The organism is Stenotrophomonas sp. YJH_SMC_36 (genome assembly GCF_059369935.1).
Window position 1 is genome coordinate 1 of sequence record NZ_JCAFTD010000006.1, and the last position, 383,933, is coordinate 383,933.

At 66.6% G+C, this 383,933-nt stretch carries 347 protein-coding genes, 13 tRNA genes and 2 pseudogenes; 185 read left to right on the forward strand and 177 right to left on the reverse strand.

Annotated features, from left to right (window positions below):
* Together AC5P76_RS12115 and AC5P76_RS12120 are read left to right on the forward strand one after the other, a co-directional pair.
* On the forward strand, positions 1-256 hold a 256-nt coding region (locus AC5P76_RS12115), incomplete at its 5' end, for a hypothetical protein (protein ID WP_495222759.1).
* A 591-nt stretch (positions 257-847) separates the two neighbouring features.
* Positions 848-1,291 (forward strand): BLUF domain-containing protein, encoded by a 444-nt coding sequence (locus AC5P76_RS12120; RefSeq protein ID WP_495222783.1) that lies wholly within the window; start codon positions 848-850, stop codon positions 1,289-1,291.
* 15 nt (positions 1,292-1,306) lie between these two features.
* Here the strand turns inward: AC5P76_RS12120 and AC5P76_RS12125 are convergent, their stop codons facing one another.
* Positions 1,307-1,570, reverse strand: coding sequence for a hypothetical protein (locus AC5P76_RS12125; protein WP_253119452.1), 264 nt, complete (start codon positions 1,568-1,570; stop codon positions 1,307-1,309).
* Between the two features lie 65 nt (positions 1,571-1,635).
* Here AC5P76_RS12125 and AC5P76_RS12130 point away from each other — a divergent pair, with 65 nt between their 5' ends.
* Positions 1,636-2,250, forward strand: a complete 615-nt coding sequence (locus AC5P76_RS12130) for a hypothetical protein (protein ID WP_253119453.1) — start codon at positions 1,636-1,638, stop codon at positions 2,248-2,250.
* Between the two features lie 558 nt (positions 2,251-2,808).
* On the opposite strand, the gene AC5P76_RS12135 is transcribed toward AC5P76_RS12130, so the two are convergent.
* Together AC5P76_RS12135 and AC5P76_RS12140 are read right to left on the reverse strand one after the other, a co-directional pair.
* Complete coding sequence (locus AC5P76_RS12135) at positions 2,809-3,237, reverse strand: hypothetical protein (protein ID WP_495222760.1); 429 nt, start codon at positions 3,235-3,237, stop codon at positions 2,809-2,811.
* A complete protein-coding gene (locus tag AC5P76_RS12140) occupies positions 3,234-3,917 on the reverse strand; it encodes a hypothetical protein (protein WP_253161726.1) in 684 nt (227 codons plus the stop codon). Before AC5P76_RS12140 ends, AC5P76_RS12135 begins: the two co-directional genes overlap by 4 nt.
* A 454-nt stretch (positions 3,918-4,371) precedes the next feature.
* Between AC5P76_RS12140 and AC5P76_RS12145 the strand changes: the two genes are divergently transcribed.
* Positions 4,372-4,884, forward strand: coding sequence for a hypothetical protein (locus AC5P76_RS12145; protein ID WP_253119456.1), 513 nt, complete (start codon positions 4,372-4,374; stop codon positions 4,882-4,884).
* 72 nt (positions 4,885-4,956) lie between these two features.
* The gene (locus AC5P76_RS12150) at positions 4,957-5,400 is read left to right on the forward strand and encodes a RidA family protein (RefSeq protein ID WP_065181905.1); all 444 of its coding nucleotides are present in this window, start codon (positions 4,957-4,959) and stop codon (positions 5,398-5,400) included.
* 119 nt (positions 5,401-5,519) lie between these two features.
* On the opposite strand, the gene AC5P76_RS12155 is transcribed toward AC5P76_RS12150, so the two are convergent.
* Complete coding sequence (locus AC5P76_RS12155) at positions 5,520-5,981, reverse strand: carboxymuconolactone decarboxylase family protein (RefSeq protein WP_065181906.1); 462 nt, start codon at positions 5,979-5,981, stop codon at positions 5,520-5,522.
* A 655-nt stretch (positions 5,982-6,636) separates the two neighbouring features.
* Here AC5P76_RS12155 and AC5P76_RS12160 point away from each other — a divergent pair.
* Positions 6,637-7,032, forward strand: coding sequence for a hypothetical protein (locus AC5P76_RS12160; protein WP_065181907.1), 396 nt, complete (start codon positions 6,637-6,639; stop codon positions 7,030-7,032).
* A 19-nt stretch (positions 7,033-7,051) separates the two neighbouring features.
* Here the strand turns inward: AC5P76_RS12160 and AC5P76_RS12165 are convergent, their stop codons facing one another.
* The gene (locus AC5P76_RS12165) at positions 7,052-7,747 is read right to left on the reverse strand and encodes an aspartate/glutamate racemase family protein (protein ID WP_253119459.1); all 696 of its coding nucleotides are present in this window, start codon (positions 7,745-7,747) and stop codon (positions 7,052-7,054) included.
* A gap of 107 nt (positions 7,748-7,854) precedes the next feature.
* Between AC5P76_RS12165 and AC5P76_RS12170 the strand changes: the two genes are divergently transcribed.
* From AC5P76_RS12170 to AC5P76_RS12180, 3 genes are all read left to right on the forward strand, one after another.
* Complete coding sequence (locus AC5P76_RS12170; protein ID WP_253119565.1) at positions 7,855-8,487, forward strand: cation efflux transmembrane domain-containing protein; 633 nt, start codon at positions 7,855-7,857, stop codon at positions 8,485-8,487.
* Between the two features lie 97 nt (positions 8,488-8,584).
* Positions 8,585-9,226: a LysE family translocator gene (locus AC5P76_RS12175; protein WP_253119461.1), complete on the forward strand. Its 642-nt coding sequence runs from the start codon at positions 8,585-8,587 to the stop codon at positions 9,224-9,226.
* A 106-nt stretch (positions 9,227-9,332) separates the two neighbouring features.
* Positions 9,333-9,506, forward strand: coding sequence for a DUF1328 domain-containing protein (locus tag AC5P76_RS12180; RefSeq protein ID WP_006380555.1), 174 nt, complete (start codon positions 9,333-9,335; stop codon positions 9,504-9,506).
* Positions 9,507-9,563: 57 nt separating this feature from the next.
* Here AC5P76_RS12180 and AC5P76_RS12185 read toward each other — a convergent pair whose 3' ends face one another.
* Together AC5P76_RS12185 and AC5P76_RS12190 are read right to left on the reverse strand one after the other, a co-directional pair.
* Positions 9,564-9,797, reverse strand: coding sequence for a DUF1653 domain-containing protein (locus AC5P76_RS12185; protein WP_053518695.1), 234 nt, complete (start codon positions 9,795-9,797; stop codon positions 9,564-9,566).
* Positions 9,798-9,808: 11 nt separating this feature from the next.
* Entirely contained in the window at positions 9,809-10,084 is a 276-nt protein-coding gene (locus tag AC5P76_RS12190; protein ID WP_128988803.1) for a hypothetical protein, read from the reverse strand.
* Between the two features lie 405 nt (positions 10,085-10,489).
* Between AC5P76_RS12190 and AC5P76_RS12195 the strand changes: the two genes are divergently transcribed.
* The 3 genes from AC5P76_RS12195 (at position 10,490) to AC5P76_RS12205 (ending at position 11,742) form a co-directional block, all read left to right on the forward strand.
* Positions 10,490-10,696, forward strand: a complete 207-nt coding sequence (locus AC5P76_RS12195) for a hypothetical protein (RefSeq protein ID WP_065175527.1) — start codon at positions 10,490-10,492, stop codon at positions 10,694-10,696.
* 132 nt (positions 10,697-10,828) lie between these two features.
* A complete protein-coding gene (locus tag AC5P76_RS12200; RefSeq protein ID WP_111186452.1) occupies positions 10,829-11,368 on the forward strand; it encodes a DUF3011 domain-containing protein in 540 nt (179 codons plus the stop codon).
* A 170-nt stretch (positions 11,369-11,538) separates the two neighbouring features.
* Positions 11,539-11,742: a hypothetical protein gene (locus AC5P76_RS12205; RefSeq protein WP_053518700.1), complete on the forward strand. Its 204-nt coding sequence runs from the start codon at positions 11,539-11,541 to the stop codon at positions 11,740-11,742.
* Between the two features lie 69 nt (positions 11,743-11,811).
* Here the strand turns inward: AC5P76_RS12205 and dxs are convergent, their stop codons facing one another.
* The 7 genes from dxs to AC5P76_RS12240 form a co-directional block, all read right to left on the reverse strand.
* Entirely contained in the window at positions 11,812-13,719 is a 1,908-nt protein-coding gene (dxs, locus tag AC5P76_RS12210; RefSeq protein WP_065181991.1) for a 1-deoxy-D-xylulose-5-phosphate synthase, read from the reverse strand.
* A 105-nt stretch (positions 13,720-13,824) separates the two neighbouring features.
* Positions 13,825-14,490, reverse strand: coding sequence for an HNH endonuclease (locus AC5P76_RS12215; RefSeq protein ID WP_053518701.1), 666 nt, complete (start codon positions 14,488-14,490; stop codon positions 13,825-13,827).
* Positions 14,491-14,736: 246 nt separating this feature from the next.
* Positions 14,737-16,527, reverse strand: a complete 1,791-nt coding sequence (locus AC5P76_RS12220; RefSeq protein WP_053518703.1) for an acyl-CoA dehydrogenase C-terminal domain-containing protein — start codon at positions 16,525-16,527, stop codon at positions 14,737-14,739.
* A 61-nt stretch (positions 16,528-16,588) separates the two neighbouring features.
* Positions 16,589-17,065: an LEA/WHy family protein gene (locus AC5P76_RS12225; RefSeq protein ID WP_065181910.1), complete on the reverse strand. Its 477-nt coding sequence runs from the start codon at positions 17,063-17,065 to the stop codon at positions 16,589-16,591.
* A 161-nt stretch (positions 17,066-17,226) separates the two neighbouring features.
* On the reverse strand, positions 17,227-17,778 hold the full coding sequence (locus AC5P76_RS12230) for a lipocalin family protein (RefSeq protein ID WP_053518705.1): 552 nt from the start codon (positions 17,776-17,778) through the stop codon (positions 17,227-17,229).
* Between the two features lie 127 nt (positions 17,779-17,905).
* Positions 17,906-17,981: transfer RNA gene (locus tag AC5P76_RS12235), tRNA-Phe, on the reverse strand.
* Positions 17,982-18,055: 74 nt separating this feature from the next.
* Positions 18,056-18,131, reverse strand: a tRNA-Phe gene (locus AC5P76_RS12240).
* Positions 18,132-18,503: 372 nt separating this feature from the next.
* Between AC5P76_RS12240 and curA the strand changes: the two genes are divergently transcribed.
* Positions 18,504-19,529 carry an NADPH-dependent curcumin/dihydrocurcumin reductase gene (curA, locus tag AC5P76_RS12245; protein ID WP_253119463.1) on the forward strand — a complete coding sequence of 342 codons (1,026 nt, stop codon included), beginning with the start codon at positions 18,504-18,506 and terminating at the stop codon, positions 19,527-19,529.
* Positions 19,530-19,618: 89 nt separating this feature from the next.
* Here the strand turns inward: curA and AC5P76_RS12250 are convergent, their stop codons facing one another.
* Positions 19,619-20,458, reverse strand: coding sequence for a bifunctional transcriptional activator/DNA repair enzyme AdaA (locus AC5P76_RS12250; protein ID WP_253119465.1), 840 nt, complete (start codon positions 20,456-20,458; stop codon positions 19,619-19,621).
* A 132-nt stretch (positions 20,459-20,590) separates the two neighbouring features.
* Between AC5P76_RS12250 and AC5P76_RS12255 the strand changes: the two genes are divergently transcribed.
* Positions 20,591-21,352, forward strand: coding sequence for an SDR family oxidoreductase (locus tag AC5P76_RS12255; protein WP_253119466.1), 762 nt, complete (start codon positions 20,591-20,593; stop codon positions 21,350-21,352).
* A gap of 109 nt (positions 21,353-21,461) precedes the next feature.
* Positions 21,462-21,635: a hypothetical protein gene (locus AC5P76_RS12260; protein WP_164972374.1), complete on the forward strand. Its 174-nt coding sequence runs from the start codon at positions 21,462-21,464 to the stop codon at positions 21,633-21,635.
* Positions 21,636-21,823: 188 nt separating this feature from the next.
* Here AC5P76_RS12260 and AC5P76_RS12265 read toward each other — a convergent pair.
* A tRNA-Ala gene (locus tag AC5P76_RS12265) sits at positions 21,824-21,899 on the reverse strand.
* Positions 21,900-22,115: 216 nt separating this feature from the next.
* Between AC5P76_RS12265 and AC5P76_RS12270 the strand changes: the two genes are divergently transcribed.
* Positions 22,116-24,446: a TonB-dependent receptor gene (locus AC5P76_RS12270; protein WP_253119468.1), complete on the forward strand. Its 2,331-nt coding sequence runs from the start codon at positions 22,116-22,118 to the stop codon at positions 24,444-24,446.
* A gap of 67 nt (positions 24,447-24,513) precedes the next feature.
* Here the strand turns inward: AC5P76_RS12270 and rnd are convergent, their stop codons facing one another.
* A complete protein-coding gene (gene rnd, locus AC5P76_RS12275; RefSeq protein ID WP_053520336.1) occupies positions 24,514-25,593 on the reverse strand; it encodes a ribonuclease D in 1,080 nt (359 codons plus the stop codon).
* Positions 25,594-25,677: 84 nt separating this feature from the next.
* Here rnd and AC5P76_RS12280 point away from each other — a divergent pair, with 84 nt between their 5' ends.
* Together AC5P76_RS12280 and AC5P76_RS12285 are read left to right on the forward strand one after the other, a co-directional pair.
* Positions 25,678-27,561 (forward strand): formylglycine-generating enzyme family protein, encoded by a 1,884-nt coding sequence (locus tag AC5P76_RS12280; protein WP_065181915.1) that lies wholly within the window; start codon positions 25,678-25,680, stop codon positions 27,559-27,561.
* An 86-nt stretch (positions 27,562-27,647) separates the two neighbouring features.
* A complete protein-coding gene (locus AC5P76_RS12285; RefSeq protein ID WP_053520218.1) occupies positions 27,648-28,544 on the forward strand; it encodes a M48 family metallopeptidase in 897 nt (298 codons plus the stop codon).
* Between the two features lie 34 nt (positions 28,545-28,578).
* On the opposite strand, the gene xseA is transcribed toward AC5P76_RS12285, so the two are convergent.
* Complete coding sequence (gene xseA / locus AC5P76_RS12290; protein WP_053520217.1) at positions 28,579-29,919, reverse strand: exodeoxyribonuclease VII large subunit; 1,341 nt, start codon at positions 29,917-29,919, stop codon at positions 28,579-28,581.
* A 69-nt stretch (positions 29,920-29,988) separates the two neighbouring features.
* Positions 29,989-31,065 carry a tRNA epoxyqueuosine(34) reductase QueG gene (gene queG / locus AC5P76_RS12295; protein ID WP_253119470.1) on the reverse strand — a complete coding sequence of 359 codons (1,077 nt, stop codon included), beginning with the start codon at positions 31,063-31,065 and terminating at the stop codon, positions 29,989-29,991.
* A 23-nt stretch (positions 31,066-31,088) separates the two neighbouring features.
* Between queG and AC5P76_RS12300 the strand changes: the two genes are divergently transcribed.
* The 6 genes from AC5P76_RS12300 to AC5P76_RS12325 all read left to right on the forward strand — a co-directional run bounded on the left by AC5P76_RS12300 (position 31,089) and on the right by AC5P76_RS12325 (position 38,590).
* Positions 31,089-32,573, forward strand: coding sequence for a bifunctional ADP-dependent NAD(P)H-hydrate dehydratase/NAD(P)H-hydrate epimerase (locus AC5P76_RS12300; protein ID WP_065181917.1), 1,485 nt, complete (start codon positions 31,089-31,091; stop codon positions 32,571-32,573).
* On the forward strand, positions 32,570-33,052 hold the full coding sequence (gene tsaE, locus AC5P76_RS12305) for a tRNA (adenosine(37)-N6)-threonylcarbamoyltransferase complex ATPase subunit type 1 TsaE (protein WP_065175516.1): 483 nt from the start codon (positions 32,570-32,572) through the stop codon (positions 33,050-33,052). The genes AC5P76_RS12300 and tsaE overlap by 4 nt, the downstream gene beginning before the upstream one ends.
* 82 nt (positions 33,053-33,134) lie before the next feature.
* Positions 33,135-34,673 carry an N-acetylmuramoyl-L-alanine amidase gene (locus AC5P76_RS12310; protein ID WP_053520213.1) on the forward strand — a complete coding sequence of 513 codons (1,539 nt, stop codon included), beginning with the start codon at positions 33,135-33,137 and terminating at the stop codon, positions 34,671-34,673.
* 131 nt (positions 34,674-34,804) lie between these two features.
* Complete coding sequence (gene mutL / locus AC5P76_RS12315; RefSeq protein WP_253119472.1) at positions 34,805-36,700, forward strand: DNA mismatch repair endonuclease MutL; 1,896 nt, start codon at positions 34,805-34,807, stop codon at positions 36,698-36,700.
* Positions 36,701-36,711: 11 nt separating this feature from the next.
* Positions 36,712-37,641: a DUF1684 domain-containing protein gene (locus tag AC5P76_RS12320; protein ID WP_253119473.1), complete on the forward strand. Its 930-nt coding sequence runs from the start codon at positions 36,712-36,714 to the stop codon at positions 37,639-37,641.
* A gap of 1 nt (position 37,642) precedes the next feature.
* A complete protein-coding gene (locus AC5P76_RS12325) occupies positions 37,643-38,590 on the forward strand; it encodes a TraB/GumN family protein (protein ID WP_128988762.1) in 948 nt (315 codons plus the stop codon).
* Between the two features lie 77 nt (positions 38,591-38,667).
* Here AC5P76_RS12325 and phaR read toward each other — a convergent pair whose 3' ends face one another.
* From phaR to gluQRS, 3 genes are all read right to left on the reverse strand, one after another.
* Positions 38,668-39,201, reverse strand: coding sequence for a polyhydroxyalkanoate synthesis repressor PhaR (gene phaR, locus AC5P76_RS12330; protein ID WP_065175511.1), 534 nt, complete (start codon positions 39,199-39,201; stop codon positions 38,668-38,670).
* A gap of 183 nt (positions 39,202-39,384) precedes the next feature.
* Entirely contained in the window at positions 39,385-40,125 is a 741-nt protein-coding gene (gene phbB / locus AC5P76_RS12335; protein ID WP_180875542.1) for an acetoacetyl-CoA reductase, read from the reverse strand.
* Between the two features lie 17 nt (positions 40,126-40,142).
* Entirely contained in the window at positions 40,143-41,063 is a 921-nt protein-coding gene (gluQRS, locus tag AC5P76_RS12340; protein WP_065181923.1) for a tRNA glutamyl-Q(34) synthetase GluQRS, read from the reverse strand.
* Positions 41,064-41,156: 93 nt separating this feature from the next.
* Between gluQRS and htpX the strand changes: the two genes are divergently transcribed.
* Positions 41,157-42,023 carry a protease HtpX gene (gene htpX, locus AC5P76_RS12345; protein WP_053520093.1) on the forward strand — a complete coding sequence of 289 codons (867 nt, stop codon included), beginning with the start codon at positions 41,157-41,159 and terminating at the stop codon, positions 42,021-42,023.
* Between the two features lie 479 nt (positions 42,024-42,502).
* Here htpX and AC5P76_RS12350 read toward each other — a convergent pair whose 3' ends face one another.
* Positions 42,503-43,330 carry an inositol monophosphatase family protein gene (locus AC5P76_RS12350; protein WP_053520092.1) on the reverse strand — a complete coding sequence of 276 codons (828 nt, stop codon included), beginning with the start codon at positions 43,328-43,330 and terminating at the stop codon, positions 42,503-42,505.
* 120 nt (positions 43,331-43,450) lie between these two features.
* On the opposite strand from AC5P76_RS12350, the gene AC5P76_RS12355 reads away from it, so the two are divergent.
* The 3 genes from AC5P76_RS12355 to AC5P76_RS12365 are packed head-to-tail and all read left to right on the forward strand — an operon-like array spanning position 43,451 to position 47,324.
* Positions 43,451-44,221, forward strand: coding sequence for an RNA methyltransferase (locus AC5P76_RS12355; protein WP_053520091.1), 771 nt, complete (start codon positions 43,451-43,453; stop codon positions 44,219-44,221).
* A 47-nt stretch (positions 44,222-44,268) separates the two neighbouring features.
* On the forward strand, positions 44,269-45,201 hold the full coding sequence (locus tag AC5P76_RS12360) for a phosphate/phosphite/phosphonate ABC transporter substrate-binding protein (protein WP_053520090.1): 933 nt from the start codon (positions 44,269-44,271) through the stop codon (positions 45,199-45,201).
* On the forward strand, positions 45,198-47,324 hold the full coding sequence (locus tag AC5P76_RS12365; protein ID WP_053520089.1) for a putative bifunctional diguanylate cyclase/phosphodiesterase: 2,127 nt from the start codon (positions 45,198-45,200) through the stop codon (positions 47,322-47,324). Before AC5P76_RS12360 ends, AC5P76_RS12365 begins: the two co-directional genes overlap by 4 nt.
* 60 nt (positions 47,325-47,384) lie before the next feature.
* Here AC5P76_RS12365 and epmB read toward each other — a convergent pair whose 3' ends face one another.
* Entirely contained in the window at positions 47,385-48,401 is a 1,017-nt protein-coding gene (gene epmB / locus AC5P76_RS12370) for an EF-P beta-lysylation protein EpmB (protein WP_065175508.1), read from the reverse strand.
* A gap of 121 nt (positions 48,402-48,522) precedes the next feature.
* On the opposite strand from epmB, the gene efp reads away from it, so the two are divergent.
* The 5 genes from efp (at position 48,523) to AC5P76_RS12395 (ending at position 52,744) form a co-directional block, all read left to right on the forward strand.
* Positions 48,523-49,089: an elongation factor P gene (gene efp, locus AC5P76_RS12375; protein WP_053520087.1), complete on the forward strand. Its 567-nt coding sequence runs from the start codon at positions 48,523-48,525 to the stop codon at positions 49,087-49,089.
* A gap of 162 nt (positions 49,090-49,251) precedes the next feature.
* On the forward strand, positions 49,252-50,595 hold the full coding sequence (locus tag AC5P76_RS12380; protein ID WP_053520086.1) for a TRZ/ATZ family hydrolase: 1,344 nt from the start codon (positions 49,252-49,254) through the stop codon (positions 50,593-50,595).
* Positions 50,596-50,619: 24 nt separating this feature from the next.
* Positions 50,620-51,336, forward strand: coding sequence for a bifunctional 2-polyprenyl-6-hydroxyphenol methylase/3-demethylubiquinol 3-O-methyltransferase UbiG (gene ubiG / locus AC5P76_RS12385; protein WP_065175506.1), 717 nt, complete (start codon positions 50,620-50,622; stop codon positions 51,334-51,336).
* Positions 51,333-52,028, forward strand: coding sequence for a phosphoglycolate phosphatase (locus AC5P76_RS12390; RefSeq protein WP_065181926.1), 696 nt, complete (start codon positions 51,333-51,335; stop codon positions 52,026-52,028). Before ubiG ends, AC5P76_RS12390 begins: the two co-directional genes overlap by 4 nt.
* 11 nt (positions 52,029-52,039) lie before the next feature.
* A complete protein-coding gene (locus AC5P76_RS12395) occupies positions 52,040-52,744 on the forward strand; it encodes a squalene/phytoene synthase family protein (protein ID WP_253119476.1) in 705 nt (234 codons plus the stop codon).
* A 51-nt stretch (positions 52,745-52,795) separates the two neighbouring features.
* On the opposite strand, the gene AC5P76_RS12400 is transcribed toward AC5P76_RS12395, so the two are convergent.
* Genes AC5P76_RS12400 through yidD form a run of 3 tightly spaced genes read right to left on the reverse strand, consistent with a single transcriptional unit; the run spans position 52,796 to position 55,243 of the window.
* Positions 52,796-53,641 (reverse strand): M23 family metallopeptidase, encoded by an 846-nt coding sequence (locus AC5P76_RS12400; RefSeq protein ID WP_065181928.1) that lies wholly within the window; start codon positions 53,639-53,641, stop codon positions 52,796-52,798.
* Entirely contained in the window at positions 53,641-54,987 is a 1,347-nt protein-coding gene (locus tag AC5P76_RS12405; RefSeq protein WP_197600317.1) for a dihydroorotase, read from the reverse strand. The genes AC5P76_RS12400 and AC5P76_RS12405 overlap by 1 nt, the downstream gene beginning before the upstream one ends.
* Before the next feature lies 1 nt (position 54,988).
* Positions 54,989-55,243, reverse strand: a complete 255-nt coding sequence (gene yidD / locus AC5P76_RS12410) for a membrane protein insertion efficiency factor YidD (RefSeq protein WP_053519683.1) — start codon at positions 55,241-55,243, stop codon at positions 54,989-54,991.
* 272 nt (positions 55,244-55,515) lie between these two features.
* Here yidD and dksA point away from each other — a divergent pair, with 272 nt between their 5' ends.
* Positions 55,516-56,733 carry an RNA polymerase-binding protein DksA gene (gene dksA / locus AC5P76_RS12415; RefSeq protein ID WP_128989529.1) on the forward strand — a complete coding sequence of 406 codons (1,218 nt, stop codon included), beginning with the start codon at positions 55,516-55,518 and terminating at the stop codon, positions 56,731-56,733.
* A 617-nt stretch (positions 56,734-57,350) separates the two neighbouring features.
* On the opposite strand, the gene AC5P76_RS12420 is transcribed toward dksA, so the two are convergent.
* Genes AC5P76_RS12420 through cysS form a run of 3 tightly spaced genes read right to left on the reverse strand, consistent with a single transcriptional unit; the run spans position 57,351 to position 60,459 of the window.
* Positions 57,351-58,598: an MFS transporter gene (locus tag AC5P76_RS12420; RefSeq protein ID WP_180875549.1), complete on the reverse strand. Its 1,248-nt coding sequence runs from the start codon at positions 58,596-58,598 to the stop codon at positions 57,351-57,353.
* Positions 58,595-59,047 carry a SufE family protein gene (locus AC5P76_RS12425; protein WP_053519686.1) on the reverse strand — a complete coding sequence of 151 codons (453 nt, stop codon included), beginning with the start codon at positions 59,045-59,047 and terminating at the stop codon, positions 58,595-58,597. Before AC5P76_RS12425 ends, AC5P76_RS12420 begins: the two co-directional genes overlap by 4 nt.
* A 35-nt stretch (positions 59,048-59,082) precedes the next feature.
* A complete protein-coding gene (cysS, locus tag AC5P76_RS12430) occupies positions 59,083-60,459 on the reverse strand; it encodes a cysteine--tRNA ligase (protein WP_065181932.1) in 1,377 nt (458 codons plus the stop codon).
* A gap of 187 nt (positions 60,460-60,646) precedes the next feature.
* Here cysS and AC5P76_RS12435 point away from each other — a divergent pair, with 187 nt between their 5' ends.
* The 11 genes from AC5P76_RS12435 to AC5P76_RS12485 all read left to right on the forward strand — a co-directional run bounded on the left by AC5P76_RS12435 (position 60,647) and on the right by AC5P76_RS12485 (position 71,951).
* Positions 60,647-61,216, forward strand: a complete 570-nt coding sequence (locus AC5P76_RS12435) for a glycine zipper 2TM domain-containing protein (RefSeq protein WP_053519688.1) — start codon at positions 60,647-60,649, stop codon at positions 61,214-61,216.
* Between the two features lie 319 nt (positions 61,217-61,535).
* Positions 61,536-62,546, forward strand: coding sequence for an N-acetylornithine carbamoyltransferase (locus AC5P76_RS12440; protein ID WP_053519689.1), 1,011 nt, complete (start codon positions 61,536-61,538; stop codon positions 62,544-62,546).
* A gap of 60 nt (positions 62,547-62,606) precedes the next feature.
* Positions 62,607-63,803: an argininosuccinate synthase gene (locus AC5P76_RS12445; protein ID WP_053519690.1), complete on the forward strand. Its 1,197-nt coding sequence runs from the start codon at positions 62,607-62,609 to the stop codon at positions 63,801-63,803.
* A gap of 85 nt (positions 63,804-63,888) precedes the next feature.
* Entirely contained in the window at positions 63,889-64,977 is a 1,089-nt protein-coding gene (locus AC5P76_RS12450) for an acetylornithine deacetylase (protein WP_053519691.1), read from the forward strand.
* A gap of 75 nt (positions 64,978-65,052) precedes the next feature.
* A complete protein-coding gene (locus AC5P76_RS12455) occupies positions 65,053-66,381 on the forward strand; it encodes an acetylglutamate kinase (RefSeq protein ID WP_053519692.1) in 1,329 nt (442 codons plus the stop codon).
* A gap of 3 nt (positions 66,382-66,384) precedes the next feature.
* Positions 66,385-66,987: a GNAT family N-acetyltransferase gene (locus AC5P76_RS12460; protein ID WP_111186431.1), complete on the forward strand. Its 603-nt coding sequence runs from the start codon at positions 66,385-66,387 to the stop codon at positions 66,985-66,987.
* On the forward strand, positions 66,984-67,937 hold the full coding sequence (gene argC, locus AC5P76_RS12465; RefSeq protein ID WP_253119481.1) for an N-acetyl-gamma-glutamyl-phosphate reductase: 954 nt from the start codon (positions 66,984-66,986) through the stop codon (positions 67,935-67,937). The genes AC5P76_RS12460 and argC overlap by 4 nt, the downstream gene beginning before the upstream one ends.
* A gap of 19 nt (positions 67,938-67,956) precedes the next feature.
* Positions 67,957-69,252 (forward strand): argininosuccinate lyase, encoded by a 1,296-nt coding sequence (gene argH / locus AC5P76_RS12470; protein ID WP_253119484.1) that lies wholly within the window; start codon positions 67,957-67,959, stop codon positions 69,250-69,252.
* Complete coding sequence (locus tag AC5P76_RS12475; protein ID WP_065181936.1) at positions 69,252-69,515, forward strand: YciI family protein; 264 nt, start codon at positions 69,252-69,254, stop codon at positions 69,513-69,515. Before argH ends, AC5P76_RS12475 begins: the two co-directional genes overlap by 1 nt.
* A gap of 10 nt (positions 69,516-69,525) precedes the next feature.
* Positions 69,526-70,683 (forward strand): glutamate 5-kinase, encoded by a 1,158-nt coding sequence (gene proB / locus AC5P76_RS12480; RefSeq protein WP_253119487.1) that lies wholly within the window; start codon positions 69,526-69,528, stop codon positions 70,681-70,683.
* Positions 70,680-71,951: a glutamate-5-semialdehyde dehydrogenase gene (locus AC5P76_RS12485; protein ID WP_253119491.1), complete on the forward strand. Its 1,272-nt coding sequence runs from the start codon at positions 70,680-70,682 to the stop codon at positions 71,949-71,951. Before proB ends, AC5P76_RS12485 begins: the two co-directional genes overlap by 4 nt.
* Before the next feature lie 38 nt (positions 71,952-71,989).
* On the opposite strand, the gene AC5P76_RS12490 is transcribed toward AC5P76_RS12485, so the two are convergent.
* The 6 genes from AC5P76_RS12490 to AC5P76_RS12515 form a co-directional block, all read right to left on the reverse strand.
* On the reverse strand, positions 71,990-73,195 hold the full coding sequence (locus AC5P76_RS12490) for a CynX/NimT family MFS transporter (RefSeq protein WP_197571224.1): 1,206 nt from the start codon (positions 73,193-73,195) through the stop codon (positions 71,990-71,992).
* Positions 73,196-73,458: 263 nt separating this feature from the next.
* A tRNA-Pro gene (locus AC5P76_RS12495) sits at positions 73,459-73,535 on the reverse strand.
* 140 nt (positions 73,536-73,675) lie between these two features.
* Positions 73,676-73,752 (reverse strand) — tRNA-Pro (locus tag AC5P76_RS12500).
* A 55-nt stretch (positions 73,753-73,807) separates the two neighbouring features.
* Positions 73,808-73,924, reverse strand: a complete 117-nt coding sequence (gene cydX / locus AC5P76_RS12505; protein ID WP_053520342.1) for a cytochrome bd-I oxidase subunit CydX — start codon at positions 73,922-73,924, stop codon at positions 73,808-73,810.
* Between the two features lie 27 nt (positions 73,925-73,951).
* On the reverse strand, positions 73,952-75,103 hold the full coding sequence (gene cydB / locus AC5P76_RS12510) for a cytochrome d ubiquinol oxidase subunit II (protein WP_053520343.1): 1,152 nt from the start codon (positions 75,101-75,103) through the stop codon (positions 73,952-73,954).
* Between the two features lie 17 nt (positions 75,104-75,120).
* Positions 75,121-76,710 (reverse strand): cytochrome ubiquinol oxidase subunit I, encoded by a 1,590-nt coding sequence (locus AC5P76_RS12515; protein ID WP_053520344.1) that lies wholly within the window; start codon positions 76,708-76,710, stop codon positions 75,121-75,123.
* A 228-nt stretch (positions 76,711-76,938) separates the two neighbouring features.
* On the opposite strand from AC5P76_RS12515, the gene cydD reads away from it, so the two are divergent.
* Together cydD and cydC are read left to right on the forward strand one after the other, a co-directional pair.
* The gene (gene cydD / locus AC5P76_RS12520) at positions 76,939-78,678 is read left to right on the forward strand and encodes a thiol reductant ABC exporter subunit CydD (RefSeq protein ID WP_253119493.1); all 1,740 of its coding nucleotides are present in this window, start codon (positions 76,939-76,941) and stop codon (positions 78,676-78,678) included.
* On the forward strand, positions 78,675-80,348 hold the full coding sequence (cydC, locus tag AC5P76_RS12525) for a thiol reductant ABC exporter subunit CydC (RefSeq protein WP_253119496.1): 1,674 nt from the start codon (positions 78,675-78,677) through the stop codon (positions 80,346-80,348). Before cydD ends, cydC begins: the two co-directional genes overlap by 4 nt.
* Positions 80,349-80,361: 13 nt before the next feature.
* Here cydC and AC5P76_RS12530 read toward each other — a convergent pair whose 3' ends face one another.
* From AC5P76_RS12530 to ccmA, 11 genes are all read right to left on the reverse strand, one after another.
* Positions 80,362-80,703 (reverse strand): DUF1294 domain-containing protein, encoded by a 342-nt coding sequence (locus AC5P76_RS12530; protein ID WP_053520347.1) that lies wholly within the window; start codon positions 80,701-80,703, stop codon positions 80,362-80,364.
* Positions 80,703-81,815 (reverse strand): homoserine O-acetyltransferase MetX, encoded by a 1,113-nt coding sequence (metX, locus tag AC5P76_RS12535; protein WP_111186426.1) that lies wholly within the window; start codon positions 81,813-81,815, stop codon positions 80,703-80,705. The genes AC5P76_RS12530 and metX overlap by 1 nt, the downstream gene beginning before the upstream one ends.
* 161 nt (positions 81,816-81,976) lie before the next feature.
* Complete coding sequence (locus tag AC5P76_RS12540; RefSeq protein ID WP_429000971.1) at positions 81,977-82,969, reverse strand: tetratricopeptide repeat protein; 993 nt, start codon at positions 82,967-82,969, stop codon at positions 81,977-81,979.
* Entirely contained in the window at positions 82,963-83,409 is a 447-nt protein-coding gene (locus AC5P76_RS12545) for a cytochrome c-type biogenesis protein (protein WP_053516933.1), read from the reverse strand. Before AC5P76_RS12545 ends, AC5P76_RS12540 begins: the two co-directional genes overlap by 7 nt.
* Positions 83,410-83,413: 4 nt before the next feature.
* Positions 83,414-84,031, reverse strand: coding sequence for a DsbE family thiol:disulfide interchange protein (locus tag AC5P76_RS12550; protein ID WP_053516864.1), 618 nt, complete (start codon positions 84,029-84,031; stop codon positions 83,414-83,416).
* Positions 84,032-84,039: 8 nt separating this feature from the next.
* The gene (locus AC5P76_RS12555; RefSeq protein ID WP_253119521.1) at positions 84,040-85,959 is read right to left on the reverse strand and encodes a heme lyase CcmF/NrfE family subunit; all 1,920 of its coding nucleotides are present in this window, start codon (positions 85,957-85,959) and stop codon (positions 84,040-84,042) included.
* Entirely contained in the window at positions 85,960-86,436 is a 477-nt protein-coding gene (ccmE, locus tag AC5P76_RS12560; protein WP_111186423.1) for a cytochrome c maturation protein CcmE, read from the reverse strand.
* A complete protein-coding gene (gene ccmD, locus AC5P76_RS12565; RefSeq protein WP_053516869.1) occupies positions 86,433-86,621 on the reverse strand; it encodes a heme exporter protein CcmD in 189 nt (62 codons plus the stop codon). Before ccmD ends, ccmE begins: the two co-directional genes overlap by 4 nt.
* Positions 86,618-87,388 (reverse strand): heme ABC transporter permease CcmC, encoded by a 771-nt coding sequence (ccmC, locus tag AC5P76_RS12570; RefSeq protein ID WP_065181944.1) that lies wholly within the window; start codon positions 87,386-87,388, stop codon positions 86,618-86,620. The genes ccmD and ccmC overlap by 4 nt, the downstream gene beginning before the upstream one ends.
* Positions 87,389-87,431: 43 nt before the next feature.
* On the reverse strand, positions 87,432-88,127 hold the full coding sequence (ccmB, locus tag AC5P76_RS12575; RefSeq protein ID WP_053516872.1) for a heme exporter protein CcmB: 696 nt from the start codon (positions 88,125-88,127) through the stop codon (positions 87,432-87,434).
* Positions 88,124-88,825, reverse strand: a complete 702-nt coding sequence (ccmA, locus tag AC5P76_RS12580; RefSeq protein ID WP_428992327.1) for a heme ABC exporter ATP-binding protein CcmA — start codon at positions 88,823-88,825, stop codon at positions 88,124-88,126. The genes ccmB and ccmA overlap by 4 nt, the downstream gene beginning before the upstream one ends.
* A gap of 143 nt (positions 88,826-88,968) precedes the next feature.
* Here ccmA and AC5P76_RS12585 point away from each other — a divergent pair, with 143 nt between their 5' ends.
* The 3 genes from AC5P76_RS12585 to AC5P76_RS12595 all read left to right on the forward strand — a co-directional run bounded on the left by AC5P76_RS12585 (position 88,969) and on the right by AC5P76_RS12595 (position 91,478).
* On the forward strand, positions 88,969-90,117 hold the full coding sequence (locus AC5P76_RS12585) for a pyridoxal phosphate-dependent aminotransferase (RefSeq protein ID WP_495222761.1): 1,149 nt from the start codon (positions 88,969-88,971) through the stop codon (positions 90,115-90,117).
* A 14-nt stretch (positions 90,118-90,131) separates the two neighbouring features.
* Positions 90,132-90,938, forward strand: coding sequence for an amidohydrolase (locus AC5P76_RS12590; protein WP_111186421.1), 807 nt, complete (start codon positions 90,132-90,134; stop codon positions 90,936-90,938).
* Positions 90,939-91,043: 105 nt separating this feature from the next.
* On the forward strand, positions 91,044-91,478 hold the full coding sequence (locus tag AC5P76_RS12595; protein ID WP_053516878.1) for a hypothetical protein: 435 nt from the start codon (positions 91,044-91,046) through the stop codon (positions 91,476-91,478).
* A gap of 79 nt (positions 91,479-91,557) precedes the next feature.
* Here AC5P76_RS12595 and AC5P76_RS12600 read toward each other — a convergent pair whose 3' ends face one another.
* From AC5P76_RS12600 to AC5P76_RS12610, 3 genes are read right to left on the reverse strand one after another with little or no spacing between them, the layout of a single operon-like run.
* Entirely contained in the window at positions 91,558-93,165 is a 1,608-nt protein-coding gene (locus AC5P76_RS12600; RefSeq protein WP_053516879.1) for a pseudouridine synthase, read from the reverse strand.
* On the reverse strand, positions 93,158-94,030 hold the full coding sequence (gene scpB / locus AC5P76_RS12605; RefSeq protein ID WP_180875560.1) for an SMC-Scp complex subunit ScpB: 873 nt from the start codon (positions 94,028-94,030) through the stop codon (positions 93,158-93,160). The genes AC5P76_RS12600 and scpB overlap by 8 nt, the downstream gene beginning before the upstream one ends.
* Before the next feature lie 13 nt (positions 94,031-94,043).
* On the reverse strand, positions 94,044-94,949 hold the full coding sequence (locus AC5P76_RS12610) for a segregation and condensation protein A (RefSeq protein ID WP_053516881.1): 906 nt from the start codon (positions 94,947-94,949) through the stop codon (positions 94,044-94,046).
* 359 nt (positions 94,950-95,308) lie between these two features.
* Between AC5P76_RS12610 and AC5P76_RS12615 the strand changes: the two genes are divergently transcribed.
* From AC5P76_RS12615 to AC5P76_RS12660, 10 genes are all read left to right on the forward strand, one after another.
* The gene (locus tag AC5P76_RS12615; RefSeq protein WP_053516934.1) at positions 95,309-95,608 is read left to right on the forward strand and encodes a YciI family protein; all 300 of its coding nucleotides are present in this window, start codon (positions 95,309-95,311) and stop codon (positions 95,606-95,608) included.
* Positions 95,605-95,880: a BolA family protein gene (locus tag AC5P76_RS12620; protein ID WP_053516883.1), complete on the forward strand. Its 276-nt coding sequence runs from the start codon at positions 95,605-95,607 to the stop codon at positions 95,878-95,880. Before AC5P76_RS12615 ends, AC5P76_RS12620 begins: the two co-directional genes overlap by 4 nt.
* Positions 95,881-96,028: 148 nt before the next feature.
* Positions 96,029-97,066 carry a LacI family DNA-binding transcriptional regulator gene (locus AC5P76_RS12625; protein ID WP_053516884.1) on the forward strand — a complete coding sequence of 346 codons (1,038 nt, stop codon included), beginning with the start codon at positions 96,029-96,031 and terminating at the stop codon, positions 97,064-97,066.
* A gap of 77 nt (positions 97,067-97,143) precedes the next feature.
* The gene (locus tag AC5P76_RS12630) at positions 97,144-100,200 is read left to right on the forward strand and encodes a TonB-dependent receptor (protein WP_053516885.1); all 3,057 of its coding nucleotides are present in this window, start codon (positions 97,144-97,146) and stop codon (positions 100,198-100,200) included.
* 177 nt (positions 100,201-100,377) lie between these two features.
* Positions 100,378-101,982 carry a glucoamylase family protein gene (locus AC5P76_RS12635; protein WP_053516886.1) on the forward strand — a complete coding sequence of 535 codons (1,605 nt, stop codon included), beginning with the start codon at positions 100,378-100,380 and terminating at the stop codon, positions 101,980-101,982.
* A gap of 25 nt (positions 101,983-102,007) precedes the next feature.
* Positions 102,008-103,330, forward strand: a complete 1,323-nt coding sequence (locus tag AC5P76_RS12640) for a sugar ABC transporter substrate-binding protein (protein WP_460256593.1) — start codon at positions 102,008-102,010, stop codon at positions 103,328-103,330.
* Positions 103,327-104,208 carry a carbohydrate ABC transporter permease gene (locus AC5P76_RS12645; RefSeq protein WP_460255873.1) on the forward strand — a complete coding sequence of 294 codons (882 nt, stop codon included), beginning with the start codon at positions 103,327-103,329 and terminating at the stop codon, positions 104,206-104,208. The genes AC5P76_RS12640 and AC5P76_RS12645 overlap by 4 nt, the downstream gene beginning before the upstream one ends.
* Positions 104,205-105,041 (forward strand): carbohydrate ABC transporter permease, encoded by an 837-nt coding sequence (locus AC5P76_RS12650; RefSeq protein WP_053516890.1) that lies wholly within the window; start codon positions 104,205-104,207, stop codon positions 105,039-105,041. The genes AC5P76_RS12645 and AC5P76_RS12650 overlap by 4 nt, the downstream gene beginning before the upstream one ends.
* Positions 105,038-108,205 (forward strand): discoidin domain-containing protein, encoded by a 3,168-nt coding sequence (locus AC5P76_RS12655; protein ID WP_495222762.1) that lies wholly within the window; start codon positions 105,038-105,040, stop codon positions 108,203-108,205. Before AC5P76_RS12650 ends, AC5P76_RS12655 begins: the two co-directional genes overlap by 4 nt.
* 2 nt (positions 108,206-108,207) lie before the next feature.
* Positions 108,208-109,092, forward strand: coding sequence for an endonuclease/exonuclease/phosphatase family protein (locus AC5P76_RS12660; RefSeq protein ID WP_460255871.1), 885 nt, complete (start codon positions 108,208-108,210; stop codon positions 109,090-109,092).
* A 111-nt stretch (positions 109,093-109,203) separates the two neighbouring features.
* Here the strand turns inward: AC5P76_RS12660 and rne are convergent, their stop codons facing one another.
* Positions 109,204-112,434 (reverse strand): ribonuclease E, encoded by a 3,231-nt coding sequence (gene rne / locus AC5P76_RS12665; RefSeq protein ID WP_495222763.1) that lies wholly within the window; start codon positions 112,432-112,434, stop codon positions 109,204-109,206.
* Positions 112,435-112,843: 409 nt separating this feature from the next.
* Here rne and AC5P76_RS12670 point away from each other — a divergent pair, with 409 nt between their 5' ends.
* Positions 112,844-113,818, forward strand: coding sequence for an RluA family pseudouridine synthase (locus AC5P76_RS12670; protein ID WP_065181953.1), 975 nt, complete (start codon positions 112,844-112,846; stop codon positions 113,816-113,818).
* A gap of 358 nt (positions 113,819-114,176) precedes the next feature.
* On the opposite strand, the gene zupT is transcribed toward AC5P76_RS12670, so the two are convergent.
* The 3 genes from zupT to AC5P76_RS12685 form a co-directional block, all read right to left on the reverse strand.
* Complete coding sequence (gene zupT, locus AC5P76_RS12675; protein WP_053516897.1) at positions 114,177-114,986, reverse strand: zinc transporter ZupT; 810 nt, start codon at positions 114,984-114,986, stop codon at positions 114,177-114,179.
* Between the two features lie 96 nt (positions 114,987-115,082).
* Positions 115,083-115,496 carry an energy transducer TonB gene (locus AC5P76_RS12680; RefSeq protein WP_053516898.1) on the reverse strand — a complete coding sequence of 138 codons (414 nt, stop codon included), beginning with the start codon at positions 115,494-115,496 and terminating at the stop codon, positions 115,083-115,085.
* The gene (locus tag AC5P76_RS12685; RefSeq protein WP_053516899.1) at positions 115,493-115,843 is read right to left on the reverse strand and encodes a 4a-hydroxytetrahydrobiopterin dehydratase; all 351 of its coding nucleotides are present in this window, start codon (positions 115,841-115,843) and stop codon (positions 115,493-115,495) included. Before AC5P76_RS12685 ends, AC5P76_RS12680 begins: the two co-directional genes overlap by 4 nt.
* A 90-nt stretch (positions 115,844-115,933) precedes the next feature.
* Here AC5P76_RS12685 and AC5P76_RS12690 point away from each other — a divergent pair, with 90 nt between their 5' ends.
* Positions 115,934-116,533, forward strand: coding sequence for an NfuA family Fe-S biogenesis protein (locus AC5P76_RS12690; RefSeq protein WP_053516900.1), 600 nt, complete (start codon positions 115,934-115,936; stop codon positions 116,531-116,533).
* A 10-nt stretch (positions 116,534-116,543) separates the two neighbouring features.
* Positions 116,544-118,304 carry a hypothetical protein gene (locus AC5P76_RS12695; RefSeq protein ID WP_495222764.1) on the forward strand — a complete coding sequence of 587 codons (1,761 nt, stop codon included), beginning with the start codon at positions 116,544-116,546 and terminating at the stop codon, positions 118,302-118,304.
* 121 nt (positions 118,305-118,425) lie between these two features.
* Here the strand turns inward: AC5P76_RS12695 and AC5P76_RS12700 are convergent, their stop codons facing one another.
* On the reverse strand, positions 118,426-118,839 hold the full coding sequence (locus tag AC5P76_RS12700) for a barstar family protein (RefSeq protein ID WP_065175478.1): 414 nt from the start codon (positions 118,837-118,839) through the stop codon (positions 118,426-118,428).
* Complete coding sequence (locus AC5P76_RS12705; protein ID WP_053516903.1) at positions 118,836-119,294, reverse strand: guanyl-specific ribonuclease; 459 nt, start codon at positions 119,292-119,294, stop codon at positions 118,836-118,838. The genes AC5P76_RS12700 and AC5P76_RS12705 overlap by 4 nt, the downstream gene beginning before the upstream one ends.
* A 218-nt stretch (positions 119,295-119,512) precedes the next feature.
* Here AC5P76_RS12705 and AC5P76_RS12710 point away from each other — a divergent pair, with 218 nt between their 5' ends.
* Complete coding sequence (locus tag AC5P76_RS12710; RefSeq protein WP_049458515.1) at positions 119,513-120,124, forward strand: superoxide dismutase; 612 nt, start codon at positions 119,513-119,515, stop codon at positions 120,122-120,124.
* Positions 120,125-120,224: 100 nt separating this feature from the next.
* Here the strand turns inward: AC5P76_RS12710 and AC5P76_RS12715 are convergent, their stop codons facing one another.
* Positions 120,225-121,073: an endonuclease/exonuclease/phosphatase family protein gene (locus AC5P76_RS12715; RefSeq protein WP_053516904.1), complete on the reverse strand. Its 849-nt coding sequence runs from the start codon at positions 121,071-121,073 to the stop codon at positions 120,225-120,227.
* A gap of 164 nt (positions 121,074-121,237) precedes the next feature.
* Here AC5P76_RS12715 and AC5P76_RS12720 point away from each other — a divergent pair, with 164 nt between their 5' ends.
* Together AC5P76_RS12720 and AC5P76_RS12725 are read left to right on the forward strand one after the other, a co-directional pair.
* Positions 121,238-122,803 (forward strand): POT-type proton-dependent oligopeptide transporter, encoded by a 1,566-nt coding sequence (locus tag AC5P76_RS12720; RefSeq protein ID WP_053516906.1) that lies wholly within the window; start codon positions 121,238-121,240, stop codon positions 122,801-122,803.
* 7 nt (positions 122,804-122,810) lie between these two features.
* Positions 122,811-123,437, forward strand: a complete 627-nt coding sequence (locus AC5P76_RS12725) for a rhomboid family intramembrane serine protease (protein WP_495222765.1) — start codon at positions 122,811-122,813, stop codon at positions 123,435-123,437.
* A 55-nt stretch (positions 123,438-123,492) separates the two neighbouring features.
* Here the strand turns inward: AC5P76_RS12725 and AC5P76_RS12730 are convergent, their stop codons facing one another.
* Complete coding sequence (locus tag AC5P76_RS12730) at positions 123,493-123,654, reverse strand: hypothetical protein (protein WP_164972342.1); 162 nt, start codon at positions 123,652-123,654, stop codon at positions 123,493-123,495.
* Positions 123,655-123,863: 209 nt separating this feature from the next.
* On the opposite strand from AC5P76_RS12730, the gene AC5P76_RS12735 reads away from it, so the two are divergent.
* The 3 genes from AC5P76_RS12735 to cfa are packed head-to-tail and all read left to right on the forward strand — an operon-like array spanning position 123,864 to position 126,222.
* Positions 123,864-124,166, forward strand: coding sequence for a GNAT family N-acetyltransferase (locus tag AC5P76_RS12735; RefSeq protein ID WP_053516908.1), 303 nt, complete (start codon positions 123,864-123,866; stop codon positions 124,164-124,166).
* Between the two features lie 36 nt (positions 124,167-124,202).
* On the forward strand, positions 124,203-125,087 hold the full coding sequence (locus AC5P76_RS12740; protein ID WP_065175544.1) for a DUF3298 and DUF4163 domain-containing protein: 885 nt from the start codon (positions 124,203-124,205) through the stop codon (positions 125,085-125,087).
* Between the two features lie 19 nt (positions 125,088-125,106).
* On the forward strand, positions 125,107-126,222 hold the full coding sequence (cfa, locus tag AC5P76_RS12745) for a cyclopropane fatty acyl phospholipid synthase (RefSeq protein ID WP_495222766.1): 1,116 nt from the start codon (positions 125,107-125,109) through the stop codon (positions 126,220-126,222).
* Between the two features lie 111 nt (positions 126,223-126,333).
* Here the strand turns inward: cfa and AC5P76_RS12750 are convergent, their stop codons facing one another.
* Complete coding sequence (locus AC5P76_RS12750) at positions 126,334-128,502, reverse strand: M3 family metallopeptidase (RefSeq protein ID WP_053516910.1); 2,169 nt, start codon at positions 128,500-128,502, stop codon at positions 126,334-126,336.
* A gap of 118 nt (positions 128,503-128,620) precedes the next feature.
* On the opposite strand from AC5P76_RS12750, the gene AC5P76_RS12755 reads away from it, so the two are divergent.
* The gene (locus AC5P76_RS12755) at positions 128,621-129,112 is read left to right on the forward strand and encodes a glutathione peroxidase (RefSeq protein ID WP_065181959.1); all 492 of its coding nucleotides are present in this window, start codon (positions 128,621-128,623) and stop codon (positions 129,110-129,112) included.
* A 49-nt stretch (positions 129,113-129,161) separates the two neighbouring features.
* Here AC5P76_RS12755 and AC5P76_RS12760 read toward each other — a convergent pair whose 3' ends face one another.
* From AC5P76_RS12760 to AC5P76_RS12775, 4 genes are all read right to left on the reverse strand, one after another.
* Positions 129,162-129,941: a ferredoxin--NADP reductase gene (locus tag AC5P76_RS12760; protein WP_053516913.1), complete on the reverse strand. Its 780-nt coding sequence runs from the start codon at positions 129,939-129,941 to the stop codon at positions 129,162-129,164.
* 79 nt (positions 129,942-130,020) lie between these two features.
* Complete coding sequence (locus AC5P76_RS12765; protein ID WP_253119547.1) at positions 130,021-131,871, reverse strand: ABC transporter ATP-binding protein; 1,851 nt, start codon at positions 131,869-131,871, stop codon at positions 130,021-130,023.
* Positions 131,872-131,989: 118 nt separating this feature from the next.
* Positions 131,990-132,439 carry a carboxymuconolactone decarboxylase family protein gene (locus tag AC5P76_RS12770; RefSeq protein ID WP_065181961.1) on the reverse strand — a complete coding sequence of 150 codons (450 nt, stop codon included), beginning with the start codon at positions 132,437-132,439 and terminating at the stop codon, positions 131,990-131,992.
* Between the two features lie 36 nt (positions 132,440-132,475).
* Positions 132,476-133,372: an RNA polymerase sigma-70 factor gene (locus tag AC5P76_RS12775; RefSeq protein WP_053516916.1), complete on the reverse strand. Its 897-nt coding sequence runs from the start codon at positions 133,370-133,372 to the stop codon at positions 132,476-132,478.
* A gap of 158 nt (positions 133,373-133,530) precedes the next feature.
* On the opposite strand from AC5P76_RS12775, the gene AC5P76_RS12780 reads away from it, so the two are divergent.
* From AC5P76_RS12780 to AC5P76_RS12790, 3 genes are all read left to right on the forward strand, one after another.
* The gene (locus AC5P76_RS12780) at positions 133,531-135,048 is read left to right on the forward strand and encodes a fumarate hydratase (protein ID WP_065181962.1); all 1,518 of its coding nucleotides are present in this window, start codon (positions 133,531-133,533) and stop codon (positions 135,046-135,048) included.
* Positions 135,049-135,156: 108 nt separating this feature from the next.
* The gene (locus AC5P76_RS12785) at positions 135,157-135,498 is read left to right on the forward strand and encodes a hypothetical protein (protein ID WP_065181994.1); all 342 of its coding nucleotides are present in this window, start codon (positions 135,157-135,159) and stop codon (positions 135,496-135,498) included.
* A 57-nt stretch (positions 135,499-135,555) separates the two neighbouring features.
* On the forward strand, positions 135,556-136,191 hold the full coding sequence (locus tag AC5P76_RS12790; protein ID WP_065181963.1) for a glutathione S-transferase family protein: 636 nt from the start codon (positions 135,556-135,558) through the stop codon (positions 136,189-136,191).
* A 66-nt stretch (positions 136,192-136,257) separates the two neighbouring features.
* On the opposite strand, the gene arsC is transcribed toward AC5P76_RS12790, so the two are convergent.
* From arsC to AC5P76_RS12805, 3 genes and pseudogenes are all read right to left on the reverse strand, one after another.
* Positions 136,258-136,599 carry an arsenate reductase (glutaredoxin) gene (gene arsC / locus AC5P76_RS12795; protein ID WP_111187118.1) on the reverse strand — a complete coding sequence of 114 codons (342 nt, stop codon included), beginning with the start codon at positions 136,597-136,599 and terminating at the stop codon, positions 136,258-136,260.
* Positions 136,599-137,435 (reverse strand): annotated as a pseudogene (locus AC5P76_RS12800) (phospholipase A); the annotation flags it as partial. The gene arsC and the pseudogene AC5P76_RS12800, both read right to left, overlap by 1 nt.
* A 438-nt stretch (positions 137,436-137,873) precedes the next feature.
* On the reverse strand, positions 137,874-138,359 hold the full coding sequence (locus AC5P76_RS12805; protein ID WP_053516922.1) for a DUF456 domain-containing protein: 486 nt from the start codon (positions 138,357-138,359) through the stop codon (positions 137,874-137,876).
* Between the two features lie 236 nt (positions 138,360-138,595).
* Between AC5P76_RS12805 and AC5P76_RS12810 the strand changes: the two genes are divergently transcribed.
* On the forward strand, positions 138,596-138,805 hold the full coding sequence (locus AC5P76_RS12810; protein WP_053516923.1) for a cold-shock protein: 210 nt from the start codon (positions 138,596-138,598) through the stop codon (positions 138,803-138,805).
* A 72-nt stretch (positions 138,806-138,877) separates the two neighbouring features.
* Here the strand turns inward: AC5P76_RS12810 and AC5P76_RS12815 are convergent, their stop codons facing one another.
* Positions 138,878-139,372, reverse strand: coding sequence for a glycine zipper 2TM domain-containing protein (locus AC5P76_RS12815; RefSeq protein ID WP_053516924.1), 495 nt, complete (start codon positions 139,370-139,372; stop codon positions 138,878-138,880).
* Between the two features lie 136 nt (positions 139,373-139,508).
* The gene (locus tag AC5P76_RS12820; RefSeq protein WP_065175471.1) at positions 139,509-139,943 is read right to left on the reverse strand and encodes a hypothetical protein; all 435 of its coding nucleotides are present in this window, start codon (positions 139,941-139,943) and stop codon (positions 139,509-139,511) included.
* A 79-nt stretch (positions 139,944-140,022) separates the two neighbouring features.
* Between AC5P76_RS12820 and AC5P76_RS12825 the strand changes: the two genes are divergently transcribed.
* On the forward strand, positions 140,023-140,838 hold the full coding sequence (locus tag AC5P76_RS12825) for a tRNA threonylcarbamoyladenosine dehydratase (RefSeq protein ID WP_053515341.1): 816 nt from the start codon (positions 140,023-140,025) through the stop codon (positions 140,836-140,838).
* Between the two features lie 35 nt (positions 140,839-140,873).
* Here the strand turns inward: AC5P76_RS12825 and AC5P76_RS12830 are convergent, their stop codons facing one another.
* Both AC5P76_RS12830 and AC5P76_RS12835 read right to left on the reverse strand, forming a co-directional pair.
* Positions 140,874-141,647, reverse strand: a complete 774-nt coding sequence (locus AC5P76_RS12830) for a TatD family hydrolase (RefSeq protein WP_253119566.1) — start codon at positions 141,645-141,647, stop codon at positions 140,874-140,876.
* The gene (locus tag AC5P76_RS12835; RefSeq protein WP_053515346.1) at positions 141,644-141,859 is read right to left on the reverse strand and encodes a DUF6116 family protein; all 216 of its coding nucleotides are present in this window, start codon (positions 141,857-141,859) and stop codon (positions 141,644-141,646) included. Before AC5P76_RS12835 ends, AC5P76_RS12830 begins: the two co-directional genes overlap by 4 nt.
* Positions 141,860-142,021: 162 nt before the next feature.
* Between AC5P76_RS12835 and AC5P76_RS12840 the strand changes: the two genes are divergently transcribed.
* From AC5P76_RS12840 to AC5P76_RS12890, 11 genes are all read left to right on the forward strand, one after another.
* On the forward strand, positions 142,022-142,864 hold the full coding sequence (locus AC5P76_RS12840; protein WP_053515348.1) for a glycine zipper 2TM domain-containing protein: 843 nt from the start codon (positions 142,022-142,024) through the stop codon (positions 142,862-142,864).
* Between the two features lie 109 nt (positions 142,865-142,973).
* Complete coding sequence (locus AC5P76_RS12845) at positions 142,974-143,516, forward strand: GNAT family N-acetyltransferase (protein WP_053515349.1); 543 nt, start codon at positions 142,974-142,976, stop codon at positions 143,514-143,516.
* Between the two features lie 127 nt (positions 143,517-143,643).
* Positions 143,644-144,303: a glutathione S-transferase family protein gene (locus AC5P76_RS12850; RefSeq protein WP_053515351.1), complete on the forward strand. Its 660-nt coding sequence runs from the start codon at positions 143,644-143,646 to the stop codon at positions 144,301-144,303.
* An 88-nt stretch (positions 144,304-144,391) separates the two neighbouring features.
* The gene (locus AC5P76_RS12855; protein ID WP_197600296.1) at positions 144,392-146,671 is read left to right on the forward strand and encodes a thiamine pyrophosphate-dependent enzyme; all 2,280 of its coding nucleotides are present in this window, start codon (positions 144,392-144,394) and stop codon (positions 146,669-146,671) included.
* A 3-nt stretch (positions 146,672-146,674) separates the two neighbouring features.
* Complete coding sequence (gene asnB, locus AC5P76_RS12860; RefSeq protein WP_459040197.1) at positions 146,675-148,615, forward strand: asparagine synthase (glutamine-hydrolyzing); 1,941 nt, start codon at positions 146,675-146,677, stop codon at positions 148,613-148,615.
* Positions 148,616-148,680: 65 nt separating this feature from the next.
* Positions 148,681-149,241 carry an NADPH-dependent FMN reductase gene (locus AC5P76_RS12865; protein ID WP_253119554.1) on the forward strand — a complete coding sequence of 187 codons (561 nt, stop codon included), beginning with the start codon at positions 148,681-148,683 and terminating at the stop codon, positions 149,239-149,241.
* Between the two features lie 348 nt (positions 149,242-149,589).
* On the forward strand, positions 149,590-151,014 hold the full coding sequence (locus AC5P76_RS12870; RefSeq protein ID WP_053515359.1) for a replicative DNA helicase: 1,425 nt from the start codon (positions 149,590-149,592) through the stop codon (positions 151,012-151,014).
* 219 nt (positions 151,015-151,233) lie between these two features.
* The gene (locus AC5P76_RS12875; protein ID WP_346475870.1) at positions 151,234-153,477 is read left to right on the forward strand and encodes a TonB-dependent receptor family protein; all 2,244 of its coding nucleotides are present in this window, start codon (positions 151,234-151,236) and stop codon (positions 153,475-153,477) included.
* Positions 153,477-155,066, forward strand: coding sequence for an alkaline phosphatase D family protein (locus AC5P76_RS12880; RefSeq protein WP_253119557.1), 1,590 nt, complete (start codon positions 153,477-153,479; stop codon positions 155,064-155,066). The genes AC5P76_RS12875 and AC5P76_RS12880 overlap by 1 nt, the downstream gene beginning before the upstream one ends.
* A 118-nt stretch (positions 155,067-155,184) precedes the next feature.
* The gene (locus AC5P76_RS12885; RefSeq protein WP_053515365.1) at positions 155,185-155,403 is read left to right on the forward strand and encodes a hypothetical protein; all 219 of its coding nucleotides are present in this window, start codon (positions 155,185-155,187) and stop codon (positions 155,401-155,403) included.
* Positions 155,403-155,660, forward strand: coding sequence for a hypothetical protein (locus tag AC5P76_RS12890; RefSeq protein ID WP_065175461.1), 258 nt, complete (start codon positions 155,403-155,405; stop codon positions 155,658-155,660). Before AC5P76_RS12885 ends, AC5P76_RS12890 begins: the two co-directional genes overlap by 1 nt.
* Before the next feature lie 87 nt (positions 155,661-155,747).
* Here the strand turns inward: AC5P76_RS12890 and lpdA are convergent, their stop codons facing one another.
* From lpdA to purB, 6 genes are all read right to left on the reverse strand, one after another.
* Positions 155,748-157,184, reverse strand: coding sequence for a dihydrolipoyl dehydrogenase (lpdA, locus tag AC5P76_RS12895; RefSeq protein WP_053515369.1), 1,437 nt, complete (start codon positions 157,182-157,184; stop codon positions 155,748-155,750).
* Between the two features lie 65 nt (positions 157,185-157,249).
* Positions 157,250-158,455 carry a dihydrolipoyllysine-residue succinyltransferase gene (gene sucB, locus AC5P76_RS12900; RefSeq protein WP_065175459.1) on the reverse strand — a complete coding sequence of 402 codons (1,206 nt, stop codon included), beginning with the start codon at positions 158,453-158,455 and terminating at the stop codon, positions 157,250-157,252.
* Positions 158,456-158,497: 42 nt separating this feature from the next.
* On the reverse strand, positions 158,498-161,329 hold the full coding sequence (locus AC5P76_RS12905; RefSeq protein ID WP_053515372.1) for a 2-oxoglutarate dehydrogenase E1 component: 2,832 nt from the start codon (positions 161,327-161,329) through the stop codon (positions 158,498-158,500).
* 186 nt (positions 161,330-161,515) lie between these two features.
* Positions 161,516-162,418, reverse strand: a complete 903-nt coding sequence (locus AC5P76_RS12910; protein ID WP_253119559.1) for a GNAT family N-acetyltransferase — start codon at positions 162,416-162,418, stop codon at positions 161,516-161,518.
* Positions 162,419-162,421: 3 nt separating this feature from the next.
* Complete coding sequence (locus AC5P76_RS12915) at positions 162,422-163,831, reverse strand: ribosomal protein uL16 3-hydroxylase (protein WP_253119561.1); 1,410 nt, start codon at positions 163,829-163,831, stop codon at positions 162,422-162,424.
* A gap of 653 nt (positions 163,832-164,484) precedes the next feature.
* A complete protein-coding gene (gene purB, locus AC5P76_RS12920) occupies positions 164,485-165,852 on the reverse strand; it encodes an adenylosuccinate lyase (protein WP_128987758.1) in 1,368 nt (455 codons plus the stop codon).
* Between the two features lie 290 nt (positions 165,853-166,142).
* On the opposite strand from purB, the gene AC5P76_RS12925 reads away from it, so the two are divergent.
* Positions 166,143-167,579: a class II fumarate hydratase gene (locus AC5P76_RS12925; protein WP_065182914.1), complete on the forward strand. Its 1,437-nt coding sequence runs from the start codon at positions 166,143-166,145 to the stop codon at positions 167,577-167,579.
* Positions 167,580-167,637: 58 nt separating this feature from the next.
* On the opposite strand, the gene AC5P76_RS12930 is transcribed toward AC5P76_RS12925, so the two are convergent.
* The 7 genes from AC5P76_RS12930 to AC5P76_RS12960 form a co-directional block, all read right to left on the reverse strand.
* Positions 167,638-168,063, reverse strand: coding sequence for a hypothetical protein (locus AC5P76_RS12930; RefSeq protein WP_053515382.1), 426 nt, complete (start codon positions 168,061-168,063; stop codon positions 167,638-167,640).
* Between the two features lie 89 nt (positions 168,064-168,152).
* On the reverse strand, positions 168,153-168,764 hold the full coding sequence (locus AC5P76_RS12935) for a YggN family protein (RefSeq protein WP_253120390.1): 612 nt from the start codon (positions 168,762-168,764) through the stop codon (positions 168,153-168,155).
* 30 nt (positions 168,765-168,794) lie between these two features.
* Positions 168,795-169,679, reverse strand: a complete 885-nt coding sequence (locus tag AC5P76_RS12940) for a DUF4097 family beta strand repeat-containing protein (RefSeq protein ID WP_193396647.1) — start codon at positions 169,677-169,679, stop codon at positions 168,795-168,797.
* Between the two features lie 22 nt (positions 169,680-169,701).
* Positions 169,702-170,727, reverse strand: a complete 1,026-nt coding sequence (locus AC5P76_RS12945; RefSeq protein ID WP_065176060.1) for an ABC-2 transporter permease — start codon at positions 170,725-170,727, stop codon at positions 169,702-169,704.
* Positions 170,724-171,614: an ABC transporter ATP-binding protein gene (locus AC5P76_RS12950; protein ID WP_065176059.1), complete on the reverse strand. Its 891-nt coding sequence runs from the start codon at positions 171,612-171,614 to the stop codon at positions 170,724-170,726. Before AC5P76_RS12950 ends, AC5P76_RS12945 begins: the two co-directional genes overlap by 4 nt.
* On the reverse strand, positions 171,614-171,973 hold the full coding sequence (locus AC5P76_RS12955) for a GntR family transcriptional regulator (RefSeq protein WP_053515392.1): 360 nt from the start codon (positions 171,971-171,973) through the stop codon (positions 171,614-171,616). The genes AC5P76_RS12950 and AC5P76_RS12955 overlap by 1 nt, the downstream gene beginning before the upstream one ends.
* Before the next feature lie 2 nt (positions 171,974-171,975).
* Positions 171,976-172,221, reverse strand: a complete 246-nt coding sequence (locus AC5P76_RS12960) for a hypothetical protein (protein ID WP_065176058.1) — start codon at positions 172,219-172,221, stop codon at positions 171,976-171,978.
* A 365-nt stretch (positions 172,222-172,586) separates the two neighbouring features.
* Here AC5P76_RS12960 and AC5P76_RS12965 point away from each other — a divergent pair, with 365 nt between their 5' ends.
* The 5 genes from AC5P76_RS12965 (at position 172,587) to AC5P76_RS12985 (ending at position 176,537) form a co-directional block, all read left to right on the forward strand.
* Positions 172,587-173,174 (forward strand): glutathione peroxidase, encoded by a 588-nt coding sequence (locus AC5P76_RS12965; protein ID WP_053515396.1) that lies wholly within the window; start codon positions 172,587-172,589, stop codon positions 173,172-173,174.
* A 96-nt stretch (positions 173,175-173,270) separates the two neighbouring features.
* A complete protein-coding gene (locus AC5P76_RS12970; protein WP_065176057.1) occupies positions 173,271-174,248 on the forward strand; it encodes an FKBP-type peptidyl-prolyl cis-trans isomerase in 978 nt (325 codons plus the stop codon).
* 23 nt (positions 174,249-174,271) lie between these two features.
* On the forward strand, positions 174,272-175,621 hold the full coding sequence (locus AC5P76_RS12975) for a UDP-glucose dehydrogenase family protein (protein ID WP_253120392.1): 1,350 nt from the start codon (positions 174,272-174,274) through the stop codon (positions 175,619-175,621).
* Positions 175,614-175,853 (forward strand): SlyX family protein, encoded by a 240-nt coding sequence (locus AC5P76_RS12980; RefSeq protein ID WP_053515402.1) that lies wholly within the window; start codon positions 175,614-175,616, stop codon positions 175,851-175,853. Before AC5P76_RS12975 ends, AC5P76_RS12980 begins: the two co-directional genes overlap by 8 nt.
* 15 nt (positions 175,854-175,868) lie before the next feature.
* Entirely contained in the window at positions 175,869-176,537 is a 669-nt protein-coding gene (locus tag AC5P76_RS12985) for a DUF2058 domain-containing protein (RefSeq protein ID WP_053515404.1), read from the forward strand.
* Positions 176,538-176,597: 60 nt separating this feature from the next.
* On the opposite strand, the gene metH is transcribed toward AC5P76_RS12985, so the two are convergent.
* The 3 genes from metH to AC5P76_RS13000 are packed head-to-tail and all read right to left on the reverse strand — an operon-like array spanning position 176,598 to position 181,374.
* The gene (gene metH / locus AC5P76_RS12990; protein ID WP_206733955.1) at positions 176,598-179,282 is read right to left on the reverse strand and encodes a methionine synthase; all 2,685 of its coding nucleotides are present in this window, start codon (positions 179,280-179,282) and stop codon (positions 176,598-176,600) included.
* Between the two features lie 57 nt (positions 179,283-179,339).
* Entirely contained in the window at positions 179,340-180,431 is a 1,092-nt protein-coding gene (locus AC5P76_RS12995) for a homocysteine S-methyltransferase family protein (protein ID WP_065176054.1), read from the reverse strand.
* Positions 180,432-180,444: 13 nt separating this feature from the next.
* Positions 180,445-181,374, reverse strand: coding sequence for an ArsR/SmtB family transcription factor (locus AC5P76_RS13000; RefSeq protein ID WP_053515410.1), 930 nt, complete (start codon positions 181,372-181,374; stop codon positions 180,445-180,447).
* Positions 181,375-181,526: 152 nt separating this feature from the next.
* Here AC5P76_RS13000 and AC5P76_RS13005 point away from each other — a divergent pair, with 152 nt between their 5' ends.
* Positions 181,527-182,675, forward strand: coding sequence for an acyl-CoA dehydrogenase family protein (locus tag AC5P76_RS13005; RefSeq protein ID WP_461288463.1), 1,149 nt, complete (start codon positions 181,527-181,529; stop codon positions 182,673-182,675).
* Positions 182,676-182,801: 126 nt separating this feature from the next.
* Entirely contained in the window at positions 182,802-183,089 is a 288-nt protein-coding gene (locus AC5P76_RS13010; protein WP_053515414.1) for a hypothetical protein, read from the forward strand.
* Between the two features lie 79 nt (positions 183,090-183,168).
* Here AC5P76_RS13010 and AC5P76_RS13015 read toward each other — a convergent pair whose 3' ends face one another.
* Genes AC5P76_RS13015 through AC5P76_RS13025 form a run of 3 tightly spaced genes read right to left on the reverse strand, consistent with a single transcriptional unit; the run spans position 183,169 to position 188,273 of the window.
* Entirely contained in the window at positions 183,169-186,342 is a 3,174-nt protein-coding gene (locus tag AC5P76_RS13015) for a multidrug efflux RND transporter permease subunit (protein WP_053515416.1), read from the reverse strand.
* 15 nt (positions 186,343-186,357) lie between these two features.
* Complete coding sequence (locus AC5P76_RS13020; protein WP_053515418.1) at positions 186,358-187,617, reverse strand: efflux RND transporter periplasmic adaptor subunit; 1,260 nt, start codon at positions 187,615-187,617, stop codon at positions 186,358-186,360.
* A complete protein-coding gene (locus AC5P76_RS13025; RefSeq protein WP_053515419.1) occupies positions 187,617-188,273 on the reverse strand; it encodes a TetR/AcrR family transcriptional regulator in 657 nt (218 codons plus the stop codon). Before AC5P76_RS13025 ends, AC5P76_RS13020 begins: the two co-directional genes overlap by 1 nt.
* A gap of 251 nt (positions 188,274-188,524) precedes the next feature.
* Between AC5P76_RS13025 and AC5P76_RS13030 the strand changes: the two genes are divergently transcribed.
* From AC5P76_RS13030 to AC5P76_RS13040, 3 genes are all read left to right on the forward strand, one after another.
* Positions 188,525-193,501, forward strand: coding sequence for an NAD-glutamate dehydrogenase (locus AC5P76_RS13030; RefSeq protein WP_495222767.1), 4,977 nt, complete (start codon positions 188,525-188,527; stop codon positions 193,499-193,501).
* 205 nt (positions 193,502-193,706) lie between these two features.
* Positions 193,707-194,480 carry an NAD kinase gene (locus AC5P76_RS13035; RefSeq protein WP_053515423.1) on the forward strand — a complete coding sequence of 258 codons (774 nt, stop codon included), beginning with the start codon at positions 193,707-193,709 and terminating at the stop codon, positions 194,478-194,480.
* 46 nt (positions 194,481-194,526) lie between these two features.
* Positions 194,527-195,471, forward strand: coding sequence for a 5'-nucleotidase (locus AC5P76_RS13040; protein WP_053515425.1), 945 nt, complete (start codon positions 194,527-194,529; stop codon positions 195,469-195,471).
* Positions 195,472-195,505: 34 nt separating this feature from the next.
* Here AC5P76_RS13040 and AC5P76_RS13045 read toward each other — a convergent pair whose 3' ends face one another.
* The 12 genes from AC5P76_RS13045 to asnS form a co-directional block, all read right to left on the reverse strand.
* Entirely contained in the window at positions 195,506-196,057 is a 552-nt protein-coding gene (locus AC5P76_RS13045) for a DUF2939 domain-containing protein (protein WP_346480610.1), read from the reverse strand.
* A 41-nt stretch (positions 196,058-196,098) separates the two neighbouring features.
* Positions 196,099-197,079: an aldo/keto reductase gene (locus tag AC5P76_RS13050; RefSeq protein WP_053515428.1), complete on the reverse strand. Its 981-nt coding sequence runs from the start codon at positions 197,077-197,079 to the stop codon at positions 196,099-196,101.
* A complete protein-coding gene (locus AC5P76_RS13055) occupies positions 197,079-197,765 on the reverse strand; it encodes a DUF2461 domain-containing protein (RefSeq protein ID WP_053515430.1) in 687 nt (228 codons plus the stop codon). Before AC5P76_RS13055 ends, AC5P76_RS13050 begins: the two co-directional genes overlap by 1 nt.
* Complete coding sequence (gene sbcB, locus AC5P76_RS13060) at positions 197,762-199,201, reverse strand: exodeoxyribonuclease I (protein ID WP_065176050.1); 1,440 nt, start codon at positions 199,199-199,201, stop codon at positions 197,762-197,764. The genes AC5P76_RS13055 and sbcB overlap by 4 nt, the downstream gene beginning before the upstream one ends.
* Positions 199,201-200,568 (reverse strand): FAD-dependent oxidoreductase, encoded by a 1,368-nt coding sequence (locus AC5P76_RS13065; RefSeq protein ID WP_065176049.1) that lies wholly within the window; start codon positions 200,566-200,568, stop codon positions 199,201-199,203. Before AC5P76_RS13065 ends, sbcB begins: the two co-directional genes overlap by 1 nt.
* 31 nt (positions 200,569-200,599) lie before the next feature.
* Positions 200,600-201,874, reverse strand: a complete 1,275-nt coding sequence (kynU, locus tag AC5P76_RS13070; protein ID WP_053515435.1) for a kynureninase — start codon at positions 201,872-201,874, stop codon at positions 200,600-200,602.
* A gap of 216 nt (positions 201,875-202,090) precedes the next feature.
* Complete coding sequence (locus AC5P76_RS13075; protein ID WP_053515437.1) at positions 202,091-202,612, reverse strand: 3-hydroxyanthranilate 3,4-dioxygenase; 522 nt, start codon at positions 202,610-202,612, stop codon at positions 202,091-202,093.
* 19 nt (positions 202,613-202,631) lie between these two features.
* Positions 202,632-203,294: a carbonate dehydratase gene (can, locus tag AC5P76_RS13080; protein ID WP_053515439.1), complete on the reverse strand. Its 663-nt coding sequence runs from the start codon at positions 203,292-203,294 to the stop codon at positions 202,632-202,634.
* Between the two features lie 70 nt (positions 203,295-203,364).
* On the reverse strand, positions 203,365-204,003 hold the full coding sequence (locus tag AC5P76_RS13085; RefSeq protein WP_053515441.1) for an FMN-binding negative transcriptional regulator: 639 nt from the start codon (positions 204,001-204,003) through the stop codon (positions 203,365-203,367).
* Positions 204,004-204,013: 10 nt separating this feature from the next.
* On the reverse strand, positions 204,014-204,328 hold the full coding sequence (locus AC5P76_RS13090; RefSeq protein WP_053515443.1) for a hypothetical protein: 315 nt from the start codon (positions 204,326-204,328) through the stop codon (positions 204,014-204,016).
* 7 nt (positions 204,329-204,335) lie between these two features.
* Positions 204,336-204,635, reverse strand: a complete 300-nt coding sequence (locus AC5P76_RS13095; protein ID WP_053515445.1) for a hypothetical protein — start codon at positions 204,633-204,635, stop codon at positions 204,336-204,338.
* Between the two features lie 32 nt (positions 204,636-204,667).
* Positions 204,668-206,062, reverse strand: a complete 1,395-nt coding sequence (asnS, locus tag AC5P76_RS13100; RefSeq protein ID WP_346480609.1) for an asparagine--tRNA ligase — start codon at positions 206,060-206,062, stop codon at positions 204,668-204,670.
* Between the two features lie 127 nt (positions 206,063-206,189).
* Here asnS and AC5P76_RS13105 point away from each other — a divergent pair, with 127 nt between their 5' ends.
* From AC5P76_RS13105 to zipA, 6 genes are all read left to right on the forward strand, one after another.
* Entirely contained in the window at positions 206,190-206,528 is a 339-nt protein-coding gene (locus tag AC5P76_RS13105; RefSeq protein WP_053515449.1) for a HesB/IscA family protein, read from the forward strand.
* A 205-nt stretch (positions 206,529-206,733) separates the two neighbouring features.
* Entirely contained in the window at positions 206,734-207,171 is a 438-nt protein-coding gene (gene rpsF, locus AC5P76_RS13110; protein WP_053515451.1) for a 30S ribosomal protein S6, read from the forward strand.
* A gap of 11 nt (positions 207,172-207,182) precedes the next feature.
* Positions 207,183-207,413, forward strand: coding sequence for a 30S ribosomal protein S18 (gene rpsR, locus AC5P76_RS13115; RefSeq protein ID WP_002804494.1), 231 nt, complete (start codon positions 207,183-207,185; stop codon positions 207,411-207,413).
* A gap of 104 nt (positions 207,414-207,517) precedes the next feature.
* On the forward strand, positions 207,518-207,967 hold the full coding sequence (gene rplI, locus AC5P76_RS13120; RefSeq protein ID WP_053515452.1) for a 50S ribosomal protein L9: 450 nt from the start codon (positions 207,518-207,520) through the stop codon (positions 207,965-207,967).
* Between the two features lie 235 nt (positions 207,968-208,202).
* Positions 208,203-211,706 carry a chromosome segregation protein SMC gene (smc, locus tag AC5P76_RS13125; RefSeq protein WP_164152480.1) on the forward strand — a complete coding sequence of 1,168 codons (3,504 nt, stop codon included), beginning with the start codon at positions 208,203-208,205 and terminating at the stop codon, positions 211,704-211,706.
* 46 nt (positions 211,707-211,752) lie between these two features.
* Positions 211,753-212,493 (forward strand): cell division protein ZipA, encoded by a 741-nt coding sequence (gene zipA / locus AC5P76_RS13130; protein WP_053515456.1) that lies wholly within the window; start codon positions 211,753-211,755, stop codon positions 212,491-212,493.
* A 76-nt stretch (positions 212,494-212,569) separates the two neighbouring features.
* Here zipA and AC5P76_RS13135 read toward each other — a convergent pair whose 3' ends face one another.
* The gene (locus AC5P76_RS13135) at positions 212,570-213,700 is read right to left on the reverse strand and encodes a pyridoxal phosphate-dependent aminotransferase (RefSeq protein WP_495222768.1); all 1,131 of its coding nucleotides are present in this window, start codon (positions 213,698-213,700) and stop codon (positions 212,570-212,572) included.
* Positions 213,701-213,858: 158 nt separating this feature from the next.
* Here AC5P76_RS13135 and ligA point away from each other — a divergent pair, with 158 nt between their 5' ends.
* From ligA to AC5P76_RS13175, 8 genes are all read left to right on the forward strand, one after another.
* Positions 213,859-216,330 (forward strand): NAD-dependent DNA ligase LigA, encoded by a 2,472-nt coding sequence (gene ligA / locus AC5P76_RS13140; RefSeq protein ID WP_263178406.1) that lies wholly within the window; start codon positions 213,859-213,861, stop codon positions 216,328-216,330.
* A 52-nt stretch (positions 216,331-216,382) separates the two neighbouring features.
* Positions 216,383-216,868: a GNAT family N-acetyltransferase gene (locus AC5P76_RS13145; RefSeq protein WP_053515463.1), complete on the forward strand. Its 486-nt coding sequence runs from the start codon at positions 216,383-216,385 to the stop codon at positions 216,866-216,868.
* Complete coding sequence (epmA, locus tag AC5P76_RS13150) at positions 216,865-217,821, forward strand: EF-P lysine aminoacylase EpmA (RefSeq protein ID WP_263174980.1); 957 nt, start codon at positions 216,865-216,867, stop codon at positions 217,819-217,821. The genes AC5P76_RS13145 and epmA overlap by 4 nt, the downstream gene beginning before the upstream one ends.
* Before the next feature lie 139 nt (positions 217,822-217,960).
* A complete protein-coding gene (locus AC5P76_RS13155; protein WP_081279796.1) occupies positions 217,961-218,689 on the forward strand; it encodes a DUF3011 domain-containing protein in 729 nt (242 codons plus the stop codon).
* A 47-nt stretch (positions 218,690-218,736) separates the two neighbouring features.
* Complete coding sequence (gene mtnA / locus AC5P76_RS13160) at positions 218,737-219,801, forward strand: S-methyl-5-thioribose-1-phosphate isomerase (RefSeq protein WP_065176042.1); 1,065 nt, start codon at positions 218,737-218,739, stop codon at positions 219,799-219,801.
* A 247-nt stretch (positions 219,802-220,048) separates the two neighbouring features.
* On the forward strand, positions 220,049-222,763 hold the full coding sequence (gene gyrA, locus AC5P76_RS13165; RefSeq protein WP_065182897.1) for a DNA gyrase subunit A: 2,715 nt from the start codon (positions 220,049-220,051) through the stop codon (positions 222,761-222,763).
* Between the two features lie 132 nt (positions 222,764-222,895).
* A complete protein-coding gene (locus tag AC5P76_RS13170; protein ID WP_263174977.1) occupies positions 222,896-225,421 on the forward strand; it encodes a membrane-bound PQQ-dependent dehydrogenase, glucose/quinate/shikimate family in 2,526 nt (841 codons plus the stop codon).
* Between the two features lie 112 nt (positions 225,422-225,533).
* A complete protein-coding gene (locus tag AC5P76_RS13175; protein WP_263174975.1) occupies positions 225,534-226,004 on the forward strand; it encodes an REP-associated tyrosine transposase in 471 nt (156 codons plus the stop codon).
* Positions 226,005-226,015: 11 nt separating this feature from the next.
* Here AC5P76_RS13175 and AC5P76_RS13180 read toward each other — a convergent pair whose 3' ends face one another.
* Entirely contained in the window at positions 226,016-226,408 is a 393-nt protein-coding gene (locus tag AC5P76_RS13180; RefSeq protein WP_053515475.1) for a DUF3037 domain-containing protein, read from the reverse strand.
* Entirely contained in the window at positions 226,386-227,162 is a 777-nt protein-coding gene (locus AC5P76_RS13185; RefSeq protein ID WP_053515477.1) for a HipA family kinase, read from the reverse strand. Before AC5P76_RS13185 ends, AC5P76_RS13180 begins: the two co-directional genes overlap by 23 nt.
* A gap of 221 nt (positions 227,163-227,383) precedes the next feature.
* Between AC5P76_RS13185 and AC5P76_RS13190 the strand changes: the two genes are divergently transcribed.
* The 3 genes from AC5P76_RS13190 to AC5P76_RS13200 all read left to right on the forward strand — a co-directional run bounded on the left by AC5P76_RS13190 (position 227,384) and on the right by AC5P76_RS13200 (position 231,158).
* The gene (locus tag AC5P76_RS13190) at positions 227,384-227,713 is read left to right on the forward strand and encodes a hypothetical protein (protein WP_495222769.1); all 330 of its coding nucleotides are present in this window, start codon (positions 227,384-227,386) and stop codon (positions 227,711-227,713) included.
* Between the two features lie 125 nt (positions 227,714-227,838).
* Positions 227,839-230,301, forward strand: a complete 2,463-nt coding sequence (locus AC5P76_RS13195; RefSeq protein WP_197571576.1) for a S9 family peptidase — start codon at positions 227,839-227,841, stop codon at positions 230,299-230,301.
* A gap of 101 nt (positions 230,302-230,402) precedes the next feature.
* Positions 230,403-231,158, forward strand: a complete 756-nt coding sequence (locus tag AC5P76_RS13200) for a hypothetical protein (protein WP_258391160.1) — start codon at positions 230,403-230,405, stop codon at positions 231,156-231,158.
* A gap of 123 nt (positions 231,159-231,281) precedes the next feature.
* Here AC5P76_RS13200 and AC5P76_RS13205 read toward each other — a convergent pair whose 3' ends face one another.
* Positions 231,282-232,265, reverse strand: a complete 984-nt coding sequence (locus AC5P76_RS13205) for a hypothetical protein (RefSeq protein WP_111186147.1) — start codon at positions 232,263-232,265, stop codon at positions 231,282-231,284.
* A 138-nt stretch (positions 232,266-232,403) separates the two neighbouring features.
* On the opposite strand from AC5P76_RS13205, the gene AC5P76_RS13210 reads away from it, so the two are divergent.
* The gene (locus AC5P76_RS13210) at positions 232,404-233,366 is read left to right on the forward strand and encodes a DUF2268 domain-containing putative Zn-dependent protease (protein WP_495222770.1); all 963 of its coding nucleotides are present in this window, start codon (positions 232,404-232,406) and stop codon (positions 233,364-233,366) included.
* A gap of 30 nt (positions 233,367-233,396) precedes the next feature.
* The gene (locus tag AC5P76_RS13215) at positions 233,397-234,188 is read left to right on the forward strand and encodes an SGNH/GDSL hydrolase family protein (protein ID WP_495222771.1); all 792 of its coding nucleotides are present in this window, start codon (positions 233,397-233,399) and stop codon (positions 234,186-234,188) included.
* A gap of 45 nt (positions 234,189-234,233) precedes the next feature.
* On the opposite strand, the gene AC5P76_RS13220 is transcribed toward AC5P76_RS13215, so the two are convergent.
* Positions 234,234-234,779, reverse strand: coding sequence for a thioesterase family protein (locus AC5P76_RS13220; protein ID WP_065176034.1), 546 nt, complete (start codon positions 234,777-234,779; stop codon positions 234,234-234,236).
* Positions 234,780-234,847: 68 nt separating this feature from the next.
* Between AC5P76_RS13220 and AC5P76_RS13225 the strand changes: the two genes are divergently transcribed.
* Together AC5P76_RS13225 and AC5P76_RS13230 are read left to right on the forward strand one after the other, a co-directional pair.
* A complete protein-coding gene (locus AC5P76_RS13225) occupies positions 234,848-235,429 on the forward strand; it encodes a TetR/AcrR family transcriptional regulator (protein ID WP_111186136.1) in 582 nt (193 codons plus the stop codon).
* Between the two features lie 44 nt (positions 235,430-235,473).
* Positions 235,474-235,854 carry a VOC family protein gene (locus AC5P76_RS13230; protein WP_111186135.1) on the forward strand — a complete coding sequence of 127 codons (381 nt, stop codon included), beginning with the start codon at positions 235,474-235,476 and terminating at the stop codon, positions 235,852-235,854.
* A gap of 154 nt (positions 235,855-236,008) precedes the next feature.
* Here the strand turns inward: AC5P76_RS13230 and AC5P76_RS13235 are convergent, their stop codons facing one another.
* The 6 genes from AC5P76_RS13235 to hutI all read right to left on the reverse strand — a co-directional run bounded on the left by AC5P76_RS13235 (position 236,009) and on the right by hutI (position 245,116).
* Positions 236,009-238,117 carry a TonB-dependent receptor family protein gene (locus tag AC5P76_RS13235; RefSeq protein WP_111186134.1) on the reverse strand — a complete coding sequence of 703 codons (2,109 nt, stop codon included), beginning with the start codon at positions 238,115-238,117 and terminating at the stop codon, positions 236,009-236,011.
* Positions 238,118-238,265: 148 nt separating this feature from the next.
* Entirely contained in the window at positions 238,266-239,699 is a 1,434-nt protein-coding gene (locus tag AC5P76_RS13240; RefSeq protein ID WP_495222772.1) for a serine hydrolase domain-containing protein, read from the reverse strand.
* A 134-nt stretch (positions 239,700-239,833) separates the two neighbouring features.
* The gene (gene hutU, locus AC5P76_RS13245; RefSeq protein ID WP_263174956.1) at positions 239,834-241,507 is read right to left on the reverse strand and encodes a urocanate hydratase; all 1,674 of its coding nucleotides are present in this window, start codon (positions 241,505-241,507) and stop codon (positions 239,834-239,836) included.
* The gene (gene hutG, locus AC5P76_RS13250; protein WP_197571568.1) at positions 241,504-242,358 is read right to left on the reverse strand and encodes an N-formylglutamate deformylase; all 855 of its coding nucleotides are present in this window, start codon (positions 242,356-242,358) and stop codon (positions 241,504-241,506) included. The genes hutU and hutG overlap by 4 nt, the downstream gene beginning before the upstream one ends.
* Positions 242,355-243,896, reverse strand: coding sequence for a histidine ammonia-lyase (hutH, locus tag AC5P76_RS13255; protein ID WP_053515500.1), 1,542 nt, complete (start codon positions 243,894-243,896; stop codon positions 242,355-242,357). The genes hutG and hutH overlap by 4 nt, the downstream gene beginning before the upstream one ends.
* Positions 243,893-245,116, reverse strand: a complete 1,224-nt coding sequence (gene hutI, locus AC5P76_RS13260) for an imidazolonepropionase (RefSeq protein WP_495222773.1) — start codon at positions 245,114-245,116, stop codon at positions 243,893-243,895. The genes hutH and hutI overlap by 4 nt, the downstream gene beginning before the upstream one ends.
* 67 nt (positions 245,117-245,183) lie before the next feature.
* On the opposite strand from hutI, the gene AC5P76_RS13265 reads away from it, so the two are divergent.
* A complete protein-coding gene (locus AC5P76_RS13265) occupies positions 245,184-246,554 on the forward strand; it encodes a formimidoylglutamate deiminase (RefSeq protein ID WP_495222774.1) in 1,371 nt (456 codons plus the stop codon).
* Between the two features lie 27 nt (positions 246,555-246,581).
* Complete coding sequence (gene hutC / locus AC5P76_RS13270; protein WP_053515504.1) at positions 246,582-247,310, forward strand: histidine utilization transcriptional repressor HutC; 729 nt, start codon at positions 246,582-246,584, stop codon at positions 247,308-247,310.
* A 24-nt stretch (positions 247,311-247,334) separates the two neighbouring features.
* Here the strand turns inward: hutC and AC5P76_RS13275 are convergent, their stop codons facing one another.
* From AC5P76_RS13275 to AC5P76_RS13285, 3 genes are all read right to left on the reverse strand, one after another.
* Positions 247,335-248,339 carry a restriction endonuclease gene (locus tag AC5P76_RS13275; RefSeq protein ID WP_262218778.1) on the reverse strand — a complete coding sequence of 335 codons (1,005 nt, stop codon included), beginning with the start codon at positions 248,337-248,339 and terminating at the stop codon, positions 247,335-247,337.
* Between the two features lie 237 nt (positions 248,340-248,576).
* The gene (locus AC5P76_RS13280; RefSeq protein ID WP_180876863.1) at positions 248,577-249,068 is read right to left on the reverse strand and encodes a phasin family protein; all 492 of its coding nucleotides are present in this window, start codon (positions 249,066-249,068) and stop codon (positions 248,577-248,579) included.
* Between the two features lie 80 nt (positions 249,069-249,148).
* Complete coding sequence (locus AC5P76_RS13285; protein WP_053515509.1) at positions 249,149-249,424, reverse strand: polyhydroxyalkanoic acid system family protein; 276 nt, start codon at positions 249,422-249,424, stop codon at positions 249,149-249,151.
* A 124-nt stretch (positions 249,425-249,548) separates the two neighbouring features.
* Between AC5P76_RS13285 and AC5P76_RS13290 the strand changes: the two genes are divergently transcribed.
* From AC5P76_RS13290 to aroA, 4 genes are all read left to right on the forward strand, one after another.
* Positions 249,549-250,352, forward strand: a complete 804-nt coding sequence (locus AC5P76_RS13290; RefSeq protein WP_074899240.1) for an FHA domain-containing protein — start codon at positions 249,549-249,551, stop codon at positions 250,350-250,352.
* A 162-nt stretch (positions 250,353-250,514) separates the two neighbouring features.
* Entirely contained in the window at positions 250,515-251,600 is a 1,086-nt protein-coding gene (gene serC / locus AC5P76_RS13295) for a 3-phosphoserine/phosphohydroxythreonine transaminase (protein WP_053515512.1), read from the forward strand.
* A gap of 52 nt (positions 251,601-251,652) precedes the next feature.
* Positions 251,653-252,849, forward strand: coding sequence for a prephenate dehydratase (pheA, locus tag AC5P76_RS13300; protein ID WP_253119991.1), 1,197 nt, complete (start codon positions 251,653-251,655; stop codon positions 252,847-252,849).
* 75 nt (positions 252,850-252,924) lie between these two features.
* Positions 252,925-254,232: a 3-phosphoshikimate 1-carboxyvinyltransferase gene (aroA, locus tag AC5P76_RS13305; RefSeq protein ID WP_128987791.1), complete on the forward strand. Its 1,308-nt coding sequence runs from the start codon at positions 252,925-252,927 to the stop codon at positions 254,230-254,232.
* Positions 254,233-254,367: 135 nt separating this feature from the next.
* Here aroA and AC5P76_RS13310 read toward each other — a convergent pair whose 3' ends face one another.
* Positions 254,368-254,937, reverse strand: coding sequence for an energy transducer TonB (locus AC5P76_RS13310; RefSeq protein WP_053515518.1), 570 nt, complete (start codon positions 254,935-254,937; stop codon positions 254,368-254,370).
* Between the two features lie 119 nt (positions 254,938-255,056).
* A complete protein-coding gene (locus AC5P76_RS13315; protein ID WP_180876858.1) occupies positions 255,057-255,695 on the reverse strand; it encodes an energy transducer TonB in 639 nt (212 codons plus the stop codon).
* Positions 255,696-255,808: 113 nt separating this feature from the next.
* Here AC5P76_RS13315 and serS point away from each other — a divergent pair, with 113 nt between their 5' ends.
* The gene (serS, locus tag AC5P76_RS13320; protein WP_253119989.1) at positions 255,809-257,089 is read left to right on the forward strand and encodes a serine--tRNA ligase; all 1,281 of its coding nucleotides are present in this window, start codon (positions 255,809-255,811) and stop codon (positions 257,087-257,089) included.
* A gap of 63 nt (positions 257,090-257,152) precedes the next feature.
* On the opposite strand, the pseudogene AC5P76_RS13325 reads toward serS, so the two are convergent.
* Positions 257,153-257,257 (reverse strand): annotated as a pseudogene (locus AC5P76_RS13325) (SH3 domain-containing protein); the annotation flags it as partial.
* Between the two features lie 236 nt (positions 257,258-257,493).
* Positions 257,494-258,081, reverse strand: a complete 588-nt coding sequence (locus AC5P76_RS13330; RefSeq protein ID WP_074899233.1) for an FMN-dependent NADH-azoreductase — start codon at positions 258,079-258,081, stop codon at positions 257,494-257,496.
* A 124-nt stretch (positions 258,082-258,205) separates the two neighbouring features.
* Here AC5P76_RS13330 and AC5P76_RS13335 point away from each other — a divergent pair, with 124 nt between their 5' ends.
* The 3 genes from AC5P76_RS13335 (at position 258,206) to AC5P76_RS13345 (ending at position 259,673) form a co-directional block, all read left to right on the forward strand.
* Complete coding sequence (locus AC5P76_RS13335; RefSeq protein WP_053520355.1) at positions 258,206-259,198, forward strand: LysR family transcriptional regulator; 993 nt, start codon at positions 258,206-258,208, stop codon at positions 259,196-259,198.
* Between the two features lie 105 nt (positions 259,199-259,303).
* A tRNA-Ser gene (locus AC5P76_RS13340) sits at positions 259,304-259,393 on the forward strand.
* Positions 259,394-259,478: 85 nt separating this feature from the next.
* Entirely contained in the window at positions 259,479-259,673 is a 195-nt protein-coding gene (locus AC5P76_RS13345; protein ID WP_429000975.1) for a DUF6538 domain-containing protein, read from the forward strand.
* A gap of 356 nt (positions 259,674-260,029) precedes the next feature.
* Here AC5P76_RS13345 and AC5P76_RS13350 read toward each other — a convergent pair whose 3' ends face one another.
* On the reverse strand, positions 260,030-260,779 hold the full coding sequence (locus tag AC5P76_RS13350) for an abortive infection family protein (protein ID WP_317233204.1): 750 nt from the start codon (positions 260,777-260,779) through the stop codon (positions 260,030-260,032).
* Between the two features lie 116 nt (positions 260,780-260,895).
* Between AC5P76_RS13350 and AC5P76_RS13355 the strand changes: the two genes are divergently transcribed.
* Complete coding sequence (locus AC5P76_RS13355; RefSeq protein ID WP_253119985.1) at positions 260,896-266,496, forward strand: DUF3320 domain-containing protein; 5,601 nt, start codon at positions 260,896-260,898, stop codon at positions 266,494-266,496.
* 147 nt (positions 266,497-266,643) lie between these two features.
* Here AC5P76_RS13355 and AC5P76_RS13360 read toward each other — a convergent pair whose 3' ends face one another.
* The 3 genes from AC5P76_RS13360 to AC5P76_RS13370 are packed head-to-tail and all read right to left on the reverse strand — an operon-like array spanning position 266,644 to position 268,893.
* Entirely contained in the window at positions 266,644-267,153 is a 510-nt protein-coding gene (locus AC5P76_RS13360; protein WP_253119982.1) for a hypothetical protein, read from the reverse strand.
* Between the two features lie 25 nt (positions 267,154-267,178).
* Positions 267,179-267,706 carry a hypothetical protein gene (locus AC5P76_RS13365; RefSeq protein ID WP_128989615.1) on the reverse strand — a complete coding sequence of 176 codons (528 nt, stop codon included), beginning with the start codon at positions 267,704-267,706 and terminating at the stop codon, positions 267,179-267,181.
* On the reverse strand, positions 267,703-268,893 hold the full coding sequence (locus tag AC5P76_RS13370) for a PAAR domain-containing protein (RefSeq protein WP_253119979.1): 1,191 nt from the start codon (positions 268,891-268,893) through the stop codon (positions 267,703-267,705). The genes AC5P76_RS13365 and AC5P76_RS13370 overlap by 4 nt, the downstream gene beginning before the upstream one ends.
* A gap of 515 nt (positions 268,894-269,408) precedes the next feature.
* On the opposite strand from AC5P76_RS13370, the gene AC5P76_RS13375 reads away from it, so the two are divergent.
* A complete protein-coding gene (locus AC5P76_RS13375; protein WP_065176240.1) occupies positions 269,409-269,816 on the forward strand; it encodes a hypothetical protein in 408 nt (135 codons plus the stop codon).
* A 109-nt stretch (positions 269,817-269,925) separates the two neighbouring features.
* A complete protein-coding gene (locus AC5P76_RS13380; protein WP_253120035.1) occupies positions 269,926-270,357 on the forward strand; it encodes a hypothetical protein in 432 nt (143 codons plus the stop codon).
* On the opposite strand, the gene AC5P76_RS13385 is transcribed toward AC5P76_RS13380, so the two are convergent.
* Positions 270,354-270,998, reverse strand: a complete 645-nt coding sequence (locus AC5P76_RS13385; protein WP_253119975.1) for a hypothetical protein — start codon at positions 270,996-270,998, stop codon at positions 270,354-270,356. The genes AC5P76_RS13380 and AC5P76_RS13385 overlap by 4 nt on opposite strands.
* A gap of 169 nt (positions 270,999-271,167) precedes the next feature.
* On the opposite strand from AC5P76_RS13385, the gene AC5P76_RS13390 reads away from it, so the two are divergent.
* Genes AC5P76_RS13390 through AC5P76_RS13400 form a run of 3 tightly spaced genes read left to right on the forward strand, consistent with a single transcriptional unit; the run spans position 271,168 to position 275,248 of the window.
* The gene (locus AC5P76_RS13390; protein ID WP_253119973.1) at positions 271,168-272,220 is read left to right on the forward strand and encodes a DUF6932 family protein; all 1,053 of its coding nucleotides are present in this window, start codon (positions 271,168-271,170) and stop codon (positions 272,218-272,220) included.
* Positions 272,220-273,044: a Fic family protein gene (locus tag AC5P76_RS13395; RefSeq protein ID WP_253119971.1), complete on the forward strand. Its 825-nt coding sequence runs from the start codon at positions 272,220-272,222 to the stop codon at positions 273,042-273,044. Before AC5P76_RS13390 ends, AC5P76_RS13395 begins: the two co-directional genes overlap by 1 nt.
* Entirely contained in the window at positions 273,044-275,248 is a 2,205-nt protein-coding gene (locus tag AC5P76_RS13400; RefSeq protein WP_253119968.1) for a peptidase domain-containing ABC transporter, read from the forward strand. Before AC5P76_RS13395 ends, AC5P76_RS13400 begins: the two co-directional genes overlap by 1 nt.
* A gap of 112 nt (positions 275,249-275,360) precedes the next feature.
* On the opposite strand, the gene AC5P76_RS13405 is transcribed toward AC5P76_RS13400, so the two are convergent.
* The 6 genes from AC5P76_RS13405 to AC5P76_RS13430 all read right to left on the reverse strand — a co-directional run bounded on the left by AC5P76_RS13405 (position 275,361) and on the right by AC5P76_RS13430 (position 281,885).
* The gene (locus AC5P76_RS13405; protein WP_253119963.1) at positions 275,361-275,918 is read right to left on the reverse strand and encodes a hypothetical protein; all 558 of its coding nucleotides are present in this window, start codon (positions 275,916-275,918) and stop codon (positions 275,361-275,363) included.
* Positions 275,919-276,025: 107 nt separating this feature from the next.
* Positions 276,026-277,303 (reverse strand): HlyD family secretion protein, encoded by a 1,278-nt coding sequence (locus AC5P76_RS13410; RefSeq protein WP_080375280.1) that lies wholly within the window; start codon positions 277,301-277,303, stop codon positions 276,026-276,028.
* Between the two features lie 48 nt (positions 277,304-277,351).
* Complete coding sequence (locus AC5P76_RS13415; RefSeq protein WP_253119960.1) at positions 277,352-278,641, reverse strand: retropepsin-like aspartic protease; 1,290 nt, start codon at positions 278,639-278,641, stop codon at positions 277,352-277,354.
* A gap of 68 nt (positions 278,642-278,709) precedes the next feature.
* Complete coding sequence (locus AC5P76_RS13420; protein WP_495222775.1) at positions 278,710-279,264, reverse strand: hypothetical protein; 555 nt, start codon at positions 279,262-279,264, stop codon at positions 278,710-278,712.
* A gap of 637 nt (positions 279,265-279,901) precedes the next feature.
* Positions 279,902-281,221, reverse strand: a complete 1,320-nt coding sequence (locus tag AC5P76_RS13425; RefSeq protein WP_253119957.1) for a retropepsin-like aspartic protease — start codon at positions 281,219-281,221, stop codon at positions 279,902-279,904.
* Positions 281,222-281,270: 49 nt separating this feature from the next.
* Complete coding sequence (locus tag AC5P76_RS13430; RefSeq protein ID WP_197601012.1) at positions 281,271-281,885, reverse strand: hypothetical protein; 615 nt, start codon at positions 281,883-281,885, stop codon at positions 281,271-281,273.
* Positions 281,886-282,153: 268 nt separating this feature from the next.
* Here AC5P76_RS13430 and AC5P76_RS13435 point away from each other — a divergent pair, with 268 nt between their 5' ends.
* Positions 282,154-282,840, forward strand: coding sequence for a hypothetical protein (locus tag AC5P76_RS13435; RefSeq protein WP_053517858.1), 687 nt, complete (start codon positions 282,154-282,156; stop codon positions 282,838-282,840).
* The gene (locus AC5P76_RS13440) at positions 282,837-283,259 is read left to right on the forward strand and encodes a hypothetical protein (protein ID WP_197572644.1); all 423 of its coding nucleotides are present in this window, start codon (positions 282,837-282,839) and stop codon (positions 283,257-283,259) included. The genes AC5P76_RS13435 and AC5P76_RS13440 overlap by 4 nt, the downstream gene beginning before the upstream one ends.
* A 54-nt stretch (positions 283,260-283,313) precedes the next feature.
* Here the strand turns inward: AC5P76_RS13440 and AC5P76_RS13445 are convergent, their stop codons facing one another.
* The 7 genes from AC5P76_RS13445 to AC5P76_RS13475 all read right to left on the reverse strand — a co-directional run bounded on the left by AC5P76_RS13445 (position 283,314) and on the right by AC5P76_RS13475 (position 289,891).
* The gene (locus AC5P76_RS13445; RefSeq protein WP_253119954.1) at positions 283,314-285,455 is read right to left on the reverse strand and encodes a TonB-dependent siderophore receptor; all 2,142 of its coding nucleotides are present in this window, start codon (positions 285,453-285,455) and stop codon (positions 283,314-283,316) included.
* Positions 285,456-285,557: 102 nt separating this feature from the next.
* On the reverse strand, positions 285,558-287,261 hold the full coding sequence (locus AC5P76_RS13450; protein ID WP_164153100.1) for an ATP-binding protein: 1,704 nt from the start codon (positions 287,259-287,261) through the stop codon (positions 285,558-285,560).
* A gap of 89 nt (positions 287,262-287,350) precedes the next feature.
* Positions 287,351-287,536 (reverse strand): hypothetical protein, encoded by a 186-nt coding sequence (locus AC5P76_RS13455; protein ID WP_111187042.1) that lies wholly within the window; start codon positions 287,534-287,536, stop codon positions 287,351-287,353.
* 4 nt (positions 287,537-287,540) lie between these two features.
* Positions 287,541-287,780: a hypothetical protein gene (locus AC5P76_RS13460; RefSeq protein ID WP_053517863.1), complete on the reverse strand. Its 240-nt coding sequence runs from the start codon at positions 287,778-287,780 to the stop codon at positions 287,541-287,543.
* A gap of 106 nt (positions 287,781-287,886) precedes the next feature.
* Positions 287,887-288,141 carry a hypothetical protein gene (locus AC5P76_RS13465; protein ID WP_053517864.1) on the reverse strand — a complete coding sequence of 85 codons (255 nt, stop codon included), beginning with the start codon at positions 288,139-288,141 and terminating at the stop codon, positions 287,887-287,889.
* A gap of 129 nt (positions 288,142-288,270) precedes the next feature.
* Positions 288,271-288,540 carry a hypothetical protein gene (locus AC5P76_RS13470; RefSeq protein WP_053517866.1) on the reverse strand — a complete coding sequence of 90 codons (270 nt, stop codon included), beginning with the start codon at positions 288,538-288,540 and terminating at the stop codon, positions 288,271-288,273.
* Between the two features lie 139 nt (positions 288,541-288,679).
* Entirely contained in the window at positions 288,680-289,891 is a 1,212-nt protein-coding gene (locus tag AC5P76_RS13475; RefSeq protein WP_053517900.1) for an MFS transporter, read from the reverse strand.
* Between the two features lie 307 nt (positions 289,892-290,198).
* Between AC5P76_RS13475 and AC5P76_RS13480 the strand changes: the two genes are divergently transcribed.
* Positions 290,199-290,705 (forward strand): GNAT family N-acetyltransferase, encoded by a 507-nt coding sequence (locus tag AC5P76_RS13480; protein ID WP_253119952.1) that lies wholly within the window; start codon positions 290,199-290,201, stop codon positions 290,703-290,705.
* A 10-nt stretch (positions 290,706-290,715) separates the two neighbouring features.
* On the opposite strand, the gene AC5P76_RS13485 is transcribed toward AC5P76_RS13480, so the two are convergent.
* Complete coding sequence (locus tag AC5P76_RS13485) at positions 290,716-291,153, reverse strand: acetyltransferase (protein WP_253119950.1); 438 nt, start codon at positions 291,151-291,153, stop codon at positions 290,716-290,718.
* Between the two features lie 111 nt (positions 291,154-291,264).
* Here AC5P76_RS13485 and tadA point away from each other — a divergent pair, with 111 nt between their 5' ends.
* The 4 genes from tadA to AC5P76_RS13505 all read left to right on the forward strand — a co-directional run bounded on the left by tadA (position 291,265) and on the right by AC5P76_RS13505 (position 294,660).
* A complete protein-coding gene (gene tadA / locus AC5P76_RS13490) occupies positions 291,265-291,789 on the forward strand; it encodes a tRNA adenosine(34) deaminase TadA (RefSeq protein ID WP_180877036.1) in 525 nt (174 codons plus the stop codon).
* Positions 291,790-291,864: 75 nt separating this feature from the next.
* Positions 291,865-292,437 carry an oligoribonuclease gene (orn, locus tag AC5P76_RS13495; RefSeq protein WP_053517870.1) on the forward strand — a complete coding sequence of 191 codons (573 nt, stop codon included), beginning with the start codon at positions 291,865-291,867 and terminating at the stop codon, positions 292,435-292,437.
* Positions 292,438-292,501: 64 nt separating this feature from the next.
* Complete coding sequence (locus AC5P76_RS13500; protein ID WP_053517871.1) at positions 292,502-293,374, forward strand: EcsC family protein; 873 nt, start codon at positions 292,502-292,504, stop codon at positions 293,372-293,374.
* A gap of 170 nt (positions 293,375-293,544) precedes the next feature.
* Positions 293,545-294,660, forward strand: coding sequence for an alkene reductase (locus AC5P76_RS13505; protein ID WP_253119948.1), 1,116 nt, complete (start codon positions 293,545-293,547; stop codon positions 294,658-294,660).
* Between the two features lie 105 nt (positions 294,661-294,765).
* Here AC5P76_RS13505 and AC5P76_RS13510 read toward each other — a convergent pair whose 3' ends face one another.
* From AC5P76_RS13510 to ppsA, 3 genes are all read right to left on the reverse strand, one after another.
* On the reverse strand, positions 294,766-295,665 hold the full coding sequence (locus tag AC5P76_RS13510; protein WP_253119946.1) for a mechanosensitive ion channel family protein: 900 nt from the start codon (positions 295,663-295,665) through the stop codon (positions 294,766-294,768).
* A 112-nt stretch (positions 295,666-295,777) separates the two neighbouring features.
* Positions 295,778-296,551, reverse strand: coding sequence for a hypothetical protein (locus AC5P76_RS13515; RefSeq protein WP_253119944.1), 774 nt, complete (start codon positions 296,549-296,551; stop codon positions 295,778-295,780).
* A gap of 162 nt (positions 296,552-296,713) precedes the next feature.
* A complete protein-coding gene (gene ppsA, locus AC5P76_RS13520) occupies positions 296,714-299,092 on the reverse strand; it encodes a phosphoenolpyruvate synthase (protein ID WP_253119942.1) in 2,379 nt (792 codons plus the stop codon).
* 145 nt (positions 299,093-299,237) lie between these two features.
* Here ppsA and ppsR point away from each other — a divergent pair, with 145 nt between their 5' ends.
* The 5 genes from ppsR (at position 299,238) to AC5P76_RS13545 (ending at position 303,481) form a co-directional block, all read left to right on the forward strand.
* A complete protein-coding gene (gene ppsR / locus AC5P76_RS13525; RefSeq protein WP_053517875.1) occupies positions 299,238-300,059 on the forward strand; it encodes a posphoenolpyruvate synthetase regulatory kinase/phosphorylase PpsR in 822 nt (273 codons plus the stop codon).
* A 177-nt stretch (positions 300,060-300,236) separates the two neighbouring features.
* Positions 300,237-300,749: a DUF1249 domain-containing protein gene (locus AC5P76_RS13530; protein WP_053517876.1), complete on the forward strand. Its 513-nt coding sequence runs from the start codon at positions 300,237-300,239 to the stop codon at positions 300,747-300,749.
* A 40-nt stretch (positions 300,750-300,789) separates the two neighbouring features.
* The gene (locus AC5P76_RS13535) at positions 300,790-301,278 is read left to right on the forward strand and encodes an NUDIX hydrolase (RefSeq protein WP_053517878.1); all 489 of its coding nucleotides are present in this window, start codon (positions 300,790-300,792) and stop codon (positions 301,276-301,278) included.
* A gap of 93 nt (positions 301,279-301,371) precedes the next feature.
* Complete coding sequence (locus AC5P76_RS13540) at positions 301,372-302,004, forward strand: DUF2239 family protein (RefSeq protein WP_111187038.1); 633 nt, start codon at positions 301,372-301,374, stop codon at positions 302,002-302,004.
* Positions 302,005-302,119: 115 nt separating this feature from the next.
* On the forward strand, positions 302,120-303,481 hold the full coding sequence (locus AC5P76_RS13545) for an MATE family efflux transporter (protein ID WP_253119940.1): 1,362 nt from the start codon (positions 302,120-302,122) through the stop codon (positions 303,479-303,481).
* A gap of 98 nt (positions 303,482-303,579) precedes the next feature.
* On the opposite strand, the gene AC5P76_RS13550 is transcribed toward AC5P76_RS13545, so the two are convergent.
* Positions 303,580-304,230, reverse strand: a complete 651-nt coding sequence (locus AC5P76_RS13550) for a class I SAM-dependent methyltransferase (protein ID WP_253119938.1) — start codon at positions 304,228-304,230, stop codon at positions 303,580-303,582.
* Positions 304,231-304,573: 343 nt separating this feature from the next.
* Here AC5P76_RS13550 and AC5P76_RS13555 point away from each other — a divergent pair, with 343 nt between their 5' ends.
* From AC5P76_RS13555 to AC5P76_RS13600, 10 genes are all read left to right on the forward strand, one after another.
* Positions 304,574-305,188, forward strand: a complete 615-nt coding sequence (locus tag AC5P76_RS13555; protein WP_253119935.1) for a CDP-alcohol phosphatidyltransferase family protein — start codon at positions 304,574-304,576, stop codon at positions 305,186-305,188.
* 22 nt (positions 305,189-305,210) lie between these two features.
* Complete coding sequence (phaE, locus tag AC5P76_RS13560; protein WP_253119933.1) at positions 305,211-306,287, forward strand: class III poly(R)-hydroxyalkanoic acid synthase subunit PhaE; 1,077 nt, start codon at positions 305,211-305,213, stop codon at positions 306,285-306,287.
* A gap of 3 nt (positions 306,288-306,290) precedes the next feature.
* Positions 306,291-307,364, forward strand: a complete 1,074-nt coding sequence (locus AC5P76_RS13565; RefSeq protein WP_053517887.1) for a class III poly(R)-hydroxyalkanoic acid synthase subunit PhaC — start codon at positions 306,291-306,293, stop codon at positions 307,362-307,364.
* A gap of 32 nt (positions 307,365-307,396) precedes the next feature.
* Positions 307,397-307,768 carry a YfeK family protein gene (locus AC5P76_RS13570; RefSeq protein ID WP_053517888.1) on the forward strand — a complete coding sequence of 124 codons (372 nt, stop codon included), beginning with the start codon at positions 307,397-307,399 and terminating at the stop codon, positions 307,766-307,768.
* Between the two features lie 63 nt (positions 307,769-307,831).
* Positions 307,832-308,035: a PspC domain-containing protein gene (locus AC5P76_RS13575; RefSeq protein WP_074899197.1), complete on the forward strand. Its 204-nt coding sequence runs from the start codon at positions 307,832-307,834 to the stop codon at positions 308,033-308,035.
* An 11-nt stretch (positions 308,036-308,046) separates the two neighbouring features.
* The gene (locus AC5P76_RS13580; protein WP_164153109.1) at positions 308,047-308,484 is read left to right on the forward strand and encodes a hypothetical protein; all 438 of its coding nucleotides are present in this window, start codon (positions 308,047-308,049) and stop codon (positions 308,482-308,484) included.
* 738 nt (positions 308,485-309,222) lie between these two features.
* Complete coding sequence (locus AC5P76_RS13585; RefSeq protein WP_005410085.1) at positions 309,223-309,438, forward strand: hypothetical protein; 216 nt, start codon at positions 309,223-309,225, stop codon at positions 309,436-309,438.
* 205 nt (positions 309,439-309,643) lie between these two features.
* Positions 309,644-312,031, forward strand: a complete 2,388-nt coding sequence (locus AC5P76_RS13590; RefSeq protein ID WP_253120142.1) for a Tex family protein — start codon at positions 309,644-309,646, stop codon at positions 312,029-312,031.
* A gap of 208 nt (positions 312,032-312,239) precedes the next feature.
* The gene (locus AC5P76_RS13595; RefSeq protein WP_065175317.1) at positions 312,240-314,435 is read left to right on the forward strand and encodes a PAS domain S-box protein; all 2,196 of its coding nucleotides are present in this window, start codon (positions 312,240-312,242) and stop codon (positions 314,433-314,435) included.
* A 62-nt stretch (positions 314,436-314,497) separates the two neighbouring features.
* The gene (locus tag AC5P76_RS13600) at positions 314,498-314,737 is read left to right on the forward strand and encodes a hypothetical protein (protein ID WP_253120145.1); all 240 of its coding nucleotides are present in this window, start codon (positions 314,498-314,500) and stop codon (positions 314,735-314,737) included.
* A gap of 9 nt (positions 314,738-314,746) precedes the next feature.
* On the opposite strand, the gene AC5P76_RS13605 is transcribed toward AC5P76_RS13600, so the two are convergent.
* Positions 314,747-315,835 (reverse strand): DUF5694 domain-containing protein, encoded by a 1,089-nt coding sequence (locus AC5P76_RS13605; RefSeq protein ID WP_253120148.1) that lies wholly within the window; start codon positions 315,833-315,835, stop codon positions 314,747-314,749.
* Between the two features lie 424 nt (positions 315,836-316,259).
* Here AC5P76_RS13605 and AC5P76_RS13610 point away from each other — a divergent pair, with 424 nt between their 5' ends.
* Positions 316,260-318,095 (forward strand): methyl-accepting chemotaxis protein, encoded by a 1,836-nt coding sequence (locus tag AC5P76_RS13610; RefSeq protein ID WP_253120151.1) that lies wholly within the window; start codon positions 316,260-316,262, stop codon positions 318,093-318,095.
* Here the strand turns inward: AC5P76_RS13610 and AC5P76_RS13615 are convergent.
* Positions 318,092-319,528 (reverse strand): GGDEF domain-containing protein, encoded by a 1,437-nt coding sequence (locus AC5P76_RS13615; protein ID WP_253120153.1) that lies wholly within the window; start codon positions 319,526-319,528, stop codon positions 318,092-318,094. The two genes, AC5P76_RS13610 and AC5P76_RS13615, sit on opposite strands and share 4 nt — an antisense overlap.
* 205 nt (positions 319,529-319,733) lie before the next feature.
* Positions 319,734-319,819, reverse strand: a tRNA-Leu gene (locus AC5P76_RS13620).
* Between the two features lie 140 nt (positions 319,820-319,959).
* On the opposite strand from AC5P76_RS13620, the gene AC5P76_RS13625 reads away from it, so the two are divergent.
* The gene (locus tag AC5P76_RS13625) at positions 319,960-320,340 is read left to right on the forward strand and encodes a response regulator (protein WP_053520434.1); all 381 of its coding nucleotides are present in this window, start codon (positions 319,960-319,962) and stop codon (positions 320,338-320,340) included.
* A 40-nt stretch (positions 320,341-320,380) separates the two neighbouring features.
* Here AC5P76_RS13625 and AC5P76_RS13630 read toward each other — a convergent pair whose 3' ends face one another.
* On the reverse strand, positions 320,381-321,337 hold the full coding sequence (locus tag AC5P76_RS13630) for an SOS response-associated peptidase family protein (protein ID WP_253120156.1): 957 nt from the start codon (positions 321,335-321,337) through the stop codon (positions 320,381-320,383).
* Positions 321,338-321,414: 77 nt separating this feature from the next.
* Between AC5P76_RS13630 and AC5P76_RS13635 the strand changes: the two genes are divergently transcribed.
* Complete coding sequence (locus tag AC5P76_RS13635) at positions 321,415-321,831, forward strand: GNAT family N-acetyltransferase (RefSeq protein WP_053520436.1); 417 nt, start codon at positions 321,415-321,417, stop codon at positions 321,829-321,831.
* 38 nt (positions 321,832-321,869) lie between these two features.
* Here AC5P76_RS13635 and AC5P76_RS13640 read toward each other — a convergent pair.
* The 7 genes from AC5P76_RS13640 to AC5P76_RS13670 form a co-directional block, all read right to left on the reverse strand.
* Positions 321,870-321,945: transfer RNA gene (locus tag AC5P76_RS13640), tRNA-Glu, on the reverse strand.
* Between the two features lie 48 nt (positions 321,946-321,993).
* A tRNA-Ala gene (locus AC5P76_RS13645) sits at positions 321,994-322,069 on the reverse strand.
* A 42-nt stretch (positions 322,070-322,111) separates the two neighbouring features.
* Positions 322,112-322,187 (reverse strand) — tRNA-Glu (locus AC5P76_RS13650).
* A gap of 49 nt (positions 322,188-322,236) precedes the next feature.
* A tRNA-Ala gene (locus AC5P76_RS13655) sits at positions 322,237-322,312 on the reverse strand.
* A gap of 179 nt (positions 322,313-322,491) precedes the next feature.
* Positions 322,492-322,567: transfer RNA gene (locus AC5P76_RS13660), tRNA-Glu, on the reverse strand.
* A 54-nt stretch (positions 322,568-322,621) separates the two neighbouring features.
* Positions 322,622-322,697, reverse strand: a tRNA-Ala gene (locus AC5P76_RS13665).
* Between the two features lie 110 nt (positions 322,698-322,807).
* Positions 322,808-323,206, reverse strand: a complete 399-nt coding sequence (locus AC5P76_RS13670; RefSeq protein ID WP_065175310.1) for a heavy metal-responsive transcriptional regulator — start codon at positions 323,204-323,206, stop codon at positions 322,808-322,810.
* Between the two features lie 181 nt (positions 323,207-323,387).
* On the opposite strand from AC5P76_RS13670, the gene AC5P76_RS13675 reads away from it, so the two are divergent.
* The 6 genes from AC5P76_RS13675 (at position 323,388) to AC5P76_RS13700 (ending at position 331,850) form a co-directional block, all read left to right on the forward strand.
* Complete coding sequence (locus tag AC5P76_RS13675; protein WP_253120159.1) at positions 323,388-324,461, forward strand: GlxA family transcriptional regulator; 1,074 nt, start codon at positions 323,388-323,390, stop codon at positions 324,459-324,461.
* A gap of 83 nt (positions 324,462-324,544) precedes the next feature.
* Positions 324,545-325,348 (forward strand): TlpA disulfide reductase family protein, encoded by an 804-nt coding sequence (locus AC5P76_RS13680; protein WP_111185979.1) that lies wholly within the window; start codon positions 324,545-324,547, stop codon positions 325,346-325,348.
* Between the two features lie 30 nt (positions 325,349-325,378).
* The gene (dsbG, locus tag AC5P76_RS13685; protein ID WP_065182736.1) at positions 325,379-326,221 is read left to right on the forward strand and encodes a thiol:disulfide interchange protein DsbG; all 843 of its coding nucleotides are present in this window, start codon (positions 325,379-325,381) and stop codon (positions 326,219-326,221) included.
* A gap of 459 nt (positions 326,222-326,680) precedes the next feature.
* Positions 326,681-328,111 carry a DcaP family trimeric outer membrane transporter gene (locus tag AC5P76_RS13690; RefSeq protein ID WP_253120162.1) on the forward strand — a complete coding sequence of 477 codons (1,431 nt, stop codon included), beginning with the start codon at positions 326,681-326,683 and terminating at the stop codon, positions 328,109-328,111.
* Positions 328,112-328,188: 77 nt separating this feature from the next.
* Positions 328,189-329,541: an arginine/agmatine antiporter gene (adiC, locus tag AC5P76_RS13695; RefSeq protein WP_053517667.1), complete on the forward strand. Its 1,353-nt coding sequence runs from the start codon at positions 328,189-328,191 to the stop codon at positions 329,539-329,541.
* 20 nt (positions 329,542-329,561) lie between these two features.
* Positions 329,562-331,850 (forward strand): Orn/Lys/Arg family decarboxylase, encoded by a 2,289-nt coding sequence (locus tag AC5P76_RS13700; protein WP_065175308.1) that lies wholly within the window; start codon positions 329,562-329,564, stop codon positions 331,848-331,850.
* Positions 331,851-331,990: 140 nt separating this feature from the next.
* Here the strand turns inward: AC5P76_RS13700 and AC5P76_RS13705 are convergent, their stop codons facing one another.
* From AC5P76_RS13705 to AC5P76_RS13740, 8 genes are all read right to left on the reverse strand, one after another.
* Positions 331,991-332,704: an energy transducer TonB family protein gene (locus tag AC5P76_RS13705; protein WP_253120165.1), complete on the reverse strand. Its 714-nt coding sequence runs from the start codon at positions 332,702-332,704 to the stop codon at positions 331,991-331,993.
* On the reverse strand, positions 332,697-333,473 hold the full coding sequence (locus AC5P76_RS13710) for a ChaN family lipoprotein (RefSeq protein WP_053517664.1): 777 nt from the start codon (positions 333,471-333,473) through the stop codon (positions 332,697-332,699). Before AC5P76_RS13710 ends, AC5P76_RS13705 begins: the two co-directional genes overlap by 8 nt.
* A 10-nt stretch (positions 333,474-333,483) precedes the next feature.
* Positions 333,484-335,955 carry a TonB-dependent receptor gene (locus tag AC5P76_RS13715; RefSeq protein ID WP_495222776.1) on the reverse strand — a complete coding sequence of 824 codons (2,472 nt, stop codon included), beginning with the start codon at positions 335,953-335,955 and terminating at the stop codon, positions 333,484-333,486.
* Positions 335,956-336,019: 64 nt separating this feature from the next.
* Positions 336,020-336,946: a FecR family protein gene (locus tag AC5P76_RS13720; protein WP_253120170.1), complete on the reverse strand. Its 927-nt coding sequence runs from the start codon at positions 336,944-336,946 to the stop codon at positions 336,020-336,022.
* Positions 336,943-337,452, reverse strand: a complete 510-nt coding sequence (locus AC5P76_RS13725) for an RNA polymerase sigma factor (protein ID WP_053517659.1) — start codon at positions 337,450-337,452, stop codon at positions 336,943-336,945. The genes AC5P76_RS13720 and AC5P76_RS13725 overlap by 4 nt, the downstream gene beginning before the upstream one ends.
* Before the next feature lie 134 nt (positions 337,453-337,586).
* Positions 337,587-337,811, reverse strand: a complete 225-nt coding sequence (locus AC5P76_RS13730) for a hypothetical protein (protein WP_053517658.1) — start codon at positions 337,809-337,811, stop codon at positions 337,587-337,589.
* Positions 337,808-338,509, reverse strand: coding sequence for a glutamine amidotransferase (locus AC5P76_RS13735; RefSeq protein WP_065175301.1), 702 nt, complete (start codon positions 338,507-338,509; stop codon positions 337,808-337,810). The genes AC5P76_RS13730 and AC5P76_RS13735 overlap by 4 nt, the downstream gene beginning before the upstream one ends.
* A complete protein-coding gene (locus tag AC5P76_RS13740; protein WP_065175300.1) occupies positions 338,506-339,279 on the reverse strand; it encodes a YggS family pyridoxal phosphate-dependent enzyme in 774 nt (257 codons plus the stop codon). The genes AC5P76_RS13735 and AC5P76_RS13740 overlap by 4 nt, the downstream gene beginning before the upstream one ends.
* A 76-nt stretch (positions 339,280-339,355) precedes the next feature.
* On the opposite strand from AC5P76_RS13740, the gene ptsJ reads away from it, so the two are divergent.
* Positions 339,356-340,639, forward strand: a complete 1,284-nt coding sequence (gene ptsJ / locus AC5P76_RS13745; RefSeq protein WP_253120173.1) for a MocR-like B6 salvage transcription factor PtsJ — start codon at positions 339,356-339,358, stop codon at positions 340,637-340,639.
* A gap of 14 nt (positions 340,640-340,653) precedes the next feature.
* Here ptsJ and AC5P76_RS13750 read toward each other — a convergent pair whose 3' ends face one another.
* From AC5P76_RS13750 to AC5P76_RS13770, 5 genes are all read right to left on the reverse strand, one after another.
* Positions 340,654-341,160, reverse strand: a complete 507-nt coding sequence (locus tag AC5P76_RS13750; RefSeq protein ID WP_180876978.1) for a hypothetical protein — start codon at positions 341,158-341,160, stop codon at positions 340,654-340,656.
* Positions 341,161-341,241: 81 nt separating this feature from the next.
* Positions 341,242-344,352 (reverse strand): error-prone DNA polymerase, encoded by a 3,111-nt coding sequence (locus AC5P76_RS13755; RefSeq protein WP_495222777.1) that lies wholly within the window; start codon positions 344,350-344,352, stop codon positions 341,242-341,244.
* A 6-nt stretch (positions 344,353-344,358) separates the two neighbouring features.
* The gene (locus AC5P76_RS13760; RefSeq protein WP_253120179.1) at positions 344,359-345,768 is read right to left on the reverse strand and encodes a Y-family DNA polymerase; all 1,410 of its coding nucleotides are present in this window, start codon (positions 345,766-345,768) and stop codon (positions 344,359-344,361) included.
* Between the two features lie 9 nt (positions 345,769-345,777).
* On the reverse strand, positions 345,778-346,392 hold the full coding sequence (gene imuA, locus AC5P76_RS13765; protein WP_053517646.1) for a translesion DNA synthesis-associated protein ImuA: 615 nt from the start codon (positions 346,390-346,392) through the stop codon (positions 345,778-345,780).
* A gap of 210 nt (positions 346,393-346,602) precedes the next feature.
* The gene (locus AC5P76_RS13770; protein WP_053517644.1) at positions 346,603-347,037 is read right to left on the reverse strand and encodes a VOC family protein; all 435 of its coding nucleotides are present in this window, start codon (positions 347,035-347,037) and stop codon (positions 346,603-346,605) included.
* A gap of 334 nt (positions 347,038-347,371) precedes the next feature.
* On the opposite strand from AC5P76_RS13770, the gene AC5P76_RS13775 reads away from it, so the two are divergent.
* A complete protein-coding gene (locus AC5P76_RS13775; RefSeq protein ID WP_495222778.1) occupies positions 347,372-350,167 on the forward strand; it encodes a beta-glucosidase family protein in 2,796 nt (931 codons plus the stop codon).
* A 414-nt stretch (positions 350,168-350,581) separates the two neighbouring features.
* Entirely contained in the window at positions 350,582-352,492 is a 1,911-nt protein-coding gene (locus tag AC5P76_RS13780; RefSeq protein WP_197571321.1) for a CocE/NonD family hydrolase, read from the forward strand.
* A gap of 95 nt (positions 352,493-352,587) precedes the next feature.
* Here AC5P76_RS13780 and AC5P76_RS13785 read toward each other — a convergent pair whose 3' ends face one another.
* On the reverse strand, positions 352,588-353,679 hold the full coding sequence (locus AC5P76_RS13785; RefSeq protein ID WP_193396816.1) for an alkene reductase: 1,092 nt from the start codon (positions 353,677-353,679) through the stop codon (positions 352,588-352,590).
* A gap of 172 nt (positions 353,680-353,851) precedes the next feature.
* On the opposite strand from AC5P76_RS13785, the gene AC5P76_RS13790 reads away from it, so the two are divergent.
* The 7 genes from AC5P76_RS13790 (at position 353,852) to AC5P76_RS13820 (ending at position 361,733) form a co-directional block, all read left to right on the forward strand.
* Positions 353,852-354,610, forward strand: coding sequence for an SDR family NAD(P)-dependent oxidoreductase (locus AC5P76_RS13790; protein ID WP_197571319.1), 759 nt, complete (start codon positions 353,852-353,854; stop codon positions 354,608-354,610).
* 127 nt (positions 354,611-354,737) lie between these two features.
* Positions 354,738-355,187 carry an MgtC/SapB family protein gene (locus tag AC5P76_RS13795; protein WP_053517640.1) on the forward strand — a complete coding sequence of 150 codons (450 nt, stop codon included), beginning with the start codon at positions 354,738-354,740 and terminating at the stop codon, positions 355,185-355,187.
* Positions 355,188-355,401: 214 nt separating this feature from the next.
* On the forward strand, positions 355,402-357,060 hold the full coding sequence (gene lldP, locus AC5P76_RS13800; RefSeq protein ID WP_346475975.1) for an L-lactate permease: 1,659 nt from the start codon (positions 355,402-355,404) through the stop codon (positions 357,058-357,060).
* Positions 357,061-357,131: 71 nt separating this feature from the next.
* A complete protein-coding gene (lldR, locus tag AC5P76_RS13805; RefSeq protein ID WP_053517636.1) occupies positions 357,132-357,896 on the forward strand; it encodes a transcriptional regulator LldR in 765 nt (254 codons plus the stop codon).
* 4 nt (positions 357,897-357,900) lie between these two features.
* Complete coding sequence (lldD, locus tag AC5P76_RS13810) at positions 357,901-359,040, forward strand: FMN-dependent L-lactate dehydrogenase LldD (protein ID WP_346475974.1); 1,140 nt, start codon at positions 357,901-357,903, stop codon at positions 359,038-359,040.
* Positions 359,037-360,737, forward strand: a complete 1,701-nt coding sequence (gene dld / locus AC5P76_RS13815) for a D-lactate dehydrogenase (RefSeq protein WP_164151859.1) — start codon at positions 359,037-359,039, stop codon at positions 360,735-360,737. Before lldD ends, dld begins: the two co-directional genes overlap by 4 nt.
* Positions 360,738-360,848: 111 nt before the next feature.
* Entirely contained in the window at positions 360,849-361,733 is an 885-nt protein-coding gene (locus tag AC5P76_RS13820; protein ID WP_253120189.1) for a hypothetical protein, read from the forward strand.
* Between the two features lie 116 nt (positions 361,734-361,849).
* On the opposite strand, the gene AC5P76_RS13825 is transcribed toward AC5P76_RS13820, so the two are convergent.
* The 10 genes from AC5P76_RS13825 to tssJ form a co-directional block, all read right to left on the reverse strand.
* On the reverse strand, positions 361,850-362,155 hold the full coding sequence (locus AC5P76_RS13825; RefSeq protein ID WP_053517630.1) for an I78 family peptidase inhibitor: 306 nt from the start codon (positions 362,153-362,155) through the stop codon (positions 361,850-361,852).
* A gap of 225 nt (positions 362,156-362,380) precedes the next feature.
* Positions 362,381-362,950, reverse strand: coding sequence for a hypothetical protein (locus tag AC5P76_RS13830; RefSeq protein WP_495222779.1), 570 nt, complete (start codon positions 362,948-362,950; stop codon positions 362,381-362,383).
* A complete protein-coding gene (locus AC5P76_RS13835) occupies positions 362,947-363,606 on the reverse strand; it encodes a M949_RS01915 family surface polysaccharide biosynthesis protein (RefSeq protein ID WP_429000977.1) in 660 nt (219 codons plus the stop codon). The genes AC5P76_RS13830 and AC5P76_RS13835 overlap by 4 nt, the downstream gene beginning before the upstream one ends.
* Positions 363,606-364,625 (reverse strand): hypothetical protein, encoded by a 1,020-nt coding sequence (locus AC5P76_RS13840; protein WP_253120197.1) that lies wholly within the window; start codon positions 364,623-364,625, stop codon positions 363,606-363,608. The genes AC5P76_RS13835 and AC5P76_RS13840 overlap by 1 nt, the downstream gene beginning before the upstream one ends.
* 61 nt (positions 364,626-364,686) lie before the next feature.
* Positions 364,687-365,796 (reverse strand): hypothetical protein, encoded by a 1,110-nt coding sequence (locus tag AC5P76_RS13845; RefSeq protein ID WP_253120200.1) that lies wholly within the window; start codon positions 365,794-365,796, stop codon positions 364,687-364,689.
* A 2-nt stretch (positions 365,797-365,798) separates the two neighbouring features.
* On the reverse strand, positions 365,799-367,418 hold the full coding sequence (locus AC5P76_RS13850) for a hypothetical protein (protein WP_495222780.1): 1,620 nt from the start codon (positions 367,416-367,418) through the stop codon (positions 365,799-365,801).
* Positions 367,411-370,164, reverse strand: a complete 2,754-nt coding sequence (locus AC5P76_RS13855) for a type VI secretion system Vgr family protein (RefSeq protein WP_253120206.1) — start codon at positions 370,162-370,164, stop codon at positions 367,411-367,413. The genes AC5P76_RS13850 and AC5P76_RS13855 overlap by 8 nt, the downstream gene beginning before the upstream one ends.
* Before the next feature lie 10 nt (positions 370,165-370,174).
* Positions 370,175-370,966 (reverse strand): type IVB secretion system protein IcmH/DotU, encoded by a 792-nt coding sequence (gene icmH, locus AC5P76_RS13860; RefSeq protein ID WP_065175286.1) that lies wholly within the window; start codon positions 370,964-370,966, stop codon positions 370,175-370,177.
* Positions 370,966-372,300, reverse strand: a complete 1,335-nt coding sequence (gene tssK, locus AC5P76_RS13865) for a type VI secretion system baseplate subunit TssK (protein WP_053517623.1) — start codon at positions 372,298-372,300, stop codon at positions 370,966-370,968. The genes icmH and tssK overlap by 1 nt, the downstream gene beginning before the upstream one ends.
* A gap of 215 nt (positions 372,301-372,515) precedes the next feature.
* Positions 372,516-373,139 (reverse strand): type VI secretion system lipoprotein TssJ, encoded by a 624-nt coding sequence (tssJ, locus tag AC5P76_RS13870; RefSeq protein WP_053517622.1) that lies wholly within the window; start codon positions 373,137-373,139, stop codon positions 372,516-372,518.
* A gap of 238 nt (positions 373,140-373,377) precedes the next feature.
* Here tssJ and AC5P76_RS13875 point away from each other — a divergent pair, with 238 nt between their 5' ends.
* The 10 genes from AC5P76_RS13875 to AC5P76_RS13920 all read left to right on the forward strand — a co-directional run.
* The gene (locus tag AC5P76_RS13875) at positions 373,378-373,998 is read left to right on the forward strand and encodes a tetratricopeptide repeat protein (protein ID WP_180877009.1); all 621 of its coding nucleotides are present in this window, start codon (positions 373,378-373,380) and stop codon (positions 373,996-373,998) included.
* Between the two features lie 30 nt (positions 373,999-374,028).
* Positions 374,029-374,529, forward strand: a complete 501-nt coding sequence (tssB, locus tag AC5P76_RS13880; protein ID WP_053517620.1) for a type VI secretion system contractile sheath small subunit — start codon at positions 374,029-374,031, stop codon at positions 374,527-374,529.
* Between the two features lie 3 nt (positions 374,530-374,532).
* Entirely contained in the window at positions 374,533-376,023 is a 1,491-nt protein-coding gene (gene tssC / locus AC5P76_RS13885; protein WP_053517619.1) for a type VI secretion system contractile sheath large subunit, read from the forward strand.
* A 146-nt stretch (positions 376,024-376,169) separates the two neighbouring features.
* Entirely contained in the window at positions 376,170-376,667 is a 498-nt protein-coding gene (locus tag AC5P76_RS13890; RefSeq protein WP_006465355.1) for an Hcp family type VI secretion system effector, read from the forward strand.
* Positions 376,668-376,793: 126 nt separating this feature from the next.
* Entirely contained in the window at positions 376,794-377,282 is a 489-nt protein-coding gene (tssE, locus tag AC5P76_RS13895) for a type VI secretion system baseplate subunit TssE (RefSeq protein WP_180877011.1), read from the forward strand.
* Entirely contained in the window at positions 377,282-379,117 is a 1,836-nt protein-coding gene (gene tssF / locus AC5P76_RS13900) for a type VI secretion system baseplate subunit TssF (RefSeq protein WP_053520395.1), read from the forward strand. The genes tssE and tssF overlap by 1 nt, the downstream gene beginning before the upstream one ends.
* The gene (gene tssG, locus AC5P76_RS13905) at positions 379,081-380,172 is read left to right on the forward strand and encodes a type VI secretion system baseplate subunit TssG (protein WP_053520394.1); all 1,092 of its coding nucleotides are present in this window, start codon (positions 379,081-379,083) and stop codon (positions 380,170-380,172) included. Before tssF ends, tssG begins: the two co-directional genes overlap by 37 nt.
* A 66-nt stretch (positions 380,173-380,238) precedes the next feature.
* A complete protein-coding gene (tssH, locus tag AC5P76_RS13910) occupies positions 380,239-382,992 on the forward strand; it encodes a type VI secretion system ATPase TssH (protein WP_253120209.1) in 2,754 nt (917 codons plus the stop codon).
* Positions 382,993-383,014: 22 nt separating this feature from the next.
* Complete coding sequence (locus tag AC5P76_RS13915; RefSeq protein ID WP_053520392.1) at positions 383,015-383,365, forward strand: hypothetical protein; 351 nt, start codon at positions 383,015-383,017, stop codon at positions 383,363-383,365.
* 121 nt (positions 383,366-383,486) lie between these two features.
* Positions 383,487-383,933 (forward strand): contractile injection system protein, VgrG/Pvc8 family (locus tag AC5P76_RS13920; protein ID WP_495222782.1); only part of this gene is annotated, 447 nt, incomplete at its 3' end.

A 383,933-nucleotide genomic window follows, 5' to 3' on the forward strand; every position in this document is an offset into this window, starting at 1 on the left:
CACCCCGCGGGCGCGGGTGGTGTGGCAGAAGGAGCTGGGGGATACGCAGGCCCGCTACAGCACCGGCTTTGCGGCGGCGCCGGATCTGGTGTTCGGCAGCAACAGCCAGACGGTGGGCGAGCAGGTGCTGAGCTGGAACCTAGGTGTGACCAGCCGGGCCAGCGAGCGGCTGTCGGTGATGGTCGACTATGTGGGCGAGCGCCGCGACGGCCAGCTGCAGAATGGTGTGCAGCTGGGGCTGGGTTACAAGTTCTGAGCAGTTGTTTACTGCCCCGTCCTTTGGGACGGGGCAGTACGCAGAGAGCACGTGGACGCCTGGCTCAATCCGGACCCGGCCGGCTTGCCGCGCTGTGCCGGGTCTTCAATGACAATCAGCCCCGTCTACGAACATAGGCTTGCGGCCTGGCAGATCAGGCGGCTTGGGGGGATGGACTCCCAGCACCCAGGATATGGTCACATTCCACCAACCGAGCGTTACTCACGGCTTGTCTTTCCCCGCACCCCGCACATGCGAGCAGGGTGCCGCCGGGCATTGTCTCCAGCTCCGGCACCTTCGAATGGGTGATGTGCTTGCAGTGGTTGCAACGCACGCTGACGGCATTTACGCGGTCAAGGCTGCCGTCGTTATCTCGTGTTGCATCAAGGGCGAGAATGCAGAAAAGTCCTGTATCGGGCATTGCGGTGTACCGAGCATTTTCTGCCGATGCTGCCCTGATCATTGCCTTTATTTTGTGATGAGCATCCCCGTTCAGTATCACGTGTTACTGAATCGTTGCGCAGATCTCGTTTATCTCACGTAGAAATTCCCTTGCGCCTGATAGGGTCGATGCTCACCAAGGAGGTGCGCATGCCCATTCGGGCGGTTGTATATGTAAGCGAGGCGAGCAACGTGCTCGCTGGTGACAAGCTCGGCTTGTCCAACGGAAAGCTGGACGAAGTGGTAGACGATGCAGCCCGGTTTAACCTCGACGCCGGAGTCACGGGGGTTCTTCTCTTCGACGGCGATCGCTTCATGCAGTATCTAGAGGGACCGGAGGACGGCGTATCGGTCGCTTACTCCAGGGTTCTAGGCGCGACCAGCCACCATGGCATTGTGGAGTTACAGCGAGGTCGAGCTGGTCAGCGACGGCTTCCGTTCTGGCCGATGCGCTGGCTACCAGTTAAGCCGGCAGAGTTGCGCGGTATGGTCCGTGCCGATTGGACCGGTTTTAGCCAGCGCGGTGCAGAGGGCAGCGCCACCGCGATGGATATGCTCGTCCGCCTTGTCGAGCCCTACGTGCTCGCTGCATAGCTATCAAGGCGGAGTTTATCCGCCTGCAATCTGTTCTGTTAGCACTACCAGAGACTGCTGGAAGGCGGCGGAGAACAGGGGGCCGCCGTCGTGCTGATGTGCGGCCGTGATGCCGGGCAACAGCGTTGTCCAGGCAGCCGCGAGACGTTCTGGTTCCGGGTGTGTGAGCACAGACACCCTGATGGCGTATTCCATTGCCTTGAGGTAACCACGATGTGCCTCCAGGACAGCTTCGCAGGCGCCAAGGCGTTCTAGGATCTCTTCGGTCGGTGTCGTCATGATGGTCCCTATGGACTGAGGCAGCCGGGGCGGGCATAGTTCGCGGCGACCCTTGGAGTCGCCCTATGAGCATCCTCAATGTTTTGCTCAGTCGTGACCAGCTCGTTACCGCAGTCGATACGCTCGCCGAGGATGCGCTGACCGGCGCCCATTCGGCTGGCGCCAAGATGCTTTTGATCCCCCAGCACAATCTCTTGCTGGCCACCCGAGGATCCGCCCAGTTCTTCCTCCGGATCTACGAGCTGGCCCTACAGGCGAGCTTCCGCGCCGAGTTCACGGTGGGACAGTTGAGCGCTGAACTCGGCTCTGTGATTGACCAGCTGTGGCCGAACTACGAGAAGGCTGTGGCCGAGGCCGGCCTGCCGATCGAGCAATTGGGAACGGAGATCGTACTGGGTGGCTGGTCTCCTCAGCAGGGCAGGATGATCGCCACGGCGTATTCGAAGAGCGGTAATGGGCAACCGGCACGCGTGCAGCCCATAACTGGCCAACTGGCGTCGCCGGGGGAGCCCCTGAAGACAGTGCCGCCGAGCATGGCCCAGGCCGAGTTGCTGGCCGCCGGGCGGCTGCAGGCGAGCTACCTCAATGAGCGGGAGGGCCGGCGGGTGGCCGGCGGCCGTCTATTGATCGGATTCCTGCAGCAGGGGCAGGCGGTGGTCAAAGATCTAGGGCCGATCTGACGCGTAGAAGGCGGAGTTGGCCGCACCGGGGGCGCATGAGCAGCGCCGCGTCGGCACTGGATCCGAACGATTCACCCAGATGCCGGCCGCGTTCGCAGGATCTGCGACCGCCGGTCGTATCCTCCCGGCCATGCCGCTCCCCGCCGACTTCTACTGGACTACCAGGTCATCCAGCCACCCGGATGACCTTCCGACCGTGATTGCCTGTGAAGGGGTGTGGGTGGTGGTCATGATCCAGCGGGTGAACGATGGAATCTGGATTGCCTCGCTGGACCGGCACCGGCATGGGCCAGGTGGTCCGTCCCGCAGATGCAGCAGCTACGAGCAGGGCCGGGCAGGGGCCGAATTGTGGGTGGCCAGGCACGAGGCGAGGCTTCGCGAGGACGTGGTCGCAGGCCGGTAGGTGCTAGGAACCGGTGACTTCGCGGCTGGCAATCCCTTTAATGCCCATCCGCCCGGCTCAACATCCGTCCGGTGCGGCTGCTGACCCGAACGCCAAGACCTCGATACGGCGTCTCGGCTTAACTAGAGCGCGGCAAAATCGGCAATCGAGTTCCACTACCTATCGCGCGTGCCAACTGTGACGAGCGCGCCGTCCTCGAAGGATAGTGGGATGATCACTCGTCCCTGTGGCGCAGATAACCGCAGGTTCAGTGCTTGGCGGTTCGATGTGCAGGAAGTAAGAATACTCTCGAACCATGATCGCTCCGGCACCTGGCTATTGATTTCATTCAACTGAATGGCAGGAATAGCTAGGCCGTCGACTTTCAGTTCTGTTACCTTCACCGGGCTAGAAGAATCCACCACCAACTCGAACACGTGATTGCCACACTCCAGCCGGTGCTGTGAGACATAGAGCTTTGCGGGGACGCCGTCTTCGGTGCGAATCACGTCCAAGGTCGGGGGAGTGGCATTCGCTACTGAATACGAGGTTGCAATCACACAGGTGGTGAGTAGTGCTACTTTTAGTGCTGCTTCACGATTCATAGTGTGGGCCCCAGCGTTTCTGCATCGCGATCATTGAAGTCATACTCACGGGTGATATTGTCGGGGCCGATGATGTAGTAGCGGAAGGTTTCAGCGTTCATGCCAAAGTCGCGTAGTTTATCGGCCGTACTCCAATCGCCGCCATAGAACTCCTGGTCCCCCACAGTGCGGTTGTCTGAAGGGTACTTGTTAACTTCATGTGTTCTCTCGTCCTTGAATACTCCCGCCGGATGTGAATGAATGATGCCCACAATCTGATCGGGGCTAATACCCCAGTCCTTCAGCGGGTACTCGATGGCACCAGGGTTATCGGCTGACCCATGAGCCAATGGACTTGACTTGATTTCACCGGTGACTGAATCGCGATAGATCACTGATCCAATCTCGTGATTTTGATAATTTGGATCGGCCTTGATCAATGATTCAATACTGCGAGCCACAGTATCGGTCGCAACATCAACCTGCTCGTACGCAGATTGACCGCCGCCGCCACTATCTCTATCGCCCGGGTTGGGGAAGGGATCGTAAGGGTCGGTAAAATCTGGCGGCCCGATGTCTGGCCAACCGTCGTCCCCTGGTGGCCGAACATCAATAGGTGGAAGATCAGTGGTGTCTACCTGCGCACCACCCGAAATCAATGCCAGCTCTTCCGGCGACAGGGGGCGGATTCCGTTCGACATTGCTAACTCCTTTTGTTTCTTCCTGATCATGGTTTCTACTAGGTTGGCTGGCCGCTTGCGTCGGCTAGCTTCCCGGCAGATCAAGTATCGGATTGGTGTGGCAGTTGCATTGGCGGGGCCACTTTACATGGGCGGTGTTTCGTCTTCGTTAAACGGTTTGATGAGTAAATTACGCGCGTTATCCTCGTGCGGTCTCCGGCAGGGCGGCAGGCGGACCGTAGACCACGCTCGGCATGCGGGGTGCGGTCTCATCAACGCGGGCAGTCGGTGGACTCGGCGCATAGTCTTTGGTCCCTCCGCTCTCTGCCCTTTGTTCTTTGTCCGCCTGGAGTCGCCTTGCAGCAGATGCGATAGCGCCAGTGAAGGGCAGTCGCAGCTCGTCCCACCCGAACGGTTCAGGGAGGTGGCCGGCTCGTTCGCAGGATCTGCGACGGCCGGCCGTATTCTCCCGGCAATGCTTCCCTCGCACGGCCACCACGGTTTCCGCGCCACCCCGATCCCCTCTGGCTGGGTCCAGACCGGTGAGCGCTGGGCGCTCTGGTACAACGGCCGGGAGACGGCCAGCGTCGCCCCCGATGTTGGTCCCGGAGTGCGCCTGTGGATGGAAGGCCAGAAGATGTGGCAGGTGAAGGAAGTGCGCGCGGCGAGCATCCGACAGGCGAAACGGTACGCCGAGCGCTGGTGCGCGGCCAGGCTCTATCCCGAGCTGCCATTGCGCGAGGCCGTCGCCCGATTGACGGACAGCACCCCTATCCGACTGCCGCCGCCACTGCCCGGCCTGCCGCCTACGCGCGAGCAGCAGCAACAGGCGCGGCGCCTGGCTGAGTCTGGGGCGCTGGATCTGACACGGATCAAGGAAGCGCTGGAGCCGCGCCGACCGCCGAAGGAGACCAAGCCTAGAGCGAAGGATCCGATGAAGGCTTGGGTCAGGGCCGGGAGAGAGCAGTTGTCCCGATCCCGAATCTGATCCCCCGTTCAGGGGAGGCGGTCGACGCTGCTTGCTTGCGAGACTCGCCCTTTCACCAGAGAGAGAGCGACGATGACCGCCACCAATCGCAAGGCCGCCAGCTTCGGAGTGCCGTGGGAGTCGGCCTACGGATACGTCCAAGCCGTCCGTGTCAACAACATGATCTTCGTGTCCGGCCAGCTGTCGCACACACCGGAGGGGCAGTTGGTCGCGCCCGCAGAGCTGGGGGAAAATGGCAAGCCCGCCAACTTCGACACCATGGAAGCCCAGATGAGGCGCACCTACGAGAACGCGCAGGTGCTGCTGGCAGAGCTGGGTGCGTCGATCGCGGACGTGGTCGAGGAAACGCTGTTCGTCATCGACGTTCCGGCCGCTTTCGCGGCCAGTGGCAAGGTCCGGCCGGCCGTGTATGGCCAGCCGGTGCCGCAGGTGGCTAGCAACCTGATTGGGGTCTCAGCGTTGGCCTTCCCCGAGCAGCTGATTGAGATTGCCTTCCGGGCGGAAGTCCAAGGCTAAGGCACTATGTGGGCGGGGCTTGCTCCGCCCGTTCCTTGCGGTGAGTAGGTCACCGCCGATGAGCCCTACGAGCGCCTTGGCCTGAACAAAGCCAGGACGATCTCCCGGCGTTCCGTACGCTACTTCTCCGCAGCGGGCTTGGCGCGGGGCTTCAATCTGAAGCTCACGCCCATCCGGTTGATCGCGTTCATGGCCGCAATGGTGAGCGTGAGGTCGACCAAGTCTTTCTCGCAGAATACTGCGGCTACTTTTTCGTACGCCTCATCAGATGCATGGGTTTCGCTCACGAGCGTCACTTCCTCTGCCCATGCCAGAGCGGCGCGCTCTTGTTCCGAGAATAGATAGGCGGCCTCGTGCCAAACAGGTAGGAGAGCGATTGTGTCGAACGGCATGCCTTCCTTAAGCAGGTCACGGGTATGAATGTCGATGCAGTGGGCGCAACCGTTTAGCTGCGACACGCGCAAAAACACCAGATCCACCAGTTTCGGCGGCAGAGAGGTGCCCGCGGTCGCAAAGTGATGCAGTTGCCCTACGGCTTTGGCGCCCTCGGGAGAAACTACGAACCAGTTCGCTCGATTCATTCTAATGGGTCCTTTTCGGGTATCTGTGGGGCCGGGATCGCCCCACCCGCAGCAAGGACGCCGACGGGCAGCAGTTCGTGACACCTACCTAGGCTCGTCGCGATCCGCTGCATGTACGCTCGCCGAGGAAGGGGATGCTGGCCGTGGGGCCGCTAGATACTGGGCGCGGCGGGGAGCACACGGAGAAGATCCTGGATTGGCGGGGCAGGGGGCGGGAATTGGCTGAAGGGGGATCGCATCGCCGCCGTTCGGATGGCGGCGGGTAGAGCCGCCTCATGCACCCTATCGGCTCGTAAGTGATTGATTGCTAGTGTCGAAATCGACACTTTTGGGGAGCTTCATTGTTATGAGGATTCCTTGCCAATCAATGAGATGCGCCGGACAGTAACGATGCCTGGGGGGCAGAGGGTCGTCGGTTCGAATCCGGCCGTCCCGACCACTGTGATGGAACAGAAGGCCCGCGCAGCGATGCGTGGGCTTTTTTGTGGGTGAACCGATGGGCGATGCGGCCGCGTACGCCGGCCCATGCGTGACAGACATCCCGTATCATCGCTGCACATCCGATCGCATCGGTTTCTCCTTCCGTCTCTCTTCCGCGTCCGCTGGCGCAGCATGTGGCTGCGGTCACGGGCGTGCAGCGGGTCCGTGGAGGTGGATGCGCGGACCACGACGACCACAGGGGGTTGCGTTGATCAGCAGTACCGTCATTCATCGCTCGGCTGAGGCAGGTGCCGCCGAGGTGCAGGTCCTGGACACCACGTTCAAGGGCAAGCACGTCTTTGTCAGCTGGGGCCTGCGTGGGCCCGAGTTGACCCGCAGTGCCGACCCGGCCGCAACGGTGGCCGCGCGCCGCGCATTGCAGACCGTTTCCCGGCACAACGAGGGGCCGCGCAGCCCCGAGGTGTTCATCGCCAACCAGTCGGCGGTGGCGATCACGGTCTATCGCTTGTTGACCGAGGCCCGGTCCGGCGATGCGATCTTCTTTCTGTGCGACTCGCAGGCGGTGGTGGATTGGCTGGTCACGGCGCTGGAAGTGCAGGGGGCGGAGTGATCGCGTCCATGCCGGCCGTCTATCCCGCCAGCGCGGCGTCAACCGCTGCCTGGGCGTGCAGGCTGGTGGTGTCGAACAGCGGCACCGCACTGTCCTGCGGGCGTACCAGCAGCATGATTTCGGTACAGCCGAGAATGATCGCTTCGGCACCACGCGCCACCAGCCGCGCGATCACGTCTGCGTAGACCTGTCGCGAGCGCTCGCTGACCACGCCGGCGATCAGCTCCTGGTAGATGATGTCGTGGACCTGCTGGCGATCTTCGGCCTCGGGTACCAGCACTTCCAGCCCGAAGCGACCGGCAAGGCGTCCCCGGTAGAAGTCCTGCTCCATGGTGAAGGCCGTACCGAGCAGGCCCACCCTGCGCCAACCGGCCGCCACGATGGCGGTGGCGGTCGGGTCGGCGATGTGCAGCAGCGGCAGCGGGCAGGCTGCTTCGATCTGTGCGGTCAGCGCGTGCATCGTGTTGGTGCAGATCAGCAGTACATCGGCGCCGCCCGCCTGCAACCGCTCTGCGGCATCCACCATGTGCCGCGCAAGCGCATCCCAGTCGCCGTCGTGCTGCAACTGCTTGATCGGAGCGAAATCCACCGACCACATCAGCAGCTGCGCCGAGTGCGCGGCCCCCAGGCGACGGCGCACCTCTTCGTTGATGAGGCGGTAGTACTGCGCCGAACTCTCCCAGCTCATGCCGCCGATCAGGCCCAGGGTCTTCATGTGCCGCTCCAGGTGGGGAGGCGCCATTGCAGCACAGGCGGGCGGCGATGTCGCCGCGACCGCTGACAGGCGCGATAATGCGGCCATCGATGATCGAGGGCAGGGTGATGGGCGAATGCGGTGGCTGCGGCAGGACGATGGACCTAGCGGCGATGCAGGCGCGTCACCGCCGCGTGCTGCGGATCGTGCTGCTGGTCAACCTTGCCACGTTCGCGATGATGGTGCTGGCCGCCTGGTACAGCCATTCTTCGTCACTGCTGTCCGGTGCGCTGGATAATCTGGGCGACGCGGCCACCTATGCGCTCAGCCTCGCGGTGGTGGGTGCGGGCATCGTCGCCAAGGCACGTGTGGCGCTGTTCAAGGGGCTGCTGATCCTTGCCGCAGCGGTGGCCGTGGCGGTGCAGATCGGTTGGCGCCTGCTGCATCCGGAGGTGCCGCTGTTCGCCAGCATGGGCTTGGCCGCCCTGCTCAATCTGGCAGCCAATGCACTGTGCCTGTGGCTGCTCACACCCTATCGCAACGATGACGTCAACCTGGCGTCCGCCTGGGAGTGCTCGCGCAACGATCTGTACGAGGGCTCGGCGGTGCTGCTGGCTGCAGGGCTGGTGGCGCTGTTCGGTGCGGGCTGGCCCGATCTGCTGGTGGCGGCCGCACTGCTGGTGCTGTTTCTGCGGTCGGCGATGCGCGTGCTGGGTACGGCGTGGTCGGAGCTGCGCGCGGCACGGCAGGTTCATGCGTGAGTGGCCGCCTGTAACCGTCGCATCGGCATCGCGCTGTATGTGACGTCGCGGTGAGCCACCGCCTATGCTGGGACGGTTCTCTTTCGTGGATGGCCGAATGTCCCTGCAGACCTGGTGGTGGTTCCTGGCTACGGTGTTCGTGCTGTGTGGCACCCCTGGACCGAACATGCTGCATATCCTCGGACGCAGCGTCGGCCTGGGATTCCGCGCCAGCCTCCCGGCCATGGCCGGCTGCCTGCTGGCCATGCTGGCGGTACTGGCGGCCTCCGCCGCCGGGTTGAGCGCACTGCTGCACTCCTCACCCATGCTGTTTGAAGTGCTGCGCTATCTGGGCGTGGCCTACCTGGCCTGGCTGGGCCTGAAAGCGTGGCGCGACAGCAGCCGGCCGGCAGCGCCGGTGGACGTTGAGGCCCCGACGACGGTGCTGTCAGCGGACGGAGCCTGGGCGGTATTCCGCGGCGGCCTGCTGGTGGGCCTGAGCAATCCCAAGCTGCTGCTGTTCGCCACGGCGTTCCTGCCGCAGTTCGTCGATCCCGCGCGGGGTCAGGCCGTGCAGTACAGCGTCCTGGTGGCAACCTTCGCCAGCTGCGAGCTGTTCTGGTACGTGATGTATGCCGCCGGTGGCCATGGCCTGCGCCGTTGGCTCGGCCGGCCGTTCGCCCGGCGCTGGTTCGAGCGGCTGGTGGGCAGCGTGTTCCTGGCGTTCGCGGTGGCCCTGCTGCGCTTCCGGCCCCGTTGATCCGTATGCGGCTTCACGCCGCACGCGCGGCTCCCTCACGAGGCTGGCATCGGCTGCGGCCTAGGCTGATCACACTGTTTTCAGTCCCTGTGGGGAAAGGATCGACATGATCAAGTGGGCCATCATCTTCGCCATCATCGGTGTGATCGCCGGCGTGCTCGGCTTCGGCGGCATCGCGGGTGCCGCGGTGGGTATCGCCAAGTTCCTGTTCTGGGCCGGCATCATCATTGCCGTGGTGCTGTTCCTGCTGGGCATGACCGTCGCGAAGAAGGTCAGCTAGCGGCTGCCTGCGTGGCAGCGCGCGCAGGCGTGCGCTGCCACGCGAGACGCACAGCCGTCAGTCTTCGATACGTGCGAAACGAGGCTGTGGGCCAAGTGCGCCCGGTACCTGTTCTACGAACATGGCGTACGGTCGCACCCACAATCCGCCTTCGCCATACAGTGCGCGGTACAGCACCATCGGCTGCAGGGTCTCGCTGCTGCGCACGATGTCGATCACTTCATACTCGCCGCCCTTGAAATGGCGATAGCGGCCGCGCGCAAGCGTGGGCAGGGGGCTGAGCGCCGTCATGGGGGCGGCACTCATCTGCGCGCCGGCTGTGCCGGCATCGCGCAGTAGGCGTCGATCGCCTCGGCGGTGTTGGCGAGGCCCTGCGCCTGGGCCAGTTCCCAGGGGCGCTCGCAGCGCTGGCTGCGCTCGCACCACTGGTAGCCAGCCGAGCCGATGCAGCCATGGGCATCGCGATCACCGCCGACTACGGGGACGGAAGTGGCTGCCGCTTCGCGCACGGGCGTCTGTTGCGGTGCCGCGCAGGCGGCCAGGGCCAGCAGCATCGGCGCCAGCATGAGGGCTTTCATCGAGGACACTCCGTGGCCCAAACCATCAGTGTGCGGCGGGCCAGCAGCAGCGGCAAGCGCTCAACTCATCGACGCGCGGATCAGTTCCTCGATCAGGACCAGGTAGCAGGCTGCGAAGTAGAACTTCAGCAGCGTCGAGCGCTGCGGCGGTTGGAAGGTGCGCATGTGGAAGGGGCCCCTGTTGGTGACGATAGTGTGAAGCCAAGCTGACTTCGTGACAAGAATCACGAAAGTCATGGGGTGAACGGGCTCAGGGATGTGACGAAGCGCGAATTCCGATCCGCCGGCGGGGATTTTTCGGACAAATCTGATAGGCCCTGCCTGAAGCGCTCGCTAGCCTGAACAGGTATCGGCGCTCTCACCTCATCCCCGGCGCCGCGTCCATTCCCTCCGTTGGAGTCGATCATGGTGTTTACCGTCCACTGCAATGCCCAGCACTGGTTCGTGCTGGACCCCGAGGCGCGCACCACCGCCTCGTTCGCCCGCGGCGCCGACGCGTTCGATGTCGCCACCGAACTGGCCCAGGAACATCACCGCCGCACGGGCCAGCACTGCATCGTGCGTGTGGAGGCACTGGGGGGGGCAGTGGATGTACTGCGGATCGGTGCCTAGCGGCCGACCCTGCGGCGCAGTCAGCCGCGGTTGAGCTGTTTGAATGGGGAAAGAACCGACGGTGCGTTGCCCTCTGTGCGCCGCGCCGCGAATCCCGGATGCTTGCCGCCACGCATTCATCTGGAGATCTCGATGGGCAACGCACTCACCTGGCGCACCCTGGCCTGCGCACTGCTGCCGATGCTGGCCGCCGCCGGGGGCGCGCAGGCGCAGAACTATGGTTATGACGACGATCGCCATGGCGGCCGCGACGGCAGCGGCATCGTGCGATGCGAATCGGTCAAGAACCGCAGCAATGAGTGCCGCCTGGAAGGACGGCCCCGGCTGATCCGCCAGCTGTCCGGCTCGCCGTGCGTGGAGGGCGAGACCTGGGGCCAGTCGCGCTCCGGCGTGTGGGTGACCCGGGGCTGCCGGGCCGAGTTCGTCGGCGAGTCGCGTCGTGGCGGCGGCTGGGGTGGTGGATGGGGCAACGGCAATGGCCGCGGTGGCGAAGTGATCGCCTGTCATTCCAATGGCCATCGACAGGAATACTGTGACACCCGCGTCCGCCGCAGCGTACGCCTGATCCGGCAGGACTCCCGCAGTGCCTGCATTGAGGGCCGGACCTGGGGCTGGGACCGCCGCGGCATCTGGGTCAGCGATGGGTGCCGCGCCCAGTTCCAGGTGAACTGAGTCCTTCCGGCCATCTGCGTCAAAATCAGAAAAGTCTGATATTGCTCACAGTTTGAACGCCGTATCGTCTGCAATCAGGGCACGGGTGCCCTGATCGCATCGGCAGTCCGTGCCGGCACCGATGCACGTCTTCCGCCATCATCGATACGCTGCCTCAAGGAGTGAGCTGCATGTTGATCCGCCTTCAGTGCGAACAGCGCCAATGGCGCGTTCTGCACCCGGATAGACCGGAGCCGATCGAGTTCCGCGACGGCGCCCGGGCCTTCGATTTCGCCCAGGCCCTGGCCCGGCTGCACTTCGTGGACACCGGGCAGCGCGCCGCCGTGCGCGTGGAAGCCAGCGGCGCGTTCGTGGAAGCGATCAGCTACGGTTGAACAGGGACCGCGCGTCGTTCCGCAGCAGGCGTGGGAAACCGGGCGCCTGCCCGGTTCCACCCGGAACGGTCAGCCCGCCGCGCTCAGCGGCGGAGTGGTGGCAGCCAGCTGTGGCCAGCGCTTGAGCACGGCCGCGCGGATCCCGGCGGCATCGATGCCGGCTTCAGCCAGCAGGTCCTCGCGGCTGGCATGATGCTGGTAGGCGTCGGGCAGGCCGAGATGCAGGATCGGTCGCAGCACCGCTTCGGCGTTGAGCAGCTCGGCCACGCCGGAACCGGCGCCACCGGCCACCACGTTGTCTTCGATGGTCACCAGGCCTTCGTGCTGGGCGGCCATTGCCAGCACCAGGTCGCGGTCCAGCGGCTTGATGAAGCGCATGTTGACCACGCTCAGGCCCAACTCGCGGCCCACCTGTTCGGCGGCGGCAACGGTGCTGCCGAACGCCAGCAGGGCGATGTGGCTGCCCTGCACGCGCAGCTCGCCCTTGCCGATCGGCAGCGTGGACAGGTCACTGCCGGCCGCGACGCCGGTACCGCTGCCACGCGGGTAACGCACGGCGGCCGGACCGGCGTACTGCAGACCGGTGCTGAGCATCTGCCTGCACTCCGCCTCGTTCGACGGGGCCATCACCACCATGTTCGGCACGCAGCGCAGGAAGCTCAGGTCGAGGTTGCCGGCATGGGTCGCCCCATCCGGTCCGACCACGCCGGCGCGATCAATCGCGAACAGCACGTCGAGGTCCTGGATGGCCACGTCATGCACCAGCTGGTCGTACGCGCGCTGCAGGAAGGTGGAATAGATCGCCACCACCGGCTTGCCGCCCTGGGTGGCCATGCCGGCGGCCAGGGTGACCGCGTGCTGCTCGGCGATCGCCACGTCGAAGTAGCGCTGCGGGTATTCCTTGCTGAAGCGCACCAGGCCGGAGCCTTCGCGCATCGCCGGGGTGATGCCGTACAGGCGTGGCTCCGCGGCGGCAGCGTCGCACAGCCAGTCGCCGAACACGTCGGTGTAGGTCGGCTTCTTGGCGCCGGTCTTGGCCACCAGGCCCTTGTCTGGATCGAACGGGCCCACTGCGTGATAACCGATCTGGTCGCCTTCGGCAGGCTCGTAGCCCTTGCCCTTGGTGGTCATCACGTGCAGCAGCTTGGGGCCCTTGGAGGCGCGCAGCGTCTTCAGCGTGGACAGCAGGGCGGGCAGGTCATGGCCGTCGATCGGGCCGGTGTAGTGGAAGCCCATCTCCTCGAACATCGTGGAGGGCACGAACATGCCTTTCCAGTGCTCTTCCCAGCGCTTCACGAAGCGCGCCGGATTGTTCTTCTTGTCGCCCAGGATCTTCTTGCCGCCTTCGCGCAGTGCATTGAGCGTGCGGCTGCCGGTGGCGCGGCCGAGCATCTTGGTCAGCCCGCCGACGGCCTCGGAGATCGACATGTTGTTGTCGTTGAGGATCACCAGCAGATTCGGCTCCGGCTCCATGCCGCCCGCGTGCATCAGCGCCTCGAAGGCCATGCCGGCGGTCATCGCGCCGTCACCGATCACTGCCACGATCTTGCGGTCGTCGCCCTGTGACTGGCGGGCGATGGCCATGCCCAGTGCGGCGGAGATCGAGGTCGAGGAGTGACCGACCCCAAAGGTGTCGAACTCGCTTTCCTCGCGCTTGGGGAACGGCGCCACGCCGTCCTTCTGCTTGACGGTGTGGATCTCGTCACGGCGGCCGGTGAGGATCTTGTGCGGGTAGGTCTGATGGCCCACATCCCAGACCAGCTGGTCATGCGGGGTCTGGTACAGGTAGTGAAGGGCGACGGTGAGTTCGATCACGCCCAGGCCGGCGGCGAAATGTCCGCCGCTCTTGCCCACCGATTCGATGAGGTAGGCGCGCAGTTCGTCGGCGACCGCCCTCAGCTCGGATTCGTCGAACGTGCGCAGGTCATCCGGCGTCTGGATGTGCGCGAGGCGGGGATAGCGGGCAGAGTCGATCATCATGTTCGCACGTGTTCTGAACGACCATTTTCGCCCTCAAACGGGGGTGGGGCAAGCAAACGCCGCCGTCCGTGACAGGACGGTGAGGGTTGCCGGCCGGCAGGTTCAGGTGCTGAGCTTGGAACGCTTGGGCAGCTGCGCTTTCAGGAACGCCATCTGGTCGGCCAGGATGTTGCGGTTGGACAGGATCAGGTGCTCGATCCAGCTGGGCCGGTAGGGCACCGCCAGCAGCGGCATGCCGGCCTGCTGGGGGGTACGGTCACTCTTGCGCGAGTTGCAGTGGAAGCAGGCGGTGACTACGTTTTCCCAGCAGTCCAGCCCGCCCTTGGACAGCGGCATGACGTGGTCGCGGGTCAGCGAGGGACGGTTGAACTGCTGGCCGCAATACAGGCACAGGTGCGAATCGCGGGCGAACAGGGCCGGGTTGGTCAGGTTCGGGGTAGGGTCGATGGCACGGGATCGCGCGTGGCCGCGCGCGGCGATGATCGGATGCAGGTCCAGGCCACTCTGCAGGCCGCTGAACCGGTTGGTTCCGCCGTGGATGTGCAGGCAGGGGTCGCCAAGGGTCCAGGCGACGGCCTCGCGGGCGTAGAGGCAGGCGGCATCCTGCCAGGTGATCCAGTCCAGTACGCGTCCGTGGGCGTCGAGCGAGAGCAGCCGGACCGAACCAGGGCGGTGCAACGTCGTGACGTTGGGCGATGCTTCGACGCCCGGAGCAGAAAGCGGGGCTCCGGCTTCGATCAGACCCAAGCGTGTAGTGTCTGTCTCCATCGGGAGAACAGCTTATACCTGAATGTTGACGATTTGTGTATCGCCCGTCGGCGATACGCAAATCGCAAGATTCAGGTCCGCGCATTCCTCCTGTCCCCCGCGCCGTTGGCGCGCCCCCCTTAACAAAGGGGGGCTTTTCTCCAGAGGGATGATCGAGGGCGGTCAGGCCGGGGTCGGATCCCTTTCCGAGGGAAAGGACTCTGACCCCTCATCCACGCATGGCGTGGATCTACCGGCGGGAAGGGCTCAGGCGCCGAAGCGCTCGTCGTCCATCGCCATCAGCGGCGCGGCACCGGCCTGGATCGCGGCAGCATGGCTGAGCGTACGCGGCAGCACACGGGCGAAGTAGAAGCGCGCGGTTTCGCGCTTGCCCTGCGCGAATGCCGCGCCGTGCGCACTGGCGTCGGCGGCGGCGACACTGCGTGCCCACCAGTACGCCAGCACCACGTAGCCGGAATAGAACAGGTAGTCGTAGCTGGCCGCACCCAGCTCGTCCGGGTTGCCGGCGGCGCGCTGCAGCACGTCCATGGTCAGCTTGCCCCATTCGGCGGCCTTGGCGCGCAGCGGGCCGATGAACTCGGCCAGCGCTTCGTTGCCCTCGTGTTCCCTGGCGAAGGCCTCGATCTCGGCCAGCATCAGCTTGAGGCCGGCCCCCTGGCTGGAGGCGGTCTTGCGGCCGATCAGGTCCAGGGCCTGGATCCCGGTGGTGCCTTCATACAGCGTGGTGATGCGTGCATCGCGCGCCAGCTGCTCCATGCCGTGTTCGCGGATGTAGCCGTGGCCACCGAAGCACTGCAGGGCGTTGTAGGTGTTCTCGATGCCCCATTCGGTCTGGCAGGCCTTGGAGATCGGGGTCAGGAAGCTCACCAGGGTGTCGGCGCGCTCGCGCTCGGCAGCGTCGTCGGCGCGGTGGGCGATGTCGATCAGGGTGGCCGCGTGCAGGGCCAGCAGGCGGCTGCCTTCCACCAGTGACTTCACCGTCAGCAGCATGCGACGTACGTCCGGATGGACCAGGATCGGGTCGGCCGGCCTGTCCGGGAACTTCGCGCCGCTCAGGGCGCGCGACTGCAGGCGCTCACGGCTGTACTTGAGCGCGTTCTGATAGGCGCGTTCGGACAGGCCGATGCCCTGCAGGCCGACGCCCAGGCGCGCAGTGTTCATCATGGTGAACATTGCCTGCAGGCCCTTGTGCGGCTGGCCGACCAGATAGCCCTGCGCGCCGTCGAAGTTCATCACGCAGGTGACCGAGCCCTTGATGCCCATCTTGTGCTCGATGGAGCCGCAGCGCAGCGCGTTGCGCTCGCCGACGTTGCCCTCGCGGTCGACCTTGAACTTCGGGGTGACGAACAGCGAGATTCCCTTTGCACCCGGAGGCGCGTCGGGCAGCTTGGCCAGCACCAGGTGCACGATGTTGCCGGTCAGGTCGTGCTCGCCGGCAGTGATGAAGATCTTGGTGCCGGTGATCGCGTAGCTGCCATCGGCGTTCGGCTCGGCCTTGGTCTTGAGCAGGCCCAGGTCGGTACCGCAGTGCGGTTCGGTCAGGCACATGGTGCCGGTCCAGCGGCCTTCGATCAGGGGCTTAAGGAAGGCGTCGTGCTGCCACGCTTCGCCGTGCTGCTTGAGCGCTTCAATGGCGCCGTGCGAGAGCAGCGGGAAATTGCCCCACGCCAGATTGGCAGCGTTGATCATTTCATTCAGCGGCACGCCCAGGGTGTGCGGCAGGCCCTGGCCGCCCAGCTCGGGTGCGGCGGTCAGGCCGGTCCAGCCGCCGTCGACGAACTGGTCATAGGCCTGCTTGAAGCCAGGCGGGGTGGTGACTTCGCCGGTGGCCTGGTCGAGCACGCAGCCGATTTCATCGCCCACGCTGTTGAGCGGGGCCAGCACGCTCGCGCTGAAACGGCCGGCTTCCTCCAGCACGGCATCGACCACGTCGGCGGTGGCGTCGGTGAAGCCCAGGCGGGCGAACAGCGGTTCGACCTTGAGCACGTCGTGCAGGGCGAAACGGAGGTCGGAAAGCGGGGCGGTGTAGCTGCTCATCGGATACGTCTCGATCAGGGACAGGGAGAACGGCGCGGTGCGCCGCGATGGAAAGCGGTGTTCAGCGCAGCACACCCGGCAGGCCCGGCGCCTGGTTCAACGTGCTGCGGCTGCTGACGTCGAAGCTGCGCTGCTTCTTTTCCTGCGGCGTGGCTGTCACCGAACCTTTCAGGCCATAGGCCAGGGTGCGGTTGCCGGCCAGCGCATCGGCCACCACCAGGCGTGCGGCCGAGCTGGGCACCAGGTCGACCGTGATGACGTCGGCGGAGGTGCCGCCGATGGAGATGCCGGGACGGGCCTGCAGGGTGCCGGCTTCGCTGTCGCCGACGCTCAGCGCCAGGGACACATCGTCGAACGTCATCGGCATCGAGCTGTAGTTCTGCAGGCGCAGCGCCACGGTCCAGTTGCCGTCGGCGCGGACGGTCAGCTGCTGCAGGCTGGCGGCCGGTTCCGAGACGCGCTTGACGATGCCGTCGCTGCAGGCAGCGAGGGCGAGGGTGCACAGGACGATCAAGACGGTACGGAAACGGTGCAACATGGGCGCAAGTCCTCTGAAGGGGGTGCGTTGGCGTAAGCATACTACGGCGTATGGTTCAGTGGATCGCCTGTGGCGACCCGCCGCAGAGGGTAGCGCGTGAAGATCGCGGCCGGACACGCACAGCGCCGGAGCGGGCGCGTTGCGCGCAGCTGGAGGGCGGCTCAGTCGGCCGGTGCGTCGCGTATCGGCGCCATCAGGCGCAGCGGCGCCAGGTCGTAGCCCATCGCCTCGGCCTTGGCCTTCAGCTGTTCGAACCGTGCGCGGTCCATCTCCGGCAGGCGCGACAGGATCCACAGATACTTGCGGTCAGGGCCGCCGACCATCGCCCACTGGTAGTCCGGATCCAGCGCCAGCACCCAGTAATCGGCCCAGACCAGCGGCACCCAGCTCAGCCAGTCGGGGACGAAGCGCACCTGCAACTGGCCGGGATGTCCGGCCACGGGCCGGGCCACGCCTTCAGCCACCACGCGTTCGCCGTCGCCATTGCGGCAGGCATTGGTGACGCTGATGCGGCCATCGCGGCGCAGTGCATAGTGGGCGGTGATGTCGCCAACGCAGCGCTTCTGGAACGACACGGGCAGGTGGGCGATCTCGTGCCACTGGCCGGCATAGCGGTCGATGTCCAGCGCATCGACGGCGCGCACGGGTTCGCTGGCGGTCGCGGACAGCGACGCCAGCAGCAGGCAGGCGAACAGGGCAGGGCGCAGATGCATCGGCAGACTCCGGGCAGGACACTGGAGCGTAGGGGGCGTGCTGCGTGCCGGTGTGAATGTTTCGTCAACCGCCTGCATGGCGCGCCGGAAACAAAAAAAGACCCGCATTTCTGCAGGTCTTCAAGCATGGTGGCCGAGGACGGAATCGAACCGCCGACACGGGGATTTTCAATCCCCTGCTCTACCAACTGAGCTACTCGGCCAGATTGTGCGGCAGACCGCGATCGACAGCGGTGGCCGGAAAAAAAAGACCTGCATTTCTGCAGGCCTTCGAACGTGGTGGCCGAGGACGGAATCGAACCGCCGACACGGGGATTTTCAATCCCCTGCTCTACCAACTGAGCTACTCGGCCACGTGTTTCGTTGCAGCGACGTCGCTGCCAAGGACGCGCATATTACGGAGGTCGGCTGTCTTCGGCAAGCATTTTGGAAAAAAACCTTCACATTGCCGTCTGCGCGGGCGCAAGTGGTTGATCCTGCGTCGTGCCGAGGTGGCGGCGCAGGTCGATGGCGGACGAGGCGGGGTGGTCGCGGCGGCGGCGAGGATCGTCGCCTGCAGCGGAAATCAGCGGGCCGCCCGCATCGGCAAACACGCAGGGGCAAGGCATGCGGCCGCGGTTGCATCAGGCAGGCGATGGAACGCTGTTTTCGCCGCCGCACGCGCCGATCGTCGCGGCGTATTGTCGCCCCTCCTGTCCAATGCTGTCCGCAGCAGAGTCCATCCCATGGCTGATCAACCGACCACCACCCGCATCGTGCTCGCCTCGCGGCCGCAGGGTGCGCCGATCGCTGCCAATTTCCGCCTGGAGCAGTCGCCGCTGCCGGCGCCGGCAGCAGGACAGGTGCTGCTGCGCAACCGCTATCTGTCGCTGGATCCGTATATGCGCGGGCGCATGGACGAGGGACCTTCCTATGCGCCTCCCGTTGCCGTGGGTGCGGTGATGGAAGGGCAGACCGTCGCCGAAGTGCTGCAGTCGAATGCGGCGGGAATCGCGGTGGGCGAGCTGTTCCTGGCGCCGGGTGGATGGCAGACCCATGCGGTGCTGGATGCGCAGGTGCTGGGGCGTCGGCTGGACCCGGCGGGCCTGCCGCTGAGCACGGCACTCGGCGTGTATGGCATGCCGGGATTCACCGCGTATTCCAGCCTGCATGAAATCGCCCGGCTGCAGCCGGGCGAGACGCTGGTGGTCGCCGCTGCGACCGGGCCGGTGGGGGCAACCGTCGCCCAGCTGGCCAAACTGCAGGGCGCCCGCGTGGTCGCCATTGCCGGCGGCGATGGCAAGCGTGCCTACCTGCAATCGCTTGGCGTGGATGTGGCGCTGGACCATCGCGCGGCTGATTTCGCCGCGCAGCTGCGCGGCGCCGTGCCGGACGGCATCGACGTCTACTTCGAGAATGTCGGCGGCCACGTACTCGACGCGGTGCTGCCACTGCTCAACGATTTCGCCCGCATTCCGGTCTGCGGCACCATCGCCACCTACAACGCGCGCGGCGTCGAGCATCCCGGGCCCGATCGCCTGCCGGCATTGTTCAGCCAGATCCTGCGGCAGCGGCTGACGGTTCGCGGCTTCATCGTGCACGACTTCAACCACCTGTGGCCGCAGTTCGAGCGCGAGATGGCGCACTGGCTGCGGGAAGGGCGCATCCAGTATCGCGAGGACGTGGTCGAAGGGCTGCAGAGCGCACCGGATGCCTTCTTCGGGCTGCTGCAGGGGCGCAACTTCGGCAAGCTGGTGGTGAAGCTGGACTGAGCTCTCGCCGGTGTCCGCCGGGCATGGCCCGGCGCTGCCACGGCGCGAGCCGGCCACGGTCGGCATCCACCGGTCCTGATGCGGCGGCATCAGCCGTTGGCGGCTTTCTCCCGGCGCAGCAGTTCGCGCTTGCGGGCCACACCCCAGGCATAGCCGGACAGATCGCCATCGCGGCGCACCACGCGATGGCATGGCACTGCCACCGCCAGTGGATTGCTGGCGCAGGCACGCGCGACCGCGCGGCTGGAGCGCGGTGCGCCGATGCGCGCGGCAATGTCGGCATACGATGCGGTCTGCCCTTGGGGAATCTGCTGCAGCGCCTGCCAGACGCGCTGCTGGAAGGCTGTGCCGCGGATGTCCAGTGGCAGTGTCGCGCCACGTGCCGGATCCTCGACCAGGCCGACCACCTGCGCCACCCGTTGCTCGTAGCCACTGTCAGCGCCGACCAGCTCCGCCTGGCGGAAGCGTTGCTGCAACGACTGCAGCAGCGCCTCCGGATCGTCGCCGAGCAGGATCGCCACCACGCCGATGCTGCTGCTGGCCACCAGTACGCTGCCCAGCGAGCTTTCGGCGATGGCGAAATGGATCACCTCACCGCGTCCACCGCTGCGCCATTGCCGGGGCGTCATTCCCAGCAGGCGCGGCGCGTTCTCGTAGAAGCGGCCGCTGGAGCCGAAGCCGGCGTCGTGGAAAGCATCGGTGATGCGCGCCTGCTGTTGCAGTCCTGTGCGCAGCCGATCGGCGCGCAGGGCCGCCGCATACTGCTTCGGGGTCAATCCGGTGGCCTGCTTGAACAGGCGATGCAGCCGGGTGGGGCTGCAGCCCGCCAGTTCGGCAAGCTCCTGCAGCGAGGGTTCGTCGAGACGGGCCTGCAGGTGGCGGCAGACGCGTTCGACGCGGGCATCGGTGGTTGCGATGGCAGTGTCCATGCGTCGATTCTGGCACGTGCCCCGCTGGCGGAAACTCCGTTTCCTGCACGCGCCGGCAGGGCCCGGAAACGGAGTGTCAACGGGGCAGGGGCGCGACATCGTAGGGTCCACTTCACTGCCTGGACCCCGAACATGCGCCTGCACGACAAGATCGCCCTCATCACCGGTGCCAGCGCCGGCATCGGCCGCGCCTGCGCGCTGCGTTTCGCCGCCGAGGGCGCAAGGCTGGTGCTCAACGCGCGGCAGCCGGAGCCGTTGCAGGCGCTGGCCGATCAGATCCGTGCTGCCGGCGGCGAGGCGGTGGTGCATGCCGCCGATGTCGCCGGGCCGGACACTGCACAGGTGCTGGTCGACCTGGCGAAGCGGGCCTTCGGAGGCCTGGACATCGCGATCAACAATGCCGGGATGCTGGGGCCGGGCGTGCCCGCTGCGGAGTTTCCGGTGGACGCCTGGAGGCAGGTGATGGCCACCAACCTCGATGCAGCCTTCCACGCCGCGCGTGCGCAGTTGCCAGCCCTGCTGGCGCGGGGCGGCGGCTCGCTGGTGTTCGTCGGCACCATCGTCGGCCATACCGTCGGCTTGCCCGGCATGGCCGCCTACGCCTCGAGCAAGGCCGGGCTGATCGGCCTGAGCCAGGTGATCGCCGCCGAGTACGGCGCACGGGGCGTGCGTTGCAACGTGCTGCTGCCCGGCGGCACCGACACCGAGATGGGCCGGCAGGCTGCGCCAGACGAGGATGCGCTGGACTTCGTACGGTCGCTGCATGCGCTCAAGCGCCTGGCCGGGCCGGAAGAGATCGCCAACGCTGCGCTGTTCCTGGCCAGCGATGAAGGCAGCTTCGTGACCGGCAGTGCGATGCGCGTGGACGGCGGGATATCCATCAATCGCACCTGAGGGGACGGCCGGCGGCTGCACATGGCGTTCGCGCCGGACTGACCCGTCCGTTACCCGGCGACCTCTAGCGTGGCTCCAGCGCCGGCCTCCGCCGGCGGCGGAGCCACGCATGAGCAGACACGAAAAGGACACGCCCGATCCACGCCAGGGGGTGCAGGAAAGCCGCCAGGACCGGAAGCAGGACGACGTCGCCAAGCAGCGTCCGGGACAGCGCGACCAGCAGGTACGTGACACCCACTCGCGCAGTCCACGGCGCAAGGATGGTGGGCAGGAGCCTGCCTGACGCGTCATTGCTGCAAGCGCCCTCGGCCCGAGCCAGCGGCTGCCCGATGCTGGGTGTGTCGCCACCGGGGTCGGTCATGCGCAGGTCGCGCGTCTCATCGGCCCGGTAGCCCGGGGCGCGCAACGAAAAAGGCCGGACCCTGGGTGTCAGGAGTTCCGGCCTTTTTCATGCCCTGGTGGGCATGTGGATGGTGGAGCCAAGGAGGATCGAACTCCTGACCTCGTCATTGCGAACGACGCGCTCTCCCAGCTGAGCTATGGCCCCGTAGTGCGGTGTCATTGTATCGCTGGCGGTCGGCCTTGCCAAGCGACGCGCGGCCGTGGCCATAGGCGACTGTGCCGAGTCCGCCGGCTTTCGTGCGATTCCGTTGGGCGAAACGAAATCGTAACAATTTGGAGGATAATCCCCAGTCTGCGCAGCAGTTCCCTTTCTCGCCGCCCGGCCCGCGCAGGCCGCCCGGACGTCTCCTCAGAGCTTTCGATGCCTCCCCATACCGATTCCCGCCGTCTGTCGGGCATGTCGTCTTCCCTCGTTTCCTTCCGTCGCCATCCGCTCGCGCTGGCCTGCGCAGGCCTGGCGCTGGTCGGCAGCTTCGGCGCCGCGGCGCAGGACAGCGCGCCGACCCCCACCGGGCTGGATACCATCACCGTGACCGCCGAACACCGTGAGCAGAACCTGCAGGAGGTGCCGGTGTCGGTGGGCGTCGTGCAGGGCGAGCGCATGCGCGACTTCACCGCCGGCGGCGACGACACCCTGCTGGCGCTGTCCGGCCGCGTGCCGAGCCTGTATGCGGAAACCACCACCGGTCGCATCTTCCCGCGCTTCTACATCCGCGGGCTGGGCAACATCGATTTCTATCTGGGTGCTTCCCAGCCGGTGTCGATCATCCAGGATGACGTGGTGCTGGAGCACGTGGTGCTCAAGTCCAATCCGGTCTACGACGTGGACCAGGTGGAAGTACTGCGCGGCCCGCAGGGTTCGCTGTTCGGCCGCAACACCACGGCCGGCATCGTCAAGTTCGACACGCTCAAGCCGACGCAGGACTACACCGGCCGCGTCAGCGCCAGCTACGCCAGTTACAACAGCGTGTCGATCGATGGCGGCTTTGGCGGTCCGATCAACGATGTCGCCTCGTTCCGCGTGTCGGCCCTGTACCAGCATCGCGACGACTATGTCGACAACACCTACAGCGGCCCGAGTGCGGATGGCACCGTCAGCCCGAAGAAGAACGCCATGGGCGGTTTCGATGACCGCAACGTCCGCGCCCAGCTGCTGCTGACGCCGAGCGAGCAGTTCTCGATCCTGGCCTCGGCACACGCGCGCGATTACGAAGGCACCTCGACCCTGTTCCTGCGCGGCGCGCTGACCAAGGGTTCCAACCGCACCGACGTGCCGCGCGACCAGGTCGCCTACGACGAAGCCGACAACAACCCGCAGGCCTACAAGACCTACGGTGGCTCGGTGAAGGCGCGCTATGATTTCGGCGCGATCGACTTCACTTCGATCACCGCGTATGAAACCACCTCCGGTTACAGCCGTGGCGATACCGATGGCGGTGCTGCGGTGAACTATCCGGTCAACGGCGTGCCCAACGGCTACGGCCAGTCGATGGGCCGGATCCGCGACCTGGACCAGTGGACCCAGGAATTCCGTCTGGCCAGCCATGACGACAGCGCGTTGCAGTGGCAGGCCGGCGCGTTCTATTTCAACGGCAGCGACACCACCGACTTCTACCAGCGTGCCTGGTTCCTGCAGGGCGCTGCGCGCAATCCGAACAACTGGGTACGCCTGCGCAACAAGAACACCTCCTGGGCCGGTTTCGGCCAGCTCAGCTACGCCTTCACCGACAGGTTCACGGTGACCGCCGGCCTGCGCCAGACCCGCGACGAGAAGCACACCCGGCTGCTGAAGACCGCCGACACCGCTGCCGGGGTGGTGACCTACAAGGGCCGCACCGACGTCAGGATGTCCGATACCACGCCCAGCTGGGACCTGAGTGCGATGTACCAGATCACGCCGGACGTCAGCGTCTATGCGAAGGTGGCGCGCGGCTTCCGTGGGCCCACCATCCAGGGCCGTTCGGCGGTGTTCAATGCCGACTTCACCACCGCCGACTCGGAGACCATCCTGTCCTGGGAGGCCGGCGTGAAGAGCAGCCTGTGGGACAACCGCCTGCGCCTGAACGCCACCGCGTTCACCTACACCGTCAACGATATCCAGCTCAACGGTAACGATTCGGACGGCAACGGCGTGCTGTTCAACGCAGACAAGGCCAAGGCGTATGGTTTCGAAGCAGACATGGAACTGCGTCCGGTTCCCAACCTGACCCTGAGCGCCGGTGTCAGCCTGCTGCACAGCGAAATCAAGGACAAGCGCGTGTACGCGCAGGTCTGCGGCCTGAATGGCCAGGTGGTGTGCACGGTGGATGATCCGACCATCAAGGTGGGTGCGAACACCTTTGCGCAGATCGACGGCAACCCGTTGCCGAACGCACCGAAGTACAACGTCAACCTGGCCGCACGCTACGATTTCCCGGTCAGCGACGCGGCCACGATGTTCGTGTCCACCGACTGGAACAAGCAGGGCTATACCAGCTTCGTGCTGTATGACAGCAAGGAGTTCAACTCCAAGGGGGACTTCGAGGGCGGCCTGAAGATCGGTTACTCCGGCAACTACGGTGCCTATGAAGTCGCGCTGTTCGCACGCAACATCACCAACGAGAAGAATCTCAAGGGCGTGATCGAGAACTACATGGCCGCGGTGTACAACGAGCCGCGTACCGTGGGTGTGTCGCTGAACATGAACTGGTAATCGAACGGTTGCGGGAAGGGGCGGCCCGGTGATCCTGGCCGCCCCTTTCCGTTGCTGCAGCGGGTTGTCAGCGCACCGGCAACAATGGCTGCAGGCGCGATTCCAGCGCCTGCTGGCGCCATCCGGCCAGCGCCGACGGCCACTGGCGGTGCTCCAGGTAGCTTTCCAGGTGCTTGCGCGAGGCCAGTACGCCGTCCGCCAGGCCCAGTTCGCGGCTGCATTCGGCCACGGCGTCCTGCATTTTCTTCAGCGTCTTCTTGCTGCTGTCGGTGGGCTGGGTTGCCAGCGGCGCGTCCTGCTCGTCGGCCAGCGGAGTGTCCAGGGCCTGCCACACGGCGGCTGTCAGCTTGCGCGGCGCCTTCGGGAACGGCTCGAACAGCTTGGCGAGCGCGTCGACATCGGCCGGTGGCGAGCGCGCCAGCAGGGCGGCAAGTTCGTTGTCCAGGATCCAGCTGCGCGGCCGGTCGCTCTGGCGTGCCTGCACATCGCGCCAGCGCAGCAGGCGCAGCAGGCGTCGCTGTGCCTCGGCATCGAGGAACTGGGCCGAGCGCATGGAAAGGTGCGGCCAGCGGTCCTCATCGTTGGCGACGCTGGCCAACAGGCGTTCAGCGTCGTCGTGCAGCCACTGCTGGCGTCCCATCGCCTGCAGTCTCGCGTCGATCGCGTCATGCAGCGCGAACAGGTGCTCGACGTCATCGGCGGCATACTGCAGCTGCGACTCGGAGAGCGGGCGGCGCATCCAGTCCGAGCGGGTCTCGCCCTTGGCCAGGGTCACGCCAGTGATCTCCTGCACCAGCTTCTGGTAGCCCATGCCGGCACCGATGCCGGCCAGCGCCGCGCCGATCTGGGTATCGAACAGCGGTCGTGGCAGCACGCCGCAGGTCCATTTGAAGGCCACCAGATCCTCGCTGGCGCTGTGCATCACCTTGATGATCGACGTATCGGTCAGCCAGGGGGCCAGTGCTTCGGGCATGCCGGGAATCAGCGGATCGATCAGCAGGATGTCCTCGCCGACCGCCATCTGCACCAGCGCCAGTTGCGGCCAGAAGGTGCGTTCACGGATGAATTCGGTGTCCAGACCGATGCGGGTGGGACGCTGCTGGTAGTACGCATCCAGCTCGGCGGGGGTGGTGATCCAGATTGCCACGGGTCAGGGCCTGCTACTCGGGTTTGCTCAGGCAGGGGAGAATAGCCTAACGTCGGTCCGCGTCCGTGCCGAAGGAGGCTCTGCTTGCGTTTTCCGCTGTCGTCCGCGCTGTGCGCCAGCCTGGCCCTGGCTCTGGTCGCCTGCACCCCGTCACCGCCGACACCGGCAGGCAAGGCCGGCGAGGGTTCCGGCCAGGCGGCATCGCCGCCGGCGCCGGAGGATCGGCCGGCGGTGCAGGGCAGCGTGACCATCGCCGGTCAGGATGCCGCCGAAGACGTGCAGCAGTGGACGCCGCCCCGTGTCGATCGGGAGGGGCGCAGCCTGGCGCAGCTGCGCAGGGCCGCCGAGCAGGCGTTTGCCCAGGATCGGCTGTACGAGGATGGCGATGCCGCCATCCCGCTGTGGCTGGCGGTGCAGGAGGAAGTGCCTGACGACCGCCAGGCCCGTGCTGGCCTGCAGCGTGCCCGCCAGCGCCTGCTGCAGCAGACCGATGCCTTGCTGGTGCGGCCGCTGCAGCAGCGCGAGGCGCTGGCCGAAGCGGGACGCCAGGCGCTGGTGTTGCTGACCCTGGCCCCTGATGATGAAAAGGTGCGTGCCCTGCAGGCGCGGGTGGAGACCGCGCAACGCGTGGTGGCCTACAACCGGGCCGGCGAGGAGGACCTGCGCGCGGACCGGATCGGCGAGGACGGTGACGGCGCGATCGGCAGTTTCCGTGAGGCGTTGGCGCTTGACGAGGGCAACCGCCGCGCACGCCAGGGCCTTGCTGCGGCGGAGAGCGGCCTGATCCGGCGTGCCGAGGAGGCCGCCCGCCGCCGTGACTTCGCCAGTGCCGGCACCTGGCTGGCCGAAGCCAGCAAGGTCCGTGATTCCTCGCCGACCATCGCCGACGCCTTCGAGCGCATCGAGCAGATCCGGGCCAACACCCTGGCGCAGCTGCGCGACGAGGGCCTGCGCGACCTGGCGACGCCGCAGGGCCTGAAACCTGCACGCGAGAAGCTGGCCGAAGCACTGCGCATCGCGCTGCCCGGCGACGCGGTCGTGGCGCAGCTGCGCGAGCGCATCGATCTGGCAACCCATTACGGCAGTTTCCGTCCCGGCCAGGTGTTCAGCGACGCGATGCGCGATGGCGGGCGTGGCCCGCAGATGGTGGTGGTGCCGCATGGCGGCTTCCAGATGGGCGCAGGGGATGCCGAGCCCGGCGCCACCGATGCCGAGCGCCCTTCGCATTACGTGCGGTTTGACCGCGGTTTCGCGATGGCCATCACCGAGGTGACCGTCAGCGATTTCGAGCGCTACGTCAAAGCCACCAATGCCCGCCCACGCGCGACCCGTCGCGGTCATTCGGTGGTCTATGACGAGCGCAGCGGCAACTTCATCCGCCGCAGCGGTGTCGACTGGCGCTCGGATTACGACGGCGCGCGCGCGCTGGGCAATGCGCCAGTGATGCATGTGAGCGTGCGCGACGCGGAAAACTATGCCGCGTGGCTGTCCGAGCAGACCGGCTACAGCTACCGGCTGCCCAGCGAGGCCGAGTTCGAGTATGCGCTGCGCGCCGGCAGCAGCGGCCGTTATCCCTGGGGGGATACAGGCACGCCCCCGCCGGGCAGCGGCAACTTCACCGGCAGCAAGGATGTCTCGCCGTCTGGCCGGCATTGGCACAACGCGTTCATCGGCTATGGCGATGGCTGGTGGGGCCCTGCGCCGGTGGCGAACTTCCGGGCCAACGCGTTCGGCCTGCACGACATGGCCGGCAATCTCAGCGAATGGGTGGCCGACTGCTGGCATTCCAGCTACCGGCGTGCGCCCTCCGACGGCGTGGCCTGGTTCAACCCGGGTTGCCGGGCGCGGGTGATCCGCGGAGGCAACTGGGCGAACTCTCCCGAGCAGACCCGGGCGGCCTGGCGGCAGTCGCAGGACTCGGACACCACCAACGCCCGCATCGGGTTCCGCCTGGTACGCGGCATCTGAGCGGCCGGCTTCACCCGGCGCGGGCTCCGGCACACTAAGATTGCGCCGTGCCCGCCGGCCGGCGGGGCCAGCCGGAAGACCACCGCATGCGCAACGACCCATTTTCCCGCTCGCCGCAGGGCCCGCAGCGGCGTGGCCTGTTCGGCAACATCCGCTGGTGGGTACTGCTGCTGGCGGCGGGTTACGCGGCCTTTTACTGGTTTTCGAACCGGACGGTCGATCCCTATACCGGCGAGAAGGTCATGATCGACAGCAGCCTGGATGCCCAGCAGGAAACCGCGCTGGGCCTGCAGGCCTACCAGCAGATCCTGGCGCAGGAGCGGCCACTGGACCCGAACGCGCAGATCTCGCGTGACGTGCGTGCGATTGCCGAGCGGTTGATCGCCAAGGTCGATGTGGTGGAGACCGCATTGGCGCGGGAGCATGGCGTGGAGCCGGCCCATTTCGCGCGCAGCTTCCAGTGGGAGGTGAACGTGATCCCCTCCGAGCAGGCCAACGCCTTCTGCCTGCCGGGCGGGAAGATGGCGGTCTATACCGGTCTGGTGCCGGTGGCGCGGACCAAGGATGCGATGGCGGTGGTGATGGGGCATGAGATCGCCCATGCGCTGCTGCGCCATGGAGCGCAGCGCATGGCACAGCAGAAGCTGACCCAGATCGGGCAGATGGCCGGGGCTGCCAGTGGCATGGATGCGCAGCAGCAGCAGATGGTGATGTCGGCGATGGGTTATGGCTATCTGCTGCCCTACGCACGCAGCCACGAGACCCAGGCCGATGAGGTGGGGCTGATGCTGGCTGCGGCTGCCTGTTTCGATCCGCGCGAAGCGGTGCCGCTGTGGCAGCGGATGGGCCAGGCCAGTGGTGGTCAGTCGCCGCCGGAGTTTGCCTCCACCCATCCCAACCCGGGAACCCGGATCCAGAATCTGCAGGCCCTGATGCCGAAGGCGCTGGAGTACCGGAAGCAGTTCTGCGAGGCGGCCAGGTAGGAAGGCGCACGCCGGGCTGCGCCTTGGCCCCCGCTTACCTGACCGAGGTGACCTGCACGTCGATGACGCCGTCGCCCACGCGTGCCTGCAGTGCGTCGCCGGGCTGGACCTGTTCAACCTGTCGTACCAGTGCACCATCATCGGCACGGGTCACGATGCTGTAACCGCGTGCCACCGTGGCCAATGGACTGACCGCTTCCAGGGACCGGGCCAGGCCGCGCAGGCGCAGCGCATCGCGTTGCAGCAGCCGCTGCATCGCTGCATGGGGGCGTCCGCGCAGGGCCGACAGGCGACGCTGCATCGCGTCCAGCTGGCGCTGCGGATGATGGCCACGCAGCACCGCGGCAGCATGGCGCAGGCGCGCGGCACGGCGCTCCTGCTGCTGGTTGAAAGCCGCGTGCAGCCGCCGGCCCAGCTCCAGCTGACGGCGCCGCAACAGGTCCAGCCGGGCCTGTGGACTCTGCGCATTCAATCGCAACAGCGCACGGTCGGCGCGCTGCATGGCCTGTCCTACCGCGTGGCGCTGCAGCTGTGCCAGCCGCGCGGCATTGCGGCGCAGGCGCAGCGCCAGGTCACGCTGGTCGGGGACCAGCAGCTCGGCCGCCACCGACGGTGTCGGCGCGCGCAGGTCGGCGGCAAAATCACTCAGGCTGAAGTCGGTCTCGTGGCCGACGGCCGACACGACCGGCGTATCGCTGGCGGCGATCGCGCGCGCCAGAGCTTCGTCGTTGAACGCCCATAGATCTTCCAGTGAACCGCCGCCGCGGGTCAGCAGGATCACGTCGTAGCGACCACTGGCATCGGCTGCCTGCAGCAGGCGGGTGATCTGCGCGGCGGCGCTGGAGCCCTGCACCAGGGTCGGCAGCAGGTCCACCTCCAGCAGCGGGAAACGACGGCCCAGTACGCTCAGCACATCGCGCACGGCGGCGCCGGTCGGCGAGGTGATCACCGCCAGCCGCCGCACATGCGCGGGCAGCGCCCGCTTGCGTGCAGGATCGAACAGGCCTTCGGCGTCCAAGCGCGCCTTCAGCTCCTCGAACGCCCGCCGCAGCGCGCCTTCACCGGCTTCCTCCATGTGGTCGAGCACCATCTGGTACTCGCCGCGTGCGTCGTACAGGGTCACCCGGCCACGCACCAGCACGCGCATGCCCTCGCGCGGTACGAACTTCAGGTACTGCGCCTTCATCCGGAACATCGCCGCACGCAGCTGTGCCCGTGCGTCCTTCAGGGTGAAGTACAGGTGCCCGGACGCAGGGCGGGCCACACTGCCCAGTTCGGCTTCGACCCAGATCGCCGGGAAGCTGCCTTCCAGCAGGTCGCGCGCCAGCGTGTTGAGCTGGCTGGGAGTGAGAATGTCGTTGTTGCGTGGCTGCATGGGTACGGCGCGCTGCGGGTGGAGCGGGCACTCAGGATCGCACGTTGGCGCGCGCCGGGCACGCCCGGGTCAGGTCGTGCGGTGCTGTGCCAGTGCCCACTGCACGTGCTCGCGCACCAGCGGCGAGGGATCATCGATGCGGGTCTGCAGTGCGGCCAGGGTCTGCGGTGCTGTCGGCGCGTTGCCCAGTGCCACGGCGATGTTGCGCAGCCAGCGCTCATGGCCGCTGCGACGGATCGGGCTGCCTTCGGTGCGGCGCAGGAATTCCGCGTCGTCCCAGGCGAACAGCTGATCCAGGCGCGCGGTGTCCAGGTTGTTGCGTGCGCGGAAATCGGCTTCATCGGTGCGCTTGGCAAACTTGTTCCACGGGCAGACCAGCTGGCAGTCGTCGCAGCCGTAGATGCGATTGCCGATCAGTGGCCGCATGTCCTCGGGGATCGCGCCGTCATGCTCGATGGTCAGATAGGAAATGCAGCGGCGCGCATCCAGCCGCTGCGGGCCGGTGATGGCGCGCGTGGGGCAGATGTCGATGCAGCGCGTGCAGGTGCCGCAGTGCGCAGTGGCGGGCGCGTCGACCGGCAACGGCAGGTCGATGTAGATCTCGCCGATGAAGAACCATGAGCCCCCCTGGCGATCGATCAGGCAGGTGTGCTTGCCGATCCAGCCGAGCCCGGCGTTGCGGGCCAGGGCCCGTTCCAGCACCGGTGCCGAATCGACGAAAACGCGGTAGCCCAGTGGCGCGACTTCATCGTTGATCCGCGCAGCGAGCTTCTGCAGGCGGTTGCGCATCAGCTTGTGGTAGTCGCGCCCCAGCGCGTAGCGCGCCACGTAGGCGCGGCCGGGATCGGCCAGGGTCGCCCAGGCTTCGGTATCGTCGCGGTGGCTGTAGTCCATGCCCACGGAAATGACCCGCACCGTGCCCGGCAGCAGTTCGGCCGGGCGTGCGCGCAGCGTGCCGTGGCGTGCCATCCAGTCCATGGTCCCGTACAGGCCCTGGCCCAGCCAGTCGGCCAGGTGTGCCTCGTCCTCGCCCAGCTCGATGCCGGCAATGCCGCAGCGCTGGAAACCGTGTGCACGGGCCAGTTCGCGGATGCGCTGCACGGCCTGGACCGGGTCGGCTGGGGCAGGGGCGGGGACGGAGGACATGTGCACCAGTATAAAATCCCGGCATGCCCGATCTCTCTCTTCTGTTCGACACCGCTGCTGCGCGCGCGCTGGACGCCCGCGCGTCGGCGCTTGCCGGTGATGGTGGCTGGAGCCTGATGGCGCAGGCTGGCCTGGCGGGCTGGCAGTGCCTGCTGCAGCAATGGCCGGATGCCCGCAGTCTGTATGTGGTGGCTGGCGCCGGTAACAACGGCGGCGATGGCTACGTACTGGCGACCCATGCGCTGCAGGCGGGCCGCCAGGTGCAGGTGATCACCCTGCCGGGCAGGCTGCCCGCCACGCCGCTGGCGCAGCAGGCGGCGGCGGAATTCGCTGCCGCCGGCGGCAGCAGCATCGAATTCGACGGCCAGCTGCCGGTCGCCGACGTCGGCGTGGATGCGCTGTTCGGTCTCGGCCTGGATCGGGCCCCGGCCGGCATGGCGCAGGCGCTGATCGAAGCACTCAACGCCTCTCCGGCGCCGGTGCTGGCACTGGATGTACCCAGCGGTGTCGATGCCGATCAGGGCGGCGTGCCCGGCGTTGCGGTGCGCGCGGCGGTCACCCTGCAGTTCATTGTCTGCCACCGGGGCCTGTACACCGGCGACGCGCTGGATCATGTCGGCCAGCGTCGGCTGGCGCCGTTGGACCTGCCGCAGGCGGCGCGGGAAGGCATCGCGGCCAGCGCGGAACGCTGGGTCGGCGACCGTCTGCGGGCGCTGCTGCCGCCGCGCCGGGCCAACACCCACAAGGGCGAGTCCGGGCATGTGCTGTGTGTGGGCGGCAACCACGGCAGTGGTGGCGCAGCGGTGATGGCGGCCGAGGCCGCACTGCGTGCCGGTGCCGGACTGCTCAGTGTCGGCACCCGTCGTGAGCATGTGGGGGCGATGCTTGCGCGCCTGCCCGAGGCGATGGCGCATGCGCTGGAAGATGGCGCGGCGTTGCCTGCGCTGCTGGACCGCGCACGGGTCGTTGCGATCGGGCCGGGCCTTGGCCAGGACGACTGGGCGCGTGCGCTGCATGCCAGCGTGCTCGCCTGCGGGCGTCCGCTGGTGATCGACGCCGATGCCCTGAATCTGCTGGCGCAGAACCCGCACGCGGTGCCTGATGCCATCCTGACGCCGCATCCGGGAGAGGCTGCACGCCTGCTGGGCTGCAGTACCGCCGAGGTGCAGGCCGATCGCTTCGGCAGCGCGCAGGCGCTGGCCGAGCGCTATCACGCCACGGTGGTGCTGAAGGGTGCCGGCAGTGTAGTCGCGGCACCTGCGCGGCTGCCGCGGCTGATCGCGGCCGGCAATCCGGGCATGGCGGTCGGTGGCATGGGAGATCTGCTGACCGGCGTCATTGCTGGACTGCGCGCGCAGGGATTGGACGCATTCGATGCCGCAGCAGGCGGCGCCCTGCTGCACGCGCTTGCCGGCGACGCCGCTGCCATCGACGGCGCGCGTGGTCTGCTTCCCACCGACCTGCTGGCGCCCCTGCGGCGGCTGGCCAATCCGGAACGCTCCCCATGAACGAATTCTTCCTTGCCGACAGCGATGCCACCGAACGTCTCGGGCAGTGGCTGGCGGCCACGCGACCGCCGCAGGCGTTGATCGAGCTGCGCGGCGACCTCGGCGCCGGCAAATCCACCACCGCGCGTGCGCTGCTGCGTGCGCTGGGCGTGCAGGGTGCGATCCGCAGCCCAACCTACACCCTGGTCGAGCGCTATCCGCTGGCCAGTGGTGGCGAGGCGTGGCATCTGGACCTGTACCGCATCGGCCAGGCCGGGGAACTGGATTTCCTGGGCCTGGACGAGGGCAGTGCGGTGCTGTGGCTGGTCGAGTGGCCGGAACGGGGGGCGGGCGCATTGCCGCCGACGGACCTGGTCGTGGCGCTGGAGATCGAGGGCCAGGGGCGCCGGGCGCGTCTCAGTGGGCTCAGCGACGCCGGCCGGGAATGGCTGCAGCGGTTGGCCCAAGGTGGAGACTTGCGGCCTGTTTCTGTCGCCTGACGAGAACAAAGATCGGCAGGTTACGGATTATTAAGGAAAAAGGTATTGCATTCCGTTCAGCGCGGTGATTGAATCCTGAGCCATGCGCCTGGGGAACCGTCTCATCGCCATCTGTGCCGCCGTCGGACTGGGTCTGGCGAGCCTCAGCGCGTGGGCGGGTGAAGTCCGCCAGGTACAGCTGAATACAGGCTCCACCGGCACCCGCGCGGAAATCTCGCTGGTCGGCAGTGGCGGCTACAAGACACTGTCGCTGGCCAACCCGAACCGGCTGGTGGTCGATTTCCCGGACTCCACTGCCGTGCGCAACCTGAAGATGCCGGCCGCGCAGGGCGTGGTGACGGCAGTGCGCACCGGACAACCGGTTCCGGGCACCTTCCGTGTTGTTTTCGATCTTGCGGAGTCCGTGGCGCCGTTCCGCCCGCAGATGCAGCGGGAAGGAGAGGCGTCGAAGCTGGTGATCGAATGGCCGGGTGACAGCCCGGGCGTGGCCGCTGCGGCGCCGGCTCCGGTTGCCACGACCACGCAGACGACGGCACCCAGCATGCAGACGCGCAGCGACGCCGCCCGCGCTACCGCGTTGTTGACCGCGCAGGTGCAGCAGCAGGCCAGTGCCACGGCTGCCGCCCCGGCCGCGCCCACGCCGGCGCCATCCACCGCGCCCGTGCAGGTGGCCGCTGCGGGCACCAGCGCCAGCAGCACCCCGCCGGCATCGTCGCCCGCGGCGATCCTGGCCGGCCAGCGCACCGCGGCGGTGGTGAGCAATCCGCCAGCCCCGGCACCGGTACCGGCATCGCCGCCGCCCGAACCGCCGCGTCCGGCGATGCCCAGCGACGCTTCGCGCATCCGCATGCAGCCTGGCATGCGGCACCTGGTGGTGGCGATCGATCCCGGCCACGGCGGACAGGATCCGGGCGCGATCGGGCCCACCGGCAAGCGCGAGAAAGACGTCACCCTGGCGGTGGCGCGTGAGCTGGCCCGTCAGGTCAATGCCACGCCGGGCCTGAAAGCCTATCTGACCCGCGACAGCGACGTGTTCATCCCGCTGCCGATGCGCGCACAGAAGGCCCGCGCGAACAAGGCTGACATCTTCATCTCGATTCATGCGGACGCCGCCGAGAACCGCTCGGCGACCGGTTCATCGGTGTACGTGCTGTCCACCAAGGGTGCCTCGTCGCAGCGTGCGCGCTGGCTGGCGGACAAGGAAAACGCCGCCGATCTGGTCGGTGGTGTGCGCCTGCAGCAGACCGAAGGCACGCTGGCCAACGTTCTGCTCGATCTGGCGCAGAGCGGTTACATGAAGGCGTCCGAAGATGCGGCCGGCCATGTACTGGGTGGACTGAAGCGGATCGGCAACAACCACAAGCCAAACATCGAGCGCGCCAACTTCGCGGTGCTGCGCACCTCGGACATGCCGGCGATGCTGGTGGAAACCGCCTTCATCTCCAATCCGGACGAGGAGCGCCGCCTGATCGACCCGGGCTACCAGCGCAAGATCGCCGGTGCGGTGCTCGATGGCGTGCACACGTTCTTCAGCCGGCAGCCGCCGCCGGGGACGCTCTATGCGGCCCGCGCACAGGCCGAGATCGACGCGGCCGCCACCATGGCCGGCGGCAGCAAGTAGGCCGCACCCTGTTGGACCGGCCATGCCTGGGGCGTGGCGCATCATCGGCATCGCGCAGGTGACCCGGCTCGACTCTCCACGCGGTACCTCCGCTATCATCGGCGCATGAAGTCTGCTGCCTACCTTGCCCCATGAGCGCGCCCGGCCCGCGCCCGATCCGGCCCCTGCCGGACATCCTGATCAACCAGATCGCCGCCGGCGAGGTGGTCGAGCGCCCCGCGTCAGTGGTCAAGGAACTGGTCGAGAATGCGATCGATGCCGGCGCCAGCCGTGTCGACATCGACCTGGAAGAAGGCGGCGTGCGCCTGATCCGCATCCGCGACAACGGCAGTGGCATCGCAGCGGAGCAGCTGCCATTGGCCGTCTCGCGGCACGCCACCAGCAAGATCGCCAACCTGGACGATCTGGAGTCGGTGGCCACGCTCGGGTTCCGCGGCGAAGCGCTGCCATCGATCGCGTCGGTCAGTCGTTTCACCCTGGCGTCGCGCCGCGCAGATGACGAGCACGGTTCCGCGCTGCAGATCGATGGCGGCAAGATCGGCGAGGTCACGCCGCGCGCGCACGCACCGGGTACCACGGTGGAAGTGCGCGAGCTGTTCTACAACGTGCCCGCGCGACGCAAGTTCCTGCGCGCCGAGCGCACCGAAATGGGGCACATCGAAGAATGGCTGCGCTCGCTGGCGCTGGCGCGGCCGGACGTCGAGCTGCGGGTCTCGCACAATGGCAAGGCATCACGCCGCTACAAGCCGGGTGACCTGTATTCGGACGCGCGCCTGTCCGAGACACTGGGCGATGATTTCGCGCTGCAGGCGGTGCGCGTGGACCACAGCGGCGCGGGCCTGCGCCTGCACGGCTGGATCGCGCAGCCGCATTATTCGCGGGCCAGTACCGACCAGCAGTACCTGTACGTCAACGGCCGTTCGGTGCGCGACCGCAGCGTTGCCCACGCGGTGAAGATGGCCTACGGCGATGTGCTGTTCCATGGCCGGCAACCGGCCTACGTGCTGTTCCTGGAACTCGACCCCACGCGCGTTGACGTCAACGTGCATCCGGCCAAGCACGAAGTGCGTTTCCGTGATGCGCGGCTGGTCCATGATTTCGTCTACCGCACGCTGAAGGACGCGCTGGCCGATACCCGAGCCGGCGTGTCGGCGCAGGAGATCGGTGCAGGTGCCGGGCAGGCAGCGGACGCCGGGGCAGCAGCGGCGGCATCGACCGTGGGCGCGTCCGGATTCGGTCTGGTCCGTGGTCCTGCTCCGGGGGCGGGCGGCGGTGGCGGATATCAGGGATGGCGCCCGCAGCAGCCGCTGGGCCTGCAGGTTGCCGATGCGCCGGCCGCCTACGCTGCGCTCTATGCCACGCCTGCTGCAGGCGAAGGCGACACCGCGCAGCCTGCGATGCAGAGCGGAAACGGCCTGCCGGACACCCGTGCGGACGCGGGCGTGCCGCCCCTGGGGTATGCGATCGCGCAGCTGCACGGCATCTACATCCTGGCCGAGAATGCCGAAGGCCTGATCGTGGTCGACATGCACGCGGCGCACGAACGCATCGGCTACGAGCGGCTGAAGAACGCGCACGATGGTATCGGCCTGCAGTCGCAGCCGTTGCTCGTGCCGATCACGTTGGCGGTGGGCGAACGCGAAGCGGATACCGCAGAGAGCGAGGCCGCGACGCTGGCCTCGCTTGGTTTCGAGGTGACGCGGGCCGGCCCGGGCTCGCTGCATGTGCGCAGCATTCCCGCGCTGCTGGCCCACGCCGAGCCGGAGGGGCTGCTGCGCGATGTGCTGACCGACCTGCGTGAGCACGGCCAGAGCCGCCGCGTAGCGAGCGCGCGCGATGAACTGCTGTCGACCATGGCCTGCCATGGCGCTGTGCGTGCCAATCGCCGGCTGACGGTGCCGGAAATGAACGCCCTGCTGCGCGACATGGAGATCACCGAGCGATCCGGCCAGTGCAACCACGGCCGGCCGACCTGGGCCCGTTTTTCGCTGGCGGAGATCGACCGCTGGTTCCTGCGCGGACGTTGAGGGGAGCATCGATGGCGTATCGGGGAATGGGCGGCCTTCTGGCTGTCTTGTTGCTGGCAGCCTGCAGCCCGGCGCCGCCGCCGGCGCCTGCGGTGGTGGAAGACCCGGCATACGCCGCAGCGCAGCAGCAATGGCGCGTGGCGCGTTATCAGGATCTGACGCGGCCTGATGGCTGGACGGCGCTGGTCGGGCTGCACTGGCTGCAGAACAGCTCGCACTTCGTTGGCAGCGGTGCCACCAATGGCATCCGTCTGGCAGTGGGGCCGGACAAGCTCGGCCTGCTGCGGCGCGAGGGGCGGCAATGGTGGTTCACGCCGGAAGCCGGGGCGGAGCTCACCCACAACGGCCAGCCGGTAAGAGGGCGCATCCGCATGGATACCGACAAGGATCCGCAGCCCACCCTGCTTGCCTTCGACGGTGGCAAGGGCCAGCTCAGCCTGATCCGGCGTGGTCCGCGCGATGCGCTGAGGGTCAAGCATGCCGACGCGCCTGCACGCCGGGACTTCGCCGGCCTGCAGTACTGGCCGGGAGGGCCCGACTGGCAGGTGCAGGCGCGCTTCGTTGCGCACGCACCGGGCAAGACCTTGCCGATCGTCGACATCACCGGACTGACCACCGATATGCCCAACGCCGGTGCGGTCGAGTTCGAGCGTGATGGCCGGACCTGGCGGCTGGAGGCGATCGGTGCCCCCGGCGAGCCCCTGTTCCTGATCTTCGCTGACCGCACCAGCGGCCGCGGCAGTTATCCCGCTGGCCGCTATCTGGATACCGGCGCACCCGGCGCTGATGGCCGCGTGCTCATCGATTTCAACCACGCCTACAACCCGCCCTGCGCGTTCACGCCCTACGCGACCTGCCCGTTGGCGCCGCCGGAGAACCGGCTGGACCTTCGCGTGGACGCGGGCGAAAAGGCCTACCACCTGCCTGAAGGAGAAGGCTGACATGATGATCAGACACCTGTTCCACGCCGCCGTGTTGCTGCTGGCCTGCGCGGTGGCGCCTCTGGCGCAGGGCCGCAATGCCCCGGCCGCTGAAGGTGCGTCGGTCAAGCCGCCGGTACCGCTGCTGTGGAAGGTCACCGGCCCCGGCGATTCACGGCTGTATCTGCTGGGCTCGTTCCATCTGTTGAAGCCGCAGGACTATCCGCTGTCGGCCGACGTGGAGCAGGCCTTCGGGGCCTCGCAGCGCGTGTTGTTCGAACTCTCGCCGGAAGACATGCAGTCGCCGCAGCTGGCCAGCCGCATGGTGCAGGCCGCCGTGCGCACCGACGGCAGCGAACTGAAGCGTGATCTCGATGCAGCGACCTGGCAGAAGCTGCAGGCCTTCGCCGCCGTGAACAAGCTGCCGCTGGCGCAGATGCAGGGCATGAAACCCTGGTTTGTCGGTCTGAGCATTTCAGTGGGGCAGATGCAGAAGATGGGCCTGGACCCGGCCCTCGGTCTGGACCGTCACTTCATGGAGCGCGCACAGGCGACCGGGCGCAGCACCGGTGGTCTGGAGGACATCGATACGCAGATCGGCATGCTTGATGGGATGTCGGTGCAGGAGCAGCGGCAGATGCTGTCCGAAGCCCTCGATCAGGCCGACAAGGGTGATGAACAGGCGCGCATGCTGCACGACGCATGGCGCCGCGGTGACGAGCGCCTGCTGTGGACGAAAATGGCTGCCGAGATGCGCCAGCAGTATCCGCAGCTGTATCAGCGCATCAATACCGGCCGCAATGATGCCTGGGTGCCGAAGCTGGTGCCCTATCTGCAGGCGGGGCAGGGTGGCACGCTGGTGGTGGTTGGCACGCTGCATCTGCTCGGCAGCGATGGCGTGGTCGAGAAGCTCAGGGCGAAGGGCTACAAGGTCGAGCGCGTCTGCACGGCGTGCAAGGCGAAGCGCTGACGTCTGCCTGCGGATGACCCGCAGACGAAAACGGCGCGCCAGTGGCGCGCCGTTTTCATGTCAGTCCCTGCCGTGGCTCAGCGGCGGGTCTTGCCGCCGGTGCCGGTGCCCGGTTCGTTCGGCTTGCTGCCGGTTCCGGTTCCCGGGCCGGTTCCGCCGGGGCGGGGGCCGCCGAAGCCGGTGCCCATGCTGCGCTGAAATTCCTGCCACAGCTCCAGGTTGCGTTCGGTCAGCTGGTTCATCATCGCCCACGGCGTCTGGCCCAGCAGGTTGCCCATCTGCTGGCGGAACTGCTGCTGCTGGTCCAGGAACACCTGCATGCTGCGTTCCAGGTAGTTGCCCATGAATCCCTGCAGGGAGTCGCCGTAGAAGCGGATCAGCTGGCTCAGCAACTGGGTGGAGAGCATCGGCTCGCCGTCCTGCTCCTGGTCGGCGATGATCTGCAGCAGGACCGAACGGGTAAGGTCGTCACCGCTCTTGGCGTCGCGGACCTCGAAGTCTTCACCGTCCAGTATCAGCTGGCGGACGTCCTCGATGGTGATGTAGCTGGAAATCTCGGTGTCGTAGAGACGGCGGTTCGGATACTTCTTGATGATGCGGGTCGCAGCCATGAAGCGGTCACTCGTCACAGTAGACGCGCAGCATGGCGCAGTGCAGCAGCCGTTGCAACCGCCCCAGCCCCCGCCAGGCTTGGCTTTCACGGCGGATCATGTTGCGCAACAAGGGTTTGCGTGCTGCGCAGCATGACCGCAGGCAGGTGCGGTCCGGCACACGACCGGCCGCGCCCGCGCGGATCACCAGCCCATGTGGTGGCCGCCGTTGATGTCCAGGTTGCTGCCGGTGATCCACGAGGCCTCCTCGGCCACCAGGAAGGACACGCCGTAGGCGATCTCCTCCGGCTTGCCCAGGCGCCCGGTCGGAATGTCGGCGATGATCTTGGCCCGCACTTCCTCCGGCACGGCCATGACCATGTCCGTGGCGACATAGCCCGGCGAAATGGTGTTGACGGTGATGCCGAAGCCCGCGTTCTCGCGCGCCAGTGAGATGGTGAAGCCGTGCATGCCGGCCTTGGCGGCGGCGTAGTTGGCCTGGCCATACTGGCCCTTCAGACCGTTGATCGAGCTGATCTGGATGACCCGGCCCCAGCCGCGGCGACGCATGCCTTCGATGACCGGGCGGGTGACGTTGAACACCGAATTGAGGTTGGTGTTGATCACGTCATGCCACTGGTCCGCACGCATCCGGTGAAAGGTCGTATCGCGGGTGATGCCGGCGTTGTTGACCAGGATCTCGACCGGGCCCAGTTCGTTTTCGACGGCGCGCACCATCGCTTCGGCACTGTCCGGATCGGACACGTCGCCGGCGAAGATGGACACGCTGTAGCCGCGTTCGGTCATCGCCTGCTGCCAGGCGCGGGCCTTGGTTTCATCGCGATAGTTGGTGGCGACCCGGTGGCCCTGGTCGGCCAGGCGTTGGCAGATGGCGGTACCGATGCCGCCGGTTCCGCCGGTGACCAGTGCGACGCGAGATGTCATGGAATGCAGTCCGGGTTTCAGGTGGGGGAAGGGGGATTCTGCAACATCGGCGCGGAAAGTGCGCCCGTCGGCAACAGGATGTCCGTGCGTGGCAGGCGGGCCGGATCGAATGCCTGCCGGGCCGCCGCGAGCAGGTCGTGCAGATCGTCGTGACCCTCGAGTGCGGCGGGCGACTGGCCGAGCAGGCCCCACAACTGACGCAGCACCGGCACCGGGCGGGCGCTGTCGACCGGCAGCGCGGCCAGCGACTTGGACAGCTTGTGCCCGGGCGCGTCCAGCAGCAGGGGCAGGTGCCAGTATCGCGGCACTGCCAGTCCGAGTGCCTGCTGCAGCAGGATCTGCCGCGCGGTGGAGTCGAGCAGGTCGGCGCCGCGCACCACGTCGGTGACGCCCTGCGCGGCATCGTCGACCACCACCGCCAGCTGGTAGGCCCAGCACCCGTCGGCGCGGCGCAGCACGAAATCACCCACCTCGGCGTGGACGTCCTGCACCTGACGGCCGCGCAGGCCGTCGTCGAACTGCACCACGCTGCCGGCCGGTACGCGGAAGCGGACGGCAGGGTCCGGTCGGGGCTGCCGCGCGACGCAGCGATGGTGGATGCCCCCCCGGGCTGCCAGTTCGCTGCGGCTGCAGTGGCAGATGAAGGCCAGCCCGCTGGCCAGCAGCCTGTCCAGAGCCTGCTGGTAAGCATCGCCACGTTCGCTCTGCCACAGCACCGGACCATCGTGGGCCAGGCCGAATGCCGCCAGTGCCTGCAACTGCGCGTGCGCAGCCCCGGGCACGGTGCGTGGGGGATCGATGTCCTCGATGCGCAGCCGCCACAGGCCATGGTGATGGCGTGCGAGCAGCCAGCTGCCGAATGCAGCCAGCAGGGAGCCGGGGTGCAGCAGGCCGGTAGGCGAGGGCGCGAAGCGGCCGCAGGAAAGGGGGGAGGTCATGCTGGCTGAATCGTCGGTCAGGTTGGTGCTTGAATTCAAGCTGACCGCACCGCAAATTGACGGATATCGACCCCTTCCGAGCCGGAATTTCCCATGTTTACCCGCATCGCACTCTTTCTAGCCACCAACTTTGCAGTGCTGATCCTGGCCGGCATCGTGATGTCGCTGCTGGGGGTCAATCCGAACCAGATGAGCGGCCTGCTGGTGATGGCTGCGATTTTCGGCTTCGGCGGTTCCTTCATCTCGCTGCTGTTGTCCAAGTGGATGGCCAAGCGCTCCACCGGCGCGGTGGTGATCACCGAGCCACGCAACCAGACCGAGCGCTGGCTGCTGGCTACCGTCGAGCGCCAGGCCAAGGCGGCCGGCATCGGCATGCCCGAAGTGGCGGTCTACGATGGCCCGGAGATCAACGCATTCGCCACTGGCGCCAACCGCAACAACGCGCTGGTGGCGGTGTCCACCGGTCTGCTGCAGAACATGAGCGAAGATGAGGCCGAAGCCGTACTGGGCCACGAGATCGCCCACGTGGCGAATGGTGACATGATCACCATGGCGCTGCTGCAGGGTGTGCTGAATACCTTCGTGATCGTGCTGGCGCGCGTGGTCGGCGGCGTCATCGACAGCGCGCTGTCGGGCAACCGCGAAGGCGGCGGCCGCGGGTTCGCCTACTACATCATCGTGTTCGTGCTGGAGATGGTGTTCGGCCTGTTCGCGACCATGATCTCGATGTGGTTCTCGCGCCATCGTGAGTTCCGCGCCGATGCCGGTGGCGCCTCGCTGGCGGGTCGCCAGAAGATGATCGCCGCGCTGGAGCGCCTGCAGCTCAACCACGGCCAGAGCACGCTGCCGACCCAGATCGCCGCCTTCGGCATCGCCGGTTCGACCGCGAAGAAGCTGTTCATGAGCCATCCGCCGCTGGAAGAGCGCATCGCCGCGCTGCGGGCCTCGACGGTGGTGTAAGCCTCCGGTTGCAACGCACTGCTACAGGAACGCCCGGCCCCGTGCCGGGCGTTTCTGTTTGCGCGTCGGTAGCATCGACGCGTGCCCGCAGGATCGTTTCCGCGACTGCGGAGGGGTGTCACTTTCAAGGTCGAAGGCGAAGCGGCCGCTTCGCTCGCCGGGCATGGCCCGGCGCTACCCGTCATCGTCGTGCAGCTGTGGTTCTTGACCTTGGGTCCGCCTTGAGCGAGCCGAGCACCGCAGGTCCGGCGAGGGCGAAGAGGTGCGGGTGTCTGAGCGCAGCGAGTTCCCGCACCGTCCCTCGACGGACCGAGGAGCGCAGGGAACCGGCGTGCACAGCACGTCGGCTCGCGTCCTGGCGGCGTGTTTCTTTGGTTACTTTCTTTGCACGAGCAAAGAAAGTGACAAGCACGATCACTGCGGATACGAAAACGGCACCTTCACAGGTGCCGTCTCCATGAACCGCTTTACAGGGAAGCTCAGAACTTCGCGTCGAACTCGGCCGCATAGCCCGTGTTGACCAGCACCTTCTGCAGCGACTCGGCCACCTTCAGGTTGCCCGCCACCACCTGCTGGGTTTCCGGACCGCGGTTGTCCATGCGTGCAAGCGGCGCTCCCTTGAAATCGCACACCTTGCCACCGGCCTCACGCACCAGCAGCACGCCGGCCGCGATGTCCCAGGCCTTCACCCCGGCCTCGAAGTAGGCGTCGGCGCGACCGCAGGCGACATAGGCCAGGTCCAGCGCAGCGGAACCGGTACGGCGGATGTCCTCGGCCTGCACCAGCAGGGCATCAACCGCCTTCAACTGGGCGCCGGCACGGGCGCGCTCGCGCGGAGCGAAGCCGGTCTGGATCATGGTGCCGCCCAGGTCCTTGCGATCCGCCACGCGGATGCGACGGTCGTTCAGCACGGCGCCCGCGCCACGGCTGGCGGTGAACAGCTCGTTGCGCAGCGGATCGAAGATGACCGCGTCGGTCGGCTCGCCGTTCTCGACCAGGGCGATCGATACACAGTAGTGGGGCACGCCGCGCAGGTAGTTGCTGGTGCCGTCCAGCGGATCGATGACCCACATGTGGCGATGTTCGCCCTGCACGCCGCCTTCCTCGCCAAACACGCCGTACTCGGGATACGCGCGCTTGAGCTCCTTGACGATGACCTTTTCCGCGTCGGCATCGACTTCGCTGGCGTAGTCCATCCGCCCCTTCTGCACCACGTTCAGTGCCTCGAGCTTGTTGATGTTGCGCAACAGGACGTTGCCGGCGAGGCGGGCGGCCTTGACCATGACGGTGACGGCGGGTTTCTGCATGGCGTGGGCTCCCGGAAAGGCAGAAGGGTAGGACTGGCGGGGGAAAAGAGCGGGTCCGGCGCAGTGGCCGGCCGCACAGTTTACCATTGGTCATCGTCCAGCTCGACCTTTTCCCTGTTCATGTCCCAGTTCCCCGCCGCCACCCGCCTCCGATTCGTCCTGGTCGGAACCCAGCATCCCGGCAACATGGGCGCCGCCGCCCGCGCCCTGAAGACCATGGGCCTGGCCCGCCTGGTACTGGTGGCCCCGGAAAAACCGCTGGACGAGGAGGCATTCCGCCGCTCGGCCGGCGCCGAGGACGTGCTCGGCGATGCGCCCGTGGTGGCCACCCTGGCCGAGGCCGTCGCCGACTGCCGTCTGGTGCTGGGGTGTACGGCCCGCGCACGCCGGGTCCAGCTGGAGGAGTACCTGCCCGCCGACGCAGCGGCCCGTGCGGTCGCCAAGGCCGGTGAGGGTGCCGAGGTGGCGCTGGTGTTTGGCCGGGAACGGACCGGCCTGACCAACGAGGAGCTGCAGCTGTGCCACGCGGCGGTGCACATTCCGTCCGATCCGGCGTTCAGTTCGCTCAACCTCGCCGCCGCCGTGCAGGTGTTGGCCTACGAGGTGCGCATGCAGCTGCTCGGCGCCCAGCCTGCCGTTGGCGCCGAACCGGGCTTTCGTGAGCAGGTGGCCAGCCACGAACAGATGGAGAGCTTCTTCGCCCAGCTTGGCGACACCCTGGACGAGATCGATTTCCACAAGGGCCGTGCGCCGGAGTCGGCGATGCGCAAGCTGCGCCGCCTGTTCCTGCGCAGCGAGCCGAGCGAGCAGGAAGTGCGGTTGCTGCGCGGCATCCTGGCCGATGCCCAGCGCATGGCGCGTCTGGCCAAGCCGGGCAGTCACAACGGCTGACGACGTTCTCATTTTTTCGGGTAGTCTGTCCGGATACCCAGGGGGGGATGAAACCGGTGTCGGGTCTGCGAACGGCAATGCAGGGGGCGCTGCTGAGCCTGGCCATGGTCCTGCTGGCCGGAACGGTGCGTGCTGCGCCGGATCCGGTGCTGGTGCTGGGCCGGATCAGCGACGATCCCAAGGCCCATTACCAGCAGCTGCAGCCGCTGCTGGACTACGTGGTGGCACGCATGCACGACGTCGGCATCCAGGAGGGGAGGATACTGATGGCGCGTGATCCGCAGCAGATGGCCAGCTATCTGCGGCGGGGGCAGGTCGACTGGGTCACGGAAACCGCCGGAACCGCAGTGGCGCTGGGTCAGCGCAGCGGTGCGCGGCCGTTGCTGCTGACCGAGCGCAATGGCGTGCGTGAGTACCAGACCGTATTCTTCGTGCGCCGCGACAGCCCGTTCCAGCGGCTGGAGGACCTGCGGGGCCACCGCCTTGCGCTGCAGAACACCGCATCCACCAGCGCCTACCTGGTGCCGGTGATGACGTTGCTGGGCCACGGGTTGTCCCCACAGATCCTCGCGGGTACGTGGGACGCTCCGGGCACGGACAGCGTCGGCTATGTGTTCGCCCGCAGCGAGCTGAACATCGCCACCTACGTGCACAAGGGCGTGGCCGATGGGGGTGCGGTGAGCAGCGTGGACTGGAACGATGAACGGCGCATGCCGCGGGCGTTCCGGCGCGACTTCCGCGAACTGTTGCGCACGGAGCCCTATCCTCGCGCCGTGGAGGTGGTGCGCGCCGACCTGGATGCACGCGTCCGTGACCGCCTGCAGGAGGTCCTGCTGCAGGCGGCCAGTGATCCACAGGCACAGGCGGCGCTTCACCGTTTTTTTGGTACTTCCGGTTTCCACCGCGTCGACGCGCATGCGCAGCAGCGGCTGGATGAATTGAAACAAGGATTGACGCGCGTGCGGATGGAAGTGGAATGAAGTGGCTCGGCTCGGGAATGCAGGCGCGGTTCCTGCTCGCGATGGGCGGGGCGATGCTTGTGGTGGTGGCGATCCTGGCGGTGCTGCTGGGGCGGCAGGCGGCGATGCAGAGCGAGGTGCGCAACCTCAGCGGCGGCGTCATCCATGAACTGTTCGACCGCAGCGTGCGCAGCCGCGGCGAAGCGATCGCCCGTGAGCTTTCCGATGCGCTGGCCAACCCGCTGTACTACCACGATCTGGACCAGGTCGGCGCACTGGTGCGCAGCACGTCGCGGCAGCCCGTGGTGCGCTATGTGCTGGTGTTCGACGAACGTGGCCGGCTGGTGCACGACGGTTCGGTGGAGGTCGCCGCCTTCGGTCAGCCGATGGGAGACCCCCTTGCACCGGGCGCGATCGCCGCGCGGACGCTGGTGGTGCAGCAGTCGCCAAAGGTGCTCGACAACACGATGCCGATCATGGTCGGCAACCAGCGCATCGGCGGCGTCCGCGTCGGCATGGCGCTGGACGAAGTGCAGCAGCGCGAGCAGGCCGCCAACGCAACGCTGGGCGAGCGCCTGCAGCAGGTCGGCAGCCGTCATCTGGGCTGGCTGCTGCTGATGCTCGGCCTGCTGGTGGTGATCGGCGTGGCGGTGATCTTCTACGTGCAGCGCACCCTGGTCGCGCCGATCCGCGACCTGGCGGTGGCGGCCCGTCGCATCGAAGCCGGCGACTACCAGGCGCCGCTGCTGGAGAATACCCGCGACGACGAGGTCGGCGAGCTGGTGCGGGGATTCGCCCGCATGCGTGATGCCATCGCCCGCCACGACCGCGAGGTGCGGCACATGGCCTACACCGACGCACTGACCGGCCTGACCAACCGCTTGGCGTTCCGCGAAGCCCTGGACCACCGGCTGATGGCCGCGCGTGCGTCCAAGCAGCGGTTGGGCCTGTTGTTTGCGGACATCGACGATTTCAAGCGGGTCAACGATACCCTCGGGCATGAAGCGGGCGACGAAGCACTGCTGCAGTTTGCCCAGCGGATCGGCCGCGCCGTCGCCGAGGCCGGGGGCGATGAGGCGCTGCTGGCCCGTTTTGGCGGCGACGAGTTCGTGATCCTGGTCGGCGACGGCGATGTCGCTGCCAATGCGCGGCTGCTGGCCGAGGTGCTGGTGCGCGAACTGGGCAAGCCGCTGGTGGTGCAGGGCAGGGAGCTGTTCCTGGGCACCTCCATCGGCGTGACTCTGTTCCCGGACGATGCCGCAGACGCGACCACACTGCTGAAGAACGGCGACATCGCCATGTACCAGGCGAAGATGGCCGGCAAGAATTGCTACCGGTATTACAGCCGGGCGATGGACCATGCTGTCGAGCGCCGCGTGCACATGGAACAGGAACTGCGCGGCGCCTGGGAGCGCGGCGAGCTGCGCCTGGCCTACCAGCCGATCTTCCGCACCCGCGACCGGCGGATGGTCGGCGTCGAGGTGCTGCTGCGCTGGCAGCACCCCACTCTGGGCACGATCCCGCCGTCGGTGTTCATCGAAGTGGCCGAGCAGAGCGGGCTGATCGAGGTGATCGGGCCGAAGGTGCTGCGCGCGGCCTGCATGGAAGCGTCGCAGTGGCCGCGCAGTGCGGGCGGCGATGATCTGTTCGTGTCGGTGAACGTGTCGCCCCGGCAGCTGCGTGGCGGCGAGCTGCCGTCACTGGTCGCACAGTGCCTGCATGAGTCGGGGCTGCCGGCTTCGCGCCTGCATCTGGAACTGACCGAGACCGCCGTGATCGGTGATGAGATGGTGGCCGCGCAGTTGCTGGACAAGCTGCATCGCACCGGCGTCAAGGTGTGGCTGGACGACTTCGGCACCGGCTTCTCGGGCTTGAGCCACCTGCGCCAGGTGCCCGTGGACGGCGTGAAGATCGACAAGAGTTTCATTGCCGACATGCAGCGTGATCCGGACGACCTGGCGCTGACCACGGCGATCATCGCCATGGCCCACGCGCTGGGCATCACGGTGGTTGCCGAGGGCATCGAGCAGCAGGCGCAATTCGAGCTGCTGGCCCAGCGCGGCTGCGATCTTGGCCAGGGCTACTGGCTGAGCCACCCGGTCACCGCGACCGAAGTGGTGCGGATGATCGAGTCCGGCGTCTGAATCCTGGTTCAGGGGTCAGATCCCTTTCTGCAGGAAACGGCTCTGACCCCGGCGGGATCGCTACAGCGGGCGCTTGCTCGGGTCGCCGGGGAGTTCCCGCACCAGCTTGGGAACCAGGTAGCCGGACAGGCGCGCGGTCAGGCCGGCGATCAGCTCCCTGGCGCGGGTGTCATCCACCTCGAAGTGGGCCACGCCCTCGACCCGGTCCAGCTGGTGCAGGTAATAGGGCAGCACGCCGGCGGCAAAGCTGCGTTCGCTCAGTTCCTGCAGCGCCTGCACGCTGTCGTTGACGCCACGCAGCAGCACTGCCTGGTTCAGGAGCTGGGCGCCGGTGCCACGCAGGCGCGCCATTGCCGCGTCCACGCTCGCATCGAACTCATTGCGATGGTTGGCATGGACCACGATCGCCAGCGGCCACGGCAGGCTGCCCAGCCAGGCCAGCAGCTCGTCATCGACCCGTTCCGGCAGCACGATCGGCAGCCGGGTGTGGATGCGCAGGCGACGGATGTGCGGAATCCGCCGCAGCGCGTCGGTCAGTTCGACCAGCTTGTGGGTGGCCAGCGACAGCGGATCCCCCCCGGACAGGATGACTTCGTCGATATCGGGATCGGCGGCGATGGCGTCCACCGCTTCCCACCAGCCCCCCTTGGCGGCATTTTCAGCGGCGTAGTCGAAGTGCCGGCGGAAACAGTAGCGGCAATTGATCGCACAGCTGCCGGTGGCGATCAGCAGCGCCCGGCCCCGGTACTTCTGGATGACCCCGGTCGCCTTCCTGGCCGCACCATCGCCCACCGCGTCGAAGCTGAACCCGGGAACGACCTGCATCTCGTCATTGACCGGCAGTACCTGGCGCAGCAGCGGGTCGGCCGCATCGCCCTTGCGCATGCGGGCCACGAACCCGTCCGGTACGCGCAGCGCGAACTGGGCCATGGCCGCCTCGGACACGCCCAGTGCGACCGGATCCAGCTCCAGCCGCGCCAGCAGTGCGTGCGGGTCGCGCAGCGCCTGGCGCCAGAGTTCCTGCCAGCGTGCGGGTGCACCCGGCGACGACGGGCGGGGAAAGGCGGAAAGCTGCATGGAGAGGGGGCCTGCGGTTATCATGGGGGCAGAAAAACAGTCGCCCACCGGCATCCGGTGGGCTTTCCATTCTACCGGCTCGCCGCACCCGCGGCGGTTTTGCCATTTGAGGAGCTTGAGCATGGCCACTGTGGGCATGAATGACGTCAAGAACGGGATGAAGATCCTGGTCAACAATGAACCGGCGGTCATCACCGATACCGAATACGTCAAGCCGGGCAAGGGCCAGGCGTTCACCCGCGTCAAGTACCGCTTCATCCGTTCGGGCCGCGTGGTCGAACTGACCATGAAGGCGACCGACGACCTGGAAGTGGCCGACGTGGTCGACACCGACATGAACTACATGTACAGCGATGGCGAGTACTGGCACTTCATGGATCCGGAGACCTTCGAGCAGGTCCAGGCCGACAAGGCCGGCATGGGCGGCGCCGAAAAGTGGCTGAAGGGCGAGGAAGCCTGCATCGTGACCCTGTTCAACGGTGCGCCGATCTTCGTGCAGCCGCCGAACTTCGTCGAGCTGAAGATCACCGAAACCGATCCGGGCGTCCGCGGTGACACCTCCGGCGGTGGCGGCAAGCCGGCCACGCTGGAAACCGGTGCCGTGGTCCGCGTGCCGCTGTTCGTCAACCAGGATGAAGTCATCCGGGTCGACACCCGTTCGGGCGAGTACTCCTCGCGCGTGAAGTAATCCGGCGCAGCCGGATGACCTGTGAGTCGGGCCCAGGCCCGGCTTTCCGGGCATCGCCCGGAACCCGTTGCCGACGTCCACGGCGCCGCAACGGACAGCCGCCGGGCATGGCCCGGCGCTACCGCCTCCCGTGAGGTTCTCCCCCCAGCCAAGTGAGCCTGCATGAGCGACAGCCCGCACCTCCCCGAAGCCTGCGACCTGCTCATCGAAGCCGGCTACGTCGTTCCGATCGAACCGCATGCCGTGGTGCTGGAAGACCATGCCGTAGCCGTGCGTGGCGGCGAGATCGTGGCCGTGCTGCCGCGTGCCGAAGCGCGGGCGCGCTTCCGTGCCGCGCAGGTGGTCAGCCGTCCGGACGCCGCGCTGATGCCGGGCCTGGTCAACGCGCACACGCACAACCCGATGACCCTGCTGCGCGGCGTTGCGGATGACCTGCCGCTGATGACCTGGCTGCAGGAGCACATCTGGCCGGTGGAAGCGGCGGTGATCGGCCCCGAGTTCGTCGCCGACGGTACCACGCTGGCCATTGCCGAGATGCTGCGCGGCGGCACCACCTGCGCCAACGAGAACTACTTCTTCGGCGACGTGCAGGCGGCGGTCTACAAGAAGCATGGTTTCCGCGCGCTGGTGGGGGCGGTCATCATCGATTTCCCGACCGCTTGGGCGAAGAGCGACGACGAGTACTTCGCCAAGGCCGGGGAACTGCACGACCAGTGGCGCAACGACAGTCTGATCGGCGTCGCGTTCGCACCACATGCGCCCTACACGGTCAGCGATGCCAATTTCGAGCGGGTGCGGATGCTGTCCGACCAGCTCGACATGCAGGTGCACCTGCATACCCATGAGACCGCGCAGGAAGTCAGCGACTCGATCAGGCTGCATGGCCAGCGTCCGCTGGCGCGACTCGATCGCCTCGGCCTGGTCAATGACCGGTTGATCGCGGTGCACATGACCCAGCTGACCGACGCGGAGATCCACCTGTGCGCCGAGCGTGGCGTCAGCGTGGTGCACTGCCCGGAATCGAACCTGAAACTGGCCTCCGGTTTCTGCCCCGCCTGCGCCCTGCAGCGCGCAGGCGTGAACCTGGCCATCGGTACCGATGGCTGTGCCAGCAACAACGACCTGGACATGTTCAGCGAGAACCGCACCGCGGCGATCCTGGCCAAGGCTGTCGCCAACGACGCCACTGCGCTGGACGCGGCCACCACGTTGCGCGCTTCCACGCTCGGTGGTGCCCGTGCGCTGGGCTTCGGCGAACGGATCGGCTCGATCGAGGTGGGCAAGCAGGCCGATCTGGTCTGCGTGGACCTGTCCGCGCTGGAAACCCAGCCGCTGCACAACGTGCTTTCGCAACTGGTGTACGCCACCGGCCGGCAGCAGGTGAGCGACGTCTGGATTGCCGGCAAGCCCAAGCTGGTGCAGCGCGAGCTGGTCGGCATGGACCTGCCGGGCATCATCGCCAACGCGCGCCAGTGGCGCGAGCGCATCCGCCATATCCGCGCCTGAACCCCGGCGCTGCAAGGATTCCCCATGACTGCCCCCCATGCTTCCTCCAATTTCGATCAGGCCGAGCTGGACAAGTTCGCCGCACTGGCCAACCGCTGGTGGGACGCCGATGGTCCGCAGAAGCCGCTGCATGCACTGAACCCGGTGCGCCTGAAGTACGTGGCCGACCGCGTGCCGCTGCGCGGCGCACGCGTGCTCGACATCGGCTGCGGTGGCGGCCTGCTGAGCGAAGCACTGGCCCAGGCCGGCGCCGATGTCACCGCCATCGATCTGGCCCCGGAGCTGGTCAAGGTCGCGCGGCTGCACGCGCTGGAAAGTGGTGCCAAGGTCGACTACCGGGTGCAGGCCGCCGAGGACCTGGCCGCTGAACAGCCGGGCAGCTTCGATGTGGTGACCTGCATGGAGATGCTCGAGCACGTGCCGGACCCCGGCGCGATCATCGAGGCCTGCAGGCGGCTGCTGAAGCCGGGGGGGCACCTGTTCCTGTCGACCATCAACCGCACGGCCGCCGCATTCGCGGTGGCCATTGTCGGTGCCGAATACGTGGCGCGCCTGTTGCCGAAGGGCACCCACCACTACCAGGAATTCATCAGGCCGGCCGAACTGGCACGCTGGTTGCGCGAGGCTGATCTGCAGCTGGCCGATGTCAGCGGCATGGCATACGAGCCGTGGCGCAACCGTGCCCGCCTCAGCACCCGCACCGACATCAACTACCTGGCCTACGCGGTCAAGCCGGCATGACCGCCACGCACTTCCCGCGCGCGGTGCTGTTCGACCTGGACGGCACCCTGCTGGACAGTGCGCCGGACTTCGTTGCCACCTGCGACGCCATGCTGGCCGAACGTGGACGCGCGCCGATCGATCCGGCGCAGCTGCGCCCGGTGGTGTCCAAGGGCTCGCGGGCGATGATCGCGGCGGCCTTCCCGGACCTGGATGCGCATGCGCGCGACGCGCTGATCCCGGAGTTCCTGCAGCGCTATGAAGCGTTGATCGGCCAGCACGCGGTGCTGTTCGATGGCGTCGCCGGCATGCTCGCCGCGCTCGATGCTGCTGGAACGGTATGGGGCATCGTTACCAACAAGCCCGAGTACCTGGCGCGGTTGATCCTGCCGCAGCACGGTTGGCAGCAGCGCTGCGCCGTGCTGGTCGGCGGCGACAGCCTGGCCGAGCGCAAGCCGCACCCGCTGCCGCTGCTGCACGCTGCGCAGGCGATCGGTGTCGCGGCAAGCGACTGCGTGTATGTCGGCGACGACGAGCGCGACATCATCGCGGCGCGCGCCGCGGCCATGCCATCGGTGGCAGCGCTGTGGGGCTACCGCCTGCACAGCGACGACCCGTTGGCCTGGCAGGCCGATGTACTGGTCGAGAACGCCGCACTTCTGCAACTGGCCAGCCTGTGGCCAACCCGGCCGGCACGCCCGGCCCACCCGTAAGGACGATCGTAGTGAGCAGCACCGCGCTGGAAAGCTTCCTCGACAAATGGCGCAGCCGTTGGCCGGAATGGTCGGTGGCCGCGCCGTTCGTGGCCGAATCGCACCGTGAGTTGGCCGTAGCGTGGTTCGCGCTGCTGCAGGAATTCGACGACATGCTCAATACCAGCGGCGATCCGTTGCCGGCCGATGCCAAGCTGGCATGGTGGGGCGAGGAGCTGCGCAGCTGGGAAGGACAGCGTTCGCGCCATCCGTTGGGTCGTGTGCTGGAACCGGTGCGTGCGCCGTGGGCGCGGTTGGCGGAAACGCTGCCGGATCTGGTGGAGGCACGCACCGTCGCGCCGGATGCGGCCAGTGCCAAAGCCGCGCTGGCCCGCTACGCTGAAGCGGTCGCGGCCGTGGAAGTGGTGTTGTTCGATGACAGGCCGCGGACCGGTGCGGGCCGGGCCGTGCAGTTGCAGACGCTGGCCCAGCGCCTGCAGGACGCAGGCGTGGCCGGCGTGCCGCGCAGCCTGCTGGACGAGGACACCCGCTCCGCCGCGCAGCGCTGGGCGCAGCACCTGTTGAAGGGGTGGGGCACGCGCGTGCCGGGCCCGCGCCCGCGCCGCGTGTGGTCCAGCCTGGCCCGTGCACGCCTGACGGCCCAGGCGGCCGGCAAGCCGATCGAGGCGACCCCGCTGCGCACCCTGTTGCGGGTGTGGTGGGCCGCACGCGGCTGATTCCGTTGCCGCTGCGCTCGCCGGGCATGGCCCGGCGAGGGGGCACGCAGGTTACTTCCGCTCCAGCACGAGCAGCGGATCGATGCGGGTGTCGAACCAGTTCATGCCCCAGTGCAGGTGTGGGCCGGTGGCACGGCCGGTGGCGCCAACCGCGGCAATGACCTGGCCCTGCTCGACGCGATCACCGACCTTGACGTCGATGCGCGACAGATGCAGGAAGTTCGAGCTGACGCCGTAGCCATGGTCGATCAGCAGCGTGCCACCGGTCAGGTACAGGTCGGGGCCGGCAAAGGTGACCACCCCGGCGGCAGGTGCCTTCACCGGGGTGCCGGTGGGTACCGCGATGTCCATGCCGGAATGGCCGGCACCGGGCTGGCCGTTGTAGACGCGGGCATTGCCGAAGCGGCCGCTGATGCGGCCCTGCACCGGCCAGATGAAGGTCTGGGTGAAGTCGGTGCGGTCATCGTCGCGGGCACGCGCGGCGGTTACCTGTGCCTGCTCGCGCTTGATCCGTTCGGCAATGGCGGGCGGAGGATTGACCGTCTTCGGCGGTACACCGTTGACCCGTTCGGTCGGCCAGTCGCGCGGCGTCACCGAGATGGTGGCCGTTTCGCTGCCGCCGTCCGGGCGCTGCACCTGCACGCGCAGCGGCCCCTTTTCATCGCGGCCGATACCGAACACCACGCTGCCGTAACCGCTCACGCGCAGCGAGCGGCCGGCATACTGCACGCGGCTGCCGGCGGGAACCTTGCCGATCACCAGCGCGCCCTGCGACGCACTGGCAGGAAACACCACGCGGCTGTCGATCAGGCTGCCGATGCCATCCTGGGCCTGTGCCGCAGATACGGCCCAGAGGGGGGCGGCAACCAGCACCCCCAACATGAGGAACCCACGCATCAGCGGTCGTAGGTCAAGCGCTGGCCGGCCGGCTCGCCCACCAGCATGCTGCCGTCCCACACCCGCTGGCCGTTGACCCAGGTGGAGGCGATGCGCGACCGGAAGGTCGTGCCTTCAAACGGCGACCAGCCGCACTTGGAGAGCACGTCCTCGCGCTTGACCGTGAACGGCACGTCTTCCACCAGCACGAGATCGGCGAAATAGCCTTCGCGCAGGAAGCCGCGCTGTTCCACGTCGAACAGCTGGGCCGGGGCATGCGCGAATTTCTGCACCACCTGCTCACGGGTCAGTTTGCCCTCGTGCACGCGCTCCAGTGCGGCCACCAGCGCGTACTGCACCAGCGGCAGGCCAGACGGCGCCTGCGCATAGGGCTTCTGCTTCTCCTCCCAGGTGTGCGGGGCATGGTCGGTGGCCAGCACGTCCAGCACGTCGTCGGCCAGCGCGGCGGTGATCGCCTCGCGGTCGGCCACGTCCTTGATGGCCGGATTGCACTTGATCAAGTTGCCCTTGGTGGCGTAATCCGGGCGGGCGAAGTGCAGGAAGTGCACGCAGGTTTCGGCGGTGATCTGCTTGCGGCTGCCATCGGCCCGGATCAGCGGGCCCTTCTCGAACAGTGCCAGTTCGTCGGCGGTGGAGATATGCAGGACGTGCAGGCGGGTGCCGTGCTTGCGTGCCAGCGACAGCGCCAGCCGCGTCGACTTGATGCACGCTTCGCGCGAACGGATGTCCGGGTGCATGTCCGGGGTCAGCGCGTCGCCGTATTTTTCCTGGAAGGCTTTCAGGTTGGCATCGATCATCGGCGTGTCTTCACAGTGCGTGATGATCGGGGTCGGACACTCGCGGAAGATCGCGTCCAGTGTTTCCGGGTTGTCCACCAGCATGTTGCCGGTGGACGCGCCCATGAACACTTTCACGCCCGGCGCCTTCTTCGGATCGAGCTGGCGGATGGCCTCAAGATTGTCGTTGCTGGCCCCGTGGTAGAAGCCGTAGTTGGCCCAGGCGCGGCCACGCGCCAGTTCGTACTTGGCTTCCAGGATGGTGGAGTCCAGCGTCGGCGGATTGGTGTTGGGCATGTCCATGAAGCTGGTCAGGCCACCGGCCACGGCCGCTGCCGATTCACTGGCGATATCGCCCTTGTGGGTCAGGCCCGGCTCGCGGAAGTGCACCTGGTCGTCGATCATGCCGGGCAACAGCCAGCGGCCGGCGGCGTCCACCACCTGCTCGCCCTCGCGCGGCGCCAGCCCGGTGCCGATCTGCGCGATGCGACCGTTCTCGATGCGCAGGTCGCCGTCGAAGGTGCGGCCTTCATTGACCATGCGGGCATTGGTGATGAGCGTGGAGGACATGTCAGTGTTTTCCTGTGCAACGGCATGAAGGGGTGTCGGTGCGTTCGGGCACGAGGTCGACACCGCCGGGGTGGAAGGGGTGGCAGCGGCCGAGCCGGCGCGCGGCCAGCCAGCTGCCGCGCAGCGGGCCATGCAGGGAGATGGCTTCCATCGCGTATTCAGAACAGCTGGGCACGAAACGGCAGCGTGGCCCCAGCAGGGGGCTGATGAAGCGCTTGTAGAAGCGCAGCAGGGCAATGAGCAGGCGCGAGATCACCCAGTCATCTTATGCCAGTTGGCATGAAGGCCGCATTTGTGCAGGATGGGCCGTTGGTCGCATGTCGCCGATGGCCTGCGACCGGTACCGGCACCTTCGGGTGCCGGCCAGGTTCCGTACCGCGCGAGGCGGTCCGTGTTCGTCGGACTGCCCCTTGGGGGCCTTGACTCCAGGACTGAATGGAGCGGGGCTGTCGAGGTTGCTGCTGCGGGTCGGGTAGGCTATAAAGGCCCGCTTTCCCGGGCCCCGGGGAATCCAAGGAAGAGCGTTTCGTGGCTGCTAAAAAAACTGCAAAGAAGGCCGCAAAGGCCGCCAAGAAAACCGCCAAGCCTGTTGTGAAGAAGTTGGCGGCAAAGCCCGTTGTCAAGAAGCCGGCGGCCAAGCCGGCGACCAAGGCAGCGTCCTCGCAACCGGCGGCCAGGAAGGCCACCGCGAAAAAAACGCCGGCCAAGGCAAGCAAAGCGGCCGTCAAGAAGGCCGCTGCGCCGGTCAAGGCCAAACCTGCTGCTGCCAGCAAGAAGGCGCCGGCAGTGAAAAAGGCCGCCAGCAAGGCGGTGCCGGTCAAGAAGGCTGCTGCCAAACCGGCTGCGAAGAAGCCGGCAGCGAAGCCGGCGCCGAAGGCGGCGGTGAAAAAGCCGGTTGCACCGCCAGCGGCAAAGAAGGCCGCGGCGCTCAAGCCGGCGGCCAAGCCTGCCGCTGTAAAGAAGGTCACCAAGAATATCGCCACGCCGGCTGCCAAGCCGGCACCGGCCCCCGTAGTGAAGTCCGCACCGAAGCCTGCCGCAACGCAGGCTCCGGCCAAGCCTGTCCCGGCCAAGACCGCGGCAGGTGCTGCAGCCAAACCGGCACCCAAGCCGGCCTCGGCCGCTGCACCTTCCGCGTCGACCGCCCCGCAATCCAAGAATCCCGTGCCCGTTTCGAAATCGCCTGCCAAAACCGCCGTGAAATCCGATCCCGCTCCGAAGACCGTGTCGCGCCCTGTCGGCAAGGTCGCCGTGGCCGTCGCCGCCCGCTCGGCCGCCCCGGCCCCGCGCAGCAAGTACAAGGTTGTCGAGTACAAGACCGACGAGGCCACCGGCCGCCCGATCCTGCCGGCCGGTTACAAGCCGTCGTCGGAAGAGGAATACATGAGCCCGCTGCAGCAGGAGTACTTCCGCCAGCGCCTGCAGAACTGGCGCGCGGACCTGGTGGAGGAGTCCAAGCAGACCATCGAGAATCTGCGCGAGGAAGTGCGTGACATCGGCGACGAGGCCGAGCGTGCGACCCGTGAGACCGAGAACTCGCTGGAGCTGCGCACCCGCGACCGCTACCGCAAGCTGATCGGCAAGATCGACAGCACGCTCAAGCGCCTGGAAGCCGGTGATTACGGCTACTGCGTGGACACGGGTGAAGAGATCGGTCTGGAGCGCCTGGAAGCCCGTCTCACGGCCGAGCGCACCATCGACGCCCAGGAGCGTTGGGAACACCTGCAGAAGCAGCAGGGCGACTGATTCCCGGTCGTTGTCTGGTCATGCAGAAAAACCCGGCCTTGGCCGGGTTTTTTGTTGGGTTCACGTTGGCTGTGTAGAGCAGCGCCTTCCGGGTATCGGGTGGAGCCCGCGGGTGTAAGCTCGGCCGCGGTATCCATGCCGCGGACGGTTCTGCCCGGCCCCACCGACAGGCTCTCGACGCTTCCCTGCGTGCGCGGCCGTAGAGCCGAGCCCACGCTCGGCTCAGGCCGAAGCCGGAGGGCAAGGAATAGCAAAAGCAAAAGCAAAAGCAGCCAAGCATGGCTTGGCTCTACCAGGAGCGGTCATGCGTGCGCTCGCGGCTGTTGGGTCCGCCTTGTGGCGAGCCGAGCACCGCAGGGGAATCAGGGGCGAAGAGGCGCGGGTGTCCGAGCGAAGCGAGTTCCGCGCCGTCCCCTGATTCGCCGAGGAGCGCAGGGCACTGGCGCGCAGCGCCGGCTCGCGGATGGCGGCGTGTTTCTTTGGTGACTTTCTTCGCACGAGCAAAGAAAGTTACACCCCGCCGCGGTCGCGGAAGAAGCCCGTCGGGCGCGGCCCGGCGCAACCGCTGCGTGGGCGCACGGAAATGCGCAGCCGAGCATGGGCTCGGCTCTACAGGTTCACTGCAGGTCGCGAAGATTCAACTTCCGCAGCGTCGGGTTCTTCCATGCCGTGATGCCGGCCACGCTCAGCACCGCGAAGCCCCCCAGCACCACTGCCGGTACCAGGCCCAGCAGTCGTGCCATCGTGCCGGCATAGAAGGCGCCCAGTTCGTTGGACGAACTGATGAAGATGCCGTTGATCGACGATACCCGCCCACGCATTTCCTCGGGCGTCGCCAGCTGCAGGATGGTCGAGCGGACCACCACCGACACGCCATCGAAGGCGCCGTAGAACAGCAGGATCAGCGCCGACAGCCAGAAGTGCTGCGACAGCCCGAAACCGATCACGCACAGCCCGAAGCCCGCGACCGCAGACAACAGCACCCGGCCGGCGTTGCGGTGCAGGGGGTGCCGGGCAAGCCACAGGCCCACGCCGATCGAGCCCAGAGCGGGCGCAGCGCGCAGGATGCCCAGCCCTTCGGGTCCATGGTGCAGGATCTCATGCAGGAAGGCGGGCAGCATTGCCACCACACCGCCCAGCAGCACCGAGAACATGTCCAGCGCCATCGCGCCGACCATGATGCGGTTGCCGACCACGAAGCGCGCACCTTCGGCGATGCTCTGGAAGATCGGTGCTGCGGGGCCGCTGTGCACCGGTTCCTCCACCTTCAGCGTGGCCAGGCAGGCCACTGCCACCAGCGCGAAGGCCGTCGCCACGCCATAGGACAGCCCCTTGCCTCCCAGGCCGACCAGTACGCCGCCCAGTGCCGGACCCACCACCATGCCGGCCTGGAACACCACGGCGCCCAGTCCCGCACCGCGCGCGAACTGCTCGCGCGCCAGCACGCGGGCGAACAATGCATTGTAGATCGGCGAAAGAAAGGCACGGACCATGCCGGTCAGTGCGATCGCCGCATAGATCGGCCATACGCCGTGGAACGGCAGCCAGCCCATGGCGACGCTGGTCAGTACCAGTGCGGTGGCGATCAGGCCGGAGCAGGCGACCATTCCCAGCTTGCGCCGCGGTAGATGGTCGACCAGATAGCCGGCGAACGGGGCCACGCAGAAGAACGGCAGCACTTCGGCCAGACCGATCAGGCCCAGCGAGAACGGATTGCGGGTAACTTCGTAGATGTGCCAGCCGACGGTGACGGCCACCACCTGGTAGGACAACATGGCGAAGATGCGGTAGGCCAGCAGCTTGGCGAAGCCCGGCCGGGCCAGCAGGCCCAGCGCCGTGTCTTCGGCCGGGGCGGTCCCGCTCACGGGTGTCCGCGCTGCAGCTGGGCCTGCGCCGTCTCGCGGATGAAGGCCAGCATCGCTGCGACGCCGTTGCTGCGGGTCGGCGAAAGATGGCGGGCCAGGCCGATGTCCTGGATGTAGCTCGGCTGCGTGTCCAGGATTTCCTGTGCCGAGCGCCCGGAATAGACACGCAGGGCCAGGAAGATCAGGCCGGAGACGATCGCCGAATCACTGATGGCGTGGAAGCGCAGCGACTGCGCATTGCCTTCCGGAACGATCCAGACCATCGACTGGCAGCCGAGCAGGCGGTGTTCTTCGGTCTTCCACTCTTCGGGGAAGGCCGGCAGCTTGCGGCCGAGGTCGATCAGGTACTGGTAGCGCTCGGACCAGTCGCCGAAGAAGCCGAATTCCTCGGCGATGGCGGCCTGGGCCTCGGCAGTGGTGGGTTCAAGCGGGAACGGGGAGTCGATCACTGCAATCTCTTGGGTGGGGGCGTGGCGGGCGCGGATCAGCCGCGCTTGCGCGACCAGCGCACGCCCTGCGGGGTGTCTTCCAGCACGATGCCTTCGGCGGCCAGCTGGTCGCGGATGGCGTCGGAGCGGGCGAAGTCACGCGCCTTCTTGGCGGCGGCGCGTTCATCGATGAGGCCCTGGATGCGCGCATCCTCGCCATCATCGTGGGCAACGGTGCCGAACCACTGCGCCGGGTCGGCCTGCAGCAGGCCCAGCGCCAGACCCGCACCGAGCAGCTCGCCTTTCAGGCGCGCCTGTTCGGCCGGCTCGATGGCGCGGCGTGCTTCGGCGGCGATGCGCGCCAGTTCGGCCAGTGCCTGCGGCGTGTTGAGGTCGTCATCCAGGGTTGCCTCGATCGTGGCCGGGATCACCGCCACGGCCGGAACCGCGGCGAGCTCGCGCAGGGTGCCGTAGAGGCGGTCCAGCGTGCGCACCGACTGTTCGATCAGCGCGTCGGACCAGTCCAGCGGCTGCCGGTAGTGGGCCGACAGCAGGGCCAGGCGCAGCGCTTCCGGCGGGTGCTGGCGCACCAGGTCGTGCACGCGTTCGATGTTGCCCAGCGACTTGCTCATCTTGGCACCGCCGAAATTGAGCATGCCGTTGTGCAGCCAGAAGCGGGCGAAGATCTTTCCGCCATGGGCGCATTCGCTCTGCGCGATTTCGTTCTCGTGGTGCGGGAACTGCAGGTCGACACCACCGGCATGGATGTCGATGGTCTCGCCCAGATGGGCGGCAGCCATCGCCGAGCATTCGATGTGCCAGCCGGGGCGGCCACGGCCCCACGGCGAGGCCCAGCCCGGCAGGTCGTCGGTGGACGGCTTCCACAGCACGAAATCGCCTGGATCGCGCTTGTACGGCGCGACATCGACGCGGGCGCCGGCCAGCATTTCTTCCGGGTCGCGGCGGGAGAGCTTGCCGTAGCCATCGAAGCTGGCCACGGCGAACAGCACGTGGCCCTCGGCGGCATAGGCATGACCGTTGGCGATGAGCTGCTCGATCATGGTGATGATCTGCGGCATGTGCGCGGTCACTTCCGGTTCGATGTCCGGCGGCACCACGCCCAGCGCGGCCATGTCCTCGCGGTAGGCGGCGGCGAAACGGTCGGTGATGGTGCTGATCGGCACCCCCTGTTCGCGCGCGGCCGTGTTGATCTTGTCATCCACGTCGGTGATGTTGCGGGCGTAGCGCAGGGCGCCGAAACGCCGCCGCAGCAGGTCGGCCAGCACCCCGAACACCACCGGCCCACGGGCATTGCCGATGTGCACGTAGTTGTAGACCGTCGGGCCGCACACATACAGGGTCGGACAGGCCGGGTCGAGCGGAATGAACGGTTCGAGCTGGCGTGTCAGGTTGTTGTGCAGGCGCAGGGTCATGGGGGTGTGGCTGGGGGACAAGCCTGCGATTTTAGAACGTGTCGGCCCCCTTTGGGGCGACCGCCTGCCACCGGTGGACCCGGGGGCCACCCAGGTGGGGTGGGCAGGAGCGGCGCGGACGGGTAATGTTCAGCCCCTTGCGCTCGTCACTGCCTACACTATTGCCGTGTCCTTGCTCCCGTCGCCAATGAAATCCACCGCGTTGCTGACCCTGGCCTGGCTGTCGGCGTTGCCGGCCGTGGCTCTGGCCCAGGAGGGGGAGCCCCGCAACCGGGTGGTGATCGTGGAGAACGTGAAGTTCGACTACGCCCAGGTGCTGAACGTCGAGCCGGTGTTCCAGACCCTGCGCGCGACCCGGACCGAGGAGCACTGCGAGCCGGTGTCGACCCGGACCCTGGCCCCGGTGAACGTCACCGGCGAGGAGCCGACGGAGGACAAGGGCCGGATCAGCCGCTTCTGGGACTCGGTGCGCTCGATGTTCAAGCGCAGCGACGAGGAGGCGGTGGACGAGACCGCAGCCGAGACGCCGGCCGCGCCCACCGGTCCCACCAACAACGGGCCGATGCTGACCCGCGACTGCCGGATCGTTCCCGTCGGGCGCGAGTTCCGTCGGCCCATCGCCTACGACGTGGATTACGTCTACAGGGGCACCAAGTACCGCTCGCGCCTGCCGGAAGACCCTGGCAACCGGCTCAAGGTCCGGGTCTCGATCACGCCCTGGGTCGGCCCGGAGCAGGGCACCGCCAGCAATCCCTGATTCTGGGACCCCGGCCCCTTGCGCCGGCGCCGGCCGCGTGCAAAGATGCCCGGCCATGAAGCTCACCGACTTCCAGCACGACAGCAGCGCAGCCCGACAGGCGTCGGGCATGACCTCGCGTGCCCGTCGACCGGAACCCCACATTCTCGCTGGGTAACCGGAGCTTTTTGCTGTTCGTCCGATAGAAACCCAGCCCGCCGGCTGGGTTTTTTCGTTTCCGCTTCCTGAAAGCTTCAACTGCAACGATTTCAACCCACCTTTGGTTTCCGCATTTCCCTTCCACCGCGTCGAACCTGACGCCGCCACGCAAGGAAAGATGATGTCCCCCAAGCACTTCCTGAACACCCAGGACTGGAGCCGCAGCGAGCTTGATGCGCTGCTGACCCAGGCAGCGCTGTTCAAGCGCAACAAGCTCGGCGACCAGCTCAAGGGCAAGTCGATCGCGCTGGTGTTCTTCAATCCGTCGATGCGCACCCGCACCAGCTTCGAGCTGGGCGCGTTCCAGCTGGGTGCGCACGCGGTGGTGCTGCAACCGGGCAAGGATGCGTGGCCGATCGAGTTCAACCTCGGTACGGTGATGGACGGCGATACCGAAGAACATATCGCCGAAGTGGCCAAGGTGCTGGGCCGCTACTGCGACATCATCGCCGTGCGCGCGTTCCCGAAGTTCGTGGACTGGGCCTATGACCGCCAGGACATCGTGCTCAACAGCTTCGCCAGGTATTCGCCGGTGCCGGTGATCAACATGGAGACCATCACCCACCCGTGCCAGGAACTGGCTCACGTGATGGCGCTGCAGGAGCACTTCGGCACCCAGGACCTGCGCGGCAAGAAGTACGTGCTGACCTGGACCTATCATCCCAAGCCGCTGAATACCGCCGTGGCCAACTCGGCGCTGACCATCGCCACCCGCATGGGCATGGACGTGACCCTGCTGTGCCCGACCGCCGACTACATTCTCGACGACCGCTACATGGGCTGGGCCGAGCAGAACGTGGCCGAGAGCGGCGGTTCGCTGAAGATCAGCCATGACATCGACAGCGCCTACGCCGGTGCCGATGTGGTCTACGCCAAGAGCTGGGGCGCGCTGCCGTTCTTCGGCAACTGGGAGCCGGAAAAGCCGATCCGCGACCAGTTCAAGCACTTCATCGTCGACGAACGCAAGATGGCACTGACCAACAACGGTGTCTTCAGCCACTGCCTGCCGCTGCGCCGCAACGTGAAGGCGACCGACGCGGTGATGGACTCGCCGCAGTGCATCGCCATCAACGAGGCCGAGAACCGCCTGCACGTACAGAAGGCGATCATGGCGGCGGTTGCCGGGCGCTGATTCTTTCCCATTCAAAAACCCCGCCGGGCATGGCCCGGCGCTACCAGGACATTACCCCCCATGAGCAACAAAGACGTCGTCCTCGCCTTCTCCGGTGGCCTCGATACCAGCTTCTGCGTGCCGTACCTGCAGGAGCGCGGCTACAACGTGCATACCGTGTTCGCCGACACCGGCGGCGTGGATGATGAAGAGCGTGATTTCATCGAGAAGCGTGCCGCCGAGCTGGGCGTGACCAGCCATGTCACCGTCAACGGTGGCCCGGCCATCTGGGAGGGCTTCGTCAAGCCGTTCGTGTGGGCGGGCGAGGGCTACCAGGGCCAGTACCCGCTGCTGGTCTCGGACCGCTACCTGATCGTCGATGCCGCGCTGAAGCGTGCCGCCGAGCTGGGCACCAACATCATCGCCCACGGCTGCACCGGCATGGGCAACGACCAGGTCCGCTTCGATCTGGCGGTGAAGGCGCTGGGCGACTACCAGATCATCGCGCCGATCCGCGAGATCCAGAAGGAGCACACCCAGACCCGCGCCTACGAACAGAAGTACCTGGAAGAGCGTGGTTTCGGCGTGCGCGCCAAGCAGCAGGCCTACACCATCAATGAGAACCTGCTGGGCGTGACCATGTCCGGTGGCGAGATCGACCGCTGGGAAGCTCCGGGCGAGGGTGCACGTGGCTGGTGCTCGCCGCGCAGTGAATGGCCGGAACAGGCGCTGACCGTCACCCTGAAGTTCGTCGAAGGCGAAGCGGTCGAGCTCGACGGCAAGGCATTGCCGGGCGACCAGATCCTGGCCCAGCTCAACAAGCTGTTCGCTCCCTACGGCGTGGGCCGTGGCGTGTACACCGGCGACACCGTGATCGGCCTGAAGGGCCGCATCGTGTTCGAGGCCCCCGGCCTGGTTTCGCTGCTGGCCGCTCACCGCGCGCTGGAAGACGCGGTGTTGACCAAGCAGCAGAACCGCTTCAAGCCGGACGTGGCGCGCAAGTGGGTGGAGCTGGTCTACGAAGGCTTCTATCACGACCCGCTGAAGACCGACATCGAAGCGTTCCTGAAGTCCTCGCAGGCCAAGGTCAACGGCGAAGTGGTACTGGAGACCCGTGGCGGGCGCGTGGACGCGGTGGCGGTGAAGTCGCCGCATCTGCTCAACACCAAGGGCGCCACCTATGCGCAGTCGGCCGACTGGGGCGTGGAAGAGGCGGAAGGCTTCATCAAGCTGTTCGGCATGAGCTCCACGCTGTACGCGCAGGTCAATCGCGGTTGACCGCGATTGCGCTGGGGCGCTCCAGCAGAGGCGATACGGTAGCGCCGGGCCATGCCCGGCGGAATTTCACAGGAACTGTTGATTCATGCTTGAACAGACACTCGATCACCTGCAGGCCCTGGTGTCCTTCGACACCCGCAACCCGCCGCGCGCGATCAGCACCGCGGGCATCTTCGATTACCTGCGCGCCAACCTGCCGGGTTTCACCGTTGAAGTGATCGATCATGGGGCCGGTGCGGTCAGCCTGTATGCCGTGCGCGGCACACCGAAGTACCTGTTCAACGTGCATCTGGACACGGTGCCGGATTCGCCACACTGGACTGCCGACCCGCACGTGATGCGCCGCCTGGACGATCGTGTGGTCGGCCTGGGCGTGTGTGACATCAAGGGCGCTGCGGCGGCGCTGGTGGCTGCGGCCAATGCCAGTGACGGCGACGCCGCGTTCCTGTTCTCCAGCGACGAGGAAGCCAACGATCCACGCTGCATCGCCGCGTTCCTGGCCCGTGGCATTGCCTATGACGCGGTGCTGGTGGCCGAGCCGACCATGAGCGAGGCCGTGCTCGCGCACCGTGGCATCAGCTCGGTGCTGATGCAGTTCGCCGGCCGTGCGGGCCATGCGTCCGGCAGGCAGGATGCCGCCGCCAGTGCGCTGCACCAGGCGATGCGCTGGGGCAATCGGGCCCTGGATCACGTGGATTCCCTTGCATCTGCACGCTTCGGTGGCCTGACCGGCCTGCGTTTCAACATCGGGCGCGTCGAAGGCGGGATCAAGGCCAACATGATCGCACCGGCAGCCGAAGTGCGTTTCGGCTTCCGCCCCCTGCCCTCGATGGACATCGATGCGCTGCTGGCGACCTTCGCGGGTCTTGCCGAACCGGAAGCCGCGCTGTTCACCGAAACCTTCCGTGGCCCCAGCCTCCCGGCCGGTGACATCGCCGAAGCCGAGAACCGCCGTCTGCTGGCGCGTGACGTGGCCGATGCACTGGAGCTGCCGATCGGCAACGCGGTGGACTTCTGGACCGAGGCATCGCTGTTCTCCGCGGCAGGCTATACCACGCTGGTGTTCGGCCCCGGCGACATTGCCCAGGCCCACACGGCCGATGAGTTCGTGACGCTGGAGCAGCTGCAACGCTATACCGACGCCGTGCACCGCATCATCGGCGCCGGCGCCTGATCAACCCCACAACGCCGCCATGCCCCGGCATGGTGGAACTGCAACGCGGCGACCGCCGCCCGTGACGAAACCGAAATGTCTCCTGCCCTCCAGCCCCACCGCCAGACCCGCCAGACCATCGTGCGCCTGCTGTCCAGCATGGCCAGCGCGAAGGAGATCAGCCAGTACCTCAAGCGCTTCTCGCAGCTGGACGCCAAGCGCTTCGCCGTGGTCAAGGTCGGTGGCGCCGTGCTGCGCGACGATCTTGAAGCGCTGACTTCCTCGCTGTCCTTCCTGCAGGAAGTCGGGCTGACCCCGATCGTGCTGCACGGTGCCGGCCCTCAGCTGGATGCCGAGCTGTCCGCTGCCGGCATCGAGAAGCAGACCGTCAACGGCCTGCGCGTGACCTCGCCGGAAGCACTGGCGATCGTGCGCCGGGTGTTCCAGCAATCCAACCTGCGCCTTGTCGAAGCCCTGCAGCAGAATGGAGCGCGTGCCACCTCGATCACCGGTGGCGTGTTCGAGGCCGAGTACCTGGACGTGGACACCTACGGCCTGGTCGGTGAAGTGAAGAAGGTCAACCTGGCGCCGATCGAAGCCAGCCTGCGCGCCGGATCGATCCCGGTCATCACCAGCCTGGGTGAGACCGCCGGCGGACAGATCCTGAACGTCAATGCCGACTTTGCCGCCAACGAACTGGTGCAGGAACTGCAGCCGTACAAGATCATCTTCCTGACCGGTACCGGTGGCCTGCTGGACGAGGCGGGCAACGTCATCGATTCGATCAACCTGTCCACCGAGTACGACCACCTGATCGCACAGCCGTGGATCCACGGCGGCATGAAGGTCAAGATCGAACAGATCAAGGATCTGCTCGATCGCTTGCCGCTGGAATCGTCGGTGTCGATCACCCGCCCGGCCGATCTGGCCAAGGAACTGTTCACCCACAAGGGCTCAGGCACGCTGGTGCGCAAGGGCGAGAAGGTGCTGCGCGCGGCCACGTGGGACGAGTTGGATCTGCCACGCCTGAAGGGCCTGATCGAATCCAGCTTCGGCCGCACCCTGGTGCCGGACTACTTCCAGAAGACCAGGCTGCTGCGCGCGTACGTCAGCGAGAACTATCGGACGGCCGTCATCCTGACCAACGAGGCCGAAGGTGTCTATCTGGACAAGTTCGCCGTGCTCGATGATGCGCAGGGCGAGGGCCTGGGGCGTGCGGTCTGGAACGTGATGCTGGAGGAAACGCCTCAGCTGTTCTGGCGCTCGCGTCACGGCAATCCGATCAATCACTTCTACTACGCCGAATCCGACGGCTGCTACAAGCAGGACCAGTGGAAGGTGTTCTGGTTCGGTGCCGATGGCATCGACCGCATCCGCACCTATGTCGATCACTGCGCTGCACGCGCACCGAGCCTGCAGGGCTGAACGATGACCGTCACCGACACCTGGGCGATGGTGCCGACCCTGCGCGGCCAGCATGTGACGCTGCAGCCCTTGCAGCAGGGACACGTGGACGGCCTGCGTGCCGCGCTGGAAGGCAGCGGACTGGACCGGCTCTGGTACACCCAGGTGCCGGCGCCGGCACAGGCAGGCGCCTACGTACAGGCCGCACTGCAGGCGCAGGCGGAGGGCAGGGTGCTGCCCTTCGTCATCCGTGATGCCGCTGGCGACATCGTCGGCAGCACCCGCTTCTATGACCTCGATGCCGCCGTGCCCAGGCTCAGTCTCGGCTATACCTGGTATGCACCGCGCGCGCAGCGTACCGGTGCCAATACCGAGGCCAAGCTGTTGCTGCTGCAGCATGCCTTCGAAGTCATGGGCTGCATCAGCGTGGTGCTGGAAACCAGCTGGTTCAACACCACCTCGCGCACCGCCATCGCCCGCCTGGGGGCCAAGCAGGATGGCGTGCTGCGCAACCACAAACGGCATGCCGACGGCACGCCGCGCGACACCGTCATCTTTTCCATCATCGATGCGGAATGGCAGGGCGTGAAGCGCCACCTGCAGTACCGTCTGGACAGCCACGCATGAACGATTCGATTTTCTCCCTGGGCATCATCGGTGCCCGCGGCCATACCGGTGCCGAACTGATCAAGCTCGTTGCCGCGCATCCGCGCCTGCGCCTGGCGTTCGTATCCTCGCGCGAACGTGCAGGGCAGCGCCTGTCTGACCATCACCCGGAAGTGCAGGGTGATCTGCGCTACGAGAACCTCGACGCCGACGCGGTGGCGGCCAAGGGCGTGGACGCGGTGATCCTGGCGCTGCCCAATGGCCTGGCCGCACCGTTCGTGGCCGCGCTTGAAAGCGCCCGGCCCGATACGGTGATCGTGGACCTGTCGGCCGATTACCGCTTCGACCACAGCTGGTACTACGGTCTGCCGGAGCTGACCCGCGGTCGCTACACCGGGCAGAAGCACATCAGCAATCCTGGCTGCTACGCCACCGCGATGCAGCTGGCGATCCATCCGCTGCTGGACCTGCTGGCCGGGCCCCCGCAGTGCTTCGGCGTGTCCGGCTACTCCGGTGCGGGCACCACGCCCTCCGACAAGAACAACGTCGAACTGCTGGCCGACAACCTGATGCCGTACGCGCTGACCAACCACGTGCACGAGCGCGAGGTGTCGGTGCAGCTGGGGGTGGCAGTGGAGTTCATGCCGCATGTGGCGCCCCATTTCCGCGGCATCACCCTGACCGCCAATCTGTGGTTGAACTGCGCACAGACGCGCGAGCAGATCGTCGAGCGTTTCCAGCAGGCCTATGCCGGCGAAGCACTCATCGAGGTGGTGGATGACGCGCCGTGGGTCAGCCGCATCGCCGGCCGCCACGGTGCCCAGATCGGTGGCTTCACCCTGGCCCCGGGTGGCAAGCGGGTGGTGGTGGTGGCGACGCTGGACAACCTGCTGAAGGGCGCGGCCACCCAGGCCATGCAGAATCTCAACCTTGCGCTGGGCATCGACGAACTGACGTCGATCCCGCACTGAACCCGCATCCGGAGCCCCCATGGCAGACCTTCTTTGGCAGAAACCCGGCGTCGCTGTCGACGCCCAGATCCAGACCTTCCTCGCCGGCGATGACGTGATCCTCGACCGTGAGTTCTTCCTGCATGACATCGCGGCCAGCGCCGCGCATGCACAGGGCCTGCAGCACATCGGCATCCTCGCCGCCAGCGAGCTGGAGGGCCTGCTGCGCGAGCTGGAGGTGCTGGCAGACGACTTCCGCGCAGGCCGTTTCGTGCTGGATACGCGCTATGAAGACGGTCACTCGGCGATCGAAGCGCGCCTGACCGAGCGGTTGGGTGATGCCGGCCGCAAGATCCACACCGGTCGCAGCCGCAATGACCAGATCCTGGTCGCCACGCGCCTGTGGCTGAAGGAAAAGCTGCAGCGCGTCGCCCAGCTCAGCGCCGAGGTGGCCAAGGTCGCGCTCGACCGCGCTCAGGCGGAAAAGGACCTGCCGGTGCCGGGCTATACGCACATCCAGCGAGCCGTCGTGTCCTCGGCGGGCATGTGGTGGGCCGGCTGGGCGGAAGCCTTCATCGACAATGCCATCCGTGCACGTGACACCCATGCGCTGGTCGATGCCAACCCGCTGGGTACCGCCGCCGGGTATGGCGTGAACCTGCCGCTGGACCGTGAACACACCACGGCCGCGCTTGGTTTCGCGCGCATGCAGGTATCACCGATCTATGCACAGCTGTCGCGCGGCAAGTTCGAGCTGGCCGCCCTGGAGGCGCTGGGTGGCGCTACCCTGGACCTGCGTCGCATCGCCTGGGACCTGTCGCTGTTCACCAGCGCCGAATTCGGCTTCGTCGCACTGCCGGCGCAGTACACCACCGGCAGCTCGATCATGCCGAACAAGCGCAACCCCGATGTGATCGAACTGATGCGTGCCACCCACGCCAGCGTTGCTGCGGCGCGCACCGAAATCGAACAGCTGCTGTCGCTGCCGTCCGGCTACCATCGTGATCTGCAGTCGTCCAAGGGGGCCATCTTCCACGGCTTCGGTCGCGGCCTGGCCGCGCTGGAACTGCTGCCGGCGCTGCTGGCCAATCTGGAATGGCGCGAGGACAGGCTGCGCGCGGCGATCGACTCCGGCATGTATGCCACCGACGTCGCGGTCGAGGCCGCCGTGGCCGGCGTGCCGTTCCGCAACGCCTACAAGGCCGCCGCGGCAGGTGCCGACAGCGCAGGGCAGGGACGCACGCCGGAGGGCAGCCTGGCCGCGCGTGTCTCGCCGGGTTCGGCATCGGACCTGCGCCTGGATGAGCTGCGCGCGCGCTGGCAGGCGCTGTCCTGATGGCGGGCACCGTCTATCTGGTCCTGGCCATGCGCCGGCCCGGCTTCAGTGCCGCCGCTGTGCAGCCGCATCTGGATTTCCTCGATGGACTGCGTGCGCAGGGCCAACTGCAGCTCACCGGTGGTTTCGCCGACGGCAGCGGCGGTGCCTACGTGCTGTGCAACGTGGAGAGCCTCGCACAGGCGCAGGCCATCGTCGCCACGGATCCGCTGGTGACGATGCAGGCCTCCGAGCTGACCGTGCACGAATGGAATACCCGCTGAGAGCCCGGCCATGACCCCGCACGCCGCCCCCGTCGCTTCGCCGTTTCCCGAACAGGCGCTGCCGCCATGGCGACGTGCCGTCCTGAAGGTGGGCAGCAGCCTGCTCGCTGCCGATGGAGGCGGCCTGTCGCCACGCCACGCGCTTGGCCTGGCCCAGTTCGTCTCGGCCAATGTGCTGGCTGGCCGCGAAGTGGTGATCGTCTCGTCGGGCGCGGTCGCCGCCGGCCGCGCGATCCTGCCGCGTGCCGATGCGCCGGGCGCTGCGATGGCCGCGCGGCAGGCACTGGCTGCGCTTGGCCAGGCGCAGCTGATCGGCCTGTGGCAGCGCTTCTTCGAGCGCCCGGTCGCGCAGGTGCTGCTGACCCACGACGACCTGCGCAACCGCCGCCGCTACCTCAACGCCCGCGCCACCCTCACCGAACTGCTGCGGCTGGGTGCGCTGCCGGTGGTGAACGAGAACGACACCGTCTCGGTGGATGAACTCAAGCTCGGCGACAACGACAACCTGGCCGCGACCGTGGCGGCGCTGGTCGATGCCGACGCATTGTTCATCGCCACCGACATCGATGGCCTGTACAGCGCCGATCCGCGCACCGTGGCCGACGCACGGCCGCTGCACGATGTGCCGGAACTGGGCCCGGACGTGCTGGCGATGGCCGGCGGCGCCGGCTCGCGCGCGGGCACCGGGGGCATGCGTACCAAGCTGGAGGCCGCAGCCAAGGCCGGCCGGCTGGGTATCGAAACCTATCTGTTCAACGGCCGCAGCGGCGAGGTGGTGCGCGCGCTGGCGCAGGATCGCCTGTTCGGCACCCGGATCCATGCCGCACGCAGCCGTGAAGCGGCGCGCAAGCACTGGCTGCGCCATGCCCCCCTGGCCGATGGCGCGATCGTGATCGACGCGGGCGCGGCGCAGGCGATGCGTGAGAAGGGCGCCTCGCTGCTGCCCGGTGGCATCACCAGTGCCGACGGTGATTTCCGCCGGGGCGATATGGTGCAGGTGTGCTGGAACACCGCCGAAGGGCGGGTCTGCGTTGCCCGTGGTGTCAGCCAGTACGCGGCTGACGACGTGCGCCGCATCGCTGGCCGCCATTCGCGCGACATCCAGGCCGTACTGGGCTACAACTATGGGGGCAGCGTCGTCCATCGTGACGATCTGGTGCTGCCATGACCGGACCGCAGGACACCCCGATGAGTGACATCCAAGCACAGGCACGCGCCTGCCGTGACGCGGCCCAGGCGGTTGCAGGCCTCGACAGCGAAGCGCGTCGCGCGCTGCTGCAGGCCATGGCACAGGCACTGGAAGTGAATGCCGGCCAGATCCTGGCCGGCAATGCGCGCGACCTGGCCGCCGCGCGCGACAAGGGCGTCGGCAGTGCCATGCTGGACCGGCTGGCACTGGACCCGCCGCGTCTGCTGGCGATGGCCGACGCGGTGCGTGAGGTTGCCGCGTTGCCCGATCCAGTCGGGCAGGTGACCCGCGACGACGTCCGCCCCAATGGCATCCGCGTGCAGAAAGTGCGGGTGCCGCTGGGCGTGATCGCGATGATCTACGAGGCGCGCCCGAACGTGACCGCCGAAGCGGCCGCACTGTGCCTGAAGGCAGGCAACGGCGTGATCCTGCGTGGTGGCTCCGAGGCGATCCATTCCAATACCGCCATTGCCCAGGCATTGGCCGGTGCGTTGCAGGCCAACGGTGTTCCCCCCGCAGCGGTGACTGTACTGACCGACCTGCGGCGTGAGGCGATGCTGGAGCTGCTGCAGCTGCACGAGCTGATCGACCTGGCGATTCCGCGGGGCGGCGAAGGCCTGATCCGCTTTGTCGCCGAACACGCGCGCGTGCCGGTGATCAAGCACTACAAGGGCGTCTGCCATCTGTTCGTGGACGCCAGCGCCGATCTCGACCAGGCCATCGGCCTGCTGGTCGATGGCAAGTGCAGCCGGCCGGCCGCATGCAATTCACTGGAGACGCTGCTGGTGCATCGGCGCGTGGCGGCGGAGTTCCTGCCGCGCGTGGCGCAGTCGCTTGGCGAACGGGGCGTACAACTGCGCGCGGATGCCCACGCGCGTCCGTTGCTGCCGGGCAGCACCGAGGCGACCGACGAGGACTACGCAGCCGAATTCCTCGATCTGGTGTTGGCCGTGCGCGTGGTCGATGATCTCGATGCGGCAATCGCCCATATCCGCCGCTACACCTCCGATCACACCGAAGTGATCGCGACCACCGATGCCGTCAATGCCGAGCGGTTCGTCAATGCGCTGCGCTCGGCGGTGGTGATGGTCAACGCGTCCTCGCGCTTTTCGGACGGCGGCCAGCTTGGGCTGGGCAGCGAGATCGGCATCTCCACCACGCGCCTGCATGCCTATGGTCCGATGGGGCTGGAGGCACTGACGGTCGAGCGCTTCGTGGTCCGCGGCGAGGGTCAGACGCGGGTCTGACCCGGCAGCCGCCAGGCCTGCGCCGGCGGCGAGCCGTTTTACCAGAGGTCTTCCAGCTTTCGCGGCTTGCAGGCCACCCACGATGCGCACAGCATCAGCGTGGCGCAGCCGAACAGGAAGCCGAACGGCAGCGTCCAGCCGTTGCTGACGGTATGCAGCCAACCGACCAGGAACGGACCCAGGCAGCTGAAGCTGTAACCCACGCCCTGCATGAAGCCGGACAGCGCGGCGGAACCGGTCGGGGTACGCGTGCGCAGGTTGATCAGGGTCAGCGCCAGCGGGAAGGTCGAGGGGCCCACGCCGAGCAGGCAGGCCCACAGCAGCGGCGCCTTCATGGGGGCCAGCAGCAGGCCGGCAAAGGCGATCACGAATGACGAATAGCCGATCAGGACCAGCGGGAACGGATTCTGCAGGCGCACCGCCATCGACGGAATGACCAGCGACGGCAACAGGCCCAGCGCCGAGAACACCGCCACCATCACCCCACCGAACGCAGGTGTGGCGCCGGCTTCGACCACGATGCGCGGCAGCCAGGTGAACATCGAATAGGTCATCAACGATGTCATGCCGAACATCAGCGTCATGCTCCAGCCCAACGAGGTGCGCCAGACCTTGCCGTGAGGCTGCGCGGTGGGATCGGCAGCGTCGGACTGCGGCTTCGGCGCGCGCCTGGCCAGTACCAGCCACGGCAGCGCGGCGGCCAATGCCAGCAATGCCCACATGCCCAGCGATACGCGCCAGCCGGCCGCGCTGGCCACCGGCACCGCCAGCAGTGCCGGCAGCATGGTGCCCAGCTGCAGCACGCTGATGTAGAGCGTGCTCATGGTGCCGACCTTGTTGGCGAAATAGCGCTTCACCAGCGGCGGCACCACCACGTTGCCGATGCCCATTCCAGCCAGCGCGACGACTGCGCCCAGCAACAGGGTGCCGACGTTGCCGGCGCTGGAGCGCAGCAGCAGGCCTGCCGTGGCCAGGATCATCGCCAACAGGGTGGTGCGCTCCAGGCCCAGGCGCCGGGCCACAGCCGGCGTGGCCACGCCGAACAGCGCGAACGAGGCGGTCGGCAGCATGCCCAGTACGCCGGTCATGGTGGTGCCGAATCCGAACTGCTGGCCCAGTACGTCCAGCAGCGGGGTGATCGAGGTGACGGCAGTGCGCAGGTTGACCGCCGCCAGCAGGATGGCGGCGAATGCCAGAACGCGGCCGTGCAGCAGCGACGGCGATTCGGGTGAGGAGGAGCTCATGGTGGTCCTTGCAGGTGTCGCACGCCGCCACAGTGGCGTGCAGCGCCGGCATCGGTCTACGCCGACGCGGCAGGTGGGGGAGTGGACATCATTGTACGTGGCTGGCGAGGCGAGGTCCCGTCGGCGCAATCTGTCGCTATCGGCACCTTCCGGCGCGCTGCGGCGCGCCTCTCCGGCGTCGCGTCCGGCGGGTCGCTGGACGGCAGACACAAAAAAACCCGGAGGACGATGGCGTCTTCCAGGCTTCTTGGTGACCACCGGAATGGTCGGGGAGACAGGATTCGAACCTGCGACCTCTACGTCCCGAACGTAGCGCTCTACCAGACTGAGCTACACCCCGAAGGGAGCCGCCTATTCTAGCCATTCACCCCGATGGCGGCAAGGGGTGAACGCCGTTTCCTTCACGCTGCCGGGGCAGCGGCTCTTCAGGGAACAAAAAAGCCTGGACGACTTCACCAGGCTTCAATGCGACCACCGAAGTGGTCGGGGAGACAGGATTCGAACCTGCGACCTCTACGTCCCGAACGTAGCGCTCTACCAGACTGAGCTACACCCCGAAGGAGCCGCCTAAGATACCGTGTGAAGGCCTGGGCGGCAAGGTTTTTTTACATTTCAGCGACGATTCTCGGTGTCGATGCGGTTCTGTTCGCGGGCTTCGAACCACATGCCGTTGAGGATGGCGACCGTCGAGGCGAGGCCGGCGCCGAGGATCCAGGCGAAATACCACATGTTCGGTTCTCCTTGGGAGGCAGGGGATCAGTAGGCGTTGGGGTTGCTGCCCATTTCATCGCTGGTGGTCTTGCCCTTGAGCACGCGGTACACCCAGGTGGTGTAGGCGAGGATGATCGGCAGGAACACCACCGTGGCCAGCAGCATGATCCACAGGGTCAGATGGCTGGACGAGGCATCCCACACGGTCAGGCTGGAGGTGGGCTGGCTGGAGGACGGCAGCAGGAACGGGAAGATCGCGAAGCCGACGGTCAGGATGATGCCGGCGATGGCTGCGCCGGAGGCGATGAAGGCCAGGCCGCCGCGACGGGCACGCAGCAGCACCGCGCTGGCGAGCAGGCCAAGCAGGCCGACCAGCGGCGCCAGCAGGGTCGCCGGCATGGTGCTGTAGTTGCGCATCCAGCCGCCGGCCGCGCCCAGCTCGGCGCTCTTCAGCAGCGGGTTGGTGGCGCCGTCGGTGATCACCTGCGAGGTGATCTGGTAGCCCGGCAGGCCGAAGGCCACCCAGGCTCCCCCCACCGCGAACAGTGCGAAGGCGATCAGCGCGGCAATGCTGCCAAAGCGTGCCGAGCGTTCAGCCACCGGGCCATCGGTCTTGATCACCAGCATCGCGGCACCGTGGGCCACCAGCATGGAAACGCTGAGCAGGCCGGCCAGCAGCGCGAACGGCATCAGCAGCCCGAAGAACGAGCCGGTGTAGAAGATGCGCATGCTGTCATCGAAGTGGAACGGCACGCCCAGCAGGACGTTGCCCACCGCCACGCCCATGATCAGCGCAGGGATGAAGCCGCCGATGAACAGCGCCCAGTCCCAGGTGTTGCGCCAGCGCTCGCCCGGCATCTTGCTGCGGAACTTGAAGCCGACCGGGCGCAGGATCAGGGCAAACAGGATGACGAACATCGCCAGGTAGAAGCCTGAGAAGCTGACCGCGTACAGCGGCGGCCAGGCGGCGAAGATCGCACCGCCACCCAGGATCAGCCACACCTGGTTGCCTTCCCATACCGGGCCGATGGTGTTGATCACCAGCCGGCGCTCGGCGTCGGTGCGGGCCACGAAAGGCAGCAGCGTGCCCACTCCCAGGTCGAAACCATCCATCACCGCGAAGCCGATCAGCAGGATGCCGAGCAGCAGCCACCAGATCACGCGCAGCGTGGTGTAGTCCAGAAGAATGAAATCCATCTTGGTTTTCTCCTGCCTCAGGCCTGGCCGGCGGCCGGCGCTGCGGCATTGTGGGAAGCATGCGGGCGGGGCGACTGCAGCGACGGCAGCACCTCGTCCGGACCCTTGCGGATCGCCTTGAGCATCAGCTTGATCTCGACCACGATCAGTGCGGTGTAGATCGCGGTGAAGCCGGCCAGGGTCAGCACGATCTGGTGCAGGGCCAGGCCCGATGCCGCGTAGAACGTCGGCAGCACGCCATCAACCGCCCAGGGCTGACGGCCGTACTCGGCCACGAACCAGCCGCATTCGATCGCGATCCACGGTGCCGGCAGCGTCCACAGGGCCAGCGTGAGGAACCAGCGCTTGTCCTGGAAGTTGTTGCGGCACGAGTAGTAGAAGGCCAATGCGAAGAAGGCGATCAGGTAGAAGCCCAGGCCTGCCATCACGCGGAAGGTCCAGAACAGCGGCATCACGCGCGGCACGGTATCCATTGCCGCCTGCGAGATCTGCTCGGGGGTGGCGTTGAGGATGTCCTCGCGGTAGCGCTTGAGCAGCAGCCCATGGCCCAGATCCTGCCAGTGGCGGTCGAACATCTCACGGGCTTCGACGTCGTTCTTGTTGGCGCGCAGGCGCTCCAGCGCACCGTAGGCGAGCTGGCCGCCGCGTACGCGGTGCTCGGCGCGCTCCACCAGTTCCAGGATGCCCGGGATCGGCTGGTCCAGCGAACGGGTGGCGATCAGGCCCATCAGGTATGGGATCTTCACCGCATAGTCGTTCTGGTGCGTCTGCTGGTTGGGAATGCCGAAGGCGGTGAAGTCCGCCGGGGCACGCTCGGTCTCCCACATCGCCTCGATCGCGGCCAGCTTCATCTTCTGGTGCTCGCTGGCGGCGTAGCCACTCTCATCGCCCAGCACCACCACCGACAGCGATGACAGCAGGCCGAACGCAGCGGCCACCGCGAACGAACGGCGGGCCAGGTCCTTGTGCTTGTTGCGCAGCAGGAACAGGGCACTGATCGACATCACGAACACCGCGCCGGTCACGTAGCCGGCGCTGACGGTATGCACGAACTTGGCCTGCGCCACCGGGTTGAACACCACGGCCATGAAATCGACCACTTCCATGCGCATGGTTTCCGGGTTGAACACCGCGCCGGTGGGGTTCTGCATCCAGCCGTTGGCGATCAGGATCCACACCGCCGACAGGTTGGTGCCCAGCGCCATCAGCCAGGTGACCGTCAGGTGCTTGACCTTGCTCAGGCGGTTCCAGCCGAAGAAGAACAGGCCGACGAAGGTGGCTTCCAGGAAGAAGGCCATCAGCCCTTCGATCGCCAGCGGCGCACCGAAGATGTCACCCACATAATGGCTGTAGTACGACCAGTTCATGCCGAACTGGAATTCCATGACGATGCCGGTGGCCACGCCCATGGCGAAGTTGATGCCGAACAGCACGCCCCAGAACAGGGTCATCCGGCGCCAGATCTCCTTGCCGGTCATCACGTAGACACTCTCCATGATGGCGACCATGAACGACAGGCCCAGGGTGAGTGGTACGAATAGGAAGTGGTACATCGCGGTCAGCGCGAATTGCAGCCGCGACAGTTCTACGACTGTCTGATCAATCATGGCCTGGCTACCTCGTTGGATAGTGCCGTTGCAGGTGGCGGGAAGGGTGGTCTACGACGTGAATGATGTGACCGACTACTTCAGACAGCCTTGATCCAGATCAATGTATGAACAGGTACGCGAAGAGATCGTATGCGGGCCCTGTGAAAACTGCGACCCCTGGCCGCAGGGGGAGGCTGTTGCCTGTGCCTACAATGCCATCCATCCTCCACTCCCTGTGAAGACCCTTTGAGCGCTGCCGAACCGACCGTCCTTTCGCCGGAAGCAGAGACGAACCGGCAGCGGCGTGCCCGCAGCGCGTGGCTGGCCGACCTTGCGCGGGGGGCACGGGGCCGCCAGCGCCTGGCGGCCGTATGCATCAGCCTGTCCGGCGCGCTGCTGATCGGCCAGGCCGCCGCCATCGCCTGGCTGGTGCAGCAGGTGCTGGTGGAGCAGGCGCCGCTGTCCTCGGGCCTGCCGGTGCTGGCCGCACTGGCGCTGATCCTGTTGCTGCGCACGGCATTGGGCAGCGCGACCCAGGCTGCCGCCGGCGATGTTGCCGACACTGCCCGCCTGGCCCTGCGCGAGCGCGTGTTCGCGCGCCTGCTCGGCCACGGGCCGCTGTGGCTGCGGCAGCGCCGCACCGGCGAGCTGGGCGAGCTGCTGCTGCATCACGGTGATGCGATCGAGAATTATTACAGCGGTTTCCTGCCGGTGCGCACTGAAGTGGTGGTGGTGCCCGTGCTGATCCTGGCCGCGGTGGCCTGGGTGGATTGGGTGGTGGCGCTGATCCTGCTGTTCACGGCGCCGCTGGTGCCGTTCTTCATGATGCTGGTGGGGTGGGGCGCCGAAGCGGCAGGTCGCGCGCAGCTGGGTGAGCTGGCGCGCATGAGCGGCCATTTCGCCGACCGTATCAAGGGCCTGGGCCTGCTGCGCGTGTACGGACGGGGCGAGGCCGAGCTGGCGGGCATAGAAGCCGCTGCCGAGGGCGTGCGGCTGCGCACGATGAAAGTGCTGCGGATCGCGTTCCTGTCGTCCACGGTGCTGGAGTTCTTCGCTTCCGTCAGCGTGGCGATGGTTGCGCTGTACCTGGGCTTGAGCTATCTGGGCATGATGTCGCTGCATGCGGCCGTGCCGACGTTGGGCGCAGGCCTGTTCTGCCTGCTGCTGGCGCCGGAATTCTACGCGCCGCTGCGACGACTGGCCGCGCATTATCACGATCGTGCCAACGCGCTGGCCGCGGCAGCCGAAGTGGAGCGCCTGCTGCAGTCGTTGCCGGATGAGCAGGGATTGATCGAGAACGAGGTCGTGCCGCTGGCAGTGGAGCCGGCCGAGGCCGCACTGCCGCCGCTGCAGGCGCAGGGCCTGGTGCTGCGCCCGCTGGGCGCGTCACAGGATGTGCTGCAGGGCGTGGATGTGCTGCTGGAGCCAGGCCAGCGGCTGGCACTGGTGGGTGCCAGCGGCAGCGGCAAGAGCACGCTGCTGGAGGCACTGGCCGGCTGGCTGCCGCCGCGCGAGGGCAGGCTGATGCTGCGCCCCGGCGTGCAGGTGGCCTATGCCAGCCAGCGCCCCTATCTGTTCCACGGCAGCATCGCCGACAACCTGCGGCTGGCCGATCCTGGCGCCAGTGATGCACGATTGCGCGCGGTGGCCGAGGCAGCGCAGGTGCTCACGTTCGCGCAGGGGTTGCCGCAGGGGCTGGACACGATCATCGGTGAACGCGGCTTCGGCCTGTCCGGGGGCGAGGCACGACGCATCGGCCTGGCCCGCCTGCTGCTGCGCGATCCGCAGGTGCTGTTGCTGGATGAGCCGACCGCCTTCCTCGATGCAGATACCGAAGCAGCGCTGCTGCGCAGTCTTGCCGCCTACGCGCGTGGCCGCAGCGTGGTGGTTGCCACCCACAGCCCGGCCGTGATCGCCTGGGCTGATCGCTGCCTGCTGCTGCCGGAAGGACGTCTGGTCGAGCCGGCGCAGGCGGTGCACGCATGAGCCGCTCGCCCGATACGCTGCGTGCGGTGTTCCTGCAGCAGCGGCCGCGTCTGCTGCTGACCATGCTGCTGCTGTGGACCACGATGCTGGCAGGTACCGCCCTGCTTGGCCTGTCCGGTGGCTTCCTCACCGCAGCGGCGCTGGCCGGTGCCGCCGGTCTCGGCCAGGGCTTCAACTTCTTTTCACCTTCGGCCGGCATCCGTGGCCTGACCATGGCACGCATCGTTTCCCGTTATTTCGAGAAGCTGGTTGGCCACGATGCCACGTTGCGCATCGCCCGTGACCTGCGGGTATGGTTCTTCCGGCGCGCCCTGCCACTGGCGCCCGCGCGGCTGGGTGCCACCCGCACCGGCGAGCTGCTCGCGCGCCTGCTCGGTGATATCGGTGAAGTGGACGGCCTGCTGGTCCGCGCGCTGGGCCCGCTGGTCGCGCTGGGTGCCCTGTCGATGGTGGCCGTGCTGTCGGCGGCGATGATCCTGCCGTCCGCAGCGGTGCTGCTGGCGGTGCTGGCCGCGCTGATTGCCTTCGGTGTGCCGTGGCTGGGCGTGCGTGGCCGCGATGGCGAGGAAGCGGATCGCGCCGCGCATCGAGCCGCACTGCGCACTGCCGCGTTTGAAGGACTGGAAGGCGCTGGCGATCTGGCGGCGCTGCATGCCGATGCGGCGTGGCAGCTGAAGGTGCGGGTGGCCGCCAAGCAGTTGGCCGCGCGTGATCGCCGTCGCCGCTGGCGCCTGATCGCCGCGTCGACACTGCACGGCAGCGTGGCCGGACTTGGCCTGGTGGCCATGCTGGCACTGGCCCTGCATGCGGCCGAGCAGCAGCGCATCGCCGCTGAAATGGCAGCCGGACTGGTGTTCCTGACGGTGGCGCTGATCGAGCTGTGGGCGGGGATGGGCCTGGCATGGCAGTCGTTGCAGTCCGGTCGCATCTCGGCCGATCGCCTGCAGTCCATCGTCGAGCAGCCGCCGGCCGTGGACGAACCGCTGGCACCGCAGCCGGTTCCGGTGCACGCACGCGTGCACTGGGATGACGTCCACTTCCAGTGGCCGGGGGCGGTACGCCCGGTGCTGCGCGGGCTGCAGCTGACGTTGGCGCCCGGCGAGCGCATCGCGATCCGTGGCGATAGTGGCTGCGGCAAGACCACGTTGTCCAGCCTGCTGCTGCGCCTGTGGGATCCGCAGCAGGGCCGGCTGACCTATGGCGGGCGGGACCTGCGTGATTTCGCCCAGGCCGATTGGCATCGGCAGCTGGCCTGGCTGCCGCAGAACGCCCCGGTGTTCGCCGGCAGCGTGGCGGAGAACCTGCGCCTGGGGGATCCTGATGCCGACGATGCTGCACTGTGGGCGGTGTTGCACAGGGTGCGGCTGGGCGAGTGGGCCGAGCGCAATGGTGGCCTGCTGGCCTGGGTTGGCGAGAACGGTGCGACGATGTCCGCGGGTCAGGCGCGACGCCTGGCGCTGGCCCGCGCGCTGTTGCGCAACGCGCCGATCCTGTTGCTGGACGAACCGACCGAAGGCCTGGACGTGGACACGGCCCATGCCCTGCTGCAGGATCTGGCTGGCCTGCTGGACGGTCGCAGCCTGTTGATGATCACCCATGACGACCTGCCCGATGGCGTGGTCGACGCGCAGTACCGGTTGCGCGATGGCGCGCTGATCCGCGAGGCGTGAGCGGCGCGCCTCATCAGGAAAATTCGCGCAGCATCACGGCGATCGAGGCCACATTGGCCAGCACGCACAACCCGAATACCCACTGGAATGCGGCTTTGCGATGCTTGTGGCGGAACGTCGCCTGGCCCAGCAATGCGCCAGGCCAGCCGCCGGCGAAGGCCAGCAGTTGGAGTGTCCGTTCCGGAATGCGCCGGTGGTTGCGTTGTGCGGCGCGCTTGTCATGGCCATACAGGCCAAACGACACGGCACTGGCCAGCAGGCACCAGCCGCCCAGCCACAGGGGCAGAACGCCGCTGATCGTCAGTGCGATCAGCGCGCCGAAGGCGGCCAGCGCGAGATGACGCCGCCATCCCACTAGAGCGTGTCGAGGAAGCTGCGAACAGCCGGGCCGAACCGATCGAAATCGACCAGGAAGGCATCATGGCCCTGCGGCGAGTCCAGTCCGATGAAGCGTGCATCGGCGCCGCCGGCGCGCAGGCCGTCGGCCACCTGCTGCTGCTGCTGCACCGGGAACAGGATGTCGGTGTTGGCACCGATGGCCAGCGCCTTGTCCACACGGATCCTGGCCAGTCCAGCCATGACATCGCCATCGGCATATTCGGCCAGGTCGAACCAGTCCATCGAGCGGCTCAGGTACAGATAGCAGTTCGGATCGAAGAAGCGCACGAAGCGGCGCGCGTGGCCTTCGAGATAACTTTCGACCTGGAACTCCAGGCCGAACGGATCGTCGTCGGCCTGGTCCGAATCCAGGCGCACGCGACCGAAGCGGCCGTCCCATTCCAGCGCCGAGCGGTAGGTGATCACCCCCAGCTTGCGCGCCATGCGCATGCCGGATTCAGGGTACTGGGTGTCGTCGTAGCGGCCACTGTTCCAGCGTGGATCGAGACGGATCGCTTCCCGCTGCAGCGATCGGATGGCGATGGAGAACGGCAGCGCCTGCGCACTGCCGGAAATGTTGATGTGGCTGCGCGCGATTCCCGGATGCAGCATCAGCACCGCCAGCGCGGTCATGCCGCCCATCGAGTTGCCGATCACGCAGGCCAGCCGTTCGATACCCAGCGCACGCACCACCTCGACGGCGGCGCGTGCGCCGTCTTCGATCGACAGTTCGGGAAAGTCGAGTCGGTACGGTTCGCCGGTCGCCGGATTGATCGATGCCGGTCCTGTCGAGCCCTTGCAGCTGCCCAGCGAGTTCACGCAGACCACGAACCAGCGGTCGGTATCGATCGGCTTGCCCGGCCCGAGCATCGCCTCCCACCAGCCCGGTGCGGGATTGCCTGCGTTGCCGGCGGCATGTGCGTCCGGCGACAGGCCGGTGACGATCAGGATCGCGTTGCCCCCATCGGCAGCCAGCGTGCCCCAGGTCTCGTAGGCCACGCGCGCACCGTGCAGGGCGCCGCCGCGCTTGAACGGGAAGGGCGAAGGCAGGGCATGGAAGCGGGTGCCGGGCGGAATGAATTCGGTCATGCGGGCATTCTAGCGGGGCCACATGTGGAGCTGGCGACACGCTGGTTTCCATCAGCGGGCGAATGTCGCACGCCAACCCTCTGTCGGGCATGGCCCGGCGCTACCGATGGCAAGCGCACAGGTAGCGCCGGGCCGTGCCCGGCGAGCGCAGCGGTGCGGTGTTACGGAAACCGCAGTTCCACCACATCCTCATGCGGCAGGGTCACCTTTACCGGCAGGCTCTGCAGGTCACCGTCGCCGCGATTGGCACTGCCACTGCGCGAGATCCGCGCCAGTACTTCCACCTCGCGATGCGCTGACAGGGGAGCGGTGGGCATTGGACTGTCGCCGTCGCCAAGTCCGACCGTGCCGGGAAAACCGGCCAGGGGCAGCTTGCGCACCGCGACCGGCATCGGCGGGCCGCCGACCGCACGTGCCAGCACGAAGATCTGCGCGCCCGCCGGCCATTGCGCATGCTGCACGGAGGTGGGCAGCTGCACACGCACCTGCAGCAGTGCAGGCGAGGTCGCCGGGGCCGGATCATGCGCCTGTGCGGCCGCTTCGCGGGCAATGGCGATCTGTGCCTGCAGCGCCTGCGCGGCACCCGGTTCCAGGTGCGGCAGCAGGCCACTCCAGACATCGGCGGCTTCGCTGTTGCGGCCGCGCTGGCGCAGGGCGATGCCGAGCAGCCAGCTGGCCCGTTCGGCTTCGGGCGCCAGCGTGCGCGCCCGCTGCAGCCACAATACGGCGGTGTCGTCGAACTGCTTTCCGGCATCGGCCTGGGCGCGCGCCTGTGCCGCTTCCACCAGCACGCCCGGGTCGTCCGGTGCCAGTGCCACCGCGCGTGCGAAGGCTTCGGCAGCCGCGGCGGCGTTGCCCAGTTCGCTTTGCGAGCGGCCGAGCAGGGCCCAGCCATCGGCACGTTGTGGATCGCGCTGCAGCGCGCCCTGCAGGGCCTGCACGCCCTCGCGCAGGGTCGCCACCGATGGCGCCGGCTGCACCCGTGCCGCCTGCGGGTTCCCCACCAGCTGGTACAGGCAGGCGCCGGCGATGCCCACGGCAGCCACGGCGACGAGGAAGCCGGTGCGGCCTTGCCGCCGCAGCGGCCACAACACCAGCAGCGCAGTGAGCGCAGCGCTGGCGGCAGCCGCGAAAAGCAGCCAATCGTTCACCAGTCCTCTCCCACGTCGGCCGATGTCGGCGGTGCGGCGGCCACGGTACGGGCACGACGGCGGACGATGCCCACCACCACCAGCGCGCCGGCGCCCAGTACCAGCAGCGGACCACCCCACAGCAACCAGGTGCCCGGCTGCAGTGGGGGCTGGTAAAGCACGAAGTCGCCATAGCGGGCGACGAGGAAGCGCTTGATCTGCGTATCGTCATGGCCCTGCTGCATCAGCTGCAGTACCTCCCGGCGCAGGTCCTGGGCGATCTGGGCGTTGGAATCGGCCAGCGACTGGTTCTGGCACTGCACGCAGCGCAGCTGCGCGGCGAGGTCGTGGAAACGACGCTCCTCCGCTGCATCACGGAACTGCAGCGGCTTTGGGTCATGCAGTGGTTGCTGCGCCAGGCCGGGCAACGACCCGGCCAGCAGCAGTACCAGCAGCCCGCGCAGGCCGCTACGGAGCAACGCGCTGCGAACCGGCCGCATCGTTCTGAGCCTTCTCGATCTTCTCCAGCGCCGGGATCAGCTTCTCGTCGACCACCTTCTGCGTCATCGCTCCGCTGTACTTCCAGCGCACGATGCCGCTGCCGTCGACGAGGAAGGTCTCCGGCGCGGCCGTTACGCCCCAGTCGATCGCGGTACGGCCTTCGATGTCGCTGAGCACGACCATGAACGGATTGCCCAGCTGTTCCAGCCAGTGCAGGGCATCGGTGGGGTCGTCTTTCCAGTTGTAGCCGATCACGCGCACGCGCTTGCTCTCGGCGAAACGGGTGAGTACCGGGTGTTCCTCGCGGCAGGCCGCGCACCAGCTGCCCCAGACGTTCAGCAGATAGGGCGCACCGCGCAGTTCTTCGCTGCGCACGATCATCTGCGGATCGTGCAGCACCGGCAGCGCGAAGGCGGGGGCGGGCTTGTCGATGAGGGCCGAAGGCAGCACGTCGCGCTGCGGGTCGCCCGACTTCATCACGCCGTAGATCATCAACCCGAGCAGGCCGAAGAAGAACAGCACGCCGATAACGATGGCGACCGGCGGCAGCGGGCGGGAGGGGCGCGGGGCGGGGGACTCGGACATGGAAACTCCTACGGACGACGGAAGCGGCGGTCAGCGGCGGTGATGAATCCACCCAGGGCCATCAGCAGCGCGCCCAGCCAGATCCAGCGCACGAACGGTTTGATGTGGACGCGGACCGCCCATGCATTGTTGCCCAGCGGCTCACCCAATGCCACGTAGACATCACCGCCGATGCGCGCATCGATGCCGGCCTCGGTCATCACCTGGCCACCGCTGGCGTACTGCCGCTTCTCCGGATGCAGCAGGGCCAGTTCGCGGCCGTCGCGGAACACCCGCAGATGACCGCGGTCGGCAATGAAGTTGGGGCCCTCGCGGTGATCCACGCCTTCGAAGCGCACTTCGTGACCGCCGACCCCGATCTGCTGGCCCGGTGCCAGCGCCACTTCGCGCTGCACGTTCAGCGCTTCCACCAGCAACGCGCCCGCCAGAAACACGGCGACGCCGGCATGGGCAACGATCATGCCGAGCATTTCGGCAGTAAAGCGGCCATTGCCACGCAACCGCTGCCAGACGAAGCGGGCGGTGCCCAGCGCGACCCAGGCCGCCGCGGCGACGCCGATGCCGGCTTTCCATCCGTTCTGCGGCGCCTGCCACCAGGCCAGCGCACCGAGCAGTACCGCCAGGCCGAACCAGGGGGCGAGCAGGGCCATCGCGCGCGAAGGCTGGTCGCGCTGCCATTTCACCAGCGGGCCGAAGGGCAGCAGCAGCACCAACGGCGCCATCAACAGCAGGAACAGGCTGCCGAAGTAGGGTGGGCCGACCGAAATCTTGCCCAGCGCCAGCGCATCGGCCAGCAGCGGGTACAGCGTGCCGAGCAGGACCATCGCGCAGGCGGTGGCCAGCAGCAGGTTGTTGGCCAGCAGCAGCGTTTCGCGCGAGGTTGCGGTGAAGCCGCGGCGGGCATCATCGGCGTCGATGCTCAGCTGGCCCGCGCGCAGCGCGTACAGCAGCAGGCTTCCACCCACCAGCAGTGACAGGAACACGAGGATGAACAGGCCCCGCGAAGGATCGGCGGCGAACGAGTGCACGCTGGTCAGCACGCCGGAGCGCACCAGGAACGTGCCCAGCAGCGACAGCGCGAATGCGGCGATCGCCAGCAGCAGGGTCCAGCTGCCGAAGGTGCCGCGCTTCTCGGTGACCGCTTGGGAGTGGATCAGTGCGGCGCCGACCAGCCATGGCATGAAGCTGGCGTTCTCGACCGGATCCCAGAACCACCAGCCGCCCCAGCCCAGTTCGTAGTAGGCCCACCAGCTGCCCAGGGCGATGCCCAGGGTCAGGAACGCCCAGGCGACATTGGTCCATGGCCGCGTCCAGCGCAGCCAGCGTGCGTCCACGCGTCCCTCCAGCAGCGCGGCCACGGCGAAGGCGAACGGCACCGCGAAACCCACGTAGCCCAGGTACAGCATCGGCGGGTGGATGATCAGCCCCGGATCCTGCAGCAGCGGATTGAGGTCACGGCCCTCCAGCGGGGCCGGGTTCAAGCGCAGGAACGGGTTGGAGGTGAAGATCAGGAAGGCGAGGAAGCCCACGCTGACGATGCCCATCACCGCCAGCACGCGCGCCTGCACGTGCCGGGGCAGGTGCCGTGAGAACAGCGCGACCGCTCCAGTCCACAGCGCCAGCACCAGCGCCCACATCAGCAGCGAGCCTTCGTGCGCGCCCCACACCGCCGAGTAGCGGTAGATGAGTGGCAGCAGTGAGTTGGAGTTCTCGGCCACGTAGCGCACCGAGAAGTCCTGCTGCACGAAGGTGGCGGTCAGCACCGCGAATGCACCGGCCACCAGCAGCAGCTGCGCGTAAGCGGCCGGCCGTGCCACCGCCATCCACGCCGCGTTGCCGCGATGGGCGCCGGCCAGCGGCAGGCCGGCCAGCAGCAGCGACGCCAGCAGTGCGCACAGCAGCAGGATCTGACCCAGTTCGGGCAGCACTCAGCGGACCTCGGGTGCCGTCACCGGCACGTCGTGCTTGAGATGGGCCTGGCCCATCTTGTCGGCCACTTCCTTCGGCACGTACTGCTCGTCGTGCTTGGCCAGCACTTCGTCGGCGACGAACACGGCGTTCTGCAGCGCGCCCTCCTGCAGGCGGCCGCTGGCGACCACGGCCGTGCCTTCGGCGAACATGTCCGGCAGGATGCGCGAGGTCGTCACCGCCAGCTGGGCATCGCCATCGGTGACCAGGAAGTGGGCTTCCAGCGAGCCGGGCGGGCGATTGAAGGAACCCTTCACCACCATGCCGCCGAGGCGGAACCGAGATTGCGGCTCGACGTCGCCACGCAGCACTTCGGAGGGCGTGTACAGGTAAGCAATGTTGCGCTCCAGTGCCATCGCCACCAGCGCGGTGGCCAGGCCGGAAGCGAGCAGGGCCAGCAGGACCCAGGCCAGGCGGCGGCGTTGGACCGGTGTCATCGTTCCAGCTCCGTGGACAGCGACGGTGGGACATCCTGGGCGCTGGCACGTGCCTGCTGCCGCTGCTGCCGGGCCTGTGCCATGCGCCGGGCGGCGCGCAGGCGCAGCCAGGAACCGAGCGCGTCGGCGCAGAGCACCAGCACGAACACAGCGTACGCACCGATCACGTAGGGCAGGTGGCTCATTGCGGGTTCTCCGCAGCAGCCTGCGCGGCGTCGATGCGGCCACCGACCCAGGCCTTGCCGGCCTCGCGGTCGAGATTGTCGGCGCGCGCCTTGGCCAGCACCGAACCGGCGAACCAGAACTTGGTACCGATCACCATCCACCACAGCGGGGCGATCATGGCACTGTCGATGGCCGATTCACCGAACACGTTGATCGACTGGCGCTGGTGCAACCCACCCCACCAGTCCACGGAATAGCGGATCACCGGCAGCAGGCTGACGCCGACGATGGCCAGCAGGCCGGCCGCACGGGCGGCACTGCGGCGATCCTCGATGGCGTGGTACAGGCCGATCACGCCCAGATACAGGAACAGCAGCACCAGTTCGCTGGTCATGCGCGGGTCCCAGTCCCACCAGGTCCCCCACGTGCCCTTGCCCCAGATGCTGCCGGTGAGCAGGGTGATCAGCGTGAACCCCGCGCCCATCGGCGCGCACGCCATGGCCAGGATCTCGCAGACCTTGATCCGCCAGATCAGGGCAATGGCGGCGTACAGCGCCATCAGCGCGAATACGAACAGGCTCATCCAGGCGCTGGGCACATGGATGTAGAGGATGCGGAAACTGTCCAGCTGCCGGGCTTCCGGCGGCACCACCAGCAATGCCTGCCAGATTCCGACAAGCAGGACCGGCACGGCCGCGAGGTAGAACACCCGCGACCAGCGGGCGGCGAAACGATCGAACGTGGGCGGAGAACCGAGTTGGTGGAACCAGCGGACAATCGGATTCATGCGTGACGGCTATCCAGCAGGGGTGGATTGGCTCTCAGCTCGATCAACTCAGAGAAATACGAATCGCAGCGGCAGTCGCCAGCGGTGCCAGCACCAGTGCCACCAGCAGGCCGGCACCCAGCATCAGCAGCGCGCCGACCGGATCCTGTCCACGGCTGGCTGCAGCCAGGCTGCCTGCACCGAAGACCAGCACCGGTACGTACAACGGCAACGACAGCAACGCCACGAGAATACCAGAGCGCCGGATGCCCACGGTCAGTGCAGCGACCACACCACCGATCAGGCTCAGCAACGGTGTTCCCAGCAGCAACGATGCCAGCAACATCGGCAGCTGGTCATGCGGCAGATGCAGCATTTCCGCCAGCAGCGGGCTCAGTACGATCAGTGGCAGGGCCGTGGTGGCCCAGTGCAGCAGCACCCGCACCAGCACCAGCCACGCCAGTGGCACCGGTGCCAGCAGCCATTGCTCCAGCGAGCCATCCTCCGCGTCGGAGCGGAACAGCGAATCCAGCGCAAGCTGCCCGGCCAGCAGCACCGCCAGCCACAGCACCGCACCAGCGGTCGCCGCCAGCGGTTGTGGATCGCGTCCCTGTGCCAGTGCGAACAGCACCACCACCAGCAGGGCGAACAGCAGCGGCTGCAACGCATCGCCGCGGCGGCGCCAGAGCAGGCGCAGGTCACGCCTGACCAGGGCGCGCGCGGTCTGCCACAGGCCAGGTTCGGTACCCGGGGCGATCATGCGGCACCGCCGAGGTCGAGCTGGCGGGTACGCACCGGTGGTGCGGCGTAGGCCCCATGGGTGGTGACCAGGGCGGCGCCACCGGCACGCAGGTGTGCCGAAATCATCCGGTTGACCAGGGTGATGCCCTCCAGGTCGAGGTTGGCGTAGGGCTCGTCGAGCAGCCACAGCGGGGCGGGCGAGAGCCAGATGCGGGCCAGCGCCAGCCGCCGCTTCTGTCCGGCCGACAGGTGCCGCACCAGGGTGTCCTCATACCCGGCCAGGCCGACGATGGCCAGCGCATTGCCCGGCATCTGCCGCGCCCGGCGCCCGTGCAGGCCGCACAGGAAGTGCAGGTTCTCCAGTGTGTCCAGGTCCGGCTTCAGCGCGGGAAGATGGCTGAGATAGGCGACGTAGCGCGCCCGTTCGGCGTTGCTGGCGGGCCTGCCGTCGATCCGCACCTGGCCGGCGCCGGGTCGCGCAAGGCCGGCGAGCACGCGCAGCAGGGTGGTCTTGCCGGCACCGTTGCCGCCCTGCACGAGCAGCGCCTCGCCAGCATCCACGTGGAAGTCCAGCGGGCCGAACACGGGCGCGTCATTGCGCGAAAAGCTCAGGCCGCTGGCGGCCAGCAATGCAGGGGTGTCCAAGGGGCAGGGATCTTCATGCCGGAGTGCGGCGGCAATTGTAGCGATGAAATCCGCCCGGTAGCGCCGGGCCACGCCCGGCGAGCGTCAAGCGCGGTATCCCGCTGAAAGGGCATGTGCAAACAGCCGCCCGGCATGACCCGTCACGACCGGCCCGCGCCGCAGGCCGGGTCCGGATTTCGTACACTTCCAGCCCTTGTTCCCATTAGCCCAGGCCGATGCAACCCACCACCAAGCTGCCCAAGGTCGGTACCACCATCTTCACCGTCATGTCCCAGCTCGCTGCCGAGCACGGTGCAGTCAATCTGGGCCAGGGGTTTCCGGATTTTTCCGCGCCGCAGCGCCTGATCGACGAAACCGCCAGGGCGATGGCGGCCGGCCTGAACCAGTATCCGCCGATGACCGGTGTGGCGCCGCTGCGCCAGGCCATCGCGCAGAAGTCACTGGACCTGTATGGCGCCCAGGTCGACCCGGACACCGAAATCACCGTCACCAGCGGCGCGACCGAGGCGATCTTCAACGCCATCCACGCCGTGGTGCGTGCCGGCGAGGAGGTGATCGTGCTGGACCCCGCATATGACTGCTACGAGCCGGCCATCGAGCTGGCCGGCGCAACCGCCGTGCACGTGCCGCTGGACCCGCAGACGTTCGCCGTGGACTGGGACCGCGTGCGTGCGGCCATCACGCCGCGCACCCGCATGCTGATGGTCAACACCCCGCACAACCCCTCCGGTGCGATGCTGGACGAGGCCGACATGCAGGCGCTGGCCGACGTGCTGCGTGGCACGCAGATCTACCTGATTTCCGATGAGGTGTACGAGCACATCATCTACGATGGCCGCCGCCACGAATCGGCGCTGCGCTACCCGGAACTGCGCGAGCGGACCTTCGTCATCTCCAGCTTCGGCAAGACCTACCACTGCACCGGCTGGAAGATCGGTTATGCGGTGGCGCCGCCGCTGCTGACCGCGGAATTCCGCAAGGTGCACCAGTACAACACCTTCACCAGCTTCGGCCCGGCCCAGTATGGCTTTGCCGCGATGATCCGCGACGAACCGGAGCACCACCTGGAACTGGGCGCGTTCTACCAGGCCAAGCGTGACCGCTTCCGCGAGCAGCTGGCCGGTACGCGGCTGAAGCCGCTGCCGGTGCCGGGCGGCTACTTCCAACTGGTCGATTACTCGGCCATCAGCGATCTGCCCGACCACGAATTCGTGAAGTGTCTGACCATCGAGAAGGGCGTCACCGCCATCCCGCTGTCGCCGTTCTACGAAACCGCACCGACCGGCCAGCGCCTGGTACGGCTGTGCTTCGCCAAGAACGAGGCGACCCTGGACGCGGCGATCGAACGCCTGCGCCTGCTGTGAGCGGAGTGACGACCATGCAGGATCTGCGCATTTCCCTCGTCCAGGGCGACACCCGCTGGCACGACCCGGCCGGCAACCGCACCTACTATGGCGCGCTGCTGGCGCCGCTCGCCGGCACCACAGATCTGGTGATCCTGCCCGAGACCTTCACCAGTGGCTTCTCCAACGAGGCCATTGCCCAGGCTGAAGGCATGGATGGCCCGACCGTGGCCTGGGTGCGCGAACAGGCCAGGGCCTTGAACGCGGCAGTGGTCGGCAGCGTGCAGCTGCGCGACGGCGCGGGCGTGTACAACCGGCTGCTGTTCGCGACCCCCGACGGTGGACTGCAGTACTACGACAAGCGCCACCTGTTCCGCTATGGCGGCGAGCACGAGCGCTATGCCGCCGGCCGCGACCGCCTCTGCGTGGAATGGAAGGGCTGGCGCATCAATCCGCAGGTCTGCTACGACCTGCGGTTCCCGGTGTTCTGCCGCAACCGCTACAACGTGGAACGGCCGGAACAGCTGGATTTCGATCTGCAGATCTTCGTTGCCAACTGGCCCTCGGCGCGTGCCTACGCGTGGAAGACACTGCTGCGCGCACGCGCCATCGAGAACCTGTGCTTCGTCGCTGCGGTCAACCGTGTCGGCGTGGACGGCAACCAGCTGCACTATGCCGGCGACAGCGCCGTGCTGGATTTTCTCGGCCAGCCGCAGGTGGAGATCCGCGAGCGCGAGCAGGTGGTGACCACCACCATTTCGGCCGACGCGCTGGCGCTGCACCGTGCGCGCTTCCCGGCGATGCTCGATGCCGATGCTTTCCATCTGGACGTGCAGGCCTGAACGAAGGGCTGAACGCTGCCCGCATCACCGCGCGCGCCTGCATTCACCCTGCACGCGCGCGCTGCTAGATTCGCCGGCAGTCCGAACGCTGTGGAAGCCCTGCCGATGAACAAGTCCCTTGCCCTGCTGCTGGCGCTGGCCGCCACCTCCCTGGCTCCGGCCGCGCATGCCGGTGGCAACCTCGACTGCCACCTGCGCTACAACCTGTCCGGCTGGTCGCTGATCTACAAGACGGCCTCGGGCACCGGCACCGTCAGCTGCAGCAACGGTGCCAGTCTGCCGGTGCGCATCCAGATGAAGGGCGGTGGCCTGACCGTGGGCAAATCGAAGATCACCGACGGGCGCGGCAGCTTCACCGGCGCCGTCAGCGTGGATGAACTGCTCGGTACCTACGCGTCGGTCGGGGCTCATGCCGGTGCGGTGAAATCCAGCAATGCGCAGGTGATGACCAAGGGCGACATCTCGCTGGCGCTGTCCGGTACCGGCAAGGGCTGGGACCTGGGTGTGGACGGCACAGCCTTCACCATCAGCCGACGTTGACCGGTTCCCGTCGCAGCGGCACCCGATAACGAAAAACCCCGGCCAATGCCGGGGTTTTTCATGTCAGGCGTGCCGCCGATCAGCCGCCGCGCGGGCCGCCGCGACGGGGGCCACCCGGGCCACGATTGCCGCCGGGGCCGCCCGCACCGCGGTTGCCCCCCGGACCGCCGGGGCCGCGATTGCCACCGGGGCCACCCGGGCCACGGTTGCCGCCGCCGGGACCGCGGCTGCCCGGACGGGCACCCTGCGCCGGCTTCGGGCTGCCATACGGATTGAAGCCCGGGTTGGCGTGGTCGGACGGGAAGCTCGGGGCGTTGCCCGGATGCCCGTACGGATGCTTGTTGCCCTGCGCGCCCTGGCTGCGGTTGCCCGCGCCGGGACGGCCCTGGCCACCGGCGCCACCGCGACCCTGGCCGCCTGCGGCGCCCGGACCCTTCGGCTTGCCATAAGGACGGCCCTGGCCGCCGCCCGGACCACGCGCGCCCGGACCGGCGTTGCGGTGGCCGCTCGGGCCGGTGCTGACGCCATCGGGCACGTACCAGGTGCGGAACGCAGCCGGATTGCCTTCCGGCAGCGAACGGTCATTCTTCGGCTTGCGCTGCTTGAACGGCTTCTGCGACTGCTTGGCCGCGGCCTCGCCGCTGACCGTGAGGCCGCCCTTGAAGCCGCCCCCCTTGCCGTTGCGTCCACGGCCACGGTCTTCGCGCAGGGTGTCGAAACGGCGCAGTTCGCGCCCTTCGTCGGCCGTGCTGTGGCCATTGACATAGGCGTTGCCACGGCCACCTTCACGCACGCGCACGGTGGTCTTGGCGGCGCGGCGCTGGCCGATCACCGGCTGCAGGGTGAGGGCCGACGGAGCGCCTTCTTCCAGCTTCAGTTCAGCACGCAGTGCTTCGACCTGGGCGCTCGGCAGCTCGACCGACTGGCCACGGGCCAGTTCGCGCGGCAGGCTGACCCGGCCGTAGCGGGTGCGCTTGAGGCGACTGACCTGGCAGCCCTGCGATTCCCACAGGCGGCGCACTTCGCGGTTGCGGCCTTCCTTGACCACGACGCGGAACCAGTCGTGCGAATCGGTACCGCCGATGCGTTCGATCTCGTCGAACTTGGCCGGGCCGTCTTCCAGCGCGACGCCACGGGCAAGGCGGTCGACGATGGCATCGGCCACCTTTTCCTGGCCTTCCGGTGCACGCACGCGGACCACGTACTCGCGCTCGACCTCGAAGGACGGGTGCATCATCGCGTTGGCCAGTTCACCGTCGGTGGTCGCCAGCAGCAGGCCGGTGGTGTTGATGTCGAGGCGACCGATCGCGATCCAGCGCGCGCCCTTCAGCGGCGGCAGCGATTCGAACACGGTCGGACGGCCTTCGGGGTCTTCGCGGGTGGTCACTTCGCCTTCCGGCTTGTTGTAGACCAGCACGCGCGAGGGTTCGGACAGCGCCGTGGCGACGAAGCCGCGGCCGTCCAGTTCGATCTTGTCGCCGCTCTTGACCGACATGCCGGTCTGCGCAACTTCACCGTTGACCTTGACCAGGCCTTCGGCGATGCGCTGTTCCAGCGCGCGGCGCGAGCCAAGGCCAGCCTGGGCCAGGACCTTGTGCAGGCGTTCTTCCAACTTGAACTGTTCGGAGGTGGCTTCGCGCTTGAGCGAGAGCTTGTTCAACGACAGCTTGCGAGGGGTGTCACTCATCAGTTTTGCTCCGGCCGACGGTTTCGAGGTCGGCCTCTGGTTCGGAATCGGCTTGGTCAACAGCCACGGTCGTCGTCGCGACGGCGTTGTCTTCGCGTTCGTTCACTGGCACCGCGCGCTCGCCCGGCGCGGAATCGGGGTGCCCATCATCGAGGGGCGAAGGTGCTTGCTCATCGGTGGCCGCCGCAGGGACTGCGTCGGCGGAATGCGGGGTGTTGCCACCGGCCAGGCCGGCATCATCATTGGCGGCCCCGTCCGGCTCGGCCGAAACGTCTGGGCCGTCGGCGCTGGCGGCAGCCGGTGCATCGCGGTCCAGGGCCAGCTGTGGTTCCAGCTCGCCCAGGTCCTTCAACTCCGACAGCGGCGGCAGCTCATCCAGGCGCTTGAGGCCGAAGTAATCCAGGAAGCCCTTGGTGGTGCCGAACAGTGCCGGCTTGCCGGGCACGTCGCGGTGGCCGACGACGCGGATCCATTCGCGTTCTTCCAGTGCCTGGATGATGTTGCTGCTGACAGCGACGCCGCGCACCTGCTCGATCTCGCCGCGGGTGATCGGTTGCCGGTAGGCGATCAGCGCCAGCGTTTCCAGGGTGGCACGGGTGTAGCGGGTCTTGCGTTCGGTCCACAGCCGGCTGATCCAGCCATGCACCTCGCCGGTGACCTGGTAGCGGAAGCCCGAGGCGACCTCGACCAGTTCCACGCCGCGGCCTTCGCAGCCTTCGCGCAGGTGCTCCAGCGCACGTTCGATGCTGCCCGGCGGTGCTGGTTCCTCTTCCGGGAACAGGTCCTTCAGCTGGGCCAGGGTCAGCGGCTGGCTGGAGGCCAGCAGGGCACCTTCGACAATGCGGTTGATCAGCGGTTGATCCATCGGCAGGCAGCGCTCACTCGTTCTCGTTGGCGGCGTCGTTGTCGTCGAACTCGCTGCTGAACTGCAGCGGGGCATTGGTGTTGCCGGCCGCCAGCGACTTCACGTAGATCGCCGCCAGCGGTTCCTCCTGGACGATGTCCAGCAGTTGCTCCTTGGCCAGTTCCAGCACGGCCAGGAAGGTGACCAGCACGCCCAGCTTGCCTTCTTCAGCAGTGAACAGGCTTTCAAAACGGTAGAACCTGCCGTCTTCCATGCGGCCGAGCACTTCGCCCATGCGCTGCCTCACGCTCAGCGCCTCGCGCTTGATCGCGTGGCCGCTGAACAGCTCGGCGCGCTTGAGCACATCGTGCAGCGCCAGCAGCATCTCCTTCAGGTCCACCGGCGGCGGCAGTTTCACCGTGGCGCGTTCGGGCATGAAGGCATGGGCCACCGTGGTGTCCCGGTCCTGGCGGGGCAGGGCATCGATGTCCTCCGCCGCCTGCTTGAAACGTTCGTACTCCTGCAGCCGGCGCACCAGTTCGGCGCGCGGATCGGCTTCATCGCCTTCGTCGCTGACCGGGCGCGGCAGCAGCATGCGCGACTTCACCTCGGCCAGGATCGCTGCCATCACCAGATACTCGGCCGCCAGTTCGAAGCGCAGCTCGCGCATCACGGTGATGTACTCCACGTACTGCCGGGTGATCTCGGCCACGGGGATGTCCAGCACGTCCAGGTTCTGCCGGCGGATCAGGTACAGCAGCAGGTCCAGCGGACCTTCGAAGGCATCCAGGATGACTTCCAGTGCGTCCGGCGGGATGTACAGGTCCTGCGGGATCTGCAGGACCGGTTGCCCATGCACGACGGCCAGCGGCATTTCCTGCTGCTGGGGGGCGGGCGGCCGGGTTGGCGGGTTCGCGTCGAGCGCGAGTTCGGAAGTCATCTAATGGACATCAGGATTGCAACGGACCAGTCGCGGCACCCGGCGCCGCGCGTGCACCGCGGGCCCCAAGGCACCAGGCGCGCCTGTCTCGGCGCGATTCCACACATATCAAACAGCAGGACGCGCCGCAGGAGACGGCAGCGACGGGACTACGGGGAGGTCGTCTACGTGGCCTGCCCGGAAGCGGCAGGTCGGTCGTCGGGGGCTGCGTTGGCCGCAAAAACCGACGGGTTGCTGCATCCAGCCACGTGCAATGGACTCTAGGGTAAGCCTTTGCCGCGCCAGTGTCCAGCCGCGGCCAGGGCGAGGGGGCTTTGGCTAGAATCGGCGGACCCGACAACGCGAGCGAGGAAATGCCGGTGTGGTATGTGATTGAAGGCTATGACGGCCAGGACGTGCTGACGCAACGGCTGCAGGCCCGGCCGGAACACCTGGCGCGGCTGCACGCGCTGCGTGATGAGGGGAGACTGCTGCTGGCCGGGCCCTGTCCGGCGATCGACAGCGAAGATCCAGGCCCGGCGGGGTTCAGTGGTTCGGTGGTGATCGCCCGCTTCGGGTCGCTGCCGGAGGCGCAGGCCTGGGCCGATGCGGACCCCTATGTGGCCGCAGGTGTCTATGAAAGGGTGCAGGTGCGGCCCTTCCGCCAGGTGCTGCCGTGAACGCGGACCGGATCGAGCGAATCCGTGATGCGCTGCAGCAGGCGCTGGCCCCGAGCGTGCTCGAGATCGAGGACGACAGTCATCGTCATGCCGGCCACGCTGGCGCGCGCGATGGCCGTGGCCATTTCAACGTGCATGTGGTCAGCGAGCGCTTTGCCGGCCTCGGCCCGCTGGCCCGCCACCGCGCGGTATACGCCGCATTGGGGTCGATGATGGAGACCGACATCCACGCGCTGTCCATCCGCGCGCTGGCACCGTCAGAACAGGGCTGAGCCCTTGTCCCGCACTGTCATTGCCGGTCCGTGCGTGGACCGTCAGGGACAGATTTCCATGTCCATTTCAGGACATTCGTCTAACGGACAGTTTACAAGCCCAGATGGAAACGCTTACATTCCGCGCCAATGCTGGTAGGTCCAAGCCGTGGAGGGCGGCTTCGTGAACAAGGCAGCCATTACAATCAAGGATGTCGCACGCGAAGCCCGGGTCTCCGTGGCCACGGTTTCCCGCGCGCTCAACGGGCATGAAAATGTCGCCGAACCGGTCCGCCAGCTTGTGCTGGAGGTGGCCGCACGGCTGCGTTACACCCCGCACGCCGCCGCCCGCAGCCTGAGCAGCCGCCGCACCAACACGGTGGGCGTGGTGCTGCCGGACCTGTACGGCGAGTTCTTCTCCGAGCTGATGCGCGGCATCGACGGCGTTGCCCGCAGTCGCCGCCAGCATCTGCTGGTGTCCAGCTACCACGGCGACCAGGAGCAGCAGGGTGCTGCCCTGCGCGCCATGCGCGGGCGTGTCGATGGCCTGCTGGTGCTCTCGCCCTATGCGGAGAGCCCCGGCTTCCTGACCGACAACCTGCCGCAGTCGCTGCCCACCGTACTGATCAACACCTATCTGCCTGGGCAGGATCATCCGGTGTTGAGCATCGACGACCACGCGGGCGCAATGGCGATGACCCGTCATCTGCTCGATGCCGGTCACCGGCGCATCGCCTTCATTTCTGGCCCGGACCTCAACTTCGACGCGCGCGAGCGCCTGCGCGGCTTCCGTGACGCGCTGGCGGCTGCCGGCGGCAGCGCCGAAGGCATCGAGCTGCCCGGTGATTTCGACGAAGCTTCCGGCCATCGCGCCGGTCAGGAGTTGTTGGCAGCCGGCACGCTGCCCGATGCCGTGTTCGCCGCCAACGACATGATGGCACTTGGCTGCCTGTACGCCTTCGCGCAGGCAGGCGTCCATGTCCCGTCCGATGTCGCCCTGGCGGGTTTTGATGACATTCCGCTGGCACGTTTCGTTCACCCGTCGCTGACCACCATGCAGGTCAGCATCGCCGAGCTCGGCGATCGGGCGATGACGCGCCTGATGCAGTTGATGGACGGCACCTCCACGGAAGGGGCCGGGGACAAGCAGACCCTGGTACCCCGTCTCGTTGTTCGCGATTCCACCACTCCGCCATCCGGCCGTTGAAGCCGGAGGCGTTCCTTCTTTTTTGATTGATCGCAGGGGACCGCACACGCGGTCGCCGCCACCCGGAGATTGAGTTGATGATGCATTCCACTATCCGCACGCCGGCGCGCCGGCTGCTGAGCACCGCACTGGTCAGCTGCCTGATGCTGGCCGCCGCCCCGAACGCCCTGGCGCAGTCGGCCAACGCCAGCCTGCGCGGCCAGGTTGCCGGCGCACAGGCCGGTTCGGAGGTCACCGCCACCAACGTTGCGACCGGCACCGTGCGCCGCGGCACCGTCCGCGCCGACGGCAGCTACTCGCTGATGGGCCTGGACCCGGGCACCTACGACGTGGTGGCCAACGGCCAGACCCAGAAGGTCACCGTGACCGTGGCCTCCACCGCCACCCTGAACTTCGCCGGCGCTGCCAGCAGTACCCCGGGTTCAACCGCGGCCACCAACCTGGACACCGTCAACGTCGTCGCGCCGACCCTGCTGCAGGAAGTGCGCACGTCCGAAGTCGGCAAGACCGTCAGCCTGCAGCAGATCCAGACCACTCCGCAGGTGTCGCGCAACTTCCTGGAGTTCGCCGATGCGGTGCCGGGCCTGATCTTCACCCGTGATGCGAAGGGCAACACCTCGCTGCGCGGCGGCGCCACCAATGCCGATGGCACCAACGTGTACATCGATGGCGTGGGCCAGAAGAGCTACGTCAAGGGCGGCGGTGTGGCCGGCCAGTCCGGCAGCGCCGGCAACCCCTTCCCGCAGCTGGCCATTGGCGAATACAAGGTCATCAGCGGCAACTACAAGGCCGAGTACGGCCAGGTCTCGAGCGCTGCGGTGACCGCCGCGACCAAGTCCGGCACCAACGAATTCAAGGGTGAGGCGTTCTATCGCTACACCGACGAGGACATGCGCGCCAAGACCCCGGCCGAACGCCAGGGCGGCAAGGACAAGCAGGTGTCGGCCGAGAAGGAATACGGCTTCGCGCTGGGCGGCCCGATCATCCAGGACAAGGCCCACTTCTTCGTGACCTACGAAGCCAAGCGCTTCGACCTGCCGGTCACCATCGCACCGGACGGTGCGGTCACCGGTGCCGCCGGTCTGCTGCCGCCCGCCGGCGCCGCCGGTCTCGGCCCGGCCAGCCAGCCGTTCCAGCAGGACCTGATCTTCGGCAAGATCGACTTCGAGCCGACCGACAACGATCGCATCGAGCTGACCTTCCAGGACCGCGACGAAACGCAGTCGCAGTTCAGTGGCCAGACCTCGCCGGAAGCCGGCCGTGAAGTGGTCAATACCGACCGTCGTTACGCGCTGCGCTGGAACCACAGCGGCGAGCGCTACTACAACGAATTGATGGTCACCCACGAAGATTCGTTCAACAACCCGACCCCGCTGACCCTGGCCAACGGCATCACCTACACCGCGCCGGACGGTCCTGAAGACCGCACGATCGTGAAGATCGGTGGCGCCTCGGCACTGGACTCGCAGGTGAAGGGCCAGAAGGGCTGGTCGATCGAAGATAACCTGACCCTGGATGGCATCCAGTGGGCGGGCGACCACACCATCAAGATGGGCGTGAAGTACAAGCAGATCGACCTGTACGCTTCCGATGCGGCGCAGATCAACCCGACCTTCACCTACACCCTGGGTGATCCGGACTTCCCGGATTCCATTCCGTACAAGGCGCAGTTCGTCAAGCCGGTGACCGGCGTGTCGGGCGTGTCCGGCGAAGTACGCTCCAAGTCCAAGCAGTACGGCGTGTTCATCCAGGACGACTGGCAGGTCAATGACCACCTGCAGCTGAACATCGGCCTGCGCTGGGACTACGAGAAGACCCCGTCCTACCTGGACTTCGTGACCCCGCAGCAGGTGGTCGATGCCATCTATTCGCAGGATCCGCGCGCACCCGCCGGCCAGACCTACGCCGATTCGCTGGCGCTGGGCGGCCTGGACATCAGCGACTACATCAGCAACGGTCACAACCGCAAGGCATTCAAGGATGCCTGGCAGCCGCGCCTGGGCTTCTCGTATGACATCAACGCCGACGAGCAGCATGTGATCCACGGTGGTGCCGGCCGTTCCTACGACCGCGACCTGTTCGACAACCTGCAGCTGGAGACCACCAAGCTGGCCCTGCCGCAGCCGACCATCTACTTCCGCAACCCGGCCACCGGGACCTGCATCAACGGTCAGGCCGCCTGCTACGACTGGAATCCGAACCTGCTCAACGGCATCGGCAACCTGCAGGCGCTGGTGGGTTCGACCAGCAACGCCGGCCTGGAGGTCGACCTGCTGAACAACAAGCTGAAGGCGCCGTACTCGGATCAGTTCAGCCTGGGCATGAGCAACCAGATCGGTGACTGGCTGACCGATGCCACCATCGCCCGCACCCTGAGCTACGACGGTTTCGCCTTCACCCTGGGCAACCGTTACCCGACCGGCCAGTTCTTCGATGATCCGCGCCTGTGCGGCGGTACCGAGCCGGGCCTGAGCCAGGCCTGGAGCTGCAACGTGCCGGGCTTCGGCAGCCTGATCATCGGCCAGCAGGGCATCAAGACCCGCGCCACCCAGGTCCTGCTCTCGGCGCAGAAGCCGTTCACCAAGGAAAGCGGCTGGGGCACCTCGATCGCCTACACCTGGACCACCGCACGCCACAACCGCGACATCAACGAGAAGTACGCGTTCGACCGCGGCCTGATCGGCGATTACCCGACCATCCGTTCCAACGGCGCTCCCCGTCACCGCCTGGTGGTGACCGGTTCGTACGCGGGCTTCTGGGGCATCACCTTCGGCGGCAAGATCACCCTGGCAACGCCGACGGCCGTCAACGACTGGTACCCCGTGCCGCAGGCCAGCGGCTACACCCTGCCGACCCCGCAGGCGGCCGTGCCCAACGCCAACGGCAAGTTCCTGGTGGGTGGCAAGATCTTCGGCTACCGCTCGGTCGACCTGCAGGCGACGAAGACGTTCAAGATGCCGGGTGATACCGAGCTGTACGCTCGTCTGGACATCATCAACGTGTTCGATTTCGACAACTTCTCCACCTACAACTACGTCAAGACCAACGGCAAGCTGCAGGCCAGCTACAACGAGACCGGTGACATCATCGGTACGCCCCGCCAGATCAAGGCGGAAGTGGGCTTCCGCTTCTAAGCGGGTACGCCTGCTGCAGGAGTCGATGCCGCCGGTTCGCCGGCGGCATCGGCAACTGCGATGATCGCGCTGTCAGGCCACGTTCCCGTGGCTTTTTTAAATGTGTGGTTTGTAAACGATTTCAGATCATTGGACGTTATGCTTTCCCATCGATCAGTCCACCGGAGGAACCGCGCCATGCAGGCACGCCACCTGTTGTCCGCCGCAGCGATGACCCTGGCCATCGCCGCCTGCAAGCCGGCCCAGCAGGAGCCCGCCAAACCCCGGCCGCCGGTGATCCTGATCGAGGCCGATGCACCGCCGCGGCCGATGAAGCCGGAACTGCCGCCGCTGTTCGATGACATTGAACGCCGCACCTTCCAGTTCTTCTGGGACACCACCAATGAAGTGAACGGCCTGACACCGGACCGCTATCCGTCACGCCCGTTCGCCAGCATCGCCTCGGTCGGCTTCGCGCTCACCGCCTATCCGATCGGCATCGAGAATGGCTGGGTCAGCCGCAACCAGGCGATCGACCGCACGCTGACGACGCTGAAATTCTTCCGTGACGTGCCGATGGGCCCGCAGCGCACCGGCAAGGCCGGCTACAAGGGCTTCTACTATCACTTCCTGGACATGCAGGAAGGCCGCCGTTACGACAGCTGGGTCGAACTGTCGTCGGTGGATACCGCGCTGCTGATGATGGGCGTGCTGTTCGCGCAGTCCTATTACGACGGCGATGATCCGCGCGAGAAGGAAATCCGGCAGATTGCCGATACCCTGTACAGGAAGATCGACTGGCCGTGGCTGCAGCAGCGCGCGCCGCTGATCTCGATGGGCTGGTTCCCCGAAAGCGGCTTCATCGACCACGACTGGATGGGCTACAACGAGGCGATGATGGTGTACATCCTTGCCCTCGGCTCGCCCACCCATCCGGTCAGCCCCGACGCATGGACGGTGTGGACCCGGACCTACGACAACGACTGGGGCGTCTACCAGGGCCAGGAATACCTGTCCTTCGGGCCACTGTTCGGCCACCAGTACAGCCATGTCTGGATCGATTTCCGCGATATCCAGGATGCCTACATGCGCGAGCGCGGCAGCACCTACTTCCTCAACAGCCGCTCGGCCGCGTTGGCCCAGCGCGAGTACGCCATCGCCAACCCGATGCAGTGGAAGGAGTACGGTGAGAACGTGTGGGGACTGACCGCCAGCGATGGTCCGCAGAACACCACCCAGGAATATCGCGGCGAGCAGCGCCAGTTCCGCCACTACTCCTCGCGCGGCGCCGGCCTGCGCGAGAACTTCGACGACGGCACCATCGCGCCGACCGCGGCGGTGGCCTCGATCGTGTTCGCCCCGGAGCAGGTCATTCCGGCCACGCTGGAGATGCACAAGCGCTTCGGCGATTACATCTATTCCAGCTACGGCTTCCTGGATTCGTTCAATCCCAGCTTCAGCTACGACATTCCGATCAAGACCGGGCGCCTGGTGCCGGATCGTGGCTGGGTCGCCAGCGACTACATCGCCATCGACCAGGGCCCGATCCTGACCATGATCGCCAATTACCGCAACGACTTCGTGTGGGAAGTCATGAAGAAGAACCCCTACATCCGCAAGGGGCTGGAGCGCGCCGGATTCAGCGGCGGCTGGCTGGCCCCCGAGGGCTCGTTCCAGCCGCTGGAACTGCAGAAGGACGAGAAGGCTGCATCGGCGCGCGCGGTCGGCATCGCAGAGTCACGCGCGGCCGCCGCACAGGAACAGAAGAACAATGCCAACCGCACCACAGGCCAGGGAAAGTAACGCTGTGCAGAACTGGCTCCATCGCATGCGCCGCTGGGCGCTGCCGGCCCTGGCCGCGCTGGTCGTGGCGGGCTGCGCCCGTACCGAACCGGGCACCACCACCGTGCGCTTCTGGGCGATGGGGCGCGAAGCGGAAGTGGTCAGCGAGCTGATCCACGAATTCGAGGCCGAGAATCCCGGCATCAAGGTGGATGTGCAGAACATCCCATGGACCGCGGCGCACGAGAAGTTGCTCACCGCGTTCGCCGCCGATGGCCTGCCCGATGTCTGCCAGCTGGGCAACACCTGGGTTCCCGAATTCGCCGAGCTCGATGCGCTGACGCCACTGCAACCGTTCGTGCAGCGCTCGGCGGTGGTCGACCCGAAGGATTACTTCCAGGGCATCTGGGACACCAACGTGATCCATGGCGAGCTGGTGGGCGTGCCGTGGTACGTCGATACCCGCCTGATCTATTACCGCAAGGATCTGCTGGCCAAGGCCGGTTACGACCACCCGCCACGGACCTGGCAGGAGTGGAACGAACAGATGGCGGCGATCAAGCGCATGCAGGGCCCGAACCGCTATGCCGTGCTGATGCCGATCAACGAGTTCGAGCAGCAGCTGTCGCTGGCGCTGCAGCAACCCGATCCGCTGCTGCGCGACGACGATACCCGTGGCAACTTCTCCAGCCCGGGCTTCCGCCGCACGCTGGGCTTCTACGCCAACATGTTCGAGCAGGGCTGGGCGCCGAAGATGTCCGAGACGCAGATCTCCAATGTCTGGGATGAATTCTTCCGCGGCTTCAACGTGTTCTACATCTCCGGCCCCTGGAACATCCGCGAGTTCAAGAAGCTGCAGCCGAAGGCGCTGGAAGGGCAGTGGGGCACCGCCGCGTTGCCGGGCCCGGATGGCCCCGGTGCGGGCATCGCCGGCGGTACCAGCCTGGTGATCTTCCGCAAATCGCAGCAGAAGCAAGCCTCCTGGAAGCTGATCGAGTTCCTGTCGCGCCCGGAAATCCAGGCCCGTTTCCATTCGATCATCGGTGATCTGCCGCCGCGTCGCAGTGCCTGGGATGCACCGTCCCTGGCCGGTGATCCGCTGGCGGCGGCGTTCCGCGACCAGCTGGAGCGGGTCAGGCCGACGCCCAAGGTGCTTGAGTGGGAGCGCATCGTGCAGGAAATGCGCATCGTCACCGAAAAGGTGGTGCGCGGCGGGATGCCCCAGGACGACGCCGTGGCCGAGCTGGACCAGCGCGTGGACAAGGTGCTGGCCAAGCGTCGCTGGATGCATGAACAACAACGCCTGCAGGAGCGCGCGCCTTCGCCGACGCGTTCAAGCAGCACCCTGGCCGATGGGAGCGCGCAATGAAACGAACTTCGCTGGCCGGATGGATCTTCGCAGGCCCATCGCTGATCGTGCTGGGGGTGTTCTTCGGCTTGCCGGTCGCCTCGGCGCTGGCGCTCAGTGTCACCGACTTCGACCTGTACGCATTGGCCGACAGCGGCAACCTGCGTTTCGTCGGCCTCGGCAACTACATCGACCTGCTGCAGACGCCGATGTTCTGGAAGTCGCTGTGGAACACCAGCTACTTCGTGCTGATCGGTGTGCCGCTGTCGATCGGTGTGTCACTGGGCGCGGCGATGCTGCTGAACGCGCCTGCCGCGCGTTTCAAGGCGCTGTTCCGCACCGCGCTGTTCGCGCCGGTGGTGACCACGCTGGTGGCGGTGGCGGTGATCTGGCGCTACCTGTTCCATACCAGCTACGGCCTGGTCAACTACGGCCTGGGCCATCTGGGCATCAGCCCGATCGACTGGCTGGGCGATCCGAACTGGGCGATGCCCACCATCATGCTGTTCGCGGTGTGGAAGAACTTCGGCTACAACATGGTGATTTTCCTGGCCGGCCTGCAGGCGATCCCGCATGATCTGTACGAAGCGGCGCGGATCGACGGCGCCTCGCGCTGGAAGCAGTTCCTGCACATCACCCTGCCGATGCTCGGCCCGGTGCTGCTCGTGGTCGGAGTGATCACCGTCTCCGGCTACTTCCAGCTGTTCGCCGAGCCTTACGTGATGACGCGTGGCGACCCGCTGCAGAGCACGGTCAGCGTGCTGTATTTCATGTTCGAGGAAGGCTTCAAGTGGTGGAACCTGGGACGCGCCTCCGCGGTGGCATTCCTGCTGTTCCTGATCATCCTGGCGGTGACCACCGTGATGCTGCGCTTTGGCCGCAGGAGGCAGTTGGTATGAGTCGTGAAATCGGCCAGTCGCGCTGGCATCCGTGGTGGATCAACGGCGCGTTGCTGGTGCTGGCCCTGGTCAGCCTGGCGCCGCTGCTGTGGATGGTCTCGGTCTCGTTCATGCCGCAGGGCGAGGCCAGCCATTTCCCGCCTCCGCTGTTGCCCTCGCAGGTGACCACCCACAACTACCACGAGCTGTTCGCGCGTACCGGCATGGGCGGCAATTTCGCCAACAGCCTGCTGGTGTCGCTGGCGATCACGCTGGGCTCGCTGCTGCTCAATACGATGGCCGGCTATGCGTTCGCCAAGCTGAATTTCGTTGGCCGTGAGCGCCTGTTCCAGGTGTTGATGGCGGCGCTGGTCATTCCCGCCCAGGTGGCGATGCTGCCGCTGTTCCTGCTGATGAAGCAGCTGGGGCTGGTCAACAGCTTCGGTGGCGTGATCGTGCCGGCGCTGGCGAGCGTGTTCGGCATCTTCCTGGTGCGGCAGTACGCGCGGTCGATCCCGGACGAACTGCTGGAGGCCGCGCGCATCGACGGGGCAGGGGAGCTGCGCATCTTCTTCCAGATCGTGCTGCCGATGCTCAAGCCGGTGCTGGTGACCCTGGCGATCTTCACCTTCATGGGCGCATGGAACGATTTCATGTGGCCGCTGATCGTGTTGACCGATCAGGAGCACTACACTTTGCCGGTGGCCCTGGCCACCCTCTCGCGCGAACACATCATGGACGTGGAAATGATGATGGCCGGCGCGGTGGTTACCGTGGTTCCGGTGCTGGCACTGTTCCTGGTGCTGCAGCGGTACTACATCCAAGGATTGTTGCTGGGGAGCGTGAAGGGATGAAGGGTGCGATCGCCGTTGGACTGGGCCTGTTGTGGACCTCCCTGGCGATCGCCGCCCCTCCGGCGCTGCCGGCGCCGAAGGTGCTGGACGACTTCGACGATGTCAGTGCCTGGAAGCTGGTGCTGTCCGACCAGGTCAGCGGTTCGCTGCGCCCGGTCAGCGGCGCGGGTGGCGGCCGTGCGCTGTGCCTGGATTACGACTTCCACAACGTGTCGGGCTACGTCGGCATCCGTCGCGCGCTGACGGTCGAGTATCCGGTCAACTACCGCTTCGGCTTCCAGCTGCGCGGTGATTCACCGGCCAATGATCTGCAGTTCAAGCTGATCGACGCCAGCGGTGACAACGTGTGGTGGGTCAACCGCCCCGGTTACAGTTTTCCCAGGTCGTGGACGCCGGTCGAGTACCGGCGTCGGCAGATCGACAAGGCGTGGGGGCCGTCGCCGGAGAAGGAAATGGCGCGCAGCGCCGCGGTCGAGTTCACGATCTACAGCAAGGTCGGCGGACGCGGCACGGTGTGCTTCGACAGACTGACCCTGCAGGGCCTGCCCGCACGGGACGAATCGCCGCTGCGGCCGGAGGTGATTGCCGACACCGCCACGGCGCTGCAGGACCGGATGGTGGACGGCAAGAGCGATACCTTCTGGATCAGCGGTGGGGTGAAGCAGCAGACCATCAGCCTGGACCTGCACAAGAGCCGCGAGATCGGCGGCGCGGTGATCGACTGGCTGCCGGACCTGCAGGCGACCCGCTACACCGTGCGCACGTCCGTGGACGGACGCGACTGGCGCACGGCACGCGAAGTGACCGCCGGTGGGGGTGGCCGTGACTGGCTGGCGCTGCCGGATACCGATGCACGCTATGTGCGCTTCGACCTGCAGGGAGGTCCGAACTGGCGCTATGGCATCCGTGACATCACGCTCAAGCCGCTGGACTTCGCATCCACGCCCAATGCATTCCTGTCGTCGGTTGCGGCTGACCTCCCACGCGGTGCGGTACCGCGCGCGTTCGTGGGCGAACAGCCGTACTGGACCCTGCTGGGTCTGGATGGCGGCCAGCAACAGGCGCTGATCAGCGAAGACGGTGCGCTGGAGCCTGCCAAGGGCAGCTTCAGCATCGAGCCGTTCGTCCGCCTGGATGGCAAGCTGATCGCCTGGAGTGATGTGGCCATCACCCAGTCGCTGCAGGATCGCTACCTGCCCATCGCCAATGTCGACTGGGTGCATGAGAAGGTGGGGCTGGCGGTCACCGGATTCGTGCAGGGCACGCCCGAGCGTGCGCAGCTGATCGGTCGCTACCGCCTGAGCAATCCGGACAAGGTGGCCCACGAGTACACGCTGGCGTTGGCCATCCGCCCCTGGCAGGTCAATCCGCCAACCCAGTTCCTCAACACCACCGGCGGCTTCAGCCGCATCGACAGCCTCGACGTCGGCGAGCAGCTGGTCCGCATCAATGGCGAGCCACGCATCTACCCGCTGCAGGTACCTGATGCGCGTTTTGCCACCTCTTTCGACGGCAAGCTCGATGCCATGCACCTCGCCTCGGGCAAGCTGCCGGCGACGACCACGGTGAAGGACAGCACTGGCATGGCGTCGGGCGCGCTGCTGTACACGATCACCCTGGAACCCGGGCAAAGTCGCGAAGTGGCGGTGGTACTGCCGCAGACCGGTGGCTGGGCGCCGCAGGCCGTGGACGTGGCAAAGGCGCAGCAGCAGGTTGCCGACATGTGGCGTGCCAAGCTCGGCGTGGTGTCGCTGCAGGTTCCGAAGGCGGGCCAGCCGATGGTCGACACGCTGCGCACCGCGGTAGCGCACATGCTGATCTCGCGCGTCGGGCCAAGCCTGCAGCCGGGCACGCGCTCGTATGCGCGCAGCTGGATCCGCGACGGCGCGATGATCTCCGAAGGGTTGCTGCGCATGGGCCGCAGCGACGCGGTGCGTGACTACCTCAACTGGTATGCGCCGTTCCAGTTCGAGAATGGCAAGGTGCCGTGCTGCGTCGACGCACGTGGCAGCGACCCGGTGCCGGAGAACGACAGCCATGGTGAGTTGATCTACAACATCGCCGAGTATGGCCGCTACACCGGCGACAGCACGTTCATGGAACTGATGTGGCCGCATGTGCAGGGGGCCTATCAGTACATGGAGCAGCTGCGTGCCAGCGAGCGCACCGAGGAGAACCGTGCACGCAACCCGGCCTTCTACGGGATGATGCCGGCCTCGATCAGCCACGAAGGTTACTCGGCCAAGCCGATGCATTCGTACTGGGACAACTTCTGGGCGCTGCGTGGCTACAAGGACGCTGCGCTGCTGGCGACGCAACTGGGAAAGGTGGAGGCGATGCAGATCGCCGAGTCACGCGACCAGTTCCGCGACGACCTGCAGGCATCGCTGCTGTCGGCCATGCAGCAGCACAACATCGATTACCTGCCGGGCTCGGCGGAGCTGGGCGATTTCGACGCGACATCGACGACCATCGCACTGGCGCCCGGGGGCGAGCAGGGCCGGCTGCCGCAGCAGGCCCTGGAAGCAACCTTCGAGCGTTACTGGAAGGAATTCGTCGCGCGTCGCGATGGCAAGCGCGAATGGAAGGACTACACGCCGTATGAGTGGCGCAACGTCGCCGCCTTCGTGCGCCTGGGCTGGCGCGACCGCGCCTGGCAGGCGACCGAGTTCTTCTTCAAGGACCGTGCCCCGCAGGCATGGAACCAATGGGCGGAAGTGGTCTCGCGGACACCGCGCAAGCCGTTCTTCGTCGGCGACCTGCCGCATGCATGGGTCGCGTCGGATTTCGTGCGCTCGGCGCTGGACATGTTCGCCTATAGCCGCGACATGGATGAGTCACTGGTGCTGGCCGGCGGCGTTCCAACAGCCTGGCTGCAGGGTGACGGCATTGCGGTGCAGGGCCTGCGTACGCCGCAGGGGCAGTTGAACTATCGGCTGCGGCGCAGTGACAAGCTGCTGGTGCTGGAGGTGCAGCCCGGCCTGGTGCCACCGGCTGGAGGCGTCGTGCTTCCGTGGCCCTATGCGGGCGAACCGGGTGACGCCACCATCAATGGCGCGCCGGGTGAATGGATCGACCGCGAACTGCATGTGCACGAACTGCCGGCCCGCGTCGAGATCGAAGTGCCGGCGGCGGTGCGTCGCTCCGAGCGCAAGGGACAGTAAGCATGGGTAGGAAGGCATGGCGTGCGCGCGCGGCAGCGTGCGCACTAAGCATGGCGATCGCGCTGGCGCTGCCTGCCGCGGCGGTGGCGGACGTGCCACGGGCGGACGATGGGGACGCAGCCGCCCGCTCGCCTGGCATGGGCATGGTCACCTTCAACCTGCACCACGACCGCGAGGACTGGCCCAGCCGGCGTCGTACCATCCTGGCAGAACTCAAGCGCCTGCAACCTGATGCGATCGCGCTGCAGGAAGTGATCCAGCGGCGCAACGTGCGCAACCAGGCGCAATGGCTCGCCAGCCAGCTGGGCTACCGATACGTGTTCGTGTCCACCGATCCGGTCGGCGCGCCCAAGCGCTACGGCAACGCACTGTTGACGCGACAGCCGATCCTCGCCCAGGGCGAGCACCTGCTGCTGCCGCTGGACGACTACCGCACCGTGGCGCACCTGCGCATCGAGGTGGAGGGCCGGCCAGTCAACCTCTATGCAACCCATCTCAATGAGCGCAGCGATGAAAGCGGCAAGCGCATCCGGCGGACGCAGGTGGAAGATCTGCTGCGCTTCATCGCCGCAACGTCGGATGGCGCGCCGGTGGTGATCGCAGGCGACTTCAACGCACTGGTCGATGCGGGTGACCTGAGCGAGCTGCGCAGCCACTATGGCGACAGCTATGGCAGCGTGCATGTGAACACCGACCTGGCGGCTGTCAGCACCCTCAACCGGCATTACTACCAGGCGCCCTCGCGGATCGATCACATCTTCTTCCAGCAGGATCAGCTGGTTGCACGGGAGGCCAGGCTTCTGTTCGACCAGCCGGATGAAAGCGGGCGCTGGGCTTCGGATCATTACGGCGTCTGGACGCGATTGCAGTTCGCGCCGAAACCCTGAAGAACGACCCAGCGGCCTATCCCCGGTCGGCACGATACAGCCCGATGCACAAACAGAAACGGCGGGGATCATCGATCCCCGCCGTTCTGCTGTCACCCGATCAACGAGCGGTCAGTTGGCCGGCGGCGTGCGCTTGGCGGCCTCGTCGTCCTCTTCGTCAGCCTTGGCTTCGGCCGCCTGGGCGGCAGCGTCGGCATTGCCATCAGCGACCGGGTCGAGAGTCGGCGTCACGACGGCATCGACGACCGGCGCAGGGGCGTCCACCGGCGGGGCTTCCACGGCCACCGGTGCGACCGGGGCTTCGGCAACCACGACAGGCTCGACGACCGGCTTCACTTCAACCACCGGGGCCGCCTCAACGGCCACCGGCGCGGTTTCAGGCACGGGCGCTGCCTCAACAGCCTCCGGCTTCGACTCCACGACGGGTGCAGGCTCGACCACGACCGGCTTCACGTCCACCACAGGGGCCGCTTCGGCCACTACCGGCGTTGCTTCGATCACCGGTGCGGCGTCCGCCGGCGGGGTTGCCGCCGCCACGGGCTGTGCGGGTGTCGCGGCGTCGATGGCGTCGAGCATGCTGGTCTGCACCGGCGATGGCGCCGGTTCTGCCTTGGCAGCGGTCTCGACCGGTGCCGGAGGCGCGGCGGTCACCGGCGCGGCGGCTTCAACCACGGCGCTGCTGACCACGGCGGCCGGTGCGGCGGCGACAGCGGCCGCAACGCGGGCCGGCTTCTCGCCTTCGACGATGGACGGCTCGACGTCATCATCGAAGTCGAACTCCGGCTGCGAGCGGGCGGGCTGCGTGGCTGCAACCGGTGCTGACCCGGCAGCGTGGTCGACACGCGGCTCGGCGCTGTCGGTGCTGTCGGCGTCATCGCCTTCGTCACCGTCATCCTGGTCTTCGCCCAGGGGATCGGTGCCGGCCGCATTCTCGGCGCCACCACGGCGGCGGCGGCGGCCACCACGACGACCACGACGACGGCGGGTCGCGCCTTCGCCGGCCTGCTCGCCCGTGGTGTCGGCAGGTGCCTCTTCGCCCGTCACGGCAGTGGCGTCACCTTCAACGGCGGTGACAGGCGCGACTTCGGCCGGCGCCGCGGTTTCGACCGGCGGCTGTGCGACCACCGGCGCGACCGGCGCCGTAGCCTCCCGCGCGGTCACCGCAGCAGCGGTGATGGCACCGGCCGCCACCGCAGCGGACGCCGTCGCCGTGTCGGTCTGGGCTTCTGCGGCACCACGCTGCGGCTTCTCGGCCGGCTTGTCGCCGTCCTGCTGCGGACGCGGCTGCTTCGGCTGCTTGAGCTTCGGCTGCTGCTGCGGGTTCTGGCCCTGCTGCTCGTTGCGCGGCTTGTTCTGCTGCTGCGGCTGCTGGCCGTCCTTCTGCTTGCCCTGCGGCTGGCCGTTGCCATTCGTGTTGCCATTGCCACCCTGACGGCCGTCCTTGCGCTGTTCGCCGCGATCCTTGCGGTTGCCGCCCTCCTTCTGCTGCTGCGCGTTGCCGTTGCCGCGATTGTCGTCGCGACGGTCCTTGCGGTCCTTGTTGCGATCCTTGTTGCGCTCCCTGCGGCCACCGTCCTGCTGCGGCTGGCGGGCGGCCGGCGGCGCCGGGGCGGGTGCCGGCTCACCACCGAACACGCGCTTGATCCAACCGATCACGCCACCGCCGGTCGACGGGGCGGCGGGCGCAGCCACCACCGGCGCGGGTGCCGCGGCAGCCGGCTCCACTTCCTCACGCACCGGGGCGGGGGAGGTGTGCTTGACCTGGGTCACCACCGGCGGCGGGATGTTCAGCTGGCCCTTGGTGAGGGCGTGCACAGGCAGCTTGCGCGGAGTGCCACGCTGGTAGCTCGGACGGCTGCTTTCCTCGCCCAGTTCGTTCTCACGCAGGCGGGTGACCGTGTAGTGCGGGGTGTGCAGCTGCTCGTCGGCGACGATCACGATCGGCGCTTCATGGCGCTGTTCGATTTCGCGCAGCGCGCTGCGCTTCTCGTTCAGCAGGTAATTGGCGATCTCCACCGGCGCCTGCACCAGCACCTGCCCGGTGTTCTCCTTCATCGCGTGCTCTTCGGCCACGCGGATGATCGACAGCGACAGCGACTCGACGCTGCGCATGCGGCCGTGGCCATCACAGCGCGGGCAGACGATCTGGCTCGATTCGCCCAGGCTCGGGCGCAGGCGCTGGCGGCTCATTTCCAGCAGGCCGAAGCGCGAGATGCGGCCGACCTGCACGCGTGCGCGGTCGTACTTCAGCGCGTTGGCCAGGCGGTTCTCGACCTCGCGCTGATGCTTGTTGGAGGACATGTCGATGAAGTCGATCACCACCAGGCCGCCCAGATCGCGCAGGCGCAGCTGGCGGGCCACTTCCTCGGCCGCTTCCAGATTGGTCTGGAAGGCGGTGTCCTCGATGTCGCTGCCCTTGGTCGCGCGCGAGGAGTTCACGTCGACGGCGGTCAGTGCTTCGGTCTGGTCGACCACGATCGAGCCGCCCGACGGCAGGCGCACGTTGCGCTCGTAGGCGCCTTCGATCTGCGATTCGATCTGGAAGCGGTTGAACAGCGGGATGTCGTCCTTGTAATGCTTGAGCTTGCGCAGGGTCTGCGGCATCACCTGCTGCATGAACTCCTTGGCGTGCTCGTACATCTCCTCGGTGTCCACCAGGATCTCGCCGATGTCGGCGCGCAGGTAGTCACGCAGGGCGCGCACGATCAGGCGCGATTCCTGGTAGATCAGGAACGGGGCCGGCTTGCTCAGCGCCGCCTCGGCGATCGCCCGCCAGACGCTGAGCAGGTAGTCCAGATCCCACTGCAGCTCTTCCGCATCGCGGCCGACGCCGGCGGTACGGATGATCACGCCCATGTCGTCGGGAATGTTCAGCTTGTCCAGTGCGTCCTTCAGGGCAGCCCGGTCTTCGCCCTCGATGCGGCGGGAGACGCCGCCGGCACTTGGCGAGTTCGGCATCAGCACCATGTAGCGGCCGGCCAGGGAGATGAACGTGGTCAGGGCGGCGCCCTTGTTGCCACGCTCTTCCTTGTCGACCTGGACCACCACTTCCTGGCCTTCCTTGAGCAGCTCGCGGATGCCGGCCTTGTTGTGGTCGACACCGGCCTGGAAGTAGTCGCGGGAGATTTCCTTCAGCGGCAGGAAGCCATGGCGGCCACCGCCATATTCGACGAAGGCGGCTTCCAGCGAGGGCTCGATGCGGAAGATCCGGCCCTTGTAGATGTTGGACTTCTTCTGTTCCTTCGACGGCTGCTCGATGTCGATGTCATACAACGACTGGCCATCCACGATGGCAACACGCAGCTCTTCAGCCTGCGTGGCGTTGATCAGCATTCGCTTCATTGTTGCGTTCCTCGCAAGCGGCTACCGCGCGGAACGCCATGGGGTTTCGCCTCTGGATACGGCTCGCCCCCCATTCGCGCAAGCGCGGGGAGGGGGGCTTGGGTTTCCAGCGCTACGACACCACGGCAGGCCGCGGGAGCGCTTCACTCATATGGTTTTTGGGGTGTTGCAGGGCCGCAGGCAGCTGTCAGCCAGGCTGGAGCGCCACGCGGGACATGTTCAGCACGGTTGCGTGTCAGGCATCCGGCGATGGCCGGGAAGGCCGGTGAGCCGCTAACATGGCCGCCCCGCGGGCGGTGGTCGCGCACTGTGCCGGATTCGTCGGAAGCTGGGCTTCTGGCCCTGAGTAACTTCCAACGAAATCAATCCCTTATCTCGCCCCCCCGAGTGTAACAGAATAAACAGCCTGATGACCGCCCAAGACCCCACCAAGCCAGCTGGCGACAAGCCATCCGTGCGCATGATCACCGTTCCCGCCGACCGCGCCGGCCAGCGCCTGGATAATTTCCTGCTCGGCCAGCTGAAAGGGGCCCCGCGCAGCCTGGTCTACAAGCTGGTGCGCAGCGGTCAGGTGCGGGTCAATGGCGGCCGCGCCAAGGCCGAGCGCAAGCTGGAGGCGGGCGACGAGGTGCGGGTGCCGCCGGTTCGTCTCACCGAGGAGGGAGACAAGGCTGGCCCTCCCGAGTCGTTCATGCGCCGTCTGGAACAGGCCATCGTCTTCGAGGACGCACGGCTGCTGGCGCTGAACAAACCCTCGGGCGTGGCCAGTCATGGCGGCAGCGGGATCAGCTTCGGCGCCATCGAGACCCTGCGCGCCCTGCGCCCGGGCCAGACGCTGGAACTGGTGCACCGTCTCGACCGCGATACGTCGGGCCTGCTGGTGGTGGCCAAGAAGCGCTCGGCGCTGAGCGAGCTGCAGGCGCTGCTGCGTGAAGACCATGGCGCCGGCATCCGCAAGCGTTACCTGACCCTGCTGACCGGGCGCATGCCCGACGGGGTGATGACGGTGGACGCGCCGCTGCACGTGGGCCTGCGCCAAGGCGGTGAGCGACATGTCCAGGTCAATGCGATCGGCAAGGAATCGATCAGTCATTTCCGCGTGCTGGAGCGGCGTGGGGGCCATTCCTATTGCGAGGTGCGCATCGAGACCGGCCGGACCCATCAGATCCGGGTGCACGCCCAGCATCTGGGGCATGCGGTGGCCGGTGACGACAAGTACGGCGATCCTGCGGTGAACAAGCGGCTTCGTGAGCAGATCGGCCTGAAGCGGTTGTTCCTGCACGCGGCCTCGCTGGAGTTCGCGCTGGACGACGGCAAGACCCCCTACGTGCTGAACGCTCCGCTGGCGGATGAGTTGGTCGAGGCGCTGGACCGCCTGCGCTGACGGCGGTTCGGCGGCGCCGGGCGCTTGGTCGGCACCGTCGCTTCCCTGCGATGAGTGGGCTTGTCACTTTCTTTGCTCGTGCAAAGAAAGTAGCCAAAGAAACACGCCGCCATCCGCGCCGGCGCTGCGCTCCTCGGCTCGCTACAAGGCGGACCTGACAGCCGCAGCGTAGACCCATACCCGCACGCAGCCCTTGTAGAGTCGAGCCACGCTCGACTGACGCGCGCAGCGCGGGCTTCGCTTTTTCATTCTTTCATCGCGCGGCTGGCACGCGCCTATAGCCTGTCAGAGCCTGGTCCAACCCCGGGATCTCGCTCCGCCAGCCGCGAGTGGGCTCAGCCCGTTGGTCGCAACCCGCTCACCACTTGAACAGCACCAGGCTGACCGCCAGCGTTCCCATGCCTGCAACCAGGCCGTACACCGTTTCGTGACCCTTGGCGTAGCGCTTGGCCGCCGGCAGCAGTTCATCCAGGGCCAGGAACACCATCACGCCGGCGATCAGGCCGAACACCCAGCCGAACGTGGCGTGCGACAGCGATCCGGACAGCAGCCAGTAGCCCAGCATGGCCCCCACCGGCTCGGCCAGGCCCGACAGCAGGCTGGCGCCGAACGCATAGAACTTGTTCTGGGTGGCGAAGTACACCGGCACCGCGATTGCGATGCCCTCGGGAATGTTGTGGATGGCGATGGCGAAGGCCAGCGGCATGCCCACCGACGGGCTTTCCAGCGTAGCGAAGAAGGTCGCCAGCCCTTCCGGGAAATTGTGTGCGGTGATCGCCACCGAGGTCAGCAGCGCGACCCGCTTCAGGTACTCGCGGCTGTTCTCGCGGAACGCAGGGTCCTGCTTGTCCAGGCTGTCATGCGGATTGGGAATGAAGTGATCGATCAGCACGATAACGATCACACCGGCCAGGAACGCCAGCGTGCCGTAGGTGAAGCCGGTGCGCTCGCCATAGGCCAGGGCGAACGACGCAATGGACTTGTTGAGGATCTCCGACAGCGACACGTAGACCATCGCGCCGCCGGCGAAGGCCAGGCCGAACGCCAGCAGGCGCGGATTGGGGCGGCGCGAGAACAGCACCAGCAGGCTGCCGATGGCGGTCGCCAGGCCGGCCGCGAGGGTGACCGCCAGCGCGATCCAGATGTTTTCGGGGGGGATCTGCAGCATGTACCGACGCGGTCCTGGTCAACAGACAACCGCCCCGGGCACTGCCGGGGCGGCAAGGGCGAGGCGGGCGTCGGCTGGCCTCGTCATGGTGTGCGGTCAGCCGCCGCGGCGCAGGCGCTCTTCCACCGCGAAACACTGGTCCGGCTTCGGCTGCGGCGGGTTGAAGCTGACCGGCACCTGGATGGTGGCGGGCACGGCCTGGCCATTGCGGGTGGCGGCCTTGAACTGCCAGCCCTGCACGGCATTCCTGGCCAGCTCATCCAACTGCGGGTTGCCCGCGCCGCTCAGCAGGGTCACTTCGCTGGGCTTGCCATCGGTGCCGATGGTCACCTTGAAGGTGCTGGTGCCACCCGTACCGGTACAGGCCAGCTCGAGCGGGTACTGCGGTGGCGGCGTCTTCACCGCAGCCACCTCGGTCGGCGGCGGCACGGGCGGCGACGGCTCGGAGGCGCCACAGCCGGCGAGGCCGGTCACAGCGATCAGGGACAGGCTCAGCACTCGCACATTCATGGCAGTTGCTCCGTGAGGGCCGATGTCTTGGCCGCGCAGATGAAGTCGTTCTCGCTCAGGCCGCCGACGTCGTGGGTCGAATAGCGCACCACGGCGCGGTCGTAGTGCACGCCCAGGTCCGGGTGGTGATCCTCGTGGTGGGCGATCCAGGCCAGTGCATTCACAAAGGCCATGGTGGCGTAGTAGTCCTTGAAGCGGAAGGTGCGCAGCAGCGCCTGGCCGCCCTCGGCCAGTTCCCAGCCGGGAATCTGCGGCAGCAGCTCGGCCAGGCGGGCCTCGCCCAGCTTGTGGTCGCTGCCTTTGCGCGGCACGCAACGGGCCTGGGCCAGTGGAATCAGGTCGGCCATGGGAATCTCCACCTCGTGTTGACTGAACAATGCGCCGGACGGTGTATAAACCGAATGAGCGGCTGACACTTACTTGGCTAGAATAGCCTGATGATCCAGATCTCCGACACTGCCCAGACCCATTTCCGCAAGCTGATCGAACGCGAGGGCGCGCCCGGCATGGGCGTACGCCTGAGCGCGGTCGATCCCGGCACTCCGCGTGCCGATGCGCGGCTGGAATTCGCCGAACCCTCGGACCTGCACGGCGACGAGTGGGCCGTGGACTGCGACGGGTTCACCCTGTATGTCGACGCCGGCAGCGTCGGCTGGCTCGATGGCGCGGAGATCGACATCGTGGCCGGCGCGGCAGGTGCCCAGCAGTTGACCATCAAGGCGCCGCGCATCAAGGGCGAAGCGCCCGGGGATGCCGCTTCGCTGGTCGAGCGTGTGCACTGGGTGGTGGAGAATGAAATCAATCCACAGCTCGCCTCCCATGGCGGCAAGGTCGCAGTGCAGGAAGTCTCGGCCGAGGGCGTGGTGCTGCTGCGTTTCGGTGGTGGCTGCCAGGGCTGTGGCATGGCCGATGTGACCCTCAAGCAGGGCATCGAAAAGACCTTGATGGGCCGGGTGCCCGGCGTGACCGCAGTGCGCGACGCGACCGACCACGACAGCGGCCACGCACCGTACATCCCGCGCGGCAACGCCGCCTGATCGCCGACGCGTGCCTCTGCCCAGAGCCGAGCAACTCATCGACCTGCTGCTGGCGCGCCAGCAGCAACCGATCATCCTGGAGAAGAACACGCGCCTGCCTTATGGCTGGGCGCTGTGGCTGCGCTCGCTGAGCCCGTTGCCACGCCCGTTCCATGCCCGCGAGATGATCGCGGTGCTGCTGCCCAGGCCTCTGCCGGGACGCCCCGGGACGCTGCCGGCGCTGCCCCGCTGGCAGGCGCTGCGGCGCCTGTTGTGGCAGGACTGGGAGCCGGCGCCGCGTGACCAGCGCTGGATGCGCTGGACGTCGGCCGTCGCCAGTGCATTGCTGCACCTGCTGTTCTTCCTGCTGCTGCTGTGGGTGGCGGTGATCCGCACCTCGGTGCCCGCCGAGCAGGGATCCGACGGTGAGCGCGTGCAGATCGAGTTTGTCGGCCGCGCCAGCCAGGAGGGCGGAGGCGACCAGCCCGGCGCCGAATCGGCTGCAGCAGCTGCAGCCGGCCGCACGGCTGCAGGAGACGCGGCAGGATCGGCAACTGCGCCGCAGCCGCGACCGGTCGCGGCGCGCCCGCAGCCATCCCCTGCTGCGGCCCCCGCTGCCGCCAGTACGCCTCCGCAAGCCATGCCGACCGAGCCGGCCCCACCGGCCACGCCGCCGCCTTCGCCGGTCCAGGCGACCGACGTGGCGCAGGCCACGACCGATTTCGTGGTGCCGCCGGTCAGCCTGCCGCGCACCGAAGTGAGCATCGTGCCGCGCGACACAACGCCCAGCGTACGCGAGCGCAGCGTGCAGCCGCTGGAGGCGCCGCCCACACCGCAAGCGCTGCGCACACCGGATGTGCAGGTGAGGGTGCCGCAGATCCGCCAGCCGCAGGTGCAGGAACGTGAGGTGGCCATCGTGGAGACACCCGTCGTGGCTCCGGCGGTGCGCGCAGCGGAAGTACCGATCCGCGTTCCGCAGCAGGATGTGCAGGTGCGCGAACGCGAAGTGCAGGCGGTTGTCGATCCGCAGGTGCGGATGGCGCCGATCGCAGGCCGTGAGCCTGCAGTACGGGCGCCCGCGGGCCGCGACGTGCAGGTGCGCGAACGTGAGGTGGCGTCTGCACCGGTCGCTTCGCCTGCGCCTTCCAGTGGCAGTGCCGCAACCTCCGCCCCCGCAGCCCAGGGCAGCGCGGCTGCGGTGAGCAGTCCCGCGGCGCGCCCATCAGCCGCCGCCACGACACCGGTACAGGCCGGTGCCCGCCCGACGCCGACCCCGGGCAACTGGGCTACGCCGGCCCGGGGCGACGACTGGGGGGCCTCGGATCGCACTCGTGATGGCGCCCGCAGCGGCGCCGCGCAGGCGAGCAGCGCGGGCCGGGGCAACGGCCTGTTCAACGCCGACGGCAGCGTGCGTGTACCGGGGCAGGACGGCCCCGGCAATGCGGAGCGTGGCGCTCCCGGGGGGGACAACGACGGCTGGAGCAAGGAACGCATCGCCCAGTCGGGGACATGGCTGAAGCGACCGCCCTACGACTACACGCCCACCTCGTTCGACAAATACTGGGTGCCGCAGGAGTCGCTGCTGGCCGAGTGGGTGCGCAAGGGCGTCAAGGCGATGGAGATTCCGCTTCCCGGCACCAGCACCCGGATTTCCTGCGTCATCTCCATTCTGCAGGCGGGTGGCGGCTGCGGCCTGACCGACCCGAACATGCAGGACCAGCCGGCCGTGGCCCGGCCGCCGCCGGATATCCCGTTCAAGAAGGAACTGCAGGAAGACAATGGGAGCCGCTAGCGGCTCCCATTGTCCACGCATGTTTCCTTATCCCCGCGCCGTTGGCGCGCCCCCTTTGAACAACAAGGGGGCTCTTCGCCGGAACCATTGCGGGCGGCCGGCCTTCGTCGGCGTCGCCCCTTTACTCGCTCTGTGACAGGAACACCCAGAACGGCACGTCGCGGCCGACCCAATCCCGGCTGGCTTCGTCCAGCACGTCGAGCAGGGTGTCGAAATCCTTGGCTGCGCCAGCGCGCAGCGCGTCGACATCCGCCAGGAACAGCGCATAACCGCTGGCCGGCAGCCACTGCAGGTCGCGAAGATTGTCCGACAGGGCATCCCAGTTGCCGCCGAAACCGGCCGGGAAGTCCAGCTGCGCGGACAGCCGCGCCAGCAGGGTGCGCTTGTCGGTCACGCCCTCCAGATCGATGCGGATCACCTTCAGGCCGGCATCGCGCATGGCCGCGGCAAGCGCGCCGATGTCCGCGCTGTCGATGGCATACACGCCGGCGTTGTTGATGTCGTGCAGGCCGAGGCCGAAATCATCGTGGCTCATCGAGCGTCTCCGGGGGATGGAACGGTGAAGCTGCGGAATGAGCCGTAATGGTCATCGGTGTAGTACCACGCCTCTGCTGGATCGCCGCCCGTGACGATGCGGCGTGCCCCCCGGTTGCCCGCACCGGGGGTGTCGACCGTGTACTCGCGGTAGTAGCCACGCGGCCGCTGCGGCAGGCGCTGCTCGCGGTTGCCGAAGGTGCTGCCATCCTGGCGGTGCGGGAAGGGCCCGCCCCGCTGGATCAGGGTGATGGTCTGGCGTGCTTCGGCGGGAAGGAAGGCGGGCAGGCCGCTGCGTGCGCCATCGCCGTGTGCCGGGGTCGGGGCACTCCGGGCCGGAGCGCCCTGCAGGTCCGGCGCGAACTGCGGTGCCGGCGGCCGCTGCATGACGTGGTTGACGACCAGGCCGAGCAGCAGCAGGGCGATGGCAGTGATCAGCAGCCGGGGGTTGCGCATGGGCACGAACGGGTGAGGGTGGTGCATGCACTGTAGCGCCTGTGCGCTGCACGCTGCATGAGGAACCGCCGCGTCACCGCTGCGTAACAATTGCCGGCATGCTCACCGGCAGGACGCAATTTCCTTTACATCCCCCTTGGTAATCTAGTGGTCTGTCCCCATCATTCACCGCGCTACACCCGACACCGTCGGGTGCCCTCGCAATCAGGAGATGCATCATGGCCTATACCCTGCCCAAGCTGTCCTACGCCTACGACGCGCTGGAGCCGCATATCGACGCGGCGACGATGGAGATCCATCACACCAAGCATCACCAGACCTACATCAACAACGTCAACGCGGCGCTGGAAGGTACCGAGTACGCTGACCTGCCGGTGGAAGAGCTGGTGAAGAAGCTGAAGTCGCTGCCGGAGAACCTGCAGGGCCCGGTGCGCAACAACGGCGGTGGCCATGCCAACCACTCGCTGTTCTGGACGGTGATGGCGCCGAACGCGGGCGGCAACCCGGTGGGCGACGTGGCCAAGGCCATCGACAAGGACCTGGGCGGTTTCGACAAGTTCAAGGACGCCTTCACCAAGGCGGCGCTGACCCGCTTCGGCAGCGGCTGGGCATGGTTGAGCGTCACCCCCGACAAGAAGGTCGTGGTGGAAAGCACCGGCAACCAGGACAGCCCGCTGATGGAAGGCAACACGCCCATCCTCGGTCTGGACGTGTGGGAGCACGCGTACTACCTGAAGTACCAGAACCGTCGTCCGGAATACATCGGCGCGTTCTTCAACGTCATCGACTGGAACGAAGTCGAGCGCCGTTACCAGGACGCGATCGCCTGAAGGCGGTGACGGGATGACATGAGAAGGCCGGGGGAGACCCCGGCCTTTTTGTTTGCCAGCTTCTGGACGTCGGGCGGGACCTGGTGGGCCGAGGGCGGGCCTATTCCGCGGTGGCCGTATCGCCCTGCAGGCGCAGGGTGGCCATCATCCCCAGGCGAAGTCCAGGCAGCTCGCCGTCGGCCGGCAGCAGGATGGGCTGCTGGCGGATGCCACCGAAATGCTTGACCTGGAACAGCACATCCAGACCGTGACCGCTGGCGCCGCCAGCACCGGAGGCTGACGCTTCCGCCCGGCCGCCCGGGCTGCGCCGGGCCGGCTGGAAGCCCGGCGTAGCGCGCACCAGTTCCACCGTGCCGGCGGAAAAATCGCCTGCGATCACACTGGGCAGGCCTTCGGCGGTCGCGCTGATCCAGGCCATGAGATCGCTGGTCTGGTGCTGGCGGGCCGCCGCTTCATCCGGCTCCGGGCGCAGGCGGGTCACGTAGACATTGACCAGGGCCTCGCCCAGCCGCAGCCGCATCATGCCCGCCGCGCTGAACGTACCGGGCGGGTGCAGCAGGGTCACGCCATCCTCGCTGACCGGCAGCCGCGTCAGCATCGCATTGCCGTGCCGCAGCGGCTGGCTGGGCGGGTCGGCCGTGACGAAGTCGCAGCTGTAGCGCAGCCGGTTGGCCAGCCAGCAGGCCGGGTTGCGCCCCTGCTGCTGCCGTACCTGCTGCACCGAGATGACGTCCGGCTGCAGCTCGGTCAACAGCTGCGCCACCTGTTCGCGGCGTTGCTTCCATTGCGCATCGTCCCGCCCGGGCAGTTCCAGGGCCGCCACGGTCAGCTGCCGGGCCTGCGCGTCGAGGGTCGCGGTGTCCGCGGCCTGCGGCCGCGCCGGTGCCGGCAATGCAAGCAGCAACAGGCAGCAGCCGAGCAGGGGGCGGACGAGGACGAGGGCGCGCATAACGATAAGTTTACGCTTTTGTCGTGCAGGTGCCGTGACTTCCGGCAGGGCACCGGTACCGCCTGCCATGGATCGGCGGCGCTGTCATGCAGCCCCGCAGCGTGCTTCCAGCCCGCAGGTTCCGGTAACCTTGCGGCTTTCGCTTTGCAGGAATGCCTTACAGGATGAGCCACGACGCAGTCGCCCCCATCGCCGGCCAGGGAAAGATGCCGCGCCAGATCCCGTACATCATCGGCAATGAGGCCTGCGAACGGTTCAGCTTCTACGGGATGCGCAACATCCTGGTGCAGTTCCTGATCACCTCGCTGCTGCTGCAGGAAATCACTGCGGAAGGCCGTGCCGGTGAAGCCAAGGACATCATGCACAGCTTCATGATCGGCGTGTACTTCTTCCCGCTGCTGGGCGGCTGGCTGGCCGACAGGTTCTTCGGCAAGTACCACACGATCCTCTGGTTCAGCCTGGTCTACTGCGCCGGCCACCTGTGCCTGGCGCTGTTCGAGAACAGCCGCCAGGGCTTCTTCCTCGGCCTGGGCCTGATCGCGCTGGGTGCCGGTGGCATCAAGCCGCTGGTGGCCTCGTTCATGGGTGACCAGTTCGACCAGAGCAACAAGCACCTGGCCAAGCTGGTGTTCGATGCCTTCTACTGGATCATCAACTTCGGCTCGCTGTTTGCGTCGCTGCTGATTCCGCTGGTGCTGAAGAACTGGGGCCCGCAGTGGGCGTTCGGCATTCCGGGCATCCTGATGTTCGTGGCGACCTTCGTGTTCTGGCTTGGCCGCAAGCGCTACGTACTGGTGCCGCTGCCGCCGAAGGACCCGCATTCGTTCGCCAACGTGGCGCGCACGGCGCTGACCGCGCGGGTGGCGGGCCAGGGCCGTCCGGGCCTGGCGATCGCCGTGGCCGGCCTGGTGCTGGCGGTGGCATCGTTCGGCCTGGTCGGCTCGTTGGGCATCGTGATCTGCCTGTGCCTTGCGCTGGTGGCGATTCTGGCTGGTGTCGGTGGCGGCACCTGGCTGCAGCTGGACCGCGCCCGCGCGCACCATCCGGCCGAAGCCGTGGAGGGCGTGCGTTCGGTGCTGCGCGTGCTGGTGATCTTCGCGTTGACCACGCCGTTCTTCTCGCTGTTCGACCAGAAGGCCTCGACCTGGGTGCTACAGGGACAGCAGATGCAGATGCCGAGCTGGTTCACCGCCTCCCAGATGCAGGCGCTGAACCCGCTGCTGGTGATGATCCTCATCCCGTTCAACAACCTGGTGCTGTACCCGGCCCTGCGCCGCTTCGGCTTCGAGCCGACCGCGCTGCGCCGGATGACCGCCGGCATCGCCTTCAGCGGCCTGGCCTGGATCGTCGTCGGCAGCATCCAGGTGGTGATGGATGGCGGCAATGCCATGTCGATCTTCTGGCAGATCCTGCCGTACGCGCTGCTGACCTTCGGTGAGGTCCTGGTGTCCGCGACCGGCCTGGAGTTCGCCTACAGCCAGGCGCCCCAGGCGATGAAGGGGGTGGTGATGAGCTTCTGGAACCTGACCACCACCATCGGCAACCTGTGGGTGCTGCTGTCCAATGCGGCCGTACGCAACGAAACGGTGACCCACCAGATCGCCGGCACCGGCTTGAGCGAGGCGGCGTTCCTGATGTTCTTCTTCGCCGGCTTCGCCTTCATCGCGGCGTTGGCCTTCGGTTGGTACGCGAAACGCTATCGTATGGTCGACAACTACCGCGCTGCCTGAGCCTGACATGACCCCCGTCAATCTGCTGTTGATCGCCATCACCGCCATCCTGTCATGGAGGGCGTTCAACCACGGCGCGCTGGCCGACCGCCTGATCCTGTGGCCACCGGCCATCGACCGCCACCGCCAGTACGACCGGCTGGTGACCTATGGATTCATCCACGCGGACTGGTCGCACCTGATCTTCAACATGATCACCCTGTTCTTCTTCGGGGGATTCATCGAGAGCGTGATGGTGCAGCTGACCGGCAGCTACCTGACCTATCCGGCGTTCTACATCGGCGCGCTGGTGGTCTCGATCCTGCCGAGCTACCTGAAGAACCAGAAGAATCCGAACTACCTCAGCCTGGGGGCTTCGGGTGCGGTGTCGGCGGTGCTGTTCGCCTTCATCCTGATCAAGCCGTGGTCGATCATCCTGGTGTTCTTCATCCCCGCACCGGCCATCGTGTACGCCGCGTTCTATGTCGGCTACAGCATCTGGATGGACAAGCGCGGCGGCGACCGCATCAACCACAGCGCGCACCTGGCCGGCGCGGCATTCGGCGTGATCTTCATGCTGGCCATGCAGCCGAGCATCTTCACCCACTTCCTGCGCGAACTGTCCAACCCGACCTTCCGCCTGGGCGGCGGTTGAGGGCCTGGGGTCGGATCCGCTGGATCCGACCCCGGGGCAGGGCCCCCGCTCGTGGTCAGGCCCGGGTCTGCTGGCCGTAGGTGTCCAGCAGGCGGGCGAAGACTTCCTCGCCGATACGCTGGAAGGCCTGCTCGTCGGTCTGGCCTTCCACGGCGAGCTGGAGCAGGCCCTCCAGCAGGGCGCGGTCGGTATCGGAATGGGAATCGCTGGGGTGCATCGGGGGCCTCCACGGCAGTCGCACGGTCTACGGTCGCAAGGGCCGTGCCAGCGTGGCCGGACCCCTCCGCAGGCGATAGCGGCCGCGGGCGCTCCAGCTTTAGGGTCGCAAACTGACGTGGAGGGCCTGGACTTGCCCCTGTTCAGGCTTCACGCGATCATGGCGCCCGGCTGCGCACCATCCACGCAGTCGCCGCAGGAGACAGTCCCATGGCTTCGGTCACGCCCCCCGGTCTGGCCTACGAGGTCGATCACGACCAGGCCAACCATCGCTTCACTGCCCGTGTGCGTGGACAGGTGGCGGTGCTCGATTACCAGATCAAGCGCAGACGCATGGTCATCACCCACACCGAGGTGCCCGAGCCGATCGCCGGCCGGGGCATCGCCGGCGAGTTGACCCGGGTGGCGCTGCGGTTCGCGCGGGAGCAGAAGTACAAGGTCGTGCCGGCGTGTGCCTACGCCGAGGCATTCCTGCAGCGGCATGAGGAGTATCACGACCTTCTGGCGGGATGACGCCAGCGGGCTACGCTTAAGCCAGGGCGGGCGATGATGGATGAACATGAACAGGGGATCCCGATGAAGATTGGAAACAACCGGCTGCTGCGCGGAAGCGTGCTGGCCGGTGTGGCAGGCGTGCTGTTGCTGGCGGGCTGCCAGCGTGAAGCCGAAACCCCGGCACCGGTGGCCGACGCGGCGCCGGCGGTCGATGCCTCCGCCACGGGCGAGGCGCCCGCTGCGGAAGCACCGCTCGACCTGCGCGACGTGATCGAGAACAACGAACGCGAGGTAGTGGGCATCAGCTATCCGGCAGGCATCGACCGTTATCCGGGCCTGGCGCGTGCGCTCCAGGACTACGCCACCACGGCCCGCAGCGAGCTGCAGCAGGCGCTCGATGGGCTGGGCAACGACAAGCCGACCATGCCCTACGAACTCTCGCTGAGCTTCGAGAAGGTGCTGGAGACGCCGCAGCTGGTGGTGGTGAGTGCCGATGGCAGCCGTTACACCGGCGGCGCCCACGGCGAACCCCTGGTGGCACGTTTCGTCTGGCTGCCGGAGCAACAGCAGATGCTCAGCGCCGACAAGCTGGTGACCGACAGCAAGGGCTGGAAGGCGATCAGCGATTTCGTCGCGGACCAGCTGCGCGAGCGCGTGGCGACACGCCTCAGCGGCGAGGACATGGAGCCGGCCGAGCTGCAGGAGTCGCTGCGCAATGCATCGCGCATGATCGCCGATGGCACCGGCCCGCAGCCCGACAATTTCAGCCAGTTCCAGCCGCTGACCGACGACAAGGGGCAGATCACCGCGCTGCGCTTTGTTTTCCCGCCCTACCAGGTGGGTCCATACTCGGATGGAACGCAGACCGCCGATGTGCCGGCGGCGGTGCTGTTGCCGCACGTGGCCAAGGATTACGTGGAGCTGTTCGCACGCGGTTGAGCGCAGACGAGGAGGGGGCGTGGATACAGGGTTGCAGGAGCGGGTCAGCGGCCTGCTCCACGAAGCCGGGGTCCGCATTGGCGGCTCCCGGCCACAGGACATCCAGGTACATGATCCGAGGTTCTTCGCACGGGTCATGGCGCACGGTTCGCTCGGCCTGGGCGAGAGCTACATGGATGGTTGGTGGGACGCCAACGTCCTGGACGAATTCCTGGTCCACCTCATGCAGGCGCATCTGGACGAACGGGTGCACGGCTGGCGGGAAGTGGCCGACGCGCTGAAGGCGCGCCTGTTCAACCTGCAGGCCGGGCAGGGAAGCTACGAAGTCGGCCGTCGCCACTACGATCTGGGCAACGATCTGTACCAGGCGATGCTGGGTCGGCGCCTGGTGTACAGCTGTGGCTACTGGCGGCAGGCCGATGACCTAGACGCTGCGCAGGAAGCCAAGCTGGACCTGGTCTGCCGCAAGCTGGGATTGCGCCCGGGCCAGCGGGTGCTGGATATCGGCTGCGGTTGGGGTGAGGCCCTGAAGTTCGCTGCCGAACGCTATGGAGTCAGCGGGGTCGGTGTAACGATCTCGCAGGAGCAGGCGGAATTCGCGCGCGAGCTGTGCGCCGGTCTGCCGATCGAGATCCGCCTGCAGGACTACTGCGCGCTGGACGAACCCTTCGATGCGATCTTCTCGATCGGCATGTTCGAGCACGTCGGTGACAAGAACTACCGCAGTTTCTTCGAGGTGGCGCGGCGCTGCCTGTCGCCACGTGGCCTGCTGCTGCTGCACAGCATCGGGACCAACGTGTCGCGGCATCGTACCGATCCGTGGATCGCGCGCTACATCTTTCCCAACTCGATGCTGCCCTCGGCGGCGCAGATCAGCAGGGCGTTCGAGGGGCGGTTCGTGTTGGAGGACTGGCACAATTTCGGCACCGACTACGACCTGACCCTGCAGGCGTGGCGGCGCAACGTGGAAGCGGCGTGGCCCCGGCTGGATGCGCGCTATGACGAGCATTTCCGGCGGATGTGGCGCTTCTATCTGGCCGGTTCGATGGCGACCTTCCGTTGCCGGCACGCGCAGTTGTGGCAGCTGGTGCTTTCGCCGGAAGGCGTGCCGGGAGGCTATGTGGCGCCGCGATGAAGCCAGAGCGGGGGCAGATCCCTTTCGCAGAAAAGGGCTCTGACCCCAATCACAACGAAAAAACCGCCCGGTCTCCCGGGCGGTTTTCGTTTCACGCTATCGCACCGGCGATCAGTTGCCGGTGCCGGTCAGGCCACGCTTCTCCAGCAGCGGTTCGATCTGCGGCTCGTGGCCGGCGAAATCGCGGAACAGCTGCATCGCGTCGACGCTGCCGCCACGCGACAGCAAGGTGGCGCGGAAGTGGTCGCCGTTCTTGCGGCTCAGGCCACCGTTCTCGCGGAACCACTTCTGGGTGTTGGCGTCCAGCACTTCCGACCAGATGTAGGCGTAGTAGCCGGCCGAGTAGCCGCCCATGATGTGGCTGAAGTACGGGGTCTTGTAACGCGGCGGAACCGGTGCGTAGTAGATGCCGTCCTTCTCCAGCGCGGCGCGCTCGAAGGCCATCACGTCCTTGGCGGCCGGCACCTGGTCCGGGCCGATCTGGTGCCAGCGCTGGTCCAGCATGGCCGCACCCAGGTACTCGGTGGTGGCAAAGCCCTGGTTGAACTTGGCCGCGGCGATCACCTTGTCCAGCAGTGCCTGCGGCATCGCCGTGCCGTTCTGGTAGTGCTTGGCGTAGTTCTTCAGGATGGCGCTGTCATCGGCCCACATCTCGTTGACCTGCGAGGGGAACTCGACGAAGTCACGCGGCACCGAGGTGCCCGAGAAGTACGGGTACTTCACGTTCGAGAACATGCCGTGCAGGGCGTGGCCGAATTCGTGGAAGGTGGTCGTCACCTCATCCCAGGTCAGCAGGGTCGGCTGGCCGGCCGGCGGCTTGGGGATGTTGAGGTGGTTGGCCACCACCGGCTTGAAGCCGGTCAGCTTCGACTGCGAGACATACGAGTTCATCCATGCCCCGCCGCGCTTGGAGGCACGGGCGTACGGGTCGAACAGGAAAATCGCCAGCTGGCTGCCGTCGGCGTCGAACACGTCGTAGACGGTGACATCATCGTGATAGACCGGCAGGTCGGTGCGCTGCTTGAAGGTGAGGCCGAATTCCTGGTTGGCGGCGAAGAACACGCCGTTCTCCAGCACGTTCTTCAGTTCGAAGTACGGCTTCAGCTGCGACTCGTCGAAGTTGTACTTGGCCTGGCGCACCTTCTCGCTGTAGAAGGCCCAGTCCCACGGCTCCAGCGCGAACGTCGGCTTGCCCGCGGCCTTCTGCTCCTGGTCGATCATTGCCTGCAGGTCGGCCGCTTCGCGCTTGGCGTTGGCCACTGCGGCCGGGGCCAGCTTGCCCAGCATCGCGTTGACCGCCTCAGGGGTCTTGGCGGTCTGGTTGGTCAGGTTGTACGCAGCGAAGTTGGCAAAACCCATCAGCTTGGCCTTGTCGGCACGCAGCTGCATGATGCGCGAGACGATGGCGGTGTTGTCGAACTCGCCGCCGCGGCTGCCACGGCTGACCGATGCTTCGTAGATCTTCTGGCGCAGGGCGCGGTTGGCCAGGTTGGTCAGGGGCGGCTGGCCGGTGGTGTTGAGCAGGGTGATCACATACTTGCCATCCAGGCCACGGGCCTTGGCGGCTTCGGCGGCGGCGGCGATCTGCTCCCTGGACAGACCATCCAGTTCCTTCACGTCATCGACGGTGATCGCCGAAGCGTTCACTTCTGACTGCACGTTCTGGCTGAAGCGGGTACCGAGGTTGGCCAGCTCGGCGTTCATTTCCTTCAGCTTCGCCTTGTCCGCGTCAGACAGCTTGGCGCCGGCGCGCACGTAGTTGTCATAGTACTTCTCGACCAGGCGCACGCCTTCGGCGTCCAGACCCAGCTGCGTGCGGGTGTCATACAGCGCCTGGATGCGCGCGAACAGCTTGCTGTTCAGGGCGATCGCATCGCTGTGCGCGGCGAACCTGGCCGAGTAGTCGGCCTGCAGCTTCTTGCGGGTGTCGTTGGTGTCCGCGCCGACCAGGGCGAAGAACACGGTGGTCGCGCGGTCAAGGATGTCACCGCTCTTTTCCAGGGCGATGATGGTGTTGTCGAAGGTCGGCTTGGCCTTGTTGTTGGCGATGGCCTCGATTTCCTTCAGCTGCTGCGCCATGCCGGCGTCGAAGGCCGGAGCGAAGTCGCTGTCCTTGATCTTGTCGAACTGCGGATAGTGCAGTGCCAGCGGGCTTTCGGCGAAGAACGGGTTGGCCTGCTGTGCGGTGGTGCTGGCAGCCGGGGTGGCGGCGCCGGCGGAATAGGCGGGCAGGGCAAGGCCGAGGGTCATGGCCACGGCAAGGGCAAGGCGGGTGGTCAAGGCGGTACTCCGGTAAGGCAGACAAGTGCCCGAGGTTAACCCGGGGTAATGGGATCGGGCTTGTGTCGAAAGGCATGGGCGGGGATACCATCGGAACCCCCCATTGCGGAGATCTGCCATGACCACTGCGTTCGATTTCGGTTTCACCGACCTGGACGGCCAGCCGCAGGCCCTGGAGCAGTACCGCGGCAAGGCGCTGCTGCTGGTCAACGTGGCCAGCAAGTGCGGTTTCACCCCGCAGTACGAGGGACTGGAGGCGCTGTGGCGCGAGTACGGCCCGAAGGGCCTGGTGGTGATCGGCTTCCCCTGCGACCAGTTCGGCCACCAGGAACCGGGCAATGCCGAGGAGATCCGCAGCTTCTGTGCGCTGACCTATGCAGTGGACTTCCCGCTGTCGGAGAAGATCCAGGTCAACGGCGACGGTGCACACCCGCTGTGGAAGTGGCTGAAGTCCGAGAAGACCGGCCTGCTGGGGCTGAGCGCGATCAAATGGAACTTCAGCAAGTTCCTGGTCGGACGCGACGGGCAGGTGCTGAAACGCTACGCGCCGACCGACAAGCCGGAAAGCCTTCGCGGGGACATCGAGAAAGCGTTGCAGTCCCGGCAGTAAGGGCTGCCGCTTCCCGCGGCAGCGCCGGACGCAGGCCCGGCGCTACGGGTCACTTCTCGACGAAGGCGCGCTCGAACACGTAGTGACCCGGCTGGCCGATGCGCGGGGAGACCTGGAAGCCACGGGCGTCGAGCACCGTGCGCAGGTCGGCCAGCATCTGCGGGCTGCCGCAGATCATCGCGCGGTCATTCTCCGGGCTCAGTTCCGGCAGGCCCAGGGTGCGCTGCATTTCCCCGCTTTCCATCAGCGAGGTCAGGCGCCCCTGGTTGGCGAACGGTTCGCGGGTGACGGCCGGGTAGTACAACAGCTTGTCGCCGATCATCTCGCCGAGGAACTCGTGCTCACGCAGGTCCTTCTCGAAATAGTCGCGGTACGCCAGGTCCTTCTCGTAGCGCACGCCGTGGCACAGGATCACCTTCTCGAAACGCTCGTAGGTCTCCGGGTCCTTGATGATCGACAGCCAGGGCGCCAGGCCGGTGCCCGTGCCCAGCAGGTACAGGTTCCTGCCGGGATGCAGATCGCTGATCAGCAGGGTGCCGGTGGGCTTCTTGCCTACCAGAACCTTGTCGCCGGGCTTGATGTGCTGCAGGCGCGAGGTCAGGGGGCCGTCCTGCACCTTGATGCTGAAGAACTCCAGCTGCTCTTCCCAGTTCGCGCTGGCGATGGAGTAGGCGCGCAGCAGCGGCCGGGCGTCGGTTTCCAGGCCGATCATCACGAACTGGCCGTTCTCGAAGCGGAAACCGCTGTCGCGGGTGAGGGTGAAGCTGAAGTAGGCATCGGTCCAGTGGCGGACCTCAAGCACCGTTTCGGCGCCGAAAGCGGAAGACATGGGCGTATCTGTTGGAAGTCGTCGGGGTAATTCTATCTCAAATGAGACAGGTTCTCATTAGGCGGAACGAGAGGCGTTCTCAGCGGTAGCCGGCGGCCTGCAGCTCGAACAGCTCGGCGTAGCGGCCGCCCTGGGCCATCAGCTGCTCGTGGGTGCCGCTGGCCTCGATCCGGCCATCGGCCAGCACCAGGATGCGGTCGGCCATGCGCACCGACGAGAAGCGATGGGAGATGAGTACGGCAGTGCGATTGTCCGCCAGTTCCCTGAACCGCTGGAATACCTCGAACTCGCTGCGCGCATCCAGCGCTGCGGTCGGCTCGTCCAGGATCATCACCTGCGCATTGCGCATCCACGCGCGGGCGATGGCGATCTTCTGCCACTGCCCGCCGGAGAGGTCCACGCCCTCCTTGAAGCGACGCCCGATCAGCTGGTCGTAGCCGCGTGGCAGCGACTCGATCACTTCCTGGGCCATGCCCCGGCGCGCGGCATCGGCAACCCGTTCCCGGTCCGCCATCGCCTCGACCTGGCCAACGCCGATGTTCTCCCCGGCGCTCAGGTTGTAGCGCACGAAGTCCTGGAAGATCACCCCGAGATTGGCGCGCAGGTCATCCAGGTCATAGTCGCGCAGGTCCCGGCCGTCGAGCAGGATGCGCCCCTCGTCAGGCTCGTACAGCCGTGCCAGCAGTTTGACCAGCGTGGTCTTGCCGGCACCGTTCTCGCCGACCAGTGCCAGCACTTCGCCGGCATGCAGCTGGAAATCGAGGTGGCGGACGGCCCATTGCTCGGCATCGGGATAGCGGAAGCCGACGTTCTCGAACACGAAGCCCTGGCGGATGGGCTGCGGCACGGCTGCGGCGCCCTCGCGCGAATGGATCTCCGGCCGGATCTGGAAAAACGAGAACAGATCGTCCAGGTACAGGGCCTGGCTGGCCACCTGCGAGAAGCCGATCAGCAGGCCCTCCAGCAGCTGGCGCAGGCGCAGGAAGCTGCCGGCGAGGAAGGTCAGGTCGCCGATCGAGAAATCGCCGCGCACCGTGCGCCAGGCGATGTAGGCGTAGGCGGTGTAATAACCCAGCGTGCCCAGCGCGGCCAGCAGGGTGCCCCACACGGCACGGCGCCGGGCCAACGCCCGGTTGGCCTTGAACAGCGCCACCGACAGGCTCCTGTAACGCTCCACCAGGAAGCGGTGCAGGTTGTAGATCTTCACTTCCTTGGCCGTCTCCACGCTGGCGCCGAGCTGGCGCAGGTAGTCGAGCTGGCGGCGCTCGGGCGTCCATTGGAAATTCAGGCTGTAGCCGGCGGCGTTGAAGTGCGATTCGCCGATGAAGGCAGGCACCAGGGCCAGCGCCAGCAGCAGGATCAGCCACGGCGCGTAGACCAGCAGGCCCACCGCCAGGCTGACCACCGTGATGGCGTCCTGCACCTGGCCGAACAGCTGGCTCATCAGGTTCATCCGGCCCATCGTCTGGCGTCGTGCGCGGTCCAGCTTGTCCTGCAGGTCCGGATCCTCGAAGTCCTCCAGATCCAGCGTTGCGGCGTGCTCCATCAGCCGGATGCTGGTGGCGTTGGCGAACAGCTCCGACAGCAGGGCATCGGCGTAGGCCACCATCCGGCCCAGCAGGTCGGAGACGATGGCCAGGCCCAGCTCCAGGGCCAGCAACCCGAGCAGCGGATTGAGCAGGCCGCTGGCCAGGGCCTCGCCCAGCGGCGGAAAGCCGGCGTCGTGCCGGCTCAGCTGCAGCGCGCTGTCGATGATCAGCTTGCCCACATACAGCATGGCGACCGGCAGCAGGGCACGGATCAGGCGCAGCCCCAGGCTGACCAGGGTCAGTGCGGGGCTGGTCTTCCACACCAGCCGCAGGAACGGTGGCACGTTGCGCATCGCATTGAAGCGCTGGCGCAGGCTGGGTTTCTTTTCGGCTGAAGGCATGTCGCCATTGTGCGCGCCGGAGCCGTGGCGAAGGCATGAATGCGACGCCCGCAGGGAGCGCGCGTCAGCGCGCCACCGGTGCGGAGCCGCGCTGGGCGAGGCCCCGCACTCTTGTGGATCAGGGCAGCGGCGGCAGCAGGCCGGCGCCGAGGCGGTTCCAGGCGTTGATCACCGCGATGCCCATGCTCAGGTCGCTGATGCCCTTCTCATCGAAGTGCGGTGCCAGCGCATCGAACGCTGCCTGCGATGGCGCGGCGTCGGTGAGCCGGGTCAGGGCCTCGGCCCAGCCCAGCGCTGCGCGCTCACGCGCATCGAAGAAGCGGCTTTCGTGCCAGGCGGGCAGGGTGTCCAGCTTGCGCGGCTCGATGCCACTCTTGCGCAGCGCCGTCCCGTGCATGTCCATGCAGTAGCCGCAGCCGTTGAGCTGCGACACGCGCAGGAACACCAGTTCCATCAGGGTCGGATCGATCGAACTGTCATGCACTGCCTGGCTGGTATCGAGCAGGCCCTTGAAAGCCTTGGCGGCCAAGCGGGTATAGGGAACGCGGGGTGAGGCGGGGTTGGACATCGTGGGCTCCACGGCGGCCCCGATGGCCGCCTTCCCTTACCAGGACGCCGCCGCGTCTGCGTGCGTGACAACCGCGGGCAGTTTTTCCGGATTGAGCACGCTGTAGAGGCGCGCGATGCGGCCATCGATCACCTCGATGGTGGTGACCGAATGCAGGCGATCGCCGTCGAAGCCCAGGATCGCCGGCTCGCCGTTGACGTAGCCCAGCCGGGCCGGGTGCGTGCCGCCGCGGCGGGCAATGGCCCAGAACAGGCGGCCGATGCGTTCGGCACCCCGCAGCGGGCGCACCGCTGCGGTGACCACGCCGCCTCCATCGGAGACCATCAGCGCGTTGGCATGCAGCAGGGCCTGGATCGCCTCGCTGTCGCCACGCTGCGACGCATCCATGAAGCGTGCCAGCAACTGCCGGTGCTGGCCGGCGTCGGCATTGAAGCGCGGCCGGCCGGCTTGCAGCCGCTGCCGGGCCCGGTGCACCAGTTGCCGGCAGTTGGCCTCGCTGTGGCCGATCAGGTCGGCGATCTCGCGATAGTCGTGGTCGAACGCTTCCTTCAGCAGGAACGCGGCGCGTTCCTCCGGGCCGAGCTGTTCAAGCAGGGTCAGGAAAGCCACCGATACATCATCAGCCAGGGCATGCAACTGGGCCGGGCCGGGCGCCGGGTCCGGCTCCAGGGTGACCGCCATCGGTTCAGCCAGCCACGGGCCCACGTAATGCGCGCGCTCGCGCTTGGCCGCACGCAGACGGTCCAGTCCCAGGCGCGTGGTGGTGGTGACCAGCCATGCCTCGGCATCGCGGACGCTGGCCGGGTCGGCGCCGGACCAGCGCAGCCAGGCGTCCTGGACGACGTCCTCGGCGTCGGCGCGGCTGCCCAGCAGGCGGTAGGCGAGGGCCATCAGGCGCGGACGGTGGGTCTGGAAGGCGGTTTCGGCGTTCATGCGGGCAAGGACGCCGCAGCGGGCGGGGGCGTGACAAGGGCTTGGGGTCAGATCCCTTTCCCCGGGAAAGGGTTCTGACCCCACAGACTCTACCCGCAGCCGGGGAGGGGGTAAAATGGGCGGATTACCCCCGCCAGCCTCGAGCAAGCGAGCAAGCCGTGACATCGATCAAGCAGGAAGACCTCATCCAGTCCATCGCCGACGCGCTGCAGTACATCTCGTACTACCACCCGGTCGACTACATCAAGAATCTCGCCGCTGCCTACGAGCGCGAGGAGTCGCCGGCCGCGAAGGAGGCGATGGCCCAGATCCTGATCAATTCGCGGATGTGCGCCGAAGGCCATCGTCCCATCTGCCAGGACACCGGCATCGTCACCGTGTTCCTGGAAATCGGCATGGATGTGCGCTGGGACGACGCCACCATGGGCGTGGAAGACATGGCCAATGAAGGCGTGCGCCGCGCCTATCTGCATCCGGACAACAAGCTGCGTGCTTCGGTGCTGGCGGATCCGGCCGGCAAGCGCATCAACACGAAGGACAACACCCCGGGCGTGGTCAACGTCAAGGTCGTGCCGGGCAACAAGGTGGATGTGATCGTGGCCGCAAAGGGCGGCGGTTCGGAAGCCAAGACCAAGTTCGCCATGCTCAATCCGTCCGACTCCATCGTCGACTGGGTGCTCAAGACCGTGCCGACCATGGGGGCCGGCTGGTGCCCGCCGGGCATGCTGGGCATCGGCATCGGCGGCACCGCGGAGAAGGCCATGCTGCTGGCCAAGGAAGCGCTGATGGAGCCGATCGACATCACCGAGCTGCAGGCCCGTGGAGCGTCCAACCGGATTGAAGAGCTGCGCCTGGAGCTGTACGAGAAGGTCAATGCGCTGGGCATCGGCGCCCAGGGCCTGGGTGGCCTGACCACGGTGCTGGACATCAAGATCAACGATTACCCGACCCACGCGGCCAACCTGCCGGTGGCGATGATCCCGAACTGCGCCGCGACCCGCCACGCGCACTTCACCCTGGATGGCAGCGGTCCGGTGATGCTGGATCCGCCGTCGCTGGAGGACTGGCCGAAGCTGACCTACGACGCCTCCAAGGGCACCCGGGTGGACCTGGATACGATCACCCCGGAGGAGGTGGCCAGCTGGAAGCCGGGCCAGACGCTTCTGCTCAACGGCAAGCTGCTGACCGGCCGCGACGCCGCGCACAAGCGCATGGTCGACATGCTGAACAAGGGCGAGGAACTGCCGGTCGATCTGAAGGGACGCTTCATCTACTACGTCGGCCCGGTCGATCCGGTGCGCGATGAAGTGGTCGGTCCGGCCGGGCCGACCACGGCAACGCGCATGGACAAGTTCACCCGCCAGGTGCTGGAACAGACCGGTCTGCTGGGCATGGTCGGCAAGGCCGAGCGCGGCCCGGCTGCGATCGAGGCGATCCGTGACAACAAGTCGGCGTACCTGATGGCGGTCGGTGGCTCGGCCTACCTGGTGTCCAAGGCGATCAAGGCGGCCAAGGTGGTCGGGTTCGCCGATCTCGGCATGGAAGCGATCTACGAGTTCACCGTGCAGGACATGCCGGTGACGGTGGCGGTCGACTCCACCGGTGAATCGGTGCACAAGACCGGCCCGCGCGAATGGCAGGCCCGCATCGGCAAGATTCCGGTGGTGGTGGAGTAAGCGCGGCACACGCTTGGTGGCAAACGGCGCCTGTTGGCGCCGTTTGTCGTTTAACGAGCCGGCACGGAACATCTGCTAGTTTCCATGCGACTCGAACCGGGAACGTTCATGCCGCTGTTACGGAACTTCGCGCTTGCCGGGCTGTTCGCACTGGTCGGCTGCAGCAGCACCTCCTCCTCGTATGAAGGAGCGGATTTCAGCGCATCGGCGCAATGCCGCATGCAGTGCCAGGCCAGCCATCGCAGCTGCATGGCGCAGGCGGACAGCCTGGGCAGTCGGCAGAGCAGCTGCGAACAGCAGATGGCTCCGGCTGCCGACAAGCGCTGCAAGGACATCGCCAATGCCGATCTGCGCCGCTCGTGCGAACTGAAGGCGCATGACTGCACGCTGCGGCAGCCGATGATGAGCTGCGGCGAACGTCGCGACACCTGCATGAGCAGCTGCGGTTGAGCAGTGGCCGCCGGGCGGGCGCATAATCGCTGGCTCTACCCGCAACGGATCCCGCGCATGAGCACCACCCTGTATGGTTCGTCGAGTACCGCTTCGCTGGTCGTGCACTGGCTGCTGATCGAACTGGGCATCGAGCACGAACTGGTGCTGCTGGATTTCGACAGGCGCGAGCACAAGGCGGCGGACTACCTGGCGTTGAATCCGGCCGGGAGGGTGCCGACCCTGAGGATCGATGGCCTGCTGTTGACCGAGGCAGCGGCCATCGCGCTGTACCTGGCCGACCGCCATCCCGAAGCGGGGTTGCTGCCGGCCGTGGGCACGCCCGCGCGGGGCGAGGCCTATCGCTGGATGTTCTGGTGCGCCAACACCCTGCAGCCTGCCTATCGTGCATGGTTCTATCCGCACGAAGCGGCGGGCGAGGCCTGCGTGGAGGCAACGCGTGCGATGGCCCGGCAGCAGCTGGAGGCGGCCTGGCAGCATGTGGCGGCGCACCTGCAGGCGCACGGGCCTTACCTGCTGGGCGACGCGCCCAGCGTGGTCGATTTCATGCTGGTGATGCTGATGCGCTGGTCGCGCAACATGCCCCGGCCCACTGACACCTGGCCGGTGCTGAAGGCGCACGCAACCGCGCTGAAGGCGCGCCCCGCCTTCGCGGAAGTCTATCGACGCGAAGGCATCAGCGACTGGCGGTGATCGCCGGCGTTGAGCCGAGCGCGTGCCGCCGGGCATGGCCCGGCGCTGCCGGGTGGTGCGTCCGGGCTACAGGATCTCCAGCACCGTTTCCGGCGGGCGGCACAGGCGCGTGCCCTTGGCCGTGCGCACCACGGGCCGGTTGATCAGGCGCGGGTGCGTCGCCATCGCCGCCAGCAGGGTCGCCTCATCGGCCCCGGCCAGCGCCAGACCGGCAAACTCCGGTTCCTTGCTGCGCACCAGGTCGGCGGCGGCCAGCCCGGATTCGGCAAGCAGCTGGCGCAGGGTCGCCACGTCGGGCGGTGCCTGCAGGTACTCGATCACCTCCGGCTCGATGCCGGCGTCGCGGATGAGCTTCAGTGCGCCGCGCGAATTGCTGCACGCCGGGTTGTGCCAGATCGTCACGCCCATCAGAACCATTCCAGCAGCGACACGCCCACGCCCACGTAGGTGGCCTTGTGGTTGTAGTCGATCAGGCTTTCGCCGTATCCGTCGAAGACCTGGATGTGGCCGCGCAGCAGGTTGCTGATCGGGAAACCGTAGTCGAGCTGCAGGGCGCCATGCGAACGGTCGCCGGTACGCAGCGAATGGCGCGCCATCAGGGACACTTCGTGGCCATTGCGGTTCCAGATCAGGGTCGCGTCGCCGCGGCCCATGTAATCCTCGATGTCCGGGTTGTTGTCATCGCTGCGCGTTTCGGGAATGCGGTACCAGGGCCGCAGCACCAGCGCCCAGTTCTCGCGGTCCAGCCCGACGTTGAGCATCACCCGGTTCCAGCTGCGCGAAAGGGGATCGGCGCGGCCGTTGGACTGATGGTTGAGGCTGATGCCGGTCATGCGTCCGCGCCAGCCACCAATGGAGTAGCCGTTGCGGAACACCATCATCACTTCCGGCTCGTAATTGGTCTCGCGGAACGGGCGCGAATTCTCGGCGTTGTAGGCCTGCCAGCGCGAGCTCTGGGTATAGCCGGCCCAGATGTCGCCGTTGTCGCCGAACAGATTCTCGGCGATCTTGGTCTTGAAGCTGATCTGGAACTTCAGCTCGGCACTGTCCAGCGCCTGCGGCTCGGTCACGCTGTTGGCCGGATTCGGCGACTGCGGCATCTGGTTCTTGTCGCTGGTCCAGAACGCCGGCAGCAGGTACACCGGCTTGTAGGCCCGCAGCTGGAACGGTCCCAGCTTCGAGTCTTCCGCCAGTTCCCAGCGGCTGTCCAGCAGGGAACCGCGGCCTGCATTGGCCAGGGCGCTGTCGTCCGGGGCGGGGCGCAGCACATCGCTGACCCGCGCCCGCAGGTTCTCTTCGCCCTGGCTCAGGCGGGCGGCGCGACGCTGTTCGCGCAGCGCCTGCGCAGCCTGCTGCGCGGCGGCATCGGCTTCGGCAGTGGCCGGAGCGTTACGGCCGAACAGGCGGTCGTAGCACGACAGCCGGGCGGCGTCGGTTTCAATGGCCGCGCAACCGGCCGGCGTGGTGGTCGTGGCAGGCGCGATTTCCTGCGCGGCCAGCGGCGCGCTGGCCAGGGCAAGCGCCAACGGCGCCAGACGGGGGAACAACGGCGGGAGGGTCATTGCAGCAGGCCCTTCGGGATGACTACGGGAAGACGCACAGTGTGGCGGCTGCCCGCAGCAACGGCCAGCCCCATGGAGTTATGCCCGGCGCAGGTGTGCGCGTGGCGTGAAGATCGTTCGTTACAGGAACCAGGCGAACGCGAACAGGCCCAGCATCGCGATGACCATCGCCAGTTTCAGCGCCAGGCCCAGCAGGATGCCCAGCCAGGTGGCGAGTCCAACCTTGGTCGAGCGGCCCAGCTCGCGCGTGTGCCAGTACTCGCCCAGCAGAGCGCCGACCAGCGGGCCGGCGAACAGGCCGATGGGCATGAAGAACAGACCGGCGATGCTGCCGATGAAGGTGCCCCACAGCGCCTTGCGGCTGGCCCCGACACGCTGGGCCCCGACCACCGTGGCCAGCACATCGGCCAGCAGTGAAAGCAGGGTCAGCACGCCCAGTACCAGCAGGGTCGGCCAGCCGACATGGGTGAAGCCGTCGGCCCACGCCGCCAGCAGCAGGCCGACGAACACCAGCGGGATGCCTGGAAGTGCCGGCAGGACGATGCCGGCTATACCAACCAGGACAAAAATGACCGCTAGCAGATACAAGATGAATGAGAGGCCCATGCTGTCCCGTATGGTTGTCTTTTTGGGGTTGACAGTGAAAGATTTTGCCAGTTGCTTTTTCGTTTTGGCCGGGTTAAGTTGCAGTCGCTGAGCTTGGCAAGGTCACCGTGGATCGTGGCCTGATGAAGCAAGATCTTCCCGATCCGCTGCATCGATGCACCTCGCTTCCCCCTTGCTTGTCAGCCGCCCACAAGGCGTTTCCAACAACAAGAGAGAGTCATCAGGGAGTTAGTGAGATGTCCGAACGCGAGAACGGTACTGTCAAGTGGTTCAACGATGCAAAGGGCTTCGGCTTCATCAGCCGTGAAAACGGCGAAGACGTGTTCGTGCACTTCCGCGCCATCCAGACCCAGGGCTTCAAGAGCCTGAAGGAAGGCCAGAAGGTCACCTTCACCGTCGTGCAGGGCCAGAAGGGCCTGCAGGCCGACGCCGTGCAGCCGATCTGACCGGTCTGCAGCCGTCACATGAAAAAGGCCCGCGCAAGCGGGCCTTTTTCTTTGTCCGGGGCCGGCAGCGGATCAGCGCAGGATCACCCGGCCGTTGACCACGCGAACGTAGGTGTTTTCGCGGATGCCGCCCAGATCGCGCTGGTTGACGACGATGGTGCGTCCGTCATCCATGCGCACGCTGATGTCATACGTATCGCTGGTCACGTTCTTCTGGATCTGGTTGCCGGCCAGCGCGCCACCCACGGCACCCGCCGCTGCGGCGATGTTCTTGTTGCCGCGGCTGCCGCCGGTGTGGTCGGAGATCTCATGGCCGGCAACCGCACCCACAATGCCGCCGAGGATCGCGCCGGTCGCGCTGGGCGCAGTGCGGCCGGACTGCACGGTGTTGATGCGGGTGACGATGCCGCAGTCGGCGCAACGGCCCTGGTTGTAGCCGGAGTTGTTGCCGTAGCCGCCGTTGTTGTACCCATTGTTGTAGCCGCCGCCGCCGTAACCCGGCGAGGTGGCGCAGCCGGCCAGGGCGAGGGTGGCGATGGCACTGGCGGCGATGAGCTGGATCTTCATGGGGCGTCTCCTGGCCGTGAAGGCGGATGTGTTGGGTGGTACTGCGTCATGCAGCAGGGTGCGCGAATCGTCTCCTTTCCAACGTGAACAAGACGCCAATCAACGCCGCCATGACCGGCTGCGGGATGAACGCTGTTCAACGGAAATCCTGATGGCAGGCGCGGCAGTCCGCCTGCAGCGTCTGCACCACCTGGGCCAGCGCGGTGCAGTCTGCCGGTGGCGTCGCCAGGGCGGCATTGAGGCCGGCGCGGTACTGGCTGGCATGCTGCTGGAACTGCGCGCTGTCCTTCAGGCCGGGGAAGGCCAGGTCCAGGTCGTTGGAGAGCAGGCGCAGCGTCTGCAGGCGCGGCACGCTGTCGGCCAGGCTGCAGCGGTTCTGCTGTTGAGCCTGCTGCAGCAACTGGGATTGCCGCTGCATCACCTGCATCAGGCTGTCCGGGAAGGGGTCACGGCGGGCCTGCAGGGCGCGGCCGACCATCACCGTGGCGATCAGGCCGATCAGCAGACCCAGCGCGAGCACGAACAGGTAGCGATAGGCGGAAGACGGCGGGCGAGGGGGGCTGGCGTTCATGGCGGGCTCTCCGGGTGTGCAACGGTAGGTTCGACCCGGCGTGCTGTGGACGCCGGCCGCTGCACGTTAAAATAGACCGATGAACGAACAGGTCAAACAACGCTTCGCCGGCATCGAACGGCTGTATGGCGTGGGTGCGCTCGAGCGCCTGCAGGGCAGCCGCGTAGCGGTGGTAGGCATGGGCGGGGTCGGCTCGTGGGTGGTCGAGGCGCTGGCGCGCTCGGCGGTCGGCCATCTCACCCTGATCGATGCGGACGACATCTGCGTGTCCAACACCAACCGGCAGCTGCCGGCGATGGAGGGCAATTACGGGCGCAACAAGGCCGACGCCATGGCCGAGCGCTGCCGGGCGATCAACCCGGAACTCGATGTCGACGCGGTGCAGGCGTTCCTGACCACCGCCAACATGGCGGAACTGCTTGATCGTCGCTTCGATCTGGTGATCGATGCCTGCGACAGCTTCCGGGTCAAGGTGGAGACCATCGCCTGGTGCCGCCGCCGCAAGCTGCCACTGCTGACGGTCGGCGCCGCGGGTGGCCGCACCGATCCGACCCTGGTACGCATCCGCGATGTCTCGCGCACCGAGCACGACGCGATGCTGGCGCTGATCCGCAAGAAGCTGCGCAGCGAGTTCAACTTCCCCAAGAACGCCAAGCGTTACTTCGGCGTGCCGGCGGTGTACTCGCTGGAGAATGTGAAGTATCCGCAGGCCGATGGCAGTGTCTGCGGCCTCCGTCCCAACCTGGGGGCGGACGCTGCGCTCAAGCTTGATTGCGGCGCAGGGCTGGGGGCAGCCACCCATATCACCGGTGCCTTCGCCTTTGCCGCCGTCGGCAAGGCGCTGGAAATGCTGCTGGAGCCGAAGAGGGTCAAGTCCGAATCCGTTGAGGCTTGACCGGTAGCGCCGGGCCATGCCCGGCGAAACGGCGATCAGGCGGCCGGCAGCGCGAACAGCCGCCGCGCGTTGTCGGTCGTGGTCCTCGCTACCGTCTCCAGGTCGGTCTGCCGCAACGCCGCGATGTGGCGCGCGATGATCGAGAGGCGTGCCGGCTCATTGCGCTGCCCACGGATGGCCGCGTCGGGCTGATCGGGCGCGTCCGTTTCCAGCAGCAGCTGCTCCAGCGGCATCTCCCGGACCAGCCGTTGCAGGCGCTGTGCCCGTTCGTAGGTCAGAGGGCCGCCCAGACCCAGCAGGAAGCCCTGCCGATGCAGCTGTGCCGCCTGCTCCGGGCTGCCGGAGAAACTGTGCACCACGCCGCGCAGGCCACCGATGCGGCGGATCGCTGCGATCACCGCATCCACGGCCCGACGCGCATGCACGATCACCGGCAGGTCGAAGTCGCGCGCCAAGCGCAGCTGGCCGGTGAAATAGGTCTGCTGCGCCTCCGCATCCAGGCCTTCCACGAAATAATCCAGGCCGCATTCGCCGATCGCCCGCGGACGCTCACGCTCGATCCATTCCCGCAGCAGCGGAAGGTGCCCGGCGCGATGCTCGGCAAGAAACATCGGATGCAGCCCGTACGCGGGATACAGGCCGGGTGCCTGCTGGCAGACCTCGCGCAGCTTCGGCCAGCTGGCGGCGGTGACGGCCGGCACGACCTGGAACTGCACCCCGGCCGCGCGCGCGCGCTCGATCACGGCGGCACGGTCGGGGTCGAACTCGCCTGCATCGAGATGGCAATGGCTGTCGACCAGCACGCTCAGCGCTGCTCCAGCGGTGGCGGCGTGCGGGTGCCGCGGCTCTTCCAGTTGGCCAGCAGCAGTGTGCCCAGGCCCAGCACCAGCTCATCGACGAAGGGAAGCGGATCGGGAATGAACAGGGTCAGCGCGAACAGCCCTGCCGTGAGCTTGAACAGCGTGGGGTAGCGCAGCCGGCGCGCCCATTGCAGTACCGGCAGCAGCATCGGGTTGGCCATGGCGGGATCCTCCTGGTGAATATGCAAACGCTACCACGGGCCCAGCATTTCCCGATGCTGAATGGGTTACGGCGACGAGCAGGAAATGTGGAGATTCCGTTCAGGGAGGCCGTGCTGCAATCTGTGCCGAGAACGTTGCGGACGGTCCGCAAGGAGCAGGTCATGAAAAGCACAACTACAACTGTCCTGGTCGCAGCGGGCGCGCTGCTGGTGGGTGGTATCGCCACGGCCGCCTTCATGAAGAGCGGCAACCCTTCGCCGGATTCCATCAGCGCCGGCGCCCCCAACGGCGAATCGCGCCTGGCCGATGGCAGCGGCACCGACGATGGTGCGCGTGGCAACCAGCTCGATGCCACCGCGCCGCGCGGCCTGGAGTATGCCGATGTGCTGAAGGTCGACCCGATCACCGAAAAGCAGAAGGCGTACGCCACGGTCATCGGCACCGACGCGGTGCGCGAGACCTCCACCACCCAGACGCCGCACGAGGTCTGCCAGGATGTGGTCGTGCAGGAACGCCTGCCCGAGCGTGATGGCAACGTCGGTGGCACCGTCGCCGGCGCGGTGATCGGTGGCCTGCTGGGTAATCAGGTTGGCGGCGGCAATGGCAGGAAGGCGGCGACCGCAGCCGGTGCCGTGGCCGGCGGCCTGATCGGCAACCAGGTGGACAAGCGCCACGTCGGTGGCCGTGTGGTCAACCGCACCGAGCGCCAGTGCCACACCGAGACCGCCACCTCCGAGTCGAGCCGTGTCACCGGCTACAACGTCACCTATCGCAACGAGGACGGCACCACCGGCACCATGCGCATGGCCAGCAAGCCCGGCAACCGCATCGCCATGGGCACCAACGACGTGGTCAAGGGTTACAACGTGACCTACCGCTATGATGGTGCCGAGAAGACCGTGCGCATGGACAACAAGCCAGCCAGCGATCGCCTGCCGGTGGTCGATGGCCAGCTGGTCACGCAGACAGCGGCAGCCGGCGCCACGGCACCGACCCGCCAGTAATCCTGCCGCTGCAGCGGACAGGCGACAGGCCGGCTTCTGCCGGCCTGTCTGTTTTTGTGGCCGGGTGACATTTGCGATGATGGCGCTCCGTCATCGCCCTGGAGTCGGCATGAGCATCTTCGACCTGCGCCTGGAAACCGAGCGCCTGATCCTTCGCCCACCGCATCGCGAGGATTTCGAGCCCTATCTGGCGTTCTGCGCGGATGAAGAGGTGATGCGCACGCTGGGCGGAGTACAGCCACCGTCAGTGGCATGGCGTGGATTCTGCAGCCTGGCTGGCGCGTGGCAGTTGTTCGGCTTTTCGATGTTCAGCGTGATCGAGAAATCCAGTGGTGAGTGGGTCGGTCGCATGGGGCCCTGGCAGCCACAGGACTGGCCGGGCACCGAGGTCGGCTGGAGCATCCGGCGTGCCAGCTGGGGCAAGGGCTACGCGCCGGAGGCGGCGACCGCTGCGATCGACTGGGCATTCAACGCACTCGGGTGGGAGGAGGTGATCCATACCATTGCCGAGGACAACGAGAATTCCCGTGTCGTGGCCCGCAAGCTGGGCAGTACGCTGCTGCGCATGGGCGAGCTGCCGCCGCCGTACCAGGGCAAACCGATGCAGATCTGGGGGCAGTCGCGCCAGCAGTGGCAGCAGCGCGTGCGCTGAGGGGCCCGACGGGCTGCATCCAGCGGCGGGCTGCGCGGTGGGCATGCTGCACCCGCGCTTGGCATCGGCGGGCGCGCTTGCCAGACTGCGCGCAACCGGTCGTTGGCCGGGTCTCCTGGAGCAGGCAATGGTGGAAGAACGCGTTCCGTTGACGGTGCATGGCATGTCCGTTTCAGGCAATTGCCACAAGGTGCGCATGCTGCTGGAACACCTCGGCAGCCGCTATCGCTGGGTGGAGGTGGACAGCGCCCATGGCCAGACCCACACGCCGGAGTTCCTGGCATTGAATCCCAATGCGAAGGTGCCGTTGATCGTGCGCGAGGACGGCCGCGTGTTGACCGAATCGAACGCGATCCTGTTCTGGCTGGCCGAGGGCACGCCCTACCTGCCCGGCGATGGCTGGGAGCGGGCGCAGGCGTTGAGCTGGATGTTCTTCGAGCAGTACACGCATGAACCCTGCGTGGCGGTGGCCCGTTTCATCCGTGGCTGGACGCCGGCCGACTCCCCGCGGCGCGCCGAACTGCCGCGCCTGCAGGAGCGCGCCAGCACCGCACTGGCGGTGATGGAACAGCACCTGCGGCAGTCGCCCTGGTTCACCGGCCGCAGTTATGGCATCGCCGATATCGCGCTGTTTGCCTACACCGACGTTGCCAGCGATGGTGGCATCCGCCTTGATCCGTTCCCGCAGGTGCAGGCCTGGCTGCAGCGGGTCCGGGCGCAGCCGCGGTTCGTGCCGATGCCGGCCGTGGGCGCGGAGGTGCTGGCGCGATTCAACGCGGTGGCCTGATTCCAAGGGGAGCGTCGGGCAGGCCGACTGCGGGGGACGCCGGGCGGGCCCGCGCCACGCTACGCAACAACGACACGGAGGGTGTTCGATGTTCGCTGTGGTTCCAGATCCCATTCCCGCGCGCATGCGCGGGCTCAACCGCGCCGAAGTGTGCGACGTCAATTTCCTGGAGGCGGTGCGCGGCTGGCGGGGCACGCCACGGCCACGGCCCGCGCCGCACGCGCCGATCCTGCCAGGCAGCACGCTCAGCGCGGCGGCCTTTGCCGACCTGTTCGATTCGCAGCTGGCCAGCCGCCAGCTGGACCTGATGGCACGCGTGCTGCGCGTGCAGAACAAGGTCTTCTACACCATCGGCTCGTCCGGACACGAGGGCAATGCGCTGTTGGCGCGGGCCTGCCGGCACACCGATCCTGCGTTCCTGCACTACCGCTCCGGCGCCTTCATGGCCGAGCGCGCGCGGCAGGTGCCGGGCATGGATCCAGTGCGCGACGCGGCACTGTCGTTCGCCGCCAGCGCCGACGATCCTGCCAGCGGAGGCCGGCACAAGGTGTGGGGCAGCCGGCCGCTGTGGGTGTTGCCACAGACCTCGACGATCGCCTCGCACCTGCCCAAGGCGCTGGGCACTGCGTTGGCCATCGAGAGCGGCAAGCGCCTGGGCCAGCCGTTGCCGATTCCGGCCGACAGCATCGTGGTCTGTTCCTTCGGCGACGCCTCGGCCAATCACGCCACCGCACAGACGGCGTTCAACACCGCCATGTGGTCGGCCTACCAGAAACTGCCGGCGCCCATCCTGTTCGTCTGCGAGGACAATGGCCTGGGCATTTCGGTGAAAACACCGGAGGGATGGATCGCCGAGCGCTTTGGCGGCCAGCCGGGACTGGACTACTTCTTCGCTGACGGGCTGGATCTGGCCAGCGGCCATGCGCAGGTGCAGGCCGCGGTCGAGCATTGCCGGACAACCCGCAGGCCGACCTTCCTGCACCTGCGTACCACGCGGCTGATGGGGCATGCCGGTACCGATTTCGAGGTGGAGTGGCGCGCGTTGCCGGAGCTGTGTGCGGCGGAGGCGCAGGATCCGCTGCTGCGCTCGGCGCAGATCGCGATGGAGTCGGGCTGGATGGATGCCGCGGCCGTCGAGGCGGCCTATGAAGCGATGCGTGTGCGCTGCATGGCGGCCGCCGCCGACGCCGAGCGCCAGCCGAAGCTGCAGTCCCTTGAGCAGGTGATGGCACCGCTGGCGCCCTATACACCTGCAGCGGTGCACGCCGAGGCCCGGCGCGCGGTCGCGGACGAGGCGCGACTGTCGCTGTATGGCGGCGCCGACGCATTGCCGGAGCGACAACCGCCGCGTCATCTGGCCATCCAGATCAATCACGGACTGCAGGAACTGCTGTGCAAGTATCCGCAAAGCCTGTTGTTCGGCGAGGATGTGGCGCAGAAGGGAGGCGTGTACACCTTGACCCGCGACCTGCTGCGTCGTTTCGGCCCGCGTCGGGTGTTCAACACGCTGCTGGACGAGACCATGATCCTGGGCATGGCGCAGGGGCTGGCCAACATGGGCATGCTGCCGATCCCCGAGATCCAGTACCTGGCCTACCTGCACAATGCCATCGACCAGATACGTGGCGAGGCGTGTTCGCTGCAGTTCTTCTCCAATGACCAGTTCCGGAACCCGATGCTGGTGCGGGTGGCAGGGCTGGGCTACCAGAAGGGATTCGGTGGCCATTTCCACAACGACAATTCGATCACCGCCCTGCGCGACATTCCCGGCCTGGTGGTGGGCTGTCCCTCGCGTGGCGACGACGCCGTGATGATGCTGCGCACGTTGGCGGCGCTGGCTCGGGTGGATGGCCGCGTGGCGGTGTTCCTGGAGCCGATCGCGCTGTACATGAGCAAGGACCTGCACGAGCCGGGTGACGGCCAGTGGCTGTTCGACTACCCGCAACAGGGCCAGGCGCTGCTGCCGGGGGAGGGCCGGGTGTATGCCCCCGAGGCGCAGGATCTGGTGATCTACACCTATGGCAATGGCGTGCCGATGGCGCTGCGTGCCGCGCGGGTGATCGACCAGCAGCTCGGGTGGCAGGTGAGGGTGGTTGACCTGCGCTGGCTGGTGCCGCTGGACGGCGGATTCATTGCCACCCAGGCGGCCACGGCGCGGCGCGTGCTGGTGCTGGACGAGGGGCGTCACAGCGGTGGCGTGGGCGAGGGGGTGGTCACGGCCCTGGTCGAGGCCGGCTTCGGTCACCTGCCGCTGCGTCGGGTCTGCGGCGCCGATACCTATACGCCGCTGGCGGGGGCAGCAATGTTCGGCCTTCCAAGCGACAATGCGGTGATTGGCGCCGCCCTCGACCTGGCGCAGGAACCCTGATGCATGTGTGGATTGGCGGGAATGCTGTTGCCGGCACCGATGGTGCCGGCCGAGGAACTGCAGGCACAGGCCCTGGCCATGGGCCAGGCGCTGCACCATCGCGGGCCGGATGATGGTGGCACCTGGGTCGATGCCGCTGCCGGGATCGCACTGGCGCACCGCCGGCTGAGCATCCTCGATCTGTCCCCGCTGGGCCACCAGCCGATGGCATCGTCCGACGGCCGCTATGTGATGGCCTACAACGGCGAGGTCTACAACTTCGCGGCCCTGCGCGCCGAACTGGAGCCGCTGGGCCATGCGTTCCGTGGCCACTCCGATACCGAGGTGCTGCTGGCTGCGATCCTGCAGTGGGGCCTGGAAGACACCCTGCAGCGCTGCAACGGCATGTTCGCCATCGCTCTGTGGGACCGCAGCGAGCAGTGCCTCTGGCTGGCCCGCGACCGGGTCGGCAAGAAGCCGCTGTACTACGGCTGGGCCGGTGACGCGCTGGTGTTCGGTTCCGAGCTGAAGGCACTGTGGCAGCATCCAGCGTTCGACAACGATATCGATCGGGATGCGTTGACGCTGCTGTTGCGGCTGGATTACATCCCGGCGCCGCACAGCATCCATCAGCGCTGTTACAAGCTGATGCCCGGCCGGGTGCTGCGGGTGGATGCGGCGATGGTTGCCGCCGGAGCCGGCGCGCACCGGCCGGAGCAGGCGCAGCGTCCGTACTGGGACGCGCGTGCGCGCATGCAGGCCGCACTGGCCGCACCCTTCCAGGGCCGCATCGAGGAGGCCGAGGAGCAGCTTGATGCCCTGCTTCGCGACGCCGTGGCGCTGCGCATGGTCGCGGACGTGCCCGTCGGCGTGTTCCTGTCCGGGGGGACCGATTCGTCGCTGGTGGCGGCGCTGATGCAGGCGCAGAGCAGGCAGCCGGTGCACAGCTTCAGCATCGGCTTCCAGGATTCAAGCCACGACGAGGCACCGCTGGCCAGGGAACTGGCCGCACATCTGGGCTGCGACCACACCGAACTCTACGTCAGTGGAGCCGACGCACTGGCGGTGGTGCCGCAGCTGCCGACGATGTTCGACGAGCCTTTTGCCGATGCCTCGCAGGTGCCGACCGCGCTGGTGGCCCGGCTGGCGAGGCAGGGGGTGACTGTGGCTTTGTCCGGTGATGGTGGCGATGAGCTGTTCTTCGGCTACACCCGCTACGTGCGCGCGCTGCGCAACTGGCAGATGCTGGGTCGCGTGCCGGGCCCGCTGCGGCGCTGGATGGGTGCCCGCGCGCAGCAGCAGGGCGAGGCATCGCGCACGGGAGGCCTGGCGGCGCTGCTGGCCGAAACCGGCGCCCGCGGCATCGGCGATGTATACCGCAACCGCATTTCGCGCTGGCGTGACCCGGCGGCGGTGGTGCCCGGTGCGCAGCCGGCTGGCAGCTTCTATGACCTGGCCGATCCGCTGCACGGCGCGGGCACGCCGGCAGACGCGATGATGCTGGCCGATTTCGTGACCTACCTGCCTGATGACCTGCTGTGCAAGGTCGACCGCACTTCGATGGCGGTCAGCCTGGAGGCGCGTGCGCCGTTGCTGGACTGGCGGGTGGCCGAGTTCGCCTGGTCGCTGCCGCTGGGCTTCAAGCGCAGTGAAACGACCAGCAAGGTCCTGCTCAAGCGCGTGCTGGGCCGATACGTCCCGCACGCGATGGTGCACCGGCCCAAGCGTGGTTTCGGTGCGCCTGTCAGCGACTGGCTGAAGGGCGACCTGCGGCCGTGGGCCGACGATCTGCTGCAGCCTTCGCGGCTGGAACGCGAAGGCGTGCTGTCGGCGGCCGCGGTGCAGCCGCTGTGGCAGCAGTTCCTTGGCGGCCAGCGCAAGTGGCACACGCATCTGTGGAACGTGCTGATGTTCCAGGCATGGCAGGCCCACTGGCGCCAGGTCCGGGCCAGCGTCGGCGGCTGACCTTCACTGCCTGGAAAGGGTGCGGCGAATAGGCTGGGTTTCCCGCACCAAGAGGAGTCCGTCCGATGTCCGTTCCCGCCATCGCCGTGTTCGTTGGAAGCCTGCGCCGGGAGTCCTGCAACCGCCGGCTGGCCCATGCGCTGGAAAAGCTTGCCGGCGACCGCGCCCGGTTCCAGTACGTGCAGATCCGCGATCTTCCCCTGTATGACCAGGATTTCGACGCCGATTACCCGCCATCGTGTGTCCGCCTGAAGGAGCAGGTGCGTGCCGCCGACGCCGTGCTGTTCGTGACACCCGAATACAACCGTTCGGTGCCGGGCGTGCTGAAGAACGCCATCGACATCGGCTCGCGCCCCTATGGCGACAGCGCATTCGCAGGCAAGCCGGCTGCGGTGATCGGTGCGTCCATCGGCCAGATCGGCACCGCGGTGGCCCAGCAGCACCTGCGCAACAGCCTGGCCTTCCTCGACATGCATGTGCTCGGCCAGCCGGAGGCGTTCATTCATTTCAAGGACGGCCTGATCGACGCCGACGGTACGATCCACAACGAGGCCACGCGGGAATTCCTGCAGGGGTATGTGGACCGGTTCCTGGCGCTGATCGCGGTGCACGTGAAGGGCGATTGAGACGTATGGGGTCAGAGCCCTCTGCGTTGCAGAGGGATCCGACCCCAGCCACATCCGGGGTCGGATCCCGGCGCGCAGCGGCGGGCTCTGACCCCACTTGCAGCTGAGCGGGCCAGAGCCCGTACGCTGCACGGAATCCGACCCTGGCCGGCTGATCTGCGATAATGACGCACTCGGGCGTCGCACGGGCGCCCGTCGCAGGCAGTGCGACGCCTCCGCGCCATTCTGGCCAGGCTCCGGCGGATATCCCCCGTTCTTCCACGGCTTATCCACAGGCTTGTCCATGGCCGCCAGGGTCGGCGCATGCCTACACTCGTCTGGCCCCACTTTTGCAGGAAACACCGCCGCATGTCCGCCCGTCCCGGCTTCCGTTCCAACCGCAGAGACCGCGGTGATGGCTTCGAACGCGATGATTCGCGCATCGACCAGCTGCGGGTGCCACCGCATTCGGTGGAGGCCGAGCAGGCGGTGCTGGGTGGCCTGATGCTGGCACCCGAAGCGTTCGACCGGGTCAACGACCAGCTGACCGAGACCGACTTCTATCGCCGCGATCATCAGATGATCTACCGCGCGATCCGAGAGCTGTCCGAGCGTGACCGACCCTTCGATGCGGTGACGCTGGGCGAATGGTTCGAATCGCAGGGCAAGCTGGAGCTGGTAGGGGATGGCGCTTATCTGATCGAACTGGCCAGCACCACGCCGTCGGCGGCGAACATCGCGGCCTACGCCGAGATCGTACGTGACAAGGCGGTGCTGCGGCAGCTGATCCAGGTCGGTACCGACATCGTCAACGATGGTTTCCAGCCGGAAGGCCGCGACAGCAGCGAGCTGCTGGCGTCGGCGGAAAAGAGCGTGTTCGCCATTGCCGAGCAGGGCGCACGCGGGCGTACGGATTTCGTCGCCATGCCCGGCGCGCTGAAGGATGCCTTCGAGGAACTGCGCAACCGCTTCGAGAACGGCGGCAACATCACCGGCCTGCCAACCGGCTACAACGATTTCGACGCGATGACGGCCGGCCTGCAGCCGACCGACCTGATCATCCTGGCCGCGCGCCCGGCGATGGGCAAGACCACCTTCGCGCTGAACATCGCCGAGTATGCGGCGATCAAGTCGAAGAAGGGCGTGGCGGTGTTCTCGATGGAAATGTCCGCATCACAGCTGGCGATGCGACTGATCTCCTCCAATGGCCGGATCAACGCGCAGCGCCTGCGTACCGGCCAGCTGGAAGACGAGGACTGGAGCCGCGTCACCAGCGCGATCAAGATGCTGAAGGAAACCAAGATCTTCATCGACGACACGCCGGGCGTATCGCCGGAAGTGCTGCGCTCCAAGTGCCGCCGCCTCAAGCGCGAGCACGACCTGGGCCTGATCGTGATCGATTACCTGCAGCTGATGAGCGTGCCCGGCAACAGCGAGAACCGCGCGACAGAAATCTCGGAGATCTCGCGTTCGCTGAAGGGCCTGGCCAAGGAGCTGAACGTGCCGGTGATCGCACTTTCCCAGCTCAACCGCTCGCTGGAAACGCGTACCGACAAGCGCCCGGTGATGGCTGACCTGCGCGAATCGGGCGCCATCGAGCAGGACGCGGACATGATCGTGTTCATCTACCGCGACGACTACTACAACAAGGAAAACTCACCGGACAAGGGCCTGGCCGAAATCATCATCGGCAAGCACCGTGGCGGCCCCACCGGTTCGTGCAAACTGAAGTTCTTCGGCGAGTACACGCGTTTCGACAATCTGGCCCACGATTCGGTCGGTTCGTTCGAGTAGGGCTGCCGGCGGCGGGCCGGCGATCTCCTTCTGTTCTGCAAGAGCCGGGCGCGTGCCCGGCTCTTTGCGTTGGTGCGCGCGCAAGGCGCGTACCTTGCCGGGCGATGGTCACATGACGTGTAACTGACATGTAACTGGGCCTTCCTACCATGCCGCCGCTGTCCTCCCACTTCCGACGCCCGTCGCTGGCGTCCAGCGCGTCCAAGGAATCCGCCTCCCATGCCGTCCCACGCTCCGCTCCGCCGCAATCTGCTGGCTCTGCTGGTCTGTGCCTCGCTGCCGTCGCTGGCGGCCGCTGAAACCGCCCCCACCTCCGATGCACCGTCGGCGACCACCCTCGATTCGATCTCGGTGATCGGCCGCGGCGAAGCGCGCCAGGTGCAGCGTGTCACCGCCGAGGACATGAAGGTGCTGCCGCCGGGCGCGAATCCGCTCAAGCTGCTGGCCAGCAAGCCGGGCGTGCATTTCGAGTCGGGTGACGCCACCGGTGCCTACGAGTGGTCGACCAGCATCAGCCTGCGCGGCTTCAACCAGAACCGGCTTGGCTACACGCTGGACGGCATTCCGCTGGGCAACATGAGCTACGGCAACAGCAACGGCCTTCATGTCAGCCGCGCGGTCATCAGCGAGAACCTGGGCGGTGCGGAAGTCTCCACCGGCATCGGCGCGCTGGGGACGCCGTCCACCAGCAACCTGGGGGGCGTGTTCCAGTTCTATTCGATCGATCCTTCTACCGAGTACGGCGTGGTGCTGGCGCAGGGCTTTGGCAGCGACAACGCGCGGCGCAGCTATGCCCGCCTGGAGACCGGCGAGCACCAGGGGTTTGCCGCGTACCTGTCCGGCGTGTACTCCGAAGGCGACAAGTGGAAGGGGAAGGGCTCGCAGGAGCTCAAGCAGTTCAACGGCAAGGCCGTTTACAACTTCGGCGTGGACAGCAGGATCACCGCGCTGTTCAACGCATCACGCCGGGTCGAGGCGGACTACCAGGATCTGTCGCTGGAGATGATCGACCGCCTGGGCTGGAACTGGGACAACTACGCGCCGGACTGGGACCGCGCGCTGGCCGCGGCACGCGGGCAGTTCAGTGGCGGCGTCAACAGCCCCTGGGATGCGTACTACTCCGGTCATGGCCTGCGCAACGACGATATCTCCAGCGTCGCCGGCGACTTCGGCCTCAACGAAGCGATGCGCCTGAAGGTCAATGTCTACAATCACAGCAACCGCGGGCAGGGCCACTGGTTCAGTCCGTCCAATCCTTCCAATCCGGGCACCGCGCGCGAGATCCCGATCTCGATCCGCACCACCGAGTACGCGATCGACCGTACCGGCGTGACCTCCGCGTTCACCTGGAACGTCGGCGGGCACGAGCTGGAAGCCGGCCTGTGGTACGAGGACAACGGCCACAGCGTGCAGCGCAACTTCTACTACATCGATGGCCCGATCACCGATGACTTCTTCCTGCGCAATCCGGACCAGCGCGTGTGGCGCCAGCTCTACACCACCATCACCCGCCAGTTCTATGTGCAGGACCGCTTCCGCCTGTTCGACGACCGCCTGACGGTGGACATCGGCGCGAAGTCGCCGCACACCCGCACCCGCGTCCGCACGCCGCTGGGCAGCTATGCCAACAACAGCAGCCTGACCTCCAGCAAGGGACTGCTGCCGCAGGCCGGCTTCAACTTCAAGCTCAACGAAGGCAATGAAATCTTCGGTTCGTTCGCCAGGAACATCGCCGCCTATGCGCTGGGCGTGGGCAGTCCGTTCAACGTGCCGCAGCAGGCCTTCGATGCCAGTGCACGCAACCTCAAGCCGGAGCAGTCGCGCACGATCGAACTGGGCTGGCGCGGCTACGGGCAGGGGTATGAGGCGTCGGTCGCGGTGTACGACGTGAAGTTCGACAACCGCCTGCTTGCCATCGCCCAGTGCGTGGGCATCCTCGGCTGCCCTGCGTTGTTCTCCAACGTCGGTTCGGTGACCAGCCGCGGTGCCGAGGCGACCCTGCAGCTGAAGCCGGTGCAGGACGTCACCTGGTCCAACGCGCTGTCGTGGAACGACAGCACCTACGACGACGACTACGTCAACAACGGGGTGGTACCGACCCGCGGCAGGAAGACCGTGGATACGCCGGAATGGATGTTCGCCAGCACCCTGGCCTGGACGCCGGGCCCGTGGGACATGCGCCTGTCCGCCAACCATGTCGGCAAGCGTTACGTGACCTATACCAACGACCTGTCGGTTCCCAGTTACTGGCTGGTCAACGCCTCGGTGGCTTACGATTTCGGCTCCCTGGGGCCCGCGCAGAACCTGACAGTGGCAGTGAACCTGACCAACCTGGCGGACAAGCGTTACCTGTCTTCGATCAACACCAACGGCACCTATGCCGCAGATCCCACGCGCAGCCTGGCGACCATGCAGGTGGGGGCGCCGCGGCAGGTGATGGCGACGGCGACCGTGCGCTTCTGATGCAGCGGCCCTTGGATCCGGAGCACCGTCGCCGCCTGCTGCGCATGGCGTGGCAGGGCACAGGGGTGGCGATCGCACTGGCGGCGATGCCGGGGCTGGCCACGGCAGGCCCACGGCCACGTCTGGGCCGCGATCCGTTCACCCTCGGCGTCGCCGCCGGCGATCCGGATCCGCAGGGGGCGGTGCTGTGGACACGGCTCGCCCCCGATCCGCTCAACGGCGGTGGCATGCCGTCGCGGGCGGTGCCGGTGCGCTGGTTCGTGGCTGAAGATCCCGGCATGCGCCGTCCGGTGCAGCGTGGCGTCGCCGCAGCGGTGCCCGAGCTGGCGCATTCGGTGCACGTGGAGATCAATGGCCTTCGTCCCGGCCGTGACTATTACTACCGTTTTGCCTGCGACGCTGATGAGGAAAGCACGGTCGGCCACTTCCGCACCGCGCCGCTGCCGGACGCGCAGCTGCAGCAGCTGCGCCTGGCCCTGTGCACCTGCCAGGCCTGGAACAGCGGCTACTACCCGGTACTGCGTGATATCGCGCGGAGCGATGTCGACCTGGTGCTGCATGCCGGCGACTATCTGTACGAGTACAGTCCACTGCAGAACGTACGCGGCCGCACACTGGATGCGGAGCGATTCAGCGGCGAGACCGTCAGTCTGCAGCGTTATCGCGACCAGTACGCGCTGTACAAGCTCGATCCGGACCTGCAGGCAGCGCACGCCGCGCACGCCTTTGCGGTGATCTGGGATGACCATGAGGTGCAGAACGACTATTCCGGCGTCCATCCTGAAAAGGACAGCGTGCCGGTGGAGGACTTCATCGTCCGGCGGGCCGCTGCCTATCGCGCCTTCTACGAGCACCTGCCCATGCGCAGCGCTCCGGCCGGCAATGGTGGCCTGCGGGTGCACCGGCGCCTGCGCTACGGCGACCTCGCGCAGCTGAGCCTGCTCGATTGCCGCCAGTTCCGTCCGGCCAACCCCTGCGGCGTGGGCGAGTCACCGCGCTGCGAGGCGGCACTGGACCCGCGCATGAGCATGCTCGGGTCCGGCCAGGAGGCGTGGTTCGCACAGTCGATGGCGGCCGCGCGGGGCACGCGCTGGAATGTGGTGGTGCAGCAGCTGCTGATGGCGCAGCTGCGGCTGGACGGCGGCACCCCGCGCGAGCGGTTCTGGAACGATGCCTGGGATGGGTATCCTGCCGCGCGCAACCGGTTGCTGCAGGCGCTGCAGGCGGGCGGGCAGGGCAATGCGATCGTGCTGGGAGGCGACTGGCATTCCACCTTCGTCAACGATCTGAAGCTGGACTTCGATGCGGCCGATGCTCCCGTGGTGGCCACCGAGTTCATCGCCCCCGCCATCAGCAGTGGCGGAGACGACACACCGTATGGCCCTTACTACGGACCGTCGATTCCCCTGAATCCGCACATCCGCTATTTCGACGGCGACCGCCGTGGCTGGTGGAAGCTGCAGCTCAACCGGCAGGCCGTGGATGCGGAACTGCGCTTGGCCGACAGCGTGCTGCGTACCGATGCCGCGGTGCGGACCGCCGCGCGTTTCCAGGTCGCCCACGGCCGCCCGGGGGCGGTGCAGGTATAGCGGCTGCGTTCCGGGTTTCATCGCGCCCTGCCGGGTTTCGTCGCAAACCGTTTGCTCCCTCCGGGGCAGGGCGGCACTGTGGTCGCAGGCGGCAAGGGGCCGCTGCAAGGAGACCGTGATGAAGACCCTGTTCGCGCTGGGCGTGTGGTGCCTGCTGTTCGTGCTGTGCTGGCCGTTGGCGATCCTTGCCCTGATCGCCTGGCCGTTCGTGTGGCTGCTGAGCCTGCCGTTCCGCCTGGTCGGCATCACGTTCTCGGCGCTGTTCGCGTTCCTGCGCGCGCTGTTCATGCTGCCGGCACGCCTGCTGGGTGGCGGCCGCGGTCCGGTGGCTGCGTGATGACGCCGGCCATCGCGGTACTGGTATTGGCGCTCGCGGCGCCAGCCCCTGCCACGCCCGCGACACCACCGTCCGCCTGGCTGGAACGCCAGCAGACCGCCGCTGCCGACGAAGCGGATGCTGCGGCGGCCAAGCTCGCCAAGCCTGACAGGCCCAAGGAACGCTGCAGGGTGGTGAAGGAATGGAAGGTGGGTGAAACCGTGGTGCAGCATCGCATCTGTGACGATGCACCGGAGCCGCCTGCTGGAAAGGTGTAGCGCCGGGCCCATGCTCGGCTCCACATCAGAAGGCCAAACAAAAAAACCCCGCCGAGGCGGGGTTTTCCTGTCATGCCACCGGGCCGATCAATTGGCCTTGTGGATGGCGCGCTTGCTGACCGCCATCGCCGCGTCGTGGACCACTTCCGACAGCGACGGGTGGGCGTGGCAGATACGGGCCAGATCATCGGCCGAACCGCTGAACTCCATGGTCAGCACGCCTTCGTGCACCAGCTCGGACACGTTGGCGCCGACCAGGTGCATGCCGAGGATGCGATCAGTCTCGGCATGCGCCAGGATCTTCACGAAACCTGCCGGCTCGATCATTGCCACGGCACGGCCGTTGGCGGCGAACGGGAAGCTGCCGGCCTTGTACGGGATGCCTTCGGCCTTCAGCTGTGCTTCGGTCTTGCCCACCCAGGCCAGTTCCGGCTCGGTGTAGATGACCCACGGAATCGTGTCGAAGTTGACGTGACCCGGCAGGCCGGCGATCAGTTCGGCCACGGCGATGCCTTCCTCGAAGCCCTTGTGCGCCAGCATCGGGCCGCGCACGCAGTCGCCCACCGCCCAGACGCCATCGACGCCGGTGTGGCAATGCGCATCGACTTCGATCTGGCCACGCTCGTTGACCTTCACGCCGGTGCCTTCGGCCAGCAGGCCCTTGGTGGCAGCGCGACGGCCGACGGCCACCAGCAGCTTGTCCACGGTCAGGGTCTTCTCGCCTTCGCTGTCGGTGTAGGTGACAACGACTTCCTTCTTCTTGCCCTTGCCGGTGATCTCGGTCTTGGAGACCTTGGCGCCCAGGCGGATGTCCAGGCCCTGCTTCTTGAATTCCTTGGCCGCGGTCTTGGCGACTTCGGCGTCGGCGACGGCCAGGAACTCCGGCAGCGCCTCGAGGATGGTGACTTCAGCGCCCAGGCGCTTCCACACGCTGCCCAGCTCCAGACCGATCACGCCGGCGCCGATCACCGCCAGGCGGTTCGGCACTTCGGTGAAGTCCAGGCCGCCGACGTTGTCGACGATGGTCTCGCCGTCGAACTTGGCGAACGGCAGTTCGATCGAATCCGAACCGGCGGCGATGATGACGTTGGTGCCCTTCAGCTCGACTTCCGAGCCGTCGTGCTGCTTCACCTTGACCACGTTGCCCGGCTGCAGTTCGCCGAAGCCGTAGTAGGTGGCGACCTTGTTGGCCTTGAACAGCATGGCGATGCCGCCGGTGAACTGCTTGACGATCTTGTCCTTGCGGCCAACCATCGCCTCGACGTCCATCTTGGCGTCCTTGAAGCTGATGCCGTGGTCGCCAAAGATGTGGCTCATGTTCCAGAACTGGCGCGAGGAATCCAGCAGCGCCTTGGACGGGATGCAGCCCACGCGCAGGCAGGTGCCGCCCAGCGCCGGCTTGCCATCCTTGCCCAGCGCTGCGTCGATGCAGGCGGTCTTCAGGCCCAGCTGGGCCGCGCGGATGGCAGCGTGGTAACCGGCCGGGCCCGCACCGATGACGACGACGTCGAATTGTTCAGCCATTGAATTAGTCCTTGATGCTTTACCGGAACCCCCTTCCGCGCGGGCGCGGAAGAGGGCGGGAGGTCTTACAGGCCGAACAGCATGCGGCCCGGGTTTTCCAGCTGGTTCTTGATGTCCACCAGGAACTGCACCGAGTCCTTGCCGTCGATGATGCGGTGGTCGTAGGACAGCGCCAGGTACATCATCGGCGCGATCACGACCTGGCCGTTCTGGGCGATCGGACGCTCCTTGATGGCGTGCATGCCCAGGATGGCGCTCTGCGGCGGGTTGATGATCGGCGTGGACAGCAGCGAGCCGAAGGTGCCGCCGTTGGTCACGGTGAAGGTGCCGCCCTGCAGTTCTTCCAGGCTCAGCTTGCCGTCACGGGCCTTCTTGGCGTAGTCGGCGATGGTCTTCTCGATGTCGGCGAACGACATGCGCTCGACGTTGCGCAGCACCGGGGTCACCAGGCCCTTCTCGGTCGACACGGCGATGGAGATGTCCGAGTAGCCGTGGTAGATGATGTCGTCACCATCGATCGACGCGTTGACCAGCGGGAAGCGCTGCAGCGCGTTGGCGGCGGCCTTCACGAAGAAGCTCATGAAGCCCAGCTTGATGCCGTGGGCCTTGACGAACTCGTCCTGCAGTTCCTTGCGCGCGGCCGACACCTTGGACAGGTCGACTTCGTTGAAGGTGGTCAGCATGGCGGTGGAGTTCTTGGACTCCATCAGGCGTTCGGCGATGCGCTTGCGGATGCGGGTCATCGGCACGCGTTCTTCCGGACGTGCGCCACCGGCCTTGCCGGCGCCGCCATTGCGGGCGAAGTTGACGATGTCTTCCTTGGTCACCGCGCCGCGACGGCCGGTGCCGTCCACGTCGGCCGGGTTCACGCCCTCGGTGATGGCGGTGAAGCGGGCACCCGGCGGCAGCGCATCGGCGGCCGACTTGGCTGCCGGGGCCGGAGCCGCGGCGGGAGCCGGAGCAGCGGCTGCGGCCGGAGCCGGGGCATCGGCCTTCTTCTCTTCAGCGGCCGGAGCCGGGGCAGCCGCCACGGCGCCTTCCTCGATGATCGCCACGACCTGGCTGGAGGTCACGGTGGCGCCCACGTCGAACTTGATCTCCTTCAGCACGCCATCGACCGGCGACGGCACTTCCAGGACGACCTTGTCGGTTTCCAGGTCAAGCAGGTTTTCGTCGCGCTTGACGGCGTCGCCCACCTTCTTGTGCCAGGTGGCGATGGTGCCGTCGGCGACGGATTCGGGCAGTACCGGGGCTTTGACTTCGGTGGCCATGCGGGAGCTTCCTGGTTTGTCTTCTAAATAAGGGGAGGAGAGTTATTCAGCGACCTGGTCGTTGAACGGGTTGACCAGTGCGTCGGCAATCAGCTGCTGCTGCTCGCGGACATGGTCAGCCATGTGACCGGCAGCCGGCGACGCCGAACGTGCGCGACCGGCGTAATGCAGGTTCTGGCCCTCGGCCAGGCAGAACTGCAGGTGGTGGCGGATCTGGTACCACGCGCCCTGGTTCTGCGGTTCTTCCTGCGTCCACACCACGTCGGTGGCCTTGCCATACTTCTTCAGTTCGGCAGCCAGCAGCGCACGCGGGAACGGATACAGCTGCTCCACGCGGATGATCGCCACGTCGTCCTGGCCACGCTTGGTCTGGTCTTCCAGCAGGTCGTAGTAGACCTTGCCCGAGCACAGCACCACGCGCTTGACCTTCTTGGCGTCGGCATTGGCATCGCCGATCAGGTGCTGGAACTCGCCGTTGGCCAGCTCGTCCAGGGTCGACACCGCCAGCTTGTGGCGCAGCAGCGACTTCGGCGACATCACCACCAGCGGCTTGCGGGTGGTCATGTGCAGCTGGCGACGCAGCATGTGGAAGGCCTGGGCCGGGGTCGACGGCACGACCACCAGCATGTTCTCCAGCGCGCACAGCTGCAGGAAGCGCTCCAGGCGCGCCGAGCTGTGCTCCGGGCCTTGCCCTTCATAGCCATGCGGCAGCAGCAGGGTCAGGCCGGAAATGCGGCCCCACTTGGCTTCACCGGCGGCGATGAACTGATCGATCACCACCTGGGCGCCGTTGGCGAAGTCGCCGAACTGGCCTTCCCAGATGCACAGCGTGTTCGGATCGGTGGTGGAGAAGCCGTACTCGTAGGCCATCACCGCTTCTTCGCTCAGCAGCGAATCGATGACGGTGGCCTTCTCCGGCGAATCCACCAGCTGCCGCAGCGGCATGTAGTAGTTGTCGGTCTTCTGATCGTGCAGGATCGCATGGCGGTGCGTGAACGTACCGCGGCCGACGTCCTGGCCGACCAGGCGCAGTGCATGGCCTTCGTCCAGCAGGGTGGCGTAGGCCAGGTTTTCTGCAAAGCCCCAGTCGCCCGGAATCTCGCCAGCGGCCATCTTGCGGCGGTCGTCGTAGACCTTGGCCACGCGCGAGTGCAGCTGCACTTCGTCCGGGATGGTGTTGATCAGCTTGGCCAGCTCGACCAGCTTGTTCTTCTCGACCTTGGTCGAGACCGGGTCGGACAGCTTGCCTTCCAGCAGCTTCGGCCAATCAACGAACAGCGGGCTGCTCGGCGGAGTCTTCTCGACCTTGGCCAGTTCGGTGGTCACTTCGCCGGCGTCCAGCTTCTCGCGGTAGGCATCGACCATCGCCTTGCCGGCGCCGGCGGCGATCACGCCCGCCTTTTCCAGCTGCTCGGCATACATCTCGCGGGTGGTCGGGTGCTTGCGGATCACCTGGTACATCAGCGGCTGGGTGATCGCCGGCTCGTCGGCCTCGTTGTGGCCCCAACGGCGGTAGCACATCAGGTCGATGACCACGTCCTTGGCGAACTTCTGGCGGAACTCGAACGCCAGCTGCGCGGCGAACACCACCGCTTCCGGGTCATCTCCGTTCACGTGCAGCACCGGCGCGGCAATCATCTTCGCCACGTCGGTGGCATAGCGCGTGGAGCGCGTATCCAGCGGATTGGAGGTGGTGAAGCCGACCTGGTTGTTGACCACGATGTGCACGGTGCCGCCGACGGCGAAGCCGCGGGCCTGCGACATCTGGAACAGTTCCATGACCACGCCCTGGCCGGAGAAGGCCGCGTCGCCGTGGATCAGGATCGGCATGACCTGCTTGCGGGCGGTGTCCTTGCGGCGCTCCTGGCGCGAACGCACGGAACCGGCCACGACCGGGTCGGCGATTTCAAGGTGCGACGGGTTGAACGCCAGCGCCAGGTGGACCGGGCCACCCTCGGTGGCCACGTCGGCGGAGAAGCCCATGTGGTACTTCACGTCGCCGGCCGAGGCGTGCTCGTCGTGCTCGAACTTGCCTTCGAACTCGTCGAACAGCTTGCGCGGGTTCTTGCCCAGGGTGTTGACCAGCACGTTCAGGCGGCCGCGGTGGGCCATGCCGATCACCACGTCCTTGACGCCGTCCTTGCCGGCGCTGCGGATGATGGTGTCCATCATCGGGATCAGCGCATCGCCGCCTTCCAGCGAGAAGCGCTTCTGGCCGACGTACTTGGTGTGCAGGTAGCGCTCCAGGCCTTCGGCCGCGGTCAGGCGCTCCAGGGTGCGGCGCTGGGTGTCAGCGTCCAGCTGGTAGTTGCCGCCGGCCAGTTCCAGCTTCTTGTAGATCCACTGGCGCTGCTCGACCTCGGCGATGTGCATGAACTCCGCACCGATCGAACCGGTGTAGGTCGCCTTAAGGCGCGCCAGCAGATCGCGCAGCTTCATGCGCGGCTGGCCGCCGACGCCACCGGTGCTGAACTCGCTGTTGAGGTCGGCATCGGACAGGCTGTGGAACGGCAGGCCCAGGTCCGGCGTATTGACCGGCGCAGCCAGGCCCAGCGGGTCCAGGCGGGCGTCCAGGTGGCCGCGCGAACGGTAGGCGGTGATCAGACGACCGACATTGCGCTCACGCTCGTCGCCCGCACCTGCGCCGGTGCCGGCCTTCAGCGCATCCTTGGCCGCGTCCGCGATGTGGGAAATGACGGCCGAGTGCGGAATGTCACCTGCTTCGCGGCCCTTGAAGCCGTCGAAGTAGGTCTTCCATTTGGGATCGACACTGTCCGGGGAGACGAGGTACTGCTCGTACAGGTCCTCGACATAGGAGGCGTTGCCGCCGGCGAGTTGCGAAGATTGCGCAAACTGCTTCAGTAGATTGTCCACGATGGAGGGTGTTGATTCGCTTTGTGGGGTATGGCTTAAGAAGGACCCGGCAGGAAGATGAATAGCCCTGCGCAGGCGCGTTCAAACAGCCAAATTGTACCCCCATCCGGACACGAAGGGGCATCGCGGAGGCCATCGTGCGTCCCCCGGTGCCGCTTCCAGACAGGTTGAACCCGACCGTCGCGCTCAGAGGCCGAGCGCGCGGAGTTCGCTGCAATCGCGCGAACGGTCCCAGACGCGCTGCAATTGCTGCTCGAACTGCCGCGAACGTGCCGGCAGCGCGATGCCGGCCTCGCCGTCGAGGCGATGGCCGATCAGACGAAAGTAGAAGTCGCCCCTGTCATTGATCAGGCAGGCGGACGCCAGTGCCCGGTCGACCGGATCGGTCACCTCGCGGAACAGGATCACGCTGGGCAGCCGCTGTGCCATCGCCAGCAGCGGCGCGCCGGCACGGCCAATGGCTGCCGCGTCATGCACGATCACCCGCAGCTGCTTGTCGTGGCGGGCACTGGCGAAGCGGCGCAGGGCGGCCTGTACCGGGCCGGCATCGAGCAGGCCCGGGTCCAGCAGGTGGCTGTGCAGCCATACCTGGCGACGGGCACGGTGGAGGATGGCGGTGGTGGCGGCCACGGCCTCGGCGCGGCTGTTGATCGCGCTGGCCGCGTCCAGCCGGCGGCGCATCTGCTGGTGCCCCAGGCCGGCCTCCTCGAAGACCTCGCCTTCAGGCAGGAAGCCCTGCCGCGCGTAGAAGTCGCGGGCGGGCAGCTGTGCGTGCAGATGCAGCTCGGCCAGGTCGAGGCCATGGCCGGCCTCGACCAGGGCCTCGAGCAGGGCTTCACCGATGCCCTGGCTGCGGTGGCTCGCCAGCACCGCCATGCGGCCGACGCGGCCATCAGGTGTGAGCCGGCCAGTGCCGACCGGCGTGCCGTCGGCATCCAGCGCCAGTACGTGGGCACTGACCGGGTCCATCGCGTCGCGCTCCAGGTCGCTGGCAATGCCCTGTTCCTGCACGAACACCTGCTGGCGCACAGCGTGGATGGCGCCATGCGCATCGGCATGACCTACCTGATGGACGCGGATCGAGGGCATGACTCAGGCGCGACCGGCGTCGCTGTCGTCTTCTTCGTCGTCTTCGAAGTTGACGATGACCTCGATGCCATCGTCATGCACGGTCACCACGTGGACATCGTCGGACACGGCGTCGTCATCGATCACCTCCACCTGGTCGCGGCCTTCGACCACCTCACCGAGGACGCCTTCATCCTCGCCCTCGTCGTCGGCGCCATACAGCTCGCTGGGGTTGATCAGCTGGAACACGCCGCCGACCAGCAGCTGCTGGACCACCGCGCGGCCCTTGTCCGACAGTCCGCGATAGGCGGCCGCGTCGAGCTGCTCGGCACCGGCCAGGCGCTGCGCATCCTTCACCGGCAGCGCGAAGTCCTGGCCGCTGACGTACAGGCTGGCGCCCCGCTTGGCCCGCCGCCAGGCCAGGCGGGCCCAGGGGTGGCGTTGCAGCAGAAGGCCGGACTGCAGGGCGGCGACCACCTCTTCCTGTTCCGGCGCGGCCTGGTGGGCCATCACTTCGCCGGCGGCGCGGTAGGTGGTGATGAAGCGGCCGAACCAGTCGCCCAGCTTGTCCGGGTCGTTCATGCGGATGGCGTTGAGGGCGGTGATCACCCGTGCCATCGCCACCGTGTCGATCTCGTTCGGATCGGCCGGCAGCTTCAGGTCGGGGTCCTGATAGCGGATGTTCTCGTCGGCATCGGCGATCAGGGTGTCCAGGTAGTCACTGATGAGTTCGGCCGAGGACGGCGCGCGCATGCCGAAGGAGAACGTCAGGCAGGGGTCTTCGGCGACGCCATGGTGCGGCACGTTCGGCGGCAGGTACAGCATGTCGCCCGGCGCCAGCACCCAGTCGTGGGTGGGCTTGAACACCTCCAGCAGCTTCAGTTCCACGTCCGGACGGAACCCCAGCGGCGGGCGCCGGCCCTTGATCGACTCGCTGGCGTCGATCTGCCAGCGACGATGGCCCTGGGCCTGCAGCAGGAACACGTCGTACTGGTCGACGTGGGCACCGACCGAGCCGCCGGTGGCGGCGAAGCTGATCATGACGTCGTCCATGCGCCAGCGCGGGAGGAAGCGGAAGTGCTCGATCAGCGCGCGCACGTCCGGGTCCCACTTGTCCACGTCCTGCACCAGCAGGGTCCAGTCGTGGTCGGGCAGGGCGGGGAATACGTCTTCCTGGAACGGGCCGGTACGTACGCGCCAGCCGTCCTGGCGCTTGTCGTGCTCGATCAGGCGTGCCAGCACGCCTTCCTCGCAGGCCAGCCCGGCCAGGTCTTCCGGCTGCACCGGAGACTGGAAATCAGCGAAGGCGTTGCGGATCAGCAGCGGACGCTTCTGCCAGAAATCGCGCAGGAACACGGCCGGGGACATGCCCAGCGGCTGGCCGGGACGGGCGGTGACTTCGATGAGCGGGGCGGAGGACTTGCGGGCGGCCATGGGGGAATCCTTGCAGCGGAAAGCGGGAGGGCGGCGCGGCGTGCCGCCAAGGCGTCCATTGTCCGACGTTCGTTGGGATTGCGCACGTGCGGTGGTTTGTCGCGGGGTGTCCGGCCAACGGCGGAGCCCCTCGTGGTGGGGGCCGGGTTGGTCGCTGAAAGCCAACGCCGTGCTTGGCCGGGCGGGTGGGCTGCGCGGGGGACGCTGCAAGTACGTCCCTGTAAGCTTGGCCGCCGCATCCATGCGGCGGACACCCCCGCGCAGCCCACCCGCCCGGCCCTTGACAGTCTCCTGCGGGGTCCGCCACGGAATGGAAGAAGAAAATCAAAGGCAACAGTGGGTCACACGCTGCGCTTGCTCGTGTAGCCGAAAAACAAAGAGGGACGCGGCGAAGCCGCGTCCCTACTTCACATTCCGTCCCGACAACAAATGCTCTTCGATCCGTCACCGGGACGCTGTCAGAGGTGGGGCGGGTTGGGTTCGCGGGGGTGTCCGCGGCATGGATGCCGCGGCCAAGCCCCCAGGGATGGGTTCACGGCGTCCCCCGCGAACCCAACCCGCCCCGCCAAACACTGCAGAAACCCATAGCCGCCTTTGACGTTGCCGTTGCCTGCCGCAGGCAGCGCCGCGGCCGCCGCCGCAGAGAAAACCCCTCAGATCTTCTTCGCCAGCGCCTCGGCCAGACCGGTATAGCTGCCCGGGGTCATCTCCAGCAGCCGCTGCTTCGCATCCGCCGGCAGCTCCAGCCCCTGTACGAACGCCCGCATCGACTCGGCGGTGATGCCCTGGCCGCGGGTCAGTGCCTTCAGCTGCTCGTACGGGTTCGGCAGGCCGTGGCGGCGCATCACCGTCTGCACCGCTTCGGCCAGCACTTCCCACGCGGCATCCAGGTCGGCATCCAGGCGCTGCGGATTCACCTCCAGCTTGCCCAGTCCCTTGGCCAGCGAGTCCAGCGCCACCTGGCTGTGGCCGAAGGCGGTACCCAGCGCCCGCAACACGGTGGAGTCGGTCAGGTCGCGCTGCCAGCGGCTGATCGGCAGCTTCGCGCTGAAATGCTCGAACAGCGCGTTGGCGATGCCGAAGTTGCCTTCGGCATTTTCGAAATCGATCGGGTTGACCTTGTGCGGCATGGTCGACGAGCCGACTTCGCCTTCCTTCAGGCGCTGCTTGAAGTAGCCCAGCGAGATGTAGCCCCAGATATCGCGGGCCAGGTCGATCAGGATGATGTTGGCGCGGCGGGCGGCATCGCCGATTTCGGCGACGTTGTCGTGCGGCTCGATCTGCGTGGTGTACGGGTTGAACACCAGGCCAAGCCCGGTCACGAAGCGTTCGGCGAAGGCCGGCCAGTCCACGTCCGGGTAGCTGGCGACGTGCGCGTTGTAGTTGCCGACCGCACCGTTGATCTTGCCGGTCAGCTCGACCGCGGCGATCTGGCGGCGCTGACGCTCCAGGCGCGCCACCACGTTCGCCAGCTCCTTGCCCAGGGTGGTCGGCGAAGCGGTCTGGCCGTGCGTGCGCGACAGCATCGGCTGCGCGGCCTGGGCGTGGGCCAGGCCACGCAGGGTGGCGGCGATGCCGTCGAGCGTCGGCAGCAGCACCTCGCGGCGCGCCTGCTCGAGCATCAGGCCGTAGCTGAGGTTGTTGATGTCCTCGCTGGTGCAGGCGAAATGCACGAACTCCAGTGCCGGCGCCAGCTCGGCGTCGTCCTTCAGCTGCTCCTTGATGAAGTACTCCACCGCCTTGACGTCATGGTTGGTGGTGCGCTCGATCTCCTTCACCCGGGCGGCATGGGCGGGGCTGAAACCGCTGGCCAGCGCGCGCAGACGGGCGGTGGCGGCTTCGGAGAACGCTGCAAGCTCGACGATGCCCGGCTCGGCGGCCAGCGCCAGCAGCCACTCCACCTCGACCGTGACGCGGGCCTTGATCAGGCCGTACTCGGAGAAGATCGGGCGCAGGGCATCGACCTTGCCGGCGTAGCGGCCATCGAGCGGGGACAGGGCGAGCAGGGCGGAATCGGACATGTCGGCAGGGCGGGAGCGAGCGGCGGGGCCGATATTCTACGACGCGTGGCCTTCGCATGCTTGGCAGCACCGGGCCACGCCGGGCGCAGGGAGGCTGCGCGCTGTCCTCGCCCGGCCGGGCCCGCCGCTCCCGATGGGCAACGGTGCCGCAGATGAAACGATCCGGCCCGCTTCCGTCATGCCATGCAACGGGCAAGAGAGTATCGTGATTGCCGCCGCCAGCCCGGGAAGCGACACCCTGCCAGCCGCCGCTTCCCTTTCCCCAACTGAAGTAGTGCGGAGTCGATGCAATGAGCAAAGCTGCAAGCAAGGGTGCCTCCCGGGCGTTCCGGATCGAACACGACAGCATGGGCGAGCTGCAGGTGCCTGCCGATGCCCTGTGGGGCGCGCAGACCCAGCGCGCCGTGCAGAATTTCCCGGTGTCCGGCCAGCGCATGCCGCGCGGGTTCATCCGTGCGCTGGGTCTGGTCAAGGGCGCCGCTGCCGGCGTCAACGCCGAACTGGGCCACCTGCCCAGGAACGTGGCCAAGGCGATCCAGGCCGCCGCCGCGGAAGTGGCGGCGGGCGACTGGGACGCGCATTTCCCCATCGATGTCTACCAGACCGGTTCGGGTACGTCCTCGAACATGAATGCCAACGAGGTCATCGCGACCCTGGCCAACCGCGCCGGCAAGGCCGGCAAGACCACGGTCCATCCCAACGACCACGTCAACCAGGGGCAGAGCTCCAATGACGTGATCCCGACCGCGCTGCGCGTCTCGGCGGTGCTGGCGGCGCACGAACAGCTGCTGCCCGCGCTGGCGCATCTGCGCAGGACCATCGACAGGAAGGGCCGCAGCCTGCGCAAGGTGGTCAAGACCGGCCGTACCCACCTGATGGACGCCATGCCGCTGACCTTCGAGCAGGAGTTCGGCGCCTGGTCGGCACAGCTGGCATCGGCACAGGCGCGCATCGAGGACAGCCTCAAGCGCGTCCGCCGGCTGCCGCTGGGCGGCACCGCCATCGGTACCGGCATCAATGCCGATCCGCGTTTCGGCGCTCAGGTGGCCAAGGCCCTCAAGCAGCACTCGGGTTTCAAGTTCGACAGTGCCGACAACAAGTTTGAAGGCCTGGCCGCGCAGGACGATGCGGTGGAGCTGTCCGGCCAGCTCAATGCGCTGGCGGTGGCGCTGATCAAGATCGCCAACGATCTGCGCTGGATGAATGCCGGGCCGCTGGCGGGGCTGGGCGAGATCGAACTGCCGGCCCTGCAGCCGGGCAGCTCGATCATGCCGGGCAAGGTCAATCCGGTGATTCCGGAGGCGACGGTGATGGCCTGCGCGCAGGTGATCGGTCACCACACGGCGATCACGGTGGCCGGGCAGACCGGCAATTTCCAGCTCAATGTGACCCTGCCGCTGATCGCGGTGAACCTGCTCGAAGGCATCGGCCTGCTGGCCAACGTGTCGACGCTGCTGGCCGACAGCGCCATCGCAGGCCTGAAGGTGCGCGAGGATCGCGTGGCGGAGGCGCTGGCGCGCAACCCGATCCTGGTCACTGCGCTGAACCCGATCATCGGCTATGAGAAGGCTGCGGCAATCGCCAAGCGCGCCTACAAGGAACAGCGGCCGGTGCTGGAGGTGGCGCTGGAGGACAGCGGCCTGGGCGAAGCGGAACTGCGGCGCCTGCTGGATCCGACGGCGCTGACCGCTGGCGGCATCCATGCGGGAGGCGGTGGCGGCGGTTGATCTGCCGAGCAGGCTTGCCGGGCCAATGAGAAACGCCGCCCTCGGGCGGCGTTTGCGTTCAGCGACGGTCGGCGACGATGTTGCCGAAGGTCTCGGTGTAGTCCTTGAACTCGGGGATGCGCTGGATCAGGTCGCCTGGAATGACGTCCATGCCCTCCGGCGGCTGGATCTTCACCGGCTGCATGTTCGGATCGGCCGGGGCGGCCACCAGCGTGTTCTGGCGCAGTACCTGCAGCTTGCCGAACATCGTCTGCAGCATCTGTTTCTGCGCATCGTCCAGCGGAATCTGGATCTCGTCCATCTTCATCGTGCCGTCGGCCAGGATGATGATGTTCGGTGCCGGTGGACGGCGCACGGTCACCATGCCTTCGCTGACGGAGATCTTGGGCTTGCCACGCTCTGCGCGGTGGTTGCGGTAATCCTGGTCGCAGCCGGCCAGGCCCAGGCAGAACAGGGCAGCCAGCAGCAGAAACAGCTTCTTCATGACGATTCGATCGGGGGCATCCGGGGTGCCCATTGTAAGCCCGGTGGCGGCAGCGGGGACCCGCTGCCGGCCGGCTGCGCTGAAGTGTCTCAGTTGGAGAAGGTGACCGAGCTGTCCTTCCCGCAGTCGTCGACGTCGCTCTGGTCCATGCTGGCGTAGGGCTTGAAGGCCGGCAGTTCGCGGGCAAGCGCCTGCTGGCTGGCCAGCATCGCCGGCAGGCGGTCGCAGATGCGCTTGGCCTGCGCTTCGATCTTGGCGGCCTCGGCGTTGATCCGCTTCTCCACGCCTTCGCTGTCACCGCTGAAGATACCCTTGAGCGCTTCACCGGCAGCGCTGGCACCGAGCTTGGCACCGGCCAGGCCGACATTCATCCCGTCCGTCGCGATGGCGACCACGTGACCGCGGTACTCCAGCAGCTGGCGGCGCTGCGCGTCGTTGGTCGGCACATTCTTGCCGCCGATCAGCAGATGTCCATCCGGCGTGATCTCCGCGCGCGGCTGATTGTCGGCGGAGATCTTGATGTTGCCCTCAGTGATCTCTCTGCGGGCCTCATCCATGGCTTCCTGGACTTTTCTGCCAACGCCGCTGGAGGTTTCGGCGACGCTCTTGCCGACACTGGTGTCGGGCGCGGAAGACGTGCCACCGCAGGCGATCAGCGGCAGGCACAGCAGGGTGGCAGGCAGCAGGCGCATCAGGTTCATGGCATTCCCCTCGAATCGGTGGGTTGGGATTTACTTGTTGCGGGGCAGGGTGACCCTGCCGCTGACGTTGCGGTGCACGACGTCGCCGCTGCCGCTGTGATCGACGGTCAGGTTGCCGCGCACGCCATCGACGTCGATGTCGCCGGAGCCATGGCTGCGCACGTGCACATCGCCGCCGATGTCACCCAGGTCGATGCCCCCCGAGCCCACCACGCCGATCTGGACGCTGCCCTGCACGCGCTTGAAGTCGACGTCGCCCGATCCGACCGTGTCCAGGCGTGCGTTGCCACGCACGTCGCTGATCGTGAGGTCGCCGGAGCCGACCGTGCCGACGATCGCGTCGCCCCCGATGTTGCGCGCCTTGACGTCACCCGAGCCGAGCGACAGCAGGTTCAGTGCGCTGCCACCGTCGATCTCCAGGTCGCCGGAGCCGACGGAGGCATGGATGGTGCCGCGGGTGCCGCGCGCAACGGCGTCGCCGGAGCCGACATCCACGCTCAGTGACTGCGCGTTGTCGATGCTGGCATCGCCGGAGCCGACCTTGAACTGCAGCGGCAGGTTGTCCGGCACGCTGCCGCGGATGTCCAGCCAGGCGTAGAAGTTGCCCAGGTTCAGGCCGGCACGGCTTGCGCGGCGCAGGCTGACCACCAGCTTGTCGCCTTCCCGGCGCTGGTCCAGCACCAGCTGGTCCAGCAGATCCTGGCTGGACGCGCAGGCACGGCCGTCGAGCTGACCGCCTCCACTGCGGGCGGTCACCTTCAGATCGAACTGGTTCACCTCGAACACCACCGCCTTGGCACCGGCCGCGTCCAGCTTCAACGTGCGTGCAGCGGTGAACTTGCAGTTGGGTGCATCGGCGGCCAAGGCCGACAGCGGCATCAGCAACAACGCGGTACAGGCGAGCAGGGAACGCATGGGTGGTGGCTCCGGTAAGGGGTCAGATTTCGCCGGCGCGGCGGCGCAGGCGGATGGCAAGGAAGATGAAAAGCGCGCCGAACGCAGCGCCGATCCACAGTCCCGGCATCGCCAGCGACTTCAGCTGCGCGACCGGTCCCATCAGCGCGGTGACCGATTCCAGGTCCGCACGCGAGTCCTGCAGGCCGGTGCGGTAGATCAGGTCCATGCCGGGCACGCCACTGAGCAGCAGGCGACCGACGACGTTCTGCCAGAACCAGCCGCTGGTGAGCCCGAACAGGGTCATGACCTTGGTGGTGGAGACGATGATCCCGGCGAAGAGCGGCAGCATCACCGCCCACAGGAACGGCTTGGACTTGGCCCAGGCCGAGCACAGCAGCAGCCAGCCGGCGGTCGGCAGCGCCCACAGGACGTAGACCGGAATCCAGGACAGGTGGCCGGCGGCCAGGGTCAGCGGGCTGGCCGGTCCCCAGATCAGGTTCATCGGGCTGCCACCGTGCAGCGCGGCCACCAGGCTGATGATGGCGAGGAAGCCGAACATGGTCAGGATGCCCGCGACCACTGCGATCAGCGGGGCGATCACCAGCGCGCTGATCACCTTGGAAAGCACGGTCTGGGTATCGGACAGTGGCAGCGATTTCCAGAACAGGATGCTGCGGTCGCGGCGGTCGTCATACAGCGCGCCAAGGCAGTAGAAGAACATCACGAACGCCAGCACCAGGAATGGCCAGGCCGAACTGAGCACCAGGGTCAGGTCGAGGCCGTTGCCGAGGTCGGCCATGTCCTTGGCACTGATGTTGCGGGTCAGCAGCGCCAGGTCCAGGCCGTTGATGTTCACGTCCTCGCCATCGATGTGCAGATTGCCGTCGCGCGCAGCCCGATGCAGGGCGAACAGGCCGAAGGCGATGCCCACACCGCTCATCAGCAGCGACACCACGCCGGCAATCAGCGGCGCATAGAGGAACCCGCCACGGTTCTCCCAGTATTCACGCTTGAGCAGCCAGCGCAGCGTGCCGGCGGGACCGACGGGATGATTGACGGCGTTCATGCGTAGGTCCCCTTCATGACAGCGACGAACAGATCAGCCAGGCCCGGGCTGCGGGTCTCGCCGAGGGAGGTGAGCTGGTCACGCGGCACGCCGTCATACAGCAGCACGGTCTTGCCGAAGGCCAGGGCGCGCTCGTCGATCGGCTTGAGCGCACGCGCGGTATCGAGCTGCTCGGCGTTGACCAGCAGCTCGGTGTAGCGTTGGCCGACATCGTCCATCTCTGCGTCGAGCACGATGCGGCCGTCGCGGATGAACATGACGTCGCTGAGGATGTGCTCGATCTCTTCGACCTGGTGGGTGGTGACGATGATCGTCTTCTGCTCGTCGAAGTAGTCCTCCAGCAGGCGCTGGTAGAACTCCTTGCGGTACAGGATGTCCAGGCCCAGGGTCGGCTCGTCGAGCACCAGCACGCGGGCGTCGATGGCCATCACCAGGGCCAGGTGCAGCTGCACGATCATGCCTTTGGACAGTTCGCGCACGCGCTGCTTCGGCTGCAGCTTGGTGTTGGCCAGGAAGCGCTCGCAGCGGGCGCGATCGAAGCGGGGATGCACGCCGGCGACGAAGTCGATGGCCTCGCGCACCTTCAGCCAGCGGGGCAGCACCGCGACGTCGGCGATGAAGCAGATGTCCTTCATCAGCTCATCCCGATGAAGGCGCGGGTCGCGGCCGAGCACGCTGAGGTCGCCTTCCACCGTGGTCAGGCCGAGGATGGCCTTCAACGCGGTGGTCTTGCCGGCACCGTTGGGTCCGATCAGGCCGATGATCCGGCCCGCCGGGATGGTGAAGCTGGCATTGTCGAGCGCGACCGTGCTCTTGTAGGCCTTGCGCAGGCCGCGGGCGGTGATGACCGCGTCGCTTGCAGCGGTACTGGTGAGGCTGGCATTCATCAGACTTTCCCCTGGGTCAGCAATTCGTCGAGGCTCAGCCCCAGGCGCTGGATGCGCTCCAGGACGGCCGGCCATTCTTCATTGAGGAAGCGCTCGCGCTCGCTGCTGCGCAGCTGCGTGGCCGCCTGCTCGGTCATGAACATGCCCAGGCCCCGGCGCTTCTCGACCAGGCCTTCGTCAGCCAGTTCCTGGTAGGCGCGCGAAACGGTGATGGGGTTGAGCTGGTAGTCGGCGGCCACCTGGCGCACCGAAGGCAGGGCATCGCCCGGCTTGAGGATTCCGTCGAGCATCATGGCGATCACGCGCTCCTTCAGCTGGCGGTAGATGGGAGCGCCGTCGCTCCACTGGATGTCGCTCATGGTCAGCTCCGTGGGGTCAGCGGCTGTGCGAACGAGAAATACGGCATGGACAGGGAGCTGTGCAGCCGACGCGGGGGGGAGGGTGAAGCTTCCGGCGTCCCGGCCGTGGGAGTGGGCGCGTCCTGCGGGGTATCGGACAGAGAGGGGGCGGTGGGCGCGCGTGGCGAGGCCAGCCACGCCATCACCAGCAGGGTCGAAACGGCGGTGATCGCGGGAGCGGTGACGTTGCGATGCATCCGGGTGTTCATGGCATACCCCCTGTCTCAGGTGACTGGTGTTGTATGCAACTATAACACCGGCACGCCGACGTGCAACCCCCGACATGACCCAACTGATGGCAGGGGGTGTCATGGCATAGATGCAATTCTGCAAGCCATTGATTTGAATGCGGAATGATGCCCGGCGGGCGCAGGCCGTCGCCTCGCTTCCATTCAGCTGCGTCCATGCTATGTCAAGCACCGGCCAGCCTCTGGCCCCGGCTGCGTTGCCGCCAATCCGCGCAAAGCGCCGGGGCGGTCGCGCGGCCGGGTGCCCCCGGGGCCGGTGCTATAGTTCGGCCGATTCCCGGCCGCTCCCGGCCGGGCCCTGTGAATGGCCACCGCGGACCGCTCCGATGCCCCTGCCGACCGTCTTCCCGCGCCGCCTGCGCGGTCTTTCCCTGCTGACCCTGCTGGCTGGGCTGGCCCTTCCCGGCCTCACCCTGGCCGCCGATCTGCTGGATGTGGACTACCGGCCCCTGGCCGGCAAGCAGCAGGTCAACCTGCAGCAGCGCTATCACGGCCAGGTGCTGCTGGTGGTCAATACCGCCAGCAAGTGCGGGTACACGCCGCAGTACGAAGGCCTGGAAGCGCTGCAGCAGCGCTATGCACGCCGCGGGTTCGCGGTCCTCGGCTTCCCGTCCAACGATTTCAAGGGCCAGGAACCCGGTGACGAAGCGCAGATCCAGGAATTCTGCACGCTGACCTATGGCGTGAAGTTCCCGATGTTCGAGAAGGTCCACGTGGTCGGCGCGCAGGCCACCCCGCTGTACCAGCGCCTGACCGCGGCAACCGGCGTGGCGCCGGGCTGGAACTTCCACAAGTACCTGGTCGGCCGCGACGGCAGGGTCATCGCCCAGTTCGCCAGCAAGGTCACGCCGGATGATCCGCAGCTGATCGCGGCCATCGACAAGGCACTGGCCGCGCCCGCCGCCACGCGTTGATATCCGGCACGGATGCCTCGACATCGACGGCATGCGTGCGACAATGCTTCTTTTCGCGCCGACGTCGGCGCCCAGTCACTTCCAGGAATGCAGCGAATGAAGATGGGAATGCGCGGCGCAGCGGCGTCGGTTCTGATTCTGGCGATGGGCACTTCGGGTGTCGCTCTGTCGCAACAACCGGCGGCCCCCGCAGCCGCCAAGGAGACCGCAACCTTGAATTCCCCCAAGCAGAAGCTCGGTTACGCCATCGGCCTGGATGTCGCCAAGTCGTTCACCCCGATCGCCGATGAAATCGACGTCGCTGCCCTGCGCACGGCCGTGGAGCGTTCGTTCGAAGGCCTGCAGCCGCAGATCACCCAGGAGCAGGCCAAGGCCACCGATGCCGCCCTGCGCCAGGTCGTGATGGCCCGCAGCGGCCAGCAGGTGCCGGGCGTTGCGCCGGGCTCTCAGCCGCCGAAGGTCGATCGGGTGAAGGTCGCACAGATGATCGGTTCCTACTCGGTGGGTCCGTCGCTGGCACAGCTGAAGGACGACATTGACGTTGCGTCGCTGTTTGACGCAATCAGCACTGGTCTGAGCAAGGGCCAGCCGAAGATGACCGAGGCTGACGCCACGGCCACCATCCAGGCGTTCATGGGCGCCAAGCAGGCCGAAATGCAGGCCAAGGCTGCCCAGGCTGCACAGACCAACCGTCAGGAAGGCAACGCATTCCTGGCCAAGAACAAGACCCAGCCGGGCGTGGTGACCACGGCCTCGGGGCTGCAGTACCAGGTGATCCGCCCGGGCAGCGGCGAGCGTCCGCTGCCGACCAGCAAGGTGCGCGTGAACTACGAAGGCAAGCTGCTCGACGGCACCGTCTTTGACAGCTCCGCCAGCCGTGGCCCGGCCGAGTTCGGCCTGGACCAGGTGATCAAGGGCTGGACCGAAGGCGTCGCGCTGATGCCGGTCGGCTCCAAGTACCGCTTCTGGATCCCGGGCGAGCTGGCCTACGGTGAGAACGGCACCCCGGGCGGCCCGATCGGTCCGAACGCCACGCTGACCTTCGACGTCGAACTGCTGGGCGTCCTGCCGTAAGCCACCACGGAGCCTGCACGGACATGCGCGTTGCGATTTTCGGTACCGGTTACGTCGGCCTGGTGACGGGCACCTGCCTGGCCGATGTCGGCCACCAGGTGATCTGCGTCGATATCGACCAGGGCAAGGTCGATGGCCTGAACCAGGGCATCATCCCGATCTATGAGCCGGGCCTGGAGCCGATGGTGAAGGCCAACCACGCTGCGGCGCGGCTGGCGTTCACCACTGATGCGGCTGCGGCGATCGCGCATGGCCAGGTGGTGTTCATCGCCGTGGGCACACCGCCGGACGAGGATGGCAGCGCCGACCTGCAGTACGTGCTGGCCGTGGCCCGCACCATCGGCCGGCACATGAGCGTGCCGACCGTGGTGGTCAACAAGTCGACGGTGCCGGTCGGCACCGCCGACAAGGTCCGTGCAGCGATCACCGACGAACTCGCGGCGCGCGGCGCCGACATCGCCTTCGATGTGGTCTCCAACCCGGAGTTCCTGAAGGAAGGCGACGCGGTCGCCGACTGCATGCGACCGGACCGCATCATCATCGGTGCCACCAGCGACGAGTCGGTGGCGGTGATGCGTCGCCTGTATGCACCGTTCAACCGCAACCACGACCGTGTGGTGGAGATGGACGTACGCTCGGCCGAGCTGACCAAGTACGCCGCCAACGCGATGCTGGCGACCAAGATTTCGTTCATGAACGAGATTGCCAACATTGCCGAGCGTGTCGGCGCCGACGTCGAGCAGGTCCGCCAGGGGATCGGCTCGGACCCGCGCATCGGCTGGCATTTCATCTATCCGGGCGCCGGTTACGGTGGCTCGTGTTTCCCCAAGGATGTGCAGGCGCTGGCCCGCACCGCCCAGCAGAGCGGCCTGGAGCCGAAGCTGCTGAACGCGGTGGAAGCGGTCAACGATGCGCAGAAGGGCCACCTGTTCGCCCTGGTCCAGCGCCACTACGACAAGGGCGAGGACGAGGGCGTGCGCGGCAGGACGTTCGCCGTGTGGGGGCTGGCCTTCAAGCCGAATACCGACGACATGCGCGAGGCCTCCAGCCGCCGCCTGCTGGCGCAGCTGTGGGAGGGTGGGGCGACCGTACGTGCGTTCGACCCCGAAGCCATACACGAAGCGCAGCGCATCTTCGGTGAGCGCGATGATCTGGTGTTCTGTGACAGCGCCGATGACGCGCTGCAGGGCGCCGATGCGTTGATCGTGGTGACCGAATGGAAGCAGTTCCGCAGCCCTGATTTTTCGATGCTGCGCGAACGGCTGAAGGACGCGGTCGTGTTCGACGGCCGCAACCTGTACGACCCCGCCGAGGTCGAAGCGGCGGGCCTGGCGTACTACGGCATCGGCCGGGGGCGTTCACTGCATGTCTGAGCTGCCGACCGAACGCGAGCAGGCGCTGGAAGCGCGCCTGGTCGAGCTGGAGATGCGTGTGTCCTTCCAGGAACACGCGCTGGCCGAACTGAGCGACGCACTGGCCGATGCCCGGATGCAGGGCACCCGCAACGCCGATGTGCTGCGCGTGCTGCTGGAAGACCTGGGCAAGGTCCGCAACGCACTGAATTCCTCCGATCCGGCGAGCGAACCGCCGCCGCCGCACTACTGATCCATACCCTTATCTATGAGCGATACCCTCCGCGACCAGTTGCTGGGCCTGGGCTTCAAGCCCGCGCCCAAGCCCGAGCGCAAGAATGATGGCCCCCGCCGTGATGGCCGCCCGCAGGGCAAGGGCGGCAACGGCAATGGAAAGCCGCAGGGCGCAGGCAAGGGCGAGCACACGCCCGGTGAGCGTCGCGGTCCCGGTGGTGCGCCGGGCAAGCCGGGGCAGCACCGTGGACAAGGCCCGCGCAGGCCGCGCAGTGCCGAGGAGATGGATCTGGCCAAGGCCTATGCCATCCGTGCCCAGAAGGAGAAGGAAGAGCGCATCGAAGCCGAGCGCCTGAAGCAGGAGGAAGCGCGTCAGCGCCGCGAGGCGAAGGCGAAGCTGGAAGAACTGCTGAAGGACAAGGGCCTGAATGACGAGGCGGCCGACATCGCGCGGCACTTCCCGTATGGCGGCAAGATCAAGCGGATCTATGTCACCGCGGCACAGCTGACCGCGCTCAATGCCGGCGAGCTGGGCGTGGTGCAGCTCAATGGCCGCTATCTGCTGGTCACCGCCGAGGTGCTGAACCAGGCCGAAGCCGTGTTCGCGGCCTCGGTGGCGCTGAAGGTCGATCCGGATGCCCCGGCCGAGGACGATCCCTACGCCGATCCGCAGTACCAGGTGCCGGATGACCTGGTCTGGTAAGCCTGCACCGCAGTGATCGGAAACGCCGGGCAATGCCCGGCGTTGCTGTTTCTGCGCGGTCTATTCGGGATCGTAGTCGAGGTTGGATGCGAGCCAGCGCTCGGCCTGGGCGCGATCCACGCCCTTGCGCCGCGCGTAGTCGCCCACCTGTTCGCGGCTGAGGCGGCCGACCACGAAGTACTGGCTCTGTGGATGGCTGAAGTAGTAGCCGGAGACGGCCGCGGTGGGCAGCATCGCGAAGCTCTCGGTCAGCGTCATGCCCGCGTTGGCTTCCGCCTGCAGCAGATCGAACAGGCGGCGCTTCTCGCTGTGCTCCGGGCACGCTGGATAGCCGGGGGCGGGCCGGATGCCGCGATACTTCTCGTCGATCAGCGCATCGTTGTCCAGCGCTTCGGTGCGGTCATAGCCCCAGAACTCGGTGCGCACCCGCTGGTGCAGGCGTTCGGCCAGTGCTTCGGCGAAGCGGTCGGCCAGGGCCTTGAGCAGGATCGCGTTGTAATCGTCGTGCTCGGCTTCAAAGCGCGCGACATGGGCATCGATGCCGATACCGGCGGTGACCGCGAACGCACCGATCCAGTCCTGTCGCCCGCTGTCGGCCGGTGCGATGAAATCGGCCAGGCAGAAGTCGGGGCGCTCGGCCGGCTTGTCGACCTGCTGGCGAAGGAAGTGCAGGGTGGTCTCGCCCTGTGGATGCTGCACGCGGACATCGTCACCGACACTGTTGGCCGGCCACAGGCCGAACACCGCCTTGGCGGTCAGCCACTTCTCCGCGACGATGCACGCCAGCATCGCCCGGGCGTCGCGGTACAGCTCGCTGGCCTGGGCGCCGACGATCTCGTCAGTGAGGATGGCCGGAAACTTGCCAGCCAGTTCCCAGGCCTGGAAGAACGGCGTCCAGTCGATGTAATCGACCAGTTCCGACAGGGGATAGTCTTCGAACACATGCAGGCCGGGCTGGTTCGGAACCGGGGGCACATAACTGTCCCAGCCGCCCTGGAATTTCTGGCCGCGCGCGTGCTCCAGCGAGACCAGCCGCTTGGCATCGCCACGGTTGCGGTGACGGGCGCGGATCTCGGCGTAGTCGGCTTCATTGGCAGCAACGAAGCCCGCGCGCAGGTCGCGCGAGATCAGCGACTGGGCCACGCCCACCGCGCGCGAGGCATCCTTCACCCACACCGTAGGGGCATGGTAGTGCGGGTCGATCTTCAACGCCGTGTGCGCGCGCGAGGTGGTGGCGCCGCCGATCAGCAATGGCAGGTCGAATCCCTGGCGCTGCATCTCGCGGGCGACATGGCTCATTTCCTCCAGTGACGGCGTGATCAGCCCGGACAGGCCGATCAGGTCGGCCTTGTGCTCGCGGGCCGCATCGAGAATCTTCTGCGCCGGCACCATCACGCCCAGATCGACCACCTCGAAGTTGTTGCAGGCAAGGACCACGCCGACGATGTTCTTGCCGATGTCGTGCACATCGCCTTTCACGGTGGCCATGATGATGCGGCCGTTGCTCTTGGCGGTGTCACCGCTGCGGGCCTTCTCCGCCTCGATATAGGGCAGCAGGTAGGCCACCGCCTTTTTCATCACGCGGGCCGACTTCACCACCTGCGGCAGGAACATCTTGCCGGCACCGAACAGGTCGCCGACGACGTTCATGCCATCCATCAACGGCCCTTCGATCACGTCCAGTGGACGGCTGGAGGCCTGCCGTGCCAGTTCGGTGTCCTCTTCCACGAACGCATCCAGCCCGTGCACCAGGGCGTGGGCCAGGCGCTGCTCGACCGGCTTGGCGCGCCAGGCCATGTCTTCGCTCTTCACCTTGCCCTTGCTGCCCTTGTAGCGTTCGGCAATCTCCAGCAGGCGCTCGGTGGCGTCAGGGCGGCGGTTGAGGATCACGTCCTCCACGCGCTCGCGCAGGTCCGGCTCCAGTTCGTCATAGATCGGCATGGCACCGGCGTTGACGATGCCCATGTCCATGCCGGCCGCGATGGCGTGGTACAGGAAGACCGAATGGATCGCCTGGCGCACCGTTTCGTTGCCACGGAACGAGAACGACACGTTGGAAACGCCGCCGGAGACGTGGCAGTGCGGCAGGGTCTGCTTGATGATGCGCGTGGCTTCGATGAAGTCCACCGCGTAGTTGTCGTGCTCCTCGATGCCGGTGGCGACAGCGAAGATGTTCGGGTCGAAGATGATGTCCTGTGGCGGGAAGCCGATCTCATCGACCAGAATGCGGTAGGCGCGCGTACAGATCTCGACCTTGCGCGCACAGGTGTCGGCCTGGCCGCTTTCGTCGAACGCCATCACCACCGCTGCCGCGCCGTAACGCAGCACCTTGCGCGCGTGTTCGCGGAACAGGGCCTCGCCTTCCTTCAGCGAGATCGAATTGACCACGCTCTTGCCCTGCAGGCATTTCAGGCCGGCTTCGATCACGCTCCATTTGGACGAGTCGACCATCACCGGAATGCGGGCGATGTCGGGCTCGGACATGATCAGGTTGAGGTAGCGGGTCATCGCCGCCTCGGAGTCGATCAGGCCCTCGTCCATGTTGACGTCGAGGATCTGCGCGCCACTGGCCACTTGTTGCCGGGCCACGTCCACGGCCTCCTCGTAGCGGCCTTCCTTGATCAGCTTGCGGAACTGCGCGCTGCCGGTGACGTTGGTGCGCTCGCCGACGTTGACGAACAGCAGGTCCGGGGTGATGACCAGCGGTTCCAGGCCGGACAGGCGGGTGGGGCGGACAGGCGTCATGGCAGGCAGTGGCTCAGCAACGGCAGGGCGGGAAGTGCGGAACGGTGGCGGCGACGTTCATGCCGCCTGGTCCTGGCGGTCCGGCAGGACACGCGGTGGCAGTCCGGCCACCGCCTGGGCGATGGCACGGATGTGGTCGGGGGTGGATCCGCAGCAGCCGCCGACCAGGTTGAGCAGGCCATCGCGGGCGAAACCGCGCAGGGTCGCCGCCATTTCTTCGGGGGTCTCGTCATACTCGCCGAAGGCATTGGGCAGGCCGGCATTGGGATGCGCGCTGACATGGCAGTCGGCAACCTGCGACAGCGTTTCGACATGCGGGCGCATCGCATCGGCACCCAGCGCGCAGTTCAGGCCGATCGACAGGGGCCGCGCGTGTGCCAGCGAGGCGTGGAAGGCTTCGGCGGTCTGGCCGGACAGGGTGCGGCCGGAGGCATCGGTGATCGTGCCGGAGATCATCACCGGCAGGCGCGCACCGCGCGCATCGAAGGCTTCCTCCACCGCATACAGCGCCGCCTTGGCGTTGAGCGTGTCGAAGATGGTTTCGACCATGAGGGTGTCCGCGCCGCCGTCGATCAGGCCATCGATGGCTTCGCGGTAGGTGTCGCGCAGCTCATCGAAACTGGTGTTGCGGAAGCCCGGATCGTTGACGTCGGGACTGATCGATGCGGTGCGGCTGGTGGGGCCAAGCACGCCGATCACGAAGCGCGGCTTGCCGGGCGTGGTGGCTTCAACGGCATCGCAGCAGGCGCGGGCCACGGCGGCGCCGGCCTTGTTCAGTTCGTACACCAGATGCTCGAGGTGGTAGTCGGCCTGGCTGACCGAGGTGGCGTTGAAGGTATTGGTTTCCACCAGGTCCGCGCCGGCTTCCAGGTAGGCGGTGTGGATGTCGGCGATGACCTGCGGCCGGGTGAGCAGCAACAGGTCGTTGTTGCCCTTCAGATCGTGGCCCTGCGGCGCGGCGTGGTCGCAGCCCGGCCCGTGCAGGTGATCGTAGCCATCGGCGAAACGCTCACCGCGGTAGTCGCCTTCCTGCAGGCCATGGCGCTGGATCATCGTGCCCATCGCTCCGTCGATGATCAGGATCCGCTCGCGCAGCGCGCCCAGCAGGGCATTGGCACGTTCGGGGTGCAACCAGGGCAGGACGGGCATGATGATTCCGGACTCAGGGCTTGTTGGCGATCAGCGAGATCACTTCGAAGTGCGGCGGCCGCTTCTCGCGGGTGACCGTCTCCAGGCTGGAAACCTGCAGGCCGGCCTTGTCGACGAACTTCTTCAGTTCCTTGTCGCTGAAACCCAGGTTGACGTGACCATAGGCTTCCACCGCTGCCTTGTGTTCGTGGCGCGCCAGGCTGCACAGCAGCAGGCGGCCGCCCGGGCGCAGCACGCGCGCGGCTTCGGTGACGGCCTGCGCCGGCTTGCTGGCGTAGGTCAGTGCGTGCATCAGCACCACCAGGTCGAAGCTGCGGTCCTTGAAGGGCAGGGCATGCATGTCACCCTCGCGCACTTCCACATTGGGCAGGCGGCGCAGGCGTTCACTGGCAGCGGCCACCACGCGCGCGCTGGTGTCGATGCAGATGTAGCGCTTGGCATGCGGTGCCACCAGTTCGGCCAGCACGCCGTCGCCGGACGCGATATCGAGCACGTCGCCGGTTTCCAGCAGGGGCAGGGCGGTACGCGCCAGCGCCTCCCAGGTGCGGCCCGGAGAATAGTGACGTTCCATGTCGCCGGCCACGCTGTCGGCCCAGTTCTGGTCCGCGGCGCGGCTGGCCAGCACGGCGGCGACCCGTTCAGCGTCCTGTCGCAGCAGTGGATCGTCGCTTCCGTTGCTCAAGGCATGCCACAATGCGCGCTGCGCCGGATCCAGCTGCGCTTCGTCGAAGCGGTAGTAGGCCGACACGCCGGCGCGGCGGTCGCGGACCAGGCCCGCTTCCTTCAGGCGCGCCAGGTGAGTGGACACGCGCGGCTGGGCCAGCCGGGTGATCGCCGAAAGCTCGGCCACGGTCAGCTCTTCCTGCTCCAGCAGCGCCAGCAGGCGCACCCGCGTCGCATCGGCGAACACCTTCAGGCGGGTTGACCAGTCTTCCAGATCCATGAATATCTACCTATCGCGATATAGAGATATATTCGCTGGATCGGCCGCCGTGGTCAAGTCGGTGGCGTATGGAAACTCCCCGGGCCCCGGTACAATCGGCACACCTGGGCGCGCGCTGCGCGGCCATAACCTCATGTACCCGGGAGGGTGTTGTGGATTTCAGCTTTACTGAAGAGCAGTTGATGCTGCAGGACGTGGCGCGGCGCATCGCGCAGGAGAAGATCGCCCCGAGCGCGGAGCACCATGACCGTACCGGCGAGTTCCCGCTGGAGAACATCCGCCTGCTGGGCGAGAACGGCCTGATGGGCATCGAGGTACCGACCGAATACGGCGGTGCCGGCATGGACCCGATCGCGTATGTGCTGGCGATGGTGGAGGTCGCCGCCGGCGACGCGGCCCACTCGACCATCATGTCGGTCAACAATTCGCTGTTCTGCAACGGCATCCTGACCCACGGCAGCGAGGAGCAGAAGCAGAAGTACGTGCGCGCCATCGCGGAGGGCGAGGCCATCGGTGCATTCGCCCTGACCGAGCCGCAGTCCGGTTCGGATGCGACCGCCATGCGTTGCCGCGCGGTCAAGCAGGCCGACGGCACCTACGTCATCAACGGCAAGAAGAGCTGGATCACCTCCGGCCCGGTGGCCCGGTACATCGTGTTGTTCGCGATGAGCGAGCCGGACAAGGGCGCGCGTGGCATCACGGCTTTCCTGGTCGACACCGAAAAGGCCGGCTTCGGCCGTGGCAAGACCGAGCCGAAGCTGGGCATCCGTGCCTCGGCGACCTGCGAGATCGAATTCAACGATTACGTCGCCCAGCCGGACGACGTGCTGGGCCAGGAGGGCGAGGGCTTCAAGATCGCCATGGGCGTGCTCGATGCCGGGCGCATCGGCATCGCATCGCAGGCCGTCGGCATCGCCCGTGCCGCTTATGAAGCGACGCTGGAGTATGTGAAGGAGCGCAAGGCGTTTGGCGCGCCGATCGGTACTTTCCAGATGACCCAGGCCAAGATCGCCGACATGAAGTGCAAGCTGGACGCAGCCCTGCTGCTGACGCTGCGCGCGGCATGGGTGAAGGGCCAGGGCAAGCGTTTCAGCAATGAAGCGGCCATCGCCAAGCTGACGGCGTCGGAAGCGGCGATGTGGATCACCCACCAGGCCGTGCAGATCCATGGTGGCATGGGCTACTCCAAGGAAATGCCGCTGGAGCGCTACTTCCGCGATGCCAAGATCACCGAGATCTACGAGGGCACCTCGGAGATCCAGCGCCTGGTGATCGCCCGCAACGAGACCGGGCTGCGCTGAGTCGAAACGGCTGCGCCGCTGCAACAGCGGCGCAGCCGGTAGATCCATGCCCTGCATGCACGGGCCTGTTGGTCGGGCGATGCCGATCTGTTCCAATGCAGGGCCTTTTTTACAGGTTCTGCAGAGATGATCTATCGAGGTTGGGGAATCCTGACACTGGTGACGCCGATCGCAGCGATCCTGCTGCTGGCTTACCTCTTCCCGCACGATGGCCCCCGGGGCAACATCCCGCTGCCCCAGGTGCTGCTGGGGGCAGGCATTGGTGCAACCGTGAACGTGCTGCTGGGCTTGTGGCTCAACCGTACTCCCCGGCAGAAAGGGGAAACTGCGCCCCACCACTTCTTCTTCGTACCCATGCAATGGGCCGCGCTGGTTCTGCTGGCGGTGTGCGTGGCGGTCGCGCTGCTGCGCTGATCTGCTCTGGCATCCCCCCGCGATAAACAAAAAAGGCCCCGGATCGCTCCGGGGCCTTTTCGTTGCAGCGCAGGGTGGATCAGCGATCCGGACGATGCGCCGCTTCGCCCTCACGCTGGCGGCTGAGGAATTCCTTCGACGGCTCGTCCAGCTTGTCGCCGAGCATGCGCCGCACGACCACGAAGAAGACCGGGATCATCAGCAGGCCGAGCAGGGTGGCGAACAGCATACCGCCGATCACGCCGGTACCGATGGCGTGACGGGAGTTGGCGCCGGCGCCGCTGGAGATCGCCATCGGGATCACGCCCATGATGAACGCGAAGGACGTCATCAGGATCGGGCGGAAGCGCAGGCGTGCCGCCTCGATGGTGGCATCGCGCAGGTTCTTGCCCGCCGCACGCTGCTCCACCGCGAACTCCACGATCAGGATCGCATTCTTCGCCGCCAGGCCGATAACGGTGATGAGGCCGATCTTGAAGAACAGGTCGTTCGGCAGGCCACGCATCATCGACAGGCCGATGGCACCGAGCACGCCCAGTGGCACCACCAGCAGCACCGCTACCGGGATCGACCAGCTTTCATACAGCGCCGCCAGGCACAGGAACACCACCACGATGGACAGCACCAGCAGCAGCGTCGCTGCGTTGCCGGCCAGGATTTCCTGGTAGGACATGCCCGACCAGTCGTAGCCGAAGCCGGCCGGCAGGTCGTTGTTGACGATGCTCTCCATGGTCTGCATCGCCTCACCCGAGCTGGTGCCCGGCGCCTGCGAGCCGACGATGTTGATCGCCGAATAGCCGTTGTAGCGGCTCAGTGACGGCGATGCGGACACCCATTCGGACTTGACCACGGTGCTCAGCGGGATCATCGCGTTGGTGCCGTCGGCGTTGGTGGTCAGGCTGGAGGGGCTGTAGAAGCTCTTCAGCGACTCCTGGCCGGTGCGGTACGGGCCATCGGCCTGCATGGTCACGCGCTTGATGCGGCCTTCGTAGAAGAAGTCGTTGACGTACACCGGCGCCAGCATCAGCTGGATGGTGCTGTACACGTCCGACACCGACATGCCCATCGACTGCGCCTGCACGCGATCCACGTGCAGCTGCAGCTGCGGAGCGTTCTCCAGGCCGTTCGGACGCACGCCAACCAGTGCTTCAGGCTTCTGCGCCGCCTGGCCAAGCAGGATGTTGCGGGCCTGCGTCAGCTGCTCGTAGCCGGCACCACTGCGGTCCTGCAGCCACATGTCGAAGCCACCGAACTGGCCCAGGCCCTGCACTGTCGGCAGGTTGACCACGAAGATCTGCGCTTCCTTGATGCCGTAGAACGCGCCGTTCATGTTCTGGATGAACTCCGGCGCGGTGAACTCGCGTTCTTCCCACGGCTTCAGGCGGATGAAGCCCATGCCCACGTTCTCGCCGGAACCGACGAAGCTGAAGCCGGCCACCTGCAGCATGCCTTCAAAGCCATCCTGCTTTTCCAGAATGCCGCGCATCTGCGCGAACACCTCGTTGGTCTGGCCCTTGGTCGAGCCCGGGGGCAGCTGCACGATCGCCAGCGCATAGCCCTGGTCTTCTTCCGGCAGGAAGCTGCCCGGCATGCGCGTGAACAGGAAGCCGCACAGCGCGGTCAGTACCACGAACAGGATCATCCAGCGCGGGGCATGGCGCACCGCCGAGGTGATGTGGCCTACGTAGGTGTGGCTGATCTTGTCGTAGTACTTGTTGAAGGTGCGGTAGACGATGTTCGGGTTGTCGTTGTGCGTCGGCTTCAGGAAGGTCGCGCACAGCGCCGGGGTGAAGCCCAGCGCCAGGAAGGCCGAGAACGCCATCGAGATGGCGATGGTCAGCGCGAACTGCTTGTAGATTTCGCCGGCGGCACCGCCCTGCAGTGCGGACGGGATGAACACCGCTGCCAGCACGACGGTGATCGCCACCACCGCGCCGGTGATCTGGGTCATCGCCTTCTGCGTGGCCGGCTTCGGCGCCAGGCCTTCCTCGCTCATGATGCGTTCGACGTTCTCGATCACCACGATGGCGTCGTCGACCACGATGCCGATCGCCAGCACCATCGCGAACAGGGTCAGCTGGTTGATCGTGAATCCGATCATCCACATGCCCAGGAAGGTACCCAGCAGAGCGACCGGGATGACCAGGGTCGGGATCAGGGTGGCGCGGAAGTTCTGCAGGAAGATCAGCATCACCAGGAACACCAGCAGCACCGCTTCGAACAGCGTCTTGACCACTTCCTGGATCGAGATCTTGACGAAGGTCGTGCTGTCGTACGGCGAGAACCAGGTCACGCCGGCCGGGAAGCTGGGCTGCAGTTCGTCCATCTTGGCGCGCACCGCATCGGCCACGTTCAGGGCGTTGGCGCCCGGCAGCAGCTGGATGGCGAAGGCGCCGGTCGGCTTGCCGTTGTACTGGGTGTCGAAGCCGTAGTTGTTGGCGCCGAAGGCGACGCGGGCGATGTCCTTGAGCAGCACGCGCGAGCCATCGGCGTTGGCGCGCAGGATGATGTTCTCGAACTCCTGCGGCGAGCTGAAACGTCCTTCAGCCGACACGGTGGCGGTGAAGTGCTGGCCTTCCGGCGACGGGTCCGAGCCCAGTGCACCGGCGGCGAACTGCACGTTCTGCGCGCGCACTGCAGCCAGGACCTGGCTGGCCGAGAGACCATAACCCTGCATCTTCTCCGGGTTCAGCCAGATGTTCATGGCGTACTCGGAACCGAACTGCTGGGTGCTGCCGACGCCGGGAATGCGCGAGACCTGGTCGAGCACGCGCGAACCGACGATGTCGTTCAGCGCGTCACGGTTGATCGCCGCCGTATCCGACTGCAGGGCCACGACCATCAGGAAGCCGGCATTGGCCTTGGCCACCACCACGCCCTGCTGGGTCACCTCCGACGGCAGTCGTGGCGTCGCCAGCGACACCTTGTTCTGCACCTGCACCTGGGCGATGTCCGGATCGGTACCGGTCTCGAAGGTGAGGGTGATCTGCGCACGGCCATTGGACGAGGACGAAGAACTGAAGTACAGCAGGTGATCGATACCGGTCAGCTGCTGCTCGATCACCTGGGTGACCGATTTTTCGGTGGTGTCCGCGCTGGCGCCCGGATAGGTGGCCGAGACGGTCACCTGTGGCGGAGCGATGTTGGGATAGGACTCCACGCCCAGGTTGAGGATCGCGATCACGCCGCTGAGCGAGATCAGGATCGCTACCACCCAGGCGAAGACTGGATGTTCGATGAAAAATTTAGGCATGACGGAAGGTTCCCGTTACTGCTTGTTCGAGTCGGTGGCGGCCGGCGCGGCCTTGTCGGCTGCGTCGGTCTGGGCCGGAGCCTTGTCGGCGGCAGCGGCAGGTGCGGCCGGGCCGGCACCGCCGGCGGCGGGCTTGCCGGCGGCGTCCTGACCCGGGGTCCAGGGCTTGGCGACGGCCGGGCTGCCTTCCTTGACCTTCTGCACGCCGGCCACGATCACCTTGTCGCCGGCGGCCAGGCCATCGCTGACCAGCCAGTTGCCGCCCTGTGCGCCTTCGGTCTTGACGTTCTTGCGCGCCACCTTGCCATCGGCACCGACCACCATCACGTAGCCGCCCGTGGTGTCGCGCAGCAGCGCCTGCTGCGGCACCAGGTAGGCATTGTTGCGCTCGCCGAGGTTGGCCTGGAAGCTGACGAAGGCTCCCGGCAGCAGGATCTGCTGCGGATTGGGCAGCAGCGCACGCAGCGACACCGCGCCGGTGGCCGGGTCGACCGTAGTCGAGGAGAAGTCGAGGGTTCCCGGCTCGCTGTAGGTGCTGCCATCGGCCAGCTTCACGTTGACGGTGGCCTTGCCGTCGCCGGCCAGGGCCAGGGCGCCCTTGGCCTGCTGCGCGCGCAGCTGGGTCAGCTCGTCCACGCTGAGCGAGAAGTTGACGTACAGCGGATCGAGCTGGTCAACGGTGGTCAGCAGGGTCACGTCGCCCTGGCCGACCAGTGCGCCCTCGGTCACCTGCTGCTTGTTGGCCACGCCGCTGATCGGCGCGGTCACTTCGGCGTAGCCCAGATTGATCCGCGAGGAGGTCACCGCCGCTTCGGCCTGCTTGACCGCGGCCAACGCAGTGCGCTCGGCCGATTCGGCGTTGTCCAGGTCGGACTTGGAGACGAACTGCTGCGGTGCCAGCGAGCGGGCACGATCGGCCGCCACCTTGGCGTTGGCGTAGGTGGCGCGCGCCGACGCCAGCTGGGCCTCGGACGCGTTCAGCGAGGCGCGCAGCGGTGCCGGGTCGATCAGGAACAGGGTCTGCCCCTGCTTGACCTGGGAGCCTTCCTGGTAGACGCGCTTGAGCAGCACGCCCGGCACGCGTGCGCGGACATCGGCACTGCGGAACGGCGACAGGCGGCCGACCAGCTCGCGCTGCAGCGGCAGGGTCTGCGGCTTCGCATCGATCACGCCCACCTCCGGCGGCGGGGGTGTCTGCTGTTCCGGTTTCTTGCAGGCAGCCAGCGCGACAGCAACGGCGCACGTCAAGGCAAGGGTGCGGAGTGGGGCGGTCATCAGGAGGAACTCCGGGGTTGGTTTGTAGACGGGGCCGGCGACGGTTGCGGCGCAAACGCGCGCAGGAAGCTGTCGACGGAGAACTCTGCCCAGCGCCGACGCAGGAGCGCGTCATCACGATGGGGGGTATGGAAGCGCTGTTTGTCGAAATCCTGACCGGCGATCATGCTCAGCAGCAGTTCGGCCATGAAGTGCGGGTCGTCATGCCGGAGCAGGCCACGCCTGCAAACGGTTTCAATCCATTCAGAAAGATGAAGTGTCAGCGCGCCAGCACCATGCCGGTACAGCGCCCGGGCCTCTTCGGGGAACTGGGCGGCATCTGCAGCGATCAGCCGGCAGGCCTGGCCGACATGCGGTTGGTTGAAATGCTCCAGGAAGTCGATGGCGAACTGCAACAGGCTGGCACGCAGGTCGTCACTGCGGAGTGCACGCAGCATTGCCCCCGTCGCGTGTCCCACATGCCGCTGCATCACCCGCCGCAGCAGTTCCTGCTTGCTGCCATAGCGCGAGTACAGGGTCTGCTTGGAGCAGCCGGCCTGCTGGGCCACCGCATCCATGCTCATCTGCATGCCCTGCCGGGCCAGCAGTTCGCGCACGGCATCGAACACGCGCTCATCGCGCGCATCGAGGGCAACGGGGAAGTAGGCCGGGTTCACGCGGTGGACTATACCGTCCAGTTCAGGATTGTGGAATCGAAACGACGTTCCCGCGTGTGTCTTCCGGTAACACGCTTTGCCGATCCTGTCGGCAAGGCGGCCGCCCCCCGCTCGCTCCGTACCTGGGCGAACTGAATAGGCGTCTAAACCGCAGCAAACCCGAATCTGCTTATTCCGTCCTGCAGCAAGGCCTTTTCGCGCGGGAGGGCTACAATTTCATTTTCCCAACTGAGCAAGCGCATCGCTCTGCCATGAAACCGCAAAAAACCGCAGCCAAGACCGTGAAAAACAAGACCAAACCAGCTGAGTCGGAGGTCGCAGTGACCGCTGGTTTCTCCCTGGAGCCGGTATACACGGCCTTGCGCAAGCGTTACCCGGCGGCCGCCCAGGCCGAAGCAGTGGCGTTTGCCGCTGACTTCTACAAGCGCATGGAGGCGGACGAGTTCCCGCACCACAGCGCTGAAGAGTGGGCCGCGCTCGCGGCCGAGACGCTGGAGTTCGCCCGTGCCCGCAAGGCTGGCAAGGCCAACGTGCGCGTGTTCAATCCGACGGTGAAGGCGAACGGTTGGGAATCGCCGCACACCGTGCTGCAGATCATCAACGACGACATGCCGTTCCTGGTCGACACCGTGACCATGTCACTGGCCGAACAGGGCGTGGGCGTGCACGTGCTCGGCCACCCGGTGCTGCGCTTCACCCGCGACAAGGCCGGCAAGCTGGTCAAGGTCGGCGAGGGCGAGGCCGAATCGGTGATGCTGCTGGAGATCGACCGCCAGCCGGCCGATGCCATGGCCGCCATCGAGCAGGCCATCGGCAAGGCGCTGGACGAAGTGCGGGCGATCGTGCGCGATTGGCAGCCGATGAAGGACAAGGCACTGGCACTGGCCGACGATCTGGGCAGCCGTGCGCTGCCGGTCGACGATGCCTCGCGCAGGGAAGCGCAGGAGTTCCTGCGCTGGGCCGCCGACAACCACTTCACCTTCTTCGGCTACCGCGAGTACCGCGTCGAGAAGCAGGGCAAGGAAGACGTGCTGGCGCCGCTGAACGAGACCGGCCTGGGCCTGATGCGCGGCAAGGACAAGTCCGCCGCACGCCCGGTCAAGACGCTCGCCGCCCAGGGCCTCAACGCCACGTCGGGGTTGAAGGACGCGCTGATCCTGACCAAGACCAATGCGCGCTCCCGCGTGCACCGCGCCGGCTACATGGACTACATCGGCGTGCTGGAATTCGACGCCAAGGGCAGGATCATCGGCGAGCAGCGCTTCCTCGGCCTGTTCACTTCCAGTGCCTACAACCGCCGCCCGTGGGAAATCCCGCTGGTGCGCCAGCGCCACGAATACGTGATGAAGCAGTCCGGCCTGGCCGCGTCCAGCCACAGCGGCAAGGCACTGCGCCACATCCTGGAAACCCTGCCGCGCGAAGAACTGTTCCAGTCCAGCGAGGACGAACTGTTCCGCACCGCGATGGGCGTGCTGGGCCTGCAGGAGCGCGTGCGCAGCCGCCTGTTCCTGCGCCGTGACAAGTACAGCCGCTTCATCTCCGCGCTGGTCTACCTGCCGCGCGAGCGCTTCAACACCGACGTGCGCCTGCGCATCGAAGCGATGCTGAAGGAAGCGCTGCATGGCGAGTACGTCGACAGCTCGGTGGTGCTGGGTGAATCGCCGCTGGCGCAGGTGCATCTGATCGTGCGCCCGAAGCCCGGCGAGATGCTTGACGTGGATACCGCCGAACTGGAGCGCAAGCTCGCCCAGGTGCTGCGCAACTGGCAGGACGACCTGCGTGAAGCGCTGGTGGCCCGTCATGGCGAAAGCGAAGGCCTGCGCATCGCGGCCCGCATCGGCAAGGCACTGCCGGCCGGCTACATCGAAGACAACAGCACCGCAGTTGCCGCCAACGACGTCAGCCAGCTCGACGCGCTGACCGGTCCGGACGATCTGCGCCTGAGCCTGCAGGCGGTGCCGCGCGAAAGCGGCGATGGCCTGCGCCTGAAGTTGTACCGCCAGCTGGACGACATTCCGCTGTCCGACGCGCTGCCGATGATGGAGAACATGGGCCTGCGCGTGATCGCCGAGCGCCCGTACCGCCTGTCCGTCGACAACGCTCCGGTATACGTGCAGGACTTCGAGGTCGAATCGACGGCCGGTGCGATCGATGCCGCCAGCGTCGACGAAGCATTCGGCGAAACCTTTGCCCGCGTCTGGCACGGTGATGCCGAGAACGATGGCTTCAACCGCCTGGTGCTGGCCGCCGGCCTGCACTGGCGCCAGGTCGCCATGCTGCGCGGCTACTGCAAGTATCTGCTGCAGACCGGCGTGCCGTTCTCGCAGGCGTACGTGGAAGGCACGTTCGCCCGCTATCCGCTGCTGGCGCGCCTGCTGGTCGAACTGTTCGAAGCGCGCTTCGATCCGGCCACCGGCCACGAGAGCAAGGACGACATCGCGGCCGGCCAGGCCCAGTTGAAGGCCCACTTCGATGTGCTGGCCGCCGGCGACGAGGCCACCCTGAAGGTGCTCAAGACCGTGGTCGATGCCCGCAAGGGTGACCGCGACGCGCAGATGCAGGCCGCGCGCGATGCGCTGCTGAAGCTGATGGACCGCGTGTCGAGCCTGGACGAAGACCGCATCCTGCGTTCGTTCATGGGCGTGATCGATGCCACCCTGCGTACCAGCTACTACCAGACCGACGCCAATGGCCAGCACGGCCATGTGATCAGCTTCAAGTTCGACTCGGCGCTGGTGCCGGACCTGCCTAAGCCGCGTCCGTACCGCGAGATCTTCGTCTACGGTCCGCGCGTGGAAGGTACCCACCTGCGCTTCGGCGCGGTGGCCCGTGGCGGCCTGCGCTGGTCGGACCGTCGCGAAGACTTCCGTACCGAAGTGCTGGGTCTGGTCAAGGCGCAGATGGTCAAGAACACCGTCATCGTGCCGGTCGGTGCGAAGGGCGGCTTCTTCGCCAAGACCCCGCCGGTGAACGGCGACCGCGACGCGATCTTCGCCAACGGCGTGGCCTGCTACAAGCTGTTCATCCAGGGCCTGCTGGACATCACCGACAACATCGTCAACAACAAAATCGTGCCGCCGGTGGATGTCGTGCGGCACGACATGGACGATCCGTACCTGGTGGTGGCCGCCGACAAGGGCACGGCGACCTTCTCCGATATCGCCAACGGCCTGGCCATCGCGCACGGCTTCTGGATGGGCGATGCGTTCGCCTCCGGTGGTTCGGTGGGGTACGACCACAAGGGCATGGGCATCACCGCGCGCGGTGCATGGGAGTCGGTCAAGCGCCACTTCCGTGCGCTTGGCCGTGACAGCCAGAGCCAGGACTTCACCGCGGTCGGCGTCGGCGACATGTCCGGCGATGTGTTCGGCAACGGCATGCTGCTGTCGCGCCACATCCGTCTCGTCGCGGCATTCGACCACCGCCATATCTTCCTTGACCCGAACCCGGACGCGGCGACCTCGTTCGTCGAGCGCGAGCGCATGTTCACCGTGCCGCGTTCAAGCTGGGCAGACTACGACGCCAAGCTGATCAGCAAGGGCGGCGGCGTGTACCCGCGCAGCCTGAAGTCGATCGAGATCACCCCGCAGGTGCATGAAGCGCTGGGCCTGGACGAGAACGTCAAGGCGCTGTCGCCGAACGACCTGATGAGCGCGATCCTGAAGGCACCGGTGGACCTGCTGTGGAACGGCGGCATCGGCACCTACGTGAAGGCCGCCAGCGAGCAGCACAGCGATGTCGGCGACCGTGCCAACAACGCACTGCGCGTGAACGGTGGCGAGCTGCGCTGCAAGGTGGTGGGCGAGGGCGGCAACCTCGGCATGACCCAGCTGGGCCGTATCGAGGCCGCGCAGGCCGGCGTGCTGCTCAACACGGACTTCATCGACAACTCGGCCGGCGTGGATACGTCGGACCATGAAGTCAACATCAAGATCCTGCTCAATGATGTGGTGCGGGCGAAGAAGCTGACGGTCGACCAGCGCAACAAGCTGCTGGCCTCGATGACCGATGAAGTCGCCGACCTGGTGCTCAACGACAACTATCGCCAGAACCAGGCGCTGAGCCTCATGGAGCGGATGGCGGTCAAGCGCCTGGGTTCCAAGCAGCACTTCATCCGCACCCTGGAACAGCAGGGGCTGCTGGATCGGCAGATCGAGTTCCTGCCATCCGATGCCGAGCTGTCTCAGCGCAAGGCGCGCGGCCAGGGCCTGACCCGTCCGGAGCTGTCGGTGCTGCTGTCCTACTCCAAGCTGGTGGCGTTCAACCAGCTGCTGGAGTCGGATATTCCGGAAGATCCGTACCTCTCCAAGGAGCTGCTGCGCTACTTCCCCACGCCGCTGCAGAAGAAGTACGCCGATGCGATGGAGCGTCACCGCCTGAAGCGCGAGATCATCGCCACGGCGGTGACCAACCAGACCATCAACCGCATGGGCGCAACGTTCCTGATGCGCATGCAGGAAGACACCGGCCGCTCCATCGCCGAGGTCGCCAAGGCCTACACCATCAGCCGCGAGACGCTGGATGCGCGCGCGCTGTGGGCGCAGATCGACGCCCTCGACGGCAAGGTGCCGGAGTCGGTGCAGATCGACGCGCTGGAGGTGATCTGGAAGCTGCAGCGTTCGTTCGTGCGCTGGCTGCTGTCGCGTCCGGGTGCGATGCCGGGCATCACTGAAGCGGTCAACCGCTATCAGGGCCCGTTCAACGACATCCGTGTCGCGTCGGGTGTGCTGCCGGACTCGCAGCGTCCGACCTACGAGGCGCTGGTGGCCGAGTGGAAGGAGAAGGGTCTGCCGTCCGCGCTGGCACAGCAGCTGTCCGAGCTGCACTTCCTGGAACCGGCGTTCGACATCATCGAACTGGCCCGTACCCGCAAGCTGAAGCCGGTGGACGTGTCCAAGGTGCACTTCCGCTTGGGCGATGCCCTGCAGCTGCCGTGGCTGTTCGAGCAGGTCGATGCACTGGAAGTCAACGGCCGTTGGCATGCGGTGGCACGCGGCGTGCTGCGCGACGAGCTGGCTGCCAACCATCGCAACCTGGCCGGTCAGGTGCTCGCCACCAAGGGCGGCAGTGCCGAGGCCAAGGTGGCTGCATGGATGGGCCGCGATGACAACAGCCTGCGCTTCACCCTGGCAATGCTGGCCGAACTGGCCGAGCAGAAGACCCTGGACTACCCGACCGTCTCGGTCGCGGTCCAGCGCCTGGGCCAGCTGGCCGCACACGGTGCGTGACTGATGTAGTGCCGGGCCACGCCCGGCCTGCGTGAAACGGAGCGGCCCCGCGAAAGCGGGGCCGTTCTGTTTCTGGCCATTGGCGATTCGCCGGGCATGGCCCGGCGCTACCGGGGGCGCGGAACTGGGTAGCGCCGGGCCATGCCCGGCGAGCGTAGCGGCGCTCGGTTATGCTCTCCCTCACGCCTTCCCCCCGGATCCACCGATGAGCGACACCCCCCGCATCGCTTTCCTGGCAAGCACCACCGAAGCTGCGCAGATGGCCCGCGCGGCCATGGTCGCGCGCTTTGGCGACCATGCCCCCGAGCAGGCCGACGTGCTCTGCCCGCTGGGCGGTGATGGCTTCATGCTGCAGACGCTGCATCGTCATGGCCACCTGGGAAAACCGGTGTTCGGCATGAAGCTGGGCACCGTAGGTTTCCTGATGAACCAGTACCGGGGCGACGACGACGTCAATGCACGCATCGCCCGCGCGGAACCGGCCAACCTGCGTCCGCTGGAGATGGTGGCGCTGACCGAATCGGGCACCAGCACCGGTTCGCTGGCGTACAACGACGTGTCCCTGCTGCGGCAGACCCGCCAGGCTGCGCACATCGGCATCGACCTCAATGGACAGGAGCGGGTGGCCGAACTGATCGGCGACGGCGTGCTGGTTGCCACGCCCGCAGGCAGCACCGCCTACAACTATTCGGCCCACGGACCCGTGCTGCCCTTGGGCTCGCACACCATCGCGCTGACGCCATTGGCACCGTATCGCCCGCGACGCTGGCGTGGTGCCATTCTCAAGGCGGATACGGAGGTGCGCTTCCGCGTGCTGGACCCCTACAAGCGACCGGTCAGCGTGACCGCCGATTCGCACGAGACGCGCGACGTGGTCGAGGTGACCATCCGCGAGTCGCGCGACCGCCGGGTGACATTGCTGTTCGACCCGGAACACAATCTGGAAGACCGGATCCTGAGCGAACAGTTCGTTTTTTGAGGACAATAGGTTGCCGGTCGCGTCGACCGCCAGAAGGACCCCACCGATGGGTGACAACTCCCCCCGTTTGCTGACCGTCGCGGTGACCTCGCGTGCCCTGTTCGATCTCGAGGAAAGCCACGCGCTGTTCGAGACCGATGGCGTGGCGGCCTATGCGGAGTACCAGCGCCAGCACGAGGACGACATCCTCGGTCCCGGCGTGGCCTTCCCGGTGGTGCGCAAACTGTTGGCGCTGAACCAGGGCGCCAGCCCGGAGAACCCGCGCGTCGAGGTGATCCTGCTGTCGCGCAATTCGGCCGATACCGGCCTGCGCATCTTCAATTCGATCCAGCACTACGGCCTGGGCATCATCCGTGCCACCTTCACCGCCGGTGAGCCGACCTGGCCCTACGTGAAACCGTTCGGCACCGATCTGTTCCTGTCGGCCAATCCGGAGTCGGTCCGCAGTGCGCTGCGCCACGGAATCGCCGCTGCGACGATCCTGCCCAAGCCACCCGGCGAGACCGCTGCGGCCGCCGCGGACCAGATCGACACCGGCCGACCGTCCGGCCAGCTGCGCATTGCCTTTGACGGTGATGCGGTGATCTTCGGTGATGAAAGCGAGCGCATCTCGCGTGAACAGGGGGTCGAGGCATTCGGCCGCCACGAGCGCGAACGTGCGCGCGAACCGCTCAGCGGTGGCCCGTTCCGCGGCTTCCTGTCCGCGCTGCACACGCTGCAGGAGGTGTTCCCGGCCGGTGACAGTGCGCCGATCCGCACGGCGCTGGTCACCGCCCGTTCTGCGCCCGCGCACGAGCGGGTGATCCGCACGCTGCGCGAATGGGGCGTGCGCCTGGACGAGGCGCTGTTCCTGGGCGGCCGCCACAAGGGGCCGTTCCTGCAGGCCTTCGGTGCCGACATCTTCTTCGATGATTCGCAGCACAACATCGACAGTGCCCGCGAACACGTTGCCGCGGGCCATGTGCCGCACGGTGTCGCCAACGAGGGATGACGCGGTAGCGCCGGGCCACGCCCGGCGTTCTGCATCATGGGATGCCGGCCATTCCCAACTGCAGGTCAACCACTTTCCAGCGCAGCCCCTGCGGTTCCAGCACGACCTTCAACGGTGGTTGGCCCGGGCCGCGATCAACGTCGACGACGAAGCGGTCGAACGCTTCGAAACGGTGGCGGGCGTTCTTCAAAGGCCGTGCCGGTTCGGTCGCCGCGAAGGCATCTCCGCCCTGCAGCTCGTTGCGCCCACGCTTCCACAGCACATGGCCCTGCAGCATCGCACCGATGCCGGTCGGGGTCATCAGGGTGTCCACCGCTGCGCCCCCAAGCTGGTCGCCCAGGCCGTAGAGCAGGGCGCCGAACGGACTGCTGGCCACATCGGGGCCGGCCTGGCGCACGAGGTAATCATTGAGTTGCGCACGCAGGCTGACGCGCACGCGCGGAAAGTCGACGTAGCGTTCCAGTGCGGCGGTATCGCGCTGTTCGATGGCCTTGGACAGACCGTGTATGGCCAGGTAGGGGCCGCCGAACCACACGCCGGCCAGGGCAATCACCAACAGGACCACGATCGCAGTGAGCTTCTTCATGCCGCCAGACTGCCGCAAGTGCGGCCGGGCGGGGTGAAGACTCAATGACTGGGCGAACCGCTGCCGTCGCCATAGGCCGCGACCAGGCGTTGCCGGTCGGCGGGGCGCAGTGCTTCGGGTCGCGTGGCCAGCACCTCCTCCAGACTGCCGACGCGGGTAGTGCCCAGGATGCCGGCGGCCACGCCGGGGTGGCCCAGAACGTAGGCAAACGCAGTCTGGGCCGGACGCTGGCTGTCGATCGCCGCAATGGCCCGGCGCATCGCACGTGCGCTGCGCATCAGACGGCGGCTGCTGGGCTTGAGCCACGCGCGCGCCAGGTACCAGGCATCGGCCAATCTCGGCCGGCGAGGCTGGCTGGGCAGCAGGTGGCCCTGTGCGAGCACGGTGCCTGCCAGTACGCCGATTCCGGCCGCATGCAGCTGGTCGATCAGCGGCGCACGATCCTGCTGCAGCGCGTTGTAGTCCAGCAGGACCACGTCGAATGCCTGTGGATGCGCAAGCATCCAGTGCAGCGTCGAGGCTGAGTGGGTGTTGATGCCGGTGGCGCGGATCAGGCCACGTTCGCGCAGGCGCTGCAGCGCATCGAGCAGATCGTCGTTGATGTCGTGCGCGGTGGCGCCATGCAGCTGGTAGATGTCCAGGTAATCCAGGCCAAGGTTGCGCAGCGAGGCTTCGCAGCTGGCGGTGATGGCCGCAGGCGAGAAATCGCGCTGTTCTGCGCCACTGATGCCGGCCTGTCCGGTCAGTGTGCCGCCCTTGCTGGAGATGACCAGTGACTCACGCGGGTAGCGGGCCAGCAGCGGCCGCAGGATGCGGCCCAGGCGCGGTTCGGCATGGAAGCCGGAGTAGTTGTGGCCGGTGTCGAACAGGTTCACGCCCTGGGCCAGCGCGTGCTCGACGATCGCTGCGGCGGCATGCTCGGCAAAGCGGCGATGGCCCCAGAAGCCCGAGCAGCCCAGCCCGACCGGCGATACGGACAGGCCGGTGCGGCCGAGCGGGCGGCGTTGCCGGGCCAGTGGCATCAGAACTCCAGATCCAGTGCTGCGCACAGATAGTCGACGAAGGGGCCGAGCGCGGCCAGGTCCTTGCCGAGCGTGGACAGCAGGCGCGGCCCGGTCATCGTCTCATCGTCCAGCGAGCGCCACATCACCCAGTTGCGATGCTTGAGATCGTCGATGAACTCGAAATCGGCGGGGAAGCCACGCGGCGGCCTGACCAGCTTCTCGCTCTGCTCGAAATCGAAACGCCGGCGCAGGGCGGGTGCATGCGCTGCGGCCTTCCAGCTGCCGGGGTTGTCCAGGATGAAATGGCGCACGCGGCGCTGGGTGTCCGGTTCGGGGTGCCACAGGCCGGCACCGACGAAGCTCTCGCCCGGCTGCAGATGCACGTAGAACGACGGAGCGGCCACTTCGCGGCGGCGTTCATGGAACAGGCGTGCGCCCTGCCAGGTCTTGTACGGCGATTTGTCGTTTGAAAAGCGCGCATCGCGATGGATGCGGAACAGCGAACCACCGACGCCACGGGTATCGGCACGGAAATGCGCGCTGACCTCGGCCAGCGCGGGCTGCAGGTCGCCCAGCAGGCGCAGGAACGGCTGCCGTACATGGTCTTCGTACTGCTGGCGATGGTCGTTGAACCAGGCCTTTTCATTGTGCCGCGCAAGGCTGCGCAGGAACCTGAAACTGGCGTCGCTGAAATAGGTGCTCACAAGCTCTCCTGCAGATGCTGGCCCCAGTCGCGCAGCGATTGCAGCAGGGCCAGGCGGCGATCGTCGTCCGGCGCCTCGGCGGCCAGTGCATCGAGCTGCTGCTGGTACTGGGGCAGGTTGAGTTCGCCCAGGCGGCCGTCACCGAGCAGGCGTTGGCGGCGGTAGTCCTGCCAGCGCTGGCGCTCGGCCGGTGCCAGGGTGTCGGGATGGTTGCGGGCGCGATAGCGGAACAGCAGTTCGGGCAGGCGCGGATCGCGGAAGCGGCCTTCCAGCGCAGCCAGCTCTGCGGGCGGCGTGGTCCGCGCCAGGGCCAGCAGTGGCTTGTCGCCATTGCCGAGGAAGCCGTCGTACAGCGAAGCATCGACGTCGGCCACGACGGCGTCCCGTGGTTGGTTGTACACCTGCCGTGCCTTCTCGGCCAGTTGCGGCGCGAATGCACGCAGCCGCTCGACCTTGGCTTCGATGGCGGCGACATCCAGGCCCAGGCGGGCGTGATCGTCGGGCCGCAGGTGGTTCCAGGCGACCAGTGCCGGGACCTTGTTCAGATGTACTTCCTTCAGCGGCACCCGGGCGACGCCTTCGGGCAGTTCGCTGGCGCGCAGGTAGAGCCGCTCGGCGATCGTTTCGGCTGGCAGCTGCAGCAGGTCGTCGATGTCACCTTCCAGATCGAACACGATCACCCGGTTGTTGATCGTCGGGTGCACCGCCAGCGGTAGCACCGGAGCCGCGCACAGCCGGCTGGCCGGGTATCGCATGGAAATGTGCAGCACCGGCTTCAGCGCGCCCACGTCCAGCAGGCTGCCGACGAAACGCTTGTCGCGCAGTTTCAATGCGTACTCCCACAACCGCGGCTGCGACTGCTTGAACAGGCGGGCCATGCCGATCGTGGCGCGCACGTCCGACAGCGCCTCGTGCGCATCGCCATCGCGCACATTGTTGGCTTCGGCCAGGTGCTCGAGCTTGAACGACGTGGCGCCGTCCTCCCGCAGCGGCCAGTGAATGCCTTCGGGACGCAGGGCGCGCATCAGCCGCAGCATGTCCAGCAGGTCCCAGCGCGAGTTGCCGTTGCGCCACTCGCGCTCGTAGGGGTCATGGAAGTTGCGGAACAGACCGTAGCGGATGAATTCGTCGTCGAAGCGCAGGGTGTTGTAGCCCAGGGCACAGGTACCCGGGCGCGACAGCTGTTCGTTGATGCGGTCGAACGCTTCGGCTTCGCTGATGCCTTCAGCCAGTGCCCGCTGCGGCGTGATGCCGGTGACCAGGGTGGCCATCGGCGAGGGCAGCAGATCGTCGGCGGGGCGCACGAAGAAACTCACCGGCGTGTCGATCTCGTTCAGATCGGCATCGGTGCGGATCGCCGCGAACTGCGAGATGCGCGTTCGCCGTGGGTCCTGGCCGAAGGTTTCCAGGTCGTAGAACAGGAAGCTGTCAGCCATCAGTGTGCGCCCTCCAGAACCGGCAGCCGGGCATGGATCTGTGCCTCCAGAGCTGCCCAGTCGATGTTCTCCAGCGACGTATGGCCGATCGTGGCGGCCACCAGCATGTCGCGCTGGATGTCGGTCCGGCGCAGTGCCTCGGCGTAGGGCGTGTGCAGGAACGTGACCATGGTGTAGTGCGGTACGAAGCGGGTCGGCCAGCGATGCTGAAGCGCCTGCTCCAGCTCGCGCTGCAGCAGGAAGGCCGGGTCGGCGACGCGATCACGCATCTCCAGGTAGTTCTCCAGGGCCATCTGCTGGATTGCATGCGCGTTCGGCTTGCGTTCTTTCTCGAAGGCGGCGAACGCGCTCTGCAGGTCGTCGGCTTCCATCAGGTGGCGGGCCAGTGCCACGCAGTCCTCGAACGCGCAGTTCATGCCCTGCCCGTGGAAGGGCACCATCGCATGCGCGGCATCGCCGATCAGCACGGCCTGGCCCTGCTGGTGCCAGCGCTCCAGCGTCAGCGTGCCGAGCAGGCCGGGCGGATGCTGCTCCCAGTCCGTGCGCAGGTCGGGGATCAGCGGCAACGCATCGGCGAACTCGCGCGCGAACAGGGCTTCGGCCTGGGCGCCGGTATTGACGGTGGCGAAGCTGGGCTCGCCCTGGTTGGGCAGGAACAGGGTGACCGTGAACGTGCCTTCGTGATTGGGCAGGGCGATGCACATGAAGTGGCCCCGTGGCCAGATGTGCAATGCGTTGCGTTCGATGCGGAAGCCGCCATCACGGTCCGGTGGAATCTCCAGTTCCTTGTAGGAGTGATCGAGGAAGGCGATGTCCTCGCCCAGCGGCGCTCGCCGGTTCATCGCCGCGCGCAGCGCCGAGCCGGCGCCGTCAGCGCCGATCAGGCTGTCGAAGTGGATATCGTGCGGGCTGTCGTCGCGATCGTCGATGAAGCGCGCATGGCCGGCATCGAAATCGACGGTATGCAGCCGGCGGTGGAAATGTACGGTGGCACCTGCCTGCTCGGCCAGTGTCAGCAGCGTGGTGTTCAGGTCCCTGCGATGGATCGACCAGATCACTTCGCTGTCGTCGCGGCCATAGCGCTGCAGCTGCGCGGCGCCTTCGCGCGGATGCACCATGCGTCCACGCATCATCACCGCGCGGGCCATCACCTCGTCCTCCACGCCGGCCTGCCGCAGCGCGTTGCGCCCGCGCTCGGCCAGCGCCAGGTTGATCGAGCGGCCGCTTTCGTAGTCGGCCACGCGTGGGTCGCCACGGCGTTCGTACAGGGTGATCCGCCAGCCCTGCCGCGACAGCAGGATGGCGAGCAGGGATCCGGCCAGGCCGGCACCAATGATGCTCAACGAGCGGGAGGCATGTGCGATCAACGAACTGTCCAGCAGGAGGGGAGGTGCCGGCTCAGAGGCCGGCCCAGGCTTCCACTTCCTCGACGAAATGGTGGACGTCCAGGTAGCGGTTGTAGAGCGGGGTGGGGGAGATGCGGATCACGTCCGGCTCGCGCCAGTCACCGAGCACGCCGACCGAGCGCAGGTGCTCGAACAGGGCGCGGCCACGCTCGCGGCCGGCGATCACCCGCAGCGAGAGCTGGCAGCCGCGCCGGTCCGGCTCGGCCGGGGTGACGATGTCGAGCACGTTGGCCAGGCGCGCGCGCACCAGGGCTTCGAGCATGCCGGTCAGTGCCAGCGACTTGCTGCGCAGGGCGTCCATGCCGGCCCGTTCGAACAGGTCCAGTGAAGCGCGCAGCGGCGCCAGGCCGAGGATCGGCGGATTGCTCAGCTGCCAGCCTTCCGCGCCGGTGGCGGGCGTGAACTGCGGGGACATCTGGAAGCGGGTGGCTTCGTCATGGCCCCACCAGCCGGCGAAGCGTGGCAGGGTGCTGTCACGGTGGTGACGCTCGTGCACGAACGCCCCGGCGACGGCCCCCGGGCCGCTGTTGAGGTACTTGTAATGGCACCACACGGCAAAGTCCGGCGCCACATCGTGCAGGCGCAGGGGCAGGTTGCCGACCGAATGCGCCAGGTCGAAGCCGATGCGCGCGCCCTGCAGGCGTGCGGCGCGGGTGATCGCATCGAGGTCGAAGGCCTGGCCGGTGCGGTACTGCACGCCTGGCCACAGCACCAGAGCCAGGCGAGGGCCATGCGTGGCGATCGCGCGTTCGATCGCGGTCATCGAGATCGTGCCGCTGGCTTCGTCCGGCTGCACCTCCACCAGGCAGTCGGCCGGGTCGAAGCCATGGAAACGGATCTGCGCTTCCACCGCGTGACGGTCCGTCGGGAAGGCGCCGGCTTCCATCAGGATCACCGGTCGTTCCCGGGTTGGCCGGTAGAAGCTGACCATCATCAGGTGCAGGTTCACGCTCAGCGTGTTCATCGCCACCACTTCGCTGGGCAGCGCACCGACCACCCGCGCCAGCTGCGTGCTGACCAGGCGGTGGTAGGACAGCCATTGGGTGGGGCCGGTGAAGTGGCCTTCCACTGCCAGTTCAGCCCATTGCTTCATCACTTCCTGCACCGCCGCCTGTGCGCCGCGCGGCTGCAGTCCCAGCGAGTTGCCCACGAAGTAGGTCTGCTCGCCGCCGCCGTGGCGCGGAATCAGGAATTCACTGCGCAGCGGCCGCAACGGATCCGCGGCGTCGAGAGCGATGGCATGGGTGCGGTTCAGCAGGTCGGACATGGTCGGGCAACAGGCTGCAACGGGGCTGCCAGTGTAGCGCCTGGGGCCTGCGTGATGCCGCGCAGTACGCTCGCCGGGCATGGCCCGGCGCTACCCGGAGATCACGCGCATCGGCCATGCCGGGCCATGCCCGGCGGGGGCATCAGCAATCGCAACACCGGTAGCGCCGGGCCATGCCCGGCGGATGCATCAGCAATCGCCATGCCCGGCGATCGATCAGTCCGCCGCCGGTGCCGGCAACGGGTCGATGTGGCCGCATTTGCCGCAGGTACGCAGTTCCAGGCTGGCGTGGTAACGCGCGAAGACCTTGGGCAGGTCGGTTTCGATGTTCTGCAGCGCGAAGAACTCCTCATGCAGCTTGTGGTTGCAGCGCTCGCAATGCCAGATCACACCGTCCATCTCGTGCGGCAGCCGCCTGCGCTCCACGACCAGCCCGACGCCGCCCGGTGGCCGGCGCGGCGAGTGCGGCACCTTCGCCGGCAGCAGGAAGATCTCGCCGGCACGGATCGGGATGTCGCGGACCGCGCCATTCTCCTGGACCTTCAGCACCATCTCGCCTTCGAGCTGGTAGAACCACTCGGGCCCTTCGTCGTAGTGATAATCGGTCCGCGAGTTCGGCCCGCCGACCACCATGACGATGAAGTCGCCGTTGTCGATCATCTTGTTGCCCACCGGCGGTTTCAGCAGGTGACGATGTTCTTCGATCCAGGCGTGCAGGTTGATCGGTGAGGCGAGCATGGTCGGGCTCCGTGGGGGATCAGTCGCGCTTGCCCTTGCGGGGGACATAGGAAAGCGCTTTCTCGTAAGCCGGCTGCAGATCTTCCGGCGAGCCGACATCGATGCCCATTTCGCGCACGCGGCCATCCTTCAAGCTGTAGACCCAGCCATGCACCATCAGCTTCTGGCCGCGTGCCCAGGCGTCCTGCACGATGGTCGAGCGGCACAGGTTGGCGACCTGCTCGATGACATTCAGCTCGCACAGGCGGGCATGACGCAGCTCGTCGGTCTCCAGCGCATCGATGATCGCCGCGTGCTTCTGCATCACGTCGCCGACGTGGCGCAGCCAGTTGTCCGCCAGGCCGACGCGGGTGTTGTGCAGGCAGGCATGCACGCCGCCGCAACCGTAGTGGCCCACGATGAGGATGTGCTTCACCTTCAGCTGGTCCACCGCGTACTGCACCACGCTCAGGCAGTTCAGGTCGGTGTGGGCGACCACGTTGGCGACGTTGCGATGCACGAACACTTCGCCCGGTGCCATGCCGATGATCTGGTTGGCCGGCACGCGCGAATCGGAGCAGCCGATCCACAGGTATTCCGGGTGCTGCTGCTTGGCCAGCTGATGGAAGAACTCGGGATCTTCCTTCTCGATGCGGTCGGCCCAGTCGCGGTTGTTCTGCAGCAGCTTGTGGATGTCTTTCATGTTCGGGTCCCTGACCTCGGTGGGGGCAAGTCGCGGCTGTCCGGCCGCGTCGTCGCGGGAGTCGGTGCGTTCAGCCGCTGCTGGCGGCCTCATCGCGGAACCAGCGCATCCACTGCGCCAGTTCGGTGGAAGGTGGGGCGTGCAGGCGATCCAACGCGTCGATCACCGCCTGCTGGTTGGCATCGGGATGGTTCTGGCTGAGCTTCAGTTTCAGCTGTACCTGTTCGACGTGGAAGTGGAACCCGACGATGGCGCGCAGCTCCGGGCCGTGCTCGGGACGATCAGCCTCGAACCGCCACTGCTGGCCGACGCTGGCTTCAAAGCGGTCGCTGATGTCGCCGACCAGCTGGGCCAGCGCATCGGTGCCGTCGAACGGCTGCAGCTGTCCGCGCAGCTCGGCAGCGGCATAGTTCCAGGTCGGAACGCGTGCCGCCGGTTCCTTGTCCGGATACCAGCTGGCCGAGACGTAGCCATGGGGGCCATCGACCAGCACCTTGGCGGTGCCTTCGCGACGCGACTGCGGGTTGGCCCGCGCCCAGTGGCCGCGCAGTTCGATGCGCTGGCCATCACGCCGGTACAGCACCGGCACGCGGGTCAGCTCGGGCAGGCCGTCGTCACCGGTGGTGAGCACGGTGACGAACGGATCGCGCGCCAGCAGGCGGTCCAGCCAGATCAGATCGGTCTCGGCGAAGGCGCGCGGAGTGAACATCGGCCTGGGCTCAGGCGCGCCCGCCCAGCGATTGCACCATGCGCCCACGCAGGCCCTCGTCGCTGTCGGCGTGCGGTGGCTGCACCTCATGCAGGCTGAAGCCGCGCACCAGCGCATCTTCTTCGTCCAGGCCGTCGAATTCGACGAAATCGGCGTCGAACAGCTGCGCGCGGGCAGTGTCCTCGCTGTCGTAGCTGAGGGTGTTGCCATCACTGTCGAGCACTTCGGCCGTGCCGGCCGGGCGCACGCGCAGGCGGGCCCAGATCAGGGTGTTGCCGAGGCTGGCCAGCCACCAGCTGTCGTGCGGGGCGGAGAGATCGTTCATGTAGGCGTTACCAGAGCGAAGCCAGCCAGAGCAGGGCGGCCATGCCCAGTCCGGCCAGCAGGGTCAGCAGCGAAACCCAGGCCGGCGTGGCCAAACCGGACAGCGAGCGATCCGGCTGCTGCCGGTAGTCGCGGCGCAGCAGCCAGGCCAGGGCATCGGGCTTGAGGAAGGCGCCGCTGCCGAAGCGCTGTGCCAGCGCCGGATGGCGGTCACGCACGTGCACCAGGGTCAGCGGCCAGAAGATCACGAAGGCACTGAACCCGGCCACTGCGACGCCGACAAAGCAGAGGGCGAAGAACAGGGTCATGCGGGCAGTACCTCCGTGGTCGGTGGTGGGGCTTAGAAGTCCGCGCTGCCGGGAGCGCGCGGGTAAGGAATCGCATCGCGGATGTTGGACAGGCCGCAGACGTACACCACCAGGCGCTCGAAGCCCAGACCGAAGCCGGCGTGCGGCACCGAGCCGTAGCGACGGAAATCGCGGTACCAGCTGTAATGCTCACGGTCCAGGCCGAACTGGGCCATGCGCGCGTCCAGCACGTCCAGGCGCTCTTCGCGCTGGCTGCCACCGATGATCTCGCCGATGCCCGGCGCCAGCACGTCCATCGCGGCGACGGTCCTGCCGTCGTCGTTCAGGCGCATGTAGAACGCCTTGATGTGCTCGGGGTAGTTGGTCACCACCACCGGGCGGCCGACGTGTTCCTCGGTCAGCCAGCGCTCGTGTTCGGTCTGCAGGTCCAGGCCCCATTCGACCGGGAAGTCGAACTTCCGGCCAGACTTCTGCAGCAGGCTGACCGCATCGGTGTAGTCGATGCGCTCGAACGGCGCGTTGATGAAGTCTTCCAGTTTGGTGATCGCGTTCTTGTCCACGCGCTCGGCGATGAAGGCCAGATCATCGCTGCGCTCGTTCAGCACCGCGCGGAACAGGTACTTGAGGAACTCCTCGGCCAGGCGCGCATCTTCGGCCAGGTCGGCGAAGGCGATCTCCGGCTCGATCATCCAGAACTCCGCCAGATGGCGGGTGGTGTGGCTGTTCTCGGCGCGGAAGGTCGGGCCGAAGGTATACACCTTGCTCAGGGCCAGGCAGTAGGCCTCGACGTTCAGCTGGCCGGACACGGTCAGGAACGTCTCCTTGCCGAAGAAGTCGCGGCTGAAATCGATCGCGCCCTTCTCATCGCGCGGCAGGTTCACCATGTCCAGCGTGGACACGCGGAACATCTGGCCGGCGCCTTCGGCGTCGGAGGTGGTGATGATCGGGGTGCTGATCCAGTTGAAACCGTTCTCGTAGAAGAAGCGGTGCACGGCCTGGGCCAGGCAGTTGCGGATGCGGGTGACCGCGCCGAACAGGTTGGTGCGCGGGCGCAGGTGCGCCACTTCACGCAGGAACTCCGGCGTCATCGGCTTGGGCTGGATCGGGTAGGTGAGCGGGTCTTCGACCCAGCCGACCACTTCGACCGCACTGGCCTGGATCTCGAACGACTGGCCCTTGCCCTGCGATTTCACCAGGATGCCGGTGGCCACCAGCGAGCAGCCGGTGGTGAGACGCTTGATCTCGTCGAAGTTGACCAGGGTGTCGTTGGCTACGACCTGGATCGGGGCGAAGCAGGAGCCGTCGGTCACATTCACGAAGGCCAGATTCGCTGAACCGCGCACCGTGCGCACCCATCCGCGTACCGTGACTTCGCCGCCTTCCGGGATCTTCCCGGCAAGCGCATGTTCAACGCTGACCACCGTCATGACTTGAATCCTCTGCTGATCGACTCGATCTGTGAACACGGGAGTTTACCGGTTGCAGCGTTCTGCTTGCGAGGCATTTCTGCGGCCCAACCTCCCTATAATGTCCCTGTTCCTCTGGAGTAGTCCCATGGCTGTCAGCCTGACCCCCATTGCCTTCGAGCGCGTGCAGCGCTTCGTCGCCCAGACCCCGGGCGCGCTGGGCCTGCGCTTCGGCGTGACCAAGACCGGCTGCTCCGGCTGGGGCCACGTGACCGACCTGGCCCGTGACGAGCGCGAGGGCGATACGGTGTTCGACCAGGACGGCGTGAAGATCTACGTCGATGCACAGAGCCTGGCCCTGGTCGACGGCACCGTGATCGACTTCGGCAAGCACGGCCTGAGCGAGACCTTCACGTTCAGCAACCCGAACGCGACCGCCGAGTGCGGCTGCGGCGAGAGCTTCACCACCGACGCCGACAAGGCCTGAGGGCCGCTTCCCCGGGGTCGTGCCGGCCGGTCCTCGGGCAGGTCCCGGTGCTGCCGGGTTCAGGTTCGGCCACGGTTGCCCGGTTGCCCCATCTGCGCCATAATGCGCGGCTTCCTGCCTTCCTGGCGGGAACCCTTGCCCCACCGCGGTCTCAACGGCGGGGGGCTGTCCGGCCGCAAGGCCACATCCGAAAGGTAGAAAAAACATGAGTCGTCATTACGAAATCGTGTTCATGGTCCACCCGGACCAGAGCGAGCAGGTCCCGGCCATGATCGAGCGCTACAAGTCGCTGGTCGAGAACGGCAACGGCACCATCCACCGTCTGGAAGACTGGGGCCGCCGCCAGCTGGCATACCCGATCCAGAACCTGGTGAAGGCGCACTACGTGCTGCTGAACATCGAAGCCGACCAGGCCGTGCTGAACGAGCTGACCGAAAGCTTCCGCTTCAACGACGCCGTGCTGCGCAACCTGGTCATCAAGCGTGACGAGGCTGACACCGAGCAGTCGCTGATCATGAAGAGCAAGGACGAGAAGGGTGACAAGCCGGAGCGCGGTGAGCGCCGTCGTCGTGACGACGAAGAAGGCGAGTCCACCACCACCGCTGACAACGAAGCCGGCGAAGACGCCGCTTCCGCCGCCTAAGGAGCCTTCCCATGTCCAAGTTCTTCCGTCGCCGCAAGTTCTGCAAGTTCACGGCTGAAGGTGTCAAGGAGATCGACTACAAGGATCTCAACACCCTGCGCCAGTACCTGACCGAGAACGGCAAGATCGTGCCGAGCCGCGTCACCGGTACCAAGTCGAAGTACCAGCGTCAGCTGGCGACCGCCGTCAAGCGCGCTCGCTTCCTGGCCCTGATTCCGTACACCGACAACCACGACGTCTGATGCCCGGCGGGGTGGCCGCGTGCCGCCCCGTTGTGCCAGCTATTCGGACAGCCTTTGTTGCGGGGCATCGCCTCGCTAACGAATAACTTATCTGGAGTAAAACCATGCAGCTGATCCTCCTGCAGAAGGTCACCAACCTCGGCAACCTGGGTGACCTGGTCACCGTCAAGCCGGGCTACGGCCGCAACTTCCTCGTGCCGCAGGGCAAGGCCGTGCCGGCCACCGAGAGCAACAAGGCAGAGTTCGAAGCCAAGCGCGCCGAGTACGAAGCCAAGGCCCAGTCCATCCACGCCGAGGCTGAAGCCCGCAAGGCGAAGCTGGAAGGCGCGAGCGTCACCATCGCCGCCAATGCTTCGACCGAAGGCAAGCTGTACGGCTCGGTCGGCCCGCGCGACATCGCCGAGGCCTTCACCGCCGCCGGCCTGCCGCTGGAAAAGAGCGAAGTCATCCTGGGCGAAGGCGCGTTCCGCAACATCGGCGAGTACGACGTGCTGATCCACCTGCACGCCGACGTCGAGACCACCGTCAAGGTCGTCGTCGAAGCCGAAGCCTGATCCCACGCCGCAAGGCCTGGCATCACCGCAGAACGGGCGCCCGCGAGGGTGCCCGTTTTGTTTTGTCGGCCCGCCCGGCAGGCGCGCGGGCCCCGATGTTCCACGCCCATTCGTAGAACACGGCCACATCGGTATACTCAGGGCGTCACACCCGTTCCACGGTCGGCGATCCCAGCAGGATCAATGACTTGGAGGGTAAACGCAGGCCGCTTGCCGGCCCCAGTCCGGAACCCCTATGCGTCTTTCCACGATCAAGCTGTCCGGCTTCAAGTCTTTCGTCGATCCGACCACCCTGCATCTGCCGACCAACATGACCGGCGTGGTGGGGCCCAATGGCTGCGGCAAGTCGAACATCATCGACGCCGTGCGCTGGGTCATGGGCGAAAGTTCGGCCAGCCGCCTGCGCGGCGACTCGCTGACCGACGTGATCTTCTCCGGTTCCAACGCCCGCAAGCCCGTCTCGCAGGCCACGGTCGAGCTGATCTTCGACAACTCCGACCACACCATCTCCGGCGAGTACGCCTCGTTCAACGAGATCTCGGTCAAGCGCACGGTCAGCCGCGACGGCACCAGCAACTACTACCTCAACGGCACCAAGTGCCGCCGCCGCGACATCACCGATCTTTTCCTGGGGACCGGCTTGGGCCCGCGCAGCTACTCGATCATCGAACAGGGCATGATCAGCCAGATCATCGAGGCGCGTCCCGAGGATCTGCGCGTCTACCTGGAAGAGGCGGCCGGAATCTCCAAGTACAAGGAGCGGCGCAAGGAAACCGAAACCCGCATCCGCCACACCCGCGAGAACCTTGATCGCCTGGGCGACCTGCGTGAGGAGATCAGCAAGCAGCTCGAGCACCTCAAGCGCCAGGCCCGGCAGGCGGAGCAGTACCAGGCGTTGCAGGAAGAGCGCCGGGTCAAGGATGCCGAGTGGAAGGCGCTGGAGTTCCGAGGCCTCGATGGGCGCCTGTCGAAGCTTCGCGAGGGCCTGTCGCAGGAAGAAACCCGGCTTCAGCAGCTGATCGCGGACCAGCGCGACGCCGAGGCCCGCATCGAGACCTCGCGCATGCGCCGCGAGGAAGCGGCCGACGCACTCAATACCGCGCAGGCCGCGGTCTACCAGGTCGGTAGTACCTTGGCCCGACTGGAGCAGCAGATCCAGCACCAGCGCGAGCTGTCGCAGCGCCTGCACAAGGCCCGCGACGAGACGCGGCAGGCATTGGCCGAGCTGGGCCAGCACATCAGTGGCGATGAGGCCAAGCTGATGGTGCTGCGCGAGGCGGTGGACGCCGCGACCCCGCAGCTGGAGGCGCTGCAGGAAGAGAACGAGATCAAGCAGGAAAGCCTGCGCGAGGCCGAAGCCCGCCTGGCCGACTGGCAGCACCGCTGGGAACAGCACACCTCACAGAGTTCTGAGGCCTCGCGCGCCGGCGATGTCGAGCGCACCCGCGTGGACTACCTGGACCGGCAGATCCTCGACGCCGACCGGCGTCGCGAGGCGCTGGCCGCCGAGCGTGCCGGGCTGGACGTGGACGCGCTGGAAGAAGCCTTCGAGCAGCTGCACCTGCAGCACGACACGCAGAAGACCGCACTGGACGAGCTGAGCGAACAGGTCGAGCAGCGCAAGCAGGGCGTGGCCACCGTGCAGGAACAGCAGCGCAACGGTCAGAACGAACTGGCCGAACTGCGCAAGCAGGTCAATGGCCTGCGCGGTCGCCTGGCATCGCTGGAAACCCTGCAGCAGGCCGCACTCGGCCAGGAGCAGGGCGCCGCGGTTGCCTGGTTGAAGGCGCGCGGGCTGGATTCGGCCGCGCGCGTGGGCGAGCGCCTGGATGTCGATGCCGGTTGGGAAAATGCGGTGGAAAGCGCCCTCGGCCAGCTGATCGAAGGCGTGCTGGTGGACGACCCGGCAGGCCTGGTCGATGCGCTGGGCGAACTGGGCGAAGGCCGCATCGCACTGGTGTCTGACGATGCCAGCGATCTGGACGTCGCCGCGACATCGCTGGCCGCGCGCGTGCGCGGACCGACGGCGATCCGACGCCTGCTGGCGCATTTGCATGGCGCGCGGGATCTGGACGAGGCCCGTGCCCTGCAGGCCCGGCTGCCCGCCGGTGATTCGATCATCACCCAGAGCGGTGAGCGTCTCGGCCAGGGCTGGGTGCGCGTGTCGCGCTCCGGTGCGGCCAAGCAGGGTGCGCTGCTGCGCGAGCGCGAGATCAATGAGCTGCGCGAGCAGATCGAACAGCTGCAGAACCGTGAGGTCGAGCTGGAAGATCAGCTGTCCGGCTTCCGCGAGCAGCTGCTGGCCGCCGAGCAGCAACGCGAAGATGCGCAACGGGCGCTGTACCTCGCGCATCGTGCGGTATCCGAGCTGGCGGGTCAGCTTCAGGGCCAGCAGGGAAAGGTGGAGGCCGCACGCACGCGCATCGATCGCATCGAAGGCGAGCTGAGCCAACTGCTGGAGACCCTCGAGGTCAACCGCGAGCAGGCGCGCGAGGCACGTTCGCGGCTGGAGAGTGCCGTCAGCAGCATGGGCGATCTGGAATCGACCCGGCAGGCCCTGGAAAGCGAACGCCGGCAGCTGGCCGAAGCACGCGACCTCGCCCGCGAAGCCGCACGGGCGGTGCGCGAACGCTCGCATTCGCTGGCACTGACCCTGGAATCGCAGCGCGCACAGGTGGCATCGCTGAGCCAGGCGCTGGAGCGCATGAGCACCCAGCGCGGGCAGCTGGATTCGCGCCTGGGCGAACTGCATTCGCAGCTGGACGAGGGTGATTCGCCGGTCGAATCGCTGCAGGCCGAGCACCAGAATGCGCTGGAAGAGCGCGTGCGTGCCGACCGTGTCCTGGCCGAAGCGCGTACCCTGCTTGATGGCATCGACGCCGAGCTGCGCAATTTCGAACAGACCCGCCACCAGCGTGATGAGCAGGCGCTGGCGCAGCGCGAGCGTATTTCCCAGCGGAAGCTGGACCAGCAGGCCCTGGTACTCAGTGCTGACACCCTGCAGGCTGCGGTGGAGAAGGCCGGCTTCGTGATGGCCGACCTGCTCAACGCATTGCCCGAGGACGCCCGCCTGGGGGACTGGGAGCAGGCCGTGCACCAGATCGACGGTCGCATGCGCCGGCTGGAGCCGGTCAACCTGGCGGCGATCCACGAGTATGGCGAGGCATCGCAGCGGTCGGAGTATCTCGATTCGCAGCATGTGGACCTGACCACGGCGCTGGAGACCCTGGAAGACGCCATCCGCAAGATCGACCGCGAAACCCGCGGCCGATTCAAGGATACGTTCGACCGGGTCAACGCCGGTGTGCAGGCCCTCTATCCGCGCCTGTTCGGCGGTGGCCATGCCTATCTGGAACTGACCGGTGAAGATCTGCTCGACACCGGCGTGACCATCATGGCGCGTCCGCCGGGCAAGCGCGTATCCAGCATCTCGCTGCTGTCCGGCGGCGAGAAGGCGATGACCGCGGTGGCGCTGGTGTTCGCGATCTTCCAGCTCAATCCGGCGCCGTTCTGCCTGCTGGACGAAGTGGACGCACCGCTGGACGAGGCCAACGTGGGCCGCCTGGCCAACATGGTCAAGGAAATGAGCGAGAAGGTGCAGTTCCTGTTCGTCAGCCACAACAAGGCGACGATGGAAGCTGCGCAGCAGCTGTCGGGCGTGACCATGCGCGAGCCGGGCGTCAGCCGCCTGGTCAGCGTGGACCTGGAAGAGGCCGCGCGATTGGCGGGCGCGGCCTGACGTGCCATCCTAGTTACCTGAATGAACTAGCCGGAGAACCTATCGAATGTCCGACACGGCACTGTTGCGCATCGGCATCCTGGCCGCCGGCCTGCTGTTGATCGCCGCGATCTTCCTGTTTGGCCGTCCGAAGAAGAAGCCCCAGGGCCGCCGCGTGGAAGGCACCGAACCGACCAGCAGCGAGCGCCGCGAACCGGTCCTGGGCGAGGACGGCGTACCGTTGGCCGATACCCGCCTCGATCCGGCACTGGGCGAAGAGGGTCAACAGGCCGAGCTGGGCCTGGCCGACACCGAAGCCGGCGCGGCCAGCGACCTGGGCAAGCGCGCCACCCAGGATTTCGACAAGATCGTCTCGCTGTTCGTGGCCGCGCGGGCCGGCGAGCAGCTGCGGGGCGAGGACATCGTCGTGGCGGCCGAGAAAACCGGTCTGGTGTTCGGCCACATGAACGTGTTCCATCGTCTGGTGGAGGGCCATCCGGAACGGGGGCCGATCTTCTCGATGGCCAGCATCATGAAGCCGGGCAGTTTCGACATGGCCAACATCCGTGCCATGGAGACACCGGCCATCGCCTTCTTCCTGACCCTGCCGGCGCCGCTGACCGCGCTCGATGCCTGGGAGAAGATGCTGCCGACCGTGCAGCGCATGGCCGAGCTGCTGGATGGCGTGGTGCTGGACGACAGCCGCAACGCGCTCGGCCGCCAGCGCATCGCCCACATCCGTGACGAGCTGCGTGCCTATGACCGCCAGCACCAGGCGCCGCCCCTGACCAAGACCCCGCGCTGGTAAGCGCGGTCATCCCGGGTATGCCGACCCACGGTCGGCACCCACCACCACAGCAGATCCATCGCCTGCGTGGATGAAGTCAGGAAGGCACCCCGGCGACCTGGGCGAACGCGGCGCGGAACGCTGCCATCTCCTCCTCGGTGCCAACGGTCACACGGACGCGCTGCGGCCAGATCGGCCAGCTGCGACCGATCACCACACCCTGTGCGGCCATCGCCCTGGCAAAGGCGGCACCGTCGCGCTGGACGTCCACCACGAAACAGTTCGCTTCCGACGGCAGGCAGCTGAAGCCACGCTTGCCCAGCCAGGCGATGGTCGCCTGCCGGATCTTCGCGTTCTGCAGACGGCGCTGCGGAACCAGCTGCGGATCGTGCAGGCTGGCCAGAGCGGCCGCCAGCGCCGGCACCGGCAACGGGTTGTCGCCGAGGCTGCCCAGCTCGCGCAGGCGATCGGGATGGGCCGCTGCCGCGCCCAGGCGCAGTCCGGCCATGCCATACAGCTTGGAGAAGGTGCGCAGCACGATCAGGTCATCGCGCTCGGCCACCTGCGCGATCAGGCTCGGCTGGTCGCTGTACTGCAGGTACGCTTCGTCCACCAGCACCCGGGTTCCGGCGGGCTTGCTGGCCAGCAGCCAGGCGAGCTCGGCGGGCGGGCTGATCGAACCCGTGGGGTTGTTGGGGTTGCACACATACATCAGCCCGGTCGGGCGCGCGTGCGCGGCAGCCACCATCGCGCGCACATCGTGCGCGCCGTCGCTGCGCAGAGGCACTCGGCTGACCTGTGCGCCCCGCGCGGCGGCCACGTCGCCAATCGCCTCGAAGGTCGGATCAGCCACGACCAGGCCCTGCTGCGGGCCGGTCCAGATTGCGGCGGCACGGTTCAGGGGCTCGCTGGAGCCCGGGTACAGGCGCAGGTGATCGGCACTGACGCCGCTGAGTTCGACGAATGCATCACGGACCTGCGCCGCCAGCTCGAAGCGGTAGCGGCCGCAGCGCGCGATGCTGTCGCGAGCGGCCGATTGCGCAGCGGCGGAAGGCCCATACGGGCATTCATTGAAGTTCAGCAGCACCGGCCCATCGGCGCGCGGCGACGCGGGAGCCGCAGCCGGGGCGGTTTGCGCGTATCCCAGGCCCGGCAGGCCACTGCCGGCGACGGCGAGGCCGGCACCGGCCAGCTGCAGGAAGCGACGACGGGAGGCAGGCAGGGTCATGGGCAGGTTTCCGGAGGGCGGCCGACGCACGCTAGCGCTGCCGGTGGAGGGCGGCAAGCCCGTCTTTCGCGGAGCGGGGCCCGGCGCTGCCGGGGCGGGGACGTTACAGGGCATGATGGCCCGGCGCGGTAGAATCCCCAGCCGCCCCAGAATCACCGATCACGATGAGCCCCAGCCCCGCCGAACGCGTCGATGAACTCCGCCGGCAGATCGCCCAGGCCAACCGCGCCTATCACGAGCTGGATGCGCCGGAGATCCCCGACGTCGATTACGACCGGCTGGTGCGCGAGCTGGAAGCACTGGAACGCGCGCACCCCGAACTGGCCCGCACGGACAGCCCGACCCAGCAGGTCGGCGCGCGTCCCTCCGGGCGTTTCGCTGAAGTCCGCCACGCGGTGCCGATGCTGTCGTTGTCCAATGCCTTCAGCGATGAGGAGGTGACCGACTTCGTGCGCCGCATCGACGAACGCCTGCGACGCGGTGCCGCGCGCTTTTCGGCGGAGCCGAAGATGGACGGGCTGGCGATCAGCCTGCGCTACGAGGATGGACATTTCGTTCTGGGTGCGACCCGCGGCGATGGCACGACCGGCGAAGACGTCACGGCCAACCTGCGCGAGATCGGCGACATCCCCCGGCGTCTGCACGGCAAGGGCTGGCCGGACGTGCTGGAAGTGCGCGGTGAGGTCTACATGGCCCGTGCCGACTTTGAAGCCTACAACGATCGCGCCCGGCTGCATGGCGGCAAGGTACTGGCCAACCCGCGCAATGCGGCGGCCGGGTCGCTGCGGCAGCTCGACCCGAAGATCAGCGCACAGCGCAAGCTCAGCTTCTTCGCCTACGGCACCGGAGAAGTGCAGGGCGGCGAACTGCCCGATACCCATTCGGGCACGCTCGCGCAGCTGGGTGCCTGGGGCTTCCCGGTCAGTGATCTGTGCAGGGTGGTGGAAGGTGCCGATGGGTTGCTGGCCTACTACCGCGATATCGGCGCACGCCGCGATGGCCTGCCCTTCGACATCGATGGCGTGGTCTACAAGCTGGACGACCGCGCTGGCCAGCAGGCGATGGGTTTCGTCTCGCGCGCACCGCGCTGGGCCATCGCGCACAAGTTCCCGGCGCAGGAACAGAGCACCACGCTGGAAGCGATCGAAATCCAGATCGGCCGCACCGGCGCTGCCACTCCGGTCGCGCGCCTGGCGCCGGTCGCCGTGGCCGGCGTGATCGTCTCCAACGCAACCCTGCACAATGCGGACCAGATCGAGCGCCTGGACGTGCGGGTGGGTGACAGCGTGATCGTGCGCCGTGCCGGCGACGTGATTCCCGAAGTGGTCAGCGTCATCCTCGACCGCCGGCCGCCGGGCACCACGCCGTGGCAGATGCCCACGCGCTGCCCGGTCTGTGGCTCGGAGATCGTGCGCGAAGAGGGCGCGGCCGCGTGGCGCTGCTCCGGTGAGTTGTCGTGCCCGGCGCAGCGCAAGGAGGCCATCGCCCATTTCGCTTCACGTCGCGCGATGGATATCGATGGCCTGGGTGACAAGTACATCGAAACCCTGGTGGATGCCGGCATCGTCAAGGGCGTGGCGGACCTGTACCGGCTCACCCGCGACCAGCTGCTGCACCTGAAGCTGGTGCTCGACGCGGAAGATCCGTCCGCGCTGGCCGCCAGCCTGGCGCCGCACCTGCCGGCCGAAGGCAGCGGCACCGTGCTCAATGCCGTGCTCAAGCTCGATGGCAACGATGTGGCCTGGCGCGCGCAGGCACTGGCGCAGCCGGCCAGCTTCGAGTGGAACACGAAGAAGATCGCGACCCGCTGGGCCGACAACCTCATCGCCGCGATCGACACCAGTCGTGCCACCACGCTGGAACGGCTGTTGTTCGCGCTGGGCATCGAACATGTCGGCGAAAGCACGGCCAAGGCGTTGGCGCAGTGGTTCGGTGATCTGGCCTTGATCCGACGGCTGCCCTGGCCACTGTTCAAGCGCGTGCCGGACATCGGTGGCGAAGTGGCACGTTCGCTCGGTCACTTCTTCGAGCAGCAGGGCAACCAGCAGGCCATCGACGATCTGCTGCAGGTCGGCCAGGTGCGCATCAGCGACGTGCATCCGCCCAGTGCGAAGCTGCGTGAGGGGCTGGACCTGGCTCAGCTGCTGGTGGAATCGGAGATCCCCGGCATCACCCGCCTGCGCGCGGAAAAGCTGGTGGCGGTGCTGCCCAGCGCGCAGGCCGTGCTTGATGCCGAGCATGGCCAGTTCGTCAATGCCGGATTGCCCGAGGACACCGCGCGCGGCCTTGCCCAGTGGCTGGAAGCGGACAGCCATGGCGTGATGCTGCTGGCTGCCGAGGAGGCGATGCAGCAGATCCTGGCCAAGGCGCCCGCGCTGACCGAAATCGTCGCCGGTCCGCTCGACGGGCAGACCGTGGTCCTGACCGGCACCCTGGCCCAGCTCACCCGCGATGTGGCCAAGGAGCGACTGGAGGCGCTGGGAGCCAAGGTGTCCGGCAGCGTGTCGAAGAAGACCCACTTCGTGGTGGCGGGTACCGAAGCCGGCTCCAAGCTGGACAAGGCGCAGGCCCTGGGAGTGCCGGTGTGGGACGAAGCGCGCCTGCTGGCCTTCCTCGCCGACCACGAATGATCACCCTGCCGGGCGTGACATGCGCCCGGCCCGAAACAGCAAAGGATTCCCGATGCAGACTGCCCCGCTGGACTTCCGCCTGGCCACCCGCGCCGACGAGGAACTGCTGATCTCGCTGATGCGCGCGTTCTACGCCGAGGACAGGATCGAGTTCGACGACGTGCGCGTGCGTCGCGGTGTCGATGCACTGCTGGCCGATCCGCGCAACGGCGAAGTGCTGCTGTGGCTGGACGAAGCCGGTCAGGTGGTCGGCTATGCGGTGATCGCGATGGGCTTCAGCCTGGAGCAGGGCGGGCATTTCATGCTGCTTGACGAGCTCTATCTGGGGCCGCGGGCACGCGGCCGTGGCCGGGGCAAGCAGGCGCTGGCCATCTGCGAACAGCGTGCACGCGGACGCGGGGTCAGCCGCCTGCGCCTGGAGGTGAACCACCACAACGAACTGGCGCGTCGGCTGTACCTGGCCAGTGGCTACATCGATGACACCCGCGACCTGCTGACCCTGCCGCTGGATCACCCGCGCCCGGAGGGCATCCTGTGAGCGACGCCCTGCGGCGCAAACTGCAGCAGCGTGCCGCGCTGAACGCACTGGTGCGCCGCTTCTTCGCAGAGCGTGACGTGCTGGAGGTGGAGACACCGATCCTGTCGGTGGCCGGTAATACCGAGCCCAACATCGACAGCTTCCATACCGACTTCAGCGGCCATGTCGACGCCGGCGGCCGCCGTCGCTGGCTGCGTACGTCGCCGGAGTACCCGCTCAAGCGGCTGCTCGCTGCCGGTGTCGGCGACTGCTACGAACTGGGGCGGGTGTTCCGCAACGGCGAGGCCGGCGGGCGCCATAACCCGGAGTTCACCCTGCTGGAGTGGTACCGGGTTGGCTGGGACCATCACCGGCTGGTGCAGGAAACCGCGGAGCTGGTCCGCCTGGCTCTGGGCCTGGTTGGACGCAGCGCCAGCCTGCGTGTGCTGAGCTACCGCGAGCTGTTCCAGCAGCAGGTGGGCGTGGATCCGTTCCAGACCGATGAGGCCGGGCTGCGCGCTGCGCTGGGTGACGTGCATATCGACCCGGTCGGGCTGACCCGCGACGACTGGCTGGATCTGCTGATGACCCATCGCATCCAACCGCATTTCGATGACGCAGTCATGACCGTTGTCCACGACTGGCCGGCGAGCCAGGCAGCACTGGCCCGCATCCGCCCTGGTACGCCGCCGCTGGCCGAGCGGTTCGAGCTGTACCTGGGGGCCGTGGAGCTGGCCAACGGCTATCACGAACTGAACGATGCCGACGAACAACGGGCGCGTTTCCAGCACGACCTGCAGCGCCGCCATGCGCGCGGGCAGGTGCAGCCGGCGCTGGACGAGGCACTGCTGGCGGCGCTGCCCGCGATGCCTGCGTGTGCGGGAGTTGCGGTCGGCATCGATCGCCTGTTGATGGCGATGAACCGCACGCCCCGCATCGCCGACGTGCTGGCCTTCGATTTCGCCGGCGCCTGAGCGCACGCGGCTTTCTGAACCAGACAGACTGAACGGATTGCCGCGTCCGCGCGCTTGATTCAGCAAGCACGATGATGCTCTCATCACTCCCGATGCCAGACACTGGCATGGCAGTTCGTCCAGTCCTATGGGGAAGGCTTTGGTCAAGTGGTTTGCGGTTGTGGCGGCACCGGTCTACTCCATTGCGATGTGGGGAGTGCTGACGCCGTTGCCGGCATCGGCGCAGCAGGCCGGCTATGACGGCGAAGTCGTCACCTGCGAGTCACGCGACATGGCCTGGGTGCACTGCGATATAGATGTCAGCAACGGCGTCGATCTGGTTCGCCAGTTGTCCAGCAACAGCTGTATCCGTGGCAGCGAATGGGGCACCGACCGCAGCGGCGTGTGGGTCACGCTCGGCTGCCGTGCCGAGTTCCGGGCGCGCCCGGCGCAGGGAGTGGCTGCGGCCGAGCCAGGCAGCAAGCGCAAGGTGCGCCGCGTGGTCCGCTGTGAATCCAATGGCCGTCCGCAGAGTTGTCCGGTGCGTCTGGACGGCGCACCGGTGCGCCTGCTGCGGCAGCTGTCGGTGCTGCCATGCCGGGAAGGGCAGGGCTGGGGTTACAAGCGCAACGAGGTGTGGACCAGCCGTGGCTGCCAGGGCGATTTCGAGGTGGCCGATGAGCAGGGCCGTTTCGTCGACGTGCCGCGCCGGCTGACCTGCGAATCCAAATCGAAGAAGCGCCGTTTCTGCGGCGCCAGCATCTCCGTCGGTGCCGCGGTGCGACAGCAGCTGTCCAGCACCGAGTGCGTGGAAGGCAGCACCTGGGGCTGGAGCCGCAACGGCATCTGGGTGGACGGTGGTTGCCGCGCCGAATTCTCGGTGAATTGAATCCGGCCGGGTGCCTGCGCGAGGGGGCGTGGCCCTACAATGGGCCCATGAACACTGCCACCGACCTCGATTACGCCCGCTACGACCACATCCGCCCGATCCTGTGGACCGGCGATGCCCTGCAACTGCTGGACCAGCGCAAGCTGCCGTTCGTGGTCGAGCATGTGGTATGCCGGGACAGCGATGAAGTCGCCGCGGCCATCCACGCCCTGACCGTACGTGGCGCCCCGGCCATCGGCATCGCGGCTGCCTGGGGCGTGGTGCTGGCGGCGCGTGAGGTGCAGGCGGCCGATGGCCCGCTCGCCCTGCAGCAGCTTGAGCCGGCGCTGCAGCGGCTGAACGCCTCACGCCCGACCGCCGTCAACCTGGCCTGGGCACTGGCGCGGATGCGTCGTTGCCTGGGCAGCGCCGGTGCGGACTGGAAGACGCTGCTTGAAGCGGAAGCACGGGCCATCGCCGAGGAAGACCTGGCCGCCAACCGCCACATGGGGGCGCTCGGCGCCGGCCTGATCGATGCCGGCAGCGGCGTGCTGACCCACTGCAATACCGGCTCGCTGGCCACCGCCGGCTTCGGCACCGCGCTGGGCGTGATCCGCGCCGGCATGGCCCAGCACCGGATCGCCCGCGTGTTCGCCGGCGAGACCCGTCCGTGGCTGCAGGGCGCGCGCCTGACCGTCTGGGAACTGCAGCAGGATGGCATCGACGCCACCCTGATCGCCGATTCGGCCGCCTCGCACCTGATGAAGACCGGGGCCGTGCAGTGGGTGATCGTCGGCGCCGACCGCATCTGCGCCAATGGCGATACCGCCAACAAGATCGGCACCTACCAGCTGGCCATCGCCGCGCGCCACCATGGCGTGAAATTCATGGTCGTGGCGCCGTCCTCGACGGTCGACATGGAGACCGTCGACGGCAGCCAGATCGAGATCGAACAGCGCGATCCGGGCGAGCTGTACGGCGTGGGCGGGACGCGCACGGTGGCCGAAGGCATCGCCGCCTGGAACCCGGTGTTCGACGTCACCCCGGGCGAGCTGATCGACGCAATCGTGACCGAGCGCGGCGTGATCCTGAACCCGACCGTGGAGAACATGCGCGCCGCCTTCGGCGGTTGAGACGCACAGGCGGTCTGCGCCGCGGGAGCCGGGCGCATCTTCCGGGTTCGCCGCGGCCGGCCCCGGGCGTGGCCCGATGGGCCCCGTCCTGCCCCTAAGTTCCTGATTTGTGCCGGTAAAACCCCTGTAAACACAGGCGGGGAATGGTCCGATGTGGTAGTATCCACAGGTTGAATCGAGGTTCCGGCATGGTCACCCCCGCAGGTGTCCGCGCCGGACTGGACCGCTACCAGACAACGGAACCCGAATGGCAGAAACCGCCAAGGAAATCATCCAGGTCAACCTGGAAGACGAGATGCGCAAGAGCTACCTCGATTACGCCATGAGCGTGATCGTGGGCCGCGCGCTCCCGGATGCGCGCGATGGCCTCAAGCCGGTGCATCGCCGCGTGCTGTACGCGATGAACGAGCTCAACGCGCACAGCAACAAGCCCTACTTCAAGTCGGCGCGTATCGTCGGTGACGTCATCGGTAAGTACCATCCGCATGGCGATCAGTCGGTGTACGACACGCTGGTGCGCCTGGCCCAGCCGTTCTCGCTGCGTTACATGCTGGTCGACGGCCAGGGTAACTTCGGTTCGATCGACGGTGACTCCGCCGCGGCGATGCGATACACCGAAGCGCGCATGTCGCGCCTCGCGCATGAGCTGATGGCCGACATCGACAAGGAAACCGTCGATTTCCAGCCCAACTACGACGAGAAGGAACTGGAGCCGACGGTCATGCCGACCCGGTTCCCGAACCTGCTGGTCAACGGTTCGGCCGGTATCGCGGTGGGCATGGCGACCAACATCCCGCCGCACAACCTGAGCGAATCGATCAATGCCTGCATCGCGCTGATCGACAACCCGGAAATCGACGTCGACGGCCTGATGGAGTACATCCCGGGCCCGGATTTCCCGACTGCGGGCATCATCAACGGCACCGCCGGCATCGTCGCCGGCTACCGTACCGGCCGTGGCCGCGTGCGCATCCGCGCCAAGGCGGATATCGAAGTGGCCGACAACGGCCGCGAATCGATCATCGTCACTGAAATTCCTTACCAGGTGAACAAGGCGCGTCTGATCGAGAAGATCGCCGAGCTGGTCAAGGAGAAGAAGATCGAAGGCATCAGCGAGCTGCGCGATGAGTCCGACAAGGACGGCATGCGCATCTACATCGAGATCAAGCGCGGTGAATCTGCCGAGGTTGTGCTGAACAACCTGTACCAGCAGACGCAGATGGAATCGGTGTTCGGCATCAACATGGTGGCGCTGGTCGACGGCCGCCCGCAGTTGATGAACCTCAAGCAGATGCTGGAGGCATTCGTCCGCCACCGTCGCGAGGTGGTCACCCGCCGCACCGTGTTCGAGCTGCGCAAGGCGCGTGCCCGTGCCCACGTGCTGGAAGGCCTGACCGTCGCGCTGGCCAACATCGACGAGATGATCGAGCTGATCAAGACCTCGCCCAATCCCAACGAGGCGCGCGAACGCATGCTCGCCCGCCTGTGGGAGCCGGGCCTGGTCGGGGCCATGCTGGGTGCTGCCGGTGCCGAGGCCTCGCGCCCGGAGGACCTGCCCAAGGGCGTGGGCCTGATCGAGGGCGGCTACCAGCTGACCGAGATCCAGGCCACCCAGATCCTGGAAATGCGCCTGCACCGCCTGACCGGGCTGGAGCAGGATCGCCTGACCGACGAGTACAAGCAGCTGCTGGAAGTGATCGCCGGTCTGATCCACATCCTGGAAGATCCCGATCGCCTGCTGCAGGTGATCCGCGAGGAGCTGGTCAGCGTCAAGGCCGAGTTCGGCGACGAGCGTCGCACCGAGATCCGCCACAGCGAAGAAGACCTGGACATCCTCGACCTGATCGCCCCGGAAGACGTGGTGGTCACCCTGTCGCACGCCGGCTACGTCAAGCGCCAGCCGGTCAGCGCCTACCGCGCCCAGCGTCGTGGCGGCCGTGGCCGCAGCGCGGCGGCGACCAAGGAAGAGGATTTCATCGAACAGCTGTGGCTGGTCAACACGCACGACACCCTGTTGACCTTCACCAGTTCAGGCAAGGTGTTCTGGCTGCCGGTGTACCAGCTGCCCGAAGCCGGCTCCAACGCACGCGGCCGGCCGATCATCAACTGGATTCCGCTGGAACCGGGTGAGCGCGTACAGGCCGTGTTGCCGGTGCGCGAATACGCCGATGGCCAGTTCGTGTTCTTCGCCACGAAGAACGGCACGGTCAAGAAGACCCCGCTGGGCGAATTCGCCTTCCGTCTGGCCCGCGGCAAGATCGCGATCAACCTTGACGAGGGCGATGCGCTGGTTGGCGTCGGCCTGACCGATGGCGAGCGTGACATCCTGCTGTTCGCCTCCAACGGCAAGACCGTGCGTTTCGGCGAGGACAAGGTCCGCTCGATGGGCCGTACCGCCACCGGCGTGCGCGGCATCAGGATGCCGCCCGGCGAGGAAGTGGTCAGCCTGATCGTGGCCGAGAGTGCCGGTGGTGCCGAGGACGAGAACGAGGACGACAACGGTATCGAGGAAGCGGTCGCCAATGGCGATGCGGTGATCGACGGTGCCGACGACGCCAACCTGCAGTACATCCTCACCGCCACCGAGAACGGTTACGGCAAGCGCACCCCGCTGCCGGACTATCCGCGCAAGGGGCGTGGTACCCAGGGCGTGATCGGCATCCAGACCACCGAGCGCAACGGCAAGCTGGTCGCCGCGGTGCTGATGGGCTCCAGCGATGAAGTGCTGCTGATCTCCGATGGCGGCACGCTGGTGCGCACGCGCGGTTCGGAAATCAGCCGCGTGGGCCGCAACACCCAGGGCGTCACCCTGATCCGCCTGTCCAAGGACGAGAAGCTGCAGGCGGTGGAGCGCATGGATGCCTCGATCGACGAGGACGAGGACGAGGTGGCCGCGGTCGCCCCGGCCACGGCCGAAGGCGCCCCGGCTGCCACCGGCAGCGAGGATGCCGCGCAGGAGTGATCCGGTCGCGCTGACGAGGTACCCGACGACGCCGGCCCCGTGCCGGCGTCGTCGTATGCGGGAGCATGGAATACGCACGCGCTTCACGGCGGCGGTGGGATAAGGGCAGCATGCTGCTCCCGGAGATCGCCGATGTCCGCCACGCCGCAGTCCGCGCCGGCGCCTGTGCGCCGCCACCCTCTGGTCACGGTCCTGTCGCTGCTGCTGGTCATCCTGGGCCTGGTGATCGGCGGGCTGGGTGCATGGCTGTTCCAGCTGGGGGGCTCGGCCTATTACCTCATCGCCGGCTGTGGCCTGCTGGCCAGCGGCATTCTGCTGTGGCTCAACCGTCGCAGCGGTGCGCTGCTGTACGCGCTGGTGTTCGTCGGCACGCTGCTGTGGACGGGGTGGGAATCGGGCAGCGATTACTGGCGCTGGGTGCCACGGCTGGGGCTGGTCACCGCGCTGGGCATCGTTCTGGCGCTGCTGACGCCGACGTTGCGCGCGCCGCTGTCCAAACGGCTGTCGCGCAGCATCGCCGCCGTGTTGCTGCTGGTGTTCGTCGGCGCGTTTGCCCTGGCGTTCAGTCCGCACGGCAGCGTGGACGGCCATGCGCCGTTCCCGGAAGCAGCCTTCAGCGCAGGCCTGGAGCCGACCCGCGACACCACCGGCCTGCAGCCGGCCGACCAGCCCGCCGAGGGTGACTGGCCCGCCTGGGGCCGCAGCAACGCCGCCACCCGCTTCTCGCCGCTGCAGCAGATCACGCCCGCCAACGTGGCTACCCTGCAACTGGCCTGGCAGTTCCGCACCGGCGACCTGCCGAAGAAGCGCTGGGGTGCCGAGACCACGCCGTTGAAGATCGGCGACCGGCTGTACCTGTGCACGGCACGTAACCGCCTGATCGCCCTCGAGGCCAGCACTGGCAAGGCGCTGTGGCGGTTCGATCCAAAGGTGAAGGACGCCTCCATTCCGTACACCGCCGCCTGCCGTGGGGTGTCCTACTACGAGCAGCCCGCCGTGCCGGTATTCGCCGATGCGGCATTGGCGGATGTGGCTGCCGATCTCGCCTTGCCCCTGCCACCTCCCAGCGTTCGACCGGGCGCGGCGGCGGGCGCGCGGCCTGCCTGCTGGGCGCGCGTCATCGAAGGCACGCTGGACGGACGCATCATCGCAGTGGATGCCGACAGCGGTCGGCCGTGCGTCAATTTCGGCAACAACGGCCAGATCGACATCACCCTCGACATGGGCGAGGTGCCGCCGGGCTATGTCTCGATCACCTCGCCGCCGGCCATCGTGCGCGGCGTGATCGTCACCGGTCACCAGGTGCTGGACGGGCAGCGCCGAGACGCGCCTTCCGGCGTGATCCAGGCCTATGACGCGATCACCGGCAAGCTGCGCTGGGCGTGGGACATGGAGCGGCCCGAGCGCACCGGTCCGCCACCCCGCGAGCAGGTCTATACCCGGGGTACGCCGAACATGTGGACCACCGCCACCGGCGATGAACAACTGGGCCTGGTCTACCTGCCGTTGGGCAATGCCGCCGGCGACTACTGGAGCGGCTCGCGCAGCGAGCAACAGAACCGCTATGCCACCTCGCTGGTGGCACTCGACGTGGCCACCGGCAAGCCGGTCTGGCATTTCCAGGCCGTACGCAAGGATGTCTGGGACTACGACCTCGGTTCGCAGGCCAGCCTGATCGATTTTCCGACCGCGGCAGGCAAGGTGCCCGCGATCCTGCTGCCGACCAAGCAGGGTGACCTGTACATCCTCGACCGGCGCAACGGCCGGCTGCTGACACCTGCCGAAGAGCGCAGGGTTCCGCAGGGCGGCGTGGAACCGGAGCAGCGCTCGCCAACGCAGCTGTTCTCGCTCTATCACACCCTGCGGCGCGAGCAGCCGCTGACCGAGCGTGACATGTGGGGCATCACGCCGATCGATCAGCTGGTCTGCCGCATCCAGTTCCGCAGGGCGCACTACCAGGGCTTCTACACGCCGCCCACCAGTGATCGCCATTCCATCGAGTATCCCGGTTACAACGGTGGCTCGGACTGGGGTGGCGTGGCCATCGATACCCGCCGGGGCGTGATCGTGGCCAACTACAACGACATGCCCAACTACAACCGGCTGGTACCGCGTGCCGAGGCCGACCGACGGGGATGGCTGCCGCGTGAGCAGATCCGCGCCGACCGCGGCGCTGGCGAAGGGGCAGGCGACCCGCAGGTGGGTACGCCGTATGCCATCGACGTCAATGCAGGATGGCGGCTGCCATTGACCGGCCTGTCGTGCAAACAGCCGCCGTATGGCGGCATCCGCGCGATCGATCTGCGCACGGGCACGCTGCTGTGGGACCGGCCGTTCGGAAGCGCGCGCGGCAACGGCCCGTTCGGCATCCGCTCCGGCCTGCCGATCGAGATCGGAACGCCCAACAATGGCGGTGCGGTGATCACTGCCAGCGGCCTGGTGTTCATCGCCGCCGCGACCGACGATCTGCTGCGCGCCATCGATCTGAAGACGGGCCGGGAACTGTGGCATGCCAGGCTGCCTGCCGGGGGCCAGGCCACCCCGATGATCTACGAGCAGGGGGGACGCCAGTACGTGGTGATCGTCGCGGCAGGCCATCACTTCATGGAGACCCGTCCCGGCGATTACGTGATGGCGTTTGCCCTGCCCGAACATTGAGCATCGTTCGCGGCGGGGCCTGTCCGCCGATTCCCGGAAGCGGCGATTTCCCACCCGATGACGTGGTGTCCACCGATGCAGTAGCGGTGTGCCGGCGGGCACGCTGTTGCGCATGCCCAGCCTGTCGAACCCTGTCAGCCGCGAGCCCATCATGGGCAATGTCCATCTGCTCACCTTGACCTGCTGCAATCGGCAGCGCCTGTTCGAGAACGCGGCGCATGCGGATGTCGCGATGCAGCTGTTGGCTGCGATGGACCGCGAGGGGCTGACCACCTCGCTGGCCTGGCTTGTCATGCCCGACCACGTGCGATGGCTGGCGCAGCTGCGTGGCCATCCACCCGGATACTGCGTACAGCGCTTCAAAGCGCGCAGCAGCTTCCTGATCAACCGCCATCGCGGCCGCAACGGAGCGGTCTGGCAGGCCGGCTATTTCGATCAGGTGATCGACAATGATGCTTCGTTGCCTGTGCGGGCCCGGCAGGTGCTCGCTCACCCGGTCAGTGCGGGGCTGGCCAGGCAGGTGGGCGAGTATCCCCATGGCTGGTGTCGCTGGCCGCTGCAGGACGCCGCGATTGCGCGGTAGTGGCTGGCGTGTTACTGCGGCACCCGTACCATCTTCGTCATCAAATGTTCGACCACACCCGCCGGGTTGGCTGTGCGGCCCACATGCGTGCTGGACATCTGCACGATCGAGCTGCGTTTGGCGGTGAGGAAATGGAAGCGTGCGCGTGCCGGAAGCTGCGCGATGGGGCCGGCGGTGGCATCGCCGCGGCAGATGGCCACGATGGCATCCAGCCACGGTTGCAGCGCCTGCTGGTCCAGCGCCGGTGCGAACGCCTGCAGGCGTGCCGGGTCGATCTCGATGGCTGCTTCAAGATGACGCGCACCGGGACAGGACACGATCACCCCGACGTTGATGAATTCCTCGCGCTCCACCCGCGGTACAACGCGGATGACCGCATAGTCATACGTGTGCAGCGTGGGCACGGATGGCCTCCTGCACGAACACCGCACGCACCTTCAGGCGATGCTTGAGATAGTCGATGTAGCCCTGGCGGTAGGCCTGAGGGCTGTCGAACGCTGGCTCGTTGACCAGCCAGCTGTCTGGCACGAGGCCGACGATCCGCTCGATCTCGGCATCGGTCAGGCGAGCCGCCAGCTCGGCATCCACCTCGGCGATGCGGCTGGCGAACGACAGCAGCACGTGGTCGCGGATCAGCACGAACGGCCTTTCGCACGCATCGCCGGCGTTGGCCCAGTCGTGGTGGAAATACATCGCTGCACCGTGGTCGATCAGGTACAGCTGGCGGTGCCACACCATCAGGTTCGGGTTGCGCGTGGTGCGATCGACATTGCTGGTGAATGCATCGAACCAGACGATGCGCGACGCCAGGTCGGCGTCCACCGGCATGGCCGCCGGGTCGTAGTTGATCGCGCCGGGCAGGTAATCCAGGCCCAGGTTCAGGCCCTCGCTGGCGCGGATCAGTTCCTGGATCTCCGGATCCGGTTCGGTACGCGCGAACTCGCTGTCCAGTTCGACGAACAGCAGTTCGGGAATCGGCAGGCCCAAGGTACGGGCCATTTCACCTGCGATCAGTTCGGCGATCAGGGCCTTGGGCCCCTGGCCCGCACCCCGGAACTTGAGTACGGCCATGCCGTCGTCGTCGGTCTCGACCACGGCCGGCAGGGAGCCGCCCTCCCGCAGGGGCGTAATGTAACGAAGAGCATTCACGGTGCGCATGCGCGCATTCTAGCGTGGCACACGGTGCTGCATCGCATGCGCCGCAGAGCACACGCCGCGCATGCCGACGCAACGCAGGCAATGCTGAATGCACGCTGCGCAATGTGCCGCGCTTCACACGATCCTCCGGACGGCGCGGGCAACATGCTGTCCATGGCGTTCGCGGAAACGCCGCGCGGATCCTGCTCCACGATGTCTCCACCAGATGCGGAGGTACAGGGATGAGCGACCAACTGAATGCGGCACTGCCGCCTCTGGATGATGCCAAGGCCGAAGAAATGATCGGCAAGGTAGTGCTGGTGGGCGTCACCCGTTACGGCGGTGACGGGCAGGTTCAAGGGCTGGAGCAGTATGCCGGCAGGGTGCTGCGCATCAGCGCGTTCGAAGGCGTGGTGCTTGCCGACGAGAACGATGGCCACGAGCGCTACCTGCCGCCCATGCTCGACCAGTACCTGCCAGCCCAGCCGGGCGAGTACTGCATGCGCTCCAACGGGATGATCGTGGTGGACCCGGACTATCTGGCCACCTGGGACCTGCACGCCCGGCAGTAGTGACCCGGCCTGCGCTTTGCCTTATCCGGTGACTAGCCCATCCGGCCCATTGAACGCGGGCCGGGCGGTGCTAGATTCGGCGCATGCCCGCTTCGCGGGCAGCCCGACACTACCAGGGGATAAGGATGCTCATCCGTCGTACCTCTCTGGCGGCTGCCATTGCCGTCGTTGCCGTCACGCTGTTGTCTGCAGGCCCGGCATGGGCCGACTATGCCAAGCCGCCGGAGCATCTGCTGAAGGTGCTGAAGGCACCGCCGCCGCCAATGCCGAACGTGGACCCCAGTGGCCAGCGTCTGTTGCTGACCACCGCGCAGACCTATCCGTCGATCAGCCGGGTGGCGCAGCCCTACCTGAAACTGGCCGGCGTGCGCTTGGAGCCGAAGAACCGCAGCCGTCATGACACGCCCGGAGGCTATGGCATACCGGCCTGCGTGGCCGACTTCACCCTGGTCGAGATCGGCAGCGGCAAGGAGACCAAGGTCAACCTGCCGCAGGGCTGCGCCGGTGGCGCGCTGTGGTCGGCCGACGGCAGCCACTTCGCGTTCCAGAATGCAGTCGAGACCAGCGTGCAGCTGTGGGTGGGCGATGCCGCCACCGGTCAGGTCAAGCAGGTACCGAACGTCCAGCTGAACCCGATTTTCGGCAGCACCGTGCAGTGGCTGGGTGGCAGTCAGGCACTGCTGGTGAAGCTGGTACCGGCCAACCAGGGGCCGGCGCCGTCCAATGGCGGCGTGCCGACCGGACCCGATGCACAGGAGTCGCTCGGCAGCAGTGGCGAGAGCAGCACCTATGAGGCACGCGACACGCTGACCAGCGTGCATGATGAAGCGTTGTTCGCCTACTACGGGGCCTCGCAGCTGGCGGTGGTGGATACCGCGGCGGGCACCGTGCGAACGGTCGGCCAGCCGGCCATCTACAACGATGTCAGTGCGGCGCCAGACGGCGTGCATGTGCTGACCGAGTCGATCAAGCCACCGTTCTCGCATGCGGTTACCTACCAGCGTTTCGCCAACGACGTCGCGGTACTGGATGTCAGCAGTGGGCGCACGACCACCATCGCCCGCCTGCCGTTGGCCGACCGCGTGCCGGTGCACGGCGTGCCGGAGGGGCCGCGCGGTTTCGACTGGCGCTCCACCGATCCGGCGACGCTGGTGTATGCCGAAGCACTGGACAAGGGCGACTGGAAAGTGAGTGTGCCGCACCGTGACCGCGTGCTCATGCTCAAGGCGCCGTTCACCGGCAAGCCGGTGGAGATCGCCCGTACCGCGCAGCGCTTCGAAGGCATTGCCTGGACGGCGGACCCGGCCGTGTCGTTCCAGTTCGAGAATGACGAGAACCGGCACTGGGTGCAGACCCGCATCGTCGATGTGGACAAGCCCCGGCAGGAGGGCCGCCTGTTGTGGGACATGTCCAGCGACGAGCTGTACGGCGATCCGGGCAACCTGGTGTTCAAGCGCCTGCCCAATGGCGCACCGGTGGTGCGGCAGGAAGGGACGTACGTGTTCCTGCGCGGGCAGGGCGCTTCGCCGCAGGGGGATCGCCCGTTCCTGGACCGTCTGGACCTGGCCACACTGAAGAGTGAGCGCCTGTTCCGCAGCGATGCCGATGCCTACGAGCAGTTCCTGGGCTTCAGCAATACGCCCGGCCGCTACCTGACGTGGCACCAGTCGGTGATGGACCCGCCGAACGCCTTCCTGCGCCAGCAGGGCGATGCTGTGGCGGACGCCAAGCAGGGCGAGGCGCAGTACACCTCCACCGCGACGGCCCTGACGAAGCTGGTCGATCCCACGCCTGAAGTGCGGCAGATCAAGAAGCAGCTGGTGACCTACAAGCGCGCCGACGGCGTGGACCTGTCGTTCACCCTGTACACGCCGCCCGGCTACCGGGAAGGCCAGCGCGTGCCGGCCATCCTCTACGCCTATCCGGCAGACTTCGCCAATGCCGCGCAGGCCGGGCAGGTCTCCGGTTCGCAGCAGACGTTCACCCGCCTGCAGCCGTACCGCCTGATGCTGCTGGCCGGCTACGCGATCATCGACAATGCCTCGTTCCCGATTGTCGGTGATCCCAGGAACGCCTACGACACCTACCTGGAGCAGTTGGAAGCCGATGCCAAGGCGGCCGTGGACAAGGCCGTCGACATGGGCGTGGTGGATCGCAACCGGATCGGCGTGACCGGCCACAGCCACGGCGGCCTGATGACCGCGAACCTGATCGCGCATACCACCCTGTTCAAGGCGGGCGTGGCGACCAGCGGCTCCTACAACAAGACCTTCACTCCGTTCGGGTTCCAGAACGAGCGGCGTTCGGTCTGGCAGGCACAGGATGTCTACCTGAAGGCATCGCCGTTCTTCTACGCCGACAAGATCAAGCTGCCGTTGCTGCTGGTGCATGGCGAGGACGATGCCAATCCGGGTACCGAGCCGTTCCAGTCGCGCAAGCTGTACCAGGCGATCCGTGGCAACGGCGGCACCACCCGCCTGGTGATGCTGCCGAACGAGCCGCACTGGTATACGGCGCTGGAGTCGAACGAGCAGCTGGTGGCGGAGATGCTCAACTGGTTCGACACCTACGTGAAGAACGCCAAGTGAGGAATGGAAAGGCCGCCTTCGGGCGGCCTTCCTGCATCCTGTGGAGCCGAGCCATGGTCGGCTGCTGTTGACGGAGCCGGGGAAGTCACATGAAGGCATGGATGTTGGCGCTCGCTCCGCTGTTGGTTTCTCCTGTGGCCATGGCGGTCGAGCGGCCGATGAGCGTGCACGTCACGTACGACTGGTCTGGCTGGGGTTCCGTATCTGAGCGCTGGATCATCCGGCGCGATGCCTACGGCGTGACCACCCGTGTACAGGTGGTTGACGCGCCCGACGTGCAATCGCGGGTGCCGGAGCTGCTGCCGTTCGGCGCGATGTCAGCGTTCGAGGCTGCGCTGCAGGCAGCGCCGTTGACCCGGGATGCCACGGTGGATCTGATTGCTTCGCATATGGACCGGTCCACCATGCTGAAGCTGGATCCACAGTTGCGCAGCACGCCGCCGGCCAGATGCTCGTTCGCCCAGCAGCAGGCCTGGGCACGCCGGGCGCTGGCCGGGCAAGGTCTGCAGGAGCGCGTTGCAGCGCATTTCCGCGGCCTCTGGACTGACGACCATCCCAGCATGACCGTGGTCGTAAGCCGTCCGGGCCGCCCGGACACCGTGCTGGTGTCCACTTCCCAGTACGCAATGATGCTGCCATGGAAGCGCGTGTCATCGACGAACTTCGACCAGCACGTTCTGGCAGGCGCGCAGGAGCAGTGGCGTCCGGCGTTGAGCGATGCACTGATGGCGCTGCTGCCTGCGGGGGAACCCAGCCGCGAACGTTTCAGGATCAGCTGGTTGCAGAACAGATTACGAGACGACATTGCCCAGGAGGCGCTGCGTTGCGGGGCGCTGCGCAAGGAAACCGCAGATTGATCATCCACGGATGCTCTGCGATCAACGGTGCAGACTCGACAGCGACAGGTCGATCGCGGTGCGGCCGGACAGGCGCCCCAGCAGGGAAGTTGTCCGTGGAGAGCGCTGCCTGGGCATCCGCGCTCACGCCAGTGGCAGGCGGTCCTGCGCGTGCGAAAGGCGATCATGCAGGTCGCGCACATGCTCGGCCCTGGCATGTACCCGGGTGGTGTCGCCGAAGCTGCGCAGATAGGCGCAGGCAGCGAAGCCGTCACTCTTGCTTTCATACTCCGTAATCCAGGCCAGTCGGTCCGGATTGTCGGCCTGCTCGGCCGACCACGCGGCGGCGGGCGGGCGGATGCGGTACTTCAGGCCGACACGCCATGGTTTGGGTGTCAGCCGGGCCCGGAAGCAGTGCTGCAGCCGGCACATGCGCGCGTACAGCGTGTCGGTGCCCAGTGCGTTGAAGAACGCCTGCAGCGCCTCGTCGCCGGGGGAGAACGTGGCATGCATGGCCAGTATCCGCAGCCCGGCCGGCGTCCGGTACGCGCGCAGATGCCAGTCCGGGTGCTGCCTGCTGAAGTCCGCGACCCGCTGCAGGGCCACGCCCTCGGCGCCACCGGCAGCGGCCAGGCGACGCCTGCGTTGCATCAGCATCGCGGTATTCACCAGAGCCACGGCTGCCACGCCCAGTACCAGCCCCACCAGCCAGTGCCAGAGCAGGGTCCCGATGAGGGCAACGGCGGGCAGCAGGGCCGCCGCGATGATGGCGGGCATCACACATCCTGCCGGTGGTTGCGGGTGGTCAATGTCGGCGAACAGGACGTCCGGAGTGTTCAGGCACAGCGCACCGTAGCTGTTGCGGGTGATCACCACGCCGCCATCGCGCTGCACGATCTGCTCGCGGATCGGCACGCCTTCCACGCCGTAGTTGCTGCGGACCTCGCGGCGCGGCAGTGCCTGCCCGGCGAGGATGGCATTGAGCGCTTCGTTGGCCCGGCGCTCGGCGTGTGCCTGGGCGTCGGCAGGGCTTGTGTCGGACCATCCGAAGCGACGCACCACCACCGGCCGGCCGCGGAAACGGGCCTGCAGGCGGGCTTCGGCCCAGTACGCGGGAACGATCATCATCGTGCGGTGCGCCATCATCCATGGCAGATGCCGAGGTGAGTCTGGCACACGGGCGTAACGGCCGCACCCGCCTGCTGCGGCGAGGCGGGCACAGTGATAGATTGCCTGCCTGGCATTGTCTCCGCCAAGGACGGATCGATGTTCGTTTCCCTGCGTGGCCTGCTTGCCCTGGCGCTGGCCGGGACGGCCGGCGTGGCCCATGGTGCAGCGCCCGGGCCCGAGATCCTGATTTCCGACGCCAGCCGCTTCTATGCCCTTTACGACACGACCGATGGCCAGCCCAGCGTCGCCCAGTTGGCGCAGTACCTGGCCGAAGGGACGCCCAGCCTGGGCGAGTTCGCGAGCCGGCGACGGGTCACCGCCGAGCGCATCGCCGACGCCATGCGTCGCGACCCGGCGATGTACGCCAACGGCCGGACCTGCCTGGATGAACTGCCTGCGGTACGCCAGCGGCTGGTGCAGGTGTTCGCCAATCTGCAGGCGATCTATCCGCAGGCGAGGTTTCCACCGGTCGCGATCATGGTCGGTCGGGGCCGACCGGTCGGCCTGACCCATCCGGGGGGCGTGCTGATCGGGCTGGAAGCTCTTTGCGCGGCTGACTTCATGAACCCCAACGTGCAGGACCGCTTCGTGCACGTGATCGCGCACGAGTACGTGCACATCCAGCAGACCGGTGCGATCGATTTCGAGCAGGGTGATCCGCGTGCGACGGTGCTGCGCCTGTCACTGGCCGAAGGCGTGGCCGAGTTCATCACCGAACTGGTTTCCGGCAACGTCGGCAACGGACGCCACGCGGCATGGACGCGGGGCAGGGAAGTGCACATCGAAAGTGCATTCGCGCTGGACCTGGACAGTACCGATCTGTCGCCCTGGCTGTACAACTACACGCCCGGTTCCGACGCGCCCTACGATCTGGGCTACTGGGTGGGCTACCGCATCGCCAAGGCGTACTACCTGCAGGCCAGGGACAAGCGCGAAGCGGTACGCGCCCTGATCGAACAGGACGATCCGAAGGCGATCCTGGCGGCCAGTGGCTGGACGCCGGGCATGTGGATGCCGGCGAAGGTGACTGGCGTGGCCGCACGCGCTGCGGCACACTGAGTGCGGAACAGAACGCTACGGGAGATCGGCATGCGCATTCCTGCTTTGACGGCCGGCGCCATCGCGCTGGCATTGGCGATGACCGGCGGCGTGAACGCGGCCGATGCACCCGCCATCAACCCGCTGCTGACACGGCCAGTGGACCAGCTGCGGCCGGACGAAGTCCGTTTCATGCAGCAGCGTCTGGCGGATTGGCCACAGCTGCAGCGCTATCGTGACGCCAACGCAGCCCTGCCTGCTGCCCGGCCCGGACAGCCACGCGTGGTGTTCTACGGCGACTCGATCACCGAGGGCTGGGGGGCTGAGGGCAGTGCCGCCTTCTTCCCCGGCAAGGGGTATCTCAATCGTGGCATCGGGGGCCAGACCACGGCGCAGATGCTGGTTCGCTTCCCGCAGGATGTGCTTGCGCTGCATCCCCAGGTGGTGGTGATCCTGGCCGGCACCAACGATATCGCCGGCAATACCGGCCAGGCCACGCAGGCGATGATCGAAGACAACGTGCAGGCGATGGTGGCGCTGGCGAAAGCGCAGGGCATCAGCGTGGTGCTGGCCTCGGTGCTGCCGGTCAGCGAGTACCCCTGGACGCCTGGTATCGAGCCCGCCGCGAAGGTGCGTGCATTGAACCGTGCACTGAAACGCCATGCCGACGAACAACAGCTGGTCTACCTGGACTACCACACGCCGTTGGCCAACGCGCAGGGCGGTCTGGATGCCGACCTGGCCGGCGACGGCGTGCATCCCACCACGAAAGGCTACGCGGTGATGGCACCGCTGGCCGAGGCTGCGATCAACCAGGCACTGGCGAGGCGCGCCGCCCGGTGATGGTCGGCAGGACCATGCCGCAGGTCGGGCTGTGCTGGTGGGAACTCAGTCGTCGTCGCGCTTCAGCGCAGCGTCGGCAGCCAGCAGAGCTTCGGCGGCGGCGCTGAGTGCGGGGGAGGGCGGCAGCGGCGAACCGATGGCGTCCATCATCTGCTGCATGCCCACGAATGCGCGCGCGCGGCGATCATAGATGCCGGTGACCAGCAGGGCGCGCGTGGCGATCTTCTGGCCGTCGCCGACCAGCACGCGCTGCTCCATGATCACGCGCGTGCCGACCCAGCCGGCCAGGCGTGTTTCCAGGGTGAAGCGCTGGAATGGCCGGAGCTCGCGGCGGAACTGGATGGTGCCGGCGCCGACGATCGGCGCCCATTTCTCGCGCAGCGCCACCTTGCCCAGGCCCATGCGCAGGATCAGGTCCAACCGGCCCAGATCGAAGATGTTCCAGTAGCGGCCGTTGGTCATGTGCAGGTTGCTGTCCAGATCGTTGGGCAGCACCCGGAACTGCAGCCGCGACACGCCGAAAGGCGCCTCCAGCCTGGGCCGGAACAGACTGCACAGCAGCAGATGGAGCAGGCGGAACCAGAGATTCATGATTATTACGGGTGTTATAGAATCGACGGTACGCTAGTCTATGACGACTGTCTTAGCAAGGCGCAGCCATGAGTCCGCGAACGTCCGACGCTCCCCAGCGCGTGATCGATGCCGCCGCGCAGATGCTGGCTCGGGTTGGGCTGAACGCAACCAGCATCCGTGAAGTGACCAAGCTGGCCGACGCGCCGCTGGGGTCCACCTACCACCACTTTCCCGGCGGCAAGCAGGAGCTGCTGGCGCGCGCCACGCTTATGGCCGGCGACAAGGTGGAAGCGCTGCTGGTGGCGCTGCTGAAGGGCGGCGCAGTGCAGGGCCTGCAGCAGTTCCTGGCGATGTGGCGCGAGCGCCTGCTGCGCTCCGGGTTCCGCGCGGGTTGCCCGGTGCTGGCCGCTGCCGTTGAGGAGCCGATGGACGCGGTGCCGAGCCAGCCCCGCGCGGCAGCTGCCGAGGTGTTCGCGCGCTGGCACGATCATCTCGCCAGGGCGCTCGTCGCCGAAGGACATGCGCCAGCCGCTGCGGGTGAGCTGGCCAGCCTGGTGATTGCCAGCGTGGAAGGCGCGGTGGCGATGTGCCGCGCGCTGCAGGATATCGCTCCGTTTGACCAGGTCGCCGCGCAGCTGCTCAGGGCTGTCGCGCCACCTGCGCGCTAGAATCAACGCGAACGCGCTGCTGCGTGCCCGGCAAGGACGTCCCCATGTTGCACCACCTCTCCCTCGGCGTCCGTGACCTCGATGCCGCAGGCCGCTTTTACGATGCCGCACTCGCCACGCTTGGGTTTCGCCGGGTCTTCGAGGACGAGACCGCGATCGGTTATGGGGTGGTCGATGATGAGGATGCGCTGTGCCTGAAGCTGCGTGATGACGCCGCAGCGCCGGGTCCCGGTTTCCACGTAGCGTTTGCCGCGGACTCGGCAGCGGCCGTGGATGCCTTCCACGCAGCCGCCGTGGCCAACGGGGGCGCTGACAACGGTGCGCCCGGCCTGCGCCCCGATTACGGTGACTTCTACTACGCGGCGTTCGTGGTCGACCCCGATGGCCATCGCATCGAAGCGGTGACCAAGGCGCGGCCGGAGTGACGCAGCCAGGTGTTTCGGCGCCCGCACGCTGACAAGCACAAGCGCACGCAGCAGCTCACGCCAGCGATGGTTCGCGCGGTGGGACGCTGCCGGGTACGTCGTCGAAGTGGCTGAAACGACGACGCCGGATCACACCCGGCGCCGCCCGGGGCGATCAATCGAAACGCCAGCGCACGCCTGCATAGATGCCCCGGCCTTCGCCAGGCGTGGAGCGGGCGACATCCTTGCCGGCGTCGTCGTAGCCCGGTGTGACCGTGGCCGCGTAGTGGCGGTTGCCGAGGTTGCGCATCTCCGCCCACGCCTGCCAGCGGCCACCGGGTGCGTCGTAGCCGATGCGGCTGCCGAAGATCACGTGGCTGTCGGCCCAGTAGCTGTTGGCGTAGTCCACCGCGATGCGCGAGGCGTATTCGGTGTTCAGCGCGGCGTACAGGCCGGAGGCATGATCGAAGCGCAGCTCGGACTGGTAGCTGTGGCGCGGCAGGCCCGGCAGGCGGTTGCTGCCGAAGCGCGCGTCGCGGCGGTAACGGAAATCACTGAAGGTGTACGCTTGGCGCAACGACAGGCGCCCCGGCGCGGCCTGCCACAGCGTGCTGTCCAAACCGGCTTCGATGCCACGGTGCACGGTGGGGCTGGCGTTATTTTCTGCGATGAACAGGTTCGGCACCGGTTGCAACTCCACGCTAAGCAGCTCGTGGTTCACGTGCGCGTAGTAGCCGGTCAGCTCCCAGCGGCCCAGCACGGCATCGCCGCGTGCACCCAGTTCCAGCGTGGTGGCGGTCTGGTTCTGCATCGGTACCGGCGCGCGCTGGCGGCCGCTGGACGGGCCGTTGCCCGGCCCGAAGTACTGGTTGGAACCCCAGATCATCGACCACGGGTGGGGCGCTTCCACCGAGCGGCTGAGGTTGCCGAACCACTGTGTCTGAGCGCTGTGCTGCCAGGTGAAGCCCAGTCGCGGTGCGTAGTCCCAGTCGTGGTCGCGCAGGCGGCCGCCGCTGCTCGGCCAGGTCACCTGCACATCGCGGCGGGTGTTGATCAGTGCCAGCCCGGTCTGCATGCGCAGGCGGTCATTGAAGGCGAGGGTATTGCCGACGTGCAGTGTGCTGTCGGTGCCGTGGTGGCGGAAGTCACGCGTGCGCGTACCGGCGGCATAGCCGTTGCTGGCAAAGCGCAGCGACTCGCGCACATCGGCGTCCAGATCGTGGGTGACGCGCAGACCGATCGTGGTTCGGCTGTCCAGGCCGAACAGCCGGTGGCGGTGGTGGTAGTCCAGCGTGGCGTTGAGGTTGGCGTAGTCCAGCTGCTGGCGGTACAGGCTCTCGTTCAAGTCCATCGGATACGTGTGATAGACCAGCCCGGCCTGCAGCGAAGAATCCTCGTCGATCTGCAGCGTGGTGACATTACCGACCCAGGTACTGCCCGGCTGCGGGCGGCGCGCATCGATGGCCAGGTTGGCTGCGTTCGCGGCTCGCGGATCGTTGCGGATCTGATCGCGGGTCAAGCGACCGGGCGTTTCGTGATTGGTTTCGCGGTAGCGAACGAAGAAACGCGTCTGCAGGTCGGGCGTGATCTGCCAGCCGATGTTGGCCATCGCGCCCTTGCCGTCGCCGCGCGCATGGCGCTGATAACCATCGAACTCGGTATCGGTGTAGGCCAGGAAGTAATCGAGATCGCCGTTGACACCGCCCCAGCTGATGCCGCGTTTCTGGTAGCCACGGCTGCCCGCTTCGTAGTGCAGCTGCATGCCGGCCGAATCACGGCCGCTGCGGCTTACATAGTCGATGGCACCGCCCAGCGCCAGCGCGCCGCGCTCGAAGCCGTTGGCGCCGCGCAGCACCTCCACCCGCGACAGCCACAGCGGTTCCAGCAGTTCGTAGGGCGTGCCGCCGGGGCCGGTCAACGGCAGGCCGTCGAGGGACACGGCAATGCCCGAGGCATGCGCGCCCGGCCCACGGTTGATGCCTGAGCCGCGGATCGACACCTTGGTGCCCTCGTTGCCCGGCGACTGCGCACTGATGCCCGGCTGGAAGGCGAGTACATCGGCACTGCTGGCCAGTCGGCTGTCGGCCTTGGCCACGTCGATGACGTTGCTGGCGCCGGGTACGCGCTTCAGCGCCTCGCGGGCCTGGGCGCTGGCATCGGCCGCAGTGACCTGCACGGCATCAAGGGTAGTGGCCTGCGGGGCCGCGGCGGCGGTGGAGGAAAGGCCGAGGGAAACGGCCAGAAACAGCAGCGACGGGGTGGGGCGGTACGACGAGAGGGACATGCGGAAATGCTGTAAACCACGAAAGTGGCGCGCAAGTTAACAGGTCGACGGCGCCACGTCACCCATCACCGGCGTATGGGGCAGGTGCACCTGTAGAGCCGAGCCGATGCTCGGCTGCTTTTTTACGGAGCCGAGCATCGGCTCGGCTCTACAAAGACGGTTTCGCCAGCGCCTTCGACTTCGCATACAGCCGCTCTGCGACATCCGTCTCACCCAATGCCGCATGACACTCGGCCAGGCTGTCCCACACATTGGCCGAATCCGGATACAGCTCGGTGTTGAGGGCGAATACCTTCAACGCCCTGCGCGCGCCCAGGCCCTCGCGGATGCCATAGCCATCGCTGTTGATCGCACGTTCCAGCTCGCTGCCGCTGATGCCGTGGTCGTCGCGCAACCAGGCCCGCATTGCCTGTGCAGCCCCTGCGTCATCGTCCAACGCATAGGCAATCAGGCGTTCGGACAGCGCAGCGTGCGGAAACACCTTGGGTGCGGCGACGGCCATCGTGCTCTCCACCAGGGTGCTCGACCAGACGTTGCGGGCGCTGCCGTTGGTGAGGTACACGAACAGCCAGTAGCCGCTGGCCAGGGTGTCCTTGTACGCCAGCCGCGCACGCACGCGGGTGCCACCGTCGTGACCGACCTGGGTGTAGCCATCGCTGCGCGTGGTATCCCAGCCGGTGGAGAAGAAATTGCTGCGGCCATCGGTCAGCCTCTGCGGCTGCCAGAGCTTTTCCAGTGTTGCCGTACGCAGCAGCTTGCCGGTGGCCAGCGCCTGCAGGAAACGGTTCATGTCGCCCACGCTGGTCTGCAGATCGGCATGGCCCCAGCCGTAGTCCGGCCACGGGTCTTCGTTGGCCGGCTGCAGCTGCCCATCCTTGCCGATGTACGGCACGGCCGCGCGCTGGGCTGGCACGCTGGCGACACCCCACGAGGTGCTGGCCATCTTCAACGGCTGCAGGATGCGTTCGCGGGCGATCGCCGGGTAGGGCCTGCCGTAATGCGTTTGCAGCAATGCGGTCAGCACCAGATAGTTGGCCTGCGTGTACTGCACGCGGCTGCCGGTGGTGAACTGCATCGGCGCCGAACCAGCGACCTTCAGTGCGGCGGCGAGATCGGGTGCGAGGCCGTTGTAGCCCTTGCTCACCCAGCGGTTGTCCACCCGCTCGTAGTACTCGCCGATACCGGAGCTGTGGTTGAGGAAATCACGCACACGGATCGCCTGCCATGCGGCGGGCAAGTCCGGCACGTAGCGGCTGGCCGGTGCATCCAGATCCACCTTGCCCTCATCGACCAGCTGCATCACCAGCGTGCTGGTCAGCAGCTTGGCCATCGACTGCGCGGCGAAGATGGTATCGACGGTGGCCGGTGAATGGGTAGCGGGATCACGTTCACCGCTGGCGCCCTGGTACAGCACCTGGCCGTTGTGTGCGACCAGTACCGCCTGGCCGGCGATGCCATAGCGTTCGCGGTTGGCCTGCAACTGCGCATCCATCCGGGCCGGAAGATCGTTGCGAACATCCCCCGCCAGAGCAGGCAGGGCAACGGTCAAGGCACAGAAGAGCGCGGCAAGGGCGCGGTACATCGCGATGATCCGTCAGTGGCGATGGCGCATCTTGGTCAGCGGCGGGGGCGGGGTCAAGCGCATGGCGCCGGGCCATGCCCGGCATCGCAGGTACCCGCACCGGTAGCGCCGGGCCATGCCCGGCGACACCCGGGTCACGATCGGCCCAGAATACCCGGCAGATCCAGTCCCTTTTCCTTCGCGCACTCGATCGCGATCTCATAGCCGGCATCGGCGTGGCGCATCACGCCGGTGGCCGGGTCGTTCCACAGCACACGACCGATGCGCTTGGCGGCCGCCTCGGTGCCATCGCAGACGATGACCATGCCGGCGTGCTGCGAGAAGCCCATGCCCACGCCGCCGCCGTGGTGCAGCGATACCCAGGTCGCACCGCTGGCGGTGTTGAGCAGCGCGTTCAGCAGCGGCCAGTCGGAGACTGCGTCGGAACCGTCGGCCATGGCTTCGGTTTCGCGGTTCGGCGAAGCGACGCTGCCGCTGTCCAGGTGGTCGCGGCCGATCACCACCGGCGCCTTCAGCTCACCGTTGGCGACCATTTCGTTGAAGGCCAGCCCCAGCCGATCGCGGTCACCCAGGCCCACCCAGCAGATGCGCGCCGGCAGACCCTGGAACTTGATCTTCTCGGCGGCCATGTCCAGCCAGCGGTGCAGGTGCGGGTTGTCCGGAATCAGTTCCTTCACCTTGGCGTCGGTCTTGGCGATGTCTTCCGGATCGCCACTCAGCGCGGCCCAGCGGAACGGGCCGATGCCGCGGCAGAACAGCGGACGGATGTAGGCCGGGACGAAGCCGGGGAAATCGAAGGCATTGGCCACGCCTTCTTCCAGCGCCATCTGCCGCAGGTTATTGCCGTAATCGACGGTCGGCACGCCCAGTGCGTGGAAGCCGAGCATGGCGCGGATGTGGTTGGCCATCGAGGCACGCGCGGCCTTTTCCACTTCCTTCGGCGCGGAAACCCGCTTCTCGTCCCATTGTTCGACGGTCCAGCCCTGCGGCAGGTAGCCGTTCACCGGGTCGTGCGCGGAGGTCTGGTCGGTCAGCAGGTCCGGCTTCACGCCGCGCTTGAGCAGTTCGGCCAGCACATCGGCAACGTTGCCTAGCAGGCCCACCGATTTCGGCGTGCCCGCCTTGCAGGCTTCATCGATCAGGCGCAGTGCTTCGTCCAGGTTGTCGGTCCAGGTGTCCAGGTAGCCGGTGCGCAGGCGCATGTCGATGCTGCTCCTTCGGCACTCGACCGCCAGGCAGGAGGCACCCGCCATCACTGCCGCCAGCGGCTGCGCGCCGCCCATGCCGCCCAGGCCGCCGGTGAACAACCACTTGCCGGTGAGATCGCCGCCGAAGTGCTGGCGGCCCATTTCCACGAACGTCTCGTAGGTGCCCTGCACGATGCCCTGTGCGCCGATGTAGATCCAGCTGCCGGCGGTCATCTGGCCGTACATGGCCAGGCCCTTCTTATCCAGCTCGTTGAAGTGGTCCCAGTTGGCCCAGCGCGGCACCAGGTTGGAGTTGGCGATCAGCACGCGCGGCGCATCGGCATGCGTGCGGAACACGCCCACCGGCTTGCCCGACTGCACCAGCAGGGTCTGGTCATCGTCCAGGCGCTTGAGCGTTTCGACGATGGCATCGAAGCTCTCCCAGTCGCGCGCGGCGCGGCCGATGCCGCCGTACACCACCAGTTCCTGCGGCCGTTCGGCCACGTCCGGATGCAGGTTGTTCATCAGCATGCGCAGCGGTGCTTCGGTCAGCCAGCTCTTGGCGTTGAGCGTGGTGCCGGTCGGTGCGGCAAGGGTGCGGGACGGGTCGTTGCGGGTCATGCGGCGCTCCGGTTCGTAGCAAATTCAAGGCAGGCATTGAGCACCTGCGCCAGGGTGTGGCGCAGCGGTGCGGCGTGGTCGGGGTCGAGCGGGGTGGGCCAGCTGTGCTCGTCCACCTGGTCCGGCAGGGGTTCGTGCATGTAGCCGCGACAGGCCAGCTCCATCTGCAGGCTGTGCACGCCGCCGGCCACGTTGCTGTAGTGGCGGGTGATCCAGCCGCCCTTGAAGCGGCCGTTGCGCACCTGGCTCATGCCGCTGATCTTCAGCAGGTTTTCCACCACGTCGCTCAGTGCGTTGTCGCAGGAGGTATCCGGTGCGCCGGACGGACCGGCGGTGCCGAGATTGAACTGCGGCAGTTCACCGTCGAACAGGTGTGGAATGTGCGAGCGGATCGAGTGCGCGTCATACACCACCACCGTGCCGTGACGTGCGCGCAGCCGCGCGATCTGCGCGGCCAGCGCGTCGTGGTAAGGCGCGAAATAGGTGTCCCGACGGCGCGCGATCTCCGCTTCGTCCGGCTCGCGCCCGGCGTGGTACAGCGGCTGGTTGTCGAAGGTGGTCAGCGGGCACAGGCCGGTGGTGTTCTGGCCCGGGTACAGCGATACCCCGCTGGGATCGCGGTTGAGATCGATCACCGAACGCGAGATCGCCGACCGCACGGTGGTCGCGCCCATGCCGCGTGCGAAGTCGTACAGTTCGTGCACCCACCAGTCGGTATCGCGACGCGCCAGCCACGGCGAGTGATAGTCGCCGATCAGATCGTGCGGCAGTTCGCTGCCGGTATGCGGGAAGCTGACGATCAGCGGAGCATCGCCCTCGTGCACCGTCAGCCAGTCGGGGTGGGCATTCATGCCTGCGGCTCCACGGTCGGCAGGACAGCTTCCAGGCCCCGTGCCAGCGCGCCGCTGCGCACGAGCGAGGTGGCAACCACCATGTCCGGGTGGAAGTAGCGGTCGTCCTGCAGGGTCGGCACCTGCGCGCGCAGGGTGGCGCGTACGTTCTCCAGTGCAGCGCTGGAGCGCAGCGGCGCATGGAAGTCACAGCCCTGTGCGGCGGCCAGCAGTTCGATGCCGATCACATTGGCCGCGTTCTCGGCCATCTGCATCAGCCGGCGCGCACCGTGTGCGGCCATGGACACGTGGTCTTCCTGGTTGGCCGAGGTCGGGATCGAATCCACACTGGCCGGATAGGCCCGCTGCTTGTTCTCGGACACCAGCGCGGCGGCGGTCACCTGCGGAATCATGAAGCCGGAATTCAGGCCGGGGCGCGGGGTCAGGAAAGCCGGCAGGCCGGACAGTGCCGGATCGACCAGCATGGCCAGGCGGCGTTCGCTGATCGAACCGATCTCGCACACCGCCATCGCCAGCATGTCGGCCGCGAAGGCCACCGGCTCGGCGTGGAAGTTGCCGCCGGACAGCGCCTCGCCGGTGTCGGTGAACACCAGCGGATTGTCGGACACGCCGTTGGCTTCGATTTCCAGCGTGGTGGCGGCCTGGCGCAGGATGTCCAGTGCCGCACCCATCACCTGCGGCTGGCAGCGCAGGCAATACGGATCCTGCACCCGCACGTCGTTGTCGCGATGCGATTCACGGATGCCCGAGTCCTGCATCAGCGTGCGCAGCGTGGCGGCCGTGGCGATCTGTCCGCGCTGGCCACGAATGGCATGGATGCGCGGATCGAACGGTGTATCCGATCCCTTCGCCGCTTCCACCGACAGTGCGCCGGTGACCAGCGCGGCCTGGAACACGGTCTCGATCTCGAACAGGCCGGCCAGCGCATAGGCGGTGGAGAACTGGGTGCCATTGAGCAGGGCCAGGCCTTCCTTTGCGCCCAGTTCAACCGGCTGCAGGCCGGCCCGCGCCAGTGCGTCCCGGGCCGGCAGCCGCTCATCGCCGATGAAGGCTTCGCCCACGCCCAGCATCACGCTGGCCAGGTGCGAAAGCGGTGCGAGGTCACCCGATGCGCCGACCGAGCCCTGCGCCGGCACCACCGGCAACACGCCCTTGACCAGCATCGCCTCCAGCAGCAGCAGCGTCTCCTCGCGCACACCGGAAGCCCCCTGGGCCAGGCTGACCAGCTTCAGCGCCATCATCAGCCGCACCACGCTGGCGGGCATCGGCTCACCCACGCCTGCGGCGTGCGACAGCACGATGTTCCGCTGCAGCGTGGCCAGGTCTTCGCGCTCGATGCGCACGCTGGCCAGCTTGCCGAAGCCGGTATTGATGCCGTACACCGGCGCACCCTTGGCGACGATGGCCGCCACGGCGGCGGCACTGGCGCGTACCACCGGCAGCGCCGCCGGATCCAGCGCAAGCGGCGCACCGCGATAGACCTGTCGCCACTGGGCGAGGGTGACATGGCCGGGGCGAAGAACCAGGGTGTTGCTCATGTGTTGCTCCAGGAGGCAGGCAGGTCGGGCTGACCGCGCACCACGCGCGCGTGCAGCGGGTTGAATCCAATGCGGTAGACCAGGTCGGCCGGCGCGTCGATGTCCCAGATCGCCAGGTCGCAGTCCATGCCCACGGCCAGGCGCCCGATGCGGTCGCCATGGCCCAGCGCACGCGCTGCTTCGCGGGTGAAGCCGGCGATGCACTCGTCCACCGTCAGGCGGAACAGGGTCGCGCCCATGTTCATCGCCAGCAGCGGGCTGGTCAGCGGCGAGGTGCCCGGGTTGCTGTCGGTGGCCAGTGCCAGCGGCACACCCGCTGCACGCAGCGCGGCAATCGGCGGCGGGGTGGTATCGCGGGTGAAATAGAACGCGCCCGGCAGCAGCACGGCAACGGTGCCGGCCGCCGCCATCGCGGCGATGCCGGCGTCATCCAGATGTTCGATGTGATCGGCCGACAGCGCGCCGAAGCCGGCGGCAAGCTCTGCCCCGTGCTGGTTGCTCAACTGCTCGGCATGGATCTTCACCGCCAGTCCGTTCGCGCGTGCGGCGTCGAACACCTGCCGCGCCTGCGCAGGGGAGAAGGCGATGTTCTCGCAGAACACGTCCACGGCTTCGGCCAGGCCCTCGGCCGCGATGGCCGGAATCATCACGTCGCAGACCTCGTCGATGTACTCCTGCGCCTGGCGGCCCGGGGGAACCGCATGGGCACCCAGGAAGGTCGGCACCACATTCACCCGGCATTCCTCGCCCAGCGCGCGTGCGACCTGCAGCTGCTTGCGCTCGTCGTCCAGGGTCAGGCCGTAGCCGGACTTGATCTCGATCGTGGTCACGCCCTCGGCGCGCATCGCCAGCAGGCGAGGGCGGCTCTCGGCGGCAAGCTGGGCTGGCGTTGCGGCGCGGGTGGCGCGCACGGTGGAGACAATGCCGCCGCCCGCGCGGGCGATGTCGGCATAGCTCACACCCTGCAGGCGCTGCTCGAATTCGTTGGCGCGGTTGCCGGCGTAGACCAGGTGGGTGTGGCAGTCGATCAGGCCGGGCGAGACCCAGCGGCCTTCGCCGTCGATGCGGGTGGTCGGCTGCAGATGTGCATCGCTGCCGACCGGGCCGACGTGGACGATGCGGCCGCCCGCGCAGGCCAGCACGCCGTCACGGAGGACACCCAGGCCCTCACCGTCGAGGGTGATCAGATGGACGTTGGACCAGAGGATATCGACATGCATGGCATCCACACTGCGGCTGTGCTTATATGTCTATACAATATAGGTGTCCATTTCGGGTTGTCCAGCCATGTCCGATTCGCGTTCCCCGTCCTGTTTCCATGCCGCCCACGCGCTGCTCGCCGATGGCTGGGCCCGCGATGTCCGCCTGCAGGTGCAGGCGGGGCGCATCGCCGCGATCGACGTGGGGCAGCCCGCGCAGGATGGGGATGCCCGGGTCGGCATCCTGGTGCCGGGCCTGCCGAACCTGCACAGCCATGCGTTCCAGCGCGGCATGGCCGGCCTGACCGAGATCGGGGGCGGCGACGGCGACAGCTTCTGGAGCTGGCGCGAACTGATGTACCGCTTCCTTGCCTGCCTGCGCCCGGACGCAGTGCAGGCCATCGCTGCCCAGGCATACATGGAGATGCTGGAAAGCGGCTTCACCCGTGTCGGCGAGTTCCATTACCTGCACCACGATGCGGAGGGGCGGCCCTACGCCGACCGGGCCGAGATGAGTGCACGTATTGCCGCAGCCGCGGCACAGACCGGCATCGGCCTGACCCTGCTGCCGGTGTTCTATGCCCACGCCGATTTCGGTGGTGCAGCGCCGAACCCGGCCCAGCGTCGGCTGATTCACGACGTGGACGGTTTTGCGCGGCTGCTGGAGGGTGCCCGTGCTGCGCTGGCTGCGTTGCCCGATGCGGTGCTGGGCATCGCCCCGCACAGTCTGCGGGCCGTCACCGGCGATGAACTGGCAGCACTGCTGCCGTTGAACGAGGGCCCGGTGCACATCCACATCGCCGAGCAGGTGCGCGAAGTCGACGCCTGCCTGGCGTGGAGTGGACAGCGTCCCGTGCAGTGGCTGTACGCGCACACCGAGGTGGACGCGCGCTGGTGCCTGGTGCACGCCACCCACATATCCGATGACGAGCGCGCCTCCATCGTCGCCAGCCGGGCCGTCGCCGGCCTGTGCCCGATCACCGAAGCCAATCTGGGCGATGGCCTGTTCCCGATGCAGGCGTTCGCACGCGAAGGCGGGCGCTTCGGCGTGGGGTCCGATTCCAACGTGCTGATCGATGCGGCCGAGGAACTGCGCCTGCTCGAATACGGCCAACGCCTGGCGCTGCGCGGGCGCAACGTGCTGGCTGCCGATGCCAGCCGCAGCAGCGGCAGATTCCTGTTCGAGGGCGCGCTGCACGGCGGCGCACAGGCGTTGGGCGTGGCCGCAGGTCTGCAGGTCGGGGCCAGTGCCGACCTGCTCGAACTGGACGCCGCACACCCCGCGCTGCAGGCGCGACGGGATGACGCATGGCTTGACAGCTGGGTGTTCGCCGCACGTAATGGCGCGCTGCGATCGGTCTGGCGCCATGGCCGCCAATGCGTGGCCGAAGGCCGCCACCTCCAGCGCGAGGCGATCACCACCGCCTTCGCTACCGCCCTGCGCGGCGTGCTGGGCTGATCGCTTCCCGCCACCGAGACCTGTCACGTGAAGGCCAGCAAGTCCGCCACGCTCAACCAGCGCATCCGCAGCGACCTGGAAAGCCGCATTCTCAGCGGAGAGTGGGCGCCGGGTTTCCGCATCCCCTATGAGCACGAACTGATGGAGCAGTACGGCTGCTCGCGGATGACCGTCAACAAGGTGCTGACCGCGCTGGCCGAGAGCGGCATGATCGAGCGTCGCCGCCGGGCCGGTTCGTTCGTCGCCCGGCAGCCACCGCATCTGGAACAGGTGGCGCTGGAGATTCCGGACATCGCGATGGAGGTCGGCTCGCGTGGCCACCAGTACGGGTACCGGCTGCTGCAGCGCGAGCTGCGCCTGGCCGACGCCGGCAATGCCGGTGAAGTGGAGCTGGCCGGCAGTGAAATGCTGCTGGCGATGCGCTGCCTGCATCTTGCCGACGGCCGCCCGCTGGCGCTGGAGCACCGGTTGATCAGCCCGGTGGGTGTACCGGAGGTGCTGGAGGTGGACTTCAGCACCACCGCGCCGGGCAGCTGGCTGCTGCAGAACGTGTCCTGGACCCGGGCGCAGCACCGCATCAGCGCGTGGGGTGCGGACACGGCGTCTGCCCGCCTGCTGGACGTGAAGCCGGGCACCGCCTGCCTGGTGATCGAACGCCTGACCTGGCGGGGCGAACAGCCCATCACCCGCGTGCGCCAGGTGTTCCTCGGCGATGCCTGGGATCTGGTGGCCCGCTTCGCGCCCGGCGCGCGCTAGAGCGCACGCTTCCGCGCGTTCAGATCAATACGTCGCGCACTGCCGCCAGCGCACCGGCTCATCCACGCCGGGGCGGGCATTGAGCTGCACGCGCACCGTGCGCAGCGCGGGGTAGCGCAGGACCTGCGTGCAGACGCGCGGCCATACATCGTCAAGTTCGCCGGTGCGGTTGATCGCCAGGGTCTGCCGGGTCAGCCAGACGCCGCTGGCAATGCCGGGCTGTCCAGCCAGCGCCCGGGCCAGATCCGCCTGGTAGCGGTCAAGGGTCGCCATATCCGGGTTGGGATCGCTGTGGCCATCGTCCGCCGGCGTGGAAACGGCAGCAGCAGGCGCCGCCGCTGCCGGTGCGGGCGCCTGGGAGACAGCGGCAGGCGCCGCGGCGGCGATGTCGGCGGGGGCAGGGGCGGTCACCGCCTGCGGCGCCGGTGACGCCAGGTGCAGGCCCTGCAGGCCCAGGCCGACCAGCAGGCCGACGGTTACCGAGGCCAACGCGGCAATGGCGATGCGACGCAGGGCCTCGTGGCGCGCAGTGGCGCGCACGCGCGCATCGATGTCGGCCGGCAGATAGGGCTGCAGCAATGGCCACAGGCGCGGGCCGTCCAACACCTCCACGGCCTGCAGCTCGGCGGCACTGCGGCCATCGCGCTGGATCCGGCCTTCGGTGATCAGCACGCCGCCCTTGGCCCCGGCCAGCCGCGCTGCCGCGCCCAGTTCGTTCACCGCAGCGGTACCGATGCGATAGGCCAGGCCATGCTTGCAGGACACCCGCCAGGTATTGGGGCCATCGCTGAGCAGGAAATCGCTGCTGGGCTCGCGGGCATCCTCGGCAGGAAACTCCAGTTCGCGCAGGCCGCGCTGCTCGCGCAGCATCCGCTTGACCAGCGCGGAGAACTCCCGCCAGTGCATGCCGGCCAAGGCCTGCAGGCCCAGTTGCATCTCCTTCTGCCGCCGCTTGATCCACCACAGGTGAACGACGGCCAGGGAACAGATAAGCAGGGCCGACAGCAGGGCCAGAATCCAGGGAAGCATGCAGGGAGAGCGCGGAAGGGGCGAAAACGGAAGCGGACAGTGTAAAGCGCGCACTGCCTGGCAGGGTCAGGACGTTCCCCACAGCAAGCGTGATGGAACGCTCAGATCGGCGTTCCGCAGGCACGAAAAACCCGCCAATCCTGAAGCCGTGAGGGGAGGGAACAAACGGCAGGCGAAGCGATTGGCGGGTTGCTCGCGATTGTCAGGCAAATTTTATTGCATTGCAACAATCCATCGTCAGGGCACGCTGCCCGGCGACTGGTGGCTGCCCGGGGCCGGCGCATCGCTGCCCGAGGCCGCCCGCGTCTCCAGCTTGGCCAGGCGCGCATGAAGGGCGTCCAGGCGTGCCTCCAGCGCGGTGAGCTCGTCGGCGGTGGGCACATGCAGGCGCCTGAGCACGCCCTGCACCTGGTCGTCGAAGGCCTTTTCGACCTTGTTCCAGGTGCCCGAGGCCTTCTCGCGCGCCTCATCCAGCGAGGACTCGACGTTGTCGCGCCATCCCGGGCCCTGCTCGCTGGCGCGCTCACGGCGGCGGGCCTCCCAGGCCTCGCCTTCCTTCACCAGCCCATCGAAGAAACGGCTGCCTTCGGCCTGTGCCCGGCCCAGCGCACCCAGTCCGGCCAGCCAGACCTGCTGGGCCGAATCGCTCAGCTTGCGTGAGAAGCGTCCGGCCTGTTCACCAAAGGTGGCGTCGTCGTCGCGGCGGTCGTCGTTTTCGTAGCGGTTCATCGCACTTCCCGTGGGAGTTGGACCTGCCCCGAGAGTAGCGCGCGCCGCCGTTGCAGGGCCGTGACGGCCGCTGTCGTGGTTCAGCCCAGCTTTTCCTTCAGCACGCGCTGGATTTCGCTTTCGACCATGCCTTTCATTGCCGACAGCAGGAAGCCGAGCTTGGCGGTCACCCGCACGGCGCCCGGCTGCAGCTCGATCGCGCCGTCCACGCCGCTGCCGGAGAAATTCAGCACATCGGCGCTCCACGAGGACTTCAGGCCAAAGCGCTCGGCCAGCTTGGCGGCAACCTGTTCGATCGCCTCGCGCGCCTGTGCGTCGGGCAGGGCGTGGGCGTGGCGGACATCGATGGTGGACATGCAGGCTCCTGGCGCAGGGCGGGGTGATCAGAGAGGGCGAGCATTGTGCGCATCGATCGCGTCCGCGCCAAGCGCTCATCCGGGGTTCTTCTTCGATGCCGGCCAACCTGCTAGGCTGCGCCGCGTGCAGAACCTGCTTGTTCACTTCAGTCAACAACAACAGCCCGACCAGCCGCTGCGGCCCGGGGTGCAACGCATCGTGCGCCATGCCAACGGCAGCGTGCGGCTGGGCGAAGCAGGCAACGGCGCGTTGCTGCTGGCGCAGTTCTGCATGGATGATCGCGGCCTCTGGCTCCAGGTCGGCAACGGCATCCGCGGCATCCATGTCAACGGCCGTCCGGTACGGCGCATGGCGCTGCTGCGCGCCGGCGATGCGGTGTATGTCGATGGCGTGGAAATGGTCCTGCGGGGCGAAGCCGAGAGCCTGCTGCAGGCGCCGTCACCGGACGGCGAAGATGCCGGCGACGAGCAGCGCCTGTTGCGGGGCGTCGGTGGCCTGCACCATGGCCGCAGTTTCACCTTGTCGCGCGCCCGCGTGATCGGCCGCGGCACCGAGGCCGACATCGCCATCGACGATCCGGCGTTCGCCGAACAGCACGCGCGCGTGGAAGTGCACGGCGATCGCGTCCTGCTGCGTGACCTGGGCAGCGCCGATGGCACCTGCGTCAACGGCGTGGCCGTGCGCCACTGCTGGCTGCAGCCGGGCGACCAGGTGGTATTCGATGGCCAGCACCGTTTCGTGCTGGAAGTGCCGCGTGATCCGCGCCGGCGGCCGCTGGCGGCCGAGGATGAGTCCAGCCGCGAGGCCGAACGGGCGCCCGCGGAGCCCCTTCCTCCGCGCCGGGTCCGCCGCTGGCCGTGGCTGCTGGTCAGCGCACTGCTGCTGGCTGCGCTGCTCAGCCTGCTGCTCTGGTTCGGCGCGCGCTGAGCCTGTCGTCTCCGTGCTTCGGGCAGGCGCCGGCCTAGGTCGGCGACTGCCGGCGCAGTGCCGCGGGCGATGGATTCCGATGAAACCAAATTTCCCTTGCCGCGCAAGGCCGCAAGGCTGGTGCACTGCGGCATACTAGGGATCTTGCCCCACAGGTGTGACATGACGCGCGCGTTCAACTTCAGTGCCGGCCCTGCAACCTTGCCGGAATCGGTCCTGCGCCAGGCGCAGGCGGAAATGCTGGACTGGCACGGTACCGGCGCCTCGATCGTGGAAATGAGCCATCGTGGTGCGGAATTCATGTCCGTCGCCGCCGAGGCCGAGGCGGACCTGCGCCGCCTGCTCGACATTCCCGAGGACTACGCCGTGCTGTTCCTGTCCGGCGGCGCCACCACCCAGCAGGCGTTGATCCCGCTGAATTTCGCAAGCCCTGGCCAGCGTGCCGACTACGTGGTCAGCGGCCACTGGGGCAGGACGGCGGTCAAGCAGGCCGGCCCCTATGTGGACGTCAACATCGCTGGCAGCAGCGAGGACGGGGGCTACCGCGAGCTGCCCGCGCGCAGCAGCTGGCAGCTTTCGCCCGATGCGGCCTATGTGCACATCACCGCCAACGAGACCATCCACGGCGTCGAGTTCCGTGACGTGCCCGATACCGGCGATGTGCCGCTGGTGGCCGATTTCAGTTCGTCCATCGCCAGCGAACCGCTGGATGTGCGCCGCTACGGCGTCATCTACGCGGGCGCGCAGAAGAACCTGGGCCCGGTCGGCATCGCGGTGATGATCATCCGTCGCGACCTGCTGGAGCGCAGTGGCCAGCCGCGCGCGGACATCTTCGACTACCGCTCGCACGTGGCGCGCGACTCGATGCTCAACACCCCGCCCACCTGGAACTGGTACCTGGCGGGGCTGGTGTTCAAGTGGATGCTGGCTGAAGGCGGCGTGGCCGAGTTCGCCCGGCGCAATGCGGCCAAGGCCGCGCTGGTGTACGGCGCCATCGATGCGTCCGGCGGCTTCTATCGCAATGAAGTCGCGCACGCGGCGCGTTCGCGGATGAACATCCCGTTCTTCCTGCCCAACGCCGACCTCGATGCGCGTTTCGTCGCCGAGGCCAAGGCCGCCGGCCTGCTGGCGCTGAAGGGTCACAAGGTGGTCGGCGGCATCCGTGCTTCGCTGTACAACGCCATGCCGCTGGCGGGTGCGGAGGCGCTGGTCGCCTTCATGGCCGACTTCCAGCAGCGCTACGGCTGAGCAATGAACGGCGCGCACCGTCGGGTGCGTGCCCACGCAACAGGGAATTCCGATGGCAAGCAAATCCAGCAAGAAGGCGCCGAAGCAGGCCGCACCGGCCAAGGACAGCGCTGCGTCCAAGGGCACGTCCAAGGCCAGGGCTGCATCGACGCCGGCCCCCACCCAGGCGCCGCTGGCACTGGCCGACGTGCGTTCGAAGATCGACCAGATCGACCGCGACATCCAGCGCCTGATCGCCGAGCGCGCGCAGTTCGCCCACCAGGTCGGCAAGGCCAAGGGCAAGCTTGCCGCCGCCGTCGATTACTACCGCCCCGAGCGTGAAGCACAGGTGCTGCGCATGGTGGTGGACCGCAATGAAGGCCCGCTCAGCGATGAAGTGCTGGTGCACGTCTATCGCGAGATCATGTCGGCCTGCCTGGCCCAGCAGGAGCCATTGAAGATCGGCTACCTCGGCCCGGAAGGCACCTTCAGCCAGCAGGCCGTGCTCAAGCATTTCGGTCGCTCGGCGCTGGGCCTGCCGTTGGCCAGCATCGAAGAAGTCTTCCAGGAAGTGGAAGCGGGCAACGCCGATTTCGGCGTGGTGCCGGTGGAGAACTCGGGGCAGGGCACCATCCAGATCACCCTGGACATGTTCCTGACCTCCAACCTGAAGATCTGCGGCGAAGTGGAACTGCGCGTGCAGCAGTACCTGATGTCGCGCAGCGGCCGCATCGAGGACATCGAACGCGTCTACGGCCACCCGCAGTCGTTCATGCAGACCTCGGCGTGGATGCGCGCCAACCTGCCCAAGGCCGAGAAGATTCCGGTCTCCAGCAACGCCGAAGGCGCACGCCGCGCGCGCAACGCCGACGATGCGGCGGCCATCGGTGGCGAAAGTGCCGGCCACGTGTACGGCCTGAAGAAGGTGGTGACCAAGCCGATCCAGAACGATGCCGACAACACCACCCGTTTCCTGGTGGTGGGCCGCAACATCTTCCCGACCTCCGGCCATGACCGCACCTCGGTGCTGGTCTTCATCCATGACAAGCCGGGTGCGCTGTTCGACGTGCTCAGTCCGTTCGCGCGGCACGGCATCAGCATGAACCGCATCGAGTCGCGGCCTTCGCACCAGGGCAAGTGGGAGTACGGCTTCTTCATCGACCTGGCCGGCCACATCGACGACGCGCCGATGCAGGCCGCGCTGGCCGAACTGGAAGCACACTCAGCGCAGATCAAGGTCCTCGGCTCCTATCCGGTGGCCGTGCCCTGATGCCTGCCGCGGTGGCCGCGGCCACCGCCCCTTGATGCACCGCCGGCCCGCCGGCGTCTACGGAATGATCGAACGATGAGCAACGCGCAACACTGGATCGCCCGCAAGGGCCAGCCGCTGCAGGGCAGCCTCACCATTCCCGGCGACAAGTCGGTTTCGCACCGTTCGGTGATGTTTGCCGCGCTGGCTGACGGCACCTCTCACATCGAGGGTTTCCTGGAAGGCGAAGACACCCGCGCCACCGCGCGCATCTTCAGCCAGCTGGGCGTGCGCATCGAAACCCCCAGCCCGTCGCAGCGCATCGTCCACGGCGTCGGCATCGATGGCCTGCAGGCGCCCAGCGCAGCGCTGGACTGCGGCAACGCCGGCACCGGCATGCGCCTGCTGGCGGGCCTGCTGGCCGGGCAGTCGTTCGACTGCACCCTGATCGGCGACGAATCGCTGTCCGGCCGGCCGATGCGCCGTGTCACCGGCCCGCTGTCGCAGATGGGCGCGAAGATCGATACCCAGGACGATGGCACGCCGCCGCTGCACGTGCATGGTGGCCAGGCACTGCACGGCATCGCGTTCACCTCGCCGGTGGCCAGCGCGCAGATCAAGTCGGCCGTGCTGCTGGCAGGCCTGTACGCACAGGGCGAAACCAGCGTCGTCGAACCGCACCCCACCCGCGACTACACCGAGCGCATGCTGTCCGCGTTCGGCGTGCAGATCGAGTTCTCGCCGGGCAAGGCGCGCCTGCACGGTGGCCAGCGCCTGCGTGCCACCAACATCGCGGTGCCTGCCGATTTTTCCTCGGCAGCGTTCTTCCTGGTGGCCGCCAGCATCATTCCCGGCTCCGAGCTGCGCCTGAAGCAGGTGGGCCTGAACCCGCGTCGCACCGGCCTGCTGCATGCACTGCGGCTGATGGGGGCGGACATCACCGAAGAAAATCCAGCCGAGCAGGGCGGCGAGCCGGTCGCTGACCTGGTGGTGCGCTACGCGCCGCTGAAGGGCGCGCGCATTCCCGAAGCGCTGGTGCCGGACATGATCGATGAATTTCCGGCCCTGTTCGTCGCCGCCGCCGCTGCCGAAGGCAAGACCGTGGTGAGCGGCGCAGCAGAGCTGCGGGTGAAGGAGTCGGATCGCCTGGCAGCGATGGCCACCGGCCTGCGCGCGCTGGGCATGCAGGTGGATGAAACCGAAGACGGCGCGACCCTGCATGGCGGCACGCGTCTGGGCAGCGGCACCATCGAAAGCCACGGCGACCATCGCATCGCCATGGCCTTTGCCATTGCCGGCCAGATCAGCGACGGCGAAGTGCGGATCAACGACATCGCCAACGTGGCCACCTCGTTCCCCGACTTCGACGGCCTGGCACGCAGCGCCGGATTCAACCTGGCCTGACCTGCACCGCAACCGCCGGGCCACGCCCGGCGGATCGCATTGCGCGGTAGGTGCCAACCTTGGTTGGCACGCTTTTCCGCATAAAATGACGGAGGCCGAAGCCTCCGTCGAACATCACGAACCCCTCGTCCGCGATCAACGCTGCTCGGTACGGAAATCCACCGGGACCCGCACCACACTGGCCACAGCACGGCCATCCTGCATGGCCGGCTGGAACTTCCAGTTCTGCACCGTGCGCAGGACCGCACGATCCAGGTCACGGCTGCGTTCGCCACTGCGCGACACGATCGCGGCATTGGTGACGTTGCCGCGGGTATCCACATCAAGGCTGGCGATCACGCTGCCCTGCACACCGTTACGAAGCGCAGCTGCCGGATAGTCCGGCTTGCTGTTGCTGGCGAGCGGGCGCGCCTCGCGGTTGCGCACCGCCGGCACTGCCTTGCGCTCGCTCGTGGCCGGGGTGGCCTGTCGTGCGGCAGGCGGTGCCGTTTCGGCAACAGGCGTCTGTTCGGTGGCTGGCAGCATGCGCTCGCCGACCGGTGCAGGCGCCACCTCATCCGGTCCGGAATAGCGCAGCCAGAGCAGCGCGGCCGCGAACATCGCCACGATCAGCGCGACCCACAGCCAAGGCGATGTGGCCCGGCGCGGCGTACCGTCCTGCTGCATCTGCGGCGAATGAAGGTCTTCATGGGTGGTGACAGTCATCGCAAACTCCTTACGTCGGTTGACGACGTGCCGAGTGTTGCCCGAGGCCACGGAGAAAAGTGTCAGTGTTGCGTCAACGCAACCGGGAGGGTTCAGTTTGCCTTCCGGTATGCGTTCAGTTACTGCGTCTTGAAGTCGAACGGCACTTCAATGGTGCCCGGCACCGCCTGCCCGTTGCTCTGCGCCGGGGTGAAGCGCCAGCGGCGCACCGCGTCGGTCGCTGCGCGGTCCAGGTCACGCGAGCCGCTGCGCTGGATGACGGTGACGTTGTTCGGATAGCCCGTAGCGTCCACCTCTACCCGCACCACCACACTGCCGGTTTCGCCCGCACGCAGTGCGGCGGCTGGATAGGCCGGCGGCGGCGATTGGCCCGCGATCGGCATGGGCTGGCTGCCGCCACCGGCGGCCGGCACGGTGCCGGGCGCAGCGGGTGCCGGTTCAGCCATTGCAGGCGGCGGGGGTGGGGCGGTTTCCACCAGCTTCGGCGCGTCTTCCGGTGCCGGCGCCGGCTTGGCGTCGGGCATGTCGCTGGACCCGGCTGCCGCCGGCAGGGGTTCCGGCAGAGGCTCCACCTGGGCGGTTTCCTGCGGCGTCTGCGCCGCAGGGTCGGCGCGGAAGAATTCCTTGTCGCGGCCCGTCAGCCAGACCACCACGAACAGCAGCACCCCCACGCCGAAAGCGATGCCGGCGATCTTCAGGGCGTTGCGCGGAATATGCACAGTGAACGACTTGGCGGACGACGAGCGGGGTGCAGACATGGACCGGACCAGTACGGAATAGCCCGATTCTGCCACGGCCCGAATGAACCGGGCGGCAGAAATCCGCATAACAGGCGATAATCCCGGTCCTGACACCCACCACGACACCTGCCATGCTTGATCCAGCCCTGCTCCGCCACCAGCCCGCCGACCTCGCCGAACGCCTGCGCACCAGCCGCGGCTTCGAGCTCGACGTGTCTGCCCTGGAGTCCCTGGAGGCCGATCGCAAGCGCATCCAGGTGCGGACCCAGGAGCTGCAGAGCCTGCGCAACAGCCGCTCCAAGGCCATCGGCCAGGCCAAGGCCAAGGGCGAGGACGTCTCGGCCATCATGGCCGAGGTCGCCGCCTTCGCCGACGAACTGAAGGCCTCGGAACTGGCGCTGGACGAGCTGCGCGAGAAGATCGAAGCAATCTCGCTGGGTATTCCGAACATTCCGGCCGACGACGTACCGGCCGGTGCCGACGAGAACGACAACGTCGAGCAGGCGCGCTGGGGTACCCCGCGCCAGTTCGATTTCAAGGTGCTGGACCACGTTGAACTGGGCGCCCGCAACGGCTGGCTGGATGGCGAAACCGCCGCCAAGCTGTCCGGTTCGCGCTTCACCGTGCTGCGCGGCCCGATCGCGCGCCTGCACCGTGCGCTGGCCCAGTTCATGGTCGATCTGCACACGGGCGAACACGGCTACGAGGAAACCAACGTACCGCTGCTGGTCAACGCCGAATCGCTGCGCGGCACCAGCCAGCTGCCGAAGTTCGAGGATGACCTGTTCAAGACGGCCGTCGGCGAGTCCACGCGCTACCTGATCCCCACCTCGGAAGTGCCGCTGACCAACATCGTGCGCGACGAGATCGTCGACGCCGAGCGCCTGCCGCTGCGCATGACCGCGCATTCGATGTGCTTCCGTGCCGAGGCGGGCAGCGGCGGCCGCGACGTGCGCGGCATGATCCGCCAGCATCAGTTCGAGAAGGTCGAGCTGGTCTCGATCTGCCAGCCGGAAGACAGCGAGGCCGAGCACCAGCGCATGACCCGCTGTGCGGAAGTCGTGCTGGAAAAGCTGTGTCTGCCGTACCGCAAGGTGCTGCTGTGCACCGGCGACATGGGCTTCGCGGCGGTGAAAACCTACGATCTGGAAGTCTGGCTGCCGTCGCAGGAAACCTACCGCGAGATCTCCTCGTGCTCGAACTGTGGTGACTTCCAGGCCCGCCGCATGCAGGCGCGCTGGCGCAACCCGGCCACCAGCAAGCCCGAGCTGGTGCATACCCTGAACGGCTCGGGCGTGGCGGTTGGCCGTGCGATGATCGCGGTGATGGAAAACTACCAGAACGCCGACGGCAGCATCACCGTGCCGGAAGCGCTGCGCCCGTACATGGGGGGGCTGGAAACCATCGCCTGACAACCGGCTCAGGTGGGTGCCATGCTTGCATGGCACCGAATCCACGCATGGCGTGGATCTGCAATCCGGGCCTTCATAGCGCTCGCCTACCACCAGCGCCTGGCCGCGGAGCAGGGTGATCGGGTGTGGGAATTCGCTGCGGTGCGTGGTCGTCACGATGTAGTTCATGGCCCACTGTACCGTCTCCGCCGGGCATGGCCCGGCGCTACCACACCGTTCGGGTGCGGCCCGGTGTCAGCACACCGATCGGGTAGCGCCGGGCCATGCCCGGCGGGCGGAACCGGGCCACAAAAAAACGGCCCCGCATTGCGGGGCCGCCGGGGTGGGCCGGGAGGGGGGAGGGGAATCCCGGCCCGCGTTCAACGCCCAGACGAGGAGAGAGGGGCGCTGAACGCTGGAACGCGTTACGCCGCTGCCGCTTCCGCCGCCTCATGCGAGGGCAGTGCAGCCAGTGCACCGGCAATGGCGTCTTCGCGATGCTGCGGCGAGTAGGCGATGCCCTCGGCGCGCACGAACTCGACCTCGTTGATACCCATGAAGGCGAACACCTGGCGCAGGAACGGCTCCTGGAAGTCGGCCGGCGAGTCGGTGTAGATGCCGCCACGGCTGCTGGCGATGATCACCCGCTTGCCACCGGCCAGACCCACCGGGCCATTCTCGGTGTACTTGAAGGTACGCCCGGCCACGGCCACGCGGTCGATCCAGGCCTTCAGGGTGGACGGGATGCTGAAGTTGTACATCGGCGCGCCGATCACCACGACATCGGCATCGAGGAACTGCTGCATCACCTGTTCAGCATCGGTCGCCTCGGCCGCATCGGTCTTGGCCAGCGAGCTGCTGCGCAGATGCGGTACCGGATTGGCGTCAAGATCGCGATAATCGACCTGCAGGCCGTCGATCTGGTCCTTGAACCGGGCCACCACCGCTGCCGACAGCTGGCGGGAGACGGAGTTGTCGCCAAGCACGCTGGCGTCGAGATGCAGAAGCTTCATGGCAGTCACCTATGTTCTGGAAGGAAGGGCGGGTTTGCCGCCGACGGAGAGAACGATAGGTTGTTGCAAAGGCGGAATAAAGGTGGTTGAATGCCACGTATTGTTCTAGATATGGAACTCGGGTATGCATGACCTGAATGATCTGTACTACTTCGCGATGGTGGTCGACCACGGCGGGTTCGCCGCGGCCGAGCGCGCCCTGGGCATCCCCAAGTCACGCCTGAGCCGCCGCATCAGCCAGCTGGAGACCGACCTGGGCGTGCGGCTGCTGCAGCGCTCCACGCGCCGCTTCGCGGTCACCGACGTCGGCACCAGCGTGCACCGTCACGCGCAGACCATGCTGGCCGAAGCACAGGCCGCACGCGAAGTGGTGGACCGCCTTAGTGCGGAGCCGCGCGGCGTGGTCCGCGCCAGCGTGCCGGTGTCGTTGGCGCAGATGCAGCTGCCCAAGCTGCTGCCCAAGTTCCTGGAGCAGTACCCGAAGGTGCGGCTGCAGCTGAACATCAGCAACCGCCGCGTGGACATCATCAACGAAGGCTACGACGTGGCCCTGCGCGTGCGCTCGCGCCTGGACGACGATGGCAGCCTGGTGATGCGCAGCTTCGGCCAGGTGCAGGAACTGCTGGTGGCCAGCCCGAAGTACCTGGACCGCGCCGGCCGCCCGAAGGAGCCGGAAGAGCTGACCCAGCACGTCACCCTCAGCATCAGCGAGGACGAGGCGCGCCAGCGTTGGGAACTGCATGGCCCGGAAGGCGAGGTGCGCCGGGTGGACCTGCAGCCGCGCGTGGCCGGCTTCGATTTCCCGCTGCTGCAGAGCATGGTGAAGGACGGCTTCGGCATCACCATGCTGCCGGAGACCGTGTGCGCCGATGCCGTGCGCAATGGCGAACTGGAGGTGGTGCTGCCGGACTGGTCGCTGCCACAGGGCGTGTGCCACGCCGTGTTCGCCTCGCGTCGCGGCCTGCTGCCGGCGGTGCGCGTGTTCATCGATTTCCTGGCCGAGCACCTGCCGCCGCAGCTGGAGGCCTCGCGCCTGCATTGCGATGGCGCCTGCGAGAAGGCCAAGGAGCGCATCAAGGCCAGCGCGCTGGGTGCGCTGGCGGTGGATGCGGGCTGAGCCTGGAGCGGTAACGCCGGGCCAGACCCGGCCGCGACGACGGTCTTGGGTAAATCGCCCGGCCGTGCGAGAATGCGTGCCCGGTCAGCAGTGCCGGGCCGATACGGAGAGATGGCCGAGCGGTTTAAGGCACCGGTCTTGAAAACCGGCGAAGGGTTAAACCTTCCGTGGGTTCGAATCCCACTCTCTCCGCCATGCATCATATAAATCAATTGCTTGCATTTGATTTTGATGAGGAATTAAGGTTTGGGGCAGAAGACGAATCGGGACACATCTCCCGGTGCGCATTCCTCATCATCTCGTCCGATCCTCCGCCGGTCATTGGTCCTTCCGCCAGCGCGTTCCTATTGAGTTGCAATCGGTCTTGGGACGGCAGGTAGTGAAGCACCCTCTTCATACAAAAGAACTGCCGTACGAACTCGACGACTTGAAGCGCTGGGATGTGATCCTGGATATCGCGCATCGTTCGGTCTAGCGATGTGGCTTTTGCGCTGCAAGCGAGTCACCATCGACCGGCCAAAGATAATCCTCGCAACTTCTATGCTCGTCTAGCCTTCTCGCTCTTCAGACAGAACGGTAGGGCCAGCCGCCGCAGGACTGGCTGAATATCTCTTGGCGATGGTCGGGGTGCAGCTGTGACTGATCCGCCAAGCTGCGTGCCGACTTTCAGACTCAGCGGACCTACGCGTTAGGGGATCTTCAACAGCCTTGGTGGAATGATCGCTATCCCCGAACTTTGTGCCGTCCAGGCAGGCTCCGCAATCAGGCACGAAAGATCTCAGCGAGGGGCGGAGCGAGAACTGGTTGCCAGCAGTCTAGCGAGGTTGTTCGTTAGCGAAACTTGCTGTCCAAATACTGAAAAACGGTCCTTGCCGAATTGATCGTCAGCACTGCCTCATCCTTGCCTAAGAGCTCCTCATTGGCATGTGCCAAACTCCCGTGGTTTCGGGCTGGATTAAGACAGTCGATGACATTACTCAACGACCTCAAAACATTCGTCATTGTGTCTGACTGGCTTCCCAAGTCTCGCAGGTTTGGGTGCTCTGTCCGAAGAAGCTTGAATAAGTTGGTGATCGTAGCGCTTGGTGGTGCTTCCAGACCTTGTGCCTGACAGACTGCTTTGAGGTAAGCATGGAGTGCCGTGTGGATGCGATCGATCGCGTGAGTTGGGCCCGCACTTTGGATGAGCGTATCGGCGTCAGCAAGAGCTCGTGCCAAGACATCGCTGGTGATGGCTGGGCTGCTGGCTTGCACGGAAAGCCCATTGGCGCACCGCTTGGCCAGCTCTAGAAGCTTTCGATAGGACTGTGGCGTCCGGAAGTGCTCCCCACCTTGCGGATACTTTTTGGCAATGCCTCGAAGAATGGCTGCTTGTTGGTGTCCTTCAACGCCACTCAGGATGGCCATAAATCGCTCGCGCGTGGTGTTACCGCCGAAGGAGTCGGGATCTAAATCCAGGTCGCAGAAAGCTGAATAGAATTCGCGGTGGGTGCGGTAGGAGAAGTCGCCCAAGTAGCCACCCTCCACGCCGATGTACTGGTGGACCACCCAGTGGATCTCACTGCTTCGCAACTCGCCCACAGACCCCCCTAGTCAGCTGGAACACGCGTCACTTTGGGGGCATTATAGGAGACGCTTTGGGGCAGCGGGGGGGGGCATTCGACCTCCGACCAAGCCCCGTCACAGGGGAAAAGTCGATGGATCAGACGGCACTGGCAGAGGCAGGTGAAGAGTCTTCTTCGCTCCGGGGAGCAGGTGGCCTCAAGGAAAAGGTCGAAAAGGCCCGCTTGGAGCTTTTGGATCTGTCCACGCGCAATCGACTTCTTCATACCCCCAGAGGAGGGCGCGCAAAGACCATCGAGGTTGTCCATGAGTTGGCCAAGGCGATGTATCAGACCTTGGTCATCGACGGCAAACGCTTCACCTTCGTGGCGGGCAAAGAAGACCCGAAGCAAGGCGGATCACTGCCTGAGCTTGATGACGATGATGAAGCGGTCCTGCTGGATGAGGCTCCGGAAGACCTTGAACTGATCGCACAGCCCGATTTCGAACTGGATGAGAACGGGCGTGTTAAAGCGCACTGGGATGCGCATCTGACTACCCGTCTGACCCCCACAGGCCTTCAAAAGCGGCTGCTGGATCTTTATACCGATGCCCGCACTCTCCAAGAAGAGCAGGGCGTCAATGTTCTTTATTTGGCGGTCGGCTACTTGCGCTGGCGGGCCACGTCCACCCCGCAAACTGACCGCTTTGCGCCGTTGGTGCTAATTCCCGTTCAATTGGAGCGCAGCACAGCAGGCGAGAAGTTCCATCTAAGATGGACGGGCGACGACATTCAGGCCAACTTGTCATTGCAGCTTTTCTTGCAGCGTGAGTTTGGGCTTCGCTTGCCCAGCATCGATGAGTTCGAAACGCTCGATATCAATGCGTATTTAGCGGCGGTTGAAGCCATGCTCGAAGGGAGAGCGACTTGGGGCGTGCTTCGCGATGACGCCATCCTTGGCTTGTTCTCTTTTGCCAAGTTCATGATGTATCGGGACTTGGACCCGCAAAGTTGGGAAGCGCTTGGCGGATTGGAGGCAATCCCCATGCTGCGCGGGGTCGTTCAAGACGGATTCCCTGGCGCCAGGCTGACTGATGAAGCTAGCAATCTTGATCGCATCATTCCTCCCGAAAAGATGTGCCATGTTGTCGATTGCGACTCGTCCCAAGCCTTGGTGGTGCACGATGTGCTCCAAGGCAACAACATCTTGGTGCAGGGCCCGCCTGGCACTGGCAAGTCCCAAACCATCGCCAACATCATTTCCGCAGCCGTGGCTGAGGGAAAGCGCGTTTTGTTTGTGGCTGAAAAGATGGCCGCACTTGAAGTCGTGAAGCGTCGGCTGGACCATGTTGGTGTAGGTGTCGCGTGTCTGGAGCTTCATAGCAACAAGGCCAACAAGCGCTCATTGCTGGAAGAACTCCGGAAAACTCTCAATTTGGGTGACCCCCAACGAAGCAGCACCGCGCCCATCATCGAGCAGCTGACCGAGCGGCGCGACACGCTTAATGCGCATGTGGCGCGTCTTCATGAGCCACATGTCCCCTCGGCACTAACTGCATACCAAGTCTTTGGGCAGCTGGTTCGCCTGCGGCGCCTAGGCTATACGACTCAGAGTTTGCCCTTGGAAGTCCCGACCAGTTGGGCACCCCATGAGAAGGAGGCGCGCGAAGCACTGCTCCGGGAGATGATCGAGCGTGTTGAAGAGATCGGCGTGCCGAGTCAACACGCTTGGAGCGGTGTCCAGAACGATGGGCTGCTGCCGAACGAGCGCGACCGCCTCTTGACCTTGGTTGACGGGCTCGCTGGTCGATTAGGTGATTGGGAATCATCGGCTGCCGAGCTTCATGCCACGCTGGATCTTCCGCCTCCATCTCGCTTTGATGACGCTGGTCTTGCCGTCCATCGGGTCAAAGCGCTATTTGAAGCACCCAACATTGGCTCGGACGCGCTTCAAAGCGTTGTCTGGGAGGATTCGGGTCGTGCTTCGGCAGTTATCGGAGCGTTAGAAAACGCTCAGAACACCAAAGCTGCGCTTAAAGATAAGATAAGAATGGAGGCGTTGGCGCAAGATTGGCAAGCTTCCAAGCTCACCTTGAGCGCTTTGCCAAGCACCTTCGTTTTGGGGAAAGAGCTTGCGACGCTGGGTTCTGCACACAGTGCCTTGGTCCGGCTCCTGCCTGACCTCACCCGGTTGACGCAGCTTCTAGGTGAGAAGTCACCGCTGACACTGGATCTGGCCCTTCGACTGGTTGCCATTGCTGAGCGTGCGACGAGCATTCCGGAACTCGACCGCGATGCACTTGTGGCTCACATTTGGGAGCGGGGCGTCGATGCAGTAGAAGAGATCGTGGTAGCTGTTGAAACGGTCCAGCACGCCAAGTCAAACCTGTCCTCGGTCTTCCGAGACGCAGCTTGGAGCAAAGACAGCTCGGAGCTTGAAGCGGCGCGTGGGCAGTTGGCTATGCGCGGCACGAGTTTTTTCCGCTTTTTCAGTGGCGACTGGCGTCGTGCGAATAAGACAGTCCGCACGTTGCTCTCTGACCCTAAGCTCCAGGCTCTGGACATGCTTGGGTCGCTCGATGTGCTCCTGGATGCCAAGAGTGCTCAGAAGAAGATCGTCGAGCACGATGCCCAAGGACAAGAAGCATTTGGCTCAAATTGGCAGCGAGAGCGCTCAAACCCCTCATTCCTGAGAGGCGTAGTGGCCTGGATGCGCAACCTTCGTCCCTTGGGAAGCGGGGTGCGCGAGCGTTTGGCCGACATTGGTGATCGCCAATTGGCAACCGACATCGCCAAGCGAGTGAAACCAGTTCTGGAAGAGCTGGGTCGCGGCCTTTCGCCCGTGCACGAAGCGCTGTTGGCTGCTGAGCTCAATCCGTGGGGTGAAGAAACTGTCTTGAAACGCGTGGTCCTGTCGGATCTGATAGACAGGTCTGCCGTTTGGCAGGCGGCGATAGAACAAACGGCGCTCTTGCTCAACGCGGGGGAACTCGCGGTTGAGCAGGCGCTTGCTGTGATTGAAGAAGTACAGATAGCGCAAGCCGCCACCGTCGCTTACGACGCTTTGGCCGGCGACGGGGCCTCAGCTTTTGGGCCGTTGTGGTTGGCGCTTGATAGCAAGTCGAGTGAGCTTCGCCAGGTCGTGGCTTGGATTGAGCGCAACCCAGAGCTTCGCCTATTGGCAACTCGCATAGAGGATCCCCAGCCGTTTTTAGACCAGGCCGAGCGTGCGTCGTCGGCTGCTGGCATCCTGGCAGGGGAAATCATGAATCTCTTGGTTGGCCTGCAGTTCGAGGGCAATGCCGAGATCACGCAAGATTCGAGCCAAGCTCCTCTGGCGACGCTCAAAGCCCAGTTGGCAAGCTGGCAGGCTGACCCGGAAGGGCTTAGGAGTTGGGTGGCGTATTTGGCCATCGCCAAGGAAGCCAAGCGCAAAGGCCTTGGTGCGGTGGTGGATGCACTTGCTGAGGGCAACCTGGCAGTTGCTGATGCTCTGGCTGTGTTCCAACTGTCTTACTACGAAGCCGTGCTTCAAGCGCTGGTGCAGCGCGATCGAGCCCTGGCAAGCTTTGACGGGCAGCGTCAATCGCAAGTGGTGGCAAGCTTTGCAAACCTCGACCAAGAGCGCATGCAGCTCGCACGCTACGAGGTCGTTAAGGCGCATCACAGCAAGATCCCGCGTCAAGGTGGCGCGACTGGGCCGACCGCTGTCTTGATTGGAGAGATGGCGAAGAAGAAGGGGCATCTGCCGATCCGGCAACTGATGCAACGGTGTGCCCCCGCGATCCAGGCGATTAAACCTGTCTTCATGATGAGTCCGCTATCGGTGGCGCAATTCCTGCCGGCAGGGGCGCTAGACTTTGACATGCTGGTCATTGACGAAGCAAGTCAGGTCCAGCCCATCGATGCACTTGGTGCGATTGCGCGTGCCAAGCAGTTGGTGGTCGTTGGTGACGAGCGACAATTGCCGCCAACGCGCTTTTTCTCCAAGGCACTTGGCGATGGGGGGGATCGGGAAGACGATGAGGGCGGGGCGCAGGCGTCAGATGTTGAAAGCATCTTGGGCCTTTGCCGCGCCAGAGGGTTGCCTGAGCGAATGCTCCGGTGGCACTACCGAAGCCGTCATCAGTCTCTCATAGCTGTTTCCAATCATCAGTTCTATGAAGGTAAGCTCTTCATCGTTCCAAGTCCTTATACCAGTGAGGCAGGCGTTGGCTTGCGACTGCATCATCTGCCAGAGGCCATCTACGACCGGGGCAACACGCGCACAAATCCCAAAGAAGCCAAAGCAGTGGCGTTGGCGGTGCTAGCGCATGCCCAGAGCACACCTCAGCTCACGCTAGGTGTGGCGACTTTCTCTACGGCACAGCGCCGCGCCATTCTTGACGAGCTGGAACTTCTACGCCGCCAGCACCCGGAAACAGAGGGGTTCTTCGCGGATCATCCGGCAGAGCCCTTTTTCGTGAAGAGTTTGGAGAACATCCAGGGTGACGAGCGTGACGTCATCTATATCTCAGTTGGCTATGGCCGTGATGCTCAGCGTCACATGACGATGAATTTTGGTCCCGTGAGCAGTGACGGCGGCGAGCGCCGCTTGAATGTGCTCATCAGCCGTGCCAAGTCGCGGTGCGAAATATTCACCTCGATCACCGATGAGGACATTGACACCGATCGAGCCAAGGGCAAGGGCACCTTTGCTTTAAAGCTATTTTTGAACTATGCCAGGACTGGTCGTCTTACACTCGCCACGGAGGAGCGCGGCGCCGGGCAAAGCGTGTTTGAGCAAGAGGTCGCCCAAGCTCTTCGCGCGCGCGGCTACGATCTGCACACGGATGTCGGCTTGGCAGGCTTCTTTGTGGACATCGCCATTTCCAACCCTGATCAGCCAGGGCGCTACATCTTGGGAATCGAGTGTGACGGGCAATCGTATCGGGATGCTCGAAGCGCGCGTGACCGGGATCGTTTGCGTGAGAGTGTGCTGCGTGACAAGGGCTGGCAGATATACCGCATTTGGAGTTCGGACTGGTTCCACCGTCCTGAAGCGGAGCTTGAAAAGCTTGTTACGGCCATCGAACTCGCGAAATCGCATTCAGACGCCTTGGAATCCAAGGCCAAGGCCTCGCATCGCGCGGTGCCCGTTGAGATTCTGACTGTAGATCGCGGTGAAGTGGCGGAGATGGGACTCATCGAGGCACGAAGTCCGCCCGACACTGAGTCTTACATCGAGGCGTTCTTTGCCGTGCCAAGTAATCAGTTCGAATTGCATCTGGCTCCAATAGGGCAACTCGCGACAATCGTGCGCCAGATTGTTGAGGTAGAAAGCCCTATTCATCGCAGCGAGGTCGTTACGCGCGTTCGGACGCTTTGGGGCTTGCAGCGTGCTGGCTCGCGCATTCAACAGGCAGTTGAAGAGGCGATTGGGTCGGTAGTGTCACTGGGTGGGGTGCAGGTCGTCGACAAGGACTTCTTGGTCATTCCGGGGAAGGAGGTCCGCGTGCGGGACCGCTCGATGGTTGAATCATTGACACTGCGCCGTCCAGAATTCTTGCCTCCTTCCGAAATCGATTCGGCTCTGATCAAGGTCGTGCAGGACAATCTGGGCGCAAAGGCGGAGGAGTTGGTGACGATGGTATCGCGGCAGCTCGGCTACAAAAGCACGAGCCCACAGCTTCGCCGGGTCATTCTTGATCGCTGTGAGGCCCTCGTCGGGGCGGGGAAATTGGTGTCAAAGGGAGATCTTTTGGTTGTGCCCTGATTTGCCACTGAGGTTTTCGCGCTTGCTGCAGGCGATCCGGTTACCGATCACCGTCGGACGCTGTAGGCATGAAAGCCAGGCATCACTGCCGGTGGATCCTGGGAAAGGCAGTTCCTGCTGGCGCGAATCGACGTTCAGCCGGTTCTGCTACGTGCCGTCTTCTCGCGCCGATGGCGGCCCAGCCGAGACCACGGTCGCGCAGTCCGAAATGACGGGTTTCATGCCATTACCGGCCACGTCCACCATATGAAAGCAGGCACTGAACACACGCGCCTGTGCTTCACCCTTCCTGCCCGGCTTGCCGGGTGTGCGCCCCCATATTTCCACGTGGTAGCGCTTGCCCGGCCGCAGCGCGGGAGCGGACGCCGCGCCCTTGCCGTAGGTAAGGCACTGGCTGGGGGGCAGCGCGGGTTCGGTTGTCCCTTCGCGCAGAAAATCGTGCTCCCACAGCGGGATGCCACCGGTGCCCACTTCCATCACTGACACGCCGGTGACAAGGGGAGCATTGGCGCGCGTTTCATGGGTATCGGGCACGCCGAAGCAGGGCACGCCATCACGGTCCTGTATCGTCGCCTGCTGGTACCGGCCGGCTGGCGATGAACCGATGGCCATCATGGGCAGCAGCAGGCCCAGCAAGGTCAGCGGCAGTCTCGTCATGGCGTCGTCCTCAAAGAGGCATCCGCTACTTGCCGGCTGGCTGCGCAGATCGTAATGCGGAAGAGGACGCCGTTGCGCAGTCCGAAACGACAGGCTTCACCGCGCCTTTGCCGGCGACGTCCTCAACATGGAAGCAGGCGTTGAAGACGCGCTTCTGCGCCTCGCCCTCCCTGCCTGGTGCGCCGGGTGTGTAACCCGAGAGAACCACCTGATAGTACTTGCCCACCCCCAGTGCCGGGGCGGCAGTCTTGCCTGCGCCATACGTCAAGCACTGGTCTGGAGGCATCGCAGGTTCGGGAGCCCCTTCGCGCAGGAAGATGCGCTGCCATACAGGCTGATTTCCTTTACCCACTTCCGTTACTGTCACGCCGGCGATGAGTGGCGGGGCGTCACGCGTTTCACGCGTGTCGGGCACACCAAAACAGAGTGTGCCTTCTCTCTCCTGGATCGTTGCGCGCTGATAGGTTCCTCGCGGCTGCGAGCAACTGGCCATCATCGGCAGCAGCAGACCCAGCAGACCAAACAGGGCTACCGGCAATCGCACGCGCATCATCGGGTCGTCCTCGGCAGGTTGTCCTTGCTGCTGCGGTCGGCAAGGAACTGGGAGAGGGCGCGTTCCAGCTGCGCGCCGATATCAGCTGTCGCGCGATAACGGACATTGTTCATGCGCCACTGGGAGTCACGGAAGGTGACCAGGAAGTAATCTGCCAGCATATTGCCCTGTGCCTCCATGTTGTACTCATGGAACAGGCGCGTTTCGTCGAGCAGATAGTCGTAGCTCATGTTCGGCCGGGGCGCCCGTACCAGTTTGACGTTGTAGCCGAGCTGATACTGCCAGACGTGGGTCATCTCGTGGATGAAGAACTGCTGGAAATCGATGTCGTCGGCGGAGTAATCCTCCCGATAGATACCCTTCGGGAAATACATCTGCCCGTTGGGCGTCACGGCGGTGTCCTTGTCCTGGAAGCCGAAGAACATCCAGTAGCCGTGGTTATGGACCTTCACGGTGCTGTAGTCGACTGCATCGCCGAACACCAGGCGTGCCATTTCGATCTCGCCGGCGGTCATGGCGCGTTCGTGGCCAGGCGCACTTACCGGTACCACGGAGGTGCCCATGCCCTCGGCGGTGGTCACCACACCGTCCACATCGAACACTTCTGCTTCGTCGGTGCTGGCCGGTGCCGTGCGCGCACAGCAGCCGGTCGGCTGTGTCGGCGGGCGCAGTTCGGCACGCACGATGGCCTGGCTCTGCGCGGTCGATACCCGCGCCGTCTCGCCCTGCGCATTGGTGGTGCCGGAAAGGGTCTGCCCATCGGCCAGATGCAGCGTGTACGGCACCTCGGCCAACGGTGCGCCCTGCACGCCGAGAAAACGGATGGCCTGATCGAACGCGGTGGGCAGTGCGCGCGCCAGCTGTGCGGCCGTGCTGGCGACCGCGGCCGCCTTGCCGGCACCGCCTGCGGCCCCGCCGCCACCACCACCCCCTCCGCCCCCCGTGACATGCACCACGGCCTGTTGGCTGGACAACACCCGGCAGCCGCAGGCCAGCGCGCTGCCGTGCAACGCCACCGGCTGGCCGTCCACCATCAAGGTGGCATCGCCTTCAACAATTGGAAAGACGCCTTTATGCAGGGTAGGGCAGGTCGCCTTGTCGCTGACCCGCGCGACGCCGATGCCGTCGATGTCGGTTTCACTTGAGGCCGTGATGACCCGTCCGCCGCTGGAGGTCGGGTCCCCCATCACAATCCAGTTCCGTCCCATGGTTCGCTTCCATTGCAGACCAGGGCTCCATGATGCGCCGGTTCACGTCGGGTTGGCTGAATAGGCGGCGAGGCGGATGGCAGGCCGCACTGTGTCGCGACCCGCCGTGGTGCTGCGGGTTCTGGATCAACGCAGGCGTGCCTCGGTCAGCGGCGTCGAGTGAAGGCGGTCACAAGTTGATGTTTCACTCGCGGCGCTCTGTCGCGTGCTGCGCCAAATGCCGCATCTGCCTCTTTTCCAGAGGCCGCGCAGGGCAAACGATGGCCGCGCCAAGGCACCCGCCCTGGCCGGGATTGGCGTCCCGAACATACGTTGTCCGTCGAGTCGCGGTTGCACCTCCCATTGCAATCACGACAATGCACCGTCTGCCAGTTCATGGCGGACGGTGTGTGGGGATCTTTTGATCCGCCGGCATTGGACAATGTATCCGGCACGCCAACCCGCACCGTCCGCCACCTTGCCTTTGCGGGTGGCCCACCTGTGAGGTTGCCGCCATGCCTGATCTGCGCCCCGACTATCCCCGCCTGCACGCCCTGCTCGGCGATGCGCTGCGTGATCTTCCCGACGCCCTTGCTGAAAAGATGGAAGACGCCCTCAGCGATGCCGCCGCGTCCTCGCCACCGTCCGCGTTTTTCACCCATCTGCTGGGCCATGGCAGGAACCTGCGCGCGGATGGCCAGCCCTGGACCGAAACCCGCCTCAGCCCGGGGCGTGCGTTCGATCTGGCCCTGGCGACCCGATGCGCATCCGGTATCACCGCGCTGACGGCAGTGCTGCAGGCATCCCACGTGGCCCGGGAAAACGACGATCCCGACGGTTATCCCTCGGCGGCGCTGGTCCATGGCATGTTCGATGCCTGCCATGCGCTGTCGCTGCAGATCGAGCGCTGCCTCGTTCCCTGAGCCGCCTGTTGTCCCTCACGCCTCGTTTGCATTTCCGCCGTCCGCCATTGCTAAGGTCGCTGCGCACCCCGAACAGGAACCTGCAATGACCCGGATGTCCTCGCTCACGCTGCTCGCACTCTGCCTCGCCCCCACGCTGGCCTTCGCCCAGTCCGATCGCGAGGTGGCCGAACACATGGTCACCCGCGCCGCCAATGTCTGCCCCGGCCACAGCGCCGAGCGCACCACGCCCACGGTGAAGAAGGTCCCGGTCGGCGCGCTGCGGGTGATGCTCGATCGTGGCCTGGTGATGTGCCCGGACCGGCGCCTGGACGCCAGCGCGCCGGCCGTGTTCTACGGCCGGGTAGGTGTGTTCGGCTGGAACCCGGACGTTCCAGCGGCAGCGACCGTGGTCATCGGCCAGGTCGACGCGATGACGCGCAAGGACGAGTACCCGGTGGAAACCCTGGTGTGGGATGCCCAGGGCAGGGCGCTGAGCCAGCAGACCGTGCCGGCCTTCGAGCCGCGCCCTGGCGCCGCGGTGCTGTACAAGGTCCGCTAGGGCGCCATCGGAGGCGCGGTCTCCGGCACCAGCGTGAACCGGTAGCGGTTCTCGTAAAGCTTTACTTCCAGCTGTGTCCGGCCGCGCCGTTCGAGGGTGTACAGCTTGCCGGCCCAGGGGCTGCCCAGGGCCGTGATCGGATTGATGTTGCCCAGCCGGCTGGCGTCCAGATGCACCACGACGCGGTCGTCCAGGTACGCCACCTTCACCGTGCTGAAGAACGTGGCGTACTGGCCGCTGGTCATCGCGGCATAGCCGGACAGCTCCGGGTGCGCCACCAGAAAGGCGAACTGCGTGCTGAAGTCGATACCGGAAAGATCCGGCGCGCGGTACTGCGATTGCCGGGCCCACGCAGCGTCGGTGCTGTCCAGCGCATCGGCGGAGGTGATGGGGAAGAACTGGAGATCCATGTAACCGGGGCCGTTGCCATCGACGCGGGCCTGCCCGCCTTCCACCGAAGCCGACGAGACCAGGTTCGGGTAGGCCAGCGCCGGCAGCCCGCTGACACGGAACTCGCTGTGCGCCTGCACCTCCTGCGGTGGGTTGAAGAACTCGCCGACCTTCTCGCTCTGGCAGGCCGAGAGCAGGGCCAGCAGGGCCAGCGGCAACGCGCGTCCGAGCGCGGAACGGGGGTGGATCATGCGATGTGCCTCATCCTTGGGGGACGACAGTAGACCACGCTCTGCGGCAGCGGTACTGGTCCGACGCATTGCGCTGCCTGTTCAGGCATGTATTTGCGGGGCTGCGTGCACAAGCCCGACGCGTGGATATGCTAGCGTTGATACGTTCCACCGTTGGCCTGGATGCCTGATGAACTACGCTGAATGGATTCGCGAACAGCACGCGCGCAGTGTGGCGGCCGAGCAGATCGCCGAGGCCGCGCTGGATGGGCCGGCACTGTGTGCCGGCGACAGCGAAAGCCTTGCGCCGCTGCTGCGGGGAGTGAGCCAGCTGCTGGCGGTGCCGGTGGCCGATGTGCAGATTGTCGGCTCGGCCCGCTTCGGCTTTTCGCTGCGCGATGGCGCGGCTTTCGATCCCGCGTTTTCCGATCTGGATCTGGCCATCGTCAACGCCGGGTTGTATCAGCGGTGCTCGGCGCCGACGGCGGCGTCGGCCGATGCTGCCCGCTTCCCGGAGCGTGATTTCCCCGCCGACGAGCGCATCGCAGTGCGCAAGGCATTCGATGCGCTTTCACTTTCAGTGGCCGACCGCTTCGCCTACGTCTCGGTCGCGGTGTTCCCGGACCAGGCCGCGCTGGTGCGCGCACAGGCAGGGCGCATCCGTACCTATCTGGGCGTTGCGGGCCCGGCGCCCGCTGCCCGACCGGCCGGTGCCGCGCCCGCCGGCGCCGTGGAAACCCCCTTCCAGCACATCGTGGATGCGGGCCTGCCGCAGTACCTGCTGCCCATCGCTGCCAGTACACCGGGCAATGCCTCCCCCTGGCTGGCCGACCGTGCGGCATTCGAGCGCGCGTTCGGCGGCAGCAGCCTGCGTCGGGTGCGGCTGGCGGCGCTGGGGCGCGCACTCGCCGACCTGGCGCAGGTGGTGCAGGTGCACTGCTGTCTGGTGGGCGGCAGCTTCGTGGACGTCTCCAATGCCGTGCCGAACGATCTGGACATCGTGGTGTTCTACAGTGCGCGGGCAGACGTCCGCTTCGAGCCGGGGCGTGCCCTGCAGCGGCTGACCCGCAAGTTCCTGCTTGAACACATCGACATGCGCTTCGTGCCGTGCGACGCCGAGCCGTGGCTGATGGTCAAGCTGACCTCGTACTTCACCCAGTTGTATCAATCGCGCCGGCCGGGCACGGAAGCGCGCGAACATGGCCTGGTGCTGTTGCTGCCGGGTACCGGGACGGGGCAGTGATGACCGCACGCCTCGCCACCGCGCCCACGGATGCCCCCGTCGCCACCGAACGGGGGCTGATGCCGCTGCCGCCGCCGCCGCCGTCCCCGGCGCTGGCAGAGCGGCTGCAGGCGTGCAACCTCATGCTGCCCGCGCTGCTGCCCTGCGCGCAGCCCTGCGAAACGCTGTGGTCCCATCGCGGGCATCCGCGGCTGCGGGCGGCGGTGCAGCAGCTGCGCCATCCGCTGTCGGCGCACATGCAGATGCCGGCGTTCGATCTGGCCGCGCTGGCTGCAGCGGAGGCTGCCGAGGCCGACGTCTATCGGCAGTGGCACCGCACCGTGCAGGGGCCGCTGTCGATGGCCGATGTGCAGCGCTTCGTCTCGCTCAGCACGGGCGGTGACGGCGCGCTGCGCAGCGGGCCGGTATGGATCCGCGCCCATGATGGGCGCGCGCAGCTGCCGATGGTGCCGGCCCTGCAGGGGGCCGCGCGTTGGGACGAGCTGCTGCGGCAAGGGGCCGCGCCCGATCCGGCTGAGGGCCTGCGGTCTGCGGTGCAGCTGCTGGCGCTGGCCAACAATGCGCATGCCTTTGCCGACGGCAATGGCCGGCTGGGGCGCGCGCTGTTCAATTTCTGCCTGCACCGCGCCGGGCTTCCGCAGGCCTGCTTCATCCCGCTGAAGGTGCTGACGGTGCTGTCCCGTGGCGGCTACGAAGTGCGCCTGCGCGAGGCGGAACTGTACGGTCGCTGGGAAGGGCTGTACGCCTGGCACTGCACGGCAATCGAGTTGTATGCATGGCTGGGACAGCAGCCGGCCATGCCCGACCGGAACGAGGATGTCTGATGTTCAACAAGCGCTATTGGCGGGTGCAGTCTGAAGTGAGCGAATGCGGGCTGGCATGCCTGGCGATCTGCTCGTCCATGCTGGGCGCGGATCTGGAAATGAGCGAGCTGCGGCGCAAGTACCACAACTCCCAGCGCGGTGTGGACCTGAACCAGCTGATCGCGCTGGCCAGCGCGCTGGACATGCAGTGCCGGCCGGTGCGCTGCGAGCCCAGCGATCTGCAGCATCTGGGCACGCCGGCCATCCTGCACTGGAAGCTCAATCATTTCGTGGTGCTGGAGAAGGTCTCACGCGGCCGCTACCACATCATCGACCCGGCCCATGGATCGCTGTCCTTCAGCGAAGCGGAGCTGTCCCAGGCCTTCACCGGCATCGCGGTGGAGGTCAGTTCCTCGCCCAGCTTCCGGCCGCGCAAGCAGCGTTCGCCGCTCAACATCTGGTCGATGATCCGCTTCAAGGGCGGCGTCGGCACCGCGCTGTTCCATACGCTGGTCTATACGCTGCTGCTGCAGGGCTTCGTGCTGTTGTCACCGTTCTTCATGCAGCTGGCGGTGGACGAGGGTGTGCTGCGCGGCGACCGCGGCTTCCTGATGGCGCTCGCGCTGGGGTTCGGTGCGGTGGCCGTGTTCAACAGCCTGGCCGAGGCGCTGCGCGGGATCACGCTGCAGCGGGCGTCGGCGTTGATGGGCTGGGACATGAGCCGGCGCCTGTTCCATCATCTGGTCAGCCTGCCGCTGACCTGGTTCCATCGACGCCGTCTGGCCGATGCGCTGTCGCGGATGGAGTCGATCGACCCGATCCGCCAGCTGATCGCCAACGGGCTCATCGGCGCACTGCTGGACGGTGTGCTGGCGCTGGGCATCATCGTGCTGATGTTCGTCTACTCGCCGCTGATGAGTCTGGTCGCACTGACTGCGCTGGGGCTGTACGTACTGATGCGGGTGGCCGCCATCCCGATGTCGATGAAGATGGGCATGGCCAGTCTGCAGGCGAACATCGCCGAGCGCGGGACGCGCATCGAAACGCTGCGCGCGATGCAGTCGATCAAGACCATGGGCGGCGAGTTCTCGCGCGAATCGATCTGGGCCAACAAGTACGCCGATCTGGTGCGTGCTTCGTTGAACAGCGCCAACCTGCAGATTGGCATCGGCGCGGGGCGCACCCTGCTTGATGGCCTCAGCCTGGTGGCCATCGTCTACATCGGCGCCCAGGCGGTACTGGCCAACACGCTGACAGTAGGCGCGCTGTATGCCTTCGTGGCCTACCGGCAGCAGCTGAGCAACCGGCTGACCACGCTGGTGGACCAGTGCATCGCCTGGCGCCTGACCGAGCTGCATTCGGACCGCATTGCCGATATCGCGCTCAGTCCCAGCGAAGAGGGCTTCAGCAAGGATCCTTCGGCGTCGGACAGCATGGAAGGGCACATCCAGCTGCGTTCGGTGTACTTCCAGTACTCGGCACAGGAAGCGCCGGCGCTGAAGGACATCAACCTGGCCATTGCGCCGGGCGAGTTCGTGGCCATCACCGGCCCGTCCGGCTGTGGCAAGAGCACGCTGGTGAAGGTGCTGACCGGGCTGTACCCGCCCAGCGCCGGCGAGCTGCTCTATGACGGGCTGAACATCGCCAGCTGGGGGCCGCGCGTGGTCCGTCAGCGGATGGGCGTGGTGATGCAGGATGATGAGTTGCTGACCGGTTCGATCGTGGAGAACGTGACCTTCTTCGCCGAGCGCCCGGACATCGCGCTGGTCTGGCAGTGCCTGGAGATGGCGGCAGTGAAGGAGGATGTGCAGCGCATGCCGATGCAGCTGGAAACGCTGGTGGGCGACATGGGCTCGACCCTCTCCGGCGGCCAGAAGCAGCGCCTGCTGCTGGCCCGCGCGCTGTACCGCAAGCCCAGCATCCTGGTGCTGGATGAGGCCACCGCGAACCTGGACGTGGCGCGCGAGAGCCGCATCTACCAGGCGCTGGCGCAGCTGGATATCACCCGCATCCTGATCACCCACCGCCCCGACACCATGCGCCTGGCCGACCGTCTGGTGCGCATCGACCAGGGCAGGGTGGTGGGCGATACCCGCAAGCCCACCGCAGCGGCGCCCACAGCAGCGCCGACCGTAAACCTCATTCCTGCCGTCGTTTCGCCGTCAGCAGCGGTTCCAGCAGCCAGTCCAGCAGCGAACGCTTCTCCAGAACCAGATCGGCTTTAAGGCGTGCTACAGCCAGGAATGAAACCACGCCGACGCGGGCACCCAACCAGAATTGCCGGGCGCCCAGCGCCCGACAAACGCCATCCTTCACTGCACGGTGGGGCGCATATCCCTAGCGTGCGGCGCGATAGAAGCTGAGCAGGCACTCGTCGCGGGATCCATCGGTAGTGAAGTGCAGGACAGTCCCATTGGAACGAAGCTCGTAAGCAGATTCCCTGCTCACTCGTTCAGCGGCTGCATTGTGCGGGCTCGGCGGATACATGAACTGCTCAAGCGCGTAGTTTTCCTTCAAGGACGCAGCGGGATAGCAATGACCCTGTTCCAGCTTGGCATAGAAGAAACTGATTCCCTGCATTAGGCGCGGATGGATCCGGAATTCGGTATAGGCGATCCGGTAACCGTCGCGGGTCTCGATCGGGCTTGACCTGAAAACGACGGGGTCGGCATTGCTGCTGCCCTGCTGCTTGAATTCACCTGCGCCCATGCTTCGGAAGAAATCGAAGCCCAGCGGCCAAGGGGCATCGGCAAGCTTCTGAATCACGTCTTCAAGTGAATTCTCGTTGCTGTCCCTTCCTCGGGCGCCGTCTTCAGCAGATGCCTGGAATGCGAGTGACAGGGTCAACGCCAACAGCGGCAGCAGGAGATGTTTCCGGGAGAGATTGAGGTTCATCGTTCCTGTTCCTGGAGATGGCCGCCAAGTCGCCACATGGAAGCCACCTCATCGCCAGGCCTGCGCGAAGCGTGGGCATTGCAGTTCCGCGACGGCGACCGTCAATCTCATTCCTGCCGTCGTTTGGCCGCCAGCAGCGGTTCCAGCAGCCAGTCCAGCAGCGAACGTTTCTCCAGAACCAGATCGGCTTTGAGGCGCATGCCCGGGGTCAGTGCCAGTGCCTTGCCATAGGCCTGCATCTGCTGGTCGTCCAGCGCGGCCAGCAGGCGGTACTGGCTTTCCACGGCCTGCAGGTCGGCGGGCAGTTCCTCTGGTGATGTCGGTGAGCGCGCGATCTTGACGATCCGGGCGCGGCCGACGCCGAACTTCTGGTAGGGGAAGGCGTCGTACATCAGCCGCACGTCGGTGCCGACATTGACGAAGGCGATGGCCGAGGAGGGCACCCACAGCTCGGCGAACAGCTGCGAGCCTTCCGGCATCATCACCCCGAGCGTGCGCCCGGCGGTGACCGTGGCGCCCGGCTTGGCCTGCAGCCAGGTGACCTGCCCGGCGGACTGCGCCACCAGATTGAACTGCGTGCCCAGCTTGTAGTTGATCGCCTTCTCGCGTGCGCCCAGCAGTTCGGACAGCGCGGTGGCGCGGTTGGCGTCACGCTCGGCCTTGAGGCGGCCCAGCTCGTGCCGCATCTGCTCGTGCTCCTGTTCCAGCTGGGCAATGCGCGTCTGCACTTCGGCCACCGATTGGCGCACGTTCAGTACCCGCACCTCCGCGTCGCGGTACTGCAGTTCGGATACCAGCTTGTCCGCGCGCAGGCGGCCCAGGTCGTGCACGGTCTTCTCGGCGATGGCCTGCTGTTGCTGGTACAGCGTGACGTTGTCACGCAGTACCGAAAGCTGGCGGGTGGTGCCCAGCATGCGCTCGCGGATGCCGGCCTCCTGGCTTTCCAGGGATGCTTCGGTGGCGCGTTCGCGATCGACCGACGCCTGGGTGAGGCGCTCGGCCATGCCGGACAGGGTGGCGCCGGTGCTTTCGCCGGTGTCGATCACCGAATCCACCGAGACGCTGACGATGGGGTCGCCCTGGCGGACCTTCGCGCCTTCCTCCACATGCACGTTGCTGACGATGCCCGAGCGCTGGCTGATGATCGGCAACAGGCCGCGCGAGGGGACCAGCGCACCGGATACGGTTTCCTTGCGCGGGAACGAGGTGGTCACCAGGAACAGTACCGCCAGGCCCAGCAGCGCAACCACGAAGCCGGTGGCCAGCCACATGCCGACACCCGGTGCCTGCACCGGGGAGCCGAAGCGCTGCGTGGCAGCCTCGATCGCTTCGTTGCGGAACAGCGGAATCACATCCGCCGTCTCATCCTTTCTGGCTGGTTCCATGTGGCCTGCGGTGCCGCGTCGTTGCGGAGAGTGGGATGGGTAGGGACATCATCGCGCGGTTCGGGGCGCAAGGCAGCCATGGCCACCGGCCACGTCCACGTAGTAGTCGTAATCGTCGCGCAGGCCGAAACCCACCCGCCAGGAGATCGGGAACACGTTGGCCGGCTGGTCGGAGACCTGGGTCTGCAGGGTGACCGTGCGGCCATTGAACGTGACCGGTGCGGTGGCTTCGGCATAGCGGACCGGTTGCAGGCCGTGCATCGTCCAGCGGCGTCGCTGCACCAGGCTGGCCTGTGGGTAGGTGGACAGGTTCACGCCGGAGGCTTCCAGTGCGACATCGGTGCCGGTGTCGAGCAGGACGAGCTCGTCGCGCTTGCCGATGCGCATCGGCAGGCGCAGCGAGTACTGGCCGCCCCACAGTGCAGAGGTGGTCGCCAGGGGTTGCCGGCAGGTATCGGCCGGCAGTGTCTTCAGCAGCTCCAGCTCGGTGGGCCGCAGCACCAGCGGACCCAGCCGGTACAGCAGGTCCAGGCCGATGATGTTGAACTCGATCTGGTCGGTGACCGTAAAGGCGACGTTGCTGAAGTGCAGATCGCCCAACTGCACATCGACCGGAGCGGCCAGGCCGATCGCCACGGTCTGCCCGGGCCGCGAATTGTCGGTGGCGAAGTTGTCGGTCACCGCCAGGCCCATCGCCTGTGCGGCCTTGCGGCTGATATGCGAACGGGTGGCGCCGGTGTCGATGATGAAATCGGAGTCGATGTCGCGCTGCTTTCCATCCTGGCCGCCCCGGATCTTGCCGCGGATGACAGGAACACCGGCCTTGGCCGACAGCGGCAGGCGGGTTCCGGCAGGCGGCGGTGCGGCCAGCGTGGCCGATCGCGGCCATTGGCTGAAGGACTCGAACGCGGGGACGGTGATGGCGCGTACTTCCTCGCCTGCACGCAGCGACGGCGCGACATGCTGTTGATAGAGCGCGCGGACCTTCTGCATGTCGGCGGCCCAGCCGGCGATGTCGCCTTCCAGCAGACGGTTGCCGGCACGCAGGCTCCGGCACAGGTACATGACCCCCTGGCTCTTTTCGGCCACCACGGCAGCGTCGGCGATACAGGTGTCGGCCCAGCGATTGGACTGGGCGATTTCGCCACGCGTGCGGTGGTAGCCGGCACGTGCGGCCAGCCGTGCCGTGGTATTGGATTTGCCGATCCGCTCCAGGGCCGCGCTGTTGCCCTGCATCACCGCTACGGTGATGCCATGGCTGTCTTCAGCGACCACATCGCGGGCCCCGGCGGGGGCGGCCACGCCCAGTGCGATCACTGCGGACATCAGGAATTTCATTGCCTCAGCTCCTCTGTGACACGTATCGGCCGCCCGGTCTCCCGGGCGGCCGATGTTCCGGTGCAGCGTCAGAACCCGCTGATGACCAGGTTGAACTGGCCGGTGAACGAGTTGGTGTTCGGATCGAACGTCAGGCCGATGTTGAACGACACACCGTTACCGAAGTCCTGGTTGAAGCTGGCGTTGTAGTTGCTCACATTGAAGTGATCGGTGGTCAGGCCCAAGGTGTAGGTCTGGCCTGCATACTGGAAGCTGCCGTTACCGGCCAGGCCCCAGTTGCCATTGGTCAGATTCAGGTTCTCGGTCAGGTTGAAGGTCAGGTTGTAGTCCTGCAAGACCCATGTCTGGGTCGCGCTGGCTACACCGTTGCCATCAATGCTGGCGTTGGAACTGAAGGTGGTCTCGCCACCGCCGTCGCCACCACCACCGCCGCCACCACCACCGCCACCGCCGCCATCGCCCGGATCCCACGGATCAGGCCAGTCCGGCGGATCCGGGTTGGGACCCCAGTCGTCCGGCGGGGTCACATCGACCGGCGGCAGATCGGTGGTGTCCACCTGTGCGCCACCGGAGACCAGTGCACGTTCTTCGGGGGAGAGATCACGAATTCCACTTGCAGACATCTCACAACTCCTTGTTTGTCCGATGCTGAGTACGGATGCGTCGTTGCCGCCTTCATGCGGCGCTCCGACATTTATCACACGAAGTGGACAGTGCTCTGTCAGAAAAATCTGATTCGGACAGAAGGGTGATAAACGACAAAAATGAACGCGCCCTGCGCTTGCTTTCGTTAAGCGGCCGCTTGCTGCGACACGCTAGCCCCCACCGCAGGCGCTCAGGCAGCGGTCGCGTATTTCCCCGCACTTGATGTCCGGAAGGCGATTCCGGCAGAAATCCACGCTCGCCTGGCATGATCGACGAAGATCCCTGTCCTGGATTTCGTCACAGTTGCCACCCCATTGGGATGCCGAGCCCAGGCACCCGCTACTGCTTCCGGCAGAATGACAGCTGGCATAGTGGTCCCGACACTGGTCCATGCATTGGCGTGCAGCCGTGGTTTCACGAACGCCCTGCGCCAGATAGGCGTCGCCATGGCTGCTGCAGGATGCCATTGCAACGACAGCCACGAATACGAGTAGTTTGCTCTGCACTGCAGCAGACCCCTTCAATTGATCGTATCAGGCTCTTCATCATCAGCCGGCTGATTCCATTCTGGCCTGAGTGGCTGTGCTGATGCGGAGATTCAATCAGGATGCGATATCAGTGTGCTGACTGGGTAGCCCCCAAAGACATCAGGCAGGCCTTGTTTGTGATGAAATCCAGATAGATGGAGACCTTGCGCAGGCTGCCGCCGCCCAGCACATAGCGCGTCTTGCTTGGATGGTTTCCAGTGGATGTGCTCATCTGCAATTCTGCAGAGCCGTCCAAGGTCTGCACAACGGCCTCGCGCGCGACCGATGCTCTTCGCTGCTGTCCTTGTACGCCTTGAACAACACTGTGTTGAACTGAACCTGGTGGCAGAGCCACACCGATTGGCAGGGCTTCCATCAACTCGCCACTGTTACCAGTATCCAGCATTGCTTCCTGGCGCTTGCCGTCAACAGTAATGAACAACCTTGGGACAGTCTGCGTACCGCTCAGGTCTGCCGCCGAGAACATCGGGGCGTCGCAGGCCGGAGCGGCAGATCCCTCCGCGAGCACCTGCAGGCCATCCTTGCCGATCAGGACTCGGCCGAGACGAGATAGAACATCGAGGCCAAGAAGGTTCGCAGGAATGCGTTCGCTGACTGATACCAATGGTTGCGAGATGATCAAGGGACCAAACTGGAGGGTCTGCGGCTGGGCCATCCTGCTGCGCTGTTGTGAGTCGCCCAGCACGCCGGACAGCGTGAATCCCTCCATGAGCGGGGGCGCAGTTATCGCCGCGGGATGCACTATGGTCAGTGCCGAGCCTGTGTCGACCAAGACCTCAACAGTCTTACCGTCAATCTGCAGTTGCGCCATGTTGGGATAAGCGACACGGCCGCCGTCATGATCCTGGCTGGACGCTACCGTAACCGTTCCTGTGTGCATGGCGATGCGTCCTTTGCCAGATGAATCGACTTTGGGAGCGGGCCGATCGGCCATCGCGGCGTAGTCTGGAATGCGGGTGAATACATCGACATTTCCCAATGTTTTGCCCCGCTTCTCCGCAGCGGCCCGAACGCGCTCCCGCGCCTGCATCGACAGGCGTGCCCATGCAGGCAGGTCACCCGCTACCACCTCGACCCCAGCTCGCAGTGCTCCGCAGACAGTCAGCCCGGCCAGATGCGTAGTCTGCTGCGCCATCTGGATACATTCATCTGACGCTTCGCGGGCTCCAGGAACGTCCAGCAGAACGCGGCGTTCGGCGGCCCTGGCCATCTTCTTTACGACGGTATTGGTTGCATTGACCTGCAGCTGCCGTAGTGCAGCGACATCACCTTGAGCCAGCGCTTGGCTGACCGGCGTGGGGTCGTTGAATATCTGCGTGACGCTCGTTGTCTCAGCGGCACCAGCACAGGATGAAACGAGCAGCAATGCAAGTAAAAGGGGACGCATGGGACTCCAGATGGATGCCGCGTCCGCGGACGCGGCATCCCAAGAGGGATCAAGGACTCTTGTTGTAGAGGAACTGGGCTTCGCCCTTTATGTCGTTGTCCGCTGAGTTGTAGATCAGGTTGATCTGAAAGCCGAAGCCGGCGCCGATATCCCAGTAGTAACCACCATTGACGGTGGAGGTCCAGGAACCTTCGTTCAGCTGCCACTTGAGAAGACTGCCATCGTTGCCGACGAAATCCAATGTGCCCTTGCCGTCCTTGAAGGTGCCGTCGGTGTTGAACTTCAGCTCGGTGCTGACCGTCCACTGGCCGAATTCATTGGGAATCGGGTAGGTCAACACCGCTTTGTTGAAGCCCGGCTCGCCATTCTCGCCCGGCGTGTAGGTCAGCTTGCTTTCAAAAGGCTTGACATCGATGAAGGTGAAGTCCGGCTGTCCGTCACCGTCACCACCGCCGTCGCCACCACCACCACCACCGCCGCCACCGCCGCCGCCGCCATCGCCCGGATCCCACGGATCAGGCCAGTCCGGCGGATCCGGGTTGGGACCCCAGTCGTCCGGTGGGGTCACATCGACCGGCGGCAGATCGGTGGTGTCCACCTGCGCGCCACCGGAGACCAGTGCGCGTTCTTCGGGGGAGAGATCACGAACTCCACTTGCAGACATCTCACAACTCCTTGTTTGTCCGATGCAGATTACGGATGCGTCGTTGCCGCCTTCATGCGGCCCTCGGACATTTATCACACGAAGTGGACAGTGCTCTGTCAGAAAAATCTGATTCGGACGGAAGGGTGATAGACGATAAAAATGAACGCGCATCGCACTTGCGCAACGACGATTCTTCATCTTGACGTAATGCGAATGTGCTATTTGACCTTCACGCAGTTGCTGCGCTAAACACCACACCTCACGCTCGAAGCAAGGAGTTGCACGCATGCAGGAAAATGGAATTCGCGAGCTGTCGCTGGAAGAGCTCGCACTGGTCTCTGGCGGTGCGCAGATGGACACCACCGATCTGCCGCCGGTGGATGCGTTGCCGCCGGATGACGGCGGCTGGCCGGATATCGATCCGCCAGACTGGACCGATCCGTGGGACCCGGGCGATGGCGGTGGTGGCGGCGGTGGCGGTGGCGAAGCGCCGCCGAGCGCGTATGAGCAGGTCGATGGACAGGCTGACACCGTCGCGCGTGAGGTGGAGGCACTGATCAAGGCCGATCCGGGTTATCAGAGCCAGGAGCTGGGCACGGTGATCTACCGCGACGCAGTGACCGGTGAAATCAAGACCAGCCCACTGGCGCGCGGTGATGCCAGCAACCCCGGGGCCATCAGCTATCCGCTGCTGGAGTGGGGCATCTCGCCGGGCCAGGTGGTGGGCATCATCCATTCCCATCCGGCCGGGGTCTTCCCGTCGGAGACGCATGAGGTCAACAAGTACCCGTCCGACAACCGCACCGTTGGCGGCGTGGCCTATGAGGGCGGGGACTGGGGTGTGGCCGATCTGCTGCGCGACAACGGCATGAATGCCGAAGAGTTCCGCTACTACATCATCGGGCCCGACGGTGTGACCCGTGAGTATGATTTCAACGACCGCGATGCGGAAACGCTGGGTACGACGCTATGAAGATAGAGGCCGCATGGGCGGTGGCCGTTCTGGCCGTGGGCGCAGCAGCCTGTGCGCCGGTGGCGCGTGCCGATTCGCCAGGGCTGGCGGTGCTGCGCAGCGAAGATGGACTGCCTGCGGACCGCTACACCTCGCAGCACCAGATGAGTTGTGGCAGCCGCGTGTTCGAGCTCGTGGTGGAATCACCGGGTCCGGTCAGGTTGACTGGCCTGAAGGTGGATGGCGTCGCGGTTCCTGCCGCGCAGCTGCAGGCCATCAATGCACAGGTACCGGAGCGCTCCTGGTTCCAGGGCATCGCCTCGTCCTGCACGTCGGCCCGCCAGTCGCTGACCCTTCAGCTGTCATCGCCGCAGGGGGCGGTGACCATCCCGCTTTCGTTCAAGGATGGCGTGCTGGTGCCGGCGGCACCCGCCCGGTAACGCAGGTGCTGCAGGCTGCCGGCCCCTGCGCGGGGCCGGCAGCGCGATCGCCCGTCAGAAGCGGTAGGCCGCCTGCACGTACACCCGGCGCGGTTCCCCGGGGAAGTGCCCGTTGCGCGCGATGAAGCCACTGGCCGCATACACCTTGTCGAACAGGTTCTTGACGTTGGCCTGGAACTGCCACTGCTTCCACGTGGTCTTCCAGCTCATGTCGAACACGGTGTAGGCCTTCACGCTCTGCCCGTCCAGGCTGATGCGCTCGCCGACATGGTCGGCACCGAAACCAATGGCCGAGTTCAGCGCAGGCAGGTCGTAACGCGTCCACAGGCCGAGCGTGTTGCGCGGTGCATTGGCGAAGCGGTCTCCGGAGGCGTTGGTGATGCCGTTCGGGCCCGCATCCTTCACCCGTGCGTCGTTGTACGCGTAGGTGAGGTTCACCACCCAGCGATCGGTCACATCGGCCAGCAGATCGAGTTCCATGCCGGTGCTGCGCACCAGGCCCAGCGCGGCGAGCTGGTTCACGCCTGCGGTCACTTCGCCGGTGGCCTGCACGATGTTGCTGCGGTCGATGCGGTAGGCCGCCATGTTCAGGGTCACACGCTCGGCCAGCAGCGACTTCATGCCTATCTCCCACTGTTTGCTGCGTTCAGCGTCGAACGGGCCGCCGGCAGCACGGTCCTGGTTGGCCGCGCTCTGTGGCACGAATCCGCTGGCCACGTTCGCGTACAGGTTCAGCCCCTCGCGCACAGTGAAAGTGCTGCCCAGCCGCCAGCTGAGGTCGTGCCCATCCACGCTGCTGCCGCCGAGGCGATCCTCGTCCTTGAAGCCATCCCAGCGCAGGCCGGCCAGCACATGCCAGCGCGTGCCCAGCGCAAGTTCGTCCTGCAGGTAGCCGCCGTAGCGGGTGCTGCGCGTGGAGGTGCTGCGCCAGGGCAGGGTAGTCAGAGCGTAGTCGTGCCAGGTGCTGGCGCCATACACTGGATTGAACAGGTCGATGCCACGCACCGGCCCCGCACCGCGCGCGAGGTCGGCACTGTTGGCGGTCTGCGCGGTGAAGTCGGCATCGAGCTGGTACACGTCAGCGCCGAACAGCACTTTATGCTCGATGCGGCCGGTACTGACCCGCCACACGGCATTGCCGTTGACAGTAAACGCCTCGTTGTCGCGGATCTGGTTGCGCAGCTGGCGCGTCATCCACTCGGCCACGCCATCGCGATCGCGGTCGATCAGCCCCATCGGCTCGTGATACATCTGGTGCTCGTTGTTGGTGAACCATCGCGCGGCGAAATCCACATCCACATTCGAGGCCGGCGCGAAGCGATACTGCGCCAGGGCGACCTTCGCGCGCATGTCGAGGAAGTCGCTGGCCTCGTTGTGGTTCCAGCGGCGATCGGTCAGGAACGTACCTGCGTCATTCACCGGTACACCCCGCAGGCGGTGGCCGCCCAGGTTCTGGGTGATGTCGGTGAACTGCAGGGTCAGCTCGCCGGTATCGCCCACATCGAAGGCCAACGATGCATCGCCGATCACGCTTTCGCTGTCGGTGTTCCAGCGCACACCCTGCTCGGTGTCGCCGTACAGACCGGCGCGGTAGCGCACGCGGCCGGCCGCATCCAGGGGGCCGGTGGCCTCGACCGAGCCGGCGCGGAAATCCTCGTTGCCCAGCTGGACTTCGATGCGGCGCTCAGCCGTGGCCCGGGGTTTGCGGGTCACATAATTGATGACGCCGCCGGCATCACCACCGCCATACAGTGCGCCGGCCGGACCCTTCAGCACCTCCACCCGCTCGATGTTGAACAGCTGGGGCACCGCGAAGCCCGCATACGGGTCGCCGCGCAGGCCGTCATAGAGCACGTTTTCCTGCCGGAAGCCACGCAGGGTCACGCCCGCATAGCTGAAGAAGCTGATGCCGCTGATGCTGCGGTACAGGTCGGTCACCTGGCGCGCAGCCTGGTCGTCGATCAACTCGCGCGGCACCACCTGCACCGATTGCGGCACCAGCTCCAGCGGGGTATCGGTGCGGGTGCCAACCGCGGCGTCGTCAACCCGGTACAGCGTCTGAGCACGGCCACGCACTTCGACCTTGTCGAGCTGGGTGGTCGCGGTGGTGGGTGGGGCGGCGGCCTGTGCCAGGGGCGCCAAGGGCAGGGCGAGGGCCGCGCACAGCGCGCGGCGGCGGAGCGGGAACAGGGTCATGGGAGGGGATTGGCAACCGCAAATGAGAAAGATTAGCATTTGCAGTGATGCTGTGCCTATTCCCTGATGGCGCGATGGACATCTGGGCACGTGCGGAGGACGTTACGCCCGTATCGTCGCAACCTCCCTCCGGCCCGCGGCCTCGGTCATCACGACGGCGAGCTGCTTGAGCGAGTAGGGCTTGCGCAGCAGGGTGAAGCCGTGGCCGGGGTCGCGTGCCAGCAACTCGCTGTAGCCGCTGGTCAGGATGATGGGCAGATCCGGAAAGCGATCGCGCACGTGCCGGGCCAGTTCCAGGCCGTTGGTGCCGGGCATCACCACGTCGCTGAACATCACATGGAACCGCGTGGCGTCCTGTTCCAGTTCGGCAAGTGCCTCATTGGCGTTGCGGGCCAGTACCACCTCGTAGTCGAGTTCGCGCAGGGCTCCGACCGCGAACTCGGCCACATCCACGTTGTCCTCCACCACCAGCACGCACAGCCCGTGCCCGTGCAGCAGGCCCGGCTGTGCCGCCGGCCGCGCCACCGTCTCGCTGGAACGGGTGAGCGGCAGATACAGCGTGAACCGGGTACCGACGCCAGCCTCGCTCTTGACGTCCACCTCGCCTTCGGACTGCTTGACGAAACCGAATACCTGGCTGAGGCCCAGGCCGGTGCCGGCACCAATACCTTTGGTGGTGAAGAAGGGTTCGAAGATGCGATCCACCACGCCAGGGTCGATGCCAGTGCCCGTATCGGTCACGCTGATGGCGGCGAAGTCACCTTTCAGCGGTGCCGCGAAGCGGACCGAAGGCACCGCGGTAACCTGCTCGACGTCGATGGTGACCGTGCCGTGGCCGTCGATCGCATCGCGCGCATTGACGGCGATGTTGATCAGCGCGGTGTCCAGCTGGGTGCGGTCCAGCAGCACCGGCAGCGGGCGATCAGGCAGGTTGACCGACACCTGGATGCGTGCCCCCAGTACCGTGGTGATGATGTCCGACAGGGCCTGCACGCTCTCGCACAGGTCGAAGACCTCCGGTGACAGGCTCTGCCGGCGCGAGAAGGCCAGCAGCTGCGCTGTCAGCCGTGTGGCCCGGTCCGACGCATTGCCGATTGCCTGCACGTAGCGGCGTCGCGGATCTTCCGCCGGCCAGGTATGCAGCAGCATGTCCACCGAGCCGGTGATGACCTGCAGCAGGTTGTTGAAGTCGTGCGCGACGCCTCCGGTGAGCTGGCCGATGGCTTCCAGCTTCTGCGACTGCCTGAGCTGCTCACGGGCCCGCACCAGTTCCAGGTGCGCCTCGCGCGCCTGTTCGGTGATCGCGGCCACTTGGCGGCTGTGCAGGTCGCGCTCGATCACGCGTTCGGTCTGCTCGCTGACCACGCAGATGATCCCGGCGACGGCACCGCTGGCATCGCGCAGAGGCGAATAGGAGAAGGTCCAGAAGGTCTCGCGCAGCGTGCCGTCGCGGTCCATCATCAGCGGCAGGTTCTTGAAGCTGCGGCTGCGGCCCGCGAACGCCGCATCGATGGCATGCTCCACATCGGCCCAGACGTCAGACCACACCACGTCCAGGCGGTTGCCCATGGCGCCGTGCAGCTTGTCACCCAGCATCGGCAGGTAGGCATCGTTGAAGAAGAATGCCTTTTCGCTCAGGCCCCAGGCGATCCACAGAGGTTCCGGAGAGTCGAGGATCATCGCAAGCAGCGTGCGCAGCTCGCAGGGCGCCTGTGCCGCCGCCGGCGAGCGTGCCCAGTCGCTGTCCTGCAGCAGGCGATAGGCAAGCTGGTCGGGTGCGGAGACGGGAAGGGGGAAAGGATGCATGGCCGTCGGCGCGGGAAGGTGCGGCAGCATAGCCGAACCGATGTCAGCAGGGCCTGCACATCGCCAATGGGTCGGGGCAACCGCAGCGGCTAGCCTGGCTCCTGGCCTGGTTGCCCGGCCAGGGCGTGCCGGCCTGCCGGCGTCAGGTCGATGTCCGCATCCTCGGCCTGCACCGCAAAGCCCGCATTCACTGCCCAGGTCGCAGCGTCACCGCGCACCGGCTGCGCGTCGGCGATGTCCTGCAGGATCCTGATCTGCGCTGCGGTCAGCTCCATCGCCTCATACCCCCAGCAGCGACGGGAGCTGCCACTCCGAAACACGCGCATGGCTGATCGGCTGGTGGCAGCCGCAACGCTCGCAGCGGAACAGGGCACCGCCTGGCAGCTGCAGCAATGTGTCCTCACTGGCGGAGGTGGTCTCCGCGCAATGGTGGCAGGTGACGGTGAGCGCGGTGATGCGTTCAACGCCACCGGACAGGTTGAAGACGGCTTCGAAAGCGCGGATGACAGGGTGGGACATAACCGCTCGCGAGTAGTACACGTCCGCATCCTCGCCTGCCACCCGTGACGGCGCAGTCAGCTGTGTGCATCGGCCGCATCAAGACACCCCGCCGTCAGAGCTTTCTTCAAAGCTCCTTCTTCTTGCCGCTCAGATCCAGTGGCTTGTCATCGCCCTTGCGCTCGCTGGACCAGACTTCAAGACTCTTGTTGCAGCGGCTTTCGCGTGCGGCGACCTGCGGCGGCAGGTCCTTCAGGTGCGGTGATTCCTGGCAGCCCGAATGCATGGCCGTGTCGTCATAGGTGGCGCAGGCAGCGAGCGAGGCAAGCATGACGGCATAGACCGAGGCGCGGAGCGCGGCGGGGGCGAAGCAGGTAGGCATGGACGGCATCCTGGGAAAGTGGGGGTGCCCTGATTCAATAATGTGACCCCGTGCCGACGCAATCGGTCTGCCTGCACTTGTTATTCAGTAACAAGTGTGGCGATACTCTGCGGTTGTGGCATCTGCGGGCTACGCGACGCAGATCATGAACAGTGCGGACAGCGCCAGCATCAGCATGAAGACCCGCCGGCTCAGGGCCAGGCAGGCCAGGCAGGCGGCCAGGGCCCAGGCCGCCAGCAGGACGCAGGTGAGCAGCCACAGTCCGGTGGTCATCAGTGACCCTGCAGCAATGGCTGACAGGGCGGACGCCTTGAACAGCGCGATACCCAGCACACTGCCCAGCACGCCGGCCTGCAGGGCGACCGCGTCATGGTGGGCAGGGGCACGGCGGGGAGGCATTGCGGTCCGGACGATCGACCAGGGGGTGTTGATCGAAGTCTGCCCGAACGGATATCCACGCCATGTGTAGTACCGTCGGCGGCCGCCGCAGGCCTGCCTGCCGCGTGCGGCGCCGCGGGACGGCCGGAGGACAGCAGTGTCAGTGACTGCGGGCGACCGTGCGTGCGCGGTTCTTTTCCAGCATCACCGCTACGCACCACAGCAGCAGGCCACCGAAGGCCGTGGCTGCGCCGACATAGCCGGTGGTGGCGGGACTGAAGCCGGCGCTGATGGCCATGCCACCCAGCCACGGCCCCAGCGCGTTGGCGGTGTTGAACGCGGCATGGTTGGAGGCCGCAGCCAGCGTCTGCGCTTCTCCCGCCACATCCATCAGGCGGGTCTGCAGCACGGCGGCGAGCGCACCCATGGTGCCCACGGTGATGATCATCGGGCCGATGGTCCACACCGACTGCGCAGCCAGCGGATACAGCAGCAGCATTACGATCGACCACGCCAGTACCAGCGCGGCGGCCTTGAAGTGGAATCTGTCCACCAGCCAGCCGCCGGCGATGTTGCCGATGATGGCGCCGATGCCGAACACACCCACGGCGAGCGGCATCCACGATTCGGCAACCCCGGTCACCTGCACCAGGGTCGGCGCAAGATAGGTGAACACACAGAACATGCCGGCGAATCCGACCGCACCGATGGCCAGTGCCAGCCATACCTGCGTGGTGTTGAAGGCGCGCAGCTCGCGCATCGGCGAGGTGCGCACCTCCTCCGGGTCGGGCAGCAGGAAGCGCGCGATCATCGCAACGGTGGCAATGGCCAGCAGGGTGACCAGCGCAAACGCCGTACGCCAGCTCAGTTGCTGGCCCAGCCAGGTGGTGAGCGGGTTGCCGATCAGGATGGCGATGGACAGGCCGAGCAGCACGCGCGACATCGCCTGGCCGCGCTGGCCGGCCGGGCTGATCGCCGCCGCTACCAGCATCGCCACGCCAAAGTAAGCGCCATGCGGAAGGCCCGCGACGAAGCGCGCGATGAGCATGGTGGCGTAGTTCGGTGCCAGCGCGCTGGCCAGATTGCCGACTGCATAGAAGCCCATCAGCGCCAGCAGCAGGCGACGGCGCGGGAAGCTGGCGCCGACGAACGCCAGGACCGGTGCACCGACCACCACGCCGATGGCGTAGGCGCTGATGAGATGGCCGACCTGTGTTTCGGTGATCGACAGGCCACGACTGATTTCCAGCATCAGGCCCATGCTGGCGAACTCGCTGGTACCGATGGCAAAGCCGCCGAGCGACAGGGCGAGGATGATCAGGGTGCGCTGGCGGGGCGTCAGCTGCGCGGCCAGGGAGGAATTGGGGCTCATGCGGGGGCGCAGGGGGCGGGGGAGCAGGCTATTGTACTGCTGCACCGCAACAGGGGTCATCGCCGGCTGCCAAGAATCAGCGTCCGGCCAGTGGTAGTGCTGCGCACCGCATGTTGACGGGATCTCCATTTCCATGAACATCTCCATAGCGGAGCAGAGCACCGTGCGGGTGCCTGCCCAGGCAGCTGCATCGCTGTCTTCCGCGAGACCTCCGCGGTTGGACAATCGCGGATGCACGGTTGTTACACCCTTCGTTCCCTGTCGCGGCGGTCTCCGGGCCGGTGCGTGGCCTAGCTCAAGGTGCTCCATGACACTTTCCATCCGTACTGAAACGCCGGCCGACATCGCCGGCATCCATGCCCTGACCACCGCCGCTTTCGCCACGGCCGGACACAGCAGTCACACCGAGCAGTACATCGTTGATGCGCTGCGCGAGCGCGGCGAGCTGAGCATCTCGCTGGTGGCCGACGCGGCCGGAGAAGTCATCGGCCACGTCGCTGTTTCGCCGGTGTCCGTCAGCGACGGCAGCAGCGGCTGGTACGGCCTGGGCCCGATCTCGGTGCTGCCGGAGCGACAGGGGCAGGGCATCGGTGCCGCATTGATGCGCGCGGCCATCGAGGCCCTTCGCCAGCAGCACGCGCGAGGCTGCGTGTTGCTGGGCGAGCCGGAGTACTACGGTCGTTTCGGCTTCCGCGCCGAGCCGGGGCTGGTGCTGCCGGGCGTTCCTGCCGAGTACTTCCAGGCGCTGTGCCTGCAGCCGCCACTGGCGCAGGGAGAGGTGCGCTACTCCCGGGCGTTCGAAGCGACCCACTGATCGCGGGCGTTCAGCCCGCGTGCCGAAGATGGATCAGCGGATACGGACGGCCCTGTGAATCCAGCGCTGAGCGGCCGGTCTCGATGAAGCCCATGCGCAGGTAGAACCCCACTGCCTGCGCATTCTGCGCATTGACGTCGGTGCTCAGCTGCGGATGCACGGCCAGTGCGTGCTGCAGCAGCTGACGGCCGATGCCGGTGCCGCGCACGTCCGGGTCGATGAACAAGGCTTCCAGATGCGTCCCGTCGATCAACATGAAGCCCAGGGGACGATCATCTGCATCCACGGCCACGGTGGTCGGCGCCTGGGGCAGGAAACCAGCCACTTCAGCATCGATGGCCAGGCGGTCTTCAGGGCTGAGGAAGTCGTGGGTGGCGTCGACGGCGCGGCGCCACAGGTCGACGAGTGCGGCACCGTCATCGGCGCGCGAGGGGCGCAGGGTGGTCATGGGCGGGAACGTGAAGCGGGCAGGCAGCACAGTATGACGTCATTCTGGCATCCGCTGCGCAGCCCGGCGTTACACTGTGCGCCTGAGCTCTGCCGCCTCACGGAAACTGCCATGACCGACGCTCCGGGTGTACCGGTGCACGACGCCGACGAACAGTGGATGCGCCATGCGTTGGCGCTGGCCGAGCGCGCGCAGCGCGAGTTCGACGAGATCCCGGTCGGTGCGGTGCTGGTCGGTGCCGACGGCCAACTGCTGGGTGAGGGCTGGAACCTCAATATCGCTTCGCACGATCCCAGCGCGCACGCCGAGATCGTTGCGATGCGTGCCGGCGGCAAGGCGCTGGCCAACCATCGACTGTTGGGCAGCACGCTGTACGTGACGCTGGAGCCCTGCGCGATGTGCGCGATGGCGATCGTGCATGCGCGCGTGTCGCGGCTGGTCTACGGTGCCAGCGACCCGAAGACCGGTGCCTGTGGCAGCGTGTTCGACCTGCTGGGCGACGCGCGCCACAACCACCGCGTGGAGATCCACGGCGGGGTGCTGGCCAAGGAGGCGAGCACGCGGCTGACCAACTACTTCCGCGCCAAGCGCGGCAAGCCGCCCCTGTTGCTGGAACGCCCGGCGGACGAGGGATGAGCAGCGAAAGGGTATGATGGGCGCCCCTTTCCTTTCCCGGCGGCCCGCGGGCCAGCCCTGCAGCGAGACGACACGATGGTGGAGAACGGCGCGGCCAACGAGCGATTGATCTGGATCGACCTGGAAATGACCGGGTTGGATACCGACAACGATTCGATCATCGAGATCGCCACCGTAGTGACCGATGCCCAGCTCAACGTGCTGGCCGAAGGACCGGAATTCGCCATCCATCATCCGCTGGAGACGCTGGAGGCGATGGACGAGTGGAACCGCAACCAGCATCGTCGTTCCGGCCTGTGGCAGCGCGTTCTGGACAGCAGCGTGACCCTTGCCCAGGCCGAGGCGCAGACGGTGAATTTCCTGGCGGAGTGGATTCCGGCTGGCCTGTCGCCGATGTGCGGCAATTCGATCTGCCAGGATCGCCGCTTCCTGCACCGCCAGATGCCGCGCCTGGAGAAGTACTTCCACTACCGCAACCTGGATGTGTCCACGGTGAAGGAACTGGCCAGGCGCTGGGCGCCGGGCGTGGCCGCCGGCGTCGGCAAGAACAGCAGCCACACCGCACTCAGCGACGTGCATGATTCGATCAACGAGCTGCGCCACTACCGCCGGTTCATGGGCGCGCTTTCGGGGTTGCCGACTGCCTGAACGACGACGCCGGGCATGGCCCGGCGCTACCCATCGTTCAACCGCGTGGCGCTACTATCGGCCCATGAACGAGCCGATCCTGCTGCCGCGCGATATCGCCCACGACGCCCGCGACTGGTCCGACCTGCAACGGGCGGTGGCACTGCTGGAGGCGCCGACCCTGACCGCGCGCATGGCCAACCTGGTCGGCACGCCGCTGGAGTTCGCAGTGAAGGCCCTGCCGACGTCGGTGTCCAGCCGCATCCACGGCGCGGTGCAGGCGGCGCTGTCGAAATCCGCGCAGGCGGCGCTGTGGAGCATGGACAATTCACCCGGCAAGGGCGCATCCACCCGCTGGCACAAGGTGGCTGCCGCAACGTCCGGCGCGGTCGGCGGTGCCTTCGGTTTTGCCGCGTTGTTCATCGAACTGCCGGTGTCGACCACCATCATGATGCGCGCCGTGGCCGATGTGGCGCGCAGCGAAGGCTTCGACCTGTCCGAGTTCAGCACACGCCAGGCCTGTCTGGAAGTGTTCGCGCTGGGCGGCAATTCGCCGCGCGACGACGCCAGCGAGACGGGCTACTACCTGGCCCGCGGCTTCACCACCGATGTGATGCGCCACCTGTCGGCCGAGCTGGCCGGCCGCGTGGTGACCGGCCGCGACCTCACCCTGGGCGTGGCCCCGAAGGAGGCCGGCAAGCTGTTGGCCAAGCTGGTGGAGAAGGTCGCCGCGCGTTTCGGTGTGGTGGTGACCGAGAAGTTCGCCGCGCAGGCGGTCCCCATCGTGGGTGCTGCCGCCGGCGCCACGCTCAACACCATGTTCACCGACTACTACCAGGACATGGCACGCGGGCATTTCATCGTGCGCCGGCTGGAGCGCAAGTACGGTGAGGATGTAGTGCGCACCTGCTATGACCGCGTGGCGCATGGCGGCGCCCTGATCGAGCCGACGCTGTAACCGGTGTCGGGGTCAGATCCCTCTGCCGTGCAAAGGGATCTGACCCCGGGCGAGACCTCGGGCGAGCCTATCATTGCCTCGGCGGAACAACTGTTTTGCCAGTCCGTACCTGTTGCCCGGCGGGCGCCATCCCCATTCTTTGCGGCACTCCCCCGCAAGAGATGGCCGACATGCTGTTCACTCCCCACCGCCTGGGCGCACTGACTCTGCCCAACCGCATCGTGATGCCGCCGATGACCCGTTCGCGTGCGGCCCACGGTAATGTTGCCACCGCCGAAATGGCGGCGTACTACGCGCAACGTGCCGGCGCCGGCCTGATCATCAGCGAAGGCACCCAGATCAGCCCGCAGGGCCAGGGTTATGCCTGGACCCCGGGCATCCACAGTCCGCAACAGGTACAGGGGTGGCGCCAGGTCACCGATGCGGTACACGCGGCGGGCGGACGCATCTATGCGCAGCTGTGGCACGTGGGCCGCGTTTCGCATATTGCCCTGCAGCCGAACGGTGAGGCGCCGGTGTCGTCGTCGGCACTGCTGGCCGAAGGCGTGAAGGTGTTCGTTGATCCGACCGGTGCCGGCCCGGAGGCAGGCGTCGGCGAGATGATCCAGCACTCGATGCCGCGCGCCCTGCGCGAGGACGAGATTCCTGGCATCGTCGAGGACTACGCGCAGGCGGCACGCAATGCACTGGCGGCGGGCTTCGATGGGGTCGAGCTGCATGGGGCCAATGGCTATCTCATCAACCAGTTCATCGATTCGCAGGCCAACCAGCGCACCGATGGCTACGGTGGCGCGCTGCAGAACCGGCTGCGCTTCCTGCGCGAGGTGACGCGGGCGGTGGTCGAGGTGGCGGGCGGCGACCGGGTGGGGGTGCGCCTGGCGCCGCTGACCACGCTGCAGGGGGCGGTGGACGATACGCCGCAGGCCACCTATCTGGCTGCCGCGCATCTGCTGGGCGGGCTGGGTGTGGGCTACCTGCACATCGCCGAAGCCGACTGGGACGACGCACCACCGATGCCGCTGGCATTCAAGCAGGCGCTGCGCATGGTCTATCCGGGAACACTGATCTACGCCGGCAAGTACACCGCCGAGCGCGCCGAGCAGGCACTGGCCGAAGGCTGGGCTGACCTGATCGGCTTCGGCCGGCCGTTCATCGCCAACCCGGACCTGCCGGAGCGGCTGCGCCAAGGTTCGGAACTGAACCTGCCGGACCGCGCGACGTTCTTCGGAGGCGGGGCGGTGGGCTTCACCGATTACCCGACGCTGGAAAAGAGCGTCGCTGCCTGATTCCGCATCCGCCGGGCATGGCCCGGCGTTACCCGTGCCGGCCGGTTGAGCAGGTAGCGCCGGGCCATGCCCGGCGAGCGCGCAGCGCGGGATGAGGCGCGGCGGTCAGGGCGTGTCGCGCACCAGCGCGTCGGCCTCGACCACGCCACCGTCCTTGCCGTGCAGGTACAGATGCATGTCCTGCTGCGGGTAAGGAATGTTGATACCAGCCTTGTCGTAGCCCAGCTTGATCTGCTCGAGCAGCGTCACCTTCGTGCCGAACCAGTCGGCCGACTTCACATAGCAGCGGATGCCCAGATTGATCGCGTGCGCGCCCAGCTCGTAGACCACCACGTCCGGCACCGGCGTCTGAAGTACGCGCGGGTCGGCCTTCATCAGCGCGAGGGCGGTATCGCGCGCCAGCTGGATGTCGTCGTCGTAGCCGATGCCGACCACCAACTCGACGCGACGGGTCGGTTCGGCCGTGAGGTTGATGATCGGCGCCGCGGTGATCAGGGTGTTCGGAATGGTGGTGTGCTGGTTGTCAGCGCCGGTGATGACGGTCTGGAAAATGCGCACTTCGCGTACCGTGCCGGTCTGGCCGGCGACCGTCACCACATCGCCCACGCGGAACGGGCGCAGGGTCACCAGCATCACGCCTGAAGCGATGTTGGACAGCGAATCCTTCAGCGCCAGGCCGACGGCCAGGCCTGCGGTACCGAGCACGGCCAGCAGCGGGGTGATCTGCACGCCCAGCGTGCCGATGGCCAGCACCACCACGATCACCAGCGATGCGGCGTAGACCACGTTGCGCAGGAAACTGCCCAGCATCGGGTCCACGCCCATGCGCGCGGTCGCGCGCGGCATCGCGTTGGACAGGCGGCGTGCCACCCACAGGCCGACCAGCAGCACCACGATGGCGGCCAGCAGTGGCACGCCATAGGTTTCCAGCAGGCGTTCCCAGTTGAGCGAGTGGAACCAGGGCGTTGCTGCGGGGGATGAGGCGGGTGGGGTAGTAGCAATCATGCGGGCTCCTTGTCGAACCGGGCGCGGCGCTCAAGAACGCCAGAAACGAAAAACCCCGCAGAGGCGGGGTTGCATGCGAGCAGATTATCGACATGGCGGGATGAACGTGGTGTCAGCCGCCTTCGATCAATGCGCCTGTACCCTTGAGCAGCGAGCGTAGTCCTTGCACCAGATGCGGTTCTACCGTGCTGAGCCAGAGGCGGCCGGGCACCAGTTCGTCCAAGGTGCAGCCGGGGCTACCTTGCAGTATCCCCGCCAGTGTCTTGCCGGGCGCGACGGGCGCACCCAGCTGCGCTGGATTCAGCAGGCTAAGGGGGAAAATGTTGCGGGCCCTGTGCAGGCGCACCTCCGACGAGGCGTCATACCAGATCTGGTTGCGGTCTTCTTCATCCTGCGGCTGTGTTCCATCACAGTAGCCACAGATGTAGGCCTCCGGGCTGCGCTCAAAGGGTGGGTGGGTGACGTAGCCGAAGTCCCAGTCATACAGGGCGATCAGCCCCACCAGGAGCTCGCGGAAGGACTGCGGTTCCAGAGGGAAGCGAGCATCCTTAGAGAACAGAACGAATTCCGTCCCAAGCTCGTGACTGGAGTGGAAATCCACTGAGGCCATCAGATCGTAGGCGGGCGCGTCACTTCCCTTGGGTACAGCGACAACACTGAGGAAAGTCAGCTCGTTGAAGCCACTGGCCAGAAGTCTTCGATGTGCTGCATTGCCCAGCTTCGCCAAATTGCTGCTGTGGCCCTTCCCGTCAGACGCAAAGTAGGTGGCTTGAACTCCACGCTCTTCGAGCATGGATATCGCTAGCTCATGAAATTTCTGGAAATCCTGCGCTCCTGCCAGTGGGCCGGAGTAGTTGAACAGTCCAAGCGCGAAGGGGATGGTCATGAGGCGAATGTTGCCGGGAAGTGATTTCAGTCCTCGCAGTGTGCGTCGGCCAAGTCAGGGCGCCTACTGGAATAGTTGCAAATGTCGTATCGGGCCCGTAGGTCCTCCCCAAAAGCAGAAACCCCGCCGAGGCGGGGTTTCTGTTTTCAGCTTGTGGTTGGATCAGCCGTTGGCCTTCAGCTTAGCCAGGCGCAGCCAGGTATCGACCACGGTGTCCGGGTTCAGCGACACCGATTCAATGCCTTCCTGCATCAGCCATTCGGCCAGGTCCGGGTGATCGGACGGGCCTTGGCCACAGATGCCGACGTACTTGCCCTTGGCCCGTGCCGACTTGATCGCCATCGACAGCAGCTTCTTCACTGCCGGGTTACGTTCGTCGAACAGATGGGCGACGATCGACGAGTCGCGGTCCAGGCCCAGGGTGAGCTGGGTCAGGTCGTTGGAGCCGATCGAGAAGCCGTCGAAGATCTCCAGGAACTCATCGGCGAGCAGTGCGTTGGACGGCACTTCGCACATCATGATGATCTTCAGGCCGTTCTCGCCCTGCTTCAGCCCGTTCTGGGCGAGGACTTCCACCACCTTGCGGCCTTCTTCCAGCGTGCGCACGAACGGAATCATGACCCAGAGGTTGTCCAGGCCCATTTCGTTGCGCACGCGCAGTACGGCCTTGCACTCCAGCGCGAAGGCAGCCGAGAAGCTCGGATCGACATAACGGCTGGCGCCGCGGAAGCCGATCATCGGGTTCTCTTCGTGCGGCTCGTAGTTGCTGCCGCCGATCAGGTTGGCGTACTCGTTGGACTTGAAGTCCGACAGACGCACGATCACCGGGTTCGGCGCGACCGACGCGGTGAGGGTGGCGATGCCCTCGGCCAGGCGGTCCACGTAGAAGCTGACCGGGTCGCCATAGCCGGCGATCTTCTCGTCGATCTTCTTCTTCGTTGCCGCGTCCTGGCGGTCGTACTCCAGCAGCGCGTTCGGATGGATGCCGATGTGGCTGGCGATGATCATTTCCAGGCGCGCCAGGCCGATGCCGGCGTTCGGCAGCTGGCCGAAGTCGAAGGCACGTTCCGGGTTCGCCACGTTCATCATGATCTTCAGCGGAGCCGGCGGCATGTTGCCCAGATCGGTGGTGGTGCGCTCAAAGCCGAGCTTGCCTTCGTAGATGAAGCCGGTATCGCCTTCAGCGCAGCTGACGGTGACCAGCTGGCCGTCTTCGATGACCTTGGTGGCGTTGCCCGAGCCGACCACGGCCGGTACGCCCAGTTCGCGGGCGATGATCGCGGCGTGGCAGGTACGGCCACCGCGGTTGGTGACGATGGCCGAAGCGCGCTTCATCACCGGTTCCCAATCGGGATCGGTCATGTCGGCAATCAGCACGTCGCCCGGCTGCACGCGGTTCATGTCGTCCAGCGTCTTCACCACGCGGGCCACGCCCGAACCGATCTTGGCGCCCACGGCACGGCCTTCGGCCAACACGTTACCGCCCTTCTCGGTCAGCGCGAAGCGCTCGATCTGGGTGGCGTGGCTGCGCGACTTCACCGTCTCCGGGCGCGCCTGCACGATGAACAGCTTGCCGCTGACACCGTCCTTGGCCCACTCGATATCCATCGGGCGGCCGTAGTGCTTTTCGATCACCAGCGCCTGCTTGGCCAGTTCCTGCACGTCCTCGTCGCTGATCGAGAAGGTGTTGCGCAGTTCGGCCGGAGTGTCCTCGATCCTGACGCGCTCGCCGGGAACGTCCGAGTAAACCATGCGGATCGCCTTGCTGCCGAGCGAGCGGCGCAGGATCGCCGGCTTGCCGGCCTGCAGGGTGGGCTTGTAGACGTAGTACTCGTCCGGGTTGACCGCGCCCTGCACGACCATTTCGCCCAGGCCGAAGGACGAGGTGACGAACACCACGTCGCGGAAGCCCGATTCGGTATCCAGGGTGAACAGCACGCCGGAGGAACCCACGCCCGAGCGCACCATCAGCTGCACGCCGGCGGACAGGAACACGTCCTCATGCTTGAAGCCGTGGTGTACGCGGTAGGCGATGGCGCGGTCGTTGTACAGCGAAGCGAACACTTCCTTGACCTTGTGCACGACATCGTCGGCACCGGTGACGTTGAGGAAGGTTTCCTGCTGGCCGGCAAACGAGGCATCCGGCAGGTCTTCGGCGGTGGCCGAAGAGCGCACCGCCACGGCCACGTCGCCGCCGCCGTTCTCGGCGCTCAGCTTGGCGTACGCGGTCCGGATGTCCTGGTCCAGCTGCGGCTGCAGCGGAGCGTCGATGACCCAGCCACGGATTTCCTTGCCGGCCGCGGTCAGCGCGGTAACGTCCTCGACGTCCAGCGTGGCCAGCTTGTCGAAGATGCGCTTGGACAGATCGTTGTGCGCGATGAAGTCCTTGAAGGCTTCAGCGGTGGTGGCATAACCGCCTGGCACCGACACGCCCAGACCGGCCAGATTGCCGATCATCTCGCCCAGCGACGAATTCTTGCCGCCTACGCGGGCCAGGTCGGCCAGACGCAGTTCGTGCAACCACAGGATGTTCTCGTTCAAGCGCGATGCTCCGTTTGGCCATCGCCCGAGGCGGGCTGTAATGGCCGCGTCCGTAGGAAGAAGCCGATATGATGCCGGGCAGAGTACCGTCGGCACAAGCTTGTGCTGGCGGCCTTTTTAGGCTTCGTAGGGGGTAAAAGCGCGCATGTCGACCATCCGCCCGGTGTTCTATGTTTCCGATGGAACCGGTATCACCGCTGAAACCATTGGACATAGCCTGCTGACCCAGTTCTCCGGGTTCAGCTTCATTACCGATCGCATGTCGTTCGTCGATGACCCCGAAAAGGCCCGTGAAGCCTGTGCCCGGATCCAGGCGGCGGGGGAGCGCTACCAGGTCCGGCCGATCGTGGTGAACTCCTGCGTGGACCAGAGCCTGAGCCTGATCCTGGCAGACAGCGGGGCGCTGATGCTGGACGTGTTCGCGCCGTTCATCGAGCCGCTGGAGCGGGAACTGTCCAGCCCGCGCTTGGCCCGGGTCGGCCAGGCCCACGGCATGGTCGATTTCGACACCTACCACCGCCGCATCAATGCGATGAACTTCGCCTTGACCCACGACGACGGCATCGCGGTGAACTACGACGATGCCGACGTGATCCTGGTGGCGGTGTCGCGGGCCGGCAAGACCCCGACCTGCATCTACCTGGCCCTGCACTACGGGGTGCGCGCAGCCAACTACCCGCTGACCGATGAAGACCTGGAAAGCGACCGCCTGCCTGCGCGGCTGCGCAACTACCGGCGGAAGCTGTTCGGCCTGACCATCGACCCGGACAGGCTGCAGCAGATCCGCCAGGAGCGCCGGCCGAACTCGCGCTACGCCAATCTGGAAACCTGCCGGCGCGAAGTGGCTGCGGCCGAGACCATGTTCCGCATGGAGAGGATTCCGACCCTGAGCACCACGCACACTTCCATCGAGGAAATCTCCAGCAAGGTGCTGGGCACGCTGGGGCTGCAGCGCGAAATGTACTGATCCTCTCCCGGCGGCGCCGGCGATGCCGGGCCACGCTTGATGGCTGCGCTGCGTGCTCGCCGGGCATGCCCCAGCGCTACCCGTCGGCGCGTGGCTGGACAGGGACGATCGCGGCCGGTGGGTTGGCTGCGGCGTGAACCGCCCCCACGTTGAACCACCAACGTGTAGGATCGACCCATGGCCCGAGCCTTGCCCCGAACCGAACGCATTCCCCGCCTGAGCCGGCTGAGCTGGCTCATGGGCCTGTATGCGGAAAACTACCGGCACCTGGTGCGCCTGTTCGCACCGGCCGAGCTGGTTGCGGGCAGCTACATCTCTTCGGTGGGTGATGGCCTGGATGTGCGCCTGGACGTGATCGAGTGCCATCGCTACACCGTCGAACTGCGCCTGACCTACGACCTGGCCGACCCGGTGACCGGCGAGCCGGACCCGTCGGCCTATGTGCGCCTGTACCGCGACGCACGCCAGGCTGAAACCACCCATTGCTACGTCGGCCGCCGCTGGCAGGACACCATGGGGCTGTATCCGCCGCCGGCCGAACTGATCAGCCACCGCATGCGGATGAACACCTTCCTCGGCAAGTGGCTGGAATACCTGGCCGAGCGTGGCCATGGCGTGGCCACCCTGCGTCGCGATCCGGACGGCAGCGCGGCAGCCGATGGCGAGCGTCGCCTGTCGCTGGTGCGCTGATCGGCCATAATCCGGGGCTGACCTGCCGCCGGATGCCGCCATGCCGTATACCCCGATCGTCGCCACCCTGGGCTATGTGCTTTCGCCCGACGGGCGCCAGGTGCTGATGATCCATCGCAATACCCGTCCCGGCGACCACCATCTGGGCAAGTACAACGGCCTGGGGGGCAAGATCGAGCCGAGCGAGGACGTGGCAGCCGGCATGCGCCGCGAAATCGCAGAGGAGGCTGGCATCGCGTGTACCTCGATGCGTCTGCGCGGCACCATCAGCTGGCCGGGTTTCGGCAAGCACGGTGAGGACTGGTTCGGGTTCGTGTTCGTGATCGATGGCTTTGAAGGCAGCCCGCATGGCGGCAACCATGAGGGCACGCTGGAGTGGGTGGACCTGGACAAGCTCGACACGCTGCCGATGTGGGAGGGCGACCGCAATTTCCTGCCGCTGGTGTTCGATGCGGATCCGCGTCCATTCCACGGGGTGATGCCGTACAAGGACGGACGCATGCAGAGCTGGTCGTTCAGCAGGCTGTGAGCCGCGTCGAGGCAGTGCGGATTAATACCCGGGTGATATTGACGCCATAAAATTGCCCGGGTAATATTTCCGCATCGCCCCGGTGCCCGTGCCATGTCCAATGCTCCCCTTCCGCCGTTCAGCTGCTTCGACGGTCATCGACTTGTCGCTTCCGGTACGCCGGACGTCGCCGCGCTGGCGCTCAGGCAGCTGCGTGCCGATGCGGCTGCCGGCCCGCTGCTGGTGTTCGACAACGCCACCGGCCTGACCCGGGATTTCGACACGCGTGGCAGCGTCGCGCAGCTGCTGGTGCGTATCGCCCAGGCCTTCCCGGCATCACGCGCGGACGCCGATGTGCAGACGGCGGCCACCGATGAGCCGGTGGTGGCGCGCGGGCGCGGGCGACCGAAACTGGGTGTGGTCGCGCGCGAGGTCACGCTGCTGCCGCGTCATTGGACCTGGTTGGCCGGACAGCCGGGCGGCGCCTCGGTGGCGCTGCGGCGGCTGGTGGAAGCGGCCAGCCGGGCCGGTGCCGATCTGGACCGGCAGCGCCGCAACGCCGAGCGCGCGTATCACTTCCTGCAGACCATCGGCGGCGATCTGCCCGGCTTCGAGGAAGCCACGCGTGCGCTGTTCGCGCACGACCGCGCGCGCCTGCAGGCTGTGCTGGAAAGCTGGCCTGTCGACGTACGCAGCCACGCTTTGCGTCTGGCCTTCGACGAACCTGCCGGCAGCACCGACGACTGACCTGCCGCCCCGCACATGCAAGCGGCCGCGCTGACCGCGGGCCGTTACTCCTCCCACCTGCGTCTCCTGCTGGCCCCTTGGCCGGGCAGGGCAACGCCTTGCCCATGGAATGCCCATGAATCCCCCATCACTGTCCGCAGCGCCTGTGTCGCCCCCCCTGTGGCGCGCCTATCTCGGGTTGCTGCTGCCGATGCTGTTGACCAACGCCCTGCAGCTGGCCTCCGGGACGCTCGACAACATCTACCTCGGCCACCTGCTCGGTGCACATGCGGTGGCCGCAGCGGCAGCGGTGTTTCCGATGTTCTTCCTGTTGCTGGCCCTGGCAATGGGCCTGGCTACGGGCGCCACGGTGCTGATCGGGCAGGCGTGGGGCTGCGGTGATGTGGTGCGGGTGCGGCGGGTCGCCGGAACGGCGATCGCACTGATGCTGGCGGTGTCGTTGCTGGTGATGGTGGTCGGCAACCTGTTCGCACCGCAGCTGCTGCAGGCGCTCGGCACACCGGCGCCGATCCTGGGTGAGGCCATCGCCTACGCGCGCATCATGCTGAGCGGCGTGCCGGTGATCTTCCTGCTCTGGCTGGCAACGTCGGTCAGCCGCGCGGTGGGCGATGCGATGTCGCCGCTGCACGCGTTGCTGATCGCCACCTTGATCGGCCTGCTGTGTACACCCTTGCTGATCGTCGGTGCTGCAGGCCTGCCGAGGATGGGAGCAGCCAGCGCCGCATTCTCCGCGGTGCTGGCTTCCACGCTGGCGTTGGCCTGGCTGTCGTGGCGCTGGCGCCGACAGGGGCATCCGCTGGCACCCGACCGTAATCTGCTGCGTGCGGTGCGCGTGGATGCGGTCACGGCGCGATCAATGTTGCGGATCGGGGTGCCGTCGTCGCTGCAGATGCTCAGCCTGGCCGTTGCCGAAATCGTACTGCTGGGCTGGATCAACCGGCACGGGTACTTGGCGACCGCCGCCTATGGCGCGGTCAACCAGCTGATGAGCTGGGTGCAGCTGCTGGCGATGTCGCTGGGCATCACCGCCACTGTACTGGCTGCGCACGCGATGGGCGCAGGGCGCGTGGCGCGGCTGCCTGCGATCGCCCGCACCGGTGCGTGGCTGGGGGGCGGGCTGCTGGCTGCGGTGGTGGGGCTGGTGATGCTGTCGGCACCGTGGCTGGTCGGCCTGATCCTGGACGCACCGGATGTACGCGCGCTGGCGACAGAGCAGCTGCGCACGGTGGCCTGGGGCGTGCTGGCAATGGGCGGCGCCTCGGTGCTGGTGGGCGTGATGCGCGGCAGCGGCACGGTCGTGTGGCCGGCGCTGCTCGGAATGGCGGCCATCGTGCTGCTGGAACTGCCGCTGGCGGCCTGGCTGCATGCGCGGCATGGCCTGGCGGGACTGTGGTGGGCCTGGCCGCTGGGACTGGTGATGATGCTGGTGCTGCAGCTGTTCTGCTTCGCCGGTTGGCGGCGCCGGATTGCCGGCTGAGCGCCTGGGCGCCTGGCCGCTGCGCTCGCCGGGCATGGCCCGGCGCTACCGGGCCGGCATCCTTGAGGTAGCGCCGGGCCATCCCCGACGGAAAACGATCACTGCCGGTGCGCCAGCAGCAGATGGAAGTGCTTCTCGCGCTGCTGGCCATCGTTGCCTTCCGCGGTTTCACGGTGTGCCCGCCAGGCCGAAACACGGAAGCCCGAGATCCGCAGCGCGCGTTCCACCGCCTCCAGTTCGTGCAGGTGGAAGGTCGAGGCAAACGGCAGACCGCGCATGAAAGTGGCATCGCCGAATGCCAGGCACAGGCGGCCGCCAGGGCGCAGCACCCGCGCCAGTTCGTCCAGCACCGGCGCCAGGTTCGGCCAGAAGTAGAGGGTGTTTACGCTCAGCGCCGCGTCCATGCAGGCATCGGTGACGGGCAGGGCGTGGGCGTCGCCATGGCGCACTTCCGCGCGATCACCCAGGCCGGTCGAGGCCAGTCGCTGGTTGCCGGCCGCAACCATGGCGGTGGACAGTTCGATACCGAGGTAGCGGCTGTTGGCCGCTTGCAGCAGCAGGGGCGCGAACGCGCCATTGCCCGGGCCGATTTCCAGCACGCTCTCGCCTGCAGCGGTCGCGAGCAGGCGGATGGCGGCCTGGTTGAGCGCGCCATTGCTGCGGTTCATCGCGTCGGCCACGTCCAGGGCGTGGTCGCCATGGGGCATCCGCAGTTGAGCGGCCAGGGTGGCTGCGTCCAGCATCGGCATCGTCCGGTGAGGGGATCAGGACGTGGCGACGGCGGGTCCGCCGCTGACCATAGCGCCAGAGAGCCGGCTTGGGAAGGGCGGAAACCCCGCCAGAAGTGATGAGCAAATGTCCACCGTCGCAGTCGGTGAGAACGGGTTGTCCACAGGGGGTGTGGATTACGCGTGGGCAACTTTGTGGATAAGCCTCGACAGGCGCCACCCCCCTAGGCTGTCAAGATGGGTGGCGAAAAATTCACCGCTGGTGACGATGCGTGAGCGACCGGTGAAGGGGGAACGCGGGCCGTGCTGTCGCCAGCGGCTGCGCTCGCGGTAACCTGTGGCCCTTGATGCCCCGTGAGACTTCATGAAACGTCACTTCTCGATGCTGCGCGAGTTCCAGCTGGCGGACTGGTTCACCCTGGCCAACGCCTTCTGCGGCACCGGCGCGGTGTTCGCCGCCATGCGCTTCCTGCAGGATGGCGAGCGTGGCTACCTGCTGTTCGGCATGGCGTTGATCCCGCTGGCCTTCATCTTCGACGCGCTGGACGGCCGCATCGCGCGCTGGCGCAAATCCAGTTCGACGCTGGGCCGCGAGCTGGATTCGCTGTCCGACGTGATCTCCTTCGGCGTGGCCCCGGCCGCGCTGGCCTATGCCTGTGGCATGCAGGGCGGGTGGGACTGGCTGGTGCTGAGCTACTTCGTCTGCTGTGGCGTCAGCCGCTTGGCCCGCTACAACGTGACTGCCGAGGCGCTGGCCGGCGACGAGGGCAAGGTGAAGTTTTTCGAGGGCACCCCGATCCCGACCAGCCTGGTGCTGGTGATCGCGCTGGCGATCGCGGCGGGTACCGACGCGATCGGCCCGGACATCTGGCTTGGCCAATGGCAGCTGGGTCCGTGGCAGTTGCATCCGATGGTGCTGCTGTTCGCCCTGTCCGGGTCGCTGATGATCAGCAAGACCCTGCGTATTCCCAAGCCATGACGGCATCCTGCGGAGGCCTGCGATGACCAGTTCGGCCCATGACGCCGGCAGCAGCGATTTCGAGACTCTGGCCCGGCAGTATTTCGGGGCTTGGGGCGATGCCCTGCGCCATGCCTCCGCCGCCGGTGCGCCGGGCAGCGGCGATGCGGGCAGCTGGCAGCGCCTGTTTGACGGCTGGAGCCAGATGCTGCCCGAGCAGGGGCCGGGAGCGCCGGAGGACGCGGTGCGCCGGTTCCGCGAGCAGGCGGGCAGCTGGTACGGCACGATGCAGGAGGTCGCCAGCCGCTTCGCCGGACGCGACGCCAGCAGCGCAGAAGTGGCACAGGCCTGGCGTGAGGCAGTGCAGGGCCAGGGGGATGGCCTGCTGCAATGGATGCTGCAGGGCGCGCGCGGCAGCACCCAGGCCGGCGGTTCGTTGCCGGAGTTCGCCAACTGGCTGCAGCAATGGCAGCTGCAGGCGGGCCCGTGGCTGCAGAGCCCCGCCTTCGGTCCCGGCCGTGAACACCAGGCGCGCTGGCAGGCCCTGCTGCGCGCGCAGGAGGATTACCAGCAGCAGTCACGCGCCTATGTCGAACAGATCCGGCAGGCGTTGGACGAGGCCTTCGACCTGTTCGAGCAGCGGCTGGCCCAGCATGAGCAGCCCGGCAGCCAGTTGACCAGCGCGCGGGCGATGTTCGACCTGTGGATCGAGGCGGCCGAAGAGGCTTACGCCAAGGTGGCCCTGTCCGAGCCGTTCCAGCAGGTCTATGCCGACCTCGGCAACGCACAGATGCGCCTGCGCGCTGGGCTGCAGCGCGAAGTGGAGCAGGTAAGCGAGCGGATCGGCCTGCCGACCCGTTCCGAAATGGATGCCGCGCACCGTCGCATTGCCGAGCTGGAGCGCAGCCTGCGTCGCCTGCAGGCGCAGGTGACGGTGCTGGCGGGTACGGCGACGGTGGATCCGGCCGCACAGCCGGCCCCGGCCAGGGTGAAGCCTGGCACTCGCAGGGCGGCCGCGAAGAAGGCGGCGCCAACGCCGAAGGCTGCAGTCAAGAAGGCTGCTGCAAAGCGTGCGCCAGCCAGGAAGGCGACCTCCCGTACTTCCTCGCGGAAAACATGACCGATGAAGGGACCTCTGGGCTTCAATGCCGATGACCTGATGCAGGAGACCCTGGCCATGCAGCGCAAGCTGATGGAAGGGCTGAAGCTGCTGCCACAGGTGGAAGATGTCGATTACGGGGTGACCGCCCGCGAGGAAGTCTGGCGTGATGGCAAGGTGGTGCTCTATCGCTTCGTCGGCGAACAGGCACCGACCCGGCGGACGCCGCTGCTGATCGTCTACGCACTGGTCAACCGCCCCTACATGGTTGACCTGCAGGCCGATCGCTCGCTGGTGCAGAAGCTGCTGGCACTGGGGCAGGACGTGTACGTGCTGGACTGGGGCTACCCGGATCGATCCGAACGGTTCCAGACGCTGGAGGACTACCTGCTGCGCTACATCGAGGGCGCGGTGGATGCCCTGCGCGCGCGCAGCGGCGGCCCGGTGGACCTGCTCGGCATCTGCCAGGGCGGTGTGTTCGCGCTGTGCTATGCGGCGCTGCGCCGGCAGAAGCTGGGCAAGCTGATCACCATGGTGACGCCCGTTGATTTCCACACCGCCGACAACATGCTCTCGCACTGGGCGCGGCAGGTGGACGTGGACCTGCTGGTGGACACGCTGGGCAACATCCCGGCCGACCTGATGAATGCCAGTTACCTGATGCTCAAGCCGTTCCGCCTGAACGTGCAGAAGTACGTGGGCCTGCTGGACATCCTCGATGACAAGGCCGCGCTGGAGGATTTCCTGCGCATGGAGAAATGGATCTTCGATTCGCCGGATCTGGCGGGCGAGGCGTTCCGCGACTTCATCAAGCAGTTCTACCAGGACAACGCGCTGGTGAACGGTACGGTGCGGATCGGCGAGGAAGCTGTGGATCTGTCGCAGGTGACCCTGCCCGTGCTGAACATCTATGCCGAGCAAGACCATCTGGTGCCACCGGATGCGTCGCGCGCGATGCGGGGGCGCCTGGGCACGGAGGACTACACCGAGTCCAGTTTCCGCGGGGGGCATATTGGAATCTACGTGTCCGGACGGGCGCAGCGCGAAGTGCCAGCTACGATTGATGGCTGGTTGAAGGCCCGGGACGGGAAGGGCTAGTCTCAGGCGCTCTGGACGGGCTGGAGCCAAGGATGCTGTCGCACAAATCACTGCTGGTTGCAGCGCTGCTGCTGACCCCTGCATGGGCCCCTGCGGCCCCGGGCCCCGTAGCGCGCGGCGAAATCGCGCAGCTGATCTCCAGCCTGGACGGCTCCCAGTGCCGTTTCCAGCGCAACGGCCGCTGGTACGACGGCAGCAGTGCGCGCGCGCACCTGCAGCGCAAGTACGACTACCTGCTGAAGAAGGACCTGGTGGACAGCGCCGAGCAGTTCATCGAACGCGCCGCTACCCAGAGCAGCATGAGCGGCAAGGCCTACCGCATCCAGTGCCCCGGGCAACCGGAGCAGGCGTCGGCTGCATGGTTCAGCGCACGGCTGCAGGCGCTGCGCCAACGCACGCCGTAGACAGGGGGCGGTGTAGAGTCGAGCCCTGTTCGACTGCCTTATGCACTCCCAGGAGGATCCGCCATGAGTACCGCGCCCCGCACGTTGTCGCGTTCGCTGAACGACCGGATGATCGCCGGGGTGATGGGCGGCATCGCGCATCGCTTCGGCTGGAATTCCACGCTGCTGCGGGTGGTCTTCGTACTGGTGTCGCTGGCATCGGCGGCATTCCCCGGCATCCTGGTCTATCTGATCCTGTGGCTGCTGATTCCCAACGAGGCCGATTGAACCGTCCTGCCATGGTCCGGCCGATCTGGCTGCGTGCGTTGCAGGTGCTGGGTGCAGCCTGGACCGTCCCCAATTCGCTGATCGGCCTGGTCGGAGGCCTGGCCGGGCTGCTGGGCGGTGCGACGGTGCGCTGGAGCGGCCTTGACTGCGCGCTGGTGTTCGACCGCTGGCCCTGGGGTCCCGGCGGGGCGATCACCCTGGGCAACGTGATCCTGCACACCGGGCATGACCTGGGCATTTCCTGCCGCACCTATGCGCATCAGGCGGGGTGGGGCGTGGAACCGCTGATCCGGCTGGATGATCACGAACGTGCGCACGTGTACCAGTACATGGTGCTGGGGCCGTTGTACCTGCCGGTGTACCTGTTGTGCGGTGGGGTGAGTGCGCGCAACCCGTTCGAGCGGGCGGCGGATCATTACGCCCGGTTCGGGCACGGCTGGTGGCCGTAGTCTGCAGCCAACGGCACAGCCCCTCGTGGGCGGCAATGCGCTTTGTCGCCAAATGCAGAACCGGCGGGCTGGTCGGTCGGGTTGGGTTCGCGGGGGTGGCCGCGGCATGCGTGCCGCGGACACCCCCGCGACCCCAACCCGACCGCCCTCTGATAGAGGGCTGTGGCCTGCACCACCCACGGAAAAGAAGAAAGAACAGCAGAAGCCGGTCGCCCGCTGCACGTGCTCGTGTAGAGCCGAGCCTGCGCTCGGCTTCGTGGACTGACCTGAAAGCAGCCGAGCGTGGGCTCGGCTCTACAAAATGCAGCCGGCCAGGCTGCTTTTGCTTTTGATCTTCTTTTTCTTTTCCGTGGGTGAACGTGCCCGAAGAACTGTCAGGGGCCGGGCGGGGTGGGTTCGCGGGACCGTTGGCGCCATGGATGGCGCCATCGAGCCCCCAGGGACGGGTTTACGGCGTGTCCCGCGAACCCACCCCCCGCCCGGCCCAATCACATGAAACGCGTTACACGACCGGCCACGAGGGCTGCGCCGTTGGCGGGAGTTCCTTGGAATTCGTTAGCTGGAAGTTAAAGATCCGTAAGCATTCTGCTGCGATCCCGCCGTCATCTGCATGCAACCGATCGTCATTAGCCTGCGTGACGTTCCAGTCAGGTACGACGCGGTAAGCTCCTCTCCGATGGGCTCGCAGCATCGCTCATCGAGTGCAGTACGCAGTAGCAATTTGGAGGAATACATCACATGGCAATCGTTCTCTATGTCGGTGGTAGCAAGGATGGCGAGAAGGGCGTGGTGCCCTATGGCTTCAGCAAATCGCGCGCCGACACCGCGCTGGGGCCGGAGTTCTACACCGAGCGGTTCATGGAACTGCAGGGTGTCGGCAAGGTCAGGCTGATGGCACTGGAAGGCATGCGTGACGAGATCGTCATGCAGCGCGCCGCCCGCCACTACCGCTGACCCTCGCAACACGCGGCAGGGCGCGCCCACCATCGCGCGCCCGCGCCGGCATCCCAGCCCCGGGCCAGTCCGAGCCCCCCCTGCCAGGATGCCGGCGTCCAGACCGGACACGCCGCTGAACCCCGTCTGCTGTCAATGCCTTGTCCGGCTCCGTCGCGGATTGCCAGAATGGGGTCTTCCCGTAACGCGGCACAGACCTGAAGCAATGCACGACGCCAAGAACGCCCAGAGCGCGCTCGCCCAGCAGATCGCCCAGACCATCGCCGAGGAAATCGGTGCCCAGCCCAGCCAGGTGCGCGCCGCTGTCGGCCTGCTTGACGAAGGTGCCAGCGTTCCGTTCATCGCCCGCTACCGCAAGGAAGTGACCGGTGGCCTGGACGACACCCAGCTGCGCAATCTCGAAGTGCGCCTGACCTACCTGCGCGAACTGGAAGACCGCCGTGCGGCGGTGCTGGCCAGCATCGACGAGCAGGGCAAGCTCACCGACGAACTGCGCAACGACATCCTCGCCGCCGATACCAAGAGCCGGCTGGAAGACCTGTACCTGCCCTACAAGCCCAAGCGCCGTACCCGCGCGCAGATTGCGCGCGAGGCCGGCCTGGAGCCGCTGGCCGATGGACTGCTCGCCGATCCGACGCAGGACCCGCAGGCCTTCGCGGCCAGCTTTGTCGATGCCGATAAGGGCGTGGCCGATGCCAAGTCGGCGCTGGAGGGCGCGCGGGCGATCCTGATGGAGCGCTGGGGGGAAGATGCCGCACTGGTGGGCGAGCTGCGCACCTGGCTGGGCGAACACGGCGTGATCCGCGCCCGCGTGGCCGAGGGCAAGGAGACCGAGGGCGCCAAGTACCGCGACTATTTCGAGCACGCCGAAGCCTTGGCGAAAATTCCCTCGCATCGCCTGCTGGCGCTGTTCCGCGCGCGTCGCGAGGAGATCCTGTACCTGGAGCTGGACCCGGGCAGCGATGCCGAGGCAGGCCATCAGTACGCAGAGGGGCGCGTGGCCCGCAAGGCCGGCATCGCCGACCAGGGCCGTGCCGCCGACCGCTGGCTGCTCGATGCCTGCCGCCTGACCTGGCGTGCCAAGCTGCACATGCACCTGCTGCTGGATCTGTTCAACCAGGCCCGCGAAAAGGCCGAAGCGGACGCGATCACCGTGTTCGGTGACAACCTGAAGGATCTGCTGCTGGCTGCGCCGGCGGGCCCGAAGACCGTGCTTGGGCTGGATCCAGGCATCCGCACCGGCTGCAAGATCGCAGTGGTCGATGCCACCGGCAAGCTGGTCGCCACCGAGACGATCTATCCGCACGAGCCCCGGCGCCAGTGGGAGCAGTCGCTGCAGACGATCAGGCAGCTGTGTACCCGGTACAACGTGGAACTGATCGCGATCGGCAACGGCACCGCCAGCCGCGAGACCGACAAGCTGGCCGGCGAAGCGATCAAGGCGGTCGGCAATCCGAAGCTGCAGAAGGTGGTGGTCAGTGAGGCCGGTGCTTCGGTGTACTCGGCTTCCGAGCTCGCAGCCAGGGAGTTCCCGGACCTGGACGTGTCGCTGCGCGGCGCGGTGTCGATCGCGCGCCGCCTGCAGGATCCGTTGGCCGAGCTGGTCAAGATCGAACCGAAGGCCATCGGCGTGGGCCAGTATCAGCATGACGTCGATCAGTACCGCCTGGCGCGCGCACTGGACGCACGCGTGGAGGACTGCGTGAACGCGGTCGGGGTGTACGTGAACACCGCCTCGGCCGCGCTGTTGTCGCGCGTGTCCGGCCTGTCGGCGACGGTGGCCGAGAACATCGTGCGCCATCGCGATGACAATGGTCCGTTCAAGCGCCGCAAGGACCTGCTGAAAGTCGCCCGGCTGGGTGAGAAGACCTTCGAGCAGTGTGCCGGCTTCCTGCGCATTGCCGACGGCGACGAGCCGCTGGACGCGTCCGCCGTGCATCCGGAAGCCTATCCGGTGGTCGAGCGCATCGTCGCCAGTACCCAGCGCCCGATCAAGGCGTTGATCGGCGATGGCAGCTTCCTGCGTGGGCTGAAGGCCGAGCAGTTCACCGATGCGACCTTCGGCGTGCCGACGGTGCGCGACATCCTCAGGGAGCTGGAAAAGCCCGGCCGTGACCCGCGCCCGGAGTTCAAGGCCGCACGTTTCGCCGAGGGCGTGGAAGACATCAAGGACCTGCGCGAGGGCATGGTGCTGGAAGGCGTGGTCAGCAACGTCGCCGCGTTTGGTGCCTTTGTCGATATCGGCGTGCACCAGGACGGCCTGATCCACATTTCGGCGCTCTCCGACACCTTCGTGAAGGACCCGCGCGACGTGGTCAAGGCTGGCGATATCGTCAAGGTGAAGGTGCTTGAGGTGGATGTGCCGCGCAAGCGCATCGCGCTGACCCGGCGCCTGGACGATACCCCCGGCCAGGCCACCAGCCGCCCCGGCAGCCGTGACGAGCGTGGTCAGGGACAAGGGCCGCGGCGTGACGCAGTCGGGCCGGGCCGGAGCCCGGGGCGGGGCCAGGGCAACGGCGGTCGGCCCGCCCCCTCGGCAGCCCCGGCCAACAACGCACTGGCTGAAGCCTTCGCCCGCGCCAAGCGCAGTTGAGGAGCGTGTCCCCCGTCACGGTTGAACCGGGGCGGGGGACTTGTCGATTTTCCCCGTGATTGCGCACACTTGCGCATCTGGGGAGGCGTGTGGCCGACCCGCTGTCGCTGGGGAGGACCATGACGCCAGCACGCCCCGTCCGATTCCGTGACAGCTGCAGCGGATTGCTGCGGCCCGTGCACGCCTGCGCGGGACGGAGAAGGGCTTGATGGCGGGTCAGGGCAACAACAGCAACGATCTGCTCGAACGCCGTCTGCATGCGCTGGCCGAAGAGCGTCGGCGGCTTGCGATGATCATCGAAGGCACCGCTGCCGGCACCTGGGAGTGGAACGTGCAGACCGGCGAAATGCGGGTCAACGCGCGCTGGGCCGAAATCGTCGGCTACCGGCTGGAAGAGCTGGAGCCGATCTGCCAGAAGACCTTCGCGGCACTGGTGCATCCGGACGACATCGCGCTGTCGGACACCGCGCTGCAGGAGCATTTCGATGGGCGCAGCGACAACTACGCCTGCCTGGTGCGTATGCGCCACAAGAACGGCCAGTGGATCTGGGTCCATGACCGCGGTCGCGTGTTCGAATGGGACGGTCAGGGGCGGCCGCTGTGGATGGCGGGTGCCCACGCCGACGTCACCGAGCTGCAGCAGGCACGACAGGACGCGGCCGAGAGCCGCCAGCGCCTGCAGTCGGTGGTGGACGCCTCCGACGACGTCGCGGTGATCGCGACCGATACCGATGGCACCATCACCCTGTTCAACACGGGGGCGCAGCGCCTGCTGGGTTACAGCGCCGCCGAGGTGGTCGGCCTGCGGCGGCTGGATGCCTTCCATGAGCCGGATGAGCTGAAGGCCTGGCTGCAACCGCTGGCCGACCCGCAGGGTCACCTGCCGGATGTGTTCGAGGCCCTCAGTGCGCATGCCGAAGGGCAGACCTATTCGCGGCGATGGACGCTGCTGCGCAAGGATGGCCGGCAACGCCAGGTGCGGCTTTCGATCAGCCGCATGGACGGCGCCGATGGCACGCGCATCGGCTATGTCGGCATGGCCATCGATATCACCGAGATCCTGCAGGCACGTGCGGAAGCACGCATGGCGGCGGAGAAGTTCGCAGGCGCCTTCACCTCGGCTGCGCTCGGCATGGCGCTGGTTTCGCTGGAAGGGCGCTGGCTGGATGTCAATGACGCGCTGTGCCGCATCCTGGGCTATGCGCGCGAGGAGCTGCTGCAGGTCGATTTCCAGCGGCTGACCCATCCGGACGATCTGCAGGCCGATCTGGCCCTGGTGCAGGACCTGCTGGCAGGCCGGTGCAGCCATTACCACCTGGAGAAGCGCTTTCTCGATCGCAACGGCAGGGTGATCTGGACGCGGCTGTCGGTATCGCTGGTGCGCAACGAACGCGGCGAGCCGGTGCATTTCGTCTCGCAGATCCAGGACATCAGCGCACAACGCAGCAGTGAACAGCGCCTGTTTGAAAGCGAGCAGCGCAGCCGCATCACCCTCGACGCCGTCGCCGACCTGGTGCTGAGCGTCAGCCTGGAGGGCCGCATCGAATATGCCAATGCCGCTGCCGTGCGCATGCTGGCCGGCGACGGCGCACAGGCGCTGGCCGGCTACAGGGTGCAGGACGTGCTGCAACTGACCACCGAGTACGCCCCCGGCTCGATGCTGGACGTGGCCGTACTGCTGGACCCGGAAAGCAACGCGGTCGACCTGCATGCCGACCTGCTGCTGCGGCTGGGCACGGCGACGGTGCCGGTGGACCTGACCCGCGCCTGGCTGCGCGACGATGAGGGCCATGTGCGCGGTGCGGTGTGGGTGCTGCGCGACGATACCCAGCAGCGTGCACGGCAGCGCGAAGCGCGCCAGCTGGCGGAGATCGATCCGCTGACCGAACTGAGCAACCGGCGGGGGTTCGAAGTCCATCTGCAGCAGGCCATCACCCGGGTCGAGCGGACAGGCCAGGCGGCATCGCTGATGTACATCGACCTGGACCGCTTCAAGCCGGTCAACGACACCTGGGGCCACCTGGCCGGCGATGCGGTGCTGTGGGCGGTGGCCAGCGTGCTGCGCCACGGCGTGCGCGATTCGGACGTGGTGGCCCGGCTGGGCGGGGACGAGTTCGCGGTGATCCTGTCCGGCTGCACGCCGCGCCGCGCGGCGCGGATCGGCGGCGAACTGCTGCAGACCCTGGCCAGCCTCTCCATTCCCTGGGACCAGCACCGCCTGCGGGTGGGCGCCAGCATCGGTATCGCACCGCTGCTGGGCGGCATGGGGGTGGACCAGGCCGTGGCTGCGGCCGATGCGCAGTGCTACAGGGCCAAGGCAATGGGACGCAACAACGTGCAGGTGCAGGGGGAAGCCGGCGAATGGCCGGCTGAGGGCGTGGACAGCGACGCCGGTGGCGGCTGATCTCAGTCTGTGAGAGGACGGCCGCGAATACTGCGCGCACACCCACCCCGTTGGAGAACGACATGCGTTTCTGGACCCCGGATGCCCTGCGTGCCTTCGCGCCGGCGATGATCGGCTGGTGGCTGGCGGTAGCCGCCTGCCTGCGTTTGGAGCAACTGCACGGCGATGCCCGGGCGCAGGCGCTGCTGCCCACCCTGCAGGGCGGCGTGGTGGTGCTGCTGATACTGACCCTGGGTGCGATCGTGGTCGCCTGCGTGCTGCTGTGGCGGTCGCGGCGCGGCGATGCGCCGGCCCCCTGCTAGCCCTGGCGCTCAGTCCAGCACGCTGTTGGCATCAACCAGCCGCACGTCGTGCATCTGGTTGAGGTAGGCCTCGTAGTAGCCCTTGTGCGAGGCGCCGACGAGGGTCAGCATGCGGGTGCCCGGGTGCTGGCCCAGCACCTCGCGCATGTTGGCGACCATGCGTAGGTTGCGGGTTTCCCAGTAGCCGACATAGCGGCGGCCGAAGCCTTCTGGCGATGGTTCGACCAGGGCTGCGCCGAAATCGCTGTCGTAGACCCGGGCGACGGTGTCGGGCGCGTTGTAGTTCCGATAGAGCGCCAGCAGGCCGTCCGTGCTGCCGAGTTCGGCGTACAGGGCCGTATCGGCGGCCCGTCGTGCCTGGGTGGCGGGATTGTCCCAGGCCTTCATGACGGCTTCGCCAGCCGCCTTCTCCAGTGCCGCTGGCGTGGGCGAATCAGCGGTGTGGTCATCGACTGCCCACAGGCGTTCCAGGCCCAGGCGTGCGGCAAGCTCGGCCGCGATCAGGCTGACTTCGTTGCGTCGCGAGGCGCGTTTGTCGAGGAACTGCACCAGTTGCGGTGACAGGCTGTCTGCGGCGCGACGCTCCTGCGCCGGCAGGCGCAGCCACTGCACCAGCGCGGAGCCGTTCTCACCTGCGGCCAGGAACAGTGCGGCCAGCCGGCGACGCTGTGCGTGCGTCGGTGTGGCGGGCCATGCCGCCAGCACGCGATCGACTTCGGCATTGGCCGCTGGAACATCCAGACCGGTGGCGGCCTGGGCAGGTGCAGGATCGACGCAGTAACTTTCCACGCTCTCGGCATAGCGGGCGGGATTGCGGCGCATGAAATCGCATTGCAGTCCGGACAGGTTCTCCACGGCGATCGCCGTTGGCCGCCATGCCTGCAGGCGCTGCAGCAGCGGCTCCAGCATTGCCGGCTGGAAGGTCGGGGGCAGGTCGGACAGGTGCGGTGAACCCAGCACCAGCACTTCGTTGACGCGGCCGGCGGGCGGGCCCTTGAGCTGTGCGGGATTGAAACCCGGCCGATAGCCTGCATCGGCGGCCAGCGCGCCGCTGCTGCACAGGCCGAGGGCGAAAAGAGCAGCCAGGCGTGAAAACATGCGATCTCCGTGTCGATGGACGGTCCGTGGTGGGCGCATCCTTGCCTGTCCACCCCCTTGCCGACAGCCCCGATGGTCATGGCAACCTTTTCGTTGCAGGCTGCATCTAGGGGCCCGTCAGGCGCTGCAGGGGGAGGGGGCTGGACAGGGCCCGCTGCGGAGGGGCCTAAAGCCCGGAACGGAGGTGCCGATAACCTCACTGGATCCCGCTCCCGTCACCCGCTGCAGGACCCCAGGCTGCCCCGTCGGGCGGCCCGCGCAGTGTGTTCCGCCGCTCCCGGATGTCGATCGCACCCGCCCCCAGATGTTCTTGCCCGTTGCTCGAGAGGTGCCTGCCGGCACCTGTAGTCCAAGCAATTGATGTCGCCGTCGGGCATCCCGCCTGGCGGATCGCAACCGCTTACCGGACACCGAGGATCAGACAATGCTCATTCCAGGCCTTACGGCAGGCGCACAGGCGCCAGCCGAGCTGCACACCCGTTGGTCGCCGTGGCGTTCCCTGCTGGGGGCGCTGGCGGGACAGCCTCGGCCCGGCAGGGTCGACAGCGATCGCGGTCATGCCGAGCTGGCCGCCCAGGTGGCCGCACTGCATCGCGTGCAGGCGGTGATCGAATTCGATCTGGATGGCACCGTCCTGCAGGCCAACGACAACTTCCTGCAGGCGGTGGGTTATCGTCTGGACGAAATCCAGGGCAGGCATCATTCGCTGTTCGTCGATCCCGATCAGGCGTCCAGCGCCGAGTATCGGGACTTCTGGGCCCGGCTGGGACGTGGCGAGTTCGACGCCGGACAGTACCGACGGCTGGGCAAGGGCGGGCGCGAAATCTGGATCCAGGCGTCCTACAACCCGGTGCTGGACCCGCAGGGCCGGCCCTTCAAGGTCGTCAAGTTCGCGACCGACATCACCGCGCAGAAGCTGCAGGCCGCGGACTCGGCGGGGCAGCTTGCCGCCATCGACAAGTCGCAGGCGGTGATCGAGTTCAGCCTGGACGGGCACATTCTCTCGGCGAACGCCAACTTCCTCGCCGCCACCGGCTACAGCCTGGAAGAGGTGCGCGGCCAACACCATGCGCTGTTCGTGGAGCCCGAGCTTCGCGACAGCGCCGAGTACCGCCGGTTCTGGGAAAAGCTCGGGCGCGGCGAGTACGACGCCGGGCAGTATCGGCGGCTCGGCAAGGGCGGCCGCGAGATCTGGATCCAGGCCTCCTACAACCCCATCCTGGATGGCAACGGCAGGCCGTTCAAGGTCGTCAAATACGCTACCGACATCACCGCGCAGGTGCATGAGAACCAGGCCATGCAGCGTGCGGTGGCGCAGACCCGGGAGGTCGTGGCGGCGGCCAAGCAGGGCGACCTGACCCGCACCGTCGCCATTGCCGACAAGAGTGGCCCCATCGCCGAGCTGTGCGATGGCGTCAACGCGCTGGTCGAAGCCATGGCGGGCATCATCGGCCAGATCAAGTTCGCTGCCGATACCATCGCGGTCGGCGCGACCGAAATCGCGCAGGGCAACAGCGACCTGTCGCAGCGCACCGAACAGCAGGCGGCCTCGCTGGAAGAAACCGCCGTGTCCATGAAGGGCCTGGCCGATACGGTGCAGCGCACGGCGGCCAATGCGCGCCAGGCAAGCCAGCTGGCCGGCGGCGCAGCGGAGGTGGCTGCGCGCGGCGGCAGCGTGGTGCACGAGGTGGTGGCGACGATGGCCTTGATCAACGCCTCCTCGCGTCGCATCGTCGACATCATCGGGGTGATTGACGGCATCGCATTCCAGACCAACATCCTGGCGCTGAACGCTGCCGTGGAGGCGGCCCGTGCCGGCGAGCACGGCCGTGGGTTCGCGGTCGTCGCCACCGAGATCCGCGAACTTTCGCAGCGCTCGGCCAGCGCCGCCAAGGAGATCAAGCAGCTGATCGACACATCGGTGGCCAATGTCGGTGCGGGCACGGCGCAGGTGGAAAGTGCTGGCCGCACGATGGACGAGATCGTACTCAACGTGCGCAGGGTCAGTGACCTGGTCACCGAGATCAGCAGCGCCTCGCAGCAGCAGAGCGATGACATCCAGCAGATGAACCACGCGGTGGACCTGATCGACCAGGGAACCCAGCAGAACGCGGCGCTGGTCGAGGAAGCGTCCGCCGCGGCGCGCAGCATGGAAGAACAGTCGGCCCACCTGCTGCAGACCGTCGCCGGATTCCGTGTGCAGGGGGCGGCGGGCGGCGCTGCCCTGCAGCATGGCGTGCCGACCCTGCGCGTGGTCTAGGCGCGCAGGGCAGGGGCCGCTGTACGTTCCGGCAAAGCCTCGCCGCGGACGCAGTTGCGGCCCGCGCGCTTGGCCCGGTACAGGGCCTGGTCCGCACGTTCGACCACGCTGTCCGGTTCCTGCCGAGCATCGGCAGCCAACCATGCCACGCCGATGCTGACGGTTACGCTGGACGGGCCGGACGGCAGCGCGGCGTCTTCGACCGCCACGCGGATGCGCTCGCCCATGGCCATCGCATGGGCCACGTCGGAGGAAGGCAACGCAGCGATGAATTCCTCGCCGCCGTAGCGGGCGAGCAGGTCGTCACCGCGCTGCAGGCAGCCATCGATGATCGCGGCCACCGCCTGCAGGCGGCGATCGCCCTCCGGGTGTCCGTAGGTATCGTTGAGGCGCTTGAAGTGGTCGATGTCGATCATGAGCACCGCCAGGCCCAGGCCCTGGCGCCGCGCGCGCCGTTGGGCGCCCGGCAGCGATTCATCGAAACTGCGGCGGTTGCCCAGCCCGGTCAGCGGGTCACGCCGGGCCAGCGCTGCCAGCTCGTCGCGCTGGCGCTGGATGTCCACCTGGCTCAGCACGCTGCGCAGTGCATAGCCCAGCATGGCGCCGATGAAGCCCACCGTTGCCATCGTCTGGTTCGTGCGCGCCATCAGCAATGCGACCAGCATCAGCAGAAGCGGCAGCATCAACGGCACGCTGGCCTCGACGAAACGCCGCAGGTTGCGCGGGACAGGCGGCGCGGTCCTGCGCCGCGGACTGCCGGCGATCACCGCCAGCAGCAGGAACAGGCCGCTGATGAGCAGATCTGCCCATCCGCCGTCCGGGGTCTGCGGCCGATACCGGCTGACGTACTGCTCGATCAGGAAGTAGCCGAGCAGGAACAGGGTGAGGGTGCGGAAGAAGTCGCGGCGATCTGCGTTGTCCTCGGCCAGGTAGCGGATCAGCGCGAAGCTGAACAGCAGGCTGTTCTGCGTGGTGCTGATGGCGTTCAGGCCATGCGTCCACAGCGCGGTATCCAGCTGCGCAGTCGATTGCGCATGCGTGTAGTACAGCAGCCAGAGCAGGCCGATGATCGACAGGTCGACGCTGCGGACATGGCGGTTCCGGCTGTCGGCGCTGGCGGCCACGTAGGTCAGCGGGATGCGATAGAACACGTAGAGGATCAACGATGTCAGTGCGACCTGCGCCGGCCAGGCATTGGTGATGCCTGGAAACAGCAGTGGCAGCAGTGCGACCGGAAACAGGCTGACGGCGAAAGCGAAGGTCCTCCATTTGCAGGCGGCGTGGCTGTCACGCGCACGGCGCACGCATGCCATGGCCGCCAGCAGCGGCGCGGCGCTCGACATCAGGAACGAACCCACCGGATCTCCAGGGCCTGCCAGGCCGACGACGAATGCATGCGTGACCAGAAAAAACAGTGCAGCCGGCAACGTCATGCATTCCCCCGCCCCCAGGTACGGCCAGTCACGATAGGCAGATGCGCATGCGCCTTGCAAGAATTCCGCAGCGTTGGCCTGCTGGCAACGTTGTCAGCTGCGGCGCGCACGGCGGCGGCGCTGGGCGGTCGCCGCGCGGGAGGGGCGACGCAGGTGACGGGCCGGAAATGCAGAAGGCCAGGTCGTGGACCTGGCCTTTGATGCATGGTGCCGGTGAAAGGACTCGAACCTTCATGGGGTTGCCCCCGGCTGATTTTGAGTCAGCTGCGTATACCATTCCGCCACACCGGCAGGCAGCGGGTGATTTTACCCGAGGTCGAGCGCACTTTCATAGAGGCTGCCCGGCGCGGGACGATTGCGGCCGAATCTGCCGGCATTGCCCCCGTGATCGCTATACTGCGCCGGCGTGATATGCACAGGAGCGGGAATCGATGGCGGCGTTGCAGGACCTGCGGGTACTGGTGGTCGAGAACGACGAGATGAGCGCGGCCCTGCTGCAGATGCAACTGGTGCAGGCCGGTGCACAGGTGGTGGGGCTGGCTGCGAGCGTCGGCGAAGCGCTGAGGCTGCTGGAAGAAACCACGCCGGACGTGGCGCTGCTGGACTATCGCCTGGCCCACCAGGAAACCAGTGAGCCGGTCGCGGCGGCGCTGGCCGCCCGCGGCGTGCCCTTCGTGCTCGCGACCGGCATGTCGGCGGAGCAGCTGCCACAGGCCATGCAGTCGGGTGTGCTGCTGGTCAAGCCCTACCTGTCCGCGGAGCTGTCGCAGGCGCTGGCCCGCGCGGTCGGGCATTCCAGCGCCCGCGCCTGATCCAGGCGCGGTGCCCGGACGATCCGGCCGCAGTGCGTGCTCAGGCGGACTCCTCGAAGACGTAACGGATCTCCTCGCGATCGTCGAGGATGCGGTATTGGCTGGCCAGATCGCCAGGTTCCGGATTGAGCCATGCATCGAGGTGCTCGGGCCGGATCGGCACGATGCCGCGATCATGGCCGGCGGCGGAGATATCGGCCGGCGGCGTATCGGTGATGGTCGCAAATGAGAGGAGGCGTCCTTCGGGGCCGTCCCACTCGGACCAGAGGCAGGCTACCAACAGGTCGCGGGGCGGGTCGGGGCGGAACTCAAGGACCATATCTCCCGTCCTGTCATCAGGGGCCGGTGCGCGTCCGCCAACCGCGTGCCGGGACACGTGTTCGTAGAAGGCCTGGATGACGACCACGCCATGACGCTGCCCGAAAGCGCCGCGCCAGTAGCCTTCCAGGCTGTCACGGCGGGCGTTGTAACTGCCCGGATAGAGCACGTCGTTGCGCGCGGGCGCATCCGGCAGACGGCACCGGTAGCGCATCGGTTTGATCACCCGTTGCCCGTTCTCGCTCACCATCACCGGCGCGTAGGTGCCGGGGAAAATGCGGTTGTCGCGTGGCAGCAGCTGCACGCGATGCAGGTCGTCGAGCCGGGTCTGCGCGCGATCGATGCGGTTGCCGGCGATGCGCAGCTCGTTGCGCGCCTTCAGTGTGGGACGGGTGGCCAGGGCTGCGATTGCGATGTCGCGGCGTTCGCGCTGCTGGGCCAGCTCGGCTTCCAGCGTGGCCTGCTCCTGTGCATGCCACCGCTGGATCCGGGCCACGATGTCGCGGCCGAGCTCCGTGCGCGCGCCAGCGAAGCCGTCATCCATGGCCTTGGGCGTCCTGGGCTGCTTTTTGCCGGGGTCGTACGCGTACAGCTCGGCGAACTCCTCCAGCGACAGCACGGCACCGAACTCGCGCACCAGCTTGGCGTAGTCGGCCCGGATCAAAGCGGAGTAGCACATGCGATATCTGTCGGGGTGAGTCGCGGCGGCTGCGACGCGGATGCGGCAGGATAGCCTGACACTCAGGGAGATTCCGCATGAACGATCCGGCCCATTGCCATTTCCGTGAAGGCGTGCCCACGGTCGAGGCCTATTGCCAGCTCCGGGCGCTGGCCGGGCTCAGCGCCAAGACCGCCGAAGCGGCTGCACGTGCGCTGCCCAATACCCTGTTCGGTGTCTGCGCCTATCAGGGCAGTGAGCTGGTGGCGATGGGCCGGATCGTCGGCGATGGCGGCTGCCACCTGCAGGTCTGCGATATCGCCGTGCTGCCGCGGTTGCAGGGGCAGGGACTGGGCAAGGAGGTGATGCGGCGTCTGGACGAATGGATGCAGGCCAACCTTCCGCCTTCGGCCTATGTGAGCCTGCTCGCCGATGGCGAGGCACATCGGTTGTATGCGCAGTACGGATTCGCGCCGACGGCGCCAGCCTCGATCGGAATGTATCGACGCTTCTGAAAAGAAAAACCCCGGCCGAAGCCGGGGTTTTCAGAAATTGGCGTCCCCACGGGGATTCGAACCCCGGTCGCCACCGTGAAAGGGTGATGTCCTAGGCCTCTAGACGATGGGGACGCACGAAAACTTCAAGTTGTAGAACCTTCGACGGCCTGATGTCGAAAGTGGTGGAGCCAAGCGGGATCGAACCGCTGACCTCCTGCATGCCATGCAGGCGCTCTCCCAGCTGAGCTATGGCCCCATGAAACCAGGATGCCTGCCGGGAGCAGGGTCCTTTTGAAACTGGCGTCCCCACGGGGATTCGAACCCCGGTCGCCACCGTGAAAGGGTGATGTCCTAGGCCTCTAGACGATGGGGACGCACGAAAAACTTCAAATTGTAGAACTTTCGACGGCCTAATGTCGAAAGTGGTGGAGCCAAGCGGGATCGAACCGCTGACCTCCTGCATGCCATGCAGGCGCTCTCCCAGCTGAGCTATGGCCCCGTGTTACCGAGCCGCCTATCATACCTGCGTGTTCACGTTTGTGGAAGCCTTTTGAGCTTTTTCGTTCCGGCGCCCCGCATACGATCCGGGAGACCACCGTGACGCCACAACCTGAATGCCGGTTGGCGGTGAACAAAAAAGACCCGGTTATCGGCCGGGTCCTCGTTGTTCGTGATGAGTGGCGTCCCCACGGGGATTCGAACCCCGGTCGCCACCGTGAAAGGGTGATGTCCTAGGCCTCTAGACGATGGGGACGCAATTCTCATCAATGTTCTTTAGCGACCTTTCGACGGCCTAATGCCGAAAGATTGGTGGAGCCAAGCGGGATCGAACCGCTGACCTCCTGCATGCCATGCAGGCGCTCTCCCAGCTGAGCTATGGCCCCACGTCGCTGAGGAGCGAAATAATAGCGATGCCCCCTGGGGTTGGCAAGCATTTGTTGCACTTTTCTTCACGTCCGCGGCCGGGTGCGCCATCGTTCCGCCGGGTGCCTGGTCACTCGCCGTCTTCGGTCAGCGCCGCCAGGATCGGGCAGTGCACCAGCGCACCGTGGCCAGGGCAGGCCTCGACCAGTTGCGACAGTGCCGCATGCATGCGCTGCAGTTCGTTCATGCGCTGCTCGATGTCGCGCAGGCGCGTCCGTGCGGTGTCACGCACGCTGCCCATGTCGTGCTGGTGCTGGTCGCTCAGTGCGAGCAGTTCAGCGATCTCCTCCAGGCTGAAACCCAGCGCCTTCGCACGGCGGATGAAGCGCAGGCGACGCAGGTCCTGCTCGCCGAAGATGCGGTAGCCACCGGCCGAACGTGCCGCGGTGGGCAACAGCTGCTGGCGCTCGTAGTAGCGGACCGTATCGATCGGGACGCCGGCCCGGCGCGCCAGCTGACCAATGTTCATGGCGGAATTCCTCGGGTTTCCGGTCGCCATTCTGAACCCTTGAGTCTGGTCCAGGGTCAATGCGATGTGTGAGATACGCATCCAGTGCACTTTGCAACTTTCTTCATAGCCTCGCCGATGGAGCACTTTCTACCCTGCACCTGAACCGGTCATTCGCTGGCCAGAACCGAGGAGGTGCACCGTGGAGGGAATCAGGAGCGAGGGGTTCGTTGAAGTGGGGGTGGTCGAGTACCCCGGTGGCGACCCGTCGGCAGCATCGGTACTGGCTGAAATGGCACATGTGGCCAACCGCGTGGCGCAGCAGCAGCGGCGCCCGTTCAAGCGGGTGCTGGTGACCCGCTGGATCGTGCCGGCCAGCCGCAGCGGGGTACATCGCATCGCGGGCGCGGACATGCTGGACGCGGCCATTCCCGCGGTGATCGCGGTTCCGGGCCAGGTCAGTTCGACGGCCTCTCTTCGTACCGATGAAATCCTGCTCGACTGGCTCCGTGCGCACTACGACGGCGGCAGTCTGCTGGCGGCCGCGGCGGATGGGGTGAGCGTATTGGCCCGGGCCGGCCTGCTGGCGGGCCGGACCGTGTCGGGTCCGGATCTCAGCCGCCATCCCGGACTGGTGGCGCAGGCTGTCAGCTGGGTACCCAGCGAACGCGCACTGGTGGACGATGGTGATCTGCTGACCGTCGCAGGTGTGCAGGCATGGCGCTTTCTCGGCCTGCGACTGCTGCACCGGCTGTTTGGTCAGGGCGTGGCCAGCGCGGTGGCCACGCAGCTCGCGATCACCGTTCCGGAACCGATCCAGCAGGATCTGGAGCGCTTCAGCGCCAACTTCGCCCATGGGGACCGCGACGTGCTGAAGGCCCAGCGCTGGCTGCACGCCACGGCGGCGCGCGGCGCCACGCTTGCTTCGATCTGCGAAGTGGCCGGGCTGGAGCCGCGCACTCTGCAGCGCCGCTTCCTGAGAGCGACCGGGCTGCGTCCGATCGAATACTGCCAGCGACTGCGGGTGGCCAAGGCGCAGACATTGCTGCAGCAGGGGGCGGGTATCGATGAGGTGGCCTGGGGGGTCGGCTATGCCGATCAGAGTGCGTTCCGGCGTCTGTTCCTGCGCATCGTCGGCATGACGCCGGCGAACTATCGACGTCACGTCAGCAACAAGCGCCGCGAACGCCCGCTGCTGCCCTCCGTGGCTGGGAGCCTGCGCGGACTGGCGCCGGCGCCGACGCCGGGCATTCAGATGGGGCGCAGCGCGGCTTGACGATTGACGGTCGGTCGTCGCGCTTGCATCGCAGGCGCGACGCTTCGACCATGCGGTCAGTCGATCGTTGAGTGGGTGTAGTGATGTCCAGCGTTGGGCCGGTGCCGATGCCGGTCGTTCTGATTCTGATCTGTGTACTGATTGCGATGACGATCGCCCGGCTCTGGCCCGGTCGCCGTGCGCAGGGACCGCAGCCTTCGGCGCCCGGCATGGTGCTGGATATGCTGCTGGTGGGGCTGCTGTGTGGCCGCATCAGCTTCGTCGCCGTCAATGCGGCGCTGTATCGCGACTCGCCATGGAGCGTTCTGCAGATCACCGATGGCGGATACCACCTGGTCGTCGTGCTGATGGCTGCGTTGGCGTGGGGATTGTGGCGGCTGCGTGGACATCCCGCGCTGCGCCGGCCGGTACTGGCAGCAGCGCTGGCAGGTACGCTGCTGTGGGGCGCAGCCACTCACGGCGTGTCCGGGTGGCAGGCGCGGCATATGCCGCTGCCCAGGCTGGAGGTGATGGACCTGCAGGGCCGTGTCATCGATCTGCAGCAGTTCCGCGGGAAACCCGTGGTCGTGAATCTATGGGCAACGTGGTGTGGTCCGTGCCGACGTGAAATGCCCGTGCTGGCAGCCGCGCAGGACGCACATGACGATGTGCGGTTCGTGTTCCTCAATCAGGGAGAAAGTCTGGACGAGGTCCAGGGTTTCATTGCCGGCGAACGCCTGCAGCTGCGCAACGTGCTGCTGGATGACGATGCTGCCGCATCTGCGGCGCTCGGGGTGCAGGCGTATCCTTCTACCCTGTTCTTCGATGCTGACGGACGCCTGCAGGAGCTGCATCTGGGTGAACTGACCATGGCAGGGCTTGAACACAAACTGCGCCGGCTGCGGTAGCCTGCGCTGGCATCCCACTATGGAGTTCCCATGTCGTTGATTTCCCTGCGCACCGTTCCTGCGGTGCTGTTGCTGCCGGCCCTGCTGGCCTTGGCCGCCTGCAGCCAGGCGCAGACGCCACCGGGCAAGGCAGGAGCTGCGCCGGCAACCGGTGCGCCGGCCTCCGCTGCCAAGGGGGATCGCCCGGCGGTCCTGAAGGGCATCGAGAAGCATGGTTTCGAGGTCGTCGCCGAGTTCGACGCACCGGGTGGGCTGCGCGGCTTTGCCGGCGTGGTCGGTGGCCAGCAGCCTGCCGCCGCTTACGTGACCGCGGACGGCAAGCACGTGGTGGTAGGCAGTCTGTTCGATGCCGAGGGTAACGATGTCGCCGCTGATGCAGTGGAAAAGCTGGTGGCCGCGCCGATGTCGGCCAAGATGTGGAGCAAGCTGGACGCCAGTGCATGGGTGCGGGATGGCAAGGCCGACGCACCGCGCGTGGTCTACACATTCAGTGATGCCAACTGCCCGTACTGCCACAAGTTCTGGGAGGCGGCACGCCCATGGGTGGATGCCGGCAAGGTGCAGCTGCGTCATGTGATGGTCGGTGTGATCCGCGAGGACAGCCCGGCCAAGGCGGCCGCGATTCTGGCCGCACGCGACCCCAGCGCGGCGCTGCTGGAGAACGAGCGCCAGTTCGACCGCGGTGGCATCAAGCCGCTGCCGAACATCAGCCGCGAGATCGCGGGGAAGCTGGATGCCAACCAGGTCCTGATGATCGAGATGGGCTTCCAGGGTACGCCGGGGATCCTGTTCCAGGATGCGCAGGGCCAGGTGCAGCGTCGCTCCGGTCTTCCACAGGGTGCCGATCTGCAGACGGTGCTGGGTCCACGCTGAAAAGCGATCCTGCATGCAGGGTGTCATCGACAGGCCCGTACGGAAACGTGCGGGCCTGCTGCGTTTGCATGGCCACGACGACGTGAACGGCTGCGCAGTGCTTGTTCGCCGTCACGTCTGAATCGTGACTGAGATCAAGCATCGTGCCTTGATTCCAATCAAGGCCAAAAACGACGTGCGCACTAGCCTGTGACGCATGAAATACAGCGATATCGCTTCTGCACTGCTGCACACGCAGGGCTCTACCCAGAGCATGCCTGCATCGCAATTCACGACACTCTCACTCTGCGCTTGCTACCCAGACTGCTCCGGTCGCTGCCTCATCGGCGGTGCGAACCTGCCGGCGACCGTCTGTCTTAATCGCAGTATCCGTATTTCCAGCAACGGCGGAGCGAAGCCAGGACGGCGCACGCGTGCGGTCCGGCATCGCGTGGCGAGTGTTCGTGCACGGGGGATGCAATGCGCATGGCAGTACTGACTCTTGCCTGCCTGGCCGCGCTGGCCGCTGCGCCGCTGCAGGCGCAGGCGGTTGCCGACGACGACGCGCAGGCGCTGCGCCGTGAGATTGCGGCGATGCGACAGGCCCTGGAAGGCATGCAGCAACGCCTGGACCAGCTCGAGCGGCATGATGCGGGCGTCGCGCCTGCTGCTACGGCTACGCCCGTGTCCCCAGCTCCGGCGACGACGGCCGCCACATTGCAGCCCACCCGCGTGCCCGGCGTGGCGCAACCGGTGCTGCCGGCGCGCGAATCAGTGGCGGACCCGTCGACGGCCGCCTCGCGTCCAGACAACGCTGCCAGCCCCACCGACGCGGATCTGAAAGGCTTCTTCGCCATCCCCGGAACCGACACGGTCATCCGCATCGGCGGCTATGCCAAGCTCGATGCCATCGCCGACTCGCGCCGGGCGGGGGACGAGGACCAGTTCATCCCTTCATCGATGCCGGTAGGGGACAGCCATCGCGATGTTTCCAACTTCAACATCCACGCCAAGCAGACGCGGTTCAGCTTCGAGGCGCGCCGGCCGACCACGCACGGCAACCTGCGCTTCTATCTGGAGAATGATTTCTTCGGCAGCAGCGACGGATACCAGTTCCGCCTGCGCCACGCCTATGGGCAGCTTGGCAATACCTATGCCGGCTATGGCTACTCCAGCTTCATGGATGCCGACAGCCTGCCCGATACGCTGGATTTCGCAGGCCCGGGAGGTGCTGGCTACCTGCTGGTGGCCGGCATCCACCACAGTTTCGCGCTGGGCAAGGGAAGCACGCTGACGATCGCCGCCGAAGACCCGGAGACGGAACTGGCCGGGGCCAGCGAGACGCTGGCGGCGGTGAACCGGCTGCCGGATGTCACGGTAACCGCGCGCATGGAGCGCGATTGGGGCCACCTGCAGATGGGTGCGGTGGCCCGCAGTCTGGCCTATGACGGCCAGGACCAGCGCGACCGGCGCATCGCCGGCGGCCTGCAGCTCAGTGGTTCTGCTTCCGTGGGCGCGCGCGACCTGCTGCTGTTCGGCGTGCTGGGCGGCCGCGGCCTGAGCCGCTACACCGCTGATCTGACCGGCTCCGGCCTGGATGCCGTGGTGGATGCGGACGGTCGCCTGGAGGCACTGGATCTGCACGGCGGCTTCGTCGGTTACACCCATTACTGGTCCGATCTGTGGCGCTCGAATCTGATTTTCGGACAGCTCACGCTGGAGCGGAACACCGCTCTTGCCAGTGACGCGTTCCGGCAAAGCCGTTACGGCGTCTTCAACCTGATCTGGAGCCCCGCGCCCTCGTGGACGATGGGCATGGAGCTGCTTTACGGCCGCCTGCAGCAGCAGGACGGTGCACGCGGCGACACAGTAAGAGTGCAGGGCAGCCTGCAGTACAACTTCATCAAATAGGCGCCAGCGGCAGCACGCCAGCGCAGCCAACCCCCATGCCCGGCGCAACCGGGCTGATGCCGGTACAGGAGATTGTCATGGCAGAAGCAAAGAAGATCGGTGTGGTGGGAGCCACCTTCCTCGTCGCGGGCAACATGATGGGCTCAGGCGTATTCCTGTTGCCCTCCAGCCTGGCCAAGATCGGTACCGCCTCGATCTGGGGCTGGCTGATCACCACGGCGGGTGCGCTGCTGTTGGCGTTCGTGTTCGCCAAACTGGGCAAGCTGGCCCCGAAGGCCGGCGGCCCCTATGCCTATGCGCGCGACTGGTTCGGCCCCTACATGGGCTTCCAGACCAATACCATCTACTGGTTCGCCAACTGGATCGGCAATGTCGCCATCCCGATCGCGGCGGTGGGTTACTTCAGCTACTTCTTCCCGATCCTGTCCGAGCCGCTGGTGCGCTGCATCGCGGTCCTGGTGCTGGTGTGGGCGCTGAGTTTCGCCAATGTGATCGGTCCGGCCTTCGTCAGTCGCGTGCAGACCGTCACCACCAGCTTCGCGCTGGTGCCGATCCTGGGCATCGCCATCTTCGGCTGGTTCTTCTTCGATGCCGACATCTTCAAAGGGGCCTACAACGTCTCCGGTGAATCCAACTTCGGTGCGATCTCCAGTGCAGCCGCACTGACGCTGTGGGCGTTCATCGGCGTGGAGTCAGCGTCGGTGACCGCCGGCGTGGTCGAGAACCCTGAGAAGAATGTCGCGCGCGCTACGCTGGCCGGCGTGTTCCTTGCGGCCATCGCCTACATCGCCAGTTCGTCGGTGATCATGGGCATGGTCCCCAACGGTGAACTGCAGACTTCGGACGCGCCGTTCGCCTTGGCGGCGGCCAAGGCCGTGGGGGGGTGGGGCGGTGCGCTGGTCAGCCTGTGCGCGTTCATCGGTGCGGCCGGCTCGCTCGGTGGCTGGATCCTGCTGACCGCACAGAGCGCGAAGGCCGCATCGGATGATGGCCTGTTCCCGAGCATCTTCAGCAAAACCAACAAGGATGACGTGCCGGTCAAGGGCGTGCTGATCGTGGCGGTGCTGATGACGCTGGCCGTGCTGGTCACTTCCACCTCGGAAACGGCATCCGCGCAGTTCGATGTGATCACCTCGGCCGCGGTGGTGCTGACCCTGCTGCCCTACATCTATTCCTGCGTGGCCTGCTACTTCGTGGTCGAACGCTCGCACACCCTGGTGCATACCGGCGCGTTCTGGACCTTGACCAGCCTCACCGTCGTGTACTGCCTGTGGGCGATCTATGGCTCGTCGGGAACGATCGTGCAGTACGCCTTCCTGTTCGTCCTGTTCATCACCGTGTTCTATCCCTTCTTCAGCGAGGAGCGCCGCCAGCAGCGGCAGCGTGCCCGCGAGGCGGCGGCGATTTCTGCCGGCGCGCAGCATTCCTGATTCGGACAAGGAGAAGCAACATGTATTTCAAGTCATTGGACTATCCGGTCATAGTCATCGACGGTGATTACGACTCACCTCGCATCGGCGGCATCCTGATCCGCGCTCTGGTGGAAGAGCTGCGCAGCAACGACCAGCGCGTGCTGTGCGGGTTGAACCTGGATGATGCCCGTGCAGGAGCACGCACCTATGTCGCGGCGTCGGCCGTGCTGATATCGATCGATGGCAGCGAGGAGGTCGATGGCGAGTTCCAGCGCCTGACCGCGTTCCTGCGCGAGCAGAGTGCGCGCCGCGCGAATCTGCCGGTCTTCCTGTATGGCGAGCGCCGTACCATCGAGAAGGTACCGAGCAAGCTGCTCAAGTACATCCACGGCTTCATCTTCCTGTTCGAGGACACCAAGAACTTCATCTCCCGGCAGGTGATGCGGGCCGCTGAAGACTACATGCAGCACCTGCTGCCGCCGTTCTTCAAGGCGCTGATCCATCACGCCGCCGAGTCGAACTATTCCTGGCATACGCCCGGCCATGCCGGTGGCGTGGCCTTCACCAAATCACCGGTTGGCCGTGCATTCCACCAGTTCTATGGCGAGAACACGCTGCGCAGCGATCTTTCGATCTCGGTGCCGGAGCTGGGATCGCTGCTGGACCACACCGGGCCGATCAAGGACGCCGAGAACGAAGCGGCCCGCAACTTCGGCGCCGACCATACGTTCTTCGTGACCAATGGCACCTCCACGGCCAACAAGATCGTATGGCACGGCACGGTGGCGCGGGGCGATGTGGTGTTCGTCGACCGCAACTGCCACAAGTCGCTCCTGCATGCGCTGATCATGACGGGCGCGGTACCCGTGTACTTCACGCCCAGCCGCAACGCGCACGGCATCATCGGCCCGATCAGCCTGGACCAGTTCACTCCGGAATCGCTCCAGCAGCGCATCGCCGCGAACCCGCTGGCGAGCAAGGCATACACGGCGGGCTCCAAGCCGCGTATCGCCGTGGTCACCAACTCCACCTACGATGGCCTGTGCTACAACGCCGAGAAGATCGCCGACGAGATCGGCAGTGCGGTGGACTTTCTGCACTTCGATGAGGCCTGGTATGCCTACGCCGCATTCCATCCCTTCTACGAGAACCACTACGGCATGGCCAAGGGCAAGCCGCGCGAGCAGGATGCGATCATCTTCACCACGCACTCCACCCATAAGCTGCTTGCCGCGTTCTCGCAGGCCTCGATGATCCATGTGCGCAACTCGGCACAGCGCAATCTGGATGCGGAGCGTTTCAACGAATCATTCATGATGCACACCTCCACCAGCCCGCATTACGGCGTGATCGCTGCCTGTGATGTCGCGTCGAAGATGATGGAGGGCGAGGCCGGTCGCTCGCTGGTGCAGGAGATGCACGACGAGGCGATCGCATTCCGGCGCGCCATGCTGCATGTGCGCGACGATCTCGGCCGTGATGATTGGTGGTTCAGCGTATGGCAGCCGACCAAGGTCGAGCGCAGCCTTGACAAGGGCGACACGCCGGCGCCGATGGTGGCCAAGCGGGAGGAGTGGTACCTGCAGCCGGATGGGCACTGGCATGGTTTCGAGAATCTGGTGGACGACTATGTGCTGATCGATCCCATCAAGGTGACCCTGCTGACCCCCGGCCTGTCGATGGATGGTGGAATGGGCCGGCTGGGCATTCCAGCGGCGGTGCTGAGCAAGTTCCTGTGGGGTCGTGGCATCACTGTGGAGAAGACCAACCTCTACTCGGTGCTGTTCCTGTTCTCGATGGGGATCACCAAGGGCAAGTGGAGCACGCTGGTCACCGAGCTGATGGCGTTCAAGGAGCTGTATGACCGCAACGCCCCCCTGAGCCAGGCGCTGCCGACGCTGGCGGCGGACTATCCCGTTGCCTACGCCGGCTGGGGACTGCGCGACCTCTGCGATGCGCTGCACGCCTTCAACCAGGAGTTCGCAGTGGCCCGGGTAATGCGCGAGATGTACGTGGACCTGCCGACGCCGGTGATGACCCCGGCCGATGCCTACAACCATCTGGTGAAGGGGGAAATCGAACGGGTGGACATCGAACAGCTCAGTGGCCGCATCGCGGCGACCATGCTGGTGCCGTACCCGCCCGGCATTCCCACCATCATGCCGGGCGAGCGCTTCGGTGCCAGCGATGAGCCCATCATCGAGTCGCTGCGCATCGCACGCGAGCAGAATGCGCGCTTCCCGGGCTTCGAGTCGGACGTGCACGGACTGATCATCGAGCACGACGGCGAGACCGTTTCGTACAAGGTGGAAGTGCTGAAGGCCTGAGCCGTTCCCTGGTCCTCCGCACGCAACGCGGTGCGGAGGACTGCCAAGGAGGGGGCCCGGTGCACCGTCGCGTTGATCCCGTTGCTGCATCTGGCAGTGGTTGGCATGCTGTTCGAGATCGAAGCGGAAGCGCGGACTGCCTAGCGCAGGTAGTACTCCACGGGTACCACCAGTTCCTGCGGCGCCTTCATTTCGTCGGGAATGCGTGGCAGCGGCTGTGCGCGGCGGAAGGTCTGCAGCGCCGCGTCATCGAGCAGGGACTGGCCGCTGGACTGCTCCAGGCGCAGCGCCAGAAGGCGTCCGTCGCGGTCGATGCTGGCGCGGACCCAGCTGGTGCCCTGCTGGCGCCGCGATCTAGCGCTGGAGGGGTAGTAGCGGTATCGCTCCAGTCGTGCCATCAGCCGCGCTTCCCACTGGTCGCTGGCAGCGCCGGCCTGGACGTCCGCGGGTTGGGCGTCCGGAGCAGGCGGCGCGGCCGTGATCGATGCCGGTGCGGGACGGGCATCGGCCGCGGCCGCAGGTGGGGCGACCTGCGTGGGTTGCCGGCCGGCGCCGGCGATCTCGCTGGCGGCCAGTTCGCCTTCACGCGCGTGGGTCGGCGCGGGTGGCGGCGGCGATTTCCGTGGCTGCGCGGCGCGCGCCTGTTGCGCCTGGCTGGGCTGTTCGGCCTGGCGTTCCTCCACAGGCTGTGGCGGTGCAGCCGGCGCAAGCAGGCGCAGGCTGATGCGCACATCCTGCTCTGGCGGCGGCAGCGTAGGCGGGGCTGCCACCCAGTGCACGAGCAGCAGCAGCGGCAGCAGGTGGATCCCGACGGTGATCGCCATTGCCTGCCAGTGTTGCCTGCGTTCACTCATCTGCGATCACCCACAGCAGGTCGGCGTCGCTGGCGTCGATGGCTTCTTCCGCCGATGCCAGAGCGACCACCAGCGCAGGCGCGGATGCGGGCAGATAGCCCGGTACGCCGGTGCCGCGCAGCACATGCCAGCGGCCGGCAACCAGCAGCGCGGGTGTCTGTGCGGCCGCCAGTACCTGCGCCATACGCGAATCGCGGGCCTGCTGAACGGCCAGCATGCCTTCCAGCAGCGGTGCGGCGTCGGCGTGCTGGGCCAGCACTACGTTCGACAGGCGGTGGCGTGCGCCAGGCACCGGGAAGCGCGCCGGTGCCGACGAAGCGAGCAGCGCGTCGACCTCCGCACGCGAGAGGTTGCCACCGTGCAGGGCGATGCCTGCAGCGGTGGCATCCTGCACCAGTCCGCCATAGGCCGACCACGGCCAACGGGGGTCCCAGCCCAGCAGTTCCTGCAGGTGTTGCCCGTCGGCACGGTTGCCCTTGTCCAGCCAGCGCTGCACGCGCTGCAGGCGGGGCTGGCGTTCACTGCCGATCATCTCCAGGACCAGCGCACCCTGTGGTCGCTGCTGGTGCAGGGCCTGCAACAGCCAGCGTTCGGCGGCATGGTCGGTGGCGACGTCATGGCGTTCCCCCAGCAGCAGGTGCCGGGCGGCGGCGACGCGCTGCACGAACGCCGCTTCCTGCAACGGCCGGCCGCTGGCCAGGTCGATCACCGTGCCGGGCATCGACTGGGCCTGCCCGGTCGCCAGCACGGCAAGCAGGCACAGCGGCAACCAGCGTCGGCTAGAACGCCACGTTGACGCCCATCGAGACGGTGCGGCCGCGGCCGTTGCCGCGGTCCAGGATCGGGCTGAAGATGCTGTCGATCGAGGCATTGTTGTCATAGGCTTTGTTCTGCAGGTTTTCGATGTTCAGCCATACGGTGGTGCTGGCCTGTGGCTTGAAGCTGGCGTAGAAGTCCAGCAGCACACCCGTGCCGCGGGTCTTGCGGGTCTGGAAGAAGTCGTAGCCTTCCTCAGTGGGGCCGGAGTATTCGGCGCGCACGCCGGCCTGCACGCGTTGCTGCCACCAGCGACCGCCGACGTCCAGCGTCCAGTAGCGGTCGGGAAGCGCGGTGATGTCTTCCAGGTTGACGAACTCGGTGGTGGGCGCACTGGTGTGTGATCGTGTCCAGCTCAGCGTCGCGTGATAGTGCTCGCTGGCGTAGTGGGCCTCCAGCTCGATGCCACGCATGCGCACCACGCCCGGGTCGTTCATCCAGCGGGTGGTGACGCTGAAGTCGTCCACATCCAGCGCATCGGTCCAGGCCGAAAGCTGCGGGTCGCTGTCGATCGATACCACGACGGGCTCGATTTCCGGTGGATGCACGATCAGCAGGTACTGCGGCTTGATGTAGTCGCGGATGCGGTTGTCGAAGCGGGTCACCCGCAACTGGGCCAGGTCGCCGTCGCGCAGCAGCGAACCGGTGCTGAGGTTGGCGCCGAACTGCAGGTTGCGCGAGCGTTCGCGGCGCAGGAAGGGATTGGCGCCCACGCCATCGGCATCGCTCATGCCTTCCAGCGGAATCTTCTCGAAGAACATCTCCTGCACGCGTGGCGGCCGCGATGTCCGCGAGGCCTCGGCGTACAGCTGCAGCCAGTCGGTTGCCTGCAACGAAACCGAGAGGCTGGGACTGAGTGCATGTTGGCGGCGGCGGATGTCGATGCCCCCGCCGTTGATCCGGGTGCACTGGCCCGGCACATCCGAACAGGCCGGGATGTGCCCGCGGATGCCGTAGCGATCCTGGCGCAGCCCGGTGGTCAGTGCGTAGATGCCGTACTGCAGTTCGAGCGTACTGAACACGCTGTCCAGCTGGCTGCGCCCCTGCGGGTTGGCGCCGCGCAGGGTGGGCGTATCAGCAACGAAAATGTCCGACTGGTGCTTGAGGCCTGTGTTCCAGCGTGCCTGCAGCGAGCCGATCTCGAAGCGGCTGGTGTTGTCGATGTTCCAGCTGCTCAGGCTGCTGTGGGTACGCCGGCCGATGTAGCTGGACACTTCCACCGGCGGATAGAACAGCCGCGTCTTGTTGGCGGCGAAGCTGGCGCGCAGGTCGATCCAGGGTGTGTAGGGCGTGTAGTGATAGCTGGCGCGCTGGTTGCGTGCCGAAATCTGCCACGGGTAGTTGTGATAGAAGTCGTTCTCGTAGCGCATGTGGCTCAGGTCCAGCCGGTGCAGCTCACTGGGTTGCAGGCGGGCCTTGAGCAGCCAGCTTCTGGGGTGCTGGCTGCCCGGGTCGGCGCTGTTCTTCTGCCCGTTGGCGGTCGCGTACTCGCTGCTGCGGCTGCTGCTGGCCGCCGCAAGCAGGCCGAACTGGCGGTCACCGCCTTCCTCGCTGTGGCGCCAGGCGCCGGCGAAAGTGCGGCCACTGCCATAGCCGTTGTCGCCGTGCCGGTAGCCGGCGCGCAGGCCCCAGTCGCGGCTCTCACCCAGCAGGTCATCGATATCCAGCGTGCGGAAGTTGGCGGTACCGGCCAGGGTGCCAGCGCCATCGCCGCCAGCGACGGCACCGCGCTGCACATCCACCCCGGCCAGCAGGAATGGATCGACATAGGCGAACGGGCCCCCGGAGCCGTGCCCGGCGTTGTTGCGGAAGGTCTGGGTGACACCGTCGATCATCGTGTTGACGCGGCCTGCGCCGGTCATGCCACGGATGTTGACCTGGAGGCCGGGCTGGCTGCGCGAGTGGAAGCTGTGCGTGCCGGGCATCGAGCGCAGCAGGCTGTTGCCCTCCTGGCGTTCGGCCATCGCCACGCGTTCACTGCCAACGGCTGGCGCGAAGCCATCGCGGGTGGCGGGGACGTACTGGCTGGCGCCGGTGCCGGGCGCATGGCCCTGTGCAGGAGTGCCCTGCACGCGCAACGGACCGGTGCGGCGGCTGCCATCGCTGGACTCGGCAGGCGCCGGCTCGAGGGTGGCACGCCGTGCATCGATGAAGCGGGGCCGCAGGCCGGTGCCGGCCAACAATTGTGACAGCGCCTGCCTGTCGTCGAAGTTGCCGCGCAGGGCGGGCGCCATCTGGCGCTGGGGCAGCGCGCCACCGATTACAAGATCGATGCCGGTGAGCCGGCTGTAGGCATCCAGTGCGCCGGCCAGCGGCTGTGCAGGCAGGTCGTAGTGGCGGGTTGCGGTCTGTGCCTGGGCATGGCCGGACAGGAATGGAACCGGGCTGGCGCAGGCCAGCGACAAGGCCAGGACAAGGGGGCGGTGGGACAGCATCGAGGTCTCCAGGGAGTGACGCAGAGCGTCGTCAGCCTGGGAAGACGCACGGGCAGGGACGATGTCAGGGTGCATGGCCGCTGCCGTGTGTTGATGACAGCCACAGCTGCAGTCCGGGACCGATGCGCAGCACGCGGACCTGCAATTGCCGGGCGAGCTGGTCGCGGGTGCCGGTGGCGCCGGTGGCATTGCCCAGCACGGTGACCCGCTGCTGGCGCAGGTGCGCGCCCATGATCCAGGTGTGCCCACCGTCCCAGCGGTCCAGCCCCCGGGCGACATCCTCCAATGGGGCCGATACCCAGTGCAGGCGCCGCTCGCGCCAGGCGAGCACGCCTGCCGGTGCGGCCGACGGGGTGCCGGGTGTCTGGCCATCGAAGCGCAGTTGTTCGCCCTGGCTTGCCTCTCCGCTGCCGCTGCCGCTGTCCACCCGCACCTGGTGTTCGGTGACGGTCACCACGCTGCTGCCGTTCTGCACGGCGACATCGAATGCGGTGCCCAGCGCGGTGACCCTGCCATGCGGCGTGCGCACCTGGAACGGCCGGTCGGCATCGGCGGCAACCTGGAACCAGGCCTGTCCCTTCTTGAGCTGCAGCTGCCGGCGCTGCCCGTCGATGCGGACGCGCACCTCGCTGCCCGGAGAAAGCGCGACGCGCGAACCGTCCTGCAAGGGTGTCTCTCGGATCTCGCCGACGGTGGTGCGCAGCACCAGTTCTGGCGGCGGTGCGTCCTGGCGGAGCGACAGGCCCAGCACGCACAGCAGCAGGGCGCCGATGCCCGCCTCGCGCAGGGCGCGCCGGCGGTGACGCTGCTGCTGGCGTTGCAGGCTGGGCAGGCCGGCACCGGCCTGCCACAGCTGCTGCAGGTGCAGGTACTGTGCTGCATGGCGCGGGTCTGCCTGATACCAGTGGGCGAACGCGCGCTCGTCGCGCGTACCGTCATGGCCGTCGAGCCACCAGCGTGCGGCTTCGCGTGCGATCGTGTCCTGGCTCATGGGCCGGGCACCTGTTGCAGCGCGACCAGCGCGCGCAGCAGGTGTCCATGCACGGTCTGCCGGCTGATGCCGAGCTGGCGACCGATTTCGGCCAAGGCCATCTGTTCGACCCGGGCCAGCAGGAACACCTGCCGCGAGCGCGGCGGCAGGGCGGCGATGATCGCGTCCAGGTGACGCAGTTGTTCGAGATCGAGCAGGCGTTGTTCCGGCAGGGGCGCCGGATCGGCGAGGGTGGTCAGAGATGCTTCGTCCAGCGGGTCTTCCCGGCGGCGCTGGCGTTGCCGGTAATGGTCGGCGATCAGGTTGTGGGCGACGCGGTACAGGTAGGCGCGGCCATTGCTGAGCAGGCCACTGGCGGCGACCTTGACGACACGCAGCCAGGTCTCCTGGACGACGTCATCGGCATCGCTGCGTTGCGGGAGTTTGCGGCGGACGTGGGCGTGCAGCGGCCGGTAATGGGCGGCGCACAGATGCGCGACATCCGTCGGTTCGACAGGCGTGGACACGGGGCGGGCTACAACTGGGAAAGGGAACAGCCCGCGGCGGCAAGGGCAGCGCCTGCACCTTACAGCAAAAGAGAATCATTTGCATCCATGGTGCCGGCGCATCGAAGGCGAGCGGGCCGGCAGCGCTCTCTGCGTCAGAGGTCGCGGTACTGGATCTGTGCAGCGAGCACGCGCAGGCCTTCGGCATTGCTGGACAGGATGCGTTCCTCGCCAATGCCCTTCTGGCGTTGCAGCTGGAATCCCGCTGCGTTGGGCAGGTGCGCGGCGATGGTCTCCAGGCGTTGCAGCGCATCGGCCCCTTGGCAGTCGAAATGACCCCAGTAGGCGCCGTGACGGTGGACCAGCAGGCGGTAGTTCATCGTGCGTTCTCCGGTAGTTCCTGCAGCCAGTGGTTGAACATCGCAGTCGCGGCTGCGGCCAGCGGGGCGCCATAGCGGCGTGCCTGCGCGCGAAGATCGTTCGGGTCGATGCCCGCCTGGGCCAGCTCGAGCGTGTGGCCGATCAGCCAGCGTTCGAACTGCCGCGCATCCAGTTCCGGGTGGCACTGCAGGGCCAGTGCATGCTTGCCGATGGAAAAGGCCTGGTGGCGGCAGGCGGGTGTGCTGGCAAGACGGTGCGCACCGTCCGGGAGTTCGAAGGCTTCGCCATGCCAATGCAGCACAGGAATGCCCTGCAATGCCAGCAGGGGAGAACGCTGGCCCTCGTCGGTCAGCAGCAGTGGCGCGAATCCGATTTCCTTGCCTCCGCTGGGCGCCACCTCCGCCCCCAGCGCACGTGCCATCAGCTGCGCACCCAGGCAGATGCCGAGGGTCGGCCGCTGCAGGTGCAGGCGCCGTTGCAGCAGCGCGATGCTGTCAGCCAGGAAGGGGTAGAGCAGGCCATCGTTGACGCTGACCGGGCCTCCCAGTACGACCAGCAGATCAGCCGCTTCGGCCGCGTCAAGCGCATCGATGCCGGCCTGCAGCACGTGCAGCTGCCAGCCCTGGGCCAACAGCAGCGGCTGCAGCGTGCCGAGGTCTTCGAAGGCGATGTGTTGCAGGACGACCGCGTGCTTCATGCGGCCCCTCCACGGGTGGGCCAGTAGGCGCTGTCCGGTGTCGCGCGTGCTCCGAAGATAGCCTGGCCGACGCGGACTACGGTGGCGCCCTCCTCGATGGCGACCTCGAAGTCGCCGGACATGCCCATCGACAGCTGCGACAGGTCGATGCCGGTCGGCGCGCTGCGCTGCAGCTGATCGCGCAGCGTGCGCAGGCGGACGAAGCAGGCGCGTACGCGTTCCACCTCCGGAGTGAAGATGGCCAGGGTCATCAGTCCGCGTACGCGCAGGCGGTCGAACATGGGCAGCTGCTGCACGAAAGCGTCGACGGCGCCGGGCTCCAGGCCGTACTTGCTGGGTTCGGCGGAGGTGTTGACCTGCACGAACACGTCCAGAGTGCGGTCCTCCAGCAGCAGGCGCTGCTGCAGCGCTTCGGCCACGCGCAGGCTGTCCAGCGCCTGGAATTCACTGGCGAAGCGCGCCACATGGCGGGCCTTGTTGGTCTGCAGGTGGCCGATCACCGACCAGTGCACGCCAAGGTCGGCCATCGACTCGGCCTTGCGCTGTGCCTCCTGCACCTTGTTCTCACCCAGCTCATGGCAGCCGGCAGCCACGGCCATGCGGATGCGCGCCTCATCCACGGTCTTGCTGACCGGCAGCAGGCGCACGCTCTGCGGGTCGCGGCCCGCGCGGGCACAGGCCCGCGCGATGCGCTGGCGCACCGTGAGCAGGTTGCGGGCGATCTGTTCGACGGACTGGGCGACAGGCCAGTCGGCGGCGGCAAGGGGCATGCGTGCACCTCCAATGCAGGGTGGCCAGGGTGGGATACACTGGCACAGGACAAGATTTATTTTGGCATAGGACAAAATGAAAATCACCGGGCACAGTGCCGAATCGATCTTCGACAGCATCCGCGAGGGCATCGGCGACGGGCGGCTGACCGCGGGCAGCGTGCTGCCGCCGGTACGCGAACTGGCCGAGCGGCTGGGCGTCAACCGCAACACGGTGGCGGCCGCGTACAAGCGGCTGGACGCGGCGGGCCTGGCCAGTACGGGGGGGCGGCGCGGTACCACGGTGCGTGGCGTGCCGGCCCCCGTCGCGCGCGAAGGCAGTCCGCCGGGGCTGGCGCTGCACGATCTGGCAGGTGGCAATCCGGACCCACGGCTGTTGCCGAGCCTGCGCCTGGCACCGGCGCCACCTCGGCTGTATGGCGTGGGTACGGTCGACCCGCGCATGCAGCGGCTGGCACGTGCGTCGCTGGATGCTGATTGTCCGCAGGGCTATGCCCTGGAGCTGAGCCACGGTGCCGTCGATGGCATCGAACGCCTGCTGGCTGCCTGGCTGCTGCCCGGCGACCGCATCGCTGTAGAGGATCCCTGCTTCCTTGGCAGCCTCAACGTGCTCAATGCCGCTGGCCACACGCCGCTGCCCGTGGCGGTGGACACGCATGGGATGCAGGTGGCGTCGCTGCGGCGGGCGCTGGAGGCTGGCGCACGCGCGGTACTGCTGACGCCGCGCGCACACAATCCTACCGGCGCCAGCCTGGATGCGAAGCGGGCGCGGGCACTGCGCCAGCTGCTGGCCGGCTACCCGCAGGTGGCAGTGCTGATCGACGATCATTACGCGTTGCTCTCGCAGCAGGCCTACCACTCGGTGCTGCCCGTCGATGGCCGGCGCTGGGCACTGCTGCGCTCGCTGTCCAAGCCGTTGGGCCCGGATCTGCGCCTGGCGTGGCTGGCCTGCGATGAAGAAACCGCGATACGGCTGCGCCTGCGGCTGGCAGCGGGAACCGGCTGGGTCAGCCACCTGCTGCAGGATGCGGCGGTCTCGGTGCTGGAATCAGCCCCGCAGCGGGCGAAGATCGCATCGGCCGGCGTGCGTTACCAGCAGCGGTTGCAGTCGCTGCAGATGCTGCTGCAGGCGCGGGGCGTGCAGCAGGCCGTGCCGATGGAGGGGTTGAACCTGTGGTTGCCGCTGCCGGATGACAGCCGCCCGCAGGTACTGGCGCTGGCCGCCCGCGGCTGGCATGTGCGTGCCGGCGAAGTGTTCGCGGTTTCCGCCCCCGGCCATGGCCTGCGCATCACCTGCGCGGCGCTGGGAACACCGCAGCAGCGACAGCTGGCCGATGACCTGGCGGCCGTGGTGGGATGATGAACCCGCGTCCTTCAGGGCGCGGCACTGACGCCGGGGCGCACGTAGTAGGACTGCCCGCTGTCATCCACGAACATCAACTCCGGCTTGCCCTGCCAGGAGGTGAGCATCGCGCCGGTGTTGTTCTGGTGTTTGACCATCAGGCTGGCGCCGCGGTCGGGGTTGGCGACCACCTTGAACACTTCGGTGGTGCCGGCTGCATCGTCAAGCGTCAGCAGGGCTTCGCCACCGTGGTCGGTCGTGCCGTAGCCGCCGCGTTCGGAGCCGTCCGGACCCAGCAGAACCAGGCCGGACAGGGCGCTGGCACGTGTTCCCTGCACCTGGCCGCGACTGCGCGGGTCGGGCACCGGGGCGCCCAGGATCACCCGCGCCTGACCGGCGTCATCGTGGATGACCAGGCCCCGGGCTTCGATCACCCGCTGCGGCGATTGGCTGCGATGCAGGCTCCAGGCAGTCCAGCCGGAAACGAGCAGGGCGAGGGTGGAGACCAGCAGCGTGGTCAGCGTGAGTGCACGGGGCATCGGATCGTCCTTCCTTGGATGTGCCGACGATAACGGAAGCGGGCCGCTCATGACCAGTTCGCTGTGTGACGCGGTGTGTCCTCAGTGGAAGTCGCGGCTTCGGCTGCGCAGGCCCTGCAGCAGTTCATCCAGGCAGTGCATGCGTTGCACGATCACATGCTGCACGCCATCGACACGCTCCAGTCGGCCGTCGATCTGCATCAGCTGGGTATCGACCAGTACACGGTGCTGCCGGTCGGCCAGGTGCCGCCAGACCACGGCATTGACCATGCCGGTTTCATCTTCCAGGGTAAGGAAGGTGACGCCGCTGGCGGTCTGGGGACGCTGGCGCATGCGTACCAGCCCGGCGATGCGTACGCGGCGGCCATGGCCGTGGCCGGCCAGTTGTGCGGCGTCGAGGCAGCCGCGGCTGCGCAGCTGCGTGCGCAGGAATGACATGGGATGGCGACCCAGGGTAGTGCCGATGCTGCGGTAGTCGGCCTGCATGTCTTCCCACGCACTGGGCAACGGCAATGGCACGCGTGCTTCAGCGGTGGTGCGGGCCTGATCGAACAGCGGCAGGCGGTTTTCCACGCCGGAGACATCCCAGCGCGCACGATGACGATGCCCGCTGAGGCCGCGCAGCGCGCCGGCATCGGCCAGCAGGCCCTGATGGCGCCGGTCCAGGACGGTGCGCTGGCACAGATCGCCGACATCGTCGAATGGCCGTCGCGCGCGTTCGCGCATGATGGCCTGTGCCACCTGTTCGTTGCAGCCATCGACCAGGCGCAGGCCCAGCCGGATCGCCGCGGGACCCCTGCTGAAATCCAGCGTGCAGTCCCAGTCGCTGTGGCGCACGTCCACCGGCAGCACGATGATGCCGTGCCGGCGCGCATCCTGCAGCAGCTGGTCGGGGCTGTAGAACCCCAGTGGCTGGCTGTTGATCAGGCTGGCGGTGAACGCGGCCGGATGATGGCACTTCAGCCAGCAGCTGTTATAGGTCAGCAGGGCGAAGCTGGCGGCGTGGCTTTCCGGGAAGCCGTAATCGCCGAAGCCCTTGATCTGCTCGAACAGGTGCTCGCCGTATTCGCGACTGAAGCCGTTCTCCAGCATGCCGGCCAACAGCTTCTCGCGATGCGGCTCCAGCCCGCCGCGGCGCTTCCAGGCCGCCATCGAACGGCGCAGGGCATCGGCCTCGCCCGGGGTATAACCGGCCGCATCCACCGCCAGCTGCATCACCTGTTCCTGGAACAATGGCACGCCCAGCGTACGTGCGAACACGCGTTCCAGCCGCGGTGGGTAGAGCGGATTGTGTGGATCGTTCAGTGCATCAGGGCCGTGTTCGCGCAGGATACGCCTCCGCTCCAGATAGGGATGCACCATGTCGCCCTGGATCGGACCGGGCCGCACGATCGCGACTTCGATCACCAGGTCATAGAACGTGCGCGGCTGCATGCGCGGCAGCATCGCCATCTGCGCGCGCGATTCGATCTGGAACACGCCGATGGTGTCGGCGGCGCAGATCATGTCGAAGGTCTTCGCATCCTTGGGCGGGATCGCATCCATGCGTCCTTCGTGCAGGCCATGCTGCTTCAGCATTGCCAGGCATTTGCGGATGGCGGTGAGCATGCCCAGCGCCAGGCAGTCGACCTTCATCAGGCCTGTGGCATCCAGATCGTCCTTGTCCCACTGGATGACGGTGCGGTCGGCCATCGCTGCGTTCTCCACCGGCACCAGCGTCGACAGCGGGTGTTCGGAAATCACGAAACCGCCCGGATGCTGCGACAGGTGGCGCGGGAAGTCGATCAGCTCGGCGGTCAATGACAGCAGTCGCCGCATCAGCGGCGTCTCCGGGTCGAAGCCGCGCTCGCGCAGGGTTTCCGGTAGCGGAATGTTGCCACCCCAATGGTCCATCGCCGCGCCCAGTTCATTGACCTGGTCCATCGGCAGTCCCAGCGCGCGGGCGACATCACGGATCGCACTGCGGCCGCGATAGCTGATCGCCACCGCCGTCAACGCGGCGCGTTCGCGGCCATAGCGCTTGAACACGTACTGCAGGACTTCCTCGCGCCGTTCATGCTCGAAATCGATATCGATATCCGGTGGTTCATTCCGCTCGGCGGAGATGAAGCGCTCGAACAGCAGATTGCTGCGCGCGGGGTCGATCTCGGTCACGCCCAGTACGAAGCACACCGTTGAATTGGCGGCCGAGCCGCGGCCCTGGCAGAGGATGTCCTGGCTGCGGGCGAAGCGCACGATGTCGTGCACGGTGAGGAAGTAGGAGGCATAGTTCTTCTTCCTGATCAATGCCAGCTCGTGCTCGATCTGCCTGCGCTGTGGTTCCTGGATGCCCTCCGGCCAGCGCCAGGGAATCTTTTCTTCCACCAGCTCGCGCAACCAGCTGTCCGGGTCATGACCTTCCGGCACCAGTTCATGCGGGTAGGTGTACTTCAACTGGTCCAGGGTGAAGTGGCAGCGCTCGGCGATGCGCACGGTCTCGGCCAGCAGTGCAGGGGGGTACAACCGGGCCAGCGCGGTGCGCGGGCGCAGGTGGCGTTCACCATTGGGGAACAGGCGCCAGCCGGCTTCGGCCACGCTGCAGCGGTGACGGATCGCGGTCAGCGTGTCCTGCAGTGCGCGGCGGCGGCGCACATGCATGTGCACATCGCCGCTGGCGACCAGCGGCAGGCCGTGGCGTTCGCCGAACGCCTGCAGCTGCTGCAGGCGGTGCGCGTCGTCGTGCTCATGGTGCAGTTCCACCGCCAGCCACAGGCGATCCTTGAAGGCTGCGCGCAGCAGTGGCAGATCGGTGGCGGCGGGCTGCCGGTCCAGCCACAGGCACAACAGGCCGTCGGGCAGGCCGGACAGGTCATCGCGCAGGCAGCGGTACTCGCCCTTGCCGGCCCGCCGCCGGCAGGTGGTGATCAACTGGCACAACCCGGCGTAGGCAGCCTGGTCGGTGCACAGCAGCACCAGCTTCGGGCCCTCTTCGACCTGGAACTCGGCACCGACGATGAGCGCCACGCCCTGTGTCTTCGCTGCCTGCCAGGCGCGCACGATGCCAGCCAGCGAACACTCGTCAGTGATCGCCAGCGCGCGGTAGCCCTGGCCGCGGGCACGTGCGAACAGTTCCTCGGCGGTGGAGGCACCGCGCTGGAAGCTGAAGGCCGACAGGCAGTGCAGTTCGGCATAGCCGGGCAGCTCATCGTGCATGGTGGTTCAGCCGAACCAGCCGTGCAGCATCCACGGTGCATGTGGATCATTGCGCTCACGGAAGGCCCAGCCGCGCTGGCCGTGTGCGGTTTCCACCACGTAGTAGTCACGGCGCGCATCGGCCTGGTCCCACCAGCCTGATTCGATCCGCTCCGGCCCGGTGACGATGCGCAGCCGCGGGTCACGCAGCACCTGTGGTGTGTCCAGCAACCAGCCGGGGCGCAGCGGCCAGTACGCCGGTGGCCTGGCGGGTGCCTGGGTGCCACTGGCGCGTTCGGGGCGATGGTCGGCCTGCACGGCAAGGGGCTGCACGGCGTCATCGCCGAGCCGTGCACGCAGGCGCTCGCGCAGCTGGGTCCACGGCATCGCCTGTGCCGGGCGGGTGTCGAACAGATCGCGTGCGGCGGGCACGAAGGGCGGCAGCTGTTCGGCCTGCAGGCGCAGGGCCCGGCTGCCCGCCGGCAGCGGGAAAGCCTCTAGGCGGTTACGGGCGATCTCGAACAGCAGCGCGGCATCGCGCTCGGGTGCGAGCAGGCCGATGGTCAGCACGCTGGCAGGCAGCAGGTCGTGTTCGAAATGCAGGTCGAAACGCTGCACGCCGCCATCGCGCGAGCACAGGAAGGCCGCCAGATCCAGCAGCAGGCGTCGCAGCGGAAACAGCAGGGCCTGGCTGGATTCGATCTCGTACTCGAATTCGATGCGTGCGTCGAAACGGTCTGGTGGCTGGTAGTAGCGCAGGGGTGCGGTGGGCAGGCCACGCAGCGCGTCCAGCTGCTGCAGCACGTCCGGTGCGAAGCGGCGCGCCAGGCTTTCGCGCGGCAGGTCGAACACTGCCCCCAGCGTACGCAGCCCGGAGCGGCCAAGCACGGTCACCGCATCGGCCGGCAATCCGCTGCGCGGCAAGGGCAGCTGCGCCAACAGGGCTGGCAACTGTGCTGCATCGATACCGAGGCCATCATGCACGTTGGCCAGCACCCGTGCGGCATGGGGATTGGGCGCCGCGACCAGGCGGTGACGGAATCCAAGTTCATGCAGGCCATCACGCAGGCGCCGTTCGATCGCCAGCCAATCGCCGAACAGGGCACGGCTGGCACCGATCTCCAGGACCAGGGCATGGGGAAAGTCGAGGCTGACCTGCGAACTGAAGCCGTACAGCCAGCTGGCCAGCAACTGGCGGGTGTGCAGCTCGGTGGCCGGATCGTAGTCATGCAGCTGCAGGTCCTGCACCAGTACCTGTGCGGCCGACAACAGCATGCCCGGACGCAGGCCGGCTGCACGCGCAGCAGGGCTGACGGCGCGCAGCACGCGACGCTGCGCCGGCCCCTGCAGCAGCACCAGTGGCCGCTGCGGATCCGCTTGCAGGCGCAGCACGCAATCCAGCGCCAACTGCGGCAACAACAGACAGGCCCAGTCCATGCGGCCGCCTCAGTGGGCGATGGCCAGTGGCAGCGGCTGTGCCGGCGGCAATCCGCCACGGCACTTCAGGACCCGGACCTGGCCGTGGTCGAGCTGCAGGCGCAGGCTGGCCGGGGACGGGTTGCGGGCCGCACGCGCCTCGCGGAACACGAAGCCCAGGCACTGGCCACTGTCGGCGGCTACCTGCAGGCGGCGCAGGGCGCGGTCGTCGGCCTGCTGTGGCCAGCACAGCACTGCCGCGCAGGCCGCCGAGCGCAGGCATTGTTCGGTGGCCCACAGCGCCTGCTTCGGCCCGGCCTGGATGATCTGCAGCTGCGCCAGATCCAGCCCGGCCGCGGCCCAGGCCGGCGCATGCGGCCGGTAAGGCGGCGCGACCAGCACGATCGGCCGCTCGCGGCGGCTCAGCTTTGCCAATGCCGGCCAGACCAGCGCCAGTTCGCCTACACCCGGCGCGCCCTGCAGCACCTCGCACAGCCCGCTGGCCGGCCATCCCCCCCCGGGCAGGCGTGCATCCAGGGCGGGGTGACCACTGGCCAGATGGTCGCTGGCCGGGCCGTGCCGCGCCGGACCGCGCCATAGCTGGCGACCGTCCAGGAGACGGTCGAGGGCAATGACCGCACCCATCAGCCCACCGTCCGGAAACGCGTGGGGGCTGGCTGAGAGCGACAATAGTTGTCGGAAACGGCTGGCATGGAGCGAGTATCGACAGGCCGGTATCAAGGGCTGAGACCGGACATGCTACTCGCCTCGTGAGTAGAATTACTAATGAATTCGGGAGCCGCGTTTCAGGTTGCTGAAGAGCGGGCGCGGTTCATCGATCAACGTGCCCCGCACTCACCGCCCCTGCGGATCCGGGCGGTGGTGCACGTACTCGACCACGGTGCCATCGGGATGGACTGCATTGAACGCCGCACCGGTCGGGACGATCTGCAGCGGGAAGATGATCTCGGCCCCGGCAGCGATCAGTTTGTCGTGATAGGGCCGGACATCGTCGACCAGCAGGGTGCCCGTGGTCGAGGTGAAGGGTGCCAGTGCGGTCTCGCTGCCTTCGATCAACAGGAAGGCACCGACCATGGCCAGGCGCAGTCCTGCATCGGGAAACGGAAACCCGGCATCGGCGACCACACCCTGCAGCTGCTCGTAGAACGCCACACTGCGCTCCAGTTCGCCGGGAGCGACGAATACGCGGATCAGCACGCGCGGGCTGCGTTGGCTGGAGGTGTCACAGCGGTCGCGCCAGAGATGGTCGAAGTCGCGATGTACGTTCATGGGCGTGATCCGTGGCCAGGGGCTTCCATTATCGGCAGCGCCGCGCACCCCACTGATGACCGCCGGTGATGGACTGATAACCGGCGTGCAGGGGCTGGCCTGTGCCTTAGGTCCTGTTGACAGGCATGAACGCCCTCGCACAATCTTCACAGGTTGGGCCACGTGCGTGGCCCGGGCAGGCAGGTTGTCACGCCGGGAGGAGGGTCCCGCGCGCAGACCGGTCCGCCCTCCGGCCTGAGGTGTTGCCCGGCAACGCCTGTACGGCATGAACGCTGCACCCTTCGGCGGCATTTTCCCTGGACCGATTGCCTTGGCAACGGAATTACGCCCGTCGATGAAAACGTTTACAAAGCCGCTTGCCCTGTCCCTCGCCGTGTCCGCCGCCGTCATCGCGCCGGCGTGGGCCGATCCCGCCGCGTTCACCGTGTTGACCCTGGAGCAGGCGCCGCCGGCCGAAGCGATGCCGGCCCTGGCCACCCAGCTTGGATCCCTGCAGGTGGATGCCGTGAGTGTGCGGCAGGTGCAGCGCAGCATCGACCAGGTCGATCCGCTGCAGCTGCTGGCTGATGGCCTGGGCTACGAATACCGCTTCATCGCCGCCGGGAAGGACGATGGCCGGACCCAGCGCGGTCAGGCCGTGCTGACCCGGCTGCCGATCGCGGCGGAATCCGGCCCGGACCAGCCGGGGCTGAACTACCTGCGCCTGGATGACGGTCGCCACACCGTTGCGGTCTACACCGATGCCGGCGCGGGTGCCCCGCAGTTGCCGGCCCTGGTGTCGCGTTCGAGGCTGGGTGCGCCGGCGGTGCTGCTCGGCGCTGTTGCTGGCGATTCCGCCAAGGCTGCCGGTTTCGATCCGGCGCGGGTGGCCCCGGAAGCCGATGCCAGCTACTTCAGCGATGGCTTCCAGGCCGCCAGCAGTGCGCCGTTCAAGGTTGAGGGCAGCGCCCTGCGCGCGACCCTGCTGACCCTGGCCTATGCCGCCGACAAGGGGGGCGATGCGCCGTGGATGGACACCACCCTCAACGCCGACGCCCGCGCTGCGCTGCTGCTGAAGGCGATGACCGAGGATGAGAAATTCCAGATGCTGCACAGCTACTTCGGGCTGGGCAAGGACGGCGGCCCGCTGCCGGGCGGCGCGGTCGGTTCGGCCGGTTTCGTGCCGGGCGTGCCACGCCTGGGCATTCCCTCGCAGCAGTCGGCCGACGCAGGCGTCGGTGTGACCAACCCCGGCGGCATCCGGCCCGGCGACTTCGCCACCGCCATGCCCTCCGGCCCGTCCACCGCATCGAGCTGGAACCGCGAAGTGGCTTTCGCAGGCGGCGCGACGATGGGCCGCGAGGCCTGGCAGCAGCGTTTCAACATCCTGCTTTCCGGCAGCGTCAACCTGCAGCGCGATCCGCGCAACGGCCGCAACTTCGAGTACGCCGGCGAAGATCCGCTGCTGGCAGGCTCGATGGTCGGCGCGTTGATCCAGGGCGTGCAGAGCCAGCACGTGATCTCCTCGATGAAGCACTTCGCGCTGAACGACATGGAGACCCGCCGCAACTTCCATGACGTACGCATCGGCGAACAGGCCATGCACGAGTCCGACCTGCTGGCCTTCGAGATCGCGCTGGAGACCGGCCGCCCGGGCGTGGCGATGTGCTCGTACAACAAGATCAACGGCACCTACGGCTGCGAGAACGGCTACCTGATGAACCAGGTGCTGAAGCAGGAATGGAAGTTCCCTGGTTTCGTGATGTCCGACTGGGGTGGCGTGCACAGTGGCTCAAAGGCGGCGCTGGCCGGCCTGGACCAGCAGTCGGCCGGTGAAGTGTTCGACGCGGCGGTGTTCTTCGACGAGCCGCTGCGCCTGGCCGTGCACGGCGGCGTGGTGCCGCAGGCGCGCCTGAACGACATGGTGGCGCGCATCCTGCGCACGATGTTCCTGCACGGCAACTTCGACAACCCGCCGCAGCACCAGAAGGTTGATGCCGAGGCCGGTTTTGCCGTGGCACAGCGCACGGTGGAAGAGGGCAGCGTGCTGCTGCGCAATGAAGGCAACCTGTTGCCGCTGGCCGACAGCGTGAAGCGCATCGTCATCATCGGCGGCCATGCCGACAAGGGCGTGATCGGTGGTGGCGGTTCGTCGATGGTGGGCGTGACCGCCAAGGGCACCAACGCGGTGCCGGGCGTGATGCCGACCACCTGGCCGGGCCCGGTGATGTTCCATCCGTCCTCGCCGCTGGAGGCGCTGCGTGCAGCGCGCCCGGACGCCACCATCGCGTATGTGGACGGCAGCAATGCCGCGGCTGCAGCCAAGGCCGCCGCACAGGCGGATGTCGCCATCGTGTTCGCCACGCAGTGGGCCGCCGAATCGGTGGATCTGCCGGACATGCAGCTGCCGGACAATCAGGATGCGCTGATTTCGGCGGTGGCCAAGGCCAACCCGAAGACCGTGCTGGTGCTGGAAACCAACGGCCCGGTGCGCACGCCGTGGCTGGCGCAGGTGCCGGCGATGCTGCAGGCCTGGTATCCCGGCATCCGCGGTGGCGAGGGCATCGCCGCACTGCTGACCGGCCAGGCCAATCCGTCCGGCCGCCTGCCGGTGACCTGGGTGACGGACGAGTCGCAGCTGCCGCGCCCGCATATCGATGGCCTGGGCTTCAAGCCGGCCAAACCGTTCGGTGATGTGTTCGATTTCGATATCGAAGGCGCCAACGTCGGCTACAAGTGGATGGCCGCCAAGGGCCTGACTCCGACCTTCGCCTTCGGCCATGGCCTGTCCTACACCTCCTTTGCCTACGACAACCTGAAGGTGAGCGTGGAAGGTTCGCGCCTGGTCGCCAGCGTGGACATCCGCAACACCGGCAAGCGCGCCGGTGCCGACGTGGCCCAGCTGTACCTGAAGCTGCCGGCGGGCAGCAGCACGCCGATCCGGCTGATCGGCTACGACAAGGTGCAGTTGCAGCCGGGTGAGCAGCGCCGCATCCGTATCGAAGCCGAGCCGAAGACCCTGGCCCACTACGATGCGCAGGCCCGCCAGTGGAAGATTGAAGGTGGCACCTACCAGGTGCAGCTGTCGCGCAATGCCGCCGAACCGCTGCAGAGCGCGGACGTGCAGCTGGTGGAGCAGGTGCTGCGCTGACACCGCGTGGTACTCACGCTTGCAGACACGGCCCCGCAAGGGGCCGTGTCTGTTTACGGCCTGCCGCTGCGCTCGCCGGGCATGGCCCGGCGCTACCCCATGACCCGCACGAGCGCTAGCGCCAGGCCATGCCCGGCGGAGCAACGATGGGCAGAGGAATGCGGTAGCACCGGGCCATGCCCGGCGAGCGCAGCGATGGGCCGAGGAATACGGTAGCGCCGGGCCATGCCCGGCGAGCGCAGCGATGGGCCGAGGAATACGGTAGCGCCGGGCCATGCCCGGCGAGCGCAGCGGCAGCGGAGGCACATGTGCCATCAGTCCTGCCCGCATCCGCCCCAGAATGCAAAGCCGTAACACACTTCACAGGGCAGGGCAGGAGTAGGCTTGGAACTTTCCCGCCGGAAGGGGTTGTCCATGCGTGTGCGTGCCGTTGCAGTAGCCATCGCCCTTTGCCTGTCCAGCAGCGTGCTGGCTGCCGATACTCCGCCGATGACCCCGGACATCAGCGGCAAGCCTTTCGTTGCCCCGGATGTGGGGCGCGACTACGACAAGCGCGTGGTGATGGTGCCGATGCGTGATGGCACCAGGCTGTATACGGTGATCGTGGTGCCCAAGGGCGCCCGCAACGCGCCGATCCTGCTGACCCGCACGCCCTACGATGCTGCCGGCCGCGCCAACCGCAGTGACTCGCCACGCATGCGTGACCTGCTGCCACAGGGCGACGAGGTGTTCGTCGACAGCGGTTACATCCGCGTATTCCAGGACATCCGTGGCAAGTACGGCTCCGAAGGCGATTACGTGATGACCCGGCCGCTGCGTGGGCCGTTGAACAACACCAAGGTGGATCACTCCACCGACGCCTGGGACACCATCGACTGGCTGGTGAAGCACGTGCCCGAGAGCAACGGCAAGGTCGGCATGCTGGGCTCGTCCTATGAAGGTTTCACCGTGGTGATGGCGTTGACCGATCCGCATCCGGCGTTGAAGGTGGCGGCACCACAGAGCCCGATGGTCGATGGCTGGATGGGCGACGACTGGCTCAACTACGGTGCCTTCCGCCAGGTCAACTTCAACTACTTCGCGATGCAGACCGAGAAGCGCGGCAAGGGCACGCCGCTGCCGAGCCTGGGCTATGACGACTACAGCACGTTCCTGCGCATCGGTTCGGCTGGCGACTACGCCCGTTTCACCGGCGTGGACCAGCTGACCTGGTGGAAGAAGCTGGTCGAGCACCCGGCGTATGACGCCTTCTGGCAGGGCCAGGCGCTGGATGCGGTGATGGCCAAGACGCCGTTGAAGGTGCCGACCCTGTGGTTGCAGGGCCTGTGGGACCAGGAGGACATGTGGGGTGCCAACCACGCCTACCAGGCGATGGAAGGGCGCGATAGCGGCAACGACCGCAACTATCTGGTGATGGGGCCATGGCGGCACAGCCAGGTGAACTACAGCGCCAGCGAACTGGGCGCGCTGAAGTTCGACGGCGATACCGCGCTGCAGTTCCGCCGCGATGTGCTCAAGCCGTTCTTCGACCAGTACCTGGTGGACGGCGCGCCGAAGGCGGACACACCGCCGGTGCTGATCTACAACACCGGTGAAAACCACTGGGATCGCCTGAAGGGCTGGCCGCGCAGCTGCGACCAGGGGTGCGCCGCCAGCAGCAAACCGCTTTATCTGCGTGCCGGCGGCAAGCTGGCGTTCCAGGCGCCGGCGGCGGGCGAGGGCGACTTCGAGGAATACGTGTCCGACCCGGCCAAGCCGGTGCCGTTCGTACCGCGCCCGGTGCGCTTCGGTGACCGCGACATGTGGACGACCTGGCTGGTCAAGGATCAGCGCTTCGTCGATGGCCGACCTGACGTGCTGACCTTCATCACCGAACCGCTGGCCGCGCCACTGCGCATCGGCGGCGCGCCGGTAGTGCACCTGCAGGCGTCCACCAGCGGCACCGACAGCGACTGGGTGGTGAAGCTGATCGATGTGTATCCGGACCAGGAGGCCTCGGCGCCGGAGATGGGCGGCTATGAGCTGCCGGTGTCACTGGCGATCTTCCGTGGCCGCTACCGCGAAAGCTTCAGCGATCCGAAGCCGCTGGCGGCGAACCAGGTGCTGCCCTACCGCTTCGACCTGCCCAACGCCAACCACACCTTCCAGAAGGGGCACCGGGTCATGGTGCAGGTGCAGTCGAGCCTGTTCCCGCTGTATGACCGCAACCCGCAGACCTATGTGCCGAACATCTACCTGGCCAAGCCGGGCGACTACCAGAAGGCCACGCAGCGGGTCTGGCACAGCGCGGCGCAGGCCAGCTACATCGATCTGCCGGTGTACTGAAACGGGGCGGGCAACGCCGGGCCTGGCCCGGCGCCACCTTCCATGGGCAACGCCGGGCCATGCCCGGTCGCGGTGGACCGGGCATGCAGCCGTCGTCAGGCATCCAGTGCCGGGTAGTCGATGTAGCCGTGTTCGCCACCGCCATACAACGTGGCCGGGTCGAGCTCGGCCAACGGCGCACCGCTGCGCAGTCGCGCGACCAGATCCGGGTTGGCAATGAAGGGCCGACCAAACGCGATCATGTCGGCATAGCCGCTGGCAAGGGCCTGCCCGGCACGCTCAGCGTCGTATCCGTTGTTGGCGATCCAGGCACCACGGAAGCGTGCGCGCAGCGCAGGGTAGTCGAACGGGATGTTGTCCCGATCGCCACCGGTTGCACCTTCGATGACATGGATGAAGGCCAGTCCGTCGATCGTGTCCAGGCGCTCCACTGCAAGGTTGAACAGCGGTTGCGGGTTGCTGTCATGGGCATCATTGACCGGCGTGACCGGTGACAGGCGCACGCCGGTGCGGCCGGCGCCGATTGCTTCGGCGACCGCGCTGACCACCTCGAACAGCAGCCGCGTACGGTTCTCGATGCTTCCACCGTAGGCATCGTCCCGATGGTTGCTGCCATCGCGCAGGAACTGGTCGATCAGGTAGCCGTTGGCTGCATGTACCTCGACGCCATCGAAGCCTGCGGCAATGGCATTGCGCGCGGCGATGCGGTAATCCTCGATCAGTTGCGGGATCTCCTCCAGCGCCAATGCGCGCGGCGCGGACACATCCTCGAATCCATTGGCGGTGAAGGTCTTGCCGTTGGCGCGGAGGGCGCTGGGTGCCACCGGCACTTCGCCTTCCGGCAGCAGGCTGGTGTGGGAGATGCGACCCACATGCCACAGCTGCAGCACGATGCGGCCACCTTCGGCGTGTACCGCGTCGGTGATGGATTTCCACGCAGCGACCTGCTCGGCGCTGTAGATGCCCGGCGTATCAAGGTAGCCCTGGCCCAGAGGACTGATCTGGGTGGCTTCTGCAATGATCAGGCCGGCACTGGCACGTTGGCGGTAATAGGTGATCGCCAGTGGAGAAGGGACGCGGTCGGGCAGGGCGCGGTTGCGCGTCAGCGGTGCCATGGCGATGCGGTTCGCAGCAGCGATGTCACCCAGGTGAGTGGGCGTGAACAGCAGGGCGTCAGCGGGATTCATTGGAGTTTCCACAGCAGGGGAGGGTGAGGTCGAGCATACGGTCGAACGCGTTGCAGCGATGGGAAGGTTCGTTGCAGCGCCTGGAAGTGGCGCGGCCGTAACACGGCGGGGCGTACCGTGGGTCGCGGGTGGACGCGTGTCCACATCGATTCCCGATAGATGGAGAACACAGATGATCGACTATCAGCTCGGCGGCAAGACGGCGATCGTGACCGGTGGCGTTTCCGGCATCGGCCTGGCCGTGGCCGAACTGCTGGCAGCGTCCGGTGCTGCGGTGTCAGTGTGGGACCTGAAGCAGGACGCGGTGGACGCCACCGTGGAAGCGCTGGCCCGGCGTGGCAGCCGCGCCATCGGCATCGCCTTGGATGTCACGGATGAGGCTGCCGTGGAGGCGGCGGTGCAGCGCACAGTGAGGGAGCTGGGCGGGGTGCACGTCGCGGTCAACAACGCCGGCATCAGCGGTCCGGCGGCGAGCAGCGGCGACTATCCCGTCGATGGCTGGAAGCGGGTGGTCGATGTGAATCTGACCAGTGTATTCCTGTGCCAGCGTGCGCAGATCCAGGCCATGCGCGCGGCCGGGAAGGGCGGGAGCATCATCAACATGGCCTCGATCCTGGGCCAGGTGGGCTATGCCGGTTCGACCGCGTACGTGGCAGCCAAGCATGGTGTGGTCGGCCTGACGCAGACTGCAGCGTGGGAGCATGCCGCCGATGGCATCCGTGTCAATGCGGTGGGGCCGGGCTTCATCGCCACGCCGCTGCTGGAGAAGATGGATCCGAAGGTGCGCGCCACGCTGGAAGACCGCCACGCGTTGAAGCGGCTGGGCAAGGCCGAGGAAGTGGCGGCGCTGGTCGCCTGGCTGGCCAGCGACGATGCCTCGTTCGCGACAGGCACCTATTACGCGATCGATGGCGGTTATCTGGCGCAGTGATGCGGTGACCGCAGGGACGGTGGTGCCGGGCATGGCCCGGCGCTACCGGGTGAACGGGCCGTGGTGCGGCCTTCACCGCGATCCGACGGCTGACGCGCAACGCTCCGGGAAACTCCCGGAGACGTCGATGGAACTCAACCAGGATGTATCGATCCTGCTGCGCGTGGCCGCCGCGATGCTGTTCGGTGGCGTGCTCGGTATCGAGCGCGAGATGGGCAAGCATGCGGCGGGCCTGCGCACGCACATGATGATTGCCGGCGCCGCAGCGCTCATCGTGGGGCTCGGCGATTCCGTGGCCGAGCATTTCCAGCAGGAGCGCTACCGCGACCTGCTGCAGGTCGACCCGGTGCGCCTGATCGAAGCGGTGGTGGCCTGCGTCGGCTTCGTTGCCGCAGGCACCATCCTGCGTGGCAGCCGCGAGGACCAGGTCAGCGGGCTGACCACGGCCAGTTCGCTGGTGATGGCCGCCGCCATCGGGATTGCGGTGGGCATCGGCAAGTACGTCATTGCCCTTGGCGTGAGCGTGCTGTGCCTGCTGGTGCTGGCGGTGATGCGACGGCTGGCGGACAGGCTCTAGCGGGGCAGCCCCTTCCAGCTTCTGTCATGCGGCGCTTTATTGGTAATACCAATATGCCCGGTAACTCTATGGTCTAATAGGCTCTTCGTCGAAATGGCGGTTCAATCCGCTTCAAGTGGTCCGATGAATCTGATTATTGGTAATACCAATAATCGTGACCACGGCGTCCCACCGCATGCGGTGGGGAAACATTCCGCCCCCGTCGAGAGCCTCCATGCAGCCCTGGCAACACCTGTACGACCCCGCCGGCAACCTGTGGTTGTCCAGCCTGATCGCGCTGCTGCCGATCGCGTTCTTCTTCGTTGCCCTGGCCGTGCTGCGCATGAAAGGCTGGCTGGCCGGCACGATCACCGTGGCCATCGCACTGGCCGTGGCCCTGCTGTTCTACCGCATGCCGCTGACCCAGGCGTTGGGCGCGGCCGGCTTCGGTTTCGTCTACGGGCTGTGGCCGATCGCCTGGATCATCATCGGCGCGGTGTTCCTGTACAAGGTCTCGGTCAAGACCGGGCAGTTCGACATCATCCGCGCTTCGATCCTGTCGGTGACCGAAGACCAGCGCCTGCAGATGCTGATGGTCGGCTTCGCCTTCGGTGCTTTCCTGGAAGGCGCGGCGGGGTTTGGCGCGCCGGTGGCGATCACCGCAGCGCTGCTGGTCGGGCTGGGCTTCAAGCCGCTGTATGCAGCGGGCCTGTGCCTGATCGTCAATACCGCGCCGGTGGCATTCGGTGCGATGGGCATTCCGATCATCGTGGCGGGACAGGTCACCGGCCTGGATGCCTTCGAGATCGGCCAGATGGCCGGTCGCCAGCTGCCGTTCCTGACCATCATCGTGCTGTTCTGGATCATGGCGATCATGGATGGCTGGCGTGGCGTCAGGGAAACCTGGCCGGCGGTGCTGGTGGCCGGCGGGTCGTTCGCCATTGCCCAGTACCTGACCTCCAACTTCATCGGGCCGGAGCTGCCGGACATCACCGCGTCGCTGGCGTCGCTGGTGTGCCTGACCCTGTTCCTGCGCCGCTGGAAGCCGGTACGGATCTTCCGCTTCGATACCGAAACCAGCGCCGAGGCGGCCGCCCAGGCGCTGGAAGCGCCGCGCTACAGCGTTGGCCAGATCGCCAAGGCCTGGTCGCCGTTCCTGATCCTTACCGCGATGGTCACGCTGTGGAGCATCAAGCCGTTCAAGTCGCTGTTCGCGGCGGGTGGCCCGCTGGAAAGCTGGGTGCTGAAGATCCCGGTGCCGGGCCTGGACCAGATGGTGCAGAAGATGCCACCGATCGTGCCTGCGCCGTTGAGCTACGAGGCGGTCTATAAATTCGACGCGTTCTCGGCCACCGGCACGTCGATCATCCTCGCCGCAGTGATTGCCATCCTCGCCCTGCGCATGCCGGCCAAGGCGGCGCTGCAGACCTTCGGCGAGACCGTGCGCGAGCTGCGCACACCGATCTATTCGATCGGCATGGTGCTGGCCTTCGCCTTCATCGCCAACTATTCGGGCCTGTCGGCCACGCTGGCGCTGGCGCTGGCCCACACCGGCAAGGCATTCACCTTCTTCTCGCCGTTCCTGGGCTGGCTGGGCGTGTTCCTGACCGGCTCGGACACGTCCTCCAACGCGCTGTTTTCGGCCTTGCAGGCCACCACTGCGCAGCAGATCGGCGTGTCCGAGGTGCTGCTGGTGGCGGCCAACACCACCGGCGGCGTCACCGGCAAGATGATCTCGCCGCAGTCGATTGCCATCGCCTGCGCCGCGGTCGGCCTGGCCGGCAAGGAATCGGACCTGTTCCGCTTCACTGTCAAGCACAGTCTGATCTTCACCGTGATGGTCGGCCTGATCACCACCGCGCAGGCGTACTGGCTGACCTGGATGATTCCCTGAGCCATGCAGCCGACGACCTATCCGCGCAGCATGGGCCGCACCTGCCAGGCGCTTCGGGCCACAATGGCGCCATGAGCACGCAACGGATTTCAGACAAGGTGGCCGCGCAGCTGCGTGGTCTGGTGCAGGAGCGGCAGCTGCAGCCGGGTGACCGGCTTCCGGCCGAGCGCGCGCTGGCGGTGCAGCTGGGTGTCTCGCGCACGGCGCTGCGCGAGGCCATCGCGCAGTTGTCCAGCCAGGGCCTGCTGAGCGCACGCGTGGGCGGCGGCACCTACGTGGCGGAGCCGGCCACGCGCGCGCGGCAGGCGCTGGATGAACCCCTGGCTCCGTACCTGCCGTTGTTCCAGGGCGACCCGGAATACCGCTTCGACGTGCTGGAGATCCGTCACGCGCTGGAAGGAGCGACGGCCTGGCATGCAGCGCTGCGTGCCACCGATGAGGATCGGGCGCGCATCGCCCAGGCCTTCCAGACCATGATGGATGCGCATGGCAAGGATGATCCTTCAGGCGAGGCGGAGGCCGATGCGGCCTTCCACCTGTCCATCGCCGAAGCGTCGCACAACCTGGTGCTGCTGCAGGTGATGCGTGGCCTGTTCGATCTGCTGCAGACCAACATCTCGCAGAGCCGCGAGAAACTCTATACCTCGGCGAGGACCTTCTCGCCGTTGTCCGACCAGCACCGCGAGATGATGGATGCGGTGCTGGCCGGTGATCCGGAGCGCGCGCGCGCCGCCGCGCATGCCCACCTCGAGTTCGTGCACACCACGCTGCGCACGCTCGACGACAACGAAGCCCGGCGCGCGCGGGCCTCGCGCCTGCCTTCCCCACACGGTTGACCCCATGATCATCTCCGCCTCCACCGATTACCGCGCCGCAGCCAAACGCCGGCTGCCGCCGTTCCTGTTCCACTACATCGATGGCGGCGCCTATGCCGAGCACACGCTGAAGCGCAACGTTTCGGATCTGTCCGACATCGCACTGCGCCAGCGCATCCTGCGCAACATGTCCGACCTGAGCCTGGAGACCGAGCTGTTCGGCGAGACGCTTGCGATGCCGGTGGCACTGGCGCCGGTCGGCCTCACCGGCATGTATGCACGCCGCGGTGAAGTGCAGGCGGCGCGGGCAGCTGACAGCCGCGGCATTCCGTTCACCCTGTCCACCGTGTCGGTGTGCCCGATCGAGGAAGTGGCCCCGGCGATCCAGCGGGCGATGTGGTTCCAGCTGTACGTGCTGCGCGATCGCGGCTTCATGCGCAACGCCCTGGAGCGCGCCCAGGCGGCGGGCGTTACGACGCTGGTATTCACCGTGGACATGCCGGTACCGGGTGCGCGCTATCGAGACGCGCACTCCGGCATGAGCGGTCCGAATGCTCCGCTGCGCCGCATCGGCCAGGCCATCACCCATCCGCGCTGGGCCTGGGACGTGGGTCTGTTCGGACGTCCGCACGATCTCGGCAACATCTCCACCTATCGCGGCAACCCCACCGGGCTGGAGGACTATATCGGCTGGCTGGGCAGCAACTTCGATCCATCCATTTCGTGGAAGGACCTGGAATGGATCCGCGAGTTCTGGAAGGGACCGATGGTGATCAAGGGCATCCTCGACCCGGAAGACGCACGCGACGCGGTTGCATTCGGTGCCGACGGCATCGTGGTCTCCAATCACGGGGGGCGCCAGCTCGATGGTGTGCTGTCCACCGCACGCGCGCTGCCGGCCATCGCTGACGCGGTACAGGGCGACCTGAAGATCCTCGCCGATTCCGGCATCCGCACCGGACTGGACGTGGTGCGCATGCTGGCGCTGGGCGCTGACACCGTGCTGCTGGGGCGGGCCTTCGTCTATGCGCTCGCGGCGCAGGGTGAGGCCGGCGTGGCCAACTTGCTGGACCTGATCGCCAGGGAGATGCGCGTGGCAATGACGCTGACCGGCGCACACCGCATTACCGACATCGGCCGAGATTCACTGGTGCGGCTGCCATGACTGGCCACGGGGCCATGCTGTCGCAGCTGCGTGCTGCTGTCGGCAGCCGCCATGTGCTGACCCGCGACAAGGCGACCCGCCGCTTCCGCCGGGGCTATCGCTTCGGCGACGGCGCGGTGCTGGCCGTGGTGCGTCCGGGCACGTTGCTGGAATTGTGGCGTGTGCTCCAGGCGGCTGTGCAGGGTGGGGCAGCGATCATCCTGCAGGCCGCCAATACCGGCCTGACCGGCGGCTCGACCCCGGATGGCAATGATTATGGGCGCCCGGTCGTGCTGGTCAGCACCCTGCGCTTGACCGGCATCCAGTTGTTGAACGAGGGCCGCCAGGTGGTGTGTCTGCCGGGCGCCACCCTGGACCGGCTGGAGCAGACGCTGGCGCCGCTGGGGCGCGAGCCGCATTCGGTGATCGGCTCGTCCTGCATCGGCGCCTCGGTGCTGGGCGGCATCTGCAACAACTCCGGCGGTGCGCTGGTGCGGCGTGGCCCCGCTTATACCGAGCTGGCGCTATATGCGCAGGTTGATGCGCAGGGCCGGTTGCAGCTGGTCAACCACCTGGGCATCGCGCTGGGCGATACGCCCGAGCAGATCCTGCAGCGCTTGCAGGCCGGTGACTACGATGCCGCCGATGTCAGCGACGGCGACGGCCGTTCCGCGTCCGACCCGCGCTACGCCGACGAGGTGCGCAGGGTCGATGCCGATACACCGGCGCGCTTCAATGCCGATCCCGGTCGTCACTACGAAGCGGCGGGTTCAGCCGGCAAACTGGCGGTGTTCGCGGTGCGCCTGGATACGTTTGAGAAGGAGCCCGCCGAGGTCTTTTACATCGGCAGTAACCGTACCGGGAGTTTCACCGCCATCCGCCGCCAACTGCTGACCGGCTTCGATCGCCTGCCGATCGCCGGTGAGTACATCCACCGAGACGCCTACGATATCGGCGAGCGCTATGGAAAGGACACATTCCTGCTGATCGACCGGCTCGGGACCGCACGGGTGCCCGCGGCATTCGCACTGAAGAGCAGGGTTGACGGCTGGTTCGAGCGGCTGGGCCTGCGCGGCGTGACCGACCGGGTAATGCAGGTGCTGACCGGCCTGTTGCCCTCGCACCTGCCCCAGCGCATGGGCGAGTTCCGGCAGCGTTACGAGCATCATCTGCTGCTGAAGGTCTCCGCACAGGATGCAGCCGAGACCGAGGCCTGGTTGCAGCAATTCTTCGCCGAGCACGAAGGCGGCTATTTCCACTGCACGGCCGAAGAAGGGCGCAAGGCCTTCCTGCATCGTTTTGCCGTGGCCGGTGCTGCAGTGCGCTATCGCGAGGTGCATCGCCAACAGGTGCAGGACATCGTCGCGCTCGACATCGCATTGCGTCGCGACGACGCAGACTGGTTCGAGCAGCTGCCCGCCGCCATCGAAAGTCGCCTGCTGCACAAACTGTACTACGGCCACTTCCTGTGCCACGTGTTCCACCAGGACTACATCGCACGCAAGGGCGAAGATCCGATGGCGATCGAGCACGCGATGTGGGCACTGCTCGACCGGCGCGGGGCCGAGTATCCGGCCGAGCACAACGTTGGCCACCTGTACCCGGCCAAGCCGGCGCTGGCTGGGTTCTACCGACAGTTGGACCCGAGCAACACCTTCAACCCGGGCATCGGGCAGACTTCGAAGGCCAAGGGCTGGGGTGGCTGCGACTGCGGATGATGTAGAGCCGAGCCCGTGCTCGGCTGCACTTCCCGGCAGGCAGCAGTCGAGCATGGCTCGACTCTACCCGGGCAACGGTTACCATCGGAATTCCAGCCGCAGGAGCCGCCCATGCCCCCCATCGTTGTCCGCACGACCGTGTGTGCTGCACTGCTGGCCGCCCCGATCCTGGTGTTGGCGCAGGGCTCGATCCTGCCACAGCAGCGCGATGCCGCCGGCAATGTGATGGAGCCGCTGGGGCACGTGCTGATCACCCCGGAGGCAGGCCCGGCAGGACTTTATGAGTGCACCCAGGACGGCAACTGGTGTGTACGCGTGCAACCGGTGGCCGAAGAGGGGAAGCGGCCCACCGTGCTGGAAGTGCTTGAGAAGGTGCCGGGCCAGGGCAAGCCAAATAGCTACCACGTCCGCATTGACGTGCCGCAGGAAAGCGAACTGAAGCTGTGGCCGTGGATCGTACGCCTGGCACCCGGTGTCGGCGCGGATGAGGACGTGATTGACCCGCAGCCGCGTGCCCGCCAGAACGTACTGGTAGGCGCCACGGTCACCTTCAGCATGATGTACTCCGGCGGTGGTGCAGACGCATCGACGCTGCAGCTGGCACGCGTGCGCCACCTGCAGGATGGCGTCCAGGTGGACGATGATGTGCTGACCGTGCCGTGGGTGGGCAACGCGATGATCCGTGCCTGCTTCAGCGAGCAGGACATCAGGCAGCGTGCCGGTGCCTGCCACGATGAGTATGGATTCTCGGCAAAGCTGGGGCTGGATCCGGCAGTGCAGGGCATGCCGGTGCTTCGTTACCAGACGGTGGCGACCCGCTTCCCCGCAGGTGCATCGCGTTTCGGGGATTCGCTGGCGAAGGGGCCGTTGAAGACGAAGGACCTGCGCACCGAGCAGGATCCCGCGTGCAGCTATTCGCGTCTTTTCCGTTTCAGTGAGGGCCGTTTTCACCCCGACCAGCCACTGCCGGATTGTGCGGGCTATACCGAACCCTGAGCCCTGTCACGCTGGCCCATGCCCGACGCGCGTTCTGTGTAGAGCCGAGCCCACGCTCGGCTGCTGTTCAGTGGCAGCCGAGCGTGGGCTCGGCTCTACAGAAGCCCGCGCGGTGGTTACTCGCAGCGGGCTGCGGTGATGATGTTGTCCTTGTCCATGTAGACGCGCAGGCGATCCGGACGGATATCCTTGGTGGTAATCGTGGTCGGGCCGATCGGGTTGACCAGGCCGGCGCCGCTCTCACGCGACAGGCGACGCATGTTCTCCTCATTGCCCGGCTGGCCGATTGCCCAGCCAAGCTGGCTGGCGTCGCAGCGGCCGGTGCCCTTCACCTCCGGCCCGGGCGTACTCACACAGGCGGCGAGCAGCATCGGCGTGGCGACTGCGGCCAGTGCAAGGCCGACGGAACGGAAACGGGTCATGAGCGGCGCTCCTGCGAGATGGTGGCGCCACCATAGCACCCTGCCCGTGGCGACGGCATGCGTTGGATCAAAGGAGGGGGCTCGGGAGCACAGGCACTGACGAGGTTGGCGCGTCCTGGCCGTGACCCTTCACGCCTGCGGAGCGCATGGAGCGCGTCTGCACGTTGCGAGTCAACCCAGCATTGTCCTGGCATTCGGCCTATCGGTTTCGCGTCGCATCTGTCGCTATTCACTGCAGACCTGGATCAGGTCAATGCCGGCTGGACCGCGATAGCGCATCGTCGCCGGGTCGAACTGCAGCTGGATCTTCCCGGTACGGATGGTGTCATTCTGCCCAGTCGGACAGTCCCGTGTCGCGTCCAGTGCTGGCCAGGCAGCATGCGGCGCGACAGGGGCCGTCAATGTCGTGAACCTGCCCTCCAACAGACGGATATAGGTTCCATCCGCACACTGGGCAAGGATCAGTTTATCGGCGACATCGACATCGCCGTAGCTGCTGCCGAAGTAGGTGAGGATCGCGTCCTCGCGCCCGTCGTTGTTGAGATCGGGCGTGTCGTTCAAGAAGGTCTTTCCCTGCTGACCGCTGTATGGGCAGTCCTCGTCATTCCCCGGTGGACATGCACTGACGCGCTTCCCCTCCACCGGTACCAGTTCGATCCTGTCATCGATGGCGCTTGCACACGCGCGTTGCAGCGAGCCGGACGGCGGAGTGCGCGCGATGGCGAAGTCCGCGGCAGCGGAGAGCACCAGCAGCAGGAGAGCCTGATGCTGGCGCTGGCATCGTGACGACGTCACGGTGAGCTTCCGCGCTTGATCGCCTCCCACACCTTGTCTACGTGCGCGCGAAGCACGGGCGCAGCCGAAGCCAGCGCGGGATCGTCCTGCCGGTCGCCGCCGAAGGGTTCATCGCCTTCCACCTCCACCAGCGATTCACCACGTACTTCGTAATACTGCTCGCCCTGGCGAAGCCCAATGCGCAGCTGCTGCGGATCGACGCCGCCGCCGCAGAAGCTGTGGCTGGCCAGCGTCAACTCGGCGCGGCCATCCTTGTCCAGGTCCGTTGCAGTCACCTGGTCCAGGAAGTAGCCGGCCTCCAGATCCAGACCTTCGCATTGAACCGGATCTTCCACGCTCCACCGCGAGGCCCAAGGAGCCGCTTGTCCGGCGCGCCGGAACAGCTCCGCACGCAACGTGATCTGATCCATCGCCTCTTCATCGCCCTGCGCCGGCACTGTCTGCTCGCTGCGCGAAAGAAGCAGCAGGCCCGGCCCGTCGATGTCCTCGAATGCCACCTTTTTCAGCAACGTGCCTGTGTAAAGACGCGTCAGCTCCGCACGGGAAACATCAGCGGATATTTTGAGCGCTGGTGGCACCGTCGGTGCAGCACATCCAACAGAACCCACTACGAGAACAGCAAGCATTGCAGGCTGTCGTTTCCCGAACAGTTGCATCACTTTCGGTGCTCCATAGGATGCGTCTGATTCCATCGGATACTCCCCTCGAGATCAGGTGCGGGTCGGGCTACGGGATGTGCTGCGACGCGATCCGTACGGCAACCCCGTTCATCCGTGCCCGTGTAGCTGCCGTCGATGTCCTCGAATTCATCGGCGATGGGTTCGACGAAATACCATTCACAGTCCTGCTGATCGAACGACTCACCCGCGATCACTGACGGTGCCACATTCACCAGATCGGCCTGGACATCGGACCAGCCATAGGGATCCAGGTGCCGGTTTGCATCGAGGAAGCGATAGAAGGCTTCGGTATCCTCCCACATGCGTTCTCGACCGATCTGGCTCAGAACGGCCCGTCCAACATCGTTGAGGGTCATGGCGGGGCAGAGTTCTCCGTACCCACCGGTCCACGCAAACTGAAGTGAAGCCATGGGATCGTCTTTGGCGACGTAGATACCGGTGCGCGGAGGAACCTGATGGGTTCGCACGACAAAATCTGTACGGACACGGAATTTTGGAACTCGATGTGAGTCGATGACACCCTTGTTCCATAACAACCAGAATGAAAAGTCGTTCTTGACGGGGGGGCGTGCAACTAGCCCAGAGAGTTCACGGGCATAACTGAATACTCGTTCTGCGGTCTCGCGGAACAGCCTTTCCTGTTCCGGCGTAGCCCAGGCCATCTGGTATGCGTACTCCTCCAGCATACGAGCGCATTGGTGCTCGCCGGCCACACGGTACTGCTCGATTGAGCGCAGTGCTATGTCCTTGATGATGCCTTCACGAAACTCCATGAGTGCCGGGTAGGCGTACGTCGAGAAGTGTGAGGCCGTATTTTGGGAGCTCCAACCTGCCAACGCTCTGCCGGCCGTATCCAGATGCGAGCGCTCCTCAAGCATCTGGTCGGTCAGTGCCAGCAGGCTGTCGATCTGTGGTAACAGTGCCTTCAGGTACTCCATCGAGGTGAAATGATGGATGAGGGCAGCCTGCCGCTTGTGCCAGGGATTCAGTTCCATAGGGCGGGCATGCTTCCGATCGGGCAGTTCCAGAAAGAGCAGGGCGCGGGATGAGGTGTACTCAACCGATCGTCGGCGGCGTCTGGTCCGCGGCCCAGATCCAGAAGGTGTCACCCCAGTCGCTGTTGATGGCGGGAAACACATCGCCTTCCTTGAAGAAGCGCCGGCTGCCTTGTGCAGGCGTGTACCACCAGCCGGCCACAGGAACCCGCTTGCCGGCGGCGACTCGATCCGGCCGGCGGTCCGGCTGATCCGTGCCGGCGTAGCTGCCGTCGATATCTTCGAATGCATCAGGGATGGGTTCGACAAAATGCCATTCGCAGTCTTTCATATCGAAGGACGAAACTGCGATCGCTGACGGTGCCAGCTCCGTCAGATCGCTTTGAACGTCGGACCAGCCATAGGGATCAAGATGCCGATTTGCATCAAGGAAGCGATACAGAGCTACTGTATCTCCCCAGAGTCCTTCGCGCCCAACCTGCTTGAGGACCGCCCTTCCAGTATCGTTGAGGGCCATTGCTGGGCACAGTTCTCCGTAGCCGCCTGTCCAGGCAAACTGAAGTGAAACCATGGGGTCGTCTTTCGCAACGTAGATCCCACTTCGCGGAGGAACTTGGTTGGTCCGTACGACAATGTCGGTTCGGATGCGAAATTTAGGTACTCGGTGAGTGTTGACGACTCCTTCGTTCCATAGATGCCAGTGAACAAAATCATCCATGGTCGACGGACGAGCAACGATCCGCGATAGTTGTCGAGCATAATCGAACGTTCTTTCTGCGGTCTCGTGGAACAGTTTTTCTTGTTCTGGTGTAGCCCATGCCATCTGGTAAGCGTATTCCTCCAGCAGGCGAGCGCATTGGTGTTCGCCCGCACCGCGATACCGCTCGATCGAGCGCAGCGCTATGTCTTCAACGACACATTCGCGGAATTCCATCAGTGCAGGGTAGGCATACGTCGAAAAATGCGACGCCGTATCCTGTGATTCCCAACCTGCCAAGGCTCTGCCAGCAGTATCCAGATGCGAGCGCTCATCAAGCATCTGGTCGGTCATGGCCAGCAGGCTGTCAATCTGCGGCAGCAGGCCCTTCAGGTAGTCCATCGAGGTGAAATGATGGATGAGGGCGGCTTGGCGCTTGTGCCACGGATTCAATTCCAGATATTGAATTTTCATGTTCAGCGGTTTATTTTCTGGCCGGAGATGTTCGGCAGGCCCAGCTTTACATCATTCATTTGAGTGCCAAAGTCGCTTGTCCCCCAGCCGGTGTCCATCGGGCCGAGAATGCGGGGGTTGTTGATCTTGGTCCGCAGGCTGACGTATTTCACCTGCTCATGCGGAGGAAGCAGCTTCCATTTGTCATAGGTCATGCTGCTCTTGGTCATGGCACCGGTTGCTTCATTGACGACGTAGTACTCCGAACTATCGGCCAACGTCCTCTTTCCCGGTTTGCCGGCAGCGTCGTATTCAAATGCGGCATCGAACTTGATCTGCTCGTAGCCGCCCTCAAGGTGGTGATCGGGCAGAGCGTCCTTCTTCTGGGCAGATGCAGGGCCGCGCCATACCTTTAGTTCTTCACCTGCCTTCAATTCATAGACGACGAACTGCCCATTGGGGTTCCAGTCAGGCCAGACGGCCAGATTCTTTCGCCAGGTGGCCCTTGGGTCGGCTGACTTCATGATCGAATTGAAGACTTCTTCGGTAACCCAGTCCGCGCCCGCGCTGAAGTTCGCGGGTGAGACGACTCGATACAACTTGGCTGGGCCCTTGATCGTATCCGTGCGCATGCCTTTGGCGAAGCTTTCGATCTGGCTGTCGCTCAGCTTTGGAAAGTCCTGTTTTGCCATTCTATCCACATGGGCGCGCATCTTTGTCGCATCCAACGGCAGATTCTTCGTCGGCTTCCCCTTGCCAAGCCACGACGGCGGCGGATCAACCCGCCGCATTAACGTCACTGCATGGGCCTCGGGCAGCGTGCCGGTGAAGTGGAAGTTGCCCGCGTTGAGGATGCCGCGCCGCTGCACCATGTCCTCGAATTCAAGACGCTTGATGATGGTGTCCAGAATTCGCTGTACGGGCGCCAGCACTTGGCCGATGTAGTTGTCCGCGATCTTTCGGATGCCAACGACGAGATCGATGGTCTCCTGGGCACGGCGCCCTACCAGTGGGATGTCGGCCACCTTGCCAAGCAGGTTGCGCATCAGCAACACGGCACGATCGAAGGCCTTCAACAGTTGCGCCTTGGTCACCAGTCCGCGTACGACACGGGTCTGCTTCGCCAACTCGTGGAACACACGGTCCCAGCGCATGCCTTTCCAGTACTTGGCAACCTCACGCCGGCGCAGAAGAGTAATGACCCAGCTCATGGCCTCATCAACAGCGCGGACGAGATGGTTCAAGCCGAAGCGGCGAATGAAGAGGAAGAAGATCTTCAATACGCCCTTCAGCAGGGAGCCCAGCGTGGGGATCAGGCCGATCAGGGTCAGGACCAGCGCGATCCAGGCCCAGGAGTTGCTCTTGTCCTCATTGATCTGCTTGCAGTTGGCGATGATGTCGCGGACATCGCAGACCTGGTCGACACCGGGAATCATCGAGATGGCGGTGTCGAACACGACCTGACCAGTGGTGCGATCCTGGTTGAAATCCCCCTGGATCGACTCCCACAGCCATACGAAGACATTCTTGCCGCCATCGACAGCGCTCTTGTACTGCTCGCTGATGAAGGCGAGGGCTTCGCGAAGCTGCTGCAGTGAGACGGGGGCTGCCTGGTTGGGGAGATCTGCGCGCGGATCACCCATGGCGAGTGCCTTGTTGTGGGTTGGCGATCAGCTCCAGGTCGGGCCAGCTGTCTTCTGCATCAGGTTCGCGGGGTTCGTAGACGACTTTCTCCACATCCTGTTTCGGGATGGGCTCATGGTGGGCCTTGCCGGCATCATCCAGCTTTCCCTTGATGACTGAGCCGTTCTTGAAGTGAATCTCGTAGGGGGTGCCTGCCATGGCCTGGAGCGTCTCCGCATCGCGGTAGTCCAGAGCGATCCAATCGGGAATGCTCTGCAGTCCTCCCGGAAGTGGTGGGATGAATGGAGCTGCATTCTCCCCCCCCATGAACGGATGCTCGCCCGCCTTCACCTTGAACTCGCCCGGGCAGCTGAACGTGATGTTGCCGCCCTCCAGGGTGATCGCGCTGCTGCCGGCCTGCAGCACCACTTTGCTCTGCGCCAGCACATCGATGCGGTCATCGGTGGCGGTGATGGTCAGTGCCTGGTCGCTCAGCAGCTCCAGTTCGCCATCGTTGGCCTGCAGGCTGACCGGGCCCTGGGCGGCGATCACCCGCAGCGGGCCGCTCTGCGCGAACAGTGAGACGTGCTCGCCGGACACCGTGGCGATGGTCTCGCCTGCGCTGATGTGCAGATCCTGCTGCACCGTCATCTGCAGGTTCTGCCCGGCGTAGGCCACCGCGCTGGCTGGCGTGGTCCAGGCAATGTGGTGCGGTGCTTCGGCCAGCAGCAGCGGCTTGGCCAGACGCTCCACCGGCTGGTCACCCGGGCTGCGGCCATCGCCGCCCGGCTTCATCGCGCTTTGTCCGTTGACCTCGCCTTCGTAGCGTCCCTGTGCCTGCGGATCGATCTGCTCGCGCAGCTGCTTTGTGCGCTCGAACTCGGCCAGTCCGGGCACCTGCTGCTGGGCCAGGGTCTGCTGCATCTGCTCCAGGCTGCGCTCGGCGCCCTTGAGCTGCGCCACCACGCTGGCGTTGTCCATGACCGTGGAAGCGGCCCGCTCCTGCGCGCTGGCGGACAGCAGCAGGCCTTCGGCCGCATGCACGTTGCCCCAGCCCTGCGTGGCCAGCTCGAAGCCCTCGCCGCGCAGGGCGCCGCGGGCGGTGTTCTGGTGCGCGATCAGGTAGCCCAGCTCCAGCCGGCTGTCGGCCAGCGAGCTGTGCAGGCGCGTACGCAGCTGGCCCGGCGTGTCATCGATCACCCATTGCTGGGTGCCGCTGCCGTCATGGGCCTGGGTGTGCAGGCCGCTGAGTACGCCGGGATGGCGCGCGTTCTCATCGATGCCGCCGCCGAAGGGTGGGGCGACCTCACCGTTGTAGAGCTGGCCGGTGACGCGCGGCTGGTCGATGTCACCGTGCAGGAATTCCACCAGCACTTCGCTGCCGATGCGCGGCAGGAAGGCCGTGCCCCAGTTCGGGCCGGCCACCCATTCGGCCACCGACACCCAGCTGCCGCTGGTGTGGTCGCCCGGCGCATGGCCGGTCTGGGCGCTGCCGGTGTCGGTCAGACCGCCCGGATTGGGCTGGCTGCCGCGCTGCCAGCCGAACTGGATGCGCACCTGGTGTTCGCGGTTCGGGCTGACGGCCGCATTGGCCACACCCACCACGCGTGCGGTCTGCGGGCCATGCAGGGTGGGGCGGTCCTGCGGCAGGGCGCGCAGCGGCACCCCGGCGCCGGTGGCGAGGAAGGCGTTGCGGTAGGCGCCGCGCTCCAGATCGGTACTGCCGAGCAGCTCGGCGATCCCCTGGTCCAGATTGTTGACGGCGACGTGCTGCACGGCCAGCAGCTGGAAGCGCTGGCCCTCATGCTGCGGATGCTGGGCCAGACTGAATGTGCTGCCTGCGGCCAGCTGGCGCTCGCTGCCGCTGCCGCTGTACAGCACCTGGCCAACGCGCAGTGCGTCCAGCCGCGCCTGCGCTTCGGCGTCGGCCCAGGCGGGCTGGGCGAAGCGGCCGGCACGCGGCTGCACATAGATCTCCAGCGCGGGCAGGGTGCCGGCATCGGCACTGGACTGCGCCGCCACGGCATTGACCTGTTCGCTGTGCCAGCTGGCGACGGTACTGGCGTTGGGCACCAGCTGCTGGCGTTCGGCGAAGGCAGTGATGCCATCGCTGCTCTCGGCCATGTCGGCGCGATGGAAACGCACGCGGCCCACATCGGGCAGTTCGGCGCCGGGCTCGAACACCACCAGGGTGTGGGCGGCATCGCCCTCCTGCGCCTGCTCGATGCGCCAGGCCAGGCCGGCCTCGGACAGCAGGCGGGTGACGAAGGCCCAGTCGGTTTCGCGGTACTGGGTGGTGATCGCGCGGGCCGGCAACTGGGCCTGCACGTCGAAGCGGAAGGCGGCCTGCGGGTAGTCGGCGAAGATCTGCTCGCAGATCGCGCGGGTGTCCTGGTCCTGGAAAATCACTGCGTTGCGGCGAAGGCGCAGCAGGGCGGTCCAGGGTTCGAGGGTGAGCCGGTAGCGGGCCAGCCCGCCGTCGCTTCCCAGCTGCGCCGCCTCGGTGCACAGCCCGTGCCACTGCCGCAGCGCGCCATCGGCCTGGCGCAGCTGCAGGGTCAGCGGCTGCTCCAGCCACGGTTCCAGTTCCAGGAACGCATCGGTGGCCAGGCAGTCGATCTGCAGGCGGTTGTCACCGCACACCGATTCGGTGCCTTCAAACCGCTCGACCACAAGGCCCTCGTCGGGGCCCTTGAGCTGGATCAGGCGATCCCGATGCGACAGCGAGGCGAGGGAAGCAAGCAGCGTGGAGCGCGAGATGTCCATATCGTCAGGCTCATGGGAGGGTGATCGTAATGTGGGCGGTGCGCTCAGGCATCTGCACCACGTCGTTGTAGGCGGCCAGCTGCTGACGGGTTTCGTGTCCGAGGTAGGCGCGCATGCCGAAGAACGCGACGATGCCGAAGCAGCCGACAACCACGGCCGGCAGCCACAGCGGCACGACCCGGCGCAGGCCATGGCGCACGTTGTCGGGCGGCAGCGCGTGCGGGGCGAAGCCGTGGCGCTTGCCCTTCAGGTAGACGATCTCGTCACCCAGGCGCGCGGTCAGATAGCCCAGCTTCTCGGTGCCTTCGATACGGTACTTGCCCTCGAAGCCCATCAGCAGGCAGTAGTGATAGACCTCCAGCGACGGCAGGCGCGCCGCGCCCTGGCGGCGCAGTTCTTCCAGCCGGTCGAAGAAGTGCTCGCCGGCGAGGTGCTCGCCGAACAGGCGCAACTGCAGCGGATTGCGTTCCCAGGTTTCGTGCAGCGGCGACGGCTGCGACAGGATCGCCTCATCCACCGCGGCGCAGAACGCGTATTTGGCGGCGTAGACATCTTCGGACGCCACGCCAAGCCGCATCGCGTTGCGTTCGACGCCATCGAGGAACTTCTGCACCGTCTGCACGAAGCCCTCTGCGTCGTGCGGCAACTGGCCACGCTTGAGCAGAAGCAGCAGGTAGAAGCCGTCGGACATCAGATCCTGCAGGCTCTGCGGATTGGCCGCCTGCGGCGTTGGATTGACCATCGCGCCATTGGCGGTCAGCGACGGCATCGGGCCCGGGGTCGGGGGCAGGGGGGAATTCATCATGAGGTCACCGCCACAAGTTCCATCTTCAGCTCGGCAATGCCGGCCGGCACATAGATCATCACCGACTGCGCCTTGAGCATGCGCTCATACAGCGCACCGCGCGAATCAAATTCGAAGTAATGGCTGCCCGGGCGCACCGGGATCGCTGCCGGCACCTGCGCGGCGTGGGTAAGCTTCACGCCTGGCAGTGCGGACAGCACGCACTTCTCGACGTCGTCCGGCGCGCCGACCTTGAAGCGCACCGGGACGCTCTGGATCAGCTCCTGCGCCGGCAGCGAGGCGGAGACGGACAGGTAGAACGAGGCATTCCCGTCGATCCGCTGCGAGTCCAGCCGACCGAGGTGGTAGGACGGCTTGACCTCGTTCAGCGCGATCTTGAAGTAGCGCGTGGAGATCACCGTATCCAGCAGTGCCCGCACGATCTCCAGCAGCTTGCGGAACGAAGCTTCCGGCTGGTCGTGGCGGTACACTGGCAGGTCGCCCAGCTGGTAGGCGTTGGAGAAGGTCAGCAGTGCGCCCGCCATGCGCAGCAGTTCCTGGTGCAGGCGCTCGGGATGCAGCTGCGGATGATGCAGCAGATGGGCCAGCGCGCTGAAGGAACTGTTGATCGTGTGCAGCAGCCAGAACGACGCGATGTCGCCCGAGCGGAATTCGATGATGTTCTGCGACGTCTGCCGATGCAGCCCGTACAGCGCATCGACCTTGGCCTGCAGCGCATCGAGCACCGCACGCAGTTCACGATGCAGGAACGGCGAGGCCTGCAGCTGCGCGCAGGGCGGGATGAACTCATCGTCCAGCTCGAAGCCGCCGCTGGAGGTGCGGCGCACACGCGCCACCGGCACGGTCGCATAGGCATCACGGGGCTGGTCGTCGGTAAGCAGCTTCACCGCCTTGCTCAGGTAGGCCAGTTCGGCCTCCACCGCATCGGTGAACAGGTCCTGCGTATCGCGGTTGGCCTGCCGATAGCGCGCAAGCACGGTGCCTTCCGCATCGGTGCAGTTGGCGCCGTCATCGCGCAGCAGCGGAAGTGCCAGGTAGATCACCGTGGACTGCACGCCAGGCGGCAGATCCTGCAGCGACACCGCGTCCGGCAGGCTGTCGTGCGCCGGGGCGTCGTAGGTTTCGCCATCGGGAAACACCGCCGACAGGTCGAGCGGCCTCAACGTGCCGCCGGACAACGCATGGGGGTCGAAACGCACGCGGCGCGCGCCCCACGCGTACGGGTGCAGCGTCTGCGAAAGATCCTGCAGCCGTGCCTCGTGATATGCGTCCTGGCGCTGGAAATGCTGGGGCCGCAGGAACAGCCCTTCACCCCAGAGAACCTTCGACATCCTGCTTACATAAGCCACATTCAATCCTTGGAAATACCTTGAAAGGTTGCCCCTTGGGGGCCGGTTCCGCCGTCCTCGCGTTCCGCTGCGGCGAAGGCCCTGCCTTGCAATGTGAAAATGTGAATCACATCGCACATTGATTGCGGCGGGGCAAACGTTGCGCGGAAGATACTATCGCATTGCGGCAATTTGAGTGCCAGAATTCCGACGCGGTCCTATTTCGCGCCTGCACAGCGGATCGAGGCAAGACTGCCCGGATCGCCGGAAAGTCGTGTGAGCAGGGCCTTGCTGTCGCTGGTCAGGGCACAGGCGTGGACACCGATGGTCACACCGTCCTGCGGCAGGGTCTTGCCCTTGGTGTCGAACGCGAGCCGCCAGCGGTTCTCGGCGGGGGCGCGGAACAGGGCGACCACGCCCAGCACTGCACTTCCTTCACTCAGCTGCTCGGACAATTCCTGCCGGGCCCCGGGGGTCAGCACCACCTCATTGACCGACAGCAGGTCGGCACCGAGGGCGGCCTGCTCTCCGGCCTGGTCCAGGAATGCGTTGAAGGGCGCCTGTTCGAACCGTTGCAGGCTGCGCAGGTGGTAGACCTTGACCACCGCCGCGCTCGCCCGCTTGTCGTTGCCGGCATTGAGGTTGGTGCCGGCATACAGGCGCAATGGGACGGTCGGTGGCGCTTTCGGCTTTTCCTCGCGGATGCCGACGGCCTGCAGCGTCTTGTCCATCGCTTTCCCGAGCTTGCTGTCGCTGGCGCAACCGGCAAGGGAACCCGAAACAATGAAGGAGAAAATCGTGACGGATATCACGCGGCGAAATGAGGAGAGTTGCGCATTCATCTGGAGTCGGCGGGCTCGAAGGGCGGGGTGAAAGTCACGTATGCAACGGATTTCGCTCGCGGATATCACATTGGAATGTGAAGAATGTGTCTATCAAAACCGCCACATTCTTGACGAAATTCACTATACCGATGCGTATTCGCGAATGTACACTGCCGCCGACAGGGGCAGGAATCCCGTGCGGTGTATCGGCGGCGATTCGGCTTCCTTTAGGAACTAATTTCGACGAGGGATCACTATGGAAGTGAAGGCAATGGGGAAGGCTGTCTACCGGCCGATGTTCGCGCTGATGTTGCTGTCGGGCCTGGCGGCCTGCTCATCGGCACCGAAGAAGGCCGAGGTCGTGCCGTTCGAAACGACGCTGAGCAATGCCGAAGCACAGGTCACCACCGGTGGCGCGGATGCCGCCATCAGCGCATTCGAGGAAGCGGCGAAGGCCGATCCGACGCGCAAGGAGCCGTGGGTGCGCATCGCTCAGCTGCAGTTCGACCAGGGCCAGTATGCCCGCGCCATTGTGGCTGCCGAGGAAGTGCTGCAGCGCGATCCCAGCGATCTGGTCGCCGATGGCGTGATCACGGTGGCCGGTTTCCGCATTGCCAACCAGTCGCTGACCCGCCTGCAGGGGCGCGGCGCGCTGGCTTCCGATACTGCCCGCAAGGAAGCGCAGACCCTGGCTACCACCCTGCGCAACACCATGGGTGATGCCATTCTCGATCCGGCGCCCAAGCCGAAGCCGCGCAGCCGCGCCCGTGCCGGCCGTGCCGCCGCGCCCGCCGCTGCCGCGCAGCCCGCTGCACAGCCGGCCAAGCCCGCTGCCCGCTCGAACAACTCCGATCCGTTCCAGAACATCGGCAACTGATCCGGACCCGGCCCCAGTCAGGAGACACACATGGCCAAGAAGGAAAGCATCCAGAAGCGGCTGCAGAAGATCCGCCCGCCGCGCGTCCAGCTCACCTACGATGTCGAGAAGGGTGACGCGATCGAGCAGAAGGAACTGCCGTTCGTGGTCGGCGTGATGGGCGATTTCAGCGGCAACCCGGAGCAGCCGCTGCCCAAGGTCAAGGATCGCAAGTTCGTCAGCGTCGACATGGACAACTTCGACGAAGTGATGGAAGGCATCGCCCCGCGTGCGGTCTATCGCGTGCCGAACAAGATCAGCGACGAAGGCGGCGAATTCGGCGTCGAGCTGAAGTTCAACTCCATCGATGACTTCCGTCCCGAGGCGGTGGTCCAGCAGATCGAGCCCTTGCGGCGCCTGCTCGAGTCGCGCACCAAGCTCGCCGACCTGCGCAACAAGCTGGCCGGCAACGAGAAGCTGGAAGACCTGCTGACCGATGTGCTCAACAACACCGAGCAGCTGAAGAAGCTCGGCGTGACCAAGGAGGACTGACCGATGTCAGCCGAAGCCAGCCCGTTGGCCACGCAGGCCGCCGTTGCCGAAGACGTCGGCCTGCTCGACCAGATCGTCGAGAAGAGCAAGGTCGCCAAGTCGAAGACCGAGCATGACCGCGCCAAGGACATCATCGCCGCGCTGGCGAAGGAAGTCCTGGACGGCACCGTGGTCGTCTCCGACAACCTCAACCTCACCCTCGATGCGCGCATCGCCGAGATCGACCGGATCATCTCCGAGCAGCTCAGCGCCGTCATGCATGCCGAACCGTTCCAGAAGCTGGAAGGCAGCTGGCGAGGCCTGCATTACCTGTGCCAGCAGACCTCCACCGGCCCGAACATGAAGATCAAGGTCTTCAATTCGCCGCAGAAGGATCTGGTCAAGGATTTCAAGTCGGCCATCGACTTCGACCAGAGCGCGCTGTTCAAGAAGGTCTACGAAGAAGAGTTCGGCACCTTCGGTGGCGCGCCGTTCGGCGCACTGATCGGCGACTACTTCCTCGGCCGCCAGCCGGAGGACATGTACTTCATCGAGCAGATGTCGCACGTGGCTGCCGCCGCGCACGCGCCGTTCATTTCGGCAGCGAGTGAAGGCATGTTCGGCCTGGAAACCTTCACCGATCTGGGCAAGCCGCGCGACCTGGCCAAGGTGTTCGACACGGTCGAGTACGCGAAGTGGAAGTCGTTCCGCGAGAGTGAGGACAGCCGCTATGTCGGTCTGACCATGCCGCGCTTCCTCGGCCGTCTGCCGTACAACCCGAAGGATGGCACCACCGTCGAAGGCTTCAACTTCGTCGAGGAGATCGAAGCGGCCGACCACAGCAAGTTCCTGTGGTGCAACACCGCCTATGCGATGGGTGCGCGCCTGACCCAGGCCTTCGAGAACTTCGGCTGGTGCGCGGCAATCCGTGGCGTGGAAGGTGGCGGCCTGGTCGAGGACCTGCCGACCCATACCTTCCGCACCGATGATGGCGAAGTCGCGCTGAAGTGCCCGACGGAAGTGGCCATCACCGACCGTCGTGAAAAGGAACTCAGTGACCTCGGCTTCATGCCGCTGGTGCACTGCAAGAACACCGACTACGCCGCGTTCTTCGGCGCACAGTCGGCACAGAAGCCGAAGAAGTACAACACCGATTCGGCCAACGCCAACGCGATCCTGTCTGCCCAGCTGCAGTACATTTTCGCGGTGTCGCGCATCGCCCATTACCTCAAGGCGATGATGCGCGAGAAGATCGGCAGCTTCGCATCGGCGGGCAACGTCGAGGAATTCCTGAACCGGTGGATCGCCCAGTACGTGCTGCTGGACGACAACGCATCGCAGGAAGCCAAGGCCCAGTTCCCGTTGCGCGAGGCATCTGTGCAGGTTTCGGAGGTGCCGGGCAAGCCTGGTGTCTACCGCGCGGTGGCCTTCATCAGGCCGCATTTCCAGCTCGATGAGCTGTCTGTTTCGTTGCGTCTGGTCGCCGAACTGCCGGCGTCCGCGAAAAAGTCGTAACGGTTTGCTGCAACTGAAGCGTCCAGGGGAGTCCGCTCCCCGGATTGCAGTGACGCTTATTTCAAGAGGGCGCAGCCCCCCTTAACCGCCAGGCCCCCGCCTGGCACATCAAATCTCACGGAAGAACGGAATTTAGGAGACCAGATATGCAGCACGCTTTCCTCTCGATTGACACCATCAAGGGCGAGTCGCACGACGACAAGCACAAGGACTGGATTGAAATCCAGTCGTTCTCGCAGGACCTGTTGCAGCCGCGTTCGGCCACCGCGTCGACCTCCGGCGGCACCACCGCTGCCCGCGTGAACCTGTCCCCGATCGAAATCACCAAGTCGATCGACCTCGCCTCCACGGCCCTGAACCAGGCCGCCTCCAACGGCACCACCTTCCCGAAGGCGCAGATCCAGTTCATGCGCGCCGACAAGGACGGCAACGCGATCAATTACTACACGGTCGAGCTGCTGAACGTGCTGGTCCACCGCGTCACCACGACGGTGGACAAGGAAGGCATGCCGCAGGAAGTTGTTCAGCTGAGCTTCGGCGCCATCAAGTGGACTTACCAGCAGCAGAAGCCGGAAGGCGGCGTTGGTGGCAAGACCGTGGCGCAGTGGAGCGCAACCAAGAACATCCCGAACTACACCGTGTGATGTTGTGTCACTGCGATGGCGCCTCGTGCGCCATCGCAGTCTGATCGTCGGGCAGGGCCAGGAACGGCCCTGTCTCTGCCGCACCGCTGCCGCCCGCACGGATGCCGAACCTGAGTGGATCGACCAATGAAGGGACTCGAACCCAGCCTGCTGGAAAAACTGTTCGACGACGCCCCCAAGCAGCCGGGCGCCGGGCCGGTATTCAAGTCCGTCTCGCTGGAGCAGTACAAGGAATCCATTGCCCGTGACCTGGAAGGGCTGCTGAATTCGCGCGCCGCGTTCCAGGAAGGCGACATGAAGGAGTTCCCCAACTGCCGGCAGTCGCTGCTGACCTACGGGCTGGCCGATTTCTCCGCGATGAGCCTGGCCAACGCCTATGATCGCGCCGCCATCTGCCGCTCCCTGGAGCAGGCCGTGGCGCGCCACGAGCGCCGGCTCCGCAACGTCAACGTGCACCTGGACGCCGGCAATCAGTTTGCCGGCGGCCTGCACTTCACCATCCATGCGCTGCTGGATCTGGAACCGGCGCGCGAGCCGGTCAGCTTCGACGCGATGCTGCAGCCCTCGACCCTGCAGTACCAGGTCACCCGCGCACGTCGCACGCAGGCCGGCTGATGCAGGACCTGCTTCCTTATTACGAACGCGAACTGGCCTATCTCCGTCGTTACGGACGCGAGTTCGCCGAGCGTTACCCGAAGATTGCCGGCCGCCTGCAACTGTCCGCGGAGGGCAGCCAGGACCCGCATGTCGAGCGGCTGATCGAAGCGTTCGCGCTGCTCAGTGCCCGCGTTTCCAAGCGCATCGAGGACGACTATCCCGAGTTCACCGACGCGCTGCTGGATGTGCTCTATCCACATTACCTACGCCCATTCCCGTCGTGCTCGATCGCCCACTTCGACATGGAAGGGGTAGCCTCCAAACTGAGCGCGCCGGTGCGCGTACCCCGCGGTACCGCCCTGCAGAGCCGCCCCGTGCGTGGCGTTCCGTGTGATTTCCGCACCGCCTACGACGTGGTCCTGGCACCGGTCGGGGTACAGCAGGTGGTCTACCGCAGTGTCGCCGATGCACCGATGGCCACGACGCTGCCGGCGGGCACCGGCGGCCAGATCTCGCTGGGCTTCCAGCTGCTGTCCGATCAGCTCGGCTTCGGCCAGCTGGGCACCGATCAGCTTCGCCTGTTCCTGGATGGCGAGCCGTCGGTGCGGGCCGCTCTGCGCGATGCGCTGATGCTCGGGGTAAAGGCGGCCTATGTCGAATCCGATGGCGATGGCCGCTGGCGACGCCTGGAAAAGGTCCCCCTGAGCCCGGTGGGCTTTGCCGAGGATGAGGCGCTGATCGACTTCCCGGCGCGCTCGCATCCGGCGTACCGGCTGCTGACCGAGCTGTTCGCCTATCCGGAGAAGTTCGGATTCGTCGATCTGCACCTGCCCACAGTGACCGCCGGCGCCAGCCGTCGTTTCACGCTTCACCTGGTGCTGCATGCGCAGGGCCAGGACCGGGGCAACACGATGGTGCTGGAGGAGCTGGGAACGCACAACGTGCGCCTGGGCTGCACCCCCATCGTCAACCTGTTCAGGACCAGTGGCGAGCCGATCCGCGTCACCCATCGCACGGTCAACTATCCGGTGCTGGCTGACGCGCGTCGCGCCTTCGCCTACGAGGTGCACTCGATCGACTCGGTGCACCGCATCCGGCAGACACCGCAGGGCGAACTGATCCAGGCCTTCCGTCCGTTCTACTCGCTGCATCACGGTGAAGATCCGGAGCGGACCGGTCAGTACTGGGTGGCACGTCGTGATGAGGATGTCGCACGGCAGAGCCCCGGTTTCGAGACGGAGATCAGCTTCGTTGACCTGTCATTCAATCCGGTACTTCCGCAGACCGACACGGTCAGCCTGGAGCTGACCTGCAGCAACCGCGATCTGCCCAACCAGCTGGCGTTCGGTGTGGCCGGTGGTGACCTGAACATCGAGGGAGGCAGCCCGGCCAGGGCGATCAGCCTGCTGCGCAAACCGACCAAACCGCTGCGTTTCCGCCATGGCCGCAATGCGCAGTGGCGCCTGATCTCGCACCTGTCGTTGAACCAGCTGTCACTGACCGCCAGCGGCCTGCCAGCGCTGAAGGAGATGCTGCGCCTGTATGACCTGTCCGGCAGCAATGTTTCCGCTCGCCAGATCGACGGCATCCTTGAGCTGCAGCAGACCCCGACCACCACCTGGATGCATGGTCGCCAGTTCGCTTCGGTGGTGCGTGGCCTGGAGATCCGCCTGACGATCAATGAAGCCCACTTCGTGGGTACCGGTGTGGCCGCCTTTGCCCAGGTGATGGACCACTTCTTCGCACTTTACGTGCATGCCAACAGCTTTACCCGTCTGGTGCTGGTTTCCGGCGACAGCGGGGAGGAGATCGTCCGATGCCCAGCGCGCAGCGGCGAATCGATCCTGGCGTAGCCCAGCAGCTGCTCACCGAGCCCCACCGCTTCCAGTTCTTCCAGGCGGTGCGGTTGCTTGAGCAGGTGTTCCAGCGGCAAGGCGTCAAGCCCGGCCAGGCCGTGCCGATGCGCGTGCGCTTCCGCAACTCGCTGTCGCTGGGCTTCCCGGCCACCGAGCTGTCCGCGGAGGGTGAGGTCTACTCGCTGAAGGGCGAGCGGCTGGAGGGGCGCGAGGCCATCGAGCAGGCGCTGCACGGCGAGGAGCTGGCCGAGGTCCACCTGACTCCGCAGTTCATGGGCCTGCTGGGCACCGCTGGCGCATTGCCGCTGCATTACACCGAGACCCTGCAGCTGCGCGAGTTGTACCAGCGCGACCGCACCGCGCGCGCGTTCCTGGACATCTTCTCCACACGCGCCGTATCGCTGCACTACGCGGCGTGGAAGAAGCATCGGCTGGCGCTGCAGTACGAACTGGATCGCCGCGAGCGCTTCCTGCCGCTGGTGCTCTCGCTGCTCGGCATGGGCATGAGCGAGCTGCGCGATCGCCTGCACGAGGGCGAGGGCGAGATCTTCGATCAGGCCGTTGCCTATTACGCCGGTGCCGTGCGCCAGCGCCCCGTATCTGCCGTGCTGATGCAGCGCATCCTGTCGGACTATTTCCAGGTGCCGTTGCACCTGGAGCAGTTTGTCGGCGCGTGGTACCGGGTGCCTGCCGGTCAGGCAACGCGGCTGGGCCAGGCCAATGCGGTGCTGGGGGCGAGTGCCCTGGCTGGCGATCGCGTCTGGCAGCGAGACCTGCGCATGCGACTGCGCATCGGGCCGCTGCGGCGCGATCAGTTCGACGCCTTCCTGCCGGGTGGCAGTGCGGCCGAAGCCCTGTCCAAGTGGTTGTCGTTGTTGACCGGCGGCGTTCTCGAGTACGAAGTGCGGCTGGTGCTGCGCGCCGAGGATGTGCAGGGCAGCGCCCTCGGCAGCGGCGGCGGCGCTCGGCTGGGCTGGGACAGCTACATGTGCACCCAGGCGCAGACCACATCGCGTGAGGACACCACCTATGGCATCCACACGCTGCAATGACAACCCGCCGCAGGCGTCCGTGCCTGCGGTCCTCGAACGGTTCCAGCAAGGAGTGCGTGTTTCCGCATGAGCATCAACCTCAAGACCCTGATCAGCAAGCTGGACGACACCTGCCGCCAGGCGGCCGAGCGGGCCGCGAACCTGTGCATGGCGCGCGGCAACTATGAGGTGGACCTGGAGCATCTGTTCCTGGCCCTGCTCGAGCAGCCGCAGAGCGATTTCGTGTTGATTGCCCGTCGCAGCGGCATCCTGCCGGAATCGCTGGAGCGTGATCTCAACGATGAGATCAGTCAGTTCAAGACCGGCAACGGCCGCACGCCGGTGTTTTCCCAGCACATTCCCAAGCTGTTCGAGCACGCCTGGCTGATCGCCTCGCTGGACTCGGAAACCACCCGCATCCGTAGCGGCCATCTGCTGCTGGCGCTGCTGACCGAGCCGGACCTGGCGCAGTTGGCCTACCGTGGCTCGAAGCTGTTCGTGCGTTTCAAGCGCGAAGAGCTCAAGCACGACTTCGCCAAGCTCACCGAGGGCTCGCAGGAGGCGGTGCAGACCGTCCGCTTCGCCGATGCCTCGGCGAAGGAAGAGGGCGGTGAGGGCGAGGATGCCGTGTCCGGCGAGGCCAAGGGTGGCCTGTCCAAGACGCCGGCGCTGGACCAGTTCACCACCAACCTGACCCAGCGCGCCCGTGAGGGCAAGATCGATCCGGTGATCGGCCGTGATGGCGAGATCCGCCAGGTGATCGACATCCTGATGCGTCGCCGCCAGAACAACCCGATCCTCACCGGCGAAGCCGGCGTGGGCAAGACCGCCGTGGTCGAAGGGCTTGCCCGGCGCATTGCCGACAAGGATGTGCCGGAGGTGCTGCAGGGTGTCGAGCTGCACACGCTGGACATGGGGCTGCTGCAGGCCGGCGCCAGCGTCAAGGGCGAGTTCGAGAACCGCCTGAAGAACGTGATCGACGAGGTCAAGAAGAGCCCGCATCCGATCATCCTGTTCATCGATGAAGCGCATACGATGATCGGCGCCGGTGGAACCGCCGGCCAGAACGATGCGGCGAACCTGCTCAAGCCGGCGCTGGCCCGCGGTGAGCTGCGCACGATCGCGGCGACCACCTGGAGCGAGTACAAGAAGTACTTCGAGAAGGACGCGGCGCTGGCCCGCCGCTTCCAGGTGGTCAAGGTTGAAGAGCCCAGTGAAGTGCTGGCCGCAGCGATGCTGCGCGGCATGGTCGGGTTGATGGAGTCGCACTTCAACATCCGCGTGCTGGACGAAGCGGTGACCGAAGCCGTGCGTCTGTCGCACCGTTACATCAGTGGTCGTCAGCTGCCGGACAAGGCTGTCAGCGTGCTGGATACCGCCTGCGCGAAGGTCGCGCTTGGACAGAGCGCCACGCCTGCGATCATCGAAGACACCCGCAAGCACCTGGATCGCCTGCAGGCGGAAATCAGCGCGCTGCAGCGCGAAACCGCAGGGGGCAGTGCACAGCACAGCGAGCGCCTGGACGAGCTGCATGCCCAGCAGGCGGAAGCGCAGGCGGTGCTGGCCAGCAATGAGGAGCGCCTCACCCGCGAGCGCGAACTGGCAGGCCGCATTGCCGCGCTGCGCCAGCAGATGGAGCAGGGCCAGGCCCAGGCGGCCGATGGCGAAGCGCCCAGCGATGACGGTGAGGGCGACGTCGCCGTGGCCAAGCCGGCCGCCAAGCGCGGCAAGGCCAAGCCGGAACTGTCGCCGCAGCATGCTGAACTGGCGCGACTGCAGGCCGAGCTGCGCGAGCTGCAGGGCGAGACGCCGATGGTCCCGCTGCAGGTCGACGGAACCGTGGTCGCGGAGATCGTGTCGGCATGGACCGGCGTGCCGCTGGGCCGCATGGTCAAGGACGAGATCCGTACCGTGCGCACGCTCGGAAACCTGCTGGTCGAGCGCGTGATCGGACAGGACCACGCGCTGGATGCGATCGCCCAGCGCGTGCGCACCGCCACGGCCAAACTGGAAGACCCGAACAAGCCACGCGGTGTCTTCATGTTCGTCGGCCCCTCCGGTGTCGGCAAGACCGAGACCGCGCTGGCGTTGGCTGACATCCTCTATGGTGGTGAGCGCAAGCTGATCACCATCAACATGAGCGAATACCAGGAAGCGCACAGCGTGTCCGGGCTGAAAGGCTCGCCGCCGGGCTACGTCGGTTACGGCGAAGGCGGCGTGCTGACCGAAGCCGTGCGCCGCAACCCGTACAGCGTGGTGCTGCTTGACGAGGTGGAGAAAGCCCATCCCGACGTGCTGGAGATGTTCTTCCAGGTGTTCGACAAGGGCGTGATGGATGATGCGGAAGGCCGCGAAATCGACTTCCGCAATACCCTCATCATCCTGACCTCCAACATCGGCTCCTCGCAGATCATGCAGGCCTGCCTGAACAAGCCGGCCGAGGAGATTCCGGCGGCCGACGCGCTCGCCGACGCGCTGCGCCCGGTGCTGATGCGCAGCTTCAAGCCGGCCTTCCTCGGCCGCCTCAAGGTCGTACCGTACTACCCGATCAACGACGACGTGCTTGCGCGGATCATCACGCTCAAGCTCGGTCGCATCCGCGACCGCGTCATTGCCAACCACAAGGCCACCTTCAGCTGGGACGACAGTCTGGTGGAGGCCGTGCTTGCGCGTTGCACCGAAGTGGACTCAGGTGCCCGCAACGTTGACCACATCCTCAATGGAACCTTGCTGCCGGAAATCGCCGAGAGCGTGCTGGCGGCGATGGCCGAGGGGAACCGGATCAACGCCATCAAGGTCACCGCCGGCAAGAAGGGTGACTTCAAATACAAAGTGTCTTGACACTGAGCAAATGGAGAAGGCAATGGAATTCTATGGATTCGACCGCGAAGCGGCTCTCAACCACTGTGACAGCCTGGAACTCGGCCTTGGCCGTGAGCTGGACCGTGTGCGTGCCTGGAACCGGCTGCGCCCCGAACATGTGATCGAGCTGCTGGAGACCGCGGTGCCCGCTGCCCGCCAGGATGCCCGCAACGTGGCCGCGCAGATCAGCCGCGGTTCCTGGCGCATCCACATGGATGCCCCGGTCGTGGGCAAGCCGCAGCTGGTGAGCAACGTGCGCGAACTGCAGATCACGGCCGGTGGACGCGATTACCGCCTGAAGATCAGCGAAGGCGTCCGCCTGCAGCTGGAAGAAATCGTCCAGGCCGCCTGATGATCGTGTGAGCCTGTCGCCCCGCACAGGGGCGCAGGCCACGCGGAAGCGGGAACCGGAGGAAGCCGATGCGCACGCCGCATGCAGACCACCTTGAAGCACGGGAAGTCGGGGAATCACCATGGACCTGGTAAACAACCTGCGGGCAGCGCTGGCCGGCCCATCGCATGCACAGCGCTTCCTGCGGCTGCACACCTCGCTGGGGAGCGACGTGCTGGTGGCCGAAACGCTGGATGGCGTCGAACAGATCGACGGCATCGGTTTCCAGTGGACGATCACGGCGCTGTCGCTGGATGCGGGCCTGCCGCTGGGCCCGCTGATCGGGCAGGGCGCGCTGCTGCAGATGCAACAGGCCGACGGCAGCCTGCGGCCGTTGCATGGACGCATCACCGCCGCCGAACGGCTGGGCAGCAATGGCGGCCTGGCACGCTACCGGCTGCGCCTGCAGCCGTGGCTGGCGTTCCTGTCGCAGCGGGTGGACAGCTATGTGTTCCACGACAGGACGGTCGTGGAGATCGTCGAGGACATCTTCGCCGACTACGGTGGTCTGGCCCCGGCCTGGCGCTGG

What these genes read in the sequence shown, in the direction of transcription:
- AC5P76_RS12690 (WP_053516900.1), top strand. Translation starts at nt 115,934, where the DNA reads ATGATCCAGATCTCCGACACTGCCCAGACCCATTTCCGCAAGCTGATC.
- AC5P76_RS13395 (WP_253119971.1), top strand. Translation starts at nt 272,220, where the DNA reads ATGACCGCACGCCTCGCCACCGCGCCCACGGATGCCCCCGTCGCCACC.
- orn (WP_053517870.1), top strand. Translation starts at nt 291,865, where the DNA reads ATGGTGGAGAACGGCGCGGCCAACGAGCGATTGATCTGGATCGACCTG.
- dsbG (WP_065182736.1), top strand. Translation starts at nt 325,379, where the DNA reads ATGTCGTTGATTTCCCTGCGCACCGTTCCTGCGGTGCTGTTGCTGCCG.
- AC5P76_RS13615 (WP_253120153.1), bottom strand. Translation starts at nt 319,528, where the DNA reads ATGACGTTGCCGGCTGCACTGTTTTTTCTGGTCACGCATGCATTCGTC.
- AC5P76_RS12120 (WP_495222783.1), top strand. Translation starts at nt 848, where the DNA reads ATGCCCATTCGGGCGGTTGTATATGTAAGCGAGGCGAGCAACGTGCTC.
- ccmB (WP_053516872.1), bottom strand. Translation starts at nt 88,127, where the DNA reads ATGATCGCCCCGGGTACCGAACCTGGCCTGTGGCAGACCGCGCGCGCC.
- AC5P76_RS13020 (WP_053515418.1), bottom strand. Translation starts at nt 187,617, where the DNA reads ATGACCGCCCCACTCCGCACCCTTGCCTTGACGTGCGCCGTTGCTGTC.
- metH (WP_206733955.1), bottom strand. Translation starts at nt 179,282, where the DNA reads ATGACGCCTGTCCGCCCCACCCGCCTGTCCGGCCTGGAACCGCTGGTC.
- AC5P76_RS13210 (WP_495222770.1), top strand. Translation starts at nt 232,404, where the DNA reads ATGTTCGTTTCCCTGCGTGGCCTGCTTGCCCTGGCGCTGGCCGGGACG.
- AC5P76_RS13540 (WP_111187038.1), top strand. Translation starts at nt 301,372, where the DNA reads ATGTCCAATGCTCCCCTTCCGCCGTTCAGCTGCTTCGACGGTCATCGA.
- AC5P76_RS13050 (WP_053515428.1), bottom strand. Translation starts at nt 197,079, where the DNA reads ATGCCACTGGCCCGGCAACGCCGCCCGCTCGGCCGCACCGGCCTGTCC.
- arsC (WP_111187118.1), bottom strand. Translation starts at nt 136,599, where the DNA reads ATGGGCGTGACGATCTGGCACAACCCGGCGTGCAGCAATTCGCGCGGC.
- serC (WP_053515512.1), top strand. Translation starts at nt 250,515, where the DNA reads ATGACGCGCGCGTTCAACTTCAGTGCCGGCCCTGCAACCTTGCCGGAA.
- AC5P76_RS12355 (WP_053520091.1), top strand. Translation starts at nt 43,451, where the DNA reads ATGTCCCAGTTCCCCGCCGCCACCCGCCTCCGATTCGTCCTGGTCGGA.
- AC5P76_RS12360 (WP_053520090.1), top strand. Translation starts at nt 44,269, where the DNA reads ATGAAACCGGTGTCGGGTCTGCGAACGGCAATGCAGGGGGCGCTGCTG.
- AC5P76_RS12910 (WP_253119559.1), bottom strand. Translation starts at nt 162,418, where the DNA reads ATGCCCTCGATCCGCGTCCATCAGGTAGGTCATGCCGATGCGCATGGC.
- AC5P76_RS12435 (WP_053519688.1), top strand. Translation starts at nt 60,647, where the DNA reads ATGAAATCCACCGCGTTGCTGACCCTGGCCTGGCTGTCGGCGTTGCCG.
- queG (WP_253119470.1), bottom strand. Translation starts at nt 31,065, where the DNA reads ATGTCCTCCGTCCCCGCCCCTGCCCCAGCCGACCCGGTCCAGGCCGTG.
- AC5P76_RS13850 (WP_495222780.1), bottom strand. Translation starts at nt 367,418, where the DNA reads ATGGGTGATCCGCGCGCAGATCTCCCCAACCAGGCAGCCCCCGTCTCA.
- AC5P76_RS12445 (WP_053519690.1), top strand. Translation starts at nt 62,607, where the DNA reads ATGAGCAACAAAGACGTCGTCCTCGCCTTCTCCGGTGGCCTCGATACC.
- AC5P76_RS12710 (WP_049458515.1), top strand. Translation starts at nt 119,513, where the DNA reads ATGGCCTATACCCTGCCCAAGCTGTCCTACGCCTACGACGCGCTGGAG.
- AC5P76_RS13760 (WP_253120179.1), bottom strand. Translation starts at nt 345,768, where the DNA reads ATGGACTGGGCCTGTCTGTTGTTGCCGCAGTTGGCGCTGGATTGCGTG.
- AC5P76_RS12300 (WP_065181917.1), top strand. Translation starts at nt 31,089, where the DNA reads ATGCCCGATCTCTCTCTTCTGTTCGACACCGCTGCTGCGCGCGCGCTG.
- AC5P76_RS12915 (WP_253119561.1), bottom strand. Translation starts at nt 163,831, where the DNA reads ATGGCCGCCCGCAAGTCCTCCGCCCCGCTCATCGAAGTCACCGCCCGT.
- AC5P76_RS13575 (WP_074899197.1), top strand. Translation starts at nt 307,832, where the DNA reads ATGAGTACCGCGCCCCGCACGTTGTCGCGTTCGCTGAACGACCGGATG.
- AC5P76_RS12380 (WP_053520086.1), top strand. Translation starts at nt 49,252, where the DNA reads ATGAGCGACAGCCCGCACCTCCCCGAAGCCTGCGACCTGCTCATCGAA.
- lpdA (WP_053515369.1), bottom strand. Translation starts at nt 157,184, where the DNA reads ATGGCTGAACAATTCGACGTCGTCGTCATCGGTGCGGGCCCGGCCGGT.
- phbB (WP_180875542.1), bottom strand. Translation starts at nt 40,125, where the DNA reads ATGACATCTCGCGTCGCACTGGTCACCGGCGGAACCGGCGGCATCGGT.
- AC5P76_RS13420 (WP_495222775.1), bottom strand. Translation starts at nt 279,264, where the DNA reads ATGTCTGCAAGTGGAATTCGTGATCTCTCCCCCGAAGAACGTGCACTG.
- AC5P76_RS13450 (WP_164153100.1), bottom strand. Translation starts at nt 287,261, where the DNA reads ATGCATCCTTTCCCCCTTCCCGTCTCCGCACCCGACCAGCTTGCCTAT.
- AC5P76_RS12170 (WP_253119565.1), top strand. Translation starts at nt 7,855, where the DNA reads ATGGGCGAATGCGGTGGCTGCGGCAGGACGATGGACCTAGCGGCGATG.
- ptsJ (WP_253120173.1), top strand. Translation starts at nt 339,356, where the DNA reads ATGAAAATCACCGGGCACAGTGCCGAATCGATCTTCGACAGCATCCGC.
- AC5P76_RS13535 (WP_053517878.1), top strand. Translation starts at nt 300,790, where the DNA reads ATGCCGTATACCCCGATCGTCGCCACCCTGGGCTATGTGCTTTCGCCC.
- mtnA (WP_065176042.1), top strand. Translation starts at nt 218,737, where the DNA reads ATGAACACTGCCACCGACCTCGATTACGCCCGCTACGACCACATCCGC.
- cydX (WP_053520342.1), bottom strand. Translation starts at nt 73,924, where the DNA reads ATGTGGTATTTCGCCTGGATCCTCGGCGCCGGCCTCGCCTCGACGGTC.
- AC5P76_RS13485 (WP_253119950.1), bottom strand. Translation starts at nt 291,153, where the DNA reads ATGACCACCCTGCGCCCCTCGCGCGCCGATGACGGTGCCGCACTCGTC.
- AC5P76_RS13750 (WP_180876978.1), bottom strand. Translation starts at nt 341,160, where the DNA reads ATGCCCCGTGCACTCACGCTGACCACGCTGCTGGTCTCCACCCTCGCC.
- AC5P76_RS13565 (WP_053517887.1), top strand. Translation starts at nt 306,291, where the DNA reads ATGAAGGGACCTCTGGGCTTCAATGCCGATGACCTGATGCAGGAGACC.
- smc (WP_164152480.1), top strand. Translation starts at nt 208,203, where the DNA reads ATGCGTCTTTCCACGATCAAGCTGTCCGGCTTCAAGTCTTTCGTCGAT.
- AC5P76_RS13310 (WP_053515518.1), bottom strand. Translation starts at nt 254,937, where the DNA reads ATGACTGTCACCACCCATGAAGACCTTCATTCGCCGCAGATGCAGCAG.
- AC5P76_RS13505 (WP_253119948.1), top strand. Translation starts at nt 293,545, where the DNA reads ATGCTGTTCACTCCCCACCGCCTGGGCGCACTGACTCTGCCCAACCGC.
- AC5P76_RS13195 (WP_197571576.1), top strand. Translation starts at nt 227,839, where the DNA reads ATGCTCATCCGTCGTACCTCTCTGGCGGCTGCCATTGCCGTCGTTGCC.
- tsaE (WP_065175516.1), top strand. Translation starts at nt 32,570, where the DNA reads ATGAACGAATTCTTCCTTGCCGACAGCGATGCCACCGAACGTCTCGGG.
- curA (WP_253119463.1), top strand. Translation starts at nt 18,504, where the DNA reads ATGGCTGATCAACCGACCACCACCCGCATCGTGCTCGCCTCGCGGCCG.
- AC5P76_RS13215 (WP_495222771.1), top strand. Translation starts at nt 233,397, where the DNA reads ATGCGCATTCCTGCTTTGACGGCCGGCGCCATCGCGCTGGCATTGGCG.
- AC5P76_RS13035 (WP_053515423.1), top strand. Translation starts at nt 193,707, where the DNA reads ATGAGCGACACCCCCCGCATCGCTTTCCTGGCAAGCACCACCGAAGCT.
- AC5P76_RS12250 (WP_253119465.1), bottom strand. Translation starts at nt 20,458, where the DNA reads ATGGACACTGCCATCGCAACCACCGATGCCCGCGTCGAACGCGTCTGC.
- AC5P76_RS12590 (WP_111186421.1), top strand. Translation starts at nt 90,132, where the DNA reads ATGCAGGATCTGCGCATTTCCCTCGTCCAGGGCGACACCCGCTGGCAC.
- AC5P76_RS12320 (WP_253119473.1), top strand. Translation starts at nt 36,712, where the DNA reads ATGGCGTATCGGGGAATGGGCGGCCTTCTGGCTGTCTTGTTGCTGGCA.
- AC5P76_RS13595 (WP_065175317.1), top strand. Translation starts at nt 312,240, where the DNA reads ATGGCGGGTCAGGGCAACAACAGCAACGATCTGCTCGAACGCCGTCTG.
- AC5P76_RS13030 (WP_495222767.1), top strand. Translation starts at nt 188,525, where the DNA reads ATGAAACCGCAAAAAACCGCAGCCAAGACCGTGAAAAACAAGACCAAA.
- AC5P76_RS13465 (WP_053517864.1), bottom strand. Translation starts at nt 288,141, where the DNA reads ATGCCTACCTGCTTCGCCCCCGCCGCGCTCCGCGCCTCGGTCTATGCC.
- AC5P76_RS12215 (WP_053518701.1), bottom strand. Translation starts at nt 14,490, where the DNA reads ATGGAGACAGACACTACACGCTTGGGTCTGATCGAAGCCGGAGCCCCG.
- AC5P76_RS13185 (WP_053515477.1), bottom strand. Translation starts at nt 227,162, where the DNA reads ATGCGCACCGTGAATGCTCTTCGTTACATTACGCCCCTGCGGGAGGGC.
- AC5P76_RS13285 (WP_053515509.1), bottom strand. Translation starts at nt 249,424, where the DNA reads ATGTCCACCATCGATGTCCGCCACGCCCACGCCCTGCCCGACGCACAG.
- AC5P76_RS12875 (WP_346475870.1), top strand. Translation starts at nt 151,234, where the DNA reads ATGCCGTCCCACGCTCCGCTCCGCCGCAATCTGCTGGCTCTGCTGGTC.
- AC5P76_RS12700 (WP_065175478.1), bottom strand. Translation starts at nt 118,839, where the DNA reads ATGAGCCACGATGATTTCGGCCTCGGCCTGCACGACATCAACAACGCC.
- AC5P76_RS13190 (WP_495222769.1), top strand. Translation starts at nt 227,384, where the DNA reads ATGAGCGACCAACTGAATGCGGCACTGCCGCCTCTGGATGATGCCAAG.
- AC5P76_RS12870 (WP_053515359.1), top strand. Translation starts at nt 149,590, where the DNA reads ATGTCCGCCCGTCCCGGCTTCCGTTCCAACCGCAGAGACCGCGGTGAT.
- AC5P76_RS13735 (WP_065175301.1), bottom strand. Translation starts at nt 338,509, where the DNA reads ATGAAGCACGCGGTCGTCCTGCAACACATCGCCTTCGAAGACCTCGGC.
- adiC (WP_053517667.1), top strand. Translation starts at nt 328,189, where the DNA reads ATGGCAGAAGCAAAGAAGATCGGTGTGGTGGGAGCCACCTTCCTCGTC.
- AC5P76_RS12880 (WP_253119557.1), top strand. Translation starts at nt 153,477, where the DNA reads ATGCAGCGGCCCTTGGATCCGGAGCACCGTCGCCGCCTGCTGCGCATG.
- AC5P76_RS13135 (WP_495222768.1), bottom strand. Translation starts at nt 213,700, where the DNA reads ATGACCCTGCCTGCCTCCCGTCGTCGCTTCCTGCAGCTGGCCGGTGCC.
- AC5P76_RS12965 (WP_053515396.1), top strand. Translation starts at nt 172,587, where the DNA reads ATGCCCCTGCCGACCGTCTTCCCGCGCCGCCTGCGCGGTCTTTCCCTG.
- AC5P76_RS12405 (WP_197600317.1), bottom strand. Translation starts at nt 54,987, where the DNA reads ATGTCCTCCACGCTCATCACCAATGCCCGCATGGTCAATGAAGGCCGC.
- AC5P76_RS12790 (WP_065181963.1), top strand. Translation starts at nt 135,556, where the DNA reads ATGAGCACCACCCTGTATGGTTCGTCGAGTACCGCTTCGCTGGTCGTG.
- htpX (WP_053520093.1), top strand. Translation starts at nt 41,157, where the DNA reads ATGTTTACCCGCATCGCACTCTTTCTAGCCACCAACTTTGCAGTGCTG.
- AC5P76_RS12255 (WP_253119466.1), top strand. Translation starts at nt 20,591, where the DNA reads ATGCGCCTGCACGACAAGATCGCCCTCATCACCGGTGCCAGCGCCGGC.
- AC5P76_RS12150 (WP_065181905.1), top strand. Translation starts at nt 4,957, where the DNA reads ATGACCGCCACCAATCGCAAGGCCGCCAGCTTCGGAGTGCCGTGGGAG.
- AC5P76_RS12865 (WP_253119554.1), top strand. Translation starts at nt 148,681, where the DNA reads ATGTCCGTTCCCGCCATCGCCGTGTTCGTTGGAAGCCTGCGCCGGGAG.
- AC5P76_RS13365 (WP_128989615.1), bottom strand. Translation starts at nt 267,706, where the DNA reads ATGATGCGCGTGCGATTGCCGGTAGCCCTGTTTGGTCTGCTGGGTCTG.
- proB (WP_253119487.1), top strand. Translation starts at nt 69,526, where the DNA reads ATGACCCCGCACGCCGCCCCCGTCGCTTCGCCGTTTCCCGAACAGGCG.
- AC5P76_RS12645 (WP_460255873.1), top strand. Translation starts at nt 103,327, where the DNA reads ATGAAACGAACTTCGCTGGCCGGATGGATCTTCGCAGGCCCATCGCTG.
- AC5P76_RS12585 (WP_495222761.1), top strand. Translation starts at nt 88,969, where the DNA reads ATGCAACCCACCACCAAGCTGCCCAAGGTCGGTACCACCATCTTCACC.
- AC5P76_RS13770 (WP_053517644.1), bottom strand. Translation starts at nt 347,037, where the DNA reads ATGAACGTACATCGCGACTTCGACCATCTCTGGCGCGACCGCTGTGAC.
- AC5P76_RS13875 (WP_180877009.1), top strand. Translation starts at nt 373,378, where the DNA reads ATGGAAGTGAAGGCAATGGGGAAGGCTGTCTACCGGCCGATGTTCGCG.
- AC5P76_RS13280 (WP_180876863.1), bottom strand. Translation starts at nt 249,068, where the DNA reads ATGAACCGCTACGAAAACGACGACCGCCGCGACGACGACGCCACCTTT.
- AC5P76_RS13635 (WP_053520436.1), top strand. Translation starts at nt 321,415, where the DNA reads ATGAACGATCCGGCCCATTGCCATTTCCGTGAAGGCGTGCCCACGGTC.
- AC5P76_RS12685 (WP_053516899.1), bottom strand. Translation starts at nt 115,843, where the DNA reads ATGGCCGACCTGATTCCACTGGCCCAGGCCCGTTGCGTGCCGCGCAAA.
- AC5P76_RS12840 (WP_053515348.1), top strand. Translation starts at nt 142,022, where the DNA reads ATGAAAAGCACAACTACAACTGTCCTGGTCGCAGCGGGCGCGCTGCTG.
- AC5P76_RS13015 (WP_053515416.1), bottom strand. Translation starts at nt 186,342, where the DNA reads ATGCCTAAATTTTTCATCGAACATCCAGTCTTCGCCTGGGTGGTAGCG.
- tssJ (WP_053517622.1), bottom strand. Translation starts at nt 373,139, where the DNA reads ATGAATGCGCAACTCTCCTCATTTCGCCGCGTGATATCCGTCACGATT.
- AC5P76_RS13630 (WP_253120156.1), bottom strand. Translation starts at nt 321,337, where the DNA reads ATGTGCTACTCCGCTTTGATCCGGGCCGACTACGCCAAGCTGGTGCGC.
- AC5P76_RS13700 (WP_065175308.1), top strand. Translation starts at nt 329,562, where the DNA reads ATGTATTTCAAGTCATTGGACTATCCGGTCATAGTCATCGACGGTGAT.
- AC5P76_RS12770 (WP_065181961.1), bottom strand. Translation starts at nt 132,439, where the DNA reads ATGTCCAACCCCGCCTCACCCCGCGTTCCCTATACCCGCTTGGCCGCC.
- AC5P76_RS13390 (WP_253119973.1), top strand. Translation starts at nt 271,168, where the DNA reads ATGAACTACGCTGAATGGATTCGCGAACAGCACGCGCGCAGTGTGGCG.
- tadA (WP_180877036.1), top strand. Translation starts at nt 291,265, where the DNA reads ATGACCGACGCTCCGGGTGTACCGGTGCACGACGCCGACGAACAGTGG.
- AC5P76_RS12490 (WP_197571224.1), bottom strand. Translation starts at nt 73,195, where the DNA reads ATGAGCTCCTCCTCACCCGAATCGCCGTCGCTGCTGCACGGCCGCGTT.
- AC5P76_RS12775 (WP_053516916.1), bottom strand. Translation starts at nt 133,372, where the DNA reads ATGAACGCCGAAACCGCCTTCCAGACCCACCGTCCGCGCCTGATGGCC.
- tssK (WP_053517623.1), bottom strand. Translation starts at nt 372,300, where the DNA reads ATGTCGAAGGTTCTCTGGGGTGAAGGGCTGTTCCTGCGGCCCCAGCAT.
- AC5P76_RS13590 (WP_253120142.1), top strand. Translation starts at nt 309,644, where the DNA reads ATGCACGACGCCAAGAACGCCCAGAGCGCGCTCGCCCAGCAGATCGCC.
- ccmC (WP_065181944.1), bottom strand. Translation starts at nt 87,388, where the DNA reads ATGAATCCGATTGTCCGCTGGTTCCACCAACTCGGTTCTCCGCCCACG.
- AC5P76_RS13625 (WP_053520434.1), top strand. Translation starts at nt 319,960, where the DNA reads ATGGCGGCGTTGCAGGACCTGCGGGTACTGGTGGTCGAGAACGACGAG.
- AC5P76_RS13040 (WP_053515425.1), top strand. Translation starts at nt 194,527, where the DNA reads ATGGGTGACAACTCCCCCCGTTTGCTGACCGTCGCGGTGACCTCGCGT.
- AC5P76_RS12940 (WP_193396647.1), bottom strand. Translation starts at nt 169,679, where the DNA reads ATGCGTTCCCTGCTCGCCTGTACCGCGTTGTTGCTGATGCCGCTGTCG.
- AC5P76_RS13610 (WP_253120151.1), top strand. Translation starts at nt 316,260, where the DNA reads ATGCTCATTCCAGGCCTTACGGCAGGCGCACAGGCGCCAGCCGAGCTG.
- AC5P76_RS12310 (WP_053520213.1), top strand. Translation starts at nt 33,135, where the DNA reads ATGCGCCTGGGGAACCGTCTCATCGCCATCTGTGCCGCCGTCGGACTG.
- AC5P76_RS12715 (WP_053516904.1), bottom strand. Translation starts at nt 121,073, where the DNA reads ATGCGCGCCCTCGTCCTCGTCCGCCCCCTGCTCGGCTGCTGCCTGTTG.
- gyrA (WP_065182897.1), top strand. Translation starts at nt 220,049, where the DNA reads ATGGCAGAAACCGCCAAGGAAATCATCCAGGTCAACCTGGAAGACGAG.
- AC5P76_RS13205 (WP_111186147.1), bottom strand. Translation starts at nt 232,265, where the DNA reads ATGATGATCGTTCCCGCGTACTGGGCCGAAGCCCGCCTGCAGGCCCGT.
- asnB (WP_459040197.1), top strand. Translation starts at nt 146,675, where the DNA reads ATGTGTGGATTGGCGGGAATGCTGTTGCCGGCACCGATGGTGCCGGCC.
- AC5P76_RS13200 (WP_258391160.1), top strand. Translation starts at nt 230,403, where the DNA reads ATGTTGGCGCTCGCTCCGCTGTTGGTTTCTCCTGTGGCCATGGCGGTC.
- AC5P76_RS13445 (WP_253119954.1), bottom strand. Translation starts at nt 285,455, where the DNA reads ATGACCCTGTTCCCGCTCCGCCGCCGCGCGCTGTGCGCGGCCCTCGCC.
- AC5P76_RS12220 (WP_053518703.1), bottom strand. Translation starts at nt 16,527, where the DNA reads ATGAGCAGCTACACCGCCCCGCTTTCCGACCTCCGTTTCGCCCTGCAC.
- AC5P76_RS13845 (WP_253120200.1), bottom strand. Translation starts at nt 365,796, where the DNA reads ATGAAAATTCAATATCTGGAATTGAATCCGTGGCACAAGCGCCAAGCC.
- AC5P76_RS12660 (WP_460255871.1), top strand. Translation starts at nt 108,208, where the DNA reads ATGGGTAGGAAGGCATGGCGTGCGCGCGCGGCAGCGTGCGCACTAAGC.
- AC5P76_RS12285 (WP_053520218.1), top strand. Translation starts at nt 27,648, where the DNA reads ATGCGCAACGACCCATTTTCCCGCTCGCCGCAGGGCCCGCAGCGGCGT.
- AC5P76_RS13835 (WP_429000977.1), bottom strand. Translation starts at nt 363,606, where the DNA reads ATGCAACTGTTCGGGAAACGACAGCCTGCAATGCTTGCTGTTCTCGTA.
- aroA (WP_128987791.1), top strand. Translation starts at nt 252,925, where the DNA reads ATGAGCAACGCGCAACACTGGATCGCCCGCAAGGGCCAGCCGCTGCAG.
- AC5P76_RS12475 (WP_065181936.1), top strand. Translation starts at nt 69,252, where the DNA reads ATGGCGGGCACCGTCTATCTGGTCCTGGCCATGCGCCGGCCCGGCTTC.
- sbcB (WP_065176050.1), bottom strand. Translation starts at nt 199,201, where the DNA reads ATGGCTGACAGCTTCCTGTTCTACGACCTGGAAACCTTCGGCCAGGAC.
- AC5P76_RS12550 (WP_053516864.1), bottom strand. Translation starts at nt 84,031, where the DNA reads ATGTCCGAGTCCCCCGCCCCGCGCCCCTCCCGCCCGCTGCCGCCGGTC.
- AC5P76_RS12805 (WP_053516922.1), bottom strand. Translation starts at nt 138,359, where the DNA reads ATGGGCCTCTCATTCATCTTGTATCTGCTAGCGGTCATTTTTGTCCTG.
- AC5P76_RS13010 (WP_053515414.1), top strand. Translation starts at nt 182,802, where the DNA reads ATGATCTATCGAGGTTGGGGAATCCTGACACTGGTGACGCCGATCGCA.
- AC5P76_RS12655 (WP_495222762.1), top strand. Translation starts at nt 105,038, where the DNA reads ATGAAGGGTGCGATCGCCGTTGGACTGGGCCTGTTGTGGACCTCCCTG.
- metX (WP_111186426.1), bottom strand. Translation starts at nt 81,815, where the DNA reads ATGACCGAATTCATTCCGCCCGGCACCCGCTTCCATGCCCTGCCTTCG.
- AC5P76_RS12195 (WP_065175527.1), top strand. Translation starts at nt 10,490, where the DNA reads ATGGTGTTTACCGTCCACTGCAATGCCCAGCACTGGTTCGTGCTGGAC.
- AC5P76_RS13430 (WP_197601012.1), bottom strand. Translation starts at nt 281,885, where the DNA reads ATGTCTGCAAGTGGAGTTCGTGATCTCTCCCCCGAAGAACGCGCACTG.
- AC5P76_RS13385 (WP_253119975.1), bottom strand. Translation starts at nt 270,998, where the DNA reads ATGATCCACCCCCGTTCCGCGCTCGGACGCGCGTTGCCGCTGGCCCTG.
- AC5P76_RS13370 (WP_253119979.1), bottom strand. Translation starts at nt 268,893, where the DNA reads ATGGGGGACCCGACCTCCAGCGGCGGACGGGTCATCACGGCCTCAAGT.
- pheA (WP_253119991.1), top strand. Translation starts at nt 251,653, where the DNA reads ATGGCAAGCAAATCCAGCAAGAAGGCGCCGAAGCAGGCCGCACCGGCC.
- AC5P76_RS13400 (WP_253119968.1), top strand. Translation starts at nt 273,044, where the DNA reads ATGTTCAACAAGCGCTATTGGCGGGTGCAGTCTGAAGTGAGCGAATGC.
- tssC (WP_053517619.1), top strand. Translation starts at nt 374,533, where the DNA reads ATGTCAGCCGAAGCCAGCCCGTTGGCCACGCAGGCCGCCGTTGCCGAA.
- AC5P76_RS13440 (WP_197572644.1), top strand. Translation starts at nt 282,837, where the DNA reads ATGAAGATAGAGGCCGCATGGGCGGTGGCCGTTCTGGCCGTGGGCGCA.
- AC5P76_RS13915 (WP_053520392.1), top strand. Translation starts at nt 383,015, where the DNA reads ATGGAATTCTATGGATTCGACCGCGAAGCGGCTCTCAACCACTGTGAC.
- purB (WP_128987758.1), bottom strand. Translation starts at nt 165,852, where the DNA reads ATGTCCGATTCCGCCCTGCTCGCCCTGTCCCCGCTCGATGGCCGCTAC.
- lldD (WP_346475974.1), top strand. Translation starts at nt 357,901, where the DNA reads ATGATCATCTCCGCCTCCACCGATTACCGCGCCGCAGCCAAACGCCGG.
- AC5P76_RS12820 (WP_065175471.1), bottom strand. Translation starts at nt 139,943, where the DNA reads ATGAACGCCAGCCCCCCTCGCCCGCCGTCTTCCGCCTATCGCTACCTG.
- AC5P76_RS12145 (WP_253119456.1), top strand. Translation starts at nt 4,372, where the DNA reads ATGCTTCCCTCGCACGGCCACCACGGTTTCCGCGCCACCCCGATCCCC.
- AC5P76_RS13085 (WP_053515441.1), bottom strand. Translation starts at nt 204,003, where the DNA reads ATGTTCACTCCGCGCGCCTTCGCCGAGACCGATCTGATCTGGCTGGAC.
- AC5P76_RS13775 (WP_495222778.1), top strand. Translation starts at nt 347,372, where the DNA reads ATGAAAACGTTTACAAAGCCGCTTGCCCTGTCCCTCGCCGTGTCCGCC.
- AC5P76_RS13705 (WP_253120165.1), bottom strand. Translation starts at nt 332,704, where the DNA reads ATGAGTGAACGCAGGCAACACTGGCAGGCAATGGCGATCACCGTCGGG.
- tssH (WP_253120209.1), top strand. Translation starts at nt 380,239, where the DNA reads ATGAGCATCAACCTCAAGACCCTGATCAGCAAGCTGGACGACACCTGC.
- AC5P76_RS12835 (WP_053515346.1), bottom strand. Translation starts at nt 141,859, where the DNA reads ATGGCCAACCCGATGCTGCTGCCGGTACTGCAATGGGCGCGCCGGCTG.
- AC5P76_RS12390 (WP_065181926.1), top strand. Translation starts at nt 51,333, where the DNA reads ATGACCGCCACGCACTTCCCGCGCGCGGTGCTGTTCGACCTGGACGGC.
- AC5P76_RS13230 (WP_111186135.1), top strand. Translation starts at nt 235,474, where the DNA reads ATGTTGCACCACCTCTCCCTCGGCGTCCGTGACCTCGATGCCGCAGGC.
- AC5P76_RS13335 (WP_053520355.1), top strand. Translation starts at nt 258,206, where the DNA reads ATGCATGACCTGAATGATCTGTACTACTTCGCGATGGTGGTCGACCAC.
- tssB (WP_053517620.1), top strand. Translation starts at nt 374,029, where the DNA reads ATGGCCAAGAAGGAAAGCATCCAGAAGCGGCTGCAGAAGATCCGCCCG.
- AC5P76_RS13690 (WP_253120162.1), top strand. Translation starts at nt 326,681, where the DNA reads ATGCGCATGGCAGTACTGACTCTTGCCTGCCTGGCCGCGCTGGCCGCT.
- zupT (WP_053516897.1), bottom strand. Translation starts at nt 114,986, where the DNA reads ATGCTGCAGATCCCCCCCGAAAACATCTGGATCGCGCTGGCGGTCACC.
- AC5P76_RS13840 (WP_253120197.1), bottom strand. Translation starts at nt 364,625, where the DNA reads ATGGAACTGAATCCCTGGCACAAGCGGCAGGCTGCCCTCATCCATCAT.
- AC5P76_RS13170 (WP_263174977.1), top strand. Translation starts at nt 222,896, where the DNA reads ATGTCCGCCACGCCGCAGTCCGCGCCGGCGCCTGTGCGCCGCCACCCT.
- AC5P76_RS12935 (WP_253120390.1), bottom strand. Translation starts at nt 168,764, where the DNA reads ATGAACCTGATGCGCCTGCTGCCTGCCACCCTGCTGTGCCTGCCGCTG.
- AC5P76_RS13405 (WP_253119963.1), bottom strand. Translation starts at nt 275,918, where the DNA reads ATGAACCTCAATCTCTCCCGGAAACATCTCCTGCTGCCGCTGTTGGCG.
- AC5P76_RS13235 (WP_111186134.1), bottom strand. Translation starts at nt 238,117, where the DNA reads ATGTCCCTCTCGTCGTACCGCCCCACCCCGTCGCTGCTGTTTCTGGCC.
- tssF (WP_053520395.1), top strand. Translation starts at nt 377,282, where the DNA reads ATGCAGGACCTGCTTCCTTATTACGAACGCGAACTGGCCTATCTCCGT.
- AC5P76_RS13045 (WP_346480610.1), bottom strand. Translation starts at nt 196,057, where the DNA reads ATGAAGAAGCTCACTGCGATCGTGGTCCTGTTGGTGATTGCCCTGGCC.
- AC5P76_RS12760 (WP_053516913.1), bottom strand. Translation starts at nt 129,941, where the DNA reads ATGTCTTCCGCTTTCGGCGCCGAAACGGTGCTTGAGGTCCGCCACTGG.
- dld (WP_164151859.1), top strand. Translation starts at nt 359,037, where the DNA reads ATGACTGGCCACGGGGCCATGCTGTCGCAGCTGCGTGCTGCTGTCGGC.
- AC5P76_RS13605 (WP_253120148.1), bottom strand. Translation starts at nt 315,835, where the DNA reads ATGTTTTCACGCCTGGCTGCTCTTTTCGCCCTCGGCCTGTGCAGCAGC.
- AC5P76_RS12995 (WP_065176054.1), bottom strand. Translation starts at nt 180,431, where the DNA reads ATGCCCGTCCTGCCCTGGTTGCACCCCGAACGTGCCAATGCCCTGCTG.
- zipA (WP_053515456.1), top strand. Translation starts at nt 211,753, where the DNA reads ATGTCCGACACGGCACTGTTGCGCATCGGCATCCTGGCCGCCGGCCTG.
- AC5P76_RS12460 (WP_111186431.1), top strand. Translation starts at nt 66,385, where the DNA reads ATGACCGTCACCGACACCTGGGCGATGGTGCCGACCCTGCGCGGCCAG.
- AC5P76_RS13075 (WP_053515437.1), bottom strand. Translation starts at nt 202,612, where the DNA reads ATGCTCGCCTCACCGATCAACCTGCACGCCTGGATCGAAGAACATCGT.
- can (WP_053515439.1), bottom strand. Translation starts at nt 203,294, where the DNA reads ATGAAAGACATCCACAAGCTGCTGCAGAACAACCGCGACTGGGCCGAC.
- AC5P76_RS12200 (WP_111186452.1), top strand. Translation starts at nt 10,829, where the DNA reads ATGGGCAACGCACTCACCTGGCGCACCCTGGCCTGCGCACTGCTGCCG.
- AC5P76_RS13090 (WP_053515443.1), bottom strand. Translation starts at nt 204,328, where the DNA reads ATGAACGATCTCTCCGCCCCGCACGACAGCTGGTGGCTGGCCAGCCTC.
- AC5P76_RS12720 (WP_053516906.1), top strand. Translation starts at nt 121,238, where the DNA reads ATGAGCCACGACGCAGTCGCCCCCATCGCCGGCCAGGGAAAGATGCCG.
- AC5P76_RS13825 (WP_053517630.1), bottom strand. Translation starts at nt 362,155, where the DNA reads ATGACCCGTTTCCGTTCCGTCGGCCTTGCACTGGCCGCAGTCGCCACG.
- AC5P76_RS13780 (WP_197571321.1), top strand. Translation starts at nt 350,582, where the DNA reads ATGCGTGTGCGTGCCGTTGCAGTAGCCATCGCCCTTTGCCTGTCCAGC.
- AC5P76_RS12650 (WP_053516890.1), top strand. Translation starts at nt 104,205, where the DNA reads ATGAGTCGTGAAATCGGCCAGTCGCGCTGGCATCCGTGGTGGATCAAC.
- AC5P76_RS12595 (WP_053516878.1), top strand. Translation starts at nt 91,044, where the DNA reads ATGAACAAGTCCCTTGCCCTGCTGCTGGCGCTGGCCGCCACCTCCCTG.
- mutL (WP_253119472.1), top strand. Translation starts at nt 34,805, where the DNA reads ATGAGCGCGCCCGGCCCGCGCCCGATCCGGCCCCTGCCGGACATCCTG.
- AC5P76_RS13550 (WP_253119938.1), bottom strand. Translation starts at nt 304,230, where the DNA reads ATGCCGATGCTGGACGCAGCCACCCTGGCCGCTCAACTGCGGATGCCC.
- AC5P76_RS13220 (WP_065176034.1), bottom strand. Translation starts at nt 234,779, where the DNA reads ATGAATCTCTGGTTCCGCCTGCTCCATCTGCTGCTGTGCAGTCTGTTC.
- AC5P76_RS12755 (WP_065181959.1), top strand. Translation starts at nt 128,621, where the DNA reads ATGACCACTGCGTTCGATTTCGGTTTCACCGACCTGGACGGCCAGCCG.
- dxs (WP_065181991.1), bottom strand. Translation starts at nt 13,719, where the DNA reads ATGATCGACTCTGCCCGCTATCCCCGCCTCGCGCACATCCAGACGCCG.
- AC5P76_RS13330 (WP_074899233.1), bottom strand. Translation starts at nt 258,081, where the DNA reads ATGAAGCTTCTGCATCTCGACGCCAGCGTGCTTGGCGACAACTCCGTC.
- AC5P76_RS13275 (WP_262218778.1), bottom strand. Translation starts at nt 248,339, where the DNA reads ATGCTTCCCTGGATTCTGGCCCTGCTGTCGGCCCTGCTTATCTGTTCC.
- AC5P76_RS13715 (WP_495222776.1), bottom strand. Translation starts at nt 335,955, where the DNA reads ATGCTGTCCCACCGCCCCCTTGTCCTGGCCTTGTCGCTGGCCTGCGCC.
- AC5P76_RS13720 (WP_253120170.1), bottom strand. Translation starts at nt 336,946, where the DNA reads ATGAGCCAGGACACGATCGCACGCGAAGCCGCACGCTGGTGGCTCGAC.
- AC5P76_RS13475 (WP_053517900.1), bottom strand. Translation starts at nt 289,891, where the DNA reads ATGAGCCCCAATTCCTCCCTGGCCGCGCAGCTGACGCCCCGCCAGCGC.
- AC5P76_RS12825 (WP_053515341.1), top strand. Translation starts at nt 140,023, where the DNA reads ATGAACGAACAGGTCAAACAACGCTTCGCCGGCATCGAACGGCTGTAT.
- ubiG (WP_065175506.1), top strand. Translation starts at nt 50,620, where the DNA reads ATGACTGCCCCCCATGCTTCCTCCAATTTCGATCAGGCCGAGCTGGAC.
- AC5P76_RS13265 (WP_495222774.1), top strand. Translation starts at nt 245,184, where the DNA reads ATGTCCGATTCGCGTTCCCCGTCCTGTTTCCATGCCGCCCACGCGCTG.
- AC5P76_RS12810 (WP_053516923.1), top strand. Translation starts at nt 138,596, where the DNA reads ATGTCCGAACGCGAGAACGGTACTGTCAAGTGGTTCAACGATGCAAAG.
- AC5P76_RS12885 (WP_053515365.1), top strand. Translation starts at nt 155,185, where the DNA reads ATGAAGACCCTGTTCGCGCTGGGCGTGTGGTGCCTGCTGTTCGTGCTG.
- AC5P76_RS12945 (WP_065176060.1), bottom strand. Translation starts at nt 170,727, where the DNA reads ATGAACGCCGTCAATCATCCCGTCGGTCCCGCCGGCACGCTGCGCTGG.
- AC5P76_RS13095 (WP_053515445.1), bottom strand. Translation starts at nt 204,635, where the DNA reads ATGACCCTGTTCTTCGCCCTCTGCTTTGTCGGCGTCGCAGTGGCCGGG.
- AC5P76_RS13795 (WP_053517640.1), top strand. Translation starts at nt 354,738, where the DNA reads ATGGAACTCAACCAGGATGTATCGATCCTGCTGCGCGTGGCCGCCGCG.
- AC5P76_RS12955 (WP_053515392.1), bottom strand. Translation starts at nt 171,973, where the DNA reads ATGAGCGACATCCAGTGGAGCGACGGCGCTCCCATCTACCGCCAGCTG.
- AC5P76_RS12180 (WP_006380555.1), top strand. Translation starts at nt 9,333, where the DNA reads ATGATCAAGTGGGCCATCATCTTCGCCATCATCGGTGTGATCGCCGGC.
- AC5P76_RS12400 (WP_065181928.1), bottom strand. Translation starts at nt 53,641, where the DNA reads ATGCGTGGGTTCCTCATGTTGGGGGTGCTGGTTGCCGCCCCCCTCTGG.
- AC5P76_RS13410 (WP_080375280.1), bottom strand. Translation starts at nt 277,303, where the DNA reads ATGGAACCAGCCAGAAAGGATGAGACGGCGGATGTGATTCCGCTGTTC.
- efp (WP_053520087.1), top strand. Translation starts at nt 48,523, where the DNA reads ATGGCCACTGTGGGCATGAATGACGTCAAGAACGGGATGAAGATCCTG.
- scpB (WP_180875560.1), bottom strand. Translation starts at nt 94,030, where the DNA reads ATGGATCAACCGCTGATCAACCGCATTGTCGAAGGTGCCCTGCTGGCC.
- AC5P76_RS13375 (WP_065176240.1), top strand. Translation starts at nt 269,409, where the DNA reads ATGCCTGATCTGCGCCCCGACTATCCCCGCCTGCACGCCCTGCTCGGC.
- rne (WP_495222763.1), bottom strand. Translation starts at nt 112,434, where the DNA reads ATGAAGCGAATGCTGATCAACGCCACGCAGGCTGAAGAGCTGCGTGTT.
- AC5P76_RS13145 (WP_053515463.1), top strand. Translation starts at nt 216,383, where the DNA reads ATGCAGACTGCCCCGCTGGACTTCCGCCTGGCCACCCGCGCCGACGAG.
- AC5P76_RS13890 (WP_006465355.1), top strand. Translation starts at nt 376,170, where the DNA reads ATGCAGCACGCTTTCCTCTCGATTGACACCATCAAGGGCGAGTCGCAC.
- AC5P76_RS13580 (WP_164153109.1), top strand. Translation starts at nt 308,047, where the DNA reads ATGGTCCGGCCGATCTGGCTGCGTGCGTTGCAGGTGCTGGGTGCAGCC.
- AC5P76_RS13755 (WP_495222777.1), bottom strand. Translation starts at nt 344,352, where the DNA reads ATGCACGATGAGCTGCCCGGCTATGCCGAACTGCACTGCCTGTCGGCC.
- AC5P76_RS13530 (WP_053517876.1), top strand. Translation starts at nt 300,237, where the DNA reads ATGGCCCGAGCCTTGCCCCGAACCGAACGCATTCCCCGCCTGAGCCGG.
- AC5P76_RS13740 (WP_065175300.1), bottom strand. Translation starts at nt 339,279, where the DNA reads ATGCCCCTTGCCGCCGCCGACTGGCCTGTCGCCCAGTCCGTCGAACAG.
- AC5P76_RS13360 (WP_253119982.1), bottom strand. Translation starts at nt 267,153, where the DNA reads ATGACGAGACTGCCGCTGACCTTGCTGGGCCTGCTGCTGCCCATGATG.
- AC5P76_RS13585 (WP_005410085.1), top strand. Translation starts at nt 309,223, where the DNA reads ATGGCAATCGTTCTCTATGTCGGTGGTAGCAAGGATGGCGAGAAGGGC.
- AC5P76_RS12925 (WP_065182914.1), top strand. Translation starts at nt 166,143, where the DNA reads ATGAGCAAAGCTGCAAGCAAGGGTGCCTCCCGGGCGTTCCGGATCGAA.
- imuA (WP_053517646.1), bottom strand. Translation starts at nt 346,392, where the DNA reads ATGGGTGCGGTCATTGCCCTCGACCGTCTCCTGGACGGTCGCCAGCTA.
- AC5P76_RS13455 (WP_111187042.1), bottom strand. Translation starts at nt 287,536, where the DNA reads ATGGAGCTGACCGCAGCGCAGATCAGGATCCTGCAGGACATCGCCGAC.
- phaR (WP_065175511.1), bottom strand. Translation starts at nt 39,201, where the DNA reads ATGGCTGCGACCCGCATCATCAAGAAGTATCCGAACCGCCGTCTCTAC.
- AC5P76_RS12930 (WP_053515382.1), bottom strand. Translation starts at nt 168,063, where the DNA reads ATGAAGAAGCTGTTTCTGCTGCTGGCTGCCCTGTTCTGCCTGGGCCTG.
- AC5P76_RS12260 (WP_164972374.1), top strand. Translation starts at nt 21,462, where the DNA reads ATGAGCAGACACGAAAAGGACACGCCCGATCCACGCCAGGGGGTGCAG.
- AC5P76_RS13510 (WP_253119946.1), bottom strand. Translation starts at nt 295,665, where the DNA reads ATGATTGCTACTACCCCACCCGCCTCATCCCCCGCAGCAACGCCCTGG.
- AC5P76_RS13460 (WP_053517863.1), bottom strand. Translation starts at nt 287,780, where the DNA reads ATGTCCCACCCTGTCATCCGCGCTTTCGAAGCCGTCTTCAACCTGTCC.
- cydC (WP_253119496.1), top strand. Translation starts at nt 78,675, where the DNA reads ATGAGCCGCTCGCCCGATACGCTGCGTGCGGTGTTCCTGCAGCAGCGG.
- AC5P76_RS12975 (WP_253120392.1), top strand. Translation starts at nt 174,272, where the DNA reads ATGCGCGTTGCGATTTTCGGTACCGGTTACGTCGGCCTGGTGACGGGC.
- serS (WP_253119989.1), top strand. Translation starts at nt 255,809, where the DNA reads ATGCTTGATCCAGCCCTGCTCCGCCACCAGCCCGCCGACCTCGCCGAA.
- AC5P76_RS12630 (WP_053516885.1), top strand. Translation starts at nt 97,144, where the DNA reads ATGATGCATTCCACTATCCGCACGCCGGCGCGCCGGCTGCTGAGCACC.
- hutH (WP_053515500.1), bottom strand. Translation starts at nt 243,896, where the DNA reads ATGAGCAACACCCTGGTTCTTCGCCCCGGCCATGTCACCCTCGCCCAG.
- AC5P76_RS12635 (WP_053516886.1), top strand. Translation starts at nt 100,378, where the DNA reads ATGCAGGCACGCCACCTGTTGTCCGCCGCAGCGATGACCCTGGCCATC.
- phaE (WP_253119933.1), top strand. Translation starts at nt 305,211, where the DNA reads ATGACCAGTTCGGCCCATGACGCCGGCAGCAGCGATTTCGAGACTCTG.
- AC5P76_RS12600 (WP_053516879.1), bottom strand. Translation starts at nt 93,165, where the DNA reads ATGAGTGACACCCCTCGCAAGCTGTCGTTGAACAAGCTCTCGCTCAAG.
- hutU (WP_263174956.1), bottom strand. Translation starts at nt 241,507, where the DNA reads ATGACCCGCAACGACCCGTCCCGCACCCTTGCCGCACCGACCGGCACC.
- kynU (WP_053515435.1), bottom strand. Translation starts at nt 201,874, where the DNA reads ATGTCCGACCTGCTGAACCGCACCCATGCCATCGCTCTCGACGCCGCG.
- AC5P76_RS12735 (WP_053516908.1), top strand. Translation starts at nt 123,864, where the DNA reads ATGGCTTCGGTCACGCCCCCCGGTCTGGCCTACGAGGTCGATCACGAC.
- icmH (WP_065175286.1), bottom strand. Translation starts at nt 370,966, where the DNA reads ATGAATTCCCCCCTGCCCCCGACCCCGGGCCCGATGCCGTCGCTGACC.
- AC5P76_RS12855 (WP_197600296.1), top strand. Translation starts at nt 144,392, where the DNA reads ATGTTCGCTGTGGTTCCAGATCCCATTCCCGCGCGCATGCGCGGGCTC.
- AC5P76_RS12705 (WP_053516903.1), bottom strand. Translation starts at nt 119,294, where the DNA reads ATGCGCAACCCCCGGCTGCTGATCACTGCCATCGCCCTGCTGCTGCTC.
- AC5P76_RS13790 (WP_197571319.1), top strand. Translation starts at nt 353,852, where the DNA reads ATGATCGACTATCAGCTCGGCGGCAAGACGGCGATCGTGACCGGTGGC.
- argC (WP_253119481.1), top strand. Translation starts at nt 66,984, where the DNA reads ATGAACGATTCGATTTTCTCCCTGGGCATCATCGGTGCCCGCGGCCAT.
- AC5P76_RS12325 (WP_128988762.1), top strand. Translation starts at nt 37,643, where the DNA reads ATGATGATCAGACACCTGTTCCACGCCGCCGTGTTGCTGCTGGCCTGC.
- AC5P76_RS12155 (WP_065181906.1), bottom strand. Translation starts at nt 5,981, where the DNA reads ATGAATCGAGCGAACTGGTTCGTAGTTTCTCCCGAGGGCGCCAAAGCC.
- cydB (WP_053520343.1), bottom strand. Translation starts at nt 75,103, where the DNA reads ATGGATTTCATTCTTCTGGACTACACCACGCTGCGCGTGATCTGGTGG.
- AC5P76_RS12765 (WP_253119547.1), bottom strand. Translation starts at nt 131,871, where the DNA reads ATGCCTTCAGCCGAAAAGAAACCCAGCCTGCGCCAGCGCTTCAATGCG.
- AC5P76_RS12985 (WP_053515404.1), top strand. Translation starts at nt 175,869, where the DNA reads ATGAGCGATACCCTCCGCGACCAGTTGCTGGGCCTGGGCTTCAAGCCC.
- AC5P76_RS12125 (WP_253119452.1), bottom strand. Translation starts at nt 1,570, where the DNA reads ATGACGACACCGACCGAAGAGATCCTAGAACGCCTTGGCGCCTGCGAA.
- AC5P76_RS12175 (WP_253119461.1), top strand. Translation starts at nt 8,585, where the DNA reads ATGTCCCTGCAGACCTGGTGGTGGTTCCTGGCTACGGTGTTCGTGCTG.
- AC5P76_RS13415 (WP_253119960.1), bottom strand. Translation starts at nt 278,641, where the DNA reads ATGAAATTCCTGATGTCCGCAGTGATCGCACTGGGCGTGGCCGCCCCC.
- AC5P76_RS13570 (WP_053517888.1), top strand. Translation starts at nt 307,397, where the DNA reads ATGCTGTCGCACAAATCACTGCTGGTTGCAGCGCTGCTGCTGACCCCT.
- AC5P76_RS13515 (WP_253119944.1), bottom strand. Translation starts at nt 296,551, where the DNA reads ATGACCATCCCCTTCGCGCTTGGACTGTTCAACTACTCCGGCCCACTG.
- AC5P76_RS12980 (WP_053515402.1), top strand. Translation starts at nt 175,614, where the DNA reads ATGTCTGAGCTGCCGACCGAACGCGAGCAGGCGCTGGAAGCGCGCCTG.
- AC5P76_RS12160 (WP_065181907.1), top strand. Translation starts at nt 6,637, where the DNA reads ATGCGCGGACCACGACGACCACAGGGGGTTGCGTTGATCAGCAGTACC.
- tssG (WP_053520394.1), top strand. Translation starts at nt 379,081, where the DNA reads ATGCCCAGCGCGCAGCGGCGAATCGATCCTGGCGTAGCCCAGCAGCTG.
- hutI (WP_495222773.1), bottom strand. Translation starts at nt 245,116, where the DNA reads ATGCATGTCGATATCCTCTGGTCCAACGTCCATCTGATCACCCTCGAC.
- AC5P76_RS12950 (WP_065176059.1), bottom strand. Translation starts at nt 171,614, where the DNA reads ATGAATGCCAGCCTCACCAGTACCGCTGCAAGCGACGCGGTCATCACC.
- AC5P76_RS12725 (WP_495222765.1), top strand. Translation starts at nt 122,811, where the DNA reads ATGACCCCCGTCAATCTGCTGTTGATCGCCATCACCGCCATCCTGTCA.
- lldR (WP_053517636.1), top strand. Translation starts at nt 357,132, where the DNA reads ATGAGCACGCAACGGATTTCAGACAAGGTGGCCGCGCAGCTGCGTGGT.
- epmB (WP_065175508.1), bottom strand. Translation starts at nt 48,401, where the DNA reads ATGCAGCTTTCCGCCTTTCCCCGCCCGTCGTCGCCGGGTGCACCCGCA.
- AC5P76_RS12740 (WP_065175544.1), top strand. Translation starts at nt 124,203, where the DNA reads ATGGATGAACATGAACAGGGGATCCCGATGAAGATTGGAAACAACCGG.
- ccmE (WP_111186423.1), bottom strand. Translation starts at nt 86,436, where the DNA reads ATGACACCGGTCCAACGCCGCCGCCTGGCCTGGGTCCTGCTGGCCCTG.
- AC5P76_RS12960 (WP_065176058.1), bottom strand. Translation starts at nt 172,221, where the DNA reads ATGAACACCCGGATGCATCGCAACGTCACCGCTCCCGCGATCACCGCC.
- AC5P76_RS12785 (WP_065181994.1), top strand. Translation starts at nt 135,157, where the DNA reads ATGCCGCTGTTACGGAACTTCGCGCTTGCCGGGCTGTTCGCACTGGTC.
- gluQRS (WP_065181923.1), bottom strand. Translation starts at nt 41,063, where the DNA reads ATGACCTCCCCCCTTTCCTGCGGCCGCTTCGCGCCCTCGCCTACCGGC.
- AC5P76_RS13425 (WP_253119957.1), bottom strand. Translation starts at nt 281,221, where the DNA reads ATGCGTCCCCTTTTACTTGCATTGCTGCTCGTTTCATCCTGTGCTGGT.
- AC5P76_RS12225 (WP_065181910.1), bottom strand. Translation starts at nt 17,065, where the DNA reads ATGTTGCACCGTTTCCGTACCGTCTTGATCGTCCTGTGCACCCTCGCC.
- AC5P76_RS13545 (WP_253119940.1), top strand. Translation starts at nt 302,120, where the DNA reads ATGAATCCCCCATCACTGTCCGCAGCGCCTGTGTCGCCCCCCCTGTGG.
- AC5P76_RS13555 (WP_253119935.1), top strand. Translation starts at nt 304,574, where the DNA reads ATGAAACGTCACTTCTCGATGCTGCGCGAGTTCCAGCTGGCGGACTGG.
- AC5P76_RS12130 (WP_253119453.1), top strand. Translation starts at nt 1,636, where the DNA reads ATGAGCATCCTCAATGTTTTGCTCAGTCGTGACCAGCTCGTTACCGCA.
- AC5P76_RS13670 (WP_065175310.1), bottom strand. Translation starts at nt 323,206, where the DNA reads ATGAACATTGGTCAGCTGGCGCGCCGGGCCGGCGTCCCGATCGATACG.
- AC5P76_RS12230 (WP_053518705.1), bottom strand. Translation starts at nt 17,778, where the DNA reads ATGCATCTGCGCCCTGCCCTGTTCGCCTGCCTGCTGCTGGCGTCGCTG.
- sucB (WP_065175459.1), bottom strand. Translation starts at nt 158,455, where the DNA reads ATGGCCACCGAAGTCAAAGCCCCGGTACTGCCCGAATCCGTCGCCGAC.
- AC5P76_RS12730 (WP_164972342.1), bottom strand. Translation starts at nt 123,654, where the DNA reads ATGCACCCCAGCGATTCCCATTCCGATACCGACCGCGCCCTGCTGGAG.
- argH (WP_253119484.1), top strand. Translation starts at nt 67,957, where the DNA reads ATGGCAGACCTTCTTTGGCAGAAACCCGGCGTCGCTGTCGACGCCCAG.
- AC5P76_RS13000 (WP_053515410.1), bottom strand. Translation starts at nt 181,374, where the DNA reads ATGGATCTGGAAGACTGGTCAACCCGCCTGAAGGTGTTCGCCGATGCG.
- AC5P76_RS12350 (WP_053520092.1), bottom strand. Translation starts at nt 43,330, where the DNA reads ATGCAGAAACCCGCCGTCACCGTCATGGTCAAGGCCGCCCGCCTCGCC.
- AC5P76_RS13600 (WP_253120145.1), top strand. Translation starts at nt 314,498, where the DNA reads ATGCGTTTCTGGACCCCGGATGCCCTGCGTGCCTTCGCGCCGGCGATG.
- ppsR (WP_053517875.1), top strand. Translation starts at nt 299,238, where the DNA reads ATGTCGACCATCCGCCCGGTGTTCTATGTTTCCGATGGAACCGGTATC.
- AC5P76_RS13105 (WP_053515449.1), top strand. Translation starts at nt 206,190, where the DNA reads ATGGCTGTCAGCCTGACCCCCATTGCCTTCGAGCGCGTGCAGCGCTTC.
- AC5P76_RS12365 (WP_053520089.1), top strand. Translation starts at nt 45,198, where the DNA reads ATGAAGTGGCTCGGCTCGGGAATGCAGGCGCGGTTCCTGCTCGCGATG.
- AC5P76_RS12205 (WP_053518700.1), top strand. Translation starts at nt 11,539, where the DNA reads ATGTTGATCCGCCTTCAGTGCGAACAGCGCCAATGGCGCGTTCTGCAC.
- AC5P76_RS12815 (WP_053516924.1), bottom strand. Translation starts at nt 139,372, where the DNA reads ATGAAGATCCAGCTCATCGCCGCCAGTGCCATCGCCACCCTCGCCCTG.
- AC5P76_RS12190 (WP_128988803.1), bottom strand. Translation starts at nt 10,084, where the DNA reads ATGAAAGCCCTCATGCTGGCGCCGATGCTGCTGGCCCTGGCCGCCTGC.
- AC5P76_RS13175 (WP_263174975.1), top strand. Translation starts at nt 225,534, where the DNA reads ATGCCCAGCCTGTCGAACCCTGTCAGCCGCGAGCCCATCATGGGCAAT.
- AC5P76_RS12485 (WP_253119491.1), top strand. Translation starts at nt 70,680, where the DNA reads ATGACCGGACCGCAGGACACCCCGATGAGTGACATCCAAGCACAGGCA.
- AC5P76_RS12450 (WP_053519691.1), top strand. Translation starts at nt 63,889, where the DNA reads ATGCTTGAACAGACACTCGATCACCTGCAGGCCCTGGTGTCCTTCGAC.
- AC5P76_RS12890 (WP_065175461.1), top strand. Translation starts at nt 155,403, where the DNA reads ATGACGCCGGCCATCGCGGTACTGGTATTGGCGCTCGCGGCGCCAGCC.
- AC5P76_RS12670 (WP_065181953.1), top strand. Translation starts at nt 112,844, where the DNA reads ATGACCGCCCAAGACCCCACCAAGCCAGCTGGCGACAAGCCATCCGTG.
- lldP (WP_346475975.1), top strand. Translation starts at nt 355,402, where the DNA reads ATGCAGCCCTGGCAACACCTGTACGACCCCGCCGGCAACCTGTGGTTG.
- AC5P76_RS12135 (WP_495222760.1), bottom strand. Translation starts at nt 3,237, where the DNA reads ATGAATCGTGAAGCAGCACTAAAAGTAGCACTACTCACCACCTGTGTG.
- AC5P76_RS13355 (WP_253119985.1), top strand. Translation starts at nt 260,896, where the DNA reads ATGGATCAGACGGCACTGGCAGAGGCAGGTGAAGAGTCTTCTTCGCTC.
- AC5P76_RS13680 (WP_111185979.1), top strand. Translation starts at nt 324,545, where the DNA reads ATGTCCAGCGTTGGGCCGGTGCCGATGCCGGTCGTTCTGATTCTGATC.
- AC5P76_RS13785 (WP_193396816.1), bottom strand. Translation starts at nt 353,679, where the DNA reads ATGAATCCCGCTGACGCCCTGCTGTTCACGCCCACTCACCTGGGTGAC.
- AC5P76_RS12640 (WP_460256593.1), top strand. Translation starts at nt 102,008, where the DNA reads ATGCGCCGCTGGGCGCTGCCGGCCCTGGCCGCGCTGGTCGTGGCGGGC.
- AC5P76_RS13470 (WP_053517866.1), bottom strand. Translation starts at nt 288,540, where the DNA reads ATGCCTCCCCGCCGTGCCCCTGCCCACCATGACGCGGTCGCCCTGCAG.
- AC5P76_RS13240 (WP_495222772.1), bottom strand. Translation starts at nt 239,699, where the DNA reads ATGTACCGCGCCCTTGCCGCGCTCTTCTGTGCCTTGACCGTTGCCCTG.
- AC5P76_RS12270 (WP_253119468.1), top strand. Translation starts at nt 22,116, where the DNA reads ATGCCTCCCCATACCGATTCCCGCCGTCTGTCGGGCATGTCGTCTTCC.
- AC5P76_RS13435 (WP_053517858.1), top strand. Translation starts at nt 282,154, where the DNA reads ATGCAGGAAAATGGAATTCGCGAGCTGTCGCTGGAAGAGCTCGCACTG.
- AC5P76_RS12440 (WP_053519689.1), top strand. Translation starts at nt 61,536, where the DNA reads ATGTCCCCCAAGCACTTCCTGAACACCCAGGACTGGAGCCGCAGCGAG.
- asnS (WP_346480609.1), bottom strand. Translation starts at nt 206,062, where the DNA reads ATGACGGTGGTCAGCGTTGAACATGCGCTTGCCGGGAAGATCCCGGAA.
- AC5P76_RS13225 (WP_111186136.1), top strand. Translation starts at nt 234,848, where the DNA reads ATGAGTCCGCGAACGTCCGACGCTCCCCAGCGCGTGATCGATGCCGCC.
- AC5P76_RS12515 (WP_053520344.1), bottom strand. Translation starts at nt 76,710, where the DNA reads ATGATTGATCAGACAGTCGTAGAACTGTCGCGGCTGCAATTCGCGCTG.
- AC5P76_RS12845 (WP_053515349.1), top strand. Translation starts at nt 142,974, where the DNA reads ATGAGCATCTTCGACCTGCGCCTGGAAACCGAGCGCCTGATCCTTCGC.
- tssE (WP_180877011.1), top strand. Translation starts at nt 376,794, where the DNA reads ATGAAGGGACTCGAACCCAGCCTGCTGGAAAAACTGTTCGACGACGCC.
- hutG (WP_197571568.1), bottom strand. Translation starts at nt 242,358, where the DNA reads ATGAATGCCCACCCCGACTGGCTGACGGTGCACGAGGGCGATGCTCCG.
- AC5P76_RS12455 (WP_053519692.1), top strand. Translation starts at nt 65,053, where the DNA reads ATGTCTCCTGCCCTCCAGCCCCACCGCCAGACCCGCCAGACCATCGTG.
- AC5P76_RS12850 (WP_053515351.1), top strand. Translation starts at nt 143,644, where the DNA reads ATGGTGGAAGAACGCGTTCCGTTGACGGTGCATGGCATGTCCGTTTCA.
- rplI (WP_053515452.1), top strand. Translation starts at nt 207,518, where the DNA reads ATGCAGCTGATCCTCCTGCAGAAGGTCACCAACCTCGGCAACCTGGGT.
- AC5P76_RS12185 (WP_053518695.1), bottom strand. Translation starts at nt 9,797, where the DNA reads ATGACGGCGCTCAGCCCCCTGCCCACGCTTGCGCGCGGCCGCTATCGC.
- AC5P76_RS13820 (WP_253120189.1), top strand. Translation starts at nt 360,849, where the DNA reads ATGCCCCCCATCGTTGTCCGCACGACCGTGTGTGCTGCACTGCTGGCC.
- ccmD (WP_053516869.1), bottom strand. Translation starts at nt 86,621, where the DNA reads ATGAGCCACCTGCCCTACGTGATCGGTGCGTACGCTGTGTTCGTGCTG.
- AC5P76_RS13500 (WP_053517871.1), top strand. Translation starts at nt 292,502, where the DNA reads ATGAACGAGCCGATCCTGCTGCCGCGCGATATCGCCCACGACGCCCGC.
- AC5P76_RS12970 (WP_065176057.1), top strand. Translation starts at nt 173,271, where the DNA reads ATGAAGATGGGAATGCGCGGCGCAGCGGCGTCGGTTCTGATTCTGGCG.
- AC5P76_RS12165 (WP_253119459.1), bottom strand. Translation starts at nt 7,747, where the DNA reads ATGAAGACCCTGGGCCTGATCGGCGGCATGAGCTGGGAGAGTTCGGCG.
- AC5P76_RS12680 (WP_053516898.1), bottom strand. Translation starts at nt 115,496, where the DNA reads ATGAATGTGCGAGTGCTGAGCCTGTCCCTGATCGCTGTGACCGGCCTC.
- AC5P76_RS13480 (WP_253119952.1), top strand. Translation starts at nt 290,199, where the DNA reads ATGACACTTTCCATCCGTACTGAAACGCCGGCCGACATCGCCGGCATC.
- AC5P76_RS13315 (WP_180876858.1), bottom strand. Translation starts at nt 255,695, where the DNA reads ATGTCTGCACCCCGCTCGTCGTCCGCCAAGTCGTTCACTGTGCATATT.
- rpsR (WP_002804494.1), top strand. Translation starts at nt 207,183, where the DNA reads ATGTCCAAGTTCTTCCGTCGCCGCAAGTTCTGCAAGTTCACGGCTGAA.
- AC5P76_RS12140 (WP_253161726.1), bottom strand. Translation starts at nt 3,917, where the DNA reads ATGTCGAACGGAATCCGCCCCCTGTCGCCGGAAGAGCTGGCATTGATT.
- xseA (WP_053520217.1), bottom strand. Translation starts at nt 29,919, where the DNA reads ATGCAGCCACGCAACAACGACATTCTCACTCCCAGCCAGCTCAACACG.
- AC5P76_RS13855 (WP_253120206.1), bottom strand. Translation starts at nt 370,164, where the DNA reads ATGGACATCTCGCGCTCCACGCTGCTTGCTTCCCTCGCCTCGCTGTCG.
- AC5P76_RS13730 (WP_053517658.1), bottom strand. Translation starts at nt 337,811, where the DNA reads ATGAACTACCGCCTGCTGGTCCACCGTCACGGCGCCTACTGGGGTCAT.
- cysS (WP_065181932.1), bottom strand. Translation starts at nt 60,459, where the DNA reads ATGACCCTGCGCCTGCACAACAACCTGACACGCCAGCTCGAACCGTTC.
- AC5P76_RS12610 (WP_053516881.1), bottom strand. Translation starts at nt 94,949, where the DNA reads ATGACTTCCGAACTCGCGCTCGACGCGAACCCGCCAACCCGGCCGCCC.
- rpsF (WP_053515451.1), top strand. Translation starts at nt 206,734, where the DNA reads ATGAGTCGTCATTACGAAATCGTGTTCATGGTCCACCCGGACCAGAGC.